Origin of the sequence: Pantoea graminicola (genome assembly GCF_048452665.1) — a bacterium.
Taxonomy (GTDB): Bacteria; Pseudomonadota; Gammaproteobacteria; order Enterobacterales; family Enterobacteriaceae; genus Pantoea.
Genome location: NZ_JBLWSJ010000004.1, coordinates 57,672 through 474,595 on the forward strand (window position 1 = coordinate 57,672; position 416,924 = coordinate 474,595).

The 416,924-nt window shown below is 57.2% G+C and carries 389 protein-coding genes, 10 tRNA genes, 2 other RNA genes, 1 pseudogene, 1 riboswitch and 1 other annotated feature (1 of these 404 only partly in view); of the genes and pseudogenes, 265 read left to right on the plus strand and 137 right to left on the minus strand.

From position 1 onward, the window contains the following. From rnr to ACNY69_RS10890, 3 genes are all read left to right on the plus strand, one after another. On the plus strand, positions 1 to 2,102 hold the 3' portion of the coding sequence (rnr, locus tag ACNY69_RS10880; protein WP_111139218.1) for a ribonuclease R. The gene continues 394 nt to the left of window position 1, outside the view; 2,102 of the gene's 2,496 nt are visible here — the last part of the coding sequence; the start codon falls outside the window, past its left edge; the stop codon is at positions 2,100 to 2,102. An 81-nt stretch (positions 2,103 to 2,183) separates the two neighbouring features. Beyond that, positions 2,184 to 2,918 carry a 23S rRNA (guanosine(2251)-2'-O)-methyltransferase RlmB gene (rlmB, locus tag ACNY69_RS10885; RefSeq protein WP_111139219.1) on the plus strand — a complete coding sequence of 245 codons (735 nt, stop codon included), beginning with the start codon at positions 2,184 to 2,186 and terminating at the stop codon, positions 2,916 to 2,918. 95 nt (positions 2,919 to 3,013) lie between these two features. Next, the gene (locus ACNY69_RS10890; RefSeq protein ID WP_111139220.1) at positions 3,014 to 4,642 is read left to right on the plus strand and encodes an isovaleryl-CoA dehydrogenase; all 1,629 of its coding nucleotides are present in this window, start codon (positions 3,014 to 3,016) and stop codon (positions 4,640 to 4,642) included. Here ACNY69_RS10890 and bsmA read toward each other — a convergent pair. Both bsmA and ACNY69_RS10900 read right to left on the minus strand, forming a co-directional pair. Then, positions 4,616 to 4,942, minus strand: coding sequence for a biofilm peroxide resistance protein BsmA (gene bsmA, locus ACNY69_RS10895; protein ID WP_111139221.1), 327 nt, complete (start codon positions 4,940 to 4,942; stop codon positions 4,616 to 4,618). The genes ACNY69_RS10890 and bsmA overlap by 27 nt on opposite strands. 56 nt (positions 4,943 to 4,998) lie before the next feature. After that, complete coding sequence (locus tag ACNY69_RS10900; protein WP_111139222.1) at positions 4,999 to 6,930, minus strand: methyl-accepting chemotaxis protein; 1,932 nt, start codon at positions 6,928 to 6,930, stop codon at positions 4,999 to 5,001. Between the two features lie 158 nt (positions 6,931 to 7,088). Here ACNY69_RS10900 and yjfP point away from each other — a divergent pair, with 158 nt between their 5' ends. Further along, positions 7,089 to 7,838, plus strand: a complete 750-nt coding sequence (gene yjfP, locus ACNY69_RS10905) for an esterase (protein WP_293774401.1) — start codon at positions 7,089 to 7,091, stop codon at positions 7,836 to 7,838. A gap of 45 nt (positions 7,839 to 7,883) precedes the next feature. Here yjfP and ACNY69_RS10910 read toward each other — a convergent pair whose 3' ends face one another. Continuing rightward, positions 7,884 to 8,090 (minus strand): hypothetical protein, encoded by a 207-nt coding sequence (locus tag ACNY69_RS10910; protein ID WP_111139224.1) that lies wholly within the window; start codon positions 8,088 to 8,090, stop codon positions 7,884 to 7,886. Positions 8,091 to 8,494: 404 nt separating this feature from the next. Here ACNY69_RS10910 and rpsF point away from each other — a divergent pair, with 404 nt between their 5' ends. From rpsF to rplI, 4 genes are read left to right on the plus strand one after another with little or no spacing between them, the layout of a single operon-like run. Further along, positions 8,495 to 8,890, plus strand: a complete 396-nt coding sequence (rpsF, locus tag ACNY69_RS10915) for a 30S ribosomal protein S6 (RefSeq protein WP_009087450.1) — start codon at positions 8,495 to 8,497, stop codon at positions 8,888 to 8,890. Positions 8,891 to 8,896: 6 nt separating this feature from the next. After that, positions 8,897 to 9,214: a primosomal replication protein N gene (gene priB / locus ACNY69_RS10920; protein ID WP_111139225.1), complete on the plus strand. Its 318-nt coding sequence runs from the start codon at positions 8,897 to 8,899 to the stop codon at positions 9,212 to 9,214. A gap of 4 nt (positions 9,215 to 9,218) precedes the next feature. After that, a complete protein-coding gene (gene rpsR, locus ACNY69_RS10925) occupies positions 9,219 to 9,446 on the plus strand; it encodes a 30S ribosomal protein S18 (RefSeq protein WP_002210155.1) in 228 nt (75 codons plus the stop codon). Positions 9,447 to 9,485: 39 nt separating this feature from the next. Beyond that, positions 9,486 to 9,935 carry a 50S ribosomal protein L9 gene (rplI, locus tag ACNY69_RS10930; RefSeq protein ID WP_058956512.1) on the plus strand — a complete coding sequence of 150 codons (450 nt, stop codon included), beginning with the start codon at positions 9,486 to 9,488 and terminating at the stop codon, positions 9,933 to 9,935. Positions 9,936 to 10,020: 85 nt separating this feature from the next. On the opposite strand, the gene ACNY69_RS10935 is transcribed toward rplI, so the two are convergent. Further along, on the minus strand, positions 10,021 to 10,698 hold the full coding sequence (locus ACNY69_RS10935; protein WP_293774408.1) for a LysM-like peptidoglycan-binding domain-containing protein: 678 nt from the start codon (positions 10,696 to 10,698) through the stop codon (positions 10,021 to 10,023). 220 nt (positions 10,699 to 10,918) lie between these two features. Here ACNY69_RS10935 and fklB point away from each other — a divergent pair, with 220 nt between their 5' ends. Beyond that, on the plus strand, positions 10,919 to 11,539 hold the full coding sequence (fklB, locus tag ACNY69_RS10940) for an FKBP-type peptidyl-prolyl cis-trans isomerase (protein WP_128085096.1): 621 nt from the start codon (positions 10,919 to 10,921) through the stop codon (positions 11,537 to 11,539). Between the two features lie 43 nt (positions 11,540 to 11,582). On the opposite strand, the gene ACNY69_RS10945 is transcribed toward fklB, so the two are convergent. Beyond that, complete coding sequence (locus tag ACNY69_RS10945) at positions 11,583 to 13,523, minus strand: bifunctional 2',3'-cyclic-nucleotide 2'-phosphodiesterase/3'-nucleotidase (protein WP_293774410.1); 1,941 nt, start codon at positions 13,521 to 13,523, stop codon at positions 11,583 to 11,585. A gap of 294 nt (positions 13,524 to 13,817) precedes the next feature. Between ACNY69_RS10945 and cysQ the strand changes: the two genes are divergently transcribed. Continuing rightward, on the plus strand, positions 13,818 to 14,561 hold the full coding sequence (cysQ, locus tag ACNY69_RS10950) for a 3'(2'),5'-bisphosphate nucleotidase CysQ (RefSeq protein ID WP_111139229.1): 744 nt from the start codon (positions 13,818 to 13,820) through the stop codon (positions 14,559 to 14,561). Between the two features lie 46 nt (positions 14,562 to 14,607). Here cysQ and ACNY69_RS10955 read toward each other — a convergent pair whose 3' ends face one another. Then, the gene (locus tag ACNY69_RS10955) at positions 14,608 to 15,165 is read right to left on the minus strand and encodes a YtfJ family protein (RefSeq protein ID WP_111139230.1); all 558 of its coding nucleotides are present in this window, start codon (positions 15,163 to 15,165) and stop codon (positions 14,608 to 14,610) included. Positions 15,166 to 15,480: 315 nt separating this feature from the next. Here ACNY69_RS10955 and ACNY69_RS10960 point away from each other — a divergent pair, with 315 nt between their 5' ends. Continuing rightward, complete coding sequence (locus ACNY69_RS10960) at positions 15,481 to 15,687, plus strand: DUF1107 domain-containing protein (protein ID WP_003855513.1); 207 nt, start codon at positions 15,481 to 15,483, stop codon at positions 15,685 to 15,687. A 140-nt stretch (positions 15,688 to 15,827) separates the two neighbouring features. Here the strand turns inward: ACNY69_RS10960 and paeA are convergent, their stop codons facing one another. Further along, positions 15,828 to 17,150 carry a polyamine export protein PaeA gene (gene paeA, locus ACNY69_RS10965; RefSeq protein ID WP_111139231.1) on the minus strand — a complete coding sequence of 441 codons (1,323 nt, stop codon included), beginning with the start codon at positions 17,148 to 17,150 and terminating at the stop codon, positions 15,828 to 15,830. A 506-nt stretch (positions 17,151 to 17,656) separates the two neighbouring features. Here paeA and tamA point away from each other — a divergent pair. From tamA to ACNY69_RS10980, 3 genes are read left to right on the plus strand one after another with little or no spacing between them, the layout of a single operon-like run. Continuing rightward, on the plus strand, positions 17,657 to 19,372 hold the full coding sequence (gene tamA, locus ACNY69_RS10970) for an autotransporter assembly complex protein TamA (RefSeq protein WP_293774610.1): 1,716 nt from the start codon (positions 17,657 to 17,659) through the stop codon (positions 19,370 to 19,372). Further along, positions 19,369 to 23,136: an autotransporter assembly complex protein TamB gene (gene tamB, locus ACNY69_RS10975; protein WP_293774414.1), complete on the plus strand. Its 3,768-nt coding sequence runs from the start codon at positions 19,369 to 19,371 to the stop codon at positions 23,134 to 23,136. The genes tamA and tamB overlap by 4 nt, the downstream gene beginning before the upstream one ends. 2 nt (positions 23,137 to 23,138) lie before the next feature. Beyond that, positions 23,139 to 23,492 (plus strand): gamma-glutamylcyclotransferase family protein, encoded by a 354-nt coding sequence (locus ACNY69_RS10980; RefSeq protein ID WP_111139234.1) that lies wholly within the window; start codon positions 23,139 to 23,141, stop codon positions 23,490 to 23,492. A 59-nt stretch (positions 23,493 to 23,551) separates the two neighbouring features. Here ACNY69_RS10980 and ppa read toward each other — a convergent pair whose 3' ends face one another. The 3 genes from ppa to ACNY69_RS10995 form a co-directional block, all read right to left on the minus strand. Then, on the minus strand, positions 23,552 to 24,082 hold the full coding sequence (gene ppa / locus ACNY69_RS10985; protein WP_111139235.1) for an inorganic diphosphatase: 531 nt from the start codon (positions 24,080 to 24,082) through the stop codon (positions 23,552 to 23,554). Positions 24,083 to 24,182: 100 nt separating this feature from the next. Beyond that, positions 24,183 to 24,632, minus strand: coding sequence for a DUF441 domain-containing protein (locus ACNY69_RS10990; RefSeq protein ID WP_111139236.1), 450 nt, complete (start codon positions 24,630 to 24,632; stop codon positions 24,183 to 24,185). Positions 24,633 to 24,689: 57 nt separating this feature from the next. Further along, entirely contained in the window at positions 24,690 to 25,106 is a 417-nt protein-coding gene (locus tag ACNY69_RS10995) for a lysozyme inhibitor LprI family protein (RefSeq protein WP_293774417.1), read from the minus strand. A gap of 173 nt (positions 25,107 to 25,279) precedes the next feature. Between ACNY69_RS10995 and ACNY69_RS11000 the strand changes: the two genes are divergently transcribed. Beyond that, positions 25,280 to 26,839, plus strand: a complete 1,560-nt coding sequence (locus tag ACNY69_RS11000) for a methyl-accepting chemotaxis protein (protein WP_111139237.1) — start codon at positions 25,280 to 25,282, stop codon at positions 26,837 to 26,839. Between the two features lie 139 nt (positions 26,840 to 26,978). Here the strand turns inward: ACNY69_RS11000 and fbp are convergent, their stop codons facing one another. Then, positions 26,979 to 27,986 carry a class 1 fructose-bisphosphatase gene (gene fbp / locus ACNY69_RS11005; protein WP_009087416.1) on the minus strand — a complete coding sequence of 336 codons (1,008 nt, stop codon included), beginning with the start codon at positions 27,984 to 27,986 and terminating at the stop codon, positions 26,979 to 26,981. Between the two features lie 168 nt (positions 27,987 to 28,154). On the opposite strand from fbp, the gene mpl reads away from it, so the two are divergent. Next, entirely contained in the window at positions 28,155 to 29,507 is a 1,353-nt protein-coding gene (gene mpl, locus ACNY69_RS11010) for a UDP-N-acetylmuramate:L-alanyl-gamma-D-glutamyl-meso-diaminopimelate ligase (RefSeq protein WP_111139266.1), read from the plus strand. Between the two features lie 125 nt (positions 29,508 to 29,632). Here the strand turns inward: mpl and yjgA are convergent, their stop codons facing one another. Then, a complete protein-coding gene (gene yjgA, locus ACNY69_RS11015) occupies positions 29,633 to 30,178 on the minus strand; it encodes a ribosome biogenesis factor YjgA (RefSeq protein ID WP_111139238.1) in 546 nt (181 codons plus the stop codon). A 115-nt stretch (positions 30,179 to 30,293) separates the two neighbouring features. Between yjgA and pmbA the strand changes: the two genes are divergently transcribed. The 11 genes from pmbA to ACNY69_RS11070 all read left to right on the plus strand — a co-directional run bounded on the left by pmbA (position 30,294) and on the right by ACNY69_RS11070 (position 39,963). Continuing rightward, the gene (gene pmbA / locus ACNY69_RS11020) at positions 30,294 to 31,634 is read left to right on the plus strand and encodes a metalloprotease PmbA (RefSeq protein WP_111139239.1); all 1,341 of its coding nucleotides are present in this window, start codon (positions 30,294 to 30,296) and stop codon (positions 31,632 to 31,634) included. A 63-nt stretch (positions 31,635 to 31,697) separates the two neighbouring features. Further along, on the plus strand, positions 31,698 to 32,084 hold the full coding sequence (gene cybC, locus ACNY69_RS11025; protein WP_418798582.1) for a cytochrome b562: 387 nt from the start codon (positions 31,698 to 31,700) through the stop codon (positions 32,082 to 32,084). A 295-nt stretch (positions 32,085 to 32,379) separates the two neighbouring features. Further along, positions 32,380 to 32,715 (plus strand): glycine dehydrogenase, encoded by a 336-nt coding sequence (locus ACNY69_RS11030; RefSeq protein ID WP_418798309.1) that lies wholly within the window; start codon positions 32,380 to 32,382, stop codon positions 32,713 to 32,715. Between the two features lie 13 nt (positions 32,716 to 32,728). Continuing rightward, positions 32,729 to 33,091 carry an SFCGS family glycine-rich protein gene (locus ACNY69_RS11035; protein ID WP_111139243.1) on the plus strand — a complete coding sequence of 121 codons (363 nt, stop codon included), beginning with the start codon at positions 32,729 to 32,731 and terminating at the stop codon, positions 33,089 to 33,091. Then, on the plus strand, positions 33,088 to 33,387 hold the full coding sequence (locus ACNY69_RS11040; protein ID WP_111139244.1) for a DUF4312 family protein: 300 nt from the start codon (positions 33,088 to 33,090) through the stop codon (positions 33,385 to 33,387). The genes ACNY69_RS11035 and ACNY69_RS11040 overlap by 4 nt, the downstream gene beginning before the upstream one ends. A gap of 114 nt (positions 33,388 to 33,501) precedes the next feature. Then, positions 33,502 to 34,278 (plus strand): DUF4311 domain-containing protein, encoded by a 777-nt coding sequence (locus ACNY69_RS11045; protein ID WP_111139245.1) that lies wholly within the window; start codon positions 33,502 to 33,504, stop codon positions 34,276 to 34,278. Positions 34,279 to 34,289: 11 nt separating this feature from the next. After that, the gene (locus tag ACNY69_RS11050) at positions 34,290 to 34,931 is read left to right on the plus strand and encodes a DUF4310 family protein (protein ID WP_418798312.1); all 642 of its coding nucleotides are present in this window, start codon (positions 34,290 to 34,292) and stop codon (positions 34,929 to 34,931) included. A 43-nt stretch (positions 34,932 to 34,974) separates the two neighbouring features. Next, positions 34,975 to 36,105, plus strand: coding sequence for an amidohydrolase/deacetylase family metallohydrolase (locus tag ACNY69_RS11055; RefSeq protein ID WP_111139247.1), 1,131 nt, complete (start codon positions 34,975 to 34,977; stop codon positions 36,103 to 36,105). Next, positions 36,089 to 37,210, plus strand: coding sequence for a DgaE family pyridoxal phosphate-dependent ammonia lyase (locus tag ACNY69_RS11060; RefSeq protein ID WP_367395855.1), 1,122 nt, complete (start codon positions 36,089 to 36,091; stop codon positions 37,208 to 37,210). Before ACNY69_RS11055 ends, ACNY69_RS11060 begins: the two co-directional genes overlap by 17 nt. Further along, positions 37,207 to 37,947 (plus strand): 2-dehydro-3-deoxy-phosphogluconate aldolase, encoded by a 741-nt coding sequence (dagF, locus tag ACNY69_RS11065; protein WP_111139249.1) that lies wholly within the window; start codon positions 37,207 to 37,209, stop codon positions 37,945 to 37,947. Before ACNY69_RS11060 ends, dagF begins: the two co-directional genes overlap by 4 nt. Positions 37,948 to 38,052: 105 nt before the next feature. Beyond that, the gene (locus tag ACNY69_RS11070; protein WP_418798315.1) at positions 38,053 to 39,963 is read left to right on the plus strand and encodes a BglG family transcription antiterminator; all 1,911 of its coding nucleotides are present in this window, start codon (positions 38,053 to 38,055) and stop codon (positions 39,961 to 39,963) included. Between the two features lie 3 nt (positions 39,964 to 39,966). Here the strand turns inward: ACNY69_RS11070 and ACNY69_RS11075 are convergent, their stop codons facing one another. Next, positions 39,967 to 40,866 (minus strand): LysR family transcriptional regulator, encoded by a 900-nt coding sequence (locus ACNY69_RS11075; protein ID WP_111139251.1) that lies wholly within the window; start codon positions 40,864 to 40,866, stop codon positions 39,967 to 39,969. 129 nt (positions 40,867 to 40,995) lie between these two features. Between ACNY69_RS11075 and ACNY69_RS11080 the strand changes: the two genes are divergently transcribed. Then, positions 40,996 to 41,700: a pirin family protein gene (locus ACNY69_RS11080; RefSeq protein ID WP_111139252.1), complete on the plus strand. Its 705-nt coding sequence runs from the start codon at positions 40,996 to 40,998 to the stop codon at positions 41,698 to 41,700. Positions 41,701 to 41,752: 52 nt separating this feature from the next. On the opposite strand, the gene dolP is transcribed toward ACNY69_RS11080, so the two are convergent. Genes dolP through ACNY69_RS11100 form a run of 4 tightly spaced genes read right to left on the minus strand, consistent with a single transcriptional unit; the run spans position 41,753 to position 45,328 of the window. After that, on the minus strand, positions 41,753 to 42,325 hold the full coding sequence (gene dolP / locus ACNY69_RS11085; RefSeq protein WP_111139253.1) for a division/outer membrane stress-associated lipid-binding lipoprotein: 573 nt from the start codon (positions 42,323 to 42,325) through the stop codon (positions 41,753 to 41,755). Positions 42,326 to 42,339: 14 nt separating this feature from the next. Next, positions 42,340 to 42,927: a DnaA initiator-associating protein DiaA gene (diaA, locus tag ACNY69_RS11090; protein WP_111139254.1), complete on the minus strand. Its 588-nt coding sequence runs from the start codon at positions 42,925 to 42,927 to the stop codon at positions 42,340 to 42,342. 14 nt (positions 42,928 to 42,941) lie between these two features. Further along, positions 42,942 to 43,337 carry a YraN family protein gene (locus ACNY69_RS11095; protein ID WP_111139255.1) on the minus strand — a complete coding sequence of 132 codons (396 nt, stop codon included), beginning with the start codon at positions 43,335 to 43,337 and terminating at the stop codon, positions 42,942 to 42,944. Beyond that, positions 43,295 to 45,328: a penicillin-binding protein activator gene (locus ACNY69_RS11100; protein ID WP_111139256.1), complete on the minus strand. Its 2,034-nt coding sequence runs from the start codon at positions 45,326 to 45,328 to the stop codon at positions 43,295 to 43,297. Before ACNY69_RS11100 ends, ACNY69_RS11095 begins: the two co-directional genes overlap by 43 nt. Positions 45,329 to 45,390: 62 nt before the next feature. Between ACNY69_RS11100 and rsmI the strand changes: the two genes are divergently transcribed. Both rsmI and rnpB read left to right on the plus strand, forming a co-directional pair. Continuing rightward, positions 45,391 to 46,257, plus strand: a complete 867-nt coding sequence (gene rsmI, locus ACNY69_RS11105; protein ID WP_111139257.1) for a 16S rRNA (cytidine(1402)-2'-O)-methyltransferase — start codon at positions 45,391 to 45,393, stop codon at positions 46,255 to 46,257. Positions 46,258 to 46,290: 33 nt separating this feature from the next. Then, positions 46,291 to 46,669, plus strand: an RNA gene (gene rnpB, locus ACNY69_RS11110) — RNase P RNA component class A. 163 nt (positions 46,670 to 46,832) lie between these two features. On the opposite strand, the gene ACNY69_RS11115 is transcribed toward rnpB, so the two are convergent. From ACNY69_RS11115 to ACNY69_RS11160, 10 genes are all read right to left on the minus strand, one after another. Continuing rightward, complete coding sequence (locus ACNY69_RS11115) at positions 46,833 to 47,807, minus strand: glutathione S-transferase family protein (protein ID WP_367395853.1); 975 nt, start codon at positions 47,805 to 47,807, stop codon at positions 46,833 to 46,835. Positions 47,808 to 47,883: 76 nt separating this feature from the next. Then, a complete protein-coding gene (locus tag ACNY69_RS11120; RefSeq protein WP_111139259.1) occupies positions 47,884 to 48,294 on the minus strand; it encodes a DoxX family protein in 411 nt (136 codons plus the stop codon). A 202-nt stretch (positions 48,295 to 48,496) separates the two neighbouring features. Continuing rightward, on the minus strand, positions 48,497 to 48,781 hold the full coding sequence (locus ACNY69_RS11125; RefSeq protein WP_111139260.1) for a YqjK-like family protein: 285 nt from the start codon (positions 48,779 to 48,781) through the stop codon (positions 48,497 to 48,499). After that, a complete protein-coding gene (locus ACNY69_RS11130) occupies positions 48,781 to 49,176 on the minus strand; it encodes a phage holin family protein (protein ID WP_199559984.1) in 396 nt (131 codons plus the stop codon). The genes ACNY69_RS11125 and ACNY69_RS11130 overlap by 1 nt, the downstream gene beginning before the upstream one ends. Positions 49,177 to 49,178: 2 nt before the next feature. Next, on the minus strand, positions 49,179 to 49,484 hold the full coding sequence (locus ACNY69_RS11135; protein WP_111139262.1) for an ElaB/YgaM/YqjD family protein: 306 nt from the start codon (positions 49,482 to 49,484) through the stop codon (positions 49,179 to 49,181). 35 nt (positions 49,485 to 49,519) lie between these two features. Then, positions 49,520 to 49,894 (minus strand): DUF1090 domain-containing protein, encoded by a 375-nt coding sequence (locus ACNY69_RS11140; RefSeq protein WP_111139263.1) that lies wholly within the window; start codon positions 49,892 to 49,894, stop codon positions 49,520 to 49,522. Positions 49,895 to 50,085: 191 nt separating this feature from the next. Further along, positions 50,086 to 50,433, minus strand: coding sequence for an EnvZ/OmpR regulon moderator MzrA (gene mzrA, locus ACNY69_RS11145; RefSeq protein WP_367395852.1), 348 nt, complete (start codon positions 50,431 to 50,433; stop codon positions 50,086 to 50,088). Continuing rightward, complete coding sequence (locus tag ACNY69_RS11150; protein ID WP_111142125.1) at positions 50,433 to 51,107, minus strand: DedA family protein; 675 nt, start codon at positions 51,105 to 51,107, stop codon at positions 50,433 to 50,435. The genes mzrA and ACNY69_RS11150 overlap by 1 nt, the downstream gene beginning before the upstream one ends. 323 nt (positions 51,108 to 51,430) lie before the next feature. After that, positions 51,431 to 52,207: a transcriptional regulator ExuR gene (gene exuR, locus ACNY69_RS11155; RefSeq protein ID WP_111142126.1), complete on the minus strand. Its 777-nt coding sequence runs from the start codon at positions 52,205 to 52,207 to the stop codon at positions 51,431 to 51,433. Positions 52,208 to 52,293: 86 nt separating this feature from the next. Beyond that, complete coding sequence (locus ACNY69_RS11160) at positions 52,294 to 53,598, minus strand: MFS transporter (RefSeq protein WP_111142127.1); 1,305 nt, start codon at positions 53,596 to 53,598, stop codon at positions 52,294 to 52,296. Positions 53,599 to 53,997: 399 nt separating this feature from the next. Between ACNY69_RS11160 and uxaC the strand changes: the two genes are divergently transcribed. Genes uxaC through ACNY69_RS11175 form a run of 3 tightly spaced genes read left to right on the plus strand, consistent with a single transcriptional unit; the run spans position 53,998 to position 58,359 of the window. After that, a complete protein-coding gene (uxaC, locus tag ACNY69_RS11165) occupies positions 53,998 to 55,413 on the plus strand; it encodes a glucuronate isomerase (RefSeq protein WP_111142128.1) in 1,416 nt (471 codons plus the stop codon). 2 nt (positions 55,414 to 55,415) lie between these two features. Then, entirely contained in the window at positions 55,416 to 56,864 is a 1,449-nt protein-coding gene (locus ACNY69_RS11170; RefSeq protein WP_111142130.1) for a tagaturonate reductase, read from the plus strand. A 4-nt stretch (positions 56,865 to 56,868) separates the two neighbouring features. Next, positions 56,869 to 58,359 (plus strand): UxaA family hydrolase, encoded by a 1,491-nt coding sequence (locus tag ACNY69_RS11175; RefSeq protein ID WP_418798322.1) that lies wholly within the window; start codon positions 56,869 to 56,871, stop codon positions 58,357 to 58,359. 195 nt (positions 58,360 to 58,554) lie between these two features. On the opposite strand, the gene sstT is transcribed toward ACNY69_RS11175, so the two are convergent. From sstT to ACNY69_RS11190, 3 genes are all read right to left on the minus strand, one after another. Beyond that, positions 58,555 to 59,787 (minus strand): serine/threonine transporter SstT, encoded by a 1,233-nt coding sequence (sstT, locus tag ACNY69_RS11180; protein ID WP_111142016.1) that lies wholly within the window; start codon positions 59,785 to 59,787, stop codon positions 58,555 to 58,557. Positions 59,788 to 60,022: 235 nt separating this feature from the next. Continuing rightward, positions 60,023 to 60,991 (minus strand): TerC family protein, encoded by a 969-nt coding sequence (locus tag ACNY69_RS11185; protein ID WP_111142017.1) that lies wholly within the window; start codon positions 60,989 to 60,991, stop codon positions 60,023 to 60,025. Between the two features lie 254 nt (positions 60,992 to 61,245). Further along, positions 61,246 to 62,232, minus strand: a complete 987-nt coding sequence (locus ACNY69_RS11190; protein WP_418798325.1) for a Gfo/Idh/MocA family protein — start codon at positions 62,230 to 62,232, stop codon at positions 61,246 to 61,248. A 145-nt stretch (positions 62,233 to 62,377) separates the two neighbouring features. Here ACNY69_RS11190 and ACNY69_RS11195 point away from each other — a divergent pair, with 145 nt between their 5' ends. Next, positions 62,378 to 64,066: a chloride channel protein gene (locus ACNY69_RS11195; protein ID WP_293774441.1), complete on the plus strand. Its 1,689-nt coding sequence runs from the start codon at positions 62,378 to 62,380 to the stop codon at positions 64,064 to 64,066. On the opposite strand, the gene ACNY69_RS11200 is transcribed toward ACNY69_RS11195, so the two are convergent. Next, positions 64,063 to 64,566, minus strand: coding sequence for a M48 metallopeptidase family protein (locus ACNY69_RS11200; protein WP_111142020.1), 504 nt, complete (start codon positions 64,564 to 64,566; stop codon positions 64,063 to 64,065). The two genes, ACNY69_RS11195 and ACNY69_RS11200, sit on opposite strands and share 4 nt — an antisense overlap. 85 nt (positions 64,567 to 64,651) lie before the next feature. On the opposite strand from ACNY69_RS11200, the gene rlmG reads away from it, so the two are divergent. Further along, positions 64,652 to 65,770, plus strand: a complete 1,119-nt coding sequence (gene rlmG, locus ACNY69_RS11205) for a 23S rRNA (guanine(1835)-N(2))-methyltransferase RlmG (RefSeq protein ID WP_111142021.1) — start codon at positions 64,652 to 64,654, stop codon at positions 65,768 to 65,770. Here the strand turns inward: rlmG and ACNY69_RS11210 are convergent, their stop codons facing one another. Both ACNY69_RS11210 and ACNY69_RS11215 read right to left on the minus strand, forming a co-directional pair. Continuing rightward, entirely contained in the window at positions 65,771 to 67,789 is a 2,019-nt protein-coding gene (locus tag ACNY69_RS11210) for an FAD-dependent oxidoreductase (RefSeq protein ID WP_418798328.1), read from the minus strand. A gap of 179 nt (positions 67,790 to 67,968) precedes the next feature. Then, positions 67,969 to 68,700, minus strand: a complete 732-nt coding sequence (locus ACNY69_RS11215; RefSeq protein ID WP_418798330.1) for a purine nucleoside phosphorylase YfiH/LACC1 family protein — start codon at positions 68,698 to 68,700, stop codon at positions 67,969 to 67,971. A gap of 106 nt (positions 68,701 to 68,806) precedes the next feature. Between ACNY69_RS11215 and ACNY69_RS11220 the strand changes: the two genes are divergently transcribed. The 4 genes from ACNY69_RS11220 to ACNY69_RS11235 all read left to right on the plus strand — a co-directional run bounded on the left by ACNY69_RS11220 (position 68,807) and on the right by ACNY69_RS11235 (position 73,975). Continuing rightward, on the plus strand, positions 68,807 to 69,616 hold the full coding sequence (locus ACNY69_RS11220) for a 5'-nucleotidase, lipoprotein e(P4) family (protein WP_111141346.1): 810 nt from the start codon (positions 68,807 to 68,809) through the stop codon (positions 69,614 to 69,616). 579 nt (positions 69,617 to 70,195) lie between these two features. Then, a complete protein-coding gene (locus tag ACNY69_RS11225; RefSeq protein WP_293774449.1) occupies positions 70,196 to 70,831 on the plus strand; it encodes a carbonic anhydrase in 636 nt (211 codons plus the stop codon). Next, positions 70,828 to 72,303, plus strand: coding sequence for a SulP family inorganic anion transporter (locus tag ACNY69_RS11230; protein ID WP_111141348.1), 1,476 nt, complete (start codon positions 70,828 to 70,830; stop codon positions 72,301 to 72,303). The genes ACNY69_RS11225 and ACNY69_RS11230 overlap by 4 nt, the downstream gene beginning before the upstream one ends. Before the next feature lie 250 nt (positions 72,304 to 72,553). Continuing rightward, complete coding sequence (locus ACNY69_RS11235; RefSeq protein ID WP_293774452.1) at positions 72,554 to 73,975, plus strand: GGDEF domain-containing protein; 1,422 nt, start codon at positions 72,554 to 72,556, stop codon at positions 73,973 to 73,975. 20 nt (positions 73,976 to 73,995) lie between these two features. Here ACNY69_RS11235 and ddlA read toward each other — a convergent pair whose 3' ends face one another. The 6 genes from ddlA to ACNY69_RS11265 form a co-directional block, all read right to left on the minus strand. Next, positions 73,996 to 75,093 (minus strand): D-alanine--D-alanine ligase, encoded by a 1,098-nt coding sequence (gene ddlA, locus ACNY69_RS11240; protein ID WP_111141350.1) that lies wholly within the window; start codon positions 75,091 to 75,093, stop codon positions 73,996 to 73,998. Positions 75,094 to 75,186: 93 nt separating this feature from the next. Further along, a complete protein-coding gene (locus ACNY69_RS11245; protein ID WP_111141351.1) occupies positions 75,187 to 75,738 on the minus strand; it encodes a DUF1120 domain-containing protein in 552 nt (183 codons plus the stop codon). Next, the gene (locus ACNY69_RS11250; RefSeq protein ID WP_293774454.1) at positions 75,735 to 78,095 is read right to left on the minus strand and encodes a fimbria/pilus outer membrane usher protein; all 2,361 of its coding nucleotides are present in this window, start codon (positions 78,093 to 78,095) and stop codon (positions 75,735 to 75,737) included. Before ACNY69_RS11250 ends, ACNY69_RS11245 begins: the two co-directional genes overlap by 4 nt. A 17-nt stretch (positions 78,096 to 78,112) precedes the next feature. Next, on the minus strand, positions 78,113 to 78,790 hold the full coding sequence (locus ACNY69_RS11255) for a fimbria/pilus chaperone family protein (protein WP_158527496.1): 678 nt from the start codon (positions 78,788 to 78,790) through the stop codon (positions 78,113 to 78,115). A gap of 63 nt (positions 78,791 to 78,853) precedes the next feature. Further along, entirely contained in the window at positions 78,854 to 79,543 is a 690-nt protein-coding gene (locus tag ACNY69_RS11260; RefSeq protein ID WP_111141354.1) for a DUF1120 domain-containing protein, read from the minus strand. A 582-nt stretch (positions 79,544 to 80,125) separates the two neighbouring features. Then, entirely contained in the window at positions 80,126 to 80,353 is a 228-nt protein-coding gene (locus ACNY69_RS11265) for a hypothetical protein (protein WP_111141355.1), read from the minus strand. 24 nt (positions 80,354 to 80,377) lie between these two features. On the opposite strand from ACNY69_RS11265, the gene ACNY69_RS11270 reads away from it, so the two are divergent. Both ACNY69_RS11270 and ACNY69_RS11275 read left to right on the plus strand, forming a co-directional pair. Beyond that, positions 80,378 to 84,040 carry an autotransporter outer membrane beta-barrel domain-containing protein gene (locus tag ACNY69_RS11270; protein ID WP_418798336.1) on the plus strand — a complete coding sequence of 1,221 codons (3,663 nt, stop codon included), beginning with the start codon at positions 80,378 to 80,380 and terminating at the stop codon, positions 84,038 to 84,040. Positions 84,041 to 84,528: 488 nt separating this feature from the next. Then, positions 84,529 to 84,807 (plus strand): hypothetical protein, encoded by a 279-nt coding sequence (locus tag ACNY69_RS11275; RefSeq protein WP_146240873.1) that lies wholly within the window; start codon positions 84,529 to 84,531, stop codon positions 84,805 to 84,807. A gap of 44 nt (positions 84,808 to 84,851) precedes the next feature. On the opposite strand, the gene ACNY69_RS11280 is transcribed toward ACNY69_RS11275, so the two are convergent. From ACNY69_RS11280 to ACNY69_RS11295, 4 genes are all read right to left on the minus strand, one after another. After that, positions 84,852 to 85,052 (minus strand): hypothetical protein, encoded by a 201-nt coding sequence (locus ACNY69_RS11280; RefSeq protein ID WP_111141357.1) that lies wholly within the window; start codon positions 85,050 to 85,052, stop codon positions 84,852 to 84,854. 272 nt (positions 85,053 to 85,324) lie between these two features. Further along, the gene (arsC, locus tag ACNY69_RS11285; protein WP_064365669.1) at positions 85,325 to 85,750 is read right to left on the minus strand and encodes a glutaredoxin-dependent arsenate reductase; all 426 of its coding nucleotides are present in this window, start codon (positions 85,748 to 85,750) and stop codon (positions 85,325 to 85,327) included. 12 nt (positions 85,751 to 85,762) lie between these two features. After that, positions 85,763 to 87,052, minus strand: a complete 1,290-nt coding sequence (locus ACNY69_RS11290; protein WP_293774462.1) for an arsenic transporter — start codon at positions 87,050 to 87,052, stop codon at positions 85,763 to 85,765. 45 nt (positions 87,053 to 87,097) lie between these two features. Continuing rightward, on the minus strand, positions 87,098 to 87,418 hold the full coding sequence (locus ACNY69_RS11295; RefSeq protein WP_111141359.1) for a transcriptional regulator: 321 nt from the start codon (positions 87,416 to 87,418) through the stop codon (positions 87,098 to 87,100). Positions 87,419 to 87,504: 86 nt separating this feature from the next. On the opposite strand from ACNY69_RS11295, the gene arsH reads away from it, so the two are divergent. Next, positions 87,505 to 88,203 (plus strand): arsenical resistance protein ArsH, encoded by a 699-nt coding sequence (arsH, locus tag ACNY69_RS11300; RefSeq protein ID WP_293774465.1) that lies wholly within the window; start codon positions 87,505 to 87,507, stop codon positions 88,201 to 88,203. Positions 88,204 to 88,675: 472 nt separating this feature from the next. On the opposite strand, the gene ACNY69_RS11305 is transcribed toward arsH, so the two are convergent. The 5 genes from ACNY69_RS11305 to ACNY69_RS11325 all read right to left on the minus strand — a co-directional run bounded on the left by ACNY69_RS11305 (position 88,676) and on the right by ACNY69_RS11325 (position 93,071). Continuing rightward, complete coding sequence (locus tag ACNY69_RS11305; RefSeq protein ID WP_418798338.1) at positions 88,676 to 89,275, minus strand: hypothetical protein; 600 nt, start codon at positions 89,273 to 89,275, stop codon at positions 88,676 to 88,678. A gap of 403 nt (positions 89,276 to 89,678) precedes the next feature. Next, the gene (locus tag ACNY69_RS11310; RefSeq protein ID WP_418798339.1) at positions 89,679 to 90,530 is read right to left on the minus strand and encodes a hypothetical protein; all 852 of its coding nucleotides are present in this window, start codon (positions 90,528 to 90,530) and stop codon (positions 89,679 to 89,681) included. A gap of 10 nt (positions 90,531 to 90,540) precedes the next feature. Then, on the minus strand, positions 90,541 to 91,566 hold the full coding sequence (locus ACNY69_RS11315) for a phage integrase (protein WP_418798340.1): 1,026 nt from the start codon (positions 91,564 to 91,566) through the stop codon (positions 90,541 to 90,543). Positions 91,567 to 91,568: 2 nt separating this feature from the next. Continuing rightward, on the minus strand, positions 91,569 to 92,480 hold the full coding sequence (locus ACNY69_RS11320) for a hypothetical protein (RefSeq protein WP_418798342.1): 912 nt from the start codon (positions 92,478 to 92,480) through the stop codon (positions 91,569 to 91,571). Positions 92,481 to 92,486: 6 nt separating this feature from the next. Further along, entirely contained in the window at positions 92,487 to 93,071 is a 585-nt protein-coding gene (locus ACNY69_RS11325; RefSeq protein WP_418798344.1) for a phage repressor protein CI, read from the minus strand. 108 nt (positions 93,072 to 93,179) lie between these two features. Between ACNY69_RS11325 and ACNY69_RS11330 the strand changes: the two genes are divergently transcribed. The 6 genes from ACNY69_RS11330 to ACNY69_RS11355 all read left to right on the plus strand — a co-directional run bounded on the left by ACNY69_RS11330 (position 93,180) and on the right by ACNY69_RS11355 (position 95,225). Continuing rightward, positions 93,180 to 93,401: a regulator gene (locus ACNY69_RS11330; protein WP_418798345.1), complete on the plus strand. Its 222-nt coding sequence runs from the start codon at positions 93,180 to 93,182 to the stop codon at positions 93,399 to 93,401. A 30-nt stretch (positions 93,402 to 93,431) separates the two neighbouring features. Continuing rightward, on the plus strand, positions 93,432 to 93,938 hold the full coding sequence (locus tag ACNY69_RS11335) for a phage regulatory CII family protein (protein ID WP_418798348.1): 507 nt from the start codon (positions 93,432 to 93,434) through the stop codon (positions 93,936 to 93,938). Between the two features lie 7 nt (positions 93,939 to 93,945). Next, a complete protein-coding gene (locus ACNY69_RS11340; RefSeq protein WP_418798350.1) occupies positions 93,946 to 94,095 on the plus strand; it encodes a phage filamentation protein Fil family protein in 150 nt (49 codons plus the stop codon). Then, the gene (locus ACNY69_RS11345) at positions 94,082 to 94,474 is read left to right on the plus strand and encodes a hypothetical protein (protein ID WP_346461759.1); all 393 of its coding nucleotides are present in this window, start codon (positions 94,082 to 94,084) and stop codon (positions 94,472 to 94,474) included. The genes ACNY69_RS11340 and ACNY69_RS11345 overlap by 14 nt, the downstream gene beginning before the upstream one ends. A 9-nt stretch (positions 94,475 to 94,483) precedes the next feature. Further along, complete coding sequence (locus ACNY69_RS11350) at positions 94,484 to 94,912, plus strand: hypothetical protein (protein WP_418798352.1); 429 nt, start codon at positions 94,484 to 94,486, stop codon at positions 94,910 to 94,912. 73 nt (positions 94,913 to 94,985) lie between these two features. After that, entirely contained in the window at positions 94,986 to 95,225 is a 240-nt protein-coding gene (locus ACNY69_RS11355; RefSeq protein ID WP_418798355.1) for a DUF2732 family protein, read from the plus strand. A 63-nt stretch (positions 95,226 to 95,288) separates the two neighbouring features. Here the strand turns inward: ACNY69_RS11355 and ACNY69_RS11360 are convergent, their stop codons facing one another. After that, on the minus strand, positions 95,289 to 95,597 hold the full coding sequence (locus ACNY69_RS11360; protein WP_418798358.1) for a hypothetical protein: 309 nt from the start codon (positions 95,595 to 95,597) through the stop codon (positions 95,289 to 95,291). A 72-nt stretch (positions 95,598 to 95,669) separates the two neighbouring features. Here ACNY69_RS11360 and ACNY69_RS11365 point away from each other — a divergent pair, with 72 nt between their 5' ends. Both ACNY69_RS11365 and ACNY69_RS11370 read left to right on the plus strand, forming a co-directional pair. Continuing rightward, a complete protein-coding gene (locus ACNY69_RS11365) occupies positions 95,670 to 97,658 on the plus strand; it encodes a replication endonuclease (RefSeq protein ID WP_418798586.1) in 1,989 nt (662 codons plus the stop codon). Between the two features lie 65 nt (positions 97,659 to 97,723). Then, positions 97,724 to 97,981 carry a hypothetical protein gene (locus ACNY69_RS11370; RefSeq protein ID WP_418798361.1) on the plus strand — a complete coding sequence of 86 codons (258 nt, stop codon included), beginning with the start codon at positions 97,724 to 97,726 and terminating at the stop codon, positions 97,979 to 97,981. On the opposite strand, the gene ACNY69_RS11375 is transcribed toward ACNY69_RS11370, so the two are convergent. Genes ACNY69_RS11375 through ACNY69_RS11385 form a run of 3 tightly spaced genes read right to left on the minus strand, consistent with a single transcriptional unit; the run spans position 97,969 to position 101,089 of the window. After that, the gene (locus tag ACNY69_RS11375) at positions 97,969 to 98,283 is read right to left on the minus strand and encodes an Ogr/Delta-like zinc finger protein (protein WP_418798363.1); all 315 of its coding nucleotides are present in this window, start codon (positions 98,281 to 98,283) and stop codon (positions 97,969 to 97,971) included. The genes ACNY69_RS11370 and ACNY69_RS11375 overlap by 13 nt on opposite strands. Further along, a complete protein-coding gene (locus ACNY69_RS11380) occupies positions 98,280 to 99,311 on the minus strand; it encodes a phage portal protein (protein WP_266306083.1) in 1,032 nt (343 codons plus the stop codon). Before ACNY69_RS11380 ends, ACNY69_RS11375 begins: the two co-directional genes overlap by 4 nt. Next, on the minus strand, positions 99,308 to 101,089 hold the full coding sequence (locus ACNY69_RS11385; RefSeq protein WP_418798365.1) for a terminase large subunit domain-containing protein: 1,782 nt from the start codon (positions 101,087 to 101,089) through the stop codon (positions 99,308 to 99,310). The genes ACNY69_RS11380 and ACNY69_RS11385 overlap by 4 nt, the downstream gene beginning before the upstream one ends. 185 nt (positions 101,090 to 101,274) lie before the next feature. Here ACNY69_RS11385 and ACNY69_RS11390 point away from each other — a divergent pair, with 185 nt between their 5' ends. From ACNY69_RS11390 to ACNY69_RS11510, 25 genes are all read left to right on the plus strand, one after another. Continuing rightward, positions 101,275 to 102,087 (plus strand): GPO family capsid scaffolding protein, encoded by an 813-nt coding sequence (locus tag ACNY69_RS11390; protein ID WP_418798367.1) that lies wholly within the window; start codon positions 101,275 to 101,277, stop codon positions 102,085 to 102,087. Between the two features lie 56 nt (positions 102,088 to 102,143). After that, positions 102,144 to 103,163 carry a phage major capsid protein, P2 family gene (locus tag ACNY69_RS11395; RefSeq protein ID WP_418798369.1) on the plus strand — a complete coding sequence of 340 codons (1,020 nt, stop codon included), beginning with the start codon at positions 102,144 to 102,146 and terminating at the stop codon, positions 103,161 to 103,163. 2 nt (positions 103,164 to 103,165) lie between these two features. Further along, a complete protein-coding gene (gene gpM / locus ACNY69_RS11400) occupies positions 103,166 to 103,867 on the plus strand; it encodes a phage terminase small subunit (RefSeq protein ID WP_418798372.1) in 702 nt (233 codons plus the stop codon). 95 nt (positions 103,868 to 103,962) lie between these two features. Next, positions 103,963 to 104,415, plus strand: a complete 453-nt coding sequence (locus ACNY69_RS11405) for a head completion/stabilization protein (protein WP_182687442.1) — start codon at positions 103,963 to 103,965, stop codon at positions 104,413 to 104,415. Beyond that, entirely contained in the window at positions 104,412 to 104,903 is a 492-nt protein-coding gene (locus ACNY69_RS11410) for a phage tail protein (RefSeq protein WP_246760942.1), read from the plus strand. Before ACNY69_RS11405 ends, ACNY69_RS11410 begins: the two co-directional genes overlap by 4 nt. After that, positions 104,900 to 105,607, plus strand: a complete 708-nt coding sequence (locus ACNY69_RS11415) for a phage virion morphogenesis protein (protein ID WP_418798375.1) — start codon at positions 104,900 to 104,902, stop codon at positions 105,605 to 105,607. Before ACNY69_RS11410 ends, ACNY69_RS11415 begins: the two co-directional genes overlap by 4 nt. Beyond that, a complete protein-coding gene (locus tag ACNY69_RS11420; RefSeq protein WP_418798377.1) occupies positions 105,604 to 106,740 on the plus strand; it encodes a DUF2586 domain-containing protein in 1,137 nt (378 codons plus the stop codon). Before ACNY69_RS11415 ends, ACNY69_RS11420 begins: the two co-directional genes overlap by 4 nt. Next, complete coding sequence (locus ACNY69_RS11425; RefSeq protein ID WP_137241211.1) at positions 106,737 to 107,192, plus strand: phage protein; 456 nt, start codon at positions 106,737 to 106,739, stop codon at positions 107,190 to 107,192. The genes ACNY69_RS11420 and ACNY69_RS11425 overlap by 4 nt, the downstream gene beginning before the upstream one ends. Positions 107,193 to 107,202: 10 nt before the next feature. Next, the gene (locus tag ACNY69_RS11430) at positions 107,203 to 107,487 is read left to right on the plus strand and encodes a phage holin family protein (protein WP_418798379.1); all 285 of its coding nucleotides are present in this window, start codon (positions 107,203 to 107,205) and stop codon (positions 107,485 to 107,487) included. 2 nt (positions 107,488 to 107,489) lie between these two features. After that, a complete protein-coding gene (locus ACNY69_RS11435; RefSeq protein WP_418798381.1) occupies positions 107,490 to 107,831 on the plus strand; it encodes a M15 family metallopeptidase in 342 nt (113 codons plus the stop codon). Continuing rightward, entirely contained in the window at positions 107,831 to 108,187 is a 357-nt protein-coding gene (locus ACNY69_RS11440; RefSeq protein ID WP_418798383.1) for a hypothetical protein, read from the plus strand. The genes ACNY69_RS11435 and ACNY69_RS11440 overlap by 1 nt, the downstream gene beginning before the upstream one ends. Further along, positions 108,138 to 108,323, plus strand: a complete 186-nt coding sequence (locus ACNY69_RS11445; protein WP_418798386.1) for a hypothetical protein — start codon at positions 108,138 to 108,140, stop codon at positions 108,321 to 108,323. The genes ACNY69_RS11440 and ACNY69_RS11445 overlap by 50 nt, the downstream gene beginning before the upstream one ends. After that, on the plus strand, positions 108,320 to 108,583 hold the full coding sequence (locus ACNY69_RS11450) for a putative phage tail assembly chaperone (protein WP_187494300.1): 264 nt from the start codon (positions 108,320 to 108,322) through the stop codon (positions 108,581 to 108,583). Before ACNY69_RS11445 ends, ACNY69_RS11450 begins: the two co-directional genes overlap by 4 nt. Before the next feature lie 47 nt (positions 108,584 to 108,630). After that, a complete protein-coding gene (locus tag ACNY69_RS11455) occupies positions 108,631 to 108,774 on the plus strand; it encodes a DUF6890 family protein (RefSeq protein WP_392391217.1) in 144 nt (47 codons plus the stop codon). Continuing rightward, entirely contained in the window at positions 108,771 to 110,744 is a 1,974-nt protein-coding gene (locus ACNY69_RS11460) for a phage tail tape measure protein (protein ID WP_418798388.1), read from the plus strand. The genes ACNY69_RS11455 and ACNY69_RS11460 overlap by 4 nt, the downstream gene beginning before the upstream one ends. Further along, positions 110,741 to 111,070, plus strand: a complete 330-nt coding sequence (locus ACNY69_RS11465; protein WP_331842813.1) for a DUF2590 family protein — start codon at positions 110,741 to 110,743, stop codon at positions 111,068 to 111,070. The genes ACNY69_RS11460 and ACNY69_RS11465 overlap by 4 nt, the downstream gene beginning before the upstream one ends. After that, the gene (locus tag ACNY69_RS11470) at positions 111,067 to 112,251 is read left to right on the plus strand and encodes a baseplate J/gp47 family protein (protein WP_418798391.1); all 1,185 of its coding nucleotides are present in this window, start codon (positions 111,067 to 111,069) and stop codon (positions 112,249 to 112,251) included. The genes ACNY69_RS11465 and ACNY69_RS11470 overlap by 4 nt, the downstream gene beginning before the upstream one ends. Then, positions 112,244 to 112,831: a phage tail protein gene (locus ACNY69_RS11475; RefSeq protein WP_418798393.1), complete on the plus strand. Its 588-nt coding sequence runs from the start codon at positions 112,244 to 112,246 to the stop codon at positions 112,829 to 112,831. Before ACNY69_RS11470 ends, ACNY69_RS11475 begins: the two co-directional genes overlap by 8 nt. 9 nt (positions 112,832 to 112,840) lie before the next feature. Next, positions 112,841 to 114,571 (plus strand): phage tail-collar fiber domain-containing protein, encoded by a 1,731-nt coding sequence (locus ACNY69_RS11480; RefSeq protein ID WP_418798396.1) that lies wholly within the window; start codon positions 112,841 to 112,843, stop codon positions 114,569 to 114,571. Positions 114,572 to 114,575: 4 nt separating this feature from the next. After that, positions 114,576 to 115,025: a tail fiber assembly protein gene (locus tag ACNY69_RS11485; protein ID WP_418798399.1), complete on the plus strand. Its 450-nt coding sequence runs from the start codon at positions 114,576 to 114,578 to the stop codon at positions 115,023 to 115,025. Beyond that, positions 115,015 to 115,740 (plus strand): hypothetical protein, encoded by a 726-nt coding sequence (locus ACNY69_RS11490; protein ID WP_418798402.1) that lies wholly within the window; start codon positions 115,015 to 115,017, stop codon positions 115,738 to 115,740. The genes ACNY69_RS11485 and ACNY69_RS11490 overlap by 11 nt, the downstream gene beginning before the upstream one ends. Beyond that, positions 115,712 to 116,251, plus strand: coding sequence for a baseplate complex protein (locus ACNY69_RS11495; RefSeq protein WP_418798404.1), 540 nt, complete (start codon positions 115,712 to 115,714; stop codon positions 116,249 to 116,251). Before ACNY69_RS11490 ends, ACNY69_RS11495 begins: the two co-directional genes overlap by 29 nt. A 2-nt stretch (positions 116,252 to 116,253) precedes the next feature. Then, positions 116,254 to 117,933 carry a hypothetical protein gene (locus ACNY69_RS11500; RefSeq protein ID WP_418798407.1) on the plus strand — a complete coding sequence of 560 codons (1,680 nt, stop codon included), beginning with the start codon at positions 116,254 to 116,256 and terminating at the stop codon, positions 117,931 to 117,933. A 608-nt stretch (positions 117,934 to 118,541) separates the two neighbouring features. Beyond that, a complete protein-coding gene (locus ACNY69_RS11505; protein WP_260059299.1) occupies positions 118,542 to 119,123 on the plus strand; it encodes a hypothetical protein in 582 nt (193 codons plus the stop codon). A gap of 29 nt (positions 119,124 to 119,152) precedes the next feature. Then, positions 119,153 to 119,464: a hypothetical protein gene (locus ACNY69_RS11510; protein WP_260059298.1), complete on the plus strand. Its 312-nt coding sequence runs from the start codon at positions 119,153 to 119,155 to the stop codon at positions 119,462 to 119,464. A gap of 151 nt (positions 119,465 to 119,615) precedes the next feature. Here the strand turns inward: ACNY69_RS11510 and ACNY69_RS11515 are convergent. Next, a tRNA-Ile gene (locus ACNY69_RS11515) sits at positions 119,616 to 119,691 on the minus strand. Positions 119,692 to 119,893: 202 nt separating this feature from the next. Between ACNY69_RS11515 and ACNY69_RS11520 the strand changes: the two genes are divergently transcribed. Together ACNY69_RS11520 and mug are read left to right on the plus strand one after the other, a co-directional pair. Continuing rightward, entirely contained in the window at positions 119,894 to 120,283 is a 390-nt protein-coding gene (locus ACNY69_RS11520) for a hypothetical protein (protein ID WP_418798411.1), read from the plus strand. Further along, positions 120,280 to 120,798, plus strand: a complete 519-nt coding sequence (gene mug / locus ACNY69_RS11525; protein WP_111142252.1) for a G/U mismatch-specific DNA glycosylase — start codon at positions 120,280 to 120,282, stop codon at positions 120,796 to 120,798. The genes ACNY69_RS11520 and mug overlap by 4 nt, the downstream gene beginning before the upstream one ends. 71 nt (positions 120,799 to 120,869) lie before the next feature. Here mug and rpoD read toward each other — a convergent pair whose 3' ends face one another. From rpoD to rpsU, 3 genes are all read right to left on the minus strand, one after another. Then, entirely contained in the window at positions 120,870 to 122,711 is a 1,842-nt protein-coding gene (gene rpoD, locus ACNY69_RS11530) for an RNA polymerase sigma factor RpoD (protein WP_293774517.1), read from the minus strand. A gap of 367 nt (positions 122,712 to 123,078) precedes the next feature. Continuing rightward, positions 123,079 to 124,824: a DNA primase gene (gene dnaG, locus ACNY69_RS11535; RefSeq protein ID WP_418798415.1), complete on the minus strand. Its 1,746-nt coding sequence runs from the start codon at positions 124,822 to 124,824 to the stop codon at positions 123,079 to 123,081. Between the two features lie 118 nt (positions 124,825 to 124,942). Continuing rightward, positions 124,943 to 125,158, minus strand: a complete 216-nt coding sequence (gene rpsU / locus ACNY69_RS11540; RefSeq protein WP_001144069.1) for a 30S ribosomal protein S21 — start codon at positions 125,156 to 125,158, stop codon at positions 124,943 to 124,945. Between the two features lie 277 nt (positions 125,159 to 125,435). Between rpsU and tsaD the strand changes: the two genes are divergently transcribed. Next, positions 125,436 to 126,449 carry a tRNA (adenosine(37)-N6)-threonylcarbamoyltransferase complex transferase subunit TsaD gene (gene tsaD, locus ACNY69_RS11545; RefSeq protein WP_111142200.1) on the plus strand — a complete coding sequence of 338 codons (1,014 nt, stop codon included), beginning with the start codon at positions 125,436 to 125,438 and terminating at the stop codon, positions 126,447 to 126,449. A gap of 230 nt (positions 126,450 to 126,679) precedes the next feature. Here tsaD and plsY read toward each other — a convergent pair whose 3' ends face one another. Next, positions 126,680 to 127,285 carry a glycerol-3-phosphate 1-O-acyltransferase PlsY gene (gene plsY / locus ACNY69_RS11550; protein ID WP_293774520.1) on the minus strand — a complete coding sequence of 202 codons (606 nt, stop codon included), beginning with the start codon at positions 127,283 to 127,285 and terminating at the stop codon, positions 126,680 to 126,682. 108 nt (positions 127,286 to 127,393) lie between these two features. On the opposite strand from plsY, the gene folB reads away from it, so the two are divergent. Next, complete coding sequence (gene folB, locus ACNY69_RS11555) at positions 127,394 to 127,753, plus strand: bifunctional dihydroneopterin aldolase/7,8-dihydroneopterin epimerase (RefSeq protein WP_111139909.1); 360 nt, start codon at positions 127,394 to 127,396, stop codon at positions 127,751 to 127,753. A gap of 191 nt (positions 127,754 to 127,944) precedes the next feature. Continuing rightward, positions 127,945 to 128,763, plus strand: a complete 819-nt coding sequence (gene bacA / locus ACNY69_RS11560; protein WP_111139908.1) for an undecaprenyl-diphosphate phosphatase — start codon at positions 127,945 to 127,947, stop codon at positions 128,761 to 128,763. Between the two features lie 16 nt (positions 128,764 to 128,779). Here the strand turns inward: bacA and ACNY69_RS11565 are convergent, their stop codons facing one another. After that, positions 128,780 to 130,012 (minus strand): multifunctional CCA addition/repair protein, encoded by a 1,233-nt coding sequence (locus ACNY69_RS11565; protein ID WP_111139907.1) that lies wholly within the window; start codon positions 130,010 to 130,012, stop codon positions 128,780 to 128,782. A 158-nt stretch (positions 130,013 to 130,170) separates the two neighbouring features. After that, entirely contained in the window at positions 130,171 to 130,791 is a 621-nt protein-coding gene (locus ACNY69_RS11570) for a TIGR04211 family SH3 domain-containing protein (protein ID WP_111139906.1), read from the minus strand. Between the two features lie 271 nt (positions 130,792 to 131,062). Here ACNY69_RS11570 and ACNY69_RS11575 point away from each other — a divergent pair, with 271 nt between their 5' ends. The 3 genes from ACNY69_RS11575 to hldE all read left to right on the plus strand — a co-directional run bounded on the left by ACNY69_RS11575 (position 131,063) and on the right by hldE (position 136,754). Beyond that, positions 131,063 to 132,373, plus strand: coding sequence for a CYTH domain-containing protein (locus ACNY69_RS11575; protein ID WP_293774524.1), 1,311 nt, complete (start codon positions 131,063 to 131,065; stop codon positions 132,371 to 132,373). 33 nt (positions 132,374 to 132,406) lie between these two features. After that, on the plus strand, positions 132,407 to 135,259 hold the full coding sequence (gene glnE, locus ACNY69_RS11580; protein WP_418798418.1) for a bifunctional [glutamate--ammonia ligase]-adenylyl-L-tyrosine phosphorylase/[glutamate--ammonia-ligase] adenylyltransferase: 2,853 nt from the start codon (positions 132,407 to 132,409) through the stop codon (positions 135,257 to 135,259). Positions 135,260 to 135,329: 70 nt separating this feature from the next. Continuing rightward, positions 135,330 to 136,754: a bifunctional D-glycero-beta-D-manno-heptose-7-phosphate kinase/D-glycero-beta-D-manno-heptose 1-phosphate adenylyltransferase HldE gene (gene hldE, locus ACNY69_RS11585; RefSeq protein ID WP_111139903.1), complete on the plus strand. Its 1,425-nt coding sequence runs from the start codon at positions 135,330 to 135,332 to the stop codon at positions 136,752 to 136,754. Between the two features lie 42 nt (positions 136,755 to 136,796). On the opposite strand, the gene ubiK is transcribed toward hldE, so the two are convergent. Beyond that, positions 136,797 to 137,186 carry a ubiquinone biosynthesis accessory factor UbiK gene (gene ubiK, locus ACNY69_RS11590; protein ID WP_293774528.1) on the minus strand — a complete coding sequence of 130 codons (390 nt, stop codon included), beginning with the start codon at positions 137,184 to 137,186 and terminating at the stop codon, positions 136,797 to 136,799. A 171-nt stretch (positions 137,187 to 137,357) separates the two neighbouring features. Then, positions 137,358 to 137,515, plus strand: a riboswitch (FMN riboswitch). 110 nt (positions 137,516 to 137,625) lie between these two features. Here ubiK and ribB point away from each other — a divergent pair. Continuing rightward, entirely contained in the window at positions 137,626 to 138,282 is a 657-nt protein-coding gene (gene ribB, locus ACNY69_RS11595; protein ID WP_111139901.1) for a 3,4-dihydroxy-2-butanone-4-phosphate synthase, read from the plus strand. Positions 138,283 to 138,501: 219 nt separating this feature from the next. Then, the gene (gene ygiD, locus ACNY69_RS11600) at positions 138,502 to 139,287 is read left to right on the plus strand and encodes a 4,5-DOPA-extradiol-dioxygenase (RefSeq protein WP_111139900.1); all 786 of its coding nucleotides are present in this window, start codon (positions 138,502 to 138,504) and stop codon (positions 139,285 to 139,287) included. 184 nt (positions 139,288 to 139,471) lie between these two features. On the opposite strand, the gene ACNY69_RS11605 is transcribed toward ygiD, so the two are convergent. The 3 genes from ACNY69_RS11605 to tolC all read right to left on the minus strand — a co-directional run bounded on the left by ACNY69_RS11605 (position 139,472) and on the right by tolC (position 142,908). Beyond that, positions 139,472 to 140,632: a glutathionylspermidine synthase family protein gene (locus ACNY69_RS11605; protein WP_111139899.1), complete on the minus strand. Its 1,161-nt coding sequence runs from the start codon at positions 140,630 to 140,632 to the stop codon at positions 139,472 to 139,474. Between the two features lie 7 nt (positions 140,633 to 140,639). After that, positions 140,640 to 141,311 carry a DUF1190 family protein gene (locus tag ACNY69_RS11610; RefSeq protein ID WP_111139898.1) on the minus strand — a complete coding sequence of 224 codons (672 nt, stop codon included), beginning with the start codon at positions 141,309 to 141,311 and terminating at the stop codon, positions 140,640 to 140,642. A 142-nt stretch (positions 141,312 to 141,453) separates the two neighbouring features. Further along, positions 141,454 to 142,908 (minus strand): outer membrane channel protein TolC, encoded by a 1,455-nt coding sequence (tolC, locus tag ACNY69_RS11615; RefSeq protein WP_293774534.1) that lies wholly within the window; start codon positions 142,906 to 142,908, stop codon positions 141,454 to 141,456. Between the two features lie 213 nt (positions 142,909 to 143,121). Between tolC and nudF the strand changes: the two genes are divergently transcribed. The 6 genes from nudF (at position 143,122) to ACNY69_RS11645 (ending at position 148,588) form a co-directional block, all read left to right on the plus strand. Beyond that, the gene (gene nudF / locus ACNY69_RS11620) at positions 143,122 to 143,757 is read left to right on the plus strand and encodes an ADP-ribose diphosphatase (protein WP_111139896.1); all 636 of its coding nucleotides are present in this window, start codon (positions 143,122 to 143,124) and stop codon (positions 143,755 to 143,757) included. Beyond that, complete coding sequence (locus ACNY69_RS11625; protein WP_111139895.1) at positions 143,754 to 144,179, plus strand: DUF1249 family protein; 426 nt, start codon at positions 143,754 to 143,756, stop codon at positions 144,177 to 144,179. The genes nudF and ACNY69_RS11625 overlap by 4 nt, the downstream gene beginning before the upstream one ends. Positions 144,180 to 144,221: 42 nt before the next feature. Next, positions 144,222 to 145,049 (plus strand): 3',5'-cyclic-AMP phosphodiesterase, encoded by an 828-nt coding sequence (gene cpdA, locus ACNY69_RS11630; RefSeq protein ID WP_111139894.1) that lies wholly within the window; start codon positions 144,222 to 144,224, stop codon positions 145,047 to 145,049. Between the two features lie 3 nt (positions 145,050 to 145,052). Next, the gene (gene yqiA / locus ACNY69_RS11635; RefSeq protein ID WP_293774537.1) at positions 145,053 to 145,634 is read left to right on the plus strand and encodes an esterase YqiA; all 582 of its coding nucleotides are present in this window, start codon (positions 145,053 to 145,055) and stop codon (positions 145,632 to 145,634) included. 49 nt (positions 145,635 to 145,683) lie between these two features. Then, positions 145,684 to 147,579, plus strand: coding sequence for a DNA topoisomerase IV subunit B (gene parE / locus ACNY69_RS11640; RefSeq protein WP_111139892.1), 1,896 nt, complete (start codon positions 145,684 to 145,686; stop codon positions 147,577 to 147,579). Positions 147,580 to 147,688: 109 nt separating this feature from the next. After that, the gene (locus ACNY69_RS11645; protein WP_293774539.1) at positions 147,689 to 148,588 is read left to right on the plus strand and encodes a LysR substrate-binding domain-containing protein; all 900 of its coding nucleotides are present in this window, start codon (positions 147,689 to 147,691) and stop codon (positions 148,586 to 148,588) included. 196 nt (positions 148,589 to 148,784) lie between these two features. On the opposite strand, the gene ACNY69_RS11650 is transcribed toward ACNY69_RS11645, so the two are convergent. Both ACNY69_RS11650 and ACNY69_RS11655 read right to left on the minus strand, forming a co-directional pair. Beyond that, positions 148,785 to 149,093: a putative quinol monooxygenase gene (locus ACNY69_RS11650; RefSeq protein WP_111139890.1), complete on the minus strand. Its 309-nt coding sequence runs from the start codon at positions 149,091 to 149,093 to the stop codon at positions 148,785 to 148,787. 48 nt (positions 149,094 to 149,141) lie between these two features. After that, positions 149,142 to 149,723 (minus strand): NAD(P)H-dependent oxidoreductase, encoded by a 582-nt coding sequence (locus ACNY69_RS11655; RefSeq protein WP_111139889.1) that lies wholly within the window; start codon positions 149,721 to 149,723, stop codon positions 149,142 to 149,144. Between the two features lie 113 nt (positions 149,724 to 149,836). On the opposite strand from ACNY69_RS11655, the gene ACNY69_RS11660 reads away from it, so the two are divergent. From ACNY69_RS11660 to ftsP, 4 genes are all read left to right on the plus strand, one after another. After that, positions 149,837 to 150,643: a transporter substrate-binding domain-containing protein gene (locus tag ACNY69_RS11660; RefSeq protein ID WP_418798425.1), complete on the plus strand. Its 807-nt coding sequence runs from the start codon at positions 149,837 to 149,839 to the stop codon at positions 150,641 to 150,643. A gap of 193 nt (positions 150,644 to 150,836) precedes the next feature. Continuing rightward, positions 150,837 to 153,110 carry a DNA topoisomerase IV subunit A gene (gene parC, locus ACNY69_RS11665; RefSeq protein WP_111139888.1) on the plus strand — a complete coding sequence of 758 codons (2,274 nt, stop codon included), beginning with the start codon at positions 150,837 to 150,839 and terminating at the stop codon, positions 153,108 to 153,110. A 45-nt stretch (positions 153,111 to 153,155) separates the two neighbouring features. Next, positions 153,156 to 153,893 (plus strand): 1-acylglycerol-3-phosphate O-acyltransferase, encoded by a 738-nt coding sequence (locus ACNY69_RS11670; RefSeq protein ID WP_111139887.1) that lies wholly within the window; start codon positions 153,156 to 153,158, stop codon positions 153,891 to 153,893. A gap of 141 nt (positions 153,894 to 154,034) precedes the next feature. After that, positions 154,035 to 155,465 (plus strand): cell division protein FtsP, encoded by a 1,431-nt coding sequence (ftsP, locus tag ACNY69_RS11675; protein ID WP_111139886.1) that lies wholly within the window; start codon positions 154,035 to 154,037, stop codon positions 155,463 to 155,465. Positions 155,466 to 155,556: 91 nt separating this feature from the next. Here ftsP and dkgA read toward each other — a convergent pair whose 3' ends face one another. Next, on the minus strand, positions 155,557 to 156,381 hold the full coding sequence (dkgA, locus tag ACNY69_RS11680; protein ID WP_418798429.1) for a 2,5-didehydrogluconate reductase DkgA: 825 nt from the start codon (positions 156,379 to 156,381) through the stop codon (positions 155,557 to 155,559). Positions 156,382 to 156,583: 202 nt separating this feature from the next. Between dkgA and ACNY69_RS11685 the strand changes: the two genes are divergently transcribed. Continuing rightward, entirely contained in the window at positions 156,584 to 157,492 is a 909-nt protein-coding gene (locus tag ACNY69_RS11685) for an AraC family transcriptional regulator (protein ID WP_367395828.1), read from the plus strand. Between the two features lie 30 nt (positions 157,493 to 157,522). On the opposite strand, the gene ACNY69_RS11690 is transcribed toward ACNY69_RS11685, so the two are convergent. The 5 genes from ACNY69_RS11690 to ACNY69_RS11710 all read right to left on the minus strand — a co-directional run bounded on the left by ACNY69_RS11690 (position 157,523) and on the right by ACNY69_RS11710 (position 162,510). Further along, positions 157,523 to 158,185 carry a DedA family protein gene (locus ACNY69_RS11690; RefSeq protein ID WP_111139883.1) on the minus strand — a complete coding sequence of 221 codons (663 nt, stop codon included), beginning with the start codon at positions 158,183 to 158,185 and terminating at the stop codon, positions 157,523 to 157,525. Positions 158,186 to 158,359: 174 nt separating this feature from the next. Next, positions 158,360 to 159,550: a cystathionine beta-lyase gene (gene metC / locus ACNY69_RS11695; protein ID WP_418798432.1), complete on the minus strand. Its 1,191-nt coding sequence runs from the start codon at positions 159,548 to 159,550 to the stop codon at positions 158,360 to 158,362. Positions 159,551 to 159,684: 134 nt separating this feature from the next. Then, the gene (locus ACNY69_RS11700; protein WP_111139881.1) at positions 159,685 to 160,971 is read right to left on the minus strand and encodes a TRAP transporter large permease; all 1,287 of its coding nucleotides are present in this window, start codon (positions 160,969 to 160,971) and stop codon (positions 159,685 to 159,687) included. A 14-nt stretch (positions 160,972 to 160,985) separates the two neighbouring features. Next, positions 160,986 to 161,492: a TRAP transporter small permease gene (locus ACNY69_RS11705; RefSeq protein ID WP_111139880.1), complete on the minus strand. Its 507-nt coding sequence runs from the start codon at positions 161,490 to 161,492 to the stop codon at positions 160,986 to 160,988. A 46-nt stretch (positions 161,493 to 161,538) separates the two neighbouring features. Continuing rightward, positions 161,539 to 162,510 (minus strand): TRAP transporter substrate-binding protein, encoded by a 972-nt coding sequence (locus ACNY69_RS11710; protein ID WP_111139879.1) that lies wholly within the window; start codon positions 162,508 to 162,510, stop codon positions 161,539 to 161,541. 349 nt (positions 162,511 to 162,859) lie between these two features. On the opposite strand from ACNY69_RS11710, the gene exbB reads away from it, so the two are divergent. The 3 genes from exbB (at position 162,860) to tcuC (ending at position 165,570) form a co-directional block, all read left to right on the plus strand. Beyond that, on the plus strand, positions 162,860 to 163,582 hold the full coding sequence (gene exbB, locus ACNY69_RS11715) for a tol-pal system-associated acyl-CoA thioesterase (protein ID WP_293774552.1): 723 nt from the start codon (positions 162,860 to 162,862) through the stop codon (positions 163,580 to 163,582). Positions 163,583 to 163,588: 6 nt separating this feature from the next. Next, the gene (exbD, locus tag ACNY69_RS11720) at positions 163,589 to 164,011 is read left to right on the plus strand and encodes a TonB system transport protein ExbD (RefSeq protein WP_418798436.1); all 423 of its coding nucleotides are present in this window, start codon (positions 163,589 to 163,591) and stop codon (positions 164,009 to 164,011) included. A gap of 236 nt (positions 164,012 to 164,247) precedes the next feature. Next, positions 164,248 to 165,570 carry an MFS transporter gene (gene tcuC, locus ACNY69_RS11725; RefSeq protein ID WP_111139876.1) on the plus strand — a complete coding sequence of 441 codons (1,323 nt, stop codon included), beginning with the start codon at positions 164,248 to 164,250 and terminating at the stop codon, positions 165,568 to 165,570. On the opposite strand, the gene ACNY69_RS11730 is transcribed toward tcuC, so the two are convergent. The 5 genes from ACNY69_RS11730 to ACNY69_RS11750 are packed head-to-tail and all read right to left on the minus strand — an operon-like array spanning position 165,567 to position 170,819. After that, the gene (locus ACNY69_RS11730; protein ID WP_367395827.1) at positions 165,567 to 166,541 is read right to left on the minus strand and encodes a Csu type fimbrial protein; all 975 of its coding nucleotides are present in this window, start codon (positions 166,539 to 166,541) and stop codon (positions 165,567 to 165,569) included. The two genes, tcuC and ACNY69_RS11730, sit on opposite strands and share 4 nt — an antisense overlap. Next, positions 166,538 to 168,982: a fimbria/pilus outer membrane usher protein gene (locus ACNY69_RS11735; protein ID WP_418798438.1), complete on the minus strand. Its 2,445-nt coding sequence runs from the start codon at positions 168,980 to 168,982 to the stop codon at positions 166,538 to 166,540. Before ACNY69_RS11735 ends, ACNY69_RS11730 begins: the two co-directional genes overlap by 4 nt. A 7-nt stretch (positions 168,983 to 168,989) precedes the next feature. Then, positions 168,990 to 169,688, minus strand: coding sequence for a fimbrial biogenesis chaperone (locus ACNY69_RS11740; RefSeq protein ID WP_418798441.1), 699 nt, complete (start codon positions 169,686 to 169,688; stop codon positions 168,990 to 168,992). 23 nt (positions 169,689 to 169,711) lie between these two features. Further along, positions 169,712 to 170,227, minus strand: coding sequence for a Csu type fimbrial protein (locus tag ACNY69_RS11745; RefSeq protein WP_418798444.1), 516 nt, complete (start codon positions 170,225 to 170,227; stop codon positions 169,712 to 169,714). 22 nt (positions 170,228 to 170,249) lie between these two features. Next, on the minus strand, positions 170,250 to 170,819 hold the full coding sequence (locus tag ACNY69_RS11750; RefSeq protein ID WP_111139871.1) for a spore coat protein U domain-containing protein: 570 nt from the start codon (positions 170,817 to 170,819) through the stop codon (positions 170,250 to 170,252). Between the two features lie 544 nt (positions 170,820 to 171,363). Here ACNY69_RS11750 and ACNY69_RS11755 point away from each other — a divergent pair. The 3 genes from ACNY69_RS11755 (at position 171,364) to ACNY69_RS11765 (ending at position 177,267) form a co-directional block, all read left to right on the plus strand. Beyond that, the gene (locus ACNY69_RS11755; RefSeq protein WP_418798446.1) at positions 171,364 to 173,448 is read left to right on the plus strand and encodes a putative bifunctional diguanylate cyclase/phosphodiesterase; all 2,085 of its coding nucleotides are present in this window, start codon (positions 171,364 to 171,366) and stop codon (positions 173,446 to 173,448) included. Between the two features lie 155 nt (positions 173,449 to 173,603). Continuing rightward, the gene (locus tag ACNY69_RS11760; RefSeq protein WP_111141806.1) at positions 173,604 to 175,748 is read left to right on the plus strand and encodes a putative bifunctional diguanylate cyclase/phosphodiesterase; all 2,145 of its coding nucleotides are present in this window, start codon (positions 173,604 to 173,606) and stop codon (positions 175,746 to 175,748) included. A 115-nt stretch (positions 175,749 to 175,863) separates the two neighbouring features. Next, positions 175,864 to 177,267 carry an aminotransferase-like domain-containing protein gene (locus ACNY69_RS11765; protein WP_418798448.1) on the plus strand — a complete coding sequence of 468 codons (1,404 nt, stop codon included), beginning with the start codon at positions 175,864 to 175,866 and terminating at the stop codon, positions 177,265 to 177,267. On the opposite strand, the gene ACNY69_RS11770 is transcribed toward ACNY69_RS11765, so the two are convergent. After that, on the minus strand, positions 177,264 to 177,746 hold the full coding sequence (locus tag ACNY69_RS11770) for a YlaC family protein (RefSeq protein ID WP_111141810.1): 483 nt from the start codon (positions 177,744 to 177,746) through the stop codon (positions 177,264 to 177,266). The genes ACNY69_RS11765 and ACNY69_RS11770 overlap by 4 nt on opposite strands. Before the next feature lie 331 nt (positions 177,747 to 178,077). Between ACNY69_RS11770 and ACNY69_RS11775 the strand changes: the two genes are divergently transcribed. Further along, positions 178,078 to 178,689, plus strand: coding sequence for a cupin domain-containing protein (locus ACNY69_RS11775; protein ID WP_111141812.1), 612 nt, complete (start codon positions 178,078 to 178,080; stop codon positions 178,687 to 178,689). A 269-nt stretch (positions 178,690 to 178,958) separates the two neighbouring features. Then, positions 178,959 to 181,808 carry a bifunctional diguanylate cyclase/phosphodiesterase gene (locus ACNY69_RS11780; RefSeq protein WP_111141814.1) on the plus strand — a complete coding sequence of 950 codons (2,850 nt, stop codon included), beginning with the start codon at positions 178,959 to 178,961 and terminating at the stop codon, positions 181,806 to 181,808. Here the strand turns inward: ACNY69_RS11780 and ACNY69_RS11785 are convergent. Further along, positions 181,805 to 182,869 (minus strand): LacI family DNA-binding transcriptional regulator, encoded by a 1,065-nt coding sequence (locus ACNY69_RS11785; RefSeq protein WP_111141816.1) that lies wholly within the window; start codon positions 182,867 to 182,869, stop codon positions 181,805 to 181,807. The two genes, ACNY69_RS11780 and ACNY69_RS11785, sit on opposite strands and share 4 nt — an antisense overlap. A 224-nt stretch (positions 182,870 to 183,093) precedes the next feature. Here ACNY69_RS11785 and ACNY69_RS11790 point away from each other — a divergent pair, with 224 nt between their 5' ends. Beyond that, positions 183,094 to 184,404 carry an MFS transporter gene (locus tag ACNY69_RS11790; protein ID WP_111141818.1) on the plus strand — a complete coding sequence of 437 codons (1,311 nt, stop codon included), beginning with the start codon at positions 183,094 to 183,096 and terminating at the stop codon, positions 184,402 to 184,404. A 10-nt stretch (positions 184,405 to 184,414) separates the two neighbouring features. Next, positions 184,415 to 186,775, plus strand: a complete 2,361-nt coding sequence (locus ACNY69_RS11795; protein ID WP_418798451.1) for a glycoside hydrolase family 31 protein — start codon at positions 184,415 to 184,417, stop codon at positions 186,773 to 186,775. Positions 186,776 to 186,950: 175 nt separating this feature from the next. On the opposite strand, the gene ftnA is transcribed toward ACNY69_RS11795, so the two are convergent. After that, positions 186,951 to 187,457, minus strand: coding sequence for a non-heme ferritin (gene ftnA / locus ACNY69_RS11800; protein WP_111142294.1), 507 nt, complete (start codon positions 187,455 to 187,457; stop codon positions 186,951 to 186,953). A 476-nt stretch (positions 187,458 to 187,933) separates the two neighbouring features. Between ftnA and ACNY69_RS11805 the strand changes: the two genes are divergently transcribed. The 13 genes from ACNY69_RS11805 (at position 187,934) to mrdA (ending at position 201,805) form a co-directional block, all read left to right on the plus strand. Then, positions 187,934 to 188,605, plus strand: coding sequence for a nucleoside recognition domain-containing protein (locus tag ACNY69_RS11805; RefSeq protein ID WP_111142189.1), 672 nt, complete (start codon positions 187,934 to 187,936; stop codon positions 188,603 to 188,605). Then, a complete protein-coding gene (locus tag ACNY69_RS11810; protein WP_111142190.1) occupies positions 188,595 to 189,071 on the plus strand; it encodes a YjiG family protein in 477 nt (158 codons plus the stop codon). The genes ACNY69_RS11805 and ACNY69_RS11810 overlap by 11 nt, the downstream gene beginning before the upstream one ends. A gap of 4 nt (positions 189,072 to 189,075) precedes the next feature. Beyond that, positions 189,076 to 190,179, plus strand: coding sequence for a M20 peptidase aminoacylase family protein (locus ACNY69_RS11815; RefSeq protein WP_111142191.1), 1,104 nt, complete (start codon positions 189,076 to 189,078; stop codon positions 190,177 to 190,179). Positions 190,180 to 190,458: 279 nt separating this feature from the next. Further along, on the plus strand, positions 190,459 to 192,045 hold the full coding sequence (gene prfC, locus ACNY69_RS11820) for a peptide chain release factor 3 (RefSeq protein WP_111142192.1): 1,587 nt from the start codon (positions 190,459 to 190,461) through the stop codon (positions 192,043 to 192,045). Between the two features lie 259 nt (positions 192,046 to 192,304). After that, positions 192,305 to 192,919 (plus strand): molecular chaperone OsmY, encoded by a 615-nt coding sequence (gene osmY, locus ACNY69_RS11825; protein WP_111142193.1) that lies wholly within the window; start codon positions 192,305 to 192,307, stop codon positions 192,917 to 192,919. 98 nt (positions 192,920 to 193,017) lie between these two features. After that, entirely contained in the window at positions 193,018 to 193,179 is a 162-nt protein-coding gene (locus ACNY69_RS11830; protein WP_003848537.1) for a DUF1328 domain-containing protein, read from the plus strand. A 218-nt stretch (positions 193,180 to 193,397) separates the two neighbouring features. After that, positions 193,398 to 194,450, plus strand: a complete 1,053-nt coding sequence (locus tag ACNY69_RS11835) for a patatin-like phospholipase family protein (protein WP_418798456.1) — start codon at positions 193,398 to 193,400, stop codon at positions 194,448 to 194,450. Further along, complete coding sequence (locus tag ACNY69_RS11840) at positions 194,447 to 195,244, plus strand: TatD family hydrolase (protein ID WP_111140761.1); 798 nt, start codon at positions 194,447 to 194,449, stop codon at positions 195,242 to 195,244. Before ACNY69_RS11835 ends, ACNY69_RS11840 begins: the two co-directional genes overlap by 4 nt. A gap of 243 nt (positions 195,245 to 195,487) precedes the next feature. Beyond that, positions 195,488 to 196,267 (plus strand): deoxyribose-phosphate aldolase, encoded by a 780-nt coding sequence (deoC, locus tag ACNY69_RS11845; RefSeq protein WP_111140760.1) that lies wholly within the window; start codon positions 195,488 to 195,490, stop codon positions 196,265 to 196,267. A gap of 59 nt (positions 196,268 to 196,326) precedes the next feature. Continuing rightward, positions 196,327 to 197,655 (plus strand): thymidine phosphorylase, encoded by a 1,329-nt coding sequence (gene deoA, locus ACNY69_RS11850; RefSeq protein ID WP_418798459.1) that lies wholly within the window; start codon positions 196,327 to 196,329, stop codon positions 197,653 to 197,655. 95 nt (positions 197,656 to 197,750) lie between these two features. Beyond that, positions 197,751 to 198,974, plus strand: a complete 1,224-nt coding sequence (gene deoB, locus ACNY69_RS11855; RefSeq protein WP_111140758.1) for a phosphopentomutase — start codon at positions 197,751 to 197,753, stop codon at positions 198,972 to 198,974. A 26-nt stretch (positions 198,975 to 199,000) separates the two neighbouring features. Then, on the plus strand, positions 199,001 to 199,714 hold the full coding sequence (deoD, locus tag ACNY69_RS11860; RefSeq protein ID WP_111140757.1) for a purine-nucleoside phosphorylase: 714 nt from the start codon (positions 199,001 to 199,003) through the stop codon (positions 199,712 to 199,714). 219 nt (positions 199,715 to 199,933) lie between these two features. After that, positions 199,934 to 201,805, plus strand: coding sequence for a penicillin-binding protein 2 (mrdA, locus tag ACNY69_RS11865; protein WP_111140756.1), 1,872 nt, complete (start codon positions 199,934 to 199,936; stop codon positions 201,803 to 201,805). Between the two features lie 29 nt (positions 201,806 to 201,834). Here mrdA and ACNY69_RS11870 read toward each other — a convergent pair whose 3' ends face one another. Then, positions 201,835 to 203,154: a methyl-accepting chemotaxis protein gene (locus ACNY69_RS11870; protein ID WP_293774566.1), complete on the minus strand. Its 1,320-nt coding sequence runs from the start codon at positions 203,152 to 203,154 to the stop codon at positions 201,835 to 201,837. A 222-nt stretch (positions 203,155 to 203,376) separates the two neighbouring features. Here ACNY69_RS11870 and ACNY69_RS11875 point away from each other — a divergent pair. The 5 genes from ACNY69_RS11875 (at position 203,377) to ACNY69_RS11895 (ending at position 207,131) form a co-directional block, all read left to right on the plus strand. Then, positions 203,377 to 203,452, plus strand: a tRNA-Phe gene (locus ACNY69_RS11875). Positions 203,453 to 203,776: 324 nt separating this feature from the next. Continuing rightward, positions 203,777 to 204,751 (plus strand): sensor domain-containing diguanylate cyclase, encoded by a 975-nt coding sequence (locus ACNY69_RS11880; protein WP_111140754.1) that lies wholly within the window; start codon positions 203,777 to 203,779, stop codon positions 204,749 to 204,751. Between the two features lie 712 nt (positions 204,752 to 205,463). Next, positions 205,464 to 205,628 carry a con-10 family general stress protein gene (locus ACNY69_RS11885; protein WP_004571242.1) on the plus strand — a complete coding sequence of 55 codons (165 nt, stop codon included), beginning with the start codon at positions 205,464 to 205,466 and terminating at the stop codon, positions 205,626 to 205,628. A 503-nt stretch (positions 205,629 to 206,131) separates the two neighbouring features. Continuing rightward, positions 206,132 to 206,614: a YciE/YciF ferroxidase family protein gene (locus ACNY69_RS11890; protein ID WP_111140753.1), complete on the plus strand. Its 483-nt coding sequence runs from the start codon at positions 206,132 to 206,134 to the stop codon at positions 206,612 to 206,614. Positions 206,615 to 206,624: 10 nt separating this feature from the next. Next, positions 206,625 to 207,131, plus strand: coding sequence for a ferritin-like domain-containing protein (locus ACNY69_RS11895; protein ID WP_111140752.1), 507 nt, complete (start codon positions 206,625 to 206,627; stop codon positions 207,129 to 207,131). A 67-nt stretch (positions 207,132 to 207,198) separates the two neighbouring features. Here the strand turns inward: ACNY69_RS11895 and treF are convergent, their stop codons facing one another. Both treF and ACNY69_RS11905 read right to left on the minus strand, forming a co-directional pair. Then, positions 207,199 to 208,857: an alpha,alpha-trehalase TreF gene (gene treF, locus ACNY69_RS11900; RefSeq protein ID WP_111140751.1), complete on the minus strand. Its 1,659-nt coding sequence runs from the start codon at positions 208,855 to 208,857 to the stop codon at positions 207,199 to 207,201. Positions 208,858 to 209,208: 351 nt separating this feature from the next. After that, on the minus strand, positions 209,209 to 210,066 hold the full coding sequence (locus ACNY69_RS11905) for an SDR family oxidoreductase (protein ID WP_111140750.1): 858 nt from the start codon (positions 210,064 to 210,066) through the stop codon (positions 209,209 to 209,211). Between the two features lie 98 nt (positions 210,067 to 210,164). On the opposite strand from ACNY69_RS11905, the gene ACNY69_RS11910 reads away from it, so the two are divergent. The 8 genes from ACNY69_RS11910 to ACNY69_RS11945 all read left to right on the plus strand — a co-directional run bounded on the left by ACNY69_RS11910 (position 210,165) and on the right by ACNY69_RS11945 (position 217,192). After that, positions 210,165 to 210,545: a winged helix-turn-helix transcriptional regulator gene (locus tag ACNY69_RS11910; RefSeq protein WP_111140749.1), complete on the plus strand. Its 381-nt coding sequence runs from the start codon at positions 210,165 to 210,167 to the stop codon at positions 210,543 to 210,545. 787 nt (positions 210,546 to 211,332) lie between these two features. Further along, positions 211,333 to 212,745: a cytochrome ubiquinol oxidase subunit I gene (locus tag ACNY69_RS11915; RefSeq protein WP_293774568.1), complete on the plus strand. Its 1,413-nt coding sequence runs from the start codon at positions 211,333 to 211,335 to the stop codon at positions 212,743 to 212,745. Between the two features lies 1 nt (position 212,746). Next, positions 212,747 to 213,751: a cytochrome d ubiquinol oxidase subunit II gene (gene cydB / locus ACNY69_RS11920; RefSeq protein ID WP_111140747.1), complete on the plus strand. Its 1,005-nt coding sequence runs from the start codon at positions 212,747 to 212,749 to the stop codon at positions 213,749 to 213,751. A 1-nt stretch (position 213,752) separates the two neighbouring features. After that, positions 213,753 to 213,920, plus strand: a complete 168-nt coding sequence (locus ACNY69_RS11925) for a DUF2474 domain-containing protein (RefSeq protein WP_111140746.1) — start codon at positions 213,753 to 213,755, stop codon at positions 213,918 to 213,920. Positions 213,921 to 214,200: 280 nt separating this feature from the next. Continuing rightward, a complete protein-coding gene (locus ACNY69_RS11930; RefSeq protein WP_367395821.1) occupies positions 214,201 to 215,067 on the plus strand; it encodes a helix-turn-helix domain-containing protein in 867 nt (288 codons plus the stop codon). 205 nt (positions 215,068 to 215,272) lie between these two features. Continuing rightward, positions 215,273 to 215,467 (plus strand): hypothetical protein, encoded by a 195-nt coding sequence (locus tag ACNY69_RS11935; protein ID WP_111140744.1) that lies wholly within the window; start codon positions 215,273 to 215,275, stop codon positions 215,465 to 215,467. Between the two features lie 343 nt (positions 215,468 to 215,810). Continuing rightward, a complete protein-coding gene (locus tag ACNY69_RS11940; protein ID WP_111140743.1) occupies positions 215,811 to 216,590 on the plus strand; it encodes a siderophore-interacting protein in 780 nt (259 codons plus the stop codon). A gap of 71 nt (positions 216,591 to 216,661) precedes the next feature. After that, positions 216,662 to 217,192 carry a PadR family transcriptional regulator gene (locus ACNY69_RS11945; RefSeq protein ID WP_293774569.1) on the plus strand — a complete coding sequence of 177 codons (531 nt, stop codon included), beginning with the start codon at positions 216,662 to 216,664 and terminating at the stop codon, positions 217,190 to 217,192. Between the two features lie 3 nt (positions 217,193 to 217,195). Here the strand turns inward: ACNY69_RS11945 and ACNY69_RS11950 are convergent, their stop codons facing one another. Further along, positions 217,196 to 217,492 carry an Rdx family protein gene (locus ACNY69_RS11950; protein WP_111140741.1) on the minus strand — a complete coding sequence of 99 codons (297 nt, stop codon included), beginning with the start codon at positions 217,490 to 217,492 and terminating at the stop codon, positions 217,196 to 217,198. 478 nt (positions 217,493 to 217,970) lie between these two features. Here ACNY69_RS11950 and ACNY69_RS11955 point away from each other — a divergent pair, with 478 nt between their 5' ends. Next, positions 217,971 to 218,468: a CinA family protein gene (locus ACNY69_RS11955; RefSeq protein ID WP_418798469.1), complete on the plus strand. Its 498-nt coding sequence runs from the start codon at positions 217,971 to 217,973 to the stop codon at positions 218,466 to 218,468. A gap of 25 nt (positions 218,469 to 218,493) precedes the next feature. On the opposite strand, the gene acuI is transcribed toward ACNY69_RS11955, so the two are convergent. After that, a complete protein-coding gene (gene acuI, locus ACNY69_RS11960) occupies positions 218,494 to 219,477 on the minus strand; it encodes an acrylyl-CoA reductase (NADPH) (RefSeq protein WP_111140739.1) in 984 nt (327 codons plus the stop codon). Positions 219,478 to 220,041: 564 nt separating this feature from the next. On the opposite strand from acuI, the gene ACNY69_RS11965 reads away from it, so the two are divergent. Further along, positions 220,042 to 222,195, plus strand: a complete 2,154-nt coding sequence (locus ACNY69_RS11965; protein ID WP_111140738.1) for an ornithine decarboxylase — start codon at positions 220,042 to 220,044, stop codon at positions 222,193 to 222,195. Between the two features lie 790 nt (positions 222,196 to 222,985). Here ACNY69_RS11965 and mltC read toward each other — a convergent pair. Genes mltC through mutY form a run of 3 tightly spaced genes read right to left on the minus strand, consistent with a single transcriptional unit; the run spans position 222,986 to position 225,477 of the window. Next, positions 222,986 to 224,065: a membrane-bound lytic murein transglycosylase MltC gene (gene mltC / locus ACNY69_RS11970; RefSeq protein ID WP_111140737.1), complete on the minus strand. Its 1,080-nt coding sequence runs from the start codon at positions 224,063 to 224,065 to the stop codon at positions 222,986 to 222,988. A 54-nt stretch (positions 224,066 to 224,119) separates the two neighbouring features. Continuing rightward, complete coding sequence (locus ACNY69_RS11975) at positions 224,120 to 224,392, minus strand: oxidative damage protection protein (protein ID WP_009087157.1); 273 nt, start codon at positions 224,390 to 224,392, stop codon at positions 224,120 to 224,122. Beyond that, entirely contained in the window at positions 224,392 to 225,477 is a 1,086-nt protein-coding gene (mutY, locus tag ACNY69_RS11980) for an A/G-specific adenine glycosylase (protein WP_111140736.1), read from the minus strand. Before mutY ends, ACNY69_RS11975 begins: the two co-directional genes overlap by 1 nt. 154 nt (positions 225,478 to 225,631) lie before the next feature. Between mutY and trmB the strand changes: the two genes are divergently transcribed. From trmB to ACNY69_RS11995, 3 genes are all read left to right on the plus strand, one after another. After that, positions 225,632 to 226,351 carry a tRNA (guanosine(46)-N7)-methyltransferase TrmB gene (gene trmB, locus ACNY69_RS11985; protein WP_111140735.1) on the plus strand — a complete coding sequence of 240 codons (720 nt, stop codon included), beginning with the start codon at positions 225,632 to 225,634 and terminating at the stop codon, positions 226,349 to 226,351. Beyond that, positions 226,351 to 226,677, plus strand: coding sequence for a YggL family protein (locus ACNY69_RS11990; RefSeq protein WP_418798474.1), 327 nt, complete (start codon positions 226,351 to 226,353; stop codon positions 226,675 to 226,677). The genes trmB and ACNY69_RS11990 overlap by 1 nt, the downstream gene beginning before the upstream one ends. A gap of 104 nt (positions 226,678 to 226,781) precedes the next feature. After that, the gene (locus tag ACNY69_RS11995; RefSeq protein WP_293774573.1) at positions 226,782 to 227,498 is read left to right on the plus strand and encodes a YggN family protein; all 717 of its coding nucleotides are present in this window, start codon (positions 226,782 to 226,784) and stop codon (positions 227,496 to 227,498) included. Between the two features lie 36 nt (positions 227,499 to 227,534). Here ACNY69_RS11995 and hemW read toward each other — a convergent pair whose 3' ends face one another. The 4 genes from hemW to ACNY69_RS12015 are packed head-to-tail and all read right to left on the minus strand — an operon-like array spanning position 227,535 to position 230,556. Beyond that, positions 227,535 to 228,674, minus strand: coding sequence for a radical SAM family heme chaperone HemW (hemW, locus tag ACNY69_RS12000; RefSeq protein WP_418798477.1), 1,140 nt, complete (start codon positions 228,672 to 228,674; stop codon positions 227,535 to 227,537). Then, positions 228,667 to 229,260 carry an XTP/dITP diphosphatase gene (locus ACNY69_RS12005; RefSeq protein ID WP_293774577.1) on the minus strand — a complete coding sequence of 198 codons (594 nt, stop codon included), beginning with the start codon at positions 229,258 to 229,260 and terminating at the stop codon, positions 228,667 to 228,669. Before ACNY69_RS12005 ends, hemW begins: the two co-directional genes overlap by 8 nt. Before the next feature lie 21 nt (positions 229,261 to 229,281). Continuing rightward, the gene (locus ACNY69_RS12010) at positions 229,282 to 229,836 is read right to left on the minus strand and encodes a YggT family protein (protein WP_418798480.1); all 555 of its coding nucleotides are present in this window, start codon (positions 229,834 to 229,836) and stop codon (positions 229,282 to 229,284) included. 12 nt (positions 229,837 to 229,848) lie between these two features. Beyond that, positions 229,849 to 230,556 (minus strand): YggS family pyridoxal phosphate-dependent enzyme, encoded by a 708-nt coding sequence (locus ACNY69_RS12015; RefSeq protein ID WP_293774579.1) that lies wholly within the window; start codon positions 230,554 to 230,556, stop codon positions 229,849 to 229,851. Between the two features lie 14 nt (positions 230,557 to 230,570). Between ACNY69_RS12015 and ACNY69_RS12020 the strand changes: the two genes are divergently transcribed. After that, positions 230,571 to 231,563 carry a type IV pilus twitching motility protein PilT gene (locus ACNY69_RS12020; protein WP_418798483.1) on the plus strand — a complete coding sequence of 331 codons (993 nt, stop codon included), beginning with the start codon at positions 230,571 to 230,573 and terminating at the stop codon, positions 231,561 to 231,563. Positions 231,564 to 231,569: 6 nt separating this feature from the next. Here ACNY69_RS12020 and ruvX read toward each other — a convergent pair whose 3' ends face one another. The 6 genes from ruvX to ACNY69_RS12050 form a co-directional block, all read right to left on the minus strand. Beyond that, entirely contained in the window at positions 231,570 to 231,989 is a 420-nt protein-coding gene (gene ruvX / locus ACNY69_RS12025; protein ID WP_111142280.1) for a Holliday junction resolvase RuvX, read from the minus strand. Further along, a complete protein-coding gene (locus tag ACNY69_RS12030; RefSeq protein ID WP_418798485.1) occupies positions 231,989 to 232,552 on the minus strand; it encodes a YqgE/AlgH family protein in 564 nt (187 codons plus the stop codon). Before ACNY69_RS12030 ends, ruvX begins: the two co-directional genes overlap by 1 nt. 86 nt (positions 232,553 to 232,638) lie before the next feature. Then, the gene (gene gshB, locus ACNY69_RS12035) at positions 232,639 to 233,583 is read right to left on the minus strand and encodes a glutathione synthase (RefSeq protein WP_293774585.1); all 945 of its coding nucleotides are present in this window, start codon (positions 233,581 to 233,583) and stop codon (positions 232,639 to 232,641) included. Positions 233,584 to 233,689: 106 nt separating this feature from the next. Beyond that, positions 233,690 to 234,421 carry a 16S rRNA (uracil(1498)-N(3))-methyltransferase gene (rsmE, locus tag ACNY69_RS12040; RefSeq protein WP_111140656.1) on the minus strand — a complete coding sequence of 244 codons (732 nt, stop codon included), beginning with the start codon at positions 234,419 to 234,421 and terminating at the stop codon, positions 233,690 to 233,692. A gap of 69 nt (positions 234,422 to 234,490) precedes the next feature. Beyond that, positions 234,491 to 235,195 (minus strand): deoxyribonuclease I, encoded by a 705-nt coding sequence (endA, locus tag ACNY69_RS12045; RefSeq protein WP_111140655.1) that lies wholly within the window; start codon positions 235,193 to 235,195, stop codon positions 234,491 to 234,493. A 76-nt stretch (positions 235,196 to 235,271) separates the two neighbouring features. Further along, positions 235,272 to 235,784: a SprT family zinc-dependent metalloprotease gene (locus ACNY69_RS12050; protein WP_111140654.1), complete on the minus strand. Its 513-nt coding sequence runs from the start codon at positions 235,782 to 235,784 to the stop codon at positions 235,272 to 235,274. Positions 235,785 to 235,995: 211 nt separating this feature from the next. Between ACNY69_RS12050 and ACNY69_RS12055 the strand changes: the two genes are divergently transcribed. Both ACNY69_RS12055 and ACNY69_RS12060 read left to right on the plus strand, forming a co-directional pair. Further along, positions 235,996 to 237,141: a glycosyltransferase gene (locus ACNY69_RS12055; protein WP_418798489.1), complete on the plus strand. Its 1,146-nt coding sequence runs from the start codon at positions 235,996 to 235,998 to the stop codon at positions 237,139 to 237,141. Continuing rightward, complete coding sequence (locus tag ACNY69_RS12060; protein ID WP_418798492.1) at positions 237,131 to 238,402, plus strand: O-antigen ligase family protein; 1,272 nt, start codon at positions 237,131 to 237,133, stop codon at positions 238,400 to 238,402. The genes ACNY69_RS12055 and ACNY69_RS12060 overlap by 11 nt, the downstream gene beginning before the upstream one ends. Positions 238,403 to 238,467: 65 nt before the next feature. Here the strand turns inward: ACNY69_RS12060 and ACNY69_RS12065 are convergent, their stop codons facing one another. Further along, positions 238,468 to 239,865 (minus strand): sugar porter family MFS transporter, encoded by a 1,398-nt coding sequence (locus tag ACNY69_RS12065; protein WP_111140652.1) that lies wholly within the window; start codon positions 239,863 to 239,865, stop codon positions 238,468 to 238,470. Positions 239,866 to 240,391: 526 nt separating this feature from the next. After that, on the minus strand, positions 240,392 to 241,543 hold the full coding sequence (metK, locus tag ACNY69_RS12070; RefSeq protein ID WP_418798494.1) for a methionine adenosyltransferase: 1,152 nt from the start codon (positions 241,541 to 241,543) through the stop codon (positions 240,392 to 240,394). An 844-nt stretch (positions 241,544 to 242,387) separates the two neighbouring features. Between metK and speA the strand changes: the two genes are divergently transcribed. The 3 genes from speA to ACNY69_RS12085 all read left to right on the plus strand — a co-directional run bounded on the left by speA (position 242,388) and on the right by ACNY69_RS12085 (position 246,041). Beyond that, on the plus strand, positions 242,388 to 244,364 hold the full coding sequence (gene speA / locus ACNY69_RS12075) for a biosynthetic arginine decarboxylase (protein WP_111140650.1): 1,977 nt from the start codon (positions 242,388 to 242,390) through the stop codon (positions 244,362 to 244,364). 170 nt (positions 244,365 to 244,534) lie between these two features. Then, positions 244,535 to 245,455 (plus strand): agmatinase, encoded by a 921-nt coding sequence (gene speB, locus ACNY69_RS12080; protein WP_111140649.1) that lies wholly within the window; start codon positions 244,535 to 244,537, stop codon positions 245,453 to 245,455. Positions 245,456 to 245,630: 175 nt separating this feature from the next. Next, positions 245,631 to 246,041 (plus strand): YidB family protein, encoded by a 411-nt coding sequence (locus tag ACNY69_RS12085; protein WP_111140648.1) that lies wholly within the window; start codon positions 245,631 to 245,633, stop codon positions 246,039 to 246,041. Between the two features lie 52 nt (positions 246,042 to 246,093). Here ACNY69_RS12085 and loiP read toward each other — a convergent pair whose 3' ends face one another. Next, positions 246,094 to 246,849, minus strand: coding sequence for a metalloprotease LoiP (gene loiP / locus ACNY69_RS12090; protein WP_418798497.1), 756 nt, complete (start codon positions 246,847 to 246,849; stop codon positions 246,094 to 246,096). Between the two features lie 271 nt (positions 246,850 to 247,120). Between loiP and tkt the strand changes: the two genes are divergently transcribed. The 7 genes from tkt (at position 247,121) to ACNY69_RS12125 (ending at position 255,529) form a co-directional block, all read left to right on the plus strand. Continuing rightward, positions 247,121 to 249,115: a transketolase gene (tkt, locus tag ACNY69_RS12095; RefSeq protein ID WP_111140646.1), complete on the plus strand. Its 1,995-nt coding sequence runs from the start codon at positions 247,121 to 247,123 to the stop codon at positions 249,113 to 249,115. Positions 249,116 to 249,431: 316 nt separating this feature from the next. Then, positions 249,432 to 250,451 carry an erythrose-4-phosphate dehydrogenase gene (gene epd, locus ACNY69_RS12100; RefSeq protein WP_111140645.1) on the plus strand — a complete coding sequence of 340 codons (1,020 nt, stop codon included), beginning with the start codon at positions 249,432 to 249,434 and terminating at the stop codon, positions 250,449 to 250,451. A 51-nt stretch (positions 250,452 to 250,502) separates the two neighbouring features. Next, entirely contained in the window at positions 250,503 to 251,666 is a 1,164-nt protein-coding gene (pgk, locus tag ACNY69_RS12105) for a phosphoglycerate kinase (protein WP_111140644.1), read from the plus strand. Between the two features lie 105 nt (positions 251,667 to 251,771). Continuing rightward, positions 251,772 to 252,851 carry a class II fructose-bisphosphate aldolase gene (gene fbaA, locus ACNY69_RS12110; RefSeq protein ID WP_111140643.1) on the plus strand — a complete coding sequence of 360 codons (1,080 nt, stop codon included), beginning with the start codon at positions 251,772 to 251,774 and terminating at the stop codon, positions 252,849 to 252,851. A gap of 179 nt (positions 252,852 to 253,030) precedes the next feature. Beyond that, entirely contained in the window at positions 253,031 to 253,912 is an 882-nt protein-coding gene (gene mscS, locus ACNY69_RS12115) for a small-conductance mechanosensitive channel MscS (protein WP_293774601.1), read from the plus strand. Between the two features lie 122 nt (positions 253,913 to 254,034). After that, the gene (gene argO / locus ACNY69_RS12120; protein WP_111140641.1) at positions 254,035 to 254,658 is read left to right on the plus strand and encodes an arginine exporter ArgO; all 624 of its coding nucleotides are present in this window, start codon (positions 254,035 to 254,037) and stop codon (positions 254,656 to 254,658) included. Between the two features lie 145 nt (positions 254,659 to 254,803). Then, complete coding sequence (locus ACNY69_RS12125; protein WP_111140640.1) at positions 254,804 to 255,529, plus strand: oxidative stress defense protein; 726 nt, start codon at positions 254,804 to 254,806, stop codon at positions 255,527 to 255,529. 30 nt (positions 255,530 to 255,559) lie between these two features. Here ACNY69_RS12125 and ACNY69_RS12130 read toward each other — a convergent pair whose 3' ends face one another. Further along, positions 255,560 to 256,465 (minus strand): LysR family transcriptional regulator ArgP, encoded by a 906-nt coding sequence (locus ACNY69_RS12130; RefSeq protein ID WP_111140639.1) that lies wholly within the window; start codon positions 256,463 to 256,465, stop codon positions 255,560 to 255,562. A gap of 181 nt (positions 256,466 to 256,646) precedes the next feature. Here ACNY69_RS12130 and rpiA point away from each other — a divergent pair, with 181 nt between their 5' ends. Next, positions 256,647 to 257,306: a ribose-5-phosphate isomerase RpiA gene (rpiA, locus tag ACNY69_RS12135; protein ID WP_111140638.1), complete on the plus strand. Its 660-nt coding sequence runs from the start codon at positions 256,647 to 256,649 to the stop codon at positions 257,304 to 257,306. Positions 257,307 to 257,585: 279 nt separating this feature from the next. After that, positions 257,586 to 258,824: a phosphoglycerate dehydrogenase gene (serA, locus tag ACNY69_RS12140; protein WP_111140637.1), complete on the plus strand. Its 1,239-nt coding sequence runs from the start codon at positions 257,586 to 257,588 to the stop codon at positions 258,822 to 258,824. Between the two features lie 150 nt (positions 258,825 to 258,974). Here serA and ACNY69_RS12145 read toward each other — a convergent pair whose 3' ends face one another. From ACNY69_RS12145 to zapA, 3 genes are all read right to left on the minus strand, one after another. Further along, positions 258,975 to 259,568 carry a 5-formyltetrahydrofolate cyclo-ligase gene (locus tag ACNY69_RS12145; RefSeq protein ID WP_111140636.1) on the minus strand — a complete coding sequence of 198 codons (594 nt, stop codon included), beginning with the start codon at positions 259,566 to 259,568 and terminating at the stop codon, positions 258,975 to 258,977. 77 nt (positions 259,569 to 259,645) lie between these two features. Then, positions 259,646 to 259,829, minus strand: a non-coding RNA gene (gene ssrS, locus ACNY69_RS12150) — 6S RNA. 40 nt (positions 259,830 to 259,869) lie between these two features. After that, a complete protein-coding gene (zapA, locus tag ACNY69_RS12155) occupies positions 259,870 to 260,199 on the minus strand; it encodes a cell division protein ZapA (RefSeq protein WP_111140635.1) in 330 nt (109 codons plus the stop codon). A 170-nt stretch (positions 260,200 to 260,369) separates the two neighbouring features. Here zapA and ACNY69_RS12160 point away from each other — a divergent pair, with 170 nt between their 5' ends. The 8 genes from ACNY69_RS12160 to ACNY69_RS12195 all read left to right on the plus strand — a co-directional run bounded on the left by ACNY69_RS12160 (position 260,370) and on the right by ACNY69_RS12195 (position 270,406). Next, positions 260,370 to 260,948: a YecA/YgfB family protein gene (locus tag ACNY69_RS12160; RefSeq protein ID WP_111140634.1), complete on the plus strand. Its 579-nt coding sequence runs from the start codon at positions 260,370 to 260,372 to the stop codon at positions 260,946 to 260,948. Between the two features lie 46 nt (positions 260,949 to 260,994). Then, entirely contained in the window at positions 260,995 to 262,317 is a 1,323-nt protein-coding gene (gene pepP, locus ACNY69_RS12165; RefSeq protein WP_418798503.1) for a Xaa-Pro aminopeptidase, read from the plus strand. Next, complete coding sequence (ubiH, locus tag ACNY69_RS12170) at positions 262,314 to 263,492, plus strand: 2-octaprenyl-6-methoxyphenyl hydroxylase (RefSeq protein ID WP_111142081.1); 1,179 nt, start codon at positions 262,314 to 262,316, stop codon at positions 263,490 to 263,492. The genes pepP and ubiH overlap by 4 nt, the downstream gene beginning before the upstream one ends. A gap of 13 nt (positions 263,493 to 263,505) precedes the next feature. Continuing rightward, positions 263,506 to 264,708 (plus strand): FAD-dependent 2-octaprenylphenol hydroxylase, encoded by a 1,203-nt coding sequence (gene ubiI, locus ACNY69_RS12175; RefSeq protein ID WP_111142082.1) that lies wholly within the window; start codon positions 263,506 to 263,508, stop codon positions 264,706 to 264,708. A 431-nt stretch (positions 264,709 to 265,139) separates the two neighbouring features. Further along, positions 265,140 to 266,237, plus strand: a complete 1,098-nt coding sequence (gcvT, locus tag ACNY69_RS12180; RefSeq protein WP_111142083.1) for a glycine cleavage system aminomethyltransferase GcvT — start codon at positions 265,140 to 265,142, stop codon at positions 266,235 to 266,237. A 23-nt stretch (positions 266,238 to 266,260) separates the two neighbouring features. Then, complete coding sequence (gene gcvH / locus ACNY69_RS12185; RefSeq protein ID WP_111142084.1) at positions 266,261 to 266,647, plus strand: glycine cleavage system protein GcvH; 387 nt, start codon at positions 266,261 to 266,263, stop codon at positions 266,645 to 266,647. Positions 266,648 to 266,727: 80 nt separating this feature from the next. After that, complete coding sequence (gene gcvP / locus ACNY69_RS12190; protein ID WP_293770428.1) at positions 266,728 to 269,601, plus strand: aminomethyl-transferring glycine dehydrogenase; 2,874 nt, start codon at positions 266,728 to 266,730, stop codon at positions 269,599 to 269,601. 61 nt (positions 269,602 to 269,662) lie between these two features. Next, complete coding sequence (locus tag ACNY69_RS12195; RefSeq protein ID WP_418798506.1) at positions 269,663 to 270,406, plus strand: SDR family oxidoreductase; 744 nt, start codon at positions 269,663 to 269,665, stop codon at positions 270,404 to 270,406. Positions 270,407 to 270,430: 24 nt separating this feature from the next. Here ACNY69_RS12195 and ACNY69_RS12200 read toward each other — a convergent pair whose 3' ends face one another. Beyond that, a complete protein-coding gene (locus ACNY69_RS12200; protein WP_293770424.1) occupies positions 270,431 to 271,870 on the minus strand; it encodes a 6-phospho-beta-glucosidase in 1,440 nt (479 codons plus the stop codon). Between the two features lie 115 nt (positions 271,871 to 271,985). Then, on the minus strand, positions 271,986 to 272,702 hold the full coding sequence (locus ACNY69_RS12205) for a MurR/RpiR family transcriptional regulator (RefSeq protein ID WP_111142227.1): 717 nt from the start codon (positions 272,700 to 272,702) through the stop codon (positions 271,986 to 271,988). Positions 272,703 to 272,868: 166 nt separating this feature from the next. Between ACNY69_RS12205 and trhA the strand changes: the two genes are divergently transcribed. After that, on the plus strand, positions 272,869 to 273,534 hold the full coding sequence (gene trhA / locus ACNY69_RS12210; protein WP_111142226.1) for a PAQR family membrane homeostasis protein TrhA: 666 nt from the start codon (positions 272,869 to 272,871) through the stop codon (positions 273,532 to 273,534). Between the two features lie 63 nt (positions 273,535 to 273,597). On the opposite strand, the gene ygfZ is transcribed toward trhA, so the two are convergent. Further along, a complete protein-coding gene (gene ygfZ, locus ACNY69_RS12215; protein WP_111142225.1) occupies positions 273,598 to 274,584 on the minus strand; it encodes a tRNA-modifying protein YgfZ in 987 nt (328 codons plus the stop codon). Positions 274,585 to 274,810: 226 nt separating this feature from the next. Here ygfZ and sdhE point away from each other — a divergent pair, with 226 nt between their 5' ends. Beyond that, positions 274,811 to 275,077 (plus strand): FAD assembly factor SdhE, encoded by a 267-nt coding sequence (gene sdhE, locus ACNY69_RS12220; RefSeq protein WP_111142224.1) that lies wholly within the window; start codon positions 274,811 to 274,813, stop codon positions 275,075 to 275,077. Continuing rightward, complete coding sequence (locus tag ACNY69_RS12225) at positions 275,052 to 275,462, plus strand: protein YgfX (RefSeq protein ID WP_111142223.1); 411 nt, start codon at positions 275,052 to 275,054, stop codon at positions 275,460 to 275,462. The genes sdhE and ACNY69_RS12225 overlap by 26 nt, the downstream gene beginning before the upstream one ends. A gap of 62 nt (positions 275,463 to 275,524) precedes the next feature. Here ACNY69_RS12225 and fldB read toward each other — a convergent pair whose 3' ends face one another. Further along, positions 275,525 to 276,043: a flavodoxin FldB gene (fldB, locus tag ACNY69_RS12230; protein WP_293770417.1), complete on the minus strand. Its 519-nt coding sequence runs from the start codon at positions 276,041 to 276,043 to the stop codon at positions 275,525 to 275,527. 102 nt (positions 276,044 to 276,145) lie between these two features. On the opposite strand from fldB, the gene xerD reads away from it, so the two are divergent. The 15 genes from xerD (at position 276,146) to ACNY69_RS12305 (ending at position 292,455) form a co-directional block, all read left to right on the plus strand. Next, positions 276,146 to 277,039, plus strand: a complete 894-nt coding sequence (xerD, locus tag ACNY69_RS12235) for a site-specific tyrosine recombinase XerD (RefSeq protein ID WP_293770415.1) — start codon at positions 276,146 to 276,148, stop codon at positions 277,037 to 277,039. Positions 277,040 to 277,060: 21 nt separating this feature from the next. Further along, entirely contained in the window at positions 277,061 to 277,774 is a 714-nt protein-coding gene (gene dsbC / locus ACNY69_RS12240) for a bifunctional protein-disulfide isomerase/oxidoreductase DsbC (RefSeq protein ID WP_111142221.1), read from the plus strand. A gap of 3 nt (positions 277,775 to 277,777) precedes the next feature. Continuing rightward, positions 277,778 to 279,514 carry a single-stranded-DNA-specific exonuclease RecJ gene (recJ, locus tag ACNY69_RS12245; protein WP_418798512.1) on the plus strand — a complete coding sequence of 579 codons (1,737 nt, stop codon included), beginning with the start codon at positions 277,778 to 277,780 and terminating at the stop codon, positions 279,512 to 279,514. Between the two features lie 229 nt (positions 279,515 to 279,743). Continuing rightward, a protein-coding gene (prfB, locus tag ACNY69_RS12250) for a peptide chain release factor 2 (RefSeq protein WP_111142219.1) occupies positions 279,744 to 280,842 on the plus strand; the annotation gives its coding sequence in 2 pieces (ribosomal slippage) (positions 279,744 to 279,818 and positions 279,820 to 280,842; 1,098 coding nt in all). Between the two features lie 9 nt (positions 280,843 to 280,851). Next, positions 280,852 to 282,372, plus strand: coding sequence for a lysine--tRNA ligase (lysS, locus tag ACNY69_RS12255; protein ID WP_293770414.1), 1,521 nt, complete (start codon positions 280,852 to 280,854; stop codon positions 282,370 to 282,372). Between the two features lie 622 nt (positions 282,373 to 282,994). Further along, positions 282,995 to 283,558 carry a helix-turn-helix transcriptional regulator gene (locus tag ACNY69_RS12260; protein ID WP_111142274.1) on the plus strand — a complete coding sequence of 188 codons (564 nt, stop codon included), beginning with the start codon at positions 282,995 to 282,997 and terminating at the stop codon, positions 283,556 to 283,558. A gap of 1,040 nt (positions 283,559 to 284,598) precedes the next feature. Beyond that, positions 284,599 to 285,144 (plus strand): fimbrial protein, encoded by a 546-nt coding sequence (locus tag ACNY69_RS12265; protein ID WP_111142268.1) that lies wholly within the window; start codon positions 284,599 to 284,601, stop codon positions 285,142 to 285,144. An 86-nt stretch (positions 285,145 to 285,230) separates the two neighbouring features. After that, the gene (locus tag ACNY69_RS12270) at positions 285,231 to 285,764 is read left to right on the plus strand and encodes a fimbrial protein (protein WP_158527502.1); all 534 of its coding nucleotides are present in this window, start codon (positions 285,231 to 285,233) and stop codon (positions 285,762 to 285,764) included. Then, positions 285,764 to 288,307 (plus strand): outer membrane usher protein, encoded by a 2,544-nt coding sequence (locus tag ACNY69_RS12275; protein ID WP_293770413.1) that lies wholly within the window; start codon positions 285,764 to 285,766, stop codon positions 288,305 to 288,307. Before ACNY69_RS12270 ends, ACNY69_RS12275 begins: the two co-directional genes overlap by 1 nt. A gap of 32 nt (positions 288,308 to 288,339) precedes the next feature. Continuing rightward, positions 288,340 to 289,086 (plus strand): fimbria/pilus periplasmic chaperone, encoded by a 747-nt coding sequence (locus ACNY69_RS12280; RefSeq protein WP_293770412.1) that lies wholly within the window; start codon positions 288,340 to 288,342, stop codon positions 289,084 to 289,086. A 43-nt stretch (positions 289,087 to 289,129) separates the two neighbouring features. After that, positions 289,130 to 289,768 carry a fimbrial protein gene (locus ACNY69_RS12285; protein ID WP_293770411.1) on the plus strand — a complete coding sequence of 213 codons (639 nt, stop codon included), beginning with the start codon at positions 289,130 to 289,132 and terminating at the stop codon, positions 289,766 to 289,768. Between the two features lie 9 nt (positions 289,769 to 289,777). Continuing rightward, complete coding sequence (locus tag ACNY69_RS12290) at positions 289,778 to 290,326, plus strand: fimbrial protein (RefSeq protein WP_418798516.1); 549 nt, start codon at positions 289,778 to 289,780, stop codon at positions 290,324 to 290,326. A 12-nt stretch (positions 290,327 to 290,338) separates the two neighbouring features. Then, positions 290,339 to 290,848, plus strand: a complete 510-nt coding sequence (locus ACNY69_RS12295) for a fimbrial protein (RefSeq protein WP_111141744.1) — start codon at positions 290,339 to 290,341, stop codon at positions 290,846 to 290,848. Next, positions 290,848 to 291,402: a fimbrial protein gene (locus ACNY69_RS12300; RefSeq protein WP_111141746.1), complete on the plus strand. Its 555-nt coding sequence runs from the start codon at positions 290,848 to 290,850 to the stop codon at positions 291,400 to 291,402. The genes ACNY69_RS12295 and ACNY69_RS12300 overlap by 1 nt, the downstream gene beginning before the upstream one ends. Positions 291,403 to 291,486: 84 nt before the next feature. Further along, positions 291,487 to 292,455 carry a fimbrial protein gene (locus ACNY69_RS12305; RefSeq protein ID WP_111141748.1) on the plus strand — a complete coding sequence of 323 codons (969 nt, stop codon included), beginning with the start codon at positions 291,487 to 291,489 and terminating at the stop codon, positions 292,453 to 292,455. Between the two features lie 37 nt (positions 292,456 to 292,492). Here the strand turns inward: ACNY69_RS12305 and ACNY69_RS12310 are convergent, their stop codons facing one another. Then, the gene (locus ACNY69_RS12310; protein ID WP_111141750.1) at positions 292,493 to 293,119 is read right to left on the minus strand and encodes a serine protease family protein; all 627 of its coding nucleotides are present in this window, start codon (positions 293,117 to 293,119) and stop codon (positions 292,493 to 292,495) included. A 333-nt stretch (positions 293,120 to 293,452) separates the two neighbouring features. Here ACNY69_RS12310 and ACNY69_RS12315 point away from each other — a divergent pair, with 333 nt between their 5' ends. Next, positions 293,453 to 294,616 (plus strand): MFS transporter, encoded by a 1,164-nt coding sequence (locus ACNY69_RS12315; protein ID WP_293770408.1) that lies wholly within the window; start codon positions 293,453 to 293,455, stop codon positions 294,614 to 294,616. On the opposite strand, the gene ACNY69_RS12320 is transcribed toward ACNY69_RS12315, so the two are convergent. Further along, entirely contained in the window at positions 294,613 to 295,533 is a 921-nt protein-coding gene (locus ACNY69_RS12320) for a LysR family transcriptional regulator (protein WP_111141754.1), read from the minus strand. The two genes, ACNY69_RS12315 and ACNY69_RS12320, sit on opposite strands and share 4 nt — an antisense overlap. A gap of 102 nt (positions 295,534 to 295,635) precedes the next feature. Between ACNY69_RS12320 and lysA the strand changes: the two genes are divergently transcribed. Both lysA and ACNY69_RS12330 read left to right on the plus strand, forming a co-directional pair. Next, on the plus strand, positions 295,636 to 296,892 hold the full coding sequence (gene lysA, locus ACNY69_RS12325) for a diaminopimelate decarboxylase (protein ID WP_293770407.1): 1,257 nt from the start codon (positions 295,636 to 295,638) through the stop codon (positions 296,890 to 296,892). A 161-nt stretch (positions 296,893 to 297,053) separates the two neighbouring features. Next, on the plus strand, positions 297,054 to 297,506 hold the full coding sequence (locus tag ACNY69_RS12330) for a GNAT family N-acetyltransferase (RefSeq protein ID WP_111141758.1): 453 nt from the start codon (positions 297,054 to 297,056) through the stop codon (positions 297,504 to 297,506). Positions 297,507 to 297,544: 38 nt separating this feature from the next. Here the strand turns inward: ACNY69_RS12330 and ACNY69_RS12335 are convergent, their stop codons facing one another. The 4 genes from ACNY69_RS12335 to mutH all read right to left on the minus strand — a co-directional run bounded on the left by ACNY69_RS12335 (position 297,545) and on the right by mutH (position 300,549). Then, complete coding sequence (locus tag ACNY69_RS12335) at positions 297,545 to 298,585, minus strand: NADP(H)-dependent aldo-keto reductase (RefSeq protein WP_111141760.1); 1,041 nt, start codon at positions 298,583 to 298,585, stop codon at positions 297,545 to 297,547. 140 nt (positions 298,586 to 298,725) lie between these two features. After that, the gene (locus tag ACNY69_RS12340) at positions 298,726 to 298,944 is read right to left on the minus strand and encodes a YgdI/YgdR family lipoprotein (protein WP_111141762.1); all 219 of its coding nucleotides are present in this window, start codon (positions 298,942 to 298,944) and stop codon (positions 298,726 to 298,728) included. A gap of 118 nt (positions 298,945 to 299,062) precedes the next feature. Further along, complete coding sequence (locus tag ACNY69_RS12345; protein ID WP_418798521.1) at positions 299,063 to 299,773, minus strand: TerC family protein; 711 nt, start codon at positions 299,771 to 299,773, stop codon at positions 299,063 to 299,065. 98 nt (positions 299,774 to 299,871) lie between these two features. Then, on the minus strand, positions 299,872 to 300,549 hold the full coding sequence (gene mutH, locus ACNY69_RS12350) for a DNA mismatch repair endonuclease MutH (protein ID WP_111140837.1): 678 nt from the start codon (positions 300,547 to 300,549) through the stop codon (positions 299,872 to 299,874). 684 nt (positions 300,550 to 301,233) lie between these two features. Here mutH and rppH point away from each other — a divergent pair. The 12 genes from rppH (at position 301,234) to recD (ending at position 319,674) form a co-directional block, all read left to right on the plus strand. Further along, entirely contained in the window at positions 301,234 to 301,761 is a 528-nt protein-coding gene (rppH, locus tag ACNY69_RS12355; protein WP_111140836.1) for an RNA pyrophosphohydrolase, read from the plus strand. 12 nt (positions 301,762 to 301,773) lie between these two features. Beyond that, complete coding sequence (gene ptsP / locus ACNY69_RS12360; RefSeq protein ID WP_111140835.1) at positions 301,774 to 304,020, plus strand: phosphoenolpyruvate--protein phosphotransferase; 2,247 nt, start codon at positions 301,774 to 301,776, stop codon at positions 304,018 to 304,020. Positions 304,021 to 304,284: 264 nt separating this feature from the next. Beyond that, positions 304,285 to 305,166 carry a prolipoprotein diacylglyceryl transferase gene (lgt, locus tag ACNY69_RS12365; protein ID WP_111140839.1) on the plus strand — a complete coding sequence of 294 codons (882 nt, stop codon included), beginning with the start codon at positions 304,285 to 304,287 and terminating at the stop codon, positions 305,164 to 305,166. Further along, a complete protein-coding gene (gene thyA, locus ACNY69_RS12370) occupies positions 305,163 to 305,957 on the plus strand; it encodes a thymidylate synthase (protein WP_111140834.1) in 795 nt (264 codons plus the stop codon). Before lgt ends, thyA begins: the two co-directional genes overlap by 4 nt. Before the next feature lie 185 nt (positions 305,958 to 306,142). Beyond that, on the plus strand, positions 306,143 to 306,610 hold the full coding sequence (locus ACNY69_RS12375; RefSeq protein WP_367395798.1) for a prepilin-type N-terminal cleavage/methylation domain-containing protein: 468 nt from the start codon (positions 306,143 to 306,145) through the stop codon (positions 306,608 to 306,610). Next, complete coding sequence (locus ACNY69_RS12380) at positions 306,607 to 307,134, plus strand: prepilin peptidase-dependent protein (protein WP_199560024.1); 528 nt, start codon at positions 306,607 to 306,609, stop codon at positions 307,132 to 307,134. The genes ACNY69_RS12375 and ACNY69_RS12380 overlap by 4 nt, the downstream gene beginning before the upstream one ends. Continuing rightward, positions 307,131 to 307,535: a DUF2509 family protein gene (locus ACNY69_RS12385; RefSeq protein ID WP_418798524.1), complete on the plus strand. Its 405-nt coding sequence runs from the start codon at positions 307,131 to 307,133 to the stop codon at positions 307,533 to 307,535. The genes ACNY69_RS12380 and ACNY69_RS12385 overlap by 4 nt, the downstream gene beginning before the upstream one ends. A gap of 46 nt (positions 307,536 to 307,581) precedes the next feature. Further along, positions 307,582 to 307,821, plus strand: a complete 240-nt coding sequence (locus tag ACNY69_RS12390) for a prepilin-type N-terminal cleavage/methylation domain-containing protein (protein WP_367395796.1) — start codon at positions 307,582 to 307,584, stop codon at positions 307,819 to 307,821. 101 nt (positions 307,822 to 307,922) lie between these two features. Continuing rightward, positions 307,923 to 311,300, plus strand: a complete 3,378-nt coding sequence (gene recC / locus ACNY69_RS12395; RefSeq protein WP_111140830.1) for an exodeoxyribonuclease V subunit gamma — start codon at positions 307,923 to 307,925, stop codon at positions 311,298 to 311,300. 108 nt (positions 311,301 to 311,408) lie between these two features. Further along, entirely contained in the window at positions 311,409 to 314,300 is a 2,892-nt protein-coding gene (gene ptrA / locus ACNY69_RS12400) for a pitrilysin (protein WP_418798525.1), read from the plus strand. Next, a complete protein-coding gene (recB, locus tag ACNY69_RS12405; RefSeq protein ID WP_111140828.1) occupies positions 314,297 to 317,836 on the plus strand; it encodes an exodeoxyribonuclease V subunit beta in 3,540 nt (1,179 codons plus the stop codon). Before ptrA ends, recB begins: the two co-directional genes overlap by 4 nt. Continuing rightward, complete coding sequence (gene recD / locus ACNY69_RS12410; protein WP_418798528.1) at positions 317,833 to 319,674, plus strand: exodeoxyribonuclease V subunit alpha; 1,842 nt, start codon at positions 317,833 to 317,835, stop codon at positions 319,672 to 319,674. The genes recB and recD overlap by 4 nt, the downstream gene beginning before the upstream one ends. A 51-nt stretch (positions 319,675 to 319,725) precedes the next feature. Here recD and argA read toward each other — a convergent pair whose 3' ends face one another. Continuing rightward, positions 319,726 to 321,054 (minus strand): amino-acid N-acetyltransferase, encoded by a 1,329-nt coding sequence (argA, locus tag ACNY69_RS12415; RefSeq protein ID WP_418798531.1) that lies wholly within the window; start codon positions 321,052 to 321,054, stop codon positions 319,726 to 319,728. 232 nt (positions 321,055 to 321,286) lie between these two features. Here argA and amiC point away from each other — a divergent pair, with 232 nt between their 5' ends. Continuing rightward, the gene (gene amiC, locus ACNY69_RS12420; protein WP_418798533.1) at positions 321,287 to 322,531 is read left to right on the plus strand and encodes an N-acetylmuramoyl-L-alanine amidase AmiC; all 1,245 of its coding nucleotides are present in this window, start codon (positions 321,287 to 321,289) and stop codon (positions 322,529 to 322,531) included. A gap of 111 nt (positions 322,532 to 322,642) precedes the next feature. Here the strand turns inward: amiC and ACNY69_RS12425 are convergent. The 3 genes from ACNY69_RS12425 to ACNY69_RS12435 form a co-directional block, all read right to left on the minus strand. Next, positions 322,643 to 322,719, minus strand: a tRNA-Met gene (locus ACNY69_RS12425). 53 nt (positions 322,720 to 322,772) lie between these two features. Next, positions 322,773 to 322,849 (minus strand) — tRNA-Met (locus ACNY69_RS12430). A gap of 59 nt (positions 322,850 to 322,908) precedes the next feature. Further along, positions 322,909 to 322,985: transfer RNA gene (locus ACNY69_RS12435), tRNA-Met, on the minus strand. Positions 322,986 to 323,188: 203 nt separating this feature from the next. Here ACNY69_RS12435 and mltA point away from each other — a divergent pair. Together mltA and tcdA are read left to right on the plus strand one after the other, a co-directional pair. Further along, positions 323,189 to 324,337 carry a murein transglycosylase A gene (gene mltA, locus ACNY69_RS12440; RefSeq protein WP_418798534.1) on the plus strand — a complete coding sequence of 383 codons (1,149 nt, stop codon included), beginning with the start codon at positions 323,189 to 323,191 and terminating at the stop codon, positions 324,335 to 324,337. A gap of 48 nt (positions 324,338 to 324,385) precedes the next feature. Further along, positions 324,386 to 325,198 (plus strand): tRNA cyclic N6-threonylcarbamoyladenosine(37) synthase TcdA, encoded by an 813-nt coding sequence (gene tcdA / locus ACNY69_RS12445; RefSeq protein WP_293770392.1) that lies wholly within the window; start codon positions 324,386 to 324,388, stop codon positions 325,196 to 325,198. Here tcdA and csdE read toward each other — a convergent pair. Together csdE and csdA are read right to left on the minus strand one after the other, a co-directional pair. Then, positions 325,177 to 325,632 carry a cysteine desulfurase sulfur acceptor subunit CsdE gene (gene csdE, locus ACNY69_RS12450; RefSeq protein ID WP_111140822.1) on the minus strand — a complete coding sequence of 152 codons (456 nt, stop codon included), beginning with the start codon at positions 325,630 to 325,632 and terminating at the stop codon, positions 325,177 to 325,179. The genes tcdA and csdE overlap by 22 nt on opposite strands. A 2-nt stretch (positions 325,633 to 325,634) precedes the next feature. Beyond that, positions 325,635 to 326,843: a cysteine desulfurase CsdA gene (csdA, locus tag ACNY69_RS12455; protein ID WP_418798536.1), complete on the minus strand. Its 1,209-nt coding sequence runs from the start codon at positions 326,841 to 326,843 to the stop codon at positions 325,635 to 325,637. Between the two features lie 209 nt (positions 326,844 to 327,052). On the opposite strand from csdA, the gene ACNY69_RS12460 reads away from it, so the two are divergent. The 4 genes from ACNY69_RS12460 to rlmM all read left to right on the plus strand — a co-directional run bounded on the left by ACNY69_RS12460 (position 327,053) and on the right by rlmM (position 330,065). Then, complete coding sequence (locus ACNY69_RS12460) at positions 327,053 to 327,277, plus strand: YgdI/YgdR family lipoprotein (RefSeq protein ID WP_111140820.1); 225 nt, start codon at positions 327,053 to 327,055, stop codon at positions 327,275 to 327,277. A gap of 331 nt (positions 327,278 to 327,608) precedes the next feature. Then, positions 327,609 to 328,526: a transcriptional regulator GcvA gene (locus ACNY69_RS12465; RefSeq protein ID WP_293770386.1), complete on the plus strand. Its 918-nt coding sequence runs from the start codon at positions 327,609 to 327,611 to the stop codon at positions 328,524 to 328,526. A gap of 50 nt (positions 328,527 to 328,576) precedes the next feature. Continuing rightward, positions 328,577 to 328,972: a DUF423 domain-containing protein gene (locus tag ACNY69_RS12470; protein ID WP_111141923.1), complete on the plus strand. Its 396-nt coding sequence runs from the start codon at positions 328,577 to 328,579 to the stop codon at positions 328,970 to 328,972. Continuing rightward, positions 328,965 to 330,065: a 23S rRNA (cytidine(2498)-2'-O)-methyltransferase RlmM gene (gene rlmM, locus ACNY69_RS12475; protein WP_111141921.1), complete on the plus strand. Its 1,101-nt coding sequence runs from the start codon at positions 328,965 to 328,967 to the stop codon at positions 330,063 to 330,065. The genes ACNY69_RS12470 and rlmM overlap by 8 nt, the downstream gene beginning before the upstream one ends. Positions 330,066 to 330,089: 24 nt before the next feature. Here rlmM and xni read toward each other — a convergent pair whose 3' ends face one another. From xni to queF, 3 genes are all read right to left on the minus strand, one after another. Further along, positions 330,090 to 330,845, minus strand: a complete 756-nt coding sequence (gene xni / locus ACNY69_RS12480) for a flap endonuclease Xni (protein ID WP_111141919.1) — start codon at positions 330,843 to 330,845, stop codon at positions 330,090 to 330,092. Positions 330,846 to 330,879: 34 nt separating this feature from the next. Further along, positions 330,880 to 332,244, minus strand: coding sequence for a nucleotide 5'-monophosphate nucleosidase PpnN (ppnN, locus tag ACNY69_RS12485; RefSeq protein ID WP_111141917.1), 1,365 nt, complete (start codon positions 332,242 to 332,244; stop codon positions 330,880 to 330,882). Positions 332,245 to 332,412: 168 nt separating this feature from the next. Then, a complete protein-coding gene (queF, locus tag ACNY69_RS12490; protein ID WP_111141915.1) occupies positions 332,413 to 333,258 on the minus strand; it encodes an NADPH-dependent 7-cyano-7-deazaguanine reductase QueF in 846 nt (281 codons plus the stop codon). 62 nt (positions 333,259 to 333,320) lie between these two features. Between queF and syd the strand changes: the two genes are divergently transcribed. The 4 genes from syd to ACNY69_RS12510 all read left to right on the plus strand — a co-directional run bounded on the left by syd (position 333,321) and on the right by ACNY69_RS12510 (position 336,023). Further along, positions 333,321 to 333,869: a SecY-interacting protein gene (gene syd, locus ACNY69_RS12495; protein WP_293770379.1), complete on the plus strand. Its 549-nt coding sequence runs from the start codon at positions 333,321 to 333,323 to the stop codon at positions 333,867 to 333,869. A 586-nt stretch (positions 333,870 to 334,455) separates the two neighbouring features. Continuing rightward, entirely contained in the window at positions 334,456 to 334,785 is a 330-nt protein-coding gene (locus tag ACNY69_RS12500) for a YqcC family protein (RefSeq protein WP_111141911.1), read from the plus strand. Beyond that, positions 334,785 to 335,564, plus strand: coding sequence for a tRNA pseudouridine(65) synthase TruC (gene truC, locus ACNY69_RS12505; RefSeq protein ID WP_111141909.1), 780 nt, complete (start codon positions 334,785 to 334,787; stop codon positions 335,562 to 335,564). The genes ACNY69_RS12500 and truC overlap by 1 nt, the downstream gene beginning before the upstream one ends. Positions 335,565 to 335,576: 12 nt before the next feature. After that, positions 335,577 to 336,023, plus strand: coding sequence for a flavodoxin (locus tag ACNY69_RS12510; RefSeq protein ID WP_111141907.1), 447 nt, complete (start codon positions 335,577 to 335,579; stop codon positions 336,021 to 336,023). 64 nt (positions 336,024 to 336,087) lie between these two features. Here ACNY69_RS12510 and garD read toward each other — a convergent pair whose 3' ends face one another. After that, on the minus strand, positions 336,088 to 337,647 hold the full coding sequence (gene garD, locus ACNY69_RS12515; protein WP_418798542.1) for a galactarate dehydratase: 1,560 nt from the start codon (positions 337,645 to 337,647) through the stop codon (positions 336,088 to 336,090). A gap of 573 nt (positions 337,648 to 338,220) precedes the next feature. Here garD and ACNY69_RS12520 point away from each other — a divergent pair. The 6 genes and pseudogenes from ACNY69_RS12520 to ACNY69_RS12545 form a co-directional block, all read left to right on the plus strand. Next, complete coding sequence (locus ACNY69_RS12520) at positions 338,221 to 339,582, plus strand: MFS transporter (RefSeq protein WP_111141903.1); 1,362 nt, start codon at positions 338,221 to 338,223, stop codon at positions 339,580 to 339,582. After that, entirely contained in the window at positions 339,579 to 340,925 is a 1,347-nt protein-coding gene (locus ACNY69_RS12525; protein WP_418798544.1) for an enolase C-terminal domain-like protein, read from the plus strand. The genes ACNY69_RS12520 and ACNY69_RS12525 overlap by 4 nt, the downstream gene beginning before the upstream one ends. Positions 340,926 to 340,935: 10 nt before the next feature. Beyond that, positions 340,936 to 342,267 (plus strand): glucarate dehydratase, encoded by a 1,332-nt coding sequence (gudD, locus tag ACNY69_RS12530; protein WP_111141432.1) that lies wholly within the window; start codon positions 340,936 to 340,938, stop codon positions 342,265 to 342,267. Between the two features lie 44 nt (positions 342,268 to 342,311). Continuing rightward, positions 342,312 to 343,082, plus strand: coding sequence for a 2-dehydro-3-deoxyglucarate aldolase (garL, locus tag ACNY69_RS12535; RefSeq protein WP_111141431.1), 771 nt, complete (start codon positions 342,312 to 342,314; stop codon positions 343,080 to 343,082). Between the two features lie 19 nt (positions 343,083 to 343,101). After that, positions 343,102 to 343,986, plus strand: a complete 885-nt coding sequence (garR, locus tag ACNY69_RS12540; RefSeq protein ID WP_111141430.1) for a 2-hydroxy-3-oxopropionate reductase — start codon at positions 343,102 to 343,104, stop codon at positions 343,984 to 343,986. Between the two features lie 73 nt (positions 343,987 to 344,059). Next, positions 344,060 to 345,196: pseudogene (locus ACNY69_RS12545) on the plus strand (glycerate kinase); the annotation flags it as partial. Between the two features lie 120 nt (positions 345,197 to 345,316). On the opposite strand, the gene barA reads toward ACNY69_RS12545, so the two are convergent. Then, on the minus strand, positions 345,317 to 348,046 hold the full coding sequence (gene barA, locus ACNY69_RS12550; protein ID WP_293770366.1) for a two-component sensor histidine kinase BarA: 2,730 nt from the start codon (positions 348,044 to 348,046) through the stop codon (positions 345,317 to 345,319). Positions 348,047 to 348,138: 92 nt separating this feature from the next. Between barA and rlmD the strand changes: the two genes are divergently transcribed. From rlmD to queE, 6 genes are all read left to right on the plus strand, one after another. Continuing rightward, a complete protein-coding gene (rlmD, locus tag ACNY69_RS12555) occupies positions 348,139 to 349,455 on the plus strand; it encodes a 23S rRNA (uracil(1939)-C(5))-methyltransferase RlmD (protein ID WP_418798547.1) in 1,317 nt (438 codons plus the stop codon). 29 nt (positions 349,456 to 349,484) lie between these two features. Next, the gene (gene relA / locus ACNY69_RS12560) at positions 349,485 to 351,716 is read left to right on the plus strand and encodes a GTP diphosphokinase (protein ID WP_111141427.1); all 2,232 of its coding nucleotides are present in this window, start codon (positions 349,485 to 349,487) and stop codon (positions 351,714 to 351,716) included. 140 nt (positions 351,717 to 351,856) lie between these two features. Next, a complete protein-coding gene (gene mazG, locus ACNY69_RS12565; RefSeq protein ID WP_111141426.1) occupies positions 351,857 to 352,645 on the plus strand; it encodes a nucleoside triphosphate pyrophosphohydrolase in 789 nt (262 codons plus the stop codon). Positions 352,646 to 352,874: 229 nt separating this feature from the next. After that, positions 352,875 to 354,512, plus strand: coding sequence for a glutamine hydrolyzing CTP synthase (gene pyrG / locus ACNY69_RS12570; protein WP_010248572.1), 1,638 nt, complete (start codon positions 352,875 to 352,877; stop codon positions 354,510 to 354,512). A gap of 76 nt (positions 354,513 to 354,588) precedes the next feature. Further along, positions 354,589 to 355,884, plus strand: a complete 1,296-nt coding sequence (gene eno, locus ACNY69_RS12575) for a phosphopyruvate hydratase (protein WP_111141425.1) — start codon at positions 354,589 to 354,591, stop codon at positions 355,882 to 355,884. Positions 355,885 to 356,197: 313 nt separating this feature from the next. Further along, positions 356,198 to 356,869, plus strand: coding sequence for a 7-carboxy-7-deazaguanine synthase QueE (gene queE / locus ACNY69_RS12580; RefSeq protein ID WP_293770360.1), 672 nt, complete (start codon positions 356,198 to 356,200; stop codon positions 356,867 to 356,869). 88 nt (positions 356,870 to 356,957) lie between these two features. Here queE and queD read toward each other — a convergent pair whose 3' ends face one another. Further along, positions 356,958 to 357,317 (minus strand): 6-carboxytetrahydropterin synthase QueD, encoded by a 360-nt coding sequence (queD, locus tag ACNY69_RS12585; protein ID WP_128086326.1) that lies wholly within the window; start codon positions 357,315 to 357,317, stop codon positions 356,958 to 356,960. A gap of 298 nt (positions 357,318 to 357,615) precedes the next feature. On the opposite strand from queD, the gene cysJ reads away from it, so the two are divergent. Genes cysJ through ACNY69_RS12600 form a run of 3 tightly spaced genes read left to right on the plus strand, consistent with a single transcriptional unit; the run spans position 357,616 to position 361,873 of the window. Beyond that, positions 357,616 to 359,421, plus strand: coding sequence for an NADPH-dependent assimilatory sulfite reductase flavoprotein subunit (cysJ, locus tag ACNY69_RS12590; RefSeq protein ID WP_418798551.1), 1,806 nt, complete (start codon positions 357,616 to 357,618; stop codon positions 359,419 to 359,421). Beyond that, positions 359,421 to 361,142: an assimilatory sulfite reductase (NADPH) hemoprotein subunit gene (gene cysI / locus ACNY69_RS12595; protein WP_111141627.1), complete on the plus strand. Its 1,722-nt coding sequence runs from the start codon at positions 359,421 to 359,423 to the stop codon at positions 361,140 to 361,142. Before cysJ ends, cysI begins: the two co-directional genes overlap by 1 nt. Beyond that, the gene (locus ACNY69_RS12600) at positions 361,139 to 361,873 is read left to right on the plus strand and encodes a phosphoadenylyl-sulfate reductase (protein ID WP_288474539.1); all 735 of its coding nucleotides are present in this window, start codon (positions 361,139 to 361,141) and stop codon (positions 361,871 to 361,873) included. Before cysI ends, ACNY69_RS12600 begins: the two co-directional genes overlap by 4 nt. A 71-nt stretch (positions 361,874 to 361,944) precedes the next feature. On the opposite strand, the gene ACNY69_RS12605 is transcribed toward ACNY69_RS12600, so the two are convergent. Continuing rightward, positions 361,945 to 362,229, minus strand: a complete 285-nt coding sequence (locus ACNY69_RS12605; RefSeq protein WP_418798553.1) for a YciI family protein — start codon at positions 362,227 to 362,229, stop codon at positions 361,945 to 361,947. Positions 362,230 to 362,238: 9 nt separating this feature from the next. Continuing rightward, on the minus strand, positions 362,239 to 363,252 hold the full coding sequence (locus ACNY69_RS12610) for an aminopeptidase (RefSeq protein ID WP_111141633.1): 1,014 nt from the start codon (positions 363,250 to 363,252) through the stop codon (positions 362,239 to 362,241). 366 nt (positions 363,253 to 363,618) lie between these two features. On the opposite strand from ACNY69_RS12610, the gene cysG reads away from it, so the two are divergent. The 13 genes from cysG to rpoS all read left to right on the plus strand — a co-directional run bounded on the left by cysG (position 363,619) and on the right by rpoS (position 374,990). Continuing rightward, positions 363,619 to 365,034, plus strand: coding sequence for a siroheme synthase CysG (gene cysG / locus ACNY69_RS12615; RefSeq protein WP_111141635.1), 1,416 nt, complete (start codon positions 363,619 to 363,621; stop codon positions 365,032 to 365,034). 9 nt (positions 365,035 to 365,043) lie between these two features. Further along, positions 365,044 to 365,952 carry a sulfate adenylyltransferase subunit CysD gene (cysD, locus tag ACNY69_RS12620; protein ID WP_111141637.1) on the plus strand — a complete coding sequence of 303 codons (909 nt, stop codon included), beginning with the start codon at positions 365,044 to 365,046 and terminating at the stop codon, positions 365,950 to 365,952. Positions 365,953 to 365,963: 11 nt separating this feature from the next. After that, a complete protein-coding gene (gene cysN, locus ACNY69_RS12625) occupies positions 365,964 to 367,391 on the plus strand; it encodes a sulfate adenylyltransferase subunit CysN (RefSeq protein ID WP_418798555.1) in 1,428 nt (475 codons plus the stop codon). Beyond that, positions 367,391 to 367,996 (plus strand): adenylyl-sulfate kinase, encoded by a 606-nt coding sequence (gene cysC / locus ACNY69_RS12630; protein WP_293770349.1) that lies wholly within the window; start codon positions 367,391 to 367,393, stop codon positions 367,994 to 367,996. Before cysN ends, cysC begins: the two co-directional genes overlap by 1 nt. Before the next feature lie 54 nt (positions 367,997 to 368,050). After that, the gene (locus ACNY69_RS12635; RefSeq protein WP_128085829.1) at positions 368,051 to 368,371 is read left to right on the plus strand and encodes a DUF3561 family protein; all 321 of its coding nucleotides are present in this window, start codon (positions 368,051 to 368,053) and stop codon (positions 368,369 to 368,371) included. Positions 368,372 to 368,547: 176 nt separating this feature from the next. After that, a complete protein-coding gene (ftsB, locus tag ACNY69_RS12640) occupies positions 368,548 to 368,865 on the plus strand; it encodes a cell division protein FtsB (RefSeq protein WP_111141653.1) in 318 nt (105 codons plus the stop codon). Positions 368,866 to 368,868: 3 nt separating this feature from the next. Then, a complete protein-coding gene (gene ispD, locus ACNY69_RS12645) occupies positions 368,869 to 369,585 on the plus strand; it encodes a 2-C-methyl-D-erythritol 4-phosphate cytidylyltransferase (protein ID WP_111141645.1) in 717 nt (238 codons plus the stop codon). Beyond that, positions 369,585 to 370,067, plus strand: coding sequence for a 2-C-methyl-D-erythritol 2,4-cyclodiphosphate synthase (gene ispF, locus ACNY69_RS12650; RefSeq protein WP_293770465.1), 483 nt, complete (start codon positions 369,585 to 369,587; stop codon positions 370,065 to 370,067). Before ispD ends, ispF begins: the two co-directional genes overlap by 1 nt. Then, positions 370,064 to 371,104 carry a tRNA pseudouridine(13) synthase TruD gene (truD, locus tag ACNY69_RS12655; protein ID WP_111141647.1) on the plus strand — a complete coding sequence of 347 codons (1,041 nt, stop codon included), beginning with the start codon at positions 370,064 to 370,066 and terminating at the stop codon, positions 371,102 to 371,104. Before ispF ends, truD begins: the two co-directional genes overlap by 4 nt. Before the next feature lie 191 nt (positions 371,105 to 371,295). After that, positions 371,296 to 372,057 (plus strand): 5'/3'-nucleotidase SurE, encoded by a 762-nt coding sequence (surE, locus tag ACNY69_RS12660; protein ID WP_367395787.1) that lies wholly within the window; start codon positions 371,296 to 371,298, stop codon positions 372,055 to 372,057. After that, the gene (locus ACNY69_RS12665) at positions 372,051 to 372,677 is read left to right on the plus strand and encodes a protein-L-isoaspartate(D-aspartate) O-methyltransferase (RefSeq protein ID WP_293770342.1); all 627 of its coding nucleotides are present in this window, start codon (positions 372,051 to 372,053) and stop codon (positions 372,675 to 372,677) included. Before surE ends, ACNY69_RS12665 begins: the two co-directional genes overlap by 7 nt. Before the next feature lie 162 nt (positions 372,678 to 372,839). After that, positions 372,840 to 373,940 (plus strand): murein hydrolase activator NlpD, encoded by a 1,101-nt coding sequence (nlpD, locus tag ACNY69_RS12670; protein WP_111142180.1) that lies wholly within the window; start codon positions 372,840 to 372,842, stop codon positions 373,938 to 373,940. 57 nt (positions 373,941 to 373,997) lie between these two features. Beyond that, positions 373,998 to 374,990 carry an RNA polymerase sigma factor RpoS gene (rpoS, locus tag ACNY69_RS12675; RefSeq protein ID WP_009086923.1) on the plus strand — a complete coding sequence of 331 codons (993 nt, stop codon included), beginning with the start codon at positions 373,998 to 374,000 and terminating at the stop codon, positions 374,988 to 374,990. Positions 374,991 to 375,130: 140 nt separating this feature from the next. On the opposite strand, the gene mutS is transcribed toward rpoS, so the two are convergent. Then, a complete protein-coding gene (mutS, locus tag ACNY69_RS12680) occupies positions 375,131 to 377,692 on the minus strand; it encodes a DNA mismatch repair protein MutS (protein WP_111142181.1) in 2,562 nt (853 codons plus the stop codon). Positions 377,693 to 378,000: 308 nt separating this feature from the next. Next, on the minus strand, positions 378,001 to 378,648 hold the full coding sequence (gene narL / locus ACNY69_RS12685) for a two-component system response regulator NarL (protein ID WP_293770337.1): 648 nt from the start codon (positions 378,646 to 378,648) through the stop codon (positions 378,001 to 378,003). A 316-nt stretch (positions 378,649 to 378,964) separates the two neighbouring features. Between narL and ACNY69_RS12690 the strand changes: the two genes are divergently transcribed. From ACNY69_RS12690 to luxS, 23 genes are all read left to right on the plus strand, one after another. Continuing rightward, on the plus strand, positions 378,965 to 380,356 hold the full coding sequence (locus ACNY69_RS12690; RefSeq protein WP_418798562.1) for a NarK family nitrate/nitrite MFS transporter: 1,392 nt from the start codon (positions 378,965 to 378,967) through the stop codon (positions 380,354 to 380,356). 101 nt (positions 380,357 to 380,457) lie between these two features. After that, positions 380,458 to 384,219 (plus strand): nitrate reductase subunit alpha, encoded by a 3,762-nt coding sequence (locus ACNY69_RS12695; RefSeq protein ID WP_418798565.1) that lies wholly within the window; start codon positions 380,458 to 380,460, stop codon positions 384,217 to 384,219. Next, positions 384,216 to 385,760: a nitrate reductase subunit beta gene (narH, locus tag ACNY69_RS12700; RefSeq protein ID WP_111141442.1), complete on the plus strand. Its 1,545-nt coding sequence runs from the start codon at positions 384,216 to 384,218 to the stop codon at positions 385,758 to 385,760. The genes ACNY69_RS12695 and narH overlap by 4 nt, the downstream gene beginning before the upstream one ends. Beyond that, a complete protein-coding gene (narJ, locus tag ACNY69_RS12705) occupies positions 385,757 to 386,485 on the plus strand; it encodes a nitrate reductase molybdenum cofactor assembly chaperone (protein WP_111141441.1) in 729 nt (242 codons plus the stop codon). The genes narH and narJ overlap by 4 nt, the downstream gene beginning before the upstream one ends. Then, on the plus strand, positions 386,482 to 387,159 hold the full coding sequence (gene narI, locus ACNY69_RS12710; protein ID WP_111141440.1) for a respiratory nitrate reductase subunit gamma: 678 nt from the start codon (positions 386,482 to 386,484) through the stop codon (positions 387,157 to 387,159). Before narJ ends, narI begins: the two co-directional genes overlap by 4 nt. Positions 387,160 to 387,308: 149 nt before the next feature. Beyond that, positions 387,309 to 388,391 carry a lytic murein transglycosylase B gene (gene mltB / locus ACNY69_RS12715; RefSeq protein ID WP_111141439.1) on the plus strand — a complete coding sequence of 361 codons (1,083 nt, stop codon included), beginning with the start codon at positions 387,309 to 387,311 and terminating at the stop codon, positions 388,389 to 388,391. An 80-nt stretch (positions 388,392 to 388,471) separates the two neighbouring features. Continuing rightward, a complete protein-coding gene (locus ACNY69_RS12720) occupies positions 388,472 to 388,807 on the plus strand; it encodes a zinc ribbon domain-containing protein YjdM (RefSeq protein ID WP_418798568.1) in 336 nt (111 codons plus the stop codon). 186 nt (positions 388,808 to 388,993) lie between these two features. Further along, on the plus strand, positions 388,994 to 389,770 hold the full coding sequence (gene tam / locus ACNY69_RS12725) for a trans-aconitate 2-methyltransferase (RefSeq protein ID WP_293770462.1): 777 nt from the start codon (positions 388,994 to 388,996) through the stop codon (positions 389,768 to 389,770). A 105-nt stretch (positions 389,771 to 389,875) separates the two neighbouring features. After that, the gene (pncC, locus tag ACNY69_RS12730; protein ID WP_111141437.1) at positions 389,876 to 390,370 is read left to right on the plus strand and encodes a nicotinamide-nucleotide amidase; all 495 of its coding nucleotides are present in this window, start codon (positions 389,876 to 389,878) and stop codon (positions 390,368 to 390,370) included. Positions 390,371 to 390,467: 97 nt separating this feature from the next. Further along, positions 390,468 to 391,535: a recombinase RecA gene (gene recA, locus ACNY69_RS12735; RefSeq protein ID WP_111141436.1), complete on the plus strand. Its 1,068-nt coding sequence runs from the start codon at positions 390,468 to 390,470 to the stop codon at positions 391,533 to 391,535. 123 nt (positions 391,536 to 391,658) lie between these two features. Continuing rightward, positions 391,659 to 392,183 (plus strand): regulatory protein RecX, encoded by a 525-nt coding sequence (locus ACNY69_RS12740; protein ID WP_111141435.1) that lies wholly within the window; start codon positions 391,659 to 391,661, stop codon positions 392,181 to 392,183. Between the two features lie 132 nt (positions 392,184 to 392,315). Beyond that, on the plus strand, positions 392,316 to 394,943 hold the full coding sequence (gene alaS, locus ACNY69_RS12745; RefSeq protein ID WP_111141434.1) for an alanine--tRNA ligase: 2,628 nt from the start codon (positions 392,316 to 392,318) through the stop codon (positions 394,941 to 394,943). Between the two features lie 249 nt (positions 394,944 to 395,192). Continuing rightward, a complete protein-coding gene (csrA, locus tag ACNY69_RS12750) occupies positions 395,193 to 395,378 on the plus strand; it encodes a carbon storage regulator CsrA (protein WP_008927091.1) in 186 nt (61 codons plus the stop codon). Between the two features lie 281 nt (positions 395,379 to 395,659). Continuing rightward, positions 395,660 to 395,752 (plus strand) — tRNA-Ser (locus ACNY69_RS12755). An 8-nt stretch (positions 395,753 to 395,760) separates the two neighbouring features. Further along, positions 395,761 to 395,837 (plus strand) — tRNA-Arg (locus ACNY69_RS12760). A 218-nt stretch (positions 395,838 to 396,055) separates the two neighbouring features. Next, positions 396,056 to 396,132: transfer RNA gene (locus ACNY69_RS12765), tRNA-Arg, on the plus strand. Positions 396,133 to 396,190: 58 nt separating this feature from the next. After that, positions 396,191 to 396,267 (plus strand) — tRNA-Arg (locus ACNY69_RS12770). Between the two features lie 59 nt (positions 396,268 to 396,326). Continuing rightward, a tRNA-Arg gene (locus ACNY69_RS12775) sits at positions 396,327 to 396,403 on the plus strand. 412 nt (positions 396,404 to 396,815) lie between these two features. Beyond that, positions 396,816 to 397,010 (plus strand): hypothetical protein, encoded by a 195-nt coding sequence (locus ACNY69_RS12780; protein ID WP_418798570.1) that lies wholly within the window; start codon positions 396,816 to 396,818, stop codon positions 397,008 to 397,010. Positions 397,011 to 397,104: 94 nt separating this feature from the next. Further along, the gene (gene yqaB / locus ACNY69_RS12785) at positions 397,105 to 397,671 is read left to right on the plus strand and encodes a fructose-1-phosphate/6-phosphogluconate phosphatase (protein ID WP_111142232.1); all 567 of its coding nucleotides are present in this window, start codon (positions 397,105 to 397,107) and stop codon (positions 397,669 to 397,671) included. A gap of 23 nt (positions 397,672 to 397,694) precedes the next feature. Next, a complete protein-coding gene (locus ACNY69_RS12790; RefSeq protein WP_199560057.1) occupies positions 397,695 to 398,096 on the plus strand; it encodes a YqaA family protein in 402 nt (133 codons plus the stop codon). Positions 398,097 to 398,127: 31 nt separating this feature from the next. Further along, the gene (gshA, locus tag ACNY69_RS12795) at positions 398,128 to 399,735 is read left to right on the plus strand and encodes a glutamate--cysteine ligase (RefSeq protein WP_111142230.1); all 1,608 of its coding nucleotides are present in this window, start codon (positions 398,128 to 398,130) and stop codon (positions 399,733 to 399,735) included. A 153-nt stretch (positions 399,736 to 399,888) separates the two neighbouring features. Next, positions 399,889 to 400,404 carry an S-ribosylhomocysteine lyase gene (gene luxS / locus ACNY69_RS12800; RefSeq protein ID WP_293770320.1) on the plus strand — a complete coding sequence of 172 codons (516 nt, stop codon included), beginning with the start codon at positions 399,889 to 399,891 and terminating at the stop codon, positions 400,402 to 400,404. 58 nt (positions 400,405 to 400,462) lie between these two features. Here the strand turns inward: luxS and ACNY69_RS12805 are convergent, their stop codons facing one another. Both ACNY69_RS12805 and ACNY69_RS12810 read right to left on the minus strand, forming a co-directional pair. Continuing rightward, a complete protein-coding gene (locus ACNY69_RS12805) occupies positions 400,463 to 401,749 on the minus strand; it encodes an HlyC/CorC family transporter (RefSeq protein ID WP_111141447.1) in 1,287 nt (428 codons plus the stop codon). A 15-nt stretch (positions 401,750 to 401,764) separates the two neighbouring features. Beyond that, complete coding sequence (locus ACNY69_RS12810; protein WP_418798573.1) at positions 401,765 to 402,565, minus strand: cytochrome C assembly family protein; 801 nt, start codon at positions 402,563 to 402,565, stop codon at positions 401,765 to 401,767. 164 nt (positions 402,566 to 402,729) lie between these two features. Between ACNY69_RS12810 and ffh the strand changes: the two genes are divergently transcribed. The 5 genes from ffh (at position 402,730) to rplS (ending at position 406,238) form a co-directional block, all read left to right on the plus strand. Beyond that, positions 402,730 to 404,091, plus strand: coding sequence for a signal recognition particle protein (gene ffh, locus ACNY69_RS12815; protein WP_128085949.1), 1,362 nt, complete (start codon positions 402,730 to 402,732; stop codon positions 404,089 to 404,091). A gap of 141 nt (positions 404,092 to 404,232) precedes the next feature. Beyond that, positions 404,233 to 404,481, plus strand: coding sequence for a 30S ribosomal protein S16 (rpsP, locus tag ACNY69_RS12820; RefSeq protein WP_111141450.1), 249 nt, complete (start codon positions 404,233 to 404,235; stop codon positions 404,479 to 404,481). A gap of 18 nt (positions 404,482 to 404,499) precedes the next feature. After that, the gene (gene rimM / locus ACNY69_RS12825; RefSeq protein ID WP_111141451.1) at positions 404,500 to 405,048 is read left to right on the plus strand and encodes a ribosome maturation factor RimM; all 549 of its coding nucleotides are present in this window, start codon (positions 404,500 to 404,502) and stop codon (positions 405,046 to 405,048) included. Between the two features lie 35 nt (positions 405,049 to 405,083). After that, the gene (gene trmD / locus ACNY69_RS12830) at positions 405,084 to 405,848 is read left to right on the plus strand and encodes a tRNA (guanosine(37)-N1)-methyltransferase TrmD (RefSeq protein ID WP_111141452.1); all 765 of its coding nucleotides are present in this window, start codon (positions 405,084 to 405,086) and stop codon (positions 405,846 to 405,848) included. Positions 405,849 to 405,890: 42 nt separating this feature from the next. Then, positions 405,891 to 406,238, plus strand: coding sequence for a 50S ribosomal protein L19 (gene rplS, locus ACNY69_RS12835; protein ID WP_111141453.1), 348 nt, complete (start codon positions 405,891 to 405,893; stop codon positions 406,236 to 406,238). Between the two features lie 98 nt (positions 406,239 to 406,336). Here the strand turns inward: rplS and ACNY69_RS12840 are convergent, their stop codons facing one another. Then, positions 406,337 to 406,873, minus strand: coding sequence for a GNAT family N-acetyltransferase (locus ACNY69_RS12840; RefSeq protein WP_111141454.1), 537 nt, complete (start codon positions 406,871 to 406,873; stop codon positions 406,337 to 406,339). A 289-nt stretch (positions 406,874 to 407,162) separates the two neighbouring features. Here ACNY69_RS12840 and ACNY69_RS12845 point away from each other — a divergent pair, with 289 nt between their 5' ends. Both ACNY69_RS12845 and tyrA read left to right on the plus strand, forming a co-directional pair. After that, positions 407,163 to 408,242: a 3-deoxy-7-phosphoheptulonate synthase gene (locus ACNY69_RS12845; RefSeq protein WP_367395743.1), complete on the plus strand. Its 1,080-nt coding sequence runs from the start codon at positions 407,163 to 407,165 to the stop codon at positions 408,240 to 408,242. Positions 408,243 to 408,247: 5 nt separating this feature from the next. After that, positions 408,248 to 409,369 carry a bifunctional chorismate mutase/prephenate dehydrogenase gene (tyrA, locus tag ACNY69_RS12850; protein ID WP_418798578.1) on the plus strand — a complete coding sequence of 374 codons (1,122 nt, stop codon included), beginning with the start codon at positions 408,248 to 408,250 and terminating at the stop codon, positions 409,367 to 409,369. A 41-nt stretch (positions 409,370 to 409,410) separates the two neighbouring features. On the opposite strand, the gene pheA is transcribed toward tyrA, so the two are convergent. From pheA to bamD, 4 genes are all read right to left on the minus strand, one after another. Beyond that, the gene (gene pheA / locus ACNY69_RS12855) at positions 409,411 to 410,574 is read right to left on the minus strand and encodes a bifunctional chorismate mutase/prephenate dehydratase (RefSeq protein WP_111141457.1); all 1,164 of its coding nucleotides are present in this window, start codon (positions 410,572 to 410,574) and stop codon (positions 409,411 to 409,413) included. A 22-nt stretch (positions 410,575 to 410,596) separates the two neighbouring features. Further along, positions 410,597 to 410,721: a sequence feature (Phe leader region), on the minus strand. After that, complete coding sequence (pheL, locus tag ACNY69_RS12860) at positions 410,673 to 410,720, minus strand: pheA operon leader peptide PheL (RefSeq protein WP_193555295.1); 48 nt, start codon at positions 410,718 to 410,720, stop codon at positions 410,673 to 410,675. It overlaps the preceding feature by 48 nt. An 88-nt stretch (positions 410,722 to 410,809) precedes the next feature. Beyond that, complete coding sequence (raiA, locus tag ACNY69_RS12865; protein ID WP_111141458.1) at positions 410,810 to 411,145, minus strand: ribosome-associated translation inhibitor RaiA; 336 nt, start codon at positions 411,143 to 411,145, stop codon at positions 410,810 to 410,812. Positions 411,146 to 411,427: 282 nt separating this feature from the next. After that, complete coding sequence (gene bamD / locus ACNY69_RS12870; protein WP_111141459.1) at positions 411,428 to 412,159, minus strand: outer membrane protein assembly factor BamD; 732 nt, start codon at positions 412,157 to 412,159, stop codon at positions 411,428 to 411,430. Positions 412,160 to 412,288: 129 nt separating this feature from the next. On the opposite strand from bamD, the gene rluD reads away from it, so the two are divergent. From rluD to clpB, 3 genes are all read left to right on the plus strand, one after another. Next, the gene (gene rluD, locus ACNY69_RS12875) at positions 412,289 to 413,266 is read left to right on the plus strand and encodes a 23S rRNA pseudouridine(1911/1915/1917) synthase RluD (protein WP_111141460.1); all 978 of its coding nucleotides are present in this window, start codon (positions 412,289 to 412,291) and stop codon (positions 413,264 to 413,266) included. After that, positions 413,266 to 413,994 carry a purine nucleoside phosphorylase YfiH gene (gene yfiH / locus ACNY69_RS12880; protein ID WP_293770302.1) on the plus strand — a complete coding sequence of 243 codons (729 nt, stop codon included), beginning with the start codon at positions 413,266 to 413,268 and terminating at the stop codon, positions 413,992 to 413,994. Before rluD ends, yfiH begins: the two co-directional genes overlap by 1 nt. Before the next feature lie 113 nt (positions 413,995 to 414,107). Further along, on the plus strand, positions 414,108 to 416,693 hold the full coding sequence (gene clpB / locus ACNY69_RS12885; protein ID WP_199560033.1) for an ATP-dependent chaperone ClpB: 2,586 nt from the start codon (positions 414,108 to 414,110) through the stop codon (positions 416,691 to 416,693). Positions 416,694 to 416,924 lie beyond the last annotated feature (231 nt).

The following is a 416,924-nucleotide window of genomic DNA, read 5'->3' on the forward strand; positions in this document are numbered from 1 at the left end:
ATCGCAAAGGCCGTCGCGAAGCGCGCGTGGTTCGCGTGCAGGAGCCGCGCAACAATCAGATCGTTGGCCGCTACTTTACCGATGCCGGAGCGGGCTTCGTGGTGCCCGACGACAGCCGCCTGAGTTTCGATATTCTTATTCCACCGGAAGAGACGATGAACGCCCGCATGGGTTCTGTGGTGGTGGTCGAGCTGGTTCAGCGTCCGAACCGTCGCAGCAAAGCGATCGGTAAAGTGACCGAGATCCTGGGCGACGATATGGGTACCAGCCTGGCCGTCGATATGGCGCTGCGCACCCATGAGATCCCGCACACCTGGCCGCCGGAAGTGGAAGCGCAGGTCAGCCAGCTCAAAGAGGAGGTCCCGGAAGAGGCGAAAAAAGGTCGCGTCGACCTGCGTAAGCTGCCGCTGGTCACCATCGATGGTGAAGATGCCCGTGACTTCGACGATGCCGTTTACTGCGAGAAAAAACGCGGTGGCGGATGGCGTCTCTGGGTCGCTATCGCCGATGTCAGCTACTACGTTCGTCCTGGCACGCCTCTGGATAACGAAGCGCATCAGCGTGGCACCTCGGTCTACTTCCCGTCGCAGGTCGTACCGATGCTGCCGGAAGTGCTCTCCAACGGCTTATGTTCGCTCAACCCGCAGGTCGATCGCCTCTGTATGGTCTGTGAAATGACCATTTCCAGCAAAGGTAAACTCACCGGCTTCAAACACTACGAAGCGGTGATGAACTCCCATGCGCGTCTGACCTACAACAAGGTCTGGAACATCCTGCAGGGTGACAAAGAGCTGCGTCAGCACTATGCGCCGCTGGTCAAAGACCTGGAAGAGCTGCACAACCTCTATCAGGTGCTGGATGCGGCCCGCGAAGAGCGCGGCGGCATCTCCTTTGAAACGGAAGAGGCGAAGTTTATTTTCAACGCCGAGCGTCGTATCGAGCGGGTTGAACGCGCCTCGCGCAATGACGCACACAAGCTGATCGAAGAGTGCATGATCCTGGCTAACATCGCCTCGGCACGCTTCGTGGAGAAAAATCAGGAGCCTGCGCTGTTCCGCGACCACGATCGCCCGACGGATGAGAGCATCAAGAGCTTCCGGACCGTGCTCAACGAGCTGGGTCTGAGCCTGCCGGGCGGCAACAAACCGCAGCCTGTTGACTACGCGGCCCTGCTGAAGCAGGTGGCCGACCGTCCTGATGCGGAGATGCTGCAAACCATGCTGCTGCGCTCCATGAAGCAGGCCGTGTACGACCCGGAAAACCGTGGCCACTTCGGTCTGGCGCTCTCGTCGTATGCTCACTTCACGTCGCCGATTCGGCGTTACCCGGATCTGACGCTGCACCGCGCCATCAAATATCTGCTGGCCAAAGAGCAGGATCAGGGGAAAGGGCTGGTTCAGCGTGCGATCAAATACCTCATGCCGAAAGAGCGCAGCGTAGCCAGTGATATGACGACGGCGACCGGCGGCTATCACTACGACATGCCGCAGATGCTGCAGCTGGGTCTGCACTGCTCCCTGACCGAACGCCGCGCCGACGAAGCGACGCGCGACGTCGCGGACTGGCTTAAGTGTGACTTTATGCAGGATCAGGTCGGCAACGTCTTCAACGGCGTGATCTCCAGCGTCACCGGCTTTGGCTTCTTTGTGCGCTTAAGCGATCTCTTTATCGATGGTCTGGTCCATGTGTCTACGCTGGACAACGACTACTACCGTTTTGACCCGGTGGGTCAGCGTCTGATCGGCGAATCCGGCGGCCGCACCTATCGTCTGGGTGACGCGGTCGAGGTTCGAGTGGAAGCGGTTCATATGGACGAACGTAAGATCGACTTTGCCCTGATTTCCAGCCAGCGCCAGGTGCGTGGCGAAGGCAAAACCGCGCGTGACCGCGCGAAGCGTGACGATCAGGCGCCCGCAAAACGTCGTCGTAACGTGAGCCGGAAGTCCAATTTTGAGCCGGATGCTGCGTTCCGCGGTAACAAGGGCAAGCCCGATGCCGGAAGTGGCGGGAAAAAAAGTAAAAACGTCTCGGAAAAAACCCGTAAAATCGCCGCCGCCACCAAGGCAAAGCGCGCCAGGAAAAAGGCTGAGCCTGAGAGCTGAGCCTGACCTGATACGCGCATCCGCCCTCTCTTCCCGGAGAGAGGGCGGTTATTCATTCCTATCCAAACACTGAGCAGATCGATGAGCGAAATTATTTTTGGTATCCACGCCGTGCAGGCGCTGCTGGAACGTAACCCACAACGTTTCCAGGAAGTCTTTATCCTCAAAGGCCGCGACGATCGTCGCCTGCAACCCGTGGTCGCCGCGCTGGAAGCTCAGGGGATCGTGATTCAGCTGGCGGACCGTAAATGGCTCGACAGCCAGGTCGAAGGCGGTGTTCATCAGGGCATCATCGCCCGGGTGAAGCCTGGCCGTCAGTATCAGGAGGGCGACCTGCCGGACCTGCTGCAGAGCCTGGAAAAACCGTTCCTGCTGGTGCTGGATGGCGTCACCGATCCGCACAACCTGGGTGCCTGCCTGCGCAGCGCCGATGCGGCGGGCGTACACGCGGTCATCGTGCCGAAAGATCGCTCTGCGCCGCTGAATGCTACCGCTAAAAAAGTGGCCAGCGGTGCGGCCGAAAGTGTGCCCTTGATCCGCGTGACTAACCTGGCCCGGACGCTGCGTCTGCTGCAGGAGTACAATATCTGGGTGGTCGGCACCGCAGGTGAGGCCGACCATACGGTCTTCCAGAGCAAAATGACCGGCCCGATGGCGCTGGTGATGGGCGCGGAAGGCGAAGGAATGCGCCGTCTGACGCGCGAGCATTGCGATGAGCTGATCAGCATTCCGATGGCGGGCAGCGTCTCTTCACTGAATGTGTCGGTCGCGACCGGTGTCTGTCTGTTTGAAGCGGTGCGCCAGCGCAACGCCTGATGTCCCCTGTGATCCTCGCCACAAATTAGTTTCTGTGCCAGGCATAACCGCGCGTCATTCGCATAATTACTGAGTGACATCCGTGAGGAGTGGTTATGACCTGGACAACACACACCGTTTTTAATCAGCCCCATCCTCTGAGCAACAGCAACCTCTTCCTGTCTGATACGCCGCTCGGCGAGGCACTCTCCCGCGAAGGCGCAGGCTGGGACCGGGAGTGGCTGGCGTCGGTGGGCCAGCAACTGGGCAGCGCCGAGTCGCTGGAGCTGGGCCGGCTGGCCAATGCGGAACCGCCCGAACTGCTGCGCTACGACACCCGTGGCGAACGTCTGGATGAGGTCCGTTTTCATCCTGCCTGGCACCTGCTGATGCAGGGCGTCTGTGCCAGTCGGTTGCATAACCTCAGCTGGCAGCCGACGGTGCGGGAGCAGGCCGGGGTGGCGCGCGCGGCGCGCTTTATTCTGCACGCCCAGGTAGAGGCGGGTACCCTCTGCCCGATGACCATGACGCACGCGGCGATTCCGCTGCTTCAGCGCTGGCTGCCCGCCCTGTTTGAGGGCTGGCTCGATCCGCTGCTCAGCGATCGTTACGACACCCATGCCCAGCCCGGCGACCAGAAGCGTGGGCTGCTGATCGGGATGGGGATGACAGAAAAGCAGGGCGGCAGCGATCTGCTCATCAGCACCACCCGCGCGGAACCGCTTGCGGCGCGCGGCCCCGGTGAGGCGTACCGGCTGACCGGTCACAAATGGTTCTTCTCCGTGCCGCAGAGCGATGCGCATCTGGTGCTGGCTCAGACACCTGCCGGATTAAGCTGCTTCTTCCTGCCGCGTCTGCTGCCTGACGGAACCCGCAACGCCATTCAGCTTGAACAGCTCAAAGATAAACTGGGTAATCGCTCAAATGCCAGCGGCGAGGTGGAGTTCCGCGATGCCACCGGCTGGCTGCTGGGGGAAGAGGGCGAAGGTGTGCGGCTGATCCTGAAAATGGGGGGGATGACGCGCTTCGACTGCGCACTCGGCAGTCATGGGCAGATGCGACGCGCCTTCTCGGTGGCGCTCTGGCATGCCCATCAGCGCCAGGTGATGGGCAAGACGCTGCTGGAACAACCCCTGATGCGTCAGGTGCTGGCCCGGCAGGCGCTGCAGCTGGAGGGACAGACCGCGCTGCTGATGCGGCTGGCGCGCGCCTGGTCACAACCGGCAAACGCGCATGAGGTCACCTTTGCCCGGCTGATGACGCCAGCGGCGAAATATCAGATCTGCAAAGCGGGGATGCCGTTTGTGGCAGAGTCGATGGAAGTGCTGGGGGGGATCGGCTACTGCGAAGCGAGTGAACTGCCTCGTCTCTATCGCGATATGCCGGTCAACAGTATCTGGGAGGGATCGGGCAACGTCATGTGCCTGGATGTCCTGCGTGTGCTCGCCCGCCATGCAGAGGTGATGACGATGCTGAATCAGGAGTTTGAGGCGGTGAAAGGAAGCAATCGTCACTTCGATGCCCGCTGGCGTCAGCTGCGGCTGAAACTCCGTCAGGTGCCCGAAGAGCAGGCGCGCGAGGTGACCTGCGCGCTGCTGCAGCTGGCGACGGGCGCGCAGCTGCTGAAACATGCCGAACCACCGCTGGCCGATGCGTGGTGCCAGCAGTGGCTCGATCCCCGCGGTCTGCGTCCGCTCGATCCGGTCGTGACCGAACGACTACTGGCGCGCGCCTGCGGCCGGTGAGGCGCCATAGAGGATTGCGCTGGCGTACCATAAGCCCGGCATAACCGTTTCGCTCAGCATCACAATCTGATAGTAAGCGGCGCCAGCCTGATTCGCCTGAGCGGCAACGGCCCGCTGGGCGTCATCCGGCGATCCGTGCACGTTAACGGTAATGTTGCCCAGCTTCGGTAATCCGCCACTCTGTGCCCGTGAGATCTCCTGCGCCTGCGACGTCGGCGCGGGCGGCGCTTTAGGCGTCGTCTCCAGCGCGGAACAGCCTGCCAGCAGCAGGCTCATCACCAGTAAATAAGCGGAACGCATAGCAATACTCCTGTTCAGGACGAAACAGTAAGTGTACGTCATCGCCCTGAACGCCGTCAGGATTTCAGGCTGAACACGCTGACCAGCTGCGTCAGGTGATGCCCTTTATCGCTCAGGCTCTGTGCGCTGTTCTCCGCCTGGGCCACCAGTTCGCTGTTCTGGTGCGTGGCCTGGCTGATCTGGTTCATCGCCAGATTGACCTGACCGATGCCCGCCGCCTGCTGCTGCGCCGCCACGTTGATTTCGCCCATCAGCGCCTGCACCTGCTCAATGTGCGTCACAATGTTGCTCATCGCCTCGCGCGTCTGCTCAGACAGCTGATGACCCTCCGCCACGTTGCCAATGGAGGTGGCAATCAGCCCGTCAATCTCTTTAGCGGCCTGCGCAGAACGCTGCGCCAGCGCGCGCACCTCGGCGGCGACCACCGCAAAACCGCGCCCCTGTTCACCGGCACGCGCGGCTTCCACCGCGGCGTTCAGCGCCAGGATATTGGTCTGGAAGGCGATCGACTCAATGACGTGAGTAATGTCCGCAATGCTTTGCGAGGAAACCTTGATGGCTGACATAGTGCTGACCGAGCGCGTTACCGTCTGGCTGCCGTGGCTGACGATCTCGCTGGCTTCGGCCACCAGTGACATCGCCTGCCGGAGGCTGTCCGCAGTGTGCTCAACCGTGGCACCAAACTGCTCCATGCTGGCGGAGGTCTCCTCCACGCTGCTGGCCTGACGGCCGATCTGCTCGCTGATGTTATGACTGCTGGCTGCGATGGTGTCGGTGCCCTGGCTGATCTCCTGGGCGGCACCACGCACCTGACTGACGATCTTCTCCAGGCCATCGCCAATGCCGTTAATGGCGATGATCAGCTGGCCCACTTCGTCACGGCGCGGGGTCTCCATGTGAACCTGCAGATTACCAGCGGCATACTGCTCTGCCAGATGAATGACCTGCTGCAGCGGACGGGTAATCGCCCGGCGGCTGTACCAGACAAACCCCAGCGCAAAGATGACGACCAGCACCAGTCCGGTCATCAGGAACAGATTGCGGCTCTGCATGATCGGTGCGAGCAGGCTGGCCCGGTTGACTTCGCCGGTGATGACCCAGTTCCAGCCCGGCAGCTGCTGCCATGCCAGAATTTTATGCTCACCCTCGATCTCCACCTGCTGCATGCCCTGCGACTGCGTCAGCAGCGGCGTTAAGATGGCGCTGTCCCATGCGGGCTGTTTCCCTTCGTTTTCCTGTGCGAACAGATACTCGCCCTGTGACTTGCCGGGGGTGCCGTTAAGCACAAAGAAGCGACCGCTGTCGCCCAGCCGACGCGCCAGGATCTTTTCACGCATCAGCGCATACTGCTTATCGATTCCTACGCCGACAAACAGGATCGCGACGACTCTGCCACTCTCATCTTTGACCGGCTGATATTGTGTGATGTAGCGATGGCCAAACAGCGTCGCCAGACCCTGATACACATTGCCCTGATGAACGCTTTTCCATGCCGCGCCACTGCGATCGAGCTGGGTGCCAATCGCCCGACTGCCATCCTGCTTTTTCAGCGAGGTTGAGATACGGATAAAATCATCGCCGTCACGCACGAAAATGGTGGCAACGGCGGCAGTGCGTTCGGTGAAATCGTCGACGGCGGTCTGATCGAGGTTCAGCGTCTTTAATCCGGCGCGCAGCACCGGCGTCGAAAAGTCGCCCACCTGCACCCTGGCGGTTTCATCCAGGCTGAAACGCCTGGGCAGGAAGCTGGTAAACAGACTGGTGTAGTGTGTGACCTCTTCGGTCAGGGTGGCGTTGAACATAGTGGCCATTTCACTGATGCCCTGCACCTGATTGTGCATGTCATCGATGGCGAGATTTTCCAGCTGGCGCGAGGCGTTGTGGCTCTGAGTCAGTGTCAGAACCAGCAGCAACAGCGCTACGCTCAGGGACGTCATAACTGACAGCTTAACGCCAAGACTCAGTCCGCTGAGAGAGAGACGCTTCATAAATTACCTTTGAATAAGTTAGAGGGGTACACCATCAACGGCAACGCGCGGAAAAAGTTTAGCGCGATGTCTGCGGCGTTCGTCGCGCAGGACATTTCGCAAACGCCTGTGCAGGACGTACACTTGAACTCCCTGTTTTTCCCCTTTCAGGAGAGACCATGATCGAACTCACCACCGACACGCTGGCCGGTATCGAATGCCTGCACGCCGCGCCCGCCGGACAACGCCATCAGCCCCTGCCCACTGTGCTGTTTTATCACGGGTTTACCTCCTCTAAAGAGGTCTATGCCTACTTCGCCGTGGCCCTGGCGCAGGCGGGATTCCGGGCGGTGATGCCGGACGCCGAGCTGCACGGTGCGCGTTATTACGGTGACGCAGAGACCCGCCTCGACCGCTTCTGGGAGATCCTGAAACAGAACATTGATGAGCTGCCGCAGCTGGAAGCCGCGCTGCGTGACAGTCACCTGATCGCGGAGGAACGTTTTGCGGTGGCGGGGGCGTCGATGGGTGGCATGACGGCGCTGGGGGCAATGGTGCGTTATCCGCAGATCTGCAGCGTCGCCTGTATGATGGGGTCAGGCTATTTTATGCAGCTCAGCCAGTCGCTGTTTCCGCCGCAGGTGGCCGACACACCGGCGCGAAAGGCGGCATTCGACGCCCGCATGGCACCGCTGGCGGAGTATGATCCCTGCAACCGGCTGGAGGCGCTGGCCGACCGTCCGCTGCTGCTGTGGCATGGTGAGGCGGATGAGGTCGTGCCCTGGGCGGAAAGCGTGCGGCTGGAGAAGGCGCTGCGTGACAACGGTCTGGCGCAGCATCTGACCGCGCTGTCAGAAAAAGCCATCGGGCACAAGATCACTCCGTCGGCCCTGACGGCGCTGGTGCGTTTTTTCACTCATCATCTGTAAAACAGACGGGCGGCGCGTCATGCTGCCGCCCGTTACGTTACGGCCTTACCAGTGCGCAGACGCCTTTTCTGCGGCACGGGCGGGCATGCCGACCGGGTTTCTTTCCGGCGTATCGAGCCGGTTGACGTAGACATAACCCGATGCCACTTCGCTGCTGTGACTTCTCATCTGCTGCGCACAGTCAGCGTGGCTGGCAAGAGCGGGTAGAGACAGGAAGAGACCCAGGAGGGTGGCGATGACGAACCTTTTCATGTCCGACTCCTCACTTCAGGGAACACACTCTGAACGCCGCCACCAGAGCATCTGCGGCGTCTCAGTTAATTTTAGCGATCGGCGACATTATCGCCAGCGTGCCCCACTGAACCCCATCATCAGCCTTTTTGAACAAACCCGGATTAACCCGCTGTATTCCCGTCATTAGCACAAAAAGCCACAGGTTGTGGCACGACGCCTGCGATTTGTTTAAATGTGCGCTTGAGTTCGGGCGCGGTCGCCAGTATGATTACGCGTCAATTTTTCAGCCGCATTCTCAGGCTGTGTCCCACAAGTGCTCGCCCTGGCGAACGTTTGTGGGACACAGCCTATAACGTTCCTTGCTTCCATGGGCCGCGGCTGACCCCGACAGGAGGCTGAATAATCCGTAAGGAGCAATTTCGATGCGTCATTACGAAATCGTATTTATGGTTCATCCTGACCAGAGCGAACAGGTTCCTGGCATGATCGAGCGTTACACTGGTGCTATCACTGGTGCACAGGGCACGATTCACCGCCTGGAAGACTGGGGCCGTCGTCAGCTGGCTTACCCGATCAACAAACTGCACAAAGCGCATTACGTTCTGATGAACGTTGAAGCGCCGCAGGAAGCGATCGATGAGCTGGAAACGAACTTCCGCTTCAACGACGCCGTTATCCGTAGCATGGTTATGCGCGTTAAACACGCGGTAACTGAAGCATCACCGATGGTTAAAGCGAAAGATGAGCGTCGTGATCGTCGCGAAGATTTTGCTAACGAATCCGCTGATGAGTCAGATGCTGGGGATTCTGAAGAGTAATCCATCGTGACGGTTAATCGACTGCGCTTGTCGGGCACTGTGTGCAAGACGCCGGTTCGAAAAATTAGCCCGTCAGGAATTCCTCACTGTCAGTTTGTGCTTGAGCACCGCTCAGTGCAGGAGGAGGCCGGGTTTCACCGGCAAGCCTGGTGTCGTATGCCGGTGATTATCAGCGGCAGCACCCATCAGGTGATTACTCAACATATAACGGTCGGCACGCAACTCTCACTCGACGGTTTCATTAGTTGCCATCAGGCACGAAATGGCCAGAGCAAAGTGGTGTTCCATGCCGAGCAGATTGAATTGATAGATTCTGGAGACTAGCCTAATGGCACGTTATTTCCGTCGTCGCAAGTTCTGCCGTTTCACCGCGGAAGGCGTTGTTGAGATCGATTACAAAGACATCGCAACGTTAAAAAATTACATTACCGAAAGCGGTAAAATTGTCCCGAGCCGTATCACCGGTACTCGTGCAAAATACCAGCGTCAGTTGGCTCGCTGCATCAAGCGCGCGCGTTACCTGTCTCTGCTGCCGTACACTGATCGTCATCAGTAATCGGCAACTGTCCATTAACGACTTTAAGAGGATAAGGTAATGCAAGTTATTCTGCTTGATAAAGTAGCAAACCTGGGCAGCCTGGGTGATCAGGTTAACGTTAAAGCGGGCTACGCTCGTAACTTCCTGGTTCCACAGGGCAAAGCTGTTCCTGCCACGAAGAAAAACGTTGAGTATTTCGAAGCACGTCGTGCTGAACTGGAAGCCAAACTGGCTGACGTTCAGTCTGCAGCGACTGCACGCGCTGAGAAGATCAATGCACTGGGCACCGTGACCATCACGTCTAAAGCAGGCGATGAAGGTAAACTGTTCGGTTCAATCGGTACCCGCGACATCGCTGATGCAGTCACTGCAGCAGGCGTTGACGTAGCGAAGAGCGAAGTTCGTCTGCCGAACGGCGTTCTGCGTACCACCGGTGAGCATGAAGTGGACTTCCAGGTTCACAGCGATGTATTCGCTAAGCTGACCGTAAAAGTTGTTGCTGGTTAATCTGATTAACTGAGCACGACAAAAAAGACGCCGGCCTTGTGCCGGCGTTTTTGTTTTTATCGTTTACCTCACCGCAGTTCGCCGCTTACTGCGCCCGGATAAAGCTGCCGTCCGGCTGACGGGTAAAGAGTACCGGACCGCTGGCACTGTCAACCGTCAGGCCGGTCACCGTGCCCTGCGCATCCTGACGAATCTTCACCTGCTGACCACTTTTCAGTGAGCTGAGCGGCTGATCGTTGCCTTCCACCCGCGCCATCGCAAACACATCGTTCACCGGCAGGCTATTGTCACGAAACAGCTGCGCCAGCGTCTGACCCGAGGCGATAGTCAGGCTGCGCCATGCGCCCTGCGAATCGGCCTTTGGCGTCTGCTGTGAGGCAGAAGAGGAGGGCTGACGACTGCTGTTGTCATCATAGATATCCGCCTGCATCGGCACCTCTTTTTCTGCAGAGGGGGTCGCAGGCTGTTCGACCGGATAGCGCAGCGTGCTGGCAGGCCAGAGAAACGCTACCAGCATCACCAGCAGGGCCGCCACGATGCCGCGCCGGTGCGGTGCGGGCAGCGGATCCATCCAGCCGATGTGGTCGGTAAAGTGCCAGATACGCTGAAGCCATGCTGGCAGGCGGGACGACGCGTCTGAAGCCATTCGGGGTTCCTCCTCTCCGGCAGGGCGCTGTGGCCTGCGTGCGGCCAGCCAGGCCTGCAGCCGGGAAACGGTCTGTGTTGCACGCATCCTGCGGCGGCGGGGGGCAATCTGGCCCATGTTTACTCTCTTATTAGTATGCTTGAGACGGGGTAAATCCCGTCCATAGTTATAGTATGGGCAATACCGGCGCGAAGTGCCTGCCAGCATTCATAAAATTGACGACTCTATTGTTTCCTTTTCATCAGCAAAAGTCATCTGCGACGCAGGGCATTTTACGCCAGCGGCCTGCGCTGCTATGCTGCCGGTTCGAATTTATCCGAGAGTGAAAGGAACGAAGATGACTACCCCTTCTTTCGACAGCGTCGAAGCACAAGCAAGTTACGGTATTGGTTTACAGGTTGGCCAGCAGTTGCTGGAATCTGGTCTGCAGGGGCTGCAACCAGAAGCACTGCTCGCGGGCCTGCGCGACGCGCTGGAAGGGAACTCGCCGGCCGTTCCGGTTGATGTGGTTCATCGCGCACTGCGTGAAGTGCATGAACGTGCTGAAGGCGTGCGTCGTGAGCGCACCGAAGCGATGGCAGCAGAAGGCCAGGCCTTCCTGCAGGAAAATGCGCAGCGTGAAGGCGTGAACAGCACCGAGTCGGGCCTGCAGTTCAGCGTGATTACCCAGGGTGAAGGTCCAATCCCGTCACGCCAGGATCGCGTTCGCGTTCACTATACGGGCAAACTGATCGACGGCAGCGTGTTCGACAGCTCCGTTGCGCGTGGTGAACCGGCAGAATTCCCGGTAAGCGGTGTGATCCCAGGCTGGATCGAAGCCCTGACCCTGATGCCGGTTGGCTCGAAATGGGAACTGGTGATCCCACAGAACCTCGCCTACGGTGAGCGTGGCGCGGGTGCCTCCATCCCGCCATTCAGCACCCTGATCTTCGAAGTCGAACTGCTGGAAATTCTGTAATCTTCAGCGCTGCAACCCGCGGGTTGCAGCGTTTCCCCGCCTGTTACTGCTGTAAATTCACCTGCCACAACGCAAAGCCCGTCGCATCAGTCCCTTTGGGCTGCAGCGGATATTGCGCATGCTGCTGAATAAACCCGGTCGCTTTCTCACCCGGCGCCGTTTCGAACTGAATGTCGAGCGGTGTGGAGGCGCTTATCGGCGCCAGCCGCCAGTTATTATCCGCCTTTGGCTGCACCTCACCGTGCGCTTTGGTTTCAGCGCTGATGTAGGCGGCCACCACGGCGCGGTTCTCATCCGGCGAGGCAAAGGCGATATAGCGATCGCCGGTGCCGGCAAACTTGCCGCCATAGGCGCGATAGTTATTGGTCGCCACCAGGAAGGTTGCCTGCGGGTCGATGGGCTTACCCTGCCAGCTCAGCTGACGGATACGTGACGACTCCGGATGGATCAGCTGACACTCCGCATCGTAGCGGGCGGGCTGGGTGACATCGATCTGATACGTGACGCCATCGATCACATCAAAGTTATAGGTGCGGAAATCCCAGTTGATCAGCGACTGCGTTTTCGGGCTGTTCGGATCGATCTGATTAAACTGCCCGGCTGAACACTCCAGCCACTCTTTGACCTGCGCGCCGCTGACCTTCATCACCACCAGGGTGTTCGGATAAAGATAGAGATCGGCGGCGTTTCGGAAGGTCAGCGCGCCTTTTTCCACTTCGACATAGCTGGCCGGATCGTTTTTACGTCCGCCCGCCTTAAACGGCGCGGCCGCAGAGAGCACCGGCAGGCGGCCCAGATCGGGATCGCCCTGGATAAAGTGCTCAACGTAGGCGCGCTGGGCATTGTTGACGATCTGCACCGTGGGATCGTCCTGCACCAGCGACAGATAGCTGTACATCACGTCGGCAGAGCGGCCGATGGGCTTCGCCACAAACTCGCGGGTGGCGCGGTGATCCTCAGCCAGAACGTTTACCAGCGCCGGGTCTTCTGCCGCCAGCGACTTCTTCGCGGCGGTATCGTAGATGGGCCGGGCCTGGGCCTTACCACTGCTTACCTGCCAGCGATCGCCCTCCTTGCTGAGCACCAGGTCAACCACGCCGAGATGATCGCCCCACATGCCCGGCATCACCGCCGGGATCCCGTTCAGCGTACCCTGGGTGATATCGGCGCCCCGGATGGTCGCAAAATCTTTGCCAGGGAAGACCGCATGTGCATGACCGAACAGAATGGCGTTAATGCCCTCCACCTGGCTGAGGTAATAAACCGAGTTCTCCGCCATAGCGTGCCAGGGCTCGCTGCTGAGACCGGAGTGGGGAATGGCAATGATCAGGTCTGCGCCCTGCGCGCGCATCTCCGGCACCAGGCGGCGCGCCGTCTCTGTAATGTCATCGACCCGCACCTTACCCTGCAGATTGGCTTTATCCCACACCATAATCTGTGGCGGCACGAAGCCGATGTAGCCTATCTTCAGGGTCTGCATATTGCCGTCGCGATCCACAACCTGAGTGGATTTGATGAGGTAGGGGGTGAACAGGGGTTTACCGCTCTTCACGTCAATCACGTTGGCGTTTACATAGGGGAAGCGGGCGCCCGCCAGCGCTTTTTTCAGATAGGGCAGACCATAGTTGAATTCGTGGTTGCCGAGATTGCCGACGCTGTAGTCCAGCGTGTTGAGCGCCTTGTAAACCGGGTGGATCTCGCCCTCGCGCAACCCTTTCGCGGCCATATAGTCGCCCAGCGGGCTGCCCTGAATGATGTCGCCGTTATCGACCAGTACGCTGTTTTTTACCTCCTGGCGCGCGGCATGAATCAGCGTAGCGGTGCGCACCAGGCCAAACTTCTCGGTCGGCGTGTCTTTGTAGTAGTCGAAATCCATCATATTGCTGTGCAGATCGGTGGTTTCCAGTATCCGCAAATCCACCGTTGCGGCCTGTGTGGCGACGGAAACGCTCAGGGCCAGTAACATTATTCCGGGCTTAAACATGCTTGCTCCTGCTGCAGATTAATTTAAGGCTCTCAAAATAATGTAAAAGCATGACAGATAGTCATTTTAAATCGTGATGGATATAACGTTTTGGCCGATCGGCCTGCGGCAAAGTCCGATACGACAGCACCACCACAGTGCGGTCGTGGCGATAAGGCGATAACTATGATATTGATATATCTATAAATTGGTTCGCTGATTCGCCCGTTAACCGGCGCATCAGGCGAAACTGCTAAAATGTCACTATCTGACGCTGAGCTCTTCCCGCAGCAGATCGACATAATGAGGTGAAAAATGTTAGAGCAACTCTGCCAGCTGGCACGCGAAGCAGGCGACGCGATTATGCAGGTCTATGACGGCGCCGCGCCGCTTGACGTTTCTCACAAATCGGATGATTCGCCGGTCACCGCCGCAGATATCGCCGCGCACAAGGTGATCCTGGCGGGGCTGAGGGCGCTGACGCCCGATCTCCCCGTCCTGTCAGAAGAGGATCCGCCCGCCTGGGAGGTGCGTCAGCACTGGCAGCGTTACTGGCTGGTTGATCCGCTGGATGGCACCAAAGAGTTTATCAAGCGCAACGGTGAGTTTACCGTGAATATCGCGCTGATCGAGGCGGGCAAGCCGGTGATGGGCGTGGTCTACGCGCCGGTGCTGGACGTGATGTACTCCGCGGCCGAAGGCAAAGCGTGGAAAGAGGAGGGCGGTCAGCGTGAGCAGATTCACGTACGTGACGCCCGGCCGCCACTGGTGGTGGTGAGCCGCTCTCATGGCGACGACGAGGAGATGAAAGAGTATCTGAAGCAACTCGGAGAGCATCAGACCGTCGCAACCGGCTCCTCGCTGAAATTCTGCCTGGTGGCTGAAGGCAAAGCGCAGCTCTATCCCCGCTTCGGGCCGACCAACATCTGGGATACAGGCGCGGGTCACGCGGTGGCGATGGCAGCGGGCGCGCATGTGCATGACTGGCAGGGCAGAACGCTGGACTACACGCCGCGCGAATCTTTCCTTAATCCCGGCTTCCGCGTTTCGCTGTTTTAAGACGGCGCTGAGCCTGAAAACCCCGGCGGGCGCCGGGGTTTTGCTGTTACGCCTTCAGCAGCGAGGTCACCAGTGCTATCACCCGGGTCACCTCATCCTGCGTCAGCGGTCCATCCTTCACGAATCTCACCTTGCCCTGCTTATCCAGCACCACGATCGCAGAGCTGCCCGGCTGAAGCTGCCAGGCACGCTGTACCTCGCCCTTGCTGTCGACAATAAACTGCGACCAGGGATACTGCTGCTTATTGGTTTCGATGCTGCTGCGCACAAACATGCCTGTACCGGGTATCGCATCATCGGTATTCACGATAGTCGTGGTCTGATAACGATCGTGGGGCAGCTTCGCGGCCTTGATCGCCTCTATCAGCGCCGCGTTCATCTGCTTCGCCGATGAGCGACCGGCAATATGCTGGATGACGCGAACTTTTCCGCTCAGCTGCGCGCTGTTCCAGTTTTTATAGCTAAACTTCTCCTGCTGCAGGATCAGTTCGCCTTTGTCATTGACGCCCACCGCCGGAACACGCGTCTCCTGTCTGAGATCGTGCGCCATAGCACCTGTCGGGATCAGAAACGAGAGCGCCAGTGCGGCCAGAGTTGTTCGCATTGCTATTTCCTTAGGTGATCAGACCAGTTAGTCATTTTACTGCAATAGTAAGCAGGGATGATGCGCCTGTCCTGGAAAGGTGTCAGGTTTGTTATGCCCGCCACAATTCCTTAACCAATGAAGGTTTATACTGTGTCATGTGAGCCTGATAACAGAGTGTTCTGTAATGATGTGTCAATTCAGTAAAAAAATTCACTTTTTGGCACACCACCCAGACTGAGTGTTCTATAGTTATCGCGAATTCGCGCTTCATGGGCTGGCACCAAATTTGGAAACGGCGAAGCGTGCTTTAAAAATGTACAGGAGTTAGTCAGTATGAAGATCTTCCAGCGCTATAATCCGCTGCAAATAGCGAAATATGTAAAAACGCTGTTCAAAGGAAGGTTGTATATCAAGGACGTTGGCGCGTTCGAGTTTGATAAAGGGAAAGTCCTTATTCCGCGCGTCAAAGACAAACAGCATCTGAGCGTGATGTCAGAAATTAACCGCCAGGTCGTGCGTCTCAAGCTTGAGTTCAACTAAAGACAAGGGCGCCGATGGGCGCCCTTGATGCTTACGGGGTCAGAGGGTCTGCGTCATCACTCTGAACCGGGGCATATCACCCCTTCACCGATGCCCACCGTCTGACACCCGACGCCCGCCAGAACAGGCGCTGAGTGAATCTACTCTTCTTCGCTTTTGGTCATACTCAGCACCGGCGGTCGTTCATCAATGCGGGTGACCAGTAACTGATCGATACGGTAGCTGTCGATATCCACCACCTCGAATTTGTACCCCGCGAACTTCACAAAGTCGGTGCGTTTCGGGATCTTACGCAGCATATACATCATAAAGCCGCCGATGGTTTCGTAGTTGCCGGACTGCGGGAATTCATCAATGTCCAGCACACGCATCACGTCATCGATCGGCGTGCCGCCTTCAACCAGCCATGAATTCTCGTCACGGGCGACGATCTGCTCTTCCATGCCCTGACCGACCAGATCGCCCATCAGCGTGGTCATCACGTCATTCAGGGTAATGATGCCGACGACCAGCGCATATTCGTTCATGATCACCGCGAAATCTTCACCGGCGGTTTTGAAACTTTCCAGCGCCTCAGAGAGGGTCAGCGTATCCGGCACGATCAGCGCAGAGCGAATCTGCAGGCCGCTGTTCAGCGCCATGCTCTGATTGCCCAGCACGCGCAGCAGCAGCTCTTTCGAGTCGACGTAGCCGACGATATGGTCGATGTCGCCGCTGCAGACTAAAAACTTGGAGTGCGGATGCTCGGCAATTTTGGTTTTCAGGCTGGTTTCATCTTCGTGCAGATCAAACCAGACGATATTCTCACGCGAGGTCATGGAGGAGGGAACGGTACGCGACTCCAGCTCGAACACGTTTTCAATCAGTTCATGCTCCTGCTTACGCAGCACCCCGGCCAGCGCACCCGCTTCAACGACGGCGTAGATATCGTCGGAGGTGATGTCATCTTTACGCACCATCGGCAGTTTAAAGAGGCGGAAGAAGACGTTAGCCAGGCCATTAAACAGCCACACCAGCGGGCGCATGACCAGCAAACAGAAGCGCATCGGATTGATGATGCGTAGCGCGATGGTTTCCGGGGCCACCATGCCGACCCGTTTCGGGGTTAAATCGGCGAACAGGATAAACATGCTGGTGACGATGGTGAAGGAGCAGATAAAGCTGAGCTGTTCGGCCAGCGCCGGGGAGACAAACTGATCAAACAGGCCCCGGAAGACCGGCGAAAACGCCGCATCACCGACGATACCGCCCAGAATGGCGACGGCATTGAGACCAATCTGCACCACGGTGAAGAACATGCCTGGCGTTTCCTGCATTTTCAATACGCGCTGCGCATTGACATTGCCTTCATCGGCCAGCAGTTTCAGTTTGATCTTACGGGCCGCGGCCAGCGAGATCTCGGACAGAGAAAAAAAAGCACTGATTACGATCAGCAACAGAATGATGAGTAAGCTATCTAACATATGAGATCCAAAGGGTTATCCACATGTCATTTTTGGCCTGGGCAGCGTGGGTAAGCGCAAACAGAGCGGGTTTATCCATGAAACAGAGCTATCCGTGCCAAAAATGTCTGCGCCATATCGACAGAGAATGAGATGTCGGGGCAGAAATGAAAACAGGCGGGATGCCTGTGGTGGCCGATTATAGCAGGAGCGCTCATCGTGCCGCCAGAGGGCAAACCACCGTGTCACGACGCCTGAGCGGCCAGCGTGTTCCGGATTTATCTGAGTGCGTCATTCCGGACCGATCATTCCCGCCCGCAGGAGTTGTATCCCCCCGTTCATTTACCGACAATATGGCGTTATTTGACTTAGATGTCAGCGTTGCGTCGCCGTTTGCCATAAAGTGCGGCTATGATGAGGGTGTTGCCGTTGCGGTAGTGCGGGCAAAGATGATTAATAAATGCCCCGTGGAAAAGGGGCCGGCATGATTAACAGGAGTACAGGTGCCACGATTTTACACTTATTGCATGGCCAGCCTGCTGCTTGCCGCGCCCGCCCTTGAGGCGGCGACCGTGCGATTGCAGGTAGACGGCTTAACCGGGGATTTGCAAAAGAATGTCAGGGCGCGCCTGTCGACCATTGGCAGCGATGAGGTCTCAAACGATGGCCGTTTTCGGGCACGCGTCTCCGTCGCAATAAAAGAGGGGCTGCGCGCACTCGGTTATTACGAACCTACTATCGACTTCGAATCCCGTCCTGCGCCAGAACAGGGCGGTCGCCCGGTGCTGGTGGCAAAAGTGACGCCCGGCCAGCCGGTTAAAATCGGCGGCAGCACCATCGTGGTCGAAGGCGATGCGCGCAACGACGCCGATTACAAAGCCTGGGTAAAGCAGGGGCGGCCAAAAGTGGGCACCCAGCTCAACCACGGGCAATATGACAAATTCAAAAGCGGCTTCTCTAATCTCGCCCTGCGCAACGGCTACTTCGACGGCACCTTTAAAAAGAGCCAGCTTGGCGTGTCGGTTGAGCGGCACGAAGCTTTCTGGGATATCGATTACGACAGCGGCGAGCGTTACCGCTTCGGCGACGTGACCTTCCAGGGCTCGCAGATCCGCGAAGAGTACCTGCAGAATCTGGTGCCCTTTAAAGAGGGGGACTACTACAACTCCCGCGATTTAGCCGAGCTGAACCGCCGCCTCTCGGCCACCGGCTGGTTTAATTCGGTGGTGGTCGCGCCGGAATTCAGCAAGGGCCGTAAGACCAAAGTGCTGCCGCTGAATGCTGCTATGTCGCCCCGTGTCGAAAACACCATTGAAACGGGTGTCGGCTACTCCACCGATGTGGGGCCACGCCTCAAGGGAACCTGGAAGAAACCCTGGGTTAACGATCGGGGCCACAGCCTGACGGCCAGTGCCTATGTCTCTGCGCCGGAACAGCAGGTCGATTTAAGCTACAAAGTGCCCCTGCTGAAAAGCCCGCTGGAGCAGTACTACACCTTCTCCGGTGGCCTGAAGCGAACCGACCTCAATGACACCAAAGCCGATACCAGTACACTTGCCGTGTCGCGCAACTGGGACAACAGCAGCGGCTGGCAGAAGGCCGTTAATCTGCGCTGGAGCCTGGATCACTTTACGCAGGGCAACGTAACCAATACCACCATGCTGCTCTATCCGGGCGTCAGCGTAAACCGCACCCGCTCGCGTGGTGGCCTGATGCCGACCTGGGGCGACACCCAGCGTTACTCCGTCGATGTCTCAGACACGACCTGGGGATCTGACGTCGACTTCCTGATCCTGCAGGCGCAAAACGTCTGGATCCGCACCCTGGGCGACAGTCACCGCTTTGTGGCCCGCGGCAACCTTGGCTGGATAGAAACCAACGATTTCGACAAAGTCCCGCCGGATCTGCGCTTCTTCGCCGGGGGTGACCGCAGTATTCGTGGCTATAAATACAAAAATATCTCTCCGCGTGATGAAGACGGAAAACTTACGGGTGCCTCAAAACTTGCAACCGGATCGCTGGAGTATCAGTACAACGTCACCGGTAAATGGTGGGGGGCCGTCTTTGTAGACTCCGGCGAAGCGGTCAACGACATCAAACAAAGCAACTTTAAAACCGGCGCGGGCGTCGGCGTGCGCTGGTCTTCACCTGTAGGGCCCATCAAATTTGATATCGCCAGACCTGTTGGTGATAACGAGGAGCATGGATTGCAATTTTACGTCGGACTGGGGCCTGAACTATGAAGCTATGGAAAAAGGTCCTGATTGGTATTCTGATCTTTCTGGTGCTGCTGTTGGGCGGCGTGGCGTTTTTAATCGGTACCACGCCGGGGCTGCATCTGGTGCTGAAGGGTGCATCGCGCTGGGTGCCCGGCCTGTCGATCAAACAGGTAGACGGCGGCTGGCGCAACCTGACGCTCAACGGTCTGCGTTACGAGATGCCGGGCGTCAGCGTGGATGCCGGGCAGATCCATCTGGCAGTGAATCTTAACTGCCTGCTGCACTCGTCGGTCTGCGTGGACGACATCTCCCTGCGCGACATCAGCGTGGTGGTCGACAGCAAAAAGATGACGCCATCTGCGCCAGCGCCGGAAGAGGAGAGTGGCGACACCAACCTCAGCACGCCATACCCGATCACGCTGAGTCATCTTGGCCTGCACAATATTAATGTGAAGGTCGATGACACGGCGATCTCGCTGCTCGATTTCACCACCGGCCTGCAGTGGCAGGATCGCGCCCTGACGCTGAATCCGACCCATATCCAGAGCCTGCTGATTGCGCTGCCCAGGGCGGCGAAAGTTGTGAATGAAGAGGTGGTGCAGCCGAAAGTGCAGCAGCCTCATCCCGCTGAAAAGCCGCTGGGTGAAACGCTGCAGGCGATGTTTGCGCAACCTCTGCTGCCTGCGCTGCCCGATTTCCGTCTGCCGCTGGATATTGATGTGCAGCAGATTCTGGGCGAACAGCTGCGTATTACCGGCGACACCGATATTTCGGTCAGCCGGTTACTGCTGAAAGCCAGAACCGCCGACCGTCAGATGCAGCTGACAACGCTGGACGTGGACTCGAATCTGGGCAAGCTCAACGGCAGCGGACAGGCGACACTGGCGGATAACTGGCCGGTCGATTTCGCCCTCAACGGCACGGTCAACACCGACCCGATTAAAGGCGAAAAGCTGGCGCTGAAGCTGAGTGGCGCGATGCGTGACGAGCTGAAGCTGGGGCTGAACCTCTCCGGCCCGGTCAACGCGCAGCTCGACGCCACGACGCAGCTGGCGGTCGCCGGACTGCCGCTGTCGCTGCAACTGACCAGCCCGCAGCTGCGCTGGCCGTTAACCGGCCCGGTACAGTATCAGGCGGATAAGCTGGACTATCAGTTCAAAGGCAAGGCCACCGACTACGTGATGACACTGCAGACCGCCGTGAAAGGGGAGTCGGTGCCGCCGGCCAGCGTCTCGCTGACGGGTAAAGGCAATGTCGAACAGTTCAGCCTCGACCGCCTGCGCATTGCCGCGCTGCAGGGCAATATTGACCTCACCGCCCTGGTGGACTGGAGCAAAGCCATCAGCTGGCGCAGCGAACTGACGCTGGCAGGCATTAACACCGCGAAACAGTACCCCGACTGGCCCGCGCGACTGGATGGCAAAATCACCACCCGCGGCAGTCTCTATGGCGGCAGCTGGCAGCTGAGCGTGCCGCAGTTGCAACTCAAAGGCAATGTGAAGCAGAACGCGGTGACTGCGGACGGCTCACTTACCGGTAACAGCTACAACCAGTGGACGGTGCCGGGCATCAAACTGGCGCTGGGACGCAACCACCTGGATGTTAAAGGGGCGCTGGGCGACAGCCTGGATCTCGACGCCAGCATCAACGCGCCGCAGCTCGACAATGCGCTGCCGGGCCTGGGGGGGGTTGTCAACGGCACGATTAAAGCGCGCGGCACCCTGAAAGCGCCGCAGCTGCTGGCCGACCTTAACGGTCGCGGCCTGCGCTGGCAGCAGATGCAGATTAACCGCGTTACGCTGAACGGCGACGTTCGTTCCGGCGAACAGGTGGCGGGCAAGCTGCAACTGCGCGTCGAGCAGCTGAAGCAGGATGCGCTGAACATCAGCCTGCTGACGCTGAACGCCGACGGCAACGAAAAGCAGCATCAGCTGAAGCTCAATGTGCAGGGCAAGCCGGTGTCCGGCCAGCTGGCGCTGAACGGCAGCTTCGATCGCCAGACCGAACGCTGGAAAGGGTCGCTCAACGACACGCGCTTTGATACGCCGGTCGGGGAGTGGCGTCTGACCCGCGCGATGGCGATCGACTACCTCAACAGCCGCCAGACGGCGACGATTGGTCCGCACTGCTGGCAGAACCCCAATGCGCAGCTCTGCGTACCGGAGCCGATCGAAGCCGGACCGGCAGGCCATGCGCATGTGGTGCTGAACCGCTTTGACCTGGCGATGGTTAAACCCTTTATGCCGGATGCCACACAGCTGAGCGGCCTGTTCAGCGGAGATGTGCGCGTAAACTGGACCGCAGAGGGTGGATTGCCGACCGGCACCGTGGCGCTCAAGGGCAACGGCGTCAAAGTGGTGCAGGATGTGCAGGGCAACAGCCTGCCGATCGCCTTTGACACGCTGAACCTGAATGCGGCGCTGCGCAACGGCCGCGCGCAGCTCGACTGGCTGATCCGCATCGCCGGTAACGGGCAGCTGGATGGCAATGTGCAGATCGACGATCCGCAAAACCGCCGCAGGCTGGGCGGTAACGTCAACATCCGCAATCTCTCGCTGGCGATGCTCAATCCGGCGCTGATGCAGGGCGAAAAAATCAAGGGCAGTCTGAACAGCGCCCTGCGCCTGGGCGGCAGTATTCAGCAGCCCCAGGTGTTTGGTCAGCTGGGACTGACCGGGGTGGATGTGGATGGCAACTTTATGCCGGTGGATCTGACCAATGCCAGCCTGAACCTGGTGTTCAACGGCATGAGTTCGACGCTCAACGGCCTGGTGCAGACCGCGCAGGGCAACATCAACCTCAGCGGCAACGCCGACTGGAGCCAGCTCGATAACTGGCGTGCGCGCATCGCGGCGCAGGGCAGCCGGGTGCGTGTCACGGTGCCGCCAATGGTGCGTATGGATGTCTCGCCGGATCTGGTCTTTGAAGCAACGCCAGCCGCCTTTAACCTGGATGGCCGTGTCGATATTCCGTGGGCGCGTATCACGGTGCAGGAAGTGCCGGAGAGCGCCACCGGCGTCTCGTCCGATGAGGTGATGCTGGATGAACAGCTGAAGCCGATTGCACCAAAAACCGCCTCGATCCCGATTAACAGTAATCTGGTGATCCACGTCGGTAACGATGTGCGGCTCTCAGCGTTTGGCCTGAAAGCGAAGCTGAATGGCGACCTGAAGATGGTGCAGGATAAATCCGGGCTGGGCCTGAACGGCCAGATCAATATCCCGTCCGGGCGCTTCCATGCCTATGGTCAGGATCTGATCGTGCGTAAAGGTGAGCTGCAGTTTGCCGGTCCGCCGGATCAGCCTTACGTCAACCTCGAAGCGATTCGTAATCCGGATGCCACCGAAGATGGCGTCACGGCGGGTCTGCGGGTCACCGGGCTGGCGGATGAGCCGAAGGCGGAAGTCTTCTCCGATCCGGCGATGTCGCAACAGGAGGCGCTCTCCTACCTGCTGCGTGGTCAGGGATTAGGCAGCGACGGCGACAGTAACGCGCTGACTTCGGCCCTTGTTGGCTTAGGGGTTGCACAAAGTGGTCAGGTTGTGGGTAAAATCGGGGAGACGTTCGGTGTCAGCAATCTTGCTGTTGATACTGCGGGTGTTGGCGACAGCCAGCAGGTGCAGGTCAGTGGCTATGTGCTGCCGGGTCTGCAGGTAAAATACGGTGTTGGCATATTTGATTCACTGGCGACGTTAACCTTGCGTTACCGCCTGATGCCCAAACTCTATCTGGAAGCCGTGTCCGGTGTGGATCAGGCTCTCGATTTGCTCTATCAGTTTGAGTTTTAGCAATGCGAATAATTGTCTACGGCAGTTTACGGCGCAAACAGGGAAACAGTCACTGGATGACGAATGCGCAGTGGCTGGGTGATCACCAGATTGAAGGCTTTGAGCTTTACAGTCTGGGCCATTATCCCGGCGTAATTGAGGGCAACGGAACGGTACATTGTGAAGTGTACCGCATTGATGCCTCAACCCTGGCGGAGCTGGATGCGCTCCGTACCAAAGGGGGAGAGTACAAACGTTATCTGACTCAGACGCCGTTTGGCAGTGCATGGCTTTATGTCTATCAACGCTCAGTGGCAGGACGCCAGCACATCACGAGTGGAGACTGGCTGAAGCGCGATGAGGAGCCAGGGGCCTGAACAAAAACACCGTCCAGATGGACGGTGTTTTTTTTTCGACTTACAGACCGGCAGCAGAATTATTTCTTCTGAGCGCGCTCGTAAGAGGAGATGATTTCGGCTTTAGCCGCTTCGGCGTTGTCCCAGCCATCCACTTTCACCCATTTGCCTTTTTCCAGATCTTTGTAGTGCTCAAAGAAATGGGTGATCTGGGCGCGCAGCAGTTCTGGCAGGTCGTTCACATCTTTGATGTGATCGTACTCTTTAGAGAGCTTGGTGTGCGGAACGGCAACCAGTTTGGCATCTTCGCCAGACTCGTCGGTCATTTTCAGCACGCCAACCGGACGGCAGCGGATCACTGAGCCTGGAACCAGTGGATACGGGGTTGGAACCAGTACGTCAACCGGGTCACCATCCAGAGAGAGGGTGTTGTTGATGTAGCCGTAGTTGCACGGATAGAACATCGCGGTAGACATGAAACGGTCTACAAACAGGGCGCCAGACTCTTTATCAACTTCATATTTGATCGGATCAGCATTCGCTGGGATCTCAATGACAACGTAGATATCTTCTGGCAGGTCTTTACCTGCTGGCACCTGGTTCAAACTCATCGGGCATTCCTTCAATGGTCGTATGTTGAGTGTCGGCTATTATAGCCAACTGACTCTGAAAGTATGCCCTCTTTTTAGCGTTTCGGAATGCGCCCAAAGGCTACTTCGCGGTCACTAACAGCGAAACAATCCCTGCAGCAATCAATGGTCCTACCGGCACACCCCGGAAGAACGCGACACCGATGATCGTGCCGATCAGCAGCCCGCCAATCACCGAAGGCTGGACGCTCATAAAATTCACGCCCCGTCCGCCCAGCCAGGCGACGAAAATACCGACCAGAATCGCCACAATTGACTGCCAGTTAGCAAACGACTTTATCAGCGACGAGGCGGGCAGCGACCCGCTGGCCAGCGGCGCCATCACCGCCACGGTCAGGATAATGATGCCCAGCGTAATGCCCTGTTTTTCCACATAGGGAAAAAACCGGGAGAGTGGGGTCAGTTTGATCGCCAGCAGCACCAGAATGGAGATCGTGACTGCGGTGTTGTGAACGAAGTAACTCAGTACGGCGAGGCCGATAAGAATAAGGGTCGGGACGTAAGGTGCCATGGTCTCTTCCTGAAAGTGAGTGGGCGCACTGACTCGCCAGCGTCAAAACCGCTGCGATCAGCAATCATCCGGATTAGCGCAGCTGCCTTTACCCAGCGACTGCAGCATCAGCGCCTGATTGCGCACCAGGCTCAGCCCCTGGGCGCTCAGAGCCACGCTGCCCAGCGAACCCGAACCCTGTTTCCTGAGCTGGCTCCGGCTGGCCTCAAGCCAGCTATCGCGGTAGCTCAGCCACGCACGCTGTGCGCGCCGCAGCGTCGTCTTCTCCTCTCCGCTGAGGCGTGTCATCAGCGTGTTGTACTGCGCATTCATCTCCTGATCCCAGGCCCGCGTCGTCGCCGCGTAGCACTGGTTCATGGCAAGGGTGGTCGTGGCCTTATCCAGGCAGCGGTCAAGGGACGCTTCGGTTTTCAGATCGTCTGCCATCGTCGCGGTGCTCACAAGCAGCAGCATCAGAAACAATCCTGATTTCATCGGTTTCTCCGGATAAAAAGGGGCGGCGTTCAGCTTGCTGGATGTTTCCGGGATGATCAAGGCGTTAACACTCTATTAATCAGGGTTAAAGTTTCGGAGCGTTATTGCCGATACCTCTTCCGCATTAGGGCCGCTTAAATTTTCGCCTTTTCTCATACATGGAAATCATCAGGATGAAACAGATATCACTTCGCACGGGGTTGCTGGCACTGCTGGCATTTATGACACTGCTGCTGCTGGCGGTGAGTTTTATGGGGATCGTGGCAATTAATAAAGGCAATCGCTCGCTGGATGTGATCAACCGCATTCAGGGGATTGAGCTGAACAGCCTTTATCAGAGCAACGCCGATCTGATGCGGGCCCGCGCCAACGCGGCGCTGGCGGTGCGTAAAATCGAAATTGGTATGCTGGAGGAGGGCGCGGCCGTGACCAGGCTGTCGCAGGCCGATGTGGTGTCATCCCAGCAGAACCTGAAACGTTTTGTGGATGCGGGAACGGTGACGGCGCACGGAAAAATGCTGGCGGATGCGATTGCGGCCAGCTACAAAGCCTATCTCGACCAGGGCATTAAGCCGATGATGACCGCGCTGGATAAGCAGTACACCGACGAATATTACCAGCTGCTGGAAGGCAACCTGGCGACGCTGGCGGCCGGATACAACAAGGCCGTCACCGACTTCAGCCAGTTCGCTGAACAGGTGACGCAGGCCCAGCTGGCGCAGGCGGCCCACAACGAAACCAAAATGAAAATCCTGATCGCCGTGGCGGTGATCTTAACCCTGATGCTGCTGGTTCTTGCCTGGCAACTGTTGCGCCGGATGCTGCTGCTGCCGCTGAACCAGGCGATCGTGCATCTTGAGCAGATCTCGATGGGCGACCTGTCACAGGCGCTGCCGCCCTCCGGCAACAACGAACTGGGACGGCTTAACCATGCGCTCGCCGACATGCAGGCGTCGCTGCGCAACTCGGTCAGCCTGGTGCGCGAAGCGAGTATGCAGATCGACATCGGCAGCCGTGAACTGGCGGCGGGCAACGTCAATCTGTCGCAGCGCACCGAAGAGTCTGCCGCTTCGCTGGAGCAGACCGCGGCCAGTATGGAGCAGCTCACAGCAACGGTCCGCCTGAACGCCAGCAATGCTCAGCAGGCGCACAAGCTGGCGAATGCCGTCTCCGACACCGCCGATCGCGGTGCGGAGGTGGTTTGCTACGTAATGGAAAAAATGCATGAGATCACCGACAGCGCCAATCGCATTGGCGATATCCTCAGCGTGATTGACGGCATCGCCTTCCAGACCAACATCCTGGCACTTAACGCAGCCGTGGAAGCGGCGCGCGCGGGCGAACAGGGACGGGGCTTTGCGGTGGTGGCAAACGAAGTGCGCACGCTGGCACAGCGCAGCGCCAACGCCGCCAAAGAGATCCGCACGCTGATCAGCGATTCACAGTCACGGGTGAAAGAGGGCAGCGAGATGGCGACCCGCGCCGGGGAAACCATGGATGAGATTTCGGGCGAGGTGATGCGCGTTACCTCATTGATGAAAGAGATCTCCATGGCCTCCGACGAGCAGAGCCGCGGCATTGAGCAGGTTAATCAGGCCGTGACGCAGATGGATGCGGCAGCGCAGCAGAACGCTGCGCTGGTGGAGCAGGCTACGGCGGCGACCCAGTCGCTGGAAGCGCAGTCCGATCAGCTTCAGGCCACGATGGCGCAGTTCAGGCTGCAGACGGCGTAACGATCAGGGGGATTCGCCCGCTGACCCGAACGGCGGCTGTCTGATTGTCGATCGGGTCATTGCTCCGCCGGATCAAAAAAGCCAGCGCACGTTAACCGCGCGCTGGCTTTTCGCTTTTCTGGCTTAACCCGCGACCGGATTAGCCCTGACGGCAATCCGGGAACTCGGCCAGGAAACGCTCAACGTCGTTCACCATCGCCTCATTACCGCAGTAGAACGGGCAGCGCTGATGCAGCGTGACCGGTGGAATATCCAGAATACGTCGCTGACCATCGCTGGCTTTACCGCCCGCCTGTTCGGCCAGGAAGGCCATCGGGTTGCACTCATACAGCAGACGCAGCTTACCCTGAGGATGGCTGGCGGTGCTTGGATAGAGGTAGATGCCGCCTTTCAGCAGGTTACGATGGAAATCTGCGACCAGCGAACCGATGTAACGCGAGGTGTAAGGACGGTGGGTTGGCAGATCCTCTTCCTGACAGAACTTCAGATATTTCTTCACGCCCTGCGGGAAACGAATGTAGTTACCTTCGTTGATGGAGTAGGTGTAGCCGGTCTCCGGGTAGGTCATACGCTCGTGGCTCAGACAGAACACACCCAGCGACGGATCGTAGGTAAACGCATGTACGCCTGCACCGGTGGTGTAAACCATCATGGTGGAGGAGCCGTAAACCACGTAGCCTGCAGCGACCTGCTTGTTGCCCGGCTGCATAAAGTCCGCTTCAACCACTGGCGTACCCGGTTCGCTGACGCGGTGATAAATAGAGAAGATGGTGCCGACGGACACGTTCACGTCGATATTAGACGAACCATCCAGCGGGTCCATCAACACCACATATTTGCCGTTCTCTTCGCCTTCGAAGATCACGAACTCATCTTCTTCCTCAGAAGCGATACCGGCGACGATGCCACGCGCTTTCAGGGCTGCCTTGAGTTTTTCATTGGCGAACAGATCCAGTTTCATCTGCTGTTCACCCTGAACATTTTCCACACCACTGGCACCGAGGATATCCACTAATCCGGCTTTGTTGATGTCGCGGTGAATGATTTTGGCACCCAGCTTGATAGCTGAGATCAGTGCCGTCAGTTCACCTGTGGCGTGCGGAAAGTCGTGCTGCTTCTCGACGATAAATTCGCCCAACGTTTTCATAACACATTCCCTGAATCTGCGATGGAGTGGCAGCACGCGTAACAGTCTGCCAACGGATGCGTACGCAGTTTAGCCGATTGAACTTCAAAAACCATAGTCCTAATCCGTTTCTTCCGTCTGCGAGCAGGGTTACACTGTGCGCCGAACTTTTGAGTAATGGATCATGTTATGCGCATTCACATCCTCGGGATTTGTGGCACGTTTATGGGCGGTCTGGCGGTGCTGGCTCGCTCACTGGGTCATCAGGTGACCGGTTCCGACGCCAACGTTTACCCGCCAATGAGCACGCTGCTCGAACAGCAAGGTATTGAATTAACTGAAGGTTACGACGCGAGCCAGCTTGACCCGGCACCCGACCTGGTGATTATCGGCAACGCGATGACGCGGGGTAATCCCTGTGTGGAAGCGGTGCTGGAACGTAACATTCCTTACCTTTCTGGCCCGCAGTGGCTGCATGATTTTGTGCTGCGCGACCGCTGGGTGCTGGCGGTCGCCGGAACCCACGGCAAAACCACCACAGCCGGCATGGCAGCGTGGATTCTGGAGGCCTGCGGCCTGGAGCCGGGCTTCATTATTGGTGGTGTGCCCGGAAACTTCGATGTCTCGGCAAAATTAGGAAAAAGTCCATTCTTCGTCATCGAAGCGGATGAGTATGACTGTGCCTTTTTCGATAAGCGTTCCAAGTTTGTCCACTACGCGCCACGCACCCTGATCCTCAACAACCTTGAGTTTGATCACGCGGATATCTTTGACGATCTGCGCGCCATCCAGAAGCAGTTCCACCACCTGGTGCGGATCGTACCGGGGCAGGGCAAGATCCTGCTGCCGGAACACGATGCTAACCTCAGGCAGGTGATGGCGATGGGCTGCTGGAGCGAGCAGGAGAGCGTGGGCGACCACGGACGCTGGCAGGCGAAGAAACTGACGCCCGACGCCTCACACTGGGAAGTATGGCTCGACGGCGAAAAAGTGGGTGAAGTGAACTGGGCGCTGGTGGGCGAGCACAACATGCACAATGGCCTGATGGCGATTGCGGCCGCGCGTCATGTCGGTGTCCGGCCGGAAGATGCCGGGCAGGCGCTGAACAGCTTTATCAATGCCCGTCGCCGGCTGGAGCTGCGTGGCGAAGTGAACAGCATCAAGGTCTATGATGACTTTGCGCATCATCCGACCGCGATTCTGGCGACGCTGGCCGCACTGCGCAGCAAGGTTGGCGGCCGGGCGCGCATCCTGGCCGTGCTGGAGCCGCGCTCTAACACGATGAAGATGGGCATCAGCAAAAACGACCTGGCACCGTCACTGGCGCGCGCGGATGAGGTGTTTCTGTTCCAGCCGCACCATATCCCGTGGCAGGTGTCCGATGTTGCCGAAGCCTGTATCCCGCCAGCCCACTGGAGTGCAGATATCGACACGCTGGTGGAGATGGTGGCAAAAGCCGCTCAGCCAGGCGACTCGATCCTGGTCATGAGCAACGGCGGCTTTGGGGGGATTCATCAGAAGCTGCTGGACAGGCTGCAGTAACACGACAGGCGCCCGCATCGGGCGCTTTTTTTGCCAGCGATACCGGCGGCTGGCCTGTATCAATGACCGAGGCGAACCGGTCAGAACGTGCGTTAATCTGCCTGCAACTGGGGTCAGGTCTGGCTTTAGTTTGCTTCGGCCAGTTCGCGCAGGTACTGGAAAATCTGACGGGCAGATTTTGGCGGCTTGTTGCCCGCTTTCTCTTTCTGCGCGTTACGGATCATGCTGCGTAACTGCTGACGGTCGGCCTCAGGATAAAGTGCAATCACGTCGCTCATCGCCTCATCGCCCTGCTCAATCAGACGATCGCGCAACATTTCCAGCTTGTGGAACAGCGCAACCTGCTGGTTGTGACGGTTCTTGAGCTTGTCCAGCGCCACGCGGATTGGCTCGACGTCGATACTGCGCAGCAGTTTGCCGATCAGCTGCAGCTGACGGCGGCGACCCTCTTTCTTAATGCGCTGTGCCAGTTCGATCTCGGTGCGCAGGCGTTCATCCAGCGGGATCTTATCCAGCGAGTTTTTCCCCAGATCGACCAGTTCGGCACCCAGGCGTTTTAACTCTTCGGCATCGCGTTTAATTTCACTCTTACTGACCCAGATAATCTCTTCATCTTCTTCTTCGTCATTATCTGGCACATCGTCGAGCCACTCATCGGGCTTTTTAGTCATTTCCGGGCTCCCAAAAAAAAGAGGCTAATCCTACCAGTTTATCGGGTGACTGCGAAATTGTTCTCTGACTCTGATAGACTCAAATCATTCACACATAAGATTAGACGGCAGGTCGATGAACGTATCTACTCAGGTTGCAGAACAGCGAAAAGTACTGGAGCAGGCGATTGCGCAGGCACTTGAACTGGCTAAGGCAAGCACTGACAGCGCGGAAGTCGCGGTCAGTAAAACCACCGGCATCGGGGTCAGTACCCGTTATGGCGAAGTGGAAAACGTCGAATTCAACAGCGACGGTGCGCTGGGCATCACCGTTTATCATCAGAACCGTAAAGGCAGCGCCTCATCGACCGACCTCAGCCCGGATGCGATCAAACGTACCGTGCAGGCGGCGATTGATATTGCGCGCTACACCTCCCCCGATCCGTTTGCCGGTCCGGCCGATGCAGAACTGCTGGCCTATGATGCGCCGGATCTGGATCTCTACCATCCGTGGGAGATTGACGCCGATCGCGCTATCGAGCTGGCGGCGCAGGCCGAAGAGGCCGCGCTGCGCGCCGACAAGCGGATTACCAACACCGAAGGCGGCAGCTTCAACAGCCATGTCGGCATCAAAGTCTTTGGTAACAGCCACGGCATGTTGCAGAGCTACTGTTCAAGCCGTCACTCGCTCGCCAGTAGCGTGATTGCCGGGCAGGATGACAACATGGAACGCGACTACGCCTACACCATTGGCCGTGCGTTTGAGGATCTGAAAAGCCCGGAGTGGGTGGGTGCAGAGTGTGCGCGCCGCACGCTTTCCCGTCTGGCACCGCGTAAGCTGCCGACCATGAAAGCCCCGGTGATTTTTGCTGCGGAGGTGGCGACTGGCCTGTTTGGCCATCTGGTGGGAGCGATCAGCGGCAGCAGCGTCTACCGTAAATCGACCTTCCTGCTGGACGCAATGGGACAGCAGATTCTGCCGGAGTGGCTGACCATCAATGAACAGCCGCATCTGCTGAAAGGGCTGGCCTCTACGCCTTTTGACAGCGAAGGCGTGCGTACCCAGTCGCGCGATATCATCAAAGCGGGCGTCCTGCAGACCTGGCTGCTGACCAGCTACTCGGCGCGCAAGCTGGGCCTGACCAGCACCGGTCACGCTGGCGGTATCCACAACTGGCGCATCGCGGGCCAGGGTCACAGTTTCGATGACCTGCTGAAGCAGATGGGCACCGGCCTGGTGGTCACCGAGCTGATGGGTCAGGGCGTCAGCGCCATTACCGGCGATTACTCTCGCGGGGCAGCCGGCTTCTGGGTTGAGAATGGCGTGATTCAGTATCCGGTCAGCGAAATCACCATCGCGGGTAACCTCAAAGAGATGTGGCGCAACATGGTGACCATCGGTGACGACATCGAAACCCGCAGCAACATTCAGTGCGGTTCCGTATTGCTGCCTGAAATGAAGATAGCGGGACAATAAGATGGATTCCTGAAGCAGCCGGCTGGCTGCTTTTTTTTCATCACAATAAAAAAGGAAATAATGATGCGTAAGCATGTGATTGCAATGTTGTCGGCTTCTCTGCTGTTCTCCAGCGTCAGCCTCTATGCGGCGGATCTGGAAGAGGATATGGGCACGCTGAATGCGAACCTGAAAATTGTTAAAAAAACGGACAATGCTCAGGAGATGCAGCAGGCGTTAGCGAAGATGCGCACTGCCGCGCAGGATGCGAAGCAGTCCACGCCGGATAAGCTGGAAGGTCAGCCTGCTGACAGCGCGCAGGTAAAAGCGTATCGCGCCGGTCTGGACTCGCTGATTGCCCAGATCGATGTGGTCGATGCGCTGGCGAAAGCGAACAACGTGGATGGCGCAAAGCGCGAAGCCGCTAAATTTGATGACATCCGCAATACCAACCATAAGAAATTCCGTTAATCAGACCGCCGGTCAGCCCGACCGGCGGTTTTTTATCATCACCTCTGCTTATCACGTCCTCCTCTTTTAGCGCTCGTCCACCACTGCGCCGCACGACCTCCCGCTTTATGACCGTCCGGCGTCACGTTCTGTGCAATCTGTGATGTCTGCCGCACTAATCGTGCAGGCTGCGATCTGACGCACAACCTTCACCTCGATTTCCACTTGCTGCTGGAAATGTTGCCTCTCCACAGCCGGTGCGATGCGGGCTAATTTATTTTCAACGCGAATTATCCGGCTTAACAGGAGTAGCAAGGTGAGCAATAACGGCGTCCCGGTGTATGAAGCGCCACCGGAGAAAGTGCAGGCGCTGGCTGAGCGCGTGATGAGGCAGATTGAGGCGATTTACCAGCAGCATGGCATTCAGCCCAATGCGGTGCAGCAGCAGATGCTGCAGTCCCATGTCACCGCCATGGCGTCACGCTCACTGAGCGGGGAGCCGCTGCCGGATGTGGAAGCGGAGCTGTTTGAAGATATTCCGCCGGAGACGTTAGCGCTGGCGCAGCAGGTGGTGGCGCTGTTTGGCAATCTGCCCCGTGAAGAGGCGTGGCTGCTGTCAGTCCATATTGAAGTCGCGCGATCCAACAACTGAAGAGGAACAGAACATGGTCACAGTCGTGATTGGCGATCGGTTAGGTAAAGGGCAGAAAGTGGCGGCAGGCATCGAAAAAGCGGGTGGCCGGGCCATCGTGGTGCCGGGGGTGGCGGCCGACATGAAGCTGGGTGATGTGATGAAGGCTGAAAACGCTGATTTTGGCATCTCCTTCTGCGGCAGTGGCGGTGCAGGCGCGATCACCGCGCAGAACAAACATGGTTACAAAGCAAAACATGGCATGCGCTCGGTCGATGAGGGCGTTACTGCCATCAATGAAGGCGCCACGGTGCTGGGTTTTGGTTTTATGGACAAGGAGGAGTTAGGCGAGCGGCTGGTGCAGGCCTGGAACAGGAAGCACGGCAGCGGATCATGAAAGAACACTACGTGACGCAGGTGACGGTCGACGGCAAAGGCGACACCAAAGCGCAAGCCTTTGCCGATGCCCTGAGCCGTGTGCAGAACCAGGTTCTGCGCGCAACGCAAAAAATCCTGCTGCGCATCGAGCCTCAGGATGTCCGGGTGCTGCGCGCGCAGGAGAGCGTCAGAACCGAGAAGTTTCTCTTCTTCTTTCTGGCGCGTCAGCGCCGGCGCTTCAGCGTCACGCTGGAGATCACCGTCAGCGTCACCGTTTTCGACACGGAGCAGGTGGTGTTCACGACAACATCATAAGCCTGTCAGCATCGGGCCGTTCTGCCACATTTCTGCCGTCGCGACGGTGCGGCGGGCAGCGCGAGGCGGCGGCTGACGCCGGGCGGGCAAAAAACGACAATAAGGTACAACAACATGTTTTTAATCATTTTGTTTAAGTCGTTGATCATTGGCGGGCTGGTTGGCGTCGGCGTGGGTGCAGGCGCCGCGCGCATGTTCCACGCGCCGACGACCCAGGGTATGGGCGCGTTTCGAACGCTGGGCGAGCTGAACTCGTGCGAAGGCGATCCGGCATCCCACTTCTCCTTTGGTCTTGGCTTCTTTTTCAATGCCTGGGCATCTTCTGTTGCAGCCGGTTCCTTCACGCAGGATGTGGATCACCGCATCATCCCGAACTGGGGCGCGGCGGCGCTGATGGTGAAGAATCGTAACGTGGCGGAGACGCTGCACAACCCGAAAAAAATGGCTATCGCCTGCGGCATCATCGGCATGATCGTGGTCGCCTTCCTTAACTCGACCGCCTCGGCGGTACCGGCTGCGCTGCAGGTCACGGCGGTTAAAGTACTGGTGCCTGCCGCGAATCTGCTGGTGAACACCGTCATGCCGGTCATCTTCTGGCTGGCGGCGATCGACGCGGGCAGGAAGTCGGGCTTCTGGGCCACCATTTTTGGCGGTCTGGCGCAGCTGATCATGGGCAACGCCGTGCCGGGCCTGGTGCTGGGAATTCTGATCGGTAAAGGCGTGGAAGAGAGCGGCTGGAACCGGGTCACCAGGGTCATGATGACCGCAATCGTGCTGCTGTTTGTGCTGAGCGGCTTCTTCCGGGGTTTCGACATGAAACTGCTGCAGTCATTCCAGTTCGGCATTCCTGGCTGGCTTGACCTGATCCATAACGCCGTCAGCGGCAAATAGAGGGCGATGCGATGAACGAAAACAGAGGCTTCTGGTACGCAGACTGGTCTTTCCCGATCTTTGTTGGCCTGCTCTCCTCGGGTGTCTTTGCCGGAACCCACATGTATTACCTCTACGGCATCGGTGCGTTTAACGAAGTGGCGTTTGTCTCGATGCTGCGCGCAGGCATGGAAAGCGGCGTCTATGGCGCGGTCGCCGCCTTTGGTGCCAGCTTCCTGTTTGCCCGCATTATCGAAGGCTCGCTGGTAGGCATCCTGGATATCGGCGGCGCGATTCAGACCGGTGTTGGGCTGGGCGTTCCGGCGCTGCTGCTGGGCGCAGGCATCATCTTTCCGGTGGCAAACTTCGCCGCCTCGCTGGCGACCGGGCTGGTGATCGGCCTGGCCATTGGCTACCTGATAATTCTGGCACGTAAATTCACCATCAATCAGAGCGACTCGACTTACGGCGCTGACGTGATGATGGGCGCGGGTAACGCCTCCGGGCGCTTCCTGGGGCCGCTCATCATTCTCTCCGCGATGGGCGCCTCTATCCCGATTGGACTGGGTTCGCTGCTGGGCGCGCTGCTGTTCTATCTCTGGAACAAGCCGATTACCGGCGGCGCGATTCTGGGCGCAATGATTCTGGGTGCGATTTACCCGATTGCGCTCTGATCTCACCGGTAGCCCGGCAGCGGGCTGCCGTTAAGGAGAAACCATGTACGATTTAATTATCCGCGCCGCGCGCCTCTGCGATGAGCAGGTGGTCGATATTGCGCTACAGGATGGCCGCATCGCGGCGATAGGCCATGTGCAGGGCCGCGCCCGCCGCGAGCGCAACCTGGCGGGCCGCTTCTATCTCAGCGCGGGCTGGATCGACTCCCATGTTCACTGCTATCCCAAATCCCCGATTTACCATGATGAGGCGGATGCGATTGGCGTGGCGCACGGCGTCACGACGGTCGTCGATGCAGGCAGCACCGGCGCAGATCACATTGATGACTTTTACCGGCTGACGCGCACGGCCACGACGCAGGTCTATGCGCTGATCAATATCGCCCGTACCGGCATCGTCACCCAGAACGAGCTGGCCGATATGACGCAGATCGATGGCGAGGCGGTGCAGCAGGCGGTGACACGGCTGCCTGATTTTATTGTCGGCCTCAAGGCGCGTATCAGCAGTAGCGTGGTCGGTAAAAATGGCGTGCAGCCGCTGATAAAGGCCAAAGCGATCCAGCAGGAGAGCGGCGGGCTGCCGCTGATGGTGCATATTGGTAACAATCCGCCCGATCTCGACCAGATTGTGGATCTGCTCACCACCGGCGACATCATTACTCACTGCTTTAACGGCAAGCCCAACCGCATTCTGACACCGCAGGGCGAACTGAAAGTGGCGGTAAAGCAGGCCATTGCGCGCGGTGTCCGGCTTGATGTCGGTCACGGCAGCGCCAGTTTCAGCTTTGAGGTCGCCCGGACGGCGATCGCGCAGGGCATTCTGCCCGACACCATCAGCTCAGACATCTACTGCCGCAATCGCATGGCCGGGCCGGTGCACAGTCTGGCGCATGTCATGTCGAAGTTTTTCAGCGTTGGCATGACGCTGCCGCAGGTCATCGACTGCGTCACGGTCAGGGCGGCCGCAGGACTTCACCTGCAGCGTAAAGGCCAGCTGAAAGTGGGTTACGACGCCGATCTGACGGTATTTAGCGTTAACCAGGCGATCCGGCCCTTCATCGATTCAGAAGGTGAACAGGTGGCCGGTGACAAACATCTGATCCCGCTGGCGGCCGTGGTCGCCGGAGAGTGGTTTGCGACTGAAGAAGGAGCCGCGCATGAATTCGGTTTATGAAAAGTATGGCCTGAAGCCGGTGATTAACGCCTCTGGCCGTATGACGATCCTCGGTGTCTCCACGCCGTCGAGTGAGGTAATCGACACGGTGAAATATGGCCTCGATCACTACTTCGAAATGAACGATCTGGTGGATAAGACGGGCGCCCATATCGCCGATCTGCTGAAGGTGGAGAACGCGCTGGTGGTCTCCTGCGCCTCGGCCGGTATCGCCCAGAGCGTGGCGGCGGTGATTGTCAAAGATAACGACTGGCTGCTGGATAATCTGCATGCTGCGCCGCTGACCGTTCCGCATCAGATTGTGGTGCCGAAAGGGCACAACGTGAACTATGGCGCGCCGGTGGGAAGTATGGTGGCGCTGGGCGGCGGAGTGCTGGTAGAGGCAGGCTACAGCAACGAATGCTCAGCCGCTCAGCTCGCCGCGGCGATCACACCACAGACCGCAGCCATCCTCTATGTAAAATCGCACCACTGCGTGCAGAAGAGCCATCTTGATGTGGCGCAGGCTGCCGCCGTAGCGCGCGAGCACGGCGTGCCATTGATCGTCGATGCTGCCGCAGAAGAGGATCTGTACTGCTACTACGCGGCGGGCGCGGATCTGGTGATCTATAGCGGTGCCAAAGCGATCGAAGGGCCGACCAGCGGACTGGTGATCGGCAGGCATCAGTATGTCGAATGGGTGAAGCGTCAGAGCAACGGTATTGGCCGGGCGATGAAAGTCGGCAAAGAGGGCATTCTGGGGCTGACCCAGGCCATCGAAAGCTATCTGACGCAGCCGAAGATCAGCGGCGCGCAGATGGTGGAAAAAATGACGCCGTTTATTGAGCAGCTCAACAGCCTGCACGGCGTGACGGCCCGTGTGGTGTGGGACGGGGCCGGGCGCGATATCGCCCGCACGGAGATCGCCTTCGATGAAGCCGCGATCCCGCACCGCACCGGCGATCTGGTGCAGGCGCTGAAAAAGGGCGACGTGGCGATCTACTTCCGCGGCTACAAAGCCAACGAAGGGATCATCGAAGCGGACGTCCGCAGCGTCAGCGCCGATCAGCTGAATACCATCTTTACCCGCATCCAGGCGCTGTTAAACGGAGAAAACCACGCATGACGCTGACCCCCCATTTTTATCAGGATCGTCTCTGCCTGAATGTGCTGGCAGGATCAAAAGAGAATGCGCACGCCATCTGGCAGGCGGCAGAAGGGCATGTGCTGGTGGGCGTACTGTCGAAAAACTACGCCAGCAACGCGGCCGCGATCGCCGATATGCGCGAGTATGCCGCGCTGATCGACAACGCGCTCTCGATCGGGCTGGGCGCGGGCGATCCTAATCAGTCACAGATGGTGAGTGAGATCGCGGCGGTGCTGCAACCGCAGCATGTAAACCAGGTCTTTACCGGCGTCGCCACCAGCCGCGCCCTGCTGGGCCAGTCGCAGACGGTGGTGAACGGCCTGATTTCACCGACCGGCACGCCGGGTCGGGTAAAAATTTCCACCGGGCCACGCAGCGCAAAACAGCGGGACGGGATCGTACCGGTCGAAACCGCCATCGCGATGCTGCAGGATATGGGCGGCAGCTCGGTGAAATATTTTCCGATGGGCGGGCTGCAGGCGGTGGCGGAGTATCGCGCCGTGGCGGAAGCGTGCGCAAAGCAGGATTTCTGGCTGGAGCCGACCGGCGGCATCGATCTGGAAAACTTCGGTGAGATCGTCCGTATTGCGCTGGAGTCCGGCGTCAGTAAAGTGATCCCGCACGTTTACAGTTCGATCATCGACCAGGCCAGTGGCGAGACGCGCGTGGAGGATGTGCGGCAGCTGCTGGCCATCTCTAAAACATTGCTGGCCTGAGGATCGATACGATCGAACCGCCCCGGCACGATCGCGCAGCATGGACGTTGCGCGACGATCGCCGTAGGCTGATTTCCACCTTTTGTCTGCTAACAGGTAACGCTTGTGAGATTTCCCAATCAGCGCCTTGCGCAACTGTTCGATGCTCTGCAAAACGAAACGCTGCCTCAGGATGAGCTGGCGCGGCGCTTTGCGGTCTCGACACGAACCGTGCGCACCGACATTACGGCGCTGAATGCGCTGCTGGCAGAGCATGGCGCGCAGTTTATCCTGAATCGCGGCGCGGGCTATCAGCTGAAGATTGAGGATGCGCAGCGTTTTCAGCATCTGCAACAGCACAGTGCGTCGCCGCTGCGGGTGCCGCGAACCGCACCGGATCGGGTCCGTTATCTGCTGACCCGCTTTCTCACCGCCGCCTATTCGCTGAAGCTGGAGGAGCTGGCCGAAGAGTGGTTTGTCAGCCGCGCCACCCTGCAGAATGATATGGCCGAAGTGCGCGAATGGCTGGGGCGCTATCACCTGACGATCGAGAGCAAGCCGCATTACGGCATGAAGCTGTTTGGCAGCGAAGTGGCGATCCGCACCTGTCTGACCGACCTGCTGTGGCAAATCGATCAGGTGCAGCCGGAGAGCCCGCTGCTGACCATCGAGGCGCTGAACAGCGGCATGCTGGAGACGCTGCGCCCGCTGCTGCAGCGCTGTTTCGCCCGGCATAACATCCGGCTCAGTGATGAGGGGGAGCGCTACCTGCGGATCTACTGCGCCGTGGCGGTGCGGCGTATCAGCGAAGGCTATCCGCTTAACGATCCGGGTGCCGAAGAGATTGGCGATGAGGAGCGTGAAGCCGCACATCAGCTGATCACGCTGATGCGACCGCTGGTCAGTAAGCCGATCTCCCCGGCCGAAGAGCACTGGCTGCGGATTAACATTGCGGCGCGGCGGATTCAGGCGGTGGCCCCCAGCGCGATCAACGCAGATGATGGCGATGCGCTGGTGGATTATCTGCTCAGCTTTATCAACACCCACTACAACTTCAATCTGCAGAACGACCAGCAGCTGCGTGCCGATCTGCTTACCCACATCAAGACCATGATTACCCGGGTACGCTATCAGATTCACATTCCCAATCCGCTGCTCAGTAACATCAAGCAGCACTACCCGATGGCCTATGATGTCACTCTGGCGGCGGTAACCAGCTGGGGGAAATATACCCCTTATGTGATCAGCGAGAATGAGATTGGCTTTCTGGTGCTGCACATCGGTGTCGGGCTGGAGCGCCACTATGATGTCGGCTATCAGCGCCATCCGCAGGTGCTGCTGGTGTGCGACAGCGGCAACTCCACGCTGCGGATGATCGAGGCGATGCTGCTGCGCCGCTATCCGCAGCTGCAGGTCACGGCACGGCTGTCACAGCGTGAATATGAGGCGCGCAGCCGCATCGAAGAGGATTTTGTGATCTCGACCATCCGGCTCAGCGAAAAAGAGAAGCCGGTGGTGGTCATGTCGCCGTTTCCCACCGGTTTTCAGCTGGAGCAGATTGGCAAACTGGTGCTGGTCGATCGCACCCGTCCCTATATGCTGGCGAAATTTTTTGATGCTCAGCATTTCCATATTGTTGATCGACCCATGACCCGCTCTGCGCTGTTTCGCCAGCTGTGCGACCAGTTGGAGGCGGAGGGATTCGTGGATGCGGCGTTCTGTCCGTCGGTGGAGGAGCGCGAGGCGATTGTCAGCACCATGCTCGGCGAAGGCATTGCGCTGCCGCACTCGCTGGGGCTGCTGGCAAAGAAAACCGTGGTCTGCACGGTGCTGGCCCCGCAGGGGATCGCCTGGGGCGACGACACCGCCTATGTGATTTTCCTGCTGGCGATCAGCAAAAGTGAGTATGAAGAGGCGATGGCGATCTACGATCTGTTTGTGACGTTTCTGCGTGAAAGGGCGATGACCCGCCTGCGGGACTGCACCGATTTCAGCAGCTTCAGGGCGGTCGCAATGGATTGTCTGAGCCGCCCCTGAGTATCAGTTTTTTTTCGCCAGCAGGCGCGGGATCTCACGCAGACACCAGGATTTGGCTTCGCCCATGCTGTCACGCCGCCACGCCATAATAATATCGACCTCGCGGGTATACTCCGGGCTGACCACCCGCAGGCGACCTTCGGCAATATCCTGCTCCACTAACGAATAGGGCATGGTCGCGACGCCCAGGCCCGCCAGCAGCGCGCGGCGCTTGTCATCCATACTGCTCACGGTCAGGCGCTGCTGCTTATCCAGCAGCTGCACGGTCAGCACCGGCCGCTCTCGGGCGGTGTCAGCCACCGCAATGCCACGGTATTTCACCCGCGTCACTTCTGACTGCGGTTCAGGCTCGTTGTGAATCGGGTGATCGGCGCTGGCGACATAGACACTCATCATGGTGTAGAGCTTGCGGGTATTGATCTCGGTGGAGGCGCGGAAGTGCATATCCGGCGCGATCACGATGTCGGCGCGACCCTGTTCCAGCCGCTCCCAGGCCCCCGCCAGCACTTCGGTAACCAGCGAAAACTGCGTGTTGGCCTTGTCGGCCAGCCGCGTGACCAGCGGAAACAGTGCCTCCACCGGCACCAGCGCTTCGGTCACGATGGTCAGGTGGGTCTCCCAGCCGCGCGCCAGCGCTTCCGCGTCGGTGGTGAGTTTATCGGCGGCTTCCAGCAGCACCCGGCCACGCTCCAGCAGCATGCGTCCCACGTTCGTGAATTTGGTGCGATGACCGGAACGGTCAAACAGCACCACATCCAGCTCCTCTTCCAGCTTCTGCATGGTGTAGCTGAGGGCGGAGGGGACGCGGCCCAGTTCATCCGCGGCGGCGGCAAAACTGCCTCGCCGATCGATCGCATCCATCACACGTAAAGATTCAAGGGTTAACGCACGCTCTTTAGCCATCCCGGTTCTCTGTCAGGAAATTTGAACATGCCGGGCAGATTAACTGGCTAACAATCCGGCGTCCAGACTTTTACCATGAGGGTATAGAGTCCGTGACCGATCCTCGTCAACGGATGCCGGAGGTAAATCATGATCACCACACGCAGCGCGTCCGCATGTGGCCAGGCCGATTTTGGCTGGTTACAGGCCCGCTACAGTTTCTCTTTTGGCCACTATTTTGATCCAAAGCTGATGGGCTACGCGTCACTGCGCGTCCTGAACCAGGAAGTGCTGGCACCGGGCGCGGCGTTTCAGCCGCGCTCCTATCCCCAGGTCGATGTGCTGAACATCGTGCTGCAGGGTGAAGCGGAGTATCGCGACAGCGAAGGCAACACCATCAGCGTGCAGGAAGGGGAGGCGCTGCTGCTCTCTGCGCAGCCGGGGGTCAGTTACACGGAAATCAACCTGAGCAAAGAGCGTCCGCTGACGCGTATGCAGCTCTGGCTGGCCGCCTGCCCGGAGCGGGAAAACCCACGGATGCAGAAAATGGCGCTGGCCGACGGGCAGCTGTCGCAGCTGGTCGCCTCTCCGGATGGCGTGGAAGCGAGTCTGCAACTGCGTCAGCAGGTGTGGATTTATCAGGTTGAACTGGCACCCGGTGAGCAGCACGCGCTGCGCCTGCAGGGGCCACGCGCCTATCTGCAGTCGATTCACGGATCGCTGACGGCCATGTCCGGCACCGACCATCAGGAAAAACTGGGCTGCGGCGACGGCGCGTTCCTGCAGGAGGAGAAGCTGTTGCAGCTGACCGCGAAAACAGCGACCCGCGCGCTGATCATCGACATTCCTGTCTGAATTACAGGCAATAAAAAAGGCGGCCAGGGCCGCCTTTTTTGCTTTCTGCCGATTACTTCAGCATGGTGAATGCGGTGGTAACGTGCTTCACGCCGCTGACACGGCTCGCAATATCGGCCGCTGCCTGCGCTTCCTGTGGCGTCACCAGACCCAGCAGGAACACTTCGCCATTCTCCGTCGTCACCTTCACGTTAGACGATTTCACCTGATCGCTGCCCAGCAGCTGTGAGCGGATTTTGGTGGTGATCCAGGTGTCGGACGAGGTGGTGCCGAGCGTCACTTTCTGGCCGATACGGATCTCGTTATACACTTCGGTTGCGCCATCAACGCCCATCGTGATCTGTTTGGCGCGATTAGCAATCTCCTGCGACGGTGCCTGACCGGTCAGCAGCACTTTGCCCTGGTAAGCCGTGGCAATCACGCGGGCATCGGTTTTGATCTGCTGATCTTTAGCTAACGCGTTTGTGACGCGCAGCTCCAGCGTGCCATCATCCACCTGCGTCCCGACAGAGCGGGGATCGGTCGCCGTTTTGGTCGCAACGGCAGCTCCGCCCGCAACGACCGCAACGCAGCCCTGCAGCAGCATGGCAGTTAACAGAATAGCTATAGCGTTCAATGCTTTCATTCGTGCTCCTTCGTTCATTCCTGATGGGGAAAGAGAGTGTTATCGATCAGATCGCACAGGCAATTCACGGTGAGCATATGCATCTCCTGAATCCGGGCACTGCGATGAGAGGGAATACGGATTTCCACATCCTGCGGGCCCAGCAGTCCGGCAAGCTCTCCGCCATCATACCCGGTTAGCGCAACGATAGTCATATCGCGTGTCACTGCGGCTTCCACCGCCTTGATAATGTCACGCGTGTTGCCGCGGGTAGAGATCGCCAGCAGTACATCGCCAGCCTGTCCCAGGGCGCGCACCTGCTTGGCATACACTTCATCATGCAGCCGGTCATTGCCGATTGCCGTCAGCATCACGTTGTCTGCACTCAGCGCCAGCGCCGGTAAGCTGGGGCGTTCGGTCTCAAAACGATTGATCATGCTGGCGGCAAAATGCTGGGCATTGGCCGATGAGGCCCCGTTGCCACAGCTCAGGATTTTATTGCCATTGAGTAACGACTGTACCAGCGTCATGGCCGCACGGGAGATGGCATCGGGCAATGCCTCGGCGGCGGCTATCTGGGTCTGAATACTTTCAGTAAAACACGCTTTAATTCTTTCCTGCACACGACCACCTGGTTCTAAACGTCTGCATTAAAGGCATTCGGCAGCCATTCAAGCGCCGTGCCGGTAATGGCGATGATATCGAAACGGCAATTCACTGTTTCAAAACTGCCGCCGCGTTGCGCCAGCCAGAGAGCGGCAGCGCGCAGCAGCTTTTGTTGTTTATTCCGGGTTATGCTGGCGAGTGCGCCACCATAACGCGCGTCGCGACGGTAGCGGACTTCCACAAACACCCAACAGTGCCCGTCACGCATAATCAGGTCAAGTTCACCATGATGAAAGTGAACATTGCTGGCGACCCATTTCAGGCCAGCCTGCTCCAGATAGCGCCGGGCCGCATCTTCATGCCCGGCACCTATCTGGCGGCGGGTCAGTTGGCCGGTGCGATTTCGCCCCGACGATACTGGTTCCATGTCAACTTCCTGTTGATCACACAATCCGTGTTGGCGCTGAGCCTGCCGGTGTTGCCGTCCAGCGTAAAGCCTGGTGTCTGGCGCATCTGGTTAAAGTGATTCGCCAGCGTCCAGGCATCCATTCCCATGGCGTAGAGGCGCACCAGCGAGTAGTCATTGTTAAATGACTTCGCGGTCTGCTGCATCAGGCCAGGGTTGCTGCCGGAAAGCAGCGGGATGTCACTGAACTGCAGGCCATCCATCTCCAGACGAAAATCGGGACCGGCACCGGCCTGTGCGCTGCGTGAGCTGGCATAGAGCGAGATGTTGCTGCGGCTGCCGGTGCGCATCGTGATCATCGGTTTGATCAGCTGCAGTTCATCCTGAGTCGATACGATATAGACTGCGTCGACGCTGCCACCGCTGCTGGTGCTGACCGCATCCGGCGTGCTCTGCTGTGGAGCAGGAATCGTCAGCCCTGCGATAGAAACACCCTGCGACGCGGCAGGGGCGGCATTCACCGGCGTACCGGAGAGACTGATGCCTGCGCCACTGTTGATGCCCTGTTTCAGTTCAGCAGTGGAACCGAAGCGCTGCTGCATCACCGTCGTGCCACCCAGCGACTGCCACTCCTGAGCAAAGGCGTTGGTGACGCGATCGCCCAATCCGCTACGCGGAACCAGCAGCAGCGGCTGGCGTTTACCCTGATCCCAGATATGGTGCGCCGCGTCGCGGGCTTCATCTTCAGGCGAGAGCGCAAAGTAACAGATGTTTGGATGATTCTGAATCTGCTCTGGCTCGTTAAGCGCCAGCACATTTAGGGGCGTCTGGCTGTTGGCGACTTTCTCGACGTTGCTCTTCAGCAGCGGGCCGACCACGATGGTGGCGCCATCCTGCTGAGCCTGCTGCATCACCTGCTCAATTGGCTGGCTGCTGGTGTCATACACCTTGATCTGAGCACTGCTGGCCGGTTGTGCGGCAACCGGCTGAGACTGAGGCTGAGCGGCGGTCTCGGCAGGCTGCTGCTGCTGTTGCTGCGGTGCGCTAATCGGATCGCTGGCAGAACCTGCGACGGCAGCGGGCTGCGTGCTGGCCGCGGCCTCGGCCGTGGCGGGCTGTGCGGCTGCGGCAGGCTGCGCGGCCGGAGCAGAGAGACCGTTCTTCGCGTCGTTAAAGCCTTTCTGAATCGCGTTGGCAAACACCTGCGCCTGGCCGTTCAGCGGCAGCAGCAGCGCGATCAGGCTGGTTGAGGCTTTGGTGTAGCTCTGCATCTGACTGAGCTGCGTCGGCAGGGTTTTGGCCGCCGGGTTCTGCGGGTAGCGGGTCTGCCAGTCTTTAATGCCTGACTTGAGCATCTCCGCATCCTGGGCATTAGCGCGCCAGACCGCGAGCAGATCCAGCCAGCCCTGCAGCACATTTTCGTCGGCATTGATGACCAGGTTGCTGACTTCCTGCGGTGACATCTGCGTCAGCGTCTGCCAGGTCGCGTCAATATTGCCCTGATGATCGGTGCCTTTCAGCAGCGGCTCCTGGGCGATATAAGAGCGCACCAGTGAGAGCGACGGGCGACCCTGGGCGCTGGCGATCTGCAGGCTGTAGTAGCGCGCCAGCTGATCCTGCGACAGTGCGCCGGTTTTCACCTGGGCTAACAGCGGTTCAGCCTCTTTAGTTTTCTGCTGCGCAATCAGCAATTGCGCGTTGAGCAGCAGAGATTCCTGCTGCTGCGTCTCAGAGAGCTGCTGCGGCAACTGGCTCAGTTGCTGCGTCGCTTCAGGATATTTTCCTTCCTTCAACAGGGCGCGGATTGCGAGTAATTGCCAGTCGGTCTTGCTATCATCGCTGCTTTGCTGCGCCTGTTGAAGATAGTAAGCGGAGCTGGCTGTGACAGGCCCCTGAATATTAACGGTTGAGGTTTGCGGCCCCTGACCGCTACACGCGGCTAAAATCAGCCCAGCAAGAATGACAGGCAGAAAGCGTCCTGCTTTATGACGAACGACTTTTGAAGGAAGCATACTGTATCCAGTGATGTTTTTTTCAAGATGCTCAATATTAAATCGGCAATTCGGATGAAACAATGAAACAACTCGATCGGGCAGAGATTTCTGCCAGCACGCTCTACATCGTTCCAACCCCGATTGGTAATTTGGGTGATATCACCCAGCGGGCGCTGACGGTGCTTTCGAGCGTCGATCTGGTCGCTGCGGAAGATACACGTCATACCGGGCTGTTGCTACAACATTTCGCCATCAATGCGCGACTCTTCTCACTTCATGACCACAACGAACAGCACAAAGCTGAGCTGCTGCTGACGAAGCTGCAGGAAGGTCAAAGCATAGCCTTAGTTTCTGATGCTGGCACGCCGCTGATCAACGATCCGGGCTACCATCTGGTGCGTCGCTGCCGTGAAGCAGGTATCCGTGTGGTGCCGCTGCCGGGTGCCTGTGCCGCGATTGCCGCCTTGAGTGCCGCCGGTCTGCCGTCCGATCGTTTCTGTTACGAAGGGTTTCTGCCCGCCAAAACCAAAGGCCGCTGTGATGCGCTGCGGGCGCTGGTGCAGGAGCCGCGCACGCTGATTTTTTATGAATCCACCCACCGTCTGATCGACAGCCTGCAGGATATGGTCAGTGAGCTGGGCGCTGACCGGTATGTCGTGCTGGCGCGTGAGCTGACCAAAACCTGGGAGTCCATCCACGGTGCGCCGGCAGGCGAGCTGCTGGCCTGGGTAAAAGAGGATGAGAATCGCCGCAAAGGCGAGATGGTGCTGATTGTCGAAGGGCATAAGGTCCTGGATGACGATGCGTTACCGGCTGACGCGCTGCGAACCCTGGCGCTGCTGCAGAAGGAGCTGCCACTGAAGCGCGCGGCGGCGCTGGCGGCAGAGATCCATGGCGTGAAGAAGAATGCGCTTTATAAGTATGCGCTGGCGCAGCAAGAGGCGTGACAAACGGCGGGGAATGTCCTATTATCCCGCGCCGAAGCTGACCAGACAGTCGCCGCTTTGTCGTCGTCCTCACTTGTGGGGAGACGGGCAGAGGGGAGGAAAGTCCGGGCTCCATAGGGCAGGGTGCCAGGTAACGCCTGGGAGGCGCAAGCCTACGACCAGTGCAACAGAGAGCAAACCGCCGATGGCCCAGAAATGGGATCAGGTAAGGGTGAAAGGGTGCGGTAAGAGCGCACCGCGCGACTGGCAACAGTTCGTGGCACGGTAAACTCCACCCGGAGCAAGGCCAAATAGGGGTTCACAAGGTACGGCCCGTACTGAACCCGGGTAGGCTGCTTGAGCCAGTGAGTGATTGCTGGCCTAGATGAATGACTGTCCACGACAGAACCCGGCTTAACGGTCAGCTTCGACTTTTTACTGAAAACCCCGCTTCTGCGGGGTTTTTGCTTTTGGGGCAGCGATAGATGACTGTCCACGACGCACGCTATGAAAAGAAAGCGGCTTAACGGTCAGCTTCGACTTTTACTGAAAACCCCACCTCAGCGGGGTTTTTGCTTTTATGACACTCACAACCTTTAACCGCGACCGTGCGGCTCATCCCAGTCAAACGCCGGGCCCAGCGAAATGACGCCGTGCGGGTTGATGGTCTTGTGGCTGCAATAGTAGTGGTGACGGATATGCGGCAGGCTGACCGTCTCTGCGATACCGGGCATCTGATAGATGTCGCGCAGGAAACCACTGAGGTTTCTGTAATCAGAAATCCGGTGACGATCGCATTTAAAGTGGGTCACATAGACCGGGTCGAAACGGACCAGCGTGGTCCAGAGTCGGAGATCCGCCTCGGTCAGCTGGTCGCCGGTCAGATAGCGATGCTGGCCTAAAATCTGCTCCAGCCGCGACAGCGAATGGAACAGGGCAGTCACAGCCTCATCGTAGGCGGATTGCGACGTGGCAAAGCCCGATTTGTAGACGCCGTTGTTCACGGTGTCATAGATCCAGCCGTTCAGCTCATCGATTTCCTGACGCAGCGCCTCGGGATAATAGTCACCGGCGCGCGCACCCACTGCATCAAAGGCGCTGTTGAACATGCGGATAATATCCGCCGACTCATTGCTGACGATGGTGTTCTGCTGCTTGTCCCACAAAACCGGCACGGTGACGCGGCCGCTATACTGCGGGTCAGCATGCAGATAGAGCTGGTAAAGAAACTCATTCTGATAGAGCTTGTCGCCGGTCGCCTCTTCGAAGGTATCATCAAAGGTCCAGCCGTTCTCCAGCATCAGGGGATGGACGACTGACACATCGATCATGCTCTCCAGCCCTTTCAGCTGACGCATCAGCAGGGTGCGGTGCGCCCATGGGCAGGCCAGCGAGACATAAAGATGATAGCGGTCGCGTTCAGCGGTGAATCCCGCGCTGCCTGTCGGACCCGCACTGCCGTCCGCCGTAACCCAGTTACGGAACGCTGATTCTGAACGCTTAAATCGACCGCCGGTCGATTTGGTGTCATACCAGGTGTCATGCCAGACACCGTCAATTAACTGTCCCATAATGGCTCCAATGCAAACAGGGCGGGGAAACTTCCCCGCCCTGCTAAGTATATGTGGCATTACGCATTACGTGAGATTAGCGCGCAACGGCCTGCGGTTTTCTTTTGCTGATCAGGTGATCAAGGCTGTATGCGCCAGGACCGACCAGACCCAATACCAGGAAGCCACCGGCGATGGAGAGATTCTTCATAAACATCAGCTGGTTGACGCCTTCGGCAAAGTTACTGTGGAACAGGAACGCCGTCAGGATGGTGAAGCCTGCGGTAAAGAGAGCCGTAAAACGGGTCAGGAAGCCAAACAGGATGGCCAGACCACCGCCGAACTCCAGCAGGATCACCAGCGGCAGCATAAAGCCAGGTACGCCCATCGCTTCCATATACTGCTGCGTACCGGCATAACCGGTGATCTTGCCCCAGCCTGCCGTGATAAACAGGATTGGCATCAGGATGCGAGCCAGTAACAGACCAGTATCTTCGAATTTTTTCATCATTTACTCCAGCGCTATCAGTGATGCAGGGCAGGTTGCCCGCAGGGTTTATGCCCGCTGAAAGCAGTGCTGCGTTCATTGGGGTGATGGCTGGAGATGATAGTCGCGCGGCGAAAAGGTTGTAAGCGAGATAAACTGTCAGTGTTTTTCAGAAATTCTGATGAAGAAAAGCCGGCCTTTTCAGGGCCGGCTTTTAACAGGATTAGCGCGGTGGCATGGCGGACTTAATCATGCGCCAGGTGCTCCAGGCGCCAAAGCCCCGTTTTGCCCAGCGTAGCAGCCTGTTAGGGCTGCGAATCGAGTAGACGGCCAGAGCACTGCTGCCGATAGCCAGATAACGACGTAAGCTGAGGAAAGTAAACCAGCCGCGATCGTAGTGGGCGGTGCCTTCCAGCCAGTCACGCCGCGCAGCGCTCAAGTCCAGCCGCTGCTGCTGCACATGCTTAAGCAGTTCATGGATGCGTTCTTCACGCTCGCGGCGGCTCATCAGCGTTGCTCCTCCAGCAATTTACGATCGGTTTCCAGCTCTTTGCGCGTGTGGCGCAACAGCGTGGACTGACGTGTTTTGCGAAGTGTCCAGAGCCCGAAGATAACCGCCAGCAGGAACAGCGTTCCGGTCGTGATGCCAATCGCCATCAGGCGATACTGTGCGTCGACCGCCCAGATGATCAGCACCATCAGGCTCATCAGACCGAATGCCGTGAACAGCATGGTAAGGCCCACCATCAACAGCAGCTGTATCAGGTTTGCTTTTTCCTGTTCCAGTTCCACCACTGCCAGACGGACACGCGTCTCAACCATACCCACCAGCGTGGTTACAATACGCTGACCGATGTTAATGACCCCTTTCGCCGGGCCGTGGTTCTGCTGTGAGTCAGTCATGATTAACGACGCGAAATGAGCATGCCCAGTGCGACGCCAATCGCTGCACCGATGCCCACACCATGCCAGGGATTTTCACGCACGTAGCCTTCAGCTTTCTGTGCCGCTTCGCGGGTGGTCGCCGCAATACGCTCGCCAGATTCGCCCAGACGTTCGCGCGAACTGTCCAGCGCCACACGCGCCTTGTTACGCAGTTTATCCAGCTCGCCTTTGGATTTTTCAGTGCCACTGCTCAGCACTTCTTCCAGCGTATCCGCCAGGTTTTTCAGCTCAGCACGCAAATGTTCCGATGATGTGTCTTTAGACATAAAATACTCCTTTAACATCAGTAGTTTAATTCCGATTAATAGGGCTCCGCCTGTAACTTTTTCAGCTCCCGGCGCGCTTCATCCAGCTTTTGTTGTCTTCTGGCCATTTTCTCCCTGTCATGACCCTTTTCGCGCTCTTCCCTGAGTGCGTGCTCGCGTTCCGCCACTTTCTGCTTCTGCGCGTTAATTCTTTCCAGATGGGCTGCTTCGAGTTTTTTATCACTGCAGTCAGCCCGGACTTCTGTCAGCGCACGCTCCAGACCGTTAACCCGGCGCTGGTTGTTGTGCTTCTGTGCCATGCCGATTTCACGCTGAATGTCCTGCTCCTTCTGCTCACACAGCGCTTCGGCGGCCAGCAGTGAACCGGACAGCGAGAAGAGCGTGACACCCAGTAAAATTTGATATTTCATCGGTCCTGGACCCTTCCTTTGCGACCTGATCCGTCATCACTGGCGTAATCATCTGATTTCGGGTGCTGAGGATCGACTCTCGCTTAAGCATAGACAGCGATAGTAAAAAGTTCAAAGAAGACCGGGAGATAGGGCCTCTTTCAGCCCACCCTGTAACAACGCGGTGGACTGAAGGAGGCGAGTTCGGGCGATCAGGCCAGAGAGAGGTGCTGCGAGTGATCGTGCTGCGCCACAATAAAGCCCTGTGGCAACAGACGACGCAGGACTTTTTGCGCCGCCAGGCTCTGCTCTTCGCTGTCAAAATGGATGACCAGCGCATCACCTGCAGGCGTGATGCTTTTGATACGAATACCCTGCGCGCTTAACTGCTGATAGAGATAAAAACCGTCGGGCAGCGTCGCTCCGGCATGGGAAACCCGAATCTGCACTACCGTTTCGTGTTTGATCAGACCGGGAACAAGACAGAGCGCGGCCAGCGCAAAGGCGGCAGCAATCAGCCACGGTAGCCACCGTTTGGGAACAGCCTGTAGCAGTTTCATTACTCGGCTTTCCCGTTCTGATTCGCCTGACGCTTACGCCATAACACGACCAGGGACCCGATCAGGCCAAAGACCAGCAGCGCCAGTGGCAGCATCATCAGGAAGAACATCATCTCATCTTCGTAACGCCGGAAAATCGGGGTTTTACCCAGCGCAAAGCCGATAACGGTTAAAATCACAACCCACAGGAAGGCGCTTACCCAATTGAAAAACTGGAAACGGGTATTGCTGAGGCCGGACAATCCGGCAATGGTTGGCAAGAGCGTCCGCACAAAGGCGATAAAGCGGCCAATCAGCAGAGCCGACAAACCGTGACGATGAAACATGCTGTGCGCGCGCTGGTGGTACTGGGCGGGAAGGTGAGAGAGCCACTTCTGCACGGTAGGCGTATTGCCCAGCCATCGCCCCTGGATATAGCTTACCCAGCAGCCAAGGCTGGCACCCGTGGTCAATACCAGGATCGTTAACGGGAAACTCATGGTGCCTTTGGCTATCAGCACGCCAACCAGAATCAGCAGGCTGTCACCCGGTAAAAATGCGGCAGGAAGCAGGCCATTTTCCAGAAACAGAATCATAAACAGCACGCCGTAAATGGCCCATACCAGCGTGGGATCGGAAAGAGTTTCGTAATCCTGTTGCCACAGGGCATGCAGCAACGCTTGCAAAATATCCATCAATCATTCCTGAACATCATTGTTAAACATGTCCCACAGGGACTTAAACGCAGACCGGCATTTCGTTATAAATTTTCAGGAGCACAGCCTGGGCGGGATTTTCCGGATCCTTCCAGAATCGATTGTTAAATCAGCGACTTTATAACCCCCTGTCGCAAAGGGTAATAAAAGGGTGATAACTGTAACAAAAATCGCCTGTCTGAGACAGGGAAACTCTCTGACAAGCAGGAGTTTTACCTTGTGAAACGACCTGTAAAAAGGAGCTTTACACGTCCTGACACTATTGCAGATTAACTGACCCTTTCAGGAGGATTCAGGCGCGTTCAGCGGGCGTTATCAGACCCTTCAGGCAGGATGACCGGGTTCTCACTGAACATGTAACGATCCACGTTAAATTCGAAATCATCCGCCGTCGCGTTAAACAGCATCTGCTTAGTATTTTCCAGATGTTGCCACATCGCCAGTTTGCTGGCGGCAGGATCTTTGCGCATCAGAGCTTTGAGGATCTGATCGTGGTCGTCGCACCAGCTGAGAATGCTGCGCTGGTCGATGTGCTCGTGGAGTTTGAGCCAGTAGGGATTGTGCAGGCGGTGCAGCCACATTTTTTCAACGATGGCGGCTAACGCGCTGTTCTGAGTGGATTGGGCAATGCGGACATGAAACTGCATATCCCACTCGGAGTCACGGAAGTGATCCTCCTGGCGGGCTTTCTCCTGAATCGCCATCAGGTCGATAATGTCCTGACGGGTTACCTGAGTGGCGGCAAATTCGGCCACGTTACTTTCAATCAGCTGGCGGGCCTGCAGTAATTCAAACGGGCCAAAGGTGGCGAACTCCAGCTGGCTGCTGCTGACGCTGATGCGTTTCTGTTGCTGACTGGCAATGACATGGATGCCCGAACCTTTGCGGACTTCCACATAACCTTCCACTTCCAGCATGATGATCGCTTCGCGAACCACCGTGCGGCTCACTTCCATCTCTTCGGCAATCAGCCGTTCAGCAGGCAGCTTATCACCCACCGGATAGATCCCGGTTTCAATGCGGCTTTTCAGCTCGCTGGCCAGCTGTTGATAGAGTCGACGGGATTCGGTGAGGTCCATAGCACAATCCTGGTAGCAGACAGATAAGTTGTTATACCACTTCAGGCCCGGCGAGGAAATGGGCTGACCTGCGTCAGCCCGACAGATTAGCTACGGACTGCACTGGCCTGCGGAATAACCGGTTCAGCGTTCAGCTCTGAGATCGGTTTATTCTTCAGCACCGTCCAGATCACTACCGCACCCAGCAGATCGAACACTGCCAGCGCAGCAAACAGCGGGCTGAAGCCCAGCGTATCGGCCAGCGCACCGACGACCAGCGCAAACATAGTGCTGGCGGTCCAGGCAGCCATGCCGGTTAAGCCGTTAGCCGTCGCCACCTCGTTGCGGCCAAATACGTCAGATGACAGGGTGATCAGCGCACCGGACAGCGCCTGATGCGCAAAGCCGCCGACGCACAGCAGCCCGATAGCGACATAGGGGCTGGTGAAGAGGCCAATGGTGCCGGGTGCGATCATCAATACCGCGCCCAGGGTCACGACCAGCTTACGGGAAACGATCAGGTTAACGCCGAACCAGCGCTGAAACAGCGGCGGCAGATAGCCTCCCAGAATGCAGCCAAAATCCGCGAACAGCATCGGCATCCAGGCAAACAGCGCGATCTCTTTAAGATTGAAGCCGTAAACCTTGAACATGAAGAGCGGAATCCAGGCGTTAAACGTTCCCCAGGCCGGTTCTGCCAGAAAGCGCGGCAGCGCAATGCCCCAGAACTGGCGGTTACGGATGATCTCCAGCGCCGACATTTTGCGGGTGTTACCGGTCTGATGCTGCGCTTCCTGACCGGAAATAATGTAATTCCGCTCTTCGTCGCTGAGTTTGGTCTGCTGTTTGGGATGCTTGTAAAAAATCAGCCAGCAGAGCGCCCAGGCCATGCTCAGTACGCCGGTGATGATAAAGGCCATCTGCCAGCTGTGCGCCACGATCGCCCAGACCACCAGCGGCGGAGCCAGCATCGCGCCGATAGAGGAACCGACGTTAAAGTAGCCGACCGCCACCGACCGCTCTCTGGCCGGAAACCATTCGCTGCTCGCTTTCAGGCCCGCCGGGATCATCGCAGCTTCTGCTGCACCGACCGCGCCCCGTGCCAGTGCGAAGCCACCCCAGCTGCCCGCCATCGCGGTGGCGGCGCAGAAGATTGCCCACAGCACTGCAAACATCGCATAGCCGATTTTGGTGCCGAGCAGATCCAGCACATACCCGGCGACCGGCTGCATCAGCGTGTAGCAGGCTGAGTAAGCTGCCACTATGTAGGAGTACTGCTGCGTGGTGATATGCAGCTCTGTCTGTAATGTCGGGGCGGCCACGGCGATCGTGTTGCGGGTCAGGTACCCCAGCACGGTGCCGAGCGTCACCAGCCCTATCATATACCAGCGTAACCCTTTGATCTTACGCATCCTCTACCTCTTCCAGTTCTGTATGCGGTCTTGCCGCTGTTGTTATCTGGAGCGGGACAGCTCGTGATGCAGTTTTGCTCACGCCCGCAGGTTCTGTCACAGCAACCCTGTTTTGACCTTGCCATTTGTCTGTCGTCAGCGATCTCACGACAGAGCGAGAGCCTAACTTGTTATACAACTTTAAAAGTTGAGAGCTATCACAAAAACCCTTTCTGCACTGTGGGATACTGGAAACCTGCGTAATGACAGCCATTTAGCGCGCTACCGGCGACAAAAACGTCCATAACGGTCGCCCGGCAACGCTGTTTATGTGAGCAGGATCGCAAACAAATCGGTAACACACCAGAATTGGTATGATAACTTTGAGCCATTGGTGGTTCAGTAGATGAGGATGCTTGTATGTCACGTTTCATGACCGAGGATTTTTTGCTGGAGAGTGAATTCGCCCGTCGTCTCTATCACGACTATGCGAAAGATCAGCCGATTTTCGACTATCACTGCCATTTACCTCCGCAGCAGATTGCCGAAAATTATCGCTTCGCCAATCTCTATGATATCTGGCTGAAAGGCGACCACTACAAATGGCGGGCGATGCGTGCCAACGGTGTGGCTGAGGCGTTCATTACCGGAGACGCCAGCGACCGCGAAAAATTTGATGCCTGGGCGCGCACCGTGCCCCACACGATTGGTAACCCGCTCTATCACTGGACCCACCTCGAACTGCGCCGGCCTTTCGGCATCACTGATACGCTGCTTTCAGAAAAAACGGCTGACAGCATCTGGGATCGCTGCAATGCGCTGCTGGCGCAGGAGAGCTTCACCACGCGCGGCATCATGCAGCAGATGAACGTGAAGATGGTCGGCACCACCGATGATCCTCTGGACGATCTGCGGCATCACCGTGCGATGGCAGACGATGCCAGCTTCAGCGTCCGGGTGCTGCCGAGCTGGCGACCGGATAAAGCGTTTAACATTGAAGCGGAAACCTTCCTGCCGTGGATTGCATCGCTGGAGCAACTGACGGACATCAGTGTGCAGCGCTTCGACGATCTGCGCCGCGCACTGTATCAGCGGCTGGATCACTTCGCCGCGCACGGCTGCAGGATTTCGGATCACGCGCTGGACGTGGTCTGTTATGCCGAGGCGGATGACGCCACGCTGGATGCCATTCTGGCGCGTCGTCGCAGCGGTGCCGCGCCCGACCCACAGGAAACAGCACAGTTTAAAACCGCAGTGCTGGTCTGGCTGGGCAGCGAATATGCCCGTCGCGGCTGGGTGCAGCAGTATCACATCGGCGCACTGCGCAACACCAATCCGCGCCAGTTTCAGCTGCTGGGGCCGGATGTGGGCTTCGACTCCATCAACGACCAGCCGCTGGCAGAGCCACTGGCGCGCCTGCTGGGTGCCCAGAACCGGGATAACGCGCTGCCCAAAACCATTCTCTACTGCCTGAATCCGCGCGATAACGAAGTGCTGGCCACCATGGCAGGCAATTTCCAGGGCGAAGGTCAGGCGGGCAAGATGCAGTTCGGCTCAGCCTGGTGGTTTAACGATCAGCTGGATGGCATGCAGCGTCAGATGACGCAGCTGGCGCAGATCGGCCTGCTGAGTCGCTTTGTCGGAATGCTGACCGACAGCCGCAGTTTCCTCTCCTACACCCGCCACGAATATTTCCGCCGGTTGCTGTGCCAGATGATTGGGCAGTGGGTCGAGCGGGGCGAGGCACCGGCCGACGAGGCGCTGTTAGGTCAGATGGTCCGCAACATCTGCTTCGACAATGCCCGTGATTACTTCGGCATCGAGCTGGGAGCCTGATGATGAAAAGGCTGAACCGCCATGACTTTCCGGGTGCGGTCTACCGCGACCGGATCATCCAGTTCGGTGAAGGCAACTTTCTGCGTGCCTTTATCGACTGGCAGATTGACTGGCTGAATGAACATCAGGGCGTTGATGCCGGGATCGTGGTGGTGCGGCCGCGCAACCGTGAGGTCAGCGACAGCCTGAATCAGCAGGATGGTCTTTACACCACGCTGATCCGGGGACTGAACGATCGAGGCGAGCCGATCAGCGAAACCCGGCTGATCCGCAGCCTCAATCGCGAGATCCAGCCCTGGCAGCAGCATGACGCGTTTATGGCGCTGGCCCGCAATCCCGATCTGCGTATGGTCTTTTCCAACACCACCGAAGCGGGGATCACGTTCAGCGAGACGGATCGGCTCTCTGACGCCCCTGCCGGCAGTTTTCCCGGCAAACTGACACAGCTGCTTTGGGCGCGCTATACCCACTTCAGCGGCGCCAGCGACCGGGGCTGGCTGGTGGTGCCGTGCGAGCTGATAGACCACAACGGCGACACGCTGCGCGAACTTGTGCTCCGCTACGCCGACCTCTGGCATCTGCCATCAGAATTTAAAATCTGGGTTAATCAGCACTGTGCCTTCTACAACACCCTGGTGGACCGTATCGTGACCGGTTTTCCGGCGGAGAGTGAGCAGCTGCAAAGCGAGCTGGGCTATGAAGATCGCTATCTGGTGGCAGGCGAAGTCTACTACCAGTTTGTGATTCAGGGGCCATCGGCGCTGTTCAGTGAACTGAAACTGGCGGCGCTGTCGCCGCAGGTCCGGCATGTGGATGATATCGCGCCTTATAAAGCACAGAAGGTCGCCATCCTTAATGGTGCGCATACCGCGATGGTGCCAGTGGCGTTTCAGGCTGGTATTGAGAGCGTTGGTGAGGCGATGGCCGATCCGGCGATCGCCGGATTTGTGGATCGGCTGCTGCGCCACGAGGTGATCCCGACGCTGGATCTGCCGCCAGAGGAACTGCACAGGTTTGCCGATGCCGTCGTGCGCCGCTTCCGCAATCCTTTTATTCGCCACGCGCTGCTGTCGATTGCCCTGAATGGCATGACCAAATTCCGCACCCGACTGCTGACGCCGCTGCTTGCTGCCCATCAGCAAACCGGCACATGGCCGACGCACATGACCTTTGCACTGGCGGCGCTGATCGCTTTCTATCGCGGCGAGTCAGCCGGAAAATCGTGGCCGCTGCAGGATGAGCCGCACTGGCTGGCCTTTTACGCTGAAGCCTGGAAAGCCTGTGAGGCCGACCCGCATTCGCTGCCGCAACTGGTGCAGGGCGTGCTCGGCAACACGCAGCACTGGGGCCAGGATTTAACCTGTCAGCCCGGTCTGGCTGAACAGGTCACTCAACACCTGCAAAACATCGTCGCCCACGGAATGCGTGAGGCGCTGAGCCAACTGAGATAACGCTATGCAAGATGCCATTAAAATTGATCCCCGCGACAATGTCGCGGTGGCGTTACGTGACTTAGAGGCGGGTGCCACCGTCGAGCTGCCGTCACAAAGTGTGGTACTGCAGCAGGCGGTAGGGCGCGGGCATAAATTTGCTCTGCATCCGGTCGCGCAGGATGCGCTGATTATCAAATATGGGCTGCCGATTGCCCATGCGACTCAGCCGATCGTTGCCGGAGAGCTGATCCATTCGCAGAACGCCCGCACCAATCTCAGCGACCTGGACGACTACGCCTGGCAGCCCGATTTTGTGACGCTGCCGCCACAGCCGGGCGATCGCGAGGTGCAGATCTACCGTCGCGCCAGCGGCGAGGTCGGTATCCGCAATGAGCTGTGGATCCTGCCTACCGTCGGCTGCGTCAACGGTATTGCGCGCCAGATCCTGCAACGCTTCCTGAAAGAGACGCAGCAGGCAGAAGGGACAGACGGCGTGTTTCTGTTCAGCCACACCTTTGGCTGCTCACAGCTGGGGCAGGATCACGAAAATACCCGCACGATGCTGCAGAATATGGTGCGCCATCCCAATGCGGGCGCGGTGCTGGTGATTGGCCTGGGCTGCGAAAACAATCAGGTCGATGCGTTTCGTGACACGCTTGGCGCGTTTGAAAGCGACCGGGTGGCGTTTATGGTGTGCCAGCAGCATGACGACGAAGTTGAGGCCGGAGTCGAGCGCCTGCATGCGCTCTATCAGAAAATGCGCCACGACCGTCGCGAACCCGGCAGGCTCAGCGAGCTGAAGTTTGGTCTGGAGTGTGGCGGCTCGGATGGCTTATCCGGCATTACCGCTAATCCGCTGCTGGGCCGTTTCTCCGATCAGATGATCGCCAACGGCGGCACCACCGTACTGACCGAAGTGCCGGAGATGTTTGGCGCAGAGCAGATTCTGATGAGCCGCTGTCGCGACGAGGCGACCTTCCGCAAAACGGTGGCGATGATCAACGATTTCAAACAGTACTTTATCGATCACCAGCAGCCGATCTACGAGAATCCGTCACCGGGCAACAAGGCGGGCGGCATCACCACGCTGGAGGAGAAGTCGCTGGGCTGTACCCAGAAAGCGGGGCAGAGCCAGGTGGTCGATGTGCTGAAGTATGGCGAGCGGTTAAAAACGCCGGGGCTGAATCTGCTGAGTGCGCCGGGCAACGATGCCGTCGCCACCAGTGCGCTGGCGGGCGCCGGATGCCACATGGTGCTGTTCAGTACCGGACGCGGTACACCCTATGGCGGTTTTGTACCGACGGTGAAGCTGGCAACCAATACACCGCTGGCAGAGAAGAAGCCGCACTGGATCGACTTTAATGCCGGCCGATTGATCGAGGGAATGAGTATGGAGGCGATGCTGGAAGATTTTGTCGACCACATCGTTGCGATTGCCAGCGGTGAGCTGACCAACAATGAGAAGAACGATTTCCGCGAACTGGCGATTTTCAAAAGCGGTGTGACGCTCTGATTAGCCGGGCAAAAATGGCTACTCTGGCATTGCCATCATCGTCGGTTAATTCTGTGCCCGTCGCGGGTGGCGGAGGCCGATCGCAACGTCGCTTAAAGCATCCCTGCTCGCTCAGCCCGCGCCTTCCCTGGCGCGGGACGCTTTACTCTTCGGACGCCGCCACCCGCTCTTTGAGCGGTTGCGCTATCTGAAAAATTAAGCCCGGCTGGTTTCGCGCTCTGCTTCTGACTGACAGACGGCGGCAGTAAACAGAATATCGGTCGAGGAGTTCAGCGCGGTTTCCGCCGAATCCTGCAGGACGCCGATAATAAAGCCCACCGCGACTACCTGCATCGCCAGGTCATTCGGGATGCCGAACATGTTGCAGGCCACCGGGATCAGCAGCAGTGAACCACCTGCCACCCCGGATGCGCCACAGGCACAGAGTGACGCCACCAGACTCAGCAGAATCGCCGTCGGCACATCGATGCTGATGCCCAGCGTATGCACGGCCGCCAGCGTCAGCACGGTGATGGTGATTGAGGCTCCCGCCATACTGATGGTTGCGCCCAGCGGAATCGACACTGAATAAGTATCCTCATCCAGGCCAAGACGTTTTGCCAGCGCCATATTCACCGGAATGTTGGCGGCAGAGCTGCGGGTAAAGAAGGCGGTGACGCCGCTTTCACGCAGGCAGGTAAAGACCAGCGGATAGGGATTACGACGGATTTTCCAGAACACCAGCATCGGGTTGACCACCAGCGCCATCAGCAGCATACAGCCCAGTAACAGCGCCAGCAGATGGGCATATTGCCACAGCGCGCCAAAGCCGGTTGACGCCAGAATCGACGCCACCAGACCGAAAATCCCGATTGGTGCGCAGCGGATGACGCAGCGCACCAGCCAGGTGACGGCCTCCGAAGCATCATTCAGCACCGCGCGGGTCGTGTCACTGCTGTGACGGAACGCCAGCCCCAGGCCAACGGCCCAGACCAGAATACCGATATAGTTAGCCTGCATCAGGGCAGTAATCGGGTTCGATACCATGCTCATCAGCAGTCCGCGCAACACTTCCGTGATCCCGGAAGGCGGCACGATCTCTGTGCTGCCCACCGCCAGCGTCAGCGTCTGCGGCACCAGATGGCTGAAGGCCACCGCAACGATCGCCGCGAAAAAGGTGCTCAGCAGGTAGAGCATAATAATCGGCCGGATGTTGGTTTTCTGGCCCTGCTGGTGGCTGGCGATCGAGGCGATCACCAGCATCAGAACCAGCACCGGCGCAACCGCTTTCAGCGCACTGACAAACAGTTCACCCAGCAGACCCACCGCCAGCGCGGCATCGTGTGAAATCCAGGCGAGCGCCACACCGGCGATCAGCCCAATCATGATTTGCTTCACCAGGCTTCCGGCGAGCAGCGTGCCCAGACGTGAGGAGAGAGTTTTCTGCATAATATTTTCTATATTTTGTCGCGGATGTAGTTTCAGGCGCGATGTTTTGCATCGGCTAAAACGGTTTGCCCGGCGGAGTATAAGGAAAAGATTGGACGAGAAAAGAGAAAATTCTGTCGCTGTGGCGGAGGTCGGGTTTTTATTATGCTGGATAGTGGAAGTGTGACAGAGGGATGAAATGTCGCGGCAGGGCGCCGCAAAATAAAACAGGGGCATCCGCTGCCCCCGCAGGTAATTATGGTGAGATCCGTTTCTGGTCTCTTTTGCGGTTGACCCAGGCATTAATCAGCAGGGTTGAGGCCAGAATCACGCCAACCACACTCAGTGAGATACCGACCGGAATATGGTAGAGGTCGACAATCAGCATCTTGAAGCCGATAAACACCAGCACAATCGCCAGACCATATTTCAGCATCGAGAAGCGTTCCGCCACGTTTGCCAGCAGGAAGTACATGGCACGCAGGCCCAGAATCGCGAACAGGTTTGACGTCAGCACGATAAACGGGTCGGTCGTCACGGCAAAGATCGCCGGGATACTGTCGACCGCAAAGATCACGTCGCTGAGTTCCACCATGATCAGCACCAGCAGCAGCGGCGTCGCAAACAGCACGCCGTTTTTGCGGGTAAAGAACTTTTCGCCGTCCAGATCGTCGGTCATACGTAAATGGCTGCGCAGCCAGCGCACCACCGGTTTGTCACCCACCGCACTGTCATCCTCTTTCGCCAGCGCCATCTTCACGCCGGTAAACAGCAGGAAGGCACCAAACACATAGAGGATCCAGCTGAACTGCGTTACCAGCCAGCTTCCGGCAAATATCATGATGGTACGCAGCACGATGGCACCCAGCACGCCGTAGATCAGCACGCGCCGCTGCAGGTTGGCCGGAATCGAGAAGTAGCTGAAGAGCATCAGCCAGACGAAGACGTTATCCACCGCCAGCGCCTTCTCCAGTACGTAGCCGGTCAGGAACGCCAGCGTCTGCGTATTGGCGACCTCACGGCCTGCGCTGCCCTCCAGATACCACCAGAAGGCGGCGCTGAACAGCAGAGAGACGGAAACCCAGATAAGCGACCAGACAGCCGCCTGTTTGAAAGACATGGTCTGCGCGCCACGGCGTCCCTGCAGCAGCAGGTCGATAGCCAGCATGATCAGCACCACAACCGCAAAGCTGCCCCAGAGAAGAGGCGTACCCACAGTCTGCATAGTCGTATCCTGTCTTAAAATAAAAAAACGGCTGAAGTCAGAAGACATCAGCCGCTTATTTTTCTGTAAGCAAACCTCGCCTTCCGGCAAGGTCTCACTTACAACACAGAAATCGATTCCGGGTTGCCTGATGACCGGATGCTTTCGCAACGTAGTGACGATCAATCAGCTTACAAGTTACTCCCCTTTGCAGGAGAGTACGTTACGGTTTCGCTACTCAGGAAGCAATCGTTCTCAGTCATATTTAGAAATATTTACACAGCGGCGCGATCCGCCGGGAAGATCACCCCGGTCTGGCGGCGGATCTCCGTCAGCAGCGCCGCCGTGGTGCGCGACACCGCCAGCCCAGGGTGCTCCACCTGACGCTGCGCAACCAGCCGGGCAAAGTCGGCGGCTTCATAGTACATCGTGTTGCTCTGTTGCGGCTCACTCAGCACCTTCTTCTCCCCGCCGCGCGGCGCAAAGATCAGCTGCTGGCACTCCGCTAACTTTTCGATCACCAGCGCGCCCGCTTCCCCCTGAATCTCGCTGGGCAGGCTTGAGTCGCTCACCTTGGAGTGCAGAATCGTCACGTCGAACTCACCGTAGCTCAGCACCACGACGCCATGAGCATCCACGCCGCTTTCCAGCAGCGTTGCGCTGGCCTGCACGCGCGCGGGCGCACCCCACAACGTCACCGCCGCGGCCAGGCAGTAATAGCCAATATCCATTACGGATCCATTCGACCAGCGCGGATCAAAGGTATTCGGGTGCTCACCGTTGAGATAGCGCGGATAGCGTGAGGAGTACTGGCAGTAACTCAGCAGCGCTTTTCGCAGCTTACCGACATCCGGCAGCGCCTGCCGGAGCCGCTGGAAGTTGGGCAGGCTGGCGGTTTTGAATGCCTCAAACAGCACGACCTGATGTTCACGGGCGCAGGCGATCATCTGCTCCACCTCTGCCAGATTTGACGCCAGCGGCTTTTCGCAAATGACATGCTTGCCGTGTGACATAAACAGCCGCGCCTGCTGACAGTGCAGGGCATTGGGGCTGGCCAGATAGACCGCTTCGATTTCCGGGCAGGTGGCCAGCGCGTCCAGCGAGGTAAAGGTCTGCTGGCAGGGATAATCGGCAACAAACGCGTCGGCCTGTGACTGGCTGCGTGAATAAACCGCGTGCAGTGTCATCGCGCCGGTTTCATGAGCGGCATCAATAAACTGGCGCGTAATCCAGTTTGTTCCCACAATGGCAAAACGAATCACGTCATCTCTCCGGCAGCAGTAAAACGGCAGAGTAACATCTCTTCCACGCTGCGCAAGGGTGCCGGACGGGCAGAGATTGATCCTGCGATCTGCATTCCACTACTATGCGGACGCGACGATTTTCAGGCAGCAACAGGGAGCGCAGGTGAAAGCAAATAAGCACGCATTAAACTGGACCACACTCTTGATCGCCATTCCGGTCGGCTGCGCGGCGTCGCTGGTCACGCTGGCGTTTCGCGGCGTCATTGAGCTGATCAACCATCTGCTGTTTGCCCGCAGCGGTGAGATTACCGAGTCCCTTGCGCTCTGGCCGTGGATCTTCTGGCCGCTGCTGGTGGGCGCAGGTGGCGTGCTGGCCGGCTTTTTTTTGCGTTATGCGGTCGCCCTCGAACAGCAGCAGACGATAAAAACCGATTACCTGGAAGTGATCAACGCCCGGCTCGATGCGGTGCCTACCCGGACCTCGCTGTTTCGCGCCCTGTCGTCGATAGCCAGTATCGGCAGCGGTGCGTCGATAGGTAAAGAGGGGCCGATGGTGCAGCTGTCGGCGCTCTGCGGCAGTGCGATTGGCCGTCTGTTACCTGCATCGCTGAACCTGAAAAACAGCGACGTGGTTGCGATGGCGGCAGCAGCGGGCCTCTCGTCGGTCTATCACGCACCGCTGGCCTCGGCGATTTTCGTGGCGGAGATCGCCTTCGGCATCTCGGCACTGCAGCGGCTGATCCCGCTGATTATCGCCTCCGCCACGGCAGTAATGACGATGTGGACGCTGGGCTTCCGCAACGTGCTCTATCCGCTGGCGGAGGCTGATTTCACCATGGACCTCAGCACGCTGCTGATGACGGTGGTGATTGGTCTGAGCGCCGGTCTGGCGGGCTGGATCGTCATCAAAAGCATCGCCCGCAGCAGACTGCTCTTCAGCCGGATCGCCTCGCTGCCGCTGCGGCTGGGCGCAGGCGGATTCGCCGTCGGCCTGCTGGCGCTGATCTCCACCGATATTCTCGGTAACGGCTATGAGGTGATCGTCAAAGTGATGGCGGGTGACTATCTGCTGCCGGGGCTGCTGTTACTGCTGGTGCTGAAAACGCTCGCCACCAGCCTGTCGGTGGGGTCGAATGCAGTAGGCGGACTTTTTACCCCGTCGCTGCTGATTGGCGCGCTGCTGGGGGTGACGCTCGCTACCGTCGGCGTGGCGCTGCATCTGCCACTCGGCAATGTGCTGCTCTATGCCGCCATCGGCATGGCGGCGGTGCTGGCAGCGGTCAGCCAGGCCCCGCTGATGGCGATGCTGATGGTGCTGGAGATGACGCTCAACAGCAGCCTGCTGTTTCCGCTGATGATCGCCACGGTGCTGGCGTCGATGGTGGTCTATCGCCTGCAGTCTGCCAGTACCTATCCGGTAGTGAGCCATCACTTCAGCCGGTCAGAAGCGAAATATGATTTCGATAATATGCGCATTGCCGAGCTGATTATTCCGGGAGCGGCGCTGCAGCCGGAAGAGTCGGTAGGGCAGGCGTTGGCGGTCAGTTCGCTGAAGCGTGAACGCTACGTCTATGTGATAAACGCGGCAGGTGCTTTTCTCGGCGTGGTGTCGATCCACGAGATCTCGCGCCGGGTGCTGGCGCAGGAGATCACCCTCGACTCACCGGTACAGTGCGTGATGGACCAGGATTTCCCGGTGGCCTATCAGAATCAGAGTATGCGCGAGGGGTGGGAAGCCTTTGCGGCCGTCACGCTGGAGCGGCTGCCGGTGCTCAATAATCCTGAAGAGCGACGCTTTCTGGGGGCGCTGACCAAAACCAGCCTGATCCAGAAAGCGCAGGAGTTTCTTTAAGCGGCGTTGCCGCGCATCGCCTGGTCGGTCATCCAGAGGCGCGCATCAAATTCGAGCTGGTGATAGTCGGGTTCCATGTGGCAGCAGAGCTGATAGAACGCTTTGTCGTGATCCTTCTCTTTCAGGTGCGCCAGCTCATGCACTACGATCATCCGCAGAAACGGCTCCGGCGCGAGGCGGAAAAAGGTGGAGATGCGGATCTCCGCTTTCGCCCTGAGCTTACCGCCCTGAACCCGTGAAATGGCGGTGTGCAGACCCAGCGCGTGCTTCATCACTTTGATTTTGTTATCCCACATCACTTTGCTGATTGGCGGGGCGTTGCGCATATAACGGTTCTTCAGCGCCTGGGTATAGTCATACAACGCCTTGTCGCTCATGACATCGTGGGTGTCGGGGTAGCGTTCCTGCAAAAACGCACCTAAGCGCTGGTGGGCTATCAGCGTCTGAACCTGCTCAAGCAGCGGGGCAGGATAACCCTGAAGGTAGATCAATTGGGACATTAGGGATTCCAGGCGAAAAAGAGTATACTGCGCGCCCTTTTTATCGGGGCGAAAATTAATCAAAGTGTACCACGCCGGAGAATTCATGAGCCAACTTGAACTGAACGATCGCACACTGATCCTGCATCGTTTCCCGCAGATGCGTGACGAAAGTCCATTACAAGCCTGGGACGCGGCTGATGAATACCTGTTGCAGCAGGCGCTGCCAGAGGGACCGGTGCTGGTGTTTAACGACAGTTTCGGGGCTTTAACCTGTGCACTGAATCCGCGCACCGTCTGGCACGTCAGTGACTCCTGGCTGAGCCAGCAGGCTGCCCGTCAGAACCTGAAATTCAACGATATGGATGACAGCGACGTTCACTTTGTGGATAGCCTGGCCGAACTGCCTGCTGCCCCGGCGGCGGTGCTGATCAAAGTCCCGAAAACCCTGGCGCTGCTGGAGCATCAGCTGCGGGCTATTCGCGAGGTCGTCACTCCCGATACGGTGATCCTGGCGGCGGCGCGAGCCAAAGAGATCCATAACTCGACCCTGCAGCTGTTCGAACAGATCATCGGTGAAACCCGCACCTCGCTGGCGTGGAAAAAAGCGCGCCTGATCTTCAGCCAGTTCACCCGGCCCGCATTGCGCGAGGCAAAGCCGACGCTGGCCTGGCCGCTGGATGGCACCCCCTATCAGATCCATAACTACGCCAACGTGTTCTCACGCGCTTCGCTGGATATCGGCGCACGACTGTTTATACAGCATCTGCCGGAGAACATTGAGGGCGAGATTGTCGATCTGGGCTGCGGTAACGGCGTGGTGGGGCTGATGGCGCTGGCGCAGAACCCACAGGCGGACGTGCATTTTCTGGATGAGTCCTACATGGCGGTCGCCTCCAGCCAGCTGAACGTGGAGCTGAACCGTCCGGAAGATCTGGATCGCTGCCAGTTTCGGGTAAACAACGTGCTGAGCGGCTATCCGTCAGATCGGCTGCATGCGGTGCTCTGCAATCCGCCTTTCCATCAGCAGCACGCGGTCACCGACCATCTGGCCTGGCAGATGTTCCGCGATGCGAAACGCACGCTGCAGTATGGCGGCGAACTGCGCATCGTCGGCAACCGTCACCTGGATTATCACCACAAGCTGAAGAAGATGTTTGGTAACTGCACGCTGATCGCCTCCAACCAGAAGTTTGTGGTGCTGCGTGCGGTGAAGATGCGTTAATCAGATTGCCAGGGCCAGCCGGGTCGCCTGCGCAATGGCGCGGCGCGCATCCAGCTCCTGCGCCACGTCGGCCCCGCCGATGACGGTTACGTTCTGGCCTCTGGCGCGCAGCGCGGCTTCCAGTTCGCGCTGCGGCTCCTGTCCGGCGCAGATAATCACATTATCCACCGCCAGCAGCAGGGTTTCCCCATTGCGCCTCAGATGCAAACCGTCATCATCAATCCCCAGATACTCCACACCGCCCCACATCTCAACCCCGCGCGCCTGCAGGCTGGCCCGATGGATCCAGCCGGTGGTTTTTGCCAGCCCGGCGCCCGGTTTACCTGAACGCCGCTGCAGCAGCCAGATCTGCCGCAGCGCGGCGGGCGGCTCGGGCTTCACGATGCCGCCACGCTGCGTCAGACTGTGGTCGATGCCCCATTCCGCATAAAACGAGGTCAGATCCTCATCATGCGAAGGCTGCGACAGATACTCCGCCACATCAAAACCGATGCCACCTGCGCCGATAATCGCCACCCGCTTGCCCACCGGGCGCCTGTCGCGCAGCACCTCCAGGTAGCTCAGCACGCTGGGATGATCGATGCCCGGAATGGCGGGGATGCGTGGCTGGATGCCGGTCGCCAGCACCACCTCATCGGCGTCACTCAGCCGATCCGCATCGACCCGACAGCCGGTCTTTACCGTCACGCCTGCGGCCGCCAGCTGATAGCGAAAATAGCGCAGCGTTTCACTGAACTCAGCTTTGCCGGGGATCTGCCGGGCAAGAATAAACTGTCCGCCAATCTCCGGTGCGGCTTCATAGAGCGTCACCTGATGGCCGCGCTGCGCTGCCTGTAGCGCAAACGCCATCCCGGCCGGGCCGCCACCGACTACCGCCAGCCTGCGCGGTGCGGCGCTGGCCACGACGGGCATCAGCGACTCATGGCAGGCGCGGGGATTGACCAGACAGGAGGTGATCTTACCGGCGAAGACCTGATCCAGGCAGGCCTGGTTGCAGGCGATACAGGTATTGATGCCGTCCGGTTCGCCGCGCTCCGCTTTGCTGACAAAGGCGGGATCGGCGAGAAAAGGGCGCGCCATTGACACCATGTCGGCGCAGCCCGACTGCAACAGCGACTCGGCGACCGCGGGGTGGTTGATGCGGTTGGTGGCGATGACCGGCACGGAAACATGGGCGCGCAGCCGCTGCGTCACCCAGGCAAAGGCCGCGCGCGGCACGCAGGTGGCGATGGTCGGGATGCGCGCTTCGTGCCAGCCGATGCCGGTGTTGAACAGCGTGACGCCACACTGTTCCAGCTCGCGAGCCAGCTGCAGCGTCTCCTCCAGCGTGCTGCCCTCTTCGATCAGGTCGAGCATCGACAGGCGGAAAATAATGATAAAGGCATCACCGGTTGCGGCGCGCACGGCACGGGTGATCGCCAGCGCGAACTGCATCCGCTGCTGAAAGTCGCCGCCCCAGCGATCGCTGCGCTGGTTAGTGTGCTTCACCAGAAACTGATTAATCAGGTAGCCTTCGGACCCCATAATCTCCACGCCATCGTAGCCCGCCTGCTGCGCCAGCCGGGCGCAGCGTGCAAAGTCATCGATGGTCTGTTCAATTGCCGCCTCGCTCATCGCCTGTGGCGTAAAGGGGTTAATCGGGGCCTGACGGGCGGAGGGGGCAACCAGATCGGGCTGATAGCTGTAGCGACCGGTATGCAGGATCTGCAGCGCGATTTTACCCTGATGCTGATGCACTGCCTCGGTGATCTGCCGGTGCCAGTCACACTGGGATTCGTCGGTAAGCATGGCGCCATGCGCCGTGGTGACGCCCTGAGCATTGGGCGCAATGCCGCCGGTGACGATCAGCGCGACACCCTCGCGCGCCCGCTCGCCGTAGAACGCCGCCAGCCGGGCGGCACCCTCGGGATGCTCTTCCAGACCGGTGTGCATCGAGCCCATCAGAAAACGGTTTTTCAGGCGGGTAAAGCCCAGATCCAGAGGCGTAAACAGCGCAGGGTAGGCGGCATTCGCAGGCATAAGCGTGACTCAGTGTAAAGTGGTCGGATGAGTTAACTCTAGCCGCTTCCCGGTTAAAAAAAAGTGAAAAAATGTCAGGGTGTGAGTGAAATCAAAAACAGCGGCAGGCGGCGAGCCGGTCAGGGTCACAGAGACGGGCCTTCCGCCTGCGTGCGGTCAGCCCGATAGCGCCAGCACCGTTATCGCGCCGCATCGTCCGGTGAGGGGCGCTGGCGGATCCACGAATAGCGTGAGCGATAGCCGCTGCCAGAGTGGGTGTTAAAGCGGTAGCTGGAGCCGCTCTCTGCCATGCAGTAGGTACAGACATTCACGTTGTCGATCTGCGAGGCTGGCACACCTGCCTCCAGCAGCAACTGTGTCGCCAGCGCAGGCAGATCGAACCAGACGCCCTGCTGCCGGGCAGTGGCCTGCGGACGCTGCGCCAGCGGATTGACCGGCTGGTGCTGATGCCAGCGCAGCCCGCGGGTGAAGGCCAGATCCTGCGCGATCGCCGTCAGCTGCGGTTCAGCCAGCTCGTAGCAGCAGGGCCCCATTGCCGGGCCGATCGCCACCACCAGATTCTGCGGTGTGCAGCCCTGTTCACACAGTTTTTCCACGGCGCGGGTCAGGACGCCCGCCAGCGTGCCCTTGAGTCCGGCATGCACTGCGGCCACGATCCGCGTTTCACGATCCGCAAACAGAACGGGCAGGCAATCCGCCGTGTAAACGGCGACCGGACGCGTTCCGCTGGCGATCACCCCATCTGACTCGCAGCTTTTGGGAGGAATGTTCTCACTGTCATTGACCACGGTCGCGCTGTGGCGCTGATGACCATAGGCGGCATCGGCGGGCGGCGGCTCACCGGCGGGCTGAAACGCGTAATCGAGCCACGTCAGCGCGTCGAGCAACGGCGAGTGCGGGTTCACGGCCATAAGAATCTCCTGTTATAACAGCATGCGTTGGGCTGCCCACAGCTTACGTTAACTGCTACATTTTTGAAGCTTCTCCCAAGCCCTTTCTCACATTAAGGATGAAATGATGAAAACCTCCGCAACACTCGCTGCATCCGGTCTGGTCGCGCTGTTACTGACCGGCTGTGCTCCCTCGGCACAGCAGACCGCGCAGCAGCAGCTGGGCCAGCAATCGGTGCTGGCGGCCAACTGGTTCCAGCAGTCTGGTGAATATCAGGCGCTGACCTGGCAGGCTTTTAATATTGCACGCATGGCTTTTGATCAGGCGCCCTCGCTGACCGGCAAACCTAAAGCGGTCATTGTCGATCTGGATGAGACCATGCTGGATAACAGCGCCTACAGCGCGTGGCAGGCGAAGAACGGTCAGCCGTTCAGCAGCAAAACCTGGTCAGCCTGGACGCAGGCGCGGCAGGCGAAAGCGGTGCCCGGCGCCGTTGAGTTCGCCCGTCATGTCACCCAAAACGGCGGCACGCTGTTCTATGTCTCGAACCGCGACCAGAAAGATTACGCCGCCACTGTCGCCAATATGCAGCAGCTCGGTTTCCCTGAGGTCAGCGAAAAAACAGTGCGTCTGAATAGCGACAGCTCCAACAAACAGGCACGTTTCGATGCCATTAAACATGCCGGCTATAACGTGGTGCTCTACGTAGGGGATAACCTCAACGATTTCGGTGGGGCCACCTGGCATCAGGGGAATCAGCAGCGGCGCGATTTCGTCAACCTTAACCATCAGCGCTTTGGTACGCAGTTCATTGTGCTGCCGAACCCGCTCTACGGTGACTGGGAGAGCGGCATGGCGGAAAACTACAACAAGCTGACCCCGGAACAGCAGCTGTCGGTGCGGGAGTCGCGCCTGCAGAGCTGGAACGGTAAATAATTCGTCAAGAAAAAGAGCCTGAGCGTTCAGGCTCTGATAATTTCCGGCCCTGATTTACTAACTTCCGTCACTATATCCGTGCAAATTAAATTAATTATCTCCCGCTTTATTCTTAACTCAAATCAGGTGGATTAAACTGGCTACCTTCAATCAGGCTGGTGAATTGTGCTAATGGTTAATTTTTTAATTAAGAGCAATCCTAATAAAAGTCCGGCTGATTTTGAGAATAAACAATATCCCCTGAGTTACTGCTTGTATTTATTTGTCAGCACTAACTTTACTTATTAATCTGTGATTGTTTAACTTAATGATTTAAATGATAAAAATACTAGTAATTTATATTTCATCCAGAATCGTGTGCTGAATTAAATTTACTTGTAACTGACTCTTGTTGACATCTTACTGACAAACGAAGCGATGTTAATGCGCTGTGAAATATTGCTCGTGCATTGATAATGGTTAACGTCTATAACCTTTTTCTGTGACTCAGTTCTTATTTACCTGGCGGCTTACCCTTTACCGGTCAGCCGAAACACTTTGTGGTCAGCCAGGATGCGACATCCCGGTAGTAGAGAGAAGATGATTGTGACGACACTTAAACCCTTATTAGCGAAAAATCGCAGTTGGGCCTTACAGCGCCGCCAGCGCAATCCGGACTATTTTAAAAAATTCCTTCATCAGCAAAAACCGCACTCACTCTGGATAGGCTGCTCTGACAGCCGCGTTCCTGCCGAAGTCCTGACCGGCTCCCAGCCTGGCGAACTCTTTGTCCACCGCAACATCGCCAACATGGTGATTGAAGAGGATGACAATTTACTCAGCGTCCTGCAGTACGCCCTCTTTTTTCTCGGCGTGAAACGCATTGTTCTTAGCGGCCACTACGGCTGCGGCGGGGTGGAGGCCGCGCTGAATCTGCCGGGCAGCGTGCTGGACGGCCAGGAGAGTGCGCTGGCTAGGCGCATCAGCAGGCTGCGTCAGGATATTGAGACAGAGCTGGCAGAGAACCCGTCGCCGCAGGCCGAAACGGCTGAACGGCTCGACCGGCTGGTTGAAGCGAACGTCAAAGCGCAGTTCGCCAGACTGGTGAACGCCGGACCGGTCCGGCAAATCTGGCAATCGGGCCAGGAACTGGCGGTGTTTGGTTGTGTATATGACCTGCGATCCGGCCATCTTAAAGAGCTGATCCATCAATCTGCAGAGGAGCCTTCCTTATGAACCTCGATACCCTGCGCCGCGACATCCCGGCGGGTCTGGTGGTTTTCCTGGTCGCCTTACCACTCTGCCTGGGGATTGCCCAGGCGAGTGGATTGCCGCCGTTTGCCGGTCTGCTGACGGGTGTGATTGGCGGACTGGTGGTCACGTCGCTGAGTCCCTCCCGGTTTGCCGTCAGCGGTCCGGCGGCGGGTCTGGTCACTATCGTCGTCGCCTCAATGGCATCGCTGGGCAGCTTCTCCGCCTTTCTCACTGCGCTGATCATTGCCGGGGCGCTGCAGTGCCTGTTCGGGCTACTGCGCGCCGGGCGCTTTATTTCGCTGGTGCCAGGCAGCGTCATCAAGGGGATGCTGGCGGCGATTGGTCTGCTGCTGATCATGCAGCAGATCCCGGTGGCGTTTGGTGCGGCAGGCGATGCGGAACTGGTGTCGCTGGTGACGGGTGAAATGACCTTTTCACTGCCCGCGATAGCCGTGGCGGGGGCGGGCCTGGCTATCCTCTGCCTCTGGACCACCGGGCCGATCAAACGGATCAAAGCGCTGGCCTGGATCCCCGGTCCGCTGATAGCCGTACTGTCCGGCTGCCTGGCGACGGTCGTCGGTGGGCGACTCTTTCCTGACCTCGCCAGCGGTCTGGCGCGCATTTCGCTGCCTGCCTTCGACAGCGTTTCTGCGCTGATGGCCGGACTGGAAACGCCCGACTGGATGGCCTGGCAGAATCCGCAGGTCTGGGTGGTGGCCGTTACCCTGGCGCTGGTCGCCAGCCTGGAAACACTGCTGAGCCAGGAGGCGCTGAAAAAGTTACGTCCGCAGACGCCTGCGCCGTCGCCTAACAAAGAGATGTTTGCGCAGGGGATTGGTAATCTGACCGCCGGATTGCTGGGTGCCATGCCGATCACGGCAGTGATTGTGCGCAGTTCGGTCAACGTCAGCGCAGGCGCGCAGACGAAGCTGTCGATTTTCATTCACGGCCTGCTGCTGCTGATTTGCGGTATGTGGTTCAGCGAGATGCTGAACGCTATCCCGCTGGCCAGCCTGGCCGCCGTGCTGCTCTACACCGGCTATAAACTGGCGACGCCGCGTCTCTTTGTTGAGCAGTTCCGGATGGGCCCGCAGCAGTACGTACCGTTTCTGGCGACGATCGTCGGGATCATCACGCTGGGTATGCTGGCCGGCATCGGGATCGGGATCGCCACGCAGATCCTCTGCAGCATCTATAAGAGCCATCGCAACGCGCTGCAGCTTACCCGTTACGACGACCACTATGTACTGCGCTTTCAGCAGAACCTGACCTTTATGCACAATCCAAAGCTGCAGGGATTGCTGGATGAGATCCCGGAGAACAGCGTGGTCATCGTGGATAACGATAATGCAGAATATATCGATCCCGACGTCAGAGCGGTGCTTAAAGATTTCGGCGATAATGCCGATAAAAGGGGTATCCGCCTGAGTCAATGGCCGGTGGCTGTAAAATAGCGTTAAGCGTAAAGACAGGGTGTCATAACAGCAAAAATCGGATATCCCGGATATCCGATTTTTTTGTATGCAGGGCATAATAAGCCCCCATTTGCTGGCGTCATCGGGTATCAGTCACCTCCCGGATTGACCCATTAAGTGGTGTTTTATCGCAGGATGATACAGCGGGTCCCCAGGATGTAATTATTCTGACACCACGCGCCTGTTCAGGCTGATGTGGAAACGCCTCTTTGCAACAAGGTCCGGAAGTATGCGTATAGAGCTGTTTGAAGAGCACAACGCTAAGAAGAATGCCTTTTCGCTGTTTTTAATCACGCTGCTATTCTGCTTTATTGGCGGACACCTGCGCTTTCCGCAGGAGCTGTCGCTATTCTGGCCGGTCAACGCGATCATCACCGGCATCATCGTTCGCCATCCCTTTCTGCATCAGACCCGCTATTACCTCGCCAGCTTTGCCGCGATGGTGTTTAACGACACCGTTTTTTCGGGCTGGGCGCTGACCGCGTTTACGCTCAACCTGGCGAATCTGCTGTTTGTGCTGGTGGCGGTACTGCTGCTGGTGAAACATCTTCAGCACAATTCCGGCAGCGAACGTATTACCAGCGTACTGCGCATTTTTCCGGCCTGTCTGCTGGCGGCCCTGGCCTGTGCCAGCTGGGGAGCACTGGCTCAGCAGGCCGACTTTGATACCGGACTGGCGACAGCATGGGGTGAGTGGTTCAGCGAGCAGTTCTCTACCGGGCTGATGCTGCTGCCTTTTCTGCTGACGCGCGACTGGTCGTCGCTGTCGCCCCGGCAGTTCAGGGAGCTAGGCAAACTCTTCCCTGTCATCGCGGTGGTCCTGTCGCTGATCATCGGCGCGATGATGGGCGGGGCGGGCAGCCTGACCTTTCCGGTTCCGGCGCTGGTCTGGTGCGCCGTTGTGCTGCCGATGCCGCTGACCAGCCTGGTGATCCTGCTGACCGGTATTACTGAGATTATCCTGGTGTCACACGGGCTGATGAATATTCAGGGTGATGACAATCTGCTGCCAGTCAGCCATCTCACCTCGGCACGACTCGGCGTGGCGACTATCGCGATCAGTCCGCTGATCGTGGCTGCAAGCATGGACGCGATCCGCCAGCTGAATGAGCGGCTGGCGCTGCGGGCAAACTACGATTTCCTGACCCGACTGCTGTCGCGTTCGGGTCTCTATGAAAGCCTGCATGCCGAGCCGATTAACCCGGCGCGCACGGCAGGCGTGATCCTGATTGATGTCGACTACTTCAAAACGATTAACGACAATTTTGGCCATGATGCGGGCGACAGCGTGCTGGAAGAGATCGCCCGCCGGATGCAGCGCGTCGTGGGCAAAGCGGGACGCATCTGCCGTTTTGGCGGCGAAGAGTTTGTGGTGATACTGTTCGATCAGAATCCGGACAAGCTCTACTTTCTGGCAGAGGCGATCCGGCAGAAGATGGCGAAAGAGAAGTTCTGGCTGCAGGGTAGTAAGGTGACGGTGACCATCAGCCTGGGGCTGGCGCACGGCCGGGCGGGCAGGGCGGCAGAGTGGCATCGCGTCATCAACCGGCTGATCTCCGCCGCAGACAAAAATCTCTACCTGTCGAAACGCAATGGCCGCAATCAGACCTCCCCGGTCGGCGAGCAGGCCATGACCAGCGACGTGGCATAACGCCACGCCGCCGGCTGGGATCAGCTGACGCTGCTTTTCAGGGTGCTGGCCTGCTGGTGACGTGCTATCGCCAGATCGATCAGGCGGCTGATCAGATCCTGATAGCTGAGTCCGGCCGCCTGCCAGAGTTTCGGGTACATACTGATGTTGGTGAAGCCGGGCAGGGTGTTCACCTCGTTGACGATAATCTCACCGTCGTCAGTCAGGAAGACATCGACGCGGGCCATGCCAAAGCACTCCAGCGCAGTGAAGGCCCGGATGGCGACGGCCTGAATGGCCTCGCTGGTCTGCGCGGAAATCGCCGCCGGAACGACCGTCTGTGCGCCGCTTTCAGAGATATATTTGGTGTCGTAAGAGTAAAAGGCGTCATGCACCACCACTTCACCGCACGGGCTGGCTTCAGGGGCGTCGTTACCCAGCACCGCACACTCGATCTCCCGGCCTTTGATGCCCTGTTCAATCAGCACCTTACGGTCAAAGGAGAAGGCCAGCGCCAGCGCCGCCTCAAATTCGTCAGGCGAGTTCACTTTGCTGACGCCTACCGATGAACCCTGGTTGGCCGGTTTGATAAACAGCGGCAGGCCCAGGCGGGCAATCACGGCCTCTGCGTCCAGCTGCGCGCGCTGCGCCTGCGTGACGCTCAGCCACGGCGCGACCTTCAGCCCGGCATCGCGTAACAGGCGCTTGGTAAAATCTTTATCCATGCTGACGGCGGACCCCAGCACATCGGAACCGACGAAGGGTAACGAAGCCATGCGCAGCAGACCCTGCAGGGAGCCATCTTCGCCCAGCGTGCCGTGAACAATCGGAAAGATGACATCGATTTGCGACAGTGGATGGGCATCGTGACGGGTGATGATCTGCTGCTGTGTCTGACCCGGCACCAGCGCCACCGCTTCGGCAGCAGAATTCAGCGCGATCAGCGCCGGATTCTCCGCGTTAAGTAAGAAGTCTGACGCATCGTTAAGGTGCCACTGTCCCTGCTTGTCGATGCCCAGCAGCACCACATCGAATCTGGTTTTATCGATCGCCTCAAGGATATTTTTGGCCGACTGCAACGACACCTCATGCTCAGCCGATTTCCCGCCAAACACGATCCCTACCCGCAACTTTGTCATCAATTTTGCCCACTGAAAAAATCAAAACCACAAGATAGCATGGGCTTTGCGCGGGAAAACAGGGCAGAGCGGCAGATAATTACGCCCGGTGGATTAGCCTTCGCTGCTGACCAGAAAACTGCCGTTCAGCTGCCACTGCTGCCGTTCGCGAACGCGGGTAACAGCGGCCGGCAGCCAGGTATTTATCGTCACTTTTGCGCGCAACGTCGTGCCTGACGCGGGCTGGCCCTCCTGCAGAAAACGGAGGGGATTATTGCCGCTAAAGGCCATTTCCGCCGCCTGCCTGCCGGCACTGTCGATCATGACCGGATGGCCGTCGAGGGTCACATCATGCAGGGTCAGCGTCGCGCGACCCTGCTCGCCAAACGCATAGCTCTCACTGTCTTTTCCCCGCGCGCTGAACGTCAGGGCCAGCGACGACGGACGATCGCAGATCACGGTAAGGTCAGCTTCACGCTCCTCACCCATGCGCAACTCTGTGGCGGCGAACGAGTTGCCGGGGCGTGAAAGCAGTTCGCCGCGAGTCACGTCGCCATAGTGGATCTGAGGGTCGCTAAGCTGAATCGCGCAGGCTGCACAGGCAGTGGTGGTTATAAACAGGCCACTGAGGGCCAGCAGCAGGATCAGAGCTGATTGCTGTTTCATGGGTCGCATCTCGCTGAAAGGGAAGCATAAAGGGTGCCGGGTTCGTTATACCAGGGCGTGACGATGTTCAGTGAACAGGACGCACCGTTGCGGCCCAGGCTGAACAGCGGCTCATCCGGCAAATCGTCGAAGAAGAGCGTGCCGTCTTCATTCACAAAGGCGACCAGAGTGCCTTTGCCATTCTTCACCGGCGCGCCCGGTGCCGGGCCTTCATCCGCCGGGAAGCTCACCAGTGCACGGCGCACAGTAAAGGCGGGGAGCACAACCGGCACAACCGCACCGCGATAAGGCGTGATATCCGCGATCCCGCTGATGACCTGGACATTTTCAGGCAGGCTCTGATTTTCGATCTGCACGCTATTCTTCTGCCAGGGCGTCCATGAAGCGATAGCGTAGCCCTGGCGATCGCTCCATACCGTTCCGCCCGGGGTACGTATCTTCACATCCGGCTGTGGGCTGTTGAGGGAAATAATGCCGAAGGTATCGCCCACCTTTCGCGGGGTAAAGGTCAGGCCGCCGCTGTGCAGCACTGCACCGCCGCGAGCGCCAAGATTGTAGCTGGTGCTGTTTTCATTACGCGATGCACCACCGCTCAGTTGGCTGTACTTCGTAGTCCAGGTCCCTGAACCGGCTATAGAGGCCGCTTCCTGCTGGCTCTTTTCACCGGACAGGCTCCAGGAAAATTTGTCATTCAGCGTGCTGTCAAAACCGATTCCTGCCCGGGTTTTACGATCATTGTTACTGACCCAGCTGCGCATGCTGCTGTTGCCCAGAGGAACGGAGAGGTTGAGATAAAAGTAGCGACTATCGCTGCGGCGCTCATCGAGTGAGAGCCGGTTTTTCTGGATACCGAGGTTCACATTGACGCTGCCAAAGGCGCGGCCCCAACTGAACATATAGCCCACATTTTCTGAACCTTGCCAGCTTTGAGAGAGGCTGCCGGAAAAAGAGAATACGCCAAGCTGAGGCTGGTTGTAGCTCACTCCAATAGCATACTGTGACTTCATCTGCCCCGTCTGCTCACTGGTCTTTTTCGAACTCCACGAGCTGCCCGGATCCATGTAGTCCCGGCTGCGGAAGCTGGCCGAAGAGGTGAGTGACAGTCGGGGAGTGACGCCCGCGCTGAGGCTGATCTGATGATTCAGACCCTGTTTTTTACGTTCACTCCCGACCGCATCCTGAGTCTGCGAGGCTATCTGCGTCACTGAGGTCATCAGGTGTTCAGTCAGGCGCAGCGTCGTGCGCCAGGAGGCGGCCTGATAGTTTTCGCTCAGCACGCCTCCGGCCGTCAGCGCCATAACGTGATTCTGAAAAAGCCCCGCCGAACCTACCACCAGTGGAAACCGATCGTCGGTTAACCGCAGGCGGCCCACGCCCAGAGAGGGGCCGGCATCTGCCAGCGCGAGCGTGGATTGGGCCTGAATATAAGGAATGGACTGTGTCTGACGATTGCCAGCCTGATCGTGGGTGATGACTTCAAAATCATCTGATGCGTTAATGGCCGGAATATCATCCAGCTTATTCATGCCCGCCGTGACCTGAAAGGTCTTCAGCAAAATGCCCCCCTGCCAGATTTCGGCCGTGCCTGCCTGAGGTACCAGCAGATCCAGTGAGACACTCCGGCCTCCGCCATTCTGTAAACCGCGTTCTGGCGTGAGTTGAGCACCCAGCAGGTTAATGCCGGGAAAGAGTGAGCCGCCTGCCGTGATTTCACCGATTTGTATCACTGAAGACCAGCCGGGGACAGAGCGTTGCGCATAACTATAGAGTCGGGTCAGTTGATGCTGCTCATCCAGACTGGCGTAGCTTTGCCCACTGCGAAAAATCCAGTTATTGATGTTCGCGCCCACCTCAGAGGTCAGTGCCTGGGAGGTATGGCTCGCGCCGGCACGCGGCTGATACTGATAGCGCTGGCCATCGTAGTTCACGATCAGGGCATTGCCGCCGCGAGAGTAGTGCAGGTCACTCAGCAGATCGCTGGCTGGCACATTAAGTTCGAGAGTGCTGCGATCGACCTTTTGCTCCATCAGGATGGGAGACTCTGTTGGAAAGTGCAGGCAGGCATCATGATCGACACGACGAAAGCGTTCAGGGTTGATGCCCAGCGCCTGCAGAAGTGTCTCTGACCAGCAGGGATTACCCGCCTCATCAAACGTCAGGATATGTACGCCTTTGCTCTGCCTGTTGACGACGATATTGACGGGCTGTTCACCAGGAAGAAAATGGCTGCCGGCATCAAGCAGCTCTGCCGCACTGGCATCGTAGCCCAGCGCTTTTAGCATCTCCTGGTCATAGCCGCCCGCCGCCAGCGTAGTAACCGGGGAGATAAACAGGCTGAGTAACAGAAATCTTTTCATCGTCTTCAGCAAGCAGCTTATAACTGTGCTTCATACGGCGTCGTTAATATCCCATAGCGGGTGACGGGGTGGAGCCGGACAGACTTGATCCCCCCGGAGACTGCAGGCAGGGGCAGAGTGATTTTTTCACCCGGCAGAATATAGGTTTTCTTCAGCTCCACTGTGGCGTTACCCGGCAGCAGGTCGACCTGCTTAGTGAGCCTGACGATATAGGGAGTAGGATTCTCAATGTTCAGCGACAAACCGCTGCGCTGGAATTTAAGGCCGGTCCAGGGGGTTGTATTTAAGGGCAAATTACCAGGAGAGATAATCACCGGGATATTCTGACCAATAAGAATGCGGGCACGATTTTTTTCGCCGTCATCCTGCGGGATAGAGACGAAATCAATGCGCTGCATTTTTTGTTTATCAAGCCTGATGCCATCTTTCAGTATCACCCGTATCTGCTGCTTTTTCCCCCCTTCAACTTTCACCAGTTGTGGCGTAATAATCAGTTTATTTTCCTTGTCTTCGGCGATGGTCTGCAGGCTGCTGTGCAGCAGAGCCGGACTATTGTCGGTATTAAGAACCGTAATAGTGGCTTCACGCGTCTCGTCGTTGAGAAACAGTACAGGCACCTCTGGTTTCATGCCCGCAGCCAGAACTGAATGTGAAATGAGAAATAACGAAGCAGCAAGAGAGAGAGATTTAAGCAATGTATATGCCTCCTGAAGAGATATCGCGAAGGCTATACAGCCTTCGCGATAATTAAATAAGGATTAAAGATAAACCACAGAAAAGGTAATATTTCCGTCAAGGTTTACTGCTTCACCTGAAGGGTAAAGGCTTGCTTTTTTCAGAAGCATTTGTGAAGAAATGGTATAGGTTGATTTGGTGTAAGCAGCTGGTGAGGTTGCATCAGCAGCAGACGCCAGACCGAAGTAACCATTTTTTTCCAAAATCTGATTGCTGCCTTCAACAATGGCCTGCGAGCTCCATGCGGATTTATCACTGCTGACAACAAGATTGCTATTAGCCTGACCATCGGATGTCGCTGCATTGATGCCGAGCAGCAGTACACCGATTTTTGACTGTGCGCTGTCAGTGCCTAAACCAAAAATATTACTATCCGCTAAATCCGTAATAGTGACTTTCATCGTATCATTCAATTCAGTGCCAGTCATGGCGCTGGAAGCACGGTTGTCAGTTGTCTGAATGGCAGTAGCCGCCGCTGCGTCGCAATCGACATTCAGGGTAACGTTACCACCCGCTTTAGGGTTTACATCATCTGTAAGCGTTGACGCAGCAATGTTTCCAAATGAAATAGAGGGTGAGCTCAGAGAAACATCGCAGGTGGCAGGCGTAATTGTGCCTGTCACTGTGAGGGTTGCTGATTCAGCAGCCTGTCCGGCAAAGCTGACAGATGCCAGAGTACTTGCAATAACGGTACTTAAAAGTAATTTACGCATAATATTTCTCAATTAAATGATGGTAATAGTGATTTTATCGAACTCTTTTTTTTGTTAATCAACGCGCAATATAGTGTAAATAAAGGTGCGTGAAACAGTTTCTCCTTATTTACAAAGGCCGGATTGAGTGTTGATTAATTTTTTCTGAATCAATTTATTAATCCAGAGTCAATAGGCTAACATATTCGTTTATTAATGGTTAAGTTAGCTGGGCGGCAAAGTTATTTTTATTCTGGGCAGTGTGTTATAAAAGAGCTCTGTTTTTTTACTTATCAGAAAAAAGCGGTTCAATAATATAATGCGCAGGTTAAAATAGCGGCGATATGAGAGGGATATTGCAGCGTTTTTAGCGGGAAATGTGTTGCCTGTGCGATCGGCCTGTTTATTATTGACACGAAAACGGCAGGAAAAGTTGTTTTTTTGACAAAAAATCTGATGGCAGCGATTTCCTGATTTCTGACGGCTTTCTTACGACTGTGCTCAGGCCATTCTCACAGCCTGAAAAGGAGCATAACTACGCTTGCGGCAGCCAAACCCTGTTTGAGCTGATGGAAGATGCTTTCCACTCCCTCCCAGCTACGTTCAGGATCCTGAATGCCATTCTGTAAACTTAAATAAAATCTGAATCGTTTCCAGCCTGACACCGTCGGAAAGCGCCATGGCAACATGGACAGCCGGTTTGCGGCCCGCATCATCAGTTTTGCCGACTATCTGGTAAGCGGTCGCAGCGAGAATGGTCAGCCGGAATAGAACATTATCTCTTCTCTGGTTGATGAAGAAATGCTTTGTAGTATCAACTCTGATTATCAAGGCTAAATCCTGAAAGGTGCCGGGATGCTGACCTCGCAGTCCCTGACCTCGGCGGTGGTGGACGTCTCCGGCGCCAGCGTCAGCAGCTTTGTCAACAGAGGCACTATTCAGGCGGCGGGCGCGGCCTATGACGCCCTGCGCGTGGCGGCCGGCAGCTACCTCAACTTCACCAACGCGCGCGGCGGCCACATCACCGGACGGGTCGGGCTTGCGGACGGCAACAACAGCGTCACGCTGGAGGGCAGCAGCACGGCGGACGACGTCACGACCGGCAGCGGCAGTGACAACTTTTACCTGAGCGGCATCCGCCCGTCCGACACCGGGCTGTTCCGTTCGCTGCAGGCGGGCGCGGGTGCGGACACGCTGAACCTCAGTGACTCCGTCCTGACGGTCACCGACCCGGCAACCCTGACGGGCTTTGAGGCGGTGGCGCTGTCGCGCGGCTCTGAGCTTACGCTTGACGGTACGCTGCTGCCGCTCGGTGACGCACGGAACGACGCGGCGGGCACCGGGTACACCCTCAGCGGCGACAGCACGCTGCGGATCCGCAGCGCGGGCGATACGGCCTTTAACAGCTTCATGCGCGGCGCAGGAACCGTTGCGGCAGACGCGGCAGGCGGCACCTTTGACTTCACCGCAAACAACGCCGCCATGGCGGGCCGGGACTTTACGGGTACCCTGGCGCTGACGGATGCCACCTTCGCGCTGGGCGGCCTGAACGCGCAGGCGCTGGCCGCTGCCCGTCTTCTGGCGGGCGCGGGCAGCACCGTGAGCGTGGCGGACGGCGTGCAGCGTACCGGCGGGCTCGCCTTTGACGGCGGCACCGTGGCCTTCAATACCGGTACGCCAGGCGAAAGCGCGGCGAAAAGCAGCGTGCAGACCGCGAACCTGCTGGACCTGAGCGGCCGCGGCACGGTGCAGGTGAATGCCGGCACCGTGGACAATGCGCCGGTGCTGCCACCGGATGCGCTGCCGCTGATGGCACAGGACGACGCGAACACCCTGCTGAAGCTGGCGGGCAGCGACGGCGCGGTCACCGGCAGCGGCGGCAGCCTGGTGCTGAAGGACCAGAACGGCAGCGTCATCAGCGACGCGCTGCACACGCAGGTGGCGCAGAACGGCCTGTCCGTGGCGGACGCCACCTACGACTACCGCCTGACCGGCGGTGCGGCTCAGGACGTGCTCTACGTAAACTACGGCCTCACGGCGCTGAACCTGCTGAGCGCCGGCAGCGACGCGCTGGTGCTGGACGCGCGCGGGCTGACCGGCAGCGCGGCGGACCTGAGCGCCGCGCTCAGCGGCCGCGGTGACCTGGCGATTGACACCGGCGCGGGCCAGACCGTGTCGCTCTCAAACGCCGGCAACAGCTACACCGGGCGCACGGACGTGCGCAGCGGCACGCTGCAGATGGGCAATGATAACGTGCTCGGGCAGACGTCTGAGCTGTCGCTGGCCGCAGGCACGGCTTTTGATATGAACGGCCACACTCAGACGGTGGGCATGCTGAACACCGCAGCAGGTTCACTCACTGACCTGAACGGCGGCAGCCTGACGGTGAGTCAGGGCGGCACAGCGGAGGGCCGCCTGCGGGGCGCAGGCGCACTGAGCGTAACCGGCGGCACGCTGACGGTAAAAGGCAGCAACGCCGGACTTACTGCCACCACCTCCATTGCGGGCGGCGCGGCGGCAGAGCTTGACGACGTGCAGGGACTGGGCTCGGGCGGCATCGTCAGCGACGGCCTGCTGGCCCTGAAACGCGCGGCCGGCGGGCTGATTAATCAGCTGAGCGGCCGCGGTAAGGTGGCGCTCAGTGACGGCAGCGACGTGGTGCTGACGGGCGATAACCGCGACTTCGGCGGAGAGTTCACTGTCGCGGAGGGCAGCACGCTCACCGCCACCGGCGCAGACAGCCTGGGCACGGCCGCCGTGGCTAATCAGGGGCAGCTTAAGCTGAACGGTGCTGCCGGCTGGCTGCTGGAAAACAGCATCACGGGCAGCGGCGCGCTGGCCCAGAACGGCAGCGGCGTGGTGACCTTAAGCAATCCGGCGGCGCAGTACACCGGCAGCACCGCGGTGAACGCGGGCGGACTGCAGCTCGGTACCGCCGGGCAGGCGGTGACGCTGGCCTCTGGCAGCACGGACGTGGCAGCAGGTGCGGTGTTTGGCGGCTTCGGCGGCACGGCAGGCGACGTAAACAATGCCGGCACCCTGCAGTTGGGCACCCTGGGTCCGGCACCGCGCGCGGTGGCCGGAGCCACGGACTTCACAGTCGGCGGCGACCTCACCAGCAGCGGCACGCTGATGGTAGCGCAGCCGGGCGCGGCGGGCAGCCTGCTGCACGTGAAGGGCGACTATACCGGCAGCGGCGGGCGCCTGGTGCTGAACACCGCACTCGGCGGCGACGGCTCGCTCACAGACCGCCTGCTGGTTGACGGTGATACCCGTGGCAGCACCGCGGTGGCGGTAAACAATGCCGGCGGCAGCGGTGCCAGCACCATTGACGGTATTGAGGTCATCACGGTCCGCGGTAAGTCAGAGGGCGAGTTTACGCAGGAAGGGCGCATCGTGGCCGGTGCTTATGAGTATCATCTGGCCCGCGGCGACGCGGAAAACAGCGCGAACTGGTACCTGCGCAATACCGTGAAAGAGGATGGCGGCGAAAGCGGTAACGGTGGCGGCGGCACGCCGGGAGAGAACGATGACGACGTCGTGCGCGTCTACCGTCCGGAGGCGGGCGCCTACGCGGCGAACCTGGCGGCGGCAAACACCCTGTTCAGCACGCGCCTGCACGACCGGCTCGGCGAAACGCACTATACGGACGCCGTCACTGGCGAGCAGAAGGTGACCAGCATGTGGCTGCGCAACACCGGCGGGCATACGCGCTTCTCTGACAGCAGCGGCCAGCAGAAAACGCAGGCCAACCGCTACGTGATGCAGCTCGGCGGCGACGTGGCGCAGTGGAGCTCTGACGGCGCAGATCGGTATCACCTGGGCGTGATGGCGGGCTACGCCAACCAGCACAGCAGCACGCAGAACCACGTGAGTGGTCAGTCGGCGAAGGGCAGCATCCGCGGCTACAGCGCGGGCCTGTATGGCACCTGGCTGCAGGACAACGCGGAAAAGACCGGCGCGTACGTGGACACCTGGGCGCAGTACAGCTGGTTTGACAACAGCGTGCAGGGCGACTCGCTGGCACCGGAGTCTTATAAGTCAAAAGGCATCACGGCCTCAGTGGAGAGCGGCTACACCTGGAAACTCGGCGAAAAGAACGCGCGTGAAAGCTACTACGTTCAGCCGAAGGCACAGGTAACATGGTCGGGCGTGAAGGCAGGCGACATCCGTGAGGGGAACGGCACGCGGGTCAGCGGCACGGGCGAGGGCAGTGTGCAGACGCGCCTCGGCGTGCGGGCCTTCATCAAGGGCCACAGCGCCATTGATGAGGGCAAAGATCGCACCTTCCAGACCTTTGCAGAGGTGAACTGGATAGCGAACACCAAACCCTACGGCGTGAAGCTGAACGGCGTGGACGTGCGCCAGAAGGGGACGCGCAACCTGGGCGAGCTCAAGCTCGGCGTGGAGGGGCAGCTGAAGCCCGGCGTGAACCTCTGGGGCAACGTGGCGCAGCAGATGGGCGGCAGCGGCTACTCGGACACCGGCGCGATGGTGGGCCTGAAGGTGAGTTTCTGACATAACACTCAGAATCAGAAGGCGCCTGCGGGCGCCTTTTTTATGGTGTTTTTTCACCCTGAAACTTACTGTCGTTGCTGTTGTTTAGCAGACTGTGGCTGACCGCCGCAGCCTGAACCGAATGATTGCCGGAAAGAGCCGCGTCCGTGATGAGCGAAAAGCGGACATTACTGACATCATCAGGGAAATTAATGGGAAGCAGGTCAATGCGCTTCTTGTACAAAAAAGTCTTAACAAGACTAAAGCGCAGAACATTTTATCTCAATAAAATCATAAGTTTAATAGGTATTTAGAATAAAGTATTACTGAGCTGATTAAACTTCGGGCAGGCTTTCCTTGCTCTGTTACACTCAAGACAGGTGTGATTTCATAATTTCAGCAAGGGCAGGGTTGCTACTAAAAAAACAGACATCAGTGATGAGCGTGCAAATGCAGTACTATTTATCCGCAGCGACGGACATCTACGGTTATGTAACAGGAAGGTTAGTATGTCCGGTAGTGAAGAAGAAAAGGTCAATATCATTATTGGCGAAGCCACATTTACGCTGCTTGAGAACGACGATTACGTCGGCGCGCGCGCCCTGGTCCGACAATTGACACAGATGCTTGAGATTGAAACTGAGGCAGACCGTCGTCAATCTATTAAAGAAGCAATCCGGCAGATCAGCAGGCTTATCACTGCAGCCATCTATTCCGATAAATGTTGTACTGAAATAAAAAGTTTATCGCGCACTATTTCTGGCCAGAGTAGCATGGTGTACTGGTAGTTTTTGGAATATTCAATGCACCGGGTATATCCCGCCTCACCAGTTCAATGCACCCGCTGACGCAGCATCTGAATTGCTCTTATGCTGGTTTCCCGCACCTGGTTGTCAATGGTGCTCTTGCTCAGAAGCTCTAGTGCACTTATCAGATCATCCTTCCGTGCCATGGCTTTCTGGCTGAGCAGCCTGCGAATAATGCTACCAATGAGCTCTAATGCTTTTTTATTGTCATCATCGCCCGAATCCATAACTCCTCCGATGAACGAAGCAGCTGTAAATATAGCACCATGTTATGTGGGCGAGGTAACTTTGCCAGCAGCGGGGAAGCTGATAACTTCATAAACCTTAAGAGCCGGTAATAGAGTGTTTCTAACAGCGGCTCAAACCATTTTTCCCCGTGAACAAGCATACCTGGATGTGAGCAACGTCAGCTTATGGCACAAAGCGGTCTGCGAGCAGGCAAAGGTCCGCTAAGAGCGAGGAGCGGACGCCCGGTGTCCGCTAATGTGAACTAGCCAGGTTACTTAAACCGTCTTCCTGCCTCATCAGTCACCTTTTCTCCATCCTCTTTGGTGAAAGAACCTTTCTGACCTTCAGGGAGAATATCCAGCACAATTTCTGAGGGACGGCAAAGTCGTGTCCCTAACGGTGACACTACTACTGGCCTGTTAATCAGGATCGGGTGCTGAAGCATAAAATCGATCAATTGCGCATCAGAAAATTTATCTTCATCCAGACCCAATTGCTCATAAGGCTCAACATTCCTACGCAGTAATGCACGTACAGAAATCCCCATTTCTGAAATCAGCCTGGTAAGCTCTTCTCGTGTCGGTGGCGTATCGAGATAATAAATAATTGTTGGTTCGGTGCCGCTATTACGGATCATCTCCAGCGTGTTACGTGAAGTACCACAGGCCGGGTTGTGATAGATAGTAATGTTGCTCATATCAGTATCTCATTACAAAGTGATAGAGAGCCGCCATACCAGCGCGGCCAGAGTGACGAACAGCACCGGCAGGGTCATAATTATGCCTGTCCGGAAGTAATATCCCCAGGTAATGCTCATGTTTTTCTGTGCCAGTACATGCAGCCACAGCAGGGTTGCCAGACTCCCGATTGGGGTAATTTTGGGACCTAAATCGCAGCCAATCACATTGGCGTAAATCATTGCTTCTCTGACGACGCCAGTCGCAGTACTCCCGTCAATGGACAGCGCACCAATCAGCACCGTCGGCATATTGTTCATCACCGACGACATGAAGGCAGTCAGGAAGCCGGTGCCGAACGTGGCGGCCCATAAACCGTTGTCTGCCAGCATATTGAGTACGGCAGAAAGATACTCAGTGAGTCCGGCATTACGCAGGCCATAGACGACCAGATACATACCCAGCGAGAAAATCACGATCTGCCAGGGCGCACCACGAAGCACTTTCCCGGTATTAATGGCCTGGCCCCTCTTTGCCACCACGAACAGCACCGCTGCGCCAACTGCTGCTATAGCGCTGACAGGGATCCCCAGCGGCTCAAGAACAAAGAAACCGACCAGCAGGAACAGCAGAACAATCCAGCCAGCCCCGAACGTCGCAGGATCCTTAATCGCACTGCCAGGAGTCTTCAGCAGTGAGACGTCATATCTGGCAGGGATATCGCGGCGGAAGAAGAGATGCAGCATGACCAGCGTGGCAGCAATGGCTGCCAGATTCACAGGAACCATCACCGAGGCGTACTGCGTAAAGCCCAGGCCAAAGAAATCCGCCGAGACAATATTTACCAGGTTAGAGACAATCAGCGGCAGGCTGGCGGTATCAGCGATGAATCCTGCAGCCATGACAAATGCCAGTGTCGTTCCCTGGCTGAACCCCAGAGCGAGCAGCATCGCAATCACAATCGGTGTCAGTATCAGTGCTGCACCGTCGTTAGCAAACAGCGCAGCAACAGCAGCGCCAAGCAGCACTATCCACGTAAACAACAGGCGACCGCGCCCGTTACCCCAGCGGGAAACATGCAGTGCGGCCCATTCAAAGAAACCAGACTCATCGAGCAGCAGGCTGATGACGATTACCGCAATGAACGCCGCTGTTGCATTCCAGACGATATTCCAGACGACAGGGATATCTTCAAAGTGGATGACTCCCGTTCCCAGCGCCAGCGCGGCTCCGATACTTGCGCTCCAGCCAATGCTGAGGCCTCTGGGCTGCCAGATGACCAGGACCAGCGTGAGTATAAAGATACTTCCTGCCAGAAACATTTTCAGACTCCTTTATATATGCTTATGTGTATGTGATTAAGCTTGTCAGCAAGAAGTACATGCGGATTTTTCCAGTCGTTCACGCACATCATCGCGCAGGCAGTGCCATGCCGTCGTTATCGTCTCGCCGGCCCATGCAGGCATGTGCGGTGAGAGACGATAGTGAATCCATTTCCCTTCCCGGCGGTCCAGTACCAGTTCAGCCTCACGCAGGATAGCCATGTGACGGGAAACTTTAGGCTGTGATTCAGTGGTAGCCGCACATATATCGCATACGCACAGTTCGCCCGACTCCCGGAGAAGCATGACAATTGCGAGCCGGGTTTCATCCGACAGGATTTTAAAAAGCTGAACAGGCTGTAGCATTTATTACTCCGTTCTCTTTAGAATACATATATGTTAAATCATATGTGTTTATTTTGAAATCACCAGAGCCACCCGAAGGAGAAAAAATGGAGCACTTTCCTGCCCTGAACGCTGATTGCTTCGATCAGCATATTGCTGAACGTCTGCAGCTCCATGAGCCGCCACGCATTCTGATTCTGTATGGCTCGGTAAGAGAGCGTTCTTACAGTCGTTTTACAGCAGAAGAAGCAGGTCGCCTGCTGGAGGCGATGGGAGCGGAAGTCAGACTGTTTAACCCTTCAGGTTTACCCCTGCCGGACGACGCCCCGGATACGCACCCAAAAGTCACCGAGTTGCGCGGGTTGGTCAGGTGGTGTGACGGGATGGTGTGGAGTTCCCCGGAGCGGCATGGGGCAATGAGTGCCGTGATGAAGGCACAAATCGACTGGATTCCCTTAAGCGAAGGAGCCATTCGCCCATCCCAGGGAAAAACTCTGGCGGTCATGCAGGTGTGCGGCGGTTCGCAATCTTTCAACGCCGTGAACCAGATGCGAATTCTGGGACGCTGGATGCGGATGTTTACGATCCCCAACCAGTCTTCAGTTGCCAAAGCATGGCAGGAATTTGATGAGAACGGGAGAATGAAACCCTCGTCCTGGTACGATCGTATCGTCGATGTCGCCGAAGAGTTGTTTAAAATTACCCTCATACTGAAGGGACAGACCGGTTACCTTGCCGATCGCTACAGTGAACGAAAAGAGAGCCATGAGGAGCTTTCATCCCGCGTTAATCAAGACAAAATATGACGTTCCTGTTTTCATGAGTTCATGCTGTGTGAACTCAACAACGTCCGCTTCTGGCACAAAGCGGACTTTCAACCGGGTACATCTTCTGAGAGCGAATAGTGGAATTTTGCAAGGAATCACTGACACCATAATGTTTTAATCAACGGGCAGTAGGTCTGTGAACTTCGCCTCAGAGTTTTTCACTACCAACAGCTTACTGCCTTATGTAGACGCACAGCCGTATGCAAAGCCGGGCATTTCATCATCAAGCGCCTGTAGTGCTAACTGCCGCTCATTTCCAGAGCGGTTCACTAAGTTAAAACACAAGGTGTATGTCTTTTCCACGCCAGCCAAAACATGTGCATTTTATATACGAAAGCTGATGTTAGCGTTTTCAAATTCTGATCATTGCGTTGTTTACCGTTCAACGCTTTTGATCATTATCCAGTGATCAGAATTCATGATCATATTCTTCAGCGACAGCCTTGAACAATCACATCCAGGGTTTAATCAACATTGGGTCAAAAAGCCCAATGGGAAAGTTAAACAGATACTGGCGGGCGGCTTTCTCTATAGGGGCAGCCAGACGTTTTTCCAGCGCCTCAGTTTTTTCTTTTAGTGCCACGTTTTCAGCTTTCAAATCCAGTGTATCTTGTTCAAACATCAGTGCTTCTGGCCTTGCAGTATCAAGCGGAACTCCAGGCGCGTCAGCAATTTCTGTCCGCAGAAAACCATAATCAGCCAGCTTATCAATATTCATGACCTCATCACTTACCGCCCGCAGTGCCGCCTCGGCATTAGGATAATAGTCAGGAGCACCAATGTTTGGCGCGCCATGTTTATCCAGGAGCTGGTATGGGGCAACGGGTGGAGTGTCATACCAGCTTTCATATCTGAACCAATAAAGCGAAGGTTGATGCTCTGAACGTCGATACTTTTTCAGCGTTAAAAGGCACAGGGCGTTGTAGCTCTGATCTGGATAACGCTGTTTGAGCTGTTCAAAAAGAGCTTTAACACTGATGTAGCGTTCTGTATCTGACCGGCGCGCAAGTTGCTCATTACGCAGTTGCTGAATGGAATCATCGAAGCTCATAACTTGTTTTTGACCTGCAATCCTGGGATGGTTCAGATAAGGCTGTCTTAATGATTGAATCAGGATGGCTGTCAGGCTTTTCGAAAAAGGAAATCAGGTTTCTGGCACCGGCCAGGCAGACATTTAAACCCACACTACTTACGTCACCCAGCCATTCACTTACGTCCCCCACTACATCACCTGATTCGCGCCCAAAGAAAAAGGAGTCAGACGATTTCTCATCTAACTCCTTGTTTTATTTGGTGGCCCCTGCTGGGTTTGAACCAGCGACCAAGCGATTATGAGAACGGTGCTCATGTTCTTAATATCAATAACTTAATGATTTTCATGAAAATATTATAATGAATGTTATTGGTGGTTATTGAGCTTTTGAGTTCTGGAGGGACAAAAAGGGGACATTTTGCTATCCCGTTGAACCAGCCCTCTGTAATGGTGGGGGGTTGTTCATCATTCGCTCGGGCATAGCTAATAACTCCGGAATTTCCCAAAAGAGTTCTTCAAATGTGTTTATACGATGAAATGTATAAATCAGAAGCCAAAATGTTCTATCTCTATTGGTGCCAGCATGAAATAGATGAATTAAATCTTTTTTTACTTCAATAGATTCTTCTCGATTAATTATATCAACAAGTTTTTTTATGATACTTATCTCTTCGGGGTATTTTGTCCAAAGATGATTTTCGAATATGTACCAGCAGTCTAAAGCTGTACCAATTCTAAAGCTCTCAATCCCTGAAACTTTATTATTTTCTTTGTCCTCAGCAAGTATCTTATCATACAAGCCGAAAGCATTTTTTAAAAAGCTGTCTTCATCAAATATATAGCTTTCTTTAGTTTGAGGGTCGGTGATATAGTATCTTTTTTTATCAAGTTTTTCATTTAGCGATTCAACAAGTAGTTGAATGTAATTTTGATGGTATTCTCTTGTGCGCATCGTTTTTTCAGTTTTGTAAGCTTGTTCTTGTAATTTTATTTGCCTTTCAAAATTATCTCTGGTTTCTTTAAGCGTAGTTTTTGATGTTTCTTTGGTTTCTTCATTGTTTTTAATGGTTATTATCAGTGTAATTAACAATCCAAAAAAGCTAAGTGCAGATAGTAATAATCCACCTGTACCTGATAAATATGACCCAAAATCACCCCAGTCACCTGTGTTTCCTGATATTTCATGATCTTTAAAAAACCATGTGTAAATAAAAATAGGAGATGCCATGCTCAAAAAAAATAAAGATAATCCAACAATAATCATTTTTTTCATGTTTTTTCCATTATAGGTTTGACATAGGATTAAATTTTACAGCATCCTCTAAATGGTTAGGGGAGAAATGTGCATAGCGCATAGTCATCTTAATATCAGTGTGCCCTAATATCCGTTGAAGCACTAAGATATTCCCACCGTTCATCATAAAGTGAGATGCAAAGGTGTGTCTCAAAACGTGCGAAAGCTGACCATCAGGTAAATCCAGTTCGGCACGCTTTACGGCACTGCGAAAAGCTGAATAGCAGGTATCAAAAATTCGGCCGGTTTTTTCGGGTTTCGGAATGCTGTCATAAACAGATTGGCTAATTGGCACGGACCGATTGCGATTGCCTTTTGTTTTTATAAAGGTGACTCTTAAATTTCTGATCTGCTTTGTTGTAAGCGACTCTGCTTCATCCCATCTTGCCCCAGTAACAAGGCACAGATATGCCACATGGTAAACGTGAGAGTTACGGCTGTTTTTACATTCCATAAGAAGCCGCTCGATCTCATTTGCTTCCAAATAGGCTAACTCTGATTCCTCCGATTTGTAAGGACGAAGATTTCCTAGAGGGTTATCCTTCTTCCAATGTCCGAGCCGTTTCAGCTCATTGAAGACGGCACGAAAGTAAGCTAGTTCAAGATTCATAGTTCGCGGTGAAACTTTTTGGACCCGTGCCGTTCTCGCTATTTCACCTGACAGTCTTTTTTTACGATAAACCGAAAACATAGTTGAGTTAAACTCATGTGCAGACGGATTGCCCATGCTTTCACATGCAAAGAGCATTGCTTTCTGGCGCTTTTCACCATCGTCTAAAGTGACTCCATGCTCTTCGTACCACTGGGTCACTAAATCGAATAGCATCCGACGATCTTCTTTGCCATTAAGCCACGGTTTTTCAACTAAGTTTTCCATAACAAAGTTTTCGTATGCTATTGCTTCTCCTTTAGTAGTGAAACTTTTACGTATGCGTTTACTGGCTTTCCCTTTAGGTTTTCCTTCGGGATAAAAATCTAATAGCCAGCCTCCGTCAGGTTTTTTTCTTATTGACAAAACTAAGCCTTGAATATTTTTGATTTAAAATATGCATTGTTTTGGAAGTTCATCGTTCCATCTTTGCTTATGAAGTTAATTTCACTATTACCGTTTGAGTATCCTTGAAAGTTACCAATATATTTATCCTTGTAATAAAATTCCATTTCTTCTAATGCAAGGTTCTTGTCACTTTCTAAACTCAAAAAATCTGGATTTGAAACAACTGGAATTGATATTCCTGCATGTCTTGCCTCATTTGCAGAAATCCATTTTCCATTTCGCAATACTCTAACGCTGTTATCTGGCAAAGGCTGTGATAAATTGGATATTTGCGCACTTAAAGAATTGAACATCTGCAACATAAAAGCCTGGTTTTCGTTAGGTTGTACTATTTCAATATTCGCGGAGTCAATCTCTAAAAGCTTAACAATAGAATTTACTTCGTTAGCTTGCATGTTTTCTGTTGACGTTAAGGCTGAGCTTATGCGTTCTACCTCAACCCTTACAGTATCGACTCTCAAAGATGGTGAGTAAAGTTGGTACCTGAAACCCAATAAATCAAAGGGGGTTTTTTCTCTTCCATCTGTCACCAATACTGTTTTTTTGTTAAACGCCTGCCTTAAACCTAGTTCGTAAAAAACATTTGCATTATTGGTACTTAAGTCGCATATAACCATTTCACTCTTGACGATATTTAGTAAAATATCGTGCATGATCATATTTGATGAAGAGTTATCATCTGCTCTAATAGGTTCGTAACCAGCCTGTCTGCAAGCTGGGGCAATTAAGTTATCGTAAACCCTTTTAAAATGTCCAGGTTCATAGTTAGGATGATCTGCAATTGGCATTATTACAAAGCAAACTTTGTGCGAATCTTCTTTATCAGACGACTCGTTGCTGATTTTCATTGGTTTATCTTTCGCAGCCATCATGTTTCCTTAATTGATTCTAAGTATGATTTTTCCAAGGATTTCTATATCATCGATGTTGCAATCAAAAGCCATGCCGATTCCGCTGACTCTGATTTTTCTAACGGGAATACGACCTAAAGTTCTAACGCTTAATTTACCTTCAATATTTACCAACCACTCTCCATCAAAAATTTCAGAGAATTTCTTATCAATAATATATTGCGCGTTTTCATCCAATAGACAAAACGCATCTGTAGGTAACGGGGCACCTTCGCGAAAGAAGGCTTTATCAAGCATTACAAAGCCTGAATCGAATAGCTTCCCGCCGATAAGTTTTTTACGAGGCAGATTCAGTATATCTGAGGAATCATCTTCAAACTTTTTGCCTGCACCACTTGTTAGCCATTCAAGGCTAACCCCGGTTTCCAGTACGCATTGCACAACAATATCCGCCGGAAAGGTGCCGCGCTTCCTCCTGGCTGACATGCTACTTGCAGCCATTTCTAAATGATCTGCCAGCTGCAGGGATGTGCCGAAGCCGTAAGCCTCACAAACACGATCTAAGACCAATGCGCTATCAGTTGGTAGGGCAAATTTTCCATTATCTCGCATTTATTGGTTGCAAATTCGATTAAGTCGAATTAGTCTCCGTGTTGTAAGTTCGATAAACGTGAATATTGTTGAATGTTGCTGCATTCAAACGAATCAGGAGTTTGCCCTATGCGCCCTAACATTACAATCACCATCCCTACGCCCTACCTACCCCTTGAGGAGTATTGCCGCTTAACAGGCATCGCTATGGGAACTGCCCGCGATATGGTTCGTGATGGCCGCTTACCTATTCGCGGAAAAGGGGATAAACCGCGTGCGAGAGTAGAGGTCAACATGGCAGCTCTTACTGTTGAAGCATTAAGCGAATGCCGTATTTCGCTTCAGGCGTAATCCAGGCTATCAATTCGTAAGGTGCGAATCATGTACGATTATAAAGTTTCAGTACGAAACCATCTTGATGATGCCTGCCGTCAGTTTTCACTGGCACACAACGTCACAGAACTGGCTAAAAAAGCAGGAATGCAACCGGCCACACTGCGTAACAAGCTGAACCCGGATCAGTCGCACCAACTGACCTTACCTGAACTGCTGGCGATCATTGATCTCACCGAAGACCCAACCATTCTGGATGGTCTTCTGCGTCAGATTAATTGTCAGCCTTCTGTGCCGGTAAACAACGCCAGACCTGAAAACATGCAGTTTTGTGCATTAACTGCTGTGGCCAGCGTCGGAGCTATCGCCGGGGAAGCGGTTTCAACGGAAAAGATGACCGTTGCGCGCCGCAATCAGATCCTTAACAAAGCCAGTGATGCTATCCGCAGCCTGTCTTTGCTCGTCTATTCCGTTGAGAGTCGTTTTCAAACTGTGCCGGTGTTGGCTGCTGCCGTTGATGTGGTTAGCGCTTCAATGCCTGGCATCGTTGTGTGAGGTAAATATGTTCGTATTTGTGAATCTGTTAAAGCGCCAGTCGCCATCGAAACAACTGCCTGCGTATGGCCACGGAACCATTCAGCTGCCCAACGGCCTGCGCTGGAATCCAGCTTTAACAAAAAAAAATCATGAGGCAAAGCATGAATGCAAATGATGAAAAATGGCTGGGCGTGCTGCGCCAGATGGTTTCTGGACACAGCACACAGGCCCACAGTATCTGGGAACGGCTTAGCGAAAATCAGCGAGGAATTATTCTGCACGCCGCAGGTTTAAAGGCGCGTCACTGTCGTTATTCGTGGGGCCAGTTCACTGACCGCGAATTACACCAGATTAAGCGTGGCCTGCAGCGTCTGAAGTGCATGGTTGAAATGTTTAAGGGGCTGGGGCTGCTGGCGTTTCAACAGGAAAAGAAACCATCACCGAGCGCGCTACACGCAGCGCGATCAGTCCCTACAGTACCGGGGACGCCAGTACATGAGCTGATAACGGCGCGGCAGCAACTGCGCAAACCCGCTGACAATCGCGCCCACTGAGGAAATGTTATGAATATCATCACTGTTGAAAAAAAAGGGTTACTGGAAGATTTCCGCGACTGGGGCGTTAACCCGGATTATGCAGAGTTCTTCCTGAGCAAATGTGACACAGAAGGCAGCACGGTCGCATTAAAACAATTCGTCTTTAACGACACGATCCAACTGGACGACAAAATGCAGTGGCTGCTGGTAAGTTCTGCTTTCTGGTGCCGTGCATTCCGTGAGGCAGAAACCCACACGCAGCAGATTGAAGCGTTGAGCGCAATCCGCGCAATTTACTTTGCCGCTGGCTTCCTTGGAGCATCGCCTATTGTGGCCCTTATCCGTTCATGGTGGAGCGTGTCTTACGAATTACATTTGCTGTCATCCCCTAACCAGTCGCAGATGCCGGTAAAGCCTTTCCGTTCCTCAATTCTTAATTCGCTGTTTAACCGCTAATAACCCGACGCACGATTTTTTGGCTTTCCGACGGATAGCCGGGGATTCGTGCGCTCTGAAATGGAGAAAAGCCATGAGAATGACCCGTCAGGATTTAAAAAAAGAAGCGGCCGGCAGCAGTGAACTGGTTCAGGAGCTATGCAGTCAGGCGCGTGTGGAAGGTGGCAAGGATATGGCAACTAAACTGTCTGGCCGCCTTGATCGCCTGGCAACACACGCAGCCAATAAAGGACTGTCTGCTGTTGAGATTGTTGAACTGATCCGGCAGGAAGCCGAAGCGATTGATGGCAAGGGCGGTGCGCTATGGCAGTAAAACCAACTCAGGAAGCGTTCACCCTTGCAATGTGTGTGTTGAAGTGTGCTCAAAAAACTAGCATTAAAGAGGCGGCTGACGAGCTGGAAAAGCTTTTTTATAGTCCTGAAGAGTTGCGAACACTGCATCAAACCCGCGAAAAGTGGCGGTGCTATCAAGACAGTTTACCAGCGTCAGCGACTTCAGAAACTCCGACGCAGCAACATACTCTGCGAGGTCAGTGCAGTTAATCGAACGGTATAAATAGCCGTCATGAAACAAAGCAATTTTATAAGAAGTTATGCCTGAATCATTTTCCTGAACGGCAAGCCATTCCGTAATGCGAACGTCATGCGCAGGGCGTTCGCAATCTTTCAAATATCTGTTTTCCATAGCTTCCTTGAGGTAAATGTGAGCGTTCATGAGGTTCTAAATCATAATGGCGAGTATCACGCCGTCAACAAAATGCGGCGTGAGTTCTTTTCGCCTGGCGCACCGCAGGGCATCACTCTCACCGAGCTTAAACTCTGGCATTGTGATTCCTCCGATCATGAGTGGCGCAGCCAGTTTCTGCATGACATTCCGGATTACCTGTCCGGATATTTTGGCCAGCGATATGAATCGCTTTTAAAGTCATCAAAAAACGGTCGCCGCCGTGCCAATACGTTCTTACGAAACACTATCGGTAAGAGCGTATTGCCACGTCTGAAACTTGTGAATGCAGCATGGCAGCGTGATTATTCAACCGGTATGCCTTCACCTTTCAAAGATAACCTTGATGATCTGCCGGGCTATGATCGGGACCGTGTGCGTGATCTGGCTTATAACATTGCCAGTCACTTAGGCGAGGCTTTTCACTCCTGGGCTGAAATGACGGCGCCTGACGATAAACCTGATGAAGACGAGCTGAAGCAGCGCACGGCTCAGGGTTATGTATTTCTGGCACAGGAAGCACTCAAATGCGGTACTACGCCGCCTTTCTGGCTGTCCGTTAAGAAGACCGGCAGGATTAAACGTCGCCACGCTGAAAGTGCGATTCTGCGCATGATGTCACCTGAATGGTGGCGGGTTCGTCTGCAGCGTCGTCGTGATCTGCACCGTGAGCATATGGCGATTGCTGTGGGGCAGGTCCAGAAGGCCGCCAGTCCCTACGTTTCACGCGGAACACTCGGAGAGTGGGCAGAACAGAAAAAGCGTAACCGCGAGTTTTTCAAAAAGTTTGATCTGGTTAATGAGGATGGTGATCGCATTGCGCTGGCCGATATGGTCAACCGCAGCAATGCTAATCCCGCTATTCGCCGCTGTGAGTTAATGGCGCGTATGCGTGGTTTCGAAGATATTGCCAACCATGAAGGCTATGCCGGTGATTTTTACACGATCACAGCGCCGTCACGTTTTCACGCCGTACACAGCAAAGGTGGATTCGTTTCAAAGTGGAACGGTGCCAATCCGCGCGACACTCAAAAATATCTCTGTTCTGTCTGGGCAAAAATCCGGGCAGCTTTTTCCCGTGCCGGTATCCACGTTTTCGGCTTCCGCGTTGTGGAGCCGCATCACGATGGAACACCACACTGGCACATGCTGCTTTTCATGCGTCCTGAACACGTTGACGAAGTGCGGGACATTATGTGTTACCACGCGCGGATTGCTGACAGTGAGGAGCTGAACACGGAAAAGGCGTTAAAGGCGCGTTTTCACGTTGAGCCGATTGATCCCACTAAAGGCAGTGCGACCGGCTACATAGCAAAATACATCTCTAAAAATATCGACGGCTATGCGCTTGATGAAGAAAGCGACGGCGAAACGGGCGGAAACGCGCGTGAAATGGCAAAGGCTGTTTCAGCCTGGGCATCACGCTGGCGCATCCGGCAGTTTCAGCAGATTGGCGGTGCGCCGGTGACGGTGTGGCGCGAGTTGCGCAGACTGGGTGACCAGCAGATTGAGCAGCCGGAAATGGATGCGGTTCTGGCATCTGCAAGCGTGGCGGTTGACTGGGCAGCATACACACAGGCGCAGGGCGGTCCGCTCGTTGCCCGGTGTGATCTGGTTGTTCGTCTGGCTTATGAAATTACCGAATGTGGCAATGAGTACGGTGAAGACATTCAGCGGGTGCAGGGGGTTTACTGTCCGCGCGCTGCCGGCTCAGAAGTGCCGACACGTCTGGTTAAGTGGGAAAAGGTAGCCAAACTGGCCGAAGCGTCAGCGGAGGCTGGCTTTTCTGGCGGCAACGCCGCCCCTTGGAGTTCTGTCAATAACTGTACGGGGCCGAAGCGCCGCAGGTTAGAAGTGGAGCTGAAAGCCAGGGGGTTTGAGGGCAGTGATGAAGAAATCGACCAGCTATTAAGCGGGGCTGCGATCTCTTTCAGGGGGCATGGCCTTTTGAAGTATCAGGCGGAGCGTCTAATAGACGTTGCCGATACGAATGAAAACGAGCTTTGGCCGGGCTGGGCGTAAGGTAAGGTCTGGTATTGCATCAGGTTTATAGCGGATGAATCTCAAAAAAAGATTCATATTTCGTAATGGATATTATACTGTATGGGCATACAGTGTTTGATGTAAGGGAGGTTGAAATGTCTGTGTCGTTAAGCCAGATAGTTAAGGTGGAACGGATTGATTTTATAGTGAAAATGATGACTCATTCACTTGTCGAAGATAAACGCCGCGCATTACTTGATGAATGGCTGGGAGAACTGACGGCGGACCTTTTAGCTGACCTGAAAAGCGAAGCGAGGAGAAGCGCCCCAGTAAGTGAGGGGCGTTCTTATCAAGATGCCTGAAGTAGTTTTAAAGTCAGCTGTTTTTGTTCTGCTGACATGCCGCTGATCACCTGCTGAATCAGCAAGTCGCCCTTTTTGGCGCTAGGGCTGATTGTGTGGGAAAACGTCAAATTCATAACAAAAGTGTGTCCACACTCTACGTCTGCACATGCGCAATAGATATCTGCAATATCACGATGTTTACGGTTAGTTTTACGGATGACCGCCTTTGATTTGCACTCTGGGCACTCAATTTTTAACACGCGCATATTTGCGGCTCCGGCATTATAAGTTTGCCTGGATTTTATCCGATTACGCCTCATGCCGCATCCTTGTTCTTTGATTGCTGGGAAAATTTCAGGTGAAGGTGCTCCGGTACTTCCGGATCACCGTTTACCGCCATCATGAGGCGGCGCTGAAGTGGTGCCACCTCGTTTTTCTTATAGGTGGCTTCCACCTTTTCCGGATCACCCAGGCCGGAAGTATTCTGCGGAATAATCCCTGCAAGCCCAGCCGGAAAGCGGTGCGCGTTCAGCACGTCCTGCGCGCTGATGTTCTTCACGTTGGCAAATTCATCTTTCGCGCCAATGTCCCCCATCTGGATAAACTGCACGCCTTCCTTATCCCCGCCGGGGATGTTCACCAGAATAGTGCTGAAGTTGCCGATCCCCTTGCTGTTGGCCAGCTGCTGCTCAATCTCTTCTTCCACTTCATCCGTCATGTTCGGGTCCGTGGTGTAGAGAATGCCGCCGGTGTGCGCGCCGTTGTGATAGTACCGGCGGCGGAAAATCACCGCTTCGCTGTTGAGAAGCGCGGAGTGAATGCCGCCGATATAATCCGGCAGGCCGTAAATCTGCTGCTGAGGGTCATACATCCGGATAAAAATCACATCCTCTTCGGCGTATACCAGCGGTTCACCTTTCTGCAGCACCACAAACTCACCGTCTTTGCGGCGGCGCATGTAGAGGCCGGGCATCGGTTCCAGGGCAACCACGTCGCCCCAGCCGTTGCGGATTTTGACGAGCGCCAGATCCCCGAACGTAAGCAAATCCATCGCGCCAGCCTCCAGGCTGTCAAACGTCAGACCGCCGCCCAGATAATCAGAAAGTACCATGTTTTTGCGCGCGTGCAGGATGCCGCCGTGCTGGCCATTGAGGTTTACCAGCTGCGCCAGTGCAAGGCGGTCAATAGGCAGGCTGTAATGGTCAAAATCGTTGTCATACCACACGTCGCGGTAATCGGTGCCGGTGGTCAGAACCGGTTCAGGCTTGCCGAAGCGCAGCACAGACATTTTGCGCTTACCTGCCGCCTGCTGTGCGCCGCTGGCGCGTTGCTTATATCGTTTTTTCATGCTGCCTTCTGAAACTTCCATTTGGATTTAGGTTTGTGCTCGTAGTTGAGCGGCTCGTTATCCAGACCATGCATAATTGCCCAGGCTGCCTCTGCGTGGCCGGTTTCCGCCGTGCGATCAGCGACGAAGGTCACCGCGGCACCCGATTTCGTGACGGCGCGCCGGATGGACATAAACGACGCGGCCACCTCCTTCAGATCCGCATCCCATTCAATGCGGCCGCTTTCAATGACGTCCGCCGCCTTGAGCACCAGGCGATTCTTCGTGCTCAGGTCGTAGCGAATAGGTTTCAGCACGCGCATGGCAAAGGGGTGGATGTTGTCGTAAACGCCCTGGCCGATGCCGGTCACGTCTACGCCCAGATAGGTGAAGTTGTACCGGCCAAAGAGTTTTTTGATCTCGCTGGCCTGATGGCGGAAATTCATGCCGCGCCAGTTGATGATGGCCAGCACCCGGAACTTCTCACCGGCCAGCACCGGCGGGGCCATAATCACGAAGGTAGACAGGTCGCCGGAGCGGGCCGGGTCATAACCGCCCCAGACAGGACGATCGCCAAACGGGCGGCGCGCTTTCGGGTCGTGGTCCTGCCAGAAAGTAATGTCAGTGCCGCATTTCTCCAGGTCGGAAAAGCTGAACACCGCGTCTTTACTGTCAACGAACACGCACATGTAGAGCATATCGAACGTGTCTTTGCTGTAGCGGTTACGCAGCTTGTCGATGCTGGCGAGGTTGAAGCCGTTGGCAATCGCGTCTTCCATCGTGATGACGTAGCGCCACTGGCCATCGGGGCAGAGGCGTCCGCCGTCACGCATGGCGTCGAACGTGGGGAACACCACGGCGGCGCGTTTTTTACTGCCTTTCTTCCACTCCTCGCCGGTCCAGAACGGGTAAGCCTGATGCGTTTTGGCTGACGGCGTTGAAAAGTAGGTGGTGCGCCATTTGTCGTGTGTGGCCATCGCAGAGGCCACTTCATTCAGCCGCGCGAAGTTAGGAACCCAGAAATATTCGTCACAATAGAGGTGGCCGCTGTATGACTGCGCCGTATTCTTGTTTGTGGACAGAAAGCGCAGCTCTGCGCCGTTACTCAGGCGGATAGGGTTGCCGGTAAGCGTGATGCCAAAGTATTCCTGTGCGATGTTGACGATATACGAGCGGAAAACTTCCGCCTGCGCGCGCGAAGCAGAAAGGAAAATCTGCGGGTCACCGGTCAGCACGGCGTTTTCAAACGCCTCGAATGCAAAATACCAGGTCGCACCGATCTGGCGGCTTTTGAGAATGTTACGTACCTGCTGGCCAATGTTCAGGCGCAGGTGTTTCTGATAGCCAAACAGGTGTTCTTCGGCCCATAAGTTCAGGTCGTCTTCCGTCAGCCCGGAAACGTCATTTTTATTGTATTTGCGCTTACTGCGCGGCTGATCACATTCCTCTTCGCTGCCGCCGTTGCTGCTGCCTGCGGATGCCGGGCGCGCGGCGGCCAGCTTCTCTTTATGCTTGTTGTGCTGCGTGCGCAGCTTGACCGCATGAGCAATCAGCTGATCCAGCTCTTTCAGTTCCAGCTCTGTTTTGCCATCGCGCCCGGTCAGCAGCTGGATGCGGCGCTCTATCGCATCTTCCGTGCTTTCGTGGCTGAGCATATCTGCCCAGCCTTCCTTTTCTGCCCAGTAATAAATGATCCGCGCATTCGGCAGATTTAATTCACTGGCGATTTCCTTCGGCGTGTATCGCCTTAAATACAGGGCGCGCGCAACGCCGCGTAATTCTTCACTGTATTTAGCCATCCGGTAATTTCATTCCTTTATTTTCCTGAACGCTATTATGCCGATGAAGAGTAAATAAAAACCCCGCTTTGATTCTTTATGGTTCGTTTAATTGTCGTTATCCGAACGCAGCAGAATTTGTCAGGGTGCAGCAGGCGGATAATTCATTAATAATGGCTCTGCTGTTACGGAGGGCAGGAAAATATATGTCACAGTTATGTACTGACTGGCTGTGTATTGCCACCGAGGGAGATACGGTTGACCGCCGCGAATTAAAGCGGGAATGGTTAATTGATGCTGCTGAAACATATAACCCTGAATTATACGCTGCACTTATTTGGCCGGAGCATGAACGCGATTACGGAAATGGGGGCAGTGTAAAACAGGTGATGTGGCAGGAAGGTGATGACGGGCTGGTAAGGCTTTACGCAAAAATCAGTCCGAACATGAGCCTGATTGAAGCCAATAAACGCGATCAGCTTCTTTATTTTTCGGTAGAGCTTACCGAAGACGGAGACTTTCGCGGCACGGGGCGCAGCTATCTCGAAGGTCTGGCGGCAACGGACTCGCCTGCCAGCGTGGGCACTTCACGTATGCGCTTTAGCCAGCGCAAAAAAATCAAACCCGGCTGCTATCGCTATAAGTTTGGCCGGAATGGAAAAGTGGAACAGGAACCAAAAATGAAAAACTGGCAAAAGCTGTTTGGCATTCAGCCTAAAAAATTCGCTGAAGATGATGCGACTAATGATGCGCCTGAAGACAGCGACAAATTACAGGCGCTGGCTGAGGCTCTGAATAATCTGGAAGGCCGTGTGTCTGCAATTGAAACGCAGCTGGCTTCCACGCAGGAAGATGTGGACACGATTGCCGAAGTGGTGGATACGCAGGAATTTGCCACGCTGCGTGAACATATCGGGGCAGTCATTAAAAACTTCGGAAAGCTGGATAACAAGATTACACAGCTGCCGAAGCGTAAGCCCGGCGATAAGCAGGAAAGTCGCAAATTTAAATTCATCTAATTTCGCCTTCGTCAGGGAAGTTTCTTTAAGTCGCATTATTTGCGAGAGGGTTATTTATGAAGTTAAACAAACGCGCACTGGAATTTATCGACGCATTCTCTGCCGGTCTGGCAGAGCATTACAGCGTGACGAATCCGGCCCGCGCATTCAGCCTCACCGATCCGCAGGAAACCAGCTTACGCGCTGCGCTGCTGGAGTCCGTGGAGTTCCTGGACATGATCACCGTGGCAGACGTAGACCAGCTGAGCGGCCAGGTCGTTTCGGTGGGTGCGTCCGCACTTCATACCGGGCGCGTGGCTGACGGGCGTTTCCGTCGCAAAGTCGGTGTAGACGGCAACGATTACAAGCTGGTCGAAACCGATTCCTGCGCGGCGCTGAAATGGGATCTGCTTTCACTGTGGGCTAACGCCGGTGATGAAGGTGAATTTTTCCAGATGGTGCAGACGTTTTCAAACCAAGCGTTTGCGCTGGACATGCTGCGCATCGGCTTTAACGGCAAAGAGGTGGCGACGACAACCGATCCGGAGAAAAACCCGAACGGCGAAGACGTCAATATCGGCTGGCATCAGCGCATGAAAGGCTTCAAAGACGGTTACCAGATTATGACCGATAAGGTCACCCTGGACGATGCCGGTGATTATCACTCACTGGATGCGATGGCCTCTGACCTGATTAACGCCAAAATTCCGGCACAGTTCCGTAACGATCCGCGTCTGGTGGTGCTGGTCGGGGCCGATCTGGTCGCGGCGGAGCAGTACCGCCTGTATCAGAAGGCGGACAAGCCCACGGAGAAAATCGCCGCGCAGATGCTGGGCAGCACCATTGCCGGGCGCACCGCGATTATCCCGCCGTTTATGCCGGGCAAGCGCATGGTGGTCACGCCACTGTCAAACCTGCACATCTACACGCAGCGCGGCACGCGCCAGCGTAAGGCGGAGTTTGTGGAAGACCGCAAACAGTACGAAAACAAGTACCTGCGCAATGAAGGTTACGCCGTTGAGGAGCCGGAGCTGTACGCGGCCATTGACGAAGATGCGGTGACCATCGGCAAGGTGACCGAACCGGCAGAGGGCTGATTATGAGTCTTTCACCCGCACAGCGACACAGCCAGCGCGTGGCCATGCAGCAGCAGCAGGCGCGGCTTGAGGAAGTAAACACCACGGCCAGCCTTCACCTGCAGATGCAGGAAATCATGGAAGACGTGGCGGTATTACGCAGCCTCGATACCACGGCAGAGCGCGTGGCCATGAAGCGTGATGTGCTGCTGCCGAAGTGGATGCCCACGGTCGAAAGCTATCTCGAACTGGGCCGCGTGTATGCCAATCCGGTGTTTGCGTACTGCGTCGTCTGGCTGTTTGACGTGGGCGAGTTCGATCAGGCGCTGGACTGGGCAGACATTGCCATTGCGCAGGAGCAGGCCACGCCGGAAAACATCAAATCACGATTCCCGGCTTTTGTGGCCGATCAGATGATGAACTGGGCAGAGCAGGCAAGCCAGGCGGGTGAAGACTTAGAGCCTTATTTCTCGCGGACGTTTGAGAACGTTACGCAGCGCTGGCGGCTGCACGAGGAGATTACCGCTAAGTGGTTCAAATTCGCGGGGCTTCTGCTGCTGCGTGATGAATCAGGACAGGCGCGGGCGGCGGCGTCAGATAGCGTTGAAACGCTGTCTGAGGCTGACCGGCTGCTGGCGGCCGCCGAGGCGAAGTATCACAAGGCAGGCGTAGGCACGATGCGCAAGACGATCGCGGCGCGCATCCGAGCGCTTACGGCTGAATAACGACTACCGCAGGCCGGGTGGGCGCGGATGAGGGCAGAACACGCAGTGTAATGCGCCGTGGATTCCGGTCAGCCCACCTTTTTACGGGGGATTTTATGTTCAGTGGCAAGCCGATTGAATACCAGGACAGCCCGCTGACTAATGACGGATTCTGGCCGGATATGAACCTGTCAGACTTCCAGCGCAGCCGCAGTATTCCGGCTGACGTGGACGCGGAAACCGTGGCGAATGCGCTGCTTACGGCGGCAGCGGAGGTAAACAGCGGGCTTGCCGGTGTGCAGGAAAAGCACCGGGCGGCAGGATACCAGACCGCTGCTGACGTGCCGGGTGTCAGCATGAACGGCATCAGTCAGCTGGCGGCGCAGTATAAAAAGGCGGTGTATGCCAGGGCAAAAGCAGACCTGATGGGTGAGTTTGCGTCAGTTGGCCGCCGCGAGTCGCATCCGGGACAGGAGAGCGATGAAACGCGCAAGGGATTGCTGGCGGAGGCGTCAGTGACTATCCGCCTGATTAAAGGGCTTAAGCGCGCCACGGTGAGGCAGGTATGAGCACAGAAAGTCAGCTTGAATCACTGACCAGCTTCATTAAGTCAGAAATGCCGCAGCGCGCCATGCAGTCATTTACCAGCGAAATGACGGGACTGAAAACCATCCCCGCCGCGCGTGATATGGGGCTGGGACAGGTGCAGCTTTCGGTGATCCGCTATGACGCGGAGCTTATCTGGGAGCGCTTCCCGTACCGCGAATGCGATCCGCGTCTGCTGATGGCGCTGCTGGAAGTCTGGCAGGCGACTGATACCGAAGACCGGGATTTATTCAGCCAGGTCGGTATAACAAACGCCGATCCGGACTGGGACATTGAGCTGATTGACGAGGAAACCGCAATTGTGACCGTTACGGTGCCAATGGCGGAACGCCTGATCATCGTGCCGGATGAGAACGGGCCGGTCCCTTATCAGGGCGGGCGTTACCGGCTGGCCGATCCGGAAATCTGGACGGCGCTGAGCGCGATGATTTACACGGAGGTTGAGGAGTGATTTTCGGGGCGGAGATTAATGCCGCGCAGCTGCGTGACATGCGCCGCGAGATTGCAAAGCTGGAGCTGCCCGACAAAAAGCGCCAGCGGCTTATCTGGCGCATGGCGAAGTATGGCGTGATCCCGGCGGCAAAGCGCAACGTACGCAATCAGCAGTCACCGGACGGCACGCCGTGGCAGGCAAGAAAAACGCGCCGCCGGGGAAAGATGCTGCGCAATCTGCCGAACCTGCTGCACATCCGCGAACTGCCCGAAATTGAAGCCGTGCGGCTTTATCTGCAGGGCGGCGGATATCGCAACGGGGACAAAGCCGTACCGGCTGGGACCGTGGGTTACGCGCAGCAGGAAGGCATGAAAACCAGCGTCAGGGCGCGCGGTAAGGGTAGCACTGCTTCGGCAGGGAAAATGGCCTCGCTGGCGCAGGCTAAACGGCTGCGAAAGCTGGGCTACAAAGTGAGGCGCGGTAAGCGCTGGCGCAAACCGCCGTTTAAGGAAATTACAGAAACGATGGGATATGCGCAGGCCGGTCTGCTGATCCGCAGGCTGACGGGCCGGGCAGCAAAAACGGTGTGGACTGTCGATGTGCCGTCCCGTCCGTTTCTTGGGATGGGCAGCGACGATTTCAATAAGGCGCTGGCGCGCCAGCTGCAGGCCATTGGCTACGGCTGGGACGTTAATGCGCAGGATATCAGGGGAAGGGTATGAGCTGGCCAAATGTAACGGTCAATCAGCTTAATCAGCTGCAGGGTGAAACAAAGGATATTGAGCGCGTCGTGCTCTTTATCGGGCGCGGCGCAACGAACGCCGGGAAGACGCTGGCGGTTAATACGCAGACCGATTTTGATGCGCAGCTGGGTGCGGCGGATTCGGTGCTGAAAAGTCTTGTTATGGCCGCGCTGGAGAATGCCGGTCAGAACTGGTCCGCATACGTTCACGTCCTGCCCGAAGATGCAGAGCTGGCGGCATGGACAGATGCCGTGCTGAGCGCGCAGCAGGTGGCATCCGTGGAGGGCGTTGTGCTGTGTGAAGAGGTGCCGGATAAGAAGGAGATTAACGCGGCTGCCTCGCTTCGAAGTGCGCTGCTGGCGAAGTTCGGGCGCTGGGTGTGGTTCATTCTGTCAGCTGGCGGTCCGGAGGCTGATGAGGCCTGGCCGGATTATGTGACGCGAATGAGTGCGCTGCAGAGCGGAATTTCCGCGTCAGCGGTGCAGCTGGTTCCGCGCCTTTGGGGCAATGAGCCGGGCGTGCTGGCCGGTCGCCTGTGTAATCGCGCCGTGACCATCGCTGACAGCCCGGCGCGCGTGAAAACCGGGGCGCTGGTAAGCCTGGGCAGTGACAGTCTGCCGGTGGACGGCACAGATAAAGTGCTGGAGCTGGCCACGCTGCAGGCGCTGGAAAAGCTGCGTTTCAGCGTGCCGATGTGGTATCCGGACTATGACGGGCTTTACTGGTCTGACGGGCGCACGCTGGATGTGGAGGGCGGGGATTATCAGGTTATCGAGTACGTGCGTATTGCTGACAAAATCGCGCGCCGCGTGCGCCTGCTGGCCATCGCCCGAATCGCCGATCGCACACTGAACAGCACGCCGGGCAGCATTGCCGCCGCGCAGCAGAGCTTTGCGAAGCCGCTGCGTGAAATGTCTCAGTCAGTCCAGATTAACGGTATTCGCTTCCCCGGTGAGGTGAAATCGCCGCGCGACGGTGACGTATCGATCAACTGGAAAAGCGCTAAACAGGTGGAGATTTATATCGTGATGCGTCCGGTTGAATCACCAAAGGAAATTACCGTAGGGCTGCTACTGGATACCAGCCTGGACAGCACTGAGGGGGCAGCATGAGCCAGCGCATCAGCGGTCAGTCATTCGATGTAAACATCGACGGGGAATTACTCCACGTCGAAAAAATCTCTCTCGATATCACGGACAGCACGGCAGCGGCGTCCACGCGCGGCGTACCGGACGGACACGTAGCTGGGGAAGTCGCTGCAGAAGGTGAAATTGAGCTGAGCAGCAAAACCTTTCAGCAGCTGACCGCGAAGGCGCGCGCCGCCGGATCATGGCGCGGCATCGACACGCTGGACTTTCTGTTTTACGCGAAGGTCGGCAGCGAAGAAACGAAGGTTGAAGCCTTCGGCTGCAAACTGGTGCTGAGTAACGTGCTGGATATCGATCCGAAGGGCGGCGCTATCAGCACGCACAAGGTGAAGTACTTCGTGACCAGTCCGAAGTTCGTCAACATTAACGGCGTGCCGTATCTGGAAGCGGCGGCAACGGAAAGCCTGATCAGCTAACGGGGATACGATGCAGGACCATGAAAAAACACTGGTGCAGCTGCTGGTGTTCGGCGGGATTATCGCGCTGGGCAAGCTGCTGGCCAGTAATGAAAAAATCACGCCGCGCCTGATTGCCGGGCGCGTCATTCTGGGGTCGGCCATTTCAGTGGCGGCAGGCGCGGCGCTGGTGCAGTTCCCGGATATGTCGCCGCTGGCGGTTAACGGGGTCGGGGCGGGACTGGGGATTCTGGGATATCAGTTCTGCGAAATGTGGTTACGCCGCCGTCTGGGTGGCGACGATAAGGAGAAGTGAAAGTGACGCTATCGGAAAAGCAGCAGTTATTTACCGGGCTGATTGCGCAGCTGATCACCTGGGCGAATGATCGCGGGATGCGCCTGACGTTCGGTGAGGCTTACCGCACGCCGGAGCAGGCCGCGCTGAATGCGAAAAAGGGCAGCGGCATCGCCAACAGCCTGCACACGCAGCGGCTGGCGGTGGATTTCAATCTGTTTGTTAACGGCGAGTACAAAACCCGCACCGAGGATTACCGGGTGCTGGGCGAGTACTGGGAATCACTGGGCGGCAGCTGGGGCGGGCGCTTTAAGTCAAACCCGGACGGTAACCACTTCAGCCTTGAGCATAACGGTGTGCGCTGATGGCCAGAGACGTGCTGTTTGTGCTGGCCGGTCTGGGGCTGGCGTTTCTGGCGGGATGGACCGGCGCGGAGTGGAAGCGCGACAGCGTGGAGCTGGTCGCAGAGCGTGCCGCCGGAATTGCCGCTGACAGGGCGCGTGATCAGCTGCAGGGCGTGGCAAGCGAATCCGCCAGGCAGCTTGAAAACAAACTGGAGGAATTAAAAGGTGCGATACCGGCAGGCATCCGCGCTGAACTGGATAAGCCCGTTTTCAGTAATGATTGCCTGTCTGGTGATTATTTCAGGCTGTACAACGCCGCCAGTGAAAATGCAGAGCGTACCCTTTCAGGAAAATCTGAAAACAAAATGTCCCGTTAATCTTCCCCGATTAAACGGCACCAACGGCAGAGCCGCAGCAGAATTATTAATTCAGTGGATTGATATTTATTCAACCTGCGCGGCGCGCCATAACCAGCTTATTGACGAAATTAATTTAAGAGAGAAAAAAGCATGAGTGATAAAAAAATTGAAATGACCATCGCAGGCAAAGACGTTTCTTTTACCCCGAACGTCACCGCTTATAACAAATATATCAACGAAATCACGATGGGAAATAAAGTTTCCCCGGCACATAACTTTCTGGTTCGTATTGTCACGCCTGAAACAAAAGACGCGCTGCAGGAGTTACTGGCGCTGCCGGGGGCGGCCCTGCAGATTGTGGGCAAGGTGCTGGAAGAATATACGCCTGAGCTGGAAATCACCGTAAAAAACTAAGCGAGCGGGTCCGTAATATCGACGCCAACGGACTCGAACAGTATCTGATTTTACGCCGCCGCTGGCTGCCCGGAGAGGATGACAGCGCGGATAACCTTGCCGCCGCGCTGTGGCTTGATAACCGGCACTGGGAAAACCAGCGCATTGCCATCGCAAACGGCATCGCGCTGGCGTTTAAGGGAAGCGAATGAAACAGCTGGAATTCACGTTATCACTGATCGACAAGGTAACGCGGCCGCTTCGTCAGGCACAGGCAGGCGTCACGGAATTTGCAGACAAGTCCCGCTCCGCTTTTCAGCGCGTGGGTGTTGGCGGCGCGGCGCTGTGGGGCGTGGGGCAGGCCATCAAAGGCGCGCTGGGTCCGGCCATTGAAATGTATGACGCGCTGCAGGAGCAGACCGCGCGCGGCATCGACAGCACTGCGCTGCAGCAGGTGGAGAAGGACGCGAATCTTTTTGCGATGACCTACGGCAAAAGCGCCGTGGAGTTTGTGCAGTCAACGGCCAGCATTAACGCCGCAATCAGCGGCCTGACCGGTGGCGAGCTGCCGAAGGTTACGCGGATTGCCAACCTGACCGCCGCTGCGCTGGGCAGCACGGCAGCGGAGTCCGCAGAGTTCATGGGGCAGATGTTCGGCAACTTCCGCGAGGAAGCGGAGCGCCTGGGCAACGTGCAGTTTGCAGAGCAGCTTTCGGGGAAAGTGGCGTTTATGCGTCAGCGCTTCGGCGTGGAAATGGGCGCAATTAAAGATTTGATGGAGGGCGCGCGCGGCGTCGGTACTAACTACGGTATCGGCCTGAATGAGCAGCTGGCCGTGATGGGAGAGCTGCAGCGCACGCTGGGTACGGAGGCATCCGGTTCGTATGAAGGCTTCCTGACCGGCGCAGAGGACGGCGCGAAAAAGCTGGGGATGAGCTTCAAAAATGAATCCGGAAAAATGCTGTCAATGCCGGAAATCCTGATCAAGCTGCAGGCTAAATACGGCGCGAGTATCACCGGTAACGTGGAAGCGCAGAAGGCGCTGGATGACGCATTCGGCGACAGTTCAGCGGTAGTGAAACAGCTGTGGGGCAACGTGACAGCGCTGCAGCGGAATATCACCGAGCTGGGCGGCAATGACGGGCTAAAGCGCACGCAGGAAATGGCCGCGAAGATGGTTAAGCCGTGGGACCGGTTTATTCAGATTCTGGAAGCCATCCGGCGCGTGATCGGCCTGACGCTGATCCCGGTGATTTATCCGCTGCTGAACCGCCTGGCGGATATGGGACAGACATTCGCGCGCTGGATGCAGATGTTTCCGAACATCGCGCGCGTGGTCGGGTATGTGGCGCTGGCCGTGCTGAGCTTTGCCGGTGCGGGTGCGGTGGCCAATATCGTGATGGGCATGGCCACGTTTGTTATGACCGGGCTGCGCGGCATCGTAATGGGGCTGCTGCTGGTAACGCGCCTTTACACCGGGGCGATCTGGCTGGCTGGCGCAGCGGTCAAGGCTTACGCGATCGTTATGCGAACCCTGCGCGGCGTACTGCTGGCCGTGCGCATGGCTTCGGTAATGACCGGCGTCGCCATTAACTTTATGAGCTGGCCGATACTGCTGATTATTGGCGCAGTCGCATTGCTGGCCGCAGGCTGCTATCTGCTGATCGCGCACTGGGATGCAATCAAAGCCGCTGTCATGAATACAGCAGCTTTTCAGGCTGTATCCGGCGCGGTGGCCGCTGTGGCCGGTGTGTTTGGTAAAGCCTGGGCGTTTATCAGTGAAGGCTGGCAGAGCTTTGTTGCGCTGCTGTCCGGTTTTTCCGTGACGCAAACGCTGGGGAATATGGCCAGCGGGATAATGAATCTCTTTGCGAACCTGTGGGACAACATTAAAAAAACCGCGCTGAGTTCGCTGAACTGGATTATCAGCAAAATAAATAAAATCCCCGGCGTGGATATTGCGGAATTTGGTGAGCCTGCCGCACCGCCGCCGCGCATCGAAAATAACCTGACAACCGGCGGACAGTTAAAAGGCGTTGAAACGGGCGGGATAAATAAAACTATTTCCAGCAATAGCCGGAGCGTAACGGATAACAGCAAACGCATCGAAAAAGTGGAAATTAATACAGGTGGCGGCATGACGCCGCAGCAGCTGATGGAATGGCAGGAGCTGGCGGGATGAGTGAATTACTGTATGTCGATCTTCTGATTGAAAACGGAAACTTTGTTTTAAATACCGGTAAAGAGCCGGTCACCTGTAATAACCGCAAAAGCATTCAGCAGGATATTGCGCACGCCATCCTTGAATCCGGGCTGCTGACGGAGTTGATCGCGGAGCGCAGCCCGACGATGCGCGCGGATATCCTGACGCGGCTTGAATTACTGATTGAGGACGATGAGCGGATTATCCCTGGCACCATTGAGCTGACAGAGGAGAGCCTTTCACGCCTCTGGGTGACGGCCAGCACATACGACTTCGGCGCACTGTCTTACGGGGTGGATATATGACGGACAAACCGCAGGTTGATTTTACGGAGGTGGTGAAAGAAAGCGGGATGCCGGTGACGGAGGCAGAGCTGAAAGCGCGCTTTACGGCCATTGCCGCGCAGGAGGGGCTTATCACCAATACGTCACGCATGTCGCCATTCTGGCGGCTGGTTACGGCCATTATCACCGCGCCGGTGCTGTGGCTGGCGGACGTCATGATCAATACGGTACTGGTGAATATGTTTGTGGCCACGGCAGGCGGCCAGATGCTGCGCCTGATGGCGTGGGCGGTCAACGTCACGGCAAAACCGGCAAGCCGGGCTGAGGGCGTGATCCGGTTCATAAAGGAAAGCGCCGGTGCTGATGTCACCGTGCAGGCCGGGACACGCATTCAGACTGAGCGCATTAATGGCGTGGTTTACGAGCTGGTGACCGTTGCTGACATCACCATTCCGGCAGAGGTGGCCAGCGCGTTAATCCCGGTGCGCGCGTCAGATGTGGGCGCCGCATGGAACCTTGCGCCGGGCTATTACCGCATCCTGCCGGTGGCCGTCACCGGCATCAGGCAGGCGGTGAGTGAGGAAGACTGGCTGACCGTGCCGGGCGCAGATGAAGAGAGTGATGACGAGCTGCGCGAGCGCTGCCGCAATCAGTTTAACCTGGTGGGTAACTACCACACTGACGCGGTTTACCGCTCAATGATTGCCGGGGTGGTCGGACTGAGCATTGACCGGATTTTCTTTCTTCACGATGCGCCGCGCGGGCCGGGAACGGCAAATGCCTATCTTCTGCTGGATTCAGGGGTGTTGTCCGGGCCGTTTATCACGGCGGTTAATGACTACATCAACACACAGGGCCATCACGGCCACGGCGACGATATGCAGTGCTTCGCAATGCCGGAAACCCTGCACGATCTGAGCGTCAGAATGTATCTGCAGAACCCGGACAACATGACTGCCGAAAATCAGGCGCTGCTGATTAAAAACGCCGGAAACCTTATCCGCAGCGCCTTCCGGGAAAACGCTGATTATGACGTTAAAAAGACGTGGCCCTATGCGCGCTTTTCATTTTCGAATCTTGGGCGTGAGCTGCACAGGGCGTTTCCGGAGGTCGATTCGGTCACCTTCTCGCTGGGCGATATCGTCAGCGATCTGAGTGTGCCGCGCCTTAACAGCCTGACCGTGAGTATTGAGCATGACTAATTTTGATAAAAAGCTGGCCGGGCTGCGTCTGCCCACCTGGATGCGGAAAGGGGAGCCGGACAAACTTCTGAAAGCCGCGCGCCGGTTCTGGGCGCAGGTTTACAGCTGGGTAACGTGGCCGGTCAGCCAGTTCGATCCGCTGACCTGTTCTGAACCGCTGCTGAATCTGCTGGCGTATGACCGGGATATAACACGCTTCAACGGGGAGCCGCTTTCGCTGTTCCGCAGGCGCGTGGCGTTTGCGTTTATTAACGCGCGCGATGCCGGGTCCGTGGCAGGGTTTATCAGCATTTTTGAGCGGCTGGGCATCGGCTATGTGGAGCTGGTTGAGCGCCAGCCCGGCATTGACTGGGACGTTATCACCGTGCGCGTTTCAGACAGCCAGATTGCGGACAACACACAGCTGCTGCTGCAGATTATCCAGCAGTACGGCAGGACGTGCCGCCGCTATCAGTTTGAGGTGATCACCTCGCAGCCGTTCGCTATCCGGGCAGGCTGGGACCAGGGTGAATATGTGGTTTATCCGGCGCGCATCGCCGGGGCGGACGTGGCCAGCGCGACGTTCAGCGCAGGAATTTAAGGAAAAGTTATGTCACAGACAGTTATCACGACAGCATTCGAGCAGTGGAAAGCGCGCCAGGCGGAAACCGGTGAGCCGGTTTTGCTGGATGGGTTTATTTTTGCGAACGTGCCGGGCCTCGATCCGGCTAAGCCGGTGGACCGCAGCGAAGGCATTCCGCCGGAGGCACAGATAGTTCACCGGCAGGCGGTCACGCGCAAGGGCGTGGTGAATCAGAATGCGGTGGTGCATTCGGTAGTATTGGGCGCGGATACGGGCGATTTTTCATTTAACTGGATTGGCCTGGTGAACAGTGCAACCGGCACGCTGGCCATGATCGTACATGCCCCGGCACAGCAGAAGCTGAAAACCCGTGACGGCCAGCAGGGCAACGTTCTGACGCGATCATTCCTGATGGAGTACAGCGGCGCGCAGCAGGAAACGGGGATCAGTACGCCAGCGGAAACGTGGCAGATTGATTTCACCGCGCGCATGGGGGCGATGGATGAACGTCAGCGCCTGGAAAACACCGATATCTACGGCCTGGCGGCTTTTTTTGGTGATGGCTGGCTGGTCGGAAAAAGCGGCACGGAGTTTTTTGTTACCCGTGGTGCGGGATACGTGGGCGGCCTGCGCGCGCAGCTGGATGCTGACCAGGCTATTACGGTCGGCGTGAAGCCGGTAAAAGTCTGGCTGGACGTGTGCTTTACCGGGACGCTGGCCAGCGTCTGGGGCGTGCAGAGCAAAATCACAGTGGCGACTGATCTTGCTGATTATGAGCTGGATGGCGTGAAGCATTACGTGTCAGCGCTTGCGGGCATTGACGCAGCCGGGAACATCACGGACCTGCGCCCGAAAGGCTCACTGACTGATCGTGTTGCGGTCAGGTCAGTGAATAACAAAAAGCCCGACGCGCTGACGGGTAACGTCATGCTGGGAAGCGCAGCAAATGCTGATGTGATGCAGTCAAAAACTGACGGCACAGCAGGCCGGGTAATAACCGTGGGCGGGTTTGGGCTGGGTTCAGGACAACTGGACGTCAGTACAATTGATTTTCGCACATACGTCTTCCATGCCGGTGAAACCCTGCTTATCAAAATGGAGGGCAGTGCGAATATTCCGGCACAGTTACCGGCTGGGAGCGGACAGTATTTTTATGCGCATTGTACAGGTGTCCGTGACAGAAGCTATGGATGTTCAGTCATTTTCACCGCATACAACTCACCCGCTGAAAGCTATATCGGAACAAGGATGGATAATTCGTCCAGCGGATGGACCATTATGAGGCTGGCGGACCGTTCTGATTTTGACAATTATGCAAAGCTTAACGGCGATTCTAATAAAAACTTTTATGTCAGGAATAACGGTGATGGTGCTGCAGCAGTAAATAATGATCGCCTTAGTTTTGTACTCGGGGGATTTGCTTATAAAGGCGGGGATGCGGGCCAGCATTTCTCAGTATCGGGAGGTACAGGCGCGAACAGTGCCGTTGCATTTGGTCAGTTTCAGTCAGGTAATAACGGTAACGGGGCATGGTCCAAAATTCCGGGCGGCGGTCAGTGGTGCAGGCAGAACTTAAATCTGGCTGCTTATTCCAGTACAACGTGGACATATCCGGCTGGTTTCCCTGCGCCGCCGGGGCTTTTTATCACGGCTATTAATGGATCTTTTGAATGCTGGAGTAATGGCATCGGCGCTAACAACTGCGGAATTTACAATAACGGACCGGCACTGAACGTTAACGTTTTAGCCTTGTGGTGATGAAATGAATACAGATGATAAAGAATTACCTGAGCTGCGTGAAAATCGTTATTTCATTGAGACAGACAAAGATGACTATGTAGTCGGCATGTTTGTGGCTATCTGTGCAAGTGAGCTTGAAGAATATCAGTCAAGGGCGCTTAGGGAGATATCGGAGGAAAATTATTGTGCCGTAGGTCCGGATTCATTATTTATCAACGGATCTATTGTTCAGGGCGCGCCGCGACAGACTGTTATCGACGTGGAAACAAAAGGGGCTATTCTGGCTGCAAAAATCCGCAAAGCAAATGAAATGATCCAGATGCTGCAGGGCGCTATTGATCTGAAAATGGCCACGCAGAGTGAAACTGAAGCCCTGCCTGAGTGGATGAAATACAGAGTGCTGCTTAGCAGAATAAATCCGGAGAGCTGGGCGGACGTCAGTACGCCGCAGGCGCCTGAAAATGTGGCGTGAGGCGCGGCTGGCGCTTACGGATTCAATGACCGCGCTGAACTGCAGCATGGTCCCGGTGCATCCGTGGATTTACGGGCTGGGACAGCATACCGATAGCGGCGCGTATCTGAGTCCGGTGAATGCCACGGCGTATCTGGCGCAGAAGCTGGCAGGCATGGGCGGAAAGGCTGACGTGGTGATCCTGATGGTGGCCAGCCAGACGCATGACAGTTTTATGTCCTCGCTGAACCAGCTGACTGAGGTTTTCCCGGCACCGGCGTTTGTGCAGGTAAAGCGTCTGGCGCAGTCTGCCGCCTCGCTGGCCACGGAAAAGATGCAGCTGCCTGCTGCCATGAGCGCCGCGCTGCCGCCGTCCGTGCCGCTGTCCGTGCCATCCAGCCGCGCCGTGTTTGCAGCCGCTGCCGTGAAACAGGCTCAGAGTGAAGCAGGCGCAGCGGCAGGGCTTGACGGCCTCAAAGCGCAGCTGGCTGCGTTTGGCCAGAAGCGTGATGCCATGCTGGCAGACATTGCCGCCGGGCTGGGCGATCTGCAGGGCAAAGACGCACGGGCATGGGTGTTTACCGGCAGCGGCGACGTGGTGACTACGCTCACGCAGCTGGTTAAAGACATTCCGCTGCCGTCCGCTGTGCATTCGGCGGCGGTAATGCTGGTCGGTGACAATCTTGAAGGAATAAGAGGCATGATCCATGAGTACAAACCCGACGCTGGCGCTTAACGGTGAGGGCATCCCGCTTAAAAACATGCTGGTGACCGTTTCAATGGCTTTTCAGGACAAAGACCAGTCAGGGCAGACCAGTTCAACGGCAAAGGCTGAGCAGGGCATCAAGGGAAAAGAGCTGCGGATCAGTGGCGAAGTCGGGTTCAGTGATATTGCGCTGCTGAAGCGGATTTTTGAGCTGGCGTCAGCCACTGATGCCAGCGGCCAGCGCCAGAAGTATCGCGTGGCCCATGAGCTGGCGCGCGCGGTGAGTTTTCGCGAGGCGACTTTCACCGGCAATGTGGACGCACCGCAGCAGGAAGGAAAAATGTCCTGGCTGATAACGTTCACGCTGACCGAGCATGTCAGCGTTCAGGAAAAACGTGAGGCGCGCGCAAGCGGCAAAACCACGGCCACCAAACAGACCGGCAGTGGTAAAGGCGGGCCGCAGGCCGCAGGCGAGAGCGAAGAACAAATGACGTGGTTTGAGCGCAAAGTGCTTAAGCCGGTGAATGACGCACTGGAATAGCGATGAAACCTGTAACCCGGCTTTACCTGTCAACTGACGAGGTGCATCTGACGGATGCCGCTCTGGTGCTGGAGCTTAACAGCTGTGGTCGTGGCTTTATCACGGCAAAGACCAGCACGGATTACACCGGCAAAATGGTCCGCATTGACACCGGCTACCCTGACCGGCTGTTGCGCTGGTTTACCGGATACGTGGAGCGCTCACAGCCTTCAGAAACCGGCTATCAGCGCCTTTTCATCCGTGAGCTGTGCGGGGTATTTGATCGCGCATGGCCTTGCGCCTTCCAGCACCCGACGCTTCGCCAGATTGCCGCCTGGCTGGAAGAATACAGCGGCCTGACCGTCACCGTGCCGCAGGATGATTACAGCGACAGGCCGATCCCGCACTTCACGCACAGCGGCACGGGATTCCAGCTGCTGGCCAGTCTGGGGCGCGCCTTCGGGATTAATGATTACATCTGGTATCAGCTGCCGGATGGCAGCATGTATCTGGGCGGCGCTGAAAAGGCGCTGTTTGCCGGTAAGCCGGTGAACATTCCGCCGGAGTTCAGCCAGTCCACCGCCGGTGGCAACACGATGACCGTTCCTGTTATCCAGTCCCTGCGTCCGGGCGTTGAGGTGAACGGCCAGCGCGTGACAAAGGTTCAGCTGAACAGCGACACCATGACAATCACCTGGACGCCACGAAACCGCACAACAGGCCGGCCGCTGCAGAAAACACCGGTACAGCGTCAGGTTGAAAGCCATTATCCGGAGCTGGCCAGCGGTCTGCACCTGCCTAAAATGGCGCGCGTTGTCGCCTCGACTGAAGCGGTTAAAAGCGGAAATTTCGCAAATCCCTACAGGCCGCGCTATGCCGTCAGTCTGCAGCTGCTGGACGCTGACGGTAATCCGGACGGCAGTACGCCGGTTTATCCTGCCGTGCCGCTGCCCGTACCGATGGCCGGTAATGACTCCGGCATGTTTCAGTTCCCGCCGGAGGGTACGCTGGTTGAGGTCGGTTTTACCGGCGGACGCCCGGACAAGCCGTTTGTGCGCCAGACTATGCCTGACGGGACCAGCCTGCCGGACGTGAAGCCGGGTGAACAGCTGCAGCAGCAGCGCGCGGAAGTCTCACAGCGCGTAACGCAGGCCGGAGACTGGGAGCGCCAGACCGATCAGGCCATCCGTGAAACGTCCATGAGCCGGGAGATTAAAGCCGATACGGAAGCGCGTGAGCTGGTCAGCCGGGAAACGACGGTCAAAGCCACGGACAGGACCACTGTGATCGGCACGGCGTCACTGATGGCCGGAGCCATTCAGAACGTTACTACCGGCAGTTACAGCATGGCCGCACAGCAGAATCAGCTGATTACAGTGGGCGGTAATGCGGAAACGGACGTCACCGGCAGCGCGGCGGTAAAAGTCGGCCAGGCGCTGACTGAGAAAATTGGTCAGCTGCGCCAGAGCATTGCCGGTACACGTCAGGAAATCATCGCGCCGGTGGTGTGGATTGGGTCAGAGAAGATTAACGTGGCCCAGCTGATGCTTGATACCGTGGCACTGGTGCAGCAGCTGGCTGACCAGCTGGCCAGCCATACGCACCCGTCAACCGGGCAGCCCACGAACAGCAGCGCCATCGCACAGAGTGGCCAGCAGGCCGCTGCGCTGAGTAAGAAATATTCCCCCGTTATCGGCAAGTAAGCCAGCAAACTGACCCGCTATCACAGCGGGTTTTTTATTACCCGTCACCAGAACGCCTCCGCCGCACGCTGCGCCACGCACAGGCGCGACCATCACGCACGATTACCTCCGACAGATCATCCGCAGAGCGTGGCACTGGCTGCGCGTCAGCCCCGGCAAAATAATCGCTTCGCAGACAAAATCGGCGCTACACCGCACCCGCCTGCAGGTTTTGGATCATAAAAATTTTTCAGTTTTATTTTTCTACAAATCGCCTGACCGGAGCGCGCCATTGCTGGCTTTCTGCCAGAGTTCGACAACTGAAAAGAGTGAAAAGAATTTCAGTGCTTTTCAGTTTTCTGGATCTCGGATGAATCTCTTTTTTATTTCATGTTATTGAATTTTATGAATATTAATAAGTTTACGTCATCTTCTGGATCTCAGCTAGAACATGTTGCAAAATGAAATAAAATTCACTCAATGCGGACAGCTCAAGGGCTGCAGCAGATAATATTCAAAAAGAGATACTGAAAAATATTGAAGGGAAGAATGTAGGCTCATGCAAAACCTAGTAAAATTAAAATTTTTAACCAATTTTTTTATTTTTTAAAAATCTTTTTGGAAACTATATGAATATTTTGACTCAGTATGGAAAAGAAATAATCTCGATATTAGTACCGCTGATTACATTTATACTGAATAACTTCTTTAAAGGAAGCGCAAAAGTATCCATAGGTGAATTACATCAGTTCAGCTTTCTGATAGAAGAACCATTGAAAGATGGTGCTGGCGAAATAATAAAAGCTAAGCAAGTCGTCAATACAAAGTCTTATATTATAATGAACGAAGGAAGGGAAGCGGCCAAAAAATTAGAGTTGATTTTTAATTACAAAGATATGCATATGAATGTCTGGCCTGTCAAGCCGTATACAGAAAGCTATGATTATAACGGAAGGTATGTAGTCACTTTTGAGTACATTGCACCTAAAGAAAATTTTAGATGCGAAGTTCTGTCGCTAAATACAGAGTTGCCTGAGTTACTAACATGCAGAAGTGAACAAGGTATGTCTAAGAGAATACTGCTTTACCCTCAAAAAGTATTTAATAGATACTTTATTTGGTTTATACAAAGCTGCTTATTTTTAGGTATGGCAACATTCGTCTATATTTTTATATTATTGCTACAGTGGTTGATAACGAAAACAGGTTAAATAAATAATATACGCCATAAGGAGGCTATATGGTTAAAAAATTTAGTAACCAGATTGATCAACTCAAAAAAAACCTTGAAGCAGTTTCAGGGACACAATCGATACCTTTTAGTGAGCTTTTTAATAAGCAGTTTTTGGCTGAGTGCTCTTCATTCACTTCTCTTGAGGATATGTTTGATAAATCAGGATTTAGCGTTGAAACTAAGGAGGATTTTGCCGCCATACCTGATCAGGCATGGGAAGACTTCATAACGCAAAACACTTCTTATAGTAGCTGGAGGGAAATGCAGATTGATGCAGGCAGAAAGCACATAAAAAAAATGCTCAATAAAGATATGTAATCTTTTGATGATGGCCCTCAGCTTTATAAAGCACCACCATCACACTGCTGTTTAGCTTTGGTTGGGGGACAAAAAGGGGGCATTTGTTCTTTAGATACAAAAAAGCCGCTTTAAAAAAGCGGCTTAAATGCATGATTTTCATCATAAAAATTGGTGGCCCCTGCTGGGTTTGAACCAGCGACCAAGCGATTATGAGTCGCCTGCTCTAACCACTGAGCTAAGGGGCCAGCGGAGCGGGGATTATAAAGTATCTCTTCAGGCCGATCCAGCACTCAGCCGCCGGTTGCTGAAATAATCAGCACTGATTTACCTGCTGATTTTTATGATAAATCTGACGAGTTGCGTGAGCGAAGTTTCAAAATCGCATCGTTCAGGACGCTCTGCGCCGTTAAGGAAACCTCAGGTTGCGGGTGCCGCTAAGATGCCCGCATGAATGTTTCTCTTCTGAAGATGAGTTTGCCAGGCCCGGCACAGCTGTTATCCCCAATCGCTGCTCCACCAAAAAATCGTCAGGCTGGAATGCCCACAGGTGTAATAATTACTATCTTAATCAGTGATTACACAGCAGAGAGGGCAGGACGACATATGGAGCAGCAGGGCAGTAAAGCGCATCATTATCGTGTGCGCAGGAGATCTGAAGCGAGCCTGGACGCGACAGGCCCTGTGCCGATGAAAAACAGCCAGTCTGTTTATGGCCGTATCCAGACGGCTTCGGCCTCACAGGATAAACATGCACTCTCACGAGCCTGTTTGGAACAGTCGTCCGGTCTGATGAGTTGTAATGTGCCAAAGCTTCGCATACTCATGGTGGCAGCATGATCGAGCATGACATCCGCGATATCATCGCCCCGGACCTCGATGTGCTGTTCTGTGGCATCAATCCGGGCCAGTCGACCGCCCATCAGGGCTTTCACTTTGCGCATCCCGGCAATCGCTTCTGGAAAGTGATCCATCTGGCAGGATTTACCCGGCAGCAGCTGAAACCGGAAGAGGAGCAGCGTCTGACGGAAACCGGCTGCGGAATTACCATGCTGGTGGAGCGCCCCACGGTGCAGGCAAGCGAGTTGGCGGCGGATGAGCTGCGCGAAGGCGGTCAGCGCCTGACGGAAAAGGTGCTGAACTATCAGCCTGCCGCGCTGGCGATCCTGGGCAAAGAGGCTTTTCGTCGTGCCTTTAAACTGAACAGGGTCGAATGGGGCAAACAGCCAGCAGGCATGGGGAAAACGCAGGTATGGGTGTTGCCGAACCCCAGCGGACTGAATCGCGCTTCACTGGAGGAGATGGTGGCAGCGTATCGCCAGCTTTATGTGGCACTGCATCCGGTGAATCACTGAGTCTGTGCAGGGCAGGGAGAGACGGTAACAGACGGGCATAAAAAACCCCGGCGAACCGGGGTTTTCAGGACTTAATCGTCGAGGAAGCTGCGCAGCACTTCCGAACGGCTCGGATGGCGCAGTTTACGCAGGGCTTTCGCTTCAATCTGACGGATACGCTCACGCGTCACGTCAAACTGTTTGCCCACTTCTTCCAGCGTATGGTCGGTGTTCATATCGATACCAAAACGCATGCGCAGCACTTTCGCTTCACGCGCGGTCAGGCCAGCCAGCACATCGTGGGTTGCAGAACGCAGGCTCTCTGAGGTAGCAGAATCCAGCGGCAGCTCCAGCGTGGTGTCTTCGATAAAATCGCCCAGATGTGAATCTTCATCATCACCAATCGGCGTCTCCATAGAGATCGGCTCTTTCGCGATTTTCAGCACCTTGCGGATTTTATCTTCCGGCATCAGCATGCGCTCAGCCAGCTCTTCCGGCGTCGGTTCGCGGCCCATCTCCTGCAGCATCTGGCGCGAAATACGGTTGAGCTTGTTGATGGTCTCAATCATATGCACCGGAATACGGATGGTACGCGCCTGGTCGGCGATAGAGCGGGTAATCGCCTGACGGATCCACCAGGTCGCATAGGTCGAGAACTTGTAACCACGGCGATATTCAAACTTATCGACCGCCTTCATCAGACCGATGTTACCTTCCTGAATCAGGTCGAGGAACTGCAGACCGCGGTTGGTATATTTCTTCGCAATCGAAATAACCAGACGCAGGTTCGCTTCCACCATCTCTTTCTTGGCGCGACGCGCTTTGGCTTCACCGATCGACATGCGACGGTTGATATCTTTCACCTGCTCGATGGTCAGGCCGGTCTCTTCTTCGACCTGCGCCAGCTTCTGCAGGGAACGCATCACGTCATCCTGCACTTCCAGTAGTTTTTCAGACCACGGCTTGTTCATCGCCAGCGCAGCTTTGAACCAGCTCTCGTTGGTTTCGTTACCGGTAAACAGGGTGATGAAGTTCTTCTTCGGCATTTTGCACAGCTCAATACAGAGCTTCATGATCAGACGTTCCTGAGTACGGACACGTTCCATCATGTTACGCATGCTGCCAACCAGGTAGTCGAACTGCTTCGGTACCAGGCGGAACTGTTTAAAGACGTCAGAGAGGTTCTGGATCTCGGCGATGGCGGCGGCGTGGCTGCGGCCTTTGCTCTTGATGACGCTGCGGGTGGTTTCGTACTGCTTACGCAGGTCAGAGAACTTCTCACGCGCCAGCTCCGGGTCGATGGAGTTATCATCTTCGGAGTTGTCGTCATCCTCATCATCATCATCTTCGTCGTCATTACGATCGGCTTCAGAGAGTTCAGAGCCCACATGCGTTGCGGTAGGGGCCAGATCTTCTTCTGCGTTAGGATCGACGAAGCCGGTGATCAGATCGGAGAGGCGTGATTCGCCTGCTTCGACTTTGTCATACTGATCCAGCAGATAGGTAATCGCTTCAGGGTATTCGGCAACGGAACACTGAACCTGGTTGATACCATCTTCGATACGCTTCGCGATGTCGATTTCGCCTTCGCGCGTCAGCAGTTCCACGGTACCCATTTCACGCATGTACATGCGCACCGGGTCAGTCGTGCGCCCGATTTCAGATTCAACGCTGGATAATACCTGAGCGGCAGCTTCCGCGGCATCTTCGTCAGTATCGGAGCTGTTTTCATTCAGCATCAGATCGTCAGCATCCGGGGCTTCTTCAACCACCTGAATACCCATGTCGTTAATCATCTGGATGATGTCTTCGATCTGATCTGAGTCGACGATATCTTCCGGCAGATGGTCATTGACCTCAGCATAGGTCAGATAGCCTTGCTCCTTACCACGGGTGACAAGAAGCTTGAGCTGTGACTGCGGGTTTTGCTCCATAAGACGGTATCCACACTTCTGTTAAATTAGATTGGTGTCGGTCGGCAGCGCGCCAACAATAGCAGTGAAGGCGTTTAATTCTTGCCGCTGCCTTCGTCGCGGCGTGGGCTATGCCCAACAATAATCGGCACTTAAGCCGCTTGTATAAATTTTTGGTGGTACGGGCCTGGCTTACTCGCCATTCTGCTTCCCGGCAGTGCTCGCTCTCCTCACATACTTCCGTACGCTCCGGGAGCTGCGCACTGGCGGTAACCAGACTGGCTTCGACGCCGACGGCCATTGAAATTTGTGCTGACGGCCTGGCTTAACGCTCCCGGCCTTAAAACAGCCACGCCGCCCATCTTCAGCGCGGGCAGCGTGCTAAAACTTATTTTCTGGCAAACGCCTGGCTGAGTGTCCAGAGCTCACGGCGCTCATCGGCGGTAAGCCCCTGAATGCGTTCACGCGCGATCAGAAACTCCAGTCGCTCTTCAAGCGCAGAATCGTAGATGCTGGCCAGCGAGTCCTGAAACACCGCTTCGGCTTCCTCATCTACTATCATGTGGTTCCAGATCGCCAGCGTTTCAAGCGTCTGACTAAAATTTGTCCCGCGATATAACTCTAGTAGCTGCCCGGTGGTCAATCCAGGATTCTCGTTACAACGCCCCACCAACTCGATAAAGAGCGGTAGTCCGGGCATTTTCGACTCCGACAGGCCATCCAGCGAGGGCACCATCGAGGCCAGCTGCGGATTCTGTACCAGCAGGGCGATAAGCACACGCATGGTGGTACGTTTAAGCGGTGGCGCGACCGGCGCGGCGCCGCTGGCAGCCTGCTTTGGCATCAGCTTTTCAAGCTGATTGTCATCGAGGATCCCCAGCTTATTTCCCAGCTCCTGACGCATATAAATACGCAGGGTTTCACCTGGGATCTGCGTAATCAGCGGCAAAGCCAGCGTGCTCAGGCGCGCTTTTCCATCGCGTGAGCTCAGATCCACCTGCGGCAGCAGGCTATCAAATAAAAACGAAGAGAGCGGCATCGCCTGCTCCATCCTCGCTTCGAAGGCGGCTTTACCCTCTTTACGCACCAGCGTATCGGGGTCTTCACCATCGGGTAAAAACATAAAGCGTAGCTGACGACCATCATTCATGTAAGGCAATGCGGTCTCAAGTGCGCGCCATGCGGCTTCGCGTCCAGCCCGGTCGCCGTCGTAACAGCAGATGACCGTATCGGTGCTGCGAAACAGCAACTGAATGTGTTCAGCGGTGGTTGAGGTGCCTAATGACGCGACAGCGTAATCTATGCCGTACTGCGCCAGCGCAACCACGTCCATGTATCCCTCGACCACAAGCAGGCGGGCAGGTTCAGGATGGCTCTTGACTGCTTCATAGAGGCCATAGAGCTGGCGGCCTTTATGGAAAATCGGTGTTTCCGGCGAGTTCAGATACTTCGGTGTTTCGTTACTCAGAACCCGACCGCCAAAACCGATAACGCGGCCACGCTTATCGCGAATCGGAAACATGATGCGATCGCGAAACCGGTCATAGGTCCGGCCTTTATCATTGCTGACCAGCATGCCCGCTTCCATCAATGACTCGCGATCTTCCGACTGCTTACCGAAACGCCTGAGAACGTTATCCCAGCCGGCGGGTGCGTAACCGATAGCGAAATGATTGATGACGTCGACGCTCAGGCCACGACGGTCTAAATAGTCGCGTGCGGGCTGTGCACTGGACTGCTGCAGACCCTGCTGATAAAACCCGTTCAGGTTCTCCATCAGCTGGTACAGGCTCTGGCGCTGATGGCGTTCCATCTGGCTGGGCCCGCTGCCTGCTTCGTAAGGCACGTCTAAACCGTGGGAAGTGGCTAACTCTTCAATTGTTTCAACAAACTCCAGTCGGTCGAAGTTCATTAAAAAGTCGATAGCGTTACCGTGGGCACCACAGCCGAAACAGTGATAGAACTGCTTTTCGCCGTTTACGGTGAAGGAGGGCGTTTTTTCATTATGGAAAGGACAGCACGCATGGAAATTCTTACCCTGCTTTTTCAGCTTAACGCGGGCATCGATAAGATCCACGATATCCGTGCGGGCAAGTAAATCGTTGATAAATACGCGTGGAATTCGTCCAGCCATACGCCCCAGATTTTCAGCTCATAAACGGCAACAAGCCGCGCTTCCTTTCGGAAAGCACGGCCTTTTACTTGACTCTATCTGCGTGAATCACGCAATGGAGGCGAACCTCCGGAACGACTTAGTACAGACGAGTGCGGCGTGCGTTTTCGCGAGCCAGTTTCTTGGCGTGACGCTTAACTGCTGACGCTTTAGCGCGCTTACGTTCGGTAGTCGGTTTTTCATAGAACTCACGACGACGAACTTCAGCCAGAACGCCTGCTTTCTCGCAAGAACGTTTGAAGCGACGCAGTGCTACGTCAAATGGCTCGTTTTCACGTACTTTAATTACCGGCATGTAACTCTCACCTCGATAAAATTCGGTTTTGCTGCTGACTGCGGCGCCAGCACATTTCAAAATGGTGCAGCATTTTACTCCAACTCACGTCGGTTTGTAAAGCACCATGGATAATTTGAAACCAACAGGAGCGTTTGCCTGTGCGGCTGCCGGTTTTTCCAGGGGCGGGAGTATAGCGCACTCTTTAGCCGACAGAAAATGACTTTTTACGCCGGATGCCTGCGCTGCTCATCCCATTGCTGTGATAAACTGCGCGCCGCAAGAATGAGGTGATGCAATGCGAATTCTGGGTATTGAAACGTCGTGCGATGAAACCGGCATCGCAATCTATGACGATGAGGCCGGATTACTGGCAAACCAACTCTACAGCCAGGTAAAACTGCATGCCGACTACGGCGGTGTGGTGCCGGAACTGGCCTCACGGGATCATGTGCGGAAAACCGTGCCTCTGATTCAGGCGGCGCTGAAAGAGGCGAATCTGACGCCGCAACAGATTGACGCGGTGGCGTACACCGCCGGGCCGGGCCTGGTCGGTGCGCTGCTGGTTGGCGCAACCATCGGCCGTGCGCTGGCGTTTGCCTGGAAAGTGCCTGCCGTGCCGGTTCACCATATGGAAGGCCACCTGCTGGCACCGATGCTGGAAGAGAATCCACCGGCATTTCCGTTTGTGGCACTGCTGGTGTCGGGTGGACATACACAGCTGATCAGCGTCACCGGCGTCGGTGAATATGAACTGCTGGGCGAATCGATCGATGATGCCGCCGGTGAAGCCTTCGACAAAACGGCGAAGCTGCTGGGCCTGGATTATCCGGGCGGGCCGATGCTGTCGAAGATGGCGCAGCAGGGTACGGCAGGCCGCTTTACCTTCCCGCGCCCGATGACCGACCGTCCGGGGCTGGATTTCAGCTTCTCCGGCCTGAAAACCTTTGCCGCCAATACCATCCGCGCCAATCCTGACGACGAGCAGACCCGCGCAGACATCGCCCGCGCCTTTGAAGATGCGGTGGTGGATACGCTGTCGATCAAGTGTAAGCGGGCGCTGGATCAGACCGGCTTTAAGCGTCTGGTGATTGCAGGTGGCGTCAGCGCCAACCGCACCCTGCGTGAGCAGATGGCGGTCATGATGCAGAAGCGTGGCGGTGAAGTCTTCTACGCCCGCCCGGAGTTCTGTACCGATAACGGTGCGATGATCGCGTATGCGGGCATGGTGCGGTTAAAAGGCGGCACGCGCGGCGAGCTGAGCGTCAGTGTACGACCACGCTGGCCGCTGGCGGAACTGCCCGCCATCTGAAGAGCGGGTTTCAAAAAAACTGGCCACAACGGATAAGCGCAACGCGCAGGAAACCCGGTCAGAAGAGAAAGGCAGCGCCTGGCGAAAAACGTCAGGCGTTTTCATATAACGCCCTGTGCTGGCCCGGTTACGGGCAACGCTCAGGGATGAAGTGCGCGGTTTTTATCTCCTGCCGATCTACCCCGGCACCCCGGGCTGTCACGGTCACGAACCACCGCTCATCTGCAACCTTACGGCTGCGATTTCTTCTTACGCTTCCAGATCTTGCCTTCCTGTCCCCGCCACAGCCGCTGAATATTGTCGTGATGACGCAGCAGGATCAGGCAGGAGAGCATAGAAACCGGGAAGGTGAACTGCGGTTTGAACCACCAGACATAGAAGGGTGCGATCAGCGCGCTGACAATCGCGCCCAGCGAAGAGTAACCACTCAGTAACACCGTCAGCAGCCAGGTACCGGTTACCAGGCCGGTCAGGTCCCAGCCAATCGGCGCAATGGCCCCGAATGCCGTCGCCACTCCTTTGCCACCGCGGAAGTGAAAGAACACCGGATAGATGTGACCCAGACAGGCGGCAATCGCCGTCAGACCAAGATAAAACGGTGTCACATGCAGCAGATACGCCAGCCAGACCGGCACCATCCCTTTCAGCACATCAAACACCAGTACGCTGGCGGCGGCGCCTTTGCCGCCCAGACGCAGGACGTTGGTTGCCCCCGGATTGCCGGAACCCTGTGTGCGGGGATCGGGCAGGCCTGCGAGTTTGCAGATCAGAATCGCACTGGAAATCGAGCCGCAAAGATACGCGAAAATAATCATACCAAGCGCGAAAGCACTCATAACACCGTACCGTTCCCTTTAGGGTCGTTTTGATCTCATCAACCGTGGATAATACGCATAATCCGCCGGAAGTGGTATCCGGCTCAGCCAAAAACAGAGACTCTCATCATGGATATCGTATTTATAGAACAACTCACGGTGTTCACCACCATTGGCGTTTACGACTGGGAACAGGGCATACAGCAGAAACTGGTGCTCGATGTCGAAATGGCCTGGGATAACCGCCTGGCGGCCCGCAGCGACGACGTCAGCGACTGTCTCAGCTATGCCGATGTCGCGTCGGCGATCCTGACCCATCTGAACGGCAGCCGTTTTGCGCTGGTAGAGCGTGTGGCTGAAGAAATCGCGGATCTGTTGATGAACCGTTTCAGTTCGCCTGGCGTGCGTATAAAGGTCAGCAAACCGGGCGCGGTGGCCCAGGCGGCGCAGGTTGGCGTGCGAATTGAGCGCGGGACTATTCCTAAATAATCTGGATGTGATTGCCATCACAATGAAACCAAACCAAATTACTGTCTGTCATAGCGTGAGCCGTTTCGTTACAGCAGGCGAAAAAGGGCAGGACCTTAAGGTTTAATTCAGGCTGGGCGCGGCATATTTAAGGCGATAGCAACGGGCTACCGCCTTTTTAATGGTTTTGAAACAGATAGAGGGAACATTTGATGGCAGATATTCATCAGCTTTGGGTTGCTGCAATCCTGGGCATTGTGGAAGGGCTGACCGAGTTTTTACCGGTCTCTTCCACCGGCCACATGATTATAGTGGGTCACCTGCTGGGCTTTGAGGGTGAAAAAGCCGAGACCTTTGAGGTAGTAATCCAGTTAGGTTCGATTCTGGCCGTCGTGGTGATGTTCTGGCGTCGTCTGTTTGGCCTGATCGGTATCCATTTTGGTGAAGTCAGACACGAGGGTGTGGGCACCGGACGTCTGTCGCTGATCCACATCCTGCTGGGTATGATTCCGGCGGTGGTGATCGGGCTGGTACTGCATGATCAGATTAAAACGCTGTTTAACCCGATCAACGTGATGTATGCCCTGGTGGTCGGCGGTGTGCTGCTGCTGGCTGCGGAATTCCTCAAGCCTAAACAGCCGAAAGCGGTAGGCGTTGATGACATTACTTATCGTCAGGCGTTCATGATTGGCTGTTTCCAGTGCCTGGCGCTGTGGCCGGGCTTCTCCCGCTCCGGTGCCACTATCTCCGGCGGGATGCTGATGGGCGTGAGCCGCTATGCCGCGTCCGAGTTCTCCTTCATCCTGGCGGTGCCGATGATGATGGGGGCAACCGTACTGGATCTCTATAAGAGCATCGGTTTCCTGACGATGGCTGATTTCCCGATGTTCGCGGTAGGCTTTGTGACGGCGTTTATCGTGGCGATGATCGCGATTAAAGTCTTCCTTGAGCTGATCAAACGCATCTCCTTTGTCTCGTTCGCCATCTACCGCTTTATCGTGGCGGCTGCGGTTTACGCCCTCTTCATGTAAACCTCAGGGCAGCCTGCTAGTCAGGTTGCCCGCTCGCCAGACCCTGCGCGACGGCCGCTATGCGCCGTCGCGTTAACTCTTCCCGAACGTCCGCCCCTTTGAATCCCGCTTCGATCACCGCTTTCGTCGGCACCGCCTGGGCCAGTGCAAACGCACGACGCAGATAATCTCCCTGCGGATAGGCCATGCTCTCCAGCCCGGCGCGTCCGCGCGCATCCGCTTCGCTGGTCAGCGCCATCTGCTCCACACGCTGCGGCTTGCGCCAGGCATCAATCCGGTCGAACAGTCCCACCAGTGACGCCGGCGATTGCCGTTCAATGGTGTGGACGATGTCGTGAAACTCGGTGACGATCAGCGCCAGGTCACGCATCGCATTCGGCACGCGCAGGCGCTGGCAGAGCGCCGCGACCAGCGGCACGCCCGCCAGACCGTGGCCGTGATGGCTGGGCCACAGTTCGGGCGGCGTCAGCGCCTTGCCGACATCATGGAACAGCGTGGCGAAGCGCACATCAATCTCATCGGAGAGGGCGGCGGCCATCGCCAGCGTCATCAGCGTGTGCACGCCGGTGTCGATCTCCGGATGCCAGCGGATCGGCGCAGGAACGCCAAACAGGTTATCCAGCTCCGGGAAGAGGACCTTCAGCGCACCGCAGTCCCGCAGCACCTGAAAATAGACCTGCGGATTGCGACTGCCGAGCGCCTTTTCCGTCTCTTTCCAGACTCGCTCTGCGGTAAGATTCGACAGCTCGCCGCTCTCTGCCATCTGCTGCATCAGCCGCTGGGTTTCCGGGGCGATACGAAAGTTAAGGTGGGCAAAGCGCGCGGCAAAGCGTGCCACCCGCAGCACCCGCAGCGGATCTTCGCTGAAGGCGTCAGAAACGTGACGCAGCAGGCGCAGAGTAATATCGCGCTGGCCATGATAGGGGTCGACCAGCGCGCCCTGTTCATCCTGTGCGATCGCATTGATGGTCAGATCGCGGCGCTGCAGGTCCTGCTCCAGCGTCACGTCGGGCGCAGACCAGGTCACAAATCCGGTGTAGCCTTTCCCGTTTTTCCGCTCCGTTCGCGCCAGCGCATACTCTTCGCGGCTTTTGGGATGCAGGAAAACGGGAAAATCGCGACCGACCTGTTGATAACCCTGCTCAAGCATGGCCTCGGGCGTGGATCCCGTCACCACCCAGTCTTTGTCTGTCACAGGCAGATTCAGCAGCGCATCTCGCACCGCACCGCCAACTAAAAAGGTCTTCACGCAAAACTCCAGAGAAAGAGAAATGACCTGCACGCCGGGCGTGTCCTGCGCCTGAAATCAGCAATGCATCTCATTTCATTGTTGCACAGATTCCCCGGATTGCAGACATGCCAAAAAGGGGATCAGTCGATCCCCTGTGTTAATCCGGTGAAAGGGTGTCAGTTCATCCAGCGATCGCTTTTCTTGCGGCGCGGCAGCATATGCGGCAGCAGCAGGCCCAGCAGAAGACCTACGCCGAGCACGCCGCCGCCATACATAAACCACTGCATAATGATGGTGCGCTGCTTGTCATCCAGCTGAACGTTCGCCGCGCTGACTTTCTTCTGCGCCACGATCAGCTCATTTTTCAGCTTCTGGTTTTCGCCTTTCAGCCCATTGATGACGCCATCGCTGCTGGCGACTTTGTTCTGCATTTCTGCGGTGCGCTGGTTCCAGCTGTTGTCGATGTTATCCAGTTTTGCCGTCAGATCTTTCACCTGCTGCTCAAGCTGAGGCACACGGGTGCGCAGGCTCGGACTGGCGCTGAGCTGTGACAGCGGGATCCAGGTGGTGCGGCCTTCTGAATCACGGATCTGGCCATAATGCGTGTCATTGTTGGTCTGCAACAGCTGCACCTCTTCCCCGGCATTCAGCTTACCGAGCAGGCGAAACTGGTCGCCAGGTCCACTGCGGACCCAGGTCGAGAGTTCATCAGAAACGTAACGTTTTTCGTCGGCATGGGCAGGTGCAAGGGTGCTGAGGGCCAGCAAAGTGAGTCCGGCAAGTGTGATTTTTTTCATTCGATTTCGTTTGGCTTAGTCTGACTAAAATTTACCGGCACAGTCTGGAGAGGCCTCACATAAATCTGAATGAGAACTATCCTGGTCTCATCAGAGTGCGAAAAGGTCTGCGAAAGAACAAAGAAAGCAGAGACAGCGCGGCTTCTGTGCATTAATCTTCGCCTGATAACCCCCTGCCATCCGGGCGGCAGCGTAACTAACCCGCTGATAATCGCCTGAAATATGCAGGAAACACCCTCTTTAGTGCCAGCAGCGTAGTGAATAAAAAATTATGACCATCGAAATCGAACTAAAGTTCATTGCAACATCACAGGCAGCCGGGAAACTGGCTGAACGACTCTCCACGTTGCCGCACCAGCATCAGGCTGCACGCGAGCTGACTAACATCTATTTCGAAACCGATGATAACCAGCTGCGGCGCTGGGATATGGGATTACGCATCCGTGGCGTCGATCAGCGTTATGAGATGACGCTGAAAGCGGCGGGCCAGACGCTCGGCGGACTGCATCAGCGCCCGGAATATAATGTTGAGCTCAGCGAGCCGGTGCTGGACATCGCGCGCCTGCCCGGGGCGATCTGGCCAGAGGGCACCGATGTCGCGGCGCTGCAGCAGCGTCTGCAGCCGCTGTTCACGACCCATTTTCAGCGCGAAGTCTGGCTGGTCACCACCGGCAACAGTGAAATCGAAGTCGCCTTTGATCAGGGCGAGGTGACGGCGGGCGAGCTGAGCGAACCGCTGTGTGAGATCGAACTGGAGCTGAAACGCGGCGAACGCCAGGATCTGCTGGCATTTGCTCAGGAGCTGGTGGCGCTGGGTGGTCTGCGCATGGGCAGCCTGAGCAAGGCCGCCCGTGGCTATCAGCTGGCGCAGGGCAATCCGCCACGTCAGAGAGTGGCGTTTCCGCTGCTGAAAGCGGGAGCCAAAGCCACCATCGAGCAGGGCATGATCGCCGCAATGTCAGCCGGTCTCCAGCACTGGCAGTATCATGAAGAGGTCTGGCTGCGCGGGAATGCGGCGGCGCAGGATGCGGTACGTGAAGCCCTGGACCTGCTGCGTCAGGCGTTCAGCCTGTTTGGCGCGCTGGTGCCACGCAAAGCCAGCAGCGCGCTGCGTCAGCAGCTGACCACACTGGAAGAGACGCTGGTTAACGAAGAGCAGGAAGCAGCCTCGTTCTGCTTATCCTCCCTGTCGGTGGAGACGCAGCTGGCGCTGACGCACTGGCTGGCTGAATCGCAGTGGCGTCAGTGGGTCGACGCCAAAGGCGAGGCCAAGCTGCAGGGATCGTTCAAACGCTTCAGCGATATCATGCTCAGTCGCGTTAATGCCGATCTGCGTGAGACCTTCGTTACGGTCAGACAGCCAAACGAATATCAGGATAAAGCTACCCGGCTGGCGCGTCAGCTGCTGACGGTGCATCTGCTGGCCGGATCCTATCCCACCGAAACCGTGATGGCCTGGCTCGAACCCTGGCAGCAGCTCCTTTCCGCCATCCACGAGAAGCAGTCATCTGGTTTAGCCTGGCTGGCGACACAGGCGCTGAAACAGTCACCATTCTGGCTCACCAGCGGCGCTGGCCGCTGACGGGCATCCGTTTTGCCATCTAAGGAGGGAGTTATGTTGTCAGCACTTCCCGCGTTGCTTCGCGACCAGGCTGAAAAGGCCGCCCGGCTGCTTGGTGTTCCACTGAATTCGCTCAGCCCTGAACAGGCCGCCGGGCTGGCGTTCAGCGATTTTGTTCTGGAAAACCTGCAACAACATCCCGACTGGTGGCAGACGATGCGGGACCAGCCGCCTCAGCCCGACGAATGGCAGCACTATTCCGGGTGGCTGAATGAGGCCCTGAGCGGTATCGACAGCGAAGCGAGTCTGATGCGGGAGCTGCGGCTGTTCCGCCGCCGGATGCTGGTGCGCATCGCGTGGATGCAGGCGCTGCGGCACGCGACCACCGAACAGAGCCTGCAGCAGCTCAGCCTGTTAGCCGAAGTGCTGATTAGCCGGGCGCGCGACTGGGTCTGGCAGGCGTGCTGTCAGGACTTTGGCACGCCCTGTAATGCAGAGGGGGAGCCGCAGCCGATGCTGATCCTGGGCATGGGCAAGCTGGGTGGGGGGGAACTCAACTTCTCGTCTGACATCGACCTGATTTTTGCCTGGCCGGAGAATGGCACCACGCGCGGCGGACGGCGTGAGCTGGACAATGCTCAGTTCTTCACCCGCATGGGGCAGCGGCTGATCAGGGTGCTGGATCAGCCTACGATGGATGGTTTTGTCTATCGGGTGGATATGCGGCTGCGGCCGTTCGGCGACAGCGGCCCGCTGGTGATGAGCTTTGCCGCGCTGGAAGATTACTATCAGGAGCAGGGTCGTGACTGGGAGCGCTACGCGATGGTGAAGGCGCGCCTGATGGGGGACAATCACGACCGCTGGAGTCTGGAGCTGCAGCAGATGCTGCGGCCCTTTGTTTATCGCCGCTATATCGACTTCAGCGTGATCCAGTCGCTGCGTAATATGAAAGGGATGATCAGCCGTGAAGTGCGGCGACGGGGACTGAAAAACAATATCAAACTGGGCGCGGGCGGCATCCGTGAAACCGAGTTTATCGTGCAGGTCTTCCAGCTGATCCGTGGTGGACGTGAGCGTTCACTTCAGTTGCGTGCGCTGCTGCCGACGCTGGAGGCGATCAAAACCCTGGCGCTGCTGCCCGCAGAACAGGTCGATGCGCTGCGGGAAGCCTATCTCTTCCTGCGGCGGCTGGAAAATCTGCTGCAAAGTCTGGGTGACGAACAGACGCAGACCCTGCCAGAAGATGAACTGCATCGCGCACGGCTGGCGTGGGCGATGGAGTGCCCCGACTGGGCGGCGCTGATGACAGAGCTCGACAGCCAGATGGCGGCGGTGCGGGCCATCTTTGATGAGCTGATTGGCGAAGACACGCCCGATATCGACGATCAGCGTGAGCTGGCAGAGTTTCAGGTGCTGTGGCAGGACCAGCTGGAGGATAACGAACTGGCCCCGCTGGTGCCGCAGTTCAGCGACGAAAACCGTCAGACGCTGCACCAGACGCTGGAGGCGTTTCGTCAGGATATCAACCGGCGCACCATCGGACCGCGTGGCCGTCAGGCGCTGGATCAGCTGATGCCGCGCCTGCTGAGCGAAGTCTGTCCGCGTGACGATGCGGCGGTGACGCTCAGCCGCCTGACCCCGCTGCTGCTGGGCGTGCTGACCCGCAGTACCTATCTGGAGCTGCTGACCGAATATCACGGTGCGCTGCGCCATCTGATTCGCCTGTGCGCCGCCTCCCCGATGGTCGCCAGCCAGCTGGCCCGCTACCCGCTGCTGCTGGATGAACTGCTCGATCCGGCCACGCTCTATCAGCCCACCGCCACCGATGCCTATCGCGATGAGCTGCGGCAGTATCTGCTGCGCATCCCCACCGAGGATGAAGAACAGCAGCTGGAAGCGGTAAGGCAGTTTAAGCAGGCGCAGCATCTGCGTATCGCGGCTGCCGACATCGCCGGCACGCTGCCGGTGATGAAAGTCAGCGATCACCTCACCTGGCTGGCGGAAGCGATTATCGAATCCGTGGTGCGCCAGGCGTGGCATATGATGGTGCAGCGCTACGGTCGTCCTTCTCATCTGATCAATGAACATGAGCGCGGATTCGCGGTGCTGGGCTACGGAAAGCTGGGAGGCTGGGAGCTGGGCTACAGTTCCGACCTCGATCTGGTCTTCCTGCACGACTGTCCGGCCGATGCCGTCACCGACGGGGAGCGCAGCATCGATGGCCGTCAGTTCTATCTGCGCCTCGCCCAGCGCATCATGCATCTGTTCAGTACCCGCACCTCGTCCGGGATTCTTTATGAGGTTGATGCGCGGCTGCGTCCTTCCGGCGCGGCGGGCATGCTGGTCAGTACCTTTGAGGCGTTTGAGGAGTATCAGCGCAGTGAAGCCTGGACCTGGGAGCATCAGGCGCTGGTCCGCGCGCGCGTGGTCTTTGGCGAAGCGGCACTGAGCGAGCGCTTCAACGCGATTCGTCTGGCGATCCTGTCGCTGCCGCGTGCCGCCGGGATCCTGCAGACCGAAGTGCGCGAGATGCGAGAAAAGATGCGCGCTCACCTCAGCAACAAACACAAAGGGCGCTGGGATATTAAAGCCGACGAAGGCGGCATCACGGATATTGAATTCATCGCCCAATATCTTGTCTTACGCTACGCCGCCGATCAGCCAGCGCTGACGCGCTGGTCTGATAACGTGCGCATTTTCGAGCTGATGGCGAAGTTTCAAAAAATGCCTGCCGATGAGGCGCAGGCCCTGACGCAGGCGTATGTGACGTTGCGCGACGCACTGCATCATCGCGCCCTGCAGGAGCTGCCTGGCCACGTTGAGCCAGAGGCGTTTGCAGCGGAGCGGCAGACGGTGCTGAACAGCTGGCAACGCTGGCTGGTCGCGCCGTCTTCTATCCTGGCGTGATGCTGATAGCACCATTCGCAACTGTGCTATCATCCGCGCACTATTTTTAATGCAGTCTGGAGTGTCTGGAATGAAAGTGACTCTGCCCGCGTTCGGCCAAGCCTCAGTGCTGGTTGTTGGCGATGTAATGTTGGATCGTTACTGGTATGGCCCAACCAGCCGTATCTCCCCTGAAGCACCGGTTCCGGTGGTGAAGGTGGACACGGTTGAAGAGCGTCCTGGCGGGGCGGCAAACGTGGCGATGAACATTGCAGCACTCGGTGCCGCGTCACGCCTGATTGGCCTGACCGGTGAAGATGATGCGGCGCGCGTGCTGAGTAACACGCTGAAAGACGTTAACGTTCACTGTGACTTCGTTGCGGTAAAAAGCCATCCGACGATCACCAAACTGCGCGTACTCTCCCGCAATCAGCAGCTGATCCGCCTCGATTTTGAAGAGGGTTTCGAACAGGTTGATCCGGAGCCGATTCATCAGAAGATGCGTGAGTCTCTGGCGGCAGCGGGTGCGCTGGTGCTCTCCGATTATGCCAAAGGCGCACTGAGCAGCGTGCAGACCATGATTACCCTGGCACGCGAAGCGAAGGTGCCGGTCCTGATCGATCCGAAAGGCACCGATTTCGCCCGCTACCGGGGCGCAACGCTGCTGACGCCGAATCTCTCTGAGTTCGAGGCCGTTGTCGGCAAATGCAAAAGCGAAGAGGAGATTGTGGCGCGCGGGATGCAGCTGATTGCTGATTTCGACCTCGCTGCGCTGCTGGTCACCCGCTCCGAAAATGGCATGACGCTGCTGCAGCCGGGCAAAGCGCCGTTACATCTGCCGACTCAGGCGCAGGAAGTGTATGACGTGACCGGCGCCGGAGATACGGTCATTGGCGTACTGGCGGCAGCGCTGGCGGCGGGTGACTCGCTGGAAGAGGCCTGTTTCCTTGCCAATGCCGCCGCCGGTGTGGTGGTGGGTAAACTGGGTACGTCGACCGTCAGCACCGTCGAGCTGGAGAATGCGATCCATGCCCGTCCGGAGCAGGGCTTTGGCATCATGACAGAAGCGCAGCTGAAAGCCGCCGTCGAGATGGCCCGCCGCCGTGGCGAGAAAGTGGTGATGACCAATGGCGTTTTCGACATCCTGCACGCCGGGCATGTCTCCTACCTCGCCAACGCCCGCAAGCTGGGCGACCGGCTGATCGTCGCGGTCAACAGCGATGCCTCGACAAAACGTCTGAAAGGGGAGAGTCGCCCGGTCAATCCACAGGAAAACCGGATGATCGTGCTCGGCGCGCTGGAGGCGGTCGACTGGGTTGTGGTGTTTGAAGAGGACACCCCGCAGCGCCTGATTGCCTCCATTCTGCCGGACCTGCTGGTAAAAGGCGGGGATTACAAGCCGGAAGATATCGCTGGCAGCAAAGAAGTGTGGGCAAATGGCGGTGATGTGCAGGTACTGAACTTTGAAGACGGTATCTCCACCACCAACATTATCAAAACCATTCGCGGCAGTTGAAGCAACGACTGAGCGGGAGCCGCCAGGCTCCCGCCTGAGCACTTATTCTGACTTGTTTTCCGGCACAGGTTTTACCACGTCGGCAACCGGTGGCGGAGAGACCGCAGGTGAGGTCGCTACCGCAGCCGCCGGGGTCACGGGGGTGGCTGTAGCGGCCGGAGCGGCTGCCGCTGGCGGCGTACCGGCTGAGGAGCCCTGGCTTTCCAGCTGAGCCAGGCGCTGCTCCAGCGCCGCCAGCTTCTCCCGCGTACGCAGCAAGACCTGGGTCTGCACATCAAACTCTTCACGGTTGACCAGATCCATTCGGGTCAGCTGCGCCTGAAGAACCTGACGAATTTTCTTTTCGACATCATCCCCAAACTCACGCACACCTTTAGGCATCGCGTCGTGAACCTGACGGGCAAGTTGTTCAATTTTTTTCGTGTCGATCATGATGATTTCCTGGTTACGGGGAGCTGTGTCAGCGTGTTTACCAACGTAATAAGTGTTAAGTGTAATGCCAGAAATGAAAAGGATAAACCTCAAATCCGTAACGCAGAAAATGCAAAAGCAATTGCGCTATTGACGATTGCCGCTTCAGACATTCAGCGTTATAGTTGAACTGCTTATTCTCAGGGCGGGGCGCAATTCCCCACCGGCGGTAAATCAGCTTCGGCTGAAAGCCCGCGAGCGCTTTATCTCGCTGAAAAGAGGGGTAAAGGTCAGCAGATCCGGTGTAATTCCGGGGCCGACGGTTACAGTCCGGATGGGAGAGGGTAACGACATCTGTCGGACAATTGTGTCTGCTTCACGTTATTGCCACGTCTTTTTGACGTCACTCCTAAGCACGCCCTGATTCTGGTAACCCATACATATTAAGGTTTTTATTACCATGAATCAGACGCTACTTTCTGAATTTGGCACGCCTGAACAGCGTGTAGAACGTGCTATCGCCGCCCTGCGTGAGGGACGCGGTGTGATGGTACTCGACGATGAAAATCGTGAAAACGAAGGCGACATGATCTTCGCCGCAGAAACCATGACCGTTGAACAGATGGCACTGACGATTCGTCATGGCAGCGGCATCGTCTGCCTTTGCCTGACGGAAGAGCGTCGCCAGCAGCTTGATCTGCCGATGATGGTGGAGAACAACACCAGCTCCTTTGGCACCGGCTTCACTGTGACCATCGAAGCGGCAGAGGGCGTCACGACCGGCGTTTCCGCGCAGGATCGCATCACCACCATCCGCACGGCGATTGCCGATGATGCAAAGCCGGCCGATCTGCATCGTCCTGGTCACGTCTTCCCGCTGCGCGCCAGCGAAGGTGGGGTCCTGACCCGTGGCGGCCACACAGAAGCGACCATCGATCTGGTCACGCTTGCAGGCTTTAAGCCCGCCGGTGTCCTGTGTGAACTGACTAACGATGACGGCACTATGGCGCATGCGCCTGAAGCGATTGCGTTTGCCCGTCAGCATGAGATGCCGGTCGTTACGATCGAAGATCTGATCGCCTGGCGTCGCACGCACGAAACACGCCACGCCAGCTGATTACCCGGCTGCAATAAAACAGGCCTGCGGGCCTGTTTTTGTTTCTGCAGCACACGCCTGTCGCGCTTTCCTCCTCTTCCTGCTGTCCGCCGCCTGGTTAACAATATCGCGCTTTTCATTCAAATTTCCTGACGATCTTCATCATGCTTATCCGCGTGATCCCGTCATAAATGCGCGTATCGTAGTGAGCATAAAACAACCGGATCCCGGAGTTCACGAATGAGTCAGTTACGTATGCCAGCGCTGTTTTTGGGTCACGGCAACCCGATGAATGCTCTTGAAGAGAACCGTTACACCGCCGCGTGGCGTCAGGCTGGTGACACGCTGCCACGCCCGCGCGCGATTATTGCGGTTTCGGCGCACTGGTATACGCGCGGCACCGCCGTCACCGCCATGGCGCAGCCGAAAACCATTCATGATTTCGGGGGATTTCCCCAGGCGCTGTTTGATACGCGCTATCCGGCACCCGGATCGCCGGCGCTGGCGCAGCAGCTGGTGGAACAGTTAGCGCCGGTGGCGGTGAAGCTGGATCATGAATGGGGACTGGATCATGGCACCTGGGGCGTCCTGATAAAGATGTATCCGGATGCCGATATTCCGGTGGTGCAGCTCAGTATCGATGGTACCCAACCCGCCGCATGGCATTTTGAGATGGGGCGAAAACTGGCTGCGCTGCGCGATCAGGGCGTAATGATTGTCGCCAGCGGCAACGTGGTGCACAACCTGCGAAAAGCGCACTGGAACGGCAGCAAAGATATCTATCCCTGGGCCAGCGGCTTTGAACAGTTCGTTCGCGATAACCTGGCGGTGCAGAGCGATGCCGCGTCACATCCGCTGGTGAACTTTATGGATCATCCTGACGCCGCGCTCTCCAGCCCGACGCCTGAGCACTATCTGCCGTTGCTCTATGTGCTGGGCGCACGTCAGCCGGATGACGCCATTACCATCCCGGTTGACGGGATAGAGATGGGGGCCATCAGCATGCTGTCGGTTCAGGTCGGTTAAGCAGAGAATCGTGAGCAGGGACAGAAGCGGAAAACGCCCTGCGGCCTGAAGAGCACGCCTGGCGTTTCTGAACCACATCGCACGCGTACCCACCCAGGGCTGAGTAGGCGCGGGCAGGCGTGCCTGAGTTTCTCGGCTTTCCGGGCTGCCGGCACCAGCCCGTATTTACGTTAATCGTGGTGCGTCAGCCGATAAAGGCGTGCGGATAGAAGCGGGAGAGATCCTGTGTGATCAGATCGCGATCCTCACGCAGACCAATACCCGCCGGTTGATCGTCAATCAGCCAGCTGCCGATCAGCGTATAACTGTCGCCAAATTTTGGCAGCGGATGGAACTGCTGGACGATCATTCCCTCTTCGCCATAAGGCCCCTCCACCCGGGCGATCTCCTGACCGTTTTCCACGATGCGGATATTAGCGCCTTCACGGGAAAACAGCGGCTTGACCACATATTTCTCCATCGGCGGAACCTCATCTTCCGCAAACCAGGCGGGCAGCAGGTTAGGGTGATTCGGGAACATCTCCCACAGCATCGGCAGCAAGGCTTTGTTCGAGATAATGCTCTTCCAGGCCGGTTCCAGCCAGCGCACGCCAGCATCTCCCAGCTTGGTTGAGAACATCTCGCGCAGCATGAATTCCCACGGATAGAGCTTGAACAGGTTACTGATCACCTGATCCTGAGCGTCGGTAAATTCCCCTTTTTCACCCAGGCCAATCTCATCGATGTAGAGAAACTCACCCGGCAGTCCCGCTTCGCTGGCGCAATCCTGAAGGTACTGCACGGTTCCGCGATCTTCATCGGTGTCGCGGCAGCAGGCGAAGTGCAGCAGGTTAAACCCGTGCTGCTGATGTAAGTCCGCAAAGCGCTCGATCAGCTTCTCCTGCAGGCTGTTAAACTGGTCGCTGCCTGCGGGTAACTGACCCGCGTTGAGCTGATCTTCCAGCCAGAGCCACTGGAAGAAAGCCGCTTCATACAGCGAGGTCGGCGTATCGGCATTGTTTTCCAGCAGTTTGACCTCGCCTTTTCCATCCCAGGCGAGATCGAGGCGCGAGTAGAGCGAAGGCTGGCGCTGACGCCATGAATCGCGCACAAAGTCCCAGGTATGCTTAGGAATGCGGAATTTCATCAGCAGCGCCTCGCTGTTGACCACTTTCTCCACCACCTGCAGGCACATCTGATGCAGTTCAGCGGTCACCTCTTCCAGATGTTCGATCTGCGCCAGCGTGAACTGGTAATAGGCATCTTCACACCAGTAGGGTTCACCATGCATGGTGTGAAAGCGGAAACCGAACTCGGTAGCTTTTTCGCGCCAGCCGGGGCGTTCTGAAATGGCAATGCGTTCCATCGGGGCGTCAGCCTCCCATTGAGCGGCTGGAGGTGCCGGTGGCGCTGCTGCGCTGCATGCTGTTCTGCTTCGCAACGGTTTCACCGAAGCCACCGCGGGTGATGGTCGAGGTGGTTGCCGGTTTCGGGGCCAGCGCCGTTTTCGGTACGGTCATGCTTTTACCTGACGTCGCCGGGCCATAGTTGCGGCCGGACGCATCCACAAACTGACCGTTGGCCGGGCTGCGGGCCGTTTTAGGCGAGAACAGCGGCTGCTGCGCAAAGCCAGAACCACCGCCCATCATACGGCCCATCATGTAACCGGCCATGAGCGGCATCCAGAAGCTGCCGCCACTCTGCTGAGATTCTGCATTAGTGGTGCCCACGCCCGCCTGAGCCGGCGTCTGCTGGCACTGATTCTCACCAAATTCCGCGACGCAGTCTTCACGCGTGGCATATTTTGGCGCGGTGCGTTCGGCCTCTTTTTTGGCCTCATTGAAGGCGGTGGTGCACTGTGCGCTCTGGCCCGGATTGGCTTTGGAACAGTCATCCGCGTTCTGGTACATCGACACCGTTTCATCGTTCTGTTCGCAGCCGGCCAGCATAAAGACAGCCGAAACAGCGAAAGCAACGGGCGTTAAATGGCGTGCCTGCCAGCTCTTACGAAAAGCGGCATAGCGAATAGATTTTGTGCGTTTCATTATGATTATCCTGTGCCCAAAGGTAGGGCATAGAATAGGGGATGGGGGGGTAAAATTGAAGCTGAAGGCCTGATGCAGCAGGGATCTTTACTTAGTTATACGTTCAGCAGAGAGGCGGGCCGCAAAGCAGCCCGCCTGCTGATTAATTACCGAAAGGATTACCGCTGCTGCGACGTGCCGCCTCCGGCGAACTGGTTGCCACAGGGCCATTATCCACGCGTGCGGTCTGCTGCGCGTTTTCCGGCGCCACCGTTTCCGGTGAGGTAGGGATCTCTTTACCCAGCTGGCTGTTCAGTTTCTGCAGGCTCTGCTCATTGAGCGTACCCAGCGCATAACTGATATTCAGCTGGTTGATCAGGTAGCTGTAACGCGCGTCAGAGAGTTGCTGCTTGGCGTTATAGAGCACGGTTGTGGCATCCAGCACATCAACGATAGTACGTGTACCCACCTGATAGCCCGCTTCTGACGCATCCAGAGAGCTTTGTGCAGAGACCACGGCCTGTTTATAAGCATTGATACTGCTGATGGAGGCGTTGACGTTGTTAAACGACTGGCGTACGTTCTGAACCGCTGAACGGTGCGCACTTTCCAGCTGCTCACTGGCGCTGACAAAATTATACTGCGCCTGTTTCACCTGCGAGGTCACGGTGCCGCCGCTGTAAAGAGGCAGAGAGAAGCTCAGGCCAACCTGATTTGAACCGGTGATCGCGTCCGTCGAACCTGAACTCTGGTTCGCACGGCTGCCGCCATATTTGCTGTTCGACAGATTGGTTGAGGCCTTCAGATCCAGCGTAGGCATATGGCCGCTTTCAGCGTAGCGGATCTGCTCGCGCGCCAAGTCCTGGCTCAGACGCGCAGAGAGCAGCGACAGGTTACGGTTCTCGGCTTGCTTAAGCAGAGCGTTGACCGCGTCCGGCTTCTCGGTTTTGAAGCGATCGATGTTCAGCGAAGCCAGTGACAGGTAGTTCATGCCGGTGATCTGACGTAACGTTTCCACGCTATTATCAAGATCGTTTCGCGCGGTCACTTCGTTCGCCAGCACGCTGTCATACTGTGCACGGGCGTTCTGGACGTCGGTGATGGCGACCAGACCCACGTTGAAACGCTGAGTGGTCTGATCCAGTTCGCGATAGATAGACTGTTTCTGCGCTTCAATGTAAGAGAGCGTATCAATGGCTTTCAGCACGTTGAAGTAGGCGGTGGCGGTTTTCTGGATCAGATCCTGCTGTGCCACCTGATAGGTAACATCCTGTATTCCGGCCGTTTTCTCCTGCACCGTCAGCGCACGCCATTTCGACATATCGAAAAGGGTCTGGGTTAATTGCAGTGTGCCGCTGGTGGTATCGGAATGCAGACCGCTGTTATCGCGATAACCGCTGCTATAGGTATAGTCTGCACCCAGGCCGAGCTGGGGTAACAATGAGCCGCGCGATTCGTTAATCTTCTCAAATGCAGAATCGCGATCGGCAGCGGCGCTGCGCAGATCCGGGTTGCTCAGACGCGCTTGCTGGTAAACCTGAAGCAGGTCTTCGGCCTGGCTGGCGAAGCTGAAACCGCCCAGGCTCAGCCCAATAAAAAATGGGAGCAGTTTTTTCATTTGCATTCCTTTTGTTGCAGCAAATTGCAGTGGGTGCGCTGCCGGGTAAGCCAAAAAATTATCGCCGATTCTAGCAGAGGGCAACTGTGAGATAAGTTGGCTGAACGTGCCTTCTCCCTCTAATTTACGTAAATAATTCATAAAGAACCACTTACATGGAGCACGGTGACAGGCTTTTTTCGCTCCATCCCACTCTGCACAAGGAACCTGATGATGTCGGAAGAAAAAAAATCCCCTGTGACTTTTACAAAAAACGATGTAGAAATTATTGCACGCGAAACCCTCTACGACGGTTTTTTTTCCATTGGGCGCTATCGCTTCCGCCACCGCCGGTTTAATGGCGAAATGAGCGGGGAGGTGCAGCGCGAAGTTTTTGAGCGCGGACATGCTGCCGTGCTGCTACCTTATGATCCCTTACGCGACGAAGTGGTGCTGATTGAACAGATCCGCATCCCGGCTTATGACAGCAGTGCGTCACCCTGGCTGCTGGAGATGGTCGCCGGTATCATTGAGCCAGGCGAAACGGTCGAGCAGGTGGCGCGTCGCGAAGCCGTCGAAGAGGCGGGATTAACGGTCGGCCGGATTAAGCCCATGCTGAGCTATCTGGCCAGCCCCGGCGGTACCAGCGAACGTCTGTCGGTGCTGATTGGGGAAGTGGATGCCAGCCAGGCAGAGGGATGCCATGGTCTGGAGGAAGAGAATGAGGATATTCTTGTCCATGTGGTGAGCCGCGAACAGGCTTATCGCTGGGTGGAAGAGGGGATAATCGACAATGCGGCGTCTGTCATCGCCCTGCAATGGCTGGCGTTGCACCATGAAAAACTACGCGAAGAGTGGATACAAAAATGAAACAGCGCTATACCCCTGACTTTCCCGAAATGATGCGGCTCTGCGAAACCAATTTCGCCCAGTTGCGCCGCCTGCTGCCGCGCAACGATGAGGCGGGCGCATCGGTGATCTATCAGGTGAGTGGCGCCCGTTACCAGCTGACGATTCAGGAGTCGACCCGCTACACCACCCTGGTGGAGATCCGCCAGGTTGCGCCTGCCGTCAGTTACTGGAGCCTGCCTTCAATGTCGGTCCGGCTCTATCACGATGCGATGGTCGCCGAAGTGTGTTCAACTCAACAGATCTATCGTTTCAAAGCGCGCTATGATTATCCTAATAAAAAACTGCATCAGCGCGATGAAAAACATCAGATAAACCAGTTTCTCGCAGACTGGCTGCGCTACTGCCTGGCGCATGGCGCGATGGCAGTTCCGGTCTGCTGATGCGTATAATGCGGTAAATGGCGTGGAGACGAAGGAAACGCTTTGGATAGCCTGCTAACTCTTTCTGCGGCGAACGGTTCCGGATTCAGGATTTTACAAATTACGGATACCCACCTGTTCGCGGGAAAACATGAATCGTTGCTTGGGGTAAACACCTGGTCGAGCTACAAAGCGGTACTGGATGCGATTATCGCGCAACAGCGTGACTACGACCTGATCATCGCCACCGGCGATCTCGCCCAGGATCACTCAGCCGAAGCCTATCAGCATTTTGCTGAGGGTATCTCACGTTTGCCCCGGCCCTGCGTCTGGCTGCCCGGCAATCATGATTTTCAGCCCGCGATGGTCGATACGCTGGCCGCCGCCCATATCAATGCCCATAAACAGGTTTTGCTGGGTGAGCAGTGGCAGATTGTCCTGCTCGACAGTCAGGTCCCGGGCGTACCGCATGGGATGCTGAGCGACTATCAGCTGGAGTGGCTCGACAATGCGCTGGGGCGCTTTCCGCAACGGCATACGCTGGTCCTGCTGCATCACCATCCGCTGGCTTCGGGCTGTACCTGGCTCGACCAGCACAGCCTGCGCAATTCCCATCAACTGGACGCCGTACTGCAGCGTTATCCGTTAGCCCGGACGCTGGTCTGCGGGCATATACATCAGGAGCTGGATCTGGCGTGGCAGGGCCGCCGGGTAGTGGCGACCCCTTCAACCTGCGTACAGTTCAAACCGCACTGCACCAGCTTTACTATCGACACCGTGGCACCGGGCTGGCGCTGGTTTACTCTCTATCCGGATGGCCGTCTTGATACCGAGGTCAACCGGCTCGACACCGACGCTTTTCGTCCTGATTTAGACTCAGAAGGATACTGACGCGTGGCGGCTTTGCTCTATCTGCACGGGTTCAACAGTTCGCCCCGGTCGGCGAAGGCAACGCAGTTCCGGCAATGGCTGGAGGCACAGCATCCGGCGATCGAGATGATCGTTCCCCAGTTGCCCACTTTCCCGGCCGATGCCGCCGCAATGCTGGAGGACCTGGTGCTGAGTCGCAGTGGTGAAACCCTGGGACTGGTCGGCTCGTCGCTGGGCGGCTACTACGCCACCTGGCTGTCGCAATGTTTTATGCTGCCAGCGGTGGTCGTCAATCCTGCGGTGCGGCCGTTCGAGCTGCTGACAGATTTCCTGGGCGAAAATCAGAATCCCTACACCGGCCAGCAATATGTGTTAGAGTCTCGCCACATTTACGATCTCAAAGTAATGCAGATTGAACCGCTGGAAGCGCCCGATTTACTCTGGCTGCTGCAACAGACCGGCGATGAAGTTCTCGATTACCGTCAGGCACTCGACTATTACAGCGCGTGCCGGCACACGGTAGAAGAGGGCGGAAATCATGCATTTACTGGATTCGAGCGCCATTTCCCGCAGATTCTGGACTTTCTTGGTCTGAATCATCCCTGAGTAACGCGGAAATCGCACCCCATTTTATCTTTCTAATCAGACATTTACGATGAGTCAATCGAACTATAACGCGGATGCCATTGAGGTCCTGACTGGCCTTGAGCCTGTTCGCCGTCGCCCGGGGATGTACACCGATACGACGCGGCCCAACCATTTGGGTCAGGAAGTGATTGATAACAGCGTCGATGAGGCGCTGGGCGGCCACGCGAAGCGGGTTGAAGTGATTCTGCACGCTGACCAGTCGCTGGAAGTTATTGATGATGGTCGCGGCATGCCGGTGGATATTCATCCGGAAGAGGGCGTGCCTGCGGTCGAACTGATCCTGTGTCGTCTGCACGCGGGCGGCAAATTCTCCAATAAAAACTATCAGTTCTCAGGCGGCCTGCACGGTGTCGGGATTTCTGTGGTTAACGCCCTGTCAAAACGTGTTGAAGTCACGGTGCGTCGTAACGGCGAAATCTATGACATGGCGTTTGAAAATGGCGACAAGGTGCAGGATCTTACCGTCACCGGCACTGTGGCGAAACGCAACACCGGCACCCGCGTCCATTTCTGGCCGGATGAGAGTTTCTTCGACAGCCCGCGCTTCTCTGTGTCGCGCCTCTCGCATCTGCTGAAAGCCAAAGCGGTACTCTGTCCGGGCGTGGAAATTGTCTTTAAAGACAAGCTGAACAATACCGAACAGACCTGGTGCTACCAGGATGGTCTGACCGACTATCTCTCGGAAGCCGTCAATGGCCTGCCAACGCTGCCGGAAAAACCTTTTGTCGGCAGCTTTGCCGGGGATGTGGAAGCGGTAGACTGGGCGCTGCTGTGGCTGCCGGAAGGTGGCGAGTTACTGACCGAAAGCTACGTTAACCTGATCCCGACGATGCAGGGCGGTACCCATGTTAACGGTCTGCGTCAGGGGCTGCTGGACGCGATGCGCGAGTTCTGCGAATACCGCAATATTCTGCCGCGTGGCGTAAAACTCTCTGCGGAAGATATCTGGGATCGCTGCGCCTATGTGCTGTCGGTGAAGATGCAGGATCCGCAGTTTGCCGGACAGACCAAAGAGCGTCTCTCTTCACGTCAGTGCGCCGCCTTTGTCTCTGGCGTGGTGAAAGATGCCTTCAGCCTGTGGCTGAACCAGAATATTCAGACTGCAGAACTGCTGGCGGAACTGGCCATCTCCAGCGCCCAGCGCCGTATGCGGGCCGCCAAAAAGGTGGTGCGTAAAAAGCTGACCAGCGGACCGGCTCTGCCGGGTAAGCTGGCGGACTGTACCGCGCAGGATCTGAATAAAACAGAACTCTTCCTGGTGGAAGGGGACTCCGCAGGTGGATCGGCCAAACAGGCGCGCGATCGCGAGTATCAGGCGATCATGCCGCTTAAAGGCAAGATCCTGAACACCTGGGAAGTCTCGTCCGATGAAGTGCTGGCGTCGCAGGAGGTGCATGATATCTCGGTGGCGATCGGCATTGACCCGGACAGCGAAGATCTGTCACAGCTGCGCTACGGCAAAATCTGCATTCTGGCAGATGCGGACTCGGATGGTCTGCACATCGCCACGCTGCTCTGCGCGCTGTTCGTGAAACATTTCCGCTCGCTGGTGGTGGGTGGACACGTCTATGTCGCGATGCCGCCGCTCTACCGTATTGACCTCGGTAAAGAGGTCTACTACGCGCTGGATGAAGATGAGAAAGAGGGCGTGCTGGAGCAGCTGAAACGCAAGAAGGGCAAACCCAACGTCCAGCGTTTTAAAGGACTGGGCGAGATGAACCCGATGCAGCTGCGTGAAACCACGCTGGATCCAAACACCCGTCGCCTGGTGCAGCTGACGATCAGCGATGAAGATGTCGATCAGACGCTGCGCATCATGGATATGCTGCTGGCGAAAAAACGGTCCGAGGACCGGCGTAACTGGCTGCAGGAAAAAGGCGATACCGCCGATATCGAAGTGTAAAAAAACAGGACGCGCAAGCGTCCTGTTCGCTTTATGACGCCGGCATGATCTACCCGGAGCCTCTTTCGCCGCACCGGGCAGGTTTCAGTGAGCAGAGACAGTAACTATTGTGAAAATTACGCTGGAAGAGTTACGCGCCTGGGTCGCGGTGGTGGACAGCGGGTCGATTACGGCGGCTGCCGCCCAGCTGGCGCAGACCAGTTCGGGCATCAGTCGCGCTCTGTCGCGGCTGGAGAGCAAGCTGCAGACGACGCTGCTGCATCGTACCACCCGGCGGCTGGCGCTGACGGAAGAGGGTCAGGTATTTCTGACGCATGCGCGCCAGATCCTGGCCTCGGTTGAGCAGGCGGAAGAGCAGATCGCACAGCGACGGGAGGTTCCCTCCGGACGGCTGCGGGTCAACGCCGCCACCCCCTTTATGCTGCATGTGATTGTGCCGCTGGTGGATGCGTTCCGCGCCCGCTATCCGCTGATCCAGCTTGAACTCAATACCGACGATATTCTGATCGATCTGCTGGAGCAGCAGACCGACATTGCCATTCGCATCGGCGAACTGCGCGACTCCACGCTGCATGCCCGGATGCTGGGCAGCAGTGCGATCCGGCTGATGGCCAGTCCGGCCTACCTGGCGAAAGCGGGCACCCCGCAGAGCATTGCGGATCTGGCCCGGCATCAGACCATCGGCTTCAGCTATCCCGATACCCTTAACGTCTGGCCCCTCTGGCAGTCGGAAGGCAATTTTATGCGCTTCAGACCGACGATCGCGGCCTCCAGCGGCGAAACCATCCGGCAGCTGGCGCTGGCGGGACAGGGGATCGCGCGCCTCTCTGACTTCGTCAGCCGGGAAGATTGCGTGGCAGGACGGCTGGTGCCGGTGCTCCCCGCTGAAACCCGCGATCTGCGGTTGCCGGTTCATGCCGTTTACTACCGCAACACCACGCTCTCTTCCCGTATCGCCTGCTTCCTGGACTTTCTCCGCAGCGAGATCGATCGGCGTCAGCTGCTCTGAACCGGGCAGTCAGAAAGAAAAAACCCCTGTCACAGGACAGGGGTTGAGTGATGCGGGTCAGGCCAGGTTTGCTTTCTGATCCTGCCTGCTCAGAGAGCAGCGTCAGGTTCAGCTGAGGCGTTGCTCTCAGTAACGCCTGGGTGTGAATCTGTCAGCCTTTGACCAGTGACGGGAGCATCAGTTATCAGCCTGTTAATCAGGCACTGGGCTCCAGTACCAGAATCTTCACATCCACTACGTCATCTTTAATGATGGCGCGATGCGCATCCATGTGCGGCATCTGCTGATGCTGCTCCAGATGGCGCAGGGTTTCCCACTGTTCCAGCATAAAAATGGAGTCTGGCGAGTTCTGCTTCCACGGCACCTGCGCCTGATGGTCCAGCAGCGCGTCATACTGATGGCAGCCCTCTTCCGCCAGGACCTGCGGGATCAGCTTTTTCACCGCATCCAGCACAGCCTGACGGCGACCGGGTTTAACACAAAGTTCAGCAACGACTGTTAACATTCGCGAATTCCTCTTTCATGGGAGAATAGGGAGTAGCCCCCCATCATCTTACGCAAAAACGCGGCTCAGATGGGTCCGATAAGCGGCGATATCGCGCGGCACGTCCGGTGCTTTAATCACATCGTTACAGATAAAGGTCGGCAGTGCTTCCATACCCAGGAACTGGTTGGCTTTATGGAAGTGCAGATAGAGCCCGTCGACGCCGACGCCTTCAAAGAACTGTTCAGGATCGGTAAAGGCCTGCAGCGGCGCGTTCCAGGTCAGTGACAGCATATACTTTTTGCCCTGTAACAGACCGCCGGAACCATACTTCTTCGCGGCATCGGCGCGGGTGCGGCCATCGCTGGCATAGAGTGAGCCGTGACCTTCCGTAAAGACTTCATCGATGTAACGCTTCACCGTCCAGGGTTCGCCCATCCACCAGCCGGGCATCTGATAAATCACAACGTCGCTGTCGAGATACTTCTGCACTTCGTCGGCGATGACATAGTCGCTGTCGGCAACCGTGACCGACACGTTATGCCCCATGTCCCGCAGCTGGCTGGCGGCCACGTCGGTCAGGGTGTGGTTCAGTTCGCCTTTGGAGTGGGCAAAGGTTTTGCCGCCATCGATAATTAAAATGTTGCTCATGAATCGTCTGCCTCGTTTTCTGAATATGCGCTCAGCTTACGCGCGCAGAGGCCAGAGAAAAATGGGAGGATGATCACAACACTTTTGCTTTGGCAGCAATAATGCGCCGCTTTATGGCACCATCGACGGGCAAACTCACTCTGAAAAAATCAAAAATGAAAAAAATTATCTTCTCGTTGCTGCTGGTCAGCGGGGTTGTCCAGGCTCAGTCGCATCTCGATACTATTCTCACCACTAAAACGCTGAAGGTCTGCACCACCGGGGATTACAAACCCTACAGCTTTCTGCGGCCCGATGGTCAGTATGAAGGGCTGGATATCAGCATGGCGAATGCGCTGGCGACCTCGCTTGGCGCAAAAGTGGAGTGGGTGCCCACCAGCTGGAAAAGCCTGATGCCGGACTTTCTGGCAAAGCAGTGCGACATTGCCGTCGGGGGGATCTCCGTGACCCTGAAGCGTCAGCAGACCGCCTGGTTCGCCCAACCGCTGGACGTGGACGGCAAGATCCCGCTGGTGCGCTGCGCCGATAAAGCCCGTTATCAGACGATTGAGCAGCTGAACCGGCCCGGCGTGCGGCTGATTGAACCGGCTGGCGGCACCAACGAAGCCTTTGTACACAGCCATCTGCCTGACGCCACGCTGACGCTGTTCCACGATAACGTTACCATCTTCCAGCAGCTGGTGGATAACAAGGCGGACGTGATGATCACCGATGCCTCTGAGGCGCGTTACCAGCAGCAGCACTATCCGTCGCTGTGTGCGATCAACCCCGACAAACCGCTGCAGTATGGCGAGAAGGCGTACATGATCCCGCGGGACGACATCAGCTGGAAACTCTATGTCGATCAGTGGCTGCATCTCAGCACCGCCACCGGCGAATATGGCGGGATTGCCCGGCAGTGGATGGGAGCTAAGTCCTGAGTCACCGCCCGGGCGTGACGCGGCGTCAGCCGCGCTCAAGCGGGCGTTGCGTCGGCGGGTAAAATCCGGCTGGCGCAGGGCCTGATCTCCCGCGCTTCCCCTGTGACTAACACCAGCGAATAAGGTACTATCCTCGCCAAACCACCGCCGGGTGTCCCGCCGTTGTGGGCCACGATGTGAGGATGAGAAATTAATGAGCGAACTGACTCAGGATGGTGCAGAGCGTCTTGCCCTGCATACATTCACCGAGAATGCGTACCTGAAATATTCGATGTACGTCATTATGGACCGCGCGCTGCCTTATATTGGTGACGGATTAAAGCCGGTTCAGCGACGTATCGTCTACGCCATGTCCGAACTGGGGCTTAACGCCAGCGCAAAATTCAAAAAGTCGGCGCGTACCGTGGGTGACGTGCTGGGTAAATACCACCCGCACGGCGACAGCGCCTGCTATGAAGCGATGGTGCTGATGGCACAGCCGTTCTCCTACCGTTATCCGCTGGTCGACGGCCAGGGAAACTGGGGGGCACCGGACGATCCCAAGTCATTTGCGGCGATGCGTTACACCGAATCCCGTCTGTCAAAATATGCCGAGCTGCTGCTGGGTGAGCTGGGTCAGGGCACGGTCGACTATCAGCTGAACTTCGACGGCACCCTGCAGGAGCCGAAGATGCTGCCGGCGCGCCTGCCCAATATCCTGCTGAACGGCACTACGGGCATTGCCGTCGGGATGGCGACCGATATTCCGCCGCATAACCTGCGCGAAGTGGCGCAGGCGGCCATTGCGCTGATCGACTCCCCGAAAACCACGCTGGATCAGCTGCTCGATATCGTTCAGGGGCCGGATTACCCGACCGAGGCGGAGATCATTACGCCGCGTGACGAAATCCGCAAACTCTACCAGAGCGGTCGCGGCTCCATCCGTCAGCGCGCGGTCTGGAAAAAAGAGGAGGGCGAGGTTGTTATTACCGCGCTGCCTTATCAGGTGTCGGGCGCGCGCGTGCTGGAGCAGATTGCCAGCCAGATGCGCAATAAAAAGCTGCCAATGGTCGAGGATCTGCGCGATGAGTCGGATCATGAGAACCCGACCCGTCTGGTGATCGTCCCGCGCTCCAACCGCGTCGATCTCGATCAGGTGATGAATCATCTGTTTGCCACTACCGATCTGGAGAAGAGCTACCGCGTTAACCTCAACATGATCGGGCTGGACAACCGTCCGGCGGTGAAAAATCTGCATGAGATCCTGACCGAATGGCTGGTGTTCCGCCGTGAAACGGTCAAACGCCGGCTTAATTACCGGCTGGAACGCGTGCTGCGCCGCCTGCATATCCTTGAAGGTCTGCTGGTCGCGTTCCTGAATATCGATGAGGTTATCGAGATAATCCGTACAGAGGATGAGCCGAAGCCGGTGCTGATGTCGCGCTTTGGTATCAGCGAAACCCAGGCCGAATCGATCCTCGAACTGAAGTTGCGCCACCTGGCAAAACTGGAAGAGATGAAGATCCGCGGCGAGCAGGCGGATCTGGAAAAAGAGCGCGATCAGCTGCAGGCGACGCTGGCCTCTGAACGCAAGATGAATACCCTGCTGAAGAAAGAGCTGCAGGCTGACAGTGCCAGCTACGGCGACGATCGTCGCTCACCACTCTGCGAGCGCGAAGAAGCCAAAGCCCTGAGCGAAACAGAGCTGGTGCCGTCTGAACCGGTCACTATTGTGCTCTCCCAGATGGGCTGGGTGCGCAGCGCCAAGGGTCACGATATCGATCCGGCCGGGCTCAGTTACAAAGCGGGCGACAGCTATCTGGCGGCCGCACGCGGCAAGAGCAATCAGCCGGTGGCCTTTATCGACTCCACCGGCCGCAGCTACACGCTGGATCCGACCTCGCTGCCGTCGGCGCGCGGGCAGGGCGAGCCGCTGACCGGCAAGCTGACGCCACCGCCGGGCGCGGTAGTTGAACAGGTGCTGATGGAGCCGGACGACCAGCGTCTGCTGATGGCCTCCGATGCGGGTTACGGCTTTATCTGTACCTTCAGCGATCTGGTGTCGCGCAACCGTGCCGGTAAGGCGCTGCTGACGCTGCCGGAAAATGCCCGGGTGATGACGCCGATGGCGGTGCATCACGAAGATGACATGCTGCTGGCGATCACCCAGGCGGGACGGATGCTGATGTTCCCGGTCGGTGAGCTGCCGCAGATGTCGAAAGGCAAGGGCAACAAAATCATCTCGATCCCGTCGGCGGAAGCGGCTGCCGGTCAGGATAAACTGGCCTGGCTGATGATCCTGCCACCGGGCAGTGCCATCACGCTCCATGTCGGCAAACGTAAAATGTTGCTGCGCAGTGAAGAACTCCAGAAATTCCGCGCCGATCGCGGACGTCGCGGCACGCTGTTGCCGCGCGGCCTGCAAAAAATCGATCGTGTAGAACTGGATGCGCCCGCGCGTCCGGCAAGCCCGGATAGCGAAGCGTAAACTACCCGGCTGACCCTGCGTCAGCCGTGGCTCAATGAGGGAACTATGTTACTGATTCTGCGTACCATTATCGTCGTCATCTATTCGATCGCCATCTGTATCTTTGGCTCTGTCTGGTGTCTTTTCTCGCCGCGCGACCCGCGTCACGTTGCCCGGTTTGGTCATCTGTTTGGCAAACTGTCGACGGTGTTCGGCCTTAAAGTGGAGCTGCGCAAGCCGGAAGGCGCGGAGAAATATGGCAACGCGATCTACATTGCGAACCATCAGAACAACTATGACATGGTGACTGCGGCTAAAATTGTGCAGCCATCGACGGTGACGGTGGGTAAAAAGAGCCTGCTGTGGGTGCCGTTTTTCGGCCTGCTCTACTGGCTGACCGGTAACCTGCTGATCGACCGCGATGACCGCGCCAAAGCGCGTGGTACCATCGGCGAGCTGGTCGATCAGTTCAATCGCAAGCGCATCTCCATCTGGATGTTCCCGGAAGGGACGCGCAGCCGTGGCCGTGGCCTGCTGCCGTTTAAAACCGGTGCCTTCCATGCGGCGGTGGCGGCAGGGGTGCCGATCATTCCGATTGTGGTCTCTAACACCCACGGCAAGGTCAACCTGAACCGCCTGAAGAACGGGCTGGTGATCGTGGAGATGCTGCCACCGGTTGACGTAAAGGCGTTTGAATCCTCATCGGTGCGTAAGCTGGCTACCCACTGTCGCGAACTGATGGCGGCGAAGCTGGAAGAGCTGAACGCCGAAGTCGCAGAACGCGAAAAAAACGGAAAAATCTGACCGGCGACTCCTTCGCCGAACTATCCTGCATGGATGCCCACGGTGAGCCCGCGCTGGCTCGCCGTGAACGCAGCACAGCAAAAACAGATCAATAAAAACAGGGTCGGCGCTTAGCGCCACGCGTAAAGGGTCAGAAGTTTTATGTCTTTCAGCAGACGTCAGTTCATCCAGCTTTCTGCTGGCGTGGCGCTCAGCGCCACGGTTATGCCCCGTGCGGCCCAGGCCGCCTCATCCGCCAGCGGCGACACGCCGCTTCCCGTTCCGCCGCTGCTGGAGTCCCGTCGCGGCCAGCCGCTGTTTCTCACGATGCAGCGCAGTCACTGGTCGTTCAACGGCGATAACAACAAGGTGCCGGTGTGGGGCATTAACGGTCTCTACCTTGGCCCGACTGTGCGGGTCTACAGCGGTGATGACGTTAAACTTATCTACAGCAACAGGCTGAATGAGCCGGTTTCCATGACCGTCAGCGGCCTGCAACTGCCGGGCGCGCTGATGGGCGGCGCACCGCGAATGATGTCGGCGGGCGTGGACTGGTCGCCGGTGCTGCCGATCCGTCAGGCGGCCGCGACCTGCTGGTATCATGCGAACACCCCAAACCGCATGGCACCGCACATCTACAACGGTCTGGCAGGAATGTGGCTGGTGGAAGATGAGGTCAGCAAACAGCTGCCGCTGCCGAAGCACTACGGCGTGGATGACTTCCCGATCATCATTCAGGACAAACGCCTCGATAACTTTGCGACGCCGGTGTATGACCCGCCACAGGATGGCGGCTTCCTGGGTGACACGCTGCTGGTCAATGGCGTGCGCAATCCGTTCGTCGAGGTCTCGCGCGGCTGGGTTCGTCTGCGTCTGCTGAACGCGTCGAATGCGCGCCGCTACGAGATGGTGCTCAGCGACAACCGGCCGTTTATGGTGATTGCCAGCGACCAGGGTTATCTGCCTGCACCGGTGGCGGTGCAGCGTCTCTCTCTGGCACCGGGCGAACGCCGCGAAGTACTGGTCGATATGTCGCAGGGCGACGAAGTCTCGATCACCGCAGGCACGGCGGCGGGCATTATGGATCGGCTGCGCGGCTTCTTTGAGCCCTCATCCATTCTGACCTCGACCCTGATCCTGACCCTGCGGCCCACCGGTCTGCTGCCGCTGGTGACCGATAATCTGCCGATGCGGCTGCTGGCCGATCAGATTCTGGATGGCACGGCGGTTCGCACGCGGGAGTTCCGTATCGGTGACAGCATGCCGGGCATCAACGGCGCGGTATGGGATATGAACCGCATCGACACCACGACCCAGCAGGGCACCTTCGAACGCTGGATCCTGCACGCTGACCGGCCCCAGTCGCTGCATATTCAGGGCGTGATGTTCCTGATCAAAAGCGTCAATGGCGCACAGCCGATGGGCGAAGATCGCGGCTGGAAAGATACGGTGTGGGTTGATGGCAGCGTGGAGCTGCTGGTGAGCTTCCCGCAGAGTTCGTCCGACCACTTCCCGTTCGTCTACTACAGTCAGACGCTGGAGCTGGCGGATCGCGGAACCGCAGGTCAACTGGTGGTTCAGCCCACTGCATAAGCGCGCGGTCAGGCCGGATAACCCGCCTGACCGCGTTTTTCACCCGCCGCCGGTGACCAGACGGCGGATATGATTACCCTGAAACTGCGTCTCAGTTAAAGGTTTCCGGGTCTGGCCCCAGACGGTTGCCGCTGTCCAGCTTCGATATCTCACTCATTTCATGCGTATCCAGACGGAAATCGAAGACCTTAAAGTTCTCTTCGATACGCGCTGGCGTCACGGACTTCGGAATCACCACCAGGCCGCTGTCCAGATGCCAGCGGATCACGATCTGCGCCGGGGTTTTGCCATATTTCTTCGCCAGAGATTTGATGATCTCCTGATCGAATACCCCTTTACCGCCCTGAGCCAGCGGACTCCAGGATTCGGTCTGGATCTGATGCAGCGCGTTCCAGGCGTGCAGGGTGCGCTGCTGCAGCATCGGGTGCAGCTCAATCTGGTTCACGACCGGCGTCACGCCGGTTTCATCCAGCAGTCGCTTCAGGTGCGCCTCGTGGAAGTTACAGACGCCGATGCTTTTAGTCAGACCCTGCTGCTGCAGTTCAATCATCTTCTTCCAGGCGTCAACGTAGTGATCTTTTTCCGGGCACGGCCAGTGCATCAGATAGAGATCCACCTGCTCCAGTTTTAGTTTCTCCAGACTGGTTTCCATCGCCTGCTGAACGTTCTGCTGATCGTCGTTCCACAGTTTGGTGGTCACGAAAATCTCTTCACGCGGCACATCGGTCTCCTGCAGTGCCTGACCAATCGCCTCTTCGTTTTTGTAGGCGGCGGCGGTATCGATTGAGCGATAGCCGACCTCAAGCGCTTTCAGCACCGCATGGCGCGCATCTTCGATACTGGCCTGCCACACGCCGAGTCCCAGTTGCGGCATCATATTGCCATCGCGCAGTTTGATAATGGGCTGGTCTGCCATAGTTGCTCCTTTCCGTTGCGGTTAACCCGTGAGATTTCACTGTGCTTAAGTCTAGCCAACAATTGTCAGCCTGCTCAGCTCAGGCAACATCTGCCGCCCCGGGTTATGCCTGATCCCGTCAACTTCTTGCCTGATTCTCCAGACCGCTGGCGATTCAGGCACAGTCACGGCACACTGAATTTTTGTCCGAAAAGGAGTCACTATGGCGCACGATGCACTGTGTCACCGGCTGGCACAGCAGGTAGTTACCTTAATGACGCACGGTCATGACCGTCTCTGTCCGGTTGAAAATGTGTCGCTGATTTATGCGAACCAATATCGTCCCCGCACGCCGATGATGTATCAGCCCGGCATCGTGATCCTGTTTCAGGGCAGCAAAACCGGCTATCTCGGCAGCACTACCTTCCAGTATGACGCCAGCAAATACCTGATGCTGACGGTGCCGCTGCCGGTAGAGTGCGAAACCTGGGCCTCGCCGGATGTCCCGATTGCCGGGCTCTGTCTGAACGTCGATACCGCCAGCCTGCAGGATCTGCTGATTGAAATCGGTGATGACGACCAGTTCCAGCCGCAGCCGCTGACCTCCGGTATTCACTCGGCGTGGCTGACGGAACCGATGCTGTGTGCCGCCGAACGGCTGCTCGATGTCATGACTCAGCCGCGCGATGCGCGGGTACTGGGGCCGCACATCGTCCGGGAGATTATCTACTATGTGCTGACCGGCCCGATCGGCGGGGCGCTGCTCTCACTGGTCAGCAGACAGACGCAGTTCAGCCTGATTGCGCGTGCGCTGCGACGGATTGAGAATCACTATGCGGAAAACCTCAGCGTGGATGCGCTGGCGGCCGAGGTAAACATGAGCGTTTCCGCCTTTCACCACAACTTCAAGGCGGTCACGCAGACCTCGCCGTTGCAGTATCTCAAGCGCTATCGCCTGCATCAGGCGCGCCTGCTGATGCTGCATGATGGGCTGAAGGCGAGCGCGGCGGCGGTGAGGGTTGGCTACGAAAGCCCGTCCCAGTTCTCGCGGGAATTTAAACGTTATTTTGGCGTGACGCCGGGGGAGGAGGTCAGCCGGGTCAGGCAGACGGTTGCGGATCCGTCCGCCTGAGCAGCGGCGGACCCGGAGGCAACGGGCGCGTCAGGCCCGTTTCTGCCGACGCTTCTTCCAGATGACCAGAATGCTGCCGGAGAGGCCAAGCACCAGCAGCACCATCGGCAGGACCATCAGGATTGCCATCACCTGATCTTCGTGGCGCTTGATAAACGGTACCTGGCTGATGCCATAGCCAAAGGCCACTACAATTCCGACCCACAGCACGCCGCTCAGCCAGTTAAACAGCTGGAAGCGACCATTCTGCAGGCCGGAAATCCCGGCCATGGTTGGCAGAATGGTGCGGACAAACGCGAGAAAACGGCCAACCAGCAGCGCCATCAGGCCATGTCGGTTGAACATATTCCAGGCGCGCTGGTGATACTGCGCGGGCAGATGCATCAGCCAGCTCTTTACCAGCCGGGTATTGCCCAGCCAGCGCCCCTGCAGATAACTCAGCCAGCAGCCCAGACTGGCGGCTGTCGTCAGGATCACCATCGTTGGCACAAAATCCATTACCCCTTTTGCCACCATCGCGCCTGCCAGCAGGAGCAGGCTGTCGCCTGGCAGAAACGAGGCGGGTAACAGACCATTTTCCAGAAACAGCGTCAGGAACATCACGCCGTACACCACCCACACCACATCCGGGTTCGCCAGCGCGGCAAAATCCTGATGCCAGAGCGCCTGGACTATCTCGTGTAAAACACCCATTAGCTATTCCATCACGTCACAAGGAACTATCCGTCGGCATCCAGATTACACAGTTAATGCACGAGTGACCTGAACGATGCGGGATAAATTTTAACAACAAAAGTGCGATTGCCCGGCAGACTCTGCGGACAGCCGCCATCGGTTTAGCATCCGTTTACGCTTTGTTTAACTGACTCAGCGCGTCAGACGCGAAAATCCCGCCTCCAGGTCAGCCAGCAGGTCATCAACGTGCTCCAGGCCGATGTGCAGTCGAACCAGGGTTCCTGTGAAATCCACACCGCCCGCCGGACGAATAGCGGCCAGCTCTTCGGGCTGATTCGCCAGAATCAGCGACTCATAGCCACCCCAGGAGTAAGCCATGCTGAAATGATGGAAGTGGTCGAGATATTCCGCCAGCTGGGCGTCACTCAATCTTTCCTGCAGGATAAAGGAGAACAGGCCGCTGCTGCCGTTAAAATCGCGCTGCCAGTACGCATGCCCCTTGCTTTGCGCCAGCGCCGGATGGTTGACCCGCGCCACTTCCGGACGCGCCGCCAGCCACGTCGCCACCTGCAGGGCGCTCTCTTCATGCTGACGCAGACGGGTGCCCAGGGTGCGCAGACCGCGACTCGCCATGTAGGCGGTGTCGGCATCGACCATCTGACCCATCAGATAGGAGTTCTCGCGCAGCTGATCGATACAGCGTGCATTGGCTACGGCGGTGCCGATCATCGCATCGCTGTGGCCAATCAGATATTTGGTGCCGGCCTGAATGGAGATATCGACGCCGTGCGCCAGAGCATTAAATAAAATCCCGGCTGCCCAGGTATTGTCGAGCATGATGATCGCGTCGGGTGCGCGGGCGCGAACGGCCGCGACGATCGCCGGGATATCCTGCACTTCCATGGTGATGGAGGCGGGCGACTCAAGGAAAACCACCCGGGTGTTAGGCTGCACAAGCTCAGCGATTTCGCTGCCCATAGTGTGATCGAACCAGCCCGTCGACACCTGCATTTTCGCCAGAATCTTTGTGCAGAAGTCCTGCGTCGGTTCATAGACCGCGCCGCTCATCAGCACATGATCGCCAGCTTCCACAAAGGCCAGAATCGCGTTCGCCACCGCTGCCGCGCCACAGGGGTAGAGCACGCAGCCTGCGCCCCCTTCCAGCTCGGTCATCGCATCCTGCAGCGCAAAGTGGGTGAGGGTGCCCCGGCGGCCATAAAAGAGTTCGCCTTTTGCCCGGCCTGCGGTGGCGCGTTTTTTCTCCGCAACGCTATCGAAAACCAGCGAGGAGGCGCGCTGAATGACTGCATTCACCGAACCCTGGGTATAACGCTTACTGCGTCCTGCGCTAACGAGCGTGGTATCAATTTTTCTGGTGGTCATGAGTCGCCTTTGCCGCTTCTGACTAAGCCCTCACGTTATCATGAAACGACCAGCAGGGTTGAGACTCAATGGCGATTATAAGAGTGCGTCGCAGCATAAAAAAACGGGCCCGCGAACGGGCCGCTTTTATTGTGCTACATCACGCCCATCAGGTGGGGTAACCAGAGTGAAATGGCAGGGATATAGGTAATCAGCATCAGCACCAGGAACAGCATGCCGTAGAAGGGCAGCATCTCGCTGACCACCTGTTCAATCTTCTGCTTACTTACCGCGCTGGCCACAAACAGCACCGTGCCGACCGGCGGCGTAATCAGCCCGATCCCCAGGTTGGTCAGCATGATCATGCCGAAGTGAACCGGATCGATGCCCAGCGCGGTCGCTACCGGCAGCAGCACCGGGGTCAGGATCAGGATCAGCGGTGCCATATCCATCAGCGTTCCCACCACCAGCAACAGGATGTTGATGCACATCAGAATCACATATTTGTTATCGGAGAGGCTGGTGAAGGCTTCTGTAATCAGGGTCGGCAGCTGCATAAAGGTCATGACCGCCCCGAAGCCTGCCGCAAAGGCGATCAGCACCATAACGATGGTGACGGTTTTAATGGTGCGGAACAGCAGGATGTGCAGCTGCCGCCATTTGAAATCGCGGTAGATAAACATCGTCACAAAGAAGGCCCAGAGACAGGCGATGGCGGCAGATTCCGAGGCGGTAAAGATGCCGGAGAGGATGCCCCCCATGATGATCACCACGGTAAACAGCCCCCAGAACGCATCGAAGAAGATCTTCAGCGCCTGACGAAACGGGATCCGTTCACCTTTGGGGTAGCCGCGTTTACGGGCAAAGCCCAGACACATCACCATAAGGCAGGCCGCCAGCAGCAGGCCAGGGAAAATCCCGGCAACAAACAGGGAGGAAATAGTCACCATGCCGCCCGTCGCCAGTGAATAGATGACCGAGTTATGACTGGGGGGCGTCAGCACCGCCTGCACCGAGCCGCTGGCGGTGACGGCGGCGGCAAAATCCCGTGGATAGCCTTTCTCCTCCATCTGCGGGATCATCACCGAGCCAATCGAGGCGGTATCCGCTACCGATGAACCGGAGATCGCGCCAAAGAAGGTCGAGGCGACGATATTCACCAGGGAGAGCCCGCCGCGAATAAAGCCGACAAAGATATAGGCGAAGTTGACCAGCCGCCGGGCAATGCCGCCCTCTGCCATAATCGCGCCAGCCAGAATAAAGAACGGGATGGTCAGCAGCGAAAACTTGTTGATGCCGTTAGTCACCTGAATCACCACCGCCTCCAGCGGCAGATCGATCCACCACGCCCCGATAAAGGCGCTGAGGCCGACGGCGAAGGCGACCGGAAAGCCCACCATCAGCAATACCAGCAAACTGCCTATCAGAATCAATGCATCCATTTTTCTGCTCCGCGTTAGTGGGTGCCGCCCAGCGAGACGATCGGCCGCTGGCTCTGATCGCCGTTCAGCAATCGCTCAATGACAAACAGCAGGGTAAAGATCGCGCCGATCGGGATCGGCAGGTAGATCTCGCCGTATGTTATCGCGGGCAGTGCCGCGAGACTCTGCCCCCACATCGCTTCACACAGGCTGTAGCTGGCCTGAAAGATCACCAGGCAGGTGACGATCATCAGCAAATCGCTGACGCGCAGCATCAGGCGCTGTCCGGCGGGTGACAGGCGATCGGTGATCATCGACACGCAGATATGGGTTCCGGCGCGCAGGCCCACCGGTGCGCCGATAAACGTAAAAATGATCATGCAGATAATGGCGACCGGTTCCGGCCAGGAGAGGGCACTGTTCATCACGTAACGGGCGAAGATCCCAATCGGGATCACCGTCACCATGATCAGCAGCGCCACAGCGGCCACCAGCATACAGAGCAGATAAAGCCCATCCATCAGACGCGTATAAGCAGTCATAATTGATACCTGATTAAGCACGCCACACGGCAGTGTGGCGCCGGGATTATTTCACCTCAGCGATCCGGGTCATCAGATCCTGATATTTGCCGCCAAACTGATCGCGCACCGGCTGCGTCGCTTTAACGAAATAGTCGCGGTCGGTCTGCTGGAACGTGACGCCGCCCGCCTTCATCTTCGCGATCGAGTCGTCGGTGTAGGTCGCCCAGAGCTGGCGCTCTTCATCCTGCGCCTCTTTACCGAGCTTCTTCAGCAGCGCCTGATCGTCGGGCTTCAGGCGATCCCAGGCGCGTTTTGAATAGAGGATCATCTCCGGCTGAATAAAGTGGCCGCTGAGGGTGTAATACTTCGCCACCGGCAGATAGTTGTGGGCCACAAAGGTCGGGGGGTTGTTCTCGGTGCCATCGACCACGCCGGTCTGCATGGCGCTGAACACTTCACTGACGCCCATCGCCACCGGGTTTGCGCCCATCGCTTTCAGCGTTGCCAGCGAGATGGCGCTGTTCTGCACCCGGATCTTCATCCCTTTGAGATCCCCGGGCTGCGCGAGGGGCTTTTTGGTGATCATGTTGCGCTCACCGGCGTCGGTCCAGCCGAGAAAGACCATGCGGGCGTTGGGATCGTTATCGAACCGGCTGGCGATCTCGCGACCTATCTCACCATCCAGAACCTTGTGCATGTGGTCAACGTCGCGAAAAATATAGGGCAGCGTCAGCACGCTGGTTTCCGGGGCAATCGAGGTCACCGGTGCCAGCGAAACGCGGATCATATCGATGGCGCCGAGCTGCACCTGTTGCAGCGTCTGGTCTTCATCACCCAGCACACCACCGGCATAGATCTTCATCTCCAGCCGTCCGTCGGTAGCCTGTTTCAGTTTGTCACCCATATGCTGCAGAGCGACCACCGTCGGATAGCCCGCGGGCTGCACTTCGGCAACTTTAATGACCTGTGCCTGGGCGGCAGCGCTCATCATCATCACCGCCAGGGCAGTCGCCAGGCCTGTTTTTGTCATTCTCATTATATTGTCTCCCGCAGAGGTAGGACGGCCCGGGATTGGGGCAAACCGGAGAGGGCCGTGAGGAGCCAGCATAGTGAAAACCGGCCTGAGTAAAATGCAGCGATGCTGATTGAATGAATTCCATCACATTTTGAAACGTTGTTTTAATAAATTTTCATGCAACTTCACATTTTAGAAACATCCGGGCATATGTCCTCTGAAAGCGGTCGCAGACAGCGCCGTCGCCCGACGGCTGTTTGTAAATACTAATGAGAACTACTATCAATTCGGCACCAGTTTGCTATTATTTGCGCTTGTTTTGCATCCCTGAATCAGAAGTTGGAGAAGCAGCGTGGTAGCCAGTGAGTTGATGCAAACGGACCTCTCCGTTTGGGGCATGTATCAACATGCCGATATCGTGGTAAAGGTGGTTATGATTGGCCTGTTGCTGGCCTCTGTCGTAACCTGGGCGATCTTCTTCGGCAAATATGCCGAACTCAGCGCGGCGAAGCGTCGCCTGAAGCGCGAGCAGCAGGCGCTGGGCGAAGCCCGCACTCTCAATGACGCCGCCCGCATCGCCCGGTCGTTTACCGGTCACAGCCACAGCGCGGTGCTGCTGAACGATGCGCAGAACGAACTTGCGCTGTCGGCGGGTGTGGAAGACACCAACGGCATCAAAGACCGCACCAGCTTCCGCCTGGAGCGCCGCGTCGCAGCTTTCAGCCGCCACGCCGGACGCGGCAACGGTTTCCTGGCCACCATCGGTTCGGTGGCGCCGTTCGTAGGGCTGTTCGGCACCGTCTGGGGCATCATGAACAGTTTTATCGGCATCGCAAAAACCCAGACCACCAACCTTGCCGTGGTCGCGCCAGGCATCGCCGAAGCGCTGCTGGCGACCGCGGTCGGCCTGGTGGCGGCTATTCCGGCGGTGGTGATCTACAACGTGTTTGCCCGCATGATCGCTAACTATAAAGCCTCGCTGGGCGATGTGGCCGCTCAGGTCATGCTGCTGCAAAGCCGTGATATCGACCTCGGCACCGTTGCCCCGGATGTTCCGCGTCCCGCCACCGCTCAGAAACTGCGGTTAGGGTAAGCACCGATGGCAATGCGATTAAACGACGACCTGGAGACACAGGGTGAAATGCACGAGATCAACGTGACGCCGTTTATCGACGTTATGCTGGTCCTGCTGATCATCTTTATGGTGGCCGCGCCTCTGGCGACGGTCGACGTGCGGGTCAATCTGCCCGCATCAACCAGCGCGCCGCAGCCACGACCGGAAAAGCCGGTCTACCTGTCGATCAAGGCGGATAAGCAGCTTTATGTCGGCAACGACCGCGTGACGTCCGATTCGCTGGTGAACGTACTGACCAGCCAGACCCAGGGTAATAAAGAGACCACCATCTTTTTCCAGGCAGATAAGTCGGTGGACTATGAAACGCTGATGAGCGTGATGGATAAGCTGCGCACCGCGGGCTACCTGAAAATCGGTCTGATGGGTATGGAAACCGTGAAGAAATAGCGGGTTATCCGTCCGCTGAACAGGGCGACGGCTTCCGTCGCCTTTTTTTATGGCTGCGCGCCAGCCACACAAAATCAGGCCAACCGACGATCGCACCGATCGGTTATGCTGGCTGAGCTGAATTGTTAATTTGTTGTTACCTATGTACATAGTTTTGTAAAGTGCAATGGTGAGCCTGGTCACATTATTCCTGACGCAGGCAGGCTAAAACGGCTAAAAAACAACAGGAAGCCGTTATGAGTCACACCCCGTCTTTACAAAAACCACCCAAAAGTGCCGCCCGAACGATCTTTAACGTCACCAGTGGTAACTTCCTGGAGATGTACGATTTCATGGTCTTTGGCTACTACGCGACCGCGATAGCCAAAACCTTCTTCCCTGGCGATGATCCCTTTGCCTCCCTGATGCTGACCCTGATGACCTTTGGCGCGGGCTTCCTGATGCGCCCGCTGGGGGCGATCGTTCTGGGTGCCTACATCGACCATCATGGCCGTCGCAAAGGATTGCTGCTGACGCTGAGCCTGATGGCAATCGGCACGCTGACCATCGCGCTGGTGCCAGGCTACGCGACCCTGGGCGCGGCGGCACCGATCCTGATTCTGCTGGGGCGACTGCTGCAGGGCTTCTCGGCGGGTGTTGAGCTGGGCGGCGTGTCGGTCTATCTGGCGGAAGTGGCCCCCAAAGGGCGCAAAGGCTTTTTCGTCAGCTGGCAGTCGGGCAGTCAGCAGATTGCGGTGATCTTCGCTGCGCTGCTGGGGCTGATGCTGAACCACCTGCTGGCGAAAGAGGCAGTCACGGAGTGGGGCTGGCGCATCCCGTTTGTGGTCGGCTGTCTGATTGTGCCGTTCCTGTTCTATATCCGCCGGATGCTGGAGGAGACCGAAGCATTCAGCAAACGCAAACACCACCCGAGCATGACGGAAATCATGCGGTCGGTGGCGAGCAACTGGGCGCTGGTGCTGGCGGGGATGCTGATGGTGGTCACCACCACGGTGATGTTCTACATGATCACTGCGTTTACCCCTACCTTTGGCAAAACTGTGCTGATGATGAGCGACAGGCAGGCGTTTATGGTGACGCTCTGCGTCGGCCTCTCAAACCTTTTCTGGCTGCCGCTGATGGGGGCGCTGTCCGATCGCGTCGGACGCCGCCCGCTGCTGATCGTCTTTACGCTGCTGATGATTGTCACCACCTGGCCGGTGCTGCACTGGATGGTGGGCTCGGCCAGTTTCGCCCATCTGCTGGAAGCGGAGCTGTGGCTGTCGTTCCTCTACGCCAGCTATAATGGCGCGATGGTGGTCTATCTGGCGGAAATTATGCCTGCCGAGGTGCGTGCTGCCGGTTTCTCAATGGCTTACAGCCTGGCAACGGCGCTGTTTGGCGGCTTCACCCCGGCCATCTCCAGCTATCTGATCCACGCCACCGGTGATAAGGCGATGCCGGGCGTCTGGCTGACCTTTGCGGCCGTCTGCGGGCTGATCGGCACGCTGCTGATTGGCCGGATGGTGAAGCAGTATCAGCTGCGTCACCGCACCGCACCGGTCAGCGCCTCGCTCTAAAACGACAAATCGACCACCACGCTGTCGCTGTAGTTTCCGGCTGGCGGCGTGCTCTGCGAAGTCAGGATGCGCGCGGTGTAGTTATAGCCGCGCGTCAGTCCATCCGCTGACACCGCCGAGGAGATCGTACTGCTCCAGCGTTCCGTTCCTGCCGACCCCCAGCGATTGCTGCTGGATCCTTTATAGATCTCATAGCTCAGACGATTAGCCCCGCTGGCCATATTTCGCACGCTGCCCACCGGATAACTGCCATTGCTCAGTCCGACCGTATAGGTGCTGCCTTTGCTGCACAGGACATTAATGGTCTGCGTAACGGCGGAGAAACTGCCGACCAGCGGCGCACTGCCAAAGCTGATATTGGGCGAGGTAATCGTCGTACAGTCATTGGTGAGGATGGCGGTGAGGTTGATCGGGATGACGCCGCTGCCGTTCTGTTCGCTTAAGCAGAGCCCCCCTATCGCGATGCTGGTGCAGATGCGGTACGTCACCGCCATATTCAGCGTCACCTGATATGTCCCGGCGGCCACCACCTGGCCGGGCACCGTTCGCAGATAGACCGGAATGGCAAAGTTCAGGCTGCCCAGCAACCCCGCCAGGTTGATCAGGGTCTGGGATCCATAGACGAACGGCGTGCCGCCAATCGTCAGTTCGCTGGCGCAGGCTGAGTCGGTACAGAGCCGGACCGGCACATTGTCGCTGCCGGTGTCACCGCTGCGCTTTAATATCCCGCGCGTGCCGTTACTGTTGGTCGCGCCCGTCAGCTGAAAGGTGATCTGGTTATTGCCCAGCAGCGACACGGCGGACCCTGACCCGCAGTTGACGTTGGCATTGGTGGTCACTGAACTGATGGTGGTGTTCGCCACAAAGGTAGAGACCGATCCGAAGCTGGCGCTGGAGGCGGGCAGGGAACAGGCGGCGTAGCCCAGCGAGGGCAGCAGCAGCAGGCCAGCCAGTAGCAGAGATCTCATCATGGTTGCGCTCCGTAGAGAGGATCAGCGGAAGTGGCGCTGCCTGTCGCCGGGGGCGGCAGCGCACAGGTCAGGGGACCGTAGGTTTTCAGCGCCTGCGGCTGACCGCTGGCGATGCGCAGTTCGGTTTCACAGCGGCGACCGTCGGGCGTCAGCACCGCAATCGGGTTACTGGCGGTGAGATTTTCCATCCAGACGAGTCCATCCCAGCCGACATATTCGGTGGGACGGCCGGGACGCAGCACCTGGCTGGAGACCGGCAGCGGCTGCCTCCGGCTGTCGAGCAGGATCACACTGGCCGAGCGCAGCTTCTCTACCGGGAAATCGAGCAGGTAGCCGCTCTGGCGTTTCACCGCGAAGCGCTGCTCCACCCGAGGGGGCGTCATATCGGCGGGCAGATCGAGCGTGTCAATATCATAGCGGGCCGGGTAGTAGCTGCTGATGGCGGGCACCAGCAGGTAGCCCTGCTGACTGGTGCGGCCCATCGGCTGATTTTCGTAGCGGACGGTCACGTCGGGGTAGCGGGTTTTCACCAGCACAAAGGCGTCATTGATCGCATTAGCGGCAAAGAGATGATTGTCCATCAGCACCAGCGCGCCGGAGAGATCGGCCCACTGCGTCAGGTTTTCATTGTCGCCGTAGAAGCCCGCCGAAGTGTCGATCTGATTGTTGCGATAGCGCAGGCTGCCCTGACGATAGTCACCGCTGTTACCGCTCTGATTCGCCCAGCCCGCATCCCAGGCAATGCCGCCGTCGCTGGGCATGGCGCGGGAAGCATAGAGGCGCTGGCTGTCGCGGCCGCGCTGATCGCGTTCGGTGCTGATCGCGGCGCTGCCCTGTTCGCCAAACGGGATCACCAGCGAAATAGCGCCGGTCCAGCTCTTCTCCTGCTGATCGCGGCTGGCGGAGACATAGAGGCTGCTGTTGCCCCAGAGGTTTTTGCTCCAGGAGAGGTTCCACAGCCGGGTGCGATCGCCCTGGCCGTCCGTGATATCGATAAAGGCGGCCCCCACGCTGCCAAAGCGGTTCAGTGAGACGCTGGCACTGTACTGCGCGCTGCGGCGCGACAGCGCGTAGCGGCGGCTGTCCGGCAGGCCTCCGGCACGACTGCCGACCAGTGCCAGGTTGCCGAACGTGCTGCTGCGCTGGATCTGCTGCGTGCCGAGGTTGAACCAGCGATTGTTGTACTGGTATCCCCAGCTATATTGTCTGCCGTTGTCGCCCTCAAGCTGGCTCTGGGCTACCGCACCGTTGACCACGCCCCAGCTGCCAACGCGCAGCTGCCCGCCGACGCCACCCATCGCCAGGCTTTTGCTGCCTTCGGCGTGGCTCTCCAGCGTCAGCCAGTCGGTCATGCCGTATCGCCAGGATCCGCTGGCGGCGGCAGCACCATAATCGAAGTTGCGGATACCGTAGTTTTGGCGGATCGCGCCTGCAGAGAGCGCGTAGTCAGACAGTCCCGGCTTCAGCAGACTACTGGAGACATAAAACGGCATGGTGGTGGTGACGCGACGTCCCACCGCGTCGGTGGTAGTGATCACGGCGTCACCCGCGCCGTTAACAAAGGGCACATTGGTCATCGACCAGGGGCCTGGCTGCACATTTGCCTGGCTGGATCGATAGCCGTTAATAAAAAGATCGACGGTAGAGGGCACGGCGGCCTGGCCGGAGAAGGCGGGCAGCGGATAGGTCACCAGATCGGGGCGGACACTGAAGTCGCGGCCCACCTGCAGGCCGCCGAGCCGCACGCTGCTGCTCCACGCCAGCGAGTCGGTGACCAGGTCGCCGACCCGCCAGCTCATCGCCGTGTTCTCATCGTCGCGACTCCACCAGCTGTCATAACGGATATAGCCATCGTCCTGATAGGTGGTCTGGCCTTCGAGCTGCTGCAGCCAGACGCCATTGCTGGAGAGGTGTCCGGCCTCCCCGAACAGGCGCAGCTCATTCCAGAGCGAGAGGCGGGTGCCGCTGTTGTCGGTGCGGCTGGCGTAGAGATCGTAGTTAATCAGTGCGCCGCGGCTGGTGCGTCCAGGATAGCGTGGCCCGTTTTTCGCCTCGCCGATCACCTGACCCGGCAGCCACGCGGGCGGCACGGTGAGCAGCAGCCGCTGCCGTGCCGCGTCATACTCCACCTTTACCGCCTGCAGGCTGCTGACATCGACCAGCGCCTCAGCGCCCAGCTTCTCCGCTGGCAAACCGGCACGCTGCAGATCGCCACTGCGCAGCCGGAAATGTCCGTCGCGCTGCTCGACCGGCACGATTTTGCCGTTGGCCTGCTGGTTAACCACCAGCTCCAGCATATATTGCTGCGCGTCGCCCTGGCTCTGCAGGCTGGGCGGCGGCGGCAGGGCGGAGTAAGTCTCCGCCCGCAGCGCGTCGGGCGCGGCGGTGCAGAGGAGGCTGGCGACCGCCAGCGCACAGGGATGCAGGGAGAAAGATCGCATTCAGCGCTTACTTCTGAGCCGCGCTACGCCACTGCTTTTTATTCACTTCTGCGCTGAGTTCACCACTGACCGGTGAGCTGAGGGGCCAGCGGTGATTGCTCTCCGCCAGCACGTAACCATAGAGGCCTTCTCCCAGTCGGCGACCGCCAATCGTCACATTGCTCAGCCGGGCATGGCCGTTGCCGCTGTTCGTCAGCTGAAGCCAGCGCCTGCCGCCCTCGCTGACCTGCTGCCAGCGCAGCGCCGGGCGCACGCTGTCGGCGGTGACGCCCTGACCATACACAAACAGCGGCACCGAGTAGCGCATCTGGAAAGTCAGCCCGGCCTGGTTTTCACCGGGATTGCGCGGCGTCGGGATCTCATCCAGTACCACCCGATAGGCCCGCTCTTTACCGGCCGCAGGCGCGGTCTGTTTGATCAGCCTCACCAGCTGTTTCTGACCCGGCTCCATCCGCACCATCGGTGGACTGGCGACCACCTCCTGCTGGGTCTGATACTGCTCCTGGCCATTAATCTGCTGCCAGCTGAAGATCCGGACCTGCATCATGGTGGTGCTGTTTCCGCGATTCTCCAGCCAGAGTTCGCTGGCTTTCTCCTCGGGATTGATGGCGGGGTCGATGGGCCAGATCATCACCGAGTTAGCGGCAAAGGCCGGTGAGAGCAGGCCGGAACTCAGCAGTAACAGCAGGGCGCGCAGTGGCTTCATGTGCATATCCTTATTTTATTGCCTCACCAGCTCAGGGTGACGGTCAGCGTGTCGGTATAGACGCCCGCGCGTGCAGTGCCGGGAAGTTTCAGCTGGCCGTAGATCGGCAGCGTAATGTTGCTGGCATTGCTGTAGCTCAGTGGCACCGACTGATTAACCGGGATCACCGAGGTGCGGCTGGCGTCACTAAAGAGCGTATAGGGAACGGTACTGCTGAAACCGGGCAGCTTCAGGTTGCGGGTGGTGGTGAAATTACTGCCCTGATTGATGCTCAAGTTCAGCGTGGTGCCCGGCGTACAGGCCAGGTTAATGGAGGTGCTCTGCACAAAGCTGGCGTTGACGGTATTGGCTGACACGCCAGATTGCGAACCGAAATCAAGCGCACCGAAAACGCCGGTGTTGGTGCCGGAGATCACGCAGCCTGCCACAATCGACGCGGTGACCTGGAAGGTGCTGGTCGGCAGACCCCAGGCGCGGAGGCTGCCTGTCAGCAGCGTCAGGCCACACGCGATCGTCAGGCAGGCTCGCCAGAGAACCACCTTTTCTGTCCTGCAGCAGCAGTTAATAGTTCACGGCGACGTTGATCGTATCGGTGTAAGTACCGGCAGGGATCAGCGGATTAAAACCACCGCCCACCACCCGGCCGTAGATGGCGTAGTTGGTGCCCAGCGTCGGATCGGAGGTGCCGCTGGCCGCGATCGGCGTATTGTTCGCGATTGCGGTCGTAAAAGAGGCGTCACTGTAGAGGGTATAGGCGATGCCCTGCGCATTGTTCGATCCCAGCAGCAGATAGCGGGGGGAGGCAGAGGCAGTACCGTAAATCGTGGCGGGTGCCGCATTGCTGCTGGTCACCACTACGTTGTAGTCCTGACCGGTAGTGCAGCGCACAAAAATACCGTTACCCGCCGCGCCGACAAGGGTGGCATTCAGGGTATCAAAGGTGGCTGCGCTGCTGCCGAAGTTCAGGGTACCGAAGTTAACACCGGCTGTAGCGGACTGGCCATTGACCAGGCACCCGGTGGTCAGTGTCAGGGTGGCGTTGATCGTTCCCGAGGTCGTCGCCGCCTGGGTTAATGCGGGAAGGGCGACAGTAAACCCTGCAGCGGCAATAAGAAAAAGCTTGAGTTTCATAATATTTCCTTACGGATTATCGAGAGTCAGTGCTTTTTCACCCGGTGTTAATTAATAATTCAACCCAAAAAAAGGAAATAAAAACAGCAGAGCGGTCGGCGCCGCAGTCATAAGAAAAATCTTAGGCTTAAGAGTGATGATTTATATCAGTTTTACTTACTATAGATCAGTTAAAGCGTTCCGCGAAGCACGGGCTTTTATTTTTCCCTAATCTAATGCGCGTCCTGGCCGATAACCCAGTAACAGCAAGGCGTAAAGCGAGACGGCAAAACGAAATTGCCCGCTATTTTTGGCCGCTGGCACGCTTTCTGCTTCGGTGATATGTTCCTGTACCAATCAGACAAAATAACGTTTTACCGGCTGGCACCGCTGGCGGGTAATAAGATGCAGCATAGAGAAAGCCTGCGTCTGCGGGCACGTTTGGCCGGAACTTAAGAACCAAAAATACCGGCATTTATCTGCTTTCACCCGTTGGGTGCTTTTTTAATGACTTTTAAAGACTGTACACAGCACCCGTTTTTCCACGGGTGGTGAGGAGTTATCTATGTTGCCTGTCACCTGGGATAGCGTTCTGATCTGCGTTTCGCTGCTCGTGGCCTTTATTGCCTCTTTTACTGCGCTGGATACCGCCGGACGCGTAGCGGTTTCCCGTGGCTGGCGCGCCCGGTTCTGGCTGCTGGTGGGCGGAACCACTATGGGCATCGGCGTCTGGGCGATGCATTTTATCGGTATGCTGGCGATGATGATGCCTATGACGATGCGCTACGACATCCGGCTGACGATCTTCTCGCTGCTGGTGGCGATCCTGACGTCGATGCTGGCCTTTGGTCAGACGGTGGGTGGGCTGCATCTTACCCGACAGCGACTGCTGCGCGGCAGCCTGATCCTGGGCTCCGGGGTAGTGGTGATGCACTATCTCGGCATGTGTGCGCTGCTGGTTGAACCGCGACCCGAATGGAATGGGCTGCTGGTGGCGCTTTCGGTGCTGATTGCATTTGTCGCCTCCGGCGTGGCGCTCTGGCTGGCGTTTCATCTGCGCAAGGGCGATCACCATCTGCTGCTGATGCGGGGGCTGGCCTCGCTGGTGATGGGGATCGCGATTGCCGGTATGCACTATGTGGGCATGGCGGCGGCGACATTCAGTGACGACAGTACGATGCAGGCGCACGGTCTCAGTAATCCGGGGCTGGCGGTGTGGGTGACGCTGATTACGCTCTCGATTCTGGGGATCACGCTGCTCTGCTCGATGCTGGATGCGCAGATGCGCGCCGCCCGGCTGGCGACGCGACTCAGGCAGGCGAACAAGGAGCTGCGGCAGCTGGCGCTGCATGACAACCTGACCGCGCTGCCCAATCGGGTCATGCTGGAGCAGCAGCTCGATCAGGCGATCAAAAAAGCGATGCTTAACGGGCATCGCATTGCCGTGATCTATATGGATCTTGACGGCTTCAAGGCCGTGAATGACACCTGGGGTCATCACGTCGGCGATCGGCTGCTGATGGCGGTTGCGGAACGGCTGCGCAGCCAGCTCAGCGAGACGATGCTGCTGGCGCGTCTGGGCGGTGATGAATTTGTGCTGATGGTTAAGGGATGCGATATCAGCGTGGCCTGCCAGCTGGCGCAAAGACTGGTAAACGTGATCGGCGCGCCGTTTGAATTTGACCGCTATGTCCTGCACGTTTCGCTCAGCGCGGGCATTGCGATCTTTCCCCTGCACGGCCGCAATCGTCAGGAGCTGATGTTTAACGCCGACGCGGCGATGTACCACACTAAACACAGCGGGCGCAACGGCTGGTGCCTGTTTGAGCTGGCTATGAGCGCCGCAACGCAGCATCAGCTGGAGCTGACCAACGACCTCTGGGAGGCGCTGGATCGCCAGCAGATGCGCCTGTTCTATCAGCCGAAATTTCGTTCCGGCGGCACACGCCTGATGGGATTTGAGGCCCTGCTGCGCTGGCAGCATCCGCAGCGCGGCCTGCTGACGCCTGAGATGTTTCTGCCGCGTGCCGAAAAAACCGGGCAGATTGTGGCGCTCGGCAACTGGGTGATCGAGGAAGCCTGTCGTCAGCTCAGCATCTGGCACAACCAGGGCCACAGTGAATGGACTGTCTCGGTCAACCTCTCCGCGCTGCAGTTCCATCAGCGCGATCTGCTGTTTATCCTGACCCAGACGCTGACCCGTTATCAGTTACCGGGCTGCGCGCTGATGCTGGAGGTCACCGAAGCGATCGCGATGCGCGATCCCGCGTTCAGCCAGCAGCGTATCCGCGAACTGCAGCAGGCGGGCGTCAGCATCGCGATCGACAATTTCGGCATCGGCTATGCCAATCTGCTGCATCTGAAAGATCTGGATGCCAGCGAACTTAAGATCGATCGCAGCTTTATTAACTGCCTGCGGCCCGGCAGTGAAGATGCGACGGTGGTCAGCGCCATGCTGACGCTGGCGCAGAGTCTCAACCTGCGGATGGTGGCGGAAGGTGTCGAGACGGAAGAGCAGCAGCATCTGCTTACCAGCCTGGGCTTTGATGCGCTGCAGGGCTATCTGCTGGGCAAGCCGACGCCAGCAGACCGGGTGGAAGTGTTTGGCCTCATGGCCCGGCAACCCCCGATGGCGTCGGCGTCAGGCTGACGATAATGGACGATAACGATAGGTTTCGGCACTTACAATGAGTGGAAACCTGCGGCGTTAACGGCTCATCAGCCGTCACGCCGCGCCGATAATAACGAAAACAGTCACAAAAACCTCTGTTCAACGCCAGACGCGGCTTTACCCGGGAATGCACAATGTTAGCAACCTCATACGACTCTTTTATCGTCATCGTCTCGATTCTTGTCGCGATGCTGGCCTCGTTTACCGCCTTAGATATGGCCGGCCGGGTGGTGCATTCGACCGGCAAAGTGGCCCTGGTCTGGCTGTTTGGCGGCGGTTTTTCCATGGGCATTGGCATCTGGGCGATGCACTTTATCGGCATGCTGTCGATGAACATGGATATGGTCATGAGCTACGACGCCGCACTCACGGCGTTATCGGCCGCTATCGCCGTGTGTGCCTCTATCTTTGCGCTGTGGCTGGTCTGCCATGGCGAACTGCCTCTGCGACGGCTGGCGGGGGGAGCTCTCATCCTCGGCAGCGGCGTGGTGGCGATGCACTACACCGGCATGGCGGCCCTGATGTTCTCTCCTGGCATCGTCTGGAAATGGGGCTGGGTGGCGCTGTCGGTGGTGATCGCGCTGGCCGCTTCCGGCGCGGCGCTGTGGCTGGCGTTTAACCTGCGTGAAGGGAGAACCGGCCGGATCACCATGCTGCGCATCGGCGCCTCGATCGTGATGGGATGCGCGATTGCGGGGATGCACTACACGGGCATGGTGGCGGCAGAGTTTCCCGCTCACAGTCATTCCGTCGGACAGGGGGTCAACAGTGACTGGCTGGCGATTCTGGTCACGGTGGTCACGCTCTCCATCCTGGGCATCACGCTGCTGGTGTCGATGCTGGATGCGCGGCTCCAGGCGCGCACCTCGCTTCTCGCCAGTTCGCTGGCGGAGGCCAACCGCGAGCTGGCGCAACTGGCGCTGCACGATAACCTCACGCGGCTGCCAAACCGCATTCTGCTGGAAGATCGGCTGGAGCAGGCGATCAACAAAGCGAATCGCGAACAGACGCAGTTTGCGCTGATGTTTATGGATCTCGACGGCTTCAAGGCGGTGAACGATGCCTTCGGCCACCATGTTGGCGACAGCCTGCTGGTAGGCGTAACCGAGCGGATGAGTCAGCAGATGACCGGCTACTACACGCTGGCGCGGCTGGGCGGCGATGAGTTTGTGCTGCTGGCAGAAATCGAGGATCCCAACGATGCGGCGACCATCGCCGACAAGCTGGTAAAAGCGGTGGACTGCCCGTTCGATATCTCCCGCTACGAGCTGGTGGTGTCGCTGAGTATCGGCATCGCGGTCTACCCCGGCGATGGAGTGGATGAGCGTGAGCTGATGTTTAACGCCGATGCGGCGATGTATCACACCAAAAACAACGGCCGCAACGGCTACACCTTCTTCCAGCCCTCCATGAACATCCAGGCGCAGAGCCAGCTTCAGCTCAACAACGATCTCTGGCAGGCGCTGGACAATCAGGAGCTGCGGCTCTTCTATCAGCCTAAATATTGCGCCCCGCGTGGCCCGATCCTCGGTTTTGAGGCGCTGCTGCGCTGGCAGCATCCGCATCACGGCCTGCTGTCGCCCGATAAATTCCTGCCGATGGCGGAAAAGACCGGCATGATTGTCAGCATCGGTAACTGGGTGATCCACGAAGCGTGCCGGCAGCTGCGTCAGTGGCATCTGCAGGGCCATCCGGACTGGTCGATCGCGGTAAACCTGTCGCCGTTACAGTTTGAACAGGCGAATCTGGTTGAAATCGTGACAGAGGCGCTGCAAAAGCATCAGATCCCGGCTGAGCAACTGACGCTGGAGGTGACCGAAACCACCGCGATGCGCGATCCGGATGCGAGCGTGCGCATCCTCACCGAGCTGACCCGGCTGGGTGTCAAAGCCTCGATCGATGACTTTGGCACCGGCTACTCCAGCCTGCTCTATCTGAAGCGACTGCCGGCCAGTGAACTCAAGATCGACCGGGCGTTTGTCAGCGAACTGCAGCATCAGAAAGAGGATGCCACTATCGTCTCGGCGATTGTGGCCCTGGCGCAGTCGCTGCAACTGAAGGTGGTGGCCGAGGGGGTAGAAACCGCCGAACAGCAGGCTTTCCTGACCCGCCTGGGCTGCAATATGTTGCAGGGCTATCTGCTGGGCAGGCCGGTTCCGCCTGAGCGGGTGCCGGAAATGGCGAACTTTGTGGCGGAAGAGATTGAAGAGGCGGTCGCCAGCGTAAGCCACTCTGCAGACGCCGACGAGCCGCTGATGCCGCAGGTCGCCTCCCTCTGACGCGCCGCTGGCCGGGCAGAGAAGCTTCTCTATCCGGCCGATAAGCGACGCGTAGCGCCTGTCATTGATCGCTGTGCGTGGTAAAGTCTCGCGGTTAAACAAGGAGAGGTCACCCGTGGCGAAATACCAGCGATTGATGGATGAGATTCAGCAACAGATAGAGGCCGGTATCTGGCTGCCGGGCACCCGTTTGCCGTCGCTGCGTCAGCAGGTGGCGCAGCAGGGCGTCAGCCTGATGACGGTGCTTCATGCCTATGAGTTGCTGGAGAGTCAGGGCTGGATCGTCTCGCGTCCCCAGTCGGGCTATTACGTGGCGCCGCGTGCCCTGGCCCCCGCGCCGCTGAGCGTGGCGATCAGCGAACAGGTCGATATCAACGGCTTCGTGTTCGATGTGCTTCAGGCGACGCGCGATCCCGCCATCGTCCCATTTGGCTCCGCCTTTCCCGATCCCGCGCTCTTTCCGCAGCGCCAGCTGATGCGCTCGCTGGCGAACGTCTCACACCATCTGACCCCCACCGATGCGCTGCACAACCTGCCACCCGGCAACGCCACGCTGCGGCAGCTGCTGGCACAGCGTTATGCGCGGCAGGGCATCACTCTGTCGCCGGATGAGATTGTGATCACCAGCGGGGCGCTGGAGGCGCTGAACCTCAGCCTGCAATCCCTGACGGAGCCGGGCGACTATGTGGTGATTGAACAGCCGGGCTTTTATGGAGCGCTGCAGGCGATCGAGCGGCTCAGGCTCAAGGCGCTGGCGATCCCGGTGGACGCCAGAGAGGGCATCGATCTGGTGCAGCTGGAGGAGGCCCTGCAGCGCTGGCCGGTAAAAGCCTGCTGGCTGATGACCACGCTGCAGAACCCGCTCAGCGTCACCCTGACCCCGGAGCGTAAGCAGCAGCTGGTGGCGCTGCTGGCGCGGTATCAGGTGCCGATGATCGAAGACGATGTGTATGCCGAACTCTGGGCCGGAGATGTGCCGCCGCTGCCAGCCAAAGCCTGGGATCGTCAGGGAAACGTGCTGCACTGCGGGTCGTTCTCGAAATCGCTGGTGGCGGGATTCCGCGTCGGCTGGGTCGCCGCAGGCCAGCATGCGCAGCGGATCCAGCGCCTGCAGCTGATGAGTACGCTCTCAACCAGCGCGCCGATGCAGCTGGCGCTGGCCGATTTTCTCGCCACGCGGCGTTACGACACCCACCTGAAACGGCTGCGGCAGATTCTGGTGAAGCGACAGCAGATGGTGCGTCAGGCGTTGCTGAAGGTGCTGCCGCTGCAGGCGACGGTCAGTGAAGCCCGCGGGGGGTACTTTCTCTGGGTGACCCTGCCTGAACGTATTGATACCACCCGGCTCTATCAGCAGGCGCTGGCGCTGGGGATCAGTATTGCACCGGGACAGCTATTTTCGGCAGGCGAGCAGTTCCGTCACTGCTTCAGGCTGAACACCGCCTGGCCGTGGGATAGTCGGGCCGAGGCGGCAATCGAAACGCTGGGGCAGTTGATGGCGGAAGGGCTGGCGGATTAAACGTTCGCCGCCTGCTGGTGGCCCCAGGTCAGGTAGTAGACATCGTAGAAATCCACTTCCCCTTTTTGCGTCAGCAGACGCTGGATGCCGCTCTTCACCCGCTCCGGCGTATCGGGCAGGGAAAGGATGCGTGAGATGGCCTGCTCACGCACCGGCTGAACGTAATACCATTCGCCGTTGTAACAGACACGCAGGTCGAGCGCATCGATATCTTCAAAGCGATACTTCGGGTTGATATCAAGCAGCATCAGCAGGCTCATCACCAGCACAAACACGGTAGCAAACCAGAAGGCAGGCCAGCCCAGCATCTCGGTGGTGAAAATCAGCGCCACGCAGAGGCCGTAGCAGAGGTACATCACGGCCCAGAGACCTGGATGGTTTTTCAGAAACGAAAGGCTGAAGCGCGGCAGGTTGTCGCGACGTTCTTCACGGTTAAGCGTGGCGATCTCGTCGATCAGGATTTGTTTAATAGCGTCCATTAGTTACCTCACTGTCATCTGTTAGCTATTACAACAGATAACAGTCAAGCACATCAGAAACAGATCTGCGCATTTTATATATAACAGTTAAGCAACCGGCTGCCGGAACGTGCGCGGCCCGAAACGGGTTCTGCGGCGGGCTGACAATTTGCAACACTTTAGCGCAGCAAGAACCGCTCTCCGCCGTCATCCCGGCACAGTCTGGCCCTACAGATCGCGACACATTTGGCTTTAGTCAGCAATATCAGTTAATTATCACAATTCTGCTGGCTGGCGCACATTGCATTGTGGCCGGGGTTTGCCACACTTAGAAAAAAGCCGGAGAACCTGTATGCGAGCCCCATCCTCCAGTCTGTTATTAATGATGTCTTTTGCCGCAGGCACCTTCTCGGCCGGGGCCTCTGACAATCCGCAGCACCTGATGCTTGCCAGCCCCTCGGGTGGCGTGCCCAACAATCCGTTGCCGCTGATCATCTGGCCGCGCGTGGTGCCGGAAGATGAAGAGATTGCGCTCTGGTTTGAGAAAACCTTTGAAGAGAACGGCTGGCCGCCAGCCTGGCGCTACCCGATCTACCCTTACACCCACTACCATCCCAACACCCACGAACTGCTGGGCGTCGCGGAAGGCTGGGCGGAAGTGCTGTTCGGCGGCGATTCCGGCCGGATGGTCACATTGCGCGCCGGAGATGCGGTACTGATCCCGGCGGGTGTCGGCCACCGGCAGGTCAGCGCCAGCGACGACTTTATGGTGGTGGGCGCCTATCCCCGTGGCATGTCACCCGAGACGTTACGCGATGAGCCTGCGATGCTGCAGCGATCGCAGGAGCAGGTAAAAAACGTGCCTCTGCCCACGCAGGATCCCTTTACCGGTAAAGAGGGCGCGTTAACGGAGATCTGGCAGCCCATTGCGGCAATGCATTTGCAGCAACAGACCGACTTTTAGACGCCTGTCAGCCCTGGCAAATAAAAGCGCGCGAGCCGTCCCGCGCTTTTTTCTGGCTGCCGGAGCCTGCTGTCACGATGCACTATCTGCACCCATTTCCGCTGCGGCACCATTGAACATTTGCTCACCGCTGCCGATAACCCTCCTGTTAAGACTCACTATTTTTCTTAATACGCTTGTCTTTGCCGGCCTTTTCCGTTTTAGTCCCGGCCAGCGTATTAACAGAATTTCAGGCCCACATCCGGCTTCCGAGTAGCAGGCAAATAACAATGGATAATCACTCAGATGTCATGTATCGCATGCTGGTACACAGCGTGATCGACTACACGATCACCATGCTTAAACCGGACGGAACGGTCGCCAGCTGGAACGACGGCGGTCAACAGGTTCTGGGTTACCAGCCTGACGAAATCATCGGACAGTCCGTCGCCCTGTTCTACAGCGAAGAGGATCGTCGTCGCGGTTATCCGCAGCGGGATCTTGAGAGGGCCGTCAGCACCGGACGTGCTGAAAGCGCAGGCTGGCGCTGCCGTAAAGATGGCAGCACCTTCTGGGCCGAGGTGATGATCTATCCGATCCGCGACGAGGCGGCTCATCTGCTGGGATTTTCGCTGGTCTGCCGGGACTGTACCCGGCAGCAGGAGCAGCAGCGAAAAGAGCGTGAGCAGGAGATGCGCTTCCGTCTGCTGGTCGAGGGCGTCACCGATTACGCCATCTATATGCTCGATCATGACGGCAACGTAGTGAACTGGAATGCCGGCGCGCAGCGTGCCAAAGGCTATGTGGCGGAAGAGATCGTCGGTCAGCACTTTTCCCGATTCTACAGCGCCCAGGATCGCCTGAATCATATTCCCGATCAGAACCTGCAGACCGCGTTCCGCACCGGCCGTTTTGAAGATGAAGGCTGGCGCTATCGCAAAGATGGCAGCGCCTTCTGGGCGCATGTGGTGATCGATGCGATCCGCGACGATCAGGGCAAACTGCTGGGCTATGCCAAAATCACCCGCGACTGCACGGAGCAGCAGCGCATCCGCAGAGAGCAGCAGCAGCAGGAGCAGCGTTTCCGTCTGCTGGTGGAGGGCGTTACCGACTATGCCATCTATATGCTGGATATCGACGGGGTCGTGGTGAACTGGAACGCCGGTGCGCAGCGGGCCAAAGGCTACCGGGCAGACGAGGTGGTGGGGCAACACTTTTCGCTGTTTTACAGTGCGCAGGAGCGGCTCAACAGGACACCGGAAGCGAACCTCGGCATTGCGCTGAAGACCGGCCGCTTTGAAGATGAGGGCTGGCGTTACCGCAAAGATGGCAGCGCCTTCTGGGCGCATGTGGTGATCGATGCCATCCATGACGATGAGGGTAAACTGGTCGGTTTTGCCAAGATCACCCGCGACCGCACGGAACGCCGTGAACAGGAGCAGCAGATCCTGCGCGCCCGCGATCTGGCGGAAGCGCAGAGTGCTCAGAAAACCGCGCTCTCCCGCTTTCTGGATAACATCATCGCCAACATCCCCTCCTGCGTGATCGTTGAGGATGCGATCACGCGCGAGATCCTGCTGGTCAATGACCGCACGCAGCAGCTGTTCGGCCTGTCGAAAACGCTGATCGTCAATAAGCGCCCGCATGAATGTATGTCGCCTGAACTCAGCGACTACTTCAACAATCTGGCCGATGTTGCGCTGCGCAGTGAGGGCGTTCATGAGCGTGAGCAGCTGCTGATGACTGCCAGCGGCGAACGGATCCTGCACTCCCGTGCGAAAGCGATTACCGGGCAGGATGCGCGGCGCAACTATCTGATGCTGCTGGTGGAGGATGTCACCGACCAGCGCGCCGCCGATGCCCGTATTCACCATATGGCGCATCACGACAATCTGACCAGCCTGCCGAACCGCATCCTGTTTCGTCAGCGGCTGAGCGAAGCCCTGCGCATCGCCGGTCAGACAAAGCAGCAGAGTGCCGCGCTCTGCCTTGACCTCGACCACTTTAAAAATGTGAACGACGCGCTGGGTCACCAGATCGGCGATGAGCTGCTGCGCAGCGTGGCAAAGCGGCTGCGCAGCGCGCTGCGTGACCAGGATACGCTGGCGCGCATCGGCGGCGATGAGTTCGCCATTGTGCTGCCGTCGATCGCCAGCAGTGATGAGGCGAGCATTGTGGCGAGGCGCCTGATTGAGGCGATTCGTCCGCCGGTCAACATCGAAGGTCATAATCTGTCGGTCGGGCTGAGTGTGGGGATTGCGCTCAGCACCACCATCACCAATACGCCCGAGCAGCTGCTGCGCTGTGCAGACATGGCGCTGTATGAAGCCAAACGCAACGGCCGCAACCGCTACGAGCACTTTACGCTGGAGATGGATGATCAGGCGCGCAGCCGGCGGCTGATTGAGAACGATCTGCGTGATGCCATCAGCGGCGGGCACCTGCGGCTCTACTATCAGCCGATCACCAACGGCGATCATCACACCATTATTGGCTACGAGGCGCTGATGCGCTGGCACCATCCGATCCGTGGCCTGATCATGCCCAACGACTTTATCCCCATTGCCGAAGAGACCGGCCTGATTCATATGCTGGGCGCGTTCGCGCTGTATGAAGCCTGCCGCGAAGCAGCGAGCTGGGAAGGGGAGCAGTCGGTTTCGGTCAACCTTTCTCCGCTGCAGTTTAAAAACAGCTCGCTGGTGCCGGTGGTGGAAGGTGCCCTGAGGGAGTCAGGGCTGGACCCGGCGCGGCTGGAAGTGGAGATCACCGAATCGGTGCTGCTGGATGATTCGCTGGGCAATATCCGCACCCTGCAGAATCTCAAGGCGCTGGGCGTGCAGATTGCGCTGGATGACTTCGGCACCGGCTATTCGTCGCTGAGCTACCTGCGATCCTTTCCGTTCGACAAGATCAAAATCGACAAGTCATTCATTAACGATATGGGCGACAGCCGCGAGGCGCTGGCGATTATCCGGGCCATCACCGGCATGAGCCGCAGTCTGGATATCCAGATCACCGCCGAAGGGGTGGAGAGCGATGAGCAGTTCGCGCGGCTGCGCGACGAAGGATGCACCCTGTTTCAGGGCTTCCTGTTTGGCCGCCCTCAGCCGTCGGAACTGCGGCTTAAAACGCTGGATTAATCGTAGAGGCCATGCTGCTGAACCGGCGCATGGCTGAGATTATCCCGAATGCGGCGCACCGAATCACGTACCACCAGCCTGCCATTCAGCAGCAGGCTGCCCGTGGGGGTAGCGGGATTCAGGCGCATCTCCTGCAGCAGCTTTACGGCGGCGGCTCCCAGCTCATCCCGTGGAACCTGCACCGAGGTCAGCGGAATATCGTGGATGGTCGCCAGGTTAAAGCCATCCATACTCATCACCGAAATATCCTGCGGCACCCGCAGTCCGGCCTGTTGCAGCGCACTGACCGCCCCGGCGGCAATGTAATCCCCGCTGGCGAGGATCGCAGTGGGGCGCAGCGTGTCCGGGCAGTGGCGCAGATAGTCACCGAGGCGTTCCGCCGCCTCATGGCTGCTGAAGCCGTTCAGAGTCAGCAGATGCTGGCGGCTGTCAAAGCGCAGATTCATCGCGTGCCAGGCGTCACGGACCCCCTGCAATCGCTGCTCCATGGTGTAGCGGCGCAGACAGTGCAGCGACAGGATCTGCCGGTGCCCCTGCTCAAACAGGTAGCGCGCTGAAAACTCGCCAATCAACTGGTGATGGGGGGAAACCGAAGGCAGGCGCATACGGCGATCGCGGGCGTTGATCAGCACACAGGGTTTATTCATCTCTGCCGCCAGCTGATGAATATGCTCATCATCAATGCCAATCAGCACGGCCGCTTCGGTCTGCTGCATTTTATCGATAAACCGCGCGGCATCACTTTCCAGCTCATCCAGCGGGCAGAAGCGCAGCCGTACCTCATGCGGCTCCACCGCCTGGCTGATCCCCTGAATCACCTTGTAATAGAAGATGTCGCTGCGCACGTCAAAGGCGCGAGGCGGAGCGAAGACCATCAGATCATTCAGCAGCAGGCGACCGCTGTGCAGATTATTCAGCACGCCCTGCTGCTGCGCCACGGCCAGCACTTTATCGCGGGTCGCGGGCCGGGTATTGGCTTTACCCGCCAGCACCCGCGACACCGTACTGATGGAGACGCCGCTCAGGGCCGCAATTTCACTGACTTTCAGCCTTTGTTTCATTCTGTGATCGCCTTCAAATCTGCCAATGAAAAATTTTTCATAGCCTGCTAAATCGCTTCAGATAAGAGTCTGGAGGCCATTTTTCGCCCCTGTTAAGCCTGCCATGAAAAGAGTTGCAAAAAAGAGGCTGTACCCGCGTTTCGCACTTTTTTAAGTTCGAAAAAAAGGACACGCGGTACGCCAGCAGGCGGTGTGCGTAATCAATGGTAATAAGGAGTGGCACGATGAGCCTCGAATCGACAACCAAACCCATTAGTGCTTCGCGCACGGTGCGCGTGATTAAAAATTTACGCTGGTGGATGCTGGGGATGTTTCTGCTGGGGGTAACCGTCAACTACATCACCCGCAACTCGCTCGGTATTCTGGCACCGGAGCTGAAAACCAGCCTCAACATGACCACCGAGCAGTACTCCTGGGTGGTGGCCGCGTTCCAGCTGGCCTACACCCTGTTTCAGCCGCTGTGCGGCTGGCTGATCGACGTGATCGGCCTGAAAATGGGCTTTCTGATCTGCGCGCTGGTCTGGTCGGTGACCTGTCTGCTGCATGCGGGCGCAGGAAGCTGGCTGCATCTGGCCCTGCTGCGCTTTGTGATGGGCGCATCGGAAGCGGCGGCGACCCCGGCTAACGCCAAAGCCATCGGTGACTGGTTCCCCAAAAAGGAGCGGCCGGTCGCTGCGGGCTGGGCGGGGGTTGGCTTTTCGATTGGGGCGATGCTGGCACCACCGATCATCTATGTCGCGCACGTTACCTTTGGCTGGCAGGGCGCCTTCCTGCTGACTGGCGGGCTGGGGCTGCTGTGGGTCGGACTCTGGTGGTGGGGCTATCACTCGCCTCAAAATCATCCCCGTCTTTCTGCGGAAGAGCGCGATTTTATTAATCAGGACAATGAGGCCGTCGGCGAAAAGCTGCCGTTCTTCACCGCGCTGAAAGTGATCGGCAAAGAGAAAAAATTCTACGGCATCGCGATCCCGGCCTTTCTGGCCGAACCGGCCTGGGCAGTGCTGAGCTTCTGGGTGCCGCTCTATCTTGCCAATGAGCGCGGCATGGATCTCAAACAGATCGTGATGTTCGCCTGGCTGCCGTTTCTGGCCGCCGATCTCGGCAGCGTGGCCAGCGGCTATCTGACCCGACTCTATGTGCGCTGCTTCGGCATGACCCGCGTCAATTCGATTGTCGCCAGCTCCGTGACCGGCGCGCTGCTGATGGTCTCGCTGGCGCTGATGACCCTGGTGAAAGATCCCTGGCTGGCGATCGCCCTGATCTCCGTGGGGGGCTTCGGACATCAGGTGATCTCCTGCATGTTGAGTGCGCTGGTGGTGGAACGGTTTGATCGCCGCCAGATGGCCACGGTCAACGGGATGCGCGGCTCCTGCGCCTGGATCGCCAGCTTTATCTTCTCGCTGATTATCGGTGTAACCGCCGATACCATCGGCTTCAATCCCCTGTTTGTGGCGATGGGCTTCTTTGACCTGATTGGTGCTGTTTTCCTGGTGATGCTGATCGCCGAACGCCGCCAGCGCCCTGCTAACCTGTAAGGATACCGCGATGAAAACTCTGAAGAACTGGACGCTGCATCAGCACGCCGATCACTTTGTTGAGCTGAAGGTCGACGATCGTCACTTCCTGCGGCTGTACGTGCTGGAAGATAAGCTGATGCGTGTGCTGCTGAAGCGCGACGGCGAGCTGGCGCTGAACCGCACATGGAGCATTGCGCCTGTGGGAGATGTGCCCTGGCAGGGACGCGATCGCGAGGCGCTGGATGGCTTTACGCTGCCCGCCTTTCAGCTGGAGCACGATGCACAGCAGCTGCGGATCAGCACGCAACGGCTGCGGGTAACGGTGCATCAGCCGCTCTGCCTGAGCTGGGAGCAGTTCGACGGCGAGACCTGGCAGCCGCTGACGGCGGATCGCCACACCGGGGCCTATCTGCTCAATGCGCATGGCGATGGGGTGGAGCACTATCAGCGGCGTCAGCCGCAGGATCGGGTTTACGGTCTGGGCGAAAAAAGTGGCGACCTGAACCGGGCTAACCGGCGCTTTGAGATGCGCAATCTCGACGCCATGGGCTACAACGCCGCCACGACCGATCCGCTCTATAAACATATTCCGTTTACCCTGACGCAGCGCGACGGCGTCAGCTTTGGTCTGTTCTATGACAACCTCAGCAGCAGCTGGCTCGACCTGGGCAATGAGCTGGACAACTACCACCTGCCTTACCGCCGCTACCGTGCCGAGGCGGGCGATCTCGACTACTACATGATGCTTGGCCCGACCCTGCTCGACGTCACCAAAGCCTTTGTCCGCCTGACCGGGCGCACCCTGTTTCAGCCGAAGTGGAGCCTGGGCTACAGCGGCTCCACGATGCACTACACCGACGCGGCCGACGCGCAGCAGCAGCTGCAATCCTTTATCCGCCTGTGTCGTGAGCATGAGATTCCCTGTGACTCGTTCCAGCTCTCATCGGGTTATACCTCGATTAACAATAAACGCTACGTCTTCCACTGGAACTACGACAAAGTTCCGAATCCAGACGCGCTGAGCGATGCCTTCCATAACGCTGGCATGAAGCTGGCGGCCAACATCAAGCCCTGTCTGCTGCAGGATCATCCGCGCTATCAGGAGGTGGCGGCGCAGGGACTGTTTATCCGTGACTCGGAGCAGGATCGCCCGGAACGTTCGGTGTTCTGGGACGATGAGGGATCGCACCTCGATTTTACCCATCCGCAGGCGGTGCGCTGGTGGCAGGAGAACGTCACTCAGCAGCTGCTGGAAAAGGGGATCGATTCCACCTGGAACGACAACAACGAATATGAGGTCTGGGATGGCGAAGCCCGCTGTCACGGATTCGGTCAGCCGATCGCCATCAAGCACATCCGGCCGGTGATGCCGCTGCTGATGATGCGCGCCTCAATGGAAGCGCAGCAGCAGTTCGCGCCGCACAAGCGGCCCTATCTGATCTCACGCTCCGGTTGTGCCGGGATGCAGCGCTATGTGCAGACCTGGAGCGGCGACAACCGCACCAGCTGGCAGACGCTGCGTTATAACATCCGCATGGGGCTGGGGATGAGCCTGTCGGGGCTGTTTAACGTCGGCCACGATGTCGGCGGATTCTCGGGCGACAAACCGGATGCCGAGCTGTTTGTGCGCTGGGTTCAGAACGGCATTATGCATCCGCGCTTTACCATCCACTCCTGGAATGACGATCACACGGTCAATGAGCCCTGGATGTATCCGGAGGTGACGCCGATGATCCGCGAGGCGATCCGGCTGCGCTATCGCCTGATGCCTTATCTCTACACCCTGGCGTGGCAGGCCAGCGCCGAAGATGAGCCGATGCTGCGGCCGACCTTCCTCGATCACGAGCAGGATCCGCAGACCTGGCAGGAGTGCGATGACTTTATTCTGGGGCGTGACCTGCTGGTGGCCAGCGTGGTGGAGCAGGGCGCGCGCAGCCGTGAAGTCTATCTGCCCCGTCATCGCGGCGGCTGGTATGACTGGCACAGCGGCAGAGCGTTTGCGGGCGGCGAAACGGTCACCCTGGATGCGCCGCTGGATCGGCTGCCGCTGCTGGTGCGGGCGGGTGCGGTGATCCCGCTGGGCGAGTGCGAAACCACCACCGATGCGCGTCGCGATACGGTGCGGCAGTGGCAGATCTGGCCTGCACCGGAAGGCGTGACCACTATGGGGGAGACCTTTGACGATGATGGCGAGAGCCACGGCTGGCAGCAGGGGAATGCTCTGTGGCTGAACTGGACGCTCAGCAGCAGCGCCACCCGTATCGATCTGACGGTAGAGAAACGCGGGGATTATCAGCCTGCCTGGCGCGAGATCACCCTGTTACTCCCGGCGGGAGAACACCGTGAGCTGTGGGTAAATGGCGAGAAAGCAGCGAGTTACCGGCTGTAAAAGGGGTGATGAGGTAGCAGACGGAGGGAAAGGCGTTCGGCCCAAAAAAGGGCCGAACGGGGCAGCCGGTAAAAGCGGATTCGCTTCGCCGCCGGAAGCTGTTTCCGGCTGATGTCGCGTGATGACCGCGGCCGGTAAGGGAACTGTCAGCGATCTGAGGCGGCCCCGATAACGATTACTCGGCGTGATTCTCGGTGCTCATGCGGCCCAGATCTTTATCGACCAGGAACAGGCCGTTGCCGCTGTTGCTGACCAGCGCCAGTTTATCCAGCACGGTTTTAAACAGCTTCTCTTCTTCATGCTGCTCGGCGACATACCACTGCAGGAAGTTAAAGGTGGAGTAATCCTGTGAGGTCATGGCGGCATGCGCCAGTTCGTTGATCTTGCGGGTGATCAGCTGCTCATGATCCAGCGCCTGCTCCAGCACTTCATTCAGCGAGGTGAACGCAACCGGCGGCGCGGCAATGGTGCCCAGTACCGGCATCGCGCCGGTGTCGCTCAGGTAATCAAACAGACGCTGCATATGCTGCATCTCTTCGCGTGAATGCATTTTCAGGAAAGAAGCGGCACCCTCGAAGCCTTTATCGCTGCACCAGGCGCTCATTTGCAGATAAAGATTGGCAGAGAAAAATTCCAGGTTTAGCTGGTCGTTTAAACGTCCAGTCATTTCAGCAGTCAGCATGGCCGGGTCCTTTTAAGAAGATGTTAAATACAGAGGTTAAGCGGTGGATTATGCATCAGAGATGTTAGGGGTGTGAAGCCTTTTTATCAAAAAACGTGAATTTATCTGTTTGATTTAAATAGAATTATTTCGGAAATTGAATGCGACCAATTCTCATTTTTGCACGCGACCAGCCGGGCCATAAAGCCAGATAAATCAGCACCATGATAGTGCGGACAGGCGGGCCTCTGCGGGTGACGGGGGCGCAGTCGCCGGGGGAATTTCTGATTCGCTGATGGCCCGGCTCGATGACGCCGGATTCTGAAGTGATGATCCCGCCCGCTGATAAGGGCAATGACGCGGCCTGCGTCGCCCCTGCCGTCAGCGCGACGGTTTATTATGCGGCTCTGGCATAGATCCTGCTTGAAACCGCATTCCCTTAGTGACACCTGCCTGCAACGGAAACAGGCAGTTAACCCGGTTTACAGGAGACGATTATGTCAGATGAACAGCTGGTAGCGAATCCGGTGAAAATAGCGGCCACCAAAGGCAGCTACGTCGCATTAATTTTTGCCATTCTGTTTTTCTCAGGGCTCTTTTATAAGGTGGAGGGACTTTCCTGGCTCGGCGCCTTTGACTTTACCACCCTGGGAGGCAGCTTCGGCACGATGAAAGATCCCGCCAGTAATACCTTTCTGGGCGCAGGGGGGCTGAGCGCCAAAGCGGGCTTCCTGTTCGCCCTGTCGCTGACGCCTACGGTAATGCTGGCGCTGGGCGTGCTGGAGATATTCACCCACTACGGCGCGATCCGCGCGGCACACCGGTTGCTGACGCCGCTGCTGAAGCCGCTGATGGGGCTGCCAGGCCGGTGTGGTCTGGCATTAATCACCGATCTGCAAAGCACCGACGCCGGGGCGGCCTTAACTAAAGAGATGGCCGACCAGAAACAGATCGGTAAAAAAGAGCTGGTGGTGATGAGCGCCTGGCAATATTCCGGCGCTGGCTTAATTAATAACTATTTCGCCATCGGCTCCGCACTGTTTGCCTCGATGACGCTGCCGATCATCATTCCGCTGTTACTGATGTTCGTACTGAAATTTGTCGGTGCGGCGATAACGCGTGCCGTGTTAAACAGTGTCTACAAAAAGGATTTCGCCGATGAAAAGTAATCCCGTCACAACATCAGGTAACCCCTTCGATGTATTTGTCACCGGGGCGCGTAAAGGGTTTCACATCGCCATCCATAACCTGATGCCCAATGTGGTGATGGCTTATGTGCTGGCCGAAGTCCTGAACCTGCTCGGGATTATGCCGTTTCTCGGCCAGGTTTTTGCGCCGGTGATGGGGCTGTTTGGCCTGCCGGGCGAGGCGATCACGGTGCTGCTCACGGCATGGCTGTCATCATCGGCTGGCACCGGTGTTGCGGTCAGCCTGCTGACCAAAGGGCTGCTGACAGGTGCCGACATCACGATTCTGGCTCCGGCGATTTTCCTTATGGGATCACAGCTGCAATATATGGGGCGGCTGCTGGGCGTGGCCGACGTGCCCAAAAAATACTGGCCGCTGCTGATGCTGGTCAGCATCATCAACGCGCTGATCGCGATGTCTGTTATGCGTCTGTTTATACAGGAGTAACGCTGTGTCTGAGGTTTTAGAGCATTACCACTATTTGCACGAGATTCCGGAGCTGGGTTTTCAGGAGGTGAAAACCTCGGCCTATATCGCAGACCAGCTGAAGAAAGCGGGCCTGAAGGTGACGCGCAACATCAATAACACCACCGGCATCGTGGCGGAGATCGACAGCGGCGTGCCGGGCCCGGTGCTGGCGCTGCGCGCGGATATGGATGCGCTGGGGCACATTATTGATGGCGTGCCCTGTGCGCGTCACACCTGCGGCCACGACGGCCACTCTTCGGTGGTGCTGACGGCGGCGGCGGCGCTGCTGCGCGAGGGCACGGTAAAACGTGGCCGGCTGAAGATCCTGTTCCAGCCCGCCGAGGAGTTAGGGGCCGGGGCGCTGTCGATGATTGAGGGGGGCGCGCTGGATGATGTGGAGATGATTCTGGGGTTCCATCTGCGTCCGCTGGAGGAGTGTGTGGTCGGCCAGGCGGTGCCCGCCGTGCTCTATTCCGCCTGCAGCACGCTGGAAGCCACGATCAAAGGCCAGCCCGCCCATGCGGCCCGTCCGCATCTGGGCGTCAATGCGCTGGATGCCGCCGTGCAGGCGGTGCAGGCCGTTAACGCTATTCATCTGCCACCCGGCCTGACCTGGAGCGTCAAAGCGACCCGCTTCCTCTGCGATGCGGGCGTCACCAACTCGGTGCCGGATGAGGCCCGCGTGGTGTGGGATCTGCGCTCGCAGGAGAACGGACCGATGACGCTGCTGAAGGAGCAGGTCACGCGCGCCATCACCCACAGCGTCGCGGCGCTGGGGGCCAGCGCGGAGGTCCGCGTGCTGAAAGAGATGCCCGCAGCCGAGATCGACGATGAGGCGACCGCCGTGATCCGCGCCGCCATCGTCGAGGTGCTGGGCGAAGAGGGGGCGCTGCCGACCCGGACGACACCAGGCAGTGAGGACTTCTTTTACTATCCGGTGACGCGGCCGGGCGTAAAAGCGGGATTCTGGGGGCTGGGCACCAACCTGACGCCGGGTCTGCATCATCCCGATATGCGTTTCGACCTCAGCTCACTGGAGATCGGGGTACAGATCTTTAAAGCCTGCGTCAGAAAGGTGCTGGGATAACCGGGACCGGGCGGGCGCAACTGCGGCCGCCTTCTCTGTTTACCGTTCTGCCTCCGATAAATCGCGTTTCTCTCCCTGTAGGCCGCGCGCGCAAAATATTGTATGCTATGCCGCCTTAAAGCTGACCAGGTAACCGGACTTCACGCCAATGTAACGTCGCGCTGACCCGCCAACGATGAAAGATCGTTTTAGGCACCGTTTACCCGCCGGTAAGGTTCTGCCGGCCACCATGATTTATCAGCAGCGCCAGCAGGTGCGCTGCCTATTGAGAAAAATTCCATGTCTAATCCCTTTTTAGAAGAGGTGGCTCGCCGCCGCACCTTCGCGATCATTTCGCACCCGGATGCCGGTAAAACCACCATTACCGAAAAAGTGCTGCTGTTCGGACAGGCTATTCAGACCGCCGGTACGGTGAAAGGCCGTGGTTCTAACCAGCACGCCAAGTCAGACTGGATGGAGATGGAGAAACAGCGTGGTATCTCCATCACCACTTCGGTCATGCAGTTTCCCTATCGCGACAGCCTGGTGAATCTGCTGGATACCCCGGGCCACGAAGATTTCTCCGAAGATACCTACCGTACCCTGACGGCGGTTGACTGCTGTCTGATGGTGATCGATGCCGCGAAAGGCGTCGAGGATCGTACCCGCAAGCTGATGGAAGTGACCCGCCTGCGCGACACGCCGATCCTGACCTTCATGAACAAACTTGACCGTGACATCCGCGATCCGATGGAGCTGCTGGATGAGGTCGAGAGCGAGCTGAAAATCGCCTGTGCGCCGATTACCTGGCCGATTGGCTGCGGCAAGCTGTTTAAAGGCGTCTATCACCTCTACAAAGATGAAACCTATCTTTATCAGACCGGTAAAGGCCACACCATTCAGGATGTGCGCATCGTGAAGGGGCTGAACAACCCGGATCTCGACGCCGCCGTAGGCGAAGATCTGGCGTCGCAGCTGCGCGAAGAGCTGGAGCTGGTTCAGGGTGCCTCGCACGAGTTCGAGCAGGAAGCCTTCCTGAATGGCGAACTCTCACCGGTCTTCTTCGGTACCGCGCTGGGGAACTTCGGCGTCGACCACATGCTGGATGGCCTGGTCTCCTGGGCGCCGCGTCCGATGCCGCGCGACACTGACACCCGCCGGGTGGAAGCGAAGGAAGAGAAGTTCACCGGCTTCGTGTTTAAGATCCAGGCCAATATGGACCCGAAACACCGCGACCGCGTTGCCTTTATGCGTGTGGTGTCCGGTAAATATGAAAAAGGGATGAAGCTGCGTCAGGTGCGCACCGGCAAAGATGTGATGATATCCGATGCGCTGACCTTTATGGCGGGCGACCGTGCGCATGTTGAAGAAGCCTACCCCGGCGATATCATCGGCCTGCATAACCACGGCACCATCCAGATTGGCGACACCTTTACCCAGGGTGAGAACATGAAGTTCACCGGCATTCCGAACTTCGCCCCAGAGCTGTTCCGCCGTATCCGCCTGCGCGATCCGCTGAAGCAGAAACAGCTGCTGAAAGGGCTGGTTCAGCTGTCGGAAGAGGGCGCCGTACAGGTCTTCCGTCCGGTGCATAACAACGATCTGATCGTGGGCGCTGTTGGGGTGCTGCAGTTCGACGTGGTCGTGGCGCGTCTGAAAAGTGAATATAACGTCGAAGCGATCTACGAAGCGATTAACGTCTCAACGGCGCGCTGGGTAGAGTGTGACGACGCGAAAAAGTTTGATGACTTCCAGCGTAAAAACGAAGTGAACCTGGCGCTCGATGGCGGTGATAATTTGACTTATATCGCGCCAACCATGGTCAATCTGAATATTACTCAGGAACGTTATCCCGACGTCCGTTTCCGTAAAACACGCGAGCACTGATCGCGCTGTTTCCGGGCCACTCCAGCTGGGAGTGGCCCTGTTTCCCCCGCTCCAGACTCCTCCTAAAAACACTGCTTTTATTCTGTTTTGACGTGTGATCAACCAGTTAGCCAGGCAAGTTGCAAAATGCCGTCTATGATTATTTTATTGGACGGCGGAAGAGACTTCTCTTGTCCTTACGTCCTGTAACGCAGTGGCCTTATTGCCGCTGTTTCGCCCACAGTTTTTGGGTGAGTTAACTGATAGAAGGAAGATATCGATGAACAAGACTAAGATTGCTAAAACCCTGATGGCCGCCATGATTGGTTCAGCTCTGATCAGCGGCAGCGCACTGGCTGATGAATCCATGTCGCAGAAAGCGTCACAGACAGCCGACAGCGCGGGTTCAAAAATCGATAGTTCTATGAAAAAAGTCGATGGTTTTATGGATGACAGCGCCATCACCGCCAAAGCCAAAGCGGCCCTGGTGGATGACGACGCGATTAAAAGCACGGATATCTCGGTAAAAACGCATCAGGGCGTCGTGACCTTAAGCGGTTTCGTCACCTCACAGGAACAGGCTGAAAAGGCTGTGGCTGTGGTGCAGAAGATCGAAGGTGTTAAATCCGTCAGCGACAAACTACACGTCAGAGACAGCAAATCATCTTCAGTGAAAGGTTATGCGGGCGATGCCGCAACGACCAGCGAAATTAAAGCTAAGCTATTAGCAGATGACATTGTTCCGTCGCGCAACGTCAAAGTTGAGACTACCGACGGTGTTGTTCAGCTTTCAGGGCATGTTGCTAATCAGGCACAGTCAGACCGTGCAGAAAGCATCGCTAAAGCCATTGAAGGCGTGAAAAGCGTTAAGAATGACCTGACGGTTAAATCTTAATAGCTGACGTGCGGTTGCTCCGGTGGCCGCACGAATAAAAGACACCCATCCGGGGATGAAATAAGCAGTTCGAATTTAAATAGGGTAAGGAGAGGCTTATGTTTCGTTGGGGCATTATTTTTCTGGTAATCGCACTGATTGCTGCAGCGTTAGGTTTCGGCGGTTTAGCGGGTACAGCAGCATGGGCAGCTAAAGTTGTCTTCGTTGTAGGTATTATCCTGTTCCTCATCAGCCTGTTCACCGGCCGTAAAAAGCTTTAGCCGATGAGTCCTGCAGTATAATGCAACCTGTTGCATAAAGCGGAGACCCGTCATCCGCAGCGAGTCACCTGAAGAGAGGGATCCCTTCATTTCGCTGCGATGGCAAGCCAGCACGCTGGCCTGCTGGTTAAAGGATGAGATGACTGGTTCTCCGGCATGCTGCCTTCATCAACGGAGCGATCCCTCAGCATACCCGGAACCCTGATGAGGTTCGCACAGTGGGTATTCGCATTCCTGTCACGCTCGGCACCCTTGAACCTCTGGCCCTGACCCCCTTTAAATCACGAAAAATCGCGCTCGTCTGCGAAGGCGGCGGTCAGCGAGGCATTTTCACTGCCGGTGTTCTGGATGAATTTCAGCGCGCCCGCTTTAATCCCTTTCAGCTTATGCTCGGCACCTCTGCCGGCGCACAGAATCTCTCTGCCTATGTCTGCGGTCAGCCCGGCTATGCCCGGCGCGTGATTACCCGCTATACCACCAGTAAACTCTTTTTTGATCCGCTGCGCTTTGTGCGGGGCGGCAATCTGATCGATCTCGACTGGCTGATTGAGATTACCCGCAGCGAATTTCCACTGGCGATGCGACAAGCCGAGCAGGCCTTTGCCAGCGGGCGTGAATTTTATATGTGCGCCTGCCGCAGCGACGACTACACGCCAGGTTACTTTACTCCTACGGCTGATAACTGGCTGGAGCTGATTAAAGCCTCCAGCGCCATTCCTGGTTTCTACCGGCTGGGCGTGAACCTGGAGGGGATCAGCTACCTCGACGGGGGCATCAGCGATGCGATCCCGGTGCGGGAGGCCGCGCGTCGCGGTGCCGATACGATTGTGGTGATCCGCACCGTGCCCTCGCAGATGTTCTACACGCCCAAATGGTTTAAACGCATGGAGCGCTGGCTCAGTACCGGCGCGCTGCAGCCGATGATCAATGTGCTCAATATGCATGAGCAGAGCTATCGCGAGATTCAGCAGTTTATTGAAAATCCGCCGGACGATTTGCGTATTATTGAAATCTTTCCCCCGCACGCGCTGGCCAGCAGTGCGCTGGGCAGCCGGATCGCCTCGCTGAATCAGGATTATCATCTGGGACGGCGCTGCGGGCGCTACTTTATCGCCACGCTGGGCCAGTGGCTGAGCGACGCGGAGCCGCTTAGCCCGCCGCGCATCGTGACGCCGCCCGCGCCGGTCGCCAATGCGCCCGATACCCGGCTGATTATCACGCCGTCGCTGGCGGACAACGATGCAGATTACGACAAAGGATCGCTGGCATGAAATTTATCGACACGCACTGTCACTTTGATTTTCCGCCCTTTGAGGGGGATACCGTCGCGAGCCTGGCCCGCGCGGCGGAGGCTGGCGTTGAGAAAATCATCATTCCGGCTATCGATGCCAGCCGCTTCGGGCGGGTCTGCGAGCTGGCCGCAACGCATCCGGCGCTCTATGCCGCGCTGGGGCTGCATCCCATCGTGATTGAAAATCATCGGGAAGCGCACCTTGATCAACTGGAAACCCTGCTGCAACAGCGGCCGCGTAAGCTGGTGGCGATCGGTGAGATCGGGCTGGATCTCTATCGCGACGATCCGCAGTTTGATAAGCAGCAACGCTTTCTGGAAGCGCAGCTCAGGCTGGCGAAACGCTACACGCTGCCGGTGATCCTGCATTCCCGCCGGACCCACGACAAGCTGGCGCAGATCCTGCGTCGTCACGATCTGCCACGCCGGGGCGTAATACACGGTTTTGCGGGCAGCCTGCAGCAGGCGCAGGCCTTTATAAAACTGGGTTATGCGATTGGCATCGGCGGTACCATTACCTATGAACGCGCCAGTAAAACCCGGCAGACCGTGGCGCAACTGCCGCTGGCGTCGCTGCTGCTGGAAACTGATGCACCGGATATGCCGCTGCACGGCTTTCAGGGCCAGCCTAACCGCCCGGAACGGGCGCGTCAGGTGTGGCAGACGCTCTGCAGCCTGCGTAAAGAGTCACCAGAAGCGATCGCCGACGCGCTGTGGCAGAACAGTCAGCAGCTGTTTCAGCTCGATTCCGCGTTTCCCGCAGTGCGCAACTGATCCCTTCCGTATCGCCCGGCCAGTCGCCCGTTAAATGTGATAATAGTAACATTGCCCCGGCTGGCGTATAATGGCGATCAGGCCCTGTTATCTGAGATTTTAGTCACAGTATACGCGCCAGTTTTGCAGCAGATTCTTATTTCTATGTGACTCCTGGCACATATCAGTGCGCGTCAGAGTGTTATTATTATAACATTCCGCCGACGAGCCGGTGGGTTGCATCCCGATCCTTTGGAGAGCCACATGACCGATATCAAACACCTTGCCCTGCGCGCCCTGAAACTGATGGATTTGACCACCCTGAATGAAGATGACACCGACGCAAAAGTGATCGCCCTCTGTCATCAGGCCAAATCCCCGGCGGGCAACACCGCTGCGATCTGTATCTATCCACGTTTTATTCCGATCGCGCGTAAAACGCTGCGCGAGCAGGGCACCCCGGAGATCCGTATCGCCACCGTCACCAATTTCCCGCACGGCAACGACGATATTGACATTGCGCTGGCAGAAACCCGCGCGGCTATCGCCTACGGTGCCGATGAGGTGGATGTGGTCTTCCCGTACCGTGCGCTGATCGCCGGTAACAGCCAGGTTGGTTTCGATCTGGTGAAAGCCTGTAAAACCGCCTGCGCGGAAGCGGATGTGCTGCTGAAGGTGATCATCGAAACCGGTGAGCTGAAAGAGGAGGCGCTGATCCGTCAGGCCTCTGAAATTGCTATCGACGCGGGTGCGGACTTCATCAAAACCTCCACCGGGAAAGTGCCGGTTAACGCCACGCCGGAAGTGGCGCAGATCATGATGAACGTGATCCGCGATAAAGGTGTCAGCCAGCAGGTCGGTTTCAAACCGGCGGGCGGCGTACGTACCGCTGAAGATGCTGCGATCTACCTGCAGATGGCCGACGCGACACTGGGTGCAGAGTGGGCCGATGCACGCCATTTCCGCTTTGGCGCATCCAGCCTGCTGGCGAGCCTGCTTAACACGCTGGGTCACGAGAGCGACACCAGCAAAGCCGGTTACTGATCCCTCTGGCGGTCGCCGACCGCCTGTTCTTCACTCTTTCCCTGAACCAGGGGGCTACCTTGTTCCTGCCACAAGAAATTATTCGTAAAAAACGTGATGGTCTTGCGCTGACGGAAGAGGAGATCCGCTTCTTCATCAACGGCGTGCGTGATAACACCGTGTCGGAAGGGCAGATCGCTGCGCTGGCGATGACCATCTATTTTCATGATATGACGCTGCCGGAGCGGGTGGCGCTGACGATGGCGATGCGTGATTCCGGCACGGTACTGAACTGGAAGTCGCTGAACCTCAACGGCCCGCTGGTGGATAAGCACTCGACCGGCGGCGTCGGCGACGTCACGTCGCTGATGTTAGGGCCGATGGTCGCCGCCTGCGGTGGCTATGTACCGATGATCTCCGGGCGTGGCCTGGGCCACACCGGTGGCACGCTGGACAAGCTGGAGGCGATTCCGGGCTTCGATATCTTCCCCAGCGACGACCGCTTCCGCGAGATCATTAAGCAGGTGGGTGTCGCCATTATCGGCCAGACCAGCTCGCTGGCACCGGCGGATAAGCGGTTCTACGCGACGCGTGACATTACCGCCACCGTCGACTCCATTCCGCTGATTACCGCCTCGATTCTGGCGAAAAAGCTGGCCGAGGGGCTGGATGCGCTGGTGATGGATGTCAAAGTGGGTTCCGGCGCGTTTATGCCAACCTATGCGGCGTCAGAGAGCCTGGCGCAGTCGATCGTTGGCGTTGCCAATGGCGCGGGCTGCCAGACCACCGCTCTGCTGACCGATATGAATCAGGTGCTGGCCTCCTCAGCCGGTAACGCGCTGGAGGTGCGTGAAGCGGTGCGCTTCCTGACCGGCGAGGCGCGCAATCCGCGCCTGCTCGACGTCACGCTGGCGCTCTGCGGTGAAATGCTGATCTCCGGCAAACTGGCGGCGAGCGAGAGCGAAGCGCGTCAGAAGCTGATGAGGGTGCTGGACAATGGCCAGGCCGCCGAGTGCTTTGGCCGCATGGTGGCCGCGCAGAAGGGGCCTGCCGATTTCGTCGAGCGTTACGCGACCTACCTTCCGCAGGCCACACTGAGTAAACCGGTCTATGCCGATCAGCCGGGGATTGTCAGCAGCATGGATACCCGTGCACTGGGCCTGGCGGTAGTGGCGATGGGCGGCGGACGTCAGCGCGCCAGCGATACGATCGATTACAGCGTCGGGTTAGACGAAATGATCACCCTGGGCGAACGCGCTGATGCGCAGCGTCCGCTGGCCGTCATTCACGCCAGCAGCGAGGATCAATGGCAGCAGGCCGCCGCCGCGGTGAAAGCCGCGCTGGTGATCGGTGACAGCGCCCCGGCGGAGACGCCGGTCGTCTACCGTCGTGTGACTGATATCAGCTAACTGATCCGTAACCGGTGCCAGCGGCGATCCATTCGGGTATACTGATCTGATCGCTTTTTTTTGACTTGTCACGCGCGGATGCGCAGGAGACTTGCATGAAACGTGCTTTTATTATGGTTCTCGATTCCTTTGGAATTGGTGCCAGTAAAGATGCCGATAAATTCGGCGACGCAGGTTCGGACACCTTAGGTCACATCGCCGAAGCCTGCTTCAAAGGTGAAGCAGATAAAGGGCGCAAAGGCCCGCTGCATCTGCCGAATCTCACCGCGCTGGGTCTGGGTAAGGCGGCTGAACTCTCTACCGGTCGCTTCCCGGCAGGTCTGGATCCTGAAGCGAAAATCACCGGCGCGTACGCCTACGCCAGCGAACTTTCGTCAGGTAAAGACACGCCCTCTGGTCACTGGGAGATCGCCGGAGTACCGGTGCTGTTTGACTGGGGCTACTTCAGCGACAAAGAGAACAGCTTCCCGCAGGAACTGCTGGATAAGCTGGTTGAGCGCGCGGATCTGCCGGGCTACCTCGGTAACTGCCACTCTTCCGGTACGGTGATCCTCGACCAGCTGGGCGAAGAGCATATGAAAACCGGCAAGCCGATTTTCTATACCTCGGCGGACTCCGTTTTTCAGATCGCCTGTCACGAAGAGACCTTTGGTCTTGAGCGTCTTTACGCGCTGTGCGAAATTGCCCGCGAAGAGCTGACCGAAGGGGGCTATAACATTGGCCGGGTCATCGCGCGTCCGTTTGTGGGTGACAAGGCGGGTCAGTTTGAGCGCACCGGTAACCGTCACGATCTGGCGGTCGAGCCACCTTCAGCGACCATGCTGAAAAAGCTGGTGGATGAGAAGGGCGGTCATGTGATCTCCGTAGGTAAAATCGCCGATATCTACGCGGAACAGGGCATTACCAAAAAGGTCAAAGCGACCGGTCTGGATGCGCTGTTTGACGCCACGATTCAGGAGATGAAAACGGCGCCGGATCAGGCGATTGTTTTCACTAACTTCGTGGATTTTGACTCCACCTGGGGCCATCGTCGCGACGTCGCCGGTTACGCGGGCGGACTGGAACTGTTTGACCGCCGCCTGCCGGAGCTGATGGAACTGGTCGGGGAAGATGACATTCTGATTCTGACCGCAGACCACGGCTGCGATCCGACCTGGCAGGGTACGGAGCACACCCGTGAGCACATTCCGATTCTGATCTACGGACCGAACGTGGAACCGGGTTCGCTCGGCTATCGCGAAACCTTCGCCGATATTGGTCAGACAATCGCACACTATTTTGGCCTGTCCGAGATGGACTATGGCAAGAACATGCTGTAAATCAGCAATTTAATAAGGATTAAACAATGGCAACCCCTCATATTAATGCTGAAATGGGCGATTTCGCAGACGTCGTACTGATGCCTGGCGACCCGCTGCGTGCGAAACACATCGCAGAAACCTTCCTGGAAAACGCGGTCGAAGTGAACAACGTGCGTGGGATGCTGGGCTACACCGGCACCTACAAAGGCCGTAAAGTCTCTGTGATGGGCCACGGCATGGGGATCCCTTCCTGCTCAATCTACACCAAAGAGCTGATCACCGATTTCGGCGTGAAGAAGATCATCCGTGTGGGCTCCTGTGGTGCGGTACGCGCGGATGTCAAACTGCGTGACATCGTGATTGGTCTGGGTGCCTGCACCGATTCCAAAGTGAACCGTATGCGTTTCAGGGATCACGACTTCGCGGCGATTGCGGACTTCGACATGGTGCGTAACGCGGTCGATGCGGCGAAAAACCTGGGCGTTGACGCGCGCGTGGGCAACATCTTCTCTGCCGATCTCTTCTATACCCCGGATCCGCAGATGTTCGACGTGATGGAAAAATATGGCATCCTGGGCGTGGAGATGGAAGCCGCAGGTATTTACGGTGTGGCCGCTGAGTTCGGTGCGAAAGCGCTGACCATCTGTACCGTTTCTGACCATATCCGTACGCACGAGCAGACCACCGCTGCCGAGCGCCAGACGACCTTCAACGACATGATCAAAATTGCGCTGGAGTCTGTCCTGCTGGGAGACTAATCCGCGTGGCGGACGGGCGCGCCCGTCTGCTGCCTCTCTCCCTGAACCGATCCTCCTCTGCCGGAGGATCGGCATTTTCCCGCCGACTTCCCGTAACATTCACATCAAATGACATACTTTAACTGAGGCTTGTGCATCTTCGCGCTGGCACCCCGGCGTTCGCGCCTTATCATGGTGCGCAACAACAGATAATAATGAATTGTCCGATAATACCCCCTGATGAACTTTCGTAACTTCGACGCTGAAGAGAAGCTGTTTGCCCGCCGTGCCGCGATAGCCTTTGCTCTGGTCTGCACCTGTTTCACTATTCTTGGCGTAAACCTCTACCGCCTGCAGGTGCGCGATCATAGCTACTACCAGACGCGCTCTAACCAGAACGACATTAAGATGATCCCCATCGCCCCTACGCGCGGGCTGATCTATGACCGCAACGGCATTCCGCTGGTGCGCAACGTCAGCTGGTACGCCATCACGCTGACGCCTTACAAGATCAGCGACATGGACGCCACGCTGCGGGCGCTGACGCCCATCGTGAATCTGACGCCTGACGAGATTGAGACGTTCCGCCATGCGCTGAAGCAGACCAGCCGTTACAAGCCGGTGGTGCTGAAAGAGGAGCTGACCGAGGAGGAGGTCGCCCGCTTTGCGGTGAATCAGTTCCACTTTACCGGGGCGACGATTGAAACCTATCAGGATCGCGAATATCCCTATGGCGCGGATCTGGCGCATGTGGTCGGCTATGTGTCGAAAATTAATGACAGCGACTACAAACGGCTGAATGCCGAAGGCATTGCGGAGAACTACGCGGCAGACCATAACATCGGTAAGCAGGGGATTGAGGGCTATTACGAAACGCTGCTGCATGGCAAACCAGGCTATCAGGAAGTGGAGGTGGATAACCACGGCCGCATTGTGCGGGTGCTGAAAGAGGTGCCGCCGGTCGCCGGTAAAAACCTGACGCTGACGCTGGATCTGCATCTGCAGCAGTATGTGGAGAGCCGTCTGGCGGGGCAGCGTGCGGCGCTGCTGATAGAAGATCCGCATGACGGATCGGTGCTGGCGATGGTCTCCAGCCCCAGCTACGATCCCAATCCCTTCGTTAAAGGCATCAGCTATCAGGCCTATAAAAAACTGCTGCAGGACAAGGATCTGCCGCTGATCAACCGCGTGACCCAGGGACTCTATCCGCCCGCCTCGACGGTGAAGCCGTATATGGCGATGTCGGCGCTGCTGACCCATGTGATCACGCCACAGACACAATTCTTCGGTGCGCCAACCTGGACGCTGCCCGGCACCGATCGGCGCTATCGCGACTGGAAAAAAACCGGTCACGGCATGCTGGATGTGACGCGCGCCATCGAAGAGTCCGCCGATACCTTTTTCTATCAGGTGGCATTCATGATGGGCATTGACCGGATTCACACCATGCTCAGCCAGTTCGGTTATGGCAGGCCCTCCGGGATCGATCTCAATGAGGAGTACAACGGCTTACTGCCGAGCCGCGAATGGAAGCAGAAGGTGCATAAAAAGCCCTGGTATCAGGGAGACACGGTGTCCGTGGGCATCGGCCAGGGGTACTGGATTGCGACGCCGATTCAGATGGTGAAAGCGATGGTGGCGCTGATCAACAACGGCCGGGTCATCGCGCCCCATCTGCTGGAGAAAACCCAGCGCGGCACCCTGGTTGAGAACTACCATCCGCAGCAGCGCGAAACGCAGATTGGCGATCCCCGTTCACCTTACTGGTCGCTGGTGCGCCACGCGATGTTTGGCATGGCTAACTCACCCAACGGCACCGGGTATAAATATTTCCACACCGCACCTTATGGCATCGCGGCGAAAAGCGGGACCTCTCAGGTGTTCAGCCTGCGCCAGAATCAGACCTATAACGCGAAGATGATCCCGGTCCGGCTGCGCGACCATATCTTCTATACCGCCTTTGCGCCCTTCAATGACCCGAAAGTGGCGGTGGCGCTGATTCTGGAGAACGGAGGCGGGGAAGGGGTCACGGCGGCGCCCGTAATGCGGGATATACTGGATCACATCTTTATTCCACCGACGCCGGACGCGCCAGCCCCGGCTACACCCTAAAAAGGGGGGGCATAGCCCCCCGCCGCGCGTCAGACGCTCAGGGTTTTCGTCACCTGACCAATCGCGTGCACCACATCCGTTGCGCCCTCCCGAATCTCCGCAATGACGCCACCCGCCTCCTGCGCCAGCTGCACGCCCTGATCGGCGCGCTTCAGGTTCGACTCAATCCCTTTCAGTGCCCGGCTCGCCAGCAGATGGTTCTGCTGTATCCGGTTTTCGATGTCGGTGGTCGCGCGGTTGATGTTCGCCGCCAGTGTGCGAACTTCGTTAGCCACCACCGCAAAGCTGCGGCCATGACTTCCGGCGCGCGCCGCTTCGATGGCCGCATTGAGCGCCAGCAGGTTGGTCTGATCGGCGATCCGACGAATCCCTTCAACAATTGCTCCGATGCGATCAGAGGATTCACTCAGTCCGGTAATATCCCCGGAGATCCCCTGCAGTTCGCCGGCCAGCGCGTTCATGGTTTCGACGCTGCTGGCGATCACATCCGCCCCCAGTTTTGTGCTCTTATCCGTTTGCAGCGCAGTATGATATGCCCGCTGCGCCGCATCATGCTCCTGTTGATTCTTCTCCACCTGGGCGGTGACGTCGGTCGCGAACTTGACGATTTTGTAGAGCCTGCCCTGTTCATCAAATACCGGGTTGTAGGTGGCACGCAGCCAGATCGTCTCGCCCTGCTTGTTGACGCGGGGAAACTGACCCGAGACAAATTCACCCCGATTCAGCTGCTGCCAGAATTCGCTGTACTCCCGGCTGTCACGCACGGCCGCAGAACAGAAGCGGCTGTGATGAACGCCTTCCACCTCTTCGCGACGGTAGCCCATGGTTTTCAGGAAGTTGTCGTTGGCTTTCAGGACTTCCCCTTTGAGGTTAAAGGCGATCACCGCCATCGATCGTTCAATGGCGGTGGTGATGGCGCGCTGCTCCTGCGCATCGTTAATATGGCTGGTAATGTCGGTGGCCAGCTTGACGATTTTGATTACCCGACCGTGACGGTTCTGCACCGGAACATAGTTGGCTTCCAGCCAGATCGGGCGGCTGTTCTTCGCCATGCGCAGAAACTTATCGCTGAAGCTTTCGCCCCGGTTGAGTCGCTGCCAGAAGTCGCGATAGGCCTGCGACTGCAGCTGTTCCGGCGTGCAGAACAGGCTGTGGTGCTGGCCCTCGATCTCCGCCAGCGTATAGCCCATGCTCGCCAGAAACAGCGCGTTGGCGCCGAGAATGGTGCCATCGGGTGAGAATTCGATCATGGCGATGGAGCCGTTGAGAGAGCTCAGCGTAGCCGCTGAGTGTGAGCGCTTCTGCCAGCTATGACGGGAAGCAATACCTGATGTAATAGTAGAAAACATGATGATCCTTATTATTAGTGTGGGTCTCGCAAGTTATATCGGCAAAATAGCGGCGCAATAGAGAGGGCAGCCCGCTGCTGGCTGAAATTTATTCGATCGACGGCCGCTTTTTTGCCGTGAAACAGACCCGATGGCCGGGTTGATGGAAAAGCGGTCAGTTGGTGTGATTTTGGTGAAAAGCGTTTGACGCTGCCGGGCCGCTTTGGTTTAATGCGCCCCGTTGCCCGAATAGCTCAGTCGGTAGAGCAGGGGATTGAAAATCCCCGTGTCCCTGGTTCGATTCCGGGTTCGGGCACCATATTTAAAGAACCCGCCTCTGGCGGGTTTTTGCATTCTGAGGCGAACCCGTTATCGACAGGTTCGATTCACTCGCCACATCCCGCCGAACAATCCGAATTTCCATTTCCGCCGTTCATTCCGGCTCTGAATTGAGTAGCCACACAAACAGATTTCACGGCGAAACCAATTTGCCGTCCCGGCTCTGTGCTGCGTTGCCAGAGTGTCACCGCCTGATATGCTGTCCAGCCTGCAATTGACCGCGACTAATCGTGTTTTATAAGCCACTCTTTACAGAATCCACCTGACAGGCACAATACCCCTTTTTTCCAGCGCTCTCACGGTCATGTCAGAAGAAGCACTGCGGCTGCAGATACAGAACCTGAAAAAGCATAATGCGCGTCTGAAGCGTATAGCCCATGACGCCCGGAACAAACTCAATGCGGCGCTGGATGGCACCGGGCTGTTTCTCTGGCAGCTCGATATCCCCAGCGGCAAACTGGTGATCTTTAACCGGCGCTGGGGCGCGATGCTGGGTTTCCAGCCGAAAGAGACCGACGCCAACTTTGAATCCTGGAAAGAGAGCCTGCACCCCGATGATGCCGCTGAGGTTCTGCGGGCGTTTTACGATCATATTGCCGGCAAAGCGCCTTACTACGAGGCGCTGCACCGCATGATCGCAAAGAATGGAAGCATTACCTGGGTGCTGGATCGTGGCCGGGTCAGTGAGTGGAACGCCCAGGGCGAGCCGGTAAAAGTGATCGGCACCCATATCGACATGACGAAAGAGAAGCAGTATGAAGCGCAGCTCGCGCTGCTGGCACTGCACGATCCCCTGACGCTGCTCAACAATCGCCACGCTCTGCAAAACTATTTCTGCGAAATGAAAGCGCAGGGAGCACTCTGTGTTGCCTTTATCGATCTGGATAACTTCAAGCATGTTAACGACACTCTGGGACATCGCAGCGGGGATGAGGTACTGATCCAGCTCAGTCAGCGTTTAACGGAATGCGTACCCGCTGAGGGGGTCATTGGCCGGCTCGGCGGCGATGAGTTTGTTCTGTTATTGCCCTATCCGCTGCACCACCCCCTGGTCCGCGAACTGACTGACGCCTGTCTTGATGCGGTGCTCACCCCTTTTGATATGTCAAACGGTCACGCTCAGATCGGCGCCTCTGTCGGCGTGTCGCAGGTGCAGGAAAATGATGACTTCGATACCGCACTGGCTCGGGCGGATGCAGCGATGTATCGCATTAAGAAAAATGGTAAACGCGGTATCGCGATAGATGACGCCTTTCCCGACGCAGCCGACCTTTGCTGAGCCTGACCGCTGGCGCAGCCGTTTCTTCTGACCTTACCGGATCCTCCCTGGCTTTTTTTTCCTGCCGGTCGCCTCAGCGATCGGTGCGCAGCACCACACAACCTAAATTTTAGTATTAATCCTAAAACGGCTTTTCATTTTCTCACCTCTCTCTATTACCGCTTCGTTTATTCTTTAATACCCATCGCTGATGATGAGGTGACATTTGAATTTAATTTTCATTAAATCAGCATAATTGATCGTTTATCGATCAAAAATGGTTATTTTCAACTGGCGCGATTGACCTTCTGCGTCTCGCTTAATTCCTGGGTGATAACAAAGTAACCTGATTATATTTACCGCTTCGCTTAGGTAAATTGATCGTTTGTTGATCATCTTCACTAACTGATATTGATGAGGTTATCTTTCTGCCGCTTCGTTTACTATTTTTTCAATTGGACATTTTTCGAAAATGATCGATTAATAGGGCGCGGCTTTTTATGTGAAAAAGCATTGCCGCGTCGTTGCGCTTCTTTCGAATAGACGCGCAGCGATAGTTTAAATATGTTATCAATCCAGGATAGGTAACTCTCTCTAATAATCCAGAGCGTGACGGATTGTTATTTTGTCGCTTGATCGGTCCGATTTTCTGTCTACATTTAGATTGCTGAATCGGCCTGATGAAGCATTAACTGTGCAAATTCTGATTTTTAATTTCAAAGAGGAACACAGAATGACTCAATATCGTGGTGGGGCCGGAAATTTTGCGGCTGACAAAGAGCGTGCTGCGGAAGCGGGACGTAAAGGTGGCCAGAAAAGCGGCGGGAACTTCAAGAACGATCCCGAACGTGCGATTGAGGCAGGGCGTAAGGGAGGGAAGGTAAGTCGCCGGAGCTAAACGAATCTGATGCTGCTGTCAGGGCTGTGGATGCCGTTTACCGGGCTGTAAAAGATCTCTTTTATTTTCCTGCAAGATAATTACATTCTGAATTGTGTCGCTGCTGAATCAACAGCAGGCAAAGACGCCGTTAATTAAACCGGAGAGGCTTCCTTTCCGGTTTTTTTTATTTCCGATCGATTAAAGCTATACCATTTAATAAAACTTTGTACAGGTAATGCCTGGCCGGTGCAATTTTTATGCGCCAGATTGAAAAATGTATACAGCTATTTATAAAATTGTACAAATTGCAGCTTGGCTGACGAAGCGGCTGCAGGAAAAAGAATTAAGAGCTAACGTGTTGCCGTAAAAGGGGAAAGTGCATCTGATATGCTACTTTTGTTTTAAATTTATACCGATGCGGTGGGCGATATTATAAATCTCCACTAGACTTTCCGTGTGTCAACGAAATGACTGGCGTTGCGTTATTAACGGCGCAGCTTTTTTAACAGTGAGGCTATCTTATGACAGTGAAAACGTTAAATGACCTGTTCATCCACGACTTGTCCGATGTCTACAGCGCTGAGAAACAGATAACCCGTGCATTGCCTAAAATGGCGCGTGCTGCCAGTGACGAAAATCTTATCGCTGCCTTTAATCAGCATCTGGAAGAGACCCGTGCGCAGATTGAGCGACTGGATGAACTGGTGGAGGTCACACCTGAGGTCAGAATTAAACGAATGAAGTGTCATGCGCTGGAAGGGCTGGTCGAAGAAGCGCAGGAGATTATCGAATCCGTCGAAAAAGGCGAAATCCGCGATCAGGGGCTGATCGGTGCGGCGCAGAAGGTGGAGCACTATGAGATTGCCACTTACGGTACGCTGCATGCGCTGGCGCTGAAGCTGGGGTACACCAAAGCGGCAGAGTTGCTGGAGACGACCCTGAATGAAGAGAAGCAAACGGATGAGAAGCTCACCTCGGTAGCCGAAGCGATTACTGTTTCTTAAGGAGAACGACATGACTGCGATTGAACATTATCACGACTGGCTGCGCGACGCGCATGCTATGGAAAAACAGGCAGAAAGCATGCTCAGCAAGATGTCGGGCCGTCTTGAACACTATCCGGCACTGGAGCAGCGTCTGGCTCAGCATCTCGACGAGACGAAACATCAGCTGACGCTTCTGGAACAGCTGCTCGACAGCCACGGTATCGACCACTCAGTGATGAAAGATGCGATGGGTAAGATGGCGGCCACCGGTCAGGCAGTCGGCGGGATGTTCAACTCAGATGAAGTGGTCAAGGGCGCAATCAGTGGCTATGTTTTTGAAAATGCCGAAATCGCCAGCTATACCAGCCTGATCGCCACGGCTGAACAGGTCGGTGACGCGCAGGGCGTTCGCATACTGAGTGAAATCCGCGATCAGGAAGTGGCCATGGCGGAGTGGCTGCTGCAGCATATTCCTGAAGTCACACAGCAGTTCCTGCAACGTGCCTCACAGCCGGGCACCGAAGCGAAGAAGTAGTCCCGCAGGATGACCTGCATGAAAAAGCCGGGCGAACCCGGCTTTTTGCGTTGCTGGTGTGACGGACTCAGTCCGCCATCAGATGGCCATACATCGTCATCAGCTTACGCGTGACGCCGTTGGTCCAGCCAAAACCATCCTGGAGCGGATATTCGCCCCCGCCGCCCGGACGGGCGCGTTCGCCGCTGATGTCATACTTCTCGACCAGCTTATGGTGCAGCTGGTAGAAGTTATTCACGGTATTAAGCCAGTTCACCGCCACTTCCGTCGCCAGCGTCTCTTCACCGTAGTTGTTCAGGCCGACGATCGCCATCCACTGCATCGGTGCCCAGCCGTTGGGCCGATCCCACTGTTCGCCGCTCTCTACCATCGAGGTCAGCAGGCCGCCATTGCTCAGCAGCAGGTGACGCAGGGAGATCGCCTGCAGGTGCGCCTGATGCGGCGTTGCCAGCCCGACAAACAGCGGAACCACCGACGCCACGGTAAAGGCACCGAAACGCTCACGCCGCCAGTCGTAGTCGCGGAAGACGCCAGCGGTGCTGTCCCACAGATAGCGGGTGATCGCACGTTTACGCGCTTCGGCCTTTTTCTGCCACGCCAGCGCGGTCAGCTCTTCGCCCTTGGCGTGCGACAGGGTGGCGATCATCAGCTCCAGCTTGTACAGGAACGCATTCAGATCGATAGGAATAAATTGTGTGGTGCGAATGCTCGACAGCCGTTTCGGGTTACGCAGCCAGCGCGAGGAGTAATCCCAGCCCGATTCCGCGCCCGCACGCAGGTCGCGATAGACCTCGCTGGCCGGACGTTTCGATTCGCGGGCGGTTTCCACATCTTCCATCCACGACTCATCGCGCGGCGTATCGCGGTCGTCCCAGTAGCGGTTCAGCAGCGAACCGTTCGGCATCCGCACGACATGGCGATAGGCCTGATTAGGCATCAGCGACCCGGCGCCATCCATCCAGAACTGATACTCCTTCATCAGCTGTTCCTGATAGCGTTTCGCCCCGCGCACGCCATCCTCTTCGAACAGCTCGACCATCAGCGCAAAGACCGGCGGCTGCGAGCGGCTGAGGTAGTAGGTCCGGTTGCCGTTGGGCACATGACCGTAGTTGTCGATCAGCCAGGCGAAGTTATCCGCCATGTGACGCAGCAGGTCGTCACGGCCCGACTCCGCCAGGCCGAGCATGGTGAAATAAGAGTCCCAGTAGTAGGTTTCGCCAAAGCGGCCGCCCGGCACCACATAGGGTTTCGGCAGCGGCAGCAGCGATGAGTGCGGCATATGCTGCTGCGGCATTTTGGTCAGGACCGGCCACAGATCATCGATATGCTCGTTGAGCGTTTTATCCGGGTTGGAGACATAAAAGCTTTCGTTTACGCCAGGCAGATAAAAGTGATCGGCGACAAAACGCGACAGGTCGAAGTCACTGCTGCGTTTCTGACGACGATAGCGCATCAGCACATCCAGCGGATCGTACTTTGGCGAACAGTCGGGGAAGGTTTTGCTGTCCTCGAAGATCCGCGACATCTGGACATGTTCAAACAGTTCCAGATAACGATCGGCAGGCGTGAGCGCATCCGGGGCAGGCAGGCCTTCAATCAGCTCCGGCTCCGGTTCGGAATCCTGCATGCGCTCCAGTTTCAGTTCATGGGGATCGTATTGATACTCAACTTCCGCCCCGGCACGAACCTCTTCAAGTGCATTCTGTTGCTGGCGATAAGTATTAATAGCGGCCTCCTGAGCGGTCGGGGTTGCACAAAGGACAAATTATAGCCTCCCCGACCTGCGGAACAACAATGCAGAATATCTATGAACGTAATAAAAATTGTCTATTAATCGAGGTTTTTTAATAAATTTCAGTCAATTCAACCAAATATAGCGCTGTTCACCAAAAACACATTTCGGATGAATCTCTTAGCGGCCTGAATTTAAAAAATTAACCTGAAGAAAATCGACGTCTGTTAACATTCTGACACAGAATCCCGGGCCGGAAAGGGGACAAAAAATGGCATACGCAACGGGAAAGCGGGGCGGACGGCGGCGCTGAGCGGGAGGGGCTCCCGCTCAGCATCTGGCGCATCAGGCCTTCGCCAGCGCAGCGCGGATCACCGCCTGCCACGCGGTCGTCGGACGGCCGGTCAGGCTGCTCAGCTGACGGGAATCACTGAAAAGCGCGCCTTTCTCTGCACCTGCATCGGAGTCAGCCAGCATCTCTGCCAGGCCTTCCGGCAATCCGGCGCTTTTCAGCGCGGCCGCAAACTCAGCCTGGGAAAGATTCACGTAATCGACCTTTTCACCACTCTGCGCGGCGATTTCGGCCGCAAACGCCGCTAGCGTATAACTGTCGTCACCGGCCAGCTCATAGACTTTCCCGGCCTGGTCCGGCCGGGTCATCACTTCCGCCGCGGCATCCGCGTAATCCTGACGCGCAGCCGAGGCGATGCGGCCTGTGCCCGCCGCGCCGATAAATGCATGGTGTGCCAGCGCTGGCGGAATGCTGGCGGCGTAGTTCTCGGTGTACCAGCCGTTGCGCAGCAGAGCGAACGGAATGCCTGAATCTCTCAGCAGCGCTTCCGTGGCGCGGTGCTCCAGCGCCAGGCCCAGCGGCGAGGTATCCGCATGCAGCAGGCTGGTGTAGGCGATAAAGCGCACGCCAGCGGCGCGGGCGGCCGCAATGACTGCCCTGTGCTGCGCTTCACGCTGGCCGACTTCACTGCCGGAGATCAGCAGCAGTTTTTCCACACCGGCAAAAGCGGCCTCCAGCGTCTCTGGCTGGCCGTAGTCGGCCTGGCGGACGATGACGCCCTGTGCGGCCAGATCGGCGGCTCTGGCGGGCGTACGCACCGCGGCGACGATCGTCTCTGCCGGAACTTTCTTCAGTAGTGCTGCAATCACCTTACGGCCGAGCTGGCCGGTTGCGCCTGTCACTGCAATCATGATCTTTCTCCTGTGGCTGTTGGTGAAATTCAGACTAGGGGATAAACTAACTTTAAGTAAGTACTTACAGAATTGTTAGTGTGGGAAAGGCAGAGTAAATGGCTGAAAAACTGAGTGAAAAATTTATTCGTGGCGAACTGCTTAACGTTGATTGCCCCTCGCGTGACGTCCTGAAGCGGGTCACCAGCCGCTGGAGCGTACTGATTCTGCTGGCGCTGCAGGACCAGACGCTGCGCTTCAGCGCGCTGCGCCGGGCCGTCGGCGGCGTCAGCGAACGGATGCTGGCGCAGAACCTGCGTTACCTGGAGGAGGATGGTTTTGTGCAGCGCATCGCTTTTGATGTGGTGCCGCCGCACGTTGAGTATCGCCTGACACCGCTCGGTCGCGAGGTCGGGGAGCAGGTCGTGGGGCTGGCGGACTGGCTGGAAGAGAATCTGGGCCGGATTCTGGCGCAGCGCGGCAGCCTTCCGGCAGCCTGAATTTCCGCGCTGGTGGTCAGAATGTGACGACACCGGCATTTTTTAATCTGCAATTCTGCTTTTCGGCCCAGCGCATTTCTGCACCGCCACCGCGCCACCGGCAGGGTGGCGCAAATAACCCAGCCGGCCTCCCAACTTATTGCCGCTAATTAAATCGATTTATCCGGTCCGGGCCAGCAATAATCTGCGGCCTGACTTTCATTGTTAATTCATCCGTAAATTTTGACTCATTTTATTAACATTCCTGCGGCCTCTTAATTCCCGGCTCCGCCGTTTATTTTGTCAGAATCCCCGACGGGATCTGCCGGAGTAAAACCAAAAATAAAACAAAGCGGCAGAGACGGCTGTTTTCAGGTTTAACCTGTTAAGAAATAAGATGATTTCATTTTTTCTGCGTCACTTTTCGGCCCGCGTGGTCAGTGTGATCAGCAAAATAGTGTCTGAAAACAGGCCGTTGGGACCCTTTTTCAGGCGGAATTTGTGTTCGCCGGCCCGCTTTTTAATGCGGCAAATACCGTAACATTAATGACACAAAAACACCCTGTGGTTAACCTTTAAGCCTTATTTTTAAATAGATAATTCCTGCTAAAAACAATGATCAAAATCAAAAAAGACTGTTATAGTTTTCATTAACCCCACTGTTTCTGTTTCCTCGCCGCGAATAGTTCTAAATTTGCGGCGGGAATTTCAATAAGCGCAGAGAAGTCGCGTATCAGGCTTAAGTTGTTAATTATAAGTAAATACATGGTGTTCTATGTGGCAAATCTATGTGGCAAAGAGGTAAGCAATGTTCGGATTAGATGCCTTTCATCTGGCCAGGATACAGTTCGCATTTACTGTTTCCTTCCATATTATCTTTCCCGCCATCACCATCGGTCTCGCCAGCTTCCTGGCCGTCCTCGAAGGTATGTGGCTCAAAACCCGCGATCAGACCTATCGCGATCTCTACCACTTCTGGTCGAAAATCTTTGCCGTTAACTTCGGCATGGGTGTGGTCTCCGGGCTGGTCATGGCCTATCAGTTCGGCACCAACTGGAGCGGCTTCTCGGAGTTTGCGGGCAGTATCACCGGTCCGCTGCTGACCTATGAAGTACTGACGGCGTTCTTCCTGGAAGCGGGCTTCCTGGGCGTGATGCTGTTCGGCTGGAATCGCGTCGGTCCGGGTCTGCACTTCTTTGCCACCTGCATGGTCGCCCTGGGCACGCTGATCTCCACTTTCTGGATCCTGGCATCCAACAGCTGGATGCACACCCCGCAGGGTTATCTGATCCAGAACGGCGTGGTGGTTCCGCAGGACTGGCTGAAAATCGTCTTTAACCCCTCATTCCCTTACCGCCTGTTCCATATGTCGGTGGCGGCCTTCCTGGCGAGCGCCTTCTTTGTGGGATCGTCGGCGGCCTGGCATCTGCTGAAGGGCAACAATAATCCGGCTATCCGCAAGATGTTTTCCATGGCGCTGTGGATGGCCCTGATTGTCGCCCCGATTCAGGCGATGATTGGTGATGCGCACGGTCTGAACACCCTGGAGCATCAGCCAGCCAAAATCGCGGCGATCGAAGGACACTGGGAAAACCCGCCGGGCGAAGCGACGCCGCTGATCCTGTTCGGCATCCCCGATATGGAGCAGGAGCGGACCAAATATGCGCTGGAAGTGCCTTATCTCGGCAGCCTGATCCTGACGCACAGTCTGGATAAGCAGGTGCCGGCACTGAAGTCGTTCCCGAAAGAGGATCGGCCGAACTCAACGGTCATTTTCTGGTCCTTCCGCGTAATGGTGGCGCTGGGCCTGCTGATGATTACGCTGGGTGTGGTCAGCCTGTGGCTGCGCGTTAAAGGCCGCCTCTATGAGTCGCGTCCTTTCCTGTGGTTTGCGCTGCTGATGGGGCCATCGGGTCTGATTGCGATTCTGGCGGGCTGGTTCACGACAGAGATTGGTCGTCAGCCGTGGGTCGTCTATGGCGTACAGCGAACGGTTGATGCGGTCTCCGCGCATGGCGACATGCACATGAGCATCAGTCTGCTGGCCTTTATTCTGGTTTACAGCTCGGTATTTGGCGTGGGGTATCACTATATGATGCGCCTGATTAAGCAGGGACCGGTTGTCGGCGAAGGTCACGTTACCGAAGAGGGCGGGCCCGGTCAGAAGAAAACCCCGGCACGTCCGCTTTCCGCTGCCACCTTTAAGGATGGAGAGCACTAAGATGATCGATTTTTCCGTAATCTGGTTTGTGATTATCGTCTTCGCAACCCTGATGTATATCGTGATGGATGGCTTCGACCTGGGGATTGGTCTGCTGTTCCCGTTCAATAAAGATGCCGGTGAGCGCGACATGATGGTGAACACCGTCGCGCCGGTCTGGGATGGCAACGAAACCTGGCTGGTGCTGGGCGGCGCGGGCCTGTTTGGTGCGTTTCCGCTGGCCTACGCGGTGATCACCGACGCGCTGTCGATTCCGCTGACCGCCATGCTGATTGGCCTGATTTTTCGTGGTGTCGCCTTTGAGTTCCGCTTCAAGGCGGTTGAAGGCCACCGGGCATTCTGGGACAAATCCTTTATTGCGGGTTCGGTCATCGCGACCTTCAGTCAGGGGGTGGCGGTCGGCGCTTTCCTGGATGGCATCCCGGTTGAGGGCCGTCGCTTCGCCGGTTCGGCCATGGACTGGCTGGCGCCGTTCCCGCTGTTCTGCGGCCTGGGTCTGGTCGTCGCCTATGCGTTGCTGGGCTGCACCTGGCTTATCATGAAGACCGAAAATGAGCTGCACCGTAAGATGTCCGCGCTGGCGACGCCGCTGGTCATCGCGCTGTTAGTGATCATCGGTATCGTCAGCCTGTGGACGCCGTTCTCACACGCGGACATCGCCCATCGCTGGTTCAGCCGGCCAAACCTGTTCCTGTTCCTGCCGGTTCCGGTGCTGGTGCTGCTCTGCTCGTGGGGAATTGTGCGTGCCATCAAGCGCGAGGCGCACTACTCGCCGTTCCTGCTGACGCTGGCCCTGATCTTCCTGGGCTTCTCCGGGCTGGGTATCAGCGTCTGGCCAAACATTATTCCGCCATCGGTCACAATCTGGGATGCGGCATCGCCACCGCAGAGCCAGGCCTTCATGCTGGTCGGTAGCCTGCTGATTATCCCGATGATCCTGGGCTACACCTTCTGGAGCTACTACGTGTTCCGTGGAAAAATCAAAGCAGACGCAGGATACCATTGATATGAAAAGCCTCAGCAGCATGAAAGACCACAAGGACGAAACGAAAGCCCCCTGGTGGAAGCGTGTGATGTGGCTGGTCGTTATCTATGCCGCCAGCGTACTGGCGCTGGGCGTTGTTGCCTCGCTGTTCCGTATGATGATGACGGCAGCGGGCATGCGCAGCCATTAGTCGCAGGCAGCAGAGAGCCGATCCTTTTGCAGGGGCGCTCTCTGCGATATGCCCGGTGCGGGCGGCCTGCTCCTCACTCTGAGGTGCGCCCGTCACGCCGGGTAGTGTTACGTGAAAGGCTGACGCGGGTCAGCCTTTTTTAATTAGTAACCTAAGCAATTAATGCGGTATGCCGCTGAAATCGCGGTTTATCGCACCTCTCATCTTATGGCGAATGGCGATTTTTGCTATTCTCTTGTGCCGAAAATTCCAGCGATAAACTGCACCGTAACTTGCCATCATGCTCACTCAGGCCATTAAAAAACAGCACATCAACGATCTGGTTGAGTGGATAGAAGCCAATCTCACCGACGACCTCAATATCGATCAAATCACCCTCAAGTCCGGGTATTCCAAGTGGCACATGCAGCGCATGTTCAAGGAGATGACCGGGCAGACGCTGGCGGCCTATACCCGCAAACGGCGTCTGACGATGGCGGCGATGGCGTTGCGACTGACGCGCATGACGCTGATCGATATCGCCGTTCGTTTTGGCTTTGATAATCAGCAAAACTTTACCCGGGTTTTTAAAGGTCACTTTTCGCTGACGCCTGGCGCGTTTCGCCGCATTCCCCATCTGCCGGTAAAGAACTTTCATGGTCGCATCCTGGTGCGAACCCTGGCCGAGCGCGCAACGCTGGTGGAGCGCGAGGAAGCGCTGCCTCTGTGCGGTGAGACGCTGGAGTGGGAGTGTAAGTTTGGAGATTACATCGCCGATCGCGACCACCGGGTCGCCAGTCAGGCGCGGCAGCTCGTCGCGCTGGCGGGCAGCAGGGTGACGCAGGGCTGGCTGGGTTTTCAGTATGGCCCAGGCTACAGCTCTGCCGACCAGCAGAATATCAGCCTGTTTCAGGCGCTGGAGCCGCAGCATGCCGGGCTGCTGGGAGAGACCACCCGCTGGCACGAGGAGTGCGGCCTCTACGCGTCGCTCCGCTGGAGCGGCAAACCGGAGCAGCTGACGCGCTTTATCGAAGATATCTACTATCAGCATCTGCCCGCGCTGGGCGTGTCGCGCCGTCCGGGCAAAGATCTGCTGCGACTCGATTTCGCGCACTGCAGAGCCGACTGGCTGAGCGGCGTCTTTTCCATTCCGGTGACGCAGGCGTAAGCAGCCGGGCAGGGGAATGGCTCATTCATCTTTCGTGCGGTATACCGTGACAAACCGCACGATTTTATAAAATAACGCGCCCGACTGGCGTAAAATCCTCCTCCGAAACCTCATCATACCTTAATCATCGTGCATCTGTGATGGGGCTGGAATATTCATCTGCATTTCAGGCCGTTTCCGGCCAGAACGACAACCGAAGACCACTATGCGACGCTTATTGATTTCACTTATTCTGGCATTGCCTGTTATGGCAGTGGCGCAGCAGGCTGAGCCTTTCTCACCGCCTGACGGACTGCATCCGCATGCTCAAAGCTCTCAGCATGAAATTCTGGGCGACGGGGAGCTGCCGGCGCACACCACTTCCCACTCTTCTCTCTCCGGATTTAACGACACGCTGTAAGCGTGGCTGCGCTGCCAACATCTGCGGCGCACAACCGTGTCCGGCTCAGCAGCAGCCGGACGCGCTTACGCAATCCGACGCCTGGCTCCTTTTCACCTGCTCTATCTGTCTGACTTTTCTGCTGGCTACGACGCTCTTCCTGCCTCTCTTTTCTCTGTCGCTCCTGCGCTGGATGACGCCTCGCGTCCGTCGCGTAAAATATATCTTATCCCGGCCGATCGCATTTTTCGTTCTTGTGCTGAAGATATATCATAGCTAATCTTCTGGCTTCAGATGCGAATGATTGTTATTTAACTCCGGCGCGCCCCGGCCTGCGGGCACACCGGTTTCCGGGAGAGACACTTTGCCTTTATCAGCGAACCCACGCACGCCGCAGCGCGTCCGTAATGAATTACGTTTCCGTCATATTGAAGTGGTCAGTAAAACGCGGGTCGCCGGTCATTTCTGGCGCATCCGCTTCAGCGGCAGCGATCTGGCGGGCTTTACCTCGCCAGGCTTTGACGATCACATCAAAGTCTTCTTCCCGGCTGACGATACGCCACTCGCTCTGCCGCAAATCACGGAAGAGGGGATTGTCTGGCCGGAGGGGCAACGTCCCCAGGCGCGGGACTACACGCCGCTGGCGTTTGATGGTGAGTCTTCACTGACCCTGGACTTCTATATTCACCAGCAGGGTGTAGCCAGTGACTGGGCAACGCGGGCACAGCCGGGCGATCGGCTGATTATCGGCGGGCCGCGCGGTTCGCTGGTGGTGCCGACCGATTATGCCTTCCAGCTCTGCGTCTGCGATGAAACCGGTCTGCCTGCCTTTGCGCGTCGTCAGCGTGACGTTCAGGCGCAGGCGCTGCATCTTTACGCCTTTACCGATAGCGCGACGGGCCGCGACTATCTGTCGGAGACGGATAACCTCACAGCACACTGGCTCGGCAGCGGTCAGATGCAGAAGGCGCAGATCAGCGAACTGATGGCCCGGCTGGATGCGATCGCGCTGCCGGCAGAGGATTACTTTATCTGGCTGACCGGCGAGGGGGAGGCGGTGAAAGCCCTCTCGGACTACTTCACGCTGCAGCGCGGCCTCGACAGCCGCTTCGTGCGGGCGGTGGCCTACTGGCACGCGAAGTAGGCGGTTACGGTAATTGAGTTTTGTCAGGCGGCGAACTACCATCAACCTCCTTTTTCTCCGCAGGGCAGGCCATGAAACCGTATCCGACTTCCACTTCCTCTGACGCGCAGGCTGGCTGCGGCGGGCGTCGTAAACGACGTGAAAAAATGCTGGAAGCGAGTGAGATCCGCCTGCTGATGCTGCACTTTCTGGAACAGCGTGCGGCGCACGGCTATGAGCTGATTAAGTCGGTTGAGGAGCTGTCAAAGGGAGAGTATTCACCGAGTCCGGGAATTATCTATCCCAATCTGACGCTGCTGGAGGAGATGGAGGCGATTCAGGTGGTGGATGCGCAGGCCACACGCAAAGCCTATCGCCTGACGCCCGCAGGCAGGGCGCAGCTGGCCGAACAGCGTGACATGGTTCTCAGCCTGATTGCGCGGCTCTCTTCACTGGCGGTGCTGGTCAACAACCGCAGCATTCCTGCCGTGGAGCAGGCGATTCACGGGCTGAAGGTCGCGCTGAATCGGCGGCTGGCGCAGGAAGATATCTCAGACGCCGCGCTGCAAACGCTGATTCAGGCGCTGCATGACGCGGCAGAGAAAATCACCGGCAGCGAATAGCCCTTAGCTGATTTCCGTTTTGTGCTTGTCGATATGACCCAGCGTGCGGTCCGGGAAGCAGATGTCGCGCACGCGCTGCTTCAGCGTGGTCGCGTCGGGGAAGCCGCCATCGCGCTTACGTTCCCACAACAGATGCTCATCCAGCGTAATTTCAAAGACACCGCCGGTGCCCGGTTTCAGTGTCACTTCCGCCAGATCCTCCGCAAAAGTGTGCAGAAGCTCCTGTGCCATCCACGCTGACCGCATCAGCCAGTTGCACTGCATACAGTAATGAATAACAACCACCGGTTTTTGCGCCATCACTCTCTTCCTTTATGTATTAATAAATGCAGATGCATTCGGGTTAAAAATCTGTGCGCTGTGGTGAGTTATCCCGTTAAACCTGCCAGAGGGCATAGAGGCGGGTAAAAAGTCTGGATCGTCGGCATGGTGCTCATGCCTGGTGCCGCGTTGACCGCGTGCTTTTTTATGCTGCCGGCAGGCAGGAAGGCGAAGAGTAACAACTAATCCGTGGCTGCGCGCCTCTGCGACCCGTTTTTCAGCGATTGACGCAGCTTCCCGCCTGCCTGCGGAGAGGCCGCGCGGCCGCGTGTACGCGCTGCCGGACAGCCTCTGCCACGGCGCGCTCAGCCCGATCCTCAGGGTCATGCTAAGTGTAACCCGCCTGATGTTCAACCCTGATTTCTGGCCGTTTCGCTTTTAAAAACATTGCTTTGCGCGCTTTTAATTGCCGATTTTGCGCTATACCTGGAGTGCCTGACAGACTGAGGAGACCACTATGGCGACATCACTTGATCAGACCGCTGAACAACTGGGTAAAATTTTACTCGCTTCCGGATGGCATCTGACCACCGCTGAATCCTGCACCGCCGGGCTGATCAGCATGACGCTGGCTGCAGTAGAGAGCAGCGGCGACTTTTACACCAGCGGCTTTGTGACCTACAGCGAAAACGCCAAAATCCGCCTGCTGGGAGTACATCCCGACACGCTGAAGCAGCATACGGCGGTAAGCGAACAGACGGCCAGAGAGATGGTGCAGGGGGCCTGCGCCCGTTCGGGTGAACCGGTGGGATTATCGATTACCGGCTATGCCGGGCCGGATGGCGGTGAAGATGGTACCCCGGCGGGCACCATCTGGTTCGGCTGGATGTTGCCGGACGGCACGGATGAGGCGGAGTGCCATCAGTTCAGCGGCGATCCAAAATCCGTGATGGAGCAGGGCACAGAGTTCGCGCTGCAGGGGCTGATCAAACGGTTACGGCGGGCCGCCCGCTAGAGGCGCGCACCGCACCTTTCTGGATTCAGCGACAGTCGACGATCAGCCGACCCTGCACACGGCCCTCCAGCAGAGCCTGCGCGCCCTCTCTGGCTTCGCTCAGCGGGATCACCCGGCTCAGCCTGCTGAGCCGTTCGCTATCCAGCAACTCACCGAGGCGCTGCCACGCCTGCTGGCGAAGCGGTTTCGGACACATCACGCTATCGACACCGGCCAGGGTCACGCCACGCAGGATAAAGGGCGCGACGCTGGCTGGCAGGTCGAGCCCCTGGGCCATGCCGCAGGCTGCGACCACGCCGTCCCGCCGGGTGGCGGCCAGGACATTCGCCAGCGTGTGGCTGCCGACGCTGTCGATGGCGGCGGCCCACTGCTCTTTAACCAGCGGTTTGCCGGGCTGTGAGAGCTCTTCACGATCCATCACCGAGGTTGCGCCCAGAGTGTCGATTAACCAGCCGTGGTCGCTGGCGCGTCCGCTCGACGCCGTGACCTCATAGCCCAGACGCGCCAGCAGGCTGACGCTATAGCTGCCGACGCCGCCGCTGGCGCCGGTCACCAGCACCGGCCCCCGTTCCGGCGTGATCCCCTGCTTTTCCAGCGCCATCACACAGAGCATCGCGGTCAGGCCCGCCGTGCCGATCGCCATCGTCTGCAACGGACTCAGCGTGGCGGGCAGCTTCACCAGCCAGTCACCACTGACGCTGGCTTTCTGCGCCAGGCCGCCCCACTGTTTTTCACCGACGCCCCAGCCCGTCAGCAGCGCCACATCATCCTCTTTCCAGTCAGGATGGCGGCTGGCCGTCACCCGGCCAACAAAATCGATACCCGGCACCATCGGAAACTGGCGCACGATCGGGCCTTTATTGCAGATCGCGAGGGCATCTTTGTAGTTCAGGGATGAGTAGCTGACGTCGAGCGTGACATCGTGGTCGGGCAGTTGGGATTCGGGAAGATCTTTCAGCAGAGAACGGTAACCCTGTTCGTCATTTTCAATGACCAGTGCCTTGAACATGCAGCCTCCGGCAGAGTGGAAAAGAGAGGCTAAGTCTACGCCAGGCGGTCGCAATGCGGTAGGGCACGGGGTGCGTGTGCGGGCCAGCAGAGCGACGGCCTGGAAAATACGCGTTTAACGCTGGCAGGCAGAAGTGCATAAATCTGCATATATTTCATATAATTAATCGCGACTGAAAAAGGCTGTTGTTTGAATTATGGTATATAAATCATAAGGTTGAGCTTTAATTCAATGAATGAACAATTCCCGTCTCTGGCTTGTCGGTGCTTAAAAAAGATGACATGATGAGCGCCACTTTTTTGACCCTGCTTCTTCACCATCGAGGACGTCGCCATGTCCGGTTTACCGCGCATCCGCCCGTCTTACCGTTCGCGTTTTCCGGCGCACTGCGGGCTTTTCTCTTTCCCGATCTCTCCGTTACTGACCATGCGGTGAGTCCGTCAGGCGGTGGCGGTGAAGCACCCTTCATCCGCTGCGTAATGCCTGCCGAACGTTCATTATTCGCCGGGGCACCGTCCCCATAATTGTGCCGCAGGCACTTCTCCCTGACGTTGGGGATTCGCTATGACTCCACTGAAAATTGCTGCCAGCGCCGCCGTTGCGCCCAGCCTGACCCTGAACACCGCGCGTGATGTGGTGACGCTGGATAACACCGACTTTACCGATGTGGCGGCGGTTGTCGTCTCGCTGGCGGATACCCGCAGCGGGGTACTGGCCCTGCTGCGCCACACCGGCTTCAATCTGCCGGTCTTTGTCGCGAACGCCTTTGAAGAGGAGGTGATGCACCTGCCCGGCGTCAGCGGTGAGCTGAATGGCGAGCCGGAGGCGTGGCAGGCGCTGGAGGCGGCTGCGCAGGCGTATGAAGCGGCGCTGCTGCCGCCGTTCTTTGAGACGCTGAGCCGCTATGTCGATATGCAGAACAGCACCTTTGCCTGTCCCGGTCATCAGGGCGGTGCGTTCTTTAAAAAGCATCCGGCAGGCAAACAGTTCTTCGACTTTTATGGCGAGAACGTTTTCCGTTCGGACATGTGCAATGCCGACGTCAAGCTGGGCGACCTGCTGATCCATGAAGGCTCCGCCAAAGATGCGCAGAAGTATGCTGCGAAGGTGTTTAACGCCGACAAAACCTACTTTGTGCTGAACGGCACCTCCAGCGCCAATAAGGTTGTTACCAATGCGCTGCTGACCCGTGGCGATCTGGTGCTGTTCGACCGCAACAACCACAAGTCGAACCATCATGGTGCGCTGATTCAGGCGGGCGCGACGCCGGTTTATCTGGAAGCGGCGCGTAATCCCTTTGGCTTTATTGGCGGCATTGATGCGCACTGCTTTGATGACGCTTATCTGCGCAGGCAGATTGCGGCGGTAGCGCCCGAGCGTGCCGGAGAAGAGAGGCCGTTCCGTCTGGCGATTATTCAGCTGGGCACCTATGACGGCACGGTTTACAACGCGCGTCAGGTGGTGGACCGCATCGGCCACCTGTGCGACTACATCCTGTTCGACTCCGCGTGGCTCGGCTATGAGCAGTTCATTCCGCTGATGGAGGGCTGTTCACCGCTGACGCTGGAGCTGAATGAGAACGATCCCGGCATCTTTGTGACGCAGTCCGTGCACAAGCAGCTGGCCGGTTTTTCGCAGACGTCGCAGATTCATAAAAAGGATAATCACATCCGTGGCCAGCGGCGCTTCTGCCCGCATAAGCGCCTGAATAACGCATTTATGCTGCACGCATCCACCAGCCCGTTTTACCCGCTGTTTGCCGCGCTGGATATCAACGCCAGAATGCATCAGGGCGAAGCGGGGCGTCGGATGTGGGATGAGTGCGTCAGGCTGGGGATTGATGCGCGCAAAGCGATCCTGGAACGTTGCGAAATGATCCTGCCGTTTGTGCCGGAGAAGGTAGCGGGACAGCGCTGGCAGGATGCCCCGACGGAGACGATCGCCCGCGATCTGCGTTACTTCAGCTTTGAACCGCAGGAGAAGTGGCACGGATTTGCCGGATATGCGCGCGATCAGTATCGGGTCGATCCCTGTAAGCTGCTGCTGACCACGCCGGGCATCGACGCGGCCAGCGGTGAGTATAGTGAGTTTGGTATACCGGCGACGATCCTGGCGAACTACCTGCGTGAGAACGGCATCGTGCCGGAGAAGTGCGATCTCAATTCAATCCTGTTCCTGCTGACGCCCGCAGAGAGTCCGGAGAAGATGGCCAATCTGGTGGCGATGCTGGCGCAGTTTGAGCAGCACGTTAAAGAGGATGCGCCGCTGGCCGAAGTGCTGCCGACCCTCTACCGCAAAAATGCCGGACGCTATGCGGGTTACACCCTGCGGCGTCTCTGTCAGGAGATGCACGATCTCTACGTCAGCCACAATGTGAAGGATCTGCAGCGCCTGATGTTCCGCGCCGCGGAGTTCCCGGCGGTCAGGGTGAATCCACAGGATGCGCATCAGGCCTATATTCGCGGCGAGGTGGAGCTGGTGCCGATAGCCGAGGCAGAAGGGCGAATCGCGGCGGAAGGGGCGCTGCCTTATCCGCCGGGCGTGCTCTGCGTGGTGCCGGGAGAGATCTGGGGCGGCGCGGTGCAGCGCTATTTCCTGGCGCTGGAAGAGGGGCTGAATCTGCTGCCTGGCTTCTCGCCGGAGCTGCAGGGTGTTTACACCGAAGAGGATGAGCAGGGACGGAAATATCTGGTGGCGAATATGATGGTGGCGGGCTGATTTAAGCCGGGGCAGCGGCCCGCCGGGTGAAGGGGAGTTCGCTGCGCGAACGGGGCAATGGTTTCGCCGGGCAGCGGATTTACGCTGAGCGGGTTTCGCCCGCCAGGCGAGAAGGAGTTTCAGTTCACCCGTGCGGGCGGACGCGTCAAGGGGCGGACGCCCGCCCCTTAACAATCCCGGCGTCCGGCTGCCTTCGCGCCCCGCTTCGTGCGGTACCCTCGTCACGCCCTGCGGCCTGCGGACCATCCGGACGCGCCATCCCTGGCGCGTGCCGTCCTTTCGCCGACGTCCTGTCGGCTCATCCTGGCCTCCGGTTGTTCCCCGGCGCTGCGGACGCCTCTGTCAGACTGTCGCCTGTGAATTCTTTTTGTTTATTACGATGCAGCGTTGTCTGCTGGCCTGGAAGCCAGAGCCAGAGCCAGAGCTAATCCTCTGAACCTGAAGCGATAAAGTACCCAACACAGAAAGAAGAAGTTACAGCGGGGAGGGAGGCCGTCAGAGCCGCTGAGCGGATGAGGGATTTCAGGACGAGCGACAGGGATGTCGCGAAGAGGCGGGCTCACGCCAGGGATGGCGCGTCCCGCCGGTCCGTGAGAAACCCGGAAGAATCGAAGCGGCGGTGATGCAGGCCGGAGCCCGGGGTCAGGGGGGCGCGGCGACTGGCGCCCCCTTGTCGGTCGCCTGCTGAAGCGGGCCTGAAACTGCCCCAGCCACCAGGCGAACGAAACCCGCACAGGGTAAAACGACTGCCAGGCGAAGCCCAGCCTGTTTGCGCAGCAAACACCCCCAGTCAGAACCCTCTGTAACTCTTCTGCGCAGTATTCACCTTATAAAGATAACGGCGCGACTCCGCCGACGGATGCTGACTGGTCAGGGTCTGATAAACCTTACCCGGTGACATATTGTTTATCATCGCAAACGCCCGATCTTTATCGCTTGAGAAGACGCGCAGCACGCTGCCAGCCCCGCCGTTATAAGCCGTGATCACTGCATAGCGGCGTGACAGGGGGTCCTGAATGCCGCCCAGATAGTTGCGCTGCAACAGCGCCAGATAGGCCGTACCGGCGTCGATATTATTCTCCGGATCCAGCAGATAGCTGCGGCTCGGCTTGCCCCATTTGCCCTTCATACGGAACACATCCACACCGGCGGTATGCTGCACGACCTGCATCAGGCCCAGCGCATCTGAGTGACTGACCGCATAGGGGTTAAAGCTCGACTCGGTCTGCATAATCGCCAGGATCAGCGACGCATCGACACCATACTCTTCGGCGGCTTTACGCACCATCGGCAGATATTTGTGCGCACGCTTGTCGAGGTGGTTCGGCACCATCGGAATCGAAATAGAGTAAATCACATGCAGACCGGACGTGCGGCGCATCAGTTTGTGCTGGATCAGATAGTCCGCAAAGGCTTCAGCGCGGCCCTGCCAGCGAATCGGCTGACCGGTGTTGTCCAGTACCTGACCATAGAGCAGCGGCTCTTTACTGATCTCGATGTCGTTGGCATCGGAGTAGAGATCGACATTGCCCGGATCTTCGCCAATCAACAGGGTGGTTACGATCGCCTGGCGCAGGCTGGCCATAGGATCGGTGCCTGAGATCGTTTCGATCGTCAGCTTACCGCTCTCAAAGTTGATGTGGCTGCGGGTGTAATAGTTGTCGCTGTATTTGACGTAATCTTTTGGTCCGGCAATCAGGACCTCATTGATACCCCAGATATTCTCAATATTGTGAGCAAACTGCCCCATCAGAATATCAAAGCCATTGGTATCTTTTACCCACTCTTCGTGAGACTGCTGATGCTTCGACCCGGAACAGGAGACCAAAAGTGGAGCTATCACCAATAAGGCGATTAATTTTTTATTCATTGGGAGTGCAAGCCTGACCTGGATAACCGGCCTCACTGAAGAGGCCCGGAATGTTTACGCTTCTGGCGGAGTATAGCCTTCGATATGAACGTCCTTGCCTTCGAACAGGAAATTAACCATCTCCTTCTCCAGCACTTTACGATCCTCAGGATTCATCATGTTGAGCTTCTTTTCGTTGATCAACATGGTCTGTTTGGCCATCCACTTCTGCCAGGCTTCTTTGGAAATCTCATTATAAATACGCTTACCCAGATCGCCCGGGTAGAGCTGAAAATCCTGTCCTTCCGCGTCGCGTTGTAAAAAGGTACAAAAAATCGTGCGGCTCATTACTCTTCCTCATTAATCTCACAACTGTTCAAAGCCAGTTGTCGGGGATGGCGCAGCTCGTGCAACAGTCGCTCAACGGGTGCGGCTAATCCCACAGATGGTGGCAGCGCTAAGTTATACCAGAGACCGCCTGCTTCATCCATCGCCGCCCCGGCAGAAGGCCATGCCAGCCACATCGGAACAATATCCAGATGGAAATGGCTGAAGGTGTGACGGAAAGCGGTCATCTGCTGCGGTTTCGCATGGATGCCCCGCGCCGCCAGCCAGTCGGTCATGGCCGCTTCGGTGGTAAACTGCGGGAAGCAGAACAGACCGCCCCACAACCCCACCGGCGGACGCTGCTCCAGCCAGACCTCATCGCCATTCTGCATCATCAGGAACCAGCCACTGCGCTCCGGCAGCACCTGCTTCGGCTTCCTGCCGGGATAGCTCGCCCAGCTGCTGCTGGCGTAGGCCTCACAGCCGCTGTTCAGCGGGCAGATCTCGCACTTCGGCTTCGAGCGGGTACAGACGATCGCCCCCAGATCCATCATCGCCTGATTGAACTGGCTGACGCCTCTGGCGGGCGTGACCTCTTCGCTGATCTGCCAGAGCCGCTTCTCCACCTCTTTTTTACCCGGCCAGCCGCTGACGGCGTAGCAGCGCGCCAGTACGCGCTTAACGTTGCCATCCAGAATCGGAAAATGCTGACCCAGGGAGAGCGACAGGATCGCGCCTGCCGTCGAGCGGCCAACGCCGGGCAGGGCGGAGACATCCTCAAAGTTCTGCGGAAACTCGCCGTGATGAACTTCGACCACCTGCTTTGCGGCTTTATGCAGATTACGCGCACGGGCGTAGTAGCCGAGGCCGGTCCAGAGATGCAGCACTTCGTCCAGCGGTGCCGCAGCCAGATCGGTGACCGTGGGGAAACGCGCCATAAAGCGTTCAAAATAGGGGATAACCGTGGCAACCTGGGTCTGCTGGAGCATTACTTCTGAGAGCCACACCTTGTAAGGTGTCTTCTCCAGCTGCCACGGCAGGGTTTTGCGACCGAAGCGCTGATACCAGTCCAGCACCTGTTGCGCGAACTGCGGCGCTTGCATCATAAGAAGGAAATTTTCCGTGTTTACTCTACACTCAGGCAGGAATTCCAGCACATGCGCACCTGGGTGTAAACCGGAAGATTGCAAAGGCTTGCTTCTGCTTATGAACTTTGCATAATGCCCGTTTCCCGGAACAGGCTAACCAGCAGGCTTTTACATGATTAATGACGTCATCACCCCAGAATTTGATGAGAACGGGCGGCCATTGCGCCGGATCCGCAGCTTTGTGCGCCGCCAGGGTCGCTTAACAAAAGGCCAGCAGCAGGCGCTGGATACCCTGTGGCCGGTTATGGGCGTGGAATACCAGCCGGAACCTGTCGATCTGACCGAGCTGTTTGGCCGTGATGCCCCGGTGACGCTGGAGATCGGCTTTGGCATGGGCGCTTCGCTGGTGACGATGGCGCAGAACACGCCGCACCAGAACTTCCTGGGAATTGAAGTGCATGCGCCGGGCGTCGGTGCCTGCCTGGCCTCTGCGAAAGAGGCCGGTGTGCAGAACCTGCGGGTCATGTGTCATGACGCGGTGGAAGTGCTGGAGAAGATGATTCCGGATAACTCGCTGCGCATGGTTCAGCTCTTCTTCCCCGATCCCTGGCATAAAGCGCGTCACAACAAGCGCCGTATCGTTCAGGTGCCTTTCGCCGAGCTGGTAATGCGCAAGCTGAAGAAGGGCGGCGTGTTCCACATGGCGACCGACTGGGAAGCCTATGCCGAACATATGCTTGACGTGATGAACAGCATCGATGGCTATCGCAATCAGTCAGAACAACAGAATTACGTGCCGCGTCCTGAAACGCGTCCACTGACCAAGTTTGAGCAGCGCGGGCAGCGTTTAGGCCACGGCGTATGGGATTTAATGTTTGAGAGGGTGAAATAATGGCCACACAACGCAGCCGCCGTTTACGTAAAAAACTGCACATCGACGAGTTTCAGGAACTGGGTTTCTCGGTTGCCTGGCGCTTCCCGGAAGGCACCAGCGAAAGCGAAATCGATGAGACGCTGAACCAGTTCATCAATGAAGCGATCGATCCTAACGGTCTGGCCTTCGATGGCAGCGGCTATCTGGTGTGGGAAGGTCTGGTCTGCCTGCAGAAAACCGGCAAATGCACCGATGAACATCGTGCGCTGGTACGCAAATGGCTGGAAGAGCACAAGCTGCAGGATGTGCAGATGACGGAACTCTTTGACGTCTGGTGGGACTAATAGCCACGCCCCCGGTGCATATCGCGGGCCAGGTTGTCAGTCACACAGCGTCGGGCTGAGTCCCGATCTCTGAACGGTTTCAGACCAGATGTTAGGGAGTGGATATGATGCGTAAAGCGCTACTTGCTGTGCTGCTGGTGGCAGCGACCCAAGCGCAGGCCGCCTATGAATGCAGCGTTAAGCCGCAGGACGATGTGGTGATTAAGCCGCAGAGCGTGCAGGTGGTCGGGGCCAACGGCAACATGGAAATCTCGCCGCAGGGCGATGTGCAGTTCAACGGCAAGCGGGTCACGCTCGATGCGGCCGGCCGTCAGAAAGCGATCGACTACCAGAATGCGCTGCGCCGCGATCTGCCCTGGATCGATAGCGGGGCGACGTCACGGCTGGAGAAAGGGCGTGCGGCACTGGATCGGGTCATCGTCGAAAAGCTGGGAAGCGGCAGCAACGTCCGTAACCGTCTGACGACCCTGAATGGTCAGCTGAAACAGCAGATGAACCGCATCATTGAGCATCGCGAAGATGGCCTGACGTTCCACCATCAGGCGATCGACAAGGTGCGCGCCGAAGGCGAACGGCTGGTGCAGTCGACGCTGGGCGGCGTGATGCAGGACAGTCTGAATGAGATGGGCAGTCAGCAGGGCAGTGGCGGCAGCAACCCGCTGCAGGCGATTATGGGAAATCTGGGGGGGCTGCAGCAGTCGATTCAGGCTGAGTGGAGCAGGCAGGAGCAGGATTTCCAGAACTTCGGTCACGAAGTCTGTAATCGCGTCATCTCCCTGGAAGACCAGCGCAAACAGCTCGCTGGCGCACTGAAAAACTAAGTTAACGCCTCAGCCTGCCGGGCTGAGGCGTCCTGCCTACTCTTCCGCTAAGAACAGCTCCAGCAGCGAATTCAGGAACAGTTTCCCCTTCTCCGTAATCTGCCACTGCGCCGGGGTTTCGATCACGTAACCGGCGGCGATCGCGGCATCCATCTGCGGACGGATCGTCTGTTCGGCTAAGCCGGTGTAGCGGCTGAACGCGTCGCGCGGCGCGGCTTCCAGCAGGCGAAAACGGTTCATGAAATATTCAAACGGCTTGTCGCTGTCTGCTACCTCATACTGCTTTTCGCGGTAGTTGCCCTGCATAAAGCCACGCGGATGACGGGTTTTTACCGTGCGCACGATGCGGCCATCCGGCTGCGTCAGCTTGCCATGCGCGCCACAGCCAATCCCCAGATAGTCGCCAAAGCGCCAGTAGTTGAGGTTATGTTCACAGCGGTAGCCCGGCTTCGCATAGGCGGAGGTTTCATACTGCTGATAACCGGCCTCCCGCAGCAGCCGATCGCCCTGTTCGAAGATATCCCACAGCGCATCATCGTCCGGCAGCACCGGCGGACGCGAACCAAACAGCGTGTTGGGCTCGATGGTGAGCTGATACCAGGAGAGATGTGGCGGATTAAGCGCAATCGCCCGGCGTAAATCGTCGAGCGCCTCCTCCAGCGACTGATCGGGCAGACCATGCATCAGGTCGAGGTTAAAGCTGCGCAGCGACAGGGATGCCGCCAGTTCAGCGGCGCGAACCGCCTCTTCCGGGCCATGAATACGGCCCAGACGCTGCAGTTTCTGCGGGCTGAAGCTCTGAACACCAATCGAAATACGGTTGATACCGGCGCGCTGATAGGCGCTGAAGCGGTCCGCTTCCACGGTGCCGGGATTGGCTTCCATCGTCACTTCCGCATCCGGCGCAAGGTTCAGACGCGCCCGCACGCCATCCATCAGCATCTGCATCGCGCTGCTGCTCAGCAGACTGGGCGTGCCGCCGCCAATAAAGATCGTGCGCACTTCCCGGCCATGAATCAGCGGCAGGTCGATCTCCAGATCGCGCAGCAGATGCTGCACGTATTCAACGTGCGGCACCTCATCTTTCAGCGCGTGGGAGTTAAAATCACAGTAGGGACACTTCTGTACGCACCATGGAATATGGATATAGAGACTCAGTGGCGGCAGATTAGGCATTACGCATCGCTTCCAGCAACAGCGTCAATGCTTTACCCCGGTGAGACACTGCACCCTTTTCCGCTTTGCTCAGCTCGGCAGCGGTTTTACCCAGCGCCGGAACAGAGAAAATCGGGTCGTAGCCAAAGCCACCGTTGCCAGAGGCTGAGCGAGTGATCTCACCCGCCCAGCTGCCGTGGAACACCAGCGGTGTCGGATCTGCCGCATGGCGCAGATAGACCAGCACGCAGTGAAACTGCGCCTGACGCTGACCGTCCGGCACGTTTTCCAGCGCCTGCAGCAGCTTCTCCAGATTCTGCTGATCGCTGGCATTCTCGCCGGCATAGCGCGCCGAATAGATGCCAGGCGCGCCGCCCAGCGCATCTACGGCCAGGCCGGAATCATCGGCAATCGCCGGTAAGCCGGTGATCTGCGCCGCGTGACGCGCCTTGAGAATTGCATTCTCGATAAAGGTCAGGCCGGTCTCTTCCGCCGACTCAACCCCAAGGTCACTCTGTGCGACGATATCCAGACCAAAAGCGGAGAGTAACTCCGCCAGTTCACGTACCTTGCCGGGATTGCCGGTGGCGAGGACAACTTTTTGCATAACGGTTCCAGTTTGATTCATTTACAGCAGATACCAGAGACCCGGGAACAGGTCCATGCCGAGAAAGTTCAGGGCATACAGCACCAGGATGACGATCATCGCCGAGAAATCGATGCCGCCCATCGCAGGCAGAATGCGGCGAACAGGGGCCATCAGCGGCTCGGTTAACTGCACCAGCAGAAAATCAACGGGGCCACGGCCCTGACTGATCCAGCTCATCAGCGAGCGGACAATGATGACCCAGAAGACCAGATAACCGGCGGATTTCAGCAGCGACAGCAGACCGACCAGCAGATTGGTCGGATCGACCGAGAACACGCCGACCTGAATCAGCAGCAGAATCGGGTATTTCAGGGTGGTCAGCACAAAGGCCAGCAGCAGCGAGGCGGTATCGATTGGCCCCAGCGCCGGAATGATGCGGCGCAGCGGCTTCACAACCGGCTGCGTTACTTTCACGACAAACTGCGCCACGGGATTATAAAAATCGCAGCGCGACCACTGCATCCAGATGCGCAGCAGCAGCACCATCACGTAGAGATCGATTAGCGTTTTTACTAAAAACGTCAGTGTTAACATGAAGTTCCTCTGTTATTTTTGTGAGTTGTGCGCATAGTCTCGTGCGCCAAAAATGGCGGTGCCGATACGCACCATTGTACTGCCTGCGGCGATTGCCGCCTCCATGTCATCGCTCATTCCCAGCGAGAGCGTATCAACGCCTGGATAGTGCTGCTGCAACTGCCGGAAGGCCTCCGCCATCTGCTGGCATACCGCCAGCTGCTGTGCGTAATCACTCTCCGCGGCCGGAATCGCCATCAGCCCGCGCAGTCGCAGGTGTGGCAGGGCTGCGATCTGCTCTGCCAGCCCGGAAACGGCCTCCAGCATGATGCCAGATTTGCTGTTCTCGTCACTGATATTTACCTGAATTAACACATTCAGGGGAGGCAGCGTTGCAGGCCGCTGATCGTTGAGCCGCTGCGCGATGCGCTGACGGTCGATCGTATGACACCAGGCAAAGTTTTCCGCCACCAGACGACTTTTGTTGGACTGCAGCGGGCCAATGAAGTGCCACGCCAGCTCAGGATGTGCGGCCAGCGCCTGAACCTTTTCAACCCCCTCCTGAACGTAATTTTCGCCGAAGGCTATCTGGCCAGCGGCAAACGCCTCTTCGATCGCGCTCGCAGGTTTGGTTTTGCTGACTGCAAGCAGGGTAATTTCTTCTGGTGCGCGGCCGCAACGCGCGGCAGCGGCGGCGATTCTCTGCCGCACTTGCTGTAGGTTCTGCTGGATTGAGGTCATAGTCAGGAGAAATCATGGATCTGGATGAAATGGTGGCGCTTAGTGTAAAGCATAATGCCGCCGATCTGCACCTTTGCAGCGGACATTTGCCCTGCTGGCGGCAGCAGGGAAGGCTGGAGACGATGCCGCAGCAGCCTCGCATCACCACGGAGGGCATCGCGCAGTTTATGGCGCAGTGGCTCAGTGACTCACAGCGCCAGCAGCTGGCGCAGGCGGGCCAGATCGATTTTGCCCTGAGTATGGCGGACGGCTCACGGCTGCGTGCAAATCTCTTCAGGCAGCGCGAGGGTCTGTCGCTGGCGCTGCGGATTATCGCCACGACATGCCCGACACTGGCAGAACTGCAACTGCCCGCCAGCGTACCCCCACTGCTGGCGCAGCAGGATGGGCTGATTCTGGTGACCGGTGCGACGGGCAGCGGCAAATCCACCACGCTGGCGGCGCTGGTGGATGCGCTGAACCGCCAGCAGGCGTGTCATATCATCACGCTGGAAGATCCGATTGAGTTTATCCATCAGAGCCGGCAGTCGCTGATTCAGCAGCGGGAGATCGGTCTGCACTGCGCGTCGTTCGCGCTGGGCATCAGGGCGGCACTGCGTGAAGACCCGGACGTTATCCTGCTGGGTGAGCTTCGCGACAGCGACACCATTCGTCAGGCGCTGACGGCGGCGGAAACCGGCCATCTGGTGCTGGCAACGCTGCATACCCGGGGGGCGGCGCAGGCGGTGGATCGGCTGGTGGATGTCTTTCCGGCGGAGGAGAAGCCGCTGGTGCGGAGCCAGCTGGCGGGCAGCCTGAAGGCGGTGATCGCGCAGCGTCTGGTGCCGTCAGCGGCGGGCGGGCGCATTGGACTGTTTGAGATACTGATCGCCACGCCCGGCATCACCAATCTGATCCGCGAGGGGAAGATGCACCAGATCCCCGCGCTGTTGCAGACCGGCGCGCAGGCCGGTATGCAGACGTTTGAGCAGAGCCGTCTGGCGCGGCAGGCCGCCGGTCTTATTTAGCGGGCATCAGTAATGGTTTTCGAACCAGTCCTGCAAAATGATGGCGGCAGACTGTGAATCGACCGACCCTTTGTTGAGCGCACGATAGCCGCCGCGCTCGAACAGCCCGGCCCGCGCTTCTACCGTGCTGAGGCGTTCATCCTGCAGCTCAACCCGAATGCCAAAGCGGCCATGCAGGCGATTGGCAAATTTACGGGCGCGGGCCGTCAGCGGCTGCTCGGTGCCATCCATATTCAGCGGCAGTCCCACTACCACGAAGTCGGGCTGCCACTCTTTCAGCAGTTTTTCGATCAGCAGCCAGTCGGGGGTGCCATCCTGCGCTTTCAGCGCCGCCAGCGGGCGGGCGCTGCCGGTGAGTTGCTGACCCACGGCGACACCAATACTTTTAGTGCCGAAATCGAAACCTAACAGAGTCTGCGTTGACATCAGGCGTGTCCGGCGTCGCTGGCCATATTGTGAATATCGACGCCAATACTGCGCGCCGCTTCGCGCCAGCGCTCTGACACCGGCGTCTGAAACAGGATGTTGCTATTAGCGGGTGTGGTCAGCCAGGCGTTTTCCATCAACTCATTCTCCAGCTGATCTTTCTCCCAGGCACAGTAGCCCAGCGCCACCAGCACGTTAGCAGGCTGAGAAGGGGTGCCTATCGACTCCAGCACATCGCGGGACGTGGTGATGACCGTGTTATCGGAGACACGAATGCTGGAGGTAAATGTGCGTTGCGCTGAATGCAGAATAAAACCGCGATCTTCCGCCAGCGGACCGCCGATAAAGACCGGTTTGTCCAGCCGGATCGCCGGGTCGCGATCCTCAGCGGAGATTTTCAGCTTTTTCAGAATGCCTTCAACCGTCAGGTTTTCCATGGGTTTATTGATGATCAGTCCCATTGCACCCTCTTCATTATGTTCGCAGAGATAGACTACGGAACGTTTGAAGAAAGGATCCTGCAATGAAGGCATGGCAATCAAAAAGTGATGTTGTAAATTCATTCTCACACGATGTACCAAAAAATAACCGGCACGCGACGGCCGCACCGGTATTGGGTTGATCACGGAGCTACGCCCCGGCGTCTTGCTCAGCCCAGGCGTTTCTCAATGGCATCCATCAACATGCCGGTGATGGAGATCGGGAACGCAGCCTCAATTTCACGTACGCAGGTCGGGCTGGTTACGTTAACTTCAGTTAGTTTATCACCGATGATGTCCAGACCGACAAAAATCAGCCCTTTTGCTTTCAGCGTCGGGCCGACACGACGTGCAATCTCCCAGTCGCTTTCGCTGAGCGGGCGCGCTTCACCGCGCCCACCGGCCGCCAGGTTGCCCCGGGTCTCGCCGCCCTGCGGGATACGCGCCAGGCAGTAAGGCACCGGCTCGCCGTCCACGACCAGCACGCGTTTGTCACCCTCTTTGATCGCCGGAATGTAGTTCTGCGCCATGCAGAAGCGGCTGCCATGTTCGGTCAGGGTTTCGGTAATGACGCCAAAGTTCGGATCATCCTGCTTCACGCGGAAGATAGAGGCGCCGCCCATGCCATCCAGCGGCTTCATGATGATGTCACCATGCTCCTGCCAGAAGTCGCGCAGCTGCGCCTTGCTGCGGGTGACCAGCGTATCTGGCGTGAATTCGGCAAACCAGGCGGTGTAAAGCTTTTCGTTGCAGTCACGCAGGCTCTGCGGTTTGTTGACGATCAGCGTACCCAGCTCTTCTGCGCGCTCCAGAATATAAGTCGCATAGATAAACTCGGTGTCGAAAGGGGGATCTTTACGCATCAGCACTACGTTCAGATCGGCCAGCGGGATCACCTGCTCACTGCCAAACTGATACCAGTTGTCAGGGTTCTGCTCGACGCTCAGCAGGCGGGTACGGGCAGAGGCCACGCCACCGCGCAGGGAGAGATCCTGCATCTCCATGTAGTGAATTTCGTAACCACGGCGCTGTGCTTCCAGCAGCATGGCGAAGCTGGTGTCTTTTTTAATATTGATGGACGAAATCGGGTCCATCACGATGCCAAGTTTAATCATTATTATCTCCTCGGTGAGGCGGCGTCTGCCGCCTCGTCTGGTTCGGTCTGCAGTGGGCCGATGGGTCAGGACATTATGCCTGCGCTCTCACCGCTGAAAGTATCGCTTAACCCAGGTCGCCAAACCTCACCTGAAGTGCCGTAATAGCCGTCAGCGCGGTGGTTTCGGTTCGCAGTACCCGTGGGCCAAGCAGAATGTCAGTAAAACCGTGCTCTGCTGTCATCGCAATCTCATCCGCAGACAGCCCGCCTTCAGGGCCAATCAGCAGCCGCACCCGTCCGACAGGCTGCGGCAGCGTATTGATGCTGTGGCTGGCGCGGGGATGCAGGTTGAGCTTCAGACCGCTGTCCGCCTCCGCACACCAGGCCTCCAGCGTCATCGCGTCACGAATCAGCGGCACGCGATTGCGGCCACACTGCTCACAGGCGGCAATCGCAATTTTCTGCCACTGCTGGATTTTCTTTGCCAGACGCTCAGCATCAAGCTTTACGCCACAGCGCTCGGAAAACAAGGGTGTAATGACATTCACGCCCAGTTCGATCGATTTCTGGATAGTGAATTCCATTTTTTCACCGCGCGACATCACCTGACCTAAATGCAGGTGCAGGGGTGACTCGCGATCGTCCGGCTGGCTCTCTGTGACCGATACTTTTACACGCTTTTTATCAACATGCGTGATCTCTGCTGCAAAAGTCAGATTAGTGCCATCAAAGAGTTCCAGACGCTGACCGGCCGTCATCCGCAGCACCCGGCCGACATGATTGGATGCATCTTCATCCAGGGTAATTTCACTGCCGATGCTGAGGGGCTCGGGGTGATAGATGCGAGGTATGCGCATAAGTTTCCTGAAACCGGACGCCGCACGGCGGCGGCGTCATGGGAAAAAAGCTAGTGTAGGGCAGGGATTTTAGCGCTGGCAAGCCTGCTGCACATAAGGATTGTGATTGCCCTGGACTCTGGCGATGCGCTGGTCGCGTTCACACTCCCATTTTGTGACCGGATAGAGCTTATCCCAGGCCGTAAACAGCTGCGTCTGCTGGCGCGAAATACGCAGATGATACTGGTCACGCATGTAGAAGTAGGTGCGGGCAATCGCGCCGCGTGCCCGCGCAGGCGGCTCAGCCTGTTTGAGTTTGAAGTCGATCTTCATCTCGCACTGGCCATACTGCTTTTCGCTGCCGTTCCACTGACTGTAGGCGAAGTTGCCCCGGTCGCCGTTCACTTCACCCACCGCAGGCTGCAGGTTATGCAGGTCGGTTTCGATACGACGATAGTCGGGATCTTTGCTGCAGTTTTTACGGCCGCCCGCCTGCCAGCACTGGCGCTGATGACCAAACTCCCAGGCTGGCATCACATGTTCCCACTCAATACGCGCAGCGCGATTGGCGTTTTTACGCACCTGATAGCCGCAGCTGTTGAGATCGGGAACGCCTTTTTTCCCCTGCCAGGTAATTTTACAGCCACAGTAGAACGATCCAGGCGCATCGGCGTTGATCGCCGCGGCAAAGGTTTTGGCCTGCTGGAAATTATTCTGGTGATAGTTATTCAGATTGAGGGCGTCAGCGGCGGGCGCAAACAGCAGCGCCAGCGCCAGACTTATTATGCGAGACATATTCCGGATTTTTACTCAGTACGAAAAAGGGCGGCAGGTTAACAGAATGTGGAATAGGGCGGAATGGGGATTCTTCTCAGGTCGCGATAAACTCGCCCGCAATAAGCAGGCTGCCGCAGTGTACGCAGCGATATTCGCTCTCTTTGCGCAGCACGCGATTGTGGCGGCGCACGGTCAGCTGATGCTGCTGGCACTGACAGCGATACGCAAAGGTCTTGCTGCGCACGGAGGCGATCTCAAACTGATGGGTACGTCGTGCCGGCACGCCCAGCACCTGCTCCATCATCCATTTCCACTCTTTGCCGTGCGGGGCAACACGACCGAACTGCTTCCAGACCAGCAGATGCGCCAGCTCATGCGGCACCACTTCATCGATGAAGGCCTGCTGGTTTTCCAGCAGCAGCACCGGATTAAGGCGGATCTCCCAGGCGTTGAGCCAGGCGGTGCCCGCCGCCGTGCCGCGCTGCTGATAAAGCAGTTTTGGTTCGGGCCAGGCGGTCTCCAGTGTCTGATTGGCGCGTTCAAGCGACTGGCGCAGCGAGCGCATCACGGCCTGCTGCAGAGCGATGGGAAGTCGGGGCGTTTTCATGGCGCCCAGAATAGTCGCCGTCGCGTCGGAACTCAACGTTGTCCGCGAAAATCGGCGGCGCAGTAGCTATACTTTGCCGCCAGTTTCCCGCCAGATAATCTGTAATCGCGATCCTGCTTTGAGAGACCTGGCGACCGGCTGAAATTTCTGGATTAAATAGGGTTATGGCCTCTTATAGAATATCCTGTCGACAGGGGTCACTGCAGAGTGGATGGATAAGAAGCGGATGGCAGAGTGTACGGACAACGCAATGAAAAATAAGAACATCAGGAAACAGCGGGTAGTGCTGGTGACCGATTTGATGGCTGGCCGCGGCGGCATGGAAAATGTGACCTGTCAGCTGATCACCGCTCTGAATGCCCAGGCCGGAACGGAAGCGGGGCTGTTCATTATCAACAGCGGCGAAGAGAGCCACTCCCGCGCCTGGACCGCCAACGCCGTTTTAGCCGAGAGCGTCTGCACGCTGCGGAATAAGAAGATAAAGAATCTGATTCATACGCTGAGAATGGCCGTCTTTTTCCGTCGCTATCGGCCCGACCATGTGCTGACCCTGAACACGATCCCCACGTTAATGGCCCGCCGGGCAATCGCGCTCTCCGGCCGTAAGATCGTCCTGTCGAGCTGGATGCATCTGCCCCCGCGGGATCGCTACCGTCCGCACTATCTGCGACGGGCCGATCACCATTTTGCGATCAGTCATCAGATTAAACAGCAGCTGGTGGAGCTGGGCGTACCGGCCGCCGCTGTCGACGTCATCCATAACCCTGTCAGGCGCAGCGACGTGGTGATTGGCAGGCCGCAGGCGCTGAAATTTCTCTACATCGGCCGTGTTCACTTCCAGCGCCAGAAACAGCTGAAAGATCTCTTTGATGCCCTGCATCAGCTCACCCTGCCCTGGACGCTGGAGATGGTGGGCGATGGTGAGGATCTGGCGCAGTGTCAGCACTACGCGGCGCAGCTCGGCCTCCAGGATCGCATCACCTGGCATGGCTGGCAGGAGGACGCCTGGGCGTATGTCAGCAGCCACATTAAACAGGTCTCCTGTCTGATCATGACCTCTAACTTTGAGGGCTTCCCGCTGATCCTGCTGGAGGCGATGTCGCGCGGTGTCTACTGCGTCTCATCCGACTGCGTCAGCGGGCCATCGGAGATTATTCAGAACGGTCTCAATGGTCAGCTCTACCCGACTAATGACAGCATGGCGCTGGCCGCGATTCTCAACGCCATGAACGACGATTTTCACTTCCCTGAGCATCAGGTTATTAAAGCGAGCATTGCCGGTTTTTATGAGGAGAATTATATGAAGCACCTGCTGAGTGTGTTTAACCGCCTGACTGAGGTTAAGCATGACGATTAAAACCAGCCGCAACGGATTGACGTTGCTGGTGAATTTCGCCGTTATTGCGCTCTGCCTGGCGCTGTCGCTGAATATGTTTGTTACGGGCCTGCCACAAAAGATCTTCTATCTGGTTTCCTATCTCTCTGTCGCCTCCGTGCTCTATGGCGTGGTGCGCAGGCGGATGGACTTTAAAGAGAACCGCTTTTACCTGCTCCTGTTTGCGGTGCTGATCCTGTTCGCGCTGATTCGTCTGTGCTGGGCGATTCACGTTAAAGGCGTTGAAACTGCGCCCTCGACCGACGCCATCACCAATATCGGCAACTATCTTCTGGGGGCGAAGCGTCTGATGCTGGGGGCCTTTGTCCTGCTCAGTCTGGCCATTTACGGGCAGCGGGTTTCGTTAACTACGCTGCGTATCGGCAGGCTGCTGATGCTGGCGGGGCTGCTGATCACGCTGGGCTTCGGGATTCATGAGCATCTCTATACGGAGAATGTCCGCATTAAGCTCACCACCGAAGCGGCCTCGATGTCCTCCTATATGATTCTGTTTATCTACTGCGCCTGGCTCTGGCTGAGCCGCTTTGAGACGCACGCGTACTGGAAGGTGGCCGATATCACGGCGCTGGCGGTGACTCTCGCGCTGCTCTATCTGTGCGGCACCCGCGTCACCCTGATTGCGCTGGTCGCCGTCGGGCTGCTGTTCCTGTTACAGACCTACAGGCTGGCGCTGTTCGCCAGCTGGCGGACGGGCTCGCTGCTGGTGGGGCTGCTGGCGGTGCTGGTGCTGATGACCGGTAATCGCTGGGTGGAAGGCGTTCAGGATATTGAGAACTACGGCTCGAACAGTTCGACCTCGCTGGGTGCACGCGTGGCGATCTGGGGTGGGGCGATGGACTTCATCGAACATCATGATGGCTTTGCGACGCCGGATGCGCGGACCACCGAGGCGCGGAAGTTCATCATGGCGCACTATCCTCTCAATATCGAAGGCTACACCAACGTCAAATACAACATGCACAACGAGTTTCTGGAGGTTACGACGCTGCAGGGCTGGCTGGGAACGCTGTCGCTGGCGTTACTCTATCTGACCGTGCTGGCGGGCTGGCTGAAGAGATGCCCTCTGCGCGGCGTGGCGCTGCCGATTGTGGGGCTGTTTATCTGCGGGCTGACCGACTCGGTGCTGCCCTATAATCAGACCGCCACCATTTTTATTATGGCGCTGGCGCTCTGCTGCCTGCCGCGCGCTTTACCGGCGGCGCGGATGACATCCTCATCCTGATGCGCTGAACCAATAAAAAGGGCGGGGTTTCCAGAGAAACCCCGCCCTTTTTTTTATGCGTAATCTTAGTCGCGTGAACCGATATCGCGCAGTTTTTTACCAGCCATCAGATTGCGTTCGATGTGCTCCAGCGAGACGTTTTTGGTCTCCGGGATCAGCATCACCGTCAGCAGAATGAAGAACAGGTTAAGCGCCGCGTAGACCCAGAAGGTGTTGGCATTGCCCAGCGTGTTCAGCATCGTCAGGAAGGTCGCACCCACGATCATGTTCGCGATCCAGTTGGTGGTGGTGGAAACGGTGATACCGAAATCGCGGCCTTTCAGCGGCTGAATCTCGGAGCAGAGTACCCAGATCAGCGGACCGGCTGACATCGCAAAGCCCACGATGAACATCAGCAGCATACCGATAGCGAAGTACTGCGCGCCCGGAGTATGGATGCCGAAGTGCAGCATAGTACCCAGCACGCCCATACCGGCCGCCATCACCATGAAGCCCAGAATCAGGGTCGGTTTACGGCCCCAGCGATCCACCAGACCGATGGCAATAAAGGTCGCGAGTACGTTAATCAGACCCACAATCACCGTGCCCCACATCTGCTGGGTGGTGTTGGCGAAGCCGGCGATTTCAAAGATTTTCGGCGCGTAGTACATGATGACGTTCATGCCGGTAAACTGCTGCATCACCTGCAACAGGATGCCGAGATAGACCGCGCGGCGGAAGTGGCTGCTGCTGGTGAACAGACCCCAGCCAGACTGCTTAACTTTCAGGCTTTCACGAATCTCTTCCAGCTCACGTTTGGCCTGTTCGCTGGTGTCACGCAGACGATCCAGAACGCGTTGTGCATCGCGGAAGTTGCCTCGTGCCGCCAGCCAGCGTGGGCTGTTTGGCAGGAAGAAAACCCCGATCAGCAGCAGCAGTGCCGGAATCGTGATGATGCCCAGCATCCAGCGCCAGTTGCCGGTAAAGCTGAACGCGGTATCGGTCAGGTACGCACCCAGGATACCGATGGTGATCATCAGCTGATACAGCGAAATCATACTGCCGCGAATTTTTTCTGGTGCAATTTCAGAAAGATAGAGTGGGGCGGTATAAGAGGCGATACCGACAGCCAGACCCAGCAGCACGCGGGCGCTGATCAGCATCTCCGGGTTCGGCGACATTGCCGACCAGAGTGAACCGATGACGAACAGAATCGCGCCGGTCATCAGGCTTTTTTTACGGCCCAGACGGGATGACATCCAGCCGCTGCCGATCGCGCCGACGGCGGCACCAAACATCATCGAACTGACGATCCACTCCTGCTGATGAGCGGTAACGTTGAAGTCCTTTGCGATAAACGGCAGGGCACCGGCGATCACGCCGATATCCAGACCGAACAGCAGACCCGCAAGGGCCGCCAGAAAGCAGACAAATAAGGTCATCGCCTTATTTGAAGTTCTGCTTTTGTGTGTATTGCCAGGCATTTTAGCCTCCAGGTTTATCCATCATTGTTTTTATCGATGTTAAAAAACCTTTTGCGAGAAAAAAGTGAAACCGATCACATCAGTGTAATCGCTTACACATGCTGAAACCCTGAAATTCAGCCTATTTCTCTCGTAAAGATTCATTAATCAGTGAGGTATAGCACTCATTAAGTTTCTGACAATGCTCTGTTTACCGGCTATCAGACGACGCTGAAAATAACGCATTTTCAGAAGAATAACTACGTGCGTTAAATCTTAAATATCAGATAAACAAAGCATTTCGATTTGTAATCGTTAACATTTTGTTGTCAGAAAAAGCGAAAGGAAGTGTAGCTGAGAAATAAGAAATTGCCCTGGCGCGAAAAGATCACGCCCGAAATTGCGTTTTTAGCAGGGAAGCCAGGCCAGAAACAGCCGCTGCCCAGAGTGCGGAAAGGAAGAATCTGCGCCTGCCGTCAGTGATGCGGCTGAAAAGGGCATAAAAAAACCCTGCCGGAAGGCAGGGCTTCATGGACAGCCGGTGACCTTACAGGCCAGCCGCGTCACGCAGCAGGGCGGCTTTGTCGGTTTTTTCCCATGGGAAATGTTCGCGACCAAAGTGACCGTATGCGGCGGTCTCTTTGTAGATCGGGTGCAGCAGATCCAGCATCTGAATCAGACCGTATGGACGCAGGTCGAAGAACTCACGCACCAGCAGCGTCAGCTGCTCGGTTGACACCTTCTCGGTGCCAAAGGTTTCTACCATGATAGAGGTCGGTTCAGCCACGCCGATGGCGTAGGAGACCTGGATTTCACAACGGTCAGCCAGACCCGCCGCGACGATGTTTTTCGCTACGTAACGCGCGGCATAGGCTGCAGAGCGGTCTACTTTAGAGGGATCTTTACCGGAGAATGCACCGCCACCGTGACGCGCCATGCCGCCGTAGGTATCCACGATGATTTTACGACCGGTCAGGCCGCAGTCGCCCATCGGGCCGCCGATCACAAAGCGACCGGTTGGGTTGATGTGATATTTGGTGGTGGCGCTCATCCACTCTGCTGGCAGAACCGGCTTGATGATCTCTTCCATCACCGCTTCCTGCAGATCTTTCTGGCTGATGGATTCGGCATGCTGGGTCGACAGAACCACGGCATCGATGCCGACGATTTTGCCATCATCATACTGGAAGGTGACCTGGCTCTTGGCATCCGGGCGCAGCCACGGCAGCGTGCCATCTTTACGGACTTCAGCCTGGCGCTGAACCAGACGGTGCGCATAGGTCACCGGCGCAGGCATCAGCACGTCGGTTTCGTTTGTGGCATAGCCGAACATCAGACCCTGGTCGCCCGCACCCTGTTCCAGCGGATCGGTACGGTCAACGCCCTGGTTGATATCCTGAGACTGTTTACCAATCGCGCTTAATACCGCGCAGGAGTTGGCATCAAAGCCCATATCGGAATGAACATAGCCGATTTCACGTACAGTTTTACGGGTAATCTCTTCGATATCGACCCATGCGCTGGTCGTGATTTCACCGCCAACCAGCACCATACCGGTCTTGACGTAGGTTTCGCAGGCCACGCGCGCTTTAGGATCCTGCTCCAGGATCGCATCCAGCACAGCATCGGAGATCTGGTCGGCGATTTTATCGGGATGTCCTTCTGATACGGACTCGGACGTGAAAAGGTGTTTAGCCATTCTGTTCTTTACCTTAAATATGGTTTGAGTACGACTGCATAGCGTCAGGGAGGGTTTCTGGCCTGACGCCCCTTCAGGCAAAGCCGCGAGCAGTGAGGAAGTATCAGCACAGCAGGCTGACACCGCCTGGATCGTAACCTGTTTAGATGGAAAACCATCTGGACGGCTATTTTAGGATAGAGGATAAACCAATTGCCAGCCCTTTTTCTGTTTCCGCGTTCGCCCTGCCACTGTTATCGGCATAATTTACTGAGGCTACACACAATTCGCCGATAATCTTTTTGCATTTCCAGACGGTAAACTGTATAAAACGCCGCTGCTTTTGATAGCAGCAGCAAGGATGACGCCCCTGTCTGCGTCGCGCCTGTCAGACCCGGGTCTGGCTTTCACCCTGGTTGTTCTCCATGTGCCCCTGGCATATGCGGAGGTGATACAAGTAATGAACCACGCGTTTTCTTCTTTCGGTTCTCTGCGCAGCGCGGCTGCGCTGGCTCTCTCCTGCTTCCCATCTGTTTCTCATGCCTGCCGACACGCTGTCCGATGCGGTAATTTTACCGACACAGGCACCGGCTAATCTTTATCTCTGTTCTCAGGGTTTTGTTACTTCTCTGCGGCTGCGCAGCGGAACGACACTGGTTATCTCTGGTCTATACCGATCGGTTAAATGTTCTCTGTTTAAACCGGGATGGTCAGGGTGTTTTACACTTAACGCTGAGGCGTGAATCGCGCTGACGAGAATGTCAGGTGAACAGGACATTGCATTTAATGTGGCGACAGGTTTTCAGATTGGCGGCCATACAGCCGGTTAACAGTTTCATCTTTCAACGGAAAATTGAGGTTCGCGATGTCTGACGACATGAAGAATATCAAAGGTTCGTCAGCTGGCGAACAGGGTACACTCCGCTCCATGCAGGAGGTTGCAATGAACGATCAGGATGCGAGCAAAATGTTGCGCACGTACAACATCGCCTGGTGGGGCAACAACTATTACGACGTTAACGAGCTGGGCCATATCAGCGTCTGCCCGGACCCGGATCGCCCCGAGGTGCGCGTCGATTTAGCCCGGCTGGTTAAAGAGCGCGAAGCGCAGGGCCAGCGTCTGCCCGCGCTCTTCTGCTTCCCGCAAATCCTGCAGCACCGTCTGCGCTCTATCAACGCCGCCTTTAAACGTGCGCGTGAATCTTACGGCTATACCGGCGACTACTTCCTGGTTTACCCGATCAAGGTTAACCAGCATAAGCGGGTGATTGAGTCGCTGATCCACAGCGGTGAGCCGCTGGGACTGGAAGCTGGCTCAAAAGCAGAGCTGATGGCGGTGCTGGCGCATGCCGGTCAGACCCGTTCGGTGATCGTCTGTAACGGCTACAAAGACCGTGAATATATTCGTCTGGCGCTGATTGGCGAAAAGATGGGCCACAAGGTCTATCTGGTGCTGGAGAAGATGACCGAGGTCCGGCTGGTGCTGGAAGAGGCCGAGCGTCTCAACGTGGTGCCGCGTCTGGGTATCCGTGCGCGTCTGGCGTCGCAGGGCTCCGGCAAATGGCAGTCAAGCGGCGGCGAAAAGTCGAAGTTCGGCCTGTCGGCAACCCAGGTACTGAAACTGGTTGAGATCATGCGCGAAGCGGGTCGTATCGACAGCCTGCAGCTGCTGCACTTCCACCTGGGATCGCAGATGGCCAACATCCGCGATATTGCTACCGGCGTGCGTGAGTCGGCGCGCTTCTATGTGGAACTGGCGAAGCTGGGCGTTAATATCAAATGCTTCGACGTCGGCGGCGGTCTGGGTGTCGATTACGAAGGCACGCGCTCGCAGTCTGACTGCTCGGTCAACTATGGCCTGAATGAGTACGCGAACAACGTGATCTGGGCGATCGGTGCTGCCTGTGATGAGCATGGTCTGGAACATCCGACGGTCATCACCGAGTCGGGCCGTGCCGTGACCGCACACCATACCGTGCTGGTCTCGAACATCATCGGCGTGGAGCGCAACGAATTCAGCGAACCCGAAACGCCGGAACCGGATGCGCCACGTCCGATCCTCAGCATGTGGGAAACCTGGCAGGAGATGCACGAGCCGGACACCCGCCGTTCGCTGCGTGAATGGCTGCATGACAGCCAGATGGATCTGTCTGATATCCACACCGGCTACTCGTCCGGCACCTACGATCTTAAACAGCGTTCATGGGCCGAGCAGCTCTACCTGAGCATCTGTCATTACATCCAGCAGCATCTCGATCCCAGCAACCGTGCGCACCGTCCGATCATCGACGAACTGCAGGAGCGGATGGCGGATAAGATCTATGTGAACTTCTCGCTGTTCCAGTCGATGCCGGACGCATGGGGTATCGACCAGCTCTTCCCGGTGCTGCCGCTGGAAGGGCTGAACAAAAAGCCGGAGCGTCGTGCCGTGCTGCTCGACATCACCTGTGACTCCGATGGCACCATCGATCACTACGTGGATGGCGACGGTATCGCAACCACGCTGCCGATGCCGGAATATGACCTGGATAACCCGCCGATGCTGGGCTTCTTTATGGTCGGCGCCTATCAGGAGATCCTGGGCAACATGCACAACCTGTTCGGCGACACCGAGGCGGTGGATGTCTACGCGCGCGAGAACGGGGAAGTGGAAGTGCAGCTCTCCGACGAAGGGGACACCGTGGCAGACATGCTGCGCTACGTGCAGCTGGATCCCAACGAGCTGATGACGCTGTTCCGTAATCAGGTTCAGACCTCCGATATCGACGACGAGCTGCGTGCGCAGTTCCTCGAAGAGTTTGAGAGCGGCCTTTACGGATACACCTATTTAGAAGATGAGTAACCGACGCGGGCAGGCGGCGATCGCATATTGCAGTTGCCGTTCACTATGTCGATAATCTGACACACTCAATCCCTTCCTCGTCGGGCCTAACGACGCGGAGGGGATTTTTTTCATCTCAACCTTAATGGCTTGCGGGCCTGGCCCGACTCACGCACAAAGAGAGAGCAATTATGTACAACACGCTTGGCAATCAGTACGACAACTCCCTGGTCTCTAACGCCTTCGGCTTTATGCGTTTCCCGCTCAACTTTCAGCCTTATGACAGCGACGCCGAATGGGTGATCACCGGCGTTCCTTTCGATGCCGCCACCTCGGGTCGTCCGGGCAGCCGCCTGGGGCCGGGAGCGATCCGTCAGATCTCCACCAACCTGGCGTGGGAAGGCTGCCGCTGGCCGTGGGATTTCGATCTGCGTCAGCGTCTGAACGTCGTCGACTGCGGCGATCTGGTTTACGCCTTCGGTGATTCGCAGGATCTCTCCGACAAGTTACAGGCCCATGCAGAAAAACTGCTGGCGAATGGCAAGCGCATGATGACCTTTGGCGGCGACCACTACGTTACGCTGCCGCTGCTGCGCGCTCATGCGAAACATTTCGGCAGGATGGCGCTGGTGCACTTCGATGCGCACACTGACACCTACTCGAATGGCCCGACGTTCGACCACGGCACCATGTTCTTTACCGCGCCGAAAGAGGGGCTGATCGATCCACAGCACTCCGTGCAGATCGGTATCCGCACCGAGTTCGACAAGAGCCTGGGCTTCAACGTGCTGGATGCGGCGCAGGTCAATGACCGCAGCGTTGATGATATCCTGGCCGAAGTAAAACGCACCGTTGGCGACCTGCCGGTCTATCTGACGTTCGATATCGACTGCCTGGACCCGGCCCATGCGCCTGGCACCGGTACGCCGGTCATTGGCGGTCTTACCACCGACAAGGCGACCAAACTGATCCGTGGCCTGCAGGGGATGAACATTGTCGGCATGGACCTGGTTGAAGTCGCCCCGGGCTATGACCACGCCGATCTGACCGCGCTGGCTGCGGCCACGCTGGCGCTGGATATGCTGCATGTTCAGGCTGTGAACAAAGGTTAATCCCCGCGCTATCCCACGCCTGCTGGCTGCGTCCGGCAGGCGTTTGTCCTCTGTTTCTCTCTGTGCCCACGCCTCGCCCGCACCGTCTCCACCCGCCACGTCAGCCCGTGATCCGGGCGCAACCCCGCATCAGCAACTAAACTTATTGATACCCATTCTCAATGTGGAGGCAATCATGGGCTTTCTTGATGAACTGGCGGGTTCACTGCAGAACCACCAGAGTGACGGGCATCTTCCGGGGCAGCTTCAGGCTGTCTGGCACTGGGTGCAGGAGCAGGGCGGTGTCGAAGTGTTGCTGCAAAAATTCCAGCAGGGCGGACTGGGTGACGTTTTCAGCTCGTGGATTGGCACCGGCGCGAACCAGCCGCTGGCGCACAACGATATTCACTCGGCGTTTGGCCAGTCTGAGCTGCAGTCGCTGGCGGATAAACTGGGCACGGATGTGCAGGGGGCGGCGGGGACGCTGGCGGTGATTCTGCCGCAGCTGATTGACCGGATGTCACCGCAGGGGCAGATGGATGAAGCCTCACTGCACGAGAACAAACTCGATCTGGGCTCTATGGTGAATCAGATCTTCCACCGCTAGACCGCTGAGCCGCATGGCGGGCGCATCCCTCCGGCTGCACCCGCCTTTGGCGTTACTTCGCGTCTGCCGCGATGCGCTCACGGATATGCTCCGCACGCGCTTCAGAGGCCGGGTGAGAGTCAAACATTGAACTCTGACGACCCTGTTCCAGCTTCGCCAGCTTCTCGAAACTGGTCACCAGACCCATCGGGTTGATGTTGCGCTTCCTCATCAGATCGTAAGAGTAATCATCCGCCTGCGACTCCTGAGACTGAGAGAACTGGGCGTTAACCAGCTTTTCACCCATTTCGCCCAGCTGCGACTGCGACAGGGAGCCGATTACACCCCCCACCGACGCGGCAGCCGTGCGGGCGGCGGTGGTGGCATACGCCAGCTGCATCGCCTTGCGCGTATGGCCCAGCGCGACGTGGCCCATCTCATGGCCCAGCACGCCTTCAACTTCGTTGTCGGTCATCATATCCATCAGGCCGCTGTAAACACGGATACAGCCGTTTGCCATCGCCCAGGCGTTGACATCTTTGGTCTGATAGACCTTGTAGTTAGCCGGCACGCCATTAATGTTATCGCCCAGCGCGGCCGCGATCTTGTTCAGCCGCTGCTGATAGTCGCTGTTTGCCGGGGCGATCTGATTATCCTTGTCCATCTGCTCACAGGATTGATCGCTCAGCTGCTTTACCTGATCGTCGCTCAGGGTATAAGCCTGAAACGCCTGTGCGCCCGACTGCATCAGCCCGTTATTGTCTAAACCCTGACAGCCGCTGAGCAGCGTCGCCAGCCCCAGCGCACATACCGTTTTCTGGATTTTCATGCTCTATCCCATTCATAACAAGGTAAGAAAAACAAACACCTGAAACGCAGTCAGGTGAATAAACGTTTTGGTTATAGCGTGCCCGTCCGCACTTTGCTAGCAGAGTTGGCCGGAAAAGCCAGACGAAGCGGCTGCATTTAGCGTTTTACAGCATGTACTTTTGCCCCGATTTTCATGTACATTGATGGGCAACTTTTTCCTTGTTTTGCCCGCTAACTCATTAATAACAATAAGTTAAGGTGCGAAGCATTAATCCGACCTGGAGTAGAAAATGCCCTCTCGTAAAGAGCTTGCCAACGCCGTTCGTGCGTTAAGTATGGATGCAGTACAGAAAGCGAAGTCGGGACATCCGGGTGCCCCGATGGGTATGGCGGACATCGCTGAAGTCCTCTGGCGCGGCTATCTGAACCACAACCCAACGAACCCGCAGTGGGCTGACCGCGACCGTTTCGTGCTCTCTAACGGTCACGGCTCAATGCTGATCTACAGCCTGCTGCACCTGACCGGCTACGATCTGCCGATGAGCGAGCTGGAAAACTTCCGCCAGCTGCACTCAAAAACTCCAGGTCATCCGGAATATGGCTACACCGCAGGCGTGGAAACCACCACCGGCCCGCTGGGGCAGGGCATTGCGAACGCCGTTGGCTTCGCGATTGCTGAGCGCACACTTGCAGCCCAGTTCAACCGTCCGGGGCATGATATCGTAGACCACAACACCTATGTCTTCATGGGCGATGGCTGCATGATGGAAGGCATCTCTCACGAAGTCTGCTCGCTGGCGGGAACCCTGAAGCTGGGCAAGCTGGTGGCCTTCTATGATGACAACGGCATCTCTATCGACGGTCACATTGATGGCTGGTTCACTGATGACACCGCGAAGCGCTTTGAAGCGTACGGCTGGCATGTGATCCGTGGCATCGATGGCCACGATGCAGACGCGATTGCTAAAGCGATCGACGAAGCGAAAAGCGTCAGCGACAAGCCTTCACTGCTGATGTGCAAAACCGTGATCGGCTTCGGTTCACCGAACAAAGCGGGCACCCACGATTCTCACGGCGCGCCGCTGGGCGATGACGAAGTAGCACTGACCCGCAAACAGCTGGGCTGGAACCACGCACCGTTTGTGATCCCTTCTGAAATCTACGCTGAGTGGGACGCGAAAGAAGCGGGTCAGGCGAAAGAGTCTGCCTGGAATGAGAAATTTGCTGCCTATGCGCAGGCGCATCCGGAGCTGGCGGCTGAGTTCACACGTCGCGTCAGCAACGAGCTGCCGGCGAACTGGCAGGAAGAGTCACAGAAATTTGTTGAGCAGCTGCAGGCCAACCCGGCGAAGATTGCCAGCCGTAAGGCCTCACAGAACGCCATTGAAGCCTTTGGTAAAATTCTGCCAGAGTACCTGGGTGGCTCAGCCGATCTGGCGCCAAGTAACCTGACCATCTGGTCCGGCTCTAAGCCGATCAATGAAGATGCGGCCGGTAACTACATCCATTACGGCGTGCGCGAGTTCGGTATGACCGCCATCGCCAATGGCCTGGCGCTGCACGGCGGCTTCCTGCCTTACACCGCAACCTTCCTGATGTTTGTGGAGTATGCGCGTAACGCCGCGCGTATGGCGGCCCTGATGAAGATCCGTCAGATCATGGTCTACACCCATGACTCCATTGGTCTGGGCGAAGATGGCCCGACGCACCAGCCGGTTGAGCAGATGGCGAGCCTGCGCACCACGCCAAACATGAGCCTGTGGCGTCCATGCGACCAGGTGGAGTCTGCGGTGGCGTGGAAATATGCTATTGAGCGTAAAGATGGCCCGACGGCGCTGATCTTCTCCCGTCAGAACCTGGCGCAGCAGGAACGTGATGCTGCACAGCTGGCGAACGTCGCGCGCGGCGGCTACGTGCTGAAAACCTGTGAAGGTACGCCGGAGCTGATCCTGATCGCTACCGGTTCAGAAGTGGAACTGGCAGTAGGCGCCTGGGATAAACTGACCAGCGAAGGCCGTAAAGTGCGCGTGGTCTCCATGCCATCGACCGATGCTTTCGACAAGCAGAGCGAAGAGTACCGTGAATCTGTGCTGCCGAAAGCGGTCAGCGCACGCGTTGCTATTGAAGCGGGCATCGCAGATTACTGGTTCAAATACACCGGCCTGAACGGCGCGATTGTGGGCATGACCAGCTTTGGCGAATCTGCTCCTGCGGATCAGCTGTTTGAACTGTTTGGCTTTACCGTCGACAACGTGGTTGCGAAAGCGAAGGCGCTGCTGGCGTAAAAACGCGGCCAGGCGGCGCTTCACCCGCCTGGTAGTAAAACTCGGGGACGATCTTTTCGTCCCTTTTTCCTCTTTTATTCCTGCAGTAATAACTGATTTTTGCCCGTTTTTGTGATGCAGATCCAAATTTAAGCAGGCAGATTGATCACAGTCATTCCCGTTATTCCTTCCTTCTATTATTGTAGCTGAACCGTTTCAGTCGCCGGGCAGATCGCCCTGGTTTCGGACAATGCCGGGTAAGAATCTCCTGTACAAAATGCAGTGAAACGCTCAGGCTAACGGCACGTTTTTTTCAGTCTGACGTGGCAGGAGAGAAATGACGGTACGGGTAGCGATAAATGGTTTTGGCCGGATTGGACGCAACGTCCTGCGCGCGCTCTATGAAACGGGCCGGCGGGCGGAAATCACCGTGGTCGCCATCAACGAGCTGGCAGAGGCCACCGGTATGGCGCACCTGCTGAAGTATGATACCAGCCACGGCCGTTTTGCTTTCGATGTGCGCCAGGAGCGCGATGTGCTCTGTGTCGGGGGCGATACCGTGCGCATTCTGCACCGCGCCGCCATTGCCGATCTTCCCTGGCGCGAACTGGATGTGGATATAGTGCTGGACTGCACGGGCGTCTACGGCTCGCGCGCTGATGGCGAAGCGCATCTGCAGGCGGGGGCGAAGAAGATACTCTTCTCGCATCCCGGCGGCCATGACCTCGACGCGACCGTCGTGTATGGCGTGAACCAGCAGGATCTGACGGCCAGCGACCGCATCGTCTCCAACGCCTCCTGTACCACCAACTGCATTATTCCGGTGATCAAACTGCTGGATGACGCCTTTGGCATCGAGTCCGGCACCGTCACCACGATCCACTCCGCGATGCACGATCAGCAGGTGATCGACGCCTATCACAGCGATCTGCGTCGCACCCGCGCCGCCAGTCAGTCGATCATTCCGGTCGATACGCGTCTGGCGGCCGGAATCACCCGCATTTTTCCGAAATTCAACGATCGCTTTGAGGCGATAGCCGTGCGTGTGCCGACCATTAACGTCACGGCCATCGATCTCAGCGTCTCTGTGCGCCAGGCCGTGAAGGCGTGCGAGGTGAACACCCTGCTGCAAAGCGCAGCAGAGGGGGCATTTCGTGGTATAGTTGACTATACGGAATTACCGTTAGTCTCAGTCGATTTTAACCATGATCCGCACAGTGCCATTGTGGATGGAACACAAACGCGGGTCAGTGGTCAACACCTTATCAAGACCCTGGTCTGGTGTGACAACGAATGGGGCTTCGCTAACCGGATGCTCGACACGACGTTAGCGATGGCCGCAAGTGGTTTCAGGTAAGACGCGGTTTGCGTCTGGCAAAACTTATGAGAATCAACGAGAGGATTCACCATGTCTGTAATTAAGATGACCGATCTGGATCTGGCTGGCAAACGCGTGCTGATCCGTGCCGATCTGAACGTACCTGTTAAAGAAGGTAAAGTGACGTCTGATGCACGTATCCGTGCTTCACTGCCAACCATTGAAGCGGCGTTGAAACAGGGCGCGAAAGTAATGGTTACCTCTCACCTGGGTCGTCCGACCGAAGGTGAATACAACGAAGAGTTCTCACTGCTGCCGGTAGTTAACTACCTGAAAGAGAAGCTGAACGGCACCACCGTGACGCTGGCTAAAGATTACCTCGACGGCGTTGACGTCGGCGCTGGCGAGCTGGTCGTTCTGGAAAACGTTCGCTTTAACAAAGGCGAAAAGAAAGACGACGAAGCACTGTCTAAAAAATATGCTGCCCTGTGTGACGTCTTCGTGATGGATGCCTTTGGTACCGCGCACCGCGCGCAGGCTTCTACCCACGGCGTCGGCAAATTTGCCCCTGTCGCCTGTGCAGGCCCGCTGCTCTCTGCTGAGCTGGAAGCACTGGGTAAAGTAATGAGCAACCCTGAGCGTCCGCTGGTTGCGGTCGTCGGCGGCTCTAAAGTCTCTACCAAATTCGACGTGCTGCAGTCGCTGGTGAAAATCGCGGACACCGTGATTGTCGGCGGCGGCATCGCTAACACCTTCGTGGCTATCGACAACAAGGTCGGTAAATCACTCTATGAGCCAGACTTCGTGGAAGCGGCTAAAGGCCTGCGCGACCAGTATGGTATCCCGGTTCCGGTTGACTCCCGCGTCGGCACGGAATTCTCTGAAACTGCCCCTTCAACCGTGAAAAAGGTTTCGGAAGTGGCGGATAACGAAGAGATTATGGACTTTGGTGATGAAACCGCACAGGCGATGGCTGCGATCCTGAAGGATGCTAAAACCATCCTGTGGAACGGCCCGGTAGGCGTGTTTGAGTTCCCTAACTTCCGTAAAGGCACCGAGATCGTGGCTAATGCCATTGCAGACAGCGACGCGTTCTCTGTAGCAGGCGGCGGCGATACCTTAGCGGCTATCGATCTGTTCGGCATTGAAGACAAAATTTCCTACATCTCGACCGGCGGCGGCGCATTCCTGGAGTTCGTGGAAGGCAAAAAACTGCCGGCCGTTGCCATGCTGGAAGAGCGTGCGAAGCAGTAATCCTTTGGGGGCGATGCCTGACGGCATCGCCTGAAGTCTTGCCCGACTGGGCGTTTAAATCGACGTTCCTTAAGGGGAACAACGGTCACGAAACAGGACACAATCATGTCTAAAATTTTTGATTTCGTAAAACCCGGCGTTGTCACTGGTGATGACGTACAGAAGATCTTCAAAGTTGCAAAAGAGAACAAATTCGCACTGCCAGCCGTAAACTGCGTCGGCACCGACTCCATCAATGCGGCACTCGAAGCTGCAGCGAAAGTGAAAGCGCCAATCATCATCCAGTTCTCTAACGGCGGTGCAGCCTTTATCGCGGGTAAAGGCTTCAAGAGTGACAAGCCACAGGCCGCGGCCATCTTCGGTGCGATCGCCGGTGCACACCACGTTCACCTGATGGCAGAGCAGTATGGCGTGCCGGTTATCCTGCACACCGACCACTGTGCCAAGAAACTGCTGCCGTGGATTGACGGTCTGCTGGACGCGGGCGAAGAGTATTTCCAGAAAAATGGTAAGCCACTCTTCTCATCTCACATGATCGACCTGTCAGAAGAGTCTCTGGAAGAGAACATCGAAATCAGCAGTAAGTACCTGGCGCGCATGGCGAAACTCGACATGACCCTGGAGATCGAACTGGGCTGCACCGGTGGTGAAGAAGATGGCGTGGATAACAGCCACATGGACGCGTCAGCACTTTACACCCAGCCAGAAGATGTGAACTACGCGTACGAAAAACTGCATGCGATCAGCCCACGCTTCACCATTGCGGCCTCATTCGGTAACGTTCACGGCGTTTACAAGCCAGGCAACGTCAAACTGACCCCGACCATCCTGCGCGATTCGCAGAAATTCGTGTGTGAAAAACATGGCCTGCCGCACAACGCGCTGGACTTCGTTTTCCACGGCGGTTCAGGTTCTTCAGCAGCAGAAATCGAAGAGTCTATCAGCTACGGCGTGATCAAGATGAACATCGATACCGATACCCAATGGGCGACCTGGGACGGCATTCTGCAGTACTACAAAAAGAACGAAGGCTATCTGCAGTCGCAGCTGGGTAACCCGGAAGGCGACGACAAGCCAAACAAAAAATATTACGACCCACGCGTCTGGCTGCGTTCTGCCCAGTCCTCGATGGTCGTGCGTCTGGAGCAGGCTTTCAAAGAGCTTAACGCTGTCGACGTTCTGTAACCTTTATCCGTTACCGTACAAAAAAGGCCCGAAAGGGCCTTTTTTTATGCGTTAAGCCTGCCGGAAGCCGGGGGATTTGGCACTTCATCCGATAATTGATTACCCTTGTTAACAGGGTGTCGGATTACATCTGGCAATTTTGTCATTCCCCGATGGGAATCTAACAACAGGGCTTATTAATGGAAGAGTTACACGTCGTCGACGGCATCAATAACGCGGGCAACTGGCTGATACGCAATCAGGCGCTGATCCTCAGCTATGCCGTTAATATCGTTGCGGCCATCGCCATTCTTATTGTCGGGATGATTATCGCCCGCATTATCTCTAACACGGTCAATCGCCTGCTGCGCGCCCGTCACATCGACGCCACGGTCGCGGATTTCCTCTCTGCACTGGTGCGTTACGGCGTCATCGCCTTTACGCTGATCGCCGCGCTGGGACGCATTGGCGTCCAGACCGCCTCGGTGATCGCCGTGCTGGGTGCCGCCGGTCTGGCCGTGGGTCTGGCCTTACAGGGCTCGCTCTCAAACCTGGCGGCTGGCGTACTGCTGGTGACCTTCCGTCCGTTCCGGACCGGTGAATTTGTCGATCTGGGCGGCGTCATGGGCACCGTCCTGCATGTGCAGATCTTCTCCACTACACTGCGCACGGCAGATGGCAAAATTGTGGTCGTGCCCAACGGCAAGATCATTAGTGGCAACATCGTTAACTTCTCGCGCGAACCGGTTCGCCGCAATGAATTTATCATTGGCGTCGCCTATGACGCGGATGTGGATGAGGTGATCGCCTTACTGCAGCAGGTGGTTGAAGCTGATAGCCGCGTGCTGAAAGATAAGGGCATTCAGATCGGCCTGAACGAGCTGGCTGCCTCCTCTCTCAACTTCGTAGTGCGCTGCTGGAGTAACAGTGGAGACCTGCAGAATGTCTATTGGGACCTGATGAAGAACTTCAAGCGGGCGCTGGATGAGAAAGGTATCGGTATTCCTTATCCGCAGATGGATGTGCATCTGCACACCAGCCGTCAGCCGGAGGCCGCTTCAGCCGGGGCACAGCCGCAGTAATCCTTTTGGGCGGCTGCAGTCGCCCATTAATTTTGCTAATCGCAGATTAAATCTTTCAATTTCCGCTTATTATCTTCTCTCCTTATACTTCATCACATCCAATCCTGTGAGGAAGTTATTCCGTGTTATCTCTCTATTTTCAGGGGCTTGCCCTGGGTGCTGCGCTGATCCTGCCACTGGGCCCGCAGAACGCGTTTGTCATGAATCAGGGTGTGAAGCGTCAGTATCATCTGATGACGGCGGCACTCTGCTCGCTGAGCGATATTCTGCTGATTTGTGGCGGGATCTTCGGCGGCAGCGCACTGCTGAACCAGTCGCCGCTGCTGCTGATGGCGATCACCTGGGCAGGCGTTGCCTTTCTGTTGTGGTACGGCTGGGGTGCGCTGCGCAGTGCTTTTCGCGGCGACGCCGATCTGGCGGATGGCGAGCTGCTAAAGCAGGGCCGCGGGCGGATTATCGCAACGCTGCTGGCGGTCACCTGGCTCAATCCGCACGTCTACCTTGATACTTTTGTGGTACTGGGCAGTCTGGGCGGTCAGCTGCCGACCACCACAGCGCGCCAGTGGTTCGCACTGGGGACCATCAGCGCATCGGTTCTGTGGTTCTTCGGTCTGGCGCTGCTGGCAGCGTGGCTCTCTCCGCGACTGCGCACGGTGAGAGCACAGCGCATCATCAATCTGCTGGTCGGCGCGGTCATGTGGTTTATCGCCCTGCAGCTGGCACGCCAGGGTATGGCTGGTTTTTGATCCCGGCCCGCGATCCGTGCCGGTAATTGCCGCGTGGCGGGCGAACTTTTGCCATAATGACCACTCAAAGCATGGCGCATACCGATGCGCTGCTGGGCTTCGCCGGTTAGAAGCCGTCATAGTGACCTTTTCAAGGAGGACTTTCATGAAACTGAAAGCATTGGCTCTGGCCGCAATCATGAGCGCCGGGGCACTGCCTGGCGTACACGCTGATGAGTTACCAAACGGGCCCCACGTGGTGACCTCAGGCAAGGCAACAGTCGATGCCCGTCCCGATATCGCCACGCTCTCTATTGTGGTGAATGTCTCATCCAAAGACGCTGCCGATGCGAAAAAGCAGGCGGACAGCCGGGTTGCACAATATTTCGATTTTCTGCAGAAAAACGGTATTGAGAAGAAAGATATCGATGCCGCTAACCTGAGCACTCAGCCTGAGTATGACTATACCAAAGAGGGGAAATCGGTGCTGAAAGGCTACCGTGCCGTCCGTCAGGTGCAGGTCACGCTGCGTCAGCTGGATAAGCTGAACGATCTGCTGGATGGGGCGCTGAAGTCCGGTCTGAACGAGGTTCGCAGCGTCGAGTTAGGCGTGGCCAACCCGGAGAGCTACAAAGAGCAGGCGCGTAAAGCGGCGATTCAGAATGCGACCCAGCAGGCCTCTCAGCTGGCGGAAGGATTCAACGCGAAGCTGGGGCCGATCTACAGCATTCGCTATCAGGTTGCCAACTATCAGCCGATGCCGATGAACCGCATGTATAAAGCGGCGGCGGCACCAGAGACTTCTGCGCAGGAGACCTACGATCAGCAGAGCATCAACTTTGACGATCAGGTCGATGTGGTGTTTGAGATCAAGCCCAACGCGGCACAATAAAAAAACGGGGCTGATGCCCCGTTTTTGTTTTCAGGCGGCGGCCTCATCCTGACGCAGCACCCGATGTCCATGCGCAATCAGCGCATCGGTCACCCGGCGCATTAACCGGCTTTCTGGCGCAAACCGATGCCAGTAGAGCATCCGGCGCTGATAGAGGCCCGGCGTCAGATCGATCAACTCACCGCTCGCCAGCTCACGCTCAATCTGCAGATGCGGGATCATACAGCAGGTCGAGCCCTGGCGTGCCATCTGCACAAAAGCCTCCGAGGAGTTCACGATGTGACAGGGCACGCTGCCGGGTGACAGGTCAAAGTTCTGCTGCAGAAAGGCCTGATGCATATCGTCAAGATGATCAAACGCCACCGCAGGCGCTTTCAGCAGGGCCGAGCGTGTGACGCCGTTGGGGAAGAAGCGATCGGCAAAGTCACGCGACGCCACGAACAGGTAGTCGAGCGCGCCGAGCTGATCCACCAGGCAACTGGGCAGAGGCTGCGGCTGGATACTGACCGCACCGACGACTTCACCGCGACGCAGGCGCTCCTGCGTGCGGGTCTCATCTTCAACCTGCAGGTTAAGGCGCACTGGCGAGTCTGCCAGCACATCCTTCAGCGCAGGCAACAGCCAGGTTGCCAGACTGTCGGCGTTGACCGCCAGCGACAGCAGCAGCGGCGTGGTGCCACTGTTCTCATCGCCCAGCCACTCCTCTTCCAGCAGTTCCACCTGATGCAGTAATGCCAGTAGTTTCTGACCCTGTTCGGTGGGCCGCGGCGGCACCGTGCGCACCAGCAGCGGCTGACCAAACAGGTTCTCCAGCTGCTTGATGCGCTGCGACACCGCCGACTGAGTGATGCACAATTTCTGTGCAGCACGCTCAAATCCGCGTTCGCGGATCACTGAATCCAGCGCCTGAAGCGTTCGATAATCCGGGCGTTTCATTTTTGTTTTCTCTCCTTCAGGGTGGACGTCACTATGCCACAGAAGTGTCACCGGTGATGGCTCACTTGTTTTTGTGGGCTGGCTTCCAAACCGATAAATCCACGTCGGTCAGCCGCGCATTTTCAGCAAGCCTTGTTTTATACTACGCGCACTTCGTTGTCGCACAGGTTTTAAACATACCATGACCCAGGATGAACTGAAAAAAGCCGTTGGCTGGGCTGCACTTGAGTACGTGCAGCCAGGCACTATTGTTGGTGTTGGTACCGGATCGACCGCGTCCCACTTTATCGATGCGCTTGCCACGGTCAGACATCAGATTGACGGTGCCGTCTCCAGCTCCGATGCCTCGACCCAGAAGCTGAAAAGCCTGGGCATTCAGGTGTTCGATCTGAACGAGGTTGACCAGCTGTCGATCTATGTCGATGGCGCGGATGAGATTAATCCCCGGATGCAGATGATCAAAGGCGGCGGGGCGGCGCTGACGCGGGAGAAAATCGTGGCCGCGGTGGCGCAGACCTTTATCTGCATTGCGGACGCCTCTAAAGAGGTGGATATCCTGGGCCGTTTTCCGCTGCCGGTTGAGGTGATCCCGATGGCGCGCAGCTACGTGGCGCGTGAACTGGTGAAAATGGGGGGCCTGCCGGAGTATCGTCAGAACGTGGTTACCGACAACGGCAACATTATTCTCGACGTGCATAATCTGCGTATCCTCGACCCGATCGAACTGGAAAAAACTATCAATGCCCTGCCAGGCGTGGTTACCGTTGGCCTGTTTGCCGCGCGCGGTGCCGATATCGCGCTGATCGGCGGGCCGGATGGGGTGAAAACCATCAAAAGATGATCTGGCCGGCGTCACTCCGGCGCCGGTTATTTCTGCCTGCAAATCATCTTTTCTCGCCAGGATGAAATTTGGTGACTTATGTCACATAACTGTCATCGGCAGCGGGTTCGTTCTCTCTTCCACGCCCACCTCATGATTTTGTCCGGCAATGTGCTGCCGTCAGCCGTTGCCGTGCTGGCCTTCGGGCAATCGTTTGTATTGCCGGACGCGATTTTTTTGATATTTTGACAGAAGGCTGGCTTATGGTAGTCCTCATTGAACGCTGAATAGGATCGGGAAATGGCAAAGGTATCACTGGAAAAAGATAAGATTAAGTTCCTGCTGGTGGAAGGTGTCCATCAGAGTGCGCTGGATAACCTGCGGGCAGCAGGCTACACCAACATCGAATTCCACAAGGGCGCACTGGACTCTGACGCATTAAAAGCATCGATCCGCGATGCGCATTTCATTGGTATCCGTTCCCGCTCCCAGCTCACTGAAGAGATTTTTGCCGCGGCTGAAAAGCTGGTTGCCGTGGGCTGTTTCTGTATCGGGACCAACCAGGTGGACCTGGACGCTGCGGCCAGCCGCGGGATCCCCGTGTTCAACGCGCCGTTCTCCAATACCCGCTCAGTAGCGGAACTGGTGATTGGTGAGATGCTGCTGATGCTGCGTGGCATCCCGGAAGCGAATGCGAAAGCTCACCGTGGCATCTGGAACAAGAATGCCAAAGGGTCGTTTGAAGCGCGCGGCAAGAAGCTGGGTATCATCGGTTACGGTCACATCGGTATGCAGCTGGGCGTGCTGGCGGAAAGCCTGGGGATGCACGTCTTCTTCTACGACATTGAAAACAAGCTGCCGCTGGGTAACGCCACCCAGGTTCGTCATCTGGCCGATCTGCTTAACATGAGCGATGTTGTCAGCCTGCACGTACCGGAAACCCTCTCCACGCAGGATATGATTGGTGCAGAGCAGCTGGCACAGATGAAGCCTGGTGCGCTGCTGATTAACGCCTCACGCGGTACCGTAGTCGATATTCCGGCGCTGTGCGACGCGCTGGCCAGCAAGCAGGTGGGTGGCGCTGCTATCGACGTCTTCCCGGTCGAGCCGGCCACCAACAGCGATCCTTTCATCTCTCCGCTGAGCGAGTTCGATAACGTAATCCTGACGCCGCACATTGGCGGCTCAACGGAAGAAGCGCAGGAGAACATCGGGATTGAAGTGGCGGGCAAGCTGGCGAAATACTCCGACAACGGATCAACCCTGTCAGCGGTGAATTTCCCGGAGGTGTCGCTGCCGATCCACGGTATCAGCGCCAGCCGTCTGCTGCATATCCATGAGAACCGTCCGGGTGTGCTGACGGCCATCAACCAGATTTTTGCGGAGCAGGGCATCAACATTGCCGCGCAGTATCTGCAGACCTCGCCATTTATGGGCTATGTGGTGATCGATATTGATGCGGAGCCAGAAGTGGCGGATAAAGCCCTGCAGCTGATGAAGGCCATTCCGGGCACCATCCGCGCCCGTCTGCTTTACTAAGCCGTTCAGACAGGAGGTGGCGCAAGGTCGCGCCACTTCCCGTTGTCAGCAACGTCAGGCTCAGGCTGCTTTGCGGCTGAGCCCGTTCCTTTTACGCTGCACTCTTTTTTCTGCCCGATCGGGTTTTTCAGCCGTCTGAAAAGGGCGCTGCTACTCCCACTGCCAGAGCGTCGACGGCGTGATGACCGCAGGCAGCGGCACATCCCACTCTGCTACCGGCAACTCCTCTACCTGCTGACAGTCGTGCGCCACACCCACGGGCAGGAAGCCGTGCTGCCGCCAGTGCTGCAGCGTGCGATCGTAGAAGCCGCCGCCCATTCCCAGCCGCTGCCCATGTTGATCAAATGCCACCAGCGGCACCAGCATCAGATCCAGCTGATCCAGCGTGATCAACTGCCGGATATCCAGCGGCGGTTCCGGGATGCCCAGCCTGTTCGTCATCAACGGGGTGTCGGGCGTGTAGCGTAAAAAGAGTAAATGACCGGGAGAGAAGGGGTGTATCACCGGCAGGCAGACCGTTTTTTTCAGGTGCCAGAGCCGGGCGATCAGTGGCCGGGTATTGAGCTCACCATCGACAGAGAGGAACAGCGCCACAGTGTCTGCCGCAGAGAGTGGCGCGAAGTTCAGGGCGAGTTCAGCGAGCTGTTCCGCCGCCTGAGCCTGCTGCTCATCGGTCAGAGCACGCCGCAGATGGCGGACCTGCTGACGAATCGCCTGACGTTGTGTCATGGAAGGTTCTGACATGATTTCCCCGCCGGATAAGCCGCTGAGCAGCCACTATAACATGTCGGTCGGGGGAAAAAAGCAGGACGAAAAGAAGGGAGATCTCCGAGATGCCGCCGCAGGCTGTAACCCTTGAACCCTTGGTTCAAGGTGAACATGCCGTCGTAACCATCAGGCTTCTCGGACGAACCGAGCATGCACACAGGTTACAGAGCGTCACATTCTGTTTTTTCGAAATATCGGCTCAGGGGACTGGCCCACATGCAAACATCTCAGAGAAAATTTACCTCACCGTTGCCTGACACAGAGCAACCATGAAGTTTTATTCGAACTTCGCACCTTCACGTTCAGAGATGCGACCCTGCTCAACCAGTGCCTGTTCAATCGTCTGCTGCAACATACGGATGCGCTGTTCCATATTAGCAGCATAGTCGCGCGTTTTCACTTTCTCCTGCGCCAGCTCGTGGCAGATGTTTAACGCGGCGATGAACACCAGTTGTTCTGTATTTGTGACTCTAGTGCGAACTTTTAGATCTTGCAACCGTTGATTGAGATCGTCAGCCGCGCTATTGAGCGCATCTTGCTGCTCTGGCGGACAATTCACTCTCAACGAACGACCAAAAATTTGTAAATCTACCGGTTGTGCAGACATGCCACCTTCCTGACTGATTACTTCGCTCGCAACTCCCTTAGCAGTCAATGGCTTGGGAGGCGGGCAACTATATAGACCCACGAAATAAGATACAACCCCTTTTCTGGAAACCTTGAGGCAGCTAGTGGTAGCATAACACGAACTTATTCTGCCAACGACGATGAAAACTTATGTCCTTACAGAACGCAACCCCCGATTACAACGCGCTTGCCGCCGTACTCTCACAGCAGGGTGTGGGAATGACACCAGCAGAAATGCACGGTCTCCTGAGCGGCATCCTTTGCGGCGGTAACCAGGACACCAGCTGGAAGACGCTGGTACACGATCTGGCTAACGAAGGCATGGCGTTTTCACACACTCTTGCCGTGCCACTGGCGGCGCTGCATGAACACACGGCGACTACACTGGAAGATGACGGTTTCCTGTTTCAGCTGCTTCTGCCCGCTGACGATGACATCACCGTCTTTGACCGCGCCGACGCGCTGGCCGGCTGGGTTAACCATTTTCTGCTCGGCCTGGGCGTAACACAGCCTAAACTGGATAAAGTCACCGGTGAAACCGGCGAAGCTATCGACGATCTGCGCACGATTGCACAGCTCGGTTACGAAGAAGATGAAGACCAGGAAGAGCTGGAGCAGTCGCTGGAAGAGGTGATCGAATATGTGCGCGTGGCGGCACTGCTGTGTCACGACAGCTTCACCCGTCCGCAGCCCACCGCGCCAGAAGTTCAGAAGCCGACGCTACACTGATTTCAGGGCAACCCGTTTAACCGGTCAGTTTACAGGGAGTGCAGAAATGATTTCACTGGAACGATTCCTGCAGCGCCGTCAGGCACTGCTGGCGAAGATGGCGCCAGGAAGCGCAGCGCTGATTTTTGCTGCGCCCGAAGTAACCCGCAGTAACGACAGCGAGTATCCGTTCCGCCAGAGCAGCGATTTCTGGTATTTCACCGGGTTCAATGAACCGCAGGCGCTGCTGGTGTTGATTAAAAGCGATGAAAATCATAACCACAGCGTGCTGTTTAACCGGGTACGCGATCCCAACGCAGAAATCTGGTCTGGCCGCAGGCTGGGCCAGCAGGCGGCGCCGGAAAAACTGGGCGTCGATCGCGCTTTACCCTGGAACGACATCGGCGAACAGCTTCACCTGCTGCTCAACGGCCTGGATGTGATCTACCACGCGCAGGGCGAATACGCCTACGCGGATACGCTGGTCTCCGGCGCGCTGGATAAGCTGCGCCGCGGGTTCCGCCAGAATCTCAGTGCGCCAGCGACCGTGACGGACTGGCGTCCGTGGGTGCATGAGATGCGCCTGTTTAAAGATGAGGATGAGATCGCGCTGCTACGCCGTGCCGGGGAGATATCCGCGCTGGCGCATACCCGCGCGATGCAGACCTGTCAGCCGGGCATGTTCGAGTATCAGCTCGAAGGGGAAATTCATCACGAATTTACCCGTCACGGTGCACGTTATCCCTCCTATAACACCATCGTGGGCGCGGGCGAAAACGGCTGCATTCTGCATTACACCGAAAATGAAAGTGAGATGCGCGATGGCGATCTGGTGCTGATCGATGCGGGCTGCGAGTTCCAGGGCTATGCAGGCGACATCACCCGAACCTTCCCGGTGAACGGCAAATTCAGCCCGGCCCAGCGCGCTATCTATGACATCGTACTGGCCTCCCTGAAACGCTCGCTTGAGCTGTTCCGTCCCGGCGTCAGCATCCGTGAAGTGAATGATGAAGTGGTACGCATCATGGTCACGGGGCTGGTGGAGCTGGAGATCCTGGAGGGTGATGTCGATACCCTGATCGCGGAAGAGGCGCATCGCGCATTCTTTATGCATGGTCTGAGCCACTGGCTGGGTCTGGATGTGCATGATGTCGGTCATTATGGCACCCCCAGCCGCGATCGGATTCTGGAGCCGGGCATGGTGTTAACCGTCGAGCCGGGCCTCTATATCGCGCCGGATGCGGATGTGCCCGCCCGCTATCGCGGGATTGGTATCCGCATCGAAGATGACATCGTGATCACCGAAACCGGCATCGAGAATCTCACCGACAGCGTCGTGAAAGAGGCCGATGAGATTGAAGCACTGATGGCGGCGGCTCGACAGGCATGACGATTCTGATTGCCGGTGGCGGCATGACCGGGGCGACGCTGGCGCTGGCGATCTCCCACCTGACTCAGGGCACGCTGCCGGTTACGCTGATTGAAAGCAGCGAGCCGGGCAGCCGCGCGCATCCGGGTTTTGATGGCCGTGCAATTGCGCTTTCTGCCGGCACCTGCCAGCAACTGGCGGACATTAACCTGTGGCAGCACATCGCCAGTTGTGCCACGCCGATTACCGATATCCACGTTTCTGACCGGGGGCACGCCGGTTTTGTCTCGCTGACGGCAGCAGATTACGCTATTCCGGCGCTGGGGCAGGTGGTCGGTCTGTTCGACGTCGGGCAGCGGCTGTTTGCGGAGCTGAAAAAGGCCCCGGGTGTCACTCTGCGCTGTCCGGCCCGCGTAGTCCGCGCGGAGCGTACCGCGCAGCAGGTGGAGGTGACGCTGGATAATGACGAGCGGCTCAGCGGTCAGCTGCTGATCGCGGCAGATGGGACGCGCTCTGCGCTGGCCGCCTCCTGCGGCATCCAGTGGCAGAGAGAGGCCTATCAGCAGATTGCTGTGATCGCGAATGTCTCTGCGGCACTGCCGCATCAGGGACGGGCGTTTGAACGTTTCACCGAGCATGGCCCGCTGGCGCTGCTGCCGATGTCCGACAACCGCCTGTCGCTGGTCTGGTGTCATCCGGACACGCAGCGCGACCGGGTTGCACAGTGGAGCGACGCCGACTTTCTCAGCCAGCTGCAGCGCGCCTTTGGCTGGCGACTGGGCAAATTTACCCATACCGGCCGGCGCGAATATTATCCGCTGGCGCTGCATCAGGCGGTGTCACCGATTGCGCACCGCGTGGCGGTCGTCGGCAATGCGGCTCAGACGCTGCATCCGATTGCCGGGCAGGGCTTTAACCTGGGGCTGCGCGATGTGATGTCGCTGGCTGAAACGCTGGCCGCCGCCCATCGGCAACAGCAGGATCCCGGCAGTTATCCGGTGCTGCATCACTATCAGCAGCGTCGCCAGGCCGACCGCACCGCCACCATCGGCATCACCGACGGGCTGGTGCGCATCTTCGCAAATCGTTATGGACCGCTGGTGGCGGGACGTAACCTGGGCCTGCTGGCGATGGATCATCTGCCGTGGCTACGAAATCAACTGGCCGAGCGCACGCTTGGCTGGGTCAAGCGTTAATAAAGAGGCTCAGATGCAAACTTTTGATGTGGTGATTGCCGGTGGCGGTATGGTGGGACTGGCGGTAGCCTGTGGCCTGCAGGGCAGCGGACTGCGCATTGCCGTGCTGGAGAAATCGCCAGAGCCATCGATGGCGCTGAGTGCGTCACCCTCCATTCGCGTGTCAGCCATCAATGCCGCCAGCGAACGGCTGCTGCAGAAGCTCGATGTCTGGTCGGCCATTCTCTCACAGCGATGCCGCGCGTATCACGGCATGGAAGTGTGGGACAGAGACAGTTTCGGCACCATCGCCTTTGACGATCAGCAGCAGGGCCTGTCGCATCTGGGCCATATCATCGAGAATCCGGTCATTCATCATGCGCTCTGGCAGCGCGCCACTGAGTGCAGCGATGTTACGATCATGGCGCCCGCGCAGCTGCAGCAGGTTGCCTTTGGTGACAACGAAGCCTTTATTACCCTGCAGGATGGCACCATGCTGAGTGCGCGACTGATGATTGCCGCCGACGGTGCCCACTCCTGGCTGCGCAACAAGGCTGACATCCCGCTGACCTTCTGGGATTACGATCATCACGCGTTAGTGGCCAACGTTCGCACGGAAAAGCCGCATGACGCTGTGGCCCGTCAGGTGTTCCACGGCGACGGCATTCTGGCCTTCCTGCCGATGCAGGACCCGCATCTGAGCTCGATTGTCTGGTCGCTCTCACCGCAGGAGGCGAGCCGTCTGGAAACCATGCCGGACGCGCTGTTCAATCAGCAGCTCGCCGTGGCGTTTGATATGCGGCTTGGCCTGTGCCAGCTGGAGAGTGAACGCAAATCGTTCCCGCTGGTGGCGCGCTATGCCCGTCAGTTCGCTGCGCACCGTCTGGCGCTGGTGGGCGACGCGGCGCACACCATTCATCCGCTGGCAGGCCAGGGCGTGAACCTGGGCTTTATGGATGCCGCTGAGCTGATTGGTGAAATTCGCCGCCTGCATCAGCAGGGCAAAGATATCGGTCAGCACCTCTACCTGCGCCGCTACGAGCGCAGCCGCAAGCACAGCGCGGCCATGATGCTGGCAGGCATGCAGGGCTTCCGTGAAATGTTTGCGGGTAATCATCCGGCGAAAAAACTGCTGCGCGACGTGGGCCTGAAACTGGCCGATCGTCTGCCGGGCGTCAAGCCGATGATGCTGAAGCAGGCGATGGGGCTGAACGACTTGCCCGCCTGGCTCCGCTAATATCCCCCCTCTGAAAGCCAGCCTGCGCTGGCTTTTTTTATCGCTTAACGCCCTCTGCACCCTAAAAAGGCAACGCTGCACCAGCAGGGTTCCTCATTTGATTTATTCTAATTTTGCCGCTCAATTCGCATTAGTTTTTTTCATTTCCGACGTTTCTGCGGCTGGCATTTTTTTAACATCCCGGACGTCGTCTCGCATAAATTTGCTACGTATATTTAGAAGACCTGCATTTATTGCGCGATTAATCACAAAATCGCAGTTTTTTATCCTGCTGCCTCCCCTTCCTGGTTAGGCTGTGCTTCTGATTTCGCCCCCGGTTTGCTTATGGTTAATCTTCAGATTCGGTGGTAACGTCAGCCGTAAGAGAACGTTTGCGTCGGTGCTGAACGCCGGCGCACTTTTGCACTCACTCGCTTCTGCACAGGATCGTTATGACTCAGCAAACACCTCTGTTTGAACAGCATCAGGCCTGCGGTGCCCGCATGGTGGATTTTCACGGCTGGATGATGCCGCTGCACTATGGCTCGCAGATGGATGAGCATCATGTGGTGCGCACCGACGCCGGTATGTTTGACGTCTCCCACATGACCATTGTCGATCTGACGGGCCCGCGGACCCGTGAGTTTCTGCGTTATCTGCTGGCAAACGATGTGGCAAAACTGACTCAGCCGGGAAAAGCGCTCTATACCGGCATGCTGAATGCCTCAGGTGGCGTCATTGACGATTTAATTGTTTACTTTATGAGCGAAACTTTTTTCCGGCTGGTGGTTAACTCCGCGACCCGTGAAAAGGATCTCGCCTGGATCGCGCAGCACGCCGAAGGCTATGGCATCACGATTGCCGAACGCAATGACCTGGCACTGATCGCCGTGCAGGGTCCGCAGGCGCAGCAGAAAGCTCAGACGCTGTTCACCGCAGCGCAGCGCGAGGCAGTGGCGGGCATGAAACCTTTCTTCGGTGTGGAGTCGGGTGATCTGTTTATCGCCACTACCGGCTACACCGGAGAGGCGGGCTATGAGATTGCCTTACCCGCTGCGGAAGCGGCCGGGTTCTGGCAGCGTCTGCTGGCTGCCGGCGTTAAGCCCGCCGGACTGGGCGCGCGCGACACGCTGCGACTGGAAGCGGGTATGAACCTCTATGGTCAGGAGATGGATGAGAGCGTGTCACCGCTGGCCGCCAATATGGGCTGGACTATCTGCTGGGAACCCACCGATCGCGATTTCATCGGCCGGGAGGCGCTGGAAATGCAGCGCGAACGGGGCACCGACAAGCTGGTGGGGCTGATCCTCACAGAAAAAGGGGTGCTGCGTAACGGCCTGCCGGTACGCTTCACCGATAGTCAGGGGCAGTTGCAGGAGGGGATCATCACCAGCGGCTCTTTCTCACCGACACTGGGTTGCAGCATCGCCCTGGCGCGCGTACCGGCCAGCATCGGCAGCAGCGCCATCGTTGAGATCCGTAACCGCCAGATGCCGGTCCAGGTAACCCGTCCCGTTTTTGTCCGCGCCGGTAAACCGGTCGCTCAGTAAATTTTATTCAGGAGAAAGGGCCAATGAGCAATGTGCCAAATACGTTGAAGTACCGTGACAGCCACGAGTGGGTACGTAAAGAAGCTGACGGCAGTTACACCGTAGGCATCACGGAACATGCGCAGGAGTTACTGGGCGACATGGTGTTCGTCGACCTGCCGGAAGTGGGCGCGACCTTTGCCGCAGGTGAAGAGTGCGCCGTTGCCGAGTCCGTTAAGGCCGCCTCAGATATTTATGCGCCGATCAGCGGTGAAGTGGTCGCGGTTAACGACGCGCTGACCGACTCACCTGAGCAGGTCAACAGCGAGCCGTATGACGGCGGCTGGTTATTTAAAATCAAAGCCAGCGACGAGTCTGAAATCGACGCGCTGCTGGATGCAGATGCCTATAAAGCGTCTATCGACGAGTAGTCGTCAGGCGGCCTCGCCGTGAGGCCGCAGATTTCTGTTTGACCTCCGGTTCCCCCAGCCCGATTCAGGATTTACTGCTAATGACCCAGACTCTCAGCCAGCTTGAACACAACGGTGCCTTCATCGAGCGCCATATTGGTCCTTCACCTGAGCAGCAGGCGCTAATGCTCGAAGCCATTGGCGCCCGTTCGCTGGAGGCGCTGATCGGTACGATTGTGCCGGCAGACATTCAGCTGCCAGGCCCGCCCGCGGTGGGCGATGCCGTCACGGAACAGCAGGCGCTGGCGGAACTGAAAGCGATTGCCAGCCAGAACCTGCGCTACAAATCCTGGATTGGGATGGGATACAGCGCGGTGATCACCCCGCCGGTGATCCTGCGTAACATGCTGGAGAATCCAGGCTGGTATACGGCCTATACCCCTTATCAGCCCGAAGTTTCCCAGGGCCGTCTGGAAGCGTTGCTGAACTTCCAGCAGCTGACGCTGGACCTCACCGGCATGGATATCGCCTCAGCTTCTCTGCTGGATGAAGCGACCGCCGCCGCAGAAGCGATGGCGATGGCAAAGCGCGTCAGCAAGCTCAAAAACGCCAACAAATTCTTTATCGCCGATGATATTCATCCGCAGACGCTGGATGTGGTCCGCACCCGTGCGGAGACCTTTGGCTTTGAGCTGATCGTCGATCGCGCAGAAAAGGCGGTTGAGCATGAGGACCTGTTTGGTGTGCTGCTGCAACAGGTGGGCACCACCGGTGACGCGCACGATTACAGCGCGCTGATCGGCGACCTGAAAGCGCGCAAAGTGGTGGTGAGCATGGCGGCGGACTTTATGTCGCTGGTTTTACTGGAGGCACCAGGCAGGCAGGGCGCAGACATCGTCTTTGGTTCAGCCCAGCGTTTTGGCGTGCCAATGGGCTACGGCGGCCCGCACGCAGCCTTCTTCGCCAGCCGCGACGAGCATAAGCGTTCTATGCCTGGCCGTATCATCGGGGTGTCACGCGATGCCGCAGGCCACACTGCGCTGCGTATGGCGATGCAGACCCGCGAACAGCATATCCGTCGTGAAAAGGCTAACTCCAACATCTGTACTTCACAGGTGTTGCTCGCCAACATCGCCGGTCTCTATGCGGTGTTTCATGGCCCGGCGGGTCTGAAACGCATCGCCTCACGCATTCACCGCTTCACCAGCATTCTGGCTGCCGGGCTGCAGCAGGGCGGCCTGAAACTGCGCCATCAGCACTGGTTCGACACGCTGACGGTTGAGGTGGCAGATAAAGCCGCTGTGCTGAATCGCGCGCTGAGCTTTGGCGTAAACCTGCGCAGCGACATTCACAATGCGGTCGGCATCACGCTGGATGAAACCACCAGCCGCGACGATATTCTGGCGCTGTTCGCTATTCTGCTGGGCGATGATCACGGTCAGAATCTGGACGTGCTCGACAGTGACGTCGCCCGTGCAGGCCACGCGATTCCGGCGGGGCTGCAGCGTCAGAGTGAGATCCTGACCCATCCGGTATTCAATCGTCATCACAGCGAAACCGAGATGATGCGCTACATGCACAGCCTGGAGAAAAAGGATCTGGCGCTGAACCAGGCGATGATCCCGCTCGGCTCCTGCACCATGAAGCTCAACGCCGCCGCCGAGATGATCCCGATCACCTGGCCGGAATTTGCGGAGCTGCATCCGTTCTGCCCGGCTGAGCAGGCCACCGGCTACCTGCAGATGATCGGCCAGCTTTCTCAGTGGCTGGTACAGCTCACCGGCTATGATGCGCTCTGTATGCAGCCTAACTCCGGCGCGCAGGGCGAATATGCCGGACTGCTGGCAATCCGTCGTTACCACGAAAGCCGTGGCGAGGGCGATCGCCACCTCTGTCTGATCCCGGGTTCGGCGCACGGCACCAATCCGGCTTCCGCGCAGATGGCGGGCATGGACGTGGTGGTGGTGGCCTGTGATAAGCAGGGCAACATCGACCTGAACGATCTGCGTGAAAAAGCGGCGCAGGCGGGCGATAAGCTCTCCTGCATCATGGTGACCTACCCGTCTACGCACGGCGTCTATGAAGAGACGATCCGTGAAGTGTGCCAGATTGTGCATCAGCATGGCGGTCAGGTTTATCTGGATGGCGCGAACATGAACGCGCAGGTCGGCATCACCACGCCGGGCTACATCGGCGCGGACGTCTCGCACCTGAACCTGCATAAAACCTTCTGCATCCCGCATGGCGGCGGTGGTCCGGGCATGGGGCCAATTGGTGTGAAAGCGCACCTTGCGCCTTTTGTACCGGGACATAGCGTCGTGCAGATCGACGATATCCTGACGCAGCAGGGGGCGGTCTCCGCAGCGCCGTTTGGCAGCGCCTCCATTCTGCCAATCAGCTGGATGTACATCCGTATGATGGGCGCAGAGGGGTTAAAACAGGCCAGTTCGGTGGCAATTCTGAACGCCAATTACATCGCCAGCCGCCTGAAATCCGCCTATCCGGTGCTCTATACCGGGCGTGACGGGCGCGTGGCGCACGAATGTATTCTCGACATCCGTCCGCTGAAAGAGCAGACCGGCATCAGTGAGCTGGATATTGCGAAGCGCCTGATCGATTACGGCTTCCATGCACCGACCATGTCGTTCCCGGTCGCTGGCACCCTGATGGTCGAGCCGACAGAGTCAGAGAGCAAAATCGAACTGGATCGCTTTATCGACGCGATGCTGGCTATCCGTATGGAGATCGATCGGGTGGCCGCTGGGGAGTGGCCGCTGGACGACAACCCGCTGGTAAATGCCCCGCATACCCAGCTGGAAATCGTCAGTGAGTGGTCGCACCCTTACAGCCGTGAACTGGCGGTCTTCCCGGCAGGCAGCCACAACAAATACTGGCCAACGGTAAAACGTCTGGATGATGTCTTTGGTGACCGTAACCTGTTCTGCTCCTGTGTGCCGATGAGCGACTATCAGTAGAGCAAATAGTAATAACCCCTAAAGGGCCGATTCATCGGCCCTTTTTTTTCGGAGAAGCAGCATGAAACTGGCACTGGTGACAGGCGGCAGTCGGGGCATCGGACGTGCCACGGCGCGGTTACTGGCCGCACGGGGATACCGGGTTGCGGTGAACTATCGTCAGCGTGAAGAGGAAGCCCGGCAGGTGGTGGCGCAGATCCGGCAGCAGGGAGGTAACGCCTTTGCGATCCGGGCAGACATCAGCGATGAAGCAGAGGTGATGGCTCTGTTTGCGCAGCTCGACCAGCAGCCGGAACCGCTGACGTTACTGGTCAACAACGCCGGGATTCTGTTTCAGCAGTACCGGACCGAAGAACTGGATGCGGCGCGTCTGCAGAAGGTCTTTGCCACGAACGTTATCGGAACCTTTCTCTGCTGCCGCGAGGCGGTAAAGCGGATGGGGACCCATCATGGCGGGCAGGGCGGGGCCATCGTTAATGTCTCATCGGCCGCGTCCCGCCTCGGTGCGCCGGGCGAATATGTTGATTACGCCGCCTCAAAAGGGGCAATGGATACGCTGACGCGCGGATTGTCACTGGAAGTGGCGCAGCAGGGGATTCGGGTGAACGGCGTTCGTCCGGGATTTATTTACACAGAGATGCATGCCGATGGCGGCGAGGCAGGCAGAGTGGAGCGGCTCGCCAGCGCGATCCCGATGGGACGCGGCGGTGAAGCTGAAGAGGTGGCGGAAGCGATCGTCTGGCTGGCCAGTGAGGCGGCCTCTTACGTCACCGGCAGCATCATTGACGCTGCCGGCGGCCATTAATCCGCGCAGCCCGGCGGCGGGGGATTAGAGGTTTTCGCCGTTACTGGCGATAACCTGCTGATACCAGCCGAAGCTCTTCTTCTTCGCACGGGAAAAATCGCCACTGCCGTCATCGTTTTTATTCACATGAATAAAGCCGTAACGCTTGTCGTACTGACCGGTGGTGAAAGAGACACAGTCCAGACAGCCCCACGGCGTGTAACCCATCAGGTCGACGCCATCCCAGGTCACGGCTTTTTTCATCTCTTCGATATGCGCACGCAGATAGTCGATGCGATAGTCATCTTCAATCACGCCCCCGGCGTTGGGCTTATCGATAGCGCCAAAACCATTCTCCACGATGAACAGCGGCTTCTGATAGCGCTCATAGAGGTCGTTCAGGACATAGCGCAGGCCCACCGGGTCGATCTGCCAGCCCCAGTCTGAGGCTTTTACATGCGGGTTCTTCACAACACCCTCAAAGCCGGTGATAGGGTCATCAACACCGCTGGCATCGGTCTTCACGGCGTTACTCATGTAGTAGCTGAAGCCCACATAGTCTGCACATCCTTCGCGCAGTGTGCTGGCATCGTCAGCTTCCATCTGAATCTCATACCCTTTGCGCGCCCACTCTTTCAGGGTGTAGGCCGGGTAGGCGCCGCGCATCTGCACATCACTGAAGACATAACGCTGGTGCATCGCTTCCTGAGCCAGCACCACATCGTCCGGATGACAGGAGAAGGGGTAGACCGGCACCATGGCGATCATGCAACCAATCTTAAATTCAGGGTTGATGGCGTGGCCGAGCTTCACTACCCGGGCGCTGGCCACAAACTGGTGGTGCATCACCTGATACATCGCCTGTTCCGGCTTCTCATGCTCGGTGAAGATCACGCCTGAACAGCAGTAGCCAAACAGCGGATACTGCCAGTTGCGCTGGTTGTTGATCTCATTAAAGGTCATCCAGTATTTCACTTTGTGCTTATAGCGGTTAAGCACCACTTCGCTGAAGCGCACAAAGAAATCGACCACTTTGCGGTTGTACCAGCCGCCATACTCTTTCACCAGGTGATAGGGCATCTCGAAGTGCGAAAGGGTGATGACCGGTTCAATGCCATACTTCAGCAGTTCATCAAACAGGTCGTCATAAAACTGCAGGCCGGCTTCGTTGGGCTGCTGCTCATCGCCGTTGGGGAAGATGCGGGTCCAGGCGATGGATGTGCGGAAACATCTGAAGCCCATCTCGGCAAACAGCGCGACATCCTGCTTGTAGTGGGAGTAAAACTCCACGCCCTGATGGTTTGGATAGAAGTGGCCGGGCTGCACGCCATCGGTGATCACCCGATCCACACCATGTGAACCGCCGGTCAGGACGTCAGCAATGCTCACGCCTTTGCCACCCTGATCCCAGCCGCCTTCGACCTGATGCGCGGCAACGGCGCCGCCCCAGAGAAAGCCCTTTGGTAACTGCAATTCTGCACTCATGCGCGACTCCATTCCGGATAGTGAAATTGAGCTGAGTGTAGCAAGGCAATAAAGAAAGTCACGCTATAACACCGGGCCGGATAGTGCGTTTGTTACATCTGAAAAACAGGCTGTTTTATTTTTTCAGCTGGCGACCAATCGCTTCGATAATATAGGTGACCGGCACCTGCGTCGTGATATCGCAGTGATCCGCGGTGCGGATAATGGGGACATGATAGCAGAGTGAAAAATCTGCCAGCTTTGCCAGCGAACAGCTTTCCGTATTGGTAATGGCCACGATTTTGCACTTATTCTGGCTGAACTGGCTGGCAATGCGCAGGATCTCTGCGGTTTCACCGGACACCGACAGCATAATCGCCATCGCATTTTCATAGAGATCTGCTGTCACCGGATAATAGGGATCATCAATTGCGTGGCTGAATTTTCCGAGATTAGAAAAGAAACGCGCACCATATTTCGCCAGGCTGCCAGAGGTGCCGACACCAATAAAGAAAACCTGCTCCGCCTGATTAATTTTCCGGGCAACCTGCGCAATCAGTTCTTCAAATTCGGGATTATTAATGCTTTTAAAAAAGCTCAGCATATCGCTGACGCCCGCCGTGTTGAGCAGCGGCGGGCTCTTCTCGTCTAAGCGCAGGCGGATACGGAACTCTGACCAGCCTTCACAGCCCATTCTGCGGCAGAAACGCAGCACGGTGGTGGTGGACACCCCCGTCTGCTCAGCCAGTTCGCGAATCGTCATATAGCTGACGCTTTCACGGTGCTTAATGATGAACTGATAGACCTGCATTTCCAGATCGTTAAGGCGGGCGAGATCGCGATGCGAAAACATGAATGACTCGTTGAACAGTTGACCGGCGGCTAGTTTATCAGATTTGGCGTGCGGTTTAGCGGCAGAGAATCACATCAGAAATTTTTAGCGTACAGCTGTACACTGAAAAATTTGTTGGTTACGCTGGAAGGCGTGACCTCGCGCTAATGTTGTTCAGGATAGGTAAATGACCACGACGCTCTCTCATAAAACCCGGTCTGCTGCGGGCGACTGGTTCGCAGAAGAAATCGCCAACAGTATCAGTCACGGTCTCGGCTGCCTTTTCGGCATCGTCGGACTGCTGCTGATGCTGCATCAGGCCGCTGAAAGGCAGGCGGATACGCTGACGTTTATCAGTTACAGCCTCTATGGCGGCAGTATGATCCTGCTGTTTCTGGCGTCGACGCTCTACCATGCGATCCCCAATGGCCCGGTCAGGCCCTGGCTGAAAAAGCTGGATCACTGCGCCATCTATCTGCTGATCGCCGGTACCTATACGCCGTTTCTGCTGGTCGGTTTGCGGACGCCGCTGGCCTACGGATTGATGGCCGTCATCTGGCTGCTGGCGCTGGCAGGCGTGCTGTTCAAGCTCACGATAGCCGAGCGTTTTAAGGCGCTCTCGCTGGTGACCTATCTCTGCATGGGGTGGCTGTCGCTGATTGTGGTTTATCAGCTGGCGATGATCCTGCCGGCGGGCTGCGTCTGGCTGCTGGCGGCGGGCGGGATAGTCTACTCGCTCGGGGTGATTTTCTATGTGGCGCGGCGTATTCCCTATAATCACGCGATCTGGCATGGATTTGTGCTGGGAGGCAGTCTCTGCCATTTCTGCGCCATCTACTTCTATGTACGCTGACCCAGCCCTGTTCCGCTGAGCCGGGCTGGCCCCTCCACAGAGTGGAAGGACCTGCGGGCGAAATCAGCCCTCATCCAGCGAATAGGGCAGCGGCTGAATGGTCAGGTGGCCGCCCTCATCACCTTCGACCCGCAGCACGCTATCCGGCTCCAGATCGTTGTTAAGCACCACCTGAACCCAGCTGGTGCCGTCATCTAACTGCACCGCAGCCAGTACGCTGCCGGTACGACGCCAGCGATCGCCCATCTGAAGCTCCAGTGAGCCATTCGCCTCGGGAAGATGGCTCGCCTGACCCGCCAGCCAGTAAAGTGCGCGCTTATTGGCACCGCGATATTTGGCCCGGGCCACCATCTCCTGACCGGCATAGCAGCCCTTTTTAAAGCTGATGGCATCCAGCGCCTGCAGGTTAGTGGCCTGCGGAATGAACTGCACGCTGGTCGCGGGCTCGATCACCGGGATCCCCGCTTCAATATCCAGCGCCAGCCACTGCTGACTGTCATTGAACTGCGCATCGTCGTTGAGCTTCTGCTTCAGCGTCTCCGCCACGGCCTGCGAGGTGACAATCAGAAAACGTTCTGCCGGGTGCGCGAACCAGAGCAGCGTAGTCTCTCCCTGCTGCACCACCGGTTTTTCGCTGTCGGGCAGGCTGTCAAACAGAGTGGTCAGCGCGGCGCGCGCCTGAAAACCGGCTACGCCCAGCACGACTGACTCATCGTCGGCGACCATTGTCACTTTCGAAAAGACAGCATATTTCTTTAATTCGGTCAGCTGGGTGTCGCGCAGTGCACGGCGGATCAGATAGGCATAGCCCTCACCGCGATGGAACAGGCGCAGGCTGCTCCACATCTTGCCTTTGGCATCGCAGTGTGCGGCGGGCGCGTGGTGATCACTATCCAGTGCGGCGACATCCAGCGTCAGCTGACCCTGCAGGTAAGCGGTGCTATCGGCACCGGTGATGGAAACCAGTGCCCAGTTATCCAGTGACATCAGGGTTAATGGCAGACGGGACGACGCGGCAGGCTGGCGCGGCGGTAAAGTAAAAGTGGGCATGGAGATATCCTGTATAAGAAGGTTCATCCGGAACAGTTTCTTCAATGTTAAAAGAGCCGACTGGCAATGCAACCTGTTTACGGAAAACGGCGCACAAAAGGCGTGATAACCCTGAAAAGATCCGGCCTGAAATGTGGCAGGTTGCACAGCGTGCGACGCCGCGCCTGCGAGCCGTATTAAACCAGGTTACACTAGGCGCCACGTTGTGAACTGTGGAAACTGATGCATGGATATTAATGATAAATCACGTATTCAGTGGGCCTGCCGTCGCGGCATGCTGGAACTGGATGTGGCGATTATGCCGTTCTTCAAATTTGAGTATGACACGCTGAGCGACACCGATAAGCGGGTCTTTGTGGCCCTGCTGAAGAGTGACGATCCCGATCTGTTTAACTGGCTGATGAATCACGGTGAGCCAAAAGATCCTGAGCTTAAGCGGATGGTGAATCTGATCCAGCAGCGCAACCATGATCGCGGCCCCGTGGCAATGTGATCTGCGACCCTCCCGGCTGGCGTATGGATTGCTGTGCGCCTGGCTGGCAGCCGCCGTGACGGGCACAGGGCTGCTGACGCTGCCGGTCGGGGAGGGGCTTTTCAAAGGGGCGGTGATGCTGCTGTTGCTGGCGGAAGGCTGGCAAAGCTACCAGCGCCTGACGCAACGGCGCGGTGTGCTGCAGCGGGAAAGCGTGCACTGCTGGATCTGGCAGGGAAAACGCTTCCGGCCCGTACAGCCACTGCGCTGGTTGCCGATTGGCGTACTGCTGGTGGCGAAGAACGAGCAGGGTGAAGTCCTGCGCTGGTGGCTGATGCAGGACAGCATGCAGCCTGGTGAATGGCGGGCATTACGCGCCTGCTGCTTCAGCAAGGCGCAATACTAAAGGCCGTCTGGCGGACAAAAGGGTGACGATCTTTCACCGGCCTGCGTCCGGCAGGAGGGGCGCTACAGCAACGCGGCGGTTTCGGTCAGCACCTGTTCGCACCACTGCTCTACACGCTCATCAGTGATCTCAAACTGATTCACATCATCCAGCGCCAGACCCACAAACTGTGAACCATCGGCACTGAGCGGTTTTGGACTGGTGAACTCATAGCCTTCAAGCGGCCAGTAACCGACAAAACGCACGCCCATCGGCTTCAGCAGATCGTGCAGCATTCCGAGCGCATCTAAAAACCACTCGCCATAGCCAATCTGATCGCCCATGCCATATAGCGCGACGATCTTATTCTGCAGGTTCAGCGCGGGGAGCTGTGACCAGATCGCCTCCCAGTCCTCCTGCAGCTCACCGAAATCCCAGGTCGGGATGCCCATGATCAGCAAGTCGTACTGCTCCATCAGGCGCGGATCATCATCTTTCACGTTGTGCAGCGTCACTAACTCTTCGCCAATGAAATCGCGAATTTTCTCCGCTACGATTTCGGTGTAACAGGTACTGGAACCGTAAAAAAGACCGATTTTCATGCAGATAACACTCTGTAAATACTGACTCTGGCGCAATTGTACCAGAAGCGCTGCTGAATCAGGCATAATGAGCATGATTTTACACCAGACGGCGGAGTTAACGTGCAGGACAGCGAACTGACAGAACAGTTTCTCGATGCGCTCTGGATTGAACGCAATCTGGCGCAGAACACGCTCGCCTCCTATCGTCAGGATCTGCAGACGCTGACCGGCTGGCTGGCGCATCACGGGCTGACACTTCTCAGCGTGACGCCGCTGGATCTGCAGCAGTTTCTGGCCGAACGGCTGGAGGGCGGCTACAAGGCGACCAGCTCAGCGCGTCTGCTGAGCGCGATGCGTCGCCTGTTTCAGTATCTTTACCGCGAAAAGCTGCGCCCGGACGATCCCAGCGCGCTGCTTTCCGCGCCGAAACTGCCACAGCGGCTGCCGAAAGATCTCACTGAGGCGCAGGTTGAACGGCTGCTGCAGGCGCCCGATCCTAATATTCCGCTGGAGCTGCGTGACAAGGCGATGCTGGAGCTGCTCTACGCCACCGGACTGCGCGTTTCCGAACTGACCGGCCTGACGCTCAGCGATATCAGCCTGCGCCAGGGCGTCGTCCGCGTCATCGGTAAAGGGGATAAGGAGCGTCTGGTGCCTTTAGGTGAAGAAGCGGTTTACTGGCTGGAGCAATATATGGAACATGGTCGCCCGTGGCTGCTTAATGGCCAGACGCTGGACGTGATGTTTCCCAGCAACCGGGCGCAGCAGATGACGCGGCAGACCTTCTGGCACCGCATCAAGCATTACGCCACGCTGGCGGGCATCGACAGCGAAAAGTTATCGCCACATGTGATGCGCCATGCCTTTGCGACCCATCTGCTGAACCACGGTGCCGATCTGCGTGTCGTACAGATGCTGCTGGGACACAGCGATCTCTCCACCACCCAGATTTATACGCATGTTGCGACTGAGCGCCTGCGTCAGTTGCATCAACAACACCATCCGCGGGCCTGACCCGCGGCCATAAGGACAAAAATGAACAAGCATTTCGCGATGCTGGCCCTGTTAGCCAGCGCCTTTTCCGGCCTGGCCCATGCCGATGACAGCGCCATTCAGCAATCACTTAAAAAGCTCGGTCTGAACCAGACTGAAATCAGTCCGTCACCGCTGCCCGGTTTCAAAACCGTGCTCTCGGAAAGCGGTGTGCTCTACGTTACCGATGACGGCAAACATATGATCCAGGGGCCGCTCTACGATGTCAGCGGCAAACAGCCGGTCAACGTCACAAACCAGTTGCTGGACAAAAAGGTTGAGGCGCTGGTGCCGGAAATGATCGTGTATAAAGCGCCGAAAGAGCAGCATGTGATTACGGTCTTTACCGATATCACCTGTGGTTACTGCCACAAGCTGCACGAGCAGATGGCCGACTACAACGCGCTGGGCATTACCGTGCGCTACCTGGCGTTCCCGCGTGAAGGTCTGAACGGTCAGATTGAGCCGGCGATGAAGGCGATCTGGTGCAGTGCTGACCGCAACAAAGCGTTTGACGAGGCGATGAAAGGCAATGCGCCGAAGATGGCCGCCCCGGACAGTTGCAAAATCGACATTGCGCAGCACTATAAACTGGGTGTGCTGTTCGGCATCCAGGGCACCCCGGCGATGCTCACGGACACTGGCATGATGATCCCGGGCTATCAGTCGCCGCAGGAGCTGAAGCAGGTGCTCGACAATCAGAAGCGTGGTGGTTAATCGGTGGTAAAACAGGATGTGGAACTCCGTCGCCGTGAGGTGACGGTCGACGATGCGCTACCGGCCACTCTACCGCCGCTGCTGAAACGACTCTATCTGCAACGCGGCGTGCGTGACGCCGCCGAGCTGGAGCGTGGTGCCAGAAATCTGCTGCCGTTTCAGTCCCTGAGCGGGATTGATAACGCGGTGGCGCTGCTGCATGAGGCGCTGCTGGATGGGCGTCGTATTATGGTGGTGGGCGACTTCGATGCCGATGGCGCAACCAGCACCGCGCTGACAGTAATGGCGCTGCGCAGCATGGGCGGCAGCAATGTGCAGTATCTGGTGCCCAATCGTTTTGAAGATGGCTATGGCCTCAGCCCGGAAGTGGTTGAGCAGGCGCGCGCGCGCGGTGCCGCGATGATCCTGACGGTCGACAATGGCATCTCCTCTCACGCCGGAGTGGCGTGCGCGCATCAGTATGGCATTCCGGTTCTGATCACCGACCACCATCTGCCGGGCGAGACGCTGCCTGCCGCAGAGGCGATCGTCAATCCCAATCTGCCCGACTGCGACTTCCCCTCGCGCGCCCTCGCCGGTGTTGGCGTTGCGTTCTATCTGATGCTGGCCCTGCGCGCCCACTTACGCACGCAGGGCTGGTTTGGTGCCACCCGCGCGGAACCTAATCTGGCGGAGATGCTGGACCTGGTGGCGCTCGGCACGGTCGCCGATGTGGTGCCGCTCGACGTGAATAACCGCATCCTGGTGTGGCAGGGGCTCAGCCGGATTCGGGCCGGGAAATGCCGGCCAGGCATCCGTGCGCTGCTGGAGATTGCCAATCGCGATGCCCGCCAGTTAGCGGCCAGCGATCTGGGTTTTGCACTGGGACCCCGTCTCAACGCCGCAGGACGCCTGGACGACATGTCGGTGGGCGTGGCGCTGTTAATGACGGAGGATCTCAGCCAGGCACGGATGCTGGCCAGTGAGCTGGATGCGCTCAATCAGACCCGAAAAGAGATCGAGCAGGGTATGCAGAGCGAAGCGCTGGCGCTCTGTCAGGCGCTGGAGCGTGAACAGCGCGATCTGCCGCTGGGACTGGCTTTCTATCATCCTGAGTGGCATCAGGGCGTAGTGGGGATCCTTGCGTCACGCCTGAAAGAGCGTTTTCACCGCCCGGTGATCGCCTTTGCCCCAGCGGGCGATGGCACGCTGAAAGGTTCGGGCCGCTCAATTGCCGGTCTGCACCTGCGCGATGCCCTGGAACGTCTGGATACGCTCAACCCAGGGCTGATGCTGAAGTTTGGCGGTCACGCGATGGCTGCAGGCCTGTCGCTGGAGACTGAGCGCTACGAGGAGTTTCGTCAGCGCTTTGCCGATCTGGTGGGCGAGTGGCTGGATGGGGAATCCCTGCAGGGCATCATCTGGTCAGATGGCGCGCTGCAGCCGCAGGAGTTTTCGCTGCAGACGGCGGAGATGCTGCGCGAAGCCGGTCCCTGGGGCCAGTCTTTCCCGGAACCGGCGTTCGACGGCAAATTTAAGCTGCTGCAACAGCGGCTGGTAGGGGGGCGGCATCTGAAAGTAATGGTCGAGCCGCTGGATGGTGGGCCGCTGATCGACGGTATCGCCTTTAATGTTGATACCACGCTGTGGCCTGACAGCAGCGTTCGCCAGGTCGAACTGGCCTATAAACTGGATATCAATGAGTATCGCGGCAATCGCTCGGTGCAGCTGATCATCGATCATCTCTGGCCCCTGAGCTAAATCAGCCTGACGCGCGCGCCGCCAGACATCGCGGACCGCGCGTGGGGCCGATTACCCTTCCTTAGCCGCAGCGAATAACGAAATGGCGTCATAACCTGATGCCGGATGGGGCAGGTCACGCCGGCACGGCATCAGCCCGCTGTCTCAGCGCTACAATCTGCCGACAGTTTCGGGTAAACTTGAACGTTAATTTTCCTGTCCCATCGAACATAAGAAAGACGCCAAAGCCATGTTTGAAATCAACCCGGTCAAAAATCGTATTCAGGACCTCAGTGAGCGCAGCGACGTTCTTCGGGGGTATCTTTGACTACGATGCCAAGAAAGAACGCCTCGAAGAAGTAAACGCGGAGCTGGAACAGCCCGATGTCTGGAACGAGCCTGAGCGAGCCCAGGCGCTGGGCAAAGAGCGCTCCTCGCTGGAAGCGATCGTACAGACGCTGGAGCAGATGTCTCAGGGTCTGGAAGATGTGCAGGGCCTGCTTGAGCTGGCCGTCGAAGCGGAAGATGAAGAGACCTTCAACGAAGCCGTTGCCGAGCTGGATGGCCTTGAGAGTAAGCTGGGCGAGCTGGAGTTCCGCCGCATGTTCTCCGGCCAGTATGACAGCGCCGACTGTTACATCGATCTGCAGGCCGGTTCCGGCGGCACTGAAGCGCAGGACTGGGCCAGCATGCTGATGCGTATGTATCTGCGCTGGGCAGAAGCCAAAGGCTTCAAAACCGAAATTATCGAAGAGTCTGAAGGTGAAGTCGCAGGCATTAAATCTGTGACCATTCGTGTGTCAGGCGACTACGCCTTTGGCTGGTTGCGGACCGAAACGGGGGTGCATCGCCTGGTGCGTAAGAGCCCGTTCGACTCCGGCGGCCGTCGTCACACCTCCTTCAGCTCCGCCTTTATCTATCCGGAAGTGGATGACGATATCGACATCGACATCAACCCGGCCGATCTGCGTATTGACGTTTACCGCGCCTCCGGTGCGGGTGGTCAGCACGTTAACCGGACAGAATCTGCGGTACGTATTACCCATATTCCAACCGGCACCGTGACCCAGTGTCAGAACGATCGCTCTCAGCACAAGAACAAAGATCAGGCGATGAAGCAGATGAAAGCGAAGCTGTATGAGCTTGAGATGCAGAAGAAAAATGCTGAGAAACAGGCGCTGGAGGACAACAAGTCCGACATCGGTTGGGGAAGTCAGATTCGTTCTTACGTTCTCGATGATGCACGCATCAAAGATCTGCGCACCGGCGTAGAAACACGTAACACCCAGGCGGTGCTGGACGGCGATCTGGATCGATTCATTGAAGCTAGTTTAAAAGCAGGGTTATAAGGAACCGACATGTCTGAACAAGAACCGCAGAGCGCTGATGCCGCCGTAGAGTTAAATAACGAACTGAAAACGCGTCGCGAAAAGCTGAGCGTACTGCGTGCAAACGGTGTGGCGTTCCCTAACGATTTCCGTCGCGACAGCCTCTCAAATCAACTGCATGAGCGCTACGACGAGAAGAGCAACGAGGAGCTGGAAGATCTCGGGATCGAAGTCAGCGTTGCCGGACGCATGATGACCCGTCGTATCATGGGCAAAGCCTCGTTCGTAACGCTGCAGGATGTGGGTGGTCGCATTCAGCTCTACGTTGCCCGTGACGATCTGGCGGAAGGTATCTACAACGAGCAGTTCAAAAAGTGGGATCTCGGCGATATTCTCGGCGCACGCGGCAGACTGTTCAAAACCAAAACCGGCGAACTGTCGATTCACTGTTCTGAGCTGCGCCTGCTGACCAAAGCTCTTCGTCCGCTGCCAGACAAGTTCCACGGCCTGGCCGATCAGGAAACCCGTTACCGTCAGCGTTACCTCGATCTCATCGCCAATGATGAATCGCGCAACACCTTCAAAATTCGTTCGCAGATCATGGCTGGCATCCGTCAGTTCATGGTGGGCCGCGACTTTATGGAAGTGGAAACCCCGATGATGCAGGTGATCCCGGGCGGCGCGTCTGCGCGTCCTTTCATCACCCATCACAATGCGCTGGATATCGACATGTATCTGCGTATTGCGCCGGAGCTTTACCTGAAGCGTCTGGTGGTAGGCGGATTCGATCGTGTGTTCGAGATCAACCGTAACTTCCGTAACGAAGGCATTTCGCCACGCCATAACCCTGAGTTCACCATGATGGAACTCTATATGGCCTACGCGGATTACAAAGATCTGATCGAACTGACCGAAAGCCTGTTCCGTACCCTGGCGCAGGATGTGCTGGGCAGCACGGTCGTGCCATACGGTGAGCAGGAGTTTGACTTCGGTAAGCCGTTTGAAAAACTGACCATGCGCGAAGCGATCAAGAAATATCGTCCGGAAACGGACCTGGCCGACCTGGAAGATTTCGACAAAGCGGTAGCGATTGCAGAGTCACTGCATATCAAAGTCGAGAAGAGCTGGGGCCTGGGCCGTGTCGTCACGGAGATCTTCGAAGAGACGGCAGAAGCGCATCTGATCCAGCCAACCTTCATCACCGAATATCCGGCTGAGGTCTCTCCGCTGGCGCGTCGTAACGATGTGAACCCTGAAATCACCGATCGTTTTGAGTTCTTTATTGGTGGTCGCGAAATCGGTAACGGCTTCTCCGAGCTGAACGATGCCGAAGATCAGGCAGAACGTTTCCTGCAGCAGGTGAATGCCAAAGATGCGGGTGACGACGAAGCGATGTTCTACGACGAAGACTACGTTACCGCACTCGAACATGGTCTGCCGCCAACGGCCGGTCTGGGTATCGGGATTGACCGCATGGTGATGCTGTTTACCAACAGCCACACTATTCGCGACGTAATCCTTTTCCCGGCACTGCGTCCGGGCAGCAAGTAATTACTTCCAGAGCAAAATAATGCTGCACCTGAAAAGTCTCCGGCAGACTTTTCGGGGTGCAGCTTCTGTCCCGTTTCACCCCTCCTTTTTTGCGCTTTACGCATCCTCCTCGTTGCTTTCCGTGGATTAAAAATAGTTTATTGCTGATGTCCTGAAAGTGTATATATCAGATGAGCAGCCTCATAAAGAGAATGCCAGTTAGCGTTTATCTCTCCTCATGGCGGTCTCATTTGACAATTATCAGGCCAGAAAGCCCGTCCCCGTGAACCTCAAACAATACCTTCCCACCAGTGGAACTTAGAATTAGCATTTAATTTTATATCAGAAGTTATAAAAAATTTTCCCGGACAGGTGTGATGTGAAAAGAGGGTGATGATGGGTATTTATTGTAACCTCATGATTAATTTTGGCATTTTCAGTAGAGGAGAGAAGACGCATTGGCCAGGTTTGTCATTAACAGATAATAATAGACCCAATTAAGTATTGAATGTTAAATCCATCAGAGCATTTTTATCTCACAGAGAAATAAAAATAATAATAAAATAGCTCAGCCATTAAAGCCTGAAAACTTTAATGTTCCGGGGACGTTATCAATTATAATAAATAGTATAAAGGGTTAGCCATGACGAATAACGAAGTGTTTATTCTTGGTGATGATAAATTTTTAATTAATGGAATTAATGAAGTTCTGAGAACGAATTTTGCCGGACGAAAATATCGCTTCACAATCAGACAGGTTACGCTACTGGAGTTGATGAAAGCGGATGTTAACTATAAAAAAAGAAAGAAGTACAGCATTGCGCTTGTGCCTGCGCACATCTATGAAACGCTCTATATCTTTACGGGCATGGAAAACATCAGGCTGGTTCCGGGGAATATCAAAGTAGATGATATCTCTTCGCTAATCGGTGAGATATCAATAGCTGATGCTGCTCAGCGTCCTGAAAACGGCGACCGCAGCCTTTGCCTGACGGCCAGGGAAAGACGCTATTGCTATCTGCTATATCGCGGAATATCTAACAAAAAAATCGCCCGCTACTTTCAGTGCACTGAAAAGAACATCAGCTATCTCAAAAGAAAAATAATGTCTAAATGGCAGTGTAAAAATAGTCTCGATTTCTATAAAACCATAAACTATTTCTATAACCACACGGATAGTGGTGACGCCCGGGGCGGTACACTGTAAATCATCCTCAAAGTGGCTCTGCTTAGCATCAGCCTGAAATCAGAGGCCAGCCTTGATCATGGCTGATGCTGAGCAGAATAAACTCTCCTCTCTCCTCTCTCCTCTCTCGTCTCTCCTCTCTCGTCTCCGTCTGCCACCACTCCTGCCTGTATCACCCGGACACGTATGTCCGGAATTAAAGCGTCAGGGATCCCGGTATGGAACGCATTCCTGATAGCATAGATTCACACGCCCCTTGCCGGAAATTCTTGCAGCACCGATGACTGTTCTTTCTCTCAATTGTCTGCTCTTTTCTGAAGAGCAAGCTGGCAGGCACTGAACTTCTCTTTTTTTTCTTAATCTGGCAGAGCGCACACCCTTCTTCCTCCATCAAAGCTAATTCAGCACGTTGACGCCACAACGTAAAAAAGCGACTAAAAACTCTGTTATAACGTTGCTTTTCACCGTTACGCTGATAATTATTTCAATGTTTCGCTTCCTGGATTGAGATTCTGACTGAAACTACTTAAGAATGTCATTAATTACCAGCGCGCATCGAGCGCGAAATCAGCGCAGAAAATGACAGGGAAAATTAACATAATATTAATTTCTGTTCTGGTTTGAGAAATGGTTAAGTGAGATTGTCAGGGTGAGTTTTGGTGAGCTGTTTTAAGAAGGTGGCTTAATCGGACTTTCCTTTGTAAGTTCATGAAATTATATCGCGAAAGTTCTTAAATGGCAGGTGTGCATTTTTTCCTTTCGGCCATATTTCAATTTTTTGAATTATCGGTGTTTTTACTCACTCCATTCTCATTTTGCAATCGGCCCGCAGGTTATCACTTTTCTATCTGGATAATTCCTGGATAAATACTGTTTTGTAGAGTCCGGTCTGGCAGGTATAAATGTCGCCGTTAAGGGAGGTAAAGAATTGTATAGCTGCTTCATGGATACGCTTTACCACCGAATCTGACATGGAAAGTAAGATTTACTCATTAATAAATCCGCTTTCTGTTTAACAACGCGTATTTCACTTTGTATTAACAATTTTAAGGATGTTATAAATGAAAAAGCTTCAACTGGCAATGGCTCTGGGTATGGCTCTGGCGAGCGGTAGCGTATTTGCAGCTAATCAGGGACACGGTACTGTAAATTTCAAAGGTGAAATTATCGACGCGCCGTGCTCTATTTCTGCGGATAGCGTTGAGCAGACGGTTGACCTGGGACAGGTTACCAGCTCAGCACTGGCTAAAGGTGGTAAATCTCAGCCTAGAGAATTCCGCATCAAGCTGGAAGACTGCGATGTCACCGGTTTAACGAAGAAAACAGTGACAGCGACCTTTACGGGTAAAGCCGCGAGCTTTGACAGCACCTCAACATTGCTGGCGCTGAGTGGAACAGCATCTGGCGCAGCCATTGCAATTACTGACAACGACGATAAAGCAATTAAACTGGGTACCCCTTCAACAGCGTATACCTTTGTTAACGCTTCTACTGAAGCCAACCTGCTCTATTCTGCTTATCTGCAGGGTGCAGCAGATAACACGGCTAACCCAATTGTGCCTGGTCAATTTACCAGCGTAGCTAACTTCACGTTAGCCTACGAATAAGCATATTTACGCAAAGAAACAGGCGATAAAACGCCTGTTTCTTTTCAGGGAAGATATGTGCATTAATGCACCGGGTAATAATTAATATGAGAATTTTTCTCGCCTATTTAATTCTCCTGGCGGTGTTCAGTCAGGTTCCGTCTGTCAGTGCAGCTACTCAGGGACATGGCAATGTTCATATTCTTGGTTCGATCATTGATACGCCTTGCGGGATCTCTTCAGAAAGTCGTTATCAGAGCGTAGATCTATCTACTCTTCCTGTCAGTACAATAATAAATGATGGCGCAGGGCCTTCTAAGCCATTCAGGATAAGTTTATCAGATTGTTTACTGCCCGGCGTTTTAAATAGCAGCAATAGCGGGGTGAAATTTTCAATAACTTTTAATGGAAAAAAGAGTGAGCATTCTCTTTTTAGTGTTGAAGGTGAAGGTAGTGGCGTCGGAATAGAAATCACAGATAAAGCAGGAAATGTAGCTGAGCCGGGCAAAGCAATGCCAGCCTATACGCTTGAGCCTGACAGCATGGACCTGGAGTTCAATATGCGTTTGAAGGCGAATGAAAGGGCAATCAATCCAGGGGATTATCAGAGCACCATTAGTTTCAAAATGGATTATTACTGATGAATGGAAAACGTAAAAGAACTGATTCGCGGTATATGAAAGGTCAACTGAAGCCTCTTTTCATCAGTATTTTATTAGCTTTAAGCGGGAATTTTTATGCTGAAGCCTCGGAAGAAATCAGCGGACAGGATATTCAGTTTAATACCGATGTTCTGGATGTCAGTGACAGAAAGCATATTGACCTGAGTCATTTTGCCCGGGCCGGTTATGTCATGCCCGGAAAATATACTATGACCCTCAGGGTTAATCACCATGAATTGAATGAAGTCAATGTGGTATTCCGGGCACCTGAAAATGATCCAAAGGGGAGTGAACCCTGTATCACGGCTGCTATCGCTTCACAAATCGGTCTGAAAAGTAAGATGAATAAGCAGCTGACCTGGACGAATGGTGGCTCCTGTATCGACCTTTCGTCTCTGCCCGGCGCAAAGGTGACGGGAAACCTGAGCGATAATACGCTGGATATCTCTATTCCTCAGGCCTATATCGAATACATTGCTGATAACTGGGATCCGCCTTCACGCTGGGACCAGGGGATCCCGGGATTTATCCTCGACTACAACATGAATGCGCGCAGTAACACTCAATCTGAGAACAAGAAAAATGAACAGGATCTGAGTGGGAATGGCATTGTCGGCTTTAATGCGGGGCCATGGCGTTTAAGAGGTGACTGGCAGGGAAATTACAACCATACCACTGGCGCTAATCAGTCCTCTCAACACAGACTGCGCATGAGCCGCTACTATATGTATCGCGCCATCGGTGAATTGCGTGCAAAACTCACCATGGGTGAAAATTATCTTTTTTCAGATATTTTCGATAGCTTCCGGTATATCGGTGCAAGCCTGATATCCGATGACAGCATGTTGCCACCCAATTTGCGTGGCTATGCGCCTGAAGTCAGCGGTGTGGCAAAAACCGATGCTAAAGTGACGGTGATGCAACAGGGGCGTGTTCTGTATGAAACCCAGGTGCCTGCCGGCCCTTTCCGCATACAGGATTTAAGTTCAGCCGTATCAGGTACGCTTGATGTTCAGGTCAGAGAGCAGGATGGAAGTGTACGTACTTTTAGTGTCAATACTTCCAATATTCCTTATCTTACCCGGCCGGGACTGGTGCGTTATAAAATGGCTGTCGGTAAACCCTCAGATTATTCCCGGAAAACGCGCGGGCCCGCTTTTGCTAATGGGGAGTTTTCATGGGGGGTGAATAATGGCTGGTCGCTGTATGGCGGCTCTCTCTTTGGTGGCGATTACAGTGCATTATCCGCAGGGGTAGGGCGTGATTTATTGGCCTTTGGCGCGCTTTCCTTTGACGTAACACAATCCCGGGCCAGGTTTAACCATCGTTCCGATAAAACAGGGGAGTCCTATAAGCTAAGTTATTCAAAAAGATTTGAGGAAATTGATAGTCAGGTAACATTTGCAGGCTACCGGTTTTCTGAGCGTGATTATCTGAGCATGAGCCAATACCTTGAATTACGCTACAACGGAACCAATTACGGTCAGGGCAAAGAACTTTATACGTTAACATTTAATAAACAGTTTCAATCAATAGGTCTGGGCAGCTATATCAATTACAGTCATCAGACTTACTGGGACAGACCAGCAACAGAAAGCTATAACTTTTCGCTGGCAAAATATTTTGACTTTATGAAGTTAAAAAATATCAGCCTGAATATGACTGGTTATCGTTCTGTTTATCATAATACCCATGATGATGGGGCATATATGATGCTGACGATTCCGTGGGGAAATGGTGGTTCAATAGGTTACGATGGCCAGTATTATCGTGGCGGTTCTGCTCACTCTGTTAGTTTGAATGATCGTATAGATAATAACAGTAACTATCAGGTGAGTGCTGGCGTGGGTTCAGACGGTCACTCCAGTATCAGTGGTTATTATACGCATGATGGCGATTTGGCGAGTATGACTGCCAACGCCAGCTACACTGACAGTCATTATAGCGCCGTGGGAATGTCTCTTCAGGGGGGGCTTACCGCTACAGCTAAAGGTATGGCATTACATCGTGTTAACACGGTAGGCGCCACGCGTATGATGATCGACACCGATGGTGTCGCAGATGTGCCGTTAGTGGGTAACGGCGGGATAAATCACAGTAATGCAATGGGAAAAGCGGTCATTGGTGATTTAAACAGTTATTACCGCAGTAGTGTCCATATCGATCTTGATAAATTATCAGACAATATGGACGCTCCCCGTTCTGTTGTTCAGGGAGCATTGACAGAAGGTGCAATTGGTTATCGCAGACTTGGGGTTGTAGCGGGCGAGAAAGCGATGGCGACCATTCGGTTGATTGATGGTTCATCTCCTCCATTTGGTGCAATAGTGGAAAACAGCCGAGGCTATCAGACGGGCATTGTCAACGATGATGGCAGCACATGGCTGACCGGGATAAATGCCGGAGAAAAAATGCATATAAAATGGGATGGACAGGAAAAGTGCAATATTACATTGCCAAAACCGTTACCCTCTTTATCTGGCGGGTTGCTTTTACCCTGCGAAGAGCCATCGGGAAAATAAGCTTTCTTTTGCATTACAAAGTGAGAATCGCTATGAAAATGAAGTTAATACCGGCTGCATTAATGAGCTTTTTTCTGGGCGCTATGCTGGTTCAGCAGGCAAATGCTGCTATTGCCCTTGACCGCACACGTATTATCTTCGATGGCGGCAGCAAATCGATGAGCCTGAATATCAGTAACAAAAATAAAGAACTGCCCTATCTGGCTCAGGGATGGATTGAAGATGCTGACGGTAATAAAATTGATTCACCTTTGATTTTGTTGCCCCCGTTGCAACGGGTCGAACCACAGGCTAAAAGTCAGATAAAAATCCAGTCACTGCCTGGAATAAATTTGCTTTCACAGAATAAGGAGACGCTTTTTTATTTTAACCTGCGCGAGATCCCTCCGCGCAGCAATAAACCCAATACGCTTCAGATTGCGTTGCAGACGCGTATAAAGATGTTCTATCGGCCGCACGCATTAGTGAAAAATTCATCAGAAATGATCGCTGTGTTTAAAGAAAAAGTCACACTGACTCGCGAAAATGGAAAGTATCGGGTAAATAATAGTTCGCCCTATTTTTTCACTGTGGCAGCGGCGGGTACAGGAAATAAAGAACTTTCTGAAGTAAAACCGACGATGATTGCACCGCAGAGTAATGCGGTACTGCCGGTCAGTGCAGAAAAAATGGGTAACGCGCCTGAAATCACCTTTATTAACGATTATGGCGGTCGGCCAAAATTGGTTTTCCATTGCAATGGAACAGAGTGTCGAGTAGGTGAGTATAAAGAAGGTTAATGCCGCGCGAACCAGGCGTTGATGACAAAATCAGGACCAGCATATGGATATCAGAACTTCTTATTCCCGCAGGGGACATGCCGTTCCGAAGATGCAAAAGGGTACAGGATTTAAAACGGCATTAATCATTTTCATTTCACTCCTGTTGTCACCTTTGAGCCGGGCGAACGATTTTAGCCAGGTTGAGGGTGAATCAGGGACGCTTTATGTGACCGGCGCACTGACCCAGGGAGCATGCCGGCTTGAAATGCAGAGTGCCTGGCAACAAATCAACCTGGGCACTCTGGTAACGGGAGATTTTACCTCGTTGGGTCAGCGCGGTGAAGCTATACCGTTCCAGTTAATTCTGCGTGATTGCTTATCAGCAGGTGGCCATCTTCAGGATGCCATCAAGGGAGGAACAACATGGGACAGCAAACAGCCTGTTGTTTCCGTCTCATTTATTGCGCCTGCGGATTCGGATACGCCGGAACTGGTCAGGGTAGAGGGCGCACAGGGCCTGGGCTTACGTTTGCTTGATAATCAACAACGCAATGTACGACTGGGTTACCGCAGCGAGCCACTTTTTGTTGCACCCTATCATGATGCACTGACCTGGTATGTCGTCCCTGAACGAACCTCAGCGCCGTTAGTTGTCGGTCCTTTTACTGCGACCGTTAATTTTCGGTTGAATTACGATTGAGGATATTTTATGTCTGAAGAGTATGGCGGAAAGAGATCGATATTTTCGGATCTCCCTCTTTTTACCAGGAAGATCGCTATTTTTCTGGGATGTATACTGGTCCCGCTTCTCAGTGCGCAGGGCGCCGTTACTGTCAATCCTGTTCCTGTCAATATTACAGGAACAGTTATCGCCACCGCATCCTGTACGTTCGGAAGCGATAAACTGATTCAGATTGAATTTGGTGATGTATTCATTAATCAAATCAGCGGTGACTATTATAAAAAGGCCGTTGACTATTCCCTGAGCTGCAAAGGTGACGCGGACGGAAAAACAATCAAAATGGAATGGATTGGAGAAGCCGCTTCTTTTGACAGCACGCTTTTAACCACGGATGTCAATGGATTAGGGATAAAATTGCTTCAGGATAGTCAAAAGGTAAGTCCAAATACATGGTTTACGATTAATGCAGCTTCGCCTCCTGCTCTGGATGTTGTACTGGTTAAAAATTCGGGTGCTAAATTTAGTAATGGACAGGAATTCAACGCTTCGGCAACCCTGAAAGTGGACTATTTATAAGGACTCATTACGATGGACGCCCGGCTTCATACGCTGTTAACAAAGTACATCAGTGTAATAGCGATAATTTTTTTTGTTATTCCCTTTTGCTTTGCCGTTCAGACGGGGGATACCCTTGACGTTAAAATTCACGGCACGCTTAAACGTAAACCCTGCCATATCAACAACGACGGGATGATTTATATTGAGTTTGGTAATGTGGGTATCAAAAAAATCGATGGGAAAAGATATATCCAGGATATCAATTACACACTTGAATGCGAAGATCCTGATGACTCAGCAAACCTGAAAATGACAGTGAAAGGCGCTCAGACATCTTATAATACGGGCGCTATTAACACCAATATTCCAGGGCTGGGGATTGGAATCTTACAGAATGGCTTGCCGGTAATCATTAATCAGCCGTTTGTTATAGATTACAATTCGCCTCCGGTGCTCAAGGCTGTGCCTGTCGCATCAGGTGTGACGTTGTATGAAGGCGCTTTTAATGCAACGGCCACATTGCTGGCGGAGTATGAGTAATGAAAAAAATATCATCCTGCTGTTTTAAAAGAACGAGAACCGGCAGATTGTTGACCCTTTTTTTACTGCTATTGATAAATTCAAGAGCCTATGGCGTAACCGATAACCTGAATTTTTCAGGCAATCTGGTTGCTGACCCCTGCGTGCTGGATCCTGAAACAGAAGTTATTGAACTGGATTTTGATACCATCATTGATAAATATCTCTACATTAATCAGCGTACGCATAGTCAGCCGTTCACTGTGCGCTTGCTGGAGTGCGATCTATCGCTGGGTACTACCGTGTCGTTGACATTTTCCGGGGCCGCAGACAGTGAATTGACGGACATGTTAGCAGTAACGGGCATGGCCAGGGGGATCGCTATTGGCTTGGAGACTACTGACGGTGTCATTTTACCCTTTAATAAGGCAACGCCTGCTTTTGAGCTCACTGCGGGTACTACTGAACTGGTCCTGAAAGGATATGTGCAGGGCAGACCAACCGCAATTCAGAATCGTTCAATCATCCGGGGTAAATTTAGCGCCGTTGCGACTTTTACACTTAATTATGAGTAGCCTGATAGTAAAGATACAGACGATTAGTGAGTGTTAATTTTATAAAAAAATGGCTGTTAAGATAGAAAAAAATGAGAGGTAAGTATGAATTTAATCAGGGCGGGCTGCTTTTTATCATTGAAATTATTATCTGTCTTTGTTTTTATTTTCTCTTTGAATAAAACTGCTCACGCTTACGATTTTGAGCTTATTGCCTGCTGGCCTAATCAGACTACCGCAGCAGATGTGCAATGCGGACCAGGCACATTTTTTATACTTCAGAAAATAAGCAATGCGCATGATTCTGTTCCTGTGCCTTATTCTCCCAGTGTAATGCAAATCTATCTCGCAAACTGTGTATCGGATACAAGCTGTACCAAACTGGTTGGCCCGGTGTATGAAAAGTCTATCTATCAGATTTCCAGAAACTGGGGAGAATTTGCCTCATATTTTGAAAATATGCCCTGGAATAACAAACTTACTGCGAATTTTGTCACAGGCCCTAACGCAGGGGGGACCGACAATAATGTCTGGGATGGCAGAGTTTATAAAGGGCTTTGCCTTAGCATTACCGGTGTAAACTACGTCTCAGGCTGGGCATTATGGGGAATCAACGCCGAATGGCCAAAAGGAACGGTACAGTGCTCAGCACCGATTAACCGTGTCGCCGCAGACAGTTGCAGTACCAGTACACCCAGCATTGATGTGGCGTTTGGGCCGCTGGAGCGTTCGGCGATCGGCACATTTCCGGGATCCGAAACGGACAAGACTAAGCCCTTTACGCTAAATTGTTCCGGCTCCAGTAAGCACGATTTTTCGGTAAAACTGAATATGACGCCTGTCTTCTGGTCGTCATCTCAGATAACAACCAGCAATCCTGCGCTGGGCGTCGCCGTTCGGGCGAATGGCGTCATACTGAATAATGGTTCCACTTTCACCATGAATGTTCCGGCGGGAGGATCCGCGACGACGAATCTGGTCTTCAGTGCACTCAGAAACCCTCTGGTTTCCGGTACCCGTATTGCTACGGGTGATTTTACGGCATCTGCCACACTTATTATTACTGAGCTTTAACTGAACCCAGTCAGCCCGCTGCATCGGGCGTTTTATCTCAGGACTTAATCGCCTGATGCAGCCAGTTTTCAAATCGTGCATAGGGTACATAGAGCGCCACGTTCTTATAGAGCGTTTTGCCGGTCGCATTGTCATCAATGTTGTTACTGTAGCCAATAATCACCCCTGCCAGCGTATCATCAGAGGCGTTATACACCGCGCCGCCCGACATCCCTTTCACCACACCCGCATTCGCCGCAACCACGACACATGCTGGCTTGTTCCAGCTATTCGCCAGCGTGGTGTTGATCAGGTTCTGTCCGCTGGAGCTGACTGGCATGGCTGAAATAAAACTGTAGCCGTAGAGATTAACCCGATCGCCGATATGGCTATTGCGAAAGCTGGGGGGCAGGTTCATTTCGCTGTTCTTATGGTAGACCACCGCCAGATCGCATTCAGGATGCCAGGCTTTGACCCGGTAAAGCGAAAATTTCGCCACATGCGCAGCGGTCAGGCTGTATTCCGGCGTCAGCGGGATGGTAGTACCGAGCGTACCTAAACCCAGTATGGTGGGAATACCGGTCACGGTCATATCAACCCGTTTTTCCGCTTCCCGACTGTACTCATAGTGACCGACCGAGCAACCCGTTAAGCCGAAAACCATCAAGGCTATGAGTCGTTGCATTCTTTCTCCCTGCGTCAGAAGTGGATGACATCACCTGGCAATTTATTAGGGATATATCGGCAAGGTTGCGAATTAATTAATTAATTCCCAGTTAAAAAGCGTAAACGCTCAGCAGAAAATCACAACCTGGCGCGGCCCGCACAAGACGCACGCGATACGTCAGCGCGTCAGCAGGATTATTGCAGTGCAGGCAATAATCCTTTGCTGCGTGCAGGCTATGTCGCTCTCCGGGGCTATGCTGTAATACGCCGCGTGACGCAGATCAAATTTTAAAGCGCGTCGTGGCGCTGCGCAGCTGCGCGGTTCACCTGCAAATAAGACCGGGAGAGTGTTATGCCTGTAGCATTACTGGCGCTGGCGCTGAGTGCGTTCGCCATCGGAACGACGGAATTTGTCATTATGGGATTGCTGCCGGAGGTGGCCCGCGACCTTCAGGTGTCGATTCCCTCGGCGGGCTGGCTGATCAGCGGCTATGCGCTGGGTGTGGCGATCGGCGCGCCGATTATGGCGCTGCTGACCGCGCGGCTGCCGCGCAAAAAAACGCTGATCCTGCTGATGGTGATTTTTATCATCGGTAATCTGCTGTGCGCGCTGGCTTACAATTATCACCTGCTGATGCTGGCCCGGATCGTTACCGCACTCTGTCACGGTGCGTTCTTTGGTATTGGCGCGGTGGTCGCCGCCAGTCTGGTGCCTGCCGATCGTCAGGCGTCCGCCGTGGCGCTGATGTTTACCGGCCTGACCTTAGCCAACGTGCTTGGCGTTCCGCTGGGCACCAGCTTCGGACAGATGTTTGGCTGGCGGGCCACCTTCTGGGGCGTGGCGGTGATTGGCGTGCTGGCCTTTATCGCTCTGATCGTGAGTCTGCCGCAGAACAGAGAGGAAAAACCGGTTCATCTGGCGAGTGAAATCGGCGCGCTGGCTAACGGCAAACTGTGGCTATCACTGCTGATGACGGTGTTCTTTGCCGCAGCGATGTTCGCGCTGTTCAGTTATATTGCGCCGCTGCTGTCAGAGGTGACCGGCATCAGCGGTCGCGGAGTGAGCTGGACGCTGTTCCTGATTGGCGCGGGCCTGACGGTCGGCAACATTCTCGGCGGCCGGCTGGCCGACTGGAAAGTCTCCTTTAGCCTGATCCTCAGCTTCTCACTGATCGCCATCTTCTCACTGCTGTTCAGCTGGACCAGCCATGCGCTGTGGCTGGCCGAGGTCACGCTGTTCCTGTGGGCGATGGCCACCTTTGCTACCGTGCCGGGGCTGCAGATCAACGTGGTTCGTCACGGTAAAGAGGCGCCTAATCTGGTGTCCACCCTGAACATCTCGGCATTTAACGTCGGCAATGCGCTGGGTGCCTGGGCAGGCGGTGCAGTGATTGGCAAAGGATTTGGTCTGACGGCGGTGCCGGTTGCCGCGGCTGCGCTGGCTGTTATCGGCCTGCTGATCTGCCTGATCACCTTCCGCAAATCGGGACGCGCGGCCGTCAGGGCGCGCGCTTAAGTCAGGCGCGCGGCGATACGGGCCGGAAAGTCAGCCACCTGCTGCTGCAGGTGGCTGACAAAGGCATCGACCAGCGCCGAAGCGGGGCGATGACGTGGCCTCACCAGGCTGACGGTAAACGGCACCGCTACGCTGAACTTACGCATCACCACACCGCTGTCGGCGTAATCCAGCGCCGTCAGCGGATTCACGATCGAAATCCCTACGCCTGCTCTGACCATCGCACACACCGAGGCCGCGCTGTGAGTCTCCATCACCATACGTCGTTCGACGCCCTTTTCCTGAAACAGCGTATCCAGCAGCTGACGATAGCTGTCGCTGCGCGACAGGCTGACATACTGTTCGCCCGCAAAATCCTGAGGCGTCAGCTCGTCACGCTTACAGAGGGGATGCTGCTGCGGCAACACGCACACCTCATCACAGGTCAGCAGGGCGAGGCGATCCGTACCGGCCGGGGCGTGCTGCGTTTCGGTTAAGCCGATATCGTAACGCTGTGCAGAGAGCCACTCTTCAAGCAGAGGTGACTCCTGAGGAATGACGTTGAGGCTTACATCCGGGTAGCACTGCAAAAAAGGCTGGCAAAGCGGCGGCAGCAGCGACTGCGAAAACACGGGCAGGCAGGCGATCGACAGCTCTCCCTGGCGGAACTGGCGCAGCCCCTCAGCGGCTTCCATGATGCGGTCCAGCCCATACCAGGATCGCTGAACCTCTTCAAACAGACGCAGCCCCTGCACCGTGGGTTGCAGGCGGCCGCGGACCCGGGCGAACAGCGCCAGTCCCAGCTGCTGCTCCAGACGTGCCAGCTCCCGGCTGACGGTCGGCTGCGAGGTGTGCAGCAGCGTAGCGGCCTGAGTCAGATTGCCGCTGGTCATGACAGCGTGAAAGACCTCAATATGCCGCCAGTTTATGTTTGCCACAGCCGCTTCCTATATCCATTCTGCATAGATCCTATTAAAACAGATATTTTCCGCTATGGCATGTTTCTGGCTTAATGCCGGTATCGCCACAGGAGAATTGCTATGCCACGTCCTTTACAGAATACCGAAACTGCTCTTAACGCCGCACATCTGCTGCCGCTGGCACGCCGCTATGCCGGACCATTCTGGGCTTACGATGCGCAGATCATTCAGGCGCGCATCGCCCAGTTGCAGGCGTTTGATGTGGTGCGCTTTGCGCAGAAAGCCTGCTCGAATACCCATATTCTGCGCCTGATGCGCGCGGCAGGCGTAAAGGTTGATTCGGTCTCTCTGGGCGAGATCGAGCGTGCGCTGGCCGCCGGTTATCAGCCCGGCGGTGATGAGATCGTCTTTACCGCCGATCTGTTTGATCAGCCGACGCTGGAGCGGGTCGCCGCGCTGAAGGTGCCGGTGAATGCCGGATCGATCGATATGCTGCATCAGCTGGGAGCGGTGTCGCCGGGACATGCGGTGTGGCTGCGGGTCAATCCGGGATTTGGTCACGGCCACAGCCAGAAGACCAATACTGGCGGTGAAAACAGCAAGCACGGAATCTGGCACGGCGACCTGGAGGAGGCGCTGGCTGCGATTACGCAGCATGGCCTGAAACTGGTGGGCATTCACATGCACATCGGTTCAGGCGTGGACTATGGGCATCTGCAGCAGGTGTGTGATGCGATGGTGGAACTGGTGATGGCTTCCGGTCAGGATCTGACAGCGATCTCCGCAGGCGGCGGTCTTTCTGTGCCTTACCGCTATGGCGAAGAGGCTATCGATACCGCGCACTACTTCGGGCTCTGGGATGCGGCACGCCAGCGTATTGCTCAGCATCTGGGCCACGCAGTCAAGCTGGAGATCGAACCCGGCCGCTTCCTGGTAGCCGAGGCGGGTGTGCTGGTGTCGCAGGTCCGGGCGGTGAAGTCGATGGGCAGCCGTCACTTCGTGCTGGTCGACGCCGGTTTCAGTGACCTGATGCGTCCTTCGATGTACGGCAGCTATCACCATATTTCGCTGATGGCGGGTGACGAACGGGCGATTGATGAGCAGCAGACCCTTGATACTGTGGTGGCAGGCCCGCTGTGCGAGTCGGGCGATGTTTTTACCCAGCTTGAGGGTGGCATGGTCGAGCCGCGTGCGCTTCCGGCGGCAAAGGTGGGCGATTATCTGGTCTTCCACGACACGGGTGCCTACGGCGCTTCGATGTCCTCTAACTACAACAGCCGTCCACTGATCCCGGAAGTGCTGTTCGAACAGGGCCAGCCGCGCGAGATCCGCCGTGCGCAGACGATTCAGTCGTTGCTGGCACTGGAAATCAGCTAATTCCCCTCTCTGGCGGCCAGCGTGCCGCCTCAGCAACGACCCGTGTTACGGCTGCGTGCTCTGTCTCGTCTGCGTGCGGTGACGAAGAAAATCGCCTTTTCTGGCGCGGCCTTCAGCGATATCTCAAGCCCGGATCTGTACTCCCAGTAAAGGATAAGAATGTGATTAAGATCGTTCCGCTCAGTGAAATGCCGCAGTTTGCCGATCAGATCATCGACTGGCAGTGGCGCGCATTTGGTGACGCTAACAGCCGGGCGTTTTTCGCCAGCGTGGTGAACAGCAGCCTGAGCGGCGCTGAATTTCCGATCACCTTTGTTGCAATCGAGGCGGGCAGGGCGATCGGCACCGTCGGCTTCTGGCGCTGCGACCTCATCAGCCGTCAGGATCTCTTTCCCTGGCTGGCGGCTCTCTATGTGGATGAACCGGCAAGGGGCAAAGGCGTGAGTGAGGCGTTGCAGCAGCACGTCATTGCGTGGGCACGGGAACAGGGCTATCCGCGATTGTGGCTATGGTCCACTTTTTCGGGCTACTACGAACGGTCTGGCTGGCTGCCACAGGGTGAAGCCCTGGAGTATCCTGACAAACCGGTCAAGCTCTATTGCCGCGACCTGTAAGCGAGGCCAGCCGCCAGGGAGGCAGCTGGCAGGCGTGATCAGGGAGCCGGATAGGTATAGCGACGATGGATCGCCTCAATACCTTCCAGGATCTCTGCATTTAAGGTCAGATTGAAGCTGTCGATATTCATCTGCAGCTGCTCAAGCGTGGTGGCACCCAGCAGCGTGCTGGCTACAAATGGCTGCTGACGCACATAGGCGAGTGCCATCTGCGACGGATCGATCTGATGCTGCTGAGCCAGAGCCACATATTCGGCAATCGCCTGCTGTGACTGCTCGCCGCTGTAGCGGGTGAAGCGGCTGAACAGCGTGTTACGCGCGCCTGCGGGCTGTGCGCCGTTGAGATATTTGCCGCTCAGCGTGCCAAAGGCCAGGCTGGAGTAGGCCAGCAGCTCAACCCCTTCATGCTGGCTGATCTCCGCCAGACCCACCTCAAAGCTGCGGTTCAGCAGGCTGTAGGGATTCTGAATGCTGACGATACGCGGCAGCTCATGTTTTTCCGCCAGCTGCAGGTAGCGCATTACGCCCCACGCGGTTTCATTCGACACGCCGATATAGCGGATCTTACCGGCGCGCACCTGTTCAGTCAGTGCTTCCAGCGTCTCCAGCAGCGTCACCTGTGCGGTGGTTTCGCTGTACTGATAGCCGAGCTTGCCAAAAAAGTTGGTCTGGCGCTGAGGCCAGTGCAGCTGGTAGAGATCAAGGTAGTCGGTGTTCAGGCGTTTCAGGCTGGCGTCGAGCGCGGCACGGATATTTTTACGATCCAGCGCCATATCGGGACGAATGGAGGCATCAGCGCCGCGCGTTGGTCCGGCGACTTTGCTGGCCAGAATGACTTTGTCGCGACAACCGCGCTGTTTAAGCCAGCTGCCAATATAGCGTTCAGTCAGACCCTGGGTTTCCGGGCGCGGTGGCACCGGATACATCTCGGCAGTATCAATCAGGTTGATGCCGGAACGGATAGCCAAATCCAGCTGAGCATGCGCGTCGGCTTCGCTATTCTGTTCGCCAAACGTCATAGTGCCCAGTCCCAGCTGACTCACTTCCAGCGTGCTGTGGGGAATACGATGATAGTGCATTGCCAGCGTCCTTTTCTTTATGGAACGGAATGTTGTGTCCTCAGGGACTATAGCGCGAGCAACGGCGGGGAAGGAAGGGGGAAAAGTCGGGGAAATCACCTGTCAGCGGGGAATCGTTGACAGGTGATCAAAACAGGTACTTAACGTTCAATGATCGTTGAGACCTCATCGCTGTTAATCTGCACGGCGTGGCCTGTCTGATCGGTGTATTCCACCAGGCCCGTCTCTTTATCGATGCTGGGCTTCCCCTCGGTCATGATCATCCGGCCATCTTTGGTCGCCATAACATAATCAGAACTGCATCCGCTTAAGCATGCTGCGGTCATTACTATCAGTGCTGCCCCTGCCAACCCTCTCATCACGCCTTATCCTCACAAATCGTCAATTGCAAAAAGTGTAGTAATAAATGGTTTTGCTGGCGGGGTTAATCGAAGGAATCTGAAAATAACCGGGCGAGCAGGCTCGCCCTTGACTTTCTCAGGCGTGCTTTTTCTTACTGCGCATCAGGTTAAGACACTCAACCGCCATTGAGAAGAACATGGCGAAATAAATGTAACCTTTTGGTACGTGCACCGCAAAACTCTCCAGAATCAGGGTAAAACCGACCAGAATCAGGAAAGAGAGCGCCAGCATTTTCACGGACGGATGGCGGTCGACAAACTCACCAATGGCTCGCGCGGCGAACATCATCATAAACACGGCAATCACGACCGCCGCCATCATGATGAACAGATGATCGGAAAGGCCGATGGCGGTGATGACGGAGTCGAGGCTGAAAATGATGTCGAGCATCATGATCTGCACAATCGCGCCCAGGAAGGAGTGCACGCGCGTATTATGTTCGCCTTCGACACCTTCAATCGTTTCATGGATCTCCATGCTCGATTTCCACAGCAGGAACAGGCCCCCAAACAGCAGGATCAGATCGCGCGCGGAGAAGGGGTGATCCATCAGCGTGAACAGCGGGTTAGTCAGACGCGCGACCCACGCAATGGAAGCCAGCAGGCCCAGACGCATTAACATCGCGCCCATCAGACCGATGCGGCGTGCGCTGGCTTGCTGATGTTTCGGCAGTTTTGCGACCACCAGTGACAGGAAAATGATGTTATCGATACCCAGCACCACCTCAAGGATGGTCAGGGTACCCAGCGCCAGCCAGGCGTTGGGATCAGAAATCCACTCAAACATACCGACATTCAATCCTAAACGAAAAGTAAACGGCGATTATACGCATTCGGTTCGCCGATCTCCCGCAAAATTGCGGTCCTGTCAGTATTGAAGGCGATTCAGAGCAGAAAATGGCGCGCCAGCAGTGGCCCGGTGAAACTCTTTTTGAGGTAAAAGCCGCGCGGCAGGGTCATGATCGGCTGGCCCTGATCGCCAATACCTTCGGTCAGTGCCTTGCTGTTGGCGGCTTTAGGACGGATCTGCAGCCAGGCACCATGGCGTGCCGTGATCTGCTCGACGCGTCCCAGCACGATCATATCCATCAGCTCTTCCCAGTCCTGGCGCAGCATCTCATCTTCTTTCTCGTCCGGGCTCCATAACAGCGGCGCGCCGACACGGCGTTCACGCAATGGGATCGCCCGTTCGCCTTCCACCGGGATCCAGAGGACGCGGGCCAGCTTATGGCGGACATGGCTGGTCTGCCAGGTGACGCCGCTGTTGCCGGTCAGGGGCGCGACGCAGACAAAGGTAGTTTCCAGCGGTTTACCCTGCGCATCAATCGGGATGGTTTTCAGTTCAATGCCCAGATGCGCAAAATCCTGTTCCGCTTTGCTGCCAGCGCAGGCACCAAGGTGCCACTCCAGCAGCATTCCGACCCAGCCTTTATCACGTTTCAGATCGGCAGGCATCGGCAGGCCCGCGCGCGCCGCCAGTGTTTCCAGGGTGAATCCGGCTAACGCCTGGGCGCGTGCCAGCAGGCTGGCTTCGTCTTCGGGTGGTCCGGGCTGGTTACTCATGTTGCTCACTCATGGTGGTTAAAAAATGTACAGAGGCGGACAGATAAAATCGTTGACGAAAATAAATCGTCTCCGGGAGCGATAATAACATGATTGATCGCGCTTTTTTTACTGCAGAGCCTTTGGGTCATCCACAGGAAGCCCGGGTTATCCCAGCTTACCCGCAAGAATGAACAGGATCTCCAGTCCGGTTATCCACAGAAAAATGGGATAACCCCCCATTGTGTGCGGTACTGGTTCCATTTACAGCCTTGACTTTTCGCGATCTGAGCATAATTTCACCGCTCTGACCTGACTCTGAGCGATTATCTGTGGATAAAAAAGGCGGCGGCTAAATTTTAACCATTTGTCAGCCGTCGCAAAACTATTCGCTGTCTGTAAAAAGCATCCGCATAACCGTTCTGAATTTAATGGCAATATAATCAGTAAGATAATAAGTTTTCTGATTCCGCCTATCCGTTACCCGCCTGGGGGGTTATTCAGTTAACTCCCGCGTTCTGCACAAAGCTATCCACAGAAATAGTGAATAAGATCGATCTTTTTTGCGGTTGTTGTTTATAACTTCGCGATTTTCTGTGAGTTATCCCGATAAACAGGACTTAACCCCTCATGAATCCAGTGGTTTACCGCCTGTAAGGAGTGTGAAACAATCAGCGCATTCAAATTTTGCTTTGAGGTAGTCCGGTGATCGATGATGATGGCTACCGCCCGAATGTTGGTATCGTAATCTGTAACCGGCAGGGACAAGTGTTATGGGCCAGGCGCTTTGGACAGCACTCCTGGCAATTTCCTCAGGGAGGCATCAATCCCGGTGAAACCGCAGAGCAGGCGATGTATCGCGAACTGTTCGAAGAGGTCGGATTACACCGGAAAGATGTGCGAATACTTGCTTCTACCCGTAACTGGTTGCGTTACAAGTTGCCAAAACGTTTGGTGCGTTGGGACACAAAGCCGGTATGTATCGGCCAGAAACAGAAGTGGTTTCTCTTGCAGTTAATGTGTAATGACGCGGATATCAATGTGCAGCACAGCAGCACGCCGGAGTTTGACGGCTGGCGCTGGGTCAGCTTCTGGTATCCGGTACGTCAGGTTGTCTCCTTCAAGCGCGATGTCTACCGTCGGGTGATGAAGGAATTCGCTGGCGTGGTGATGACTATGCAGGAGAGTGCGGGGCAGCGAAATAATCCTGCCCATCGACGTAAGAGAGGATAGGCCACGCCCTTTATGCTCACTCAGTTGCGCGAAATTGTAGAAAAAGTGGCGAGTGCGCCGCGTCTCAATGAAGCACTCGACATTCTGGTCAATGAGATCTGTCTGGCGATGGAAACGGAAGTCTGTTCCGTTTACCTCGCCGACCACGATCGTCGCTGCTATTACCTGATGGCGACGCGCGGACTTAAAAAGCCGCGTGGCCGCACGGTGACGCTGGCGTTTGATGAAGGGATTGTCGGTTTAGTGGGCCGTCTGGCCGAACCGATCAACCTCGCGGATGCGCAGAGCCACCCCAGTTTCAAATATATTCCCTCAGTGAAAGAGGAGCGCTATCGCTCCTTCCTCGGCGTCCCCATTATCAGTCGTCGCCAGCTGCTCGGCGTGCTGGTAGTGCAGCAGCGCGAACACCGTCAGTTTGATGAAAGCGAAGAGTCGTTTCTGGTCACGCTGGCCACGCAGATGGCGACGCTGCTGTCGCAGTCTCAGATGGGGCAACTGTTTGGTCAGTTCCGGCAGACGCGGGTGCGTGCTATTGCGGCAGCACCGGGTGTCGCCGTGGCGCCGGGCTGGGTCGATGAGACACAGCCACTGCTCGATCAGGTTTCCGCCGCCTCCACGCTGGATGTTCAGCGTGAGCGCGAACGTCTGTCGCTCGCCATGAGCGAAGCGGCCAATGAATTTCGTCGCTTTAGCAAACGTTTCAGCGCCAGCGCCCAGAAAGAGAGCGCGGCTATCTTCGATCTCTACTCTCACCTGTTGACCGATGCCCGGCTGAAGAAGGATCTCTTCGCGGAGATCGAGCGCGGATCCGTCGCCGAATGGGCCGTAAAGCAGGTCATCGAGAAATTTGCTAAGCAGTTCGCCAGCCTGAGTGACAGCTATCTGCGCGAACGCGCAGGCGATCTGCGGGTGCTGGGTCAGCGGCTGCTGTTTCACCTCGATGATACGCTGGTTGGGACCAACGCCTGGCCGGAGCGTTTTGTGCTGGTGGCCGATGAGCTGACCGCCACCACCTTAGCGGAGCTGCCGCAGGAGCGGCTGGCGGGCGTGGTGGTGCGTGATGGCGCGGCCAACTCGCACGCCGCTATCCTGACGCGTGCCATGGGCATTCCGACGGTGATGGGGGCAGATATTCAGCCTCATCAGCTCAATAAACGCCTGCTGATCGTCGATGGCTACCGTGGTGAGCTGTTGATCGATCCCGAGCCGGTGCTGGTGCAGGAGTATCAGCGGCTGATCAGCGAAGAGAATGCGCTGAGCAGGATGGCGGAAGGGGTCGTCGACCAGCCGGGTGAGCTGAAAAGTGGCGAGCGCGTGCAGGTGATGCTGAACGCTGGCTTAAGCCCGGAGCATGAGCAGGCGCTGGGCAGCTGGGTGGATGGCATCGGCCTCTACCGCACCGAAATCCCCTTTATGCTGCAGAACGGCTTCCCGTCGGAAGAGGAGCAGGTGGCACAGTATCAGGGCATGTTGCAGCTGTTTCACGATAAGCCGGTGACGCTGCGAACGCTTGATGTCGGGGCTGATAAGCAGCTGCCTTATATGCCGATCAGTGAAGAGAATCCCTGCCTGGGCTGGCGCGGCATTCGCCTGACGCTCGATCAGCCGGAGATTTTCCTGGTGCAGGTGCGCGCGATGCTGCGAGCCAACGCCGCCTCCGGCAATCTCAGTATTCTGCTGCCCATGATCAGTCATATCGATGAGATCGATGATGCAAAACAGCTGATCGATCGCGCCGGACGTGAAGTGGAAGAGATGTTGGGTTACGCCATTCCTGCGCCACGTATCGGCATCATGATCGAAGTGCCGTCGATGCTGTTTATGATCCCGCACCTGGCATCGCGGGTCGATTTTGTTTCAGTCGGGACCAACGACCTGACACAGTATCTGCTGGCGGTGGACCGCAATAACACCCGCGTTGCCAATCTCTATGATTCGCTGCATCCGGCGATGCTTCGCGCGCTGAATGCGATCGCCCAGGAAGCCCGTCTGGCTAATCTCGAATTATGCCTGTGTGGTGAAATGGCAGGCGATCCGATGTGCGTCGCCCTGCTGGTGGGTCTGGGTTATCACCACCTCAGCATGAACGGCAAAAACGTGCCACGCGTGAAATATCTGCTGCGTCATCTGGATTATGAAGAGGCGCAGGCGCTGAGCGAGCAGGGGATGCATGCTCACACCGCCACCGAAGTCCGCCATCTGGTTTCAGCCTTTATGGAGCGGCGCGGTCTGGGTGGGTTGATTCGCGGCGGTCGCTGACCGCCTGGCTCGTCAGGCGATGTTCTGCCATTCCGGCTCCAGTCAGTGCTTATCATCCTCACGTACTCTCTGTACGCTCCGGTGGTTCCGCGCTGTCCCTGTACGGAGTGGCTGCAACGGGTGCCTCCGACGGGGCAGGCTAAACGGGTTATCCGCGTTTACATTTGCGCGGCATTTCACAAAACCGGCTGTGCTATGATGCGCAGCCTTAATTTATGTGCCTGACAACACCCCTTTTCAGGGCTGAAAAATAGACGGTGAATGATGAATAACGGCTATATTGCATTTCCGCAGTTCGATCCGGTGATCTTTTCGATCGGACCGGTTTCGCTTCACTGGTACGGACTGATGTATCTGGTGGGCTTTGTTTTTGCCATGTGGCTGGCGGTACGCCGGGCAAATAAACCTGGCAGCGGCTGGAAGAAAGAGGAAGTTGAGAACCTGCTGTACGCCGGTTTCCTGGGGGTCTTCCTGGGCGGACGTATCGGCTATGTGCTGTTCTACAATCTGCCGCTGTTCCTGGAAAACCCTCTCTATCTCTTCAAGGTCTGGGATGGCGGTATGTCGTTCCACGGTGGCCTGATCGGGGTGATTGTGGTGATGCTGATCTTTGCCCGCCGCACCAAACGCACCTTCTTCCAGGTCTCTGATTTTATTGCACCGCTGATCCCGTTTGGTCTGGGTGCCGGACGTCTCGGCAACTTCATTAACGGCGAACTCTGGGGACGTGTCGATCCGAACTTCCGCTATGCCATGCTCTTCCCCGGCTCACGCAGCGAGGATGTCGCGCTGGCCGCCAGCAATCCGCAGTATCAGGCCCTGCTGAATACCTACGGCGTGCTGCCGCGTCACGCGTCGCAGCTCTATGAACTGGCGCTGGAAGGTATTGTACTCTTTATCATCCTCAACCTGTTTATCCGCAAGCCACGCCCGATGGGCAGCGTCTCTGGCCTGTTCCTGATTGGCTATGGCGCATTCCGCATTATCGTGGAATTCTTCCGCCAGCCGGATGCTCAGCTTGGCCTGTTTGAAGGCGGCATCAGCATGGGCCAGATCCTCTCTGTGCCGATGATTGTTGCCGGCATTATTATGATGATCTGGGCGTATCGTCGTCGCCCGCAGCCCCAATTTCGCGAGGAAAAATGAAACAGTATCTGGATTTAATGCAGCATGTGCTGAACGAAGGCACACCAAAAGCTGACCGTACCGGCACCGGCACGCTTTCAATTTTTGGTCACCAGATGCGTTTCAATCTGCAGGATGGTTTTCCGCTGGTCACCACCAAAAAATGCCATATCCGCTCGATTATTCATGAGCTGCTGTGGTTCCTGAAAGGTGACACCAACATCGGCTATCTCAAAGAGAACAAGGTCTCGATCTGGGATGAGTGGGCGGATGAGAACGGCGATCTTGGCCCGGTCTATGGTAAGCAGTGGCGCAGCTGGGGAACCGCCAGCGGCCAGGAGATTGACCAGTTAAGCCAGGTGATGGAGCAGCTGAAGCGCGATCCCGACTCCCGCCGGATTATCGTCTCTGCCTGGAACGTCGGTGAACTCAGTGAGATGGCGCTGGCACCCTGCCACGCGTTCTTTCAGTTCTACGTGGCGGACGGCAAGCTCTCCTGCCAGCTCTATCAGCGTTCGTGTGACATCTTCCTGGGCCTGCCGTTTAACATCGCCAGCTATGCGCTGCTGGTGCACATGGTCGCGCAGCAGTGCGATCTGCAGGTCGGCGACTTTGTCTGGACTGGTGGCGATACGCACCTCTACAGTAACCATCTGGAGCAGGCGCGCCTGCAGCTGACCCGCGAACCGCGTCCGCTGCCAAAGCTGGTCATTAAGCGCAAACCGGCGTCACTGTTTGACTATCAGTTCGACGACTTTGAGATTGAAGGCTACGATCCGCATCCCGCGATCAAAGCCCCGGTCGCCATCTGATCGATAAAAATGAGAAAGCCCTGGCTCGCAACCGGGGCTTTTTTTTGCCCGCCGAACGCTGAATCTGCGGCACCGCTCGCACGCTTTTGACCGTCACTGTCGATGAGGCCGATTCTCTGCCACCTTCGTTCCAGCGTGCCCTAAAATTCCTTGTTTCACCGCTCCGCAGACCGCACTCTGCCGCTATGAAAACCACACTCATACGGGGTTTTACCCTGCCGGAACTGCTGCTGGTGCTGGTGATTGCCGGCACATTAAGTCTCGCGGCACTGCACGGCTGGCAGCGCTGGCAACAACGACAGCAACTGCGCGACAGCGCGCAGCAGCTGCAGGGTTTTCTGCTGCGGGTTCGCGCCCGGGCGAACCGGCACAACAGCGATCTGGTTTTGTGGTCGCGGCCTGGCGCGCCCTGGTGCATTGGTGTCGGCAGCCCTGCCGGTGAATGCCATCCTGGCAACCCGCTGCATTTCGTCGCCCCGCATCCGGATGTGGAACTCACGGGCATCCGGGGAGAGCCGGGTTTTTATGGCCGTCGTAACGTCGCCACGGCGGGCAGCATCGGGCTGGGCAACCGTGCCGGAGGCATAAAACTGATTATCTCCGCCCGGGCCCGTATTCGCCTCTGTATGACGGAGGAGGAGAGCTGTCGTTGAAAGCAAACGGATTCAGCCTGCTGGAGATGCTCATCGCGATGGCAATCAGTGCCGTTGTGATGATCAGCGTTGGACACTTCCTGCCACGACTGCTGGCAGAGAATGCCAGCATGCTGCAGCGGGCGCAGCTGCGCCAGGAGTTACAGCAGATAGTGGCCACGCTGGAAAAGGCGGTGCGGCGGGCCGGATATTGTCATGGCGAATGCGGGCCGGGCGCACTCACCCTTCGCGAGAACTGCCTGCTGCTGCGCTGGGATGAGAACAGTAACGGAAGATGGGAGGCGGTGGGCCATACCGGCAGTGATTATTACGGCTATCGCCTGCGACAGCGGCAGCTTGAGACACAGCGCGGGGTCGATGAGTGTCACTCTGCGGGCTGGGAGCGGCTCTCCGATCCCGCCTTTATGACGCTGGAGCAGTTCAGCATCAGTCGGCAGGATGCCCAGATCAGAATCGTGCTGCAGGGGCGGGCCGGACGCTGGCTGGAAACGATCGAGAGCTGGGTCGAGGGAGAAAATCTGTGAAAGAGCGAGGCAGCAGCGCCCTGGGCATGGTTCTGATGATGCTGCTGATCGGCAGCGTCACGCTGCACGCTAGCCGCAGGCTGTCTGAGCAGGGGATGCGGCTGCTGGCGGATGAACAGCACTACATCAACGATTTCTGGCGGGCGCAGTCTGCGCTGCAGTGGGGTTTCTCCCTGCGCTGGTCAGCCAGCGAGACCGCGCACTGTCAGCAGGACGATCGTCACGGCTGGCGCAGTTGTTTACAGCGAGGTGAAAAAGATGAGGCACTGCTTAAAGGCGAGGCCAGCAACAGTGGTATGGCCGTCTGGCGCTGGGTCCGGTTACAGGGCCACCAGGTTATCGCACTGCCGCACGGCTGGATCGACTATTGTCCGCTCACGCCGCCTGCCACCTGCCTCTGAATGCTGCGGATTCAGTCTGCCGGAACTCCTGTTTGCGCTGCTGCTGATGGCGCTAAGCAGCAGCACGCTGCTTCACTATCATCGCGCACTGGCGCTGAGCTTCAGCCAGCAGTGGGCGCAGCGTGAGGCATGGCGGGTCGCTGAGCAGCGACTGAACGGGCATGAAGTGGCGGGCTGGACATCCAGTCTGCAACAAAAAGGGGGGCCGTCAGGCTGTACCCTGGAGCAGGCTGACGTCACGGGTCCCTGGCAGCGCCGGGCCACGCTCACACGGCTGCGTTGTTAAGCGCGCCAGGTCGCCCTTTTGATGGGTTTCAACCGCGATACGCGGTAAAGTGACAGGGCCGCAATACCGCAGTCATGTTCAGCGTTATCACAGGAGTTTTCATGTTTCACGTCTATCACTCAAATCAGCTTGATGTGCTGAAGATTCTGGCGGCTGCGGTGATTAAACATGACCCTCTTGATGACCCCTTCGCCTCCGAGATGATCCTGGTGCAGAGCCCCGGGATGGCGCAATGGCTGCAGATGGAGCTGGCGCAAACCTTTGGTATCGCGGCCAACATTGAGTTTCCGCTGCCCGCCAGTTTTATCTGGGAGATGTTTGTCCGGGTATTGCCCGGCATCCCGGTAGAGAGTGCCTTCAGCAAGGCCAGCATGAGCTGGAAACTGATGCACCGGCTGCCGGTCATGCTGGAGCAGGATGAGTTCATCTCGTTACGCCACTACCTTCATGACGACGGTGACAGGCGTAAGCTGTTTCAGCTCAGTTCCCGTGTCGCCGATCTCTTCGACCAGTATCTGGTCTACCGTGCCGACTGGCTCAACAGCTGGGAGCGCGGTGAAAGCATTGACGGGCTGGGAGAGGCGCAGCGCTGGCAGGCCGCCCTGTGGCGCGATCTGGTCAGCTATACTGAAGCCCTGCGCCAGCCGGGATGGCATCGCGCCAACCTCTATGCGCGCTTTATTCAGGCGCTGGAGCAGGCGCAAAGCACACCGGACACGCTGCCAAAGCGGGTGTTTATCTGTGGCATTTCGGCGCTGCCGCCGGTCTATCTGCAGGCGCTGCAGGCGCTGGGCCGTCACATTGATATCCATCTGCTGTTCACCAATCCCTGTCGTGACTACTGGGGCGATATTCAGGATTACGCGTTTCTGGCAAAACTGCAGAGTCGTCAGCGCCGGCGTCACGGAGCAGATGAAACGCGCGCGCTCTTTCGCGATGCAGCGCAGGCACCGGCGCTGTTTAACGACGCCGGGGAACAACAGCTGACGAATCCGCTGCTCGCCTCCTGGGGCAAGCTGGGACGTGACAACCTCTTCCTGCTCAGTCAGATGGAGTCAAATGACGATATCGATGCCTTTGTGGATGTTGAGCCGGACAACCTGCTGCACTGTATGCAGCACGATCTTCTCAATCTGCAGGACAACGCCATCATCGGACTGAACGCCGTGGAACTGGCACACAGCGATCGGAAGCGTTGCCTGGATCCGGACGATCGCTCGATTGCGGTACAGGTCTGCCACAGCGCCCAGCGAGAGGTCGAAGTCCTGCAGGATCATCTGCTGGCGATGATGGAGGCCGATCCCGATTTAAAAGCGCGTGACATCATCGTCATGGTGGCCGATATCGACGCTTACGCGCCTTTCATACAGGCGGTGTTTGCCAATGCGCCAGCCGATCGCTATCTGCCTTTTGCTATTTCAGACCGACGCGCCAGTCAGGCGCATCCGGCCATTGTGGCGTTTCTGCAACTGCTGGCGCTGCCGGATAGCCGGTTCGTCTCGGAAGATGTGCTGGCACTGCTGGACGTTCCGGCGCTGGCTGCTCACTTCTCTATCGATGAAAGCGGCCTGCGTTTGCTGCGGCGCTGGGTCAGCGAATCGGGCGTGCGCTGGGGGCTGGATGACGCCAGCGTGGAGGCGCTGTCACTGCCGGTTACCGGCCAGCACACCTGGCGTTTTGGCCTGCAGCGTATGCTGCTGGGCTATGCGATGGAGAGCCACAACGGTGACTGGGAAGGGATCCTGCCCTATGACGAGTCGAGTGGCCTGGTGGGAGAGCTGGCAGGGCATCTGGCAGAGCTGCTCTCCCGGCTTAACGACTGGCGACAGCGGCTGGCGGAACCCCGGCCACTGTCGGCGTGGCTGCCTCTGTGCCGTGAACTGCTGAACGCCTTTTTCAGTCCCGACGCAGAAACCCAGGCCGCACTGCTGCTGGTCGAGGAGCAGTGGCAGCAGCTGATCGACTACGGCATGGCTGCGCGCTTTGAAGAGGCGATTCCGGTGGCGTTGTTGCGCGACGATCTGCGCAGCCGGCTTGACCAGCAGCGCATCAGTCAGCGTTTCCTGGCCGGACAGATTAACTTCTGTACCCTGATGCCGATGCGCTCTATTCCCTTCCAGCTGGTCTGTCTGCTGGGGATGAACGATGGCGTCTATCCCCGTACGTTAGCCCCGCTGGGCTTCGATTTAATGCAGCAGCAGTCCCGCAAGGGCGACCGCAGCCGCCGGGATGATGACCGCTATCTCTTTCTGGAGGCGATGATCTCTGCACAGCGACAGCTCTACATCAGCTATATCGGCCGGGCGATTCAGGATAATACGGAACGCTACCCCTCCGTGCTGGTCACAGAGTTGCTGGATTACATCGGACAGAGTTTCTATCTGGAGGGAGACGGTCATCTGGAGCTGGATGAGAGTGCGGAACGGGTACGGAACCACCTGCAGCATCTGCACAGCCGGATGCCGTTTGATGCGGAGAACTTCCAGCCCGCTGCCCGGGTGCAGAGTTTTGCCCGCGAATGGCTGCCTGCCGCGCAGAAAGCGGGGCAGCCACAGCCTGACTTTGTGCAGCCGCTGGCCGCCCCGGAGATTGAGACGCTGACGCTGGAGGCGTTTCTGCGCTTCTGGCGGCATCCGGTGCGCGCCTGGTTCCACCAGCGGCTCGGCGTCAGCTTCTGGCTGGAGGAGAACGAACTGCCTGACAGTGAGCCTTTCGCGCTCGACAATCTGGAGCGTTATCAGATCAATGCGCAGTTGCTGAATGCGCTGGTTGAAGGTGAGGATACAGAACGGCTCTACGCACATCATCGTGCGGCCGGTAATCTGCCGTATGGCGCGTTCGGTGAGCTGTTCTGGCAGGCACAGCGCGAGGAGATGCAGGAAGTCGCTGCAGAAGTGGTTACGCAGCGCAGCGATGGCGAAAGCTGGGAGGTCAATCTGCCCCTGGACCAGGTCAGCTTAACCGGCTGGCTGACGCAGGTGCAGGACGATGGGTTGTTGCGCTGGCGGCCCGGCGTGCTCAACATGAACGACGGGCTGTTACTCTGGCTGGAGCACCTGGTCTACTGCGCGCTGGGCGGCACCGGCAGCAGCCGGATGTTTGGCCGCCAGAAAAGCCGCTGGACGTTTCTGGCGGTGCCGCAGACGGAGGCCACTGCGGCGCTGAACGAGTATGTTGCGGGCTATCTGGCCGGAATGCGGCAGCCGCTGATGCTGCTTAACAAAAGCGGGGGCGCCTGGCTCACCGCCAGCTATGACAAAAAAAGTCAGCAGCTGCTTACCGATGAGGCGACGCAGCTTAAAGCGCGTAATCGCCTGCTGACCGCCTGGCAGGGTAACTATCAGGTGGAAGGTGAGGGGGGCGATCCCTATCTGCAGCGTCTTTGCCGGACGCTGGATGAAACGCAGCTGCAGCAGATCACTGAGGCGGCACAGCGCTGGTATCTGCCGGTGCTGACGGCGCATCAGGACGATGAATAACCCCTCAGTACACGTATTAGCACACTGATTGATTACACAGCAATTTTGCTCTGCTTTGAGCCGCCGGGTCAGAAATTGGCGGCTTATCGGGAAACGAGAGGAGTTTACATGCGGGTATACGCACGCTGGATAGCGGCGCTGGTGTTCGGCCTGACGGCTTGCACGGCTCTGGCGGAGAGCTCATCAGGCTGGCAGCCGGTTAATGAGACCATTCGCAAAAGTGAACAGGATCCGCGCCATTATCAGGCGATCCGGCTGGATAACGGCATGACGGTGTTGCTGGTTTCCGATCCGGTTGCGCCGAAATCCCTGGCCGCGCTGACGCTGCCGATAGGTTCGCTGGACGATCCCGATCAGCAGGCAGGACTGGCGCACTATCTGGAACACATGGTGCTGATGGGCTCAAAGCACTATCCGCAGCCGGACAACCTGGCTGAGTTCCTGAAAAAGCATGGCGGCAGTCACAATGCCAGTACCGCCTCTTATCGCACCGCTTTCTATCTGGAAGTGGAAAATGATTCGCTGGCGCCTGCGGTTGATCGGCTGGCCGATGCGGTGGCTGAGCCGCTGCTGGATCCGGTTAACGCCGATCGCGAACGCCATGCCGTCAATGCCGAACTGACGATGGCGCGCTCGCGCGACGGGCTGCGTATGGCGCAGGTCGGCGCGGAAACCCTGAACCCGGCGCATCCGGCGTCACGTTTCTCGGGCGGTAATCTCGATACCCTGAAAGATAAACCTGGCAGCAAACTGCATCAGGCTCTGCTGGATTTCTACCACACCCACTACTCCGCTAACCTGATGAAGGCGGTTATCTACAGTAACAAGCCGTTGCCGGAGATGGCGGCGATTGCGGCAAAAACCTTTGGCCGGGTGCAGAATCATGATGCCAGCGTGCCTGAGATCCGGGTGCCGGTGGTGACCGAGGCACAGCAGGGCATCATTATTCACTACGTTCCGGCTCAGCCGCGCAAGCAGCTCAAAATTGAGTTCCGCATCGCTAACAACAGCGATCGCTTCCGCAGTAAAACCGATACGCTCATCAGCTATCTGATCAGCAACCGCAGCAAAAACACGCTCACCGACTGGCTGCAGAAGCAGGGGCTGGCTGACGGTGTCAACGCGGGCGCTGACCCAATGACCGAGCGTAACAGCGGCGTCTTCGCGATTACCGCCTCCCTGACCGATAAAGGTCTGGCACAGCGTGACGAGGTGGTGGCGGCAATCTTCAGCTACATCAATCTGCTGCGTCAGCAGAGCGATGATAAACGCTACTTTGATGAGGTATCGCACGTACTGGCGCTGGACTTTCGTTATCCCTCCATCACCCGCGATATGGACTACATCGAGTGGCTGGTAGATACGATGCTGCGTGTCCCGGTTGAACATACGCTGGATGCCCCCTATCTGGCGGACCAGTATGACGCGGCCGCGATACACGCCCGGCTGGAAGAGATGACGCCGCAGCATGCGCGCATCTGGTACATCAGCCCGCAGGAGCCACACGATAAAAAGGCCTATTTCGTTGAGGCACCCTATCAGGTTGAGAAAATCACGCCAGCCACCTTCGCTGACTGGCAGCAGCGCGCCAGCCAGATCACCCTGGCGATGCCGGTGCTCAATCCCTATATCCCGGATGATTTCACCCTGTTACCGTCAGACGGCAAAACCTACACCCATCCGATCAGGCTGGATAATAAAGATGGGATGCGTATTTACTGGATGCCCAGCCGTTACTATGCCAGCGAGCCGAAAGCTGCGATAACCCTGGCGCTGCGCAATCAGCACGCTATCAGCGATGCCCGTCAGCAGGTGCTGTTCGGGCTGAATGACTACCTTTCCAGCCTGGCGCTGGATGAGCTGAACTCACAGGCTTCAGTCGGCGGCATCAGTTTCTCAACCGGCGAAGATGAAGGGCTGGTGTTCAGCGCCAATGGCTTTACTCAGCGTCTGCCGACGCTGCTGAAGAAGCTGGTGGAAGGGTACGCGAGTTTCCAGCCGACAGAACAGCAGCTGGAGCAGGCTAAATCCTGGTATCTGGAGCGGCTCGACGCGGCGGAAAAAGGCAAGGCGTTTGAGCAGGCTATTCAGCCGATGCAGCTGCTGTCGCAGCTGCCCTACACCCAGCGCGAAACGCGCCGCAGGCTGGTCAGTGGGATCTCACTCCGGGATGTCACCGACTACCGCGATGCACTATTCCGTGATGCAACGCCGGAGATGATGGTGGTGGGCAACCTCAGCGCGGAGAGCGTGATCCGGCTGGGGCATGAGCTCAGAGAGCAGATGCAGAGCCGTGCGCCGCGTAACTGGCCCAGCCAGTTCGTCACCTTTAACAAACCGCTGAAAGCTAACCTGCAGCAGCAGGGCAGCAGCACGGACTCTGCTCTGGCCGCCCTCTATGTGCCGCTGGGATACAGTGAATATCAGAGCATGGCAAACAGCGCGATGCTGAGCCAGATCGTGCAGCCGTGGTTCTACAATCAGCTGCGCACCAAAGAGCAGCTCGGCTATGCGGTGTTTGCCTTTCAGATGCCAGTAGGACGTCAGTGGGGCCTCGGCTTCCTGTTGCAAAGTAACAGCAGGCAGCCCGGCTGGCTGCTGCAGCGGTACCAGGCGTTCTATCCTCAGGCAGAAAAAAGATTGCGCAGCATGAGTCAGGCCGATTTTGTGCAGTATCAGCAGGCGATGATCAACGATCTGCAGCAGCGTCCTCAGACGCTGTATGAAGAGGCCGATCGCTTCAGCCGCGACTTTGACCGTCAGAACGACCGGTTTGATACGCGGCAGAAACTGATCGAGCAGGTGCAGCAACTCACCCCAGTCAGCCTGGCGGACTTTTTCCGGCGCGCCGTGATTGAACACAAAGGCATGGTGATGACCTCACAGATTGCCGGCATCGGCAATGGTAAAGCCGAATTTGCCCGGCAGCCTGGCTGGAAAACCTGGGCTGAAGTGGCAAAACTGCAGCAGTCGCTGCCGGTAAAGAGTGAAACACCATGACGCAGCGACCTGCTATTTCGCTGAATCCACTGACGCTGCCGCTCAGGGGCGAGCGGCTGATTGAGGCATCCGCAGGTACCGGAAAAACCTTTACCATCGGTCTGCTCTATCTGCGACTGCTGCTGGGTCTGGGCGGCGAAAATGCTTACAGCCGGCCGCTCTCTGTGGAAGAAATTTTAGTAGTGACCTTCACCGAGGCCGCGACCGCTGAGCTGCGCGGACGCATCCGCGAGAATATTCATCAGTTACGTCTGGCCTGCATTCGCGGCAAAAGCAGCAATCCGATGCACCAGTTACTGCTGGAGCAGATGCCGGATCTGAGTCAGGCAGCCGCACAACTGCTGGCGGCTGAACGGCAGATGGATGAAGCCGCCATCTTCACTATTCACGGATTCTGTCAGCGGATGCTCAACCTCAATGCCTTTGAATCGGGGATGCTGTTCGAACAGGAGCTGATTGAAGATGAGCAGGCGCTGCTGAAACAGTCGACCGCCGATTTCTGGCGCCGTCAGTGCTATCCACTGAGTCTGGATGTCGCGCGGATCATCGCCGCAGAGTGGAGCGGGCCAGACAGCCTGCTGGCCACGCTGCGCCCCTGGCTGCAGGGGGAGTCGCCGGGGCTGAAACGCCCGCCCGCAGCCGATGAGACGCTGGAGAAACGTCACGCCCGTAATCTGGCGCGTATCAGTGCCATCAAGCAGCAGTGGCAGGCGCTGAGTGCGGATGTGGCAGGGATCATCAGCGCATCAGGCGTTGATAAGCGCAGCTACAGCAGCAAACATCTGCCCAACTGGGTGGCCCGCGTCACGCAGTGGGCTGGCAGTGAGACGCTGGACTACGAGCTGCCCAAAGAGCTGGAGCGATTCGGGCAGCAGGTGCTGGAGGAGAAAACCAAAAAGGGCGACGCGCCCCGTCATGCGCTGTTTGCGGCGATCGATCAGTTCCTGGCAGAGCCGCTGTCGCTGCGGGATGTGATCATCGCTCAGGCGCTGTCCGATGTGCGTGCTACGGTGCAGCGTGAGAAGCGGCTTCGTGCGCTGTTAGGCTTCGACGATCTGCTCAGTAAGCTGGATGAGGCGCTGCAGCAGCCTGGCGGCGTCCTGCTGGCTGACACTATCAGAGCACGCTTCCCGGTTGCCCTGATCGATGAGTTCCAGGATACCGATCCACAGCAGTACCGCATCTTCCGCGCGCTCTACATTAATCAGCCGGAGCAGGCACTGTTTCTGATCGGCGATCCCAAGCAGGCGATCTATGCGTTTCGCGGCGCGGATATCTTTACCTATCTGCGGGCCAGAAACGAAGTCAGCGCTCACTATACGCTGGACACCAACTGGCGCTCATCGCCGGAGATGGTCGCGGGCGTCAACCGCCTCTTTTCGCAGGTCGATTCGCCTTTTCTCTTCTCGGCGATCCCCTTCCAGCCGGTGAAGCCCGCAGCATCGAATCAGTCGCTGACGCTGACGTTTGATCAGCAGCAGCAACCGGCGCTGCGCTTCTGGCTGCAGCCGGGCGAGGGTGTCGGCAGCAGTGACTACCAGCAGTTTATGGCGCAGCAGTGTGCGGCCGACATCAGCCGCTGGCTGGTCGCCGGTCAGCAGGGACGCGCCCTGCTGGGCAAAGGCGAGGCGCTACAGCCTGTGCAGGCGTCCGATATCACCGTGCTGGTGCGCAGTCGCAATGAGGCCGGGTTAATCCGCGATGCGCTGAATGCGCTGGCGATCCCGTCGGTCTACCTCTCCAGCCGGGACAGCGTCTACACCACGCCGGAAGCGCGCGAGTTACTCTGGCTGCTGCAGGCGATACAGGCACCGGAACAGGAGCGTCTGCTGCGCAGCGCGCTGGCAACCTCCATTTTTGCCATCGACGCGGCAACGCTCGACGCGCTGACGCAGAACGAACGCGAATGGGATGCGCTGGTGGAGCAGTTCGCCGTCTGGCAGCAGCTGTGGCATCAGCGCGGTGTCCTGCCGATGCTGCGGGATGTGATGATTAAACGGCAGCTGGCGGAAAATATGCTGGCTTCGGAGAATGGTGAGCGGCGGCTGACGGACCTGATGCATCTGGGTGAGCTGCTGCAGGAGGCGTCGGTGCAGCTGGAAAGCCCGCACGCGCTGGTGCGCTTCCTGGCGCAGCAGATTGCCCGGCCAAACAGCCAGGCTGCCAGCCAGCAGCTGCGTCTGGAAAGCGATCGGCACCTGGTGCAGATCATCACCATCCATAAATCGAAAGGGCTGCAGTATCCGCTGGTCTGGCTGCCGTTTGCTGCCGGATTCCGCGAGGCGGCTAGCGCGCTCTATCATGACCGTGACACCTTTACGGCGCTGCTGGATGTACAGGGCGATGCTCAAAGTCTGGCGCTGGCCGAAGAGGAGCGTCTGGCGGAAGATTTGCGTCTGCTCTACGTGGCATTGACCCGCTCGGTCTATCACTGCAGCGTCGGTATTGCACCGCTGATCAAAGGCAGCCGCAAAAAAGAGGGCGAAAGCGATCTGCACAAGAGCGCACTGGGTTACCTGGTGCAGCAGGGTGAGGCGGCCGATGCCCGGCAGCTCAGCCAGCGTCTGAACGCCTTAACCGGTGAGGGCATTGCCCTGACAGAAGAGGATCTGCTGCCCGGCGAGATGTGGCAGGATGCCCGGCAGGGGGATGAAGCATTAAGCAGCCGTGACATGACGCGCACGCTGACGGATCTCTGGCGGGTCACCAGTTACTCTGGCCTGCAACAGCACCACAGTTCACCGCTGCTGGATGCGCTGCCCAGCTTCGATATTGACGCGGCGGGAGAGGAGGAGACTGGCGAAGAGGCGACGCTGACGCCTCACCATTTTCCGCGCGGTGCGGCACCCGGCACGTTTTTACATGGTCTGTTTGAGTCGATCGACTTTACCGAACCACCGGACCGCATCTGGCTCGAAGATCAGCTGCAGCATAATGGCTATCCGCTCAGCTGGCTGCCGGTTCTGGAGCAGTGGATTGAACGCGTCCTGCGCACCCCGCTCAACGCAGAGGGCTTGACGCTGTCGGCGATAAAGAGCAGCGAACGCCTGATTGAGATGGAGTTCTACCTGCCGATCAACAACCTGCTGACTGCGGCCGGGCTCGACGCGCTGCTGCGGCGGCATGACCCGCTTTCCCGGCAGGCCGCCGCTCTGGATTTCCGCCAGGTGCGCGGAATGCTCAAGGGCTTTATCGATCTGGTCTTCCGCTGGCAGGGCAAATATTATCTGCTCGACTATAAATCGAACTGGCTCGGGGAGAGTCACGCCGCTTACACCCCTGAGGCGATGGCGCAGGCGATGATCGGCCACCGCTACGATCTGCAGTATCAGCTCTATACGCTGGCGCTGCATCGCTATCTTCGGCATCGTCTGCCCGGCTACCGCTACGAGCAACATTTTGGCGGCGTATTTTATCTGTTTTTACGCGGGATGGATGGCAGCTCGCCGGATAACGGCATCTTTGCGACCCGTTCTGACGAAGCCTTTGTGGAAGAGATTGATGCACTATTTGGTCAACCCGGGGAGGGGTTATGAGTGAGATGCTGAGCCTGCTGCTGCAGGCGGCAGAGAAGCGCCTCCTGCGGCCGCTGGATATTCAGTTCGCGCGGCTGATCGCGCCGGAATCACAGCCCGCGCTGCTGCTGGCAGCGGCCTGCGTCAGTGCTGAAGCCGGTGAGGGACATGTCTGCCTGCCGCTGAGTCACCTCTCTGAAGCGAACCTGTTTGCCGGTCGTCAGCCTGCGCTGGCCCAGGCGATCTGGCAGGCAGCGGGCGCGCCGGATGACTGGCCTGCACATCTGGCTGACTGGCCCGCCGTCAGCGACGGCAGTCGGGTGACGCCGCTGGTGCTGAGCCACCAGCGTTTGTATCTGCACCGGCTGTGGCAGAGTGAAGGCCGGGTTGCCGACTTCTTTGCGGCTCAGGAGATGAAAACTGCCTTCGATATCCAGGCCGCGGGCGAGGTACTGAACACGCTGTTCGGTGACCAGCCAGAGGACTGGCAGAAGATTGCGGCGGCTGTGGCGCTGACCCGCAAGACGGCGGTGATCTCCGGCGGACCTGGCACCGGCAAGACCACTACCGTGGCGAAGCTTCTTGCGGCACTGATTCGGCTCAATCCGGGCGCGCTGCGGATCCAGCTGGCCGCACCAACCGGCAAAGCCGCAGCAAGGCTGACCGAATCCCTGGGCAGGGCCCTGCAGGATCTGGCCGTCAGCGACGAAGAGCGTCGGCGTTTTCCGGCCGAAGCCACTACGCTGCATCGTCTGCTGGGTGCCCAGCCCGATACCCAGCGGATGCGCTACCACGCCGGAAATCCGCTGCATCTGGATGTGCTGGTCGTTGATGAAGCGTCGATGGTTGACCTGCCGATGATGGCAAAACTGATCGCTGCGCTGCCAGGCCATGCGCGTGTGATCTTTCTGGGCGATCGCGACCAGCTCGCCTCGGTTGAGGCGGGGGCCGTGCTGGGCGATATCTGTCGCTGCACCGAGGGCGGCTATAGCCTGGAGCGGGCAGAACAGCTCGCGCGGCTGACCGGCTGTGCCCTTGAGGGCAGTGATGATATGCAGGCGCCGTCCGTGCGCGACAGTATCTGCCTGCTGCAAAAGAGTTATCGTTTTGACGCCAGGTCAGGCATCGGCCAGCTGGCTAAAGCGATCAACCGGGGGGATGCAGCAGAGGTCAATGCCTTGTTTACCTCGGCCTGCGAAGATGTCAGCTACCAGACGCTGAACAGCGCCGAAGCCTATCAGACGATGCTGGATGAGGTCGCGCAGGGATATCAGCCTTTCCTGCAGCTCATCAGAGAACAGGCGCCACCGGCGGAGGTCATCGCCGCGTTTGGCCGCTATCAACTGCTGTGTGCATTACGTGAAGGGCCATTTGGCGTGCAGGGGCTGAATCAGCGCATCGAACAGCGGCTGATGCAGTTACAGCGCATCCGGCGTCCCGGCGTCGGCAGCCGCTGGTATGCCGGACGACCGGTCATGATCAGCCGGAATGACAGCGCGCTTGGCCTGTTCAATGGCGATATTGGCATTACACTGCGCGATGAGGAGGGCAACCTCAAGGTCTTCTTCCCGCTGCCGGATGGATCCATCAAGGCCATTCAGCCGAGCCGCTTGCCGTCACACGAAACGGCCTGGGTAATGACGGTGCACAAATCGCAGGGATCGGAGTTTGACCACACCGCGCTGGTGATGCCGACGCAGTTTCTGCCGGTGCTGACGCGGGAACTGGTCTACACCGCGATCACCCGCGCACGTCGGCAGCTGACGATCTACAGCGAGCCGGGGGTGTTTCAGCGTGCGGTTCAGCTGCAGACGCAGCGACGCAGCGGTCTGGTCGAGCGCCTGGGCGCAGGCGGCTGAGAAGGGCAGGGAACAGGCGGCCGGTAAGCCGCCTGTTGATTACTCTGAGCCTCAGGTAAGGTCGGCCATCAGCACTTTTGAACGGCGCTGATAGTTATACATCTCTTTTTTACTCTCCGGCAGTGACTCGATATCGACCGGGGTAAAGCCGCGCTCCTGGAACCAGTGGATGCTGCGGGTGGTTAGCACAAACAGTTTTTCCAGCCCCATCTGCTTCGCCTGCAACGCTACGCGCTGCAACAGCATCTCACCCCGGGATGAGCTGCGATAGTCCGGATGCACGGCCACACAGGCCATCTCGCCGATCTTCTCATCCATAAACGGATAGAGCGCGGCGCAGGCGATGGTCAGATTATCGCGCTGAATGATGGTGAACTTGTCGATCTCCATCTCCAGCTGCTCGCGGGAGCGACGCACCAGAATACCCTGCTGCTCCAGCGGACGGATCAGTTCGAGAATACCGCCGATATCATTGATGTTGGCGCGGCGGATCTGCTCTGCCGACTCCATCACGATCTGCGTGCCGATACCGTCGCGGGAGAAGAGCTCCTGCAGCAGCGCACCATCTTCCTGATAACTGATCAGGTGGCTGCGGCGCACGCCACTGCGGCACGCTTTTACTGCGCCACGCAGGAAACGAACGGTGCCGGAGAGATAATCACCCTCTTTTTCAATCTCGTCGATTCGGGCCTGGGCGTCATTCGGGAACAGCTCGGAGATAATTTCGCCGTCACTGTCCAGCACCCCCTGTTCAGAGCAGAAGCCGATCATCTTTTCCGCTTTGAGCTTAATGGCCAGCTGGGTAGCTACCTCTTCGGAGGTCAGATTAAAGCTCTCACCGGTCACGGAAACCGCCACCGGGCCCAGCAGCACAATGGCGCCGTTATCCAGCTGGCGATGAATCGCCTCTTCATCGATACGACGGATACGCCCGCTGTGGCAGTAATCCACGCCATCATCCACGCCCAGCGGCTGTGAAATAATGAAGTTGCCGCTGACGACATTGATATGCGCGCCCTGCAGCGGTGTATTGTTAAGGCTCATTGAGAGGCGGGCGGTGATATCCAGCTGCAACCGGCCAGCCGCCTGCTTCACCAGCTCCAGGGACTGTGCGTCGGTGACCCTTGTGAACTTGTGATAAACCGGCTCCAGCTGCTGCTGAGCGAGGCTGGCATCAATCTGCGGCCGCGCACCATAGACCACCACCAGCCGGATGCCCAGGCTGTGCAGCAGGCCGATATCGTTGACGATGCCAGAGAAGTTCTCATGCTCAATCGCTTCGCCACCCAGCATGATGACAAAGGTTTTGCCACGGTGGGCATTGATATAGGGAGCGGTATGGCGAAAACCCTGAACCAGCTCGGTACTACGTTCCTTCACGGCCAACCCTCAATGAATGTTTATTCGTATTTTATGTATTTTTATGCTTTTACAGGCGATTTTGCAAGCCTTTATCCTGACGAAAATTTACGTTTTTTCGGGTGTCAAAGCCGCTAACAGCCTGCATTATTTAGGGTTTCCGGGGTGACATCATGCTGCGGATTGGATAAAGTTTTCGCCGCCATTTTATTAACTGGCGCATTTTCAGACATAACACAGCAGCTGGAGCGGCATGTCAGACGGTAATTCCCATTTTTCACGCAGACGATTCTTACAGGGGACAGGCGCCTTACTGCTGTTAAGCGTCAGCCGCACGGGGCTGGCGGCCAAAAACCACATTGTGGCCGTGCGGATCTGGCCCTCATCCACCTATTCACGGATGACGCTGGAGTCCAGCGTTGCACTGAAGTACAAACAGTTTGCCCTGACAAATCCCGATCGCCTGGTGATCGATATCCAGGGCCTGCACCTTAATCCGGTCCTGAAAGGGGTGGATAAGCAGGTCCGGGTCGACGATCCCTTTATCAAAAATGCCCGCGTCGGCCAGTTCGACAGCAACACGGTGCGCGTGGTACTGGAGCTGAAGCGCAACGTCGCGCCGAAAATCTTTAACCTGGCACCGGTCGCCGGGATCAATCACCGGCTGGTGGTTGACCTCTATCCGAGCCAGGATCATGTGGAAGATGATCCGCTGCTGGCGCTGCTGAAAGATTACAACCAGGGCGATCTGGAGAAAGATGAAGGGGTACAGGCTCCTCTGCCGGGCAAAGCGGGACGCGACCGGCCGATTATCATCATGATCGATCCCGGCCACGGCGGCGAAGATCCTGGCGCGCACGGCAAATATAAGACCCGCGAGAAGGATATTGTGCTGAAGATTGGCCGGCGACTGAAAGCGCTGATCGACAAACAGCCCAACATGAAAGCCTACATGACGCGCAACGAAGATGTCTTTATTCCGCTGCGGGTCAGGGTTGCCAAAGCCCGCAAGCAGCGCGCCGATCTTTTTGTCTCTATTCATGCGGATGCGTTTACCAGCCGCGCGGCGCGGGGATCCTCGGTGTTCGCCTTGTCCACCAGCGGGGCGACCTCCGCAGCCGCCCGCTTCCTGGCGCAGACGCAGAACGAATCAGACCTGATAGGCGGCGTCAGCAAAAGCGGTGACCGCTATCTCGACCACACCATGTTCGATATGGTGCAGCGGCAGACGATTCACGACAGCCTGAAGTTCGGTAAAGAGGTGCTGCATCGCATGGGGCGCATCAACCACCTGCATAAACGCACGGTGGATCAAGCCGGATTTGCGGTGCTCAAAGCGCCGGACATTCCTTCCATTCTGGTTGAAACGGCCTTTATCAGTAATGTGGAGGAGGAGCGTAAACTGCGAACCACCCGCTATCAGCATCAGGTAGCCCAGGCGATTCTGGATGGCATCAAAGCCTATGTAGAGAGTGGGGTGGCGCTGGCCCATCGGTAATGCAAGGCGGATAGCCCGGGCTATCCGCACGCTTTTCAGGGCGGAGGGGGCGCAAAAGAGGATTCGGGAACGCCAGAAACAAAAAAACACCCTTTCAGGTGTTTAAATGATTGGTTGCGGGGGCCGGATTTGAACCGACGACCTTCGGGTTATGAGCCCGACGAGCTACCAGGCTGCTCCACCCCGCGTCCGTATCATACTGACTTCACATTGTGACTTCTGAAAACGGCGTCAGAAGTGTTGGTTGCGGGGGCCGGATTTGAACCGACGACCTTCGGGTTATGAGCCCGACGAGCTACCAGGCTGCTCCACCCCGCGTCCGTATTGCGCATTGCGACTTTTCACATTGTGACTTCTGAAAACTGCCTCAGAAGTATTGGTTGCGGGGGCCGGATTTGAACCGACGACCTTCGGGTTATGAGCCCGACGAGCTACCAGGCTGCTCCACCCCGCGTCCGTGGAAGCGCACTATACTCTCCGCGCTGATTGATGCAACCCCTTTTTACAGATAAAAGCTAAATTAACAGCCAGTTGCTGAAGGAACCGCCCATCTGATTAATTATTGAACTGATCCGCACAGCGTGAAAGCGGATGCATTTCATTCTGCCGGGGGCTTTGCTATCGTCGCGGGGCGAACAGTTATAAGAAGAGAAGAGAATGAAATTTCATTGGGTGAAGTATGCACTCACTGGCACGTTGATCACGCTGCTGGCGGCCTGTAGCTCTAAACCGACCGATCGCGGTCAGCAATATAAAGATGGCAAACTGGAACAGCCGCTGGCGCTGGTGAATCAGCCCAATGCCAAAGGCGCACCGGTAAACGGCCGGGACTTTGGTGAGCAGGTACGCCAGATCCAGTCCGCCTCATCGGCGCTCTATGGCCGTCAGAGTGGCACCTACAGTGCGATTGAGAGCTGGCTGATGGCGGGGGCTGATACCCGACAGCTTCGTCAGTATGGCCTGAATGCCTGGCAGATGGAGGGCACGGACAACTACGGTAACGTGCAGTTTACCGGCTACTACACGCCGGTAGTGGAAGCGCGTTACACCCGTCAGGGTGAATTCCAGTACCCAATCTATCGGATGCCACCACGTAAACGGGGTGAAAAATTACCGAGCCGCGCCTCTATCTACAGTGGCGCACTCGATGACCGCTACGTTATTGCCTACAGCAACTCGCTGATTGATAACTTCATGATGGATGTGCAGGGCAGTGGTTATGTCGATTTTGGCGACGGCCGCCCGATGACCTTCTTTGGTTACGCCGGTAAAAATGGCTGGGGATACCATAGTATCGGTAAAGAGCTGATCGACCGCGGCGAAGTAAAGCGCGAAGATATGTCGATGCAGGCGATCCGTCAGTGGGCGCAGGAGCACTCGCCTCAGGAAGTGCGCGCACTGCTGGAAACCAACCCGTCATTCGTCTTCTTTAAAGCTGAGCCTTTTACGCCGGTACGCGGCGCCAGCGCGGTGCCGCTGGTGGCGAAAGCCTCTGTCGCCTCTGACCGCTCCATCATTCCACCGGGCACGGTACTGCTGGCGGAGGTGCCACAGCTCAATGAGAAGGGCAAGTTCAACGGTAAATATGAGATGCGCCTGATGGTGGCCCTGGACGTAGGCGGCGCGATTAAAGGACAGCACTTTGATATCTATCAGGGTATCGGTCCCGATGCCGCGCATCTGGCGGGCTTCTATAATCACTATGGCCGCGTCTGGGTACTGAAAGCCGCGCCGGGTGCCGGACAGCCGCTGTTCTCCAGCCCGCAAAACGGTAATAATGGTTCACTGCTCCTCGGCGCTAACTAATTTCTTCTCTGCGGGCCTGCGGGCCCGCACGACGTTACAGGTTCAACTATGAAAGTGTTAAATGACGCCTGGCATCAGCGCTTTGGCGGCACGGCGCGTCTCTATGGTCAGGATGCGCTGCAACGGTTTGCTGACGCCCACTTCTGCGTCATCGGAATCGGCGGCGTCGGCTCCTGGGCGGCGGAGGCGCTGGTACGCACCGGGATTGGTAAAATCACCCTGATTGATATGGATGATGTCTGTATCACCAATACCAACCGTCAGCTGCATGCGCTGCAGGGCAATGTCGGCAAGGCCAAAACAGAGGTCATGGCAGAGCGGTTGCGTGCCATCAATCCTGATTGTGAGGTGATCTGCATTGATGATTTTATTACGCCAGAGAACACCGCAGACCTGATGGCTGCCGGTTTTGATTATGTGATCGATGCTATTGACAGCGTGCGGCCTAAAGCGGCCCTGATCGCCTGGTGTCGCCGGAATAAGATCCCGCTGATCACCACCGGTGGCGCGGGTGGTCAGATTGATCCAACGCAGATCCAGGTCGCGGATCTGGCAAAGACCATTCAGGATCCGCTGGCGGCGAAGCTGCGCGAACGGCTCAGGAGCCTGGGCGTGATAAAAAACAGTAAGGGTAAACTGGGCATCGACTGCGTTTTCTCCACCGAGGCGCTGGTCTATCCGCAGGCCGATGGCAGCGTCTGTGCCTCACGCAGCACGGCAGAGGGACCGAAGCGAATGGATTGCGCATCCGGTTTCGGCGCCGCCACCATGGTCACCGCCACCTTTGGCTTTGTGGCCGTTTCGCATGCGCTGAAGAAGTTTCTGGCGCGCGCCGCGCGTCAGGACGTCGCCAGCGCCTGACGCGCGGCGTGCTCTACCGCGGCGGCCAGCGCCTGCAGGCCGCTGCTGCGTGACGCGCTGAGCTGGGCGCGCAGACCCAGTTCATCAAAAAGTTGCAGGGGATCGCTGGCCAGCAGCTGCTGTGGCGTCTGACCCTCAACGGCAGTCAGCAGCACCGCCAGCAGGCCACGCACAATCCGTCCTTCGCTGTCGCCATAGAAGTGCAGCGTACCCGCCTCCTGTCGCTGGCTGCCCAGCCAGACCCGGTTCTCACACCCGCTCAGTTCAATCTCCGGGCGCTTCAGTTCCTCTGGCAGCGCGGGCAACTGACGGCCCAGCTGAATCAGCTGGCGATAACGATCTTCCCACTGATGAAAGCGACCAAAGCTCTCCTTCAGCGTAGCGACAGTGATCTCTGCGCCAAACGGGTGTGGCGCTAACGGCGATGAACTCATTGCTAAAACTCCGATAACAGCGAAATGGCGCGCTTCATGGCATGCACCAGCGCATCAACATCCTGCAGATTATTATAGGGGGCAAAAGAGGCGCGCAGCGTGCCACTGACGCCCAGTGCCGCCATCAGCGGCTGCGCACAGTGCTGACCGGCGCGCAGGGCGATGCCCTGTTCCGCCAGCAGCGTCACCAGATCGCTGTGGTGCAGACCGTTAAACTTAAACGCCAGCAGGCTGGCGTTGCCACAGCGGAAACTGCGAAAGCCAGGCAGTTCCGCCAGCTGTTGCTCAGCCTGAGTGGCGAGCCGCTGACTCCAGCATTCAGCCTGCTGCAGATCGTACTGCGACAGCCAGCTCAGCGCGGCACTCAATCCCACGACGCCCGCCACATTTGGCGTGCCCGCTTCAAAACGCCAGGGCACCGGCTGCGGGGTGAAGTCACTGAAATCAACCTGAGTCACCATTTTGCCGCCCCCCTGCCACGGCGCCATCGCCTCCAGCAGTTCCGCTTTGCCATAAAGCGCGCCAGTCCCCATCGGGCCGTAAATCTTATGGGCGGAGAAGGCGTAAAAGTCGATGTCGAGCGCCTGGAGATCCGGCGGGCAATGCACCACACCCTGCGCGCCATCGACCATGACTTTCGCTCCCACGCCATGAGCCAGCGCGATCGCCTGACCAAGATCGGGACAGCCGCCGGTGACGTTCGACATCTGACCCACCGCCAGCAGCCGCGTCCGGCTGTTAAGCAGGGCAGGTAACTGGCTGATATCCGGCAGGCGATCCGGACCTAACGGCCATTTTACGACGCGGGCACCGCAGGCCCTGGCGGCCATCAGCCACGGAACCAGATTGGCATGATGCTCGGCTTCGCTGACCACGATCTCATCACCCGGCTGCAGGCGCGGCCGCAGCCAGCTGTTGGCCACCAGATTTATCGCTTCGGTGGTGCCGCGCGTCCAGACAATTTCACGATCGTCAGCGGCATTAAGCCAGCGGGCCACCTGACTGCGCGCCTGTTCATAGCGCTGCGTCAGGTCCCTGGCGGCAGCGAACTGGCTGCGATGCACCGTGCCGGCGCTGAGGCTGTAAAACTGCTGTGTACTCTCAATGACGGCGTGGGGTTTCAGCGTGGTAGCTGCGCTGTCGAGATACACCCCGGCGTCAGTGAGCGCGGGAAACTGCTGGCGAAAAGCGGTGGGATTAAATGCGGTCATGCCGGGTCCATGATGAGAATAATTAGGACCAAACTGAAAGAATGGTCTGCGTCTGGCAAAGCTGAAAAAGCGCGTTATGCTGAATATTGCAAGGTTTGAACCAGACCCGCATAACGACGCAACGTTTCGTAGTCGATCTCACTTTTCGGCTGCCTCTGATTAGCGTAACGCGGGCGGTTTAATGCAATCAATCTACAAGGAGATAGCAGATGAATAAACTTACCGCAGTACTGGCCGTATGTACTCTGGCTTTCACCCTGAGCGCCTGTTCAAGCAACTACGTTATGCATACTAATGATGGCCGCACTATCGTGGCTGCCGGCAAGCCGAAGGTCGATAATGACACCGGTATGATCAGCTATAAAGATGCGAATGGCAACGAGCAGCAGATCAACCGCTCTGACGTCAAAGAAATGGTTGAATCAGGCCAGTAAGAGCAAAAAAAAGCACCGCAATTTGCGGTGCTATTTAAAATCACCATGGACAGACAGGGTAAATCTACAGGAATTAAGAGTTCGATACGCAATCGTCGGATCAAAAATTGCAAACACAACATCACGACCACAAGCCAAAAGCTTTCAGAAAATCTGCGAACTCACTCACAAATCTAAAAACTTTTCGTTCCGGCTCTGGAAGTGCGGCAACTATAGGTATTTGCTGGTGGTTCCTCAACGGACAAATTATAATGCCTCGGATTAAAAATTCTAATACGTAAACGCTTTGTATAAGCCTGCGTATTTTTCGCCGCGCCGGATACGGAAAACCATGTCGAAACGCCTTCCTCCCCTCAACGCACTGCGTGTTTTTGACGCAGCCGCACGCCATTTAAGCTTTACTAAAGCCGCTGAAGAGTTGTTTGTCACCCAGGCTGCTGTAAGCCATCAGATTAAATCTCTGGAGGATTTTCTGGGGTTAAAGCTGTTTCGCCGGAGGAATCGTTCGCTGTTACTGACCGAGGAAGGACAAAGCTACTATCTCGATATCAAAGAGATCTTCTCCGCCATTAATGAAGCGACGCGCAAACTGCAGGCGCGCAGTGCCAAGGGTGCACTGACCGTCAGTCTGCTGCCGAGTTTCGCCATTCAGTGGCTGGTGCCTCGCCTCTCCAGCTTTAATATGGCTTATCCGGGAATCGACGTGCGCATCCAGGCCGTGGACCGCGATGAAGAGAAGCTGGCCGACGATGTCGATGTGGCGATTTTCTATGGGCGCGGTAACTGGCCAGGGCTGCGGGTCGAAAAACTCTATGCCGAATATCTGCTGCCGGTCTGTTCCCCGACGCTGATGACCGGCGATAATCCGCTGAAAACGCCGATGGATCTGTCACGCTTTACCCTGCTGCATGACGCCTCGCGGCGGGACTGGCAATCCTATATTCGTCAGCTGGGACTGCAGCATATCAATGTGCAGCAGGGACCAATCTTCAGCCACAGCGCGATGGTGCTGCAGGCGGCGATTCATGGTCAGGGGGTGGCGCTGGCGAATAATGTGATGGCGCAGAGCGAGATCGAGGCCGGGCGCTTAATCTGCCCGTTTAACGATGTGCTGGTCAGTAAAAACGCTTTTTATCTGGTTTGTCATGACAGTCAGGCAGAACTGGGTAAAATAGCCGCCTTCCGACAGTGGATCCTGGCAAAAGCCGCAACAGAACAAGAAAAATTCCGCTTTCGTTACCAACAATAACATCTTGATTTAATTGCATTATGATGCAAAAGCATCCAGAGGAACGGTGAATGTCCAGTCGTGCCATGTTTATTTTTGCCGCGATCAGCGGGTTTCTGCTGGTGGCGTTTGGCGCATTTGGTGCCCATGTGCTGAGTCGATCGCTTGGCGCAGCTGAAATGGCCTGGATCCATACCGGGCTGGAATATCAGGCTTATCACACTTTAGCCGTGATGGGGCTGGGAGCCGCGATGTTACGTCGCGCTAATATCTGGTTTTACTGGAGCAGTGCGCTGATGGCGCTCGGCACCGTGTTGTTCAGTGGCAGCCTCTACTGTCTGGCGCTGTCACATCTGAAGTTTTGGGTTTTTATCACGCCAGTGGGCGGAGTCTGTTTCCTCGCCGGTTGGGTATTGATGTTGATTGGCGCGCTGCGTCTTAAACGAAAGGCAGAACGCCATGAATAAAGTTTTACTCTATTGTCGTCCCGGTTTTGAAAAAGAGTGTGCAGCAGAGATCAGCGCCAGAGCCGCTGAACGCGAGATCTACGGCTTTCCACGGGTCAAAGATGACGCCGGTTATGTGCTGTTTGAGTGCTACCAGTTCGAAGATGCCGAGCGGCTGGCGCGGGAACTGCCGTTTGATGAGCTGATTTTCGCCCGGCAGATGCTGGTCGTCGGCGAACTGCTGCGTGATCTGCCGCAGGAAGATCGAATCACCCCGATTGTCGGCATGCTGACCGGTGTGGTGGAGAAGGGGGGCGAGCTGCGTGTTGAGGTGCCGGACACCAACGAAGCCAAAGAGCTGACGAAATTCTGTCGTAAGTTCACCGTTCCGCTGCGTGCCGCACTGCGCGAAGGCAAGATCCTGCTCAATTATGAGAGCCCGAAACGCCCGGTGGTGCATGTGTTCTTCATTGCGCCAGGCACCTGTTATGTCGGCTACTCCTTCCGCGAAAACAGTTCACCGCTGTACATGGGGATCCCCCGGCTTAAGTTTCCCGCCGATGCGCCAAGTCGCTCCACGCTGAAGCTGGAAGAGGCGTTTCACGTCTTTATCCCGGAGGATGAATGGGATGAGCGTTTAGCCAGCGGCATGTACGCGGTGGATCTCGGGGCCTGTCCGGGCGGCTGGACCTATCAGCTGGTTCAGCGCAGCATGATGGTCTATGCGGTGGACAACGGGCCAATGGCGCCGAGCCTGATGGATACCGGCCAGGTGATGCACGAAAAGGCCGATGGCTTCAAATACCGGCCACCCCGTAACAACATCAGCTGGCTGGTGTGTGACATGGTGGAGAAGCCGGTGCGCGTGGCTAACCTGATGACCGACTGGCTGGTGAATGGCTGGTGCCGTGAGGCGATCTTCAACCTGAAGCTGCCGATGAAGAAGCGTTACGAAGAGGTGACGCAGAATCTGGCGATGATGCAGGAACGCTTTGATAGCGAGGGCATCAACGTGCAGATCCGCGCCCGCCAGCTCTATCACGACCGCGAAGAGGTAACGGTGCACGTACGCCGGATCTGGGCCGCGATGGGTGGTCGGCGCGACGAACGTTAATCACCGGGCTGAGTGCAGCCGCACTCAGCCGGTATAACGCAGCGTATTCAGGTTTCCCTGTAACACCAGATCCCGCTTCAGCGTTGCGACCTCGCGGCTGATCTCCGCTATCCGCTGACCTTCCGCAATCTTTTCCCGCCACTTTGCAGGCACCCGCGCCAGTTGCTGATAGATCCCCTCAAGCGTGTGAAACTCTGCCAGCAGCTGTTTCGCGCTTTTCGGGCCGATACCGGCGATGCCGGGGATCTTGCTGCTGCTGATCCCGCAGAGTCCCCAGTAGTCGGGCAGTCGCTCCGGAGCCACGCCAAACTCCGCTTCGATAAAGGGCAGGTCGAGCCACCGTTTCTGAAAGTAGTCGCGGATACGGATGTCGGGAGCCAGCAACTGACAGTATCCTTTGTCCGTGGAAACAATGGTGGCCTGATGTCCCGCCTGGGCCATTTTCACCGCCAGCGTGGCCGCGAGGTCATCCGCCTCATCGTCGCCGGCGATCCAGCAGCTGACGCCGGCCACGCGAAACGCTTCCTGCAACGCCGGAATTTCCGCCTGCAGGTCATCAGGCATAGGGGGACGTCCGCTTTTGTAATCGGGCAGCAGCTGATGACGCCAGCCCTGATGACGCGCTTCGCCATCAAACACGGCGACCGCATGAGTCGGTCGCGTGTGACCCAGCACCTGACGCAGCGCGGCCACACAGCCGTCCACGCAGGGCGAACCCTGAACCGCGTGCAGACGGCGAATCAGATTCAGGGCATCAATAATAACAAGATGAAAAGCCATGAGCGTATGGGCAGCCCGGAGGCTGCCTCCTGATTTATTTGATAATTTCGTAGCAGGGGATGTAGGCGGTGCCGGGCAGTTTCATACGTTGCTGCGCCACAAATCCCTGTAGCAGCTCATCCATCCGATGCATGATGTCGGGATCGCCATGCAGCTTGTAGCGGCCCTTTTCACGGATCTCGCGGATCCCCATCTCTTTAACGTTACCGGCGACGATGCCTGAGAAGGCGCGACGCAGGTCGGCAGCCAGCTTTTCAGGTGCCTGATTGGTATAGAGATTAAGGTTGGCCATATTCTCGTGGGTCGGAAGGAACGGCACCTGCAGATCGGGTTCAATGCGAATCGACCAGTTAAAGCTATACGCATCACCGGTTTCGCGACGATTCTCTTTGACCTGCGGCATCGCTTTCTTCATCAGACGCGCCACTTCCGCCGCATCGTTGATGATGATCTGATAATGCTTACGAGCCTGTTCGCCCAGGGTGTTGACGATGAAATCATCCAGCACGCGGAAGTAGTCGGCGCTCTCTTCGGGGCCGGTCAGAATCAGCGGCAGCAGCTGGTCGTTGTTCTGCGGATTCATCAGGATGCCCAGCAGATAGAGCAGCTCTTCTGCGGTGCCGACGCCGCCCGGGAAAATGATGATGCCATGCGCGATGCGTACGAACGCTTCCAGACGTTTTTCGATGTCCGGCATGATGATCAGCTCGTTCACCAGTGGGTTTGGTGGTTCCGCGGCAATGATTGAAGGTTCGGTCAGGCCGATAAAGCGGCTGTCACGGTAGCGTTGCTGGGCATGGCCGACCGCGGCCCCTTTCATTGGCGCTTCCATCACACCTGGCCCGCAGCCGGTACAGATGTTCAGTTCACGCAGACCGAGCTGCGTTCCGACGTTGCGGCAGTACTGATACTCAACGGCGTTGATGGAGTGACCGCCCCAGCAGACCACCGTGTTGGGATCTTCGCCGATATGCAGTGCCCGCGCATTGCGCAGAATGGAAAAGACGGTGTTAGTGATCGTGACCGAATCGTTCTCTTCGGCTGCGGTAAGCCGCCCCGGCATGGTGAGCTGTCCGCTGACAAACAGGATGTCACGCAGTACGGCAAACAGGTTCGCCTGCAGCGAGCGGATAATGCGGCCATCCACGAACGCCTCTTCCGGCGGATTGATCAGCTCCAGTTTAACGCCGCGCTCCTGGCGCAGCACATTGATGTCGAAATTTTCAAAGCGGGAGAGCAGTTCGTGGCTGCTGTCAGTCTGGCTGCCGGAGTTAAGCACGGCCAGAGAGCAATTGCGAAACAGCTGGTAAAGGTCGCTGCTGGCTGTGCGCTTAAGCATATCGACTTCCAGCTGCGAGAGCAGATCCATTGAGCCAAGAGGGCTGATGTGGGTAATCAAATGAGCTCCTTTACACCCGCCTGGGTGCGTGTTGGCACTGCAACGGCAGTGACGAAAATCCCGGGGCGGCATCCATGGGTTGCCGCCATCACCAGAGTAGCCTTGTCAGCCCGCACAGCTCAAGCGGAACTGCGCGCGCATCACGCAGCCTGCGAGAAAACTCGCAAACTACTGACGAACCAGCCGTGAAAAGCCGGGCGTGAAGGGCACATTGGTGCGCCACGGGTTGATATCCAGCCCGCCCCGGCGCGTGTAGCGCGCATATACCGTCAGGGCGTCCGGATGACAGAAGCGCATCACATCATTGAAGATGCGCTCGACGCACTGCTCATGGAACTCATTGTGCTGGCGGAATGAGATCAGGTAGCGCAGCAGGGCCTCACGATCGATGCGCGGGCCTGAGTAGCGGATCATCACCGAACCCCAGTCGGGCTGGTTCGTGATCAGGCAGTTAGATTTGAGCAGATGACTGACCAGCGTCTCTTCAACGATTTCACTGCCTGCGGCATTGGCGAGATAGTCAGCATTGAAGCGATAATCCTCGATGGTGATATCCTGCTCATCAATACAGCGGCCCTCAAAGTGCCCGATTGGCTGTCCTTCCACCTCACTGAGCCGGAACAGCGCAACCTGCACTTCTCCCTCTGCGCAGGCGCTCAGGTCGCGCTCCAGCGTCTGACGGACTTCACCCCAGTCGGCAAAGCGGGTCTGGTTGAAGCTGTTCAGGTAGAGTTTGAAACTCTTGGATTCGATAAGATTACGGCTCTGCGCATCCAGCACCACTTCACCCACGGCGACCTGCGGCAGCCCTTTGCTGTTAAGCCACGACAGCTCATACAGCGTCCAGATATCGGCGCCGGTGAAGGGCAGGCTGTCGGGAAACAGGCCAAGGGGTTCACGGTTCAGGCTGCGCGGCACCGCCTGCAGTAAGCCATTGTCATAGCGATCGTGATAGGCTGTGGGTTTGCCCAGCGTCAGGTTGCTGAGTGCCTGATCCTGTTCGTGAGTAGTCATTGCGGTTACCACCAAAATTAATCAAAGTGGCTAAGTGTAACCCATCAGAAGTGAGAATATGAATGATGCAGCAAACTGCCGCCGCGTTGCGCGACTTTACTCAGCGCTACTGCCAGCACTGGCTTCAGCAGACCGGCCATGCACCGGCCAGCAGCGATCTCTATGGTGTGCCGTCGCCCTGCGCGCTGGAAGATCGCGGGCAGCAGGTCCTCTGGCAGCCGCAGCCGTTCACGCTGCCGCCCACGCTGGAGGCCATTGAGCGTGCCATCGATCTTCAGCTTCAGCCGTCGATCACGGCGTTCTACACCACGCAACTGGCGGGCGACATGCGGGCCACGCTGGGTGAGCAGTCGCTGACTCTGTTACAGGTCTGGAGTGAAGAGGATTTTCTGCGGTTGCAGGAGAATCTGATTGGGCATCTGGTGATGCAGCGCCGTCTCAGACAGTCGCCGACGCTGTTTATTGCCACCACTGATTCAGAGGAGGAGATCGTCTCGGTCTCGAATCTGACAGGCGAAGTAATTCTGGAACAGCCGGGGCGTAAACAGCGCACCGTAGTAGCCGAAAGCCTTGAGATATTTCTTAAGTCATTACAACCGGTTATCAACTGACTCGCAGTGATTTGCCGCTGCGTTTGTGCGAGATCTCTTACATATACTGTAAGAGATCGCCATATCGTTCATGAGACATCCGGAAGGCCAGAATGTAAAAATATTGTGAATCATAAACTTAATGGCGATTATCTGAATTTGCACCGCACATTTCGTAAAGTTTTGCCGTAAGTCCCTTGTGCGCTTTACGCGTTCTGTCAAAATGTTTCTCGCTGCAGGATGCTCAGGAAACGGGATCGTCAGGACGATGATAAGCCATGAGGCAGGAACGTAACGGAGCTTACGGCACACGGAAGGTTTCAGGATGAAACAGGATCGCTCAGGATTGAGTCAGGGACACCTCCAGGATGGAGAATGAGAGCCCCTCAGAAGAGGTGGTGGGCCAGGATGCTAAGGATACATCAGGACGATGCGCGACAGGAGTTCGCACGGGACAAGTTGTCATGGAAGAGCAGGGAGCACTAACGTAGCGGGATAGCTGCAAACGAACCGGGAGCACTGTTTATACAGTGCTCCCTTTTTTTGTGCCTGTGCCAACTAGTGATATGCTTGCCGCCCATTTTTGACGGCTTGCTGGAGGTGGCGCATGACGCCTGAACAATTGATTACGCAACGGCTGGAACAGCTGGAAGCGGTGATGCGTGAATATCAACTCTGGCAGAGTACGCCGCCGCCGGAAGGCGCACTCGACAGCCGTGAACCCTTCTGTATGGATACGCTGGAGCCGCTGCAGTGGCTCCAGTGGGTGCTGGTCCCACGGATGCATGCCCTGATTGCGGCGCGGCATCCGTTACCGCAGAACTTTGCCGTTGCCCCCTATTATGAAGTGGTGCTGATGCCTGACCAGCCGGGTATTGCGCCGCTGCTGCTGACCCTGCGTCAGCTCGATCTACTACTCCAGGATGCGGCTCACTGATGCTGGAAATAGTCTATCAGGATGAGTGGCTGGTGGCGGTCAACAAACCCAGCGGCTGGCTGGTTCATCGCAGCTGGCTGGATCGGCATGAAACGGTGTTTGTGATGCAGACCGTGCGCGATCAAATCGGCCAGCATGTCTTTACCGCGCATCGGCTGGATAAACCGACGTCAGGCGTGCTGCTGATGGGGCTCTCCAGCGAAGTGGGTCGGCTGCTGTCCCAGCAGTTTGAACAGCATCAGATGCAGAAAACTTACCACGCCGTTCTGCGCGGCTGGCTGGAGAGCAGCGGGACGCTCGACTATCCGCTGGTGGAAGAGCGTGACAGGATTGCGGACAGGCACGCCAGCGAACCGCTTGCCGCCCAGTCGGCGATCACCGATTATCAGGCCCTGGCAACCGCCGAGATGCCGGTCGGCATTGGCCGTTATCCCACTTCGCGTTATAGCCTGGTCGAACTCTCACCCCGCACCGGCCGCAAGCATCAGCTGCGTCGCCACATGTCACACCTGCGCCATCCGATTATTGGCGATTCGGCGCACGGCGATCTGCGGCAGAACCGGGGCGCCGCGCAGCACTTTGGCGCGAACCGGCTGATGCTGCACGCCAGCAGCCTGGCGCTGACCCATCCGGTAACCGGTGAACCTTTGCTGATACGCGCCGGGCTGGATAGCGTCTGGCAGAATCTGATGAGCCAGTTTGGCTGGCAGGATACGCTGCCGGAGGTGCCGCGGGTTGAGTTTGCCGCCGCGCCAGGCGAGGATAAGGTTTCAGAATAAGGGAGAAAGCAGATGGCAAAGATTGGCATTTTTGTAGGCACGGTATATGGCAATGCGCTGCTGGCGGCCGAAGAGGCGGAGCCGATTCTGCAGCAGCAGGGTCACAGCGTGACGCTGTTTGACGATCCGACGCTGGCTGACTGGCAGGCGTATACCAGCGATGTAGCGTTGATCATCACCTCAACCACCGGTCAGGGCGATTTCCCCGACACCCTTTCAGGGCTGTTCCACGCGATAAAAGATAAGCTGGGGCATCAGCCTGCGCTGCGCTATGGCGTGATTGCGCTGGGTGACAGCAGCTATGACCATTTTTGTGGCGCGGGCAAAGCCTTCGATGCGCTGCTGCAGGAGCAGGGCGCACAGCGGGTCGGTGAGACACTGCTGGTGGACGCCACGGAAAATCCGGAGCCGGAAACCGTCACCTCGCCCTGGGTTGAGGCCTGGGGCGCACAGCTCTGACGCCGCCGCCAGGCTTATCGCGGCTGAAAGGCCCGCAGATAAGCCTGGCCCGGACGCTATAGGATCAGGTGACCGGGGCCGGATTAAATACCGCCAGCTGATTGCGGATCCCCCAGCGATCGGACCAGGTCTGCTTCCGGCCGCTGGCGATATCCAGGATCAGTTCAAACAGTCGCCAGCCCACCTGTTCAATACTCTCTTCACCGGTAGCAATCGTCCCGGCATTGATATCCATCAGATCGTGCCAGCGTTCGGCCAGAGCATTTCGCGTTGCCATCTTGATCACCGGGATCGCTGCCAGACCATAAGGCGTTCCGCGGCCCGTGGTAAAGACCTGCAGGGTGATGCCGGAGGCCAGCTGCTGCGTGCCGCAGACAAAATCGCTGGCGGGGGTCGCTGCATAGATTAATCCACGTCGCGTAGGTCGCTGACCGGGGGAGAGCACTTCGACAATGGCGCTGCGGCCTGACTTGGCGATTGAGCCAAGCGCCTTTTCCACCACGTTGGCCAGCCCGCCCTTTTTATTGCCCGGCGACGGGTTAGCACTGCGATCGGTCTGCCCCTGGTCGAGATAGTCATCATACCAGGCCATCTCTTCCAGTAAGCGCTTACCGACCTCCTGATTAATGACGCGCGGCGTCAGCAGATGAATCGCATCGCGAACTTCGGTGACTTCCGAGAACATCACCGTCGCGCCACAGCGCACCAGCAGATCGGAGGCGAAGCCCACCGCCGGGTTGGCCGTCACGCCAGAGAACGCATCGCTGCCGCCACACTGCATGCCGACAATCAGATCAGCCGCAGGGCAGGTTTCGCGCTTGCGCTGATTCAGCCGCTGGAGATGCAGCTCCGCGACCTGCAGGATCTCCTGCACCATCGCACCGAACCCCACCAGCTTTTCATCCTGCAAACGCACGATGTCCCTGTCGTCCAGTGAGATCGCCTGCACGTCAGCGGTGCCGGTCAGCAGACGCTCCGGCTGTAACTTCTCACAGCCCAGGCCGACGACCATCACTTCGCCGCCAAAATTCGCATTCAGCGCCAGGTTGTGAATGGTGCGAATCGGCACTACCGCCGCAGGCGCGTTGATCGCGACGCCGCAACCATAGAGATGATTCAGGGCAACCACGCCATCTACATTGGGATAACGCGGCAGCAGCTCCCGCTCGATAATCTGTACAACATGATCGACCACGCCCGCCACGCAGTGAACGCTGGTTGTGATGCCGAGCAGATTGCGTGTGCCGACGCTGCCATCCGCATTGCGGTAGCCCTCGAAGGTATAGCCCTCCAGCGGCGGCAGCTCGGGCGGTACCTGCGTGGCTAATGGCAGGCTGGCCAGCGGCGGGGCGTCCGGCAGTGCGACCAGCGACTCATCAATCCAGCTCCCCTGAGCGATATCCCGCAGGGCATAGCCAATCACTTCGCCATAACGCAGGATCGCCTCGCCCTGACGAATCGCACTCAGCGCCACTTTGTGGCCCTGGGGCACATGTTCCGTCAGCGTCAGCCCGTCAGCAAACCGGGTTCCGGCGGGCAGACCCAGACTGTTCACCACAATGGCCACATTGTCGTGCTCATGGACTTTGATATAGAGCGGTCGTTCATCTGTTTTGAGATTCATCGCTTACCTTGCCTCTGTCGCGCCGGCGTGATGCGGCACGCTGTAATGATTTGACCTGTCACACGGGGGTTTGCCAGCTTCAGTATAAGGAGCAGGGCCGGGGCGCGCATTGTGCAAATGTCCACCATTAAGGCGAATCCTTCCGCCGTTTTGGGTCGCTTATCCAAAAGCAAGTGAAGACCCTCACAAACAGCAGGGGAAAGCGTCGCCGGAGGCACCGATCGACCCGGAAAAACGCGCTTTCGTGAGCCATCCCGCAGGCTTTTGTGCATTCGCAAGATAATCCCTTCAACACCTTCGCCATTCCAGGGCAATGCGCCAATGTGCTGGCCGCAGGCTGTTCTTATACTGAGTCCCGTTAGCCAAAGTCAGGTTATCTGTCACGACGTATTACCCACCCGGAAAAGGCGGCAGAGCGTTTATCTCGCCGCACCCGCCAGACGCCGGATGGATAAATAAAGGTTTGCCAGAACAAAAAGATCGCCGTGTTTAACCCAACTTCTCTCTGATACCCAACGCGATGTGTATGCAGTCAGAGCGAATGTAGCTCACGCTATATTTCAGGAGTGCATCATGAATAGTTTCAGCCAGACCGCGGAAACGGTGCAGAAACGCACCAATGCCCGCTACTGGATTGTGGTGATGTTGTTTATCGTCACCTCATTCAACTACGGTGACCGCGCCACCATTTCCATTGCCGGTTCGGCGATGTCGAAAGATATCGGCCTGGATTCAGTCGGACTCGGCTACATCTTCTCTGCCTTCTCATGGGCCTATGTGATCGGTCAGATCCCGGGCGGCTGGCTGCTCGACCGCTTCGGCTCAAAACGGGTCTATTTCTGGAGCATCTTCACCTGGTCGCTGTTCACCCTGCTGCAGGGCTTCGTCGATATCTTCAGCGGCTTTGGCATCATTATGTCGCTGTTTATCCTGCGTTTCCTGGTCGGTCTGGCCGAAGCGCCCTCCTTCCCCGGCAACAGTCGCATCGTGGCAGCCTGGTTTCCGGCGCAGGAGCGCGGCACGGCGGTGGCGATCTTCAACTCGGCTCAATACTTCGCCACCGTAATCTTCGCACCCATCATGGGCTGGCTGGTTTCCGAAGTGGGCTGGGCGCATGTGTTCTGGTTTATGGGTGGTCTGGGCATCATCCTCAGTTTTATCTGGCTGAAAGTGATCCACGATCCCAACGATCACCCTGGCGTCAATAAAGCGGAACTGGAGTACATGGAGCAGGGCGGGGCTCTGATCAATATGGACGCCAGAAAAGAGACCCGCAAAGTCAGCTGGGGTGAAAAGTGGTTCCAGATCAAGCAGCTGCTCACTTCGCGCATGATGCTTGGGATCTACCTCGGTCAGTACTGTGTTAACGCCTTAACTTACTTCTTTATCACCTGGTTCCCGGTCTATCTGGTGCAGGCGCGCGGCATGTCGATCCTCAAAGCGGGCTTCGTGGCCTCCGTGCCGGCGGTGTGCGGCTTCCTCGGCGGCGTGCTGGGCGGGGTGATCTCCGACTGGCTGATGCGTAAAACCGGCTCGCTGAATATTGCGCGTAAAACCCCCATCGTGCTGGGTATGCTGCTCTCTATTTCGATGGTGATGTGTAACTACACCGACACTGAATGGATGGTGGTGTTCTTTATGGCACTGGCGTTCTTTGGCAAAGGCATTGGCGCGCTGGGCTGGGCGGTGATGGCGGATACGGCACCGAAAGAGATCAGCGGCCTGAGCGGCGGTCTGTTCAATATGTTCGGTAACTTCTCCGGCATCGTGACGCCTATCGCCATCGGCTACATCATCGCCACCAGCGGATCCTTTGAAGGGGCGCTGCTCTACGTCGGTATTCATGCCTTTGTCGCCGCATTCAGCTTCCTGGTGATCGCCGGTGATATCAGACGTGTCGAACTGAAACCCTGGACCGGTAAGGACGCCTCATGAACACACAAAGCTCACCGGTAATCACGGAGATGCAGGTTATTCCGGTCGCGGGTTATGACAGCATGCTGCTCAACATTGGTGGCGCGCACAACGCCTGCTTCACCCGCAATCTGGTGGTGCTCACCGACAGTGCCGGGCACACCGGCGTCGGTGAAGCGCCCGGCGGCGACACCATCTATCAGACGCTGGTGGCGGCCATTCCGCAGGTAAAAGGTCAGCAGATCGCCCGGATGAATCGTCTGGTGCAGCAGGTCCATCAGGGCAATCAGTCGGCTGATTTCACTACCTTTGGCAACGGCGCCTGGACTTTTGAGCTGCGGGTCAATGCGGTCGCTGCGCTGGAAGCGGCGCTGCTCGACCTGCTGGGACAGTGCCTGGGCGTGCCGGTGGCCGAGCTGCTGGGGCCGGGCAAACAGCGGGATGAGGTCAGGGTGCTGGGCTATCTGTTCTATCTCGGCGACCGCCGCAAAACCGATCTGCCCTATCAGTCAGGAGAGCAGGCTACGCACGACTGGTATCACCTGCGTCATCAGGAGGCGCTGACCAGCGAGGCCGTCGTCAGGCTGGCCGAGGCGGCACAGGATAAGTATGGCTTCAGAGACTTCAAGCTCAAGGGCGGCGTGCTGCCGGGTGAGCAGGAGATCGCGACGGCGGCGGCGCTGAAACAGCGCTTCCCCGACGCCCGCATCACGGTCGATCCCAACGGCGCCTGGCGGCTGGATGAGGCGATAGCACTCTGCAAGGGGATGCAGGATGTGCTGAGCTACGCCGAAGATCCCTGCGGCGCGGAAGCGGGCTATTCGGGACGTGAAGTAATGGCGGAGTTCCGGCGCGCCACCGGTCTGCCGGTCGCCACCAACATGATCGCCACCAACTGGCGTGAGATGAACCACGCGGTGATGCTGAATGCGGTCGATATTCCGCTGGCCGATCCCCACTTCTGGACGCTCAGTGGGGCGGTCCGTGTGGCTCAGCTGTGCGATGAGTGGGGGCTGACCTGGGGCTGCCACTCCAACAATCATTTCGATATTTCGCTGGCGATGTTTACCCATGTCGGCGCCGCCGCGCCGGGCAACCCCACGGCGATTGATACACACTGGATCTGGCAGGAGGGCGACCAGCGCCTGACGAAAAATCCGCTGCAGATTCGCAACGGCAAGATTGCCGTGCCGGAGGCACCGGGTCTGGGTGTCGAACTTGACTGGGATCAGGTGAAGAAAGCCAGCCAGCTTTATCACGCTCTGCCCGCCGGGGCGCGTAACGATGCAACGGCAATGCAGTATCTGGTCCCGGGCTGGACGTTTGATTGCAAGCGCCCGGCATTTGGCCGCAAAACAGCATAAGGAGCAGGAGATGAGTTCAACACCGAAAGTGACCGCCATGCAGGTAATCCCGGTGGCAGGCTACGACAGCATGCTGCTTAACCTCAGCGGTGCGCACTCGCCATTCTTTACCCGCAACATCGTGATCATTAAGGATAACGCCGGACACACCGGCGTCGGTGAAATCCCGGGCGGTGAAAAAATTCGTCAGACGCTGGAGGATGCCGCGGCGCTGGTGATCGGCAAGACGCTGGGCGAGTACAAAAATACCCTCAGTCTGGTGCGCACCACCTTTGCTGACCGCGATGCCGGCGGGCGCGGCAACCAGACCTTCGATTTACGCACCACGATCCACGTAGTGACCGGCATTGAAGCGGCGCTGCTTGACCTGCTGGGCCAGCACCTGGGCGTCAACGTCGCTTCACTGCTCGGCGACGGGCAGCAGCGCGACCGCGTTGAGATGCTCGGCTATCTGTTCTATATCGGCGACCGCACGAAGACGTCGCTCTCTTATCAGAGCCAGCCAGACGATCCGTGCGACTGGTACCGGCTGCGCCACGAAGAGGCGCTTACGCCGGATGCGGTGGTGCGCCTGGCGGAAGCGGCTTATGAGAAATATGGCTTTAACGACTTCAAGCTGAAAGGCGGCGTATTGCGCGGCGGCGAAGAGGCGGAAGCGGTGACGGCGCTGGCGAAGCGTTTCCCTGAAGCACGGATTACGCTCGACCCCAACGGCGCCTGGTCACTCAACGAGGCGATCATCCTCGGCAAACAGCTCAAAGATGTGCTGGCCTACGCGGAAGATCCCTGTGGTGCCGAGCAGGGCTACTCAGGGCGAGAAGTGATGGCGGAGTTTCGCCGCGCCACCGGCCTGCCGACCGCGACCAATATGATCGCCACCGACTGGCGACAGATGGGCCACACCCTGTCGCTGCAGTCGGTAGACATTCCGCTGGCCGATCCGCACTTCTGGACCATGCAGGGCTCGGTGAGGGTGGCGCAGATGTGCCACGACTTCGGTCTGACCTGGGGCTCCCACTCGAATAACCACTTCGACATTTCGCTGGCGATGTTTACCCATGTGGCCGCGGCCGCGCCGGGTGCGATTACCGCCATTGATACGCACTGGATCTGGCAGGAGGGCAACCAGCGCCTCACCAGAGAGCCGTTCCAGATTAAAGGCGGCATGGTGCAGGTGCCGCAGAAGCCGGGTCTTGGCGTCGAGCTGGATATGGATCAGGTCATGCAGGCCAACGCGCTCTATCAGAAGCAGGGATTAGGCGCGCGCAATGATGCCGAAGCGATGCAGTTTCTGGTACCGGGATGGACTTTCGATAACAAGCGCCCGTGCCTGGTTCGTTAATCTTCCGGGCTTCCGCTGCGAAGCCCTGTCACAGGAGTTGAAACATGAGTAATGCAGCCTGGGCCAATGGATTTCGCCGCCGCCTGTTAGCGGGCGACACCCTGATCGGCAGCTGGTGCGCGCTGGCCAGTCCGATTTCGACGGAAATTCTGGGGCTGGCCGGTTTTGACTGGCTGGTACTCGATGGCGAACATGCGCCCAACGATATTACGACCTTTGTGCCGCAGCTGATGGCGCTGAAAGGCAGCCAGAGCGCCGCCGTAGTGCGTCCGCCCTGCAATGAGCCGGTGATCATCAAGCGTCTGCTGGATATCGGCTTTAGCAACCTTCTGGTGCCCTTTGTCGAAACCCAGGAGGAGGCGCAGCGAGCCGTTGCGTCAACCCGCTATCCGCCCGCCGGTATCCGCGGTGTCTCGGTCTCCCACCGCAGCAACATGTACGGCACGCTGCCCGACTATAACCAGCAGATCAATGACAACATCACGGTGCTGGTGCAGATCGAAACCCAGCAGGCGGTGGACAACATAGATGCCATCGCGGCGGTAGAGGGCGTCGACGGGATTTTTGTCGGGCCGGGCGATCTCTCGGCCGCGCTGGGCTACCTCGGCCAGCCCGCGCATCCTGAGGTGCTGAAAGTCATTAAACACATTTTTGAGCGCGCCAGCGCGGCCGGTAAGCCGAGCGGCATTCTGGCACCGGTGGAGGCGGACGCGCGTCGCTATCTGGAGTGGGGTGCCACCTTTGTGGCGGTCGGCAGCGACGTCGGAATGTTCCGCAACGCCTCGCAGGCGCTGTGCGACAAATTTAAGCGCTAATTCATTAAGGGGAAACGCAATGAAGATTGGATTTATCGGCCTGGGCATTATGGGCAAACCCATGAGTAAAAACCTGCTGAAAGCCGGATATGCGCTGGTGGTACGGGACCACAATGCCAGCAACGAAGCGGAGCTGACGGCGCTGGGTGCGACCGTCGCGAAATCGCCCAGAGAGGTGGCAGAACAGTGCGACGTGGTGATTACCATGGTGCCCAACTCGCCGCAGGTTAAAGAGGTCTGTCTGGGAAAAGAGGGCATTATTGAGGGCGCGAAGCCGGGCCTGGTGGTGATCGACATGAGTTCCATTGCGCCGCTGGCGAGCCGGGAAGTGCACGATGCGCTGGCAGAAAAGCAGATCAAAATGCTGGATGCGCCGGTCAGTGGTGGTGAACCCAAAGCGATTGAGGGCACGCTCTCGGTCATGGTCGGCGGCGATAAAGCGGTGTTTGATCAGTGCTACGACATCATGAAAGCGATGGCGGGCTCGGTTGTCCACACCGGTGATATCGGCGCAGGCAACGTCACGAAACTGGCTAATCAGGTGATCGTGGCGCTGAATATTGCGGCGATGTCCGAAGCCCTGTCGCTGGCGACCAAAGCCGGGGTTAATCCGGATCTGGTCTATCAGGCGATCCGTGGCGGGCTGGCGGGCAGCACGGTGCTGGATGCCAAAGCGCCGATGGTGATGGATCGCAACTTCAAACCCGGCTTCCGCATCGATCTGCATATCAAGGATCTGGCGAACGCCCTTGATACCTCGCACGGCATCGGCGCGCATCTGCCGCTGACGGCGGCAGTGATGGAGATGATGCAGGCGCTGCGTAACGACGGTCAGGGTAACGCCGACCACAGTGCGCTGGCCTGCTATTATGAGAAGTTAGCGAAGGTTGAAATCGCCCGCTAAAACCTGGTGCCGGTTTCCCGGAACCGGACTGGTTCAGAGCCGTTTCAATTACTCAACAGTGCTCGGATTGCCTATGAAAATCGTAATCGCACCGGATTCATATAAAGAGAGTTTATCCGCCCTGGATGTGGCATCGGCGATTGAAGCGGGTTTCCGTGACATCTTCCCCGATGCGCATTACGTGAAAATACCGCTCGCCGACGGTGGCGAAGGCACGGTAGAAGCGATGGTGGCGGCGACGAAGGGAAAGATCGTCAGGCTGAAGGTGACCGGGCCGCTGGGCACCCAGGTTGATGCCTTTTATGGGCTCTCCGGCGATGAGTCAACGGCCTATATCGAAATGGCCGCCGCCAGCGGGCTGGAACGGGTGCCTGCCTGCCAGCGCGATCCGCTGATCACCACCTCCTTCGGAACCGGTGAGCTGATCAGACATGCGCTGGATAAAGGGGTCGATCACATCATTATCGGGATCGGCGGCAGCGCCACCAATGATGGTGGTGCCGGAATGATGCAGGCGCTGGGCGCGCGGCTGCTGGATGCCAGTGGTCAGCAAATCGGCTACGGTGGCGGGGCGCTAGCCCGGCTTGCCAGTATCGATATCGATGCGCTCGACGCCCGCCTTCAGCGCTGCCGCATTGAGGTGGCCTGCGACGTGACCAATCCGCTGACCGGCAAAGAGGGCGCCTCGGCGATATTCGGTCCGCAGAAGGGGGCGACACCGGCGCTGGTGCAGCAGCTCGATCAGGCGCTGGGCCACTACGCCGCGATCATCCAGCGCGACCTCGATATCGATGTACTAACGATTCCGGGCGGCGGCGCAGCGGGCGGAATGGGGGCCGCGCTGCACGCCTTCTGTCACGCGGAGTTGCGGCGTGGCATTGAGATTGTCACGGAGGCGCTGGGGCTGGCGGAGCAGGTGAAAGATGCCGACCTGGTGATTACCGGAGAGGGGCGTATCGACAGCCAGAGTATCAATGGCAAGGTGCCGATCGGGGTCGCCAGGGTTGCAAAGCGGTTTGATAAACCGGTCATTGGCATCGCGGGAAGTCTGACGGCGGATGTGGGAGTGGTGCATCAGCACGGCATTGATGCGGTCTTCAGCGTGCTCTACAGCATCTGTACGCTGGATGAGGCGCTCGCCAGCGCCGGAAAGAACGTCGAGATGACGTCGCGTAATGTGGCGGCTACGCTGAAGCTGGCCGGCTTTCATGCCCTCTCTGCGCCGTCCGGCCTCTCTGCAGCTGCGGGTCTCAGCGTGCAGCTCGACAGAGCCTGAGTTCTCTTCCGCAGGGGAACGGGGCCGCGTCTGCGGCCCCGAACGTACCCGGCCTTACGCTATTCCCAGCAGCTGCCGGGCTTCTCTGGCGACGTTCTCCATCTCATCCTGCAACTCCAGCAGTTCCGGTTCCAGCGCCACGATATCGCTGACCTCAGGCAGCTCTCTCTCCAGCTGGTGACAAAGCTGCTTCATGCGCGGCACGCCGCTGTAGCTGGCACTGCCATGCAGTTTGTGAATGATCTCGCGCAGGGCGCTGACGTCATTGTCCGCCATAAACTGCGCGATCTTCGCATGCACTTCCGGTAAAAACTCCAGCAGCATACGCAGCAGATCGCGCGCCAGATCAGGCTTATTGGCCGCCTGTCGCAGCGCCAGTTGCCAGTCCAGCGTCGGTAATATGGCCGGCAGTTCCGGCACAGGTACGACCGGCGGCGGCGTATAGCGCGCCAGCAGCTGTCTTAACTTGCTCTCATCGATGGGCTTGGCGAGATAGTCGTTCATGCCGGCCTTGATCAACTGCTCACGTTCACCATCGATGGCGTGCGCAGTGACCGCCACGATCGGCGTACTGGCATGATGCGGCAGGGTGCGGATGATTTCGCTGGCGCGGATGCCATCGATGTCAGGCATCTGAATATCCATCAGGATGACATCCAGCGCATGCTGACGGGCTTCCCGGATGGCGTGTTCGGCGTTGCTGCACAGCAGGATATTCTGCACCTGCTCCTCCAGCAGCGCGCCAATCAGCTTGAGGTTGGCGGGGTTATCATCCACCGCCATCACCGTCAGCGGCAGACGGGGAGAGAGCGGCAGTTCGCTCATCTGACGGGTGTGCAGATCCAGCAACATGGGCAGCAGGCGCGTCAGGGAGATCGGCTTCGCGATGCAGCCATCAATGCCGCGCACTTTCAGCTCATCGGCCAGCAGCATCATCGGACTCGGCAGCGCCATCAGTACGTTATCTGCCCGCTCCAGCAGCGCATTGATCCTTCTCTCACTGAGCAGTTCAGGCTGGCTGACATCGACCGGCATCGCCATCAGCAGCAGCGGATAGTGCGCCTCTTTTAATCCCTCCAGCGTTTCGCTGTAGTCGATCTGCAGCGGTGTGGCGCTCAGCATCTCCAGCGCCGCACTGGCTACGATAGCGTCCGCCTCTACATAGGCGATGCGCGCATGCGACAGCGCGTCCAGCACGCGAGGCATACCCGGCGCATTCGGGTTGAGATCGAGCTGCACACGAATTACAAAGGTCGATCCCTGATCCGGCTGGCTGCTGAAGGTGATATCGCCGCCCATCTCCCGCACCAGTTTCTGCGTGATGACCAGCCCCAGCCCGGTTCCGCCGTGGCGGCGTGAAATGCTGGCATCCGCCTGACGGAACGCCTGGAACAGCTGCGTCTGCTGCTGCTCAGAGATGCCGATGCCGCTGTCCTCCACCTGGATCTCCAGCTCGACCCGCGACTGGGTGATCACACGCTGCCCGACGCGCAGGCCCACATACCCCTGTTCGGTAAATTTAATCGCGTTGCCGATCAGGTTAATCAGGATCTGCTGCAGGCGCAGCGCATCACCAATCACGTTATCCGGCACGCTGCTGTCGCAGACTACCGTCAGCTCCAGCCCCTTTTCATGCGCCGAAGGTGCGAGCAGCACCAGGGTTTCATCCAGCGTGGCGCGCAGCGGGAAGGGGATCGCCTCCAGCATCAGCTTGCCCGCCTCCAGTTTCGAAAAGTCGAGCACGTCGTTAATAATACTGAGCAGATTATTGGCCGAGCGTTCTATGGTCTGCATGTAGTCGCGCTGGGTCGCGCGCAGCTGGGTTTTCAGCATCTGCCGGGTAAAGCCCAGTACCCCGTTCAGCGGCGTTCGCAGCTCATGCGACATATTGGCCAGAAACTCCGACTTGATGCGCGCCGCTTCCTGAGCGCGCTTCTTCGCCAGATCCAGCTCCACGTTCTGAATCTCCAGCTGCTCCAGCGTTTCCCGCAGATCGTAAGTCGCCTGGTCGATATTGTGCTGCATCTCCTCGTGATAGGCGGTCAGCGACATCGCCATCGCATTAATGCCGTTCTTCAGAATACTGAGTTCACCCAGCATGTAGCCCTCTACGCGGCTGTCAAGCTGGCCGCGCCGGATGCGGTCAACGGTGGTGACCATATTGCGGATCGGCCCCGTGACGTCGCGCATCAGGCGATAGGCAAACAGCATTGCGAGACAGAGACAGAAGAGCAGCATCAGCGTGGCGACAAACACCTCTTTATACTGCTGGAGGCGCACAGACTGCAGGTCCAGCTCTATCGCCACATAGCCCAGCGGATTGCCTGAGGGTTTGGCATCTTCATCGGGTAACTCATCCGCGTCGTAGCGCTCGCTGGTAATCGGGGTGCGCAGAATCAGCAGAGTGCCGTGACGCTCCATCGAGACATCATCGGTCAGCGTGCGGATATCAGACTGCTGCTGCAGGCTGAGGTTCTGCTTGTGATTGGAGGTGGCGTAGAGCTGATTATGGTTATCAAACACCGAGATCGCCCGGACGATCCCCGAATGGCGGCGGTGCAGCAGGCTGACCAGTTCACGCATGGCATCCCGGTTGTGCCAGGTCATGCTGTATTCGCTGGAGATTGCCAGCGGTTCGATGATGTTGGCTCCGGCATCAATAACCTGACGCTGTAGCTCATTGTAGCGGTGCACCACAAAAAATGAGCTGAGCAGCAGGCCAACCATCAGCACAGGTGCCAGAATTAAAATCATCATTCGCGCCCGCAGGCTGTATTTGGTCATAATAGTCGCCTGGCTACTCCGGCATTAACGTCCCTGTGCAGGCTGTCGGTGACACTCTGCAGGCCGTATCGATAAAGAGAAAGAAGAACACTATGGCGCAATTTTACGTTGCAAAACAGCGCGCGACGACGCAACAGCGCATCACCGTCACCATCGATGAGCTCGACCCGTTCGGGCAGGGCGTGGCGCGCCACAAGGGCAAAGCCCTGTTTGTCACGGGCGCTCTGCCGGGTGAACAGGCGGAGGTCACGCTGACAGAGGATAAACGTCAATTTGCCCGGGCGAAAGTGACACAACTGCTCAGCCGCAGCCCGGCGCGTGTGACGCCGCCCTGTCCGCACTATGAACGCTGCGGCGGCTGCCAGCAGCAACATGCGGAGGTGGCGCTCCAGCATCAGAGCAAGGTTCAGGCGCTGAGCCGGATGCTGAGCCAGGCCGCCGCCCGGGAAGTACCGGTCGATGAGGTGATCGCCGGGGCGCCCTGGGGCTATCGCCGCCGCGCCCGGCTGGGCCTGCAGTGGCACAACAAGGCGCAGCGGTTGCAGATGGGATTCCGTCAGGCGTCCAGCAACGATCTGGTCGATGTGCAGCATTGCCCCGTTCTGGTGCCCGAACTTGAGGTATTACTGGTTCCGCTGCACCACTGCCTTAGCGGGCTGCGGGCGGTGCGGCGGCTCGGTCATGTGGAGCTGGTGCTGGCGGACAATGGCCCGCTGATGATCCTGCGCCATCTTGATGCGCTCCATGCGGACGATCGTGAAAAACTGGAACGCTTTTCGCATGAGCACCAGCTGATGCTGTTCCTGGACGCGGGCGATGAAACGCTGACCGCGTTACAGGCGACCACGCCGTTTTATCATGCGCATCAGCTTAAGCTAACCTTTAGTCCACAGGATTTTATTCAGGTTAACGATGGCGTGAATCAGCAGATGGTGGCGACGGCCATAAGCTGGCTCGATCTGCAGCCGCAAGACCGGGTGCTGGATCTCTTTTGCGGTATGGGAAACTTCACACTTCCTATAGGAATCTTCGTACAAAATGTCGTAGGTGTGGAGGGGATTGCAGCATTAGTGCGGCAGGCAGCGTATAATGCTGATTTGAATAATCTTAAAAATGTCAGTTTCTTTCAGCATAACCTGGAAGAAGAAGTGTCGCGCCAGCCGTGGGCGGCACAGGGATTTAACAAGGTATTACTCGATCCGGCACGCGCCGGGGCTGCGGGCGTAATGGCGCATGTGGTTAAACTTGCACCAGAACGCGTGGTCTATGTTTCGTGTAATCCGACAACGCTCGCCCGTGACAGCCAGACATTGCTGTCGGCGGGCTACCAATTGGAAAGGGTCGCGATGCTGGATATGTTCCCACATACCCGCCATCTCGAATCCATGGTGCTGTTCAGAAAAACATAAGCGATGTATGTCGTTGTGCAGGAGAGGTTATGGTTGCGGTCAGAAGTGCGCATTTAAATACTGAGGGGGATTTCGCCCTCGACCAGTGGATCGCCAGTCTCGGTATTGCCAACCCGCAATCATGTCAACGCCTTGCTGAGACATGGCGCTACTGCGAAGCGCAGACGCAGGACCATCCCGATCAGTCGCTGCTGCTGTGGCGCGGTATTGAGATGGTAGAAATCCTCTCGATGCTCAGCATGGATATCGAAAGCCTCTGTGCGGCGCTGATCTTCCCGCTGGCTAACGATGAAGTGGTCAGTGAAGAGGAGCTGGAAACTGCCGTCGGCAAAGGCATCGTCTCGCTGGTCCATGGCGTGCGCGACATGGACGCTATCCGTCAGCTGAAAGCCATCCATAACGACTCCATGGCGTCTGAACAGGTGGATAATGTCCGCCGTATGCTGCTGGCGATGGTGGAAGATTTCCGCTGCGTGGTGCTGAAGCTGGCCGAACGCATCATGAACCTGCGCGAAATGAAAGATGCGCCGGAAGATGAGCGGGTGCTGGCCGCCAAAGAGAGCACCAATATCTATGCGCCCCTGGCTAACCGGCTGGGGATCGGCCAGCTCAAATGGGAGCTGGAAGATTACTGCTTCCGTTACCTCCATCCCGACGAATATAAGCGCATCGCGAAGCTCCTGCATGAGCGGCGGATCGACCGTGAGCAGTACATCGAAAACTTCGTCAATAACCTGCGTAAAGAGATGGCCAAAGAGGGCGTCCGCGCCGAAGTCTATGGCCGTCCGAAACATATCTACAGCATCTGGCGCAAGATGCAGAAGAAGTCGCTGGCCTTCGACGAGCTGTTTGACGTGCGGGCGGTGCGCATCGTGGCTGACCGCCTGCAGGATTGCTACGGCGCGCTGGGTACGGTGCATACGCTCTATCGCCATCTGCCGAGCGAGTTCGACGACTACGTCGCCAACCCGAAGCCCAATGGCTATCAGTCGATCCACACCGTGGTGTTAGGACCGCAGGGCAAAACGGTGGAGATCCAGATCCGTACCCGCCAGATGCATGAAGATGCCGAACTGGGCGTGGCGGCGCACTGGAAATATAAAGAGGGGCCGACCTCCAGCAGCGCGCGCGGCGCCGCCGGTCACGAAGAGCGGATCGCCTGGCTGCGTAAGCTTATCAGCTGGCAGGAGGAGATGGCCGACTCCGGCGAGCTGCTGGAAGAGGTCCGCAGTCAGGTGTTTGATGACCGGGTCTACGTCTTTACCCCGAAAGGCGACGTGGTGGATCTGCCGGCGGGATCGACCCCGCTCGACTTTGCCTACCACATTCACAGCGACATCGGGCACCGCTGCATCGGTGCAAAAATCGGTGGCCGCATCGTACCGTTCACCTATCAGTTGCAGATGGGCGACCAGGTCGAAGTCATCACGCAAAAGCAGCCGAATCCAAGCCGCGACTGGCTCAATCCGAATCTGGGCTATATCACCACCAGCCGTGGGCGGTCGAAGATCCATAACTGGTTCCGCAAGCAGGATCGCGACAAAAACATTGTCGCCGGCCGTCAGATTCTGGACAACGAACTGAATCAGCTGGATATCAGCCTGCGCGAAGCGGAAAAACTGCTGCTGCCGCGCTACAACGTGACCTCGCTGGAGGAGCTGCTGGCGGCGATCGGCGGCGGCGATATCCGCCTGAACCAGATGGTCAACTTCCTGCAGGCGAAGCTGAACAAGCCAAGCGCCGAAGAGGAAGATCGCGAAGCGTTGCGTCAGCTGACCCAGAAAGCGCATACCCCTTCGGCCCGCAAAGAGAGCGGGCGTGTCGTGGTAGAGGGCGTGGGCAATCTGATGCACCACATCGCCCGCTGCTGCCAGCCGATCCCCGGTGATGACATCGTCGGTTTTATCACCCAGGGGCGCGGGATCTCAATTCACCGCGCCGACTGTGACCAGCTGGCGGAGCTTATCTCCCATGCACCGGAGCGTATTGTCGATGCGGTGTGGGGCGAAAGCTACTCCAGCGGCTACTCGCTGGTGGTGCGCGTCACCGCCAACGATCGCAGCGGTCTGCTGCGCGATATCACGACGATTCTCGCCAACGAGAAAGTCAATGTTCTGGGCGTCTCAAGCCGCAGCGATACCCGCAAGCAGCTGGCGACCATCGACATGGATATCGAGATCTACAACCATCAGGTCCTGGGGCGGGTGCTTGCGCGCCTGAATCAGGTCTCTGATATCATTGACGCCCGTCGCCTGCACTGAGTGGCAGCCAGCGGAGCAACCGGCTGGACGAGGTTGCGCGGGTGTTATCTGCTCTGCCTGAGAGCCGGACGCGATTCAGCGTCCGGCTCTCGCCGCCTCGCGCTTCGCCCCCGATCTGACACGTTAAGGACCCGCCTGAAATGAACGCTATTGATCGCCTGCTTGGCATCATGAAAACCCTGCGCGACCCGCAGCAGGGCTGTCCGTGGGATCGCGAACAGACCTTCGCCTCCATCGCCCCCTACACGCTGGAAGAGACCTATGAAGTGCTGGATGCCATTCAGCGCGAAGATTTTGACGATCTGCGCGGTGAGCTGGGCGATCTGCTGTTTCAGGTGGTGTTCTATGCGCAGATGGCGAACGAACAGGATCGCTTCAACTTTGAAGATATCTGTCACGCCATCAGCGACAAGCTGGAGCGCCGTCATCCGCACATCTTCGGCGATGCCATGGCTGAAACCAGCGATGAGGTGCTGAAAAACTGGGAAGCGATTAAAACCGCTGAACGGGCGGACAAAGCCCAGCACTCGGCGCTGGACGATATCCCGAAAGCGTTGCCCGCGCTGATGCGCGCCCACAAGATTCAGAAACGCTGCCACAACGTCGGCTTCGACTGGAGCACGCTGGGGCCGGTGGTGGCGAAGGTGCATGAAGAGATCGATGAGGTGATGCACGAGGCGCAGCAGAGCGTGGTGGACAGTGAGAAGCTGGAGGAGGAGATCGGCGACCTGCTGTTCGCGACCGTGAACCTGTCGCGGCATCTGGGCAGTAAAGCGGAAACCGCGCTGCAGAAAGCCAACGACAAATTTGAGCGCCGCTTCCGCCAGGTCGAGGCGATCATCGTAGCCCAGGGGCTGGCGATGCCGGGCGCCACGCTGGAGCAGATGGAAGCCGCCTGGCAGCAGGTGAAATCAGACGAGAAGCGCTGATTATTCCAGCGCTGTGCATAAAGTCGCCGTTCGAGCTTACTCGATTCAGCGCGGAGGCAACTTTGTGACGCACGTCAACATTTAGGCAACGGCTATCCGCTATGTTAGCCGTAGCAATGCGTTGGAGGATGGCTGTGATTCATCAATTGTGGCTGATAGCGGTTTCCAGTATACTGTTTTCCCGTCCTGGTTATTCCACCGTCTTTAAACCTAAACTCTCAGGTTCAGCATGACAACGAATTATATTTTTGTGACCGGCGGGGTCGTTTCCTCTCTGGGTAAAGGCATTGCCGCAGCCTCCCTCGCAGCCATTCTCGAAGCCCGTGGTCTGAACGTGACCATCATGAAGCTGGACCCGTATATCAACGTGGATCCAGGCACCATGAGCCCGACACAGCACGGTGAAGTGTTCGTCACCGACGACGGCGCCGAAACCGATCTGGATTTGGGTCACTATGAGCGCTTCATCCGTACCAAAATGTCGCGCCGTAACAACTTCACCACTGGCCGCATCTACTCCGAAGTCCTGCGCAAAGAGCGTCGTGGCGACTATCTGGGCGCCACCATTCAGGTTATCCCGCACATCACCAACGCCATTAAAGAGCGCATCATTGAAGGCGGCGAAGGTCATGATGTGGTGCTGGTCGAAATCGGCGGCACGGTAGGGGATATCGAATCGCTGCCGTTCCTGGAAGCGATTCGCCAGATGGCCGTTGATGTGGGTCGCGAACACACAATGTATATGCACCTGACACTGGTGCCTTACATGGCGGCGGCGGGTGAAGTGAAAACCAAACCGACCCAGCACTCGGTAAAAGAGCTGCTGTCGATTGGTATCCAGCCTGACGTGCTGATTTGCCGTTCCGATCGTGCCGTTCCGGCCAACGAACGCGCCAAAATCGCCCTGTTCTGTAACGTCCCTGAAAAAGCGGTAATCTCGCTGAAAGACGTGGATTCCATCTACAAGATCCCAGGCATGCTGAAATCACAGGGCCTGGATGACTACATCTGCAAGCGTTTCAATCTGAACGCACCGGAAGCCAACCTGGCCGAGTGGGAGCAGGTGATTTACGAAGAAGCCAATCCGGGCGGTGAAGTCACCATCGGTATGGTGGGCAAATATGTTGAGCTGCCTGACGCCTACAAATCTGTGATTGAAGCGCTGAAGCATGGCGGCCTGAAAAACCGGGTGACCGTCAACATCAAGCTGATCGATTCGCAGGATGTTGAATCACGCGGTGTCGAATTACTGAAAGATCTGGATGCGATTCTGATCCCGGGTGGCTTCGGTTACCGTGGGGTGGAAGGCAAGCTGATGACCGCGCAGTACGCCCGTGAAAACAACGTGCCTTACCTCGGCATCTGCCTGGGCATGCAGGTCGCGCTGATGGAGTTCGCCCGCAACGTCGCCGGGATGCCGGGCGCCAACTCCACGGAATTTGTGCCAGACTGTAAATACCCGGTGGTGGCGTTAATCACCGAATGGCGTGACGAAGATGGCAACGTCGAAGTCCGCAGCGAGCAGAGCGATCTGGGCGGCACCATGCGTCTGGGCAGCCAGCAGTGTCAGTTAACGCCGGGCAGCCAGGTTCGCCAGCTCTACGGCTCTGATACCATCGTTGAGCGCCATCGTCACCGCTATGAAGTCAACAATATGCTGTTAAAGCAGATTGAAGCAGCCGGTCTGCGTGTGGCGGGTCGTTCTGGCGACGATCAGCTGGTCGAGATCATTGAGATCCCGAACCACCCCTGGTTTGTAGCCTGCCAGTTCCACCCGGAGTTTACCTCGACCCCACGCGATGGCCATCCGTTGTTTGCCGGCTTTGTGAAAGCCGCGCATGAGCATCAGAAGCGTTTAGCGAAGTAAGTTTCACAGGCAGCGCGCGAACTTTTCGCGCGTTGCTTGTCTTAGGATTGACTAACTTGTACTGAGGAAAATCGTAATGTCCAAAATCGTAAAAGTCATCGGTCGCGAAATTATCGACTCACGTGGTAACCCGACTGTTGAAGCTGAAGTGCATCTGGAAGGCGGTTTTGTTGGCCTGGCCGCTGCGCCATCAGGTGCCTCTACCGGTTCACGCGAAGCGCTGGAACTGCGTGACGGTGACAAATCACGTTTCCTGGGCAAAGGCGTAACTAAAGCCGTTGCTGCAGTAAACGGTCCGATTGCTGAAGCGGTAAAAGGCAAAGACGCGAAAGATCAGGCGAACATCGATAAGATCATGATCGACCTGGACGGTACTGAGAACAAATCTAACTTCGGTGCTAACGCCATTCTGGCCGTTTCACTGGCCGCCGCGAAAGCCGCTGCAGCCTCTAAAGGCCAGGCGCTGTATGAGCACATCGCTGAACTGAACGGCACCCCAGGCAAATACTCTATGCCACTGCCAATGATGAACATCATCAACGGCGGCGAACATGCCGACAACAACGTCGACATCCAGGAGTTCATGATCCAGCCGGTTGGCGCGGCAAACGTGAAAGAAGCCATCCGCATGGGTTCTGAAGTGTTCCACAACCTGGCAAAAGTGCTGAAAAGCAAAGGCATGAGCACCGCTGTTGGTGACGAAGGTGGCTACGCGCCAAACCTGGGTTCCAACGCCGAAGCGCTGGCCGTTATCGCAGAAGCGGTAAAAGCTGCAGGCTACGAGCTGGGCAAAGATATCACCCTGGCGATGGACTGTGCGGCATCTGAGTTCTACAAAGATGGCAAATACGTTCTGGCCGGTGAAGGCGGTAAAGCTTTCACTTCAGAAGAGTTCACCCACTTCCTGGAAGATCTGACTAAACAGTATCCGATCGTCTCTATCGAAGATGGCCTGGACGAATCTGACTGGGATGGCTTCGCCTACCAGACCAAAGTTCTGGGCGACAAAATCCAGCTGGTGGGTGACGACCTGTTCGTCACCAACACCAAAATCCTGAAAGAAGGTATCGAAAAAGGTATCGCTAACTCCATCCTGATCAAGTTCAACCAGATCGGTTCTCTGACCGAAACCCTGGCTGCGATCAAAATGGCGAAAGATGCAGGCTACACCGCTGTGATCTCTCACCGTTCAGGCGAAACCGAAGATGCGACCATCGCTGACCTGGCGGTCGGTACGGCTGCAGGCCAGATCAAAACCGGTTCAATGAGCCGTTCTGACCGTGTTGCTAAGTACAACCAGCTGATCCGTATCGAAGAAGCGCTGGGTTCTAAAGCGCCATTCAACGGTCTGAAAGAAGTTAAAGGTCAGTAATGACCCCTGCTGATGTCGCTTCACGCGGCATCACAGATGCTGAAAGCCCCGCCCCGTGCGGGGCTTTTTGTTGGCGGCGGCTTACCGATGCGAAGGCGTCGGCCCGGCAGCAAACGGCCAGACCCGGCCTCTCTGCCCGCCCGCCCAGTTCCCTGCGCAGAACGCCTCTCCCTCCGCTGCGTTTTGCGCCTGTCAGTCGTCTTAACGCGCCTTTCTCTGTTCTGCCCGGCGCAGAGAAAAAGCACGACGCGTGGTTGAGCTGCGCGGCAAATCTGCCATAATCAGCGCCCCGATTTCTCCAGGTGAGTAAAAAATGTTCTACCCGATTAACGAAATGTTCCAGACGCTGCAGGGCGAAGGCTATTACACCGGCGTGCCTGCTATCTTCATTCGCCTGCAGGGATGCCCGGTAGGCTGCAGCTGGTGCGATACCAAACATACCTGGGAAAAGCGGGCAGATCGGGAAACGTCGCTGGGCGATATTCTGATTAAAACGGTGGAAAGCGACGCCTGGGGCGACGCCGACGCGACGACGCTGCTGCGCGCCATCGCAGAGCAGGGCTGGACGGCCCGGCATGTAGTCATCACCGGCGGTGAACCGGCGATCTACGACCTGCGTCCGTTGACCACAGCCCTGGAAGAGCAGGGTTTTCAGTGTCAGATCGAAACCAGCGGCACGCATGCGATCCACTGTTCCGAACAGACCTGGGTTACCGTCTCGCCAAAGGTCAACATGCGCGGTGGCTACGACGTGCTGGATCAGGCGCTGAGCCGGGCCGATGAGATCAAACATCCGGTCGCCCGCGAGCGGGATGTGGAAGCGCTGGATCAGCTGCTGGCAGGCGTCAAGGATGCCAAAGCGCGCATCATCGCGTTACAGCCGATCAGCCGCAAAGAGGATGCCACCCGGCTCTGCATTGAAACCTGCATTGCCCGCAACTGGCGTCTGTCGATGCAGACCCACAAATATCTCAATATTGCCTGACCCTGCGGCAGCGCGCCGGGGAGCTAAACCTAAGGTGAGCGGAAGCGGAGAGGGGACGTGTCGGATCGAAAACTTCGATCCGACAGGGTTAGCCGCGGTAAACGCAGCCTGCAGTGCAGGTTTCTTTGATCATAACCGCGGTTAACAGCGGCAGCTGCGGCTTCATCTGATCCCAGATCCATCTGGCCAGCACTTCGCTGGTGGGATTTTCCAGGCCGGGAATCTCATTCAGGTAGTAGTGATCCAGCCGATCATAGACCGGCTTAAACGCCGCTTTTAATTCAGCAAAATCCATTACCCAGCCGGTATGCGCATCCACTTCGCCGGTGATCTCCAGACGAACCAGGAACGAGTGACCGTGCAGACGGCCACATTTGTGTCCGGCCGGCACATTCGGTAAATGGTGCGCGGCTTCGAACTGGAACTCTTTAAACAGGGTGGTAGACATAGTGGTTCTCAGACATTTAAAAACCGCTGGATTCTACCTGATTAGCGCTTTTTTCGCACCCGCATAGCACAAAGCGTCTCTATTCCCGCCGCACCGCCTGCGGGTGCCCAGCTAATTAACTGATATATCACCGCTTTAATTACCACTTTTAGCGATTAGGCCTATCTGGAAAACCACTTAGTCATTTTGGTTATTTGATATGTCGAAGGTGTATTTAATCGTTAATATACAGCCCGGTAACCTACGTACTCTTCCGCCATTTACGGTCCGGACTTCTGATACTGGAATTTTTTACGCGATGACGACTCAGGCACCTGGTTCAATGCTTCCGCTCTCCCCGGAACAACTCGCCCGCTTACAGGCGGCGACGACAGATTATTCCCCGACTCAACTGGCGTGGCTGTCAGGCTATTTCTGGGGCCGGGTGGAACAGACCCCGGGCAGCGCCGTCGCCAGCCCTCCACCCGCCGCGGTCGAAGCGCCAGCCATTACGCTGCTCTCCGCCTCGCAGACGGGCAATGCCCGCCGACTGGCTGAGCAGCTGCGCGATGACCTGCTGGCCGCGAAGCTGAACGTCAGCCTGGTGAATGCCGGGGATTACAAGTTCAAACAGATTGGCCAGGAGAAGCTGCTGGTCGTCGTGACCTCCACCCAGGGTGAAGGCGAGCCGCCGGAAGAGGCGGTGGCGCTGCATAAATTCCTGATGTCGAAGAAGGCACCAAAAATGGAGGGTGCGGCCTTTGCCGTCTTTGGCCTGGGCGATACCTCCTACGAATTCTTCAGTCAGGCAGGCAAGGATTTCGACAGCCGCCTGGCCGAGCTGGGCGCCGAGCGTCTGCTGGATCGGGTCGATGCCGATGTCGAGTATGCGGATCAGGCCATCGCCTGGCGCAGCGCGCTGACGGCGATCCTGAAACAGCGGGTGCCCGCCGAATCGCCCGCCCAGGCGACGGCGACCGCCGCAGGCAGCGTCAACGAAGTCACCACCAGCCCTTACAGCAAAGAGTCACCGCTCAGCGCAAGCCTGGCGGTGAACCAGAAGATCACCGGCCGTGATTCCGACAAAGATGTGCGCCATATCGAAATCGATCTGGGCGACTCGGGTCTGCGCTACCAGCCTGGCGATGCGCTGGGCGTCTGGTATGAAAACGATGCGGCGCTGGTCAGCGAACTGCTGGAACTGGTCTGGCTGAAAGGCGATGAGCCGGTCGCGGTGAATGGTGTCACGCTGCCGCTGGCAGAGGCGCTGCAGAAACATTTTGAACTGACGGTGAACACCGCACAGATCGTAGCGCAGTATGCTCAGCTGTCGAAAGATGCGGAGCTGCTGTCGCTGGTGGATGATAAAGCGCGCCTGCAGCAGTATGCGCAGCGCTATCCGATCGTGGATATGGTGCGTCTGGCCCCGGCTGAACTTACCGCTGAACAGCTGACCACGCTGCTGCGTCCGCTGACGCCGCGACTCTACTCTATCGCCTCATCCCAGGCGGAAACCGACAGCGAAGTGCACATCACCGTCAGTGCCGTTCGCTTCGATATCGAAGGTCGTCAGCGCGGCGGCGGGGCCTCCACCTGGCTGGCCGATCGCATCGAAGAAGAGGGCGAGGTCCGCGTCTTTATCGAACACAACGACAATTTCCGCCTGCCAGCCAATCCGGATGCACCCGTGATCATGATCGGCCCGGGCACCGGCATCGCCCCGTTCCGCGCCTTTATGCAGCAGCGCGACAACGACGGTGCCAGCGGTAAAAACTGGCTATTCTTTGGTAATCCGCACTTCACGGAGGACTTCCTCTATCAGGTGGAGTGGCAGAAATATGTGAAGGATGGTCTGCTGACCCACATCGACCTCGCCTGGTCACGCGATCAGGCCGAAAAGATTTACGTTCAGGATAAGATCCGCGCGAAAGGGGCGGAAGTGTGGCGCTGGATTGAAGAGGGCGCACACCTTTACGTATGCGGTGACGCAAATCGTATGGCAAAAGACGTCGAGCAGGCACTGCTGGATGTGGTGGTCGAACACGGCGGAATGGATCGTGAAGCGGCCGACGAATTTTTAAGTGAGCTGCGCATTGAGCGCCGTTATCAGCGAGACGTTTACTAATGAGCGATAAACACCCTGGACCGCTGGTTGTAGAAGGCAAACTGTCAGATGCCGAGCGTCTGAAGAAGCAGAGCAACTATCTGCGTGGCACTATTAAAGAAGATCTGGAAGAGGGCCTGACCGGCGGCTTTACCGGTGATAACTTCCTGCTAATCCGTTTTCACGGCATGTACCAGCAGGATGACCGCGATATCCGTGCCGAGCGCGCTGAGCAGAAGCTGGAGCCGCGTCACGCCATGATGCTGCGCTGCCGTCTGCCGGGCGGCATCATTACGCCAACGCAGTGGCTGGCTATCGACAAATTCGCCACCGATAAAACGATTTATGGCAGCATCCGTCTGACGAACCGTCAGACCTTTCAGTTCCACGGTATTCTGAAGAAGAACGTGAAGCCGACGCACCAGATGCTGCACGAAGTGGGGCTGGATGCGCTGGCGACCGCCAACGACGTGAACCGTAACGTGCTCTGTACCTCAAACCCGGTGGAGTCAGAGCTGCATCAGGAAGCGTATGAGTGGGCGAAGAAGCTCTCTGAGCATCTGCTGCCGCGCACCCGCGCCTATGCGGAGATCTGGTGGGATCAGGAAAAAGTCGCGACCACCGATGAGGAGCCGATCCTCGGCGAAACTTATCTGCCGCGTAAATTCAAAACGACCGTCGTGATCCCGCCGCATAACGATGTGGATCTGCACGCCAACGATCTGAACTTTGTCGCCGTTGCCGAGCAGGGCAGGCTGACAGGCTTTAACCTGCTGGTCGGTGGCGGGCTGTCAATTGAGCACGGCAACAAAGCTACGTATGCCCGCACCGCCAGTGAGTTTGGCTACTTCCCGGCAGAGAAGATCCTGGATGTGGCCGCCGCGGTCGTCACGACGCAGCGCGACTGGGGTAACCGTACCGATCGTAAAAACGCTAAGACCAAATACACTCTGGAGCGCGTTGGCGTCGAAACCTTTAAAGCGGAAGTCGAGAAGCGCGCAGGCGTGACCTTTGAACCGATCCGCCCCTATGAGTTCACCACCCGTGGCGATCGCATTGGCTGGATTAAAGGCATCGACAATAAATGGCACCTGACGCTGTTTATCGAAAACGGCCGCCTGCTCGACTATCCGGGCCGTCCGCTGAAAAGCGGGATTGCGGAAATTGCGAAAATCCATCAGGGCGATTTCCGCCTGACCGCCAACCAGAACCTGATTGTGGCAGGCGTGCCGGAAAGTGAAAAAGCGACGATTGAAGCGATTGCCCGTGAACATGGTCTGATGGAGCAGGTGACGCCGCAGCGTGAAAACTCCATGGCCTGTGTGGCCTTCCCGACCTGTCCGCTGGCGATGGCGGAAGCTGAGCGCTTCCTGCCTGCGTTCGTGACCAAAGTCGAAGAGATTATGCATGCGCATGGTGTGGGTGATGAGCACATTGTGTTACGCGTCACCGGTTGTCCTAACGGCTGTGGCCGTGCCATGCTGGCAGAGCTGGGCCTGGTGGGTAAAGCGCCGGGGCGTTACAACCTGCACCTGGGCGGTAACCGCATCGGGACGCGCATCCCCCGTATGTATCGGGAAAACATTAACGAAAGCGAAATTCTCGCCACCATTGATGAGCTGGTGGGACGCTGGGCCACCGAACGCCAGGCCGCGGAAGGCTTTGGTGACTTCACCATCCGCGCAGGCATTGTTGCGCCGGTGCTGGACCCGGCACGCGATTTCTGGGAGGAAGCAAAATGAGTCAGCCCGACCTCGCCGCACTGAATGCGATGTCTAAGGTCCAGCGCGCAATGGCGCTGGCCGCGACCAATGCGCAGCTGGAGAAAGCCTCAGCGGAAGAGCGGGTCAGCTGGGCGCTGGAGAATCTGCCGGGTGCCTATGTGCTCTCGTCCAGCTTCGGGATTCAGGCCGCGGTGTCGCTGCATCTGGTGACGCGTCAGCAGCCCGATATCCCGGTGATCCTGACGGACACTGGCTATCTCTTCCCGGAGACCTATCGTTTTATTGATGAGCTGGCCGACCAGCTCAATCTCAACCTCAAAGTTTTCCGCGCCGACACCTCACCGGCCTGGCAGGAAGCGCGCTACGGCAAACTGTGGGAGCAGGGCGTAGAGGGGATTGAGAAATATAACGAGATCAACAAGGTTGAGCCGATGAACCGCGCGCTGGAGACGCTGGGTGCGCAGACCTGGTTTGCCGGCTTACGCCGCGATCAGTCCGGCAGCCGGGCCAATCTGCCGGTGCTGGGCGTGCAGCGTGGCGTCTTTAAGCTGCTGCCGATCATCGACTGGGACAACCGTCAGATTCATCAGTATCTGGAGCAGCACAAGCTGAAGTACCATCCGCTGTGGGATGAGGGCTATCTCTCCGTGGGCGATACCCATACCACCCGCAAGTGGGAACCGGGTATGGCAGAGGAGGAGACGCGCTTCTTCGGGCTGAAACGCGAGTGCGGCCTGCACGAAGGGTGATGCTGCGCTTCTCTCCCGCTACGGGAGAGAAGCCCTGAACGGCCCTGCGCCCGACGCATGGCCGTTCGCCGCTAAATCCCGCTTAGTGCGGCAAAGGCGTCCGCTGACCGGGTCACATTAACCTTCGTCACCTCATACTGCGCCACGGCGACAAACGGATCTTCCGCCAGAATCGCATCCAGCCGCTCCCGTTCGATATCCCTGACCAGCAGCATACCGCCGGTGCGCGGATCTTTGCGGCCTGCCGCGATAAACACCTCTGTCGCAAAATAGCGGTCAAGCCAGTCAATATGGGGGGCCAGCAGGGCTTCCACCTCCTCAACCGGACGAACATAGTTCAGAAAGACCACGTACATGTCAGATCCTTACACTTTGGGGTTGGCCAGTTCGCTGATCAGCGGCAGCAGCACGCGCACGCTGTCGCGGGTTCGCAACGCTATCTGGCCCGGCAGCCAGCGGTCAAGATAGCTCAGGTTATCCAGATCGGTCTGATGACGGGTGACGCCATCCGGAAAGTGACGGCTGCGATGACGCTGGATACCGCCATCTTTGTTACCCAGCGCCCGGTTGCTGGCGGTCACATCCAGCAGCGGGAAGCCCGCCCGGTCAAAGGCATTCGGGCCTTTAAAATCGTTGTGGCTGATCTGATAGCTGGCCGCCGGGATACCCTGCTGACGCGCCAGCACCAGCGCGCGTTCGCTGGTCTGCTTGCGCACGACGCGTGGCGTGTTCATGCCGCTGTTGAAATAGAGATGATCGCCGGTGATCAGGCTGTTCAGATCGATCACCAGCAGCGTGTTTTTCTTTTCACGCGCGCTCATCCGCGCAACATAATCGTCCATACCGTGCAGGTCCGACTCCCCGGCGCTCAGCGCCACAAAGCGTATGCCGTAGTGCAGCGGTTTATGGCTCAGCTGCTGGGCCAGCTCCAGCATCACCCCCAGGCCCGAGGCGTTATCATCGACACCCTGCAGGCGTAAGCCGCCCAGGTTGCGGCGGGCCTGACTGCTGTTTTGCGGCGTCCAGGTATCGAGATGCGCCACGATCAGGATTTCCTGCGGCACGCTGCCTGCGCGTGCGGCAATGACCGAGGTGGCCGTGAGCTTATGCCAGCGCTGCGTGCCGTCATCCTCCTGCCACCTGTAGCCGGTGTTGAACTGCCGGGTATTAGTCTGATAACCCAGTGCGGAGAATTGCTGCTGCAGATAGTCCGCTGCCATCAGCTCCGCCGGGCTGCCGCTCATCCGGCCGGGGAAGAGGGTGGCGATGTGCCGGACCTGCTGCTCGGCAAACTGACCGGCTGGCAGCGCCAGCGCCAGCGGAGAAATGAGTGCGCCAAACAAAACTGTCGCTACCCTCAAGCGGAGGGAACAAAACATAGTGCATCCTTTTTTTTCGTTATCCGGGAGCCGTGCTGTGTGCGGGTCACGGCCCGTCACGCCGGACGCATTATACTCCTTTTGTTCCGCTATCTGGTGAGTGGATTCGGGCGCTGAGGCCGCCGCTCAGCACGGCGTGCTATTACTGCTGGCACTTATCTGCTTTTGGCCAGGCGCCGGGGCGCCTGAATCTGTGAACCGTTTCACGAAAAAGCCATTAAATTTCATCTCTTAAGATCAATTTGTTCTGTGCTTTGCGGGGGCTTTATTCCATTCGGTAACTACTCATTCCAATTCGTAATTTCATCTGCCTGAACCCCGCGACGTATAGTCCCGTTAATACAAAGTTAAAACATCAGGGTTAACGTGAACTATCTGCCTCTTTTTGCCGATCTCTCTGGCCGCCCGGTTCTGGTTGTCGGCGGTGGAGATATTGCGGCGCGTAAAATTGAACTGCTGCGCCGCGCGCGCGCGCATATTCAGATCGCGTCCCGTGAGCTCTGCCCTGAACTGCAGGCACTGCTGGATGAGCAGGCGCTGGAGTGGGTGGCGACAGAATTTGATCCGGCCCAGCTGGATAACGTCTTTCTGGTGATTGCCGCCACCGACGATAACGCACTCAATACCCGGGTTTTCGAAGCCGCTAATGCGCGGCATAAGCTGGTCAACGTGGTCGATGACCAGCCGAAATGCACCTTTATCTTCCCTTCGATTGTTGACCGCTCACCACTGGTGGTGGCGATCTCCTCCAGCGGCACCGCACCGGTGCTGGCCCGTATGCTGCGCGAAAAAATCGAAACGCTGCTGCCCGCCAGTCTGGGACAGATGGCGGAGGTGGCCGGACTCTGGCGCGATAAGGTCAAACAGCGCTTCAGCCGCATGTCTGACCGTCGCCGCTTCTGGGAACGCGCCTTTGAGGGGCAGTTTGCCAGCCAGATGTCCGCCGGCAATGTGGAAGAGGCGAAACAGACGCTGGATCGTGAACTTCAGGCCGAACCCACCCGTCAGGGCGAGATCTTCCTGGTGGGCGCGGGCCCGGGCGACAGCGGCCTGCTGACGCTGCGCGGGCTGCAGGTGATGCAGCTGGCCGACGTGGTGCTGTATGACCATCTGGTCAGTGAAGAGGTGCTGGATCTGGTGCGCCGCGATGCCGACCGCATCTGCGTCGGCAAACGCGCCAGCGCCCATACGCTGCCGCAGGACGAGATCAACCAGCTGCTGGTTTCCCTGGCGCTTAAGGGTAAGCGGGTCGTGCGGCTCAAGGGGGGAGATCCCTTTATCTTTGGCCGCGGTGGCGAAGAGCTGCAGGCGGCACAGCAGGCGGGTGTTCCCTTCCAGGTGGTGCCGGGCGTTACGGCCGCCGCAGGCGCAACGGCCTATGCCGGTATTCCGCTGACGCATCGCGACTACGCGCAGAGCGTAATGTTTATCACCGGTCACTGCCGCCCGGACGGGCATGACATCGACTGGCCATCGCTGGCGCGTGCGCGTCAGACGCTGGCGATCTATATGGGTACCGTGAAGGCGGCCGCGATCAGCGAAGCGTTAATCACGCACGGTCGTGCGCCATCCACGCCGGTAGCGGTCATCAGCCGCGGTACCCGCCAGGATCAGCAGGTGCTGACCGGCACCTTAGAACAACTTGAGGCGCTGGCCGCCTCAGCACCCACTCCGGCGCTGCTGGTGATTGGAGAGGTGGTCAATCTGCACGGGCAACTCGCCTGGTTTAAACATTCGGCACAGCAGGGGACTCGCGAGTCCGCCGTTGTCAATCTGGCTTGAGGGAAAATCATGGACCAAAAACGACTCACTCATCTGCGTCAGCTGGAGGCGGAGAGTATCCATATCATTCGCGAAGTGGCGGCGGAGTTCAGCAATCCGGTGATGATGTATTCCATCGGTAAAGATTCGTCCGTCATGCTGCATCTGGCGCGCAAAGCCTTCTACCCCGGCACGCTGCCATTCCCGCTGCTGCATGTGGATACCGGCTGGAAATTCCGTGAAATGTACGAATTCCGTGACCGCACCGTGAAGGCGATGGGCGCAGAGCTGCTGGTTCACCGCAACCCGGAAGGCGTGGCGATGGGGATCAACCCCTTTGTCCACGGCAGTGCCAAACACACGGACATCATGAAGACCGAAGGGCTGAAGCAGGCGCTGAACAAATATGGTTTTGATGCGGCCTTTGGCGGCGCACGTCGTGACGAAGAGAAGTCTCGCGCGAAAGAGCGTATCTACTCCTTCCGCGACCGTTTCCACCGCTGGGACCCGAAAAACCAGCGTCCTGAGCTGTGGCACAACTACAACGGTCAGATCAACAAAGGCGAAAGCATTCGCGTCTTCCCGCTGTCGAACTGGACCGAACTGGATATCTGGCAGTACATCTTCCTGGAAAACATCGAGATCGTGCCGCTCTATCTCGCCGCACCGCGTCCGGTGCTGGAGCGTGATGGCATGCTGATGATGATCGATGACGATCGCATCAACCTGCAGCCGGGCGAGGAGATCACCGAACGGATGGTGCGTTTCCGTACGCTGGGCTGCTGGCCGCTGACCGGCGCCGTAGAGTCGGAGGCGCAGACGCTGCCGGAGATCATCGAAGAGATGCTGGTTTCCACCACCAGCGAGCGTCAGGGCCGCGTGATCGATCGCGATCAGTCCGGTTCGATGGAACTGAAAAAACGTCAGGGTTATTTCTAAGGAGACGCCAGATGAATACCGTAATTGCACAACAGATTGCCGACCAGGGCGGCGTTGAAGCCTGGCTGACCGCGCAGCAACACAAAAGCCTGCTGCGTTTTCTGACCTGCGGCAGCGTGGACGATGGAAAAAGTACCCTGATCGGTCGTCTGCTGCATGACACCCGTCAGATCTATGAAGATCAGCTCTCCTCGCTGCACAACGACAGCAAGCGTCACGGCACCCAGGGTGAGAAGCTGGATCTGGCACTGCTGGTGGATGGCCTGCAGGCGGAGCGTGAGCAGGGCATTACCATCGATGTGGCCTACCGCTACTTCTCAACCGAAAAGCGTAAATTTATCATCGCCGACACGCCGGGCCACGAGCAGTACACCCGTAACATGGCGACCGGCGCTTCAACCTGTGACCTGGCGATCCTGCTGATCGACGCGCGCAAAGGCGTGCTGGATCAGACCCGCCGTCACAGCTTTATCTCGACGCTGCTGGGGATCAAACATCTGGTCGTGGCGATCAACAAGATGGATCTGGTGGAGTACAGCCAGGAACGCTTCGAACAGATCAAACAGGATTACCTCGATTTTGCGGCCCAGTTGCCGGAGGATCTCGACATCCGCTTTGTGCCGATGTCGGCGCTGGAAGGGGACAACGTCGCCTCTGCCAGCCAGACCATGCCGTGGTACAGCGGCCCGACGCTGCTGGATGTGCTGGAAACCGTGGAGCTGAAGCGCGTCGTCGATCATCAGCCAATGCGTTTCCCGGTGCAGTACGTCAACCGTCCGAACCTGGATTTCCGTGGCTATGCCGGTACGCTGGCGTCGGGCAGCGTGCAGGTGGGACAGCGTGTGAAAGTGCTGCCTTCCGGCGTCGAGTCCACCGTTGCGCGCATCGTCACCTTTGATGGCGATCTGCAGGAAGCGGGCGCTGGCGAGGCGATCACGCTGGTGCTGCAGGATGAGATTGATATCAGCCGCGGCGATCTGCTGGTTGACGCTGGTGAAACGCTGACGGCGGTTCAGTCGGCCAGCGTTGACGTGGTCTGGATGGCAGAGCAGCCGCTGCAGGCCGGTCAGAGCTACGACCTGAAAATCGCCGGTAAGAAGAGCCGTGGCCGGGTGGAAAAGGTGCTGTATCAGGTTGAGATCAACTCGCTGGAGACGCATCAGGTCGATGCGCTGCCGCTGAACGGCATCGGTCGCGTTGAGATCACCTTTGATGAGCCGATGGTGCTCGACAGCTATCAGCAGAACCCGGTAACCGGCGGCATGATCTTTGTCGATCGCCTGAGCAACGTCACCGTCGGGGCTGGCATGATCCATCAGCCGCACCTGGATGCGCCGGTTAACAGCGGTGAGTTCAGCGCCTTTGAACTGGAACTGAATGCGCTGGTGCGCCGCCACTTCCCGCACTGGAATGCGCGTGATCTGCTGGGCGGTCAGTAATGGCCGTGCATGATGAGAACGTGGTGTGGCATGATCATCCGGTGACCCGCGCCTCACGCGAGCAGCAGCATGGCCATCAGGGGGTGGTGCTGTGGTTTACCGGGCTGTCTGGCTCGGGTAAATCGACCGTTGCGGGCGCGCTGGAGCAGGCGCTGCATCGCATCGGCGTCAGCACCTATCTGCTGGACGGTGATAACGTGCGTCACGGCCTCTGCCGTGACCTCGGTTTCAGCGATGATGACCGCAAAGAGAATATCCGGCGGGTCGGCGAAGTGGCGAAACTGATGGTGGATGCCGGGCTGGTAGTGCTGACGGCCTTTATCTCGCCGCATCGCGCCGAGCGGCAGATGGTGCGCGATCTGCTGGAACCGGGGCAGTTTATCGAGGTGTTTGTTGATACGCCGCTGGCGGTGTGTGAAGCGCGCGATCCCAAAGGGCTCTATCGAAAAGCGCGCGCCGGTGAACTGCGTAATTTTACCGGCATTGACAGCGTTTACGAGGCACCGGACAGCCCGGAAATCCAGCTGGATGGCGAACAATTGGTTACAAAACTGGCGGCCCAATTGTTAGACCTGCTGCGCGACCGCGATATCATCAGATCCTGAAGAGACAGCGGCAGATCGCTTCTGATTTGCCGCCCTCGCTCCAACAGGATGCCTATGCAGAACATTACCCCAATGCTCGCCCGTAAAGATGATGCTTCCCGTGATGAGCCGCGCTCATTGCTGCCGGGCGGCGTGATCGGCTTTCTCGCTTACTGGTGCGCGCTGGCGATCCCTTTCCTGCTGTTCGGCTCTAACACGCTGTTTTTCTTTCTTTATACCTGGCCATTCTTTCTGGCGCTGCTGCCGGTCGCCGTGGTCACGGGCATCGCACTGAGCACGCTGCTCAGCGGTCAGTGGCTCTGGGCTGCGCTCGCCACGGTGATTATCGTGGTGACGCTCTTCTGGCTGATGTTCTCTTTTCTCTCCGGCTGGTAAGCCCTCTCTCCGCCTGCACTGATGTGCAAACGCATCGGCAGGTTACAAATCTTTTCCCTAAGAATCGGCACTGATTCATATTTTGCGCAGACACAGCGCAAAGCGCGCCATTTTCGCCGCTGGTGTGGAGTCCTGTGCAAAGTTATGGGATGATTGGGCCGTTTTTAGGGGGCGGGATGGGAAAACTGACGTTACTGTTACTGGTGCTGCTGGGCTGGCTGCAATATTCGTTGTGGCTGGGGAAAAATGGCATCCATGACTATACGCGCGTCAATGATGATGTCGCGGTGCAACAGGCAAACAATGCCAAACTGAAATCGCGCAACGATCAGCTGTTTGCCGAAATTGACGATCTCAATGGCGGCTCGGAAGCGATCGAGGAGCGTGCACGCAATGAACTGGGCATGATTAAGCCCGGTGAGACTTTCTATCGTCTGGTGCCTGACCAGAACAAACGCAACGCGCAACTCTCTGCGCAAAACCAACAACGATAAAACATGAACACTCTGGCCTCCCTTGCGGATGTGATTGCCGTGGTGCCCGCTGCCGGGATCGGCAGCCGCATGCAGGCAACCTGTCCGAAGCAGTATCTGACGATTGGTCAGCACACCCTTCTGGAACACAGCATTGCCCGTCTGTTTTCCCATCCTGCTATCCGACAGGTTATTGTCGCCCTCAGCCCCGACGATCAGTACTTCAGTTCACTGCCGCTGGCCCAGGATCCGCGTGTGCTCCGGGTGACGGGCGGTGAGACGCGTGCTGAATCGGTGCTGGCTGGCTTACAGGCCGCTCAGGGTTCCGCGTGGGTGCTGGTCCATGACGCCGCGCGTCCCTGCCTGCATCCCGACGATCTTCAGCAACTGCTGAATGTGCGTCAGCAGAGTCACGTCGGCGGCATTCTGGCCGCGCCGGTGCGCGACACCATGAAACGGGGCGAGCCGGGCAAAGCGGCGGTCGCCCACACGGTGGAACGCGATGACCTCTGGCACGCCTTAACGCCGCAGTTCTTCCCGCATGCGCTGCTTACCGCCTGCCTGACGCGGGCGCTGGCCGAAGGTGCCACCATCACCGATGAAGCCTCGGCGCTGGAGTACTGTGGCTACCATCCGCTGCTGGTCAGCGGACGCAGCGATAACATCAAAGTCACCCGGCCAGAAGATCTGGCGCTGGCGGCATTTTATCTCAGTCAGATTCAATTAAAGGAGAGCGCATGATGCGTATCGGTCACGGTTTTGACGTTCACGCCTTTGGCGGAGAAGGTCCGTTAGTGATTGGCGGTGTGCGGATCCCATTTGAGCACGGTTTTATCGCCCATTCGGATGGTGATGTGGCGCTGCATGCGCTCACTGACGCTCTGCTGGGGGCCGTCGCGATGGGCGATATCGGCAAACTGTTTCCCGACACCGATCCCGCCTTTAAAGGCGCGGACAGCCGGGGCCTGCTGCGCGAGGCCTGGCGTCGTATCGAAGCCAAAGGCTATCGCATCGGCAATGTGGACGTCACGATTATCGCGCAGGCACCTAAAATGCTGCCGCATGTGCCGCAGATGCGAATCAATATTGCAGAAGATCTGGGCTGCCATATGGATGCGGTCAACGTGAAAGCCACCACCACCGAAAAGCTGGGCTTTACCGGGCGCGGTGAAGGGATCGCCTGCGAGGCGGTGGCCTTACTGTTGAAAGCAGACAGCCAATGAATCTGACTTACCTGCACGGTGCGCCCGCCGCCTCTGGCGTCATCAAGGCGAAGCCGGAAGACTTTGTGGTGGTGGAAGATCTGGGTTATGGCCCGGATGGGGAAGGTGAGCATCTGCTGGTGCGCATCCGGAAAGTGGGGGCTAACACCCGCTTCGTGGCGGAAGCGCTGGCAAAATATCTTGGCGTACCTGCGCGCGATCTCAGCTATGCCGGAATGAAAGACCGCCACGCGGTAACAGAGCAGACACTCTGTTTTCGTCTGCCAGGCAATACCATGCCCGATCTGCGCGGTTTCGCGCTGGAAGGCGTAGAGATTCTGCAGGCGGTACGTCACAAGCGTAAGCTGCGCATCGGTGCGCTGGCAGGCAACGCCTTCCGGCTGGTCATTCGTGAAATCAGCGACCGTGATGCCGTTGAAACCCGGCTGGCGCAGATCTGCGCGGCGGGCGTGCCGAACTATTTCGGTGAGCAGCGTTTTGGTCGCGGTGGTAACAATCTCGCGATGGCGCAGAAGTGGGCGCGCAATGAGATCACCCTGCGCGACCGCAACAAACGCAGCCTGATGCTCTCTGTCGCGCGCAGTGCGCTGTTTAATCAGGTGACCAGCGCACGTCTGCAGCAGCAGGGTGGACTGACTCAGGTGCTCAACGGCGATGCACTGCAGCTGACCGGGCGCGGCAGCTGGTTTGTCGCCCAGCCCGATGAGCTGGCTGAGTCGCAGCGCCGGGTCAACCAGCATGAGCTGCGCATTACCGCGCCGCTGCCGGGGCGGGGCGAGCCAGGCCCGCAGGCGGAGGCGCTGGCCTTTGAACAGCAGGCACTGGCGGATGCCACGCTGCTGACCGGACTGCTCGAACGCGAGAAAGTGGACGCCGCACGCCGCGCGATGCTGGTGGTGCCGCGCGATATGCAGTGGCACTGGCAGGATGCGGCGACACTGGCGCTGGCGTTCTGGCTGCCCGCCGGCAGCTTTGCCACCAGCGTTGTCCGGGAACTGCTGACTTACGCGGACTCGCCCGACCAGCCTGATGAATAAGCATTGCCGCAACCTGACCCGCTGTGTGGGTAATGTTGCGGCAAACCCCCGTCGTCCTGTGATTTACGCCTACCACTTCCTCGCGTGCCTCGCTAGAATGCAAAAATCGCTGTCCATGTCCCACCTGTCGCCATGCCGTTCAGACAGGTTCAGTTACAGCGACCAGTCGAATAAAAAAAGGTCAGAACGAAATGCGGATATTGCTCAGCAACGATGACGGCATTCATGCGCCAGGGATTCAGACTCTGGCGAAAGCCCTGCGGCAGATTGCTGACGTGCAGGTGGTTGCCCCCGATCGTAACCGAAGCGGTGCCTCGAACTCATTAACCCTGGAAACGCCTCTGCGCACCTTTACCCATGAAAACGGCGATATCGCGGTTCAGATGGGCACGCCGACCGATTGTGTCTATCTGGGGGTGAATGCACTGATGCAGCCGCGTCCCGATATTGTGGTGTCAGGCATTAACGCCGGTCCCAATCTGGGTGATGATGTGATCTACTCCGGCACGGTGGCGGCCGCGATGGAGGGGCGGCATCTTGGCTTACCGGCCATTGCGGTGTCGCTGAACGGCCACGAGCACTACGCGACGGCGGCGGCGGTGGTCTGCGCCATCCTCAGGGCGCTGACCCATGAACCGCTGCGCACGGGCCGTATTCTCAATATCAACGTTCCCGATTTGCCACTGGCAGAGCTTAAAGGCATCCGCGTTACGCGCTGCGGCAGCCGTCATCCTGCCGATCAGGTGATTGCCCAGCAGGATCCGCGCGGCAATACCCTCTACTGGATTGGCCCGCCCGGCGAACAGCTGGATGCGGGGCCGGATACGGATTTCGCCGCCGTGGATCAGGGCTACGTGTCTGTCACCGCGCTGCACGTCGACTTAACGGCGCACAGCGCGCAGGATGTGCTCAGCGACTGGCTGACCAAAGCTGAGGTAAACCTGGCATGGTGAACCGGCGTATCGAGACATTGCTGTCACAACTGCGTCAGCAGGGCATCGACGATGAAAATCTGCTGAAGGCCATGAGTGACGTGCCGCGTGAGCGTTTTATCGACGAGGCGTTTGAGCACAAAGCCTGGGACAATGTTGCTCTGCCTATCGGCTCCGGACAGACGATTTCTCAGCCCTATATGGTGGCGCGAATGACCGCACTGCTGGCGCTAAATCCGCATTCGCGGGTGCTGGAGATTGGCACCGGCTCCGGCTATCAGACGGCGATTCTGGCCCATCTGGTCGATCACGTCTATTCCGTGGAGCGCATTAAAGGGCTGCAGTGGCAGGCTAAACGCCGTCTCAAGCAGCTGGATCTGCATAATGTCTCCACCCGCCACGGCGATGGCTGGCAGGGCTGGCCGTCGCGTGGCCCGTTCGATGCCATTATCGTCACGGCGGCACCGCCGGAAATTCCGATTGCGCTGATAGCACAACTGGCAGAAGGCGGCATTATGGTGCTGCCGGTTGGCGAGGATCAGCAGGTACTGAAGCGCCTGCGTCGTCAGGGTGAAGATGTCGTGGAGGAGATCATCGAGCCGGTGCGTTTTGTGCCTCTGGTACAGGGCGATCTGGCCTGACCTTCTACGTATTTCTTCACAACTGTTTCATGGCACCACGTAGCTGATGTTGTTACTATCCGGTTTATTGAATAAAAACGCAGATTTTACCGCGCCATGCAGAGCATTCTGCTGGCAGGTACAGTGAAACACACAGAACAGCGCTGCCATCACGGGGGATTAATGAGCACGGGAAGCACACTTTTTCAGTTACGCCGTCTGGCGGCTCTTTCACTGGTAGGTTTCTGGCTGGCAGGATGCAGCTCTGGCGACAATTCTCAGGCGCCCATCAGTCGCGTCGGCGATGATGGCGGCATGCTGAATAGCCAGTCGGGCGGAGGCCAGGTTTCGGGTGGTATTCCTGCCGCACCCACTCAGGGACAAATGTTAAGCAGAAATTCAGCATCTGCCCCAGCCAGCGGTGGAATGATTAGTACCAGCAATAATGTTGAGACGCAGAATGGCCGTATAGTGTACAACCGCAGTTACCAGAATATTCCCAAGGGTAGCTACTCCGGTGAAACTTATACCGTTAAGCGCGGAGACACATTGTTTTACATTGCCTGGATTACCGGCAACGATTTCCGCGATTTAGCCCAGCGCAACAACGTTCCTGCGCCATACAGCCTGAATGTCGGACAGACTTTACAGATTGGAAATGGGTCGGGCCAGCCGATTACCGGTGGAAATTCCATTACCGCTGCTGATGCAACGCAGGGCGGGGTTCCGGCGGCACCACAAATTAAATCTCCTGCTGTTGCACAGCAACCTGTTATTACGTATTCTGATGATTCGGGAACTTCGGGTGGCAGCAAACTGTTGCCTTCGAAAGGAGCAAATGTTGCAACGACAACAGCTCCAGTGATTACCGCACCCCCTACGGTTAGCAGCACAACCAACAGTTCAACGCCGGTCGGAAGCTGGCGCTGGCCGACTGATGGGAAGATTATCGATAACTTCTCTGCCGCCGAAGGTGGCAATAAAGGCATCGATATCGCCGGGACACGCGGACAATCTGTGGTTGCCACGGCTTCAGGACGCGTGGTGTACGCAGGTAACGCACTCCGGGGTTACGGTAATTTAATCATCATTAAACACAATGATGATTACCTGAGCGCCTACGCCCACAACGATACAATGCTGGTCCGGGAACAACAGGAAGTTAAGGCGGGGCAAAAGATCGCTACCATGGGTAGCACCGGAACCAGTTCAGTCAGATTACATTTTGAAATTCGTTACAAGGGGAAATCCGTAAACCCGTTGCGTTATTTACCGCAGCGATAATCCGGCAGAACACAACAGCTTTATGTTCTGCCCTGGAATCACGGGTAGGAGCCGCTTATGAGCCAGAATACGCTGAAAGTAAACGAGTTACATGAGAACGCGGAATTCGATGAGAACGGAGCTGAAATTTTTGACGAGAAGGCTCTCGTTGAAAACGAAGCCAGTGATAGCGACGTAGCGGAAGAAGAGTTGCTATCACAGGGTGCGACGCAGCGTGTCTTAGATGCGACGCAGCTCTATCTTGGGGAGATTGGCTATTCTCCGTTGTTAACGGCAGAGGAAGAAGTGTTCTTCGCTCGCCGTGCATTGCGGGGTGATATCCCTTCCCGTCGCCGTATGATTGAAAGTAACTTACGCCTGGTGGTAAAAATCGCCCGTCGTTACAGCAATCGTGGTTTAGCCCTGCTGGACCTGATTGAAGAAGGTAACCTCGGTCTGATTCGCGCCGTTGAGAAATTTGACCCGGAGCGCGGGTTCCGTTTTTCAACGTATGCCACCTGGTGGATTCGTCAGACTATTGAACGGGCGATCATGAATCAAACCCGTACCATTCGTCTGCCGATTCACATCGTGAAAGAACTGAATGTTTATCTGCGTACTGCGCGTGAACTTTCCCACAAGCTTGACCATGAGCCGAGTGCGGAAGAGATCGCTGAGCAGCTGGATAAACCGGTTGATGATGTAAGCCGCATGTTGCGTCTCAACGAACGCATCACCTCAGTCGATACGCCGTTAGGCGGAGATTCTGAGAAAGCGCTGCTGGATATTCTGGCCGATGAAAAAGACAACGGCCCGGAAGACACCACGCAGGACGATGATATGAAACAAAGCATCGTCAAATGGCTGTTCGAACTGAACGCCAAGCAGCGTGAAGTGCTGGCACGTCGCTTCGGTCTGTTAGGCTATGAAGCTGCAACGCTGGAGGATGTGGGTCGTGAAATCGGCTTAACCCGCGAGCGTGTACGTCAGATTCAGGTTGAAGGTTTGCGCCGTCTGCGCGAAATCCTGCAGGCGCAGGGCCTCAACATTGAAGCACTCTTTCGTGAATAATCGTCACTAAGCCATTCGGCTGACTGACGCGAAAAGCGGTGGTGAAAACCACCGCTTTTTTTATGCCTGCGGAAAAGTGAGACGTGATCGGAAGGCGGAAAGCAGGGAAGAACCGCACCGCATGGCGGCGCGGCAGAGTGTCAGACCAGCGACTTAAGACGGTAAATCCAGTCGAGAGCCTGACGCGGTGTCAGCGTATCCGGGTCCAGTGCTTCCAGCGCCTCTACGGCAGGCGATGTCTCCTCAACCAGCAGCGGCAGCTGAGACCCATCCACGGTCGAGGACGCGGCGTGGCCGGACACCGTTTCCAGCTCCTTCAGCTTGTTCCGCGCCCGCTTAATCACCTCTTTGGGCACGCCAGCCAGCGCGGCCACGGCCAGACCATAGCTCTTACTCGCCGCGCCATCCTGTACGCTGTGCATAAAGGCGATCGTCTCTCCATGCTCGACGGCATCCAGATGGACGTTGACGACGCCCTCCATTTTTTCCGGCAGGGTGGTCAGCTCAAAGTAGTGCGTAGCAAACAGCGTCATGGCCTTGATGCGGTTGGCCAGGTTCTCGGCGCAGGCCCAGGCCAGCGACAGACCGTCATAGGTTGAGGTGCCACGGCCAATCTCATCCATCAGCACCAAACTGTTTTCGGTGGCGTTGTGCAGGATGTTGGCGGTTTCCGTCATCTCTACCATAAAGGTCGAACGGCCGGAGGCCAGGTCATCAGCCGCCCCGACGCGGGTAAAGATGCGGTCCAGCGGGCCAATCAGCGCCTCATCGGCGGGCACAAAACTTCCCGTCCAGGCCATCAGCGCAATCAGCGCCGCCTGCCGCATATAGGTACTTTTACCGCCCATATTGGGCCCGGTAATAATCAGCATCCTGCGCTGAGGCGCCAGCGACAGCGGGTTGGCAATAAACGGCTCTTTCAGCACCTGTTCAACCACAGGATGGCGACCGCCGCTGATTTTAATCCCGGCTTTATCCTGTAATACCGGACGGCAATAGTTAAGCGTCCAGGCGCGTTCCGCCAGGTTGCTTAGCACATCCAGCTCAGCCAGCGCCGCTGCACTCAGCTGCAGATCTTCAAGATGGGGCAGCAGCTGGTCGAACAGCGCCTCATAGAGACTTTTTTCCAGCGACAGGGCTTTGCCTTTGGAGGTGAGGACTTTGTCTTCATACTCCTTGAGTTCCGGAATGATGTAGCGCTCGGCATTTTTCAGCGTCTGACGGCGTACATAGTGCATCGGAACCTGATGGCTCTGCCCGCGGCTGACCTGGATGTAATAGCCGTGTACGCCGTTAAATCCGACCTTCAGGGTATCCAGCCCCAGCTTCTCGCGCTCACGGACCTCCAGCCTGTCGAGGTAGTCGGTGGCACCATCGGCCAGCGCGCGCCACTCATCCAGCTCCGCGTTGTAGCCGGGGGCAATTACGCCGCCGTCGCGGATCAGCACCGGCGGTGACTCGATAACCGCCTGCTCCAGCAGCTCGCGCAGTGCGGCAAACTCGCCCATGCGGGTACGCAGCTTCTGCAGCAGAGGAGCCTGCACATCGGCCAGCAGCCGGTTAAGTTCCGGCAATTGCTGGAAAGCGTGACGCATGCGGGCCAGATCGCGCGGGCGGGCGGTGCGCAGAGCCAGACGAGCCAGAATACGCTCCAGGTCGCCAACCTGACGCAGCACCGGTTGCAGTGCTTCGCTGAGGTTCTGCAGCTCGGCAATCGACGCCTGGCGCTGGGTTATCGTCTCCACATCACGCAGCGGCATATGCAGCCAGCGCTTCAGCATCCGGCTTCCCATTGGCGTGACCGTTTTATCCAGCACGGCCGCCAGGGTATTGTCGGTGCCGCCTGCCATGTTCTGAGTGATCTCCAGATTACGGCGGGTGGCGGCATCCATGATAATGCTGTCCTGCTGCCGCTCCATGCTGAGTGAGCGGATATGGGGCAGCGTGGTGCGCTGCGTATCTTTGGCATACTGCAACAGGCAGCCCGCCGCGCTCAGTCCCAGGTGCGCACTCTCCACGCCGAAGCCGTTAAGATCGCGGGTGCCGAACTGCAGATTAAGCTGCTGACGCGCGGTATCGATCTCAAACTCCCACAGCGGACGGCGGCGCAGGCCGCGTCGCTGGTCGATCAGTGACATCGCCTGAAAATCTTCGGGGTAGAGCAGCTCCGCGGGATTGGTGCGCTGCAACTCGGCCGCCATGGTTTCGGCATCGGCGGGTTCGCTCAGGCGAAAGCGGCCTGAACTGATGTCCAGAGTGGCGTAGCCAAAACCGCGCGGGCTCTGCACAATCGCCGCCAGCAGATTGTCATGCCGCTCCTGCAACAGCGCCTCATCACTGATAGTGCCGGGGGTCACGATGCGCACCACCTTGCGCTCAACCGGCCCTTTGCTCAGCGCCGGATCGCCGATCTGTTCGCAGATGGCAACCGATTCACCCAGCTGCACCAGCTTAGCCAGATAGCCTTCAACCGCATGATGGGGCACACCAGCCATCGGAATCGGTTCACCTGCGGATGCACCGCGTTTGGTGAGTGAGATCTCCAGCAGTTGTGAGGCGCGCTTAGCGTCGTCATAAAACAGCTCGTAGAAGTCACCCATCCGGTAAAACAGCAGAATGTCAGGATGCTCTGCCTTGAGGCGCAGGTACTGCTGCATCATTGGCGTATGAGAAGGAAAGTCCTTTTCGGTTGGCTCTTGCATAAGGTTTTAACTCATCTTTGCTGCGGTAAAGTTCTGGCGGTCAACGCCCATGAAACCGAAAGGGATTAGCGTCGGCGCGCAGGATGACCCGATGATAACGAATAGGGCAGGGCATATGCCAGCCTGACGCGGTGCTGCGATCCTGACCGGGTGAAACCTGACAGGCATCCTGGCAAATGTGGCGGCGGCTGGCGACAGAAAAGTCGCGGTTTTCACCTCCCTGCGCGATTGCTGCGAGACGGCTCGCGGTTTATGCCGCCATTCAGCGGGCCAGACCGCCACAGGATTGCTTCAGGGCGTGGTCCTGGTCAGTGCAGCCCGTTCTGCAACGCCCAGACAGCGGCTTCGAGCCGGGATTTGAGGTTCATCTTCTTCAGCAGGTATTTGACGTGAACCTTGACGGTGCTTTCGCTGATCGCCAGTTTGCGGGCAATGGCTTTGTTCGTCATCCCGTCACTGATCAGTTGCAGAATGTCCCGTTCACGCCGGGTCAGCTGACTGATGTCGCGCGGCCGCGCAGGCTGCGCTTCACGCAGTCGGGCAACCAGAATCGGCGTCAGCGCCTCACTCAGGACAATCTGACCGGCCGCCGCCTGATACAGGGCTTTCAGCAGGGCTTCCGGCTCCATATCTTTCAGCAGATATCCGTCAGCGCCGCGCTTCAGTGCGCTGACGACATCCTCCTCGTTATCTGAGACGCTGAACACCACCACCCGACCGGACAGGGCCATTTCGCGTAACTGCGTCAGGACATCCAGACCGTTCAGACCGGGCATGTTGAGATCGAGCAGGATCAGGTCAGGATCGTGCTGCTGAGCCAGCGCCAGCCCCTCGGTGCCGTTACCGGCTTCGGCCACCACCTGCAGTCGCGGATCCAGTTCCGTCAGCTGCTTCAGCCCGCTACGCAGCATGGGATGATCGTCAATCAATAAGAGCGTGTATTTCTCAGCCGTCACAATCTCTCCTGTTTCTGTCAGACCGCCAGCGTCGCGCAGACGACGAGGCCTATTTTAACGGGGAAGCAGGGAGGCCACATACCCCCAAAGGACTACTCCTTTATTTCCATCTGACCCTCCCCCGGCGGGGGCGGTGGAGAGGTGCGTTTAAACCTTATGATTTATAAGGATTATCGTTTTCCGGTCCGCTACTTAACCGGGATGAGCCGGAGCGGCCGTGCGCGGGCAACCTGCCTTGCCGTTGATTTGTGTCAAGCAAGCGGGCAGGACGGATACGCAGGATATGCACAATTATTATTCTGCTGATGAGAGATCTATGACCCAATCTGCCCCTTTGCAAACCCCGACGCGCGGCGCCTTAATTCAGGACTGGCAGCCGGAAAATGAAGCGTTCTGGCAGGCGCGTGGTAAACGTATCGCCAGCCGTAATCTGTGGATTTCTGTGTTCTGCCTGCTGCTGGGCTTCTGCGTCTGGATGCTGTTCAGCACCGTTGCGGTTAACCTGAATAAAGTTGGCTTTAACTTCAGCACAGAACAGCTCTTTTTGCTGACCGCGCTGCCTTCTGTCTCCGGGGCGCTGCTGCGGGTGCCTTACTCTTTCGTCATTCCCATCTTCGGCGGACGCCGCTGGACCGCTTTCAGTACCGGTATCCTGATCATCCCCTGCCTGTGGCTCGGCTTCGCCGTGCAGGACAGTCAGACCTCCTTCGCAACGTTTATGGTAATTGCCCTGCTGTGCGGCTTCGGCGGCGCAAACTTCGCCTCCAGCATGGGTAACATCAGTTTCTTCTTCCCCAAAGCCCATCAGGGCGGCGCGCTGGGCATCAACGGCGGGCTGGGCAACCTCGGCGTCAGCGTGATGCAGTTCGTCGCACCGCTGGCGATCTCCTGCGCGATTTTTGCGTTTGCGGATAAAGGCCACGTTACCGTCGCCGGTGAGAGTATCTGGCTGGAAAACGCCGCCTGGATCTGGGTGCCGTTCCTGGCGGTCGGCACACTCGCGGCCTGGTTTGGCATGAACGATCTGGCGGCGGCGAAATCTTCGCTGCGTGAACAGCTGCCAGTGCTGAAACGGCCGCACCTGTGGGTGATGGCGCTGCTCTATCTGGCGACGTTCGGATCCTTTATCGGCTTTTCTGCCGGTTTTGCCATGCTGACCAAAACCCAGTTCCCTGGCGTGGTGATCATGCATTACGCCTTTTTCGGGCCGTTTATCGGCGCGCTGGCGCGTTCCGCAGGCGGCATCATTTCTGACCGTTTTGGTGGTACGCGCGTCACCCTGATCAACTACGTGCTGATGGCGCTGTTTGCCGCGCTGCTGTTCCTGACGCTGCCGGGTGACGGACACGAAGGCTCGTTCATCGCCTTTTTCGCCATTTTTATGGGCCTGTTCCTGACCTCCGGTCTGGGCAGCGGCTCTACCTATCAGATGATTGCGGTCATCTTCCGCAAACTGACGCTGGAACGCATCAAAGCCGAAGGCGGTGACGATGCGCTGGCTCAGCGTGAAGCGGCAACCGAGACCTCGGCGGCGCTGGGCTTTATCTCTGCGATCGGTGCGCTGGGCGGCTTCTTTATCCCGCAGACCTTTGGCCTGTCGCTCGCTATGACCGGCTCACCTGCCGGCGCAATGAAAATCTTCCTGGTCTTCTATCTCTGCTGCATCGCGGTGACCTGGCTGGTTTACGGGCGAAAAGCGCGCGCCTGATAACAACAAGGCCGGTGTGGCGCACCGGCACCATTTTCCTTTCTGTGTCGCGACAGATACAGAGTCAGCAATGTCATACCAGGCCTTCAGGAGTATTCCGGATGAGCAAGTTTCTTGATCGATTTCGTTATTTCAAACAGCTGGCCGAGCCCTTTTCCGGCCAGCACGGCCAGACGCTCAACAGTAACCGCGACTGGGAAGAGGGTTACCGCAGCCGCTGGCAGCACGATAAAATCGTGCGCTCAACCCACGGCGTGAACTGCACCGGCTCATGCAGCTGGAAAATCTATGTGAAAAACGGACTGGTCACCTGGGAGACCCAGCAGACCGACTATCCGCGCACCCGGCCCGATCTGCCCAATCATGAACCCCGTGGCTGTCCACGCGGAGCCAGCTACTCCTGGTATCTCTACAGCGCGAACCGCCTGAAATATCCGCTGATGCGTAAGAAGCTAATCCAGCTATGGCGGGAAGCAAAAGCGCAGCACCACGATCCGGTTGACGCCTGGGCGTCCATCATCAGCAACCCGGAGAAAGCCCGCAGCTACAAACAGGCGCGGGGACGCGGAGGCTTTGTCCGCTCCAGCTGGCAGGAGGTCAACGAGATGATCGCCGCCGCCAACATCTGCACCGCGAAGACCTTTGGCCCGGACCGCATCATGGGCTTTTCGCCCATCCCGGCGATGTCGATGGTCTCTTACGCCGCGGGCGCGCGCTATCTCTCTCTGATTGGCGGCACCTGCCTGAGCTTCTACGACTGGTATTGCGATCTGCCACCTGCGTCACCCATGACCTGGGGTGAGCAGACCGACGTGCCGGAGTCGGCCGACTGGTATAACTCCTCCTATATCATGGCCTGGGGTTCAAACGTGCCGCAGACCCGTACCCCGGATGCGCACTTCTTTACGGAGGTGCGCTACAAAGGCACCAAAACTGTGGCGGTCACGCCGGACTATGCCGAAGTCGCCAAGCTGTGTGACCAGTGGCTGAATCCGAAGCAGGGCACCGACAGCGCGATGGCGCTGGCAATGGGCCACGTCATGCTGAAAGAGTTTCATCTTGACCGTGAAGTCACCTATTTCCGCGACTACGTGCGCCGCTATACCGACATGCCGATGCTGGTGCTGCTGGAGCCGCGTGAGGGAGGCTACTATGCCGCAGGCCGTCAGCTGCGCGCCAGCGATCTGGTGGATGGACTCGGTCAGGAAAATAACCCGGAATGGAAAACCGTGGCGCTGAACCAGGCGACCGGTGAACTGGTTGCGCCGCAGGGCTCTATCGGCTTCCGCTGGGGCGAGAAGGGCAAATGGAATCTGGAGCAGCGCGATGGCCTGACACAGCAGGAAGTGGAGCTGCAGCTCAGCCTGCTCGGCAGCCACGACGAGGTGGTTGAGGTCGGTTTCCCCTACTTTGGCGGCATCACCCGCGAGCATTTCAACAGCGTTGCCCTGGATGAGATTCTGCGGCATAAGCTGCCGGTGAAACGGCTGCAGCTGGCGGATGGCAGTGAGGCGCTGGTCACCAGCGTCTACGACCTGACGCTGGCGAACTACGGCCTGGATCGCGGCCTGGAGGATGCCAGCTGCGCGCAGAGCTACGATGAGATCAAGGCCTATACCCCGGCCTGGGCCGAGCAGATCACCGGCGTCTCCCGTCAGAACATTATCCGCATTGCCCGCGAATTCGCCGAAAACGCCGAAAAGACCCGCGGTCGTTCGATGATCATTGTCGGTGCCGGTATGAACCACTGGTATCACATGGACATGAACTACCGTGGCCTGATGAACATGCTGATCTTCTGCGGCTGTGTCGGTCAGAGCGGCGGTGGCTGGGCGCACTATGTCGGCCAGGAGAAACTGCGTCCGCAGACCGGCTGGACGCCGCTGGCCTTTGGCCTCGACTGGCAGCGTCCGCCGCGCCAGATGAACAGCACCTCCTTCTTCTATAACCACTCCAGCCAGTGGCGCTATGAAACCCTGGCGACAGAGGAGCTGCTGTCACCGCTGGCGGATAAGCGCCGCTACACCGGCAGCCTGATCGACTTCAACGTTCGTTCCGAACGCATGGGCTGGCTGCCCTCCGCGCCACAGCTTAACGTCAACCCGCTGCACATCGCGGCACGGGCGAAAGCGGCCGGACAGTCGCCGCTGGCGTACACCGTAGAGAGCCTGAAGCAGGGCACCGTACGTTTTGCGGCCGAGCAGCCGGACGATCCACAGAACTTCCCGCGTAACCTGTTTGTCTGGCGCTCCAACCTGCTTGGCTCGTCAGGTAAAGGCCATGAGTACATGCTGAAGTATCTGCTGGGCACTGAAAATGGCATTCAGGGTAAAGACTTAGGCCAGCAGGGCCGCGAGAAGCCGGAAGAGGTGGAGTGGCAGGAGCAGGGGGCCGAAGGCAAACTCGATCTGGTGGTCACCCTCGACTTCCGTATGTCGAGTACCTGCCTCTACTCCGATGTCGTGCTGCCCACTGCGACCTGGTATGAAAAGGACGACATGAATACTTCGGACATGCATCCGTTTATTCATCCGCTGTCAGCCGCTGTTGATCCGGCGTGGGAGTCGAAAAGTGACTGGGAGATCTATAAAGGCATCGCCAGAGCGTTCTCCGATCTCTGCCCGGGCCATCTGGGGGTGGAAACCGATGTCGTCACGCTGCCGGTATTGCATGACTCGCCTGCGGAGCTGGCGCAGCCGTTTGACGCAAAAGAGTGGAAAAAGGGCGAGTGTGACCTGATCCCCGGCAAAACCGCACCACACATCATGGTGGTGGAGCGCGACTATCCGGCGACCTGGGAACGCTTCACCTCCCTGGGACCCCTGCTGGAAACCCAGGGTAACGGCGGCAAAGGTATCAGCTGGAACACCTGCAAAGAGGTCGATTTCCTCAAGCAGCTCAATTATGTCAAAGCGGCAGGCCCGGCAGCGGGTCAGCCCAATATCGACACGGCAATTGATGCGGCAGAGGTGATTCTGGCGCTGGCCCCGGAAACCAATGGGCAGGTGGCGGTAAAAGCCTGGCAGGCGCTGGGCGAGATCACCGGCCGCGATCACACCCATCTGGCGCTGAACAAGGAAGATGAGAAGATCCGCTTCCGCGACATCCAGGCGCAGCCGCGCAAAATTATCTCCAGCCCGACCTGGTCTGGTCTGGAAGATGAGCATGTCTCCTATAACGCCTGCTACACCAACGTCCATGAGCTGATCCCGTGGCGTACGCTGAGCGGCCGTCAGCAGCTCTATCAGGATCATGAGTGGATGCGCGCCTTTGGCGAGAGCCTGATGGTCTATCGTCCGCCTGTCGATACCCGCGCGGCGAAACCGTTACTGAACAGCAAACCCAACGGTAACCCGGAGAAAGCGCTGAACTTCCTGACGCCACACCAGAAGTGGGGCATTCACTCAACCTACAGCGACAACCTGCTGATGCTGACGCTGTCGCGCGGCGGACCGATCGTCTGGATGAGTGAAGATGACGCCCGCGAACTGGGCATTGCGGACAACGACTGGATCGAGGCGTTCAACGCCAACGGGGCGCTGACCGCCCGCGCGGTGGTGAGCCAGCGTATTCCGGCCGGGATGACCATGATGTATCACGCGCAGGAGCGCATCGTGAATATTCCCGGTTCGGAGATCACCAGTCAGCGCGGCGGGATCCATAACTCGGTGACGCGTACCTGCCCGAAACCGACGCATATGATCGGCGGCTACGCGCAGCTCTCCTGGGGCTTTAACTACTACGGCACCGTCGGCTCTAACCGCGATGAGTTTGTGGTGGTAAGAAAAATGAACAACGTTAACTGGTTAGATGGCGAGGGCAACGATGCCTGCCAGGGCAGCCAGCAGGAGGTAAAACCATGAAAATTCGTTCACAGGTCGGCATGGTGCTGAACCTCGACAAATGTATCGGCTGCCACACCTGCTCGGTGACCTGTAAAAATGTCTGGACCAGTCGTGAAGGCATGGAATATGCCTGGTTTAACAATGTGGAAAGCAAGCCGGGCGTCGGCTATCCGCACGCCTGGGAAGATCAGCAGAAGTGGAAGGGCGGCTGGATCCGTAAGATCAACGGCAGGCTGGAGCCGCGCATGGGCAGCCGCGTCGGCCTGCTGTCGAAGATCTTCGCCAACCCTGACGTGCCTGCGCTGGATGACTACTACGAACCCTTTGATTTTGACTACCAGCATCTGCACACAGCGCCCGCCGGTAAACATCAGCCGATCGCCCGCCCGCGCTCGCTGATCACCGGTCAGCGGATGAAAAAAATCGAAAACGGCCCGAACTGGGAAGAGATCCTCGGCGGCGAGTTTGCCAAGCGCTCGCAGGACAGGAATTTCGACAACATCCAGAAGGAGATCTACGGCCAGTTCGAGCACACCTTCATGATGTATCTGCCGCGCCTGTGTGAGCACTGTCTTAACCCGGCGTGCGTGGCGACCTGTCCGAGCGGCGCAATCTACAAGCGCGGCGAAGATGGCATCGTACTGATCGATCAGGATAAATGTCGCGGCTGGCGGATGTGCCTGACCGGCTGTCCCTACAAGAAAATCTACTTCAACTGGAAAAGCGGCAAATCAGAAAAATGTATTTTCTGTTATCCGCGTATCGAGGCGGGTCAGCCCACCGTCTGCTCGGAAACCTGTGTCGGCCGGATCCGTTATCTCGGTGTGCTGCTTTATGACGCCGACCGGATCGAACAGGCGGCCGCTGCGAAAAACGAGAAGGATCTCTATCAGAGCCAGCTGGATATCTTCCTTGATCCCAACGATCCGGTGGTGATCGCCCAGGCGCTGAAAGATGGCGTCGCGCAGAGCGTGATCGATGCGGCGCAACGCTCGCCGGTCTACAAAATGGCGATGGAGTGGAAGCTGGCGCTGCCGCTGCATCCTGAATACCGTACGCTGCCGATGGTCTGGTATGTGCCCCCGTTGTCACCGATTCAGTCGGCGGCAGATGGCGGCGCGCTGGCGCACACCGGCGTGCTGCCGGATGTAGAAAGCCTGCGGATTCCGGTTGAGTATCTGGCGAATCTGCTGACCGCCGGTGACACCGCGCCGGTGCTGATGGCGCTGAAGCGGATGCTGGCGATGCGTCACTACAAGCGCGCGGAAAGCGTGGAGGGAGAGCGGGATATCCGGGCGCTGGAGCAGGTCGGCCTGACCGAAGCACAGGCGCAGGAGATGTACCGCTATCTGGCGATCGCAAACTATGAGGATCGCTTTGTGGTGCCCTCCAGCCATCGCGAACTGGCAGGCGAAGCCTTCCCGGAAAGCAAGGGCTGCGGCTTCAGCTTTGGCGATGGCTGCCGCGGCAGCGACAGCAAATTTAACCTGTTCAACAGCCGCCGTATTGATGCTATCGACATCGGTAAGAAGACGACGCGCCCGGAGGATGCCTCATGATCACGCTGCGTATTGTGTCGCGCCTGCTCGACTACCCGGACGAGGCGCTCTTTACCCACGCCCGCGACCTGACGGAGGCGCTGGATAGCGCCTGCGAACTCAGCGAGCCGCAGCGCGCACGGCTGGCAGACTTTATTCAGCAGCTCTGCGCCCGGCCTCTGCTCGACGTGCAGGCTGACTACTGCGAACTGTTCGATCGCGGCCGCGCCACCTCGCTGCTGCTGTTTGAACATGTGCACGGGGAGTCACGCGACCGCGGTCAGGCGATGGTCGATCTGCTGGAACAGTATCGCGCCGACGGTCTGGAGCTGGACAGCAAAGAGCTGCCCGACTATCTGCCGCTTTACCTTGAGTATCTCGCCTGCAAAAGCGATGAGGACGCCCGTCAGGGGCTGGATGACATCGTACCGATTCTGGCACTGCTGACCGCCCGCCTTGAGGCGCGACAGAGTCCTTACGCCGACCTTTTCGCGGCATTGCTGGCGCTCTCCGGCAGCGCAGTGGATGCTGCGGCGCTGAAACCGCAGGTAGCGCAGGAGGCACGCGACGACACCCCGGCGGCGCTCGATGCCGTCTGGGAAGAGGAGCAGATTAAATTTCTCGGCGAACAGGGCTGTGTCCCGGCGCAGCAGGCGATGCATCAGCGTCGCTTCGCCGCTGCGGTCACGCCGCAGTATCTGGATATCGCCGCGGCCACGGCGCGTACCACTGGAGAATCAGCATGAATTTTATCAACACCTTCTTCTTCGATATTTACCCCTATCTCGCCGGGACGGTCTTCCTGGTGGGAAGCTGGCTGCGCTATGACTACGGGCAGTACAGCTGGCGCGCCGGTTCCAGCCAGATGCTGGACAAGAAGGGGATGCGCCTCGCCTCCAACCTCTTCCACATCGGCATCATCGGTATCTTCTTTGGTCATGCCGTCGGGATGCTGACGCCGCACTGGATGTATGAATCCTTTCTGCCGATCGATGTGAAGCAGAAGCTGGCGATGATCGCCGGTGGCCTGTTCGGTGCAATGACCCTGGCGGGTGGGGCGCTGCTGCTGAAGCGCCGGCTGACCAATCCCCGGGTGCGCGCCACCAGCAGCGTCGGTGACATTCTGATCATCACACTGCTGGTGGCGCAGGCCACGCTGGGCCTGCTGACCATCCCTTTTTCCGCTCAGCATCCGGACGGCAGTGAAATGATGAAGCTGGTGGGCTGGGCGCAGGCGGTGGTGACGTTCCACGCGGGTGCGTCTCAGCATCTGGACGGGGTGGCGCTGATCTATCGCATCCACATGGTGCTGGGAATGACGCTGTTCCTGCTCTTTCCGTTCTGCCGCCTGGTGCACATCTGGAGCGCGCCGGTTGAGTATCTGACCCGCCGCTATCAGCTGGTGCGAAACCGCCGCTAAACGCAGCCTGGCCGCGGGAAAAACCCTCCCCCGCGGCCATCGTGACCGCTCCCCTCATTGACGTTTTTTTAAGATTTTGACCTGTATGTCATGGTCCTGAACGTCTACTATTAGCGCATCTGAATTCACCCCTCGTTTATGGATAACCGATGCGTTTCAAGTTAGCCCTTCTTGCGTTTATTCCGCTTCTGGCTTCCTGCAGCAGCAAACCTGAAGTTCCTTCACAGCAGAAGATGCTGCCTGCACCGCAGGGCGGTTTTTTACTGCAGCCGGCGCACAGCGGACAGGCGATGTCTGGTGACTTCGCCGGTAATCCGGCAGCCGAACAGTTCATCGATAAGATGGTGGAGAAGCATGACTTTGATCGTCAGCAGCTGCACAACATCATCGGGCAGGCAAAACGACTGGATTACGTGCTGCGGCTGATGGATCGTCAGGCGCCGAGCTACACGCCTGCGCCGGGTCCTAACGGCGCCTGGATCCGCTATCGCAACAAGTTCATCACCCCGGACAACGTGCAGAACGGCGTGGCATTCTGGAATCAGTATCAGGATGCGCTGCAACGCGCGCAGCAGGTCTATGGGGTACCGCCGGAAATTATTGTCGGCATCATCGGCGTGGAAACCCGCTGGGGTCGTGTGATGGGCAAAACCCGCATTCTGGATGCGCTGGCGACCTTATCGTTTAACTATCCGCGCCGCGCCGCCTACTTCAGCAGCGAGCTGGAGACCTTTCTGCTGATGTCGCGTAAAGAGCAGGATGATCCGCTGGCGCTGAAAGGCTCGTTTGCCGGGGCAATGGGCTACGGTCAGTTTATGCCCTCTTCCTACAATGACTATGCGGTTGATTTCAACGGCGACGGTCATGCCAACCTGTGGGATCCGGTGGACGCCATTGGCAGTGTGGCGCACTACTTCCAGAAGCATGGCTGGCGCAGCGGCGAAAATGTGGCGGTTCCGGCCAGCGGCCAGGCGCCGATGCTGGAAGATGGCTTTAAAACCCGCTACAGCGTGAGCATGCTGGCGGCTTCCGGCCTGTCACCGCAGGGTTCGCTGGATGGAAACGATCAGGTCAGCCTGCTGCGCCTCGATCTGGGCACCAGCTATCAGTACTGGTACGGCTTACCCAATTTCTACGTGATCACCCGCTACAACCACAGCACCCATTATGCGATGGCGGTGTGGCAGCTGGGCGAGGCGGTGAGCAAGGCACGGCAGGGCGGTCTGTTATAAAGGCTGTCCTTATTAACTGTAAGGTTATATGATGACGCCCTTTTTCAGGCCACCGCGCCGCTGATACTTCCGGAGTCGTTATGTCTTTACCTGCCTGCCCAGCCTGTCACGCCGATTACACCTGGCAAGATGGCGATAACCTTAACTGCCCCTCCTGCGGTCATATCTGGACCGAGGGAGAAGGCGATAACAGCAACGCCACACCGGAAGTGCGTGATGCCAACGGCAATCTGCTGGCAGATGGCGACAGCGTAACGGTGATTAAAGATCTCAAGGTGAAGGGCAGCTCCTCATCGCTGAAGATTGGCACCAAAGTGAAAAGTATTCGTCTGGTCGAAGGCGATCACAACATCGATTGTAAAATCGACGGTTTTGGCCCGATGAAACTGAAGTCTGAGTTTGTGAAAAAGAACTGAGATCGGGGGGGCAGGGACGCGCCCGCTGTGTTCAGTACGGTTTTAGTTCCAGTCATCCCGCCTGCCGTGCAGCCCCTCTCTCTTTCCCGCGCCGTAACGCCACGATAATCGGTAAAGGTCTGCACTTTTTCGCTTTTCATCCGTCTGACTAAGCAGATGTCTCTGATAACCTGGTGAGAGGTCATGATGAAAGAGTGGGATCCCGTGCTGTATCGTAAATTTGAAGCGGAACGAACCCGTCCGGCCCGGGAGCTGCTGGCGCGCATCACGATGGAGCAGGTCGAGCGGGTTACCGATCTGGGATGCGGGCCGGGTAACAGCACTGAACTGCTTACTGACGCCTGGCCGCTGGCACAGATCACCGGGCTCGACAGTTCAGCGACGATGCTGACGCAGGCCAGAGAGCGCCTGCCGCAGTGTCGCTTTGTTCAGGCCGATATCCGTAGCTGGCAGGCGGATGCCCCGCAGCAGGTGGTTTATGCCAACGCTTCACTGCAATGGCTGGATAATCACTCCACGCTATTCCCTCATCTGGTTGCTCAGCTGGCGCCCGGCGGTGTGCTGGCCGTGCAGATGCCGGATAATCTGCAGGAGCCTTCGCATCGGCTGATGCGCGAGGTGGCGGCATCAGCGCGCTGGCGGCCACTGATCAACGCAGAGGCTGCTGAGCGCACGCAGCTGCTCTCCGCGGGTGACTATTACGATCTGCTGACGCAGGCGGGTTGTGAGGTCGATATCTGGCGCACCACCTATTATCACGTCATGGCCGATGCGCAGGCGATTATCAGCTGGCTGCGGGCCACCGGCCTCAGACCATTTCTGGCGAGCCTGGATGAGGCCGGACAGCGCGCCTTTCTGGCCGATTATCATCAGCGTCTTGTCACCGCCTATCCTGCTCAGGCGGATGGCCAGGTTCTGCTCGCCTTTCCGCGTCTTTTTATGATTGCGGTGAAAAAACGGTAAGCGCGGTGGAAAGTCTGCCGCAAAAATAGCGCAATCGTGGCGGATGACCTTGAAAAAGTGCGCTTTCTGCACCACCTTCAACCCACAGCTAAACGGAGAGATGCAATGGACGATCAGCAATTGCAGGCGCTCAGCGCCCGGATAGGGGAGCAACTGAAGCAGCGCAATGCCACTGTCACCTGTGCGGAATCCTGTACAGGCGGATGGATTGCCAAGGTGTTTACCGATATCAGCGGCAGTTCCGCCTGGTTCGAACGCGGGTTTGTGACCTACAGTAATGAGGCGAAACAGCAGCTGGTAAACGTTCAGGCGGCGTCGCTGGAACAGGCTGGCGCAGTCAGTGAAGTGGTGGTGCGCGAGATGGCGCTGGGGGCCCGCGAGGCTGCCCGTGCCGACTACGCAATTTCGGTCAGCGGCATTGCCGGCCCGGATGGCGGCAGTGCAGAAAAACCGGTAGGTACGGTGTGGTTTGGCTTTGCCGGGCCGCAGGATAACGTGTTGACTTTTCTGCAGCATTTCAGCGGCGATCGTGATGCCGTCCGCCGCCAGTCGGTGGCGTGGGCCCTGCAGACACTGTATGGCGAATTTCTGACAAATTAAACTTGATACTGTATGACTATACAGTATAATTGTCGGCAACAGAAAGAGTGCAGGCACCAACTGAGTGCGTGTTTACCCGGCTTGATTAGGAGTTGAAATGGCGATTGATGAAAACAAACAGAAGGCTTTAGCTGCCGCGCTGGGCCAGATTGAGAAACAATTTGGTAAAGGTTCCATCATGCGCTTGGGTGAAGACCGCTCAATGGATGTGGAAACCATCTCGACCGGTTCGCTGTCGCTGGATATCGCGTTAGGGGCTGGCGGTCTGCCAATGGGCCGTATCGTTGAGATCTACGGACCGGAGTCTTCCGGTAAAACCACGCTGACCCTGCAGGTCATTGCGGCGGCACAGCGTAAGGGTAAAACCTGCGCCTTTATCGATGCGGAACATGCGCTGGATCCGGTCTACGCCAAGAAGCTGGGCGTGGATATCGAAAACCTGCTCTGCTCACAGCCCGATACCGGTGAACAGGCGCTGGAAATCTGTGATGCTCTGGCGCGTTCCGGTGCCGTTGACGTCATCATCGTCGACTCCGTTGCTGCGCTGACGCCGAAAGCGGAAATCGAAGGTGAAATCGGTGACTCACACATGGGCCTCGCGGCACGTATGATGAGCCAGGCGATGCGTAAACTGGCGGGTAACCTGAAGCAGTCAAACACCCTGCTGATCTTCATCAACCAGATCCGAATGAAAATTGGTGTGATGTTCGGTAACCCGGAAACTACTACCGGTGGTAACGCACTGAAATTTTACGCCTCTGTCCGTCTCGATATCCGCCGTATCGGTGCGATTAAAGAGGGCGATAACGTGGTCGGCAGTGAAACCCGCGTGAAAGTGGTGAAAAACAAAATCGCTGCGCCATTTAAACAGGCTGAGTTCCAGATCATGTATGGCGAAGGGATCAACACCTATGGCGAGCTGGTTGACCTGGGCGTCAAGCACAAGCTGATCGAAAAAGCGGGTGCGTGGTACAGCTACAACGGCGACAAGATTGGTCAGGGTAAATCGAATGCGAGCAACTTCCTGAAAGAGAATGCTGCTGTGGCAAACGAGATTGATATGAAGCTGCGTGAGATGCTGCTCAACGGCGCGGATGAAAAAGTGGCAGCGGATAAATCTGCTGACATCGAAAACGCCGAAAGCGAAGCGAACGAAGACTTCTAATCACAACAGCGGGAGAGGCGAAAGCCTCTCCCGCTGTTTTTGCCTCCTCAGTGTCCTTTTCCGCCTTTCCTCTGTCCTGTTCTGTCGCCATAATCTCCTCTCTGTTTGTACAAGGAGCGCAGTATGACTGAATCTTCACAGCCTCAGGCTCAACCTGACGTCGTCTCTTACTCCCGCCTGCTTGACCGCGCGATGCGCATTCTGGGTCAGCGCGATCACAGCCGTGCCGAACTGGCGCGTAAGCTGCAACAGTCTGCTCAGCGTGCCGCATGGGCACAAAAGAAAGAGCCCGAAATTATCCCCGACGATCTGCTGGAGCAGGTGCTGGACTGGTGTCAGGAGAGTGGCTGGCTGAACGACGAACGTTTTACCGAACGTTTTATTCAGAGCCGAAGCCGCAAAGGTCTGGGATCACAGCGCGTGCGCCTTGAGCTGGCCCAGAAAGGTATTGATCGCGAGGCGATTGACCTCGCGATGGAGGAGACAGAGGTTGACTGGGCGGCGAGAGCGGCACAGATGGCGGAGAGAAAATTTGGCCATCCGCTACCCACTGAGTGGAAAGAGAAAGCGAAAGTGCTGCGCTATCTGCAATCGAAGGGCTTTAAGAGCGAGGATATCCAGTCTGTTTTCAGAAATTTTGATGACTAAAAGCCGATGTAATTTTACTTCCCACTGAAGAAATTTTATCTTATTCCCACTTTTTGTTCCTCTGGTCAGGCACCACGAAAAGTGGCTGCGCCGATCGGAGGGAACGTTCGTTAGCGTGATTCCAGGACATATATGAGCAAGAGCACTGCTGAGATCCGTCAGGCGTTTCTCGACTTTTTTCATAGCAAGGGACATGAGGTTGTAACCAGCAGCTCCCTCGTACCGAATAACGATCCAACGTTGTTGTTTACTAACGCCGGGATGAACCAGTTTAAAGATGTGTTCCTCGGTCAGGACAAACGTGACTATACCCGTGCGACCACGTCGCAACGCTGCGTTCGCGCAGGGGGTAAACACAACGATCTTGAAAACGTCGGTTACACCGCCCGCCACCACACCTTCTTCGAAATGCTGGGTAACTTCAGCTTTGGTGATTACTTCAAGAGAGAGGCGATTGGTTTTGCCTGGGAACTGCTGACGAGCGAACAGTGGTTCAGCCTGCCAAAAGAGCGCCTGTGGGTGACGGTTTATGAAACCGATGATGAAGCCTTTGATATCTGGGCGAACGAAATTGGTGTGCCGCGTGAGCGCATCATTCGCATTGGCGACAACAAAGGCAGCGCCTACGCGTCAGATAACTTCTGGCAGATGGGCGACACCGGCCCTTGTGGCCCGTGCAGCGAGATTTTCTACGATCATGGCGATCACATCTGGGGTGGCCCGCCAGGCAGCCCGGAAGAGGATGGCGATCGCTACATCGAAATCTGGAACATCGTCTTTATGCAGTTCAACCGTCAGGCGGATGGCACCATGCTGCCGCTGCCAAAACCGTCGGTTGATACCGGAATGGGCCTTGAGCGTATCTCCGCCGTTCTGCAACACGTCAACTCAAACTATGAAATCGACCTGTTCCAGAAACTGATTCAGGCTGTCGCGAAGGTGACCGGCGCGACCGATCTCAGCAATAAATCACTGCGCGTGATTGCTGACCATATCCGCTCCTGCGCATTCCTGATTGCGGATGGCGTAATCCCGTCGAACGAGAACCGTGGCTACGTGCTGCGTCGTATCATTCGTCGTGCGGTGCGTCATGGCAACATGCTGGGCGCCAAAGAGGCATTCTTCTACAAGCTGGTTGCGCCGCTGATCGAGGTTATGGGGGCCGCGGGTGAAGAGCTGCAGCGTCAGCAGGCTCAGGTTGAGCAGGTGCTGAAAAGCGAAGAGGATCAGTTTGCCCGTACGCTGGAACGCGGACTGGCGCTGCTGGATGACGAGCTGGAAAAACTGCAGGGCGACACGCTGGATGGCGAAATCGTCTTCCGTCTCTACGACACCTTTGGCTTCCCGGCTGATTTGACGGCGGATGTCTGCCGCGAACGTAACCTGAAAATCGACGAAGCGGGCTTTGAGCAGGCGATGGAGCAGCAGCGCCAGCGCGCGCGTGAAGCGAGTGGCTTCGGCGCAGACTACAGCAATGTAATCCGCATTGACGCGGCCTCTTCCTTTGAAGGTTACGAGCAGCTTGATTTAGCGGCCACGGTGAAAGCGCTCTATGTTGCTGGCGAGGCGGTGGATGAAGTGACCGCCGGTCAGGATGCCGTCGTTGTGCTGGATGAAACCCCCTTCTATGGTGAGTCGGGTGGTCAGGTTGGCGATACCGGGTTGCTGAAAGGGAAGAATGCTGAATTTAGCGTTCAGGACACACAAAAATATGGTCAGGCCATCGGTCATGTCGGTAAGCTGGCCGCAGGGCAGTTGCGTATCGGTGATCGCCTTGAGGCGCAGGTCGATGCGGCACGTCGTGCGCGTATCCGCCTGAACCACTCTGCGACCCACTTATTACACGCCGCATTGCGTCAGGTTCTGGGCGAACATGTGGCTCAGAAAGGCTCACTGGTTAACGACAAATATCTGCGTTTTGACTTCTCGCACTTCGAAGCGATGAAACCTCAGGAGATTCGCCAGGTCGAAGATATTGTCAATGCACAGATCCGCCGCAACCTGCCGGTAGAAACGGAAGTGATGGATCTCGACGCGGCGAAGTCTAAAGGTGCGATGGCTTTATTTGGCGAGAAATATGACCAGCGCGTACGTGTTCTGACTATGGGTGATTTCTCTGTTGAGCTGTGCGGGGGAACCCATGCTGCACGGACCGGTGATATTGGTCTGTTCCGCATTCAGGCTGAATCAGGCACAGCGGCCGGTATTCGTCGTATTGAAGCGATTACCGGTGAAGCTGCGCTGGCCCAGGTCAATGCGCAGAGCAGCCAGCTGCACGATCTGGCGCAGCTGGTCAAAGCGAACAGCAGCAATCTGAACGAGAAGGTGCGTGGTCTGGTCGATCATGTCCGTGCGCTGGAGAAAGAGTTGCAGCAACTGCGCGATCAACAGGCCGCGCAGGAGAGTGCTTCACTGAGCAGCCAGGCTGTTGATGTGAAGGGCGCGAAACTGCTGGTCAGTGAGCTCAGCAATGTCGAACCTAAAATGTTGCGTACCATGGTGGACGATCTCAAGAATCAACTGGGGTCTGCGATTATCGTGCTGGCAACCGTGGCAGACGGCAAAGTGTCGCTGATTGCGGGCGTGACCAAAGATCTGACTGACCGCGTTAAAGCGGGCGAACTGATTGCCGGTCTGGCCCAGCAGGTGGGCGGGAAGGGCGGTGGTCGTCCTGACATGGCGCAAGCGGGTGGTAATGATGCTGAGGCGCTTAAAGGCGCTCTGGCAGGGGTAGAGAGCTGGGTCAACAGCCGCCTGTAATGAAATAGAATAAAGCATTGTATGAAGCGTCAGAACCCCGGTTCCGGCGCTTTTTAATACAGTGCCAGAGCAGCAAATGACAAAGTCAGGTTGATGTAGTGTATTTCGGCTAAACTAACTATCAGCAGAATGTATTGGCGCATCGATGCGCATAGGTGTCATTCTCACAGCCAATGTGCAGCGTTAAATGATGGATAATGCCGGGTGCCTGTACAAGCCCGACTCTTTTAATCTTTCAAGGAGCAAAGAATGCTTATTCTAACTCGTCGAGTTGGTGAAACCCTCATGATCGGTGATGAGGTAACTGTAACGGTACTGGGTGTGAAGGGTAACCAGGTTCGTATAGGGGTTAACGCGCCGAAAGAGGTTTCTGTGCATCGCGAAGAGATCTATCAGCGCATCCAGGCTGAAAAAACGCAACAAACCAGCGTTTAACGGATTCAGCGCCTCGCACATGTGCGAGGCGCTACCGCTTTCTGCAAAATTCCTGCCTTTCCTTCTCCTCTTCACGTCGCATTTTTGCCAACACGACCTGCTTTCAGTGTTGATAATTCACTCTTTTTGCCGTCATTTTGTCCCGATTGTGTGTGATTTGTGCAATCGAAAAAAGTTTTGGAAAAATTGTTTGACTTAAAAGTCCGGGAAAGTAATATGTGCGCCACGCAGTGCCGATGAGCAGAAACAAGTTCAGAAGCACGGTTCGAAAGAAAGCGTAAGGTGAGGTGGCCGAGAGGCTGAAGGCGCTCCCCTGCTAAGGGAGTATACGGTCAAAAGCTGTATCGAGGGTTCGAATCCCTCCCTCACCGCCATTTTCGATGCATCCATAGCTCAGCTGGATAGAGTACTCGGCTACGAACCGAGCGGTCGGAGGTTCGAATCCTCCTGGATGCACCATATTTTCGGGTATGGCGAAGTGCCTCAGTGTGACATAACGCATTCGCGTTAAGACCGCACTAAGGAGGATAATGTTGCATCAGCAACGGCGCCACAGGGCGAAGCGTAAGCTGAGTCATCCTCCTGGATGCACCATCGAAAAGAAAGAAACAAAGCGAACTAGCAATTCCTTCATGGTGAGTAGTCAGCACCCTGCGTTGTACAAGAATTTGATTTATGCATCCATAGCTCAGCTGGATAGAGTACTCGGCTACGAACCGAGCGGTCGGAGGTTCGAATCCTCCTGGATGCACCATTCTTCGTATCATCCTCAGGTTGGTTTCTGTCAGTCCATAAAAAGTTACACCCTCAATGCATCCATAGCTCAGCTGGATAGAGTACTCGGCTACGAACCGAGCGGTCGGAGGTTCGAATCCTCCTGGATGCACCATTCTTCGTATCATCCTCAGATTACTTTCTGTCAGTCCATAAAAAGCTACACCCCTCAATGCATCCATAGCTCAGCTGGATAGAGTACTCGGCTACGAACCGAGCGGTCGGAGGTTCGAATCCTCCTGGATGCACCATATTCTCCCTTATGATCAGCCCCTCAGTGTGTCATAACGCAATCCGCGTTCAGATCGCGCTAAGGAGGATAACGTTGCGTCAGCAACGGCCCGCAGGGCGAAGCGTAAGCGGAGTCATCCTCCTGGATGCACCATATTCTCCCTTATGATCAGCCCCTCAGTGTGTCATAACGCAATCCGCGTTCAGATCGCACTCAGAAGGATAACGTTGCGTCAGCAACGGCCCGCAGGGCGAAGCGCAGGCTAAGTCATTCTGCTTTCAGTCATACCCGGTGCACCATGCCGTCTCAGCGCCTGAGCTACAGACCGGCTTTCCAGCCGCAATATCATGCGCAGCCAGCGTCGCAGAGATAACCTGAAATCTCTCTCACTCAGCTTCCCACTGGCTTTGCCGGCAGGGCTTTTCTCCCCGATGGCTGCCATTGATCCATCACCCGGACTTAAGCGGATAATGACGCCTGCCTGCTGCGATAACCTATCTGGTTTTGCTCTTCCTGCCCGTCTTATGGCGTGCGGCGCTGAAAAGATTGTCAAAAAATCGCTGCAAATTCGTACTGTTATGGCTGGGCGCAGACGATCACCTTTATCTGAAAAGAAAAATTGTTAATGCTTTCAAAGCATTTGCTGTTCATCCACCCTGGCGACAACCTGTCCACATTAGGCTAAAGTAATGTCTCGTTTGGTGAACGTCCGGAGTGACAATGTACGATCAATATGACGCCCTGATTTTCGATATGGACGGCACCATTCTGGATACCGAGCCAACCCATCGAAAAGCGTGGCGTCAGGTACTGGCGCGTTATGGATTGACGCTGGATGAAGCCCGTATCATCGAATTCAATGGCGCGCCCGCCTGGCGGCTTGCGCAGTTCATCATTGAGTCCAATCAGTCGTCACTCGACCCCCGTCTTCTCGCCGCAGAAAAAACAGCGGCAGTGAAAGCGATGCTGCTGGACAACGTGACACCGCTGCCTCTGCTGGAGGTGGCAAAAGCGTATCACGGGCGTCGTCCGATGGCGGTAGGGACCGGAAGCGAACATAGCATGGCAGAGGCGTTACTGACGCAGCTGGGTGTGCGTGCGCTGTTTTCGGCCGTGGTCGGTGCTGACGACGTAAAACATCACAAACCCGAGCCGGAAACCTTTTTACGCTGCGCCGAATTACTGGGCGTGGCACCGGCACGCTGTGTGGTGTTTGAGGATGCCGATTTTGGTATCCAGGCAGCAAAAGCAGCAGGCATGGCCGTGGTGGATGTCCGTTTACTGTGAGTGACATCTTCACCCTGGCCTCGATGTTCGGCAGTAGCTTTTTAAGTGCAACGCTCCTGCCAGGAAGTTCAGAAGCACTACTGATCGCATTTCTGATAGCAAAAAAGACATCAGTTTACGGGTTGCTTTTGGCCGCATCACTGGGAAACACCCTGGGCGGCTTAACCAACATTATTATTGGTCGCTTACTGCCGTTAAAACGTCAGGGGCGATGGCATGACACAGCAATGACGTGGTTGCACCGACTGGGACCCGCAGCACTGTTATTCAGCTGGCTGCCGGTGATAGGTGATCTGCTCTGCGTGCTCGCAGGCTGGTTACGTTTCGCCTGGCTGCCCGCGATGCTGTTTCTCGCTGTCGGCAAGACACTGCGTTATATCGTTATCGCGACTGCCACATTACAGGGGCTGGAATGGTGGCATTGATTCGCACAGATTCGAGGCTACGGTTAACATTATGCTGAACAAAAATAAATTATTATCACAGCGGGGGGGTAATGTGATCCCGGACGTATCTAAAGCGCTCTCCTGGCTGGAGGCGCATCCCAATGCCCTTAAAGGTATTGGCCGTGGCATCGAGCGTGAAACGCTGCGTGTGCAGGCAAATGGCGAACTGGCAAAAAGCGGCCACCCGGACTCTCTGGGGTCGGCGCTGAAACATGACTGGATCACCACCGATTTCGCCGAAACGTTGCTGGAATTTATCACGCCCGTCGACCACAGCATTGATCATATGCTGGCATTTCTGCGTGATATCCATCGTCACGTTGCGCGCGAACTGGGCGATGAGCGCATGTGGCCGTTCAGTATGCCCTGTGTGATCGACGATGCCGATAATATCGAGCTGGCGCAGTATGGCACCTCCAATATCGGGCAGATGAAAACGCTCTACCGCGAAGGGCTGAAAAACCGCTACGGCGCGCTGATGCAGACCATCTCCGGCATTCACTATAACTTCTCGCTGCCGCTCTCGTTCTGGCAGGAGTGGGCTGACGTGAAAGATCAGGAAAGCGGAAAAGAGACGATCTCCGCGGGCTATCTGCGCCTGATCCGTAACTATTATCGCTTCGGCTGGGTGATCCCCTATCTGTTTGGCGCATCACCGGCCATCAGCTCCAGCTTCCTGCAGGGCCGTGAGAGCGCGCTGCCGTTTGAAACCAATGACAAAGACACGATGTGGCTGCCCTACGCCACCTCGCTGCGTCTGAGCGATCTGGGCTATACCAATAAGTCGCAAAGCGCGCTCGGTATCACCTTTAACTCACTGGAAGGCTATGTCACGGCGCTGAAGAAAGCGATCAGGACGCCCTCCGAAGAGTATGCGGCGATGGGAACAAAAGATGCAGACGGCAACTGGCTGCAGCTGAATACCAACGTGCTGCAGATTGAAAACGAACTCTATGCGCCGATCCGGCCGAAGCGCGTGACGCGCTCGGGTGAAGCGCCGTCTGATGCGCTACTGCGTGGCGGGATTGAGTATATCGAAGTGCGTTCGCTGGATATCAACCCGTTCTCTGCCATTGGAGTCGATGAGAATCAGGTTCGCTTCCTCGACCTGTTCCTGATCTGGTGTACGCTGGCCGACGCGCCGGAAATGAGCGCGGATGAGCTGCAGTGTACCCGTAAAAACTGGAACCGGGTCGTGCTGGAAGGGCGTAAACCGGGGCAGAAAATTGCGGTGGGCTGTGGCGAAGCGGAACATTCGCTGGTCGAAGTGGGTAAAACCCTGTTTGCCGATCTGCGCCGCGTTGCTGAAGTCTTAGACAGTCACAATCAGGACAGCACGGAATATCAGCAGGTCTGCGATCAACTGGTAGCATCGTTTGACGATCCTGAGCTAACCTACTCGGCGCGTATCCTTCAGGCGATGAAGGACAACGGTGTTACCGGCACCGGCGTAGCACTGGCAGAACAGTATGCGCATCTGCTCTGTGAAGAGCCGCTGGAAGTCCTGACGGAAGACGATTTCACGCGTCAGGCGCAGGAATCAGTCGCGGCACAGCAGCAGCTGGAAGCGAGCGATAAGCTGGATTTTGAAGCGTATCTGGCGAGCCGGGAAGGGTAGAAAAGAAAAAGGCCACATCAATGTGGCCAAATTAACATCTCTGTTGTCAGGGATGATGATGATAACAAATGCGCGTCTTTCATATATTCAGACGTTGGGCGAACAGAAAAGTTTCATCGTTTTAAAAAAAATTCTCAGAACAGGAGGTGACGTATGCCACTACTGGACAGTTTTACCGTTGATCACACTATCATGGGCGCACCGGCCGTTCGCGTTGCCAAAACCATGAAGACTCCGCATGGCGATACGATTACCGTTTTTGACCTGCGTTTTTGCCGCCCGAACATTGATATCCTCACCGAGCGTGGCATCCATACGCTGGAGCATCTGTTTGCCGGCTTCATGCGTGATCACCTGAACGGTGACGGTGTGGAGATTGTTGATATCTCGCCAATGGGCTGCCGCACCGGCTTCTACATGAGCCTGATTGGTACACCGGACGAGCAGCGCGTCGCAAAAGCGTGGAAAGGGGCGATGGAAGACGTTCTGAAAGTAAAAGATCAGAACCAGATCCCGGAACTGAATGAATACCAGTGTGGCAGCTACAAGCTGCACTCACTGGATGAAGCGCAGCAGATCGCCCGCAATGTGCTGGCGCATGAGATTGGCGTCAACCGCAACGAGGATCTGAAACTGCCAGCCGAAAAGCTGAAAGCTCTGCAGATCTAGTTCGCGATTCCGCAATAAAAAACGCCGCATCATGACGATTGCGGCGTTTTTTTTGGCTTCAGGAACCGACCGATTTCTTCAGCGGTGTCTTCGGCGTGATGCGCACCTGCTTAATCATATTGTCCTGCACGTCGAGAATATCGACGTTGTAGTGGCCGATCTGCACCCGGGTGGCGATAGCCGGGATCTCCTCCAGCGCTTCCAGCAGCATGCCGTTGATGGTGCGCGCCTCCTGCTCCGGCAGATGCCAGTTAAAGGCTTTATTAATTTCGCGCACGTTTGCGCTGCCTTCAATCAGGACCGAGCCATCATTCTGCGGCATCACTTCTTCGGCCAGCGACGGTGACATTGAGGTGGTGAAGTCACCCACGATCTCTTCCAGAATGTCTTCGATGGTCACCAGTCCCTTGATGTCGCCATACTCATCCACCACCAGGCCCGCTTTCTTTTTGTTGCGCTGAAACTTCACCAGCTGGGTGTTGAGCGGCGTGCCTTCCGGGATGTAGTAGGTCTCATCGGCGGCGCGCAGCAGGGTCTCTTTGGTGAACTCTTTTTTCTCGGTCATCATGCGCCAGGCTTCGCGCACGCGCAGCATACCGACGCAGTCATCCAGCGAGTCGCGAAACAGCACAATGCGGCCATGCGGGGAGTGGCTCAGCTGACGCACCACGGATTTCCAGTCATCGTTAATGTTGATGCCCACAATCTCGTTACGCGGCACCATGATGTCATCCACGCTGACCTTCTCCAGGTCGAGCACCGACAGCAGCATATCCTGGTTACGGCGTGACATCAGACTCCGCGACTCATAGACGATAGTGCGCAGCTCCTCCTTGCTCAGCGCCGAGCTGATGGCTCCCTCGGTGCGGATACCCACCATTCTCATCAGCAGACGGGTAATCGAGTTGAGCAGCCAGACCAGCGGCAGCATAATGTATTGCATCGGCACCAGCAGCAGGCTGCTGGGAAAGGCGACCCGTTCAGGGTAGAGGGCGGCCACGGTTTTCGGCAGCACCTCAGCGAAGACCAGCACCACAAAGGTCAGGATACCGGTGGCGATCGCGACCCCTTCATCGCCGTGCAGACGCATGCCAACGATGGTGGCCAGCGCAGAGGCCAGGATGTTAACGAGGTTATTGCCAATCAGCACCAGGCTTAGCAGACGATCAGGACGACGCAGGAGTTTTTCAACCCGGCGTGCGGCACGGCTGCCGTTCTTGACCTGATGGCGCAGCTTATAGCGATTAAGGGTCATCATCCCGGTTTCCGACCCGGCAAACCAGGCAGAAACCAGTACCATGACGCAGAGAATGATAATCAGCGTGGTGGTTGAAACATGTTCCAACGCAGAACTTCCTTTTTAACGAGAGACAGGGACAAGCAGATGCTGGAGGATGCGACTGCCGAAGTAGGCCATGGTTAACAGCGCCGCACCGCTGCAGTTAAACCAGACGACGCGGCGACCACGCCACCCTTCATGATAGTGCCCCCAGAGCAAAACGATATAAACAAACCACGCGATGATTGAGAGAACGGCTTTATCGACGTTTTCAGCGCTGAAGAGATCCTGCATATAGAACAGCCCGGTGCAGAGCACCAGCGTCAGCAGCACGACGCCCACCTGGGTGATGTGAAACATCTTACGTTCGATGGTCAGCAGCGGCGGCATATCCTGCGTAAAAGCCAGGCGCTTGTTTTTCAGCTGGTAGTCGATCCATGCCAGCTGCAGCGCATAGAGCGCGGCGATAATCAGCGTCGCATAGGCGAACAGCGACAGGCCAATGTGGATCATCATGCCCGGCGTGGTTTCCAGATGCGTGATGAACGCATTGGGAACAAAGGTGGCGAAGGCGAGGTTGATCAGCGCGAAGCTGTAGACGATCGGCAGCAGCAGCCAGCCACGGTTGCGTGACGCCACGATGGTCATGATGGCGCAGATCAGCAGGCTGACCAGCGAGCCAATATTGAGCAGGCTTAAGTTCTGTCCGCTATCAATGGCGAAGATGCGTTGCTGCAGGGCAACCGCATGGGTGATCAGCGCCACACAGGCAGAGATCATCGCCATTCGCCGCCAGCCGCCATGACGCTTCAGCAGGCTGGGAATGATCAGGGCAAGGCTTAAGGAGTAGGCGAACAGCGCCACTATCGCGAAAACGAACATAGATCCTTTCAGGTTCAGTCAGATAAGGAAAAAGGCAGTATAGCGCCAGCCGGAGCAGGCTCCAAACGATCTGAGGGGCAATTGCAGAGATCGCCGGGGCTTCGTGTTATAATCCGCCGCATTCTGCCGATCAGGCGCCTCGCGATCTTTTTAAGTGAGAGACCATGTTTGATAATTTAACCGATCGTTTGTCGCAAACCCTGCGAAACATCAGTGGCCGCGGAAGGCTGACTGAAGAAAACATTAAAGACACCCTGCGCGAAGTGCGCATGGCGCTGCTTGAAGCCGACGTTGCGCTGCCGGTGGTGCGTGACTTCATCAACCGTGTGAAAGAGAGCGCGGTCGGCCATGATGTGAACAAAAGCCTGACGCCGGGTCAGGAGTTTATCAAAATCGTTCGTAACGAGCTGGTTGCGGCGATGGGTGCGGAAAACAACGCGCTGGACCTGGCCGCTCAGCCGCCTGCGGTCGTGCTGATGGCGGGCCTTCAGGGTGCCGGTAAAACCACCAGCGTCGGTAAGCTGGGTAAATTCCTGCGCGAAAAGCATAAAAAGAAAGTGCTGGTGGTCTCTGCCGACGTCTATCGCCCGGCGGCGATCAAACAGCTGGAAACCCTGGCTCAGCAGGTCGGCGTGGATTTCTGCCCCTCCGATCTCAGCCAGAAGCCGGTCGACATCGTTAATAATGCGCTGCGCGAAGCGCGTCTGAAGTTCTACGACGTTCTGCTGGTGGATACCGCCGGTCGTCTGCACGTCGACGAAGCGATGATGGAAGAGATCAAGCAGGTGCATGCCGCGGTTAAGCCGGTAGAAACCCTGTTTGTGGTCGATGCCATGACCGGTCAGGATGCGGCAAACACCGCAAAAGCCTTTAACGAAGCGCTGCCGCTGACCGGGGTTATCCTGACCAAAGTCGACGGTGATGCCCGCGGTGGTGCGGCGCTGTCGATTCGTCACATCACCGGCAAGCCGATTAAATTTATGGGTGTCGGTGAAAAGACCGATGCGCTTGAGCCGTTCTATCCGGACCGCATTGCGTCACGCATCCTCGGCATGGGTGACGTTCTCTCTCTGATCGAAGATATCGAAAGCAAGGTTGACCGCGATCAGGCCGAGAAGCTGGCGAAGAAGCTCAAGACCGGTGACGGTTTTGATCTTAATGACTTCCTTGAGCAGCTGAAGCAGATGCGCAACATGGGCGGCATGGCCAGCCTGATGGGGAAACTGCCGGGTATGGGACAGCTGCCTGACAATGTGAAGTCGCAGATGGATGACAAAGTGCTGGTGCGCATGGAGGCGATCATCAACTCGATGACCCGCAAAGAGCGCGAGAAGCCGGAAATCATTAAAGGCTCGCGCAAGCGTCGCATCGCGAACGGCTCGGGCATGCAGGTGCAGGACGTTAACCGCTTATTGAAGCAGTTCGACGACATGCAGCGCATGATGAAGAAAATGAAGAAGGGCGGCATGGCGAAAATGATGCGCGGCATGAAAGGTATGATGCCGCCTGGTTTCCCTGGTCGCTAAGTGTTCCACAAAAAAGCCTGGAAGGACGCGGTTTAGGTTGCTTTTTGCGCCAAAATGAGTAAAATTTTCGGGCTTTTTATATAGCACCCGGACCCCGTTCCTCGATGGGGGCCGGGTGTTTTATTAACTGAAGAGGATGTTATGGTAACAATTCGTTTGGCACGTCACGGCGCTAAAAAGCGTCCGTTCTATCAGGTCGTCGTCACTGACAGCCGCAATGCACGCAACGGTCGTTTCATCGAGCGCGTTGGTTTCTTCAACCCGATCGCATCTGGTCAGGCTGAAGCACTGCGTCTTGATATGGATCGTATCGAGCACTGGGTTGGCCAGGGCGCAACGCTTTCTGATCGCGTTAACGCGCTGGTCAAAGAAGCAAAGAAAGCAGCTTAATCTGTCACGGTGGTGAGCATGAGCAGACAACTTGCCGCACAGCCTCCTGTTAACCCAATCGTATTGGGTAAGATGGGAGCCGCCTACGGTATTCGCGGCTGGCTCAAAGTGTTTTCCTCCACTGAAGACGCTGAAAGCATCTTCGACTACCAACCCTGGTTCATCCAGCGCGCCGGTAAATGGCAGCAGGTCGAACTGGAAAGTTGGAAGCACCACAATCAGGACCTGATCATCAAAGTCAAAGGCATTGACGATCGGGATGCGGCGGCTCAGTTGACCAATTGCGAAATTCAGGTTGACTCGACGCAGTTGCCATCGCTGGAAGAGGGCGATTACTACTGGAAAGACCTTATGGGCTGCCAGGTGGTTAACCTCGAAGGCTACGAGATGGGTAAAGTCATCGATATGATGGAAACCGGCTCGAACGACGTTCTCGTCGTTAAGGCAAACCTGAAAGATGCATTCGGTGTTCAGGAGCGGTTAATTCCGTTTCTTGATGAACAGGTTATCAGGAAAGTCGATCTCTCTACTGGCGTCATTGAGGTAGATTGGGATCCTGGTTTTTGATCTCCGAATCGAACGGTAACGTAACGGCGAATACAATGTGGATTGGTGTTATTAGCCTGTTTCCAGAAATGTTTCGCGCTATTACCGATTACGGGGTAACTGGCCGGGCTGTAAAAAACGGTCTGCTCAGCATTCAGAGCTGGAGTCCGCGTGACTTCACGCACGACCGGCACCGTACCGTGGACGACCGTCCTTACGGTGGCGGACCGGGGATGCTGATGATGGTACAACCCTTACGGGATGCCATCTCCGCAGCGAAAGCAGCGGCAGGTGAAGGTGCCAGGGTGATTTATCTTTCACCTCAGGGTCGCAAACTGGACCAACAGGGCGTTTGCGAACTGGCGGCATGCAACAAGTTAATTCTTGTCTGCGGCCGTTATGAAGGTATTGATGAGCGCGTAATCCAGACCGAAATTGACGAAGAGTGGTCAATCGGTGATTACGTTCTCAGCGGCGGGGAACTGCCGGCAATGGCGATGATTGACTCAGTCGCCCGGTTTATTCCCGGCGTACTTGGCAAACAGGCGTCAGCCGATGAGGATTCGTTCTCGGACGGTTTGCTGGATTGTCCGCACTATACCCGACCTGAAGTGTTAGAGGGCATGGAGGTTCCGGCAGTATTACTGTCAGGCAACCATGCCGATATTCGCCGCTGGCGTCTGAAGCAGTCGCTAGGCCGTACCTGGCTGAGAAGACCTGAACTTCTGGAAAACCTGGCTCTGACTGAAGAGCAAGCAAGGTTGCTGAATGAGTTCAAGCGTGAACATCAGCAGCAACAAAACGATGATGCGGAAGAGTAATCTTCCCCGACTATCAGTTTACCCAGGATATGAGATTTAATTATGAGCAACATTATCAAGCAACTTGAACAAGAGCAGATGAAACAGGACGTACCTTCCTTCCGCCCGGGTGATTCCGTGGAAGTGAAAGTATGGGTCGTTGAAGGTTCTAAAAAACGTCTGCAGGCATTCGAGGGCGTGGTTATCGCTATTCGTAACCGCGGTCTGCACTCTGCATTCACTGTTCGCAAAATTTCTAACGGCGAAGGCGTTGAGCGTGTATTCCAGACTCACTCGCCGGTTATTGACAGCATCGCTGTTAAACGTCGTGGCGCTGTGCGTAAAGCCAAACTGTACTACCTGCGTGAGCGTACTGGTAAGTCTGCTCGTATTAAAGAGCGTCTTAACTAAGGTATCGCTAACGCGACATCTAAAAGTTAATAGCAAACAAGGGGTTGGCGTGATGCCAGCCCCTTTTTTATGTGCAGGTGTCAGCCAGATGGCAGCAGCTATCCGGCCTCCGGACGCTGAAAATGATAAATCGCGGTATTCACCGGCCCATCTTTTAACACGATCAGACCATAGCGACAGCCAATAAACTGGCCTCCACACTTCTCCGCCACACCCCGGCTGGCCAGATTCTCCTCTGCCGCCAGAATCTCGATCACCCGCGTTTCCGGACGTGAAAAACCCAGCGGCAGCAATGTGGCGACTGCGCGGCTGGCGATCCCCTGACGCTGGGCGTCACTGCGCACCCAGTAGCCGATGGCGCTGGTGTCGCCCGGGTGACGGGCAAAGCGTATCCCCGCGCCGCCCAGCAGCTGGTCATGCTGGTCGACAATCGCAAACTCTTCCGCTTCTTCCCGCAGGCGTTGCCAGTGGGTAAAGCGTATCCAGCTTTCCGCCTCATGAGGCTGATAGTCATGATGCGCCCAGGCCATCCAGGGGATCAGGCTGTCGAGTGAGGCGTTAACCGCAGTCGTAAAGGCGGGAACATCTTCTAACAGGAACGGACGCAGATGAAGATCCAGCGGGGAAGGGAGCATGTCATTGACCCGGTTCAGGAATGAATATCTTTATTCTGCCTGCAACCAACAGAAACACCAATGGCCTGCTGTGTAAACTTATGTTTACTATATTACTGGCAGAGGAGTGAATGAATTTTTTTATAATTACATGTTTAATAATGATTAATTAATATTTAATCAGGCTTGAGTATAGCAATGGTAATAAATATGTACACCTTATCTTGCACGCTGTATCTAATGTGATACAGTGTCTGCATTCCTCAACGAGGAGTCCACGACTGCCAATACGAGCCAAAGGATCGCCATCATGCAAAAAGACGCGCTGAACAATGTGCATATCGCCGGTGAACAGGTCTTAATCACGCCTGAAGAGCTGAAAGCGAAATTTCCACTGACCGCTGAACAGCAGGATCAGATTGCGGCTTCGCGCCAGACAATCTCTGACATCATCGCCGGGCGTGATCCGCGTCTGCTGGTGGTATGCGGACCCTGCTCCATTCACGACACGGAAGTGGCACTGGATTATGCGCGTCGTCTGCAGAGTCTCTCCGTACAGCTCAAAGATCAGCTCTATATCGTGATGCGCGTCTACTTCGAAAAACCGCGCACCACCGTCGGCTGGAAAGGACTGATCAACGATCCTTACATGGATAACTCGTTCGATATGGAAGCGGGTCTGCACATTGCGCGCCAGCTGCTGGTCAACCTAGTGGAAATGGGCCTGCCGCTGGCGACCGAAGCGCTGGATCCCAACAGCCCGCAATATCTGGGTGATCTGTTCAGCTGGTCTGCGATTGGCGCCCGTACTACAGAATCACAGACACACCGTGAGATGGCGTCGGGCCTGTCGATGCCGGTAGGCTTTAAGAATGGTACCGATGGCAGTCTGGGCACCGCGATTAACGCGATGCGTGCCGCCGCAATGCCGCACCGCTTTGTCGGCATCAATCAGGCCGGTCAGGTCTGTCTGTTGCAGACCCAGGGCAATCCGGATGGTCACGTCATCCTGCGCGGTGGTAAAGCGCCCAACTACGGTCCGGAAGATGTCGCACAGTGTGAAAAAGAGATGCTCAGGGCGGGACTGCGTCCGGCCTTAATGATAGATTGCAGCCACGGTAATTCGAATAAAGACTACAGCCGTCAGCCTGGCGTAGCGGAATCCGCTATTGCGCAGATTAAAGATGGGAACCGGTCAATCATTGGTCTGATGCTGGAAAGCCACATCAATGAAGGTAACCAGTCTTCTGAGCAGCCACGCAGCGAAATGAAATATGGCGTTTCCGTCACCGATGCCTGCATCAACTGGGAAGTGACTGAAACGCTGCTGCGTGGAATGCATCAGGATCTGCAGGGAGTGCTGTCGGCGCGTCTGTCACAAGAGGTGTAAGAGTAATGGTGGCTGAACTGACCGCGTTACGCGATCAAATTGACAGTGTGGATAAAGCGCTGCTGGAACTGCTGGCAAAACGACTGGAGCTGGTGGCCGAAGTCGGCGAGGTCAAAAGCCGCTACGGTCTGCCCATCTACGTGCCGGAGCGCGAAGCCTCCATGCTGGCTTCCCGCCGGAAAGAGGCGGAAGCACTGGGTGTGCCACCGGATCTGATCGAGGATGTGCTGCGCCGCGTGATGCGCGAATCCTATACCAGCGAGAATGACAAAGGCTTCAAAACCCTGTGTCCTGAACTGCGTCCGGTGGTGATCGTCGGCGGCAAGGGTCAGATGGGCAGACTGTTTGAAAAAATGCTCGGACTCTCAGGCTACACGGTCAAAACGCTGGATAAAGAGGACTGGGCGCAGGCCGATGCGCTGCTCAGTGATACCGGCATGGTGATTATCAGCGTACCGATCCATCTGACTGAGCAGGTTATCGCTCAGCTGCCGCCTCTGCCTGAAGACTGTATTTTGGTCGATCTGGCGTCGGTTAAGAACCGGCCTCTGCAGGCGATGCTGGCGGCGCATAGCGGCCCGGTACTGGGTCTGCATCCGATGTTTGGTCCGGACAGCGGCAGCCTGGCTAAACAGGTGGTGGTCTGGTGTGATGGCCGCCAGCCGGAAGCGTATCAGTGGTTCCTGGAGCAGATTCAGGTCTGGGGCGCACGTCTGCATCGCATCAGCGCGGTAGAGCATGACCAGAACATGGCGTTTATTCAGGCGCTGCGTCACTTTGCTACTTTCGCTTATGGTCTGCATCTGGCGGAAGAGAACGTCAACCTGGATCAGCTGCTGGCGCTCTCCTCGCCAATCTACCGGCTGGAGCTGGCGATGGTCGGGCGGCTGTTCGCTCAGGACCCGCAGCTCTATGCGGACATCATCATGTCATCAGAGAGTAACCTGGCGCTGATAAAACGTTACTATCAGCGGTTTGGTGAAGCGATTGCCTTACTGGAGCAGGGCGACAAGCAGGCCTTTATTGCCAGCTTTAACCGGGTAGAAGAGTGGTTTGGCGATCACGCAAAACGCTTCCTGGTGGAAAGCCGGAGCCTGCTACGCTCGGCGAATGACAGCCGTCCCTGACTGAACTGAAAAAGGCATCCCTGCGGATGCCTTTTCTTTTTTTATTCGCCCGGTTCCACCGGCACCACATTCTCGCTGGGATAGCAGCCCAGCACCTTCAGTGAGCGGGTCATGGTTTTCAGTTCCTGAAGCGCCTGCTGCATCCGTTCCGATTGCAGATTACCCTGCACATCAATGTAAAACATCTCTTCCCACGGATTGCCATTGATCGGGCGGGACTCAAGTTTGCTCATAATCAGGTTGTGCTGGCGCAGCACCATCAGCGCATCAACCAGCGCACCCGCCTGCTGACCGGTTGCCATAATCAGGGTGGTTTTGGCCGGAACCTGATCGGAGACCTCGATCGCTTTACGCGCCAGCACGATAAAGCGGGTATGGTTCTGCTGCTGATTAGCCAGATTGCGCTCCAGCACCTGCAGCTGATACAGCTCGCCTCCGGCTTCACTGCCCAGCGCCGCGACGGTGGGGGAGTTAAGCGCCGCCACCTTCTCCATCGCAGCCGCCGTGCTCTCGGTGTATTCGATTTTCCAGTGCGGGAAGCGGTTAATAAACTGGCTGCACTGCTGGAAAGGCTGAGGGTGGCTGTAGACGGTCTCGATCTGCTGTAAGTCGGTCGGGCCGTTTACCAGCACGCAGTGATCGATAGGGAGGGTCAGCTCGCCCACGATAGAGAGACTGGTCTGTTGCAGCAAATCATACACGTCGTTGATCGAACCGGAGCTGGTGTTCTCAATCGGCATCACCGCGTAGTCAGCGACGCCGTTTTCGACCTGTTTGATGATGTCATGAAACTTCAGGCAGCCCGACTCCACCATGCTGTCAAAATGGCGCGAGGCGTAGTTACGGGCGGCAAGATGGGAATAGGATCCTTTCGGGCCCAGGAAGGCGATACGGGCGGCATGCGCATGCGGATGGTTGAGGTTTTTTTGCAGCAGCGCCTGCTGAGTCAGGACGGAATCTTCAATCACCAGCTGAAAGAGGCGGGTAATATAGTGGGCATCCAGCTTGTGTGCTTTTCCCAGCACGATCAGATTTTCCAGCAGCGCGCGTTCACGCTCCACATCCCGAATCGGGCGATGCGTCGCCAGCTTCGCTTGTGCCACTTCCACGGCCAGCAGACGACGCTCGGCCAGTAGCGTCAGAAGTTTTTTATCCACTGCGCTGATTTTATCGCGTAGCGCCAGCAATGGATTGTCGGGATTCATAGGGCTCACCTGTATGCTATCCAATAAAAAAGCCTCCCGGTTGGGAGGCTTCGTTGTTCGTCTTCGCTTTCATTCTCACACGACGAATGGCCTCCCGTTCAGGGGAAGGTAAAAAAGAAAGCGAAGAAAAACAGGTCAGGTTTCATTATAACGTCCGAAGAGAGAGTGGACTGAGAGTAACCGTACTGCTCAAAAGCTGTCAATAAAAAACGCGCCCGGAGGCGCGTTAGCAAAATCAGGACTCTTCGCCAGCGGGTATGATGTCTTTTACGCTGGCACTGGCACGGCGCGCTTCAGACTTGTGCTGAACCTTATTCAGCTGACGTTCGAGCTTCGCGATCAAATCGTTGATGGCGGTATACATATCATCGTGCTTGGCACTGGCGACAAGGGTCCCGTTTGGTGTGTTTATAGTGGCGTCGGCCACGAATTCTTTGGGCTCTTTGGACAGGACAATATGCGGATTAATCAGGTCGGTTTGCCATTTTTCCAGCTTGGCGAGACGGTCTTCAACATGGCTTCGGATTGCCGGGGTGATCTCCATTTGTTTACTGGTAATGTTCAGAATCATTATGCTTACCTCTCTGTCATTTCCGTCTTGGTCCTTTCAGCATAGCGCGAAAAAACGGTAAATGTGAGATTCCGGTCACGTAAAAATGTCACTTTTTGTCAACAGAATCATTCTGCGAGAAAGGCAGAGAAACGGGCTGAAATGGCTTGAAGCGAAACGATTAACAGGGCATGCTTGATGAGTTGACACGCAGCGATCAGATCCAAATCTGACTGTTCTGTGAGCAAAAAAAGCAGCCATCGCAGGCTGCTTTTTTTTTGTGTCTGAAACCCGGTCGGGCTATCAGCTGTTATTCGCGGCGATGATTTTCGCCACTTTGTCGGCTTCAGCGTTCAGCTGCAGATTGCGGTAGGCATTTTCCATCAGCGGCAGGGCGTCATGAGTGGCCTGCGTATCCGGATAATCGCGCATCATCCCTTCAACACGGTTAACAACCGCGACATAGGCCTCACGCTTAGTATAGAATTGCGCCACTGAGAGCTCATATTTGGCCAGGCGATCTTTCAGGTAGACCAGACGTTTTTGCGCATCGGCCGCATACTGGCTGTTCGGGTAATTCCGCAGCAGCTGGGCGAAGTCGCGGAAAGCGTCACGGGCGTGCGTCGGATCCCGGTCAGAACGGTCAATACCAAAGAAGCCCTGCAGCGCGGAGTCATCCAGCGCCATATCCGTCAGACCTTTCATATAGATGACATAGTCAATGTTCGGATGCGTTGGATTCAGACGCATAAAGCGGGCAATGGCAGCCTGCGCCAGGGGCAGATCGGCATTTTTATAGTACGCGTAGATTAAATCCAGCTGAACCTGCTGCGCATAAGGACCGAACGGATAACGATTATCCAGCGCTTCCAGTTGCTTAATCGCAGCTTTAAAGTTACCGTCCTGCAGCTTTTGCTGCGCTGTGGCATAGATTTCAGAAGGCGGGCTGTCCGGTACCGCGTCATTTGAGCCGGAACAACCAACAAGTGCCAGGCTCAGTGTGGCAGCAGCCACCAGATGTTTCATACGCGTCATGACGAAGTGATTATCCTCAAATGTTATGGCGGAAGCTGTCCGTATAGCTCCCGGTAATGACCAGGTACGATAGCACATTATATTAAACGGCATCGCCGTGAAAACCCAACGTTAACGAAGAAGCTGTATATGGCACAACAAGTTCAACTCACCGCAACGGTATCCGAATCACAACTCGGACAACGCTTAGATCAGACTTTGGCGGAATTGTTCCCTGATTATTCACGTTCTCGCATAAAAGAGTGGATCCTCGATCGTCGCGTGACGGTAAACGGTGTGATGGTAGAGACACCGAAAGAAAAAGTGTTGGGCGGCGAGCTGGTCGCGATTGACGCTGAGATCGAGGAGGAACAGCGCTGGGAACCGCAGAACCTGCCACTCGACATCGTTTACGAAGATGAAGATATCATCGTCATCAACAAACCGCGTGACTTCGTGGTGCACCCTGGCGCCGGTAATCCGGATGGCACGGTGTTGAACGCCTTACTGCATCACTATCCTGCGATCAGGGATGTGCCGCGCGCGGGCATCGTACACCGTCTGGATAAAGATACTACCGGGCTGATGGTGGTGGCGAAAACCGTTCCCGCTCAGACCCATCTGGTGGACTCACTGCAGCGCCGCGAAATCACCCGTGAATATGAGGCGGTCGCGATTGGCACGATGACCGCAGGCGGTACGGTAGAGCAGCCGATTAGCCGTCACTCCACCAAACGCACCCATATGGCGGTCCATCCGATGGGCAAACCGGCGGTGACGCACTACCGCATTATGGAGCACTTCCGCGCACATACCCGTCTGCGTCTGCGTCTGGAGACCGGCCGTACGCACCAGATCCGCGTGCACATGTCGCACATCAGCCATCCGCTGGTGGGCGATCCGCTGTACGGTGGCCGTCCGCGTCCGCCAAAAGGCGCGTCAGAAGCTTTTATCAGCGCGCTGCGTGGATTCGATCGCCAGGCGCTGCATGCCACCATGCTGCGTCTCTATCATCCTATCAGCGGGATCGAAATGGAGTTTCACGCCGCGCTTCCGCAGGATATGGTCGATCTCATTGCGGCCCTGAAAGCGGATACCGAAGAGTTTAAGGACCAGATGGACTGGTGATGGAGCTGATCACGCCGCAATGGCCCGCGCCACGCCGTGTCCGGGCCTGCTCAACACAGCGCCAGGGAGGGGTGAGCGTCCCGCCCTGGCACGCACTGAATCTCGGCGGGCACGTTGGAGATAATCCCGAGGCGGTGGCGCAGAACCGACAGCGTCTGGTGACAGACGCGGGGTTGCCCGCCATGCCGCAGTGGCTGGATCAGGTTCACGGCACCGATGTTGTGCGGTTGACGGCAGGGGGAAGTGCGCCACTGCGTGCGGATGCCTGTATCACCGACCAGCCCGGCACTGTCTGTGCCATCATGACCGCTGACTGCCTGCCGGTGCTGTTCTGCTCGCAGGACGGGCACGAAGTGGCGGCGGCACATGCAGGCTGGCGCGGACTCTGCGCGGGCGTGCTGGAAAATACACTGGCACAGTTTCGTTCACCGCCCGGGCAGATTCATGCCTGGCTTGGACCGGCCATCGGGCCCGATGCGTTTGAGGTCGGTGCCGAGGTGCGGCAGGCGTTTGTTGCGCAGGACGCACACGCCGGCGCGGCTTTTCGTCCGGCGGGCGATCGCTTTTATGCCGATATCTGGATGCTGGCCCGGATGCGGTTACAGGCTGCGGGTGTACACTCCATCAGTGCCGACCCCCGTTGTACCTATACGCAGCGTGACGATTTCTTCTCCTTCCGTCGCGATGGGATAACCGGACGTATGGCAACTTTGATCTGGCTGTTATAACCTTACGCCATAAGACGGTCCAGTTAGCGCATTTTTTACTCAAATCTCAGGTCATTAACCTTGAAAATTTGAGGGATGACCTCATCTAATCTCCAGTAGCATTTTGACCTGTAATGGGAGGAATTATGCGTCTGGATCGTCTTACCAACAAATTTCAGCTGGCCCTCGCCGACGCGCAGTCCCTGGCTCTGGGACACGATAATCAATTCATTGAACCTCTGCACCTGATGAGCGCACTGCTCAGACAGGAGGGCGGATCCGTTTCACCTTTACTGACCTCGGCGGGTATTAACGTCGCGCCATTTGGCGCTCAGGTCGAGCAGGCTATCGATCGTCTGCCACAGGTAGAAGGCAGCGAAGCGGATGTGCAGCCCTCATCTGACCTCGTGCGGGTACTGAACCTGTGCGACAAACTGGCGCAGAAGCGCAACGATAACTTTATTTCATCCGAATTATTTGTTCTGGCTGCCCTGGAATCACGCGGCTCACTGGCCGACCTGCTCAAAGCAGCGGGTGCCACGCGCGAAAAAATCACCAGTGCGATTGAGCAGATGCGGGGAGGGGACAACGTGAACGATCAGGGGGCTGAAGATCAGCGCCAGGCTTTGAAGAAATACACTATCGATCTCACCGAGCGGGCAGAGAAAGGCAAACTCGATCCGGTGATAGGCCGTGACGAAGAGATTCGCCGCACCATCCAGGTGCTGCAGCGCCGGACAAAAAATAACCCGGTGCTGATTGGTGAACCGGGTGTAGGTAAAACCGCGATTGTTGAAGGACTGGCGCAGCGCATCATTAACGGCGAAGTGCCTGAAGGGCTGAAGGGCCGTCGGGTACTGGCGCTGGATATGGGGGCGCTGGTGGCCGGGGCGAAATATCGCGGCGAATTCGAAGAGCGTCTGAAAGGCGTGCTGAGCGACCTGTCAAAACAGGAAGGCAACGTCATTCTGTTTATCGACGAACTGCATACTATGGTGGGTGCCGGTAAAGCCGACGGCGCAATGGACGCGGGCAACATGCTTAAGCCTGCGCTGGCCCGGGGTGAACTCCACTGTGTCGGTGCGACCACACTCGATGAATACCGCCAGTACATCGAAAAAGATGCCGCGCTGGAGCGCCGTTTCCAGAAGGTCTTTGTGGCCGAGCCGAGCGTGGAAGATACCATCGCCATTTTGCGCGGCCTGAAAGAGCGTTACGAACTGCATCATCATGTGCAGATCACCGACCCGGCGATTGTCGCGGCGGCCACGCTTTCTCATCGTTACATCGCCGATCGTCAGTTGCCCGATAAAGCGATTGACCTGATCGATGAGGCTGCCTCCAGCATTCGTATGCAGATGGACTCGAAGCCCGAATCTCTGGATCGACTGGAGCGTCGCATCATTCAGCTGAAGCTGGAGCAGCAGGCGCTGAAGAAAGAGGCGGACGATGCCAGCATTAAACGTCTTGAAATGCTGGAGACGGAGCTCAGCCAGAAAGAGCGTGAATATGCCGAGCTGGAAGATGAGTGGAAGACAGAGAAAGCTTCACTCTCCGGTACCCAGAACATCAAGGCTGAACTGGAGCAGGCGCGTCTGAATTTAGAGCAGGCCCGTCGTCAGGGCGATCTCGCTCAGATGTCGGAGCTGCAGTACGGCAGGATCCCGGAACTGGAAAAACAGTTAGCAGCCGCGACCCAGGCGGAAGGCAAAACCATGAAGTTACTGCGCAACCGCGTAACGGATGTGGAAATCGCCGATGTGCTGGCGCGCTGGACCGGTATTCCTGTGGCACGAATGATGGAAGGGGAGCGCGATAAGCTGCTGCGCATGGAGCAGGATCTGCATGGCCGGGTCATCGGACAGGATGAGGCGGTGGAAGCGGTTTCGAATGCCATCCGCCGCAGTCGCGCCGGTCTGTCCGATCCTAACCGGCCCATCGGTTCATTCCTGTTCCTGGGTCCGACCGGGGTCGGTAAAACCGAGCTGTGCAAATCGCTGGCGAACTTCCTGTTCGACAGTGACGATGCGATGGTACGTATCGACATGTCCGAGTTTATGGAAAAACACTCGGTGTCACGGCTGGTGGGTGCCCCTCCGGGATATGTGGGCTATGAAGAGGGTGGCTATCTGACGGAAGCGGTGCGTCGCCGGCCCTATTCCGTGATCCTGCTGGATGAGGTCGAGAAGGCGCATCCGGATGTCTTTAACATTCTGCTGCAGGTGCTGGATGACGGACGTCTGACCGATGGGCAGGGACGGACGGTCGATTTCCGCAACAGCGTGGTGATCATGACTTCTAACCTGGGGTCAGATCTGATCCAGGAGCGGTTTGGCGACCTCGGTTACCCGGAGATGAAAGAGATCGTCATGGGCGTGGTCGGACAGCATTTCCGTCCTGAGTTCATTAACCGTATTGATGAAGTGGTGGTGTTCCATCCGCTGGCTGAGAAACATATTGCGTCTATCGCGCAGATCCAGCTGCAGCGGCTGTACAAGCGTCTGGAAGAGCGGGGCTATCAGCTGCATATCTCGGATGAGGCGCTGCGACTGCTGGCCGAAAACGGTTATGATCCGGTGTATGGTGCGCGTCCGCTGAAACGGGCGATACAGCAGCAGATCGAGAACCCGCTGGCGCAGCAGATTCTGGCTGGCACGCTGGTTCCCGGCAAAACCATCGAAATGGATGTGGAAAACAACACGATCACTGCCCACCAGTAAGTGGGTGCGTCAAAAAACGGGCCGCTGGCCCGTTTTTTTTGGCGTTTTGTGGGCTTTTTGCTTACTTTTGCCGCTTATTGGGTGCAAAGTGAACGGTTGGTAAAAAAGTTGTAGTTTACGCTTGCGCTATCTGAACCGTTCCCTATAATGCGCCTCCATCAACACGGCACACCGGCAACGGGAAGCGCGTTGAAGGCACAGGAGACTGCGCCGCCGGAGAAAACTTCTGAA

Excerpts from the sequence above, each read along its gene's own strand:
- rlmB (WP_111139219.1), top strand. The coding sequence starts at position 2,184 with ATGAGCGAAATTATTTTTGGTATCCACGCCGTGCAGGCGCTGCTGGAA.
- ACNY69_RS10890 (WP_111139220.1), top strand. The coding sequence starts at position 3,014 with ATGACCTGGACAACACACACCGTTTTTAATCAGCCCCATCCTCTGAGC.
- bsmA (WP_111139221.1), bottom strand. The coding sequence starts at position 4,942 with ATGCGTTCCGCTTATTTACTGGTGATGAGCCTGCTGCTGGCAGGCTGT.
- ACNY69_RS10900 (WP_111139222.1), bottom strand. The coding sequence starts at position 6,930 with ATGAAGCGTCTCTCTCTCAGCGGACTGAGTCTTGGCGTTAAGCTGTCA.
- yjfP (WP_293774401.1), top strand. The coding sequence starts at position 7,089 with ATGATCGAACTCACCACCGACACGCTGGCCGGTATCGAATGCCTGCAC.
- ACNY69_RS10910 (WP_111139224.1), bottom strand. The coding sequence starts at position 8,090 with ATGAAAAGGTTCGTCATCGCCACCCTCCTGGGTCTCTTCCTGTCTCTA.
- rpsF (WP_009087450.1), top strand. The coding sequence starts at position 8,495 with ATGCGTCATTACGAAATCGTATTTATGGTTCATCCTGACCAGAGCGAA.
- rpsR (WP_002210155.1), top strand. The coding sequence starts at position 9,219 with ATGGCACGTTATTTCCGTCGTCGCAAGTTCTGCCGTTTCACCGCGGAA.
- rplI (WP_058956512.1), top strand. The coding sequence starts at position 9,486 with ATGCAAGTTATTCTGCTTGATAAAGTAGCAAACCTGGGCAGCCTGGGT.
- ACNY69_RS10935 (WP_293774408.1), bottom strand. The coding sequence starts at position 10,698 with ATGGGCCAGATTGCCCCCCGCCGCCGCAGGATGCGTGCAACACAGACC.
- fklB (WP_128085096.1), top strand. The coding sequence starts at position 10,919 with ATGACTACCCCTTCTTTCGACAGCGTCGAAGCACAAGCAAGTTACGGT.
- ACNY69_RS10945 (WP_293774410.1), bottom strand. The coding sequence starts at position 13,523 with ATGTTTAAGCCCGGAATAATGTTACTGGCCCTGAGCGTTTCCGTCGCC.
- cysQ (WP_111139229.1), top strand. The coding sequence starts at position 13,818 with ATGTTAGAGCAACTCTGCCAGCTGGCACGCGAAGCAGGCGACGCGATT.
- ACNY69_RS10955 (WP_111139230.1), bottom strand. The coding sequence starts at position 15,165 with ATGCGAACAACTCTGGCCGCACTGGCGCTCTCGTTTCTGATCCCGACA.
- ACNY69_RS10960 (WP_003855513.1), top strand. The coding sequence starts at position 15,481 with ATGAAGATCTTCCAGCGCTATAATCCGCTGCAAATAGCGAAATATGTA.
- paeA (WP_111139231.1), bottom strand. The coding sequence starts at position 17,150 with ATGTTAGATAGCTTACTCATCATTCTGTTGCTGATCGTAATCAGTGCT.
- tamA (WP_293774610.1), top strand. The coding sequence starts at position 17,657 with ATGGCCAGCCTGCTGCTTGCCGCGCCCGCCCTTGAGGCGGCGACCGTG.
- tamB (WP_293774414.1), top strand. The coding sequence starts at position 19,369 with ATGAAGCTATGGAAAAAGGTCCTGATTGGTATTCTGATCTTTCTGGTG.
- ACNY69_RS10980 (WP_111139234.1), top strand. The coding sequence starts at position 23,139 with ATGCGAATAATTGTCTACGGCAGTTTACGGCGCAAACAGGGAAACAGT.
- ppa (WP_111139235.1), bottom strand. The coding sequence starts at position 24,082 with ATGAGTTTGAACCAGGTGCCAGCAGGTAAAGACCTGCCAGAAGATATC.
- ACNY69_RS10990 (WP_111139236.1), bottom strand. The coding sequence starts at position 24,632 with ATGGCACCTTACGTCCCGACCCTTATTCTTATCGGCCTCGCCGTACTG.
- ACNY69_RS10995 (WP_293774417.1), bottom strand. The coding sequence starts at position 25,106 with ATGAAATCAGGATTGTTTCTGATGCTGCTGCTTGTGAGCACCGCGACG.
- ACNY69_RS11000 (WP_111139237.1), top strand. The coding sequence starts at position 25,280 with ATGAAACAGATATCACTTCGCACGGGGTTGCTGGCACTGCTGGCATTT.
- fbp (WP_009087416.1), bottom strand. The coding sequence starts at position 27,986 with ATGAAAACGTTGGGCGAATTTATCGTCGAGAAGCAGCACGACTTTCCG.
- mpl (WP_111139266.1), top strand. The coding sequence starts at position 28,155 with ATGCGCATTCACATCCTCGGGATTTGTGGCACGTTTATGGGCGGTCTG.
- yjgA (WP_111139238.1), bottom strand. The coding sequence starts at position 30,178 with ATGACTAAAAAGCCCGATGAGTGGCTCGACGATGTGCCAGATAATGAC.
- pmbA (WP_111139239.1), top strand. The coding sequence starts at position 30,294 with ATGAACGTATCTACTCAGGTTGCAGAACAGCGAAAAGTACTGGAGCAG.
- cybC (WP_418798582.1), top strand. The coding sequence starts at position 31,698 with ATGCGTAAGCATGTGATTGCAATGTTGTCGGCTTCTCTGCTGTTCTCC.
- ACNY69_RS11035 (WP_111139243.1), top strand. The coding sequence starts at position 32,729 with ATGGTCACAGTCGTGATTGGCGATCGGTTAGGTAAAGGGCAGAAAGTG.
- ACNY69_RS11040 (WP_111139244.1), top strand. The coding sequence starts at position 33,088 with ATGAAAGAACACTACGTGACGCAGGTGACGGTCGACGGCAAAGGCGAC.
- ACNY69_RS11045 (WP_111139245.1), top strand. The coding sequence starts at position 33,502 with ATGTTTTTAATCATTTTGTTTAAGTCGTTGATCATTGGCGGGCTGGTT.
- ACNY69_RS11050 (WP_418798312.1), top strand. The coding sequence starts at position 34,290 with ATGAACGAAAACAGAGGCTTCTGGTACGCAGACTGGTCTTTCCCGATC.
- ACNY69_RS11055 (WP_111139247.1), top strand. The coding sequence starts at position 34,975 with ATGTACGATTTAATTATCCGCGCCGCGCGCCTCTGCGATGAGCAGGTG.
- ACNY69_RS11060 (WP_367395855.1), top strand. The coding sequence starts at position 36,089 with ATGAATTCGGTTTATGAAAAGTATGGCCTGAAGCCGGTGATTAACGCC.
- dagF (WP_111139249.1), top strand. The coding sequence starts at position 37,207 with ATGACGCTGACCCCCCATTTTTATCAGGATCGTCTCTGCCTGAATGTG.
- ACNY69_RS11075 (WP_111139251.1), bottom strand. The coding sequence starts at position 40,866 with ATGGCTAAAGAGCGTGCGTTAACCCTTGAATCTTTACGTGTGATGGAT.
- ACNY69_RS11080 (WP_111139252.1), top strand. The coding sequence starts at position 40,996 with ATGATCACCACACGCAGCGCGTCCGCATGTGGCCAGGCCGATTTTGGC.
- dolP (WP_111139253.1), bottom strand. The coding sequence starts at position 42,325 with ATGAAAGCATTGAACGCTATAGCTATTCTGTTAACTGCCATGCTGCTG.
- ACNY69_RS11095 (WP_111139255.1), bottom strand. The coding sequence starts at position 43,337 with ATGGAACCAGTATCGTCGGGGCGAAATCGCACCGGCCAACTGACCCGC.
- ACNY69_RS11100 (WP_111139256.1), bottom strand. The coding sequence starts at position 45,328 with ATGCTTCCTTCAAAAGTCGTTCGTCATAAAGCAGGACGCTTTCTGCCT.
- rsmI (WP_111139257.1), top strand. The coding sequence starts at position 45,391 with ATGAAACAACTCGATCGGGCAGAGATTTCTGCCAGCACGCTCTACATC.
- ACNY69_RS11115 (WP_367395853.1), bottom strand. The coding sequence starts at position 47,807 with ATGGGACAGTTAATTGACGGTGTCTGGCATGACACCTGGTATGACACC.
- ACNY69_RS11120 (WP_111139259.1), bottom strand. The coding sequence starts at position 48,294 with ATGAAAAAATTCGAAGATACTGGTCTGTTACTGGCTCGCATCCTGATG.
- ACNY69_RS11125 (WP_111139260.1), bottom strand. The coding sequence starts at position 48,781 with ATGAGCCGCCGCGAGCGTGAAGAACGCATCCATGAACTGCTTAAGCAT.
- ACNY69_RS11130 (WP_199559984.1), bottom strand. The coding sequence starts at position 49,176 with ATGACTGACTCACAGCAGAACCACGGCCCGGCGAAAGGGGTCATTAAC.
- ACNY69_RS11135 (WP_111139262.1), bottom strand. The coding sequence starts at position 49,484 with ATGTCTAAAGACACATCATCGGAACATTTGCGTGCTGAGCTGAAAAAC.
- ACNY69_RS11140 (WP_111139263.1), bottom strand. The coding sequence starts at position 49,894 with ATGAAATATCAAATTTTACTGGGTGTCACGCTCTTCTCGCTGTCCGGT.
- mzrA (WP_367395852.1), bottom strand. The coding sequence starts at position 50,433 with ATGAAACTGCTACAGGCTGTTCCCAAACGGTGGCTACCGTGGCTGATT.
- ACNY69_RS11150 (WP_111142125.1), bottom strand. The coding sequence starts at position 51,107 with ATGGATATTTTGCAAGCGTTGCTGCATGCCCTGTGGCAACAGGATTAC.
- exuR (WP_111142126.1), bottom strand. The coding sequence starts at position 52,207 with ATGGACCTCACCGAATCCCGTCGACTCTATCAACAGCTGGCCAGCGAG.
- ACNY69_RS11160 (WP_111142127.1), bottom strand. The coding sequence starts at position 53,598 with ATGCGTAAGATCAAAGGGTTACGCTGGTATATGATAGGGCTGGTGACG.
- uxaC (WP_111142128.1), top strand. The coding sequence starts at position 53,998 with ATGTCACGTTTCATGACCGAGGATTTTTTGCTGGAGAGTGAATTCGCC.
- ACNY69_RS11170 (WP_111142130.1), top strand. The coding sequence starts at position 55,416 with ATGAAAAGGCTGAACCGCCATGACTTTCCGGGTGCGGTCTACCGCGAC.
- ACNY69_RS11175 (WP_418798322.1), top strand. The coding sequence starts at position 56,869 with ATGCAAGATGCCATTAAAATTGATCCCCGCGACAATGTCGCGGTGGCG.
- sstT (WP_111142016.1), bottom strand. The coding sequence starts at position 59,787 with ATGCAGAAAACTCTCTCCTCACGTCTGGGCACGCTGCTCGCCGGAAGC.
- ACNY69_RS11185 (WP_111142017.1), bottom strand. The coding sequence starts at position 60,991 with ATGCAGACTGTGGGTACGCCTCTTCTCTGGGGCAGCTTTGCGGTTGTG.
- ACNY69_RS11200 (WP_111142020.1), bottom strand. The coding sequence starts at position 64,566 with ATGTCCCAATTGATCTACCTTCAGGGTTATCCTGCCCCGCTGCTTGAG.
- rlmG (WP_111142021.1), top strand. The coding sequence starts at position 64,652 with ATGAGCCAACTTGAACTGAACGATCGCACACTGATCCTGCATCGTTTC.
- ACNY69_RS11210 (WP_418798328.1), bottom strand. The coding sequence starts at position 67,789 with ATGCCTGCGAATGCCGCCTACCCTGCGCTGTTTACGCCTCTGGATCTG.
- ACNY69_RS11215 (WP_418798330.1), bottom strand. The coding sequence starts at position 68,700 with ATGGCCGTGAACCCGCACTCGCCGTTGCTCGACGCGCTGACGTGGCTC.
- ACNY69_RS11220 (WP_111141346.1), top strand. The coding sequence starts at position 68,807 with ATGAAAACCTCCGCAACACTCGCTGCATCCGGTCTGGTCGCGCTGTTA.
- ACNY69_RS11225 (WP_293774449.1), top strand. The coding sequence starts at position 70,196 with ATGATTGTGACGACACTTAAACCCTTATTAGCGAAAAATCGCAGTTGG.
- ACNY69_RS11230 (WP_111141348.1), top strand. The coding sequence starts at position 70,828 with ATGAACCTCGATACCCTGCGCCGCGACATCCCGGCGGGTCTGGTGGTT.
- ACNY69_RS11235 (WP_293774452.1), top strand. The coding sequence starts at position 72,554 with ATGCGTATAGAGCTGTTTGAAGAGCACAACGCTAAGAAGAATGCCTTT.
- ddlA (WP_111141350.1), bottom strand. The coding sequence starts at position 75,093 with ATGACAAAGTTGCGGGTAGGGATCGTGTTTGGCGGGAAATCGGCTGAG.
- ACNY69_RS11245 (WP_111141351.1), bottom strand. The coding sequence starts at position 75,738 with ATGAAACAGCAATCAGCTCTGATCCTGCTGCTGGCCCTCAGTGGCCTG.
- ACNY69_RS11250 (WP_293774454.1), bottom strand. The coding sequence starts at position 78,095 with ATGAAAAGATTTCTGTTACTCAGCCTGTTTATCTCCCCGGTTACTACG.
- ACNY69_RS11260 (WP_111141354.1), bottom strand. The coding sequence starts at position 79,543 with ATGCGTAAATTACTTTTAAGTACCGTTATTGCAAGTACTCTGGCATCT.
- ACNY69_RS11270 (WP_418798336.1), top strand. The coding sequence starts at position 80,378 with ATGCTGACCTCGCAGTCCCTGACCTCGGCGGTGGTGGACGTCTCCGGC.
- ACNY69_RS11275 (WP_146240873.1), top strand. The coding sequence starts at position 84,529 with ATGTCCGGTAGTGAAGAAGAAAAGGTCAATATCATTATTGGCGAAGCC.
- ACNY69_RS11280 (WP_111141357.1), bottom strand. The coding sequence starts at position 85,052 with ATGGATTCGGGCGATGATGACAATAAAAAAGCATTAGAGCTCATTGGT.
- arsC (WP_064365669.1), bottom strand. The coding sequence starts at position 85,750 with ATGAGCAACATTACTATCTATCACAACCCGGCCTGTGGTACTTCACGT.
- ACNY69_RS11290 (WP_293774462.1), bottom strand. The coding sequence starts at position 87,052 with ATGTTTCTGGCAGGAAGTATCTTTATACTCACGCTGGTCCTGGTCATC.
- ACNY69_RS11295 (WP_111141359.1), bottom strand. The coding sequence starts at position 87,418 with ATGCTACAGCCTGTTCAGCTTTTTAAAATCCTGTCGGATGAAACCCGG.
- arsH (WP_293774465.1), top strand. The coding sequence starts at position 87,505 with ATGGAGCACTTTCCTGCCCTGAACGCTGATTGCTTCGATCAGCATATT.
- ACNY69_RS11305 (WP_418798338.1), bottom strand. The coding sequence starts at position 89,275 with ATGAGCTTCGATGATTCCATTCAGCAACTGCGTAATGAGCAACTTGCG.
- ACNY69_RS11310 (WP_418798339.1), bottom strand. The coding sequence starts at position 90,530 with ATGAAAAAAATGATTATTGTTGGATTATCTTTATTTTTTTTGAGCATG.
- ACNY69_RS11320 (WP_418798342.1), bottom strand. The coding sequence starts at position 92,480 with ATGATGGCTGCGAAAGATAAACCAATGAAAATCAGCAACGAGTCGTCT.
- ACNY69_RS11325 (WP_418798344.1), bottom strand. The coding sequence starts at position 93,071 with ATGCGAGATAATGGAAAATTTGCCCTACCAACTGATAGCGCATTGGTC.
- ACNY69_RS11330 (WP_418798345.1), top strand. The coding sequence starts at position 93,180 with ATGCGCCCTAACATTACAATCACCATCCCTACGCCCTACCTACCCCTT.
- ACNY69_RS11335 (WP_418798348.1), top strand. The coding sequence starts at position 93,432 with ATGTACGATTATAAAGTTTCAGTACGAAACCATCTTGATGATGCCTGC.
- ACNY69_RS11340 (WP_418798350.1), top strand. The coding sequence starts at position 93,946 with ATGTTCGTATTTGTGAATCTGTTAAAGCGCCAGTCGCCATCGAAACAA.
- ACNY69_RS11345 (WP_346461759.1), top strand. The coding sequence starts at position 94,082 with ATGAATGCAAATGATGAAAAATGGCTGGGCGTGCTGCGCCAGATGGTT.
- ACNY69_RS11350 (WP_418798352.1), top strand. The coding sequence starts at position 94,484 with ATGAATATCATCACTGTTGAAAAAAAAGGGTTACTGGAAGATTTCCGC.
- ACNY69_RS11355 (WP_418798355.1), top strand. The coding sequence starts at position 94,986 with ATGAGAATGACCCGTCAGGATTTAAAAAAAGAAGCGGCCGGCAGCAGT.
- ACNY69_RS11360 (WP_418798358.1), bottom strand. The coding sequence starts at position 95,597 with ATGGAAAACAGATATTTGAAAGATTGCGAACGCCCTGCGCATGACGTT.
- ACNY69_RS11365 (WP_418798586.1), top strand. The coding sequence starts at position 95,670 with ATGCGGCGTGAGTTCTTTTCGCCTGGCGCACCGCAGGGCATCACTCTC.
- ACNY69_RS11370 (WP_418798361.1), top strand. The coding sequence starts at position 97,724 with ATGGATATTATACTGTATGGGCATACAGTGTTTGATGTAAGGGAGGTT.
- ACNY69_RS11375 (WP_418798363.1), bottom strand. The coding sequence starts at position 98,283 with ATGAGGCGTAATCGGATAAAATCCAGGCAAACTTATAATGCCGGAGCC.
- ACNY69_RS11380 (WP_266306083.1), bottom strand. The coding sequence starts at position 99,311 with ATGAAAAAACGATATAAGCAACGCGCCAGCGGCGCACAGCAGGCGGCA.
- ACNY69_RS11385 (WP_418798365.1), bottom strand. The coding sequence starts at position 101,089 with ATGGCTAAATACAGTGAAGAATTACGCGGCGTTGCGCGCGCCCTGTAT.
- ACNY69_RS11390 (WP_418798367.1), top strand. The coding sequence starts at position 101,275 with ATGTCACAGTTATGTACTGACTGGCTGTGTATTGCCACCGAGGGAGAT.
- ACNY69_RS11395 (WP_418798369.1), top strand. The coding sequence starts at position 102,144 with ATGAAGTTAAACAAACGCGCACTGGAATTTATCGACGCATTCTCTGCC.
- gpM (WP_418798372.1), top strand. The coding sequence starts at position 103,166 with ATGAGTCTTTCACCCGCACAGCGACACAGCCAGCGCGTGGCCATGCAG.
- ACNY69_RS11405 (WP_182687442.1), top strand. The coding sequence starts at position 103,963 with ATGTTCAGTGGCAAGCCGATTGAATACCAGGACAGCCCGCTGACTAAT.
- ACNY69_RS11410 (WP_246760942.1), top strand. The coding sequence starts at position 104,412 with ATGAGCACAGAAAGTCAGCTTGAATCACTGACCAGCTTCATTAAGTCA.
- ACNY69_RS11420 (WP_418798377.1), top strand. The coding sequence starts at position 105,604 with ATGAGCTGGCCAAATGTAACGGTCAATCAGCTTAATCAGCTGCAGGGT.
- ACNY69_RS11425 (WP_137241211.1), top strand. The coding sequence starts at position 106,737 with ATGAGCCAGCGCATCAGCGGTCAGTCATTCGATGTAAACATCGACGGG.
- ACNY69_RS11430 (WP_418798379.1), top strand. The coding sequence starts at position 107,203 with ATGCAGGACCATGAAAAAACACTGGTGCAGCTGCTGGTGTTCGGCGGG.
- ACNY69_RS11440 (WP_418798383.1), top strand. The coding sequence starts at position 107,831 with ATGGCCAGAGACGTGCTGTTTGTGCTGGCCGGTCTGGGGCTGGCGTTT.
- ACNY69_RS11445 (WP_418798386.1), top strand. The coding sequence starts at position 108,138 with ATGCAGAGCGTACCCTTTCAGGAAAATCTGAAAACAAAATGTCCCGTT.
- ACNY69_RS11450 (WP_187494300.1), top strand. The coding sequence starts at position 108,320 with ATGAGTGATAAAAAAATTGAAATGACCATCGCAGGCAAAGACGTTTCT.
- ACNY69_RS11460 (WP_418798388.1), top strand. The coding sequence starts at position 108,771 with ATGAAACAGCTGGAATTCACGTTATCACTGATCGACAAGGTAACGCGG.
- ACNY69_RS11465 (WP_331842813.1), top strand. The coding sequence starts at position 110,741 with ATGAGTGAATTACTGTATGTCGATCTTCTGATTGAAAACGGAAACTTT.
- ACNY69_RS11470 (WP_418798391.1), top strand. The coding sequence starts at position 111,067 with ATGACGGACAAACCGCAGGTTGATTTTACGGAGGTGGTGAAAGAAAGC.
- ACNY69_RS11475 (WP_418798393.1), top strand. The coding sequence starts at position 112,244 with ATGACTAATTTTGATAAAAAGCTGGCCGGGCTGCGTCTGCCCACCTGG.
- ACNY69_RS11480 (WP_418798396.1), top strand. The coding sequence starts at position 112,841 with ATGTCACAGACAGTTATCACGACAGCATTCGAGCAGTGGAAAGCGCGC.
- ACNY69_RS11485 (WP_418798399.1), top strand. The coding sequence starts at position 114,576 with ATGAATACAGATGATAAAGAATTACCTGAGCTGCGTGAAAATCGTTAT.
- ACNY69_RS11490 (WP_418798402.1), top strand. The coding sequence starts at position 115,015 with ATGTGGCGTGAGGCGCGGCTGGCGCTTACGGATTCAATGACCGCGCTG.
- ACNY69_RS11495 (WP_418798404.1), top strand. The coding sequence starts at position 115,712 with ATGAGTACAAACCCGACGCTGGCGCTTAACGGTGAGGGCATCCCGCTT.
- ACNY69_RS11500 (WP_418798407.1), top strand. The coding sequence starts at position 116,254 with ATGAAACCTGTAACCCGGCTTTACCTGTCAACTGACGAGGTGCATCTG.
- ACNY69_RS11505 (WP_260059299.1), top strand. The coding sequence starts at position 118,542 with ATGAATATTTTGACTCAGTATGGAAAAGAAATAATCTCGATATTAGTA.
- ACNY69_RS11510 (WP_260059298.1), top strand. The coding sequence starts at position 119,153 with ATGGTTAAAAAATTTAGTAACCAGATTGATCAACTCAAAAAAAACCTT.
- ACNY69_RS11520 (WP_418798411.1), top strand. The coding sequence starts at position 119,894 with ATGAATGTTTCTCTTCTGAAGATGAGTTTGCCAGGCCCGGCACAGCTG.
- mug (WP_111142252.1), top strand. The coding sequence starts at position 120,280 with ATGATCGAGCATGACATCCGCGATATCATCGCCCCGGACCTCGATGTG.
- rpoD (WP_293774517.1), bottom strand. The coding sequence starts at position 122,711 with ATGGAGCAAAACCCGCAGTCACAGCTCAAGCTTCTTGTCACCCGTGGT.
- dnaG (WP_418798415.1), bottom strand. The coding sequence starts at position 124,824 with ATGGCTGGACGAATTCCACGCGTATTTATCAACGATTTACTTGCCCGC.
- rpsU (WP_001144069.1), bottom strand. The coding sequence starts at position 125,158 with ATGCCGGTAATTAAAGTACGTGAAAACGAGCCATTTGACGTAGCACTG.
- tsaD (WP_111142200.1), top strand. The coding sequence starts at position 125,436 with ATGCGAATTCTGGGTATTGAAACGTCGTGCGATGAAACCGGCATCGCA.
- plsY (WP_293774520.1), bottom strand. The coding sequence starts at position 127,285 with ATGAGTGCTTTCGCGCTTGGTATGATTATTTTCGCGTATCTTTGCGGC.
- folB (WP_111139909.1), top strand. The coding sequence starts at position 127,394 with ATGGATATCGTATTTATAGAACAACTCACGGTGTTCACCACCATTGGC.
- bacA (WP_111139908.1), top strand. The coding sequence starts at position 127,945 with ATGGCAGATATTCATCAGCTTTGGGTTGCTGCAATCCTGGGCATTGTG.
- ACNY69_RS11570 (WP_111139906.1), bottom strand. The coding sequence starts at position 130,791 with ATGAAAAAAATCACACTTGCCGGACTCACTTTGCTGGCCCTCAGCACC.
- ACNY69_RS11575 (WP_293774524.1), top strand. The coding sequence starts at position 131,063 with ATGACCATCGAAATCGAACTAAAGTTCATTGCAACATCACAGGCAGCC.
- glnE (WP_418798418.1), top strand. The coding sequence starts at position 132,407 with ATGTTGTCAGCACTTCCCGCGTTGCTTCGCGACCAGGCTGAAAAGGCC.
- hldE (WP_111139903.1), top strand. The coding sequence starts at position 135,330 with ATGAAAGTGACTCTGCCCGCGTTCGGCCAAGCCTCAGTGCTGGTTGTT.
- ubiK (WP_293774528.1), bottom strand. The coding sequence starts at position 137,186 with ATGATCGACACGAAAAAAATTGAACAACTTGCCCGTCAGGTTCACGAC.
- ribB (WP_111139901.1), top strand. The coding sequence starts at position 137,626 with ATGAATCAGACGCTACTTTCTGAATTTGGCACGCCTGAACAGCGTGTA.
- ygiD (WP_111139900.1), top strand. The coding sequence starts at position 138,502 with ATGAGTCAGTTACGTATGCCAGCGCTGTTTTTGGGTCACGGCAACCCG.
- ACNY69_RS11605 (WP_111139899.1), bottom strand. The coding sequence starts at position 140,632 with ATGGAACGCATTGCCATTTCAGAACGCCCCGGCTGGCGCGAAAAAGCT.
- ACNY69_RS11610 (WP_111139898.1), bottom strand. The coding sequence starts at position 141,311 with ATGAAACGCACAAAATCTATTCGCTATGCCGCTTTTCGTAAGAGCTGG.
- tolC (WP_293774534.1), bottom strand. The coding sequence starts at position 142,908 with ATGAAAAAACTGCTCCCATTTTTTATTGGGCTGAGCCTGGGCGGTTTC.
- nudF (WP_111139896.1), top strand. The coding sequence starts at position 143,122 with ATGTCGGAAGAAAAAAAATCCCCTGTGACTTTTACAAAAAACGATGTA.
- ACNY69_RS11625 (WP_111139895.1), top strand. The coding sequence starts at position 143,754 with ATGAAACAGCGCTATACCCCTGACTTTCCCGAAATGATGCGGCTCTGC.
- parE (WP_111139892.1), top strand. The coding sequence starts at position 145,684 with ATGAGTCAATCGAACTATAACGCGGATGCCATTGAGGTCCTGACTGGC.
- ACNY69_RS11650 (WP_111139890.1), bottom strand. The coding sequence starts at position 149,093 with ATGTTAACAGTCGTTGCTGAACTTTGTGTTAAACCCGGTCGCCGTCAG.
- ACNY69_RS11655 (WP_111139889.1), bottom strand. The coding sequence starts at position 149,723 with ATGAGCAACATTTTAATTATCGATGGCGGCAAAACCTTTGCCCACTCC.
- ACNY69_RS11660 (WP_418798425.1), top strand. The coding sequence starts at position 149,837 with ATGGCACCATCGACGGGCAAACTCACTCTGAAAAAATCAAAAATGAAA.
- parC (WP_111139888.1), top strand. The coding sequence starts at position 150,837 with ATGAGCGAACTGACTCAGGATGGTGCAGAGCGTCTTGCCCTGCATACA.
- ACNY69_RS11670 (WP_111139887.1), top strand. The coding sequence starts at position 153,156 with ATGTTACTGATTCTGCGTACCATTATCGTCGTCATCTATTCGATCGCC.
- ftsP (WP_111139886.1), top strand. The coding sequence starts at position 154,035 with ATGTCTTTCAGCAGACGTCAGTTCATCCAGCTTTCTGCTGGCGTGGCG.
- dkgA (WP_418798429.1), bottom strand. The coding sequence starts at position 156,381 with ATGGCAGACCAGCCCATTATCAAACTGCGCGATGGCAATATGATGCCG.
- ACNY69_RS11685 (WP_367395828.1), top strand. The coding sequence starts at position 156,584 with ATGGCGCACGATGCACTGTGTCACCGGCTGGCACAGCAGGTAGTTACC.
- ACNY69_RS11690 (WP_111139883.1), bottom strand. The coding sequence starts at position 158,185 with ATGGGTGTTTTACACGAGATAGTCCAGGCGCTCTGGCATCAGGATTTT.
- metC (WP_418798432.1), bottom strand. The coding sequence starts at position 159,550 with ATGACCACCAGAAAAATTGATACCACGCTCGTTAGCGCAGGACGCAGT.
- ACNY69_RS11700 (WP_111139881.1), bottom strand. The coding sequence starts at position 160,971 with ATGGATGCATTGATTCTGATAGGCAGTTTGCTGGTATTGCTGATGGTG.
- ACNY69_RS11705 (WP_111139880.1), bottom strand. The coding sequence starts at position 161,492 with ATGACTGCTTATACGCGTCTGATGGATGGGCTTTATCTGCTCTGTATG.
- ACNY69_RS11710 (WP_111139879.1), bottom strand. The coding sequence starts at position 162,510 with ATGAGAATGACAAAAACAGGCCTGGCGACTGCCCTGGCGGTGATGATG.
- exbB (WP_293774552.1), top strand. The coding sequence starts at position 162,860 with ATGCAAACGGACCTCTCCGTTTGGGGCATGTATCAACATGCCGATATC.
- exbD (WP_418798436.1), top strand. The coding sequence starts at position 163,589 with ATGGCAATGCGATTAAACGACGACCTGGAGACACAGGGTGAAATGCAC.
- tcuC (WP_111139876.1), top strand. The coding sequence starts at position 164,248 with ATGAGTCACACCCCGTCTTTACAAAAACCACCCAAAAGTGCCGCCCGA.
- ACNY69_RS11730 (WP_367395827.1), bottom strand. The coding sequence starts at position 166,541 with ATGATGAGATCTCTGCTACTGGCTGGCCTGCTGCTGCTGCCCTCGCTG.
- ACNY69_RS11735 (WP_418798438.1), bottom strand. The coding sequence starts at position 168,982 with ATGCGATCTTTCTCCCTGCATCCCTGTGCGCTGGCGGTCGCCAGCCTC.
- ACNY69_RS11740 (WP_418798441.1), bottom strand. The coding sequence starts at position 169,688 with ATGAAGCCACTGCGCGCCCTGCTGTTACTGCTGAGTTCCGGCCTGCTC.
- ACNY69_RS11750 (WP_111139871.1), bottom strand. The coding sequence starts at position 170,819 with ATGAAACTCAAGCTTTTTCTTATTGCCGCTGCAGGGTTTACTGTCGCC.
- ACNY69_RS11755 (WP_418798446.1), top strand. The coding sequence starts at position 171,364 with ATGTTGCCTGTCACCTGGGATAGCGTTCTGATCTGCGTTTCGCTGCTC.
- ACNY69_RS11760 (WP_111141806.1), top strand. The coding sequence starts at position 173,604 with ATGTTAGCAACCTCATACGACTCTTTTATCGTCATCGTCTCGATTCTT.
- ACNY69_RS11770 (WP_111141810.1), bottom strand. The coding sequence starts at position 177,746 with ATGGACGCTATTAAACAAATCCTGATCGACGAGATCGCCACGCTTAAC.
- ACNY69_RS11775 (WP_111141812.1), top strand. The coding sequence starts at position 178,078 with ATGCGAGCCCCATCCTCCAGTCTGTTATTAATGATGTCTTTTGCCGCA.
- ACNY69_RS11780 (WP_111141814.1), top strand. The coding sequence starts at position 178,959 with ATGGATAATCACTCAGATGTCATGTATCGCATGCTGGTACACAGCGTG.
- ACNY69_RS11785 (WP_111141816.1), bottom strand. The coding sequence starts at position 182,869 with ATGAAACAAAGGCTGAAAGTCAGTGAAATTGCGGCCCTGAGCGGCGTC.
- ACNY69_RS11790 (WP_111141818.1), top strand. The coding sequence starts at position 183,094 with ATGAGCCTCGAATCGACAACCAAACCCATTAGTGCTTCGCGCACGGTG.
- ACNY69_RS11795 (WP_418798451.1), top strand. The coding sequence starts at position 184,415 with ATGAAAACTCTGAAGAACTGGACGCTGCATCAGCACGCCGATCACTTT.
- ftnA (WP_111142294.1), bottom strand. The coding sequence starts at position 187,457 with ATGCTGACTGCTGAAATGACTGGACGTTTAAACGACCAGCTAAACCTG.
- ACNY69_RS11805 (WP_111142189.1), top strand. The coding sequence starts at position 187,934 with ATGTCAGATGAACAGCTGGTAGCGAATCCGGTGAAAATAGCGGCCACC.
- ACNY69_RS11810 (WP_111142190.1), top strand. The coding sequence starts at position 188,595 with ATGAAAAGTAATCCCGTCACAACATCAGGTAACCCCTTCGATGTATTT.
- prfC (WP_111142192.1), top strand. The coding sequence starts at position 190,459 with ATGTCTAATCCCTTTTTAGAAGAGGTGGCTCGCCGCCGCACCTTCGCG.
- osmY (WP_111142193.1), top strand. The coding sequence starts at position 192,305 with ATGAACAAGACTAAGATTGCTAAAACCCTGATGGCCGCCATGATTGGT.
- ACNY69_RS11830 (WP_003848537.1), top strand. The coding sequence starts at position 193,018 with ATGTTTCGTTGGGGCATTATTTTTCTGGTAATCGCACTGATTGCTGCA.
- ACNY69_RS11840 (WP_111140761.1), top strand. The coding sequence starts at position 194,447 with ATGAAATTTATCGACACGCACTGTCACTTTGATTTTCCGCCCTTTGAG.
- deoC (WP_111140760.1), top strand. The coding sequence starts at position 195,488 with ATGACCGATATCAAACACCTTGCCCTGCGCGCCCTGAAACTGATGGAT.
- deoB (WP_111140758.1), top strand. The coding sequence starts at position 197,751 with ATGAAACGTGCTTTTATTATGGTTCTCGATTCCTTTGGAATTGGTGCC.
- deoD (WP_111140757.1), top strand. The coding sequence starts at position 199,001 with ATGGCAACCCCTCATATTAATGCTGAAATGGGCGATTTCGCAGACGTC.
- mrdA (WP_111140756.1), top strand. The coding sequence starts at position 199,934 with ATGAACTTTCGTAACTTCGACGCTGAAGAGAAGCTGTTTGCCCGCCGT.
- ACNY69_RS11870 (WP_293774566.1), bottom strand. The coding sequence starts at position 203,154 with ATGTTTTCTACTATTACATCAGGTATTGCTTCCCGTCATAGCTGGCAG.
- ACNY69_RS11880 (WP_111140754.1), top strand. The coding sequence starts at position 203,777 with ATGTCAGAAGAAGCACTGCGGCTGCAGATACAGAACCTGAAAAAGCAT.
- ACNY69_RS11885 (WP_004571242.1), top strand. The coding sequence starts at position 205,464 with ATGACTCAATATCGTGGTGGGGCCGGAAATTTTGCGGCTGACAAAGAG.
- ACNY69_RS11890 (WP_111140753.1), top strand. The coding sequence starts at position 206,132 with ATGACAGTGAAAACGTTAAATGACCTGTTCATCCACGACTTGTCCGAT.
- ACNY69_RS11895 (WP_111140752.1), top strand. The coding sequence starts at position 206,625 with ATGACTGCGATTGAACATTATCACGACTGGCTGCGCGACGCGCATGCT.
- ACNY69_RS11905 (WP_111140750.1), bottom strand. The coding sequence starts at position 210,066 with ATGATTGCAGTGACAGGCGCAACCGGCCAGCTCGGCCGTAAGGTGATT.
- ACNY69_RS11910 (WP_111140749.1), top strand. The coding sequence starts at position 210,165 with ATGGCTGAAAAACTGAGTGAAAAATTTATTCGTGGCGAACTGCTTAAC.
- ACNY69_RS11915 (WP_293774568.1), top strand. The coding sequence starts at position 211,333 with ATGTTCGGATTAGATGCCTTTCATCTGGCCAGGATACAGTTCGCATTT.
- cydB (WP_111140747.1), top strand. The coding sequence starts at position 212,747 with ATGATCGATTTTTCCGTAATCTGGTTTGTGATTATCGTCTTCGCAACC.
- ACNY69_RS11925 (WP_111140746.1), top strand. The coding sequence starts at position 213,753 with ATGAAAAGCCTCAGCAGCATGAAAGACCACAAGGACGAAACGAAAGCC.
- ACNY69_RS11930 (WP_367395821.1), top strand. The coding sequence starts at position 214,201 with ATGCTCACTCAGGCCATTAAAAAACAGCACATCAACGATCTGGTTGAG.
- ACNY69_RS11935 (WP_111140744.1), top strand. The coding sequence starts at position 215,273 with ATGCGACGCTTATTGATTTCACTTATTCTGGCATTGCCTGTTATGGCA.
- ACNY69_RS11945 (WP_293774569.1), top strand. The coding sequence starts at position 216,662 with ATGAAACCGTATCCGACTTCCACTTCCTCTGACGCGCAGGCTGGCTGC.
- ACNY69_RS11950 (WP_111140741.1), bottom strand. The coding sequence starts at position 217,492 with ATGGCGCAAAAACCGGTGGTTGTTATTCATTACTGTATGCAGTGCAAC.
- ACNY69_RS11955 (WP_418798469.1), top strand. The coding sequence starts at position 217,971 with ATGGCGACATCACTTGATCAGACCGCTGAACAACTGGGTAAAATTTTA.
- acuI (WP_111140739.1), bottom strand. The coding sequence starts at position 219,477 with ATGTTCAAGGCACTGGTCATTGAAAATGACGAACAGGGTTACCGTTCT.
- ACNY69_RS11965 (WP_111140738.1), top strand. The coding sequence starts at position 220,042 with ATGACTCCACTGAAAATTGCTGCCAGCGCCGCCGTTGCGCCCAGCCTG.
- mltC (WP_111140737.1), bottom strand. The coding sequence starts at position 224,065 with ATGAATAAAAAATTAATCGCCTTATTGGTGATAGCTCCACTTTTGGTC.
- ACNY69_RS11975 (WP_009087157.1), bottom strand. The coding sequence starts at position 224,392 with ATGAGCCGCACGATTTTTTGTACCTTTTTACAACGCGACGCGGAAGGA.
- mutY (WP_111140736.1), bottom strand. The coding sequence starts at position 225,477 with ATGATGCAAGCGCCGCAGTTCGCGCAACAGGTGCTGGACTGGTATCAG.
- trmB (WP_111140735.1), top strand. The coding sequence starts at position 225,632 with ATGATTAATGACGTCATCACCCCAGAATTTGATGAGAACGGGCGGCCA.
- ACNY69_RS11990 (WP_418798474.1), top strand. The coding sequence starts at position 226,351 with ATGGCCACACAACGCAGCCGCCGTTTACGTAAAAAACTGCACATCGAC.
- ACNY69_RS11995 (WP_293774573.1), top strand. The coding sequence starts at position 226,782 with ATGATGCGTAAAGCGCTACTTGCTGTGCTGCTGGTGGCAGCGACCCAA.
- hemW (WP_418798477.1), bottom strand. The coding sequence starts at position 228,674 with ATGCCTAATCTGCCGCCACTGAGTCTCTATATCCATATTCCATGGTGC.
- ACNY69_RS12005 (WP_293774577.1), bottom strand. The coding sequence starts at position 229,260 with ATGCAAAAAGTTGTCCTCGCCACCGGCAATCCCGGCAAGGTACGTGAA.
- ACNY69_RS12010 (WP_418798480.1), bottom strand. The coding sequence starts at position 229,836 with ATGTTAACACTGACGTTTTTAGTAAAAACGCTAATCGATCTCTACGTG.
- ACNY69_RS12015 (WP_293774579.1), bottom strand. The coding sequence starts at position 230,556 with ATGACCTCAATCCAGCAGAACCTACAGCAAGTGCGGCAGAGAATCGCC.
- ACNY69_RS12020 (WP_418798483.1), top strand. The coding sequence starts at position 230,571 with ATGGATCTGGATGAAATGGTGGCGCTTAGTGTAAAGCATAATGCCGCC.
- ruvX (WP_111142280.1), bottom strand. The coding sequence starts at position 231,989 with ATGTCAACGCAGACTCTGTTAGGTTTCGATTTCGGCACTAAAAGTATT.
- ACNY69_RS12030 (WP_418798485.1), bottom strand. The coding sequence starts at position 232,552 with ATGAATTTACAACATCACTTTTTGATTGCCATGCCTTCATTGCAGGAT.
- gshB (WP_293774585.1), bottom strand. The coding sequence starts at position 233,583 with ATGATTAAACTTGGCATCGTGATGGACCCGATTTCGTCCATCAATATT.
- rsmE (WP_111140656.1), bottom strand. The coding sequence starts at position 234,421 with ATGCGCATACCTCGCATCTATCACCCCGAGCCCCTCAGCATCGGCAGT.
- endA (WP_111140655.1), bottom strand. The coding sequence starts at position 235,195 with ATGTCTCGCATAATAAGTCTGGCGCTGGCGCTGCTGTTTGCGCCCGCC.
- ACNY69_RS12050 (WP_111140654.1), bottom strand. The coding sequence starts at position 235,784 with ATGAAAACGCCCCGACTTCCCATCGCTCTGCAGCAGGCCGTGATGCGC.
- ACNY69_RS12055 (WP_418798489.1), top strand. The coding sequence starts at position 235,996 with ATGGATAAGAAGCGGATGGCAGAGTGTACGGACAACGCAATGAAAAAT.
- ACNY69_RS12060 (WP_418798492.1), top strand. The coding sequence starts at position 237,131 with ATGACGATTAAAACCAGCCGCAACGGATTGACGTTGCTGGTGAATTTC.
- ACNY69_RS12065 (WP_111140652.1), bottom strand. The coding sequence starts at position 239,865 with ATGCCTGGCAATACACACAAAAGCAGAACTTCAAATAAGGCGATGACC.
- metK (WP_418798494.1), bottom strand. The coding sequence starts at position 241,543 with ATGGCTAAACACCTTTTCACGTCCGAGTCCGTATCAGAAGGACATCCC.
- speA (WP_111140650.1), top strand. The coding sequence starts at position 242,388 with ATGTCTGACGACATGAAGAATATCAAAGGTTCGTCAGCTGGCGAACAG.
- speB (WP_111140649.1), top strand. The coding sequence starts at position 244,535 with ATGTACAACACGCTTGGCAATCAGTACGACAACTCCCTGGTCTCTAAC.
- ACNY69_RS12085 (WP_111140648.1), top strand. The coding sequence starts at position 245,631 with ATGGGCTTTCTTGATGAACTGGCGGGTTCACTGCAGAACCACCAGAGT.
- loiP (WP_418798497.1), bottom strand. The coding sequence starts at position 246,849 with ATGAAAATCCAGAAAACGGTATGTGCGCTGGGGCTGGCGACGCTGCTC.
- tkt (WP_111140646.1), top strand. The coding sequence starts at position 247,121 with ATGCCCTCTCGTAAAGAGCTTGCCAACGCCGTTCGTGCGTTAAGTATG.
- epd (WP_111140645.1), top strand. The coding sequence starts at position 249,432 with ATGACGGTACGGGTAGCGATAAATGGTTTTGGCCGGATTGGACGCAAC.
- pgk (WP_111140644.1), top strand. The coding sequence starts at position 250,503 with ATGTCTGTAATTAAGATGACCGATCTGGATCTGGCTGGCAAACGCGTG.
- fbaA (WP_111140643.1), top strand. The coding sequence starts at position 251,772 with ATGTCTAAAATTTTTGATTTCGTAAAACCCGGCGTTGTCACTGGTGAT.
- mscS (WP_293774601.1), top strand. The coding sequence starts at position 253,031 with ATGGAAGAGTTACACGTCGTCGACGGCATCAATAACGCGGGCAACTGG.
- ACNY69_RS12125 (WP_111140640.1), top strand. The coding sequence starts at position 254,804 with ATGAAACTGAAAGCATTGGCTCTGGCCGCAATCATGAGCGCCGGGGCA.
- ACNY69_RS12130 (WP_111140639.1), bottom strand. The coding sequence starts at position 256,465 with ATGAAACGCCCGGATTATCGAACGCTTCAGGCGCTGGATTCAGTGATC.
- rpiA (WP_111140638.1), top strand. The coding sequence starts at position 256,647 with ATGACCCAGGATGAACTGAAAAAAGCCGTTGGCTGGGCTGCACTTGAG.
- serA (WP_111140637.1), top strand. The coding sequence starts at position 257,586 with ATGGCAAAGGTATCACTGGAAAAAGATAAGATTAAGTTCCTGCTGGTG.
- ACNY69_RS12145 (WP_111140636.1), bottom strand. The coding sequence starts at position 259,568 with ATGTCAGAACCTTCCATGACACAACGTCAGGCGATTCGTCAGCAGGTC.
- zapA (WP_111140635.1), bottom strand. The coding sequence starts at position 260,199 with ATGTCTGCACAACCGGTAGATTTACAAATTTTTGGTCGTTCGTTGAGA.
- ACNY69_RS12160 (WP_111140634.1), top strand. The coding sequence starts at position 260,370 with ATGTCCTTACAGAACGCAACCCCCGATTACAACGCGCTTGCCGCCGTA.
- pepP (WP_418798503.1), top strand. The coding sequence starts at position 260,995 with ATGATTTCACTGGAACGATTCCTGCAGCGCCGTCAGGCACTGCTGGCG.
- ubiH (WP_111142081.1), top strand. The coding sequence starts at position 262,314 with ATGACGATTCTGATTGCCGGTGGCGGCATGACCGGGGCGACGCTGGCG.
- ubiI (WP_111142082.1), top strand. The coding sequence starts at position 263,506 with ATGCAAACTTTTGATGTGGTGATTGCCGGTGGCGGTATGGTGGGACTG.
- gcvT (WP_111142083.1), top strand. The coding sequence starts at position 265,140 with ATGACTCAGCAAACACCTCTGTTTGAACAGCATCAGGCCTGCGGTGCC.
- gcvH (WP_111142084.1), top strand. The coding sequence starts at position 266,261 with ATGAGCAATGTGCCAAATACGTTGAAGTACCGTGACAGCCACGAGTGG.
- gcvP (WP_293770428.1), top strand. The coding sequence starts at position 266,728 with ATGACCCAGACTCTCAGCCAGCTTGAACACAACGGTGCCTTCATCGAG.
- ACNY69_RS12195 (WP_418798506.1), top strand. The coding sequence starts at position 269,663 with ATGAAACTGGCACTGGTGACAGGCGGCAGTCGGGGCATCGGACGTGCC.
- ACNY69_RS12200 (WP_293770424.1), bottom strand. The coding sequence starts at position 271,870 with ATGAGTGCAGAATTGCAGTTACCAAAGGGCTTTCTCTGGGGCGGCGCC.
- ACNY69_RS12205 (WP_111142227.1), bottom strand. The coding sequence starts at position 272,702 with ATGTTTTCGCATCGCGATCTCGCCCGCCTTAACGATCTGGAAATGCAG.
- trhA (WP_111142226.1), top strand. The coding sequence starts at position 272,869 with ATGACCACGACGCTCTCTCATAAAACCCGGTCTGCTGCGGGCGACTGG.
- ygfZ (WP_111142225.1), bottom strand. The coding sequence starts at position 274,584 with ATGCCCACTTTTACTTTACCGCCGCGCCAGCCTGCCGCGTCGTCCCGT.
- sdhE (WP_111142224.1), top strand. The coding sequence starts at position 274,811 with ATGGATATTAATGATAAATCACGTATTCAGTGGGCCTGCCGTCGCGGC.
- ACNY69_RS12225 (WP_111142223.1), top strand. The coding sequence starts at position 275,052 with ATGATCGCGGCCCCGTGGCAATGTGATCTGCGACCCTCCCGGCTGGCG.
- fldB (WP_293770417.1), bottom strand. The coding sequence starts at position 276,043 with ATGAAAATCGGTCTTTTTTACGGTTCCAGTACCTGTTACACCGAAATC.
- dsbC (WP_111142221.1), top strand. The coding sequence starts at position 277,061 with ATGAACAAGCATTTCGCGATGCTGGCCCTGTTAGCCAGCGCCTTTTCC.
- lysS (WP_293770414.1), top strand. The coding sequence starts at position 280,852 with ATGTCTGAACAAGAACCGCAGAGCGCTGATGCCGCCGTAGAGTTAAAT.
- ACNY69_RS12260 (WP_111142274.1), top strand. The coding sequence starts at position 282,995 with ATGACGAATAACGAAGTGTTTATTCTTGGTGATGATAAATTTTTAATT.
- ACNY69_RS12265 (WP_111142268.1), top strand. The coding sequence starts at position 284,599 with ATGAAAAAGCTTCAACTGGCAATGGCTCTGGGTATGGCTCTGGCGAGC.
- ACNY69_RS12270 (WP_158527502.1), top strand. The coding sequence starts at position 285,231 with ATGAGAATTTTTCTCGCCTATTTAATTCTCCTGGCGGTGTTCAGTCAG.
- ACNY69_RS12275 (WP_293770413.1), top strand. The coding sequence starts at position 285,764 with ATGAATGGAAAACGTAAAAGAACTGATTCGCGGTATATGAAAGGTCAA.
- ACNY69_RS12280 (WP_293770412.1), top strand. The coding sequence starts at position 288,340 with ATGAAAATGAAGTTAATACCGGCTGCATTAATGAGCTTTTTTCTGGGC.
- ACNY69_RS12285 (WP_293770411.1), top strand. The coding sequence starts at position 289,130 with ATGGATATCAGAACTTCTTATTCCCGCAGGGGACATGCCGTTCCGAAG.
- ACNY69_RS12290 (WP_418798516.1), top strand. The coding sequence starts at position 289,778 with ATGTCTGAAGAGTATGGCGGAAAGAGATCGATATTTTCGGATCTCCCT.
- ACNY69_RS12295 (WP_111141744.1), top strand. The coding sequence starts at position 290,339 with ATGGACGCCCGGCTTCATACGCTGTTAACAAAGTACATCAGTGTAATA.
- ACNY69_RS12300 (WP_111141746.1), top strand. The coding sequence starts at position 290,848 with ATGAAAAAAATATCATCCTGCTGTTTTAAAAGAACGAGAACCGGCAGA.
- ACNY69_RS12305 (WP_111141748.1), top strand. The coding sequence starts at position 291,487 with ATGAATTTAATCAGGGCGGGCTGCTTTTTATCATTGAAATTATTATCT.
- ACNY69_RS12310 (WP_111141750.1), bottom strand. The coding sequence starts at position 293,119 with ATGCAACGACTCATAGCCTTGATGGTTTTCGGCTTAACGGGTTGCTCG.
- ACNY69_RS12315 (WP_293770408.1), top strand. The coding sequence starts at position 293,453 with ATGCCTGTAGCATTACTGGCGCTGGCGCTGAGTGCGTTCGCCATCGGA.
- lysA (WP_293770407.1), top strand. The coding sequence starts at position 295,636 with ATGCCACGTCCTTTACAGAATACCGAAACTGCTCTTAACGCCGCACAT.
- ACNY69_RS12335 (WP_111141760.1), bottom strand. The coding sequence starts at position 298,585 with ATGCACTATCATCGTATTCCCCACAGCACGCTGGAAGTGAGTCAGCTG.
- ACNY69_RS12340 (WP_111141762.1), bottom strand. The coding sequence starts at position 298,944 with ATGAGAGGGTTGGCAGGGGCAGCACTGATAGTAATGACCGCAGCATGC.
- ACNY69_RS12345 (WP_418798521.1), bottom strand. The coding sequence starts at position 299,773 with ATGTTTGAGTGGATTTCTGATCCCAACGCCTGGCTGGCGCTGGGTACC.
- mutH (WP_111140837.1), bottom strand. The coding sequence starts at position 300,549 with ATGAGTAACCAGCCCGGACCACCCGAAGACGAAGCCAGCCTGCTGGCA.
- ptsP (WP_111140835.1), top strand. The coding sequence starts at position 301,774 with ATGCTCACTCAGTTGCGCGAAATTGTAGAAAAAGTGGCGAGTGCGCCG.
- lgt (WP_111140839.1), top strand. The coding sequence starts at position 304,285 with ATGAATAACGGCTATATTGCATTTCCGCAGTTCGATCCGGTGATCTTT.
- thyA (WP_111140834.1), top strand. The coding sequence starts at position 305,163 with ATGAAACAGTATCTGGATTTAATGCAGCATGTGCTGAACGAAGGCACA.
- ACNY69_RS12375 (WP_367395798.1), top strand. The coding sequence starts at position 306,143 with ATGAAAACCACACTCATACGGGGTTTTACCCTGCCGGAACTGCTGCTG.
- ACNY69_RS12390 (WP_367395796.1), top strand. The coding sequence starts at position 307,582 with ATGGCGCTAAGCAGCAGCACGCTGCTTCACTATCATCGCGCACTGGCG.
- recC (WP_111140830.1), top strand. The coding sequence starts at position 307,923 with ATGTTTCACGTCTATCACTCAAATCAGCTTGATGTGCTGAAGATTCTG.
- ptrA (WP_418798525.1), top strand. The coding sequence starts at position 311,409 with ATGCGGGTATACGCACGCTGGATAGCGGCGCTGGTGTTCGGCCTGACG.
- recB (WP_111140828.1), top strand. The coding sequence starts at position 314,297 with ATGACGCAGCGACCTGCTATTTCGCTGAATCCACTGACGCTGCCGCTC.
- recD (WP_418798528.1), top strand. The coding sequence starts at position 317,833 with ATGAGTGAGATGCTGAGCCTGCTGCTGCAGGCGGCAGAGAAGCGCCTC.
- amiC (WP_418798533.1), top strand. The coding sequence starts at position 321,287 with ATGTCAGACGGTAATTCCCATTTTTCACGCAGACGATTCTTACAGGGG.
- mltA (WP_418798534.1), top strand. The coding sequence starts at position 323,189 with ATGAAATTTCATTGGGTGAAGTATGCACTCACTGGCACGTTGATCACG.
- tcdA (WP_293770392.1), top strand. The coding sequence starts at position 324,386 with ATGAAAGTGTTAAATGACGCCTGGCATCAGCGCTTTGGCGGCACGGCG.
- csdE (WP_111140822.1), bottom strand. The coding sequence starts at position 325,632 with ATGAGTTCATCGCCGTTAGCGCCACACCCGTTTGGCGCAGAGATCACT.
- csdA (WP_418798536.1), bottom strand. The coding sequence starts at position 326,843 with ATGACCGCATTTAATCCCACCGCTTTTCGCCAGCAGTTTCCCGCGCTC.
- ACNY69_RS12460 (WP_111140820.1), top strand. The coding sequence starts at position 327,053 with ATGAATAAACTTACCGCAGTACTGGCCGTATGTACTCTGGCTTTCACC.
- ACNY69_RS12465 (WP_293770386.1), top strand. The coding sequence starts at position 327,609 with ATGTCGAAACGCCTTCCTCCCCTCAACGCACTGCGTGTTTTTGACGCA.
- ACNY69_RS12470 (WP_111141923.1), top strand. The coding sequence starts at position 328,577 with ATGTCCAGTCGTGCCATGTTTATTTTTGCCGCGATCAGCGGGTTTCTG.
- rlmM (WP_111141921.1), top strand. The coding sequence starts at position 328,965 with ATGAATAAAGTTTTACTCTATTGTCGTCCCGGTTTTGAAAAAGAGTGT.
- xni (WP_111141919.1), bottom strand. The coding sequence starts at position 330,845 with ATGGCTTTTCATCTTGTTATTATTGATGCCCTGAATCTGATTCGCCGT.
- queF (WP_111141915.1), bottom strand. The coding sequence starts at position 333,258 with ATGACTACTCACGAACAGGATCAGGCACTCAGCAACCTGACGCTGGGC.
- syd (WP_293770379.1), top strand. The coding sequence starts at position 333,321 with ATGATGCAGCAAACTGCCGCCGCGTTGCGCGACTTTACTCAGCGCTAC.
- ACNY69_RS12500 (WP_111141911.1), top strand. The coding sequence starts at position 334,456 with ATGACGCCTGAACAATTGATTACGCAACGGCTGGAACAGCTGGAAGCG.
- truC (WP_111141909.1), top strand. The coding sequence starts at position 334,785 with ATGCTGGAAATAGTCTATCAGGATGAGTGGCTGGTGGCGGTCAACAAA.
- ACNY69_RS12510 (WP_111141907.1), top strand. The coding sequence starts at position 335,577 with ATGGCAAAGATTGGCATTTTTGTAGGCACGGTATATGGCAATGCGCTG.
- garD (WP_418798542.1), bottom strand. The coding sequence starts at position 337,647 with ATGAATCTCAAAACAGATGAACGACCGCTCTATATCAAAGTCCATGAG.
- ACNY69_RS12520 (WP_111141903.1), top strand. The coding sequence starts at position 338,221 with ATGAATAGTTTCAGCCAGACCGCGGAAACGGTGCAGAAACGCACCAAT.
- ACNY69_RS12525 (WP_418798544.1), top strand. The coding sequence starts at position 339,579 with ATGAACACACAAAGCTCACCGGTAATCACGGAGATGCAGGTTATTCCG.
- gudD (WP_111141432.1), top strand. The coding sequence starts at position 340,936 with ATGAGTTCAACACCGAAAGTGACCGCCATGCAGGTAATCCCGGTGGCA.
- garL (WP_111141431.1), top strand. The coding sequence starts at position 342,312 with ATGAGTAATGCAGCCTGGGCCAATGGATTTCGCCGCCGCCTGTTAGCG.
- garR (WP_111141430.1), top strand. The coding sequence starts at position 343,102 with ATGAAGATTGGATTTATCGGCCTGGGCATTATGGGCAAACCCATGAGT.
- barA (WP_293770366.1), bottom strand. The coding sequence starts at position 348,046 with ATGACCAAATACAGCCTGCGGGCGCGAATGATGATTTTAATTCTGGCA.
- rlmD (WP_418798547.1), top strand. The coding sequence starts at position 348,139 with ATGGCGCAATTTTACGTTGCAAAACAGCGCGCGACGACGCAACAGCGC.
- relA (WP_111141427.1), top strand. The coding sequence starts at position 349,485 with ATGGTTGCGGTCAGAAGTGCGCATTTAAATACTGAGGGGGATTTCGCC.
- mazG (WP_111141426.1), top strand. The coding sequence starts at position 351,857 with ATGAACGCTATTGATCGCCTGCTTGGCATCATGAAAACCCTGCGCGAC.
- pyrG (WP_010248572.1), top strand. The coding sequence starts at position 352,875 with ATGACAACGAATTATATTTTTGTGACCGGCGGGGTCGTTTCCTCTCTG.
- eno (WP_111141425.1), top strand. The coding sequence starts at position 354,589 with ATGTCCAAAATCGTAAAAGTCATCGGTCGCGAAATTATCGACTCACGT.
- queE (WP_293770360.1), top strand. The coding sequence starts at position 356,198 with ATGTTCTACCCGATTAACGAAATGTTCCAGACGCTGCAGGGCGAAGGC.
- queD (WP_128086326.1), bottom strand. The coding sequence starts at position 357,317 with ATGTCTACCACCCTGTTTAAAGAGTTCCAGTTCGAAGCCGCGCACCAT.
- cysJ (WP_418798551.1), top strand. The coding sequence starts at position 357,616 with ATGACGACTCAGGCACCTGGTTCAATGCTTCCGCTCTCCCCGGAACAA.
- cysI (WP_111141627.1), top strand. The coding sequence starts at position 359,421 with ATGAGCGATAAACACCCTGGACCGCTGGTTGTAGAAGGCAAACTGTCA.
- ACNY69_RS12600 (WP_288474539.1), top strand. The coding sequence starts at position 361,139 with ATGAGTCAGCCCGACCTCGCCGCACTGAATGCGATGTCTAAGGTCCAG.
- ACNY69_RS12605 (WP_418798553.1), bottom strand. The coding sequence starts at position 362,229 with ATGTACGTGGTCTTTCTGAACTATGTTCGTCCGGTTGAGGAGGTGGAA.
- ACNY69_RS12610 (WP_111141633.1), bottom strand. The coding sequence starts at position 363,252 with ATGTTTTGTTCCCTCCGCTTGAGGGTAGCGACAGTTTTGTTTGGCGCA.
- cysD (WP_111141637.1), top strand. The coding sequence starts at position 365,044 with ATGGACCAAAAACGACTCACTCATCTGCGTCAGCTGGAGGCGGAGAGT.
- cysN (WP_418798555.1), top strand. The coding sequence starts at position 365,964 with ATGAATACCGTAATTGCACAACAGATTGCCGACCAGGGCGGCGTTGAA.
- cysC (WP_293770349.1), top strand. The coding sequence starts at position 367,391 with ATGGCCGTGCATGATGAGAACGTGGTGTGGCATGATCATCCGGTGACC.
- ACNY69_RS12635 (WP_128085829.1), top strand. The coding sequence starts at position 368,051 with ATGCAGAACATTACCCCAATGCTCGCCCGTAAAGATGATGCTTCCCGT.
- ftsB (WP_111141653.1), top strand. The coding sequence starts at position 368,548 with ATGGGAAAACTGACGTTACTGTTACTGGTGCTGCTGGGCTGGCTGCAA.
- ispD (WP_111141645.1), top strand. The coding sequence starts at position 368,869 with ATGAACACTCTGGCCTCCCTTGCGGATGTGATTGCCGTGGTGCCCGCT.
- ispF (WP_293770465.1), top strand. The coding sequence starts at position 369,585 with ATGCGTATCGGTCACGGTTTTGACGTTCACGCCTTTGGCGGAGAAGGT.
- truD (WP_111141647.1), top strand. The coding sequence starts at position 370,064 with ATGAATCTGACTTACCTGCACGGTGCGCCCGCCGCCTCTGGCGTCATC.
- surE (WP_367395787.1), top strand. The coding sequence starts at position 371,296 with ATGCGGATATTGCTCAGCAACGATGACGGCATTCATGCGCCAGGGATT.
- ACNY69_RS12665 (WP_293770342.1), top strand. The coding sequence starts at position 372,051 with ATGGTGAACCGGCGTATCGAGACATTGCTGTCACAACTGCGTCAGCAG.
- nlpD (WP_111142180.1), top strand. The coding sequence starts at position 372,840 with ATGAGCACGGGAAGCACACTTTTTCAGTTACGCCGTCTGGCGGCTCTT.
- rpoS (WP_009086923.1), top strand. The coding sequence starts at position 373,998 with ATGAGCCAGAATACGCTGAAAGTAAACGAGTTACATGAGAACGCGGAA.
- mutS (WP_111142181.1), bottom strand. The coding sequence starts at position 377,692 with ATGCAAGAGCCAACCGAAAAGGACTTTCCTTCTCATACGCCAATGATG.
- ACNY69_RS12690 (WP_418798562.1), top strand. The coding sequence starts at position 378,965 with ATGACCCAATCTGCCCCTTTGCAAACCCCGACGCGCGGCGCCTTAATT.
- ACNY69_RS12695 (WP_418798565.1), top strand. The coding sequence starts at position 380,458 with ATGAGCAAGTTTCTTGATCGATTTCGTTATTTCAAACAGCTGGCCGAG.
- narH (WP_111141442.1), top strand. The coding sequence starts at position 384,216 with ATGAAAATTCGTTCACAGGTCGGCATGGTGCTGAACCTCGACAAATGT.
- narJ (WP_111141441.1), top strand. The coding sequence starts at position 385,757 with ATGATCACGCTGCGTATTGTGTCGCGCCTGCTCGACTACCCGGACGAG.
- narI (WP_111141440.1), top strand. The coding sequence starts at position 386,482 with ATGAATTTTATCAACACCTTCTTCTTCGATATTTACCCCTATCTCGCC.
- mltB (WP_111141439.1), top strand. The coding sequence starts at position 387,309 with ATGCGTTTCAAGTTAGCCCTTCTTGCGTTTATTCCGCTTCTGGCTTCC.
- ACNY69_RS12720 (WP_418798568.1), top strand. The coding sequence starts at position 388,472 with ATGTCTTTACCTGCCTGCCCAGCCTGTCACGCCGATTACACCTGGCAA.
- tam (WP_293770462.1), top strand. The coding sequence starts at position 388,994 with ATGAAAGAGTGGGATCCCGTGCTGTATCGTAAATTTGAAGCGGAACGA.
- pncC (WP_111141437.1), top strand. The coding sequence starts at position 389,876 with ATGGACGATCAGCAATTGCAGGCGCTCAGCGCCCGGATAGGGGAGCAA.
- recA (WP_111141436.1), top strand. The coding sequence starts at position 390,468 with ATGGCGATTGATGAAAACAAACAGAAGGCTTTAGCTGCCGCGCTGGGC.
- ACNY69_RS12740 (WP_111141435.1), top strand. The coding sequence starts at position 391,659 with ATGACTGAATCTTCACAGCCTCAGGCTCAACCTGACGTCGTCTCTTAC.
- alaS (WP_111141434.1), top strand. The coding sequence starts at position 392,316 with ATGAGCAAGAGCACTGCTGAGATCCGTCAGGCGTTTCTCGACTTTTTT.
- csrA (WP_008927091.1), top strand. The coding sequence starts at position 395,193 with ATGCTTATTCTAACTCGTCGAGTTGGTGAAACCCTCATGATCGGTGAT.
- ACNY69_RS12780 (WP_418798570.1), top strand. The coding sequence starts at position 396,816 with ATGGCTGCCATTGATCCATCACCCGGACTTAAGCGGATAATGACGCCT.
- yqaB (WP_111142232.1), top strand. The coding sequence starts at position 397,105 with ATGTACGATCAATATGACGCCCTGATTTTCGATATGGACGGCACCATT.
- ACNY69_RS12790 (WP_199560057.1), top strand. The coding sequence starts at position 397,695 with ATGTTCGGCAGTAGCTTTTTAAGTGCAACGCTCCTGCCAGGAAGTTCA.
- gshA (WP_111142230.1), top strand. The coding sequence starts at position 398,128 with ATGCTGAACAAAAATAAATTATTATCACAGCGGGGGGGTAATGTGATC.
- luxS (WP_293770320.1), top strand. The coding sequence starts at position 399,889 with ATGCCACTACTGGACAGTTTTACCGTTGATCACACTATCATGGGCGCA.
- ACNY69_RS12810 (WP_418798573.1), bottom strand. The coding sequence starts at position 402,565 with ATGTTCGTTTTCGCGATAGTGGCGCTGTTCGCCTACTCCTTAAGCCTT.
- ffh (WP_128085949.1), top strand. The coding sequence starts at position 402,730 with ATGTTTGATAATTTAACCGATCGTTTGTCGCAAACCCTGCGAAACATC.
- rpsP (WP_111141450.1), top strand. The coding sequence starts at position 404,233 with ATGGTAACAATTCGTTTGGCACGTCACGGCGCTAAAAAGCGTCCGTTC.
- rimM (WP_111141451.1), top strand. The coding sequence starts at position 404,500 with ATGAGCAGACAACTTGCCGCACAGCCTCCTGTTAACCCAATCGTATTG.
- trmD (WP_111141452.1), top strand. The coding sequence starts at position 405,084 with ATGTGGATTGGTGTTATTAGCCTGTTTCCAGAAATGTTTCGCGCTATT.
- rplS (WP_111141453.1), top strand. The coding sequence starts at position 405,891 with ATGAGCAACATTATCAAGCAACTTGAACAAGAGCAGATGAAACAGGAC.
- ACNY69_RS12840 (WP_111141454.1), bottom strand. The coding sequence starts at position 406,873 with ATGCTCCCTTCCCCGCTGGATCTTCATCTGCGTCCGTTCCTGTTAGAA.
- ACNY69_RS12845 (WP_367395743.1), top strand. The coding sequence starts at position 407,163 with ATGCAAAAAGACGCGCTGAACAATGTGCATATCGCCGGTGAACAGGTC.
- tyrA (WP_418798578.1), top strand. The coding sequence starts at position 408,248 with ATGGTGGCTGAACTGACCGCGTTACGCGATCAAATTGACAGTGTGGAT.
- pheA (WP_111141457.1), bottom strand. The coding sequence starts at position 410,574 with ATGAATCCCGACAATCCATTGCTGGCGCTACGCGATAAAATCAGCGCA.
- raiA (WP_111141458.1), bottom strand. The coding sequence starts at position 411,145 with ATGATTCTGAACATTACCAGTAAACAAATGGAGATCACCCCGGCAATC.
- bamD (WP_111141459.1), bottom strand. The coding sequence starts at position 412,159 with ATGACGCGTATGAAACATCTGGTGGCTGCTGCCACACTGAGCCTGGCA.
- rluD (WP_111141460.1), top strand. The coding sequence starts at position 412,289 with ATGGCACAACAAGTTCAACTCACCGCAACGGTATCCGAATCACAACTC.
- yfiH (WP_293770302.1), top strand. The coding sequence starts at position 413,266 with ATGGAGCTGATCACGCCGCAATGGCCCGCGCCACGCCGTGTCCGGGCC.
- clpB (WP_199560033.1), top strand. The coding sequence starts at position 414,108 with ATGGGAGGAATTATGCGTCTGGATCGTCTTACCAACAAATTTCAGCTG.